A 359,186-nucleotide genomic window follows, 5' to 3' on the forward strand; every position below is an offset into this window, starting at 1 on the left:
ACCTCGAAGAAATCAGCCGTCATGTCGCTCCAGGCGCCCATGCCGTCATCACTCTCGATGGCGCGGGCTGGCACCAGACCGGCGGCAAGCTCCAGGTCCCGGAGAACATCAGCCTGCTACCATTGCCGCCCTACTCGCCCGAGTTGAACCCGGTCGAGAACGTCTGGCAGTTCCTGCGCCAGAACCAGCTCAGCAACCGGGTCTACGAAACCTACGACGCTATCGTCGATGCGTGCTGCGATGCCTGGAACGCCCTCATCAACGATCCAAGCCGCATCACCTCCATCGCCACCCGCGACTACGCACAGGTCAACCGTTGAGGGCGTTGGTATCAAGGCATCATCTCGGCGTGGGCGCGGCGGTGGTGCGGAGGATATCGGCCCGCAGCACCGCCACGGGCGGCACGCTGCCGCGGCGCGCGGCCTCCGCATGGCCGGCCACGAGCATGACGTAGGGCAGCAGCGCTGGCACGTTCTGGGCGCGCAGCTCCTGCTGCACCACCTCCACCTCCGCCGGCACGGCGATATCGGTCGCCTGCGACAGTTGCGCGATGATGGCGGCATAGGCGCGGACGCCGCCCTCCACCTCCGCCTGCACCGCCGCCAGCATGGGCCGCCAGGCCTGGGCCTGCTGGGGCGTGGCGCCGAAGGCGCCGGGGTTCTCCACCATGCCCTGCAACCCGGTGGCCCGCTGCTGGGCGATGAAGACGTTGCGGGACAGCACCGCCGCCGCCTGGACCTGCGCCCGCGCCGCGACCCTCGCCCGGTCCGTCCTCTCCCGCGTCTCCCGCGCATAGGCGGCGCCGAGCCGGTCCAGCGCCGTCTGCATGGCGGGGTCCGACTGTTCCCGCCGCAGCGCCGCGATCAGCGCGGCGGGGTCGTCCTGGGTGGTGGCGCGGGCCCTTGTCTCGGCCTCGAACGCCGATCGCAGCGCCGCCGTATCCGCCAGGCTGCCCTGCGCCGGCGCCGCCAGCACGAAGCGGAAGCCGACCGTGGTGATGCGGGTGGGCTCCCCGCTCGTCGCATCATAGGGCGCGTATTCGATGCGGAGGCTCGACCGCAGCTGAGCCTCCCCGGTGTTGCGGTAATCGCCGCCGCGCGCCACCAGCCCGCCCGCCAGCCCGTGCTGCCGCCCGACGCGGTTCAGCCGGAAGGGCTCCAGCGCCCATTCCGCCGCATTGCCCAGCATGTCGTGCAGCCCGAGCGGATTGGGCCGCTTCAGCCCGATCGGCGAAAGCCGCCCCGCCGCGCTGCGAGGCCCCTGGAACCAGGCATAGGCCTCCGGCCCCTCCGGCATCGGGAAGGTGCGGGCCTGGAACTCGGCCTCCGCCACCGCGGCGCCGCCGCGCGCCGCATATTCCCACTCCGCCTCCGTCGGCAGGCGCACGAAGGCCGGCGCGCCACCCCGGCGCGGCAGGCGCGGGCCGCCATTGCGGGCGAGGAACCCCGAATAGCGCTGCGCCGTCTCCATCGCCTCGAACCAGCTCACCTCCACCGCCGGCAGGCGCGCCGCCGGGGTGTTCGCGGCCGGACAGGCGGGGTTCCGCAACGCCTCCATCTGCGTGCGCGTCACCTCATACTTCGACATCCAGAAATGCCGCGGCTCCGCCCCCCCGCCGAAGGGACCCACCAGATAGGTGCGGCGCAGATACTCGATGTAGCCCGTCTCGGTCTCCGCACTGCCCAGCAACAGGGCACGGTCATCCAACCCCCCATCGCCCGCCGGCGTATCCACCCGCCGGAACGCCATCGCCCCCCCGCACGGCAAGGGCAGCACCAGATCATCCGCCAAGGCCCGCGGATTGAACGCCGCCACCGGCCAGGTCGGCGTGGGCTGGGCCAGCACGGGGGCGGCGGAGAGGAGGAGGGCGGCGAGGGTGGCTAGGGCAGGGGGACGCCGTCCCCCTGCACCCCCTGCAAAGGGGCAGCGGCCCCTTTGATCCCCCTTCAATCGGATGGTGGGGGGAGGGGCACGGAACGCGCTTGCGGCAAGCGGTTCCGCCGGGCCCCTCCCCCCACCATCCGATGCAATGCCTGGGGTCCAGGGGCCCGCTGGCCCCTGGCAAAGGGGGTTCGGGGGAAACGGCGTTTCCCCCGACCTGCCACCCACGCCGCCCTCACTCATCCCGCAGCCCCTCCGCCGGGTCCGCCCCGGCTGCGCGCTGGGCCGCGGCGGCCGCCGCCAGGATCGCGGCGGTGGTGGCGAGCAGGCAGGCGAGGGTGAATTCGTCGAGGCCGATGCGTGCGAGGTCCCGGCCTTCGGCGGCGCCGAGGAGGGCGAGGCGGTTGACCGCCTGGGCGGCGGCGATGGCGATGGCGGTGCCGAGGATGCTGCCGCCGATGGCGTAGGCGATGCCTTGCCAGATGGGGATGAGCACCAGGGTCAGGCGTCGCAGTCCCATGAGGCGGAGCAGGGACAGGGTGCGCCGCTTGCGGCTGACGCTGGCCCAGAGGGCGCTGCCGAGGCCGAGGATGAAGCCTGTCGCGCCCACGGTGGCGATGACGGCGAAGCCGGCGGTCAGGTTGCGGTCCAGCGCCAGCAGCGCGGCGACGTCATCGGCGCGGGACCGGGTCTCGATCCCCTGGGCTTGGAGGAGGGCGACGAGGGTCGGCACGTCCTCCAGCCGTTTCGCGTGCAGCCGGAAGCCTTCCGCCCGGCGGGCTGTGCCATCCGCGGTCCGGTCATCGAGGAAATCCTGCACGCGGCGGCCGAGCGCGGGGGGCGCGAAGATCGCGTCCCGGTCGAAGGCGCCGGCGGGGGCGATGGCTGTAGTGGTGAGGTCGAGGTTCAGCACCTCCCGCCCGTCGCCGACGCGGCGGATGATGCGCAGGCGGATGGCGTCGCCCGCGCTGATGGAAAGGCGCTGCGCGGCGGAGGCGGTGAGGATCACCTGCGTGTCGCCGGGCGGGGCGATGCCGGGCAGCAGCGGGTCTCCGGGCGCGGTCGGCAGGATTTCGACGGTGGCGACGCGGCCGGGGCGCGCGGTGGCTTCCAGGCTGCCGGTGGCGGAGAGCAGGCGCGTGCGCGGCACCAGGAAGCCGGTTTCCGGCCGAGCGGCCAGCGCCGCGAACCAGGCGGCATCCAGCGCCAGGTTCTGGATGTTCGCGATCTCCCGCGTGCGGGGGCTGGCGGCCAGGTCCTCCTTCAGCCCCGCGACGACGCCGGCGCGCAGCCCGGCCAGCAGGATCAGCGGCGCGATGACGGCGGCGAGGGCGAGGACGGAGCAGAGGGTGAAGGCCGGTTCGCGCCGGAGGTCGGCGAAGGCCAGGCGGAGGGAGCGCATCAGGCCTCCGCCAGGGCGGGGAGGCGGGCGGAGGCCGCGCCGGGTTGCAGGGGGATTTCGACGAAGCCGGCGGCGCGCGCGGCCGGGGCGTCATGCGTGGCGAGCAGCACGGCGGCGCCGGCTTGCCGGGCCTGTTCGGCCAGCAGCGCCAGGATGGTCGCGGCCATGTCGGGATGGACGCTGGCGGTCGGTTCGTCGGCCAGCACCAGCGCGGGCCGATGCGCCAGCGCGCGCAGGATGGCGGCGCGCTGCCGCTGGCCGACGGACAACGTGGCCGGCATGCGCGCGAGCAGTGCCCCGATGCCGAGGCGCTCCGCCAGCGCCGCGAGATGACCGGGGTCGCGCCGGCCCGCGAGGTCCTGCGCCAGCGCCGCATTGGCGCCGACGGTCAGGAAGGGCACCAGCCCGCCGGTCTGCAGCACATAGCCGAAATGCCGCGCGCGCAGCCCCGCCAGCGCATCCTTCGCGCCGCGGGACCAGAGGGCGGCGGCATCGGTGCCGCAGACCTCCAGCCGCATGGCCTCATCAGGCCGCCTGGCCAGCGCGGCGACGTCGAGCAGGGTGGACTTCCCCGTCCCGCTCGCCCCCGTCACCGCCACCAGCGCCCCGGGGTCGAGGCGCAGCGCCTCGATGGTCAGCGAGAAGGCGGCCCCGCCGGCGCGGCGGGTGGCGACCACCCCCTCCAGCCGAAGGGGCGCGTCGGTCACGGCAGTTGGTCGAGCGGCATGGGGAAGACGGCCGCGCCGGCATCCGCCCCGCTGCCGAGTTGCGTCCACAAGGCCGGCGTGCGGGCGTATTCGTCATAGAGCCGGAGCTTGGCTTCCAGCGCGTTGAGCAGTTCCCGCTGGCCGCCGGATTGCAGTTCCAGCCAGCCGCGCTCCGTCAGTTCCATGACCTGGCTGCGATAGGGCAGGCCGTCGAGGTATTCGCCGAAGGCGGCGCCAAGGCGTTCGAGGTTGCCGATCCGTCGCGGATCGCGCGCGGCGGAAAGTGCGGCGTTGCGGATATTGGCGAAGACCGTCTGCGGCTGGAGCCGCCCGGCATTGGCACCATCGATCACCAGCCGCAGCGCGCTGCGAAGGTCGGAGAGCTGGTCGCGCGTCAGCAGGATCCGGACATCGAGGTTGGCGCGGTTGCTGTCCGCCAGGTCCCGGTCGGTCGTGAAACTGCGCACGATGTCGGGCGCCGCCGCGTCCTGCACCCGGCCGAGATAGGCGAGCCGCATGGCCTGCCCCACCACATCCACCTGCTGCTCCACCTGCGGCGCCGCGGCGGCGGGCCCGCCGCGGAGCTGCGCGATGGGGGTGTTGGTGACGGCGGCGACCTGGCGGAGCAGGGCTTCGGTGATCGCCTCCACCGTCTGGCCGAAGGCCGCGACCTCCCCGTTCGGGATCGGGTAGTAGAAGGGCTCCGCCGCGCCATCGAAGCGGGTCAGTTCGCGATACTGCGCGCGGGCGCGGGCGTGGTTGTTGCGGCCTTCCGGCGTCAGCACATGCAGCGCGAAGGTGGCGATGGCGCGCTGCTTGAGCAGTTCTCGCATCTCCGGGATGCCGAGGCGGGTGGAGGAGCGCGGGTCGGTCGCATCCCGCGTGCCCGCATCCGTCACCAGGATGATGAAGCGCCCGCCGAGGCTGTTCCAGTCGGCGGCGTCGAGCGCGGCGCGCAGCCCGGCGACGGCATCCTCGTCGAAGCCCTCATTGCTTTCGGTGGCGGCGGCGGCTTCGGCGATGCGCGGCAGGATGGCATCCGCGGGGGCGGAGAAATCGGCGCGGGCATGGGTGCGCGTGACATATTCCAGCGCCTGGTTGCCGCCGAGGTCATCGCGATAGGCGACGAGCCCGAAGCGGAATCGGTCCCGCAGCGCCGTGGTGCCGATGCGCGCCATGACATTGCGGATCGCTTCCCGCGTCCGGTCGAGATAGGGCTGCATGGACAGCGTGGTATCCACCACGAAGACCAGCGCGCCCCTGAAATCCGCCAGCGGATCGCGCGGCGGCGGCGCGTTGCGGCGCTCGGCCGGGGCGGAGGCGACTTCAAGCAGGCGCATGCGGTCGCCGCGTTCGTTCTCGACTTCCTCGGCGCTGAGCACAGGCAACAGATAGAAATTGCGGCTGATGTCGACATAGGTCTCGGGTTCGAGGGCGATGACGCGGCCATCAGTCGCCCGCCGCGCCTCCGCCCCCGCCGCCGCCATGTCCCGCGACAGGATGACGCGGCGCAGCGCCGGGCCTTCGGCGAAGAACATGGTGCGTTCGCGGCCGGCGGGGTTGGTGAAGGCCAGCACCATGGTCTGGCCCCAGGGAAGGGCGCGTTCCTCCCGCATCCAGCCCTCGGTCGTGCCGGTGGCGTCGCGGCCGACCTCGATCCAGGCCTCCGCGCCGCTGCCCTGGCGGGCATAGACGTGGAACAGGGTGAAGCCCGGCACGGGGGTGCCGGTGGCGGCGCCGGGTGTCGCGTGCAGCGTGGCGCCGGGGCGCGTCAGCACCTTCTGCGTCAGCGTCTGCTTGCCTTCCATCAGCAGGGCGCGCCGCGCGCCGGCTGGTGCTTGCGCCAGCGCGGGGAAGGCGATGAAGGCGGCGAGGATCAGGGCGAGGAAGCGCATCATGGCCAGAAATCCCGAAGCGCGAGTTGTGCCAGCGTATCGCCATTCCGCGCCGCCGCTTCCAGCCGCTGGCGCAGCACGGCGCGCGGCGCCGCGGCCCCGGCATCGCCGGCCTGCTCCGCGCGGCGCCACAGCTCCGCCGCCTTGGTCGGATTGGCGGCGGAGAGCGCGCCGCCCGGCGTGAAGGTCGCGGGATCGTAGAGCCGGGCGAGGGCGGAGAGGGCCGGCGCGTGCCCGGCCTCCGCCGCGAGTTCGATCAGCAGCAGCGCGTCCTGCGGCCGGTTGGCCTGGCGCGCCCGGCCGATTTCCAGCACGCGGGCGGGCGGCAGGTTCATCGCCGCGATCTCCGCCGGTGTGGCGTTCGCCGTGGGGTCGGCCGGTGGTGCGGCTGGGGGCGCCGGGGTCGGCGGCGCCGCCGCGACCACCGGGGCGTCCGGCGCCGGCCAGAACCACCAGGCGGCGGCCCCGCCGCCCGCCAGCAGGATCAGCGCCAGCAGGATCAGCGGGAGGCGGGAGGGCTGCGCCGGCGCTTCCGGCGGGCGGATCGGCGGTGGGTCGAGGGGGCGCGGCGGTGGCGGCGGTTCCACCCGCGGCGCGGCGCGCAGCACCACCGTGGCATCGCTCTCCACCGGCTTCGGCGGGGCGGCCGCGGCGCGGCCCGGCATGCGGCGCGGCTGCGCCTGGCCGGGCCGGTTGGCGCCGAAGCCGCCGCGCTTGCCGCTCTGCGCCGGCGCGATTTCCGGCCACACCACCACCTGGTCGATGCCGAGCGCGGGAATGCCGAGGCGCACCGGGCCCGGCTCCAGATGCTCCGCCGCCTCCGGTCCCAGCACGAGCACGAGGTCATCACCCTCCGCGCCGCTTTCGAGAGGCGGGAGCCGACCCGCCGCGACCTGCCACCCATCGGGGCCGAGGCTGTCCGCGCCGAAACCCTCTCGCGTGAAGGTCACGAAGGGCGCCTCGCGCCCCGCCATGCCGGGCAGCACCAGGCGCGCGCAGCCTTCGCCGGGGCGGTGGGGGTCTTCCTCGATCCGCGGGCGCATCACGCCGCCTTCGCGCCATGCAAGGCGGTGTCGAGGTCCGACAGGATGCGTCCGAGCGCCGCGTTGCGCGCGACATCCACCGCATCCTCCCCGTCGCCCTGCACGTTCAAATCCGTGGAGCGGAGGAAGGCCTGCACCCAGTCGAGGCTCTGCTGCCGGTCATAATCCGCGGCGACGACGCCCAGCGGCGGCAGCCCATCCAGCTTGGGCCGCGGCGCGAAGACCGGGCGGCGTTCGCTGCCGACCACGGGGCGATCCGCGATCGGCTTCGCGTCGAAGCCCAGCGCGGCTACGAAGCCGCCGATGCGCAGCGCTGCGCAGAGCCCGCAGATGGCCGCGGCGGCGGAGGCATGGCGGCGGAAGCCGAGGATGCCGCGGAGTTCGGCGGCGAGCGCGAATTGCAGCTTCTCCCGCCGCGCGGATCGCAGCAGTTCCGCCACCAGCGTGCCCGCCACTTCCGGCGTCATGCCATAGAGCGCGTGGGTCGCCGGTGCATCGGCGAAGGCGTGCAGCCGGTCCGCCCACAATTTGAGCGCGACGGAGGCGAGGTGGTCGGCCTCATCCTCCGGCCCCGCGCTTTCCACTTCGGGCGGCGGCTCATCGCCGAAATCGAGTTCCGCCAGAAGCCCGGCCGCGCCGGTGCGGGCGCCGACGGGGATGGCGCCGGCCTCGGTCGCCGCGAAGCGGGTGCGGGACAGCACGGCGGAAATCTCATCCGCCTCCGGCGCCAGCGCGCGCAGCAGGTGGCCGAAGCGCTGCCGCTCCACCGCCTTCGCCAGCGCGATGGCAACCGCGCGGGATGCCGCGCGGCGCTTGGCGAGTTCCTGCGCCAGGTCGGCGGAATGCCAATGCGGCAGCAGCCTTGCGCGCAGGCGTTCACCAAGGTCCGCCAGCCGCGCCGCCACCTGCCGGCGCTTCAGCGCGGGGTCGCAGACCGGCCGCAGCCGCGCGGCCAGGTGGCCGATGCCGCCGTCATTGAGCCGCATCGCCTCGTCCCAGCTCAGCGCCGGATCGGCGAAATGCTTGCGCGCATCGTCATTGCCCAGGAAGTCGGCGCGGAGCTGCGCGACGCGCGCGGCTTCCTGCGGGCGGATGCCGGTCTCCTTCCCCTGCTCGTCGTAATCGAGGATCGCCTTGTTCGCGACATTGGGGTTGCGCAGCCAGAAGAGGTTGTCGAAGGGCCGGCCCGGATGCCATTCGCGCGGCCAGGTGCTTTCCTTGCCGAAGAAGTCGATCAGCGATGCCGCGAGCCGCGCCGTCCAGCGCCCGCCGCCTTCCGCCTGGCCCTTCTTGCTCTCGAACTCCATGTCGAATTTCGTCAGCACGAAGAACAGCGCGGTCGGCTGCGTCGCGCGCTTCGCCGGCGTGTCGCCATGCGTGCCGTTGATCCATTCCTCCACCATGCGCGGCAGGGTCCGCACTTCCTGGTTGGAGGGACCGATGCAGAGCAGCATCCCGGTCAGCTCCGTCTCCGCGCAATAACGCTCGAACAGATAGGCGACCTTGCCGCGCAGCAGCACGGCGGGGAGTTTCGCGGGGTCGGCGAGGTGCCGGGCGGGGTCGCGGATCTGTTCGCGGGACCGGGCGCCGGGGAAGTCCAGCAGGTCGGTAACGTCGAAGAAATCCCAGGGCTTGTCGCGCAGCTGCACCGTCACTTCCGCGACGAGGGCGGCCAGCACCGCGCGCGGCAGATCGGCGCGCAAGCCGCTGCGCGTGGTCACCGCAACCGTCGTGTCGTCCGGCTGGCCGAAGCGGTTCAGGGTCAGCACATCGATGATGCTGGACTCCCGCGGCACCAGCGCCGTGAGGGGACAGAAGGCATCATCGGGATGGCCGAGCTGCGCGAGCGCCCCTGCCAGCCGCAGATAGGCATCGTCCAGCCGCGCCACGCGCCCCCAGACCAGGCCGAACAGTGCAGCCCGCGCTGCATGGTCCAGCTTCGGCGCGATCTCGCTCGCCGCCTGCCAGAACCGCGCGGCCTTCAGCGCCTGCACCAGCGCATGGCCGCCGAAGCGGCTTTCGAAATACTCGCGAAGATCGACATAGACGGCGTCCTCGCTGAGCCTGTCGAACGCGCCCGGCAGCATCCGCCCGCGCGCCTGGTCCAGCGCGGCCTCGATCGCGCCGGGGGAGGGTGCTTCCACATCCGCCGGATCGAAGTCGGAGAGGAAGGCGTTGCCGATGATCTTCACCACATCGGTCTGCGACAGCAGCCGCAGCGCCACGGGCATCCCCGGCGGCGTGGCGATGCGCTTCATGGTGAAGCGCGTCACCAGCCCCGTCGCCTCCCGCCCGCCTTCCGGGTTGATGTCGCGAACGAAATCGACCGCGCGATCCTCGAACATCGCCATGAGAGGCGCGTCGGGCGACTGCGCCAGCGCGGAGATCAGATAGGATTTCCCCGCCTGGGAGGGGCCGAAGACGCCGACGCACATGGGCCGCGAAGCCGCCGCCGCCAGCCTGCCCGCGCGCAGCCCCACGCCGCGCAATTCCCGCGCCAGCGCCGCCGCATCCAGCCCGGGGCGTGCCGCGCCCGCGAACCAGTCGAGTGCGCGGCCCGCGACCTCTCCGACCTTCTTCGCCTCGGTGGCGAGCTTCTCGTCCAACTGCGTCACGGTACCCCCAGCGCGCCCGTGTCGCGCCAATAGCCGCCCTCGTCGCGCATGGTCTGCAACCGCATCCTGACGGTCGTCGGATGGCGTTCCTGCCCCTCCGCGTCGCGGATGCTGGCGGGCTTGAATTGTTCGCGGCTCGCCTCCGCCTCCGGCGATCCCGGATCGGCGATGCCGCGCGCCAGCCGCACCGTCAGCGGCAAGGCGAGGTTGCGCACATCATCCGCATTGCCGAATTCCAGCGCATACAAGGGCGTCGCGGGCCATCTCTCCAGCGGCAGTTGGCGAAAACCGAGCATGGAGGGTGCCTCGAAGGGGATCTCCACCTCCACCGCCACGGCGGTATCGGCATCGAGGTCGATGTCCCGCATGTATTCGTTGCGTTGCAACAGCTGGCCCGATGTCTCCAGCCGCCCGATGTAGCGCGCGGTGGATTTCATGCCGAGCCGCGAGGCGCGCAACAGGAAACCGGGCAGCGAACCCTCCGCCAGCGCCGCCACCATCGCGCCGACGGCGGCGGTGGTCTTCGGGTCCTCGATCCGCGCATGGGCATCGCGAAAGGGATACCAGCCGCCGGCGGGGTAGCCCTGCATGTGGACGATGCGATGCGCCGCCACGGGCAGCTTCGCCAGCACGATGTCCATCACCGCCCGCAGGCGCGAAGGCCGGCCGGACAGCAGCAGCACGTCGCAATCATAGGCGTGCGTGGCCTCGCAGAGATCGGCCAGGATGGGGCCAAGCGTGCCGCGCACCAGGCCATCCATCACCGCCGCTTCGGGCGCGATGTCCACGCTGCCCAGCCGGAAGTCGTTGGCGCCCGCATCCAGCGCCAGCCGTTCGAAGAAGGCGATGGCGCGGTCATGCCGCGGCCGGCCCGGCCCTTCCGCGATGCCAAGCCGCGCGACCACGCCCACCGCGCCGGGCTCCATCACCTCATAGCCCGAGAGCAGCGCCAGCGCGCAGGGTTCCAGCACGCGGGCCACGAATTGGCGCGTGAGCTGCCGCTCGGCCTCCGACTGCCCACCCCGGGCGCCGCCCAGCACGCGGCGCAGGAAGGCCTTGGGGTCGCGCAGCCCGGCTGCCCCCAGCGCGGCTTCCAGCGGCGGCAGGACCACACGCTCGATCACGGCCTGGAGCAGGTCGTCGCCCGCGATCTTGAAGCCTTCGCGGAAATTCTGCGTGGGGCGGATCTCCTGGTCCTGCGCCAGGGCGTAGGTCGTGACGGCGAGGTCGGTGGTGCCGCCGCCGATATCGATGCTGGCGATGCGCAGAGAGGGCTGCGCGCCATCCCGCACGCGGCCCATCAGCGCGAACAACTGCCGCGGATCGGCCTGCAACCGGTGCACGGATTCCGCATACAGCCACACCAGCTGAGTCGCCGTCGCTTCATCGAGGTTGGCGGAGACGCGGGGCGGCAGCGGTGCCGCGATGGCGCGCTCCGCGCTGCCCGCCGTCCAGCCCATCCAGGCCCAGACGAGTTCAACGGCGGCTTCCGCGCGCCGCCGCACGATGCGCTGCTCGGCGACAGGCATCGCGGTCGGCAGGGTCAGCGTCACGCGCCGCAGCCTGCGCGGCACATCGGCGTTGCGCCGCGCGGCGCGCGTGGCTGGCGCGTTGATCTGGCTGATGGCCTGCAACAGGATCTCCGCCAGCATCAGCGTGTAGAGCGAGGAGCGCGAGAAGCGCGCGCGCACCGCGGGGGTGGCGTTGCGGTGCTTCGACAGCAGCTCCCCCGTTTCCGTCAGCTCATTCATGAAGGCGCCGGAGACCGGCTGTTCCCCCGCCGTGCCGAAGGCGGCCGGCGCCGACCCCGCCCCGAAGCGCCAGCCGAGCACGGAGGGCCGTTCATCCCACAGATACCGCTTCGGCGAGGACAGCCCCGTCGCACCCTCATTGCCCACCGACAGCCCCGCCAGCCGCACGGCCTCCGGCCCCACGCGCAGCGGGGATGGCCAGGCGAAGGCGGCCGCGCGGCCGGAGCGGCGGGACAGCGCATCCTGCCCGAAGCTGGCGCGGGAGAATTCGACGCGGCTCTCGAACGGCTTGGCCGAGACGTGTTCCGGCTTCGTCAAATCCCGCAGCGCGAGCGGATAGGAATCATTCAGCGAGAGCGGCCCATCCGGCGCGCTTTCCACCAGGATGCCGCAGGTCCGCGCATTGCCGATATCGAGCAGCAGGTCGACATCCACCATGGCGCCGCGCCGCCCCGACACGCCCGCATCCACCAGCCGCACGCGCGGCGCCGCGCCGGCATGGGTCAGAACTTCCAGCAGCGTGAGATACCGCGCGAAGGGCTCCATCCGGTAGGGCAGTTCCTCCAGCTTCACCGCCTTGCCGCGTCGCTGGGCGGAGACGAGATCGAGAAACATCGTCTCCAGCCACTGGCCGAACCAGCCTTCCGCCAGGAAGCCCGCATTGTCGGCGAGGCGCGCGGCGAGCCCGAATTCCTGTTCCTCCGCGGCGTCCTCGGCGCTCGGCCCGGCATAGGCGCGGCCGTCGCGGCGGGGCACCAGGGTGGTGTCGAAGGCCAGCACGGCGCGGTGGGTGGCGCCGCGCACCGTGCCGGGGGCGAGTTCCACCACGCGCAGCCTGGCCCAGTTGGTCGGGCCCTCGTCGAAGATCGGCAGCCCGTCCGCGCTGCGGGACTGCACGCGCAGGAAGGGCAGCGGCACCCACTGGCCGAGGAAGGGTTCCAGCGCCTGGGTGCGGGTGATGCGGTAGACCTCATCCTCCGCCGGGTGGTTGCGGCCGACGGGGTCGAACAACTCGCCCTCGTCGGATTGCTCCAGCGCGCGCAGCAGCACCTGCTGGTCGCCATTCGCGTCGCGGAGGTGCATCGGCTTCTCGTCCCAGAAGGGGCGGCTGATGCGGGGCAGGGCGTTGATGTCGAAATCCACATCCAGGAACTGGATGCCGGAGGCCGGGATCAGGCTGTGCAGGGCGGCGCGGTTCATGGCGTGGCGCGGCTTCCCGGTTCGGTCGTCAGGCCGCGAGTATCGCCCGCAACCCCTTGGCGCGGCAAGGAAGACGGTTCCATCATCATCGGCGCAGCGTGAAGCGGCTGCCCGGCGCGCCGGGGTTGCGCACGTTCCGGCTTTCGCATTCCGCCCGGTTCTCGTTGCTGCGTTCGCAGCGCGCCAGGCGGTGCAGGATGCGGTAGCGGTCGTCGCAGGGCAGGTCGGCGGTGTCGTCGATCAGCAGGGTCTGTCCCTCGAACCGGCCCGTCACGGGGCCGGTGCAGCGGCGGTTGTTGTCATAGACCATGGTCTGGGTGCCCCGGCCGTTGCGGTCGAAGCACATGCGCCATGAACGGACGGTATCGATCCGGCCGGTATCGACATCCCGCGTGCGGTAGTTGGAATCGAGGTTCCAGCAGCCTTCAAGCAGCGCCACATCGCCCCGGTCCCAGCGTTCCTGCGGCAGGGCGGCGCGGGGCGGCTGGGCGGGCGGCGTCGCGGGCGGCGCCGCGGGCGGTTCCGGCGCCGGGGGGGGCTCCGGCAGCGGGCATTCGGCCATGCGGCGGCCGCGATCCTGCCGCAGCCGGTCGCGTTCCGCCATCAGCCCGCGGCCTTCCTCCCGCGCCTGGTCCAACTCGTTCAGGGCGGCCAGCCCGGCCGCATCCACGCGGCAGGCCGGCAAGGGCGGGTTCAGCAGCGCCACCAGGAAGGGCGCCGCCAGCACCGCCGCCAGCGCCAGCGCGAGCAGGGAACCCGCCGCCAGCGCGATCGCCGTCCGGTCGCCGGGCAGGGCGGCGGCGCCGCGCCCGTCATCGAAGGGCGCCAGCACCGTGATGGCCGGGCCCTGCGGCGCGGCGAAGCCCCAGCCCGCCAGCACCGGCGCGCCATCCACGGCGAAGACCAGTTCCGGTGCCGGCACGCGCCGCGCCAAATCCAGCAGCGCCGCCTTCGCGGCATCGCCCTTCGCCCGCGCCGTTTCCGCCGCGCGGCGAATGTCGGAGAGCAGGACCGTCAGCGTCGCGTCGAAGACCGCGCGCTGCTCCCGGCTCATCCGCGGCATGGGAAGGCTTGCCTCCCCCGGCGCCTGCCAGGCGATGCCGTCTGCGGTCCGCATGGGCGTGGCCAGCAGGGCCGCGTGGTGCGGGCCGAGTTCGGCCAGCAGGGGTTTCAGGGCGGCCAGCGCCTCCGGCGGCGTGATCCCGGCGGGGCCGAGCCAGCGGAGGCGCGAATCGGGCAGTTCGGCGAGGGTCTGCATGGCGCTCACCGGCCCGGGATCGTGAAGCGGTCCACCACCCGCGGCGGGCCGGGGCGCGCCACGCCGGTGATGGTGCGGTCGGGCTGCCCGGCGATGCGGATGGTCACGCGGTAGGGCGTCTCCTGCCGGTCCACATGGTCATACTGGTGGACGCGCACCTGGTAGGTGCCGGGGATGGGGTTGTCGAAGAACACGTTCTCCACCGGCGTCCGGCTGCGCTGGTTGCCGACGTTGCGATCGACGTCGAGCGTCCCGCCGCAGCCCTGCCGCTGCAGGTAGGAGATCACGGTCCCGTCCGGGCAGACGATCGACAGGTCCAGGTCATCGCGCGAATCCCAGCCCAGGATCACCTGCACCCGGCCTTCCTGCGCGCCTTCCCGCCGCGCGCGGTCGGCGTCGTCGTTCGGCGGCGGCTGTGGCGGCCGCGCGGGCGGTTCCGGCGGCGCGGGGGGCGGGGGTGGCGGGACCGGCTCAGGCTCCGGCGCCGGGGGGGGCGGCGGTTCCGGCGCGGGCGGGGGAGTGGGGCGTGGCGGCGGGGGCGGGGGTTCGCACAGCAGGCGGCGGCGGCCGACATCCTCCGCGATGTCGGCCAGGCGGCGGCGCAACTCCGCCTCCTCCTCCCGCGCCCGGTTCAGATCGTCCAGCAGGGCCAGGTCGTCGGGGTTGGCCACGCATTGCATCGGCGGCGGCACGAGCCAGCCGAAGGGATCGCGCCAGGCCAGGAACAGGCCGATGGCCAGCATCAGCGCCAGCAGCGCCGCGGCCAGCGCGGCCCAGAGCCAGTTGGCGGCGCGGGCCAGCGGCGACAGCGCCAGCATCGCCATGGGTGCGGCGGGGGCCGGCAGGGCGCGGACCAGTTCCGCCGGCGCCGCCCGTCCCGCGCGATGATGGCCCCAGGCGACGAGGAAGATCGCCTCCCCCCGCAGCCGGATGAAGTCCCGGTCCGGTACCTCGATCGCCTGGCGCAGCAATTCGCCGAGCAGGCGCAGCCCCTCATCCCGTTCATTCGAAAGGCGGTCGGCCTCGGCGCGGATGGCGGTGGCGAGTTCCTCGAACCGCGCGGCGGCGGCGGGATCTTCATCGATGGCGATGCTCTCGCCATCGCCCTCCGCGTACCAATCCGTGCTGCCGCGGGCGGGGTCGGGGCTGGGTTCGGCGAAGATGGCGGCATGGGCGGAGGAGAGGCGGCGGATCAGGTGGCCCGTCACCTGCGCCCAGGCGCCGGCCACGGGCTGCCCGCCCGCCGCCAGGGCGCGAAGCTCCGCATCCCGTGTCGTGGCCGCGAGGCTGCGTGACATGGCTCAGCGCGCCCGGGTCGGGGCCGGCGTGGCGGGGGCGGCCGGGGTTGCGGGCGTGGCGGGCGTGGGCGCGGCGGGCGTTGCCGGGGCCGGGGCGTGCGGCGCTGCAGGCGCCGGGGCGGGCGGCGTCGCGGGCGCCGCGGCGGGTTCGGGCGTCGGCGCGCAGGCGCTGTCCACCGGTTCCGCCGCCACGCCGGCTTCCCGCAGGAAGGCCAGCAGCGCGTCCGTCTTCTGCGCGTAGCTCACGCGTTCCGCCAGTTCCGCGTTGATGTGGTTGAAGGTGTTCACCCCTGCCACGCGCCCGCAGCGATCCACCAGCGGGCCGCCGGAATTGCCGGGGCTGATATTCGCGGAATGCGGCATGGCCACCAGGCCGGAGGCCAGCGTCTGGATGGCGGAGATGCGGCCATCCGTCACCACCAGCTCCGGCATCTGCGACATGTCTCCCCGCAGCACGGCCTGGAAGCGCGCATCATTCTGCACGATGGCGGCGGGGTAGCCGGCGGCGATCACCTCATCCAGCCGCTGCGCCTGGCGCGTCAGCGTCAGCGGCGTGAGGGAGGGGACGCCCGTCACGGCCAGCAGGGCGAAATCGGGCTCGCCCGGCCGGGCCTGCGGGGTGCGGCGCGTGACGGTCGCGGGGAAGGCGCGGCCGAGGTGGCGGGAGGCGACGACGAGCTGCCCCGTCACATCCGCCACGACATGCGCGTTGGTGACGACGACACCCGGCGCGATGAAGAAGCCCGTGCCGATGGACAACCCGTCCCGCCCCGGCCCCGCCACCAGCACCACGGACTGGTCGAGCAGCTGGAGCAGGTTGTTGGGGCGGGGCGCGAGCGGCGCATCGGGCGTGGCTGGCGGCGTTGGCCGCGCGGGCAGGTCCTGCGGCAGCGGGCCGCGGCCGGGCGGCGTGGTCAGCGGCGTGGCCTGGCAGACATTGCCCTCCGCCGCGCGGCGCGCGCGTTCCACCTCCTCGGCCAGGCCCTCATTCGCGCGGCGCTGCAATTCGATGGTCTGGCGGATGCGGTCGCGGTCCACCAGTTCGGCGGTCTGCGGGCGGTTGGCCACGGCATCCGCCAGCAGCTTCCAGCCCAGCCAGAAGCCGAGGAGAAGGAACAGCAGCGCCACCGCGACGGCCGCCGGCACCAGCCAGAAGCGGCGCGGCCCGATGGGTGCGGCGGTGGCGGCGGGCAGGATGGGCGGCGGAGGCAGGGGCGCACTGCGCATGGGCGCGGCCCGCGGTGCCACGGGCGCGGCGCCGGCCGGCGGGGTGCCGGGCAGGAAGGGGCCGAGCACGGAAGCGATGCGCGCGGCCGAATCCCGCGAATCGCCCGCTGGCACCAGCCCCCAGCCCGCCAGGACCGGGCGCCCATCCACCACCAGTACCGCGCGGGTATCGGGCAGGGACAAGGCGGCGGCGATCAGCGCGGCATCGCCCCCCACCCCCTGCGCCCGCGGCGCGAGTTCCGCCAGCGCGGCGCGAAGCTGCGACTCGGCGCTGGCGCGCTGCGGCTGGCCGAGGCTCGCGATCGGCTGCGCCTCCGCCCCCGGCGCGTACCAGGCGAAGGAGATGATGGCGCCCGCGGCATCGCGCGTCGGCACCGGTTCCGCGAACAGCCCGGCCTGCGCGCCCGCCGCGCGCTGCAAGGCCGCGTATTGCGCCTGGACGGGCTGCCAGCCGACCTCCACGGGCACCACCGACCCCACCGGCGTCTGCAGGAGGAAATGCGGCGCTGCCATGGTGGATCCTTGATCTCGCGCGTCGTGAATGCGAAGCGCGCGGCTTGTCGTTCAACTAAGACGACCATCCGCGCATGGCGCAAGCATGGCGAAGGCGCGGCATCATTCTTGTGTGTTGCGCGTGTTTCGCGCGTTAACGACTGAGGCGCCGCAGGACCAGCAGGCCCGCCAGGGTGAAGGGCGCCAGGTGCCCGAAGGCCAGCACCCAGGCCACGGCGCGATCCGTCCCCACCAGGTCCAGCGCGATGCCGACGCCGAGCGGGCCGAGGAAGCCGCCGGCATAGCCGCACATGCTGTGCAGCCCCATCGTCGCGCCGCGCATCCCCGGCGCCGCCGCCTGCACCGTGCCGCCCGTCAGCGCCGAACTGTCGAGGTAGATGCACGCATTCCAGGCGATGACGCAGAAGGCGGCCAGCAAGGGTGAGGCGATGCCCGCGAAGCCCGTCACGACGGAAAAGGCGGCCGCCATCGCCATGGCCCAGGTCACGACCTTGGCGCGGCCATGCTTCTGCGCCGTCTCGTTCCCCGTGACGGAGACGGCGATGCCGACCAGCCCCGCCGCGGTGAAGATCGCCGCCGGCCCGGGCATCCAGCCGGGCACGCCATCCCGCGCGAAGCTCGCGGCCAGGAAGGCGACGCCCCAGGCGCGCAGCGCGGCCAGTTCCCAGGTATGGACGGTGTAGCCCGCGATCCAGGCCATGGCGGGGCGGTTGCGCAGCACCGGGCGGAAATCCAGCAGCGCGCCAGGGGGCGGCGCATCCGGCGCGCGGGGCGGCAGGCCGCGCGGCATCACTGCCACCCCGATCGCCCCGGCGGCGATGGCGGCGATGCCGCCGAAGGCGAAGGCCGCCGCCGGGCCGGCGGCCGCATCCAGCAGCCCCGCCATGGCGAAGGACGCCGCCCCCGCCATGCCCACCCCCGCCGCGTGCCAGGACACCGCGCGGGATTGCGCCGCGCCCTCCAGCCGGTCGGCCAGCACCTTCAGCCCCGGCATGTAGCAGCCCGCCCAGCCGATTCCGGCGATGGCCCGGAACGCCAGTCCGGACCAGAAGCCCTCCGCCAGCAGGCCGAAGCCCAGATGCGCCACCGCCGTGCAGCCCGCGCCGACCAGGTAGATGCGCCAGCCCGGCACGCGATCGGTCAGCGACACCAGCACCGGCACCGCCGTCACATAGGCGGCGAAGAAGGCACCGACGAGCCAGCCGGCCTCCGTCCCCGACAGGTCCCAGCGATCGAGGTAGCCCGGCAGCAGCGCGGGCAGGGTGAAGGCGCCGATCTGCGCCAGCACCTGGGCGGCCACGATGGCGGCGGTGAAATGTCGGTCGGCCAGGGGCAAGCGGTCACATCCCGTCGCGGCGGCACCCCGCCGCGCGCGGACGAGGTTGTCGCCCCATCGCGTCGCGCGCAAGCTTGCGCCATCGTCGCCCGCGCAGGGCGCGCCAATCAACGCCCGGCAAGGGCGCATCACACCGGGGAAGGACAACATCCGATGAACCGCCGTACCATCCTGCAGGCCGGCATCGCCGCGCCGCTGCTGGGCATGCCTGCCGTGACGCGCGCGCAGGATTTCAACCAGACCGTCCGCATCGTCGTGCCCTTCGGCCCCGGCGGCACCAGCGACATCCTGGCGCGCCTCATCGCGCCCTCCCTCTCCGCCCGCATCGGGCAGAATGTGGTGGTGGAGAACCGGGCCGGCGCCGGCGGCAATATCGGCGCCGATGCGGTGGCGAAGAGCCGCCCGGATGGCCACAGCATGGTGCTGCTCGACATCTCCGCCCTGGCGACCAACCCCTGGCTGTTCGCCCGCATGCCCTTCGACCCGCTGAAGGATCTGGCGCCGGTGCAGATGGTGGTCTTCGCGCCCTACATCCTGGCGGTGAACAACGCGCTGCCGGTGCGCAACGCGGAGGAACTCGCGGCCTATGCAAAGGCCAATCCGGGCCGGCTGAACGCCGCCAATTCCGGCACCGGGACGCTGACCCACCTGGTCGCGCTCTCGCTCGCCCGGCATTGGGGCGGCGCGATGGAACACGTGCCCTATCGCGGCGGCGCGCCGGCGCTGCTCTCCCTCGTCGCCAACGAGTCGAACCTGACCATGGCGGGGTCCACGCAGTCGATGAACTACGTCGTCAACGGCCAGATGCGCGGCATCGCCGTGACCGGCCCGCGCCGCTTCCCCAACCTGCCTGATCTGCCGACCTTCCGCGAACTCGGCTGGCCGGAACCCGATGCCGGCACCTGGCAGGGCATCCTCGTGCAGGGGCAGACCCCGCCTGCGATGATCGCGCGGCTGGAGCGTGAGATCGCCGCCGTGCTGAACGAGCCCGCCATCAAGGCGCGGATCGGGGAGATCGGCGGGGAGGTGCAGGCCGATGGCGCGGACAGCTTCCGCCGCCGCCTGATCGCGCAGACGGAATCCTATGGAGAGATCATCCGCGCCAACAATGTGAGGCTGGAATAGCGCGATGGCGTTGCGCCTCCATGCGCAGGTGAACCCGGCCTCCCTCCAGGCGGCCGAATTCGATGCGGCGCGCTGGCAGCGATGGGTGGCGGAGGGTGCGGGAGCGGGCGTGATCGCCACCCACTCGGCCGATCCCTCGGATCTCGATGCCGCGCTGGCGGAGACCGAGGTGCTCTTCCTCGTCGGATCCGCTCCCCTGCATGACCTGCCGCGGCGGGCGCCGCGGCTGCGCTGGGTCAGCAGTTCCAGCGCCGGCGTCGAATGGCTGCTGAAGGCCGGCCTGCCGCCCGCCGTCACGCTGACGAATGCGAGCGGCACCCACATCCCAAAGGCCGCGGAATACAGCCTCGCCGCGGTGCTGATGCTGAACAACTTCATCCCCGCCATGGTCACGGCGCAGCGTGCCCATCGCTGGGCGCCGCGATCCGGCGGCACGGTGGCCGGCAAGCGGGTGCTCATCCTCGGCATGGGCGCGCTGGGCGGCGCGGCGGCGGATGCGCTGGCGGCGCAGGGGATGGTCGTGCTGGGCAACAGCCGGTCCGGGCGGCCGCATCCCTCGGTGATGGAGATGTCGCGCGGCGACGGCTTCCGCAGCCAGTTGCCGCGCGCCGACTTCCTGATCATCGCCCTGCCGCTGACCCCCGACACCCACGGGCTGATCGACCGGGCGGCGCTGGACCTGCTGCCGCCCCAGGCGGGCGTCGTGAATATCGGCCGGGGCGAGATCCTGGATGCCGATGCCCTGGCGGCCAAGCTGCGGGACGGCACGCTGGGCGGCGCGGTGCTGGATGCGCTGCCGCAGGAGCCCCTGCCGGCGGACAGCCCCCTCTGGGACACGCCCAACCTCATCATCACGCCGCATTGCGGGCTGTATGACCCGACCGCCTATGCGGAACGGTGCCTCCGCGCCTTCTTCGCCAACCTGTCCCGCTTCAGGGCCGGGGAGGCGCTTCACCAGGTCGTTTGCCTCGATCGCGGCTACTGACCGGGCGTCGGGAATTGGACGCGATGGGGCGCGGCGTGGTTTCCTGCGCCATGGCCGCCAGCATCCCTCCGCCGCCCCGGCCCGACGATCCGGTGCGGGGCATCCTCCTCATGCTGGTCGCGATCACGCTGTTCTCCATCGCGGACGCGATGTCGAAGCAGCTGACGCAGACGCTCTCGCCCCTCATGGTCGCCTGGATCCGCTTCGCGACCTTCTTCCTGCTGGCGCTGCTCTTCGTCGCGCGGCGCGGCGGCACGCGATTCCTGGCGGCGCGTCGGCCCTGGCTGCAGGTGATGCGCGGCATCGGCGTGGCGGGATCGGCACTGGCCATGACCTTCGCGCTGAAGGTGCTGCCGCTGGCGGAGGCGACGGCCATCAACTTCGTCTCCCCCGCCTTCATCACCGTGCTGTCGGTGATCTTCCTGGCGGAGAAGGTGGGCTGGCGCCGCTGGACCGCCATCGCGGTCGGGCTTCTCGGCGTGCTGATCGTGGTGCGGCCGGGATCGGGCGTGTTCCAGGCCGCCGCCCTGCTGCCGCTGCTGACGGCGGCCTTCTGGGCCGGCGCCGTCATCGTCACGCGCAAGATGGCCGGCGTGGGCGGCGATGGGCCGGAGACGACGCTGATCTGGACCGCGGGCGTCGGCTTCCTGCTGTTCACGCTGATGCTGCCCTTCGGCTGGCAGACGCCGGATGCGGGGCAGGTCGGCTTCGGCGTGCTGGTGGGCCTTGTTTCGTCGGTCCCCCATGCGCTGGTGGTGCTGGCCTATCGCCACGCCCCGGCCAGCGCGCTGGCGCCGTTTGCCTATACGCAGCTCGTCACCGCCAGCCTGGTCGGCTTCATCGGCTTCGGCGCGGTGCCGGATGGCTGGACCTTCGCCGGCGGCGCCGTGATCGCGGCCAGCGGCCTCTACAGCGCGCATCGCGAAAGGGTGCGGGCGCGGGAGGCCCGGCGGATCAGCTGAAGGCGAGGGCCGCGGTGTGGCGCGCGATCATCCGTTCCTCATCCGTCGGCAGCACCAGCGCCACGACGCGGCTTTCGGCGGTGGTGATGCGCGGGCCATGCGCGTCGTTGGCCGCCGCGTCCAGCGCGACGCCGAGCCAGGCCAGGTGCCCCAGAACCCGCGCCCGAACCGGCGCCGCATGTTCCCCGATGCCGGCGGTGAAGACGATGCCGTCCAACCCCCCCAGCGTGACGGCGAGCGAGGCGATGGCCCGCGCCACCGCCAGGCAGAAGAAGTCCACCGCGAAGCCCGCGCGCGGATCGCCGCTGGCCAGCAGGTCGCGCATATCCGAGGAAATGCCGCCGGACAGGCCGAGCAGCCCCGATCGCTTGTAGAGCAGGTCCTGCACCTGGTCCGCCGACATGCCGCGCGCCTGGATCAGGTGCAGCACCACCCCCGGATCGATCGCGCCGCTGCGCGTGCCCATCGGCAGCCCATCCAGCGCCGTGAACCCCATGGTGGTAGCGACGGACACCCCCGCCCGCATCGCGCAGGCCGAGGCCCCGTTGCCGAGATGCGCCACCACGACACGACCCGCGCGCAGTCCCGCCGGCAGGGCGGAGTCGATGTATTCGTAGGACAGCCCGTGGAAGCCGTAGCGGCGGATGCCATCGGCCTCCATCGCGGCGGGGATGGCGAAGGCCTGGTTCAGCGGCGGCATGGATCGGTGGAAGGCGGTGTCGAAACAGGCGATTTGCGGCAGCGCCGGGTCCAGCGCGGCGATGGCGTGGATGGGCGCCAGATTGTGCGGCTCATGCAGCGGCGCCAGCGGCACCAGCGCCGCCAGTTCCGCCAGCAGCGCCGGCGTCACGCGTTCCGGCCTGGCGTGATGCGCGCCGCCATGCACCACGCGGTGGCCGATGGCCTGCAGGGGGCGCCCTGCCCGAAGCCAGGGTAGCAGCAGGGCGGCGGCCTCCCCCGGCGTGGCCGGCGCGGGGTCCAGCGCGGGTGGTGGGATGGCGTTCCCGCCGGCATCCTTCGCCCGCGCGGCGGGGCGCTGGCCGATGCCCTCCACCACGCAGGACAGAAGGCGGTCCTCTCCCGCGAAGACCGCCGCCTTGACGGAGGAGGAGCCGGCATTGATGACGCCGATCAGCGGCGTTGTCGTCATGGGAAGCCTGTCGGTGGCGCGGCGCCAGTGTAGCGCCGCGCCAGCTTGCTGGTCAGGCTCTCAATGCCGCGAGCACCCGTTCCGGCGTGAAGGGGATCTCCGCCACGCGCCGTCCCGTCGCATCCAGGATGGCGTTGGCGATGGCGGCGCCGGTCGGCCCCTGGCTGCCCTCGCCGACACCCAGCGAGGGCAGGTCCGGCCGGTCGATCAGCACGCTTTCGATCGGCGGGATGCGTTCGAAATCGATGATGGGATAGGCGGTGTAATCCTCGCTCACCATCCGGCCGCGATCCCAGCGCCCTTCCTCCAGCAGCGTCCAGGACGCCGCCTGCACCATGCCGCCCTCGATCTGGTTGGTGATGCCGTCGGGGTTGATGGCCCGCCCGGCCTCCGTCGCCGCCCACATTTTCTCAAGTCTCACAACTCCGGTGGCGGGATCGACGGAGACGCGCGCCACGACGGCCACATGGCTGTCGCTGTTCTTGTACTTCGTCATGCCCACGCCGGTGCCGACAAGCCGCGCGCCCTGGGCATTGCCGCGCCCCATGACCACGGGCTTCGGCTGCCATCCGCTGATCTCCACGGCCTTCCGCAGCACCGCGACCAGCCGCTGGTCCGCCAGGTGGCGGATGCGATAGGCCACGGGATCGACGCCCGCGAGGGAGGCGCATTCGTCGATGAACATCTCCGCCGCCACGGCGTTGAAATAGCCGCCGAGCGTCCGCAGCGCGGAGGTCCGCACCGGCATCGCCGTGTGGAAATGCGTCGTCACGCGCTGGCCGGGGAAATCATAGATCGGCACGGCGTTGCGCGCCGAAGCGCCATTCGGCAGCGCCCCATCCACGATGGGGGAGGGCGCGACGGGATTCTCCAGGTACCAGGCAGAACGGAGGTTGCAGCCCACGCGGTCGCCAGGCCGTGTCGAATGCGGGAAGGACCAGACATCATGGCCCCAGGAGGCGATGCCGCCATCCGCGCCCATCGCCGCTTCCAGCTTCACCACCATGGCGGAGCCCCAGGGCTCCCACACCATCTCCTCCTCATGTGTCCAGTGCACGCGGATGGTGCGGCCGGGCATGGCGCGGGCGAGAAGCGCGGCATCCAGCGCCACGTCATCCGCCCCATTATGCCCGTAGCAGCCTGATCCCTGCGCGTGGATGACGCGGATCGCCTCCGGCTCCATCCGCAGCCCCCGGGCCAGATCGCCCCGCAGCGGGAAGGGGCCCTGGGTGTGGGACCAGACCGTGAGCTTCCCATCCTCGAACTTCGCCAGTGAACAGGAAGCCCCGATGGAGGCATGGGCCTGGAAGCCGCGGCGGTACTCCGCGACATGGGTGCGCGCCGGCGTCGAGGCAGGCGCCGCCTTGCTGTGGATGGTGCGCGTCAGCGCGGGCTCGGTCGTCAGGTATTCGAAGGCACCCTTGCCGCCGAACAGCGCGGCGCCGTCCCGCCACTGCGCCGCCGCGGTGATGCGCCGCGCGGCATCATTCGCCTGTTCCTCCCGCCGTGCGATCACGCCGATGAAGCTGCCATCGCGAACAACCTTCACGACACCAGGCAGCGCCTCCGCCCAGGCCATGTCGAGCGCGACGAGCCGCGCGGCATAGGAAGGCGGCCGCGCGATGGCGCCGAACAGCATCCCCTCCGGCCGCATGTCATGGATGAAGACCTGCTGGCCGAAGACCTTGGCGGGGATGTCGGTGCGGGGCAGGGAGGTGCCGATGATCGTGCCCGCATGGGGTGGCTTGCGCTGCGCCGCCAGATTGGCGGGGCGCACCAGCGACACGCGCGCAGCCGCTTCCGCATAGGTCATGCGGCGGCCGCCGATGCCCTCGATCACGCCATCGGAAACGTTGAGCGCCGCGCGCTCCACGCCCCAGGTCTCGGCCGCGACATTCACCAGCGTCGCGCGCGCATCGGCACAGGCGACGGCCAGGGCCTCGCCGCCGAACTTGATGGACTGGCTGCCGGCGGTGACGCCTTCATTCGCCGTCTCGGCCGTGTCGCCGGAGATGAGTTCGAGCCGCGCGGGCGCGACATCCAGCTCCTCCGCCGCGATCTGGCGCATGGCGGTCAGCACGCCCTGGCCGAGTTCGACGCGCCCCGTCAGGACCACGATGCGGCCATCCGGCGTGAGGCGCACCCAGCTATCCAGCTTCGGGTTCGCCCGCAGCATCGGCGGCCCGACCGGTGCCGCCTGCTGCGCGCTGGCATCGAGGCGGAAGCCGATGGCGAGGCCGGCGGCGCCGGCGGCGAGGCCCGCGACGAAGCCGCGGCGCGTGGGGGTCTGCATGCCCATGGCTCAGGCCCCCTGCTGGCGGGATGCGCGCATCACCGCGCGGACGACTCGCGGCTGCGTGCCGCAGCGGCAGAGGTTGTGTTCCAGCGCCTCCGCCACCTGCGCTTCCGTCAGGCCGCTGCGGCGTTCGGCGAGCAGCGCGGCCGCCTGCATGATCATGCCGCTGGTGCAGTAGCCGCATTGCGCGGCCTGTTCGGCGATGAAGGCGGCCTGCAGCGCATGCGGCGCCTCCGGCGTGCCGAGACCCTCCAGCGTCGTGATCTGCTGCGCGCCGGCCACGTCACCGAGCTTCACCTGGCAGGACCGCGCGGCATGGCCATCCACCAGCACCGTGCAGGCGCCGCATTGCGCGCGCCCGCAACCAAGCTTGGGACCATTCAGCGCCAGGTCGTTGCGCAGGACGTAGATCAGGGGCGTGGCGGGGTCGGCATCGACCTCCGTCGCACGGCCATTCACCGTGATCCTCGGCATATCCATTTCCTCCGCGGCGCCGTGCTGCGTGGCCGGCGCCTTCATCGCGTCACGCTAACGCTGATGTGAGGAGGGGCACAAGCTAGTTGACCGTGATCCCGAATTCCCGCGTCAGCGCCGTCCATCGCGCCACGTCGCGAGCGACGTAATCGGCGAAGGCGGCGGGTGTGTCGCTTGGCGTGATGCGCACGCCCTGGCGGAGCAGACCGGCTGCGACGTCCGAATCGCGCAGGATGCGCGTGACATGGCCGTGCAGCGCGGTGACGATCGGCTCCGGCGTCCCCGCCGGCGCGAACAACCCGTTCCAGAGTGTCGTGACCAGGTCGGGGAACCCGGCCTCGATCGTCGTCGGCACATCGGGCAGCTGCGGCAGCCTTTCATGGGAGACGACGGCCAGCGCCCGCAGCCGCCCGGATTGGATATGGGGCAGGGCGGAGACCAGGTTGAATTCGGTGATCTGCGCATCGCCCCGCAGGATGACGGGCACCATCTCCCCCGCGCCGCGCAGCGGCAGGTGCACCAGCGTGATCCCTGCGCGCTTCGCGAAGGCTTCCAGGTCGATGTGCTGGTAGGACCCGACGCCGGCGGAGGCGAAGACCAGCGGATTCGGCGCCGCCTTCGCCCGCGCCACGAATTCCGCCAGCGTCGTCGCCGGGAAATCTGCCGGCGCCAGCATGACCTGCGGCGCCTCGATCAGGTTGGTGACGCCGATCAGGCCGCGCGAGGGCACCAGCGGCCGGTCCGCCGGCGCCATGGCGGAATTGATGCCGTGGGTGGAGACGTTGTTGACGATCAGCGTGTGGCCATCGGGCCTTTCGCGCATCACGTAGTCATTGGCGATCCAGCCATTGGCGCCGGCTCGGTTCTCCACCACGACGGGCTGCCCGATGGCGCGGGACAGCGGTTCGGCGATGACGCGCGCGATGAGGTCCGTGGTGCCGCCCGGCACCAGCGGCACGATCATCCGCACGGGCCGCGATGGCCAGGCGGGTTGCGCGATGGCCGGTGAGGCCAGGAGCGCCGCGCCGGCGCCAAGCAGATGCCGTCTGGTCAGCATGGTCGTTCCCTCCTTCATTCCGCCGTGATGCCGGCGCTGCGGATCAGCGCGCCCATCGTCGCGTGGTCGCCGGCGAGTGCGGCCGTGAAGGCTTCCGGCGTATTGCCCACGACCTCATAGCCCAGCTGTTCCAGGCGGCTGCGCACCGGCGGGTGGGCCACCGCCTCCCGCAGCGCCGTGTTGATCCGCGCCACGATGGGCGCGGGCGTGCCGGCGGGGGCCAGGAAGGCGCCCCAGGTGTGGAAGGTGAAGCCGGGCACCGTCTCCGCGATGGTGGGCGCGTCGGGGAAGGTGTCGATCCGCGCCGGCCCCGCCGTGCCGAGCAGCCGCAGCTGCCCGTCGCGCACGAAGGCGTTGGGCGTCGGCAGGCCGAAGAAGCCGACCGGCACCTGACCCGCCGTCACCGCCGTCAGCGCCGGCGTCGCGCCGCGATAGCTGATGTGGTTCATCCGCAGCCCCGCGGCCTGGAGGAACATCTCCATCGCCACATGCTGCGGGCTGCCCGCGCCGCCGGAGGCATAGTCGATCTGCCCCGGCCGGGCGCGCGCGGCCTCGATCAGCCCGGCCACGCTGGTCGCGGGGAAGGAGGGATGCGCCACCAGCGCCCAGCGGATGCGCACGATCTGCCCGATGGGCGCGAAGTCCCGCAGCGGATCGTAGCCCGCCTGGGCGTTCATGTTGGGCAGCATGGTCAGCACGGCGTCGTTCACCGCCAGCAGCGTCAGCCCGTCCGGCGCCGCCCGCGCGCCGGTGCGCATGCCGATCATGCCGGAGGCGCCGGTCATGTTCTCGATCGCCAGGCGCTGGCCCAGCGTCTCTCCCATCCGTTCGGCGACGATGCGGACGACGACATCCACCGCGCTGCCGGCGGCCAGCGGCATGATGACGCGGATGGGGCGATCCGTCTGGGCGGCCGCGGGCAGCGCGACAAGGGCAAGCAAGGCGGCCAGCAGCCAGCGGCGCATCGACGGTTCCTCCCTATTTCCACCCAGGAGATTGCGGCGGCGGTCCCGTGTCAAGCAATCCCGCATCTTGACCGAAATGCCGGTGGACGTTCACTAGGCGGGAAGGCCGCCCGCGCGGGACGAGCCCCGGGGGGAACCGCCATGACCGTGATCGACAGCCACACCCACATCCTGACGGAGCCGATGATCGCCGCCATCGCGAAGGAGGTGCCTTCGCTGGCGCCGAAGCTGACGCGGGTGGATGATGACAGCGCGGTGCTGGAGATCCTCGACGTCAAGCAGAACCCCTTCCCGCGATCGGCCTGGGACCTGGAACGGCGCTTCGCGGAGATGGCGGCGCAGCGCGTGGACATGCATGTCGTCTGCAACATCCCGCACACCTTCCTCTATGAGGCCGATGGCGCGCTGGCCGATACCGTCAGCGAAATCCAGAACGAGGCCATCGGCGCGCTGGTCCGCCAGCATCCCGACCGCTTCATCGGCATGGCGACGGTCGCGATGCAGTCGCCCATGCGCGCGGCCGCGACGCTGGAACGGGCGATCACCTCGCATGGGCTGCGCGGGCTGCATGTCGGGTCCAACATCGCGGGGCGGAACCTGGATGACCCCGCGCTGGATCCGGTGTGGGAGGTCGCGGACCGCCACGGCCTGTTCATCCTGGTGCATCCGCACAAGGTCGTCGCCGCGCAGCGCATGGGCAGCTACTACCTGACCAACCTTGTGGGCAACCCGCTGGAGACGACCATCGCCGCCGCATCGCTGGTCTTCGGCGGCGTGATCGAGCGCCACCCCAACATCCGCTTCTGCCTGTCCCACGCCGGCGGCTTCACGCCCTTCCAGGCCGGGCGCTTCCGCCATGGTTGGAAGGTGCGCAAGGAACCGCATGTGCGGCTGAAGGGGGACCCGGCGGAGAGCCTGGCGCGCTTCATCTATGACAGCATCACCCACGCCCCCGGCCCGCTGCGCTTCCTGCTGGAGGAAGTGGGCGCGGACCGCATCATCTTCGGCACCGACTATCCCTTCGACATGGGCACGACGCGCGGGGTGGAGGAGATCGAGGAAGCCATCGCCGACGTGGCGATCCGGCAGAAGCTGTTCGAGGGCAATGCCCGCCGCTTGTTCGGCCTGGGCGCCTGAGCGATGGCGATCGAGGAGTCACTCGCCGCCACCCTGCCGCGCCACCGGGCGGAGGCGATGATCGGCTTCGTCGCCGATGTCTTCCGGCATGAAGGCTTTGCCGATGCCCATGCAAAGCGCGCCGGCGAACTCATGGTCGAGGCCGACCTGACCGGCGCCGACAGCCATGGCATCTTCCGCCTGCCGCAATATGTGCGCCGCCTCCGCGCCGGCGGATCGAACCCGCGCCCCGCGATCACCGTGAAGCGCCTGGCGCCGGCGGTGGCGATGGTGGAGGGCGATAACGGCCTCGGTCACCTCGTGATGTCGCAGGCCGGCGAAACCGCCGTGGAGATCGCGAAGGAAGCCGGCATCGCCTGGGTCGGCGCTCGGCGTTCCAACCACGCCGGCAGCGGCGCGGTCCATGCCTGCCTGCCGCTGCCGGCAGGGATGATCGGCATCTACACGGTGGTTGCGAGTGCCAACCACATGGCGCCCTGGGGCGGCACGGACAGCCTGCTGGGTACCAATCCGCTGGCCATCGCCATCCCGATGGGCGATGCCGATCCGGTGGTGCTGGACATGGCGACCACCGTCGTTTCCTACGGCACGGTGAAGGGGCATGCGCTGCTGGGCCAGCCCATGCCGGAAGGCTGGATGGTCGATGCGAAGACGGGCGAGCCCCTGACTGACCCGCGGCGCAGCAAGGACGGCATCCTGCTGCCCATCGGCGGCTACAAGGGCAGCGGCCTGGCGCTGATGCTCGGCCTGCTCGCGGGCCCGCTGAACCGCGCGGCCTTCGGGCGGGACGTGGTGGATTTCAACGCCGATGACCGCACGGTGACGGAGACAGGGCATGTGCTGATCGCCCTCGACGTCGCGCGCTTCCTCGACCCGAAGGCGTTCCAGGCGGAAGTCACGCGCCACCTCGATGATCTGCGCAACTCCGCACGCCTGCCCGGCGTGGAGCGTATTCGCCTGCCCGGCGAGATGCGTGCCGCACGCCGCCGCGAACGGGTGGCGCAGGGCGTGCCGCTGCCCGCGCCGCTCATGGCGCAGCTCGACAGGCTCGCCGAGGAATGCGGCGTGACGAAACTGGGCGAACGCTAATCCTCCTCCGGCATCTCCGCCACGAAGCGCCGCCGGTGCAGCGTGGCGGAGCCGAAGCTGTTCGCCAGCACCATCGCCTTCCGCAGGAACAGGCCGACATCGTATTCGTCGGTGTAGCCGATGGCGCCGTGCAGCTGCACGGCGCTGCGCGTCACCAGCATCGATGCCTCCGCCGCGCGGGCCTTGGCGCGGCTGACGACGGCGCGGCGATGCCGGAACCCGGCATCGGAATCCAGCACATCGGCCGCATCCTCCACGCTGGCCCGCGTCAGCGTGATCTGGAGTTGCAGATCCACCGCGCGATGCTGCAGCGCCTGGAAGCTGCCGATCGCCTTGCCGAATTGCTTGCGGGTGCGGAGGTAGCCGAGCGTCATGGCGAAGCCCTGCTCCATCACGCCCAGCAGATAGGCCGCGGTGGCCAGCGCCGCCTCATCCAGCGCGCGTTCCATCGCCGGTGCGACGTCATCCGCCAGGCGGCGCGCGCCGTCCATCGCGGGACGCAGAGTCGCGACATGCCCGCCATCCTGCATCATCGCCACATCCAGCGATGGGTTGGGCAGTTCGTACAGCGCCAGCCCCGATGCCTCCCGCACCGGCAGCAGGATGCGCGCGGCGCCGCGCGCCAGCGGCAGGAACAGCCGCGCCGTGCTGGGGGTGCCGGGCGCGTGCAGCGTGTCGGGTGCCTCCTGCCAGGCGGTCACGACGTAATCCTCCGGCGGGGCTTGGCCGGCGGCGGCCAGCAGCGCGGCGGAGAGGGCGCCCGGGATCAGCGGTTCCGGCACGAGGCCGCGTCCCAGCGCCTCGGCCAGCGCCACATACTCCGCCATGCCGAGGCCCGCGCCGCCAGCGGCTTCGGGCAGGCGCAGCGAGACCCAGCCCATCGCGACCATCTCCGCCCAGGTGGCGGCATCGAAGCCCGCATCGGTGAAGCGCAGGTCGCGGATGCGGCGGAAATCGGCCGGCACCACGGCGGCGGCGCTGTCCCGCACCAGGCGGATGGAGTCCTGGCGCTCGGCGTAGCTGTCGCTCATGCATCCTCTCCCAGCCAGTCGCGCAGCACCTCATCCGTATGTTCGCCGAGGCGCGGCGGCGGGCGGCGATAATCCACGGGGGTGTCGGAGAAGTTCACGGGATTGGCGATCATCGGCAGCGCATCGCCATCCTGCCCCGGCAGTTCGCGGAACATGCGGCGGTGCTTCACCTGCGGGTCATCCGCCACCGCGCCGAAATCATTGATGGGGCCGGATGCGACGCCGACCTCGTTCAACGCATCCATCCAGTCGCGCGCGGGCTTCGTCATCAAGGCGGCCTGCAAGGCCGGCAGCAGACTCGGCTTGTTCGCCATGCGCGCGCGGTTCGTCGCGTAGCGCTCATCGGCCGGCAGGTCCGGCAGGCCGAGCACGCGGCAGAACTGCGCGAATTGCCGGTCATTGCCGATCGCGACCATCAGCGGCCGGTCCGCGGTCTCGAAGGCCTGCCAGGGCGTGTTGATCTGGCTCGCCGCGCCCGCGCGCACCGGCATGCGGCCGGAGACCAGGTGGTTCATCGCGATATGCGAATGTGCCGCGATCTGCGCATCCAGCAGCGCCAGATCGATATGCTGGCCCTTGCCGCTGACCGTGTCGCGGTGATGCAGCGCCGCCAGGATGGCGATGGTGGCGTAGAAGCCCGCATTGATGTCGGAGACGCTGTAGCCGACCAGGTTCGGCCCCGCGCCGGGCTGGCCATCGGGCACGCCGGTGATGCTCATCAGCCCGCTCATCGCCTGGAAGACCGGGTCGTAGCCCGGCAGCGGCGCATAGGGCCCGTCCTGCCCGAAGCCGGTGATGGAGCAATAGACCAGCTTCGGGTTCAACGCGGACAGGCTCGCATAGTCCAGCCCGTATTTCGCCAGTCCCCCGGCCTTGAAGTTCTCGATGAACACATCGGATTTCGCGACCAGCGCGCGCAAGGTCGCCTGCCCGTCCGGCTTGCCGATATCCAGCGCGATGGCGCGCTTGTTGCGGTTCATCGCCTGGAAGGAGGATGTCTCGCCCCCGCCATCGGCGTTGCGGAACCCCATGCGGCGCACGTCGTCGCCGCTGCCGGGCTGTTCCACCTTCACGACATCGGCGCCGAAATCGCCCAGGATCTGCGCGCACCAGGGCCCGGCGAAGACGCGCGTCATGTCCAGCACGCGGATGCGCGGAAGCGGGCCGCTCATGCCGGCAACTCCAGCAGCCCGCGCGCCAGCACGTTGCGCAATATCTCCGACGATCCGCCGAAGATGGTGGAAGGCCGCGCGATCAGGAACTGCCCGGCGGGATGCAGGGCCGCGCCCGGCATCGGGTCCAGCAGCCCCGCATTCTCCCCCGCCAGTTCAAGCATCGCATCCGTGATGCGCTGGAACAGCTCCGTCGCCACCAGCTTCAGCATGGAAGGCTCCGCGCCCAGCGTCTCACCGCGCTTCAGCGCCGCCGCGCAACGCTCATACAGCGCCTTGAGGTCCGCGAGTTCCAGGCGGAAGCGCGCGTGCATCTCCAGGAAGGCGGGATCGTCGGCGCGGCCCAGGCTCTCCGCCAGGCGCTTCATCGCCGCCAGCGCATTGGCGGAAAGCCGCGGGCTGCCGATGGCGATGCGCTCGAACCCCAGCAGCGCCTTGGCGTAGGTCCAGCCCTTGTTGACCTCCCCCACCAGCATGTCCTTCGGCACGCGGACATTGTCGAAGAAGACCTCGCAGAACTCGTCATGCTGGTCGAGGTTGAGGATGGGGCGGATGGTGATCCCCGGCGTCGCGGTCGGCATCAGGAGGAAGCTGATCCCCTCCTGCTTCTTCGCCGCCTTGTCGGTGCGCGCGAGGACGAAGATCCAGTTGGCATCATTGGCGAAGGTGATCCAGGTCTTCTGCCCGTTCAGCACCCAGTCATCGCCATCCTCCACCGCTTCCAGCCGCAGCGCGGCCAGGTCCGACCCCGCATCGGGTTCCGAATAGCCCTGCGCCCAGATATCCTCGCCCGAGAGGATGCTCGGCAGGAAGCGGCGCTTCTGGTCCTCGCTGCCGTGCTTCAGCAGCAGCGGGCCGAGCATGAGCACGCCCATGTCACTGACGCGCGGGCAGCCATGGCGCTCGAACTCCTCGATCATGATGAGCTGCCGCGCGGCGCCGAGGCCCATGCCGCCGTATTCGCGCGGCCAGGCGGGGGCGAGCCATCCCTGCTTCGACAAGGCCAGGTACCAGGGCCGGTTCTCATGCCAATGCAGCCGGCGGCGCGGGAAGCGCAGATCGGCCGGCGTATGGGCCTCCACCCAGGCCCGCACATGCAGGCGGAAGGCCGCGTCATCCAGCGCGTCGAGCTCTTCGAGCGTCATGCCGCGTCTCCCCCCACCATTAGGTCAGTTCTATGGCCTTTATCGGCTGGGCGCCGGGCTGTCCAGTTGCGCCAGGATCCAGTCGCGGAAGGCGGCGATGCGGGGCGGCAGGGGATCCGCATCCCGGATCATGAGGTGGAAGGCGCCGGCCGATCGCAGCGCCACCGCGAAGGGCTGCACCAGGCGGCCGGCCTGGAGGTCGGCCTCGATGAAGCCCAGCCGGCCCAGCGCGATGCCGAGCCCGTCCAGCGCCGCGCTGTAGGCGACATCCGTGCTGGTGAAGGCGATGGGCCGCGGCAGGCGCACCGGCGGCGCGCCGGTCAACGCGTACCAGCGCTGCCAGTCATCGGCATCGCGCGGCGTCTGCAACAGCGCGTGGTTTGCCAGGTCCTGCGGCTGCGCCAGCGGCGCGGCATGGCGCAAATAGTCGGGGCTGCACACCGGGACCACGACGCGGTCCAGCAGCTTGTGGGACCGCAGCCCCGCCAGCGCCGGGCGATCCGGCCCGATGGCGACATCCATGTCGGCGGGCGGCTCATCCTCCGGCAGCGCGGTGGTGATGCGCACGGGCAGGTCCGGATGCAGCGCCTGGAAGCCCGGCAGCCGCGGCAGCAGCCAGAGCCGGATGAAGAAGCGCGATCCCCAGATATGCAGCGTCTCCGGCCCGCCGCTGGCCAGCGCCTGCGTGCCATCCCGCAGCCGTTCCAGCGCGTCCCGCACCACGGGCAGGTAGCGGGCGCCGGCCTCCGTCAGCCGCATCTCCGACGCGCCCCGCTGGAACAACGGCAATCCGAGGAAGGCTTCCAGCTTGGCGATCTGCCGGCTGACGGCACCCGGCGTGACATGCAGCTCCGCCGCCGCGCGGCTGAAGCTGTTCAGCCGGCCCGCCGCTTCGAAGACGCGCACGGCATTGAGCGGTGGCAGACGCATCGCCCGGGGCCTTGTGACTTTTCCTCAACGCCCACGTGACCATAAGTCGTTTGCCCCGGCAAGCCACGGCGTCTCAACTTCCCAGCATGGGAGAGAAACGCACATGCTGATGGATGTGGCGGACAGGCTGGCACCGGGTGTCGAGGAGCTGGTGCCGGGACGCCTTTATGTGCTGCGCAGCCTCTGCCCGCTGGATGGGCGGATGAGTTCCTACCCCGCCAATGCGCGCGGCTTCACCGCGGTGAACTGCTACCTGCTGGTGGAACCTGGCGCGGCGCTGATGCTGGATACCGGCTTCACCGCCCATGCGAAGGGCATCCTCGCGCAGCTCGCCAGCGTGCTGCGGCCGGAGACGCGGCTTTCCGTCTATCCGCTGCGCCTCAACGAATTCATGTCCGTCTGCAATGTCGAAGTCATCGCCGACCATTTCGACGTGGAGCAGTGCTATTCCGGCAATCCGGACGCGGCGCTTTGGGTGGATTTCGGCGGGCGGTCTGACCAGGCGGGCGCCATCGCCAGGCCGATGAAGACCACGCTGGTGGCGCGGGTGCAGACGCTCCAGGTCGGCGATGGCGATGCCCGCCCCGTCGATGCCTTCCAGGCGCCGATCCGGCTGATCGGCACGCGCTGGCTGTATGACCGCGCCACGCGCACGCTCTTCACCTCCGACAGCTTCACGCAGGAATGGAGCGACGAGGAGCACGGCCCCTGGAACGTGGAGCGCGCCGAGGATCTCCGCGGCCCCGCCCATCTCCGCAGCTTCCTGCTGAACACGCGCTACTGGTGGCTGGAAGGCGGTGAGACCGACTCACTCCGCCGCAAGCTGCGCGATGTCTTCGACCGGCATGAGATCACGACCATCGCCCCCGGCTATGGCCGCGTGCTGCGCGGGCGGGACGTGGTGCGCCGGCAGTTCGAGATGATGGACGAGGTGCTGGCCGGGCTCGCCCGGGGCGTCGCGCGATCCCGCTACATCGACCGCGACGAGATCAGGTGATCCCATGAACCGACCGAATCCGCTGCCGCGGGAGATCACGCCGGGTGTCTTCTGGCTGGGCGACTGCCTGGAACAGCGCGCCAAGGGGAAGATCTACCACACCTACAACGCCGCCTTCCTGATCTGCGGGACGGAGGCGTCGATGCTGGTGGAGACCGGCCACCCCAAGGATTTTCCCCTCATCGACCGGCAGATGCAGGAGATCCTGGCGACGCGCGCGTCGCTGAAATACCTGTTCGTCACGCATCAGGAAACGCCCCATGCCGGCGGCCTCGGCCGCGTGCTGAGCCGCTATCCCGAAGCGCTGCTCTGCGGCGATGTCAGCGACTACCACCTGGCCTTCCCGCAATATGAACACCGCCTGCTGGCGATGAAGGAAGGCGATCGCATCCCCCTCGGCGGGCGGGACTTCGTGGCGGTGGAGCCGGTGATCCGCGACCTCCGCACCACCTGGTGGGGCTTCGACAGCGGCAGCCGGGTTCTCTTCCCCGGCGACGGCTTCGCCTACAGCCACTACCACGAGGACGGCCATTGCGGGCTGTGCGCGGAGGAAGCGTCGTCGCTCGACCTGCCCGACGTCTCCGCCGTCTTCGCGGATCGCGCGCTGTTCTGGACCAAGTTCACCGACATGAACCACTACGTGGACCGGCTGCGGCTGCTGCTGGAACGGCTGGATGTGAAGGTGATCGCGCCCAGCCACGGGCTGCCGATCCTCGATCCGGAGGCGACGGTGCCGAAGCTGATCGAGGGCCTGCTCTATGGCGGCTCCGTCCCTGAATCGGGCACCGAGACCGGCCTCGCGCCGCCGCCCGACCTGATGGTGCCTGCCCAATAGCTGCTGCCCCCGCCTGGCGGGGACCAAGAAGAACGAAACCTGGGGAGAGGAACGATGCGAGACGCTTGTCCGCCGGCGTTTGGCCGCCGGGGCTTCGCGGCGATGGCGGCGGCGCTGCTGCCGGCCTCCGCCGCCCGCGCGCAGGAATGGCCCGCGCGCCCCATCCGCATGATCGTCCCGGGCACCGGCGGCGGCGGGATGGATGTGATCGCGCGCGTGATCGCGGACCGCATGGGCAGCATCCTCGGCCAGCCCTTCGTGGTGGAGAACCGCGCCGGCGCCGGCGGCAACATCGCCGTCGATGCCGTCGCGAAGGCGGCGCCGGATGGCTACACCGTGCTGCTCGGCCAGACCGCGCATTTCGCCATCAACCCCTCGCTCTATGCGCGGCTTCCCTTCGACACGCAGCGCGACTTCATCCCCGTGGTGCAGCTGGCCGATGCGCCGAATGTGGTGGTGGTGGGGGAGGGATCGCGCCATCGCACGCTGCAGGATGTGGTGGCGGAGGCGCGCCGCACGCCGGAGGGGCTGCACCTCGCCACCCCCGGCAATGGCACCGTCTCCCACCTCACGGGTGAGTTGTTCCAGGGCGTGGCGGGCATCCGCTTCACCCATGTGCCCTATCGCGGCGCGGCGGCGGCGGTGACGGATGTGATCGCGGGGCGCGTGCCGCTGATGATGTCTTCCGTCCCCACGGCGCTGTCCAACATCCGGGATGGCAGGCTGCGCGCCATCGCCGTGTCCGCCGCGCGGCGCAGCCCGGTGCTGCCGGATATCCCCACCATCGGCGAACAGGGCTTTCCTGGATTCGACGCCAACACCTGGTATGGCCTGTTCGTGCCGGCCGGCACGCCGGCCGCCGTGGTGCAGCGCCTGAACACGGCGGCGAATGACGCGCTGCGCGCCCCCGGCGTCGCGGACCGCGTGCGCCAGGAAGGCGGCGACATCGTCGGCGGCACGGCGGAAGCCTTCGCCCGCATGGTCGTGGCCGATGCGGCGAAGTGGTCGCGCGTGGTGCAGGAATCCGGCGCGCGGGCGGACTGACTAGCCCGCCGTCCAGCCCCCATCCACCAGCAGCGACGATCCCGTCATCAGGCTGGCGGCGTCGGAGGCCAGGAACAGGATCGCGCCCATCAGATCCTCCACCTGGCCAAGGCGCCCGAGCTTGATCTTCTGCACGACGCTGGCCTTGAAGGCCGCGTCCTGCAGGAAGGGCTTCGTCATCGGGGTCTCGATGAAGGTGGGGCAGAGCGTGTTCACGCGGATGCCGTGGGGGGCGAGGTCGATGGCCATCGCACGCGCGATGCCCTCGATCGCCCATTTGGACGCGCAATAGACGCTGCGCCGCGCTCCGCCGACATGCCCCATCTGGGAGGAGACATGGATGATGGCGCCGGGGATGCCGGCCTCCGTCATCCCCTTCGCGACGGCCTGCGCCACGAAGAAGGCGGCGCGGACATTGAGGTTCATCACCGCGTCGAAATCCGCTGGCGTCACATCGGGGAAGGCGGCGGGGCGGTTGGTACCGGCATTGTTCACCAGCACATGGAACGGCCCGGCCTTCGCGATCTTCGCGGTGGCGTCGTCGATGTCGGCGACATCCATCGCCAGCGCCTCCGCCGATCCGCCTTGCGCGCGGATGTCCTCGGCCGCTTCCCCGATCTCGCCGGAGGATCGCGCGGCCAGCACGACATGCGCGCCGGCCTCCGCCAGCGCGCAGGCGGCGGCCAGCCCGATGCCGCGCCCCGCCCCCGTCACCAGCGCGCGGCGCCCGTCCAGCCGGAAGGACGGCGTCCTCGGCAAGTCCATCACTCCGCCGCCTGCCCGTAGGGCACGTTCAACCCGCCATAGCGCCGCAGCCGGATGTTGGCCTGCTCCGCATGCCCCACGAAGCCCTCCAGCATGCAGAGGCGGGAGCAATAGGCGCCGACCATCGCGCTCGCCTCATCCGTCAGCACGCGCTGGTAGGTCACGGTCTTGAGGAACTTGCCGACCCAGAGTCCGCCCGTGTAGCGCGCCGCCCCCAGGGTCGGCAGCGTGTGGTTGGTGCCGATGACCTTGTCGCCATAGCTGACATTGGTGCGCGGGCCGAGGAACAGCGCGCCGTAATTGGTCATGTTCTTCAGGAAGAAATCATCGTCGCTGGTCATGACCTGCACGTGTTCGGAGGCGATGCGGTTGGCCTCCCGCAGCATCTCCGCCTTGTCCTCGCAGAGGATCACCTCGCCGTAATCCTCCCAGGCCTTGGCGGCGATGCCGGCGGTGGGAAGGATGGTCAGCAGGCGCTCCACCTCCCGCATCGTGTCGCGGGCCAGCTTTTCCGAATCGGTCAGCAGGATGGCGGGGCTGGTCGGGCCGTGCTCCGCCTGGCCGAGCAGGTCCGTCGCGCAAAGCTCCCCGTCGACGGTGTCGTCCGCGATCACCAGCGTCTCGGTCGGGCCGGCGAAGAGGTCGATGCCGACGCGGCCGAAGAGCTGCCGCTTGGCCTCCGCCACATAGGCATTGCCGGGGCCGACCAGCATGTCGACCGCCGCGATGCTCTCCGTCCCCAGCGCCATGGCGCCCACGGCCTGCACGCCGCCGAGGACGCGGATCTCATCCGCCCCCGCCAGATGCTGCGCCGCCACGATCGCCGGCGCGGGCTTGCCGTTGTAGGGCGGCGCGCAGGTGGCGATGCGCGGCACGCCCGCGACCTTCGCCGTCACCACGGACATGTGGGCGGACGCCAGCAGCGGATACTTGCCGCCCGGCACGTAGCAGCCCACCGAATTGACGGGGATGTTGCGATGGCCGAGCACCACGCCCGGCAGCGTCTCCACCTCGATGTCCTTCATCGATTCGCGCTGGTGCTGCGCGAAGTTGCGGACCTGCTCCTGCGCGAAGCGGATATCGTCCAGCGCGCGGGCGGGCAGTTCCGCCAGGCAGGCGCGGATCTCGGCATCCGTCAGGCGGAAATCGCTGCGGTCCCAGCCATCGAACTTCGCCGACATCTCCCGCACCGCGGCATCGCCGCGCTTCGCGATATCGGCCAGCAGCGCTTCCACCGTCGCGCGGACCTGGACCTGCGCGGCTTCCTTGTCATCCGCCGCGATCGAACGCTTGAGCCATTGGGCCATCGCCGGTGTTCCCGCCTTCCTTGGTGGCGGGAAGGTGCCGTGGGGGCGGGGCGCAGGGCAATCCCGCCGGGCGGCCTATTTCGTCAGGATCAGCTTGTCCTTGCTGGTCAGGCGCAGGCGATAGACCTCTCCCCCATGCAGGATGGTCGCTTCCCGCCCGCCCTGGAGCAACGTCTCGCTGGTCAGGGTGGGGGCAGGGGCGGGGGGCGGTTCAGGAAGGGGCGGCGCTTCGGTCAAGGGTCATGTCCCGGCTGGTCGGCGCCAGTATATCGCAAATGCGAAGCACTCGCAATGACGGTGGCTTGATTGCCCCGCCGCGCCGGCACACATGGGCAGGACGATGCCCGATGCCCCGATCCCCACCACCCTGACTGCGCCCGGCGCGGCCGCGATGCAGGAACGCGCGGCGGAGGCCGCGGCGCTGCTGCGCCTGCTGGGCAATGAACGACGCCTGCTGGTGCTGTGCCAATTGCTGGTGGAGGGGGAGGCCCCGGTGGGCAGCCTGGCGGCGCATGTCGGCCTGTCCCAGCCCGCCCTGTCGCAGCATCTGGCGAAGCTGCGCGATGATGGGCTGGTGGCGACGCGCCGCAGCGGCACCACCATCCACTACCGCATCGCCGATCCCCGCGTGGCGGCGCTGATCGCCACGCTGAAGGACCTGTTCTGCAGCGATAGCGCCTAGCGGCTGCGCGCCCAGGCCACGATCTGCCGGGCCGGCAGCGCCCCGGCCTGGCGCGCGACCTCCTGCCCTCCGCGGAACAGCGCGAGGGTCGGGATGCTCGTGATCTGCAGGCGCGCGGCCAGCGCCGGCGCTTCCTCCGTGGATATCTTCACCAGCCGCATCGCCGGCTCCAGCTCCTGCGCCGCGGCTTCGAAGGCCGGGGCCATGGCGCGGCAGGGACCGCACCAGGACGACCAGAAATCCACCAGCAGCGGGATGGAGGACAGCCTCAGGTGCCGCTGGAACCCGGCCTCATCCAGCGCCAGCGGTTTGCCGGTGAAGATCGGCTGGTGGCAGGCGCCGCAACGCGGGTGCTCCGCCAGCCGCGCGGCCGGCACGCGGTTGGCCGCGGCGCAGTGGGGGCAGGGGAGGGTGAGGGAGTCACTCATGGGGGTCTTCCCTTTATATTAGATGATACTAACTTAGAGACATCTGATATAGTGCCGCGCCGCCGCGACCCAAGGAGCCTGCCATGTCCCTGCCCCTGATCGATGCCACCCGGGCCGCCGCCCTGCTGCGCGAAGGCCGCGCCACGCTGGTGGATGTGCGGGAGGCCGATGAAAGGGCCCGCGCCCATGTGCCGGGATCCGCCCATTGGCCGCTGTCGCGGCTGGACCAGGCGGAGGCCCCGCAGGGGGCGGTGCTGATCTTCCACTGCGCCTCCGGCGCGCGCACCACGCAGGATGGCGCGGCGCTTGCGGCCAAGGCGGGCGGCTGCGACGCCTTCGCGGTCCAGGGCGGCCTGGCCGCGCTGCGGGGCGCCGGCGTCCCCATCGCGGAGGATCGCCGCGCGCCCCTGCCGCTGATGCGCCAGGTGCAGATCGTGGCGGGCAGCCTTGCGCTGCTGGGTGCGGTGCTGGCCGCGACGGTGCATCCCGGCTTCATCGCCCTGTCCGGCTTCGTCGGCGCGGGCCTGGCGATGGCGGGCATCACCGGCTTCTGCCCGATGGCGAATGCGCTGGCGGCGATGCCCTGGAACCGCCGCCCCGCCTGACTCAGGCCGGAAAGAAACGGTTCGCCGGCCTTTCCAGGCCGAGATGCTCGCGCAGCGTGGTGCCCTCATACTCGGTGCGGAACAGGCCGCGCCGCTGCAACTCCGGCACCACCCTGTCGCAGAATTCCTCGAGCCCGGCGGGCACGAAGGGGAACATCACGTTGAACCCGTCGCAGCCGCGCCCGTCCAGCCAGCGCTCCATCTCATCCGCGATGGTGGCCGGCGTGCCGACCATCGCCAGCCCGCCATAGCCGCCGAGCCGCTGCGCCAGTTCGCGCACCGTCAGATTCTCCCGCCGCGCCATGGTGATGGCGCGCTCGCGGCCGGACTTGCCGCCCTCGGTCTCGGGAATCTCGGGCAGTGGCGCGTCCAGCTCGAACTGCCGCGCATCCACGCCGAGCGCGACGGAGAGCGATCCGATCGCACTCTCCAGATGAACCAGGCTGTCGAGGTGCCGGTGCTTCGCCCGCGCCTCCTCCACCGTATCGCCCACGATCACGAGCGCGCCGGGCAGGATCTTGATCCGGTCCGGGTCGCGCCCGTAGCGCGCGGCGCGCCCCTTCACATCGGCGTAGTAGGCCTGCGCGTCTTCCAGCCTGCCACCGGCGGCGAAGACCATCTCCGCGGTCTCCGCCGCGATCTGCCGCCCGGCGTCGGAAGCCCCTGCCTGCACGATGACCGGCCAGCCCTGCACCGGGCGCGCCACGTTAAGCGGCCCGCGCACCGACAGTTCCGGCCCCTTGTGGTCCAGCACATGCATCCGCGCGGGGTCCCAGAAGATTCCCGTTTCCTGGTCACGGATGAAGGCATCGTCGGCGAAGCTGTCCCACAGCCCGGTGACGGCGTCGTAGAATTCCCGCGCGCGCTTGTAGCGTTCCCCATGCGCCATATGGGCGTCATGGCCGAAATTCAGCGCGGCATCGGGGTTGGCGGTGGTCACCAGGTTCCAGCCCGCGCGGCCATTGCTGATGTGGTCCAGCGAGGCGAATTTGCGGGCGACGTGATAGGCATCGTTGTAGGTCGTCGATGCCGTCGCGATCAGCCCTATCCGCTCCGTCACGGCGGCGAGGGCGGGCAGCAGCGTCAGCGGGTCGAAGCTGGTCACGGTATGGCTGCGGCGCAGTGCCTCGATCGGCATGTTCAGCAGCGCCAAATGGTCCGCCATGAAGAAGGCGTCGAACTTCGCCGCCTCCAGCCGCTGGATGAGGGTCTTCAGCCGGGGAAAGCTGAAATTCGCATCCGCCCAGGCGCCGGGATAGCGCCAGGCGCCGGTGTGGATGCTGACCGGGCGCATGAAGGCGCCGAGGTGCAAGCGTCTTGCTGCCGTCATCGGCGCCTCCTGCGGCATGTGGATCAGAAGGCGGGAACGACGGCGCCCTGGAAGGTGGCCTGGACGAAGTCCTTCACCTCCTGGTTCTGGTAGGCGGCAACCAGGCGCCGCACCCAGGGCGCGCCCTGGTCCTGCTGCCGCACGGCGATGAGATTGGCATAGGGGCTGTCGCAGGATTCCAGCGCGATCGCGTCCCGCACCGGGTTCAGCCCGGCGGGGATGGCGAAGTTGGTGTTGATGGTGGCGGCCTCCACCTCCTCCAGCACCCGGGGCAGCTGCGCGGCTTCCAGCTCCACCACGCGGATGCGGCGCGGATTCTCCGTGATGTCGGCAACGGTGGCGCGGAAATCCGCGCCGTCGCGCAGCCTGAACAGGCCGTTGGCGGCCAGCAGAACCAGCGCGCGGCCGCCATTCGTCGGATCGTTCGGGATCGCCACGCGCCCGCCCGCCGGAATCGCCGCCGCGCTGCGGTGGCGACGGGAATAGAGGCCCATCGGGAAGATCATGGTCTTCGCGACGCTGACCAGCGGCAGGCGCCGGTCGCGCACCTGCTGGTCCAGGAAGGGCTGGTGCTGGTAGCTGTTGGCATCCAGGTCGCCGGCCGCGAGCGCGGCATTCGGCTGGATGAAGTCCTGGAACTCGACGATGCGGATCGCGAGGCCATCGCGCGCCGCGATCTCCCGCACCTTCTCCATCACCTGCGCATGCGGCCCGGCGGTGACGCCGATGCGCAGCGGCCGCTGCGTGCTGCCGATGTCCTGCGCGCGGGCGGCCGTGGCGAAGGGCAGCGCGGCGCCGGCCAGCGCCAGGGTGCGACGAGTGATCATGGCGTGTTCCTTCTTCTTCAACGATGCGACAGCCGGCGCACCAGCCAGTCGCCCAGCGATTGCAGCGCCTGCACGAAGACGATGAGGATGACGACGACGGTGGCCATCACCTCCGGCATGAAGCGCTGGTAGCCGAAACGAATGCCGAGGTCACCCAGCCCCCCGCCGCCCACCGCCCCCGCCATGGCGGAGAAGCCGACCAGCGAGACCAGCGCGACGGTCGTGGCCGCCACCAGCCCCGGCAGCGCTTCCGGCACCAGAACCTTGGCCACGATCTGCATCCGCGTGGCGCCCATGGCGCGCGCGGCCTCGATCACGCCGGGGTCCACTTCCCGCAGCGCATTCTCGAACAGCCGGGCCAGGAAGGCGGTGGCGGCCAGCGCCAGCGGCACGATGGCCGCGCCGGTGCCGATGGAGGTGCCGGCCACCAGCCGCGTGAAGGGCACGATCGCCACCATCAGGATGATGAAGGGCGTGGACCGCGTGGCATTCACCACCAGGCCGAGCGGCCGGTTGAGCCAGGCATTCGGCGCCAGCCCGCCCGGCGCCGTCGCATGCAGCAGCAGCGCGATGGGCAGGCCGATGATGACGGCGATGGCGGCGGAAGCCCCCACCATCAGCGCCGTGTCCCACAGCGCCTCCACCAGCAGGTCCTGAAGCGCGGGGGCCAGCCAGCTCATGGCGCGATCTCCGTCACCGTCAGGCCCAGGTCGCGCATCCAGCCGAAGGCCGCATCGATGGCGCCATCCGGCCCATAGGCTGCCAGCGCCATCACGCCGAAGGGCTCCCCGGCAATGTCGTCCACCCGGCCGGAGACGATGTTGATGTCGAGCCCGAAATCCCGGCTCGCCTCGCTCACCACCGCGCGGGTGGAGTTCGGCCCGGTGAAGACCACCTGCGCCAGGCGGCGCCGCTCCCCCGGCCGCGGCGCGGGCAGCCGGGCCAGGGTGCTGGCCGGCACGCCATGGCCGATCACCTCCGCCACGAAGCTGCGCGTCGTCGGGTGTTCGGGCCGCGTGAAGACGGAGAAGACGGGGCCATGCTCGATCACGCGTCCCGCCTCCATCACGGCGACGCGATCGCAGATCGCCTTCACCACCGCCATCTCATGCGTGATGAGCAGCACGGTGAGGTCGAGCTTCGCGCGCAGGTCGCGGATCAGCGCCAGGATCTCCCGCGTCGTCTCGGGATCGAGCGCGCTCGTCGCCTCGTCGCACAGCAAAATGCGGGGGCGCGAGGCGAGGGCGCGCGCGATGCCGACGCGCTGCTTCTGCCCGCCGGAGAGCTGGGCGGGATAGGCGTCCCGCTTTCCCTCCAGCCCCACCAGCGGCAGGATTTCCGCCACGCGCGCGCGGCGTTCGGCGGCGGGCAGGCCGGCGACTTCCAGCGGGAAGGCGACATTCTCCGCCACCGTGCGGCGGCTGTGCAGGTTGAAGTGCTGGAACACCATGCCGATGCCGCGCCGCGCCGCCCGCAGCCCCGCATCATCCAGCGCCAGCAGATCCTGCCCCAGCACCGTCACGCGGCCCGCATCCGGCCTTTCCAGCAGGTTGACGCAGCGGATCAGCGTGGACTTGCCCGCGCCCGACCGCCCGACGATCCCGAAGACCTCTCCCTCCCGCACGCTGACGGAAACATCGTCCAGCGCCAGCGTATTGCCGCGGGCGAAACGCCTGGTCAGGCGATCCAGCGAGATCGCCCAGGGGGTCACAGGAGGGGAGGGACTGTCCGGCATGGCGTCGGCCATGTGGCGCGGCGCCGGGGGCGCGGCAACCCTCTCCGCAAGCAGGTCAGCCATCGACGTCGTTGCGTCAGTGGGTCCGCCGCGTCGCCCGCGCCAGCACCAGCCGAGCGACGCGCGCGACTTCCTCGGCACTGCTGAAATGCGTGCCGTGCAGGTCATCCAGCACGGGATCGACCGCGACGAAATGCCAGGACAGGGAAGCATTGACGGCAACGCCGACGAAACGGCCATCGATATCGATGGGACGGGATTCGATCATGGGAAGCACTCCGGAATCGTGACCAGGGACGGTGTCGTGGGGCGGCCTTCAGCCGCGGCGACAGCGCCGCATTCGCCGCGGGCCCGGGCAGTTCGGCGCGACGATCATGGTCAGGGGCGGGTGCACGGTGCGTGATCCTCGTTCAGCACGGCGGGAGATGCGCCGCATACCACGCTTCGTCAAGGTAAAACTGATCATTATCGTGAAATTATCCGGCGCCGCGCCACAGCGACGCAAAGCGAGCCCAGGCAGCCGCTGGACGCAACCTCCTGTCGCCCGCCACGTCATTCAACGCCATCCTGTCGTTGAATAAGGCCGGCCCATCCGCTATGCCGCCGCATGGACCCCAACCCCGAGATCATCACCCGCATCGATGGCCGCCTCGACCGCCTCGGCCTGGCGGCGGAGGAGGCGGAGGTGGCGGCCGGCCTCAAGCCCGGCACGATCGTGGCCCTGCTGCGCGGCGATGGCGCCCTGCCGCGCGGCCAGGCGCTGAGGCGCCTCGCCAACGCGCTCGACGTGGACGAAGCCTTTCTGCTCGGCCTGGAACCCGGCGACCTCATCCCGCCGCATATGCTGGAGGAACCGCAGGGCGATCTCGGCCTGCTGGCGCCGGATGAAGAAGCGCTGCTGCGGCACTACCGGCGGCTCGATGTGCCGGCGCGCGCCGCCTTCGGCCTGGTGCTGGCCCGCGCCGCGGGGCCGGAGCCCGAGCCGCCCGCCACCGGGCGCGCGCGCCGCCAGCCCGGTGCCGCCGGGGTCAGCCGGCCTCGCTGATCGCCTGTTCCAGCAGGGCCAGCGCGGCCGCGGCGAAGCGGCGCATATTGGCCTCCCGCTCCGCGCTGCCGGTCTCCAGCGTCGTCACCCGCGCCACGGCGCCGGCCACCGCCAGGCAGGCATGGCCCGCCGCATCGCCGTAGCGGTTGCCGCTCGGCCCCGCGGCGCCCGTTTCCGCAATGCCCCAATCCGCGCCGAGCCGGCGCCGGATCGTCGCGGCGCAGAGCGCGGCGTAGGGTTCGCTGGCGGATCGCATCCCCCGCATGTCCTCGGCCGCGATGCCGAGCAGCCCGCTGCGCGCCTCCGCCGTATAGACCACGGCGCCGCCGCGGAAATAGGCGCTGGCACCGGGCAGGGCGAGCAGGCTGGCGGCAACCAGCCCGCCGGCCGCGGATTCCGACACCGCCACGGTTTCCCCGCGTGCCTTGAGCAGCAGGCCGATGCGGGTGGCGATCGGCAACAGGTCCTGCATGGCGGCGGCGCTCCTGACGGGCGCGGCAGAATCTTACAGTTTTTCAATGCCTGCAAGGCCGGCTGTCACGTTCCGTGATATTGCGAGGCATTCGCAAACAGTCTAATCGCGTCAGGGCCGGCGGCGTGCCGGCACTGTCCAGCCAAGCCAGCCAGCAACCGGGGCCCCTCCTCCTCTCCGCGCGCAAGCCAGCCAGGCGCCACTTCGAGCCCCTGGAGCGCCCCGCCCGTGAAGCCCGCCCCCCTCGTGAATCCCGGCCTGCTGAAGCCGACGCTCGGCCTGGCGGGTATCGGCCTCGTCACCGCCCTCGGCGCGCCCGCCGCCACCGCCCAGGAAGCCCCGGCCGCCGCGCTGCCGGAGATCGGCATCACCGGCCAGGCACCCTCGACCTACCGCACGGAAACCGCGCCGCTCAGCCGCAGCCCCGTCACGGCCGGGGAGATGCCGCAGACCGTGAACGTCATCCCCCGCGCGGTGATGGAGGAACGCGCCGCGACGACGGTGCGGGAGGCCCTGCGCAACGTCACCGGCATCAGCCTCTCGGCCGGTGAGGGCGGGTTCAGCGGCGACAATCTGACGCTCCGCGGCTTCTCCGCCCGCAGCGACTTCTTCATCGACGGCATCAGGGACACCGGCCAGTACACGCGCGATACCTTCTTCCTGGAATCGGTCGATGTGCTGAAGGGCCCGTCCTCCGTCATGTTCGGGCGCGGATCTACGGGCGGCGCGGTGGACCAGCGGTCGCGCTTGCCGCTGGCGACCAGCCAGGGCGAGGTCTGGATCTCCGGCTACTCCCCCTCCGGCGTGCGCGCCACCAGCGACGTGAACATCCGCGCGGGCGATGTGGCCGCGCGCATCGCCGCGATGGGGTCGCGCATCGATGCATCCCAGCGCGACCACGTCTTCAACGAACGCTGGGGCGTCTTTCCCTCCGTCACCTGGGGCATCGGCGGGCCGACCAGCCTGACGCTGTCCTGGCTGCACCAGGAAGAACGCAACATGCCGGACTACGGCGTGCCCTACCGCAATGGCCGCCCGCTGCGCGTTTCCACCAACACCTTCTACGGCCTGAACCAGACGGATGAGGAGAACACCCAGACCGATGTCTTCACCGCACGGCTTGAACATCGCGTGAATGAAGGCGTGCTGCTGCGCAACACCACGCGCTGGGCGAACTACTCCCGCGACGTCTCCGCCACCGCGCCGCGCCTGAACGCTGCCGGCACCGCCATCACGCGCCAGTCCCAGGTGCGATCCGGCTTCGACAGCATGATGGTGAACCAGTCGGAGGCGTCGCTGAACCTCAATTTGCTGGGCTTCCGCCACGACATCCTGGCGGGCGTGGAGTTCGGCCGGGAATCCTCGGAAGTCACGCGCTACAACCAGACCGGCCGGCCGCTCGCCAACCTGCTCTCGCCCGACTTCTACGACACGGGCAACATCGTCACCTCCCTGGCGTCGGACATCAAGACATCCGCCGATACCATGGCCTTCTACTTCGTCGACCGCATCCACCTCAGCGAGATGTGGGAGGTGATGCTGGGCGGCCGGTGGGAGAGCTTCGAGGCTTCCCAGACCAACCGCGGCACGTCGCAGGTCTTCGGCCGCACGGACCGGGAGGCGACCTGGCGCGGCGCGCTGATCTTCAAGCCGTGGGAGGGCGTGCGCACCTACGTCTCCGCTGGCACCTCCTTCAACCCCTCCGCCGAATCCCTCACGCTGGCGGCGAACAACGCGAATCTGGCGCCGGAGACGGCGACCACCTACGAATTCGGTGCCTCCTGGAACGTCGTCGATGGCGTCCGCCTGCAGGGCGCGCTGTTCCGGACGGAGAAGCTGAACGCCCGCACCAGCGATCCCGCCAATTCCACCCTGCAGGTGCTGGATGGCCAGGTGCGCGTGGATGGCGTGGAAGTCTCCGTCCAGGGCCGCGTCATGCCGGGCTGGAACATCATGGCCGGCTACACCTACATGCAGTCGGAGATCCGCAGTTCCGGCAATGCCGCGGAAGTCGGCAAGGAATTCGCGAACGTCCCGCCGCACTCGGCCTCCCTCTGGTCCACCTATGACCTGCCGGGCGACATCCAGATCGGCGGCGGCCTGTCCTTCGTGGACCGCCGCTACGCCAACACCACCAACACCACGCTGGCACCGTCCTACACCAGGCTCGACGCAGCCCTGGCCTGGACGCCGAGCCAGTCCAACCTCCAGGGGCTCCGCGTGCAGTTGAATGCCATCAACCTGGGCGATGCCCGCACCTATGACACGGTCTACACCGGCCATGTCGTGCCCGGCGTCGGCCGCACCTTCATCGCCAGCGCGGCGGTCCGCTTCTGATGCTGGTCGAGATCGCCGATATCCTGACGCCAGGGGAAGCGGCGCGCGCGCACGCCGCCCTGGCCGCCGCGCCCTGGATTGATGGCCGCGCCACGGCCGGCCATCAATCCGCGGCCGTGAAGCACAACCTTCAGATCGAGGAAGGCACCAGGCTCCACCAGGAACTCGGCGATCTCGTCCTCGGCGGGCTCGGACGGTCGGCGCTGTTCATCGCGGCGGTGCTACCCTTCCGCGTCTTCCCGCCGCTGTTCAACCGCTACGACCCGGGCATGAATTTCGGCGCGCATGTGGACAATGCCATCCGGCAGATCCGCGGCACGCCCCACCGCATCCGCACCGACGTCTCCTGCACGTTGTTCCTGACGCCGCCGGAGGATTACGACGGCGGCGAGCTGGTGGTGCAGGACACCTATGGCGAACAGCGCGTGAAGCTGCCCGCGGGCCATGCCGTGGTCTATCCCGCCACCAGCCTGCACCGGGTGGAGCCGGTGACGCGCGGCAGCCGCGTCTCCGCCTTCTTCTGGATCCAGTCGATGATCCGCGACGACATGCAGCGACGGCTGCTCTTCGACCTCGACATGGCGATCAATGGCGTGACGGCGGAACTGCCGCCGGGCCATGGCGGCCCCGTCGCGCTGACGGGCGTCTACCACAACCTGCTCCGGCAATGGGCGGAGGTCGCGTGATGCAGGACGCGATTCATGGGCCGGACCTTTCGCCGGTCGGCCTCATCCTCCAGGCCGGGCCGGTGGTGCAGGGCGTCATGGCGGTGCTCGCGCTGGCCTCCGTCGTCTGCTGGGCCGTGGCGATCGAGAAGGCGATCCTGCTGCGCCGCCTGAAGCGGGAAGTCGCCGCCCTGTCGCATATGGAGGCCAGCCATACGGGGGAGGGTCTGGCCGCCCGCCTGCATCGCGCCGCCGCGCGCGAATGGTCCGAAGGCCGCGAGCAGGGCGAAAGCCGCGGCGAATACCGGGAGAGGATCGAGCGCGCGATGCGCGACCTTCTGGGCGGCGCGCTGCGCGGCATGCAGGGCGGCGTGCCGATCCTGGCCACGACAGGCGCCGTGGCGCCCTTCGTCGGGCTGTTCGGCACGGTCTGGGGCATCATGGGCAGTTTCCAGGGCATCGCGAAGATGCAGGACACCAGCCTGGCCGTCGTCGCGCCGGGCATCGCGGAAGCGCTGCTGGCCACCGCCATCGGCCTGGTCGCCGCGATCCCCGCCGTCATCGCCTATAACCGCATCACGCTGCGCTTTGGCCGGCTGCGGCAGGAAGCGCTGTCCGCCATCGCGACCGTCGGCGCGCGGCTCTCCGCCCGCCCGCCCCGCGCCTCCCGCGCGGCGGAGTAGCGCCATGGCCTTCCGCCTGGGCGGCGAGGATGAGTCCGAGGACCACCCCATCGCCGAGATCAACGTGACACCCTTCGTCGACGTGATGCTCGTGCTGCTGATCGTCTTCATGGTGGCGGCGCCGATGATGCAGGCGGGCGTGCCGGTGGACCTGCCGCGCAGCGCCGCGCCGCGCGCCTCCTCCCCCCAGCCGCCGGTGCTGCTGACCGTGACGCGCGACGGCGCCATCCATCTCGACCAGGACCGCATCGAGGAAGCCGCGCTGTCGGACCGCCTGGTCGCGCTGCGCCAGGCGAATGAGAATGTGACGGTGCATGTGCGCGGCGATCGCAACGTGCCCTATGGCGATGTGCTGCGGGTCATGGGCCGCGTCGCCGCCGCCGGCATCTCCCGCGTCGCTCTGATCTCGGAGCCCGATGCCGGTGGGCGCCGCTGAACCCGCGCCCCTGCCGCGCGCCGCGCCGCTGCCGGCGGAGACGCTGCCGGTGATGGCGCAGCCGCGCTGGCCGCGCGCGCTGGGCGCTGGCCTCGCGATGTCGCTGCATGGGGGTGTCGCCGCGTGGCTGCTGCTGGTCCCGCCGGCGCAGGCCCTGCCGGAGCCGGTGATGATCCCGCTGCAGGCCGTGCTCGCCGATCCGGTCCTGGAGGAGAGCGAAGCCCCCGCCGCACAGCAGGCCGAGGCCGAGCCCGCGCAAGCTCCGCCGCCCGAGCCCGCGCCACCCGAGCCCGCGCCACCCGAGCCCCCGCCGCCAGAACCCGCGCCGCCCGAACCGCCCCCGCCGGTGCCGGAGCCGGTCGCCGAGCCGCCCCCGCCCGAGCCTGAACCCAGGCCGGAGCCGGCGCCGCCCGAACCGCCGCGCCCGGCGCCCCCGCCGCCGCGCCCCGCGCCGCCGCGGCCCGCCGCGTCCCGCGTGCCGGCCTCCGCCGCCATGCCCGCGCCCGCGACGTCGCCGGCGCCAGTGGCCTCCCCAGGCCCGCCCGCGCCCGTCGCGGCCTCCGGCCCGCCGCCCTCCTACCTCCAGGCCCTGGCGGGCGCGCTGGAGCGGCAGAAGCGCTATCCCGATGGCGCCCGGGCGCGGCGCGCCAGCGGCGTCACGATGCTGCGCTTCACCGTGCTGCGCGATGGCCGCGTGGCGCGCTGGCAGATCGCGCGCGGGTCGGGCGATGCGGAGTTGGATTCAGCCGTGGAGCAGATGATCCAGCGCGCGACGCTGCCCGCCTTCCCCGCGGGGATGGAGGGCGACCTGCTGGAGGTCACCGTCCCCATCCGCTTCCAGATCCGCTAGCCCGGATCGAGCAGGTTGCCCCGCAGCGTGGCCGCCGCGTAGCGCGTGCGGAACAGGCCGCGGCGCTGCAATTCGGGGACCAGCATCGTCGCCACTTCCTCGAAGGTGGTGGGGAAGACCGTGGGCGGCAGGATGAAGCCATCCGCCGCGCCGGATTTGAACCAATCCTCCATCATGTCCGCCACCTGCGCGGGCGTGCCCACCACCAGGTCGCGCGGCAGCCGCACCGCCTGCGCGAAGCTGATGCCCTTGGCCTTCGCCACCTGCATCACCCGGTCCCGGTGCCCCTGCACGCCCTGGTTTCCGGATTGCGCCACCAGCGCGCCCTCATCATCGATCACGCTGAGATCGGCGGCGACGGACCAGGAGGCGGCGGCGATGACGAGTTCCGGATCGACCTGGCTTTCGATGAAGGCCGCCTTTTCCTTCGCGATCGATTCCGTCTCCCCCAGCACCACGGTGAAGGAAGGCAGCACCGCGCATTCATCGGGGTTCCGGCCGATGGCGTCCATCCGCGCGCGGATGTCGGTGCGATAGGCCAGCGCGGCAGACTTTGTCGCGGGCGAGCAGAAGATCATTTCCGCCCATCGCGCCGCGAAGGCACGGCCGCGATCCGATGACCCCGCCTGCATGATGACGGGCCGCCCCTGCGGCGATCGGGGAATGGACAGCGGCCCGCGGCTCGCGACGTGCTTGCCCTTGTAGTGGGCGTAGCGGATCTTCGACGGGTCCGCGAAGACGCCGCTGGCCTTGTCCAGCACCAGCGCATCCTCGTCCCAGCCCTCCCACAGCGCGGTGCAGGCTTCCAGGATTTCATCCGCGCGGTCGTAGCGCTGGTCCTTCGGCGGCAGCCCTTCCTCCCCGCAATTCTGCGCCTCGAACTCCCGCGCCGTGGTCACGACGTTCCAGGCCACGCGGCCCTTGCTGAGGATATCCAGCGACCCCAGGCTCCGCGCCAGATTATAGGGGTTGTGGAAGGTGGTGGAGAGCGTGGCGCCGAGGCCGAGCCGCGACGTGACGCGCGCCATCAGCGGCAGCAGCGTCATCGGATCGAGCAGCGAGAGCTGTCCGCCGCGCCCGACATAATCGTCGAAATTCCCCTTGTAGAGATCGGGCACGCCGAGCCCGTCCGCAAAGAAGCAGGCATCGAAGAAGCCGGCTTCCAGCACCTGGGCGATGCGTTCCCACCGCGTCGGCTCGAACAGGTCGTCCAGCGTCGCGGTCGGGTGGCGCCAGGTGCTGGGATAGCTCGCGCTCGGCCCCGTCTTCATGTAGGCGACCAGGTGCATCTTCCGCATGGTCAGATGTCCAGCCAGCGCAGCGCGCGCGGGGGCGGCAGGTCGGGGTTCGCCGCCAGCATCCGCGCCCAGACCGACTGCGTCACGCCCTGCGCCTCCTCGATCAGCGCCTGTTCATCCGTGACCAGCAGCTTGCCGTCCCGCAGCACGAATTCCCCATCCACCATCACGCTCTCCACCGTGCCGGGATGGCCGTAATGGACGATATTGCCGATGAGGTTCGTCACCGGCCGCAGCGCGGGGCTGTTCAGGTTGAGGAAGGTGAGGTCCGCCTTCTTCCCCGCCTCGATGCTGCCGAGGTCGTGGCTGCGTCCTATCGATCTTGCGCCGTTCACGTTCACCGCATCGAAGATCGCCTCGGGCTGCGGATCGACGCCCTGGATGCCCTCCGCGCCGCGATGCACGATCAGGCCGATCTTCATGGCGTGGAACATGTCCTCCGTCATGTTGTCGGTGCCGAAGCAGATGTTGACGCCGGCGGCGCGGATCTTCTTGGCGAGGACCGGATGCGGCCCGCGGCGGGATCCGTTGGCGGGGCAATGCACCATCTGCATGCCGCGCTCGCCGAGCAGCGCGACATCGCTCTCCGTGCAGTAGGTCCAATGTGCCGCGACGACATCGGGCGCCGCCCAGCCATGCCGCGCCAGGTATTCCGCCGGTGTGCAGCCATAGCGGTCCCGCACCGCGCGGATTTCCTCGATGGACTGCGCCAGGTGGATGGTACGGGGCATGTCATGCCGGCGCGCCAGTTCGGTCAGTTTCTCCAGGTATTCGGGCGTGCAATTGTCGGTCGCATGCGCTGCGATCTGGATCTGCAACCGCCCGTCATGCGTGTTGTGGAAACGCTCGATCCCAGCCTTCGTGCGCTCGAGAAAGATCTCGCCGAAGGCCGGGTCGGGCGACCAGTCGCCATGGCGGATCTTCAGCGTGTTCACGTCGGCGCAATTCTCGCTGAGCACTAGCCGCACGCCGAGCCCCGCCATCGCATCCGCGTAGTCCGGCACATGGCGGAAGGGATCGACGAAGGTGGTGCAGCCGGACCTTATGCCCTCCACGATGCCGAGCATCCCCATCACCGCGCGCTCATGCGGCGTCATGGTGTAGGACACCGGCGACATGTAGCCATAGACGGCGTTGCCCGCCCAATCCTCCACCGTCGCGCGCAGGACGGTCAGGATGGTGTGGGTATGCGCGTTGATGAAGCCGGGCAGCACCGCCTTGCCCCGCGCGCTCATCCGCGGAAGGTCCTGATGCGCTTCCTGCATCGCGGCGGTCGGGCCGATGGCGGCGATCCGGTCGCCGCGGATCGCGATGGCGCTGCGGTCAAGGATTGTGCGCGCTGCATCCTGCGTGACGATGACTGCATCGGTGATGAGCAGGTCCATCGGGCAATGCGCTCCCTCGCGGTGCTGACCGCGATTGCGGCGCCGCATCGCGATCCATAGGATCGACGGGAAGCATGTTCATGGGGTGTCCCGATGCGCAAGACCCTGCTTGCCGCGCTGCTTGCCGTGTCGCCCGCGGCGATGGCGCAGACGCTGTCCATCGGCGTCGGCGGTGCCTTCACCTCCATGGACCCGCACTACCACACCCTCACGCCCAACAACGCGCTGACCAAGCATGTCTTCGAACGCCTGGTCGCGACCGATGAGGATTTCCGCCTCAAGCCCGGCCTCGCCACGTCATGGGAGGCGATCAGCGACACGGTCTGGGAGTTCAGGCTGCGGCCGGGCGTCACCTGGCATGACGGCACGGCCTTCACGGCGGAGGATGTCGTCTTCTCCTTCGAGCGCGTCCCCCAGGTCCGCAACAGCCCCGGCAGCTTCACCATCTACACGCGCCCCGTCCAGCGCATCGAGGTGATGGATGCGCACACCATCCGCCTCCACACCGTCACGCCGAACCCGCTGATCCCGAATCTGATGAGCGGCATCACCATCATCAACCGGAGCCTCAGCCTGCAGGTGGAGACGGCCGAGTTCAACAGCGGCCGCGCCGCCATCGGCACCGGCCCCTACCGCCTGGTGTCCTATTCCCCGGGCAGCGAGGCGGTGATGGCGCGCAACCCCGCCTGGTGGGGCGGCGCGCAGCCCTGGGCGCGCGTCAACTACCGCGTCATCGCCAATGACGCGTCGCGCATCGCGGCGCTGCGCGCGGGCGATGTCGATGTCATCGATGCCGTCTCCACCCGCGACGTGGACGCGCTGAAGACCAACCCCGCCATCACCATCGCCAGCCGCCCGGCGCTGCGGAACATCTACCTCTACCTCGACCACCGGCGGGACGACACGCCGGGTGTCACCGGCCTGAATGGCGAACGCCTGCCGCGCAGCCCGCTGCGCGACCAGCGGGTGAGGGAGGCGCTCTCCCTCTCCATCAACCGCGACGCCATCGTCCGCCAGGTCATGGGCGGCTATGCCACGCCATCGGGCCAGTTCCTCGCCGCCGGGATGATGGGCCATGATCCCGAGACCCGCCCCGATCCCTTCGACCCCGCCCGCGCCCAGCGCCTGCTGGCGGAGGCGGGCTTCGCCGCCGGCTTCCGCGTGGTGCTCGCCGGTCCCAATGACCGCTACGTGAATGACGACCGCATCATCCAGGCCGTGGCGCAGATGTGGTCGCGCATCGGCGTGCGGACGGAGATCCAGGCGCTGCCCTCCAACGTCTATTTCACCCGTTCGGCGCGAGAGGAATTCTCCGTGGGCCTCAGCGGTTGGGGTACCGGCACGGGGGAGCCTGACAGCCCCATGGTCGCGCTGATCGCGACGCCGGATCGGGCGCGGGGTCGCGGCACCTCCAACCGCTCGATGTATTCGAACCCCGCCTTCGACGCGGTGCTGGACCGCGCGCTGTCCACGCTGGACCCCGCGGCGCGGGAGGCCACGTATCGGGAGGCCACCCGCATCGCCATGCGCGATTACGCCATCATCCCGCTGCACCACCAGGTGAACATCTGGGCGGCCCGCCGCGGCCTGCGCGTCGTCGCGCGGAACGATGAGGAGACCTACGCCATGTCGGTCTCCCCGGAATAGCTCAGCCCCTGCCGGTCACCGGCAGCAGCACGCCCGTGATGCCGCTCGCCGCCGGGCTCACCAGGAAGGAAGCGGCCTCCGCCAGCTGCGCCGGCTGCACCCAGCCCGACGTATCCGCCCCCGGCATCGCCGCGCGGTTCTGCGGCGTGTCGATGGTGCCGGGCAGGATGGCGTTCACGCGCAGCCCCGTGGGCTTCAGCTCCTCCGCATAGGCTTCCACCAGGCGCAGCACGCCCGCCTTGCTGGCGGAATAGGCCGCGAGTTGCGCGGGCGCCTTCAGCGCCGCCATGGCGCCGATCGCCACCAGGCTGCCGCGGCCGGCGGGGCGCATCGCCGCGATGGCGGCGCGGAACAAGTTCACCGTGGTCATCAGGTTCAGCCGGAACATCCGCTCGAACAGTTCGGCGCCACCATCCCCGATGGAGGCCATGTCGAAGCCCCCCACGGTATGCACCACGCCATCGAGGCGCCCGAAGCGCGCCAGCACCGCCGCCACCGCGGCCTCGCAGGCCGCGGCGTCGCTGAGGTCCACGCCTGCCAGCGGCAGATGCCCAACCCCCGGCAGCGCCGCCACCATCGCCTCCAGCGGTTCCGCCACGCGGTCCAGCGCCACCACGGTGGAGCCGCGCGCGGCCAGGGCGGTGGCCACCGCGCGGCCGAGATTGCCGGCCGCGCCGGTGACGAGTGTGATGTCAGCCATGATCTTCGTGCCTCACGTGATGATGCTGGGCTCCGCGCGGCCGGTATGCGCCGCGATCTGCGCGATCTCCCGCGCCGCGGCGATCACGGGGGCCAGCACCTCCTGCACCGGCAGGGCGTGGCGCGCGGCATCGGGTTCGAAGCGTTCGAGGTAGACGCGCAGCGTCGCCCCCACCGTGCCCGTGCCGGACAGGCGGAACACCGCGCGCGCATCCTCCGCGAACAGGATGCGCACGCCCTGCGCGGGCGTCACGCTGCCATCGACGGGGTCTGCATAGGCGAAGTCATCGGCTTCCGCGACCGTCAGCCCGGCGAAGGACTGGCCGGCCAGCGTGGGCAGCTTATCGCGCAGCGCCGCCATCAGCGCCTTGGCGGCGTCGCTGTCCACTTCCTCATAGTCATGGCGGCTGTAGTAGTCCCGCCCGAATTCCGCCCAATGGTCCCGCACGATCGCATCGGCGCGCCGGCCCGTCGCGGCGATGATGGTCAGCCAGATCAGCACGGCCCAGAGGCCATCCTTCTCCCGCACATGGTTCGACCCGGTGCCGGCGCTTTCCTCCCCGCACAGGGTGATGCGGCCGGAATCCAGCAGGTTGGCGAAGAACTTCCAGCCCGTCGGCGTCTCGTAGCTGGGAATGCCGAGGCGCTTCGCCACGCGGTCCACCGCGCGGCTGGTGGGCATGGAGCGTGCGACGCCTGCCAGGCCCGCGGCATAGCCCGGTGCGCGATGGGCATGGGCCGCCAGGATCGCCAGGCTGTCCGAGGGCGTCACGAACATCCCCGGCGCCACGATCATGTTCCGGTCGCCATCGCCATCGCTGGCGGCGCCGAAATCGGGCGGCGCGTCGCCCATCATCTCCGCCATCAGATCGGCGGCGTGGACGGGGTTCGGGTCCGGGTGGTGGCCGCCGAAATCGGGCAGGGGGGTCGCGTTCACGACGGTGCCGGCGGGCGCGCCGAGACGCCCCTCGATGATCGCCTTCGCATAGGGGCCGGTCACCGCGCTCATCGCATCGAAGCGCATGCGGAAGCCGGCCGCGAACATCGCGGCGATGGCGGGGAAGTCGACCAGCGTTTCCATCAGCGCGGCATGGCCGGCGACGGGGTCGATGACGGCGACGATGCTGTCCAGCAGGCGGGTTTCACCGATCGCGTCGATGTCCGGCGCCGCTTCCGCCGCGATCCGGTATGCCGTCAGCGCGGCGGCGCGGCGATGGATCGCCTCCGTCACCTCCTCCGGCGCCGGGCCGCCATTCGCCGTGTTGAACTTGATGCCGAAATCGCCGTCCGGCCCGCCGGGATTGTGGCTGGCGGAGAGCACGATGCCGCCGATCGCGCCGCTCGCGCGGATCAGCGCCGATGCCGCGGGGGTGGACAGCAGCCCGCCCTGTCCCACCAGGATGCGCCCGGCCCCGGCGGCGGCGGCCATGCGGATCGCCGTCTCCGCCACCTGCCGGTTGAGGTATCGCCCGTCGCCGCCGATCACCAGAGTCGCGCCGCGCAGCTTGTCGCCGACGACATCAAGGATCGACTGGAGAAAATTCTCGACATAGTGGGGCTGCTGGAAGACCGGCACCTTCTTCCGCAGGCCGGATGTGCCGGGTCGCTGGTCGGCAAAAGGCGTCGTCGCCACCTGGCGGATGGGCATCCCTGCGGTTCCTCCGGTCGATCTGACCGTGCTTGTGCCACGGCGAGGCGCCGAACAGAACCGGGGCAGGGTCGTTCCGCCGGATCCGATCACGAAGCCGCAGGCGGCGCCCCCAGCGCGACGGCACCGCCCACCAGCACCAGCGCCGGCGCCCCGCTGGCCCAGCCCTCCGCCAGCGCGGCGATGGTGCCGATGGTGCCGGGCAGGCTGCGCGCGCGGTCCGTGCCGCCATTCTCGATGATGGCGGCCGGCGTCGCGGGGTCCATGCCCGCGCCGACCAGCCCATCCCGCAGCAGCGGCAGCGACGCCAGGCCCATATAGACCGCGATGGTCTGCCGCGGCCTGGCCAGCGCCGCGAAATCCAGGTCCAGCCTGCCATCCCGCAGATGCCCCGTGGCGAAGGTCACGGTGCGGGCGGCATCGCGATGGGTCAGCGGGATGCCCGCGCTGGCCGCGCAGGCCAGCGCGGCGGTGACGCCGGGCACCACCTCATGCGCGATGCCGGCTTCCCGCAGGGCCAGGATTTCATCGCCCCCGCGCCCGAAGACGTAGGGATCGCCGCCCTTCAGCCGCACCACGCGCCTGCCCTCCCGCGCCAGGCGCACCAGCAGGGCGTTGATCCCGTCCTGCGGCAGGCTGTGCGCGGCGCCTGCCTTGCCGACGAGGATGCGTTCCGCATCCCGCCGCGCCATGTCCAGCACCTCCGCCGTCACCAGCCGGTCATGCACGATGACATCGGCCTCCCCCATCAGCCGCAGGGCGCGGAGCGTCAGCAGATCCGCCGCGCCCGGCCCGGCGCCCACCAGGTAGACGATCCCGGGCGGCGTGGTGTCGGACGCGTCCAGCGCCGCGGCGAAGGCCGCCTCCGCCTCCTCCACCCGCCCCGCCAAGGCGAGGTCCGCCGGCGCGCCCGTCAGCGCCTGGTCGAGAAAGCGCCGCCGCGCGGCCAAATCCGGCAGCCGGGCGCGGATTGCCGCCTGGAAGCGTTCCGCCAGCGCCGCCAGCGTGCCGATGGCGGGGGGCAGCAGCGTCTCGATCCGCTGGCGGATCATGCGGGCCAGCACCGGCGCCGCGCCGCCCGTGCTGACCGCGACGGTGACCGGCGCGCGGTCGATGATGGCGGGGGTGATGAAGGAACACAGCGCCGGCCGGTCCACCACATTCACCGGGATGCCGCGCGCCTGGGCGGCTTCCGACAGCGCGCGCAATTCGGCATCCGGCGCATCGGCGCCGACGGCCAGCACCACGCCATCCAGCATCGCCGGCGCGAAGCTGTCGGCCTGCCGGATGATGGCGCCGGCGCGCCGCAGCGGCTCCGCCTTGCGCGCCGCCACCTCCCCGCTGCCTAGGAGCAGCACGGTCCGGCCGCGCAGGTCTAGGAAGGCGGGAAAATGGCGCATCACGCGCCTTCTGCCACGCGCGCGCCCGCCGGCGAAGTGTTCTCAGGCCGTCAGAACTCGATACGGATATTGGCGCGGCGGACGAATTCCACCCAGAACGCCGTGCTTTCCTTCATCAGCGCCGAGAATTCCGGGCCGCGCAACGCCATGGGTTCCACCATCAGCGCATCCAGCCGCGCCCGCGTCTCCGGCTGCGCCAGCGTCGCGATGACGGCCTCGCCGAGCGAAGCGACGGTCGCGGCTGGCGTCGCCACCGGGACCACCATGCCGAACCAGGCATCGACGACGAGGTCCGGCACGCCGCCCTCCGCCGTGGTCGGCACATCGGGCAGCGCCGCCAGGCGGGATGGCGCCGTCACCGCCAAGGCGCGCAGGCGGCCGCCGGACAGGAAGGGGGACATGGCGGCGAGCGTATCGCAGCTGAACAGCTCCCGCCCCGCCGCCAGATCGGTCAGGGCGGGCGCGCTGCCGCGATAGGACACGCCCTCCGCCCGCACCCCCGCGCGTGCCAGGAACAATTCGGCGGTCAGGTGGCCGATGGTGCCGACGCCGCCCATGGCGAAATTGCCGCCGCCCGCCCGCAACCGCGCCACCAGGTCCTGCAGGCTGCGCGGTGCATCGGCGCCGGCATGGGTCGCGATCAGGTAGTAGGACCGCGCGCAGCCCGCGACGGCGGCGAAATCCCGGTCCACCCGATAGCCCGCATGGGGGTTCTGCGCGGCATTGATGCCGAGTGACGAACTCGTGCCCATCACGATGGTGCTGCCATCGGCTGGCGCCCGTGCGCCCTGTTCCGTGCCGGTGGTGCCGCCGCCGCCGGGCCGGTTCTCCACCACGATGGTCTGGCCCAGCACGTCCTTCATGCCGTTGGCGACGATGCGCGCGATGGTGTCGCTGCCGCTGCCCGGCGCGAAGGGCACGAGCAGCCGGATGGAGGGCCGCGGCTGCGCCAGCGCCGGCGTCGCCAGCGCCAGCGGCGTGCCCAGCAGCAGGCGCCGAGAGATCGTCATTGCCGTGTCCTCCGCGCGCGCCTTGGCGGCGCGTCGCCCCGACTGTCGGAAGCAGCGCGGCCAGCGTCAAGCACGGCTTGACCCCGGCAGGCACGGGGCGGAGCATCCCGCCGCAAGACCTCGGGGGAAACGGCGGGATGAGTGGCCGGAGACTGATCGACATCGCGCGCGTGATCCGCAGCAAGAATGCGGGCCCGCTGCATTGCACGCTCGACATCCTCTTCGACGATGACGCGACGTTCCGGGAGGCGCTGGCATCGCCCGCCATGACGGTGGAGGCGATGGCGCGTCTCTACGGCGTTTCCGCCACCACGGTGGAGGTCATTCCCTACGCCGCGGCCCATGCCATCAAGGTGGTGCTGGACCGCCCGGTGGTGGCGGGCTCGCCCGGTGATTCCGATGTCTATGGCGCGCAGCAACACGCGCCGCTGCTGGGGGTGGTGCTGTGAGCGTTGTCGGGAAGCTGATGGACCAGGGGCTGCGCCCGGGCGTGAAGCTGCGCGTGCTCGCGGCCTCCGGCCAGCTCGGCAATGGCGTGCCGGAGGCTGCGCTGAAGGCGGGGCTGGCGCGCGCGCCGCATGTGCTGGGCTGCGACATGGGCTCCATCGATGTCGGCCCCGCCTATCTCGGCGGTGGCCGCCTGGCGACCAGCCCCGCCATCACGAAGCGCGACCTTCGCCTGGTGATCCATGGTGCGCGGCAGGTCGGCGTGCCGCTGCTGATCGGCAGCGCGGGCACCGCCGGCGCGCGCCCGCATCTCGACCAGGCGCTGGCGATGATCCATGCCATCGCGAAGGAGGATGGGCTGAAGCTCCGCGTCGCCGTCATCGCCGCCGACATGGACCGCGACTGGCTGCGCGGCATGGCGCAGGCCGGGCGCGTGCAGCCCATCGGCGCCATCGGCGCGCTGACATCGGCGATCATCGACGGCGCCGCCCACATCGTCGGCCAGATGGGGACGGAGGCGTTTCTCCGCGCCCTGGCGATGGAGCCCGACATCATCCTGGCCGGCCGCGCCTGCGATACCGCGGTCTTCGCCGCCGTGCCGCTGCTGCTGGGCTATCCCGCCGGTCCCGCCACCCACATGGCGAAGATCATCGAATGCACCTCGCTCTGCTGCATCCCCGGCGGGCGGGACGCCATGCTCGGCACGCTGATGGGCGACAGCTTCGAGCTGGAGAGCATGAACCCCGCGCGCGCCGCCACCCCCGTCTCCGTCGCCGCGCACAGCCTGTATGAACAGGCGGACCCGCTGCGGGTGCATGAGCCCGAGGGGATGATGGACACGACCGATGCGCGCTACGAGGCGATCGACGATCGCCGCGTCCGCGTCTCCGGCGCCACCTGGGTGCCGGCCACGCAGCACAGCATCAAGGTGGAGGGCGCGACCTTCGTCGGCGAACGCGCCGTGCTGCTGGCCAGTACCACCGACCCCCGCGTGATCGAGAACCGCGAGAGCATCGCCGCGGGGGTGCGCAGGATCGTCGCCGACATCCTGCCCGGCGCCGGCGACTACGACCTCCGCTTCCGCGCCTATGGCACCGGGGAGACGAACCTGTTCCCCGGCGCGCGTGAGGGCCTGCCCGTGCCGGCGGAGGTGTTCTTCCTGCTGGAATGCATCGCGGGGGATGCCGATACCGCCAAGGCCATCATCGGCGTCGCCAAGCAGAACCTGCTGCATTTCGGCTTCCCGGGGCGCCTGTCCACCGGCGGCAATATCGCCTTCCCCTTCACGCCGCCGGAACTGCCGGCGGGCACGGCCTATCGCTACAGCGTCTACCACATCGCCGAATGCGACGACCTCGCCGCCGCCTTTCCCGTGCGGATGGAGACGGTGGGGTAGGCCCGCCTACCCGAAGCGCGCCAGAAGGGACGGGATGGCGGAGGGCGGCTGCGCGGGGCTGAACAGGAAGCCCTGCGCCTCCCCACAGCCTTCCGCCGCCAGGCGCTCGAACTCCGCGGGGGTGTTCACCCCCTCCGCCGTCGTCGCCAGGCCGAGGTCGGCCGCCAGCCGCATGATGGCGCGGATGATCGCCGCCCCCTCCCGCTGCGTGTCCACGCCGACCACCAGGTTGCGATCGATCTTCACGCGTCCCACGGGGAAGCTGCGGAGCTGCGTGAGGGAGGAGAAGCCCGACCCGAAATCGTCCAGCGCCAGCGCCACGCCCTGCGTCCGCAGGGAGGCCAGCGCATGGGACGCGGCGCGTTCATCGCCGAGGAACGTCACCTCGCTCAGTTCCAGTTCCAGGCGACGCGCGGGCAGCGCGCTCGCCGCCAGCGCATCCGCCACCAGCCGCGGCAGCATCTCCTCCCGCAACTGGGTGGGGGAGATGTTGACCGTGACGCGGAGATGCTCCGGCCAGGTCGCCGCATCCCGGCACGCCTGGCGCAGCACCTGGTCGCCGAACTGCGTGATGAGGCCCGTCTCCTCCGCCAGCGGCACGAATTCAACCGGGGAGACGAAGCCGCGCGTCGGATGCCGCCAGCGGGCCAGCGCCTCGAACCCCGCCAGGCGGCGGGTCGCGGCGGCGATGATGGGCTGGTAGTGCACCTCGATCTGCCGCTGGGCCAGCGCCTGGCGCAGATCGGCTTCCGCCAAGCGGATGCTCTGCGCGCCGCGCAGCGCGGCGGGGGCGAAGATCGCCAGGCGATCGCCTGTGCCCGGCCTTGCCGTGGACAGCGCGAGTTCCGCATCCCGCATCAGCGCATCCGGATCCGACCCGTCTTCGGAGACGGCGACGCCGACCCGCGTCGCCAGCAGCGTCGTCCCGTCGCCCGTCGCGACCGGCACCGCCATGTCGCGCAGCAGGGCGGCGGACAATTCATGCACGGTGGCGGCGGGGCAGCCCGCCAGCAGGACGGCGAAATCATCCGCCCCGATACGCGCCGCGACGGCGCCCGGGGGCAGGCGGCGCGCGATGCGGGTGGCGGCGATCCGCACCGCCTCCTCCGCCGCCGCGCGGCCGAATTCGGCGCGGTGCCCTTCCAGGCTGACCAGCAGGATGGCGGCGTTGTCCGGGCGTTCCGCATAGGCCCAGGCGCCGCGCACCGCCCGGCCTTCCTTCAGGCAGGTCGCCATCGGGCATTCGTCATGCGGCAGTTCCGACCCGTCCGGCGCCAGGATCCGCCAGGACCCGCACCAGCGCTGGTCATGCAGGGCGGGGCGCCAGCCCCACAGCGTGGCGGCGGCCTCATTTGTAATAGGTCAGCGTCCCCGCAACATCCGTGGTGTAGACCGCTACGCCCAGCGCATCGATCAGCGGCCGCGCCGCCTGCCGCCCATCTGCCGCCCCGTCGTCCCGGCCCAGATGGTCGATGAAGGCGGCCAGATCGTCCGACATGGGCAAAAGGTCCGGATGAGGAATGCCGGAAGCGGGAGCAAGCCTGGCCAAGCCGTCCATGGGCGCCTCGCGGATTCGGGTCGGTGAAATCGCCAGGGCAGACGATTCCTTACAATCGCTAACGCCTAGTTGATCGCTCGCATGCCAGAGGCAAGGCGTGGTTGCAAAACAAACTTAAATTCATTCCGCTTGGCGATCACGCCGCGGGCCGCGCCGCCGCCCCGTGCAGGAAGATGGCCACCGCCCGCCGCGCCAGCCCCGCCACCTCCGCCCCGTCCGGCGACGCCCGCAGGCCCAGCAGCAGCTTGATCTGCACCGCCCCCAGCGCCATGCCGAGCAGCAGCCGCGCGCCGGCTTCCGCATCCTCCAGCAGCAGCCGCCCGCGGCCGATCTCCCGTTCCAACCGCCGCTGAAGGGTGGTGGCGCCCCGGGCCAGGATCACGCGGTGGAAGGATTCGGCCAGTTCGGGCGTCCGTCCGCCCTCCGCGATCACCAGGCGGAAGATCGCGGTCTGCCGGGCGGAGAGCAACTGTCCCGCCGCCTGTTCCAGGATTCCGGCCAGGCCGGCCGCCAGATCCTCCGTCTCGCCCTCCGACTCCGGCAGCGCATGGACGGGGGCGAGCGCGGCGGCGATGCAGGCCTCGAACAGCGCCGCCTTGGAGGGGAAGTGCTGGTAGAGCGTGCGCTTGGACATGCCCGCCAGGCGCGCCACGTCATCCAGCCGCGCCTCCGCATAGCCATCCCGCAGGAAGACCTGCCCCGCAGCCTCGCACAGCAGGCGGGCGCGTTGCGGGCCGGGCATCCTCGCCCGCCCCGGCCCGCGTCGCGGTGCCGCCGCCACGCGGCCCAGCAAGGCGGTCACTCCCCGGGCGCGGGGATGGCCGCGGCGGGGGGGGCGCCCTGCTTCGCGCGGGCGGGCTTGGTGCGGAACAGCCGCAGCACCAGCATGAAGAACACCGGCACGAAGATGATGGCGAGCACCGTGCCCGTCACCACGCCGCCGATCACGCCGGTGCCGATCGCGTTCTGCCCGCCCGATCCCGCGCCCGTCGCGATGGCCAGCGGCACCACGCCCAGCGTGAAGGCCAGCGACGTCATGATGATGGGGCGCAGCCGCTGCCGCGCCGCCACCGCTGTCGCCTCCATCACGCTGCGCCCGTGGTCGAAGCCTTCCTTCGCGAATTCGACGATCAGGATGGCGTTCTTCGCCGTCAGCCCGATCGTCGTCAGCAGCCCCACCTGGAAATAGATGTCGTTCGACATGCCCCGCATGATGCTGGCCACCACGGCGCCGAGGATGCCGAGCGGCACCACCAGCATCACCGCCGTCGGGATCGACCAGCTTTCATACAGCGCCGCCAGGCAGAGGAAGACGACGAGCAGCGAGATGGCATAGAGCGCCGGCGCCTGGCCCGACGAACGCCGTTCCTCGAAGGACAGGCCCGACCAGTCGAAGCCGATCCCGGGTGGCAGCTGCGCCGCCAGCCGTTCCATCTCCGCCATCGCCTGGCCGGTGGTGTAGCCCGGCGCCGGCCCGCCCTGGATCTCCCGCGACGCGATGCCGTTGAAGCGTTCGAGGCGCGGGGACCCATAGACCCATTCCGTCCGCCCGAAGGCGGAGAAGGGCACCATCTGCCCCTGGGCGTTGCGGACGAACCAGCGGTCCAGATCGCCCGGCAGCATCCGCGCCGCCGCATCGCCCTGCATGTAGACGCGCTTGATGCGGCCGCGATCCATGAAGTCGTTGACGTAGGTCGCACCCCAGGCAGTGGACAGCGTGGTGTTCACGTCGGTGATGGACAGGCCGAGCGCGCTGGCGCGCTCCCAATCCACCAGCAGGCGAAACTGCGCTTCGTCATTCAGCCCGTTGGGACGCACGCCGGCCAGGATCGGGCTCTGCCCCGCGAGCCCCAGCAGCTGGTTGCGCGCCTCCATCAGCCTGGCGTGGCCGAGCCCGGCGCGATCCAGCAGTTGGAAGGTGAAGCCCGTGGCGTTGCCGAGTTCCGTGATGGCGGGCGGCGAGAAGGAGATGACGATCGCATCCTGCCAGCCCGCGAAGCGCCGGTTGATGCGCGCCGTCAGCGCCTGGACCTTGTTCTCCGCCCCCGGCCGGTCCGCCCAGGGCCGCAGGCTGATGAAGCCGAGGCCCGAATTCTGCCCGCGGCCGCCGAAGCTGAAGCCGTTGATGGTGAAGATCGAGGCGACGACGCCGCTCTCCTCCTCCCGCAGGTAGCGCGTGATCTCATCCAGCGTGCGCTGCGTGCGTTCCGTGGTGGCGCCGGGCGGGCCGATCACCTGCACGAAGGCGGTGCCCTGGTCCTCATTCGGCAGGAAGCCGCCGGGCAGGCGCAGGAAGGAATAGCCCAGCGCGGCGATCAGCGCGGCATAGACCACCATCATGCGCCAGGGCCGCTTCATGCTACCGCGGATGCCGCGTTCATAGACCTTCGACCCGCGGTAGAAATTGCGGTTGAACCAGCCGAAGAAGCCCCGCGTGCCCTGGCCCGGCTTGTGCGGCTTCAGCAGCGTGGCGCAGAGCACGGGGGTGAAGAAGATCGCGACCGCGACGGACAGCCCCATGGCGGTGGCGATGGTGATCGAGAACTGCCGGTAGATCACGCCCACCGACCCGCCGAAGAAGGCCATGGGCAGGAACACCGCCGACAGCACCAGGCCGATGCCGACCAGCGCGCCGGTGATCTGGTCCATCGATTTGCGCGTGGCCTCGAGCGGGGAGAGGTGTTCCTCCCCCATCAGCCGCTCCACATTCTCCACCACCACGATGGCGTCATCGACCAGCAGGCCGATGGCCAGCACCAGGCCGAACATGGTCAGCGAATTGATGGAGTATCCCGCCGCCGCCAGCATCGCGAAGGTGCCCAGCAGCACGACGGGGATCGCCAGCGTCGGGATCAGCGTGGCGCGCCAGTTCTGCAGGAACAGGAACATCACGAGGAAGACGAGGACCACCGCCTCCACCAGCGTGTGCATCACGCTGGTGATGGACAGGCGCACGAAGGGCGTGGTGTCCAGCGGGTAGACCACCTCCAGCCCCTGCGGGAAATTGGGCTTCAGCCGTTCGATGGTCGCGCGGACATTGTTGGCGGTGTCCAGCGCATTGGCGCCACTCGCCAGCCGGATGCCGATGCCGGCGGAAGGCTGGCCGTTGAAGCGGGTGGTGAAGGCGTAGTTCTCCGCCCCGATCTCGACCCGCGCCACGTCCCGCAGCCGCACCTGCGACCCGTCCGCCCGCACGCGCAGCAGGATGGAGGCGAATTCCTGCGGCGTCTGCAGGTAGGACGGCCCGATGATGGTGGCGTTGAGCTGCTGCCCCTGCACCTGGGGCAGCGCCCCCATCTCACCGGAGGAGACCTGGACATTCTGCGCGCGGATGGCGTTGGCGACATCGCCCGGCGTCATGCCGTAGTTCAGCAGGCGGGCAGGATCGAGCCAGATGCGCATCGCGTATTGCGCGCCGAAGACCTGGTAGTCACCCACCCCCGGCGTGCGGCTGATCGGGTCCTGCACGCTGGTGACGAGGAAGTCGGAGATGTCGGTATTCGCCATCGTGCCGTTGGTGGACACGAAGCCCACGACCAGCAGGTAGTTGTTGCCGGATTTCGTGACGCGGATGCCCTGCTGCTGTACCACCAGCGGCAGGCGCGGCGTGGCGAGCTGCACCTTGTTCTGCACCTGCACCTGCGCGACATCGGGGTTGGTGCCCTGCGCGAAGGTCAGCTGGATGGTGGCGCTGCCATCCTTGGACGCGTTGGAGGAGAAATAGAGCAGGTTGTCGATGCCGCTCAGCTGCTGCTCGATGACCTGCACCACCGTGCTCTGCACCGTCTCCGCGGAGGCTCCGGGGTAGGAGACCTGGACCGAGATCGCGGGCGGCGCGATGGCGGGATACTGCGCCACCGGCAGCGTGCGCAGCGCCAGCAGCCCGGCCAGCATGATGCCGATGGCGACCACCCAGGCGAAGACCGGGCGGTCGATGAAGAACCGTGCCATCGCCTCAGCTGCCCGCGCGGGCCACGGGGGCGGCGCGTTCGGTCGGGTTCACCCGCGCGCCGGGGCGGATGCGCTGCACGCCCTCCACCACCACGCGGTCACCGGGGACGACGCCTTCCGTCACCAGCCAGTCCGTGCCGATGGCGCGCGTCGTGCGCAAGGTCCGCGCCTCCACCACGTTCTGGGCATTCACGACGAAGGCCATGGGCTCACCCCGCGGGGTGCGGGACACCGCCTGCTGCGGCACCAGCAGCGCGCGGTCGGTGACGCCTTCCTCCACCTCCGCGCGCACGAACATGCCGGGCAGCAGCAGCTGGTCCGGGTTCGGGAAGACCGCGCGCATGGTGACGGACCCCGTGCCCTGGTCCACGATCACCTCGCTGAACTGGATCTCCCCGGGATGCGCGTAGCGGGACCCGTCCTCCAGGATCAGGGATGCCGAGGCCAGGTCGATGGAGGGACGCCGCAGCGCGCCGCTCGCGACATCCCGCCGCTGCTGCAGCAGCGCGGCACTCGGCTGCGTCACATCCACATAGATGGGGTCGAGCTGCGTCACCGTGACCAGCGCCGCCGCCTGGTTCGCCGTCACCAGCGCGCCCGGCGTCACGGTGGAACGCCCCGTGCGGCCATTGATGGGGGAGGAGACGCGCGTGAAGGCCAGGTCGATGCGCGCCGTCTCCAGCGCCGCCCGGGCGGACATCACATCGGCCTGCGCCGTGCGGAAGGCCGCTTCGGCATTCTCCAAATTCTGCTGCGACACGGCCTGCGCCTGCGCCAGGGACCGGTAGCGCGTCGCCGTGCCGCCGGCCGCGCGTTCCGTCGCCTCCGCCCGCGCCAGCGCGGCTTCCGCGCGGCGGACGGCTGCTTCCAGCGTGGCGGGGTCGATCTGGAACAGGGGCTGGCCGGCGGAGACGCGTTCGCCTTCCGTGAACAGCCTTTCCCGCAGCACGCCGCCGACCTGCGGCCGCACTTCCGCGACGCGATAGGGCGCGGTGCGGCCGGGCAGCGTCGTCGTCACCGGCACTTCCTTGCGTTCCAGCGTCACCACCGTGACGGCGGGCGGCGGGGGCGGCGCGCCCTGCGCCGCCGCCGGCTTCGGCGGTTCGTCGCAGGATGCCAGGACGCCCAGCATGGCGAGGCAGGGCAGCAGGCGGCGCGGCAGGGTGTGCCGCAAGCCGGGGGAGGGGTGCATGCGACCTCGATGAAACGCGTCTTTGTCGGGTTCGGAAACTGGCGCGTTTCCAGCCCGAGTCAACATAACTTGCTGCAACGCAGCGTAACGGCTGTCCGCCAGCCGTTACACCGGATCCTGCGCGCGGCGTCGGTTACGTCAGGCGTAGCCCATCCGCGTGTCGCGTTCGGTGGCCTCCGGCGCGCGATCAGCCGGCGGGCCGAAGCCGCCGCCGCCGCTGGTTTCCAGCCGCACGACGTCGCCCTGTTGCAGCTTCAGATTGTCCGTCTTGGGCGGGATCGGGCTTTCCGCACCCTCCCGCCGCAGAACCAGCGCGCCCGTCGCCGCCGGCCCGCCGCCGGCCAGGCCGTAGGGGGCATGGTCGAAGCGGTCCATGTTGGCGGTGAAGAAGCAGTGCGCGCTGTCGATGCGCCATTCCCGCACCAGGCCCAGCCCGCCGCGCCGCATCCCCGCGCCGCCGCTGCCATCGCGCAGCGCGTAGCGCAGCACGGTCAGCGGCAGCTGCGCCTCGATCATCTCGATCGGGATGTTGCTGTTGTTGTGCATCCCGCTGGCATAGGCGTTGACGCCATCCTTGGCGGGATGCGCGCCCGATCCGCCGATCTCGATCTCCACCAGCACGTCGCGCTGGCCGCCATCCTTCACGGTCTGGAAGGTGGTGACGTAGCTGTTGCCGTAATAGGCGGCGGGGATGAGGTCCGGCACCGCCTGGTGCAGTGCGCCGTTCATGGCGTTCAGCAGCCGGTGCGACACCGCGATGCGATGCGCGACAGGCGCGGGATGGCGCGCATTCACCACCAGGCCCTCCGGCGCCGTCACGCTGATCGGCCGGTAGCAGCCCGCCGACATGTGCAGCGACGCATCCGCGCAGCACATCAGCGCGAACATCACGGCTGCGTTGGTGGAAGCGAGCGTCGCATTGGTCGGCCCCGCCACCTGGGGCGAACAGCCGGAGAGATCGACGCGCGCCGTCTCCCCCTCGATCTCCAGCCGCACATGCAGCCGGATGCGTTTCCCCAATTCGATGCCGTCATCGTCGAGGAAATCCTCGAACTCGTAGGTGCCGTCCGGCATCCGCCCGATGGCCGCGCGCATGCCCGCCTCGCTCATGTCGAGGATGCGCGCACCCGCCTCGATCATCGCCGCCGCTCCAAAGCGGTTGGCGAGGCGCGTGAGGGCGGCGGCGCCCACTTCCAGGCTGGCAAGCTGGGACGACAGATCGCCCAGCAGCAGGTCCGGCTTGCGGATGTTCTGCCGGATCATCGCCCAGATGCCCTCGTTCCGCACGCCGCGGTCGATCAGCTTCACGGGCGGGATGCGCAGCCCCTCCTGGAAGATTTCCGTGGCTTTCGCGGCATAGGACCCGGCGACGAGGCCGCCGACATCGATGTGATGGCAGAGCGTGCCGACGAAGGCGATGCGCGCGCCACCGTGGAAAACCGGCTTGAAGGCCAGGATGTCCGGCAGGTGCTGCCCGCCGCAATAGGGATCGTTGAAGATCACCACATCGCCCTCGTGCCACTGCTCCGGCGGGACATGATCCGCCAGCAGCGCGCGCAGCGCGTGGGTCATGGAGTTGAGGTGGCCGGGGATGCGCGCGGATTGCGCGAGGTTCTGGCCTTCGGAATCGAAGACCGCGGTGGAGTAGTCCAGCAATTCGCGCACGATGGTGCTGCGGCTGGTCCGCCAGATCGTGATGTCCATCTCCGCCGCCGCCGCCGTCAGCGCGTTGCGGATCACCTCGATCTCGATAGGTCCCAATGGGGGGGCCAAGGTGCTCATGCCGCGATCCTCCGCGCGATGATCGCGCCCTCGGGGTCCAGCGCCGCGCGCCAGCCCGCGGCGATGACATGGGTGGCGAAGGCTTCCTCGATGATGGCGGGGCCCTCGATGGTGTCGGACAGCCGCAGCCTCTCCCGCCGCCACACCGGCCAGGCGGTCGCCGCGCCACCCTGCCAGACCTGGCGCGAGCCCGGTGCCGTCCCGCTCTCCGCCGGCGTCGCCACCGCCTCCTCCGGCTTGTCGAGCCGCCCGATGGCGGCGGCGCGGAGCGTCACGATCTCCACCGGATCACCCTCCGCCGCGTAGGAGAAGCGCGCGCGGTGCGTCGCGTGGAAGCGCGCCAGCAGCGGGGCCAGGGCAGGGGCTTCCGGCCAGGGCACCAGCAATTCGAAGGCCTGGCCGCGATAGCGAAGATCGGCCGAGACCTCGACCGCCCGCTGGCTGTCCGGCACGCCATCCGCCGCCAGCCGCGCATCGGCCTCCGCGCGCAGCCCCGCCACTGCCTCCGCCAGCGCCGCCGCGTGGCTGTCCTCCGCCCGATACAGCCGCGACCGCGCGATGTCCTGCACCAGGTCGGAGAACAGGATGCCATAGGCGGAGAGCGTCCCGGGCTCCCGCGGCAGGACCACCTCCGTGATGCCCAACTCGTCCGCGACTTCGGTGGCGTGCAGCCCGCCCGCGCCGCCGAAGGAGAGCAGGGAGAAGGCACGGGGATCGAGCCCCTTCTCGAACAGCGAAAGCCGGACCGCCGCGGCGAGCTGCGCATTGGTCACGCGCAGCACCCCCTCCGCCGCCGCTTCGGTGGAGAGTGCGAGCTTCGCCCCGATCCGCGTCGCCATCGCATCCCGCGCGCCGGCCAGGTCCAGCGCCATCGCCCCGCCCAGGAAGAAATCCGGGTCCAGCCTGCCCAGCACCGCATTCGCATCCGTCACGGTGGGCTCCACGCCGCCGCGGGCGTAGCAGACCGGCCCCGGCCTCGCCCCCGCGCTGCGCGGCCCCGCCGTCAGCCGCCCCGCCGCATCGACGCTGGCGATGGAACCGCCGCCGGCGCCGATGGTCCTCATCTCGACCATCGGCAGGCGCACGGGCAGCCGATCGACCTCCCCCTGCGTCACCAGCCCGATGACGTGGTCCTGCACGACGGAGACATCGAAGCTCGTCCCCCCCATATCCACCGCGACCAGGTTCGGCCTCCCCAGCCGGCGGGAGAGCCTCTCCGCCGCCAGCGCCCCGCCCGAGGGCCCGGACAGCAGCAGGCGCGCCGGCTGTTCCGCCGCCCGCGCCAGGCTGCACATGCCGCCATTCGACTGCACCAGGAAGATGCGCGGCCGGAACCCATCCTCGCCGAGGCGCGCCTCCAGCTTGGCGAGGTAGCGCTGCACCACCGGCATCAGCAGCGCGTTCAGCACCGTGGTGGACAGGCGTTCATATTCCCGGATTTCCGGGCTGATGTCGGAGGAGAGGCTGACCGGCACCCCCGGCAGCGCGGCCGCCACCGCATCCCGCAGCGCGCGTTCATGCGCGGGGTTGGCATAGGCGTGCAGCAGCCCGATCGCGATGGCTTCCGGCGCCGCTTCCCGCAGCCGCTCCATCAGGCGCGAGAGGTCGCCGAGCGGCGCCTCCACGCTGCCATCGGCGCGCATCCGCTCCGCGACGCCGAAGCGGCGGTCGCGGTCGATCAGGCAGGGGAAGGGGTCCGGCGCCAGGCCGTAGATGTCGCGCCGCACATGGCGCGTGATCTCCAGCACATCCTCGAACCCCGCCGTGGTCAGCAGCACGCCGGCGGCGAGCTTGCGTTCCAGCACGGCGTTGGTGGCGATGGTCGTGCCGTGCAGCAGCAGGCCCACATCGGCCAGGGCGAAGCCGAATCGGCCCGCGGCCTGCCGGATGCCGGTCATCAATCCCTCGGAGGGATCGGCCGGCGTCGTCGGCGCCTTCCAGGCCATCACGCGGCCGTGGCGCTGGTCCAGGATCTGGAAGTCCGTGAAGGTGCCACCGATGTCGACAGCGATTCGAACAGGCTGGGCGACGCTCATGCGTGCACGCGCCTGCGCTGGATGGGGGGCATCTGGTATCTCCGGTCACGACGGACCGGCAGCATGGCCGCACCCAGGGGGATGCGGAAGGGGCGCCGGCCCCCGCGGGGGCCGGCGCCGCCGAGCCTCAGGCCTTCGCGGCCTTGCGCTTCGCCTTCTTCATGCCGGCCAGCGCGGCTTCCTTCAGCGCCGGGCTCGCCTTGAACTTCACCGTGGCGCCGGCCTTCACCTGCACCTTCTCACCGGTGCGCGGGTTCATCGCCGTGCGCTTCGCCGTCTCGCGCACCGCGAAGGCGCCGAAATCGGGAATCGTGAAGCGGCCCGTGGCCACGATCTCGGTCTTGATGGCCGCGATGATGTCCGCAGCGAGCTTGCCCGCGGCGTTCGCCGGCATCTCGGTGGACTTCACGATGACATCGGTGAGGAACTTCTTTGACATGTGCGTCTCCTTGCAGCCCGCCCCGCATAGCGGAGCGCGATGCCGATGTCAGCGGCGAATACACGCGAATCGGTAATCTTCCCGCGCTGCACTGCGAAAAAGACCGCATGATGAGCCGCCGAAACGGCTTTCCGGCCGCCATCCGGGCCGGCATCACGCCCCCGTAGCCGCGCGGGCGAAGCCCAGCGCCGCCAGCGCGGCGCGCGATTCGGCGGATTCGAGGACCCGCAGGAAGGCGGCCACCGCCGCGCGATCGGCCCGCGCCTCCGCCAGGAAGAAGTCGTAATGTTCATCGGCCAGCGGCAGGAAACCCAGGCCATAGGCGCGCGCGACGCCCTCGATCGCCACGCCCCAATCCGCGCGGCCCTGCGCCACCGCCGCCGCCACGGCGTTGTGGGATTTCGGCTGGTTGGCGTAGCCCGCAGGCTTCACGCCAGCCAGCAACCCGTCCAGCAGGATGCGCGTGCCCGATCCCGCATTGCGGTTCACCAGCAGGCAACGCGGATCGGCGGCGGCCGCCGCCACCGCCGCCCGGCCATCCTGCCCGGCGAAGCGCCCATCCCCGGGGCGGAACACCACCCCCTGCAAGCGGCGCCACCCCGGCACCAGGCGCAGCCCCGGCGCCAGGAAGGGCGTGTTGTAGGCACCGGTCTTCGCATCCAGCAGATGCGCCGGCGCCAGGTCGCATTCCCCGCGCCGCGCCGCCGCCAGCCCGCCCAGGCTGCCCACCGCCAGGCTGCGCGCCCGCAGCCCCTCCGCCGCCAGCAGGTCCAGCACCGCATCCAGCCCCACGCAATGGCTGCCGATGATGGTCAGATCCGGCAGGCGGGATGCACCCCCGATCAGCCGCAGCCGCACCGCCTGGCCGGCTTCCGCCCCCTGGTCCAGCGCCGGGATGGCGAAGAACCCGTCCGCGCTGCTGAAGGCCGTCACGCTGCCGGACCCCTTGCCCAGCGGCCAGGCGACCAGCCCGTCCGCCGCCTCCGCCAGCGACGCCATCACATATTCCTCGCGCCCCAGCTCGCTCGGCAGCCGGACGGCGAGCTTAGCCTCCACGTCGCTATCCTCCCGCGCCGGCAGCCCCGCCATCGCGCGGATCAGCGGCACGGCGAACTGATGGAAGGTGAAGACGGCACTCGTCGGAAACCCCGGCAGCACGAAGACCGGCCTGCCCGCCACCGCGGCGATGCAGAGCGGCTTGCCCGGCTTCAGCGCCACCCCGTGCACGATCACGCCATCGCCCAGGATGCGGTGCGACACATCCCCGGCACCCTTGCTGGTGCCGCCCGACATCACCACCACATCGGCCGCATCCAGCGCCCGGCGGAGCGCCGCCGCCAGCGCCGCCTCCTCATCCCGCAGGATGCCGAAGGGCAGGGCCTCTCCCCCATTCTCCGTCACCGCGGCGGCCAGGATGGCGGCGTTGCTGTCCGGGATGGCGCCGGGTGGCAGGGGCGTGCCGGGCGGCACCAGTTCATCCCCCGTGGAGATCACCGCCACGCGCGGCCGCCGCACCACCGGCACCGCCGCGATCCCGGCGGCGGCCAGCATGCCGATCTCCCGGCTCGTCACCACCACGCCGGCGCGCAGCACCGTTTCCCCCTTCGCGATGTCGCTGCCGGCGAAGCCGATGAAGGCGCCCGGCGCGGCGGGGCGGGACAGCAGGATGGCGGGCGGGTCGCCGGCCTCCAGCTCCGTATGTTCGATCATCACCACCGCATCGGCGCCGCGCGGGATCACGCCGCCGGTCGCGATCGCCGTGGCGGTCCCTGGCGTCACCTCGATCCCCGGCGCCACGCCGCAGGCCAGCAGCTCCGCGTTCAGCAGCAGGCGCCTCGGCGTGGCCTCCGCCGCCCCCGCCGTATCGGCGGCGCGCAGCGCGAAGCCATCCACGCCGGACCGGTCGAAGGGCGGCGCATCGCTGGCGGCCGCGACCGGCCGGGCGATCACGCGCCCCAGCGCCGCCGCCAGCGGCACCTCCTCCGCCGGCAGCGCCGCGAAGGGGAAGGCATCGCGCAGCCGGCGCATCGCCTCCCCGGCGGAGACGACCTCCAGGAACTGTTCCTGCCGGGCGGCGCGGCGGATGCGCTCCGCCAGCGGAAGGGCCAGCGGGAGGGCCGATGGGGAGGGATGGTCAGACAAGGGAAAGCGCCTCGATCATCGTGCCCGCCTCGTAGCCTTCCGCGCCCGGCGGCACCACCAGCACCGCCTGCGCCCGCGCCAGCGCGCCGAGCGGCAGCGCGCCGGTCGCCAAGGGCGTCGCCATCCCCGCGGCATCCAGCGCCAGCGGCACCAGCTCCGTCAGCCCCACGGTGGAAGCGACCTTGCGCGCCAGCCGCGCCCTGACCGGCGCGGGCTCGACCGCCCCCGACAGCAGGCGCAGCGCCGGCAGGCCGAGCAGCAGGAAGGCCGCCGCCGCATCCTCCGCCAGCGGGGGCAGCAGCACCGCCGGCACGCCATCCCGGCGGCCGATCGCCGCCTCCTGCCCCGGCCGGGCGCCGAGGCCGCGCAGCGCATCCTCCAGCGCCGGATCGTCGGTCAGCACCAGATCCGGCATCCCGTCGCCGAGATCGGCCCCTTCCGCCCCCAGCCAGGCCGCGATCATCGCGGCCACGCCGGCATCCCGGTGGCGGAGCAGCACGCGCGGGATGCGGAGCGCCACGCTCCCCACCCCCAGCGCCGCCAGGGCCGGCAGGTCGCGCGGGCCGAGCCGCTCCCCCGCCGCGCGGATCACGCTGCCCGCGGCGATGTCGCCGCCGGGCGGGCGGACGCCATCGCCCGCGGTCGCCTCCTGCACCGCCGCAATGGCGCCGCCCAGTTCCATCGCGCCGAAGGGGTCGAGCACCGCATCCGTCCCTTCCGGCATCGCATCGCCCGGCGTGATCGCGCAAGGCGGGCCGGGCAGGGGCACGGGGGTATAGGCGCTCGCCCCCTCCGTCTCGGCCGCCGCCACCGCCCAGCCCTCCCGCATCGCCATCGCCCGGGCCGGCACCGGCCCCGCCGCCACCAGCGCGGCGGCCAGCACCCGGCCCAGCGCCTCCGCCGGTGGCAGCGCGCGCGGCGGGACGGGCGCCAGGCGGCCCAGCAATGCCGCCCGCATCGAGTCCAGCGGCGTCAGGCGTGGCGGCCCGGAACGGGGGGAGGGGGACATGGCGGGGTCCTCGGCTGCTGGCGCCGGATCAAGAGACCGTTCGGGACCACCGGCGGATCGCTGACGCGGGCTGTTCCGCGCGGGGTGCCCTCCCGGTGCGAAAAATCCCTCGTGAGCCTCAGCCGCCGGCATGCCCGGGCGGTCTCTAGGGCGGCGGCCCTCGATCCGCCAGCGCCGCCCGCGCCGCTGCCAAGAGTGATGCCGAATAGGGAATCGACCGATCGCCAACACGAAAAAGAGAGCATATTGTTCACGGGCAGTGCACGCATGGCGTGCATGAACGGTGCGCCCTATGCTCGCGAAACCTTGAAACCAAGACTGTCCCCATGACTATGCTGGCATTCGCCCTGCGGTGGCTCGGCCGCCTTCGCGGATTGCCGCTCTGGCTCCGGCTCCTCTCGGCGTTGCTGCTGGGCCTCGTCGCCTTCCTCTGCCGGGCCAATCTGCTGGACCACCGGATAGGCGCGGGGCGGGATTTGCTGCTGGTCGCGATCGTCCTCTCCTCCTTCTGGTTCGGGTTCCTGCCCGGCCTCGTTACCGGCACGGTGGTGCGCGGCCTGTCGCTGTGGTGGTTCACCGGCCCGCAGGAGGTCACGCTGGTACGACCCTGGAACGACCCGGGGATCGCCTTCTTCATCCTGATGGCCGTCGGTGGATCGGCCGCCGCCGGCCATGCGCTGCTTGTCCTGTCCAACGCCGGCGGCCGGCCCGGCGACGATCCGCCCACCCGCCTCGGCGCGTAGGGCTGCCGGATTTTCGAACATGCTGGCTTGCTCGAATCTCCTTCCCTGGGGGGGATGTGCGTTCACTTGAACGCAGCCTCCTCCAGGCTCCGCGACGACGGGGAAGGGGGGTGCCGTGCCGCCGCGCACCATGCAGAGACCGGCGGAGCCCGATGCGGTGCCGGTCAGCCAGGATGTGCTGTCCCGCCTGAAGGGCGACATCCTGGACGGGCACGACGCCCCCGGCGCGTGGCTGGCCGCGCATCGCGACGAAACCACGGGCACGGTGCTGCGCCACGCACCGCAATTCATGCCGGCCCCCTGAGCCCCGCGGGGCCGAGCGCGACGGAGGAAGGCAAGGAACGGGATGCAGGATCCCATCATCAAGGTGCGTGACGTCGCCTGGATCAGGCTCGGCTCGCCGATCTCGACCAGGCGGAGCGGTTCCTGACGGATCTCGGCCTGCTGCGGCAGGGGCGGACGGAGAATGCGCCCTGCCTGCGCGGCACCGGCGATGCGCACCATCTGCCCATCACCGAACGCGGCCCGGACCGGGTGCTGGGTGTGGCCTTCCTTGCGGATGGCGAGCCCGACCTGCATCGCCTGGCCACCCATGCCGCCGGCGCTTAGGGGGTGGAGGCGCTGAACGAACCCGGCGGCGGCAAGCGCCTGCGCCCCAAGGACCATAACGGCTTCGCCATGCAGGCGGTGCCACCATGGCCACGCTGTCCGAACGCCATTCCGTGCCGGATACCGGCGCGGATCGACCGCGCATGCCCGCGGCGCAGCCCGTCCGTGAGTGCCGCCACCCGGTCCACGTCGCTGTCCGAGGTGCCGACGGTGGCGGCGGCCGCGGGGCTGCCGGAGGCGATGGGCGCGCGGCGGTACCGGGCCGAGGCCGCCGTCATCGCCGAACCCGCCCTGCGCCGCCGGCTGGACGATCGGGTGAAAGGTGGGTCGATGGGCCGGCCGCCCCGGCGACATGCGCCCCTTCGTGGCGGCGGAGATCACGCGCTGGCGCCATGTGATCCAGCGCCAGGGCATCCCGATGCGGTGATCGTCGATTCCGCTGGCTTGCGCTATCCTGTTCCTGGTATGTTCCATTCATCATGGGCCGAACCGTGCCGCCGGCACCAGGCCCTGTCCCCCCACCGGGGGGAGAGGGTTGGGTGAGGGGGGGTGCGATACCCGCACAACCCCGCCCATTCATCCGCAAGCACCCCCGAAATTCGGTGCTAAACGCGCATAATCGGCTTAATCGGCATAAATCGCTTAGCGACTAAAAAGTCACAGCAGGGCCGGCACCTCGACACCCAGCCGCGTCGCCGCCTCGACCAGTTGCTTCCAGGCCCCCGGCGGCAGCGGGATGCCATCCGCCAGGCGCCGCGCCCGTTCCGCATCGCCGCGCTCCCCCGGCACCAGCAGGGCATCGGTGCCCGCGGCGCGGGGCTGCGCGGCCACCGTCGCGGCCAGGTCATCGACGCTGGCGGCGAGTTCCGCCGGATCGCCGAAGGCCGCCAGGTCCAGCGCGATGGCGACGCCGTTCATGCCGTAGGATTTCTCGCCGCGCAGGGCGGGGGCGATCACCGGATTGGTCGCCACCAGGCTCGTCAGGCATTCGATCATGAGGGAGAGCCCCGCCCCCTTCGGCCCCGCCATGGGCAGCAGGGTGGCGACCTTGGCGGCGTCGGTGGTGTCGGCGCCTTCCGAGTCGATCCCCCAACCCTCGGGGATCGGCGTGCCGGCCTGCTTCGCGCCGAGGATTTTTCCGAGTGACACCGTCGCGGTGGCCATGTCGAGCAGCAGGGGAGGGTGCTTCCCGCCCGGCATGGCGATGGCAACCGGATTGGTGGAGACCACGGCCTTCCGGCTGCCCGGCCAGGCCATCAGCGGGATGCTGGCGGTCATGACCAGGCCTGCCATGCCCGCTTCTGCCGCCTGCAAGGCGAAGTGCCCGACGGCGCCGGCATGGGTGATGTTGCGGGCCACGCACCAGCCCACATGCACCCGCTTCGCCGCCGCGATCGCCTCCTCCATCGCGCGCTTCATCGCGACGGGGCCGGGGGCGCCCGCGGCGTCGAGCAGCGCGATGGCGCCCGCGGATTTCAGCAGCCGCACCCCGGCGGCCGGCCTGATATCGCCGGTGCCGATCTGTTCGAGGTAGCGGGGGATGCGGATCACGCCGTGGCTGTCCACGCCGCGAAGGTTGGCGAAGACCAGCGTTTCCGCCCAGACCTCCGCGTCAGCGTGCGGCGTGCCCGCCGCGGCCAGGATGTCGCGCGCGAGCGTCTGCAGGGCCGGGGCGGCGATACGGATCCTGGACACGGCTACGCCCTCACGACCGGGAAATGCACATCGAGCCACCCCTTCAGCATGCCCGCCATGCGCTGGTTGCCGGCGGCCAGCGGGAAATGGTCGGTGCCGGTGATCAGCACCAGATCCTTCGGCTGCCCTGCCTTCTCCCACAGCCGGATCGACTGCTCCGCCGGCGTCACCGTGTCATCCGCGCCATGGATGAACAGCACGGGGCGCGGGCTGATCCAGTGCACCACCTCCTCCGCCTTGAAGTCGAACATGGATTGCGCGGTGTCGGCGGAAACCTCCATCAGCGCGTTGGGCGAGAGGTTCTTCCGCAGATGCTCCTGCATCGGCACCACGTCGAAGCGCGGTACCGTCAGCGCCTCGCCCGTCCTCTCCTTGTGCTCGCGGTTGGCGGCCAGCATCGCCAGGAACTTCGGCCAGGCCTCGCCGGGGTGCTGGCCCATGAATTTGCGCTCCCCATGGCCCCAGCCGCAGGAGGAGATGACAGCGGCGAAGCGCTGGTCCACCGCGCCGGCAAAGCAGGCGACGGCGGCGCCAAAGCTGTGGCCGATGATGCCGATGCGGGCGGGGTCGACCTCCGGCCGCTGCGACAGCCAGTTCAGCGCGTTCTTCGCATCCGCCACCTGGTCGTGGCACAGCACGTAGCCGCGCTTGCCGCCGGACTTGCCGCAGCCGCGGAAATCCATGCGCAGCACGGCATAGCCGAGGGATTCCAGCAGCCGGGCCATGATTTCCGCATGGCTCTTGTCCTTGGATCCGATGAAGCCGTGCAGCACGATGAAGGCCGGCAGCCTGGTGCCGGGCGGCGTGCCATCGGGGATGTGCAGGTCGCCCGCGATGTCGATGCCGTCGGAGACGAAGCTGACGGGGGTATCCATGAAAGGGCAGTGTCCTGTGCTCTTGTCTCGGCGCCCCGCGCGGGTGCCATTGGCGCGGGATGCCGCGCGGGCGGAGTAGGGCATTGATTTTCGAAGATGACAAGCATGTTCGAATTGTGCGCGTGATTGACGCCGGGGTCGGCGCGCCGGGAGCTCCCCCTCCGCCTGCCGGAGACTGTCATGCGCTTCCCCCGTCGCAACCTTCTCCTCGGCGCGCCCGCTTTGCTCTGGCGTCCCGCAGCGGCGCAGGACGGCTTCCCGAACCGTCCCATCCGCATCGTCGTGCCCTTCACCCCCGGCGGCATCACGGACATCCTGGCCCGCGCGATGGCGGAGATGCGGGCGCTGGCCAATACCGCCGCCACGCGATCGCCCCTGCTGCCGGCGGTGCCGACGATCCGGGAGAGCGGCTTCGACTGCGTGATGGAAGGCTGGAACGCCATCTTCGCGCCGCTGGGCACGCCGGAGGCGGTGGTCGCGCAGCTCAATGCGACGATCCGCGGCATCATCGCCCGCCCGGCGATCCAGGCGCGGCTGCTCGAACTCGGCGTGGCGCCGCGGGCCAATGCGCCCGGGGAGATGGCGGCGCTGCTGCGCGACGACATCGCGCTGTGGAACGGCGTGATCGACCGCGCGGGGATCGAACGGCAGTAGCCGTCAGGGCTCCGCCAGCGCGGCCTCCCCGGCCGCGGTCAGGCGGTAGGTGCCGCGGCTGACGCGTTCGAACCAGCCATGCACGTTGCGGAGCAGGATGGCGGGGGCATCCGGCACCACGGCCTTCAGCGCCTTCGTCGTCGCGGGCCCTTCCCGCAGCGCGCCCGCGCAGGCCAGCGCGGCCTGGCGATAGGCGGTCATGATCGGCTTGCGGTTGCCGCCGCCCGGCGTCGGGTCCCCGCGCCGCTTGCGGTGTTCCGCCACCAGGCGGGACCGGCGCCGGGGGTTGGGGCGGGGGCGATAGGGCGCGGGCTCCACCAGCACCTCCACCCGCCCGGTGCCGGGCAGCACGGCCATCAGCCCGAAGCCCAGCAGCCGGCACAGGCGATGCGCGCGGCGGTCCCGGTCGCGGCCCTTCCGCGTGGCGGGGACGGCCAGCCAGACCTCGTCGCAGGCGGCCATCCGGTCCACGCCCTGCAGCAGCAGGTCCAGCGTGAAGCCGCCCTTCATCTCCGCGATCACCAGCAGCGGCGGGTCGCCCGCGCCCAGCGCCACCACGTCGCAGCCCAGCACCTCCCCCTTCGGCGCCAGGCCGAGCGTTTCGAGATGCGCCTTCACGGCGGCGTAGAGATCGGTTTCCGGGGCGCGGCGGGGCATCGGCGCGGGCATGCGCCAGGCCGGCGCGATACGTCAATCGTCCGCCGCTATGCCGCGGCGGGCAGGCGTCAATCGCCTGCGGCGGGCAGGCGGATGCGGAAGACGGCGCCGCGATCCTCGCCGCTGGCCTCGTTCGTCGCGGCGATGGTGCCGCCCATCTGCTCCACCAGCCCCTTGCAGACGGACAGGCCGAGCCCCGTGCCCTTGTCCTCCGCCTTGGTGGTCACGAAGGGCTGGAACAGCCGGGCCATGACGGCGTCCGGGATGCCGCCGGCATTGTCGGCGATAGCGATCGTGACGAAGCCGCCATCCCGCGTGGCGCGGACCCGCACGCGGCGCGGCGTATCCGGCGGGCGGTTCGCCAGCGCGTCTCGCGCATTGCCGATCAGGTTCACCAGCACCTGCTCCAGCGGCACCTGCTGGCCCAGGACCGCCGGCGCGGGGTCGCCCAGCGATACCTGCAACTGCACCCCGCCATCCCGCAGCGTGCCGCCGAGCACCGCCATGGCGCCTTCCAGGGCCTGGCCCACCGGCACCACGCTGGGTGGCGCGCCATCATCCGCGCCGCGGGCGAAGCGGCGCAGATGCTCCACCACCGATGTGGCGCGCGTGACGTAGCTGCTGGTGCGCGCCAGGCGCGTCCGCACCGCCGGCGCATCCCCCCGTTCCAGCGCCTGCTGCGTGTTGGACAGCGCGAGGCCGATGGCGAGCAGCGGCTGCTTCAGTTCATGCGCCAGCCCGGCCGAGAATTCGCCGAGCGAGGCCAGGCGCGCGGCGGTGATGGCGCGCGCCTTGGCGTCCCGCTCCGCCGTCACATCGGCGAGGTAGCCGACGACATCCATGGCGCTGTCATCCACCCGAGCCACCACCGTCGCCGTCACCCGGACGGCGATGGTGCCGCCATCGGAGCGGCGCGCCGACAGGTCCGCGGACCAGCGGCCGTCCCGGCGCATCGCTTCCACGCCGATGGTCAGCGCATCCCCGGGCAGCAGGATGGCGCCCAGCCCGCCTGCTTCCGCCAGCGCGGCCGGCGACCAGCCCGTCACGGCCTCCACGCTGCGGCTGACGAAATCCTCCCGGTAGCAGCCCTGGTCGGCCCGCTTGCAGCCGGCGCAGGCCCAGACCCGGGCGCGGAAGACGACGACGGGGGCCAGGGCCAGCGTCTCATCCATCTCCGCCCGGGCCGCGGCGGCCCGTGCCAGCGCCGCCTGTTCGGCGCTGGCATCGCGGAGGTAGCCGACGATCTCACCCCCGCCATCCGCGCGCCGCGACAGGCGCTGCATGTGCATCACCACGTCGCGCCAGCCGCCATCGGGCTGGCGGATGCGCCAGCGCCGGATCGAGGCGCCCTCCCGCAGGGCCTGGCGCACCATCTCCACCCGCGGCGGCGCCTGGTCGTCGTAGAGCGGGGTCCAATCCTCCTGCGCGTCGAGGCTGCCATCCCCCCACCCCGTCACCGCGTGAACGTCGCCTTCCCGGTAGATGAGGGTTGAGGAACCGTCGGCGGCGACATCGCGCAGGAAGATCACGGCCGGCAGCTTCGCGTGCAGGCGCTGCACTTCCGCCCGCCCCGCGCCCAGCACCGCCGCTTCCGCCGCCGCCTGCCGCGCGCGATCCGCCATCAGCACCAGCGCGCCGCACAGGATGACGAGCCCGGTATAGCCGAGAGCCGCCAGCAGCGATGCCGTGTGCAGCAGCCCGGCGGCCTGCAGCGTCGCGGCCGCATCCACCCCCGCCACGACGATCAGGTTCGTACCCGGCACCAGCCGGGCGGCGATCAGCCTCTCCGGTCCCTCGGGCAGGAGCGATGCCTTGACCTGGAAGGCGCCGGCGCGCTCGATATCGGCGCGGCGGGCTTCCGGCAGCACCGGCGTGCCGATCCGCGCTGCCGCGCGCTGGCTGCCGGCCAGCAGCTCCCCCTCCAGCCGAACCAGCGCGATCATGTCCGATGCCTGTTCGCTGACGGCGGCGAGGTGGGGCGCGACGTCCTGCGGGCGCAGCAGGGCGATGGCGACGCCGGCAAAGCCGCCGGCCGGATCGGCCAGCCGCCAGGAGACGGGCAGGAGGAACTGCGGCCCGGGGTTGGGGCGGCCGAAGATGGGGCCGGGATGGCCATCGCGGTGCTGCTGGAAATGCTCCCGGCCCGCGACCGAGAAGCCGTGATGGCCGCCTTCGGAATGCCAGGCCACGATCCCGTCGGGCCCGGCGATGCCGAGCTGCGCGATGGCGATGGCCGGGTTGCCGAGGATGGCGCGGATCGTGGTTTCCACGTCCTGTCGCCTCGCCGCATCCTCCGGCGCCCCCAGCCCCTGCCACCGCTGCGACTGGTCGCGCAGGATCCGCGTGACCTCGATCGTCTTGGTCGCGACCTGCGCGGTTGCGGTGGCGATCGACTGGGCGCGCTGGAAGCCGGCTTCGGTCGCCGCCTGCGTCACCTGGTGGGAGAGCGCGTAGGCCAGCGCCCAGGCGCCGATCACGCTGAGCGCCAGCAGCAGGACGGCGGCGGTACGGCCCGCGGTGCCGGCGAAGGCCGGCATCCCGAATGCGCGTCGGTCTCTGGAAGCTGCCATGCCGATGTGGGCAGGGGGAATCAACGGGGAGGAGTCGAGCGGCAGGGCGCGGTATCCTGTGACAGGTGCTTGGCAGGCACGGTCAAGGCACGCAGCGCAGCATGGTCGTGAAGGCGGACCGTGGGGCGCTTCGCCCCTCTAGCCCATTCACGGCCTCGTGATGTCGCCTGATTCGTTAACTCGGCGACAGGTGTCAGGCCGCGCGGGCGCGGGACAGGAAGGTGCGGACGCCATCGCTCAACCGCCCGGCCAGGGCGGCCAGGTCCTGGGACGCGCCCAGCACGCCCTACGCCGAACGCCCCGTGGCGGAAGCGGCATCGCCGACTCCGGCCACGCTGGCGGATGCGATGGCGCTGCCGCTGGCCACGCCCTGCACGCTGCGCGCGATCTCCTGCGTGGCGGCGCCCTGTTCCTCCACCGCCGCGGCGATCGCGCTCGCCACCTCATCCGTCTGGTGGACGGCGGCGCTGATGCTGCGCAGCGCTTCGACGGCGCCCTGCGTCGCCACCTGGATGTCGGCGATCTGCCGGCCGATCTCCTCCGTCGCCTTCGCGGTCTGCGCGGCCAGCGCCTTCACCTCGCTCGCCACCACGGAGAAGCCCTTGCCGGCCTCCCCCGCGCGGGCGGCCTCGATGGTGGCGTTCAGCGCCAGCAGGTTGGTCTGGCCGGCGATGTCGGCGATCATCCGCACCACCTCGTTCACCCGCGCCGCGGCGCTGGCGAGGCCGGTGACGCTGGCATCGGTGCGGCGCGTCTCGTCGACCGCCTTGCGCGCGATGGCGGAGGCGCGCGTCACCTGGCGGCTGATCTCGCTGACGGAGGCGGAGAGTTCCTCCGCCGCCGCGGCCACGGCGTTGGTTTCCGCCGCGGTCCGGCCGATGGCCTCGGCCGCCGTCGTGGCGGCGCTGGCGCTGCGGCCGGCGCTGCCGGACAGCGCTTCGGCACTGCCGCGCATGGAGACGGCGGCGCCGGCGACATCCGTCACGACCTCTCCCACCTCCGATTCGAAGCGCGTGGCGAAATCGGTGAAGGCGCGGGCCTTGGCTTCCATCGCGCTGCCGGCGGCGTTGATGTCCGCCGCCGCCGCGGCGAAGGCGCCGGGCAGGCCGCGCAGCAGCACCTTGCGGTGATGGGCGCCGAGGCTCGCGGCCTTCATCGACCCGCCCGCTTCGCGCACGAAGGCATCCGTGACGTCGAGCAGTCGGTTCACGCCGCGCTGCGCCTGGCCGAGCGCGCCCGACGCCGGCACGCCGATGAAGCGGGCTTCGAGGTCCCCGCGCGACGCGGCATCCGTGATGGCGGCGAGATCGCCGAGTGCGCGGGCTTCGCGGGCCATGCGCCAGGCGGCGGCGCCGAGCGCGGCCAGGGTCAGCGTTGCGCCGGCCGCCAGCGCGACAGGCCCCGGTGGGCCGGCAAGCAGCCCGGCGACCGCCTGGCCCAGCGTCAGGACGCCGGCCCCGCCCAGAAGGGCGGCGGCGGGGATGCGATCAAACGGAGAAGGCGAACCGGTCATAGTTGATCCCCCTTTCGGCCAGGAAGGCGTCGAGGAGTTCGGCACCCCGACGCTGGCCGGCCTTGCGGTCATCCAGCGTGCGCTACGCCTCCAGCAGCCGCTGGTAGAGCGGCGCGATGCGCGCGACCTGCGCCTCGTCCGGCTTGCGGCGGTTGGAATGGAAGCCGGTGACGGTGCCGGCGGCGTCGCGGCTTGGCGTCACATGGGCGAAGACCCAGTAGTGGTCGCCATTGGTCGCCATGTTCTTGACGTAGCCGAAGAACTCCCCGCCCGCGCCGATCGTCTTCCACATCACCTCGAAGATGCAGCGCGGCATGTCGGGGTGGCGGACGATGCTGTGCGGCTGGCCCAGCGCCTCGGCCAGCGTCAGGCGGGAGACGGCGAGGAAGGTCTCGTTCGCGTAGAGGATGCGCCCCCGTGGATCGGTCTTGGTGACGATGATCTCGTCATCCGCGAACGGGCTGGCACGCCCCGTTGGTGTTGGCCTTGGCCCCGCCATGGTCGCATCCCGCGGATCAGGCAGCCGGCAATGACCGCCTGCTCCGCAGGATGCGGTCGCATTGCTAACGGAATGCGACCCGTGCCCCGAACGCCGTTCCGGTCGCCCCTGGCGTCAGGCCGGCGGCGGCGCGGTGCGTGCCATGGCGGGCAGGCGGGAGACGCGCGCATACCAGGCTTCCAGCGCCGGATGCCCGGGGCGCCAGGGTTCGTTGGCGTAGCGGAAATCGAGGTAGCCGAGCGCGCAGGCGATCGCGATCTCCCCGATCGTGGTCAGCGCGCCGAGGGTATGGGCCTCGGCCTCCAGCGCATCCACCGCGCGGGCGACCTTGCCCTGCTGCAATTCGATGTAGCTGCGCCGGCCTTCATCCTGCGGCAGCGCGATCTCCCGCCGCCGGGGCTGGGAGGCATCGAGGATGCCGTCGCCGAGCGCCTGCTGCCGCAGCGCGTTCCAGCGCGCAGGACCGGCCGGCGGGAACAGCGGCGGCGCGGTGCCGATGCTGTCGAGGTATTCGCAGATCACCGGGCTGTCGAACAGCGCGACGCCGTCATCGGTCACCAGGGTCGGTACCTTGGACAGCGGGTTGAGGCGCGGCAGCGCCGGATCCTTGCCGGCCTCCAGCCAGGGCTCGATCCGGTCCTCGATGCCACGCTGGATGGCGCAGGCGCGCGCCTTGCGGACATAGGGGCTGTTGGGAGAGATGGTGAGCTTCATGGCGGGCCGCTTCCTCCTGCGTTGCTGGCGGCCAGTCTTGTCCCGCGGATTGCGCCCCGCAATCCGGGGGGCGCGCAGGGGCGGCTGGGAAGGCGCTGCGCCCGGGGCCTGGCCTTGCCTCGACAGGCAGGAGCCAACCGAGGAGCGCCGCTTCCGTGATCGAGGCCTGGCAAGCCTGGCAGCCCGAACTGGCCGCCAACCGGCGCGACACCCACGCCCATCCCGAACTGGGGATGGAGGAGGTCAGGACCTCCGCGCTGGTGGCGCGCTACCTGGAAGGTCTGGGGATCGAGGTCGCGACGGGGATCGGCAAGCTCGGCGTGGCGGCGACCATCCGCGGTTCGCTGCCCGGCCAGCGCGTGATCGGGCTGCGGGCGGACATGGACGCGCCGCCGATCGAGGAAGCGACCGGCAAGCCCCGGGGCGTCGACGACGCCGGGGCTGATGCATGCCTGCGGCCATGACGGGCATACGACGATGCTGCCGGGTGCCGCGAGATACCTGGCGGCGAACCGGGATTTCGCTGGCACCGTGCACCTGATCTTCCAGCCCGCGGAGGAAGGCCGCGGCGGCGCCAAGGCGATGCTCGATGAAGGGCTGTTCGACCGCTTTCCCCGCGATGCGATCTACGGCCTGCACAATAAGCCGACGATCCCCGCCGGCCGCTTCGCGATCCGCAAGGGCCCGGCGCTGGCGGCGGCGGACAGCTTCGCCGTGGTGTTCCACGGCACCGGCGGCCATGGCGGATCGGCGCCGCAGACAGCCACCGACGTGACAGTGGTGCAGGCCGACGTGCCGAACCCCATCAACCCGCCATCGCGCTGCCACGTCCACGCGCGCTGCCCGATCGCGGAGTCCGATCCCTGCTCGACCCAGGTGCCGGAATTGCGCCAGGCGCGCGACGGGCATTGGGTGGCCGGGCATCTGGGCGGATAGACGCTACCAGGCCAGGCGATAGCCCCGGCCGCGCACCGCGGCCACCGTCACCTGGCCGGCGGAGGACTCCCGCAGCTTCTGCCGCAGCATCGATGCCAGCTGGTCCACGCCGCGCTGTTCCGGCAGCAGGCGGCGGCCCAGCGCGCGTTCGGAAATGCTGGCACGGTCGGCCAGGTTCTCCGGCGCTTCCAGCAGCAGGTGCAGCAGCGTCGCCTCGCCCCCGGTCAGCCGGATCTCCCGGCCATCCGGCGCCACGATCCGCTGCCGCGTCGGTTCCAGCCGCAGGCCGACAATGTCCCAGGCGTTGTGTTGCGGCGGCACGGTCGCCGGACGGGCCAGGGAGGCGACGGAATCGAGCCGCCGGCACAGCGCCCGGATCCGGGCCACCATTTCGCGCAGCGAGAAGGGCTTGGTCAGGTAGTCATCCGCGCCGACCTCCAGCCCCACGATCCGGTCGACTTCCTCCGCCCGTCCGCTGACGACGATGATGCCGATATCGGGTCGCCGTGCCGCTTCCTGCACGAAGGCGATCCCGTTGCCATCGGGCAGGCCCAGATCGACCACGACGATGCGCGGGTTGCAGGCCGCCAGGCGTTCCCGCCCCAGGGCCAGCGTCTCCGCCGCTTCCACCCGCCAGCCATCCTGCGCCAGCGCATCGCTGATCGCGGCAGCCACGCCAGGATCATCTTCCAGCACAAGGAGGGGGCGTGAAGGCGGCACGGCTCCTCGCCTTTCGTTGCAAAGGATGACGTTACACAACCATACCGCGAAAAATTAACTATGTCGACACGGATCGGATGTCGCCGCCGGCCCTGGCTCAGGTGTCGAACAGCGGGGCGAGGGGGTTATCCGCGCGGGCGGCGGCGGCGAGGAGAATCGACGTCGCCGCCGGGTCGAATTGCAGGCCGGCGCAGGCGCGGAGTTCCGCGAGCGCCGCATCCCGCGCCAGGGGCCTGCGGTAGGGGCGGCCCGGCTCCACCATCGCGACCAGGGCATCGGCGACGGCGACGGCGCGCGACAGGCGCGGCTGCCCGGTGGCCGGCAGGCCGGCGGGATAGCCGCCGCCTTGCCAGCGCTCATGGTGCCCGAGCGCGACCTCGACGATGAGGGGCGGGAACCCGGCCTCGGCGAGGATGGTGGCGCCCGCCGCGGGATGGGCACGGATCAGGTCCCGCCCGGCCTTGTCCAGGCTGGCGGGGGAATCGAGCGTCCCCGGCGGCACAAGCAGCTTGCCGACATCATGCAGCAACCCGGCGACGAAGGCGGTGCTGGGATCGCCGAGATAGGACGGATCCTCCATCGCCATCGCCAGCAAAGCCTGGCCGACGCGGACGGAATGCCCGGCGCTGGCCGCATGATGGCGGTGCAGGCTGGTGAACAGGGCCAGCACGGCCTGCCGCTGCGGATGGGCGTCGAGCAGCGCGGCGAAGGCAGGCCCGGGCAGCGGCGGGGAGGCAGCAGGTTCCATGCCTGGGCAGGCTAGCCATGGGGGCGGGGTCCGGAAGCCCCGGGACCGGGCTGGCCTACAAATCCGAACAAAACCTGCGTCGAGCCGCCACGGCTGCCGCGCGTAACCATGGCGGTGCGCGGCACAGGGGCGGGGAGGCGGGGATGGCGACAGGGCAGGGCACAAGCCGGCGCGCCGGCCTTGGCCGCAGGGTCTTGCTGGGCCTCATGCCCGGCCTTGCTGGCGCGGTCGTGGCCGGCCCCGCGCGGGGGCAATTGCCCCCTCCCGGCGCCACGCCGGATTCCGCGGAATGGGAGGGCTTCCGCCGCCGCTTCATCACCCATGACGGTCGCGTCGTGGACAATGGCAATGCGGGCGCCACCCATTCCGAGGGGCAGGGTGCGGCCATGCTCTTCGCCGTCCGCTTCGATGATCGCGCGACCTTCGACCGCCTGCTGCGCTTTTCCCGCCAGGCGCTGCGCCGGCCGGATGACGCGCTGCTGGCCTGGCGCTACCAGCCCGGCGCCGCCGTGCCGGTCTCGGACCTCAACAACGCGACCGATGGCGACCTGCTGGGCGGCTGGGCGCTGGCGGAGGCCGCTGCCCGCTGGTCCTCCGGCGAATACCGGCGGCTTGCGGCCCAGGTGGCGCGGGACATCCTGCGCCGGCTGGTGCTGCCCCTGGCGGATGGGCCGCTGTTGCTGCCGGGGGCGGAGGGTTTCCTCAAGCCCGACCATGTCGTGGTCAATCCGGGCTACGCCATGCCCAACGCCTTCCGCGCGTTGGCCCCGCTGGCGCCCAGCCCCGCCTGGGCGGCGCTGGAGGCGATGGGCCGGCAGATCACCGATCGTGCCCGCTTCGGCCGCTGGCGGCTGCCGGCGGATTGGGTGGCGATCTCCCGCGGGGATGGCCGGCCGATCCTGGCCCCTGGGCCGGCGCCGCGCTTCTCCTATGACGGGGTGCGGGTGCCGCTGCATTTGGCCTGGTCCGGCAGCGTCGCGGCGCCCGCGCTGCTGGCGCTGGCCGAGTTCTGGGCGGACCCGGACCACGCCGCCGCACCGGCCTGGGTCGATTTGCGCAGCAACCTGATCGCCCCCTATCGCGGGGATGCCGGCATCCAGGCCGTGGCGCAGCTGACGGTGGCGACGGTGCTGGGACGCGCCTTCACCCTGCCGCGGGTGGAGGAGACGGCGCTCTACTACCCGGCCTCCCTGGCGCTGCAATGCCGCCTGGCCTGGCAGGATATCGGCCCCCGCATCGCCATGGCCCCCGCCGCCGCCGCGCAGCCCGGGTGACGCGGCTTCGCGGTGGCGCCATCGGCCCGACCGGTGATATCCGGGTCCCGGGTGCGGGGGGTTGTGATGCGAAACGAGGGTGCTCTGCGGGCGGCGCTGCTGGGCCTTGCCTTGACGGCGGTGGCCGCGCCGGCTGCGGCGAATGGCAATGACCCGCTGGAGCGGGTGAACCGCTACACCCATGGCCTCAACGCGACGCTGCGGACCCATGTGCTGACGCCGGCCGCGCGCTTCTATGCCGGCCAGGTGCCGGCGGAGGTGCGGCAGGGCATCGGCCAGGCGCTGTCCAACCTGGGGGAGCCCGTGACCGCGCTGGCCGGGGTGGCGGGCGGGGAGTTCGGCATCGCCGGCCATGCCTTGCAGCGCTTCGGCATCAACACGGTGCTGGGCTATGGCGGGGTGCGGGATATCGCGGCGGAACGCGGCCTGGCGCCGCGGCCCTTCGGCCTGGCGGATGCGGCCTGCGGCTGGGGCGTGCCGAGCGGTCCCTATCTGGTGCTGCCGATCCTCGGCCCCTCCACGCTGCGGGACGCCGCCGCGGCCTTCGCGACAGGCGTCGCCCTGTCCCAGGCCGTGGGGCCGGAGGCGCTGCTGGGCTGGCAGGCGGGTTCCGCCTTCCACGGTTACGCGGGCGCGTACCGGGACCTGGATGCGGCGGAGGCGCATGCGCTGGATGCCTATGCCATGCAGCGCAGCGCCCACCTCCAGCGCCGCGCCCTGGCCTGCCCCGGGGATGCGGGGCTGCAGGTCGCGGCGGGGATGGCGGAGGAGGAGGAGGAGTAGGCCGCGACCCAGCCGGCGTCAGGCTTCCGGTGAACCGGCGGCTGGCGCGAAGGCCGGCAGCGCGAAGCCGTCCGACCCCGCCGTGAAGTGGATCACCACGGGCAGGCCGATGCGCGGTGCCTCCCCGGTGAAGCGGCCGAGCGCGCGAACCCCTTCCTCCATCTCCACCACCACCAGCGTGTAGGGCAGGTCTTCCTTGAAGCCGGGGTGGAAGGCGTGATGCGCCACCATCCAGCTGTGGACCGTGCCGCGGCCGCTGCAATCCTTCCAGGTGACGTCGAAGGAATGGCAGGCATCGCAGAGGTAGCGGGGGTAGTGCCGCAGCTTGCCGCAGGCCGCGCATTGCTGCACCCGCAGCACGCCCTGCGCCGCGCCGTCCCAATAGGGTTGCGTCAGGGGGGAGGGATGCGGCGCTGGCTTCATGATGTCCGACATGCCGCCTATCCCCGCCGCGCGATCATCAGGGCGCCGTCGCCCAGATCGCCATAGCCCGTCGCCAGGCCGACCTCCACGCCCGCCACCTGGGCGCGGCCGGCCTGGTGGCGCAGCTGCCTTACCAGCTCCACCACATGGTTCATGCCGATCATGTGCGCCTGGCTGAGCAGCCCGCCATGCGTGTTCACGGGCAGCGCGCCGCCGAGGGCGATGCGCCCACCCTGCACGAAGGCGCCGCCTTCCCCCTTCGCGCAGAAGCCCATGTCCTCCAGCTGGCACAGCACGACCCAGGTGAAGCAGTCATAGACCTCCGCCACCTGGATGTCGGCCGGCGTCACGCCGGCCATGGCGAAGGCGCGCGGCGCGGCCTTGGCGATGCCGAGGCGCGTCATGTCCGGCCGCTGGGTGATGGCGCTCGGGCTGTCCGGATGCCCCTCCGCGATGCCGGAGACCAGCACGCGCGGCGCGCGCATGTCGCGGGCGCGATCGGCGGCGCTGACGATGAAGGCGGCGCCGCCATCGCTTTCCAGGCTGCAATCCAGCAGCCGGAAGGGGTCGGCGATCATCCGGCTCGCCTGGTGGTCCGCCACCGTCATGGGCTTCTTCATGATGGCATTGTCGTTCAGCATCGCATGGCCGCGGATCGCCACCGCGATCTCCGCCAGCTGCGCGCTGGTGGTGCCGAACAGTTCCATGTGCCGCCGGGCCATGGGCGCGTAGAGCTGCGCCGGCGCAATGGCGCCGAGCGGCAGTTCGAACTCCGTCACCAGGTGGAATTGCGGCATCGCATGGATGCGGGCGCCGACCTTGGCGGCGATGGAGGTGTTGCGCCCCGCGGCGATCAGCACGTGGCGGCACAGCCCGGCCTGGATCGCCGCCGCCGCCGTCTGGATGGAGGCGATGCCGCCCGCGCCGCCCATCGGCGTGACCGCGGTGTAGCGCAGGTCCGTGATGCCGAGATTGGTGGCGAGTTCCTCGGCGGAGGCGCCGGTGGTGCCGATCGGCATGATGCCGTCGATGTCGCCGGGCGCCAGCCCGGCATCGGCGATGGCGAGGAGCGATGCCTCCAGCTGCAGCGCCGTCGCGGGCCGGGTGGCGCCGCGCTGATAGGCGGTCTCCCCGATGCCGGTGATCGCCGCCTTGTCACGAAGCGCCATCAGCCCGCCCCGCCCCCGCTGCTGCCCTGGCCTGGTGCTGGCATCCGGCGCGCTTCCCCCTTGATTGCGGGGCATCATGACCCCTGGGCCACGGGGGCGGAAGCCCGGGACGGGCGCTGAATGACAGGGGGGTCTTCGTGCCGCGAGGAAGGGCCTGGCAGGCTGCCGGGACGTGTCTTCCTGCGATGTCGGGAGAGTGGCTGGGGGACCTGGATTCGAACCAAGACTGCCCGAGTCAGAGTCGGGAGTTCTACCGTTAAACTATCCCCCACCAGCGTGGCATCGTGATGCCGTCCGTGGCGTGGCGGCGAGGTAGCATGATGGTCGGGGCTCGGCAACAGCCCCGCGCCAACTCCCAGTGGCTGGGAAATCGGGACGGCCGGAACGATCGCGCGCGCCTCGCCAGGCCCGAAGGCCGGTCATCATGACGCCTTTGTGATTGGCGGCCGGGGCGGACCAATTCCCGGAAATGTCCACGATCCCGCGGGTTTACGCGGGCCTGGCGGCGATGCCGCGTGAGGATCGCGCCGTTGCGCACAAGGAGGGCGCCGATATCTTCCGCCGCGTTAACGGAGAGCCCAATGTTTCAACGCTTCGGTACGCGGCTGGCTGACACGCTGATCGGCACGGAGGATGAGGAGTCCCTCTACGGCGGTGGTGGCAATGACCTGGTCCAGGGCCTGGGCAGCGACCACTACCTCTCCGGCGGCGCCGGTGACGATACGCTGCAGGGCGGCGACGGAGCCGATACCCTGCACGGCGGCGCCGACAATGATCGCCTGGAAGCCGGGGCGGGCGATGATCGCCTGTTCGGCGGGCAGGGGGCGGATACGCTGATCGCCATCGGCAGTGGCGCGGCGACGCTGCACGGCCAGGATGGGGATGATTCGCTGCTGGGCGGCGACGGCGGCGACCTGGCGTTCGGCGGCAAGGGCGACGATACGCTCCTCGGGGGGCTGGGTGATGACGCCTTGTCGGGGGGCGATGGCAACGACGTCGTGCAGGGCGAGCATGGCGACGACGCCATCCTGGGCGGCACCGGCGACGACGATCTGGATGGCGGCGATGGCCAGGACCTGATCGCTGGCGAGCAGGGCGCCGATACCCTGCGCGGCGAGGCGGGGGATGACGAACTCGCCGGCGGCGACGATGACGACAGGCTCGAAGGCGGGGAGGGCGCGGATTACCTGCTGGGCGACGCGGGCGCGGACACGCTGCTGGGGCTTGGTGGCTACGACATCCTGTCCGGCGGTGCCGGCAATGATCGCCTCTACCTGAACGATGACAGTGACCCTTCAGGCGACTCGATGGGGGGTGCTGTCGGCGGCGGCGACGGCGATGATCTCGTCTGGGGTAGTGGCGGCGACGATTCTGTCGTGGGCGGCCGTGGCGCGGATACGCTGCTGGGGCATGGCGGCGCCGACTTCCTGGCCGGCGAAGACGGCGATGATCGCATCTACCTGAACGATGACAGTGATCCTTCCGGCGACACGATGGGGGGTGTTGCCGGCGGCGGCGATGGCAATGATCTCGTCTGGGGCAGCGGCGGCGCCGATTCAGTCGTGGGCGGCCGTGGCGCGGATACGCTGCTGGGCCATGGCGGCGCCGACTTCCTGTCCGGCGAAGCGCATGATGACGTGCTGATGGGCGGCGCTGGCGCCGATACGCTGTCCGGCGGTGCCGGTAATGATCGCCTCTACCTGAACGATGACAGTGACCCTTCAGGCGACACGATGGAGGGTTTCGTCGTCGCCGGAGACGGCGATGATCTCGCCTGGGGTGGCGGTGGCGCCGACACGTTGTCTGGCGAACGTGGCGCGGATACGCTGGTTGGGCATGGCGGCTACGGCATCTTGAACGGCGGTGCCGGCAATGATCGCCTCTACCTGAACGATGACAGTGATCCTTCCGGCGACACGATGGGGGGTGCGGTCGGTGGCGGCGATGGCGATGACCTTGTCTGGGGTAGCGGTGGCGCCGACTCAGCCATCGGCGGTCGACACGCCGATACGCTGCTGGGCTATGGCGGCGATGACTTCCTGGCTGGGGAAGATCATGCCGACCTGGTGATCGGCGGTGACGGGAGGGACACGCTGGGCGGCGGCGCAGGCGCCGATACCCTCCTCGGCGGTGCTGATGACGATGTGTTCGACGGTGACGTGGGGAACGACCTCATGCTCGGCGGTGCGGGCGCAAACACCATGGTTGGCGGGGGCGGTGATGACCGCATCTACCTGCATGATGACATCGCCCCCGACGCGATCACCACCGGCGGGGATGCCGTCGGTGGTCTGGGTCGGGACCTGATCTGGGGCGCCGGCGGCGCCGACATCATCACCGGCGACGAAGGCGCGGATACGCTGATCGGCGGCCTGGGCGCGGATTCCTTGCACGGTGGCGCGGGGGCGGACTTCATCAGCCTGTCGGACATGCTCGGCCTGCTGGCGGACCAAGACGGCGGCCTTGCAGCCGGTGGCAGCGGCACCGATACGATGCTGGGCAGCCTGGGGGCTGATTCGATATCCGGCATGGAGGGGGGCGACAGCCTCGTCGGGCTTGGCGGTGCGGATGTCCTGGATGGTGAGGACGGCCGGGACACGCTGCTGGGCGGCGATGGGCGCGATGTCCTGATCGGTGGCGCGGGAAGCGATCTCATCGAGGGTGGCGCCGGCGACGATACCATCATCCTCGATACCCGGGACGGCGGGACGGATACGGTCTCCGGCGGCGCCGGGGCTGATGATTTCGCCATCTTCGATTTCGGCGCACGGCACCGGATCATGGATTTCAACCCGGAGGAGGATCGGTTCACCTTCATCGACCGGTCGCTGGGCGTGGCCACCTTCGGGATCACGCTGACCGGCGCGCCGGAGGGTGACGAGGCGCAGGTCGTCTACAACCGGGCGACCGGCCTGCTCTCCTGGCATGCCGAGGGTGAACAGGGTGACGGCGTCATCGTCGCCTGGCTGGATGGGGCGCCCGATCTTCTGCCCGGGAACTTCTTCATCCAGATCATCCCTGATCCGCTGGCGGGATAGCCGCTGCCGCAGGTCCCGCGGGGCGGCGACTCGGAATTGCCTTGCCCCCGCGGCGTCATGGCCGGATCATGGGGCGCGCCCGCCCTTTGTCGCCTCATCCCGGGGCGGGCGCCCGGACCATGATGACGAAGGATGCGCACCAGGCGGCCGATGCCGCGCCAGCCCTCGATGCCTGCGGCGCCCTGCCGTCGGCCGGGGCGGCGCTGCGCCCGCGGGATGTCGCGGCTTCCTGCGGGTCCCGGGCCTATGCGGCGCTCGACCTCGGCACCAATAACTGCCGCCTGCTGGTCGGCACCCCCGCGCCGGGGGGCAATTTCCGGGTCGTGGACAGCTTCAGCCGCATCGTCCGGCTGGGTGAGGGGCTGGGCGCCACGGGCAACCTCTCCGACGCCGCGATGGACCGGGCGGTGGCGGCGCTGCGCAACTGCGCCGACAAACTGGCCAGGCGCCCCGTGCGGGCGCTGCAGGCCGTGACGACGGAGGCCTGCCGCCGCGCCGGCAACGGCGCCGCCTTCCTGGCGCGGGTGGAGGCCGAGACGGGCCTCCGCCTTCGCGTCATCTCCGCGCGGGAGGAAGCGGAACTCGCCATGGAATCCTGCGCGCCGTTGCTGGAGCCTGGGGACCGGCGGGCGCTGCTGTTCGACATCGGCGGCGGATCGACCGAGATCGCCTGGATCCGCATCCATCCCGGCCGCCAGGTGCCGGAATTGATCGGCTACATCTCCGTCCCCGTCGGCGTGGTCACGCTCTCCGAACGCTGCGGCCCATCCTGCTTCACCGAGGCGGGCTTCCACGCGGTGGTGGATGAGGTCGCGGCCAAGCTCGCGGGCTTCGATGCCGTCCATTGCATCGGGCAGGAGATCCGCGCGGGCGGCGTGCGGCTGATGGGCACCTCCGGCACCGTGACCACGCTGGCCGGCGTCGCCATGGCGCTGCCGCGCTACCGGCGCCCGCTGGTGGATGGGCAGACGCTGGAAGCCTGCGTGGCCGACCAGGCGCTGGGGGACCTCTTCGCCCTGGGGCGGGATGGGCTGGCGGCGCATCCCTGCGTCGGGCCGGACCGCGTGGATTTCGTCCTGCCGGGCTGCGCCGTCTATGCCGCCATCCGCCGCGTCTGGCCCGTGCCGCGGCTGACGGTGGCGGATCGCGGGCTGCGGGAGGGCATCCTGCTGCGCCTCATGCGGGCCGATCGCCTGGTGGGCGCGCGGCGGGCGGCACCCCGCGGCTGGCACGGGACGGCCTGAGGGCGTATTGCCCGGCCATGGCGAAAACACCCGGCGGCAAGCCGCCCAGCACCTCCGTCCCCGGCCGGCAGCAGACCAAGGGCGGCGCCAGGCCCGCGGACCGCGCGCTGAAGACCCGGCTGCGCACCGCGGAAGGCCGGACCATCGGCAGCCAGAAATGGCTCGAGCGCCAGTTGAACGACCCCTATGTGAAGGAAGCCAAGGCGCGCGGGCTGCGCAGCCGGGCGGCCTTCAAGCTGGAACAGATGGATGACAAGTTCCATCTGCTGAAGCCGGGCAGCCGGGTGGTGGACCTCGGCGCGGCGCCGGGGGGGTGGACGCAGGTGTCCCTGGCGCGGGCGGGGGCGACGGCGAAGGTGGTGGCGATCGACCTGCTGCCGGTGGACCCGATCCCGGGCGCCATCCTGATCCAGGGCGATTTCCAGGAAGCGGCGGCGGAGCAGGCGGTGCTGGCCGCGCTGGACGGCCAGGCGGATCTGGTTCTGTCCGACATGGCGCCCAACACCACGGGCCACAACGCCACCGACCACCTCCGCATCATGGCGCTGGCGGAGCTGGCGCTGGATTTCGCCGGGCGCGTGCTGGCGCCCGGCGGCGGCTTCGTGACCAAGGTCCTCGCCGGCGGGTCGGAGAAGGAGTTCCTCGCGACCCTCAAGCGGGATTTCGCGGTGGTGCGCCACGCCAAGCCGCCGGCCAGCCGGAAGGACAGCGCGGAGCTCTACGTGGTCGCGACCGGCTTCCGCGGCGGCAAGGCGTAACCTCCTACAGCACCAGGTCCGCGATGGCCTGCGACACCGGCTGGCTGGTCAGCACCGCCAGGTCCAGCGTGCCGTTGCTGTCGGCGTCGAGGCGGTAGAGCGTGTTGTTGTTCACCAGCGCCGCCTCGCCCGGCACCTGCAGCGGCACCAGCGCATTCGGATCATCCCGCTCCCCGCCGGCAAGGTAGCCATCCGCGATGCCGCGGCCGAGCGCATTGGCGACGAGGGCGAAGCCGCTGACCTCCTCCGGCGCGCCGCGCACGCCCGCATTGAACAGCGTCGGGTCCGGCAGCGTGCGCAGCAGGGAGACGACGTTCACATGTGCATCCGCCGCGGTGACGGCGATCGGGCTGCCATTGGCGTCCACGGCCTGGAAGGACAGCGTCTCCCCGACATGGCTGCCGATGCGGCTGATGAGGTCGCCTTCGGTGCGGATGTTCAGCGCGTTGATGACGTTCAGCACGGCGGGATCGAGCGTGCCGCCATTCAGCGCCTCCGCCGCATCCCGCCCGCCCAGCGCGTCCACCGTCAGCAGGCGGACCGTGCCCGGGGCGGTGGGGAGGCCCGCGGCGATCAGCGCCTCCGCCGCCTCATAGGCCGCGACCTGCGCGACGGCGCCGCCGAGGCTCGGCCCGACGAACTGCACGCCGCGGCCGAGCGTGGCCTGCGCCTCCACCGCATCGGCGATCATCGCCTGGAAGGCGGCGGAGCGGACCTGGAGGCCACCGAGATCGACGGCGGCGACGGTGTCCGCGATGGAGCCGACCTCCAGCCCGTCGATCACGAAGATCATCGGCCCGCCATCGGCCGGCAGGACCTTGATGGCGGAGAAGCCCGACTCGACGTCGTTGTACTGCTCGTTGATGGCGAAGTCGTAGCCGCGCACCTGCATGGCGATGGCATCGGGGCCGAGCGTGTTGACGACGCGCGCGGTGGCCGAGAGCGCGGCGCCGACCTCGACCTGGATCTGCAGGAAGTCGGACAGGCCGGTGCGGACTTCCCCGGTCGCATCGGGGCCGCGGTATTCCGGCGGCAACTGGTCGAGCAGCCCCTCCAGCCGCGCGAAGTTCAGGTCATCGAGGTTGGCGATGAAATCCGCCACGGCCTGGGGCGCCGGGAGGTCGGCGATGTCGTCGATCAGGTCGCTGACATCGACGGCGGCGGTGTCGACGACCTCGGCGGGCTGGGGCACCTCGATCGGGCCGGTGATGGTGGTGACGGCGCCGGAGACGGCCTCCCCGGCCTCGGTCAGGGCGTCCTCGATCAGGGTGAAGGTGATGCTGCCGGACATGAAGCTTTGGTATCCTCTGTGCGTGTCGGGTCCGGCCCCCCAACGCCCATCGGCGGCTTGCGTTCACATCCTGCCCGCCGCCAGCGCATCCCAGGCGCCCGCGCCCTGCATCCCAGGCGCCCGCGTCCTGCATCCCAGGCGCCCGCGTCCTGCATCCCAGGCGCCCGCGCCATGCATACGTCACCGTATCGCCCTGGACGGGCAGGGCGCTTCCGGTGTAGGCGGGGCCGCCAAGGTTGCGGATCGAAAGAGGCTCCCGCCATGGCGCGCTCCCCCGAAGCAGTTTCATCACCCGACGTGCCCCGGGCGGCCCTGCCGCGCTTCGAGGAGGCCTACGCCTTCGACGACGTGCTGCTGGTGCCCGCCTACTCCACCGTGCTGCCGGCGGAGACCGACACGCGCACGCGGCTGACGCGGGAGATCTCGCTCAACATCCCGCTGGTGGCAGCGGCGATGGACACGGTCACGGAAGGACCCATGGCCATAGCCATGGCGCAGGCCGGCGGCATCGGCGTGATCCACAAGAATCTCTCGCCCGAGGACCAGGCCGCGCAGGTGCGGCGGGTGAAGAAGTTCGAATCGGGCATGGTGGTGAACCCGCTGACGATCCACCCCGACCAGACGCTGGCCGAGGTCCGCGCGCTGCAGGAGAACCACCGCATCAGCGGCATTCCCGTGGTGGAACGCGACAGCGGGCGGCTCGTCGGCATCATCACCAATCGCGACGTGCGCTTCGCCACCGATCCCAACCTGCGCGTCTATGAACTGATGACGCGGGAGAATCTGGTGACGGCGGATGCGGATGTAACGCCGGAGCGCGCGCGCGCCCTGCTGCACAAGCATCGCATCGAGAAGCTGCTGGTGGTGGACGACCATTTCCGCTGCGTCGGCCTGGTCACCGTGAAGGACATGGACAAGGCGCAGGCCAACCCCAACGCGGTGAAGGATGCGATGGGCCGGCTGCGCGCCGCGGCCGCGACCGGCGTTGGCGAGGATGGCTTCCTCCGCGCGCAGCTGCTGGTGGCGGCGGAGGTCGATGTCATCGTCGTCGATACCGCGCATGGCCATTCCGGCGGCGTGCTGCGCGCGATCGAGCGCATCAAGAAGCTGTCGAATTCCGTGCAGATCGTGGCTGGCAACGTGGCGACGCCGGAAGGCGCGCTGGCGCTGATCGAGGCCGGCGCGGATGCCGTGAAGATCGGCATCGGGCCGGGCTCCATCTGCACCACGCGCATCGTGGCCGGTGTCGGCGTGCCGCAGCTGACGGCGGTGATGGAAAGCGCCATCGCGAGCCGCGAGAAGGGCGTGCCCTGCATCGCCGATGGCGGCATCCGGTCCTCCGGCGACATCGCCAAGGCGATCGCGGCGGGCGCGGATTGCGTGATGATGGGCAGCGTCTTCGCCGGCACGGATGAGGCGCCGGGCGAGGTGTTTCTCTATCAGGGCCGGTCCTACAAATCCTATCGCGGCATGGGCTCGCTCGGCGCCATGGCCCGGGGTTCCGCGGATCGGTATTTCCAGGCTGAGGTCTCCGACAAGCTGAAGCTGGTGCCGGAAGGCGTCGAGGGTCGCGTGGGCTACAAGGGCCCGGTCGGCACGGTGATCCACCAGATGGTGGGCGGGCTGCGCGCCGCCATGGGCTATACCGGCAGCGCCACCGTGCCCGACCTGCAGAAGAACGCCCGCTTCCGCCGCATCACCAATGCCGGGCTGCGGGAGAGCCATGTGCATGACGTGGCGGTGACGCGGGAAGCGCCGAACTACCGGCTGGAGGGCTGAAGGAGGGGCGCCACGGCGCCCTTTTTCCCGCAACTCATTGTTTTCGCAAAATACTATGAATTATGCCGATTAGCCGATTTATGGGCATTTAGTCGCGTTTTTCGTGGTGCCGCTTCCCGTGGCACCCCCAGCGTGGCCCTGGTGGGCGCCGCGCGCAGCTATCCCGGATGATGCCTGGAACATAACAGGAACTGGCGCGCAAAGGCCAGCGGTTTCCGCGCGGCCGGTTCAGGAACTGATCCAGCAGGGCAACTGGTGTTCGGCCAGGCGCGCGCAGAAGCGTTCCGCTTCCTCCCGGTTCGCGAAGCCGGCGAGGCGGAGGCGGAAGATGGGCGGCGCATTGTCCCGCTCCACCCGCAGGATGATCGGCGTGCGCCCGGCGGCGAGGTCCGGCAGGCGGGCGGCGAAGCTGTCCCAGTGGCGCTGGGCCTCGGCCTCGCTGCCCGCGGCGGTGATCTGGACGCGGAGCCCGGGCGGGGAGGCCGGGCGCGGGGCTGGCGCGTCGGTGGCCAGGATGACGGGCGGGGGCGCCGCGCCGACCGGCCCAGGGAGGCGGGGGGCTGGGGCTTCCGCAGTGGAGGAAGCCTCGGCGGGCCGGGTCGGTGCAGTGGCCGGCGCCGTGGCTGCCGGCGCGGAAACCACGCGTGCGGGCCGCGCGGCGGACTGGGGTACGGATGCCGGTTCCGGCGCGGCGGCGACCGGCGCGGGCGCCGGCGCGGCGGCGACGGGTGCCGGTTCCAGCGCGGCGGCGACAGGTGCGGGCGCCGGCGCGGCGGCGACAGGTGCGGGCGCCGGCGCGGTGGCGACGGGGGCGGACGCCGGCGTGGCGACGACAGGTGCGGGCGCTGGCGCGGCGGGGATGGGTGCCGGCGCGGCGGCGACAGGTGCGGGCGCCGGCGCGGCGGCGACGGGGGCGGGCGCCGGCGTGGCGACGACAGGTGCGGGCGCTGGCGCGGTGGCGATGGGCGCGGGCGCGGTGGCGACGGGAGCGGGCGCTGGCGCGGTGGCGATGGGCGCTGGCGCGACGGCGTCGGATGCGGGCGCCGGCGTGGTGGAAACGGGTGCGGTCGCTGGCGCGGCGGCGACGGGGGCCGGCGAGGCGACGGATTCGGGCGGCGGCGCGGCGACCACGGGTTCCGGTGCTGGCTCGGCGGCGACCGGTTGGGGCGCTGGCGCCGGTGCGGCGGCCAGGATCACGGGCGCGACAGGCAGCGGGGGCGGTGGATCGGCCACGTCGGACAGGTCCAGCAGCCGGATCCGCGCAACACCGCCGCGGCCCGGCAGCACGGGGGGCAGCATGATCCGGTCCTCCGGCACCGCCGCGACCGGGGCCTCGGCGGTTGGGGCCGGGGGCGGGGGCGGGGCGCAGGCCAGCAGGGGTGAGAGGAGGAGCAGGGCCTGCACGCGACGCGCAGCAGCGCGCCCGGCCGGGCCGGGCCTGTTCCCTTGGCGATCGCTGCCTGTCATGCGCGCTGGCGTGGAGCCTCCTGCCACCGGGGCGCATCATGGCGGAGGGGCGCGGGCGCCGCTACCGGGGCTGTTGCAGCGGCGGGAGGTCGGGGGGCCTCGGGGCAGGGCCTGCCTCCATCCGAGCCCCCGCAAGGCGGTGGCTAGCGGCGGGCGGGCGGAACCTCGCTGATCCGCAGCGTGGCGCGCTGGGGGGCGCCGCGTTCGAAGGTGCCGATCCAGATGTTGTAGTTGCCGCTCGCCGGGCGCTGGATGATGATCCCGGGGTTCACGCCATCGAAATCGTCGTTGCAGATCCAGCGGCCGGCGGCATCGTTGATGACCAGCGTCGTGTCCACGCCGGCGACGACGGAGATGTAGAGCGGGTATTCGCCGGCGGTGTAGTTCAGGTCCACATCGGGCTTGGAGAAGTCGATCCAGCCGGCGCAATCGGGGCCGATGCCGGTGGCTTCCCGGTCCCCGCCGGCTTCCACCTGCACCTGATGCGGATCGGGCTCGAACCCCGCGCGGAGGTTGGCGGTGGCGTAGCGCGGCGGCGCCTGCCAGTTCGGCGTGGCATTGGGCGCGGCGCCCTTCTGCTGCGCCAGCACCCCGGCCGTGGCCATGACCAGCATCACACCGGCGGCGGCGATCGTCCTCAGCATTGTTCTGTCCTCTGCGGCGCACCGGGGGCGCGCGGTCCTTTGGGGGCGCGCCGGATGCGCGCCCGCCAGCAGATGAGCCCGGCGCGGGGGCGTGCCGCAAGGGCCGCGCAACCGTTTGAAACACATCGCGCCTTGGTGAAGGACGGCGCTGATCCGCGCGGCGTTCCCGCCCGTATGGCATCGGGCCGCAAGCGTGGTGCTTGCCCCCGGCGCCCGGCGGGGCGACCATCGGCGGGAGGAAGGACAACTGACGATCATGGCATCCCCCCCGGCGCCCCGGCCCACCGCGGTCGGCGCCTGCGTCTTCGACGCCTATGGCACGCTGCTGGACGTGCATGCGGCGGTCGGCGGCCATGCCGCGCGGATCGGCGGACCAGGCGGGGATGCGGGTGGCGGGAAGGCCGCGGCGCTGTCGGCGCTGTGGCGGGCGAAGCAACTGGAATACAGCTGGATCCTGTCCCAGACCGGCGACTACGAGGATTTCGCGGCGCTGACCGAACGCGCGCTGGACGTGGCGATGGCGACCCATGGCATCGCCGATGCCGGGCTGCGCCAGGCGCTGCTGGCGGCCTACCAGGAACTGGATGCCTTCCCGGATGCCGCGCCGGCGCTGGCGGCGCTGCGGGCCAAGGGGGTGGCGACCGCCATCCTGTCCAATGGCTCCCCCGCCATGCTGGCGGCCGCGGTGGGGGCGGCGGGGCTGGCGCCCTGGCTGGATGCGGTGCTGTCGGTCGATGACCTCCGCATCTACAAGCCCGCGCCGCGCGTCTATGCGCTGGCCGCCATGCGCTTCGGCTGCGCGCCACGTGACATTGTGTTCATTTCGGGCAATGCCTGGGATGCCTATGGGGCGGCACGCTTCGGCTGCCGCGTCTATTGGCTCAACCGCACCCCCCATAATGGGGAAAGACAGCCCGAGGAATACGGGTTGGATCGCCTGGCGGAGGGACGGATCGCGTCCCTCGCCGAACTGCCTGATCGGATTCTCTGAATGACCCCTGCTGCGCGGCTTGCCGCGGCGATCGACCTGCTGGCCGCGGTGGAGGCTTCGCCCCGCCGCCCGGCCGATGGCATCGCCAATGATTTCTTCCGCGCCCGCCGCTACATCGGCAGCTCGGACCGGCGCAACGTGTCCGACCGCGCCTGGGGCGTGATCCGGCAGCGGCTGCGCCTCGCCTGGCATTTCGGGGCCGTGGGGGAAACCCGGCCCGGCGCGCGGCTGCTGGTGGCGGGGCACCTGCTGGTGGCGGAAGGCTGGGTGATCGACGGCATCGCCCAGAATTTCTCGGGGGAGCGGTTCTGCGCCGGGCCGCTGACCGAGCATGAGCTGGCGGTGCTGAAGAAGCTGGAAGGCCGCCCGCTGATCCATCCGGAGATGCCGGAAGGGCCGCGGCTCAACCTGCCGGAATGGGCGCTGCCGGGCCTGAAGGCGCGCTTCGGCGACGCCCTGGCGAAGGAGGCCGAGGCGATGGAGGAGGCCGCGCCACTCGACCTGCGGGCCAATCTGCTGAAGGGCACGCGGGATTTGGTGCTGGCGGCCCTGGCCGGGGAAGGCGTGCCGGCTTCCATCACGCCGCTGTCGCCCTGGGGGCTGCGGGTGGCGGACCGCCGGCCGGTGGGCGCGACCCGCGCCTATCTGGAGGGCCTAGTGGAGGTGCAGGACGAGGGCAGCCAGCTGATCGCCCTGCTGACGGATGCGAAGCCCGGCATGCGGGTGGCGGATTACTGCGCGGGGGCGGCGGGCAAGACGCTGGCGATCGCGGCGACCATGGACAACAAGGGCCATATCGTCGCCTGCGATGTCTCCGCGACACGGCTGGAGGGGGCGGGCAAGCGCCTGCGCCGCGCCGGCGTGCACAATGCAGAGCGCCATCTGCTGGCCGCCGGCGACAAGTGGCGGAAGCGGAACTCGCGGAAATTCGACCGGGTGCTGGTGGATGCGCCCTGCACGGGCAGCGGCACCTGGCGGCGCAACCCGGATGCGCGGATCCGCACGAATGCGCGTGACCTGTCGGAGCTGGTGCTGAAGCAGGCGGCGATCCTGGACGATGCGTCGGAATTGGTGCGTCCGGGCGGGCGGCTGGTCTACGCTACCTGTTCGCTGCTGCCGGAGGAGGATGAGGTGCAGGTCGAGCGCTTTCTCCAGCGCCATCCCGATTTCGAGGCGGTGCCGGTCCCGGGTCTCTGGGCCGGGCTCGCGCCGGGCGTGACCGCGCCGGTGGAGGCGGATTGCATGGCGCTGTCCCCCGCGCGGCATGGCACGGATGGGTTCTTCGCGGCCGTGATGCAGCGGCGCGCGGCCTGATGGCGCGGGCGGCGGGGACAGTCCGATGATCTGCATTCGCCGCGCCCGGCCGGGCGATGCCGCTGGGATCGCGGCGGTGCATGTCGCCGCCTGGCGCAGCGCCTATGCGGGGATCCTGGGGGAACGCTACCTCGCGAGCCTGTCGGAACCGCGGATGACCGCCTTCTATGAGCGGGCGATCATGGACCGCCGCGATGGCCATGCCGTCTTCGTCGCGACCGCCGGCGGGGGCGACCAGCCGACGCCGGAGGGGGACGGGCCGGTGCCGCGGGAGGCCGCGGTGGTGGGCTTCGCCTCCGGCGGCCGGGCGCGGCGGCGCGGCCTGGCGGAGGGCGAGGTCGAGACCCTCTATGTGCTGGATGATTTCCGGGAACGCGCGGTCGGGCGCCGGCTGATGCGGGCGATGGCGGCGCATCTGCGGGCGATCGGCTGCAATTCGGCCATGGCCTGGGTGCTGGAGGACAACCCCAGCCGCTTCTTCTACCGGCACCTCGGCGGGCGGATGGCGATGCGGGAGTCGATCCGCGTCGCCGGGCAGGGGGTGGAGCAGGTGGCCATGGTGTGGGACCCCATCGATGTTCTGCTCGCCGCGACCCTGACAACGCCGGAGGGCAGCTAGGCAGGCTTCGCGCTTGCCCCGGCGGCGGGGTTGTGTTCTGCACCCGCCATGACGAACCCCGACACCCTCCCCGACATTCCCGCCCGGCATGAGCGCATCCTGGTGCTCGATTTCGGGAGCCAGGTGACGCAGCTGATCGCCAGGCGGCTGCGCGAAAGCGGCGTCTATTGCGAGATCTGGCCCTTCAACGCGGCGCCGGAGGCGCGCATCCGCGCCTTCGACCCCAAGGGCATCATCCTGTCCGGCGGCCCGGCCAGCGTGACGGAGGGGGCGAGCCCCCGCGCGCCGGACTACGTCTTCGAGTCGGGGCTGCCGGTGCTAGGCATCTGCTACGGGCAGCAGACCCTGGCCCATCAGCTGGGCGGCGTGGTGGAGGGCGGGCATGCCCGGGAGTTCGGCCGCGCCTTCATCGATGTGACGGGCGACTGCGCCATCACCCAGGGCGTCTGGGCCAAGGGGGCGCGGGAGCAGGTGTGGATGTCGCATGGCGACCGCATCACCCAGCTGCCGCCGGGCTTCCGGGTTGTGGCGGCGAGCGAGGGCGCTCCCTTCGCCCTGATCGCCAATGACGAACGCCACTACTACGGCACCATGTTCCACCCGGAGGTGGTGCACACCCCGCATGGCGCGGCTCTGCTCAAGAACTTCACCCACCTGGTCTGCGGCTGCCGCGGCGACTGGACCATGGGCGCCTTCCGCGCGGAGATGATCGCCAAGATCCGCGCCCAGGTCGGCCAGGGGCGCGTGATCTGCGGGCTGTCGGGCGGCGTCGATTCCTCGGTGGCGGCGGTGCTGCTGCATGAGGCGATCGGCGACCAGCTGACCTGCATCTATGTGGACCACGGGCTGATGCGGGCGAAGGAGTCCGAGCAGGTGGTGGCCACCTTCCGGGACCGCTTCAACATCAAGCTGGTGCACCGGGATGCGAGCGAGCTGTTCCTCGGCCAGCTCAGCGGAGCCACGGACCCCGAGATCAAGCGCAAGACCATCGGGCGCCTGTTCATCGAGGTGTTCGAGGAGGAGCAGAACAAGGTCGGCGGCGCCGACTTCCTGGCGCAGGGGACGCTCTACCCGGACGTGATCGAGAGCGTCTCCGCCACCGGCGGCCCCTCCGTGACCATCAAGTCCCACCACAATGTCGGCGGCCTGCCCGAGGGCATGCGGATGAAGCTGGTGGAGCCGCTGCGGGAGCTGTTCAAGGACGAGGTCCGCGTGCTGGGCCGCGAACTCGGCATCCCGGAGGAGATCGTGGGGCGGCATCCCTTCCCGGGGCCGGGCCTCGCCATCCGCATCCCCGGCGAGGTGACGCGGGAGAAGGCGGACCTGCTGCGCCAGGTGGATGTGGTCTACCTGGAGGAGATCCGGAACGCCGGCCTCTATGACGCGATCTGGCAGGCCTTCGCGGTGCTGCTGCCGGTGCGGACGGTCGGCGTGATGGGCGATGGCCGCACCTACGACATGGCCTGCGCGCTGCGGGCGGTGACCAGCACGGATGGCATGACGGCCGACGTCTACCCCTTCACCATGGAATTCCTGAGCCGGGTGTCGAACCGGATCGTGAACGAGGTGCGCGGCATCAACCGCGTGACCTACGACATCACGAGCAAGCCGCCCGGGACGATCGAGTGGGAGTAGGACAAGGGCTGGGGAGCGGCTGAGGGGGGATCCCCTGCCGTTTGCCAGGCTGCCGCGGCGGTGTGCCTTGCTTCATCGGCCCGGCACGACCGTTTCGCGCTTCGGGGCCGTCGCGTAGCGCCGGCGGCCTTTCACCGTCTGCCCGGTGCGGCTACGGGATCTGGCTCAGGCGCGGATCACGGCCAGCATGTCCTGCAACAGCTTCTGTCGCGTCACCTCTGTCGCGCCGATAGTGGCTGGTGCGGTACGGCCCGGCCACTCTACCGTCAGGAACCGGAGCGGGCCGGCGAAGATGCCATGCGCTGCATCATCGTAGAACCAGGTGTCGATATCCGCTCCCGCGGCGCGCTGCCGCGCCACCCATTGTTCGGGACTCTCGGCAAGGTTGAAGGCGTTCAGCATCGCGTTGCATCGCGCGGCATTGCCGGGCGGGCCGTCGAAGCCCGCCATGTTCAGGCGGCAGGGAACCCGGCGCGACCAGCGCCAGTCGGTGGCTGACCCGCCGGCATAATTGTCGAGCCGTCCGAAGACGGCGCGGACTGGGACGCTGAGCCGATCCGGCAGTCCAAGCCCCGCACCGGCCAGACCCTCGGCGAAGACCATGCGGACATGCGCGGGGCTTGCCACGGCCGCGAGGTTCGCCACGACGTCGGCGCCGTTCGACAGCCCGTGGATGAAGATCCGGCCCGTATCCACGCTGTCCAGCATGGTGGCCAGGCGATAGGCGCCGAGAGCGGCGGCATAGATCATCCGCTGCCGCGCCTCATAGGTCACATGCCGGATCCAGAACTGCGCTTCACGCTCCAGACCCGCCAGGCGATAGGCGTCGAAGCCCAGCACCGCGACGCCCTGGGCATGAAACAGTGCCATCGCGTTGGCCTGGTCGCGGGCGCCGCCGCCGCCATGCACCAGGATCAGCAGCGGCGGCTTCGTCACGCCCCCGGGCAGGCGGAGGTCTACGGACGGATGCCGGGGGTCGAACGGGGGCAGCGTGCCGCTGACCGTGTGGATGCCGGGAGCGACTTCCACCAGGCGGGGCGACATTCCGCCAGCCGGGGTTTCCGGACCCGCGCAACCAGCGGCCAGCGAGGCCAGCAGCAACCCACGGCGACCCATCACCCCGGCGCTTGACCCTCCCTTCATCACGACCTCCCAGGCTCCATGGCGTGTTCCCGCCCAACAGTTCGCGGGGTGCCGGGACGTAGATCACCCGTGGCGTGGCCGGTCCCGCCACGATGCAGAAGCACGACGCGTCAGGGGCTGTCGCGGGAACCCGGCCTCAGCGAGAGCGTGGTGCGGCCACACTTCCCGAGGGGGTCCTTCCAGTCAATATGGTTCACCATGCTGAGGGGCTTGAGGCGCGCAGGTTCCGTAGGGCCTCTCGCCCGAGGACGATGTCCGGCGCGATAGGCCGCGAGATCGGGGACGTTTCGCGAGCCCTGCTGCTGCAGCAGCAGCGCGTCGGCGGTTCCACCGTGCGATGGCCATGCGCGGTCCCGATGGCGCCGTTCCGTTGGGCGAGGCGCTGGATATTCGAGCTGGGCTGCATGCCGCCGTGGGCGCCGGGGCCCGTCCGAGGCGGCCCCGCGATCGCCTGTGTCGCGGCGCCAGAGGCGTGGGCGTTCTGCGGTGTCATTCGATGGCGCAGGCGTTGATCGTACCGTGATGACATGACCGATCATCGCCGCGCTTCATTCGGGGCGTCGGCGCATCCAGGCCGCCAAAGCGGTGGTCGCGGCGGCCGCGGCCAGCAGCGTCGCGCTGGCGGGTTCCTGGAGGAAGACGGACCAGTCGCCGCGGGCGAGGACGAGGGCGCGGCGCAGCGCTTCCTCGAAGGGCGCCGCCAGGGTGAAGCCGATCAGCAGGGGCGTCGGGTCCAGACCGGCGCGGGACAGCGCCCATCCCAGGATGGCGAAGCCCAGCAGCAGCCAGAGGTCGAAGACGCTGCCCGAACTGGCCCAGAGGCCGCCGCAGCACAGCACGATGACCAGCGCCGCCAGCAGGCGCAGCGGCAGGCGCAGCAATGCGGCCCAGAGCCCGACGAAGGGCAGGTTCAGCGCCACCAGCATCGCGTTGCCGACCAGCATGGAAATGATGATGGCGCCGACCAGATCCGGCCGCTCCGCCACCACGCCGGGGCCGGGCGCGATTCCCTGCAGGAACATGGCCCCCGCCAGCACCGCCATCGCCGCATTGGCCGGCAGGCCGAGTGCCAGGAGGGGGGCGAAGGAGGTCTGGGCGGCGGCGTTGTTCGCGGCCTCCGGCGCCGCGACGCCGGCCATCTCGCCCTGGCCCCAGCGGCCCCGGCGGCGGAACAGGCCCCGCTCCGCCGCCTGCGCGGCCAGGGCGGCCAGCAGGGTGGAGGCGCCGGGCAGCAGGCCGATGGCGCTGCCGATGACGCTGCCGCGCAGCGCCGGGCCCGCGGCGGCGCTCACATCGCGCCGCGCGGGCCAGGGGGAGCCGACCGGCAGGGTGCGCCGCGCGGCGCCGCCTGATTCCAGCGCCCGGATCAGCTCCGCCACGCCGAACAGGCCCATGGCCAGCGGGATGAAGCCGATGCCGTCGGCGAGTTCGGGGATGCCGAAGGTGAAGCGCGGCCGCCCGCCCGCGACATCCGTGCCGACCAGGCCGAGCAGCGCGCCGAAGGCGGCCAGCGCCCAGGCCGCCAGCAGCGGCGCCGGGGAAAGGGCGACGGCCGCGGCCACGCCCAGCAGCATCAGCGCCGCCGTCTCCGCCGGGCCGAAGGCTATGGCGAAGCGCGCCAGCGGCGCCAGCAGCAGCGCCAGGACCAGCGCCGCGATGACGCCGCCCAGCAGGGAGGCGAGGGCGGCGATACCCAGCGCCGGCCCCGCCCGTCCGGCGCGGGCCAGCAGATGGCCCTCCTGCGCGGTGACGACGCCGGACGCCTCGCCGGGCACCCGCAGCAGGATGGCCGTGGTGGATGAGCCGTACTGGGCGCCGTAGTAGATGCCGGCCAGCATGATGAGGGCGCCCGCCGGCGGCAGCGCGAAGGTGACGGGCAGCAGCAGCGCGATGGTGGCGACGGGGCCGAGGCCCGGCAGCACGCCGACCAGCGTGCCCAGCGCCACGCCGGCCAGGCAGAGCAGCAGATTGCCCGGCAGCAGCGCGGGACCGAGCCCCGCGCCGAGCATCGCCAGTGCCTCCGTCATCGCGCGCCGAGGGCCGGGGTGGGAAGGCCGAGGCCGCCGAGGAACAGCGCGGTGGCGGCCAGGGCCAGGGCACCGCCGCCCGCCAGGATCGCCAGCGGCCGCATGCCCCCGGCGGCCGCCAGGGCCAGGCTGCCGGCCGCCCATGATGCCGGCAGGAAGCCCACCCGGGGCAGCAGCAGCGCGAAGCCCGCCACCGCCAGGCACAGCATGATCCCGGCCCTCGCGCCGCCTGGCGCCGCCTGCGCGGCACCGCGCGCCGTGGCGGCGTGCAGCAGGCCGAGCACCGTCAACGACGCGGCCAGCAAGGCAGGCACGAAGCCCGGCCCCGGCCGGCCGGAGGGCAGGCGGAAGGGCTGGCCGAGCGCGACGACGAGGCACGCCACGCCCAGCGCGGCCAGCAGCAGGCCCGGGGTGGCGTCTATAGCGCGAATGCGAATGAGTTGCAAAAAGCTCATGCCCCGCTCATATCGCGTCCAGCACATCCCTGGGAGTCCCCCTCATGCCATCGCGTCGCGCCCTGACCCTCGCCGCCCTGGCGGCGCTGCCCCTGGCCCCGCGCATCGCAAGGGCCGATGCCTGGCCGAGCCAGCCCATCCGGCTCGTCGTCGCTTCCGCCGCCGGCGGGAATGCCGATGTGGTCGCGCGGCTGGTGGCGAATGCGCTGGAGCCGCGGATCGGCCAGCGGATCCTGGTGGAGAATCTGGCCGCGGCATCCGGCATGCGGGCGACGGAGGCGGTGGCGCGGGCGGCGCCGGATGGGCATGTGTGGCTGGTCGGCACCTCCTCCCAGCTCGTGCACAATATCGCACTGTTCGACCCGATGCCGGTGGACATCGCGCGGGCCCTGCGCGGCGCGGCGATGATCAATGAATCGCCGGGCGTGCTGGTGGTGAAGGCGGATCATCCGGCGCGCGACCTGGCGGATTTCATCGCCCGCGCGAAGGCGGCCCCGGGTTCCTTCGTGATGGGCAGCGGGCCGGCGGGGACCACCACCCATATCATGGGGCTGCATTTCGCGGATCGCGCCGGCGCACGGTTCGAACACCTGCCCTATCCCGTCGGCAGCCAGGCGATGCGGGACATCCTGGGCGGGCGCGTCACCGCCATGTTCGACATCGCGGTCACGGCGCTGCCGCAGATCCGTGGCGGCGCGGTGCGCGGGCTTGGCGTGTCCTCCGCCGAAAGGCTGGCCGCCGCGCCGGACCTTCCGACCATGGCCGAGGGCGGGCTGCGCGACTTCGTCGCCGGCACCTGGAATTCCATCGCGCTGCCGGCGGCCACGCCCGATGCGGTGGTGGCGCGTGTGAATGCGCTGGTGAATGAGGTGGTGCAGGCGCCGGCGATGCGGGCGCGACTCGGCGAACTCGGCGGCTTCGTGCCGGCGGCGATGACGCCGGCGGAGGTCGATGCCTGGGTCACGCGGGAACGGGCGTTGTGGATCCCGGTGGTCCGCGCCACGGGGGCGCGGGCCAGTTGATGCAGGGGGCGCGGGCGCCGTGTGGCGCCCGCGCCGGCCGGGCTACTTCGCCACCGCCGCGTCGCCGCGCGTCTTCCACAGCGACCAGGCGATGCCGGCCGCCAGGATCACGAAGGTGATCGACAGCGACAGCGCCGGCGGGAACTTGCCGGTCTCCGGGAAGACCAGGTCGGCCACGAAGATCTTCGACCCGATGAAGACCAGCAGCACCGACAGCGCGTACTTCAGGTAGTGGAAGCGGTGCACCATCGCGGCGAGGGCGAAGTACAGCGCCCGCAGGCCGAGGATGGCGAAGATGTTCGACGTGTAGACGATGAACGGGTCCGTCGTGATGGCGAAGATCGCCGGCACGCTGTCCACCGCGAAGATCACGTCGGCGACCTCCACCAGCACCAGCGCCAGGAAGAGCGGCGTCATGAACCAGGTGGCCTTGCCGCTCTGCGGGTGCGGCTTCTTCACCCAGAACTTCTCGCCATGCAGGTCATCCGTCACGTTGAAGCGGCGGCGCATGAAGGTCAGCAGCGGGTTGGACGCGATGTCCGGCTTCGCATCCGCCATCACCCACATCTTGATGCCGGTGAAGATCAGGAAGGCGGCGAAGATGTAGAGCACCCAGGAGAACTGGGCGACGATGGTGGCGCCGAGCCCGATCATGATCGCGCGCAGCACGATGACGCCGAGGATGCCCCAGAACAGCACCCGGTGCTGGTAGATCCGCGGCACCGCGAAGTAGGTGAAGATCATCGCGATGACGAAGACATTGTCCATCGCCAGCGTCTTCTCGACGATGAAGCCGGTCCAGTAGAGGGTCGCGGCCTCCGCGCCCGCCAGGCCGACGCCCTCGGGCTTGAGGTTGTCGAAGCTCCACCAAACCCAGAAGCCGAAGGCGAGGCCGAGGCTGATGTAGATGGCGGAGAGAACGAGGCTCTCCTTCACCTCGATCTCCCGCGCCTCCCGGTGCAGGACACCGAGGTCGAGAACGAGCAGCAGGCCGACGACGGCGATGAAGACAAGCCACATCCAGACGGGCGTGGCGAGGAAGGTTCCTGTCAGGAACTCGAACATGGGGGACTCCAGGGGGGTGGTTCGGGGGTGGCGGTCGGGGGGGCGTCAGCCCGCGGGCGGGGGGCGAGCCAGGTGTTCTCGCAGCAGAGCCATGTTCCGACGGTTAGCGCGCAGGAAAATATCCGCGGTCCAGCCGAGGAGGGGCACCGCGCCGATCGCGGCGTCGAGCGCGACGTTGCCCGCCATGCGCAGCAGCACCGGGCGCGGCACGCCAAGGCGCGCGGCTTCCAGGATGAGCCAGGCGGAGACGCCCTTCGACACCAGCGGCCCGATGCCGGGCAGCAGGTTGGATGCCGCGTCGGCGCCGAAGCGGATCGAGGTGCCGGGCACGCGGAGCGCGCTGTCCAGCATCCAGGCGAGGCGATCGAGGCGCGCCAGCGCGGCTTCGGACTCGGCCGGACGCCCAGAGGATGGATCGGCAGACGGATGGACGGACGGGTCGCGTGAAAGCGACATCGGCATCTCCCAGGTGCAGGCCGCGCGCAACGCGGCCTTCAGATGGAAGGTGTCCGACATGACGGCGCCATCGCCGCCAGAGGGGCCCGGACCCCCAGCAGGAGGCAGATGGATCGCCGCCTGCACGGTTTCAAGATGGCCGATTGTTCATCCGGGCCTCGGCCATGCCGGGCCGGCCGGGGTGGCGGCCCAGGGTGGCGCCCCGGGGTGGCCTGTCTATGCTTCCCGCGCCGGCACGACGGAGGCGGCACCCCATGAATCCCGACATCACCCGCATCCCCAGCCGCAAGCTGCCCAGCAAATCCGCGGTCTCGGTCTATCGGCTGCCAGGCGGGGGCGGGTTCCTCTGGGCGGTCGCCGTATCCCCGGACCGGACGCAGGATATCCGGGCGCAGACGCGCGGCACGCTGGCGGTGCTGGACGGCTACCTGGCCGATGCCGGCGTTGATCGGACCCGGATCGTGAAGGCGGAGGTCGTGGTGACGGACCATGACAACAAGCCGGCCTTCGACGAGGTCTGGGCTGCCTGGATGCCGGACGGGCAGGGGCCGGTGCGGTCCTTCGTGGAATCGCGGATGCCGGAGGGCGATCTGATCGAGATCATCATCACCGCCGCCCTGCCGGCCTGATCGCGCGGGGTGACCAAGGCATGGACCTGACCCTGCCGCGCTGCCGCTGGGCGGCGACCGACCCGATGATGGCCGCCTACCACGACACCGAATGGGGCGTGCCCGTCCTCGATCCCCGCGCCTTGTGGGAAACGCTGATGCTGGAGGGATTCCAGGCCGGCCTGTCCTGGCAGGTGATCCTGCGCAAGCGGGAGGCGTTCCGGGCGGGCTTCGCGGGGTTCGATCCCGTCCGCGTCGCGGCCTTCACGGAGGCCGATATCCTCCGCCTGTTGGCGGACCCCGGCATCGTGCGGTCCCGCGCCAAGATCGAGGCGACGATCGCCGGCGCGCGGGTCTTCAACGCCATGCAGGCGGCAGGCGAGGATTTTGCCCAGTGGTGCTGGTCCTTCACCGGCGGGCGCACGATCCGGGGCGATGGGGTTTCCACCACCACGCCGCTGGCGGAGGTGGTGTCGAAGGCGCTGAAGAAGCGGGGGTTCAAGTTCGTGGGCCCCACCATCGTCCATGCCTGGATGCAGGCGGTGGGGATGGTGGATGACCACCAGGCGCATTGCTTCCGGCATCGCATCGGCTGATCCTCGCGCCATGCGCGCCCTTCTCGCCCTGCTGCTGGTGATCGCCCTGCCCGCGCGGGGGGAGGAGGCGCTGGGCCTGGCGCCCGGCCACACGCTGCGCCTGCACGCGGCGCCGCGGGCGGAGGCTCCGGTCTCCCGCAGCTACACGCTGACCCTGGCGGCGGGGGATTGGCTGGCGGTCACGGCCCCGGCGGCGCAGGTGAATGGCGCGGCGACGGAACCGCCGATCGAGGTCGCGGGGCCGGGTGGCGTCACGGCGCGGGACTACGGGCGGCTGGTGATGCGCGCGGCGCAGGCGGGCGACTACCGGGTGGCGGTGCGGGATTTCCATGCGCTGTCACTGTCCCGCTACCCCGCCGGGCATCCGGTGGTGGATCCGGGCCTGGCACCCGGCGATGTGCGGGTGGATGGAAGGCCGCTGCGGGCCACGCCGGTTGTGACGACGGAGCCGATGGACCTGCGCTACGACGACGCGCCCCCGCCTTCCGGCTGGCCGGCGCGGGTCGCGGTGGCGGTGGGGGATGGCTTCACCTTGCATCTCTATCGCCGCGACGCCATGCGGCAGATGGAGTTGTGGCCTGCGGACCCGGTGCCGGTCGTGGCGGCGCTGCTGCGCGGCACCGCGCCGATCGAGGCGCGCACCGACCTGCCGCTGTTCCCGGCTGGCAATTTCAGCGTGGCCTTCGCGGCGCAGGCGGAGCGGCGGCACGGGCCCTGCATCGACTGGCTCCGCCATGTCGCCTTCCACACGCAGGAAAGCGTCTGGCCCTTCGACCGGCTGGCCTATGTGGCGCTGGGGCTGAGCCGGGACGGGCGGTATCTCGCCACCGCGATGGGGGAGACCCGGCCGGTCCCCGCCAAGGGGGATCCGACGGAGGCGCGGGAGGGGACCAGCCCTGCCTATGAGGCTGCGCTGCGGGCGCGCATCGCGGCGGACCCGGCGGCGCTGGAACCACGGCTTTCCGCGCTGGATGCGGTGCTGGAAAGCCTGGTCATCCCCTGCGGGGTGCCGTGACGGTCCTGGTCATCGGCGGGCACGGGCTGATCGGCGGCGCCATCGTGGCGGCGCTGCTGGCGGCGGGGCATGCGGTGGCGGGGGCGGGGCGGGGTGTCCGGCAGGCGGCGCGCCGGCAGCCGGCGGTGCGCTGGCACCGGATCGACATGGCGGATCCGGGCGCGGATTGGGCGCCGGTGCTGGCGGGCGTGACGGCGGTGGTGAATGGCGCCGGCGCCTTGCAGGACGGGCCCTCGGACCGCCTGGCGGGCGTGCATGTGGCGGGGCTCGCCCGGCTGCTGGCAGCCTGCGAGACCGCGGGGGTGCGGCGCTTCATCCAGGTTTCCGCGGCGGGGGTGGGGGACAGCCCCGGTGCCTTCGGCGCGACGAAGCGGGAGGCGGAGGCGCTGCTGGCGCGGTCGGGCCTCGATTGGCTGGTGCTGCGGCCCGGGCTGGTGCTGGCGCCCGTCGCCTATGGCGGGTCCGCGCTGCTGCGGGCGCTGGCGGCCTTTCCCCTCTTTGTCCCGGCGCTGCATGCGGACCGTGTGGTGCAGGTGGTGGGGGCGGATGATGTGGCCGCGGCGGTGATCGCCGCGCTGCGGCCGGGGGCGCCTTCTGGCGTGGCCATCGACCTGGTGGCGCCGGCGGCGACGACGCTGGCGGAGATCCTGGCGGGGTTGCGGGGCTGGCTCGGGCTGGCGCCGGCGCCGGTGGTTGCGATGCCGGGCCTGGTCGCGGCGATGGGCGCGCGGGTGGCCGACGGGCTGGCCTGGCTGGGCTGGAGGAGCCCGATGCGATCGACCTCTCTCGCGCAAATGGCGGCCGGGGTGCAAGGCGACGGGGCGGCGGCCGCGACGCTGCTGGGGCGCCCGGTCCGGGGGCTCGGCGCGTGGCTGTCCGCCCATCCGGCCGGGGCGCAGGAGGCCTGGTTCGCGCGGCTCTATCTGATGAAGCCGGCCGTGATCGGGGTGCTGGCCGCGTTCTGGCTGGTCTCCGGCCTGGTGGGGCTGTTGCGCCCCGCGGAGGCATCGGCGGTGCTGGAGGCAGCCGGCTTCGGGCCGGCGCTGGCACGGGCGGTGGTGCTGGGTGGGAGTGTGACGAACATCGCGCTCGGCCTGATGGCGATGCACCGGCGCGGTGCGCGGCTGGCGCTGTGGGGCATGGTGGCGGTGACGGGGGCCTATCTGGCGGGGGCGACGCTGTGGCGGCCGGACCTCTGGCTCGATCCGCTGGGGGTGCTGGTGAAGACGCTGCCGGCGGCGATGCTGGCGCTGGCCGGGCTGGCGGTGCTGGACGACCGATGAGCCTGTTCCTGGCGATCAAGGTCCTGCATGTCATCGGCGCCGCGGTGCTGCTGGGCACGGGGGCGGGGATCGCCTTCTTCATGCTGATGGCGCATCGCGCGGGCGATCCGCGCATCATCGCCCATACCGCGGGCGTGGTCGTGGTGGCGGATACGGTCTTCACGGCGACGGCGGTGGTCGCGCAGCCCGTGACGGGCCTGGCGCTGGCCTGGATGGCGGGACATTCCCTGTGGGATGGCTGGCTGCTGGCCAGCATCGCGCTCTATGTGCTGACCGGCCTGTTCTGGCTGCCGGTGGTCTGGATGCAGTGGCGGATGCGCAACCTGGCGCGGGCTGCGGTGGCCGCCGGCACGGCGCTGCCGCCCGAATACCACCGGCTGTTCCGCGCCTGGTTCGCCTGCGGCTTCCCGGCCTTCGCGGCGGTACTGGGCATCATCGCCCTGATGGTGGCAAAGCCGCCGCTCTGATACCTGTGGCAAGATGGAGTGCCCTGCGGCCGACGAAGTCGGCCGAGGCCGCGAATGCGGCCCGCCGGAAGTCCGGCGAAGCCAAGCCCGCGGAGCGGGTGCCGGCGATTGAGGCATCAAAAAGGAAGACCAACGAGTCGCTGCAAGCGGCCGTTGGTATGAGGAGGCCCCGCATGACCGAGTCCCGCGCCGTGACCATCCACGGCATCAAGAACTGCGACACGATGAAGAAGGCCCGCGCCTGGCTTGAGCAGGCGGGGATCGACCACCGCTTTCGCGACTACAAGGCGGAGCCGCCGCGGCCGGAGGAGATCACGCGCTGGGCGGGGCAGGTGGGGTGGGAGGCATTGCTGAACCGTGCCGGCACCACCTTCCGCAAGCTGCCGGAGGCGGAGCGCGAGGGCATCGACCAGCCGCGCGCCATCGCGCTGATGCTGGCGCAGCCCTCCGTCATCAAGCGGCCGGTGCTGGAGATCGGCGACCGCGTGCTGGTCGGCTTCAAGCCGGAGGAATGGGCGAAGGCGCTGGGATAGGGCGCGTCACGTCAGGTACAGGCGGTCGGCGTATTCACTGATGTGGGTGTCGGTGGGCTGGCCGCGGCGGCGCCCCGGTACCTGCGCCGGGGCGAGGTCCCCCGCCAGGGCGGCGACCAGGTCCTGCCGGATGCGGGGCGCGTTGCGGTACCATTGGTGGCCGATCCAGTTGGCCTCCGCTTCCGTCTGCGGCACCACCGCGCCGGTGCCGGAGGGCAGGACATCCCGCGAATAATCCACCACCGCGGCATTGGCGGGCAGGTCCGCCATCCGTCGCGGCCCGGCACTGCCCAGCCGGGCCACGCCGTTCAGCGTGGCGGAGATGAGCCACAGCACGCCGTCATCGCGGTTGACGCCGATCGTGACGTAGCGCGCGAGGTCGGCGATGGGGCGCAGCCCGCCGAGGCTGTCATCCGCCGCCTCCCCCGCGCGCGGCCGGTCCAGCGCATCGGCTTCATCGTCGCCGGCCAGCAGCAGCGCCTGGGCAAAGAGGGGGCGGTTCATGCCGGGCAGATGCGGCGCGATGGCCTGCATGCCGTGCCGCGTCACGCGCACGCCCATGGAATGCGCGATGTAGGCCAGGCGCAGGCCCTGCCGCGGCGCGCGCGCGATGGTGTCGAGCAGCTTGGCGAGGGCGAGGCCGGAGCGGGAGGCGGAGAGGCGATCGTCCTTGTAGCCATCGGTGCTGCCGGCACCATGGCTCGGCCAGGTGAAGGCCAGCGGCAGCAGGGGCGGGGCGCCGCCCTGTTCGAGCCAGAGCGCGAGCTTGGCCGTGCGGGTCAGCGCTTCGGCGAAGGCATGGTTGAAGCCGTGCACGAAGAGCAGCGGCATGGCCTTCGTGTCCCGTGCCGTGAGGAGCCACTTCTCCACGGTCGCCTGCAATGCGGTGTCGGGATCCTCGGCGATTTGCAGGGAGCCGGGGACGAGGCGGCCCTCCGGCACCGGATCGGCCACCGCTTCGCAGGTGACGACGCCGAGCGTGAGCCTGTCCGGCGGTTCGGAACATTCGGCCCCGAAGCCGCCGGCGGCAGGCTTGCGGTTGGTGGCGAAGAAGACCTGGCGTTGCGACACGGCATCGTTCCTGTCAGCGACAGAAGGACCGTAGCGCCGGCAGCGGGGCGCGGGAAGGCCGTCCGGCGTTGGGTGCGGTGCCGCCGCTTTTCCAGGCAGTGGCGTGACGGGGCCGGCAGAAAGGGCGCCCGAGGCCCTTGCCCGTTGCGCAAGGCCCAATGACACTGAGTTGTCCGCCGGTGCCATCCGGCGTTCCACGACAGGTCTCTTGGGAGAGCTTCACGAATGAACCTTGCGAAGATGGGCGCCGCCCTCGGCGCCGCGATGCTGGGCGCGATCACGGTCGCGCCGGCCGTGGCGCAGCCCGCGGCCACGGCCGACACCGTCGCCGCGATCCGCGCGCGCGGGCAGCTCGTCTGCTCCCACGCGCCGTCGACCGTCGGCTTCTCGCTGCCGGACAGCCAGGGCAACTGGCGCGGCATCGACGTTGATTACTGCCGCGCCGTCGCGGCCGCGATCCTCGGCGATGGCAACCGCATCCGCGTCATCCCCTCCTCCACCCAGCAGCGCTTCACCATGCTGCAATCCGGTGAGATCGACCTGCTGGTGCGCAGCACCACCTGGACGCTGGCGCGCGAAGCCTCGCTGGGCTTCGAATTCGCCGCCATCAACGTCTATGACGGCCAGGGCTTCATGGTGCACCGCGACGCGGGCGTGACCTCCGCCCGCCAGCTCGATGGCGCGACGGTCTGCGTGCAGCCCGGCACGACGACCGAGCTGAACATGGCGGACTTCTTCCGCTCCAACCGCCTGCGCTTCACCCCGGTGGTGATCGAGAGCATCGAGGAGATCCGCAACGCCTTCATCTCCCGCCGCTGCGACGCCTATACGAACGACGCGTCGTCGCTGGCGTCCTTCGCGGCAAGCCAGGGGGCGAATGCGAACCGCTACCTGCTGCTGCCGGAGATCATCAGCAAGGAACCGCTGGGGCCGGTGGTGCGGAAGGGCGATTTCCGCTTCTTCGACATCGTGCGCTGGACGCATTTCGCGATGGTGACGGCGGAGGAATTCGGCATCACCCAGGCGAATGTCGATACCTTCATGAACAGCAACAACCCGGACATCCAGCGCTTCATGGGGCGCACGGGTGACCTCGGCCGGATGCTGGGGCTGGAGAATGACTGGGCGGTGAAGATCATCCGCGCCGTGGGCAACTATGGCGAGGTGTGGGAGCGCAACATGACGCCGATCGGCTTCCCGCGCGGCATCAACAACCTCTGGACGCGCGGTGGCCTGCAATACGCGCCGCCGATGCGCTGAGCATCGAGAGGGGGCGGGCCTTGGCCTGCCACCGTTCGGTTTCCGGGGGCGGCGGGTGACCGCCGCCCCCTTCTTCGTTGGAGGAAGGCAAGCATGAAGAGCTTCATCGCCGGCGCCGTCGCGCTGCTGGCTTCCGCGCTGCCGGCGCTGGCGCAGACCGCGCCCGCCGCGCCGGCCGATACCGTCGCCGCCATCCGCGCCCGCGGCCAGCTGGCCTGCGGCGTGACGCCGAACACCATCGGCTTCGCGTCACCGGACAGCCGCGGCGTGTTCCGCGGCCTCGATGCCGATTACTGCCGCGCCGTCGCCGCCGCGCTGCTGGGCGATCCGGAGCGTGTGCGCTTCGTGCCGCTGTCGGCGCAGCAGCGCTTCACCGCGTTGCAGGCGGGCGAGATCGACCTGCTGGTGCGCGCCACCACCTGGACGCTGTCGCGGGAAGCGCAGCTCGGCCTCGTCTTCGCCGGCGTGAACTACTACGACGGCAACGGCTTCATGGTGCGCCGCAGCCTTGGCGTCACCTCCGCCGCGCAGCTGGATGGCGCGAGCGTCTGCCTCCAGGCGGGCTCCACGACCGAGCTGAATGTCGCGGACTACTTCCGGGCCAACCGGATGCGGCTGCAGCCCGTGCTGTTCGACAATATCGAGGAGATCCGCTCCGCCTTCGTCGCGGGCCGCTGCGATGCCTATTCGTCGGACACCTCGACGCTCGCGGCGTTCCGTGCGGGGCAGGGGGCGCAGGCCGGGGAATACATCCTGCTGCCGGAAGTGATCAGCAAGGAACCGCTGGGGCCGGTGGTGCGGAAGGGTGATTTCCGCTGGTTCGACATCGTGCGCTGGACGCATTTCGCGCTGCTGACGGCGGAGGAGCACGGCATCACCCAGGCGAATGTCGACAGCTTCGCCACCAGCACCAACCCCGACATCCAGCGCTTCATGGGCCGCACGGGCGACCTCGGCCGGATGCTGGGGCTGGAGAATGACTGGGCGGCGAAGGTGGTGCGCAGCGTCGGCAATTTCGGCGAGGTGTGGGACCGCCATGTGACGCCGCTCGGCACGCAGCGCGGCATCAACAACCTCTGGACCCGCGGCGGGCTGCAATACGCGCCGCCGATGCGCTGAGGTGACGTGACGTGGCCCTTCCCGGCGCGGGCCGGGAGGGGCCATGATCCCCGGATGATGCGCAGCCTCCGCACGCCGGTTCTCGACATCGCCTGTGAGGAATCCGGCCCGCCGGATGGCCCGCCCGTCCTGCTGCTGCACGGCTTTCCCTATGCACCGCGGGCCTATGACGGGGTGGTGGCGCGGCTGGTCGCGGCAGGGCGGCGCTGCCTGGTGCCCTACCTCCGGGGCTATGGGCCGACGCGGTTCCTGGCCGCGGAGACGCCGCGATCCGGCCAGCAGGCGGCGCTGGGGCAGGATCTCCTCGACCTTCTCGATGCGCTGCGGATCGAGCGCGCGGTGGTCGCCGGCTACGATTGGGGCGGACGGGCGGCCTGCATCGTCGCCGCGCTCTGGCCGGCGCGCGTGGCGGGGCTGGTGACCGGCACGGGCTACAACATCCAGGACATCGCGGGCGCCGCCCGGCCGGCCCCGGCCGAGCAGGAACATCGCTGGTGGTACCAGTATTATTTCCACACGGAGCGCGGGCGGGCGGGGCTGGAGGCGGACCGGCGCGGCATCGCGCGGCTGCTGTGGCGGCTCTGGTCGCCCGACTGGGCCTTCGATGACGCGACCTTCGCGGCCAGCGCGAGCGCCTTCGACAATCCGGATTTCGTCAGCGTCGTGATCCAGTCCTACCGCCACCGCTACGGCTATGCCGCCGGCGACCCGGCGCTGGAAGCCGTGGAGGCGGCGCTGGCGGCGCGGCCCACGATCACGGTGCCCAGCATCAACCTGCATGGCGGCAGCGATGGCGTCGGGCCGGCGGAGGGCTCGGCCGGGCATCATCGCTTCTTCACCGGGGCGTATGATCGGCGGGTGCTGCCGCGCATCGGCCACAACCTGCCGCAGGAAGCGCCCGAGGCCTTCGCCCGCGCGGTGCTGGACCTGCCGCCGGGCTGAGGCTTCGCAGCGCGGCGCGGGTCGTGTTCCATGCGGGGGCAACATCCCAAGGCCGCGCCGCATGCCCGACCCCGCGATCCTCGACCGTCTCCGCGCCGCCGTGGAGGCGGGGTTCGAGAAGGAGGTGGCGTTCCTGCAGGACCTGGTGCGGTTTCCCTCCCTGCGCGGGGCGGAGGCGCCGTTGCAGGACTGGGTGCATCGGGAGTTGGCCGCGCGGGGCTATGCGATGGATCGCTTCACCCTGGCCGACGTGCCGCTGGACGGGCACCCCAAGGCCGCGCCGATGGTGGATGCGGACCCCGCGCGCAGCGTGCAGGTGGTGGCGACGCATCGCGCCGCGAACCCGACCGGACGAAGCCTGATCCTGCAGGGGCATATCGACGTGGTGCCGGAAGGCCCGCATGCGATGTGGACCCACCCGCCCTATGCCGCGGTGATCCGCGACGGGTGGCTCTACGGCCGCGGCGCGCATGACATGAAGGCGGGCGTGGCCGCCATGGTCTTCGCCATGGATGCGATCCGCGCGGCGGGGCTGGAACCCGCGGCCGATGTCTACCTCCAGACCGTGACGGAGGAGGAGAGCACCGGCAATGGCGCGCTGGCGACTCTGCTGCGTGGCTACCGGGCGGAGGCCGCTTTGGTGCCGGAACCCACGGGCCATGCCATCACGCGCAGCCAGACCGGCACGATCTGGTTCCGCCTCAAGGTCCGCGGCGTGCCGGTGCATGTGATGGTGGCGCAGGACGGCACCAACGCCATCATGTCCGCCTATGCGCTGATCAACGCGCTCTACGCCCACACCAAGGTGCTGAACCAGGTGGGGCGGGACGATCCCTGGTACGGCGCGACGGACCCCATCAAGTTCAATCCCGGCATCATCCGGGGCGGTGACTGGGCTTCATCGACGCCATCCTGGTGCGAGGTCGATTGCCGTATCGGCCTGCTGCCCGGCACCACGCCGCAGGAAGCGATGGCGGGGGTGGAGGCGGTGGTGCGGGAGGCTGCGAAGGGCGATTCCTTCCTGGCCAACAACCCGCCCGAGATCACCTGGCACGGCTTCCAGACCGACCCCTATGTGCTGGAACCGGGGTCGGAGGCCGAGGCCGTGCTGGCGGCCGCGCACCAGGCCGTGCATGGCGGCGCGATGCCGGAACGGCGCAGCACGGCGGTGAATGATGCGCGCTACTACGGGCTGTACATGGGCGTGCCGGGCCTCTGCTACGGGCCGAGGGGCGAGGGGGCGCATGGCTTCGATGAACGCACCTCGCTGGCGGACCTCAGGACCTGCACGCTGACCATCGCGGCCTTCATCGCGGATTGGTGCGGGGTGCGGGCGGCATCGTGACGCCGCGGGAGCAGTCGTGGATCCTCGACCTCGTCCGGGCCAATCCGGTCAATGCGGCGCTGCTGGACCTGCTGCCGGCGCTGGGATTGCCGCAGGCCCATCTGACAGCGGGATGCGTGTTCCAGGCGGTGTGGAACCGTCGCGCCGGACGCGCGGCGGGCTGGGGCATCAAGGATTACGACGTCTTCTATTTCGATGATCGCGACCTGTCCTGGGAAGCGGAGGACGATGCCATCCAGCGCTTGCGCGCGGCGACCGCCCATCTGCCGGCGGCCATCGAGTTGCGGAACCAGGCCCGCGTGCATCTCTGGTATCCCGGGCGCTTCGGCACGCCCTACCCCCGCCTGGCATCGGCCCGGCAGGGCATCGACCGCTTCCTCGTCGCCTGCACCTGCATCGGGATCGAAGCGACGACCGGGGAGGTGTATGCGCCGGATGGGCTGGACGATCTGGCGGCCGGCGTATTGCGGCATAACCCGGTTGATGAACGGCCCGACCTGTTCCGTCGCAAGGCGGAGTCGTACCGTGAGCGCTGGTCTTTCCTGACGATCGAGGGATGACGCGAGAGCGCCCGATCCGGTAGCGGTCGGCGGGTCTGCGGAGGGGGAGCACACAATCCATGCCCAAGCATCGTGTCTTCCTGGCCGCGCCGCCCGGCGCCGATCGCGCGGGCTTCCGGGCGGAGGTGCTGGCCGGGCTGGCGCCGGGGCTGCTGGCGGCGGTGCCGGGCCTGTCCGCGCTTTCGGCCTGCCTGGTCGATGCCACGCCCGCCGTGCCGCCCTGGCAGCGGCCGGGGGAGGCGCCCGCGCCGGCTGAGCCCGCCTTCGACGCGGTCATCGATGCCTGGGGGGAGGGAGCCGCGCTGGAGGAGGCGCTGGGCTGGCTGGCGCCGCGCATCGCGGGGCTGCCGCAGGCCTCCATCCGGGTGGCGGAGACGGTGGAGAAGGATGAGTTGTCGCGTCCCGCCGGTGGCCCCGCGCCGGGCGTGAAGTTCCTGGCGCTGATGTGCTTCCACGAGGACCTGCCGCCCGCCACCGCGCGGCGGCTATGGACGCACCACGCCCCGCTGGCGCTGCGCGTCCATGTCGGCATGGGGCGCTACGTGCGGGATTGGGTGGAGGCGATCGCGCCGGATGACCTGCCCGTGCCGCGTTTCGGCGGCGTGGCGGAACTGCACTTCCCGTCCGCCGAGGTCATGGCCGCGCAGTGGTTCGACAGCGAGGCAGGGCGCCAGGCGATCATCCACGATGTCGGCCATTTTCTCGAACGTGCCACGCGGCTCTACACGACGGAGCATGTGCTGAAGGCGTGAGGGCTTCAGCGTGCTGAAAGCCTGATGCTGGCGGTGCGGACCCCCGCACCCAACCCTCTCCCCCCGTTGGGGGGAGAGGGCTTCGGGTGTCACGGCGCCTTGTGGATCGGGTCCACCCAGAGGACCTGTTCCGGCTTCTCCACCGGCTCGATCTCCAGGTTCACCACAACCGCCTCATTGTCCGAGCGGACGAGGACGCATTCCAGCGTCTCATCACTGCTGGCGTTGATCTCCTGGTGGGGGACGTAGGGGGGGACGAAGATGAAGTCGCCGGGGCCGGCCTCGGCGACGAATTCCAGCTTCTCCCCCCATCGCATCCGGGCGCGGCCCTTCAGGACATAGATCACGGATTCGAGGGCGCCGTGATGATGCGCGCCGGTCTTGGCATTGGCGTGGATATGCACGGTGCCGGCCCAGATCTTCTGCGCACCGACGCGCGCCAGGTTGATGGCCGCGGCGCGGTTCATGCCGGGGGTCTGGGCGGTGTTGGTGTCCAGGCTGTCGCCGGGGATGACGCGGACGCCGGTGTTCTTCCAGCCATCCTCGGGCGTGTGGTGGTGCGGTTCGTCATCGTGGTGGTGGTGATGCGGGATGCCATCATGCGGCATGGCCGGGTCCTCGTGATGCAGAAGGGGCAGTCTGGGTCGGTGGGTGGGGCGGATCAATCGGCCCGCGCGCCGGAGGCGCGGATCAATCTGCCCGCGCGCCCGACGCCCGCACCAGCGGCACCCAGAGGTCGATCTCGGATCTGAGGAAATCGCTGAAACGTTCGGGGGTCCAGCCGCGCATGGCCGGCGTGCCCATGTCATCGAAGCGGCGGCTGATGGTGGGGTCGCCGAGCGCCTGGTCGATGGCGGCCGCCATGCGGTCCACGATCGGCCGCGGCGTGCCGCCGGGGGCGTAGATGCCGTACCAGGAATAGGCCTTGAACTCGCCGAGCCCGATCTCCCGCGCCGTCGGCACATCGGGCGCGGAGGGGCTGCGCTCCTCCGTCGTGACGAACATCATCCGGGCGCTGCCATCGCGGTGGAAGGGGGCCAGCAGGCTCGGGATGTCGGTGGTGAAGGCGATCTCCCCCTGCTGGAGCGCGAGGAAGGTCTGGCCGGGGTTGCGGTAGGTGACGTGTTCCGCCGTCGCGCCGATGCGGGCGAGGAAGGAGGAGGAGCAGATATGGCCGGAGGTGCCGGCGCCGGCACTGCCATAGCTGAAGCGGCCGGGATTGGCGCGGAGCAGGGCGATGAAATCCTGCGCGTTGGTCACGCCGAGCCTCGCCGAGGCCGAGATGGCGAGCGGGATGAAGACCGTCGGCGCGACGGAGGCCAGGTCCCGCAGCGGATCATAGGGCAGCCGGGCATAGAGGCCGAGGGCGAGCGCCATGTTGGAGACGGTGGCGAGGAGGAAGGTCTCCCCGTTCGGGGGCTGCTTGGCGACGTAGTCCGCGCCGACGGTTCCGCCGGCGCCCACGCGATTCTCGACCACCACGGGCTGGCCCAGGATTTCCGACAGCCGGGGCGCGAGGAGGCGGGTTGTGATGTCCGTGCCGCCGCCGGTGCCGAAGGCGACGACGATGCGGATGGGGCGCGTCGGCCAAGGGGCCTGGGCCAGGGCCGGGCTGGCCAAGGGGGCGGCGAAGGGCAGGGCGAGGGCGGTGCGGCGGCGAAGCTGGGTCATGGCGGGGCTCCCGGGGGTGCGCGATCAAAGCGCGGCGCGCGGCGGCGCGCATCCCCCCCCCGTTCCCCTGGCACAGGCGCGGCGCGCGGCCGGTGTCAGGGGCCGGGCGGCGGCAGGACCGGGATGGCCGGCGCGTGGGGTTCCAGCATCAGCACATCCTGCCGCAGCAGGCAGACGCGGTCGCGCGCCACGAGGCGGGTGGTGCCATCCGCGCCGCGGCGAACCACGTAGCGCCAGGCGGTCAGCTCCCCCTCCGCCGCGATGCGGCCGGCCAGGCGATCGGCCTCCGGCCCGGTGCCGCTGCCGGGGATGTCCTGGCGGGCCAGGCCGATGAGCATGTCGCCGCGCATGGTCACGACACGAAAGAGGGAGAGGCCCCCCGTGGCCGCGCCGGCGCGGGTGGCGGAGATGCGGGCGGCCGCGGTGGTGAAGAGCAGGCCCAGGGCCAGGCCCTGGAGCATGGAGACGGCATCGATTCGCGCGGGCATGGCCGGCGACTCCGGGAGAATGGTGGGGGCATTCTGCCCTTGATCCGTGGCCGGACCATGTCGCGTCTGTTTCACCGGTTTCGTCATCCGGTGCGCGGCATGGCCGGCCGCGCGCATCATGCGCCCGCCGGCATTGCGGGGTCGATAAGAAAGACCGGCCGGGTCGATGCGGCCGGGGCCGACCTATTCCCGGATGTTCAGGCTGCGGACGAGGGGCGCCCAGGTGGCGTTCTCCTCCCGCACATAGGCGGCGAAGCGGTCGGGGTTCCAGCCGGTCATGGCGGGGGTGCCCATCTCCTCGAACCGCCGCTTGATGGTGGCGTCGGAGAGCACCGTCTCCAGCGCCTGGGCCATGCGGTCCACGATCGGGCGGGCCAGGCCGGCGGGGCCGAAGATGCCGTACCAGGAATAGGCCTTGTAGTCCGGCATGCCCGCTTCCCGCGCCGTCGGCACATCCGGCACCAGGGAGGAGCGGTCATCGGTCGCCATGAAGATGATCCGCGCCGTGCCGGCATCGTGGAAGGGCTTCAGCAGGCTGGCGATGTCGGCGCAGTAGTGGATCTCCCCGGACTGGAGCGCGGTGAAGACCTGGCCGCCGCCGCGATAGGGGACGTGGATCGCCTCCGTCCCCGTCTTGATGGCGAAGGTGGCGGCGGCGATGTGGCCGGAGGAGCCGACGCCCGAGCTGCCATACTGGTAGAAGCCCGGCCGCGCCTTCATCAGGGCGACGAATTCCTGCGCCGTGCGGGCGGTGACGCCGCGCTGGGTGATGGCGAGGCCGATCGGGACGAAGACGGTGGGGGCGACCGGCGTCAGGTCCCGGATCGGGTCGAAGGGCATGGGCGTGGGCAGGCCCGGGGCCAGGCCGATGGGCGAGAGGGTGGCCAGGACGAAGACATCGCCAGTGGGGGGCTGCTTGGCAACATAGTCGGTGCCGACCACGCCCCCGGCGCCGGCACGGTTCTCGATCACCACGGGCTGGCCGAGCACGTCCTGCAGCCGGGGCGCGATGATGCGGGTGGTGACATCCGACCCGCCGCCGCCGCCGAAGGGCACCACGATCCGGATCGGGCGCTGCGGCCAGGCGCCGGGGGAGGTGCCCTGGCCGAGTGCGGGGGCCGCCAGCAGGGCGGCCGGCGCGGCGAGGAGGGCGCGGCGGCGGAGCGTCAGGCGCATGGTGTCCAATCCCTATATCTTGTGGTGGGCATGATGGGGGCGCCGGGCTGCTTCGCGAAGGGGGCGGGGCGCTGATTGCCGCACGGGCCTGTGGATAGCGGGGACATCGGGGATGGCTTGGAATCCCGCGCGATTGGGGGTGGAGCCGGGCGCGGGCAGGGCGTAATTTGCAGTTCGTCAATGAACGAAACGGGAACTTCGGCACCCCTTTAGCCAACCGAAAAAAATTGCAACAGGTGAACTGCGGGGCGCATGTGGTGTTTGAGTGAGTGTGGCAACACTACATCTTGTTGGACTGGGCCCGTCGGGGGCATTCTCCGCGCCACGGGGGAGTCGCTCCGTCACTGCGGAGCAATTTCGGGGGGTTGGTCGTGTTTGATGCAGTTCAGCTTGAAGGCCATGGCCAGGTTCGGATCGATCGGTCGCGCGATGCGCTGCTGACGGATTTCGGCAAGGCGACGCTTGATGACCGCTACCTGCTGCCGGGGGAGTCCTACCAGGACTTGTTCGCGCGGGTGGCGTCCGCCTATGGCGATGACGCGGCGCATGCGCAGCGGATCTATGACTATATCAGCCGCCTGTGGTTCATGCCGGCGACCCCGGTGCTGTCGAATGGCGGCACCACGCGGGGGCTGCCGATCTCCTGCTTCCTGAACGAGGCCAGCGACAGCCTGGATGGCATCGTCGGCCTCTGGAACGAGAATGTGTGGCTGGCCGCCAAGGGGGGCGGCATCGGGTCCTACTGGGGCAACCTGCGCGGCATCGGGGAGAAGGTCGGCCGCAACGGCAAGACCTCCGGCGTCATTCCCTTCATCCGGGTGATGGACAGCCTGACGCTGGCGATCAGCCAGGGCAGCCTGCGCCGCGGCTCGGCCGCCTGCTACCTGCCGGTGAACCATCCGGAGATCGAGGAATTCCTCGAGATGCGGCGGCCGACGGGCGGCGACCCGAACCGCAAGGCGCTGAACCTGCACCACGGCGTGCTGCTGTCCGACGCCTTCATGCGCGCCGTCGAGAATGACGAGGAATGGGCGCTGGTCTCCCCCAAGGACGGGGCGCTGATGCGCAAGGTCTCCGCGCGCAGCATCTGGATCCGCATCCTGACGGCGCGGATCGAGACGGGCGAGCCCTACATCATCTACTCCGACCACGTGAACCGCGCGCGGCCGGAGCACCACAAGCTCTCGGGCCTGGAGGTGAAGACCTCCAACCTGTGCAGCGAGATCACGCTGCCGACGGGCATCGACCAGCATGGGATGGAGCGCACGGCGGTGTGCTGCCTGTCGTCGCTGAACTGCGAGACCTGGTTCGAGTGGAAGGACCATCCGCGCTTCATCCCCGATGTGATGCGCTTCCTCGACAACGTGCTGCAGTCCTTCATCGACACGGCGCCGGACAGCATGGCGCGGGCGAAGTACAGCGCGATGCGGGAACGCAGCGTGGGCCTCGGCGTGATGGGCTTCCACAGCTTCCTGCAGGCGATGAACGTGCCGTTCGAAAGCGCGATCGCGAAGGTGTGGAACAAGCGGATGTTCAAGCACATCCGCGAACAGGCCGATTTCGCGAGCCGCATGCTGGCGGAGGAGCGCGGGCCCTGCCCGGACGCCGCGGAATACGGCTTCATGGAGCGCTTCTCGAACAAGATCGCGATCGCGCCGACGGCCAGCATCTCCATCATCTGCGGCGGCGCCTCGCCGGGGATCGAGCCGATCGCGGCCAATGTCTACAACCACAAGACGCTGTCTGGGTCCTACATCGTCCGCAACCCGCATCTGAAGAAGGTGCTGGCGAAGCATGGGCGGGACGATGAGGAAACCTGGACCAGCATCACCGTCACCAAGGGCAGCGTCCAGCACCTCGACTTCCTCACGGAGCAGGAGAAGCTGACCTTCCGCACGGCGTTCGAACTGGACCAGCGCTGGGTGGTGGAACACGCCGCCGACCGCACGCCCTTCATCTGCCAGTCGCAGTCGGTGAACCTGTTCCTGCCGGCCAATGTCCACAAGAAGGATCTGCACCAGATCCACATGATGGCGTGGAAGAAGGGCGTGAAGTCGCTCTACTACTGCCGCAGCCTGTCCATCCAGCGCGCGGATACGATCAGCGCCAAGGTGGTGGGCCAGGGCGATGTCATGGCCGCGCATAACGATGGCGCCGCGGCGCCGGCGCTGCTGGTGGCGCGCGGCCTGGATGCCGGGGCGAATGCGACCGCCAACGGCAATGACTTCGAGGAATGCCTGGCATGCCAGTGACGCTGCCGGTCATCGACCTCGACATGCTGCCGAGCGAACCGGCGGGGCTTCGCGCGCGCAAGCGCGCGCTGGAACGCGACCTCGACCGCATGCTGGAACTGCGCGGGCCGGTGACGGAGGTGCGGCGGCTTGTTGCCGACCTCGACCGCGTCGCGGTGGAACTGGCGCGGAGCATGCGGGACGGTTCTTCACAACGCGCGTCTGACCACCACTTCGCCAACTGACGATTTCGTAGACGAGAGCATCATCATCATGCCCGACGATTCCTTCCCGCGCGACGAACTGCCAATCCGCTTCGACCTGCTGACGGCGAATCCCGTCTACAAGCCGTTCCGCTACCCCTGGGCCTATGAGGCGTGGCTGCAGCAGCAGCGCATCCATTGGCTGCCGGAGGAAGTGCCGCTGGCCGATGACGTGAAGGATTGGCAGAAGAACCTGACGGGGTCCGAGCGGAACCTGCTGACGCAGATCTTCCGCTTCTTCACCCAGGCCGACGTCGAGGTGAACAACTGCTACATGAAGCAGTACAGCCAGGTCTTCAAGCCGACCGAAGTGCTGATGATGATGTCGGCGTTCTCCAACACCGAGACGATCCACATCGCGGCGTACTCCCACCTTCTCGACACCATCGGGATGCCGGAGATCGAGTACACGGCCTTCCTCAAGTACAAGGAGATGAAGGACAAGTACGACTACATGCATTCCTTCTCGGTCGAGAACAAGACCGAGATCGCGAAGACGCTGGCCGCCTTCGGCGCCTTCACGGAAGGGCTGCAGCTCTTCGCCTCCTTCGCCATCCTCATGAACTTTCCTCGGTTCAACAAGATGAAGGGGATGGGGCAGATCGTCAGCTGGTCGGTGCGCGACGAGACGCTGCACTGCCTGTCCGTGATCCGGCTGTTCCGCACCTTCGTGCAGGAGAACCCCGAGATCTGGACGGAGGAGCTGAAGCGCGACCTCTACCTGATCTGCTCCACCATCGTGGATCATGAGGACGCCTTCATCGACCTGGCCTTCGAACTGGGCGGCGTGCAGGGCCTCGATGCCGAGCAGACCAAGACCTACATCCGCTTCATCGCGGATCGCCGCCTGCAGCAGCTGGGCCTCAACCCGCTCTACAACGTCGAGAAGAACCCGCTGCCCTGGCTCGATGAGATGCTGAACGCGATCGAGCACACGAACTTCTTCGAGAACCGCGCGACCGAGTATTCGCGCGCCAGCACCGAAGGGTCGTGGGAGGAAGCCTTCGGTGGCTCCACCTTCACCAGCGCGCAGCCGGAAGGCGAGATCGAGCTGACCGGGCGACGCTGAAAACGACAACGGCGCCCCGCGATGCGGGGCGCCGGTTGCGGCTGTCAATCGCCCGCGGCGGCAGCGCCGCGGGCGTTGTCGTCTTCAGTTCTCGGACGCGTCGGGGTGCCGCAGCAGCCACAGCCGTTCATGGGCCGCGACCAGGCTTTCCATGTTCTTCCGGCGGTTGACGTCCGGCGAGACGGGGCGGCGGGTCAGCATCATCTCGAGGATGCGGAGCAGTTCCTCCGCGACCTCGAAGTCGCCCTGGTCGCAGGCATGGTGGAAGGCGATCAGGATCTTGTCGGACAGCCGGCGCGTGTGACGCGGCGGCCCAGAGGGCGCGCGGCCCGCATCGCGGCCGGACGGATCCCGTTCCTCGTCAGACATGCAGCATGCAGCTCCCAGTACGGCGCCGGGGTCTCCGACGCGCGGCGCGCACAATAGCTTGGGTTGAGGCGCGCCGGAACCCTCCGCTTCAGAAGGGTTCGGTCAGCCCCCGGCGGTGCGCATATGGGCGCGGACCGACTGGGCGATCGTCTCCGGCGCGGTTTCCGGCCGGAACAGCGTGCGGACGCGGCCATCCGGGCCGACCAGGTAGATGAAGGAGGAGTGGTCCATCAGGTACTGGCTCATCTCCGGCCTGTTCACCTTTGCGTAGAATACACGATACGCCCGGGCGGCGGCGGCGACCTGTTCCGCCGTGCCGGTCAGGCCGACCATGCGGGGATGGAAGCGGGAGACGTAGTCGGCCAGTGCCTCGGGTGTGTCGCGCTCCGGGTCGATGGAGATGAGCACGGGCGTCACCCGCCGCTCCTGCTCCCCCAGCAGGTCCATGGCGGTGGCGATGATGCCGAGTTCCGTTGGGCAGACATCGGGGCAATAGGTGAAGCCGAAATAGACCAGCATGAAGCCGCCGGCGAAATCCGCCTGCGTGACCGCGCGGCCTTCGTGGTTCACCAGGCTGAAGGGCCCGCCCAGCGCCAGGCCCTGCGGCAATTGCACGCCCCCCGCGGCCGGCGCCGGCATGTCCTGCCCGAAGATGGAGGCGATGCGGCGCAGGAAGGCATCGGCGACGGTGTCGTCATCCCCCTTGCCGAGCCAGGCCGAGGCCCACAGCCCCCCCAGCATGAGAAGCAGGATGAGCGCGGCGATGCGAATGGCGGCGAGCATGGCGGGGGAGATAGGCGCCCGCCGCCGCCACGTCTACCGGACGCGGTGGCGCGGTTCCGCTAGGATCGGCGCGGCGGCAGGAGGCGGCGGGCGTGCGCGCAGGGGAACACCAGGTCATCGTCATCGGCGCCGGCGGCCACGCGCGGCCGGTGGTGGAAGCCCTGCTGCTGCTGGGGCAGCGGATCGCCGGGCTGGTGGACAATGACGCCAGCCGCCCGCCCGTGCTGGGCCAGGCGGTCCTGGGCGGGCTGGACCTGCTGCCCGCGCTGCGGGCCCGGGGCATCGGCGGCGCCGTGATCGCCATCGGCGACAATGCCGCGCGGCTCCGCCTCGGCGACCTGGCGCGCGGCCTGGGCTTCACCCTGCCGACCCTCGTGCACCCTACGGCCCTCGTCTCCGCCCATGCGAGCCTGGGGGAGGGAGCCCAGATCCTCGCCCGCGCGGTGGTCGGGCCGGAGGCGCGAATCGGACGCCTCTGCCTGATCAACACCGGCGCCATCGTCGAACACGAATGCACGGTGGACGAAGGCGGCCACATCGCCCCGGGCGCCATCCTGTGCGGCCAGGTCCGCATCGGCGCCCGCTGCCTGATCGGCGCCGGCAGCACCACCATCGCCGGCCGCCTGATCGGCCCGGACGCTATTGTCGCGGCCGGCGCGGCGGTGACGGCGGATGTGGCGGCGCGGGCGCGCGTGGGGGGGGTGCCGGCGCGGGGGATGTAGCGCGGGTTGCCCCTGGAGAAGGGCCTCCGGCCCCTCTCCAGACCTCACTCCGCCAGGGGTCAGCGGGCCCCTGGACCCCAGGCTTTTCATCGATTGAAGGGGGATCAAAGGGGCCGCTGCCCCTTTGCGGGGTTGGGGTACGGGGAAGGGGCGGAGCCTCTTCCCCTGGCCATCGCCGCTACATCCCCAGCCCGGCCCCCTCCCTCAGCACCGCCTCCGCCGTCCCGTCCCCGTCATGCAGCGCCAGCCCCGGCAGCACGCGTGCCGGGCTGCGGCCGTGGTGGCGGGCGGCGAGGAGGATGCGTTTCGCGGCCTGGCCGGGGCGGGGCCAGAGGGGGAGGAGGGTGTGGCTGCCGCAATGCGCGGTGGTCAGGGCGGCGATGCCATCGGCCAGGCGGGCGGCGGGCAGGATGAGGGTGAGGCTGCCGAGGCGGGCCAGGCGGTGGGCGAGCAGGCTGGTCCAGGCCGTGAGGGGCGTGTCCTCCGCATGGGTCGCGTTGGCGCGGATGGATTCGGGCGGCCGGGTGCCGGCGGGCCAGTAGGGCGGGTTGGCGAAGGCGTGGGCGATGGGCGGGAGCGTGGGGCGCAGCGCGGGGTCGGTGATGTCGGCCTCCAGCACCGTCACCTGGTCCGCCCAGCCATTGAGGGCGGCGTTCTCCCGCGCCAGGGCGGCGAGGCCGGGGTCCCGTTCGATCGCGGTGACGCGCAGGCCGGGGATGCGGGCCAGCAGGCAGAGGAAGACCGCGCCGGTGCCGCAGCCCGCCTCCAGCACCGCCTGGCCGGGTTTCGCGGGGATGCTGGCGGCGAGCAGCACGGCGTCGTGCCCGGCGCGCAGGCCGCGTTCGGGTTGACGGAGGCGGACGCGGCCGTTGAGGAGCGTGTCCTCCGTCGTCATCGCCAGCCCTCCGTTTCCTGCGCCTCCCGCAGGATGCGCCGCGCCTGCGCTTCCTGGTCCTCCGGCACGGCGAGGCGCCGGGGAAAGGCGCCGATGCCGCCTTCGAGCGCGCCGATATGGCCATCGAGCACCACCGGATCGCAGCCGCCGTCGCGCAGCAGGGCGATGAGGAAGGAGAGGCGCACGGGATCGGTGGTGGCAAGCAGGACACGCATCGAACCGCCCTCCGGGCTGCCTCCTTGCCCGGCTGGGGGGCGGTGGCTAAGTTGCGCGGCACCCAATCGAGGTCAAGATCGCGTGGATTTGTCCGTCGCGCCGAGCACCACTGCAGCTTCGGACATCGTCCGCGGAGAGGACGCGCTTGCGGCGCTGACTGCGCTGGTGCGTGACGACCTGGAGGCCTGCAACCGGCTGATCGTGGAGCGGATGCAGAGTCCGGTGGCGCTGATCCCCCAGCTGGCCGCGCATATCGTGGCCGCGGGCGGCAAGCGGCTGCGGCCGCTATTGACCCTCGCGGCGGCGAAGCTGGCGGGATACCGGGACGGGCAGCGGCATGTCGCGCTGGCGGCCTGCGTCGAGTTCATCCACACCGCGACGCTGCTGCATGACGATGTGGTGGATGAAAGCGCGCTGCGCCGCGGCCAGGCGAGTGCCAATGCGCTGTTCGGCAACAAGCCCAGCGTGCTGGTCGGCGATTTCCTCTTCGCCCGCGCCTTCCAGGTGATGGTGGAGGACGGGTCGCTGGAGGTGCTGCGCATCCTGTCCGAGGCCTCGGCGACGATCGCGGAGGGTGAGGTTCTGCAGCTCATCACCCAGAACGACACCGCGACGACCGAGGAGCAGTACCTCGCCGTGATCGAGGGCAAGACGGCGGCGCTGTTCGCGGCGGCGACGGAGGTGGGCGCGATCGTCGCGGCCTGCACGCCGGCGCAGCAGCAGGGGTTGCGCGCCTATGGCCACAACCTCGGTGTCGCGTTCCAGCTGATCGACGATGCGCTGGACTACAGCGCCAGGCAGGAAGCGCTGGGCAAGACGGTCGGCGATGATTTCCGGGAGGGCAAGATCACGCTCCCGGTGCTGCTGGCCTTCCAGCGTGGCGACGAGGCCGAGCGCGTCTTCTGGCGGCGCACGCTGGAGGAGCGCGAGCAGGCCGATGAGGATCTGGGCCGCGCCATCGCGTTGATGGAGAAGCACGCAGCCTTCGCCGATACGGTGGGGCGGGCGCGTGACTACGGGAATGCGGCGCTGGAAGCGCTGGCGGTGTTCCCGGATGGGGTGGAGCGACGGGCGCTCGCCGGCATCGTCGAGTTCTGCATCTCTCGGGCGCGGTAGCGCTCCGAAAGGGCGCGGTAGCGCTCCGAAAGGGCGCGGTAGCGCTCCGAAAGGGCGCGAAGCGCGCTTGGCGCCGCGGCGGCCTAGCGGCAGGCGGAGAGCGTCCAGAAGCCGGGGCGGAGCGATTCGCGGCTGGTCGAGGGCGTTCCGGGGATCTGACCATACCACAGCGCCTGGCCGATGGCGGGCAGGAAGAGGTGGCGGGGCGCCGGCGTGCCGCTGCGGGGCGGGGTTTCCTGGATCGACAGGTCCGCCCGCACGCCATGGAAGGTCATCAGCGGCAGCGCATCCTCCTCCGTCTCCAGGTCGCGCGTGCCCTCCGCCGTCGGCGGGGCGACCGGCAGGATGTATTGCGTGCCGTAGCCCTGGGATTGGGTGAAGCGGAACCAATAGTCCCGTGACGAGGCGTCGGAGCGAAGCCGCAGCAGCAGGTCCGATTCGGCGCTGGCGGGCGGGCCGTCCCGCCGCAATTCGGCGGTGAATTCGCCCTCGCCAGTGAAGCGATAGCTGGCGCGTTCGGCGGGGCAGGCGGCGGGGCGCGGTTGCTGGGCGCGGGCGACGGCATCGAGCGTGACGGCGGCGAGGACCAGGGAACGACCCTCGATGCGGAAATCGAGCATGGCGCCGCCGGCGGTCGGGCAGCAATTCCCGTCCTCCTCCCGCCACAGCGGCGTGCGGGCCGAGAGGGTCTCGGCATCGTAGTCCACGCCCTGCATGACGCCGAGGCCGGCGGGCAGGCGAGCGGGGAGGCTGGCCCACCAGCTGTCGGATTCCAGTTCTGACCAGCCTTGCGGTGTCTGGCGGTAGAAGAGGTCGGCATTGCCGTTGCCGGAGCCGCCGGTGCGGCCCTCAGCATGCAGCAGCAGGCCGGCATCGCTTTCCACCAGGCGGGGGGGCTGGAAGGACACGCCCTCGAACGACCAGCCGACCAGGCGCCAGCCGCCGCGGGTTTCCGCCATCAGCACGATGCCGGCGCGCAGCCCGTCGCTGTCGGTGAAGCCGTGCTGGATCTGGAACAGGATGCGGGTGTTGCGGTCCTCGCTGGCAACCAGGCCCGCGGTGGTGACCCGGCAGTTGCGGAGCGCGCTTCCGAGGCAGCTGCGTTCCAGGGCGGCTGGGCGGGCGAAGACGGGGTTGGGCGGGCAGTCTCGCCGGCCATCGGGGCAGCGCTGGATTTCCAGCCGGCGGATGGAGCGGTCCTGGCGGACCAAATCGTCGAACTGCGCGGTGCGTTCGCGATATTCGTCCAGCAATTCGTCGCGGGTGAAGGGGCGGGGGGCGGTGGTGGTGTCGCCGGCTTCAAGCCGGCGCTGGAAGGCCTCCGCCCGGACGGCCAGGGTCGCGGGCCGGCCGGTGGTGGCGGTGGCCGCACGCTCCGCGGCGCGGAGGCGGGCATCGGCGGCGCGGAGCGCGGCATCGCCGCATATGGTGGCCTGGAGCGGCCCGGCGGGCGCGGTGCAGGCGGCGGCGCGGGGCTGGGCGAGCGCCGGTGCGGCGAGGAGGAGCAGGAGCGAGGCGGCGGCCAGGCGGCGCATCGATGGCGATCCCCGAGGGGCGCGGCCCGATTCCGCGCCGGTGGCCGGGAGGATGCACCGGAAGGTTGGTGGCCCGGAAGAGTTGCCGGGCGGCAGCCCGCAGAGGTCGTTGCGATGCCGGTGGGGGTTGAGTATACGGTGGAACTGCTTGCGGCAGGAAGTCGCGTTACGGTTGTGTTTCCTGGTGCTTCGGGGAAGCGAATGGCAACATTTGATATCGCGGGTCTCTATCCCGGCACGTTCAACCAAGCCACGGGCGTCTTCAGGATCACCGAGGCCTTTATCCCCTTCGCCTACTCCTACAGCGATGCCAATGGGAGCGTCGTCGGTGGCGATCAGCTCGTCGGCGATGCGAATGATGGCGTCGGGCCGTTCACGGACACCTATGTCGGCTCCGTCAACGGCCACTGGGTCGTCTATAATGAGACGGACGGCTACGCCCTGGCGACCACCACGGCGAACCCCTATCCCGGGGGCATCACCGCTGTCGTGGACCAGACGACGCCCTTCATCTTCTGCTTCGCCGCGGGGACGGCCATCGCGACGCCGGGCGGCGAGGTGGCGGTGGAGGCGCTGTCACCCGGCGACCTGGTGCTGACCGATGATGGTCGCGCGGTGGCCGTGACCTTCGTGGGCCGGCAGACACTGGCGGCCTTCTTCTTGCCGGAGGAACGCAGCCTTGTGCGCGTCGCGGCCGGTGCGCTCGGCGATGGCTTGCCGAAGCGGGACTTGGTGCTGACCGGCGACCATGCGCTGCTGCTGGAGGGCGTGCTGGTGAATGCCGGCGCGCTGGTGAATGGCACGACCATCGCGCGCGTGGCGCGTGCCGAATTGCCCGACCGCTTCACGGTCTATCATGTGGAGACGGCGGCGCATGACGTCATCCTGGCGGAGGGCGTGCCGGCGGAGACCTTCATGGATGCGAAGGGGCGGGAGCGCTTCGACAACCACGCCGACTACGTGCCGCCGCCGGGCGCCGCGCGGAAGATCGAGCACGCAGCGCCGCGCGTGACGGCGCCGCGGCAGGTGCCGGCACGGGTCCTGGCGAGGATCGCCGCCAGCCCGGATGGGCGCGCCCTGGCGGCGTGACTCGGCCGCAGGACGCCGGGCCGGAGGTGCCGGCAGCGGGCGATACACTGACGCCGAAGCAACTCCCGGCCCTCGTCGCGGGGTGCGAGCCGGCTGAGGCCTTGTCCCGGCTGCGGGCGGCCCTCGCTGCCCGGCCCGATGACGTCGCCCTGCGGATCGCCGCCGCCCGGCTGCTCCGGCCGGGCGCGCCGGAGGAGGCGCTCGCCCTGCTGCGCGATGGCCCGGCGGCGATGGACCCCTCGGCGATGGACCCCGTGCTGGGGCTCGAGGTCGCGTCGCTGCTGCAGGTGCTGAAGCGTGGGGCGGAGGCTGCCTCGGTGGTTGCGGGCCTTGCCGCGGCGCATCCCACGGAGGGGCGGATCGCGGCGATGCGGGGCAACCTCGCGGCGCAGGCGGGCGACCACGCGCTGGCGGCGGAGGCCTTCGCCACCGCCTGCCGGGCCAGCCCGGACGATCCGGGCCTGGCCGTGCGGCTCGCCCGCAGCCTGCGCGACTCGCGCCGGCCGGCGGAGGCGCTGGCGGCGCTGCGGTCGGTGACGACCCCGCAGGCGGCGGCGGAGCGCGCCTATGCGCTGCTGGCGATGGCCGAGCTGGACGCGGCGGGGCAGGAGATCGAGGACCTCGCCCGGGCGGAGCCGGACTTCGCGCATCTTCCCCGCCTGGTCTCGCTGCGGGCGGAGGCGCTGGGCGACATGCCCGCGGCGGCGGACGCCCTGGCGCGCGCGATGGTCATCGAGCCCGGCAACACGAAGCTGCTGGAGCGACGATGGCGCTGCCTGCGGCTGGCCGGCGATGCGGCGGGGCTGGCGGCGCTGCCGGGCGCGGCCTCACTGGGTGGGGAGCCCGTTGCCGCCGCCCTGGTCGAGACCCTGCTGGAACAGGGCGACTGCGCGGCGGCGGAGGCGCTGCTCGCGACCTGGACCGAGGAGGTGGCGCGGCTGCGCGGGGGCGTGCTGCTGGCGTTGCGGCGCGGGGATGCCGCGCGCGCCGCCGCGCATGCCAGCGCCATCCTGGCGCGTGTGCCGAATGACGGCTGGGCGCTGTGGCGGCAGGCGGAGGGCCTGGCGCTGGCCTTCCGGGCGGAGGCTGCCTGGGCCCGGCTGCGGCGGCTGGAGGCGCTGGGCGCGCTCGGCCGGCGCACCGCGCGGCACAATGCCATCGGGCATCTCGTCAACGACATGCGGCTGCACCCCGCGGCCACCGCCCGGCTGGCGATCGCGGCCACGCTGCCGCGGGCGGAGGCGATGGCCGTGGCGGCGGAGTTGCTGCGGCGGGAGCCGGGGATGACCGCGCCGGCGCTCGCGCTGGTGCGGGCGGGGGTCGCGGCCATGCCCTGCGACGTCGCCGCGCCCGCGATCCCGGCCCGGCTGCACCTGTTCGCGGCGGGGCAGGGGGATGCGCAGGCCACCTTCCTGGCCGGGCGCCTGGCGGCGCTGCATCCCGGCTGGGCGGTGCAGGTCTGGACGACCGAGCGGCTGCTGGCGCGCGCGGATGGCGACCTGCCGCCGGCGCTGGGCAAGGCCCTGCGGCTGGCGCCCGGGCACGCGATGCGGGACGACCTGCTGCGGCTCGGCGTGCTGGTGATGGAAGGTGGCGCCTGGGTGGACCGGTCGCTGCTCTGCGTTGCCTCGCTGGCGCCGCTGCTGCCGCCGGGGGCGGGGATCGTGGCCGGCGTGGATGGGTGGGGTGCGGCCGGGACGATGATGGTGGCCGCCCGTCCGGGGCATGCGGTGCTGAGCGCGGCGCTGGAGGAAGCCTGCCGGGAGGTGATCGGCGGTTCGCGGGAATCCGCCTGGCTCACAACCGGGGGCGGGCTGCTGACCCGACACCTGGCGGCGCATCTGGCGCAAGGCGGGGCGCCGGATCGCGGCTTTGTCCTGCATTACCTGGCGGTGCTGGGCCGCCACTTGCGGCCGACGCGGCGCCTGCCCTGGCAGCGGGGTTTCGCCGACTGGGCGAAGGAGGCGTAGCGGCGCCGGGTGACCGGCGCCGCCACGATCCGGCGTTCAGACGCCGGCGAGCGCCGTCTGCTGGTCCGTCTGGCCGCGCATGGCCCAGCCGGTGGTCCGGTTCTCGATCGCCACCGCCGCGACATACATCGCGACCCCCATGATCGCCGTCACCATCAGGCCGGCGAAGACCAGGGGGACGTCGAAGCGGGACGACGCCAGGATCATCAGGTGGCCGATGCCTTTGTTGGCGGCGACGGTTTCGGCGATGATCGACCCCACGAAGGCCACCGTGATGGCGATCTTCAGGGAGGCGAAGAAGTAGGGCATCGCGCGCGGCAGGCCGACCTTGCGGATGATGTCGGTGGGCTTGGCGCCGAGCGCGCGCAGCACGTCCCGCAGTTCAGGCTCCACCGTCGCGATGCCGGTCGCGACGTTCACGACGATGGGGAAGAAACTGATGAGGAAGGCGGTGATCACGGCGGGCACGGTGCCGATGCCGAACCAGATCACCAGGATCGGCACCACCGCCACCTTGGGGACGGAGTTGAAGCCGATCAGCAGCGGGTAGAGCCCGTGATAGAGCAGGGTCGAGCTGCCGATGGCGATGCCGAGCAGCAAGCCGAAGACGATGGCCAGGCCGAAGCCGATCAGCGTCGTCATCAGGGTCTGCCAGGAATTGTCCAGCAGCGGCTTCCACCACTTGATCATGCTGGCGGCGATGTCGGTGGGCGCGGGCAGCACGAATTGCTGCACCTGGAAGGCCTTCACGGCGACTTCCCAGACCACGAACATGCCGATGATGACCAGCCAGGGCAGCCAGGCCTGGAGGCGGCGGCGGCGGCGCGCGGCCTGTGTCAGGGCTTCGAGGCGGCGCAGCGCCTCGGGCGACATCGACCCGTCGCTGACCTTCGCATTAGTGGCCATTGACGACCTCCTCGCCCTTGCGGGCGGCGCTGATGTGTTCCCGCAGGTCATGCACCAGGGTGACGAATTCGGGCTGGTAGGTGGTGTCGAGGTTGCGCGGGCGGGGCAGGTCCACCTTCCGCTCCGCGATGATTCGGCCGGGGCGGGACGACATGACGAGCACGCGGTCCGCCAGGAAGGCGGCTTCGCGCAGATCGTGCGTCACCAGGATCACGGTCGGGCGGCGCGCCATCCAGACATCCTGCAGGACGGACCAGAGGTCCTCACGCGTGAAGATGTCGAGTGCGGCGAAGGGCTCGTCCAGCATCAGCAGCGCGGGTTCGTGGATCAGCGCGCGGCAGAGGCTGGCGCGCTGCTGCATGCCGCCGGAGAGCTGGTGGGGGAACTTCTTGTCGAAGCCACCGAGACCGACGAGCTTCAGCAGGTCCTGGGCCTTCGCCTCATACATCGCGCGCTGACTGCGGAGCTGGCGGCGATGGGGTTCCACCACCTCCAGCGGCAGCATCACGTTGTCGATGATGTTGCGCCAGGGCAGCAGCGTCGGGTTCTGGAAGGCCATGCCGGCGATGCTGAGGGGGCCGTCCACTTCCTGCCCGGCGACGACGACATTGCCGGCGGTGGCGGGCCAGAGGCCGGTGACGAGGCGCATCAGGGTGGACTTGCCGCAGCCGGAGGGGCCGACGACCGCGATGAACTCGCCTTTCGCAACCTCGAGCGTGGCGTTCTGCAACGCCAGCGTCCCCTCCACGCCGCCGTAGCGCATGGCGACGCCACTGATCTCGACGAACGGTCGCTCCATTGAATCCCCCGGCCGGGCGCCCCCTGGATCGGGCGCGTGCTGCGTCGTGTGTGCGACAGGGGGGGTGGCGCGCGCAAGCCGTCGTGAGCAGGTGATGCCTGCTGCGGCGCAGCGTTACCGTCGCTTAATGCCCATTCGAGGGCAGCATGCCCTTTTTCCGGGCAATCACGGCGCGGTGAGCAGCGGCGCGCAGGCCAGCGGCATTCGGGGCGGTGGCGCTGGCCGGGCGGGTGGCGCCGGGCGCTGCCGCGATTCGGGGGTGAACCACCAATCCAGCGAGGCATCGCAGCCATCACCCGGGGGCGGTGGGGCGATGTCCCGGCATTCCGGGCTGTCGGCGGGGCAGCGCAGCCGGAGGTGCATGTGGCTGTCATGCCCCCGCCAGGGGCGCACGCGGCGCAGCCAGGCCTCCCCCCGATGGTCGGCGCAGAGGCGGCGCTTGATGGCGGGGTTGACCAGCAGACGGTCGAGCCCCGGAGCCTCCGCCGCGATGCGGATGAGCGTGGCGTGCCGTGGCGTCCAGCGGGCGGGATCCACCGCCGATTCGTCGGGCAGGACGAGGGAGGGGATCGACAACTCCTCCCGCTGCGAAGCCGGCACGCGAGGCTTGGGGCGGAGGTCGAGCCAGATATCGGCGTCCAGCCCGGTCTGGTGGCTGGCATGGCCCCAGGGCAGGGGGCCGCCGCGGGGCTGCGACAGATCCCCGATCCAGAGGTCGGGCAGGCCCGCCAGGCGCGCCTGGCCGGCGACATGGGCGACGAGCGCGATGGTGGCGGGATGCCCCCAGTGGCGATTGCGGCTGGTCCGGATGGCCTGCCAGCCCGGGCCCTCCGGCGGCAGGGCGACGGCGCCGGCGATGCAGCCGAGATTGGTGGTGCCGATGGACTGCGCCGGGCCGGCCGTGGGGCGGGGCAGCGCCGCCCACTCGGCGGCACGGGCGACGGGGCCCTCCGCCGCCTGCGCTCCGCCGCCGGCAAGCGCCGCCAGCAGGGATAGGACGCGGAGGGCGGGCCTCAGAAGCGCCTCTCGAACACCGTCACCACATCGCCGGGCTGGAGCAGGGCCTGGCGGCTGGCGCGGAATTCCTGCGCGCGACCTTCCTCCGTCACCCGGGTGAGGGAGACGTAGTCGCGGAGCGCGCGGTAGTTGAAGCCGCCCGCGACGGCGATGGCGGTGAGGGTGGTCATGCCGGGTTGATAGGGAAACTGGCCGCCCCGCTCAACCTGGCCGAGGACGAAGACGGGGCGATAGGTCATCACCTCCACCGCGGCGGAGGGGTCGCGGAACAGGTTCTTGTCGCGCATCGACTGCTCGACCGCGCGCTCGACCTCCGCCGTGGTGCGGCCGGCGGCCTGGATCGAGCCGATGAGCGGCAGGGCGATGGTGCCGGCATCGGTGACGCGGAACTCGCCGGTCAGGCGCGGGTCGTTGAACACCGTCACGCGCAGCTGGTCCTCCGGGCCGAGGCGATAGGAGGACCGGCTGGCATCGGGCAGCGGCGGCAGGTCCAGCCCCGGATTGGCGCAGGCGGCAAGGCCGAGGGCGGGCAGCAGCGGCAGCAGGAGGGCAAGGCGGCGGGAGGTCATGGCGGGCGGTCCCCTTCGATTGCAGTCGGGCGGAGGGACGCGCGGGAAGGCTTCGCGTTTCCTTCCGCAGGCGGGTCATCACGCTGTTGTTTGCGCGCCGCCGGAACCGATGCGGGGCGGGCCGGTTTGTGCAGCGCGGCGCGACCTGCGAGTGGCAGGCAAATCGGGCGCCGCCGGGGGAGTTCCACGCCGATGCTCGACAGACCGGTCACCGACCAACGCATGCCCGCGGATCGCCGCGCCCCGGCGCGCGCGGCGCCGCCGGCCGCGCCGATCGAGCCGGAGGGGCTGAACGTCACCGCGCTGCTGGGCGCGCTGCGGCGGCGGCGGATGGTGCTGGTCGCCTGCATCCTGCTGTTCCCGCTGCTGGCGCTGGTGGCGGCCAAGAACATCACGCCGCGCTACACCGCCGGCGCGACGGCGATGTTCGAGCCGACGGAATACGCGGCGCGGGAACTGCAAAGCATCCTGCGGGATGAGAGCACCACGGATGCGGTGCTGGCGAGCCAGGTGGAGATCGTGCGCTCCCTGTCCGTCGCGCGCCGGATCGTCGCGCGGTTCAACCTGACGGAGCGGCGCGAATTCGCGTGGTGGCTGCAGGACCGGGAGAGGGCGGACAGCATCCCCTTCCGGGCGCGGACCGCCCTGGCGGGCTGGGCGGAGCCGGTGCTGCCGGACCTGGCGGCGCTGATCGCGCCGCGCCCGATCGCGGGCGTGCCGAGCGGGGAGATCGCGGAGATCCAGGCGGCCGAATTCGTGCAGGCACGGCTGGAGGTGCAGGTGGTGCGCAACAGCCGCGTGCTGCAGATCCGCTTCACCTCGGAAGACCCGCTTCTGGCGGCGGCGGCGGCAAACCTGGCGGCGGAACTCTACATCGCCGACCAGCTGGAGGCGAAGTTCACGGCGGTGCGCCGCGCCAATGACTGGCTGGATGGCCGCATCGCGCAGCTGCGCGCGGAGGTGCAGCGCAACGAAAGCCAGATCGCGGAACTGCGCAGCACCTCCGGCTTGACGCGCGGCGTGAATGCGGGCCTCGGCACCGAACAGATCAGCCGGATCACGCAGGATCTGGTGGAGGCGCGCAACCAGCTGGCGACCGCCGAGGCGCGCTTCAATGCGGCCCGCGGCGGCGGCGGGGGCGCGGACATGGCCTCCCTCGGCTCCGCCAACCTCGTCGCCCAGCGCCAGGCGAGGGACGAGGCGCGGCGGGAACTGGACCGGCTGGCAGCGACGCTGGGCAGCGGGCACCCCGATGTGCGCGCGGCGGCGTCCCGCCTGGCGGCGGCGGAACGCGCCGTGGGCGGGGAAACGGGTCGCGTGGTGCAGGCGCTGGATGCGGAAGTCCGCGCAGCGCGCGCCCGCGTCACCAGCCTGGAAGGCAGCCTGGCGCAGCAGGAGGAGCGGATGGCCCGCACCCAGGGCGCCGAGATCCGCCTGAACGCGCTGGAGCGGGAGACGGAAGCCGCGCGGAGCCTGCTGCGCGCGGTGCTGGAACGCAGCCAGTCCACGGTCAGCCAGACGGCGATCGAGAAGCCGGATGCGCGCATCCTGTCCCCCGCCACGGTGCCGGGGATGCCGTCCTTCCCCAAGCCCACGCTGTTCGTCGCGGCGGCGGCGGCGCTGGGCGCGCTGTTCGGGCTGCTGCTGGTGTGGTTCCTGGAACAGGCGGACAGCACGCTGCGCACGGGGGATGACGTGCGCGCGGCGCTCGGCCTGCCCTGCATCGCACTCGTGCCGATGCTGCGGCGCGGGATCCTCGGGCGGAACCGGGTGGAGGATTATGTGGCGCGCAAGCCGCTCAGCCCCTTCTCGGAATCCATGCGGAACCTGCGGGCCGCGCTGTGGCTGGGGTCCGATCCGCCCAAGGTGGTCGTGATCACGGCCGCCAGGCCGGGCGAGGGCAAGACCACCACCTCCATCGCCCTGTCGCGGTCGGCGGCGATGAACGGGGAAAAGGTGCTGCTGGTGGATTGCGACATCCGCCAGCCCTCCATCGGCAAGGCCTTCCGGGCGGAGGCGGCGGCCGGGGTGACAGAGCTTCTGCTGGGCCAGGCGCGGTACGAGGACATCGTGCGGCGCGACCACCTGACGGGGCTGGACTACATCCCGGCGGGGGCGGCGGAGATCCATTCGCTCGGCCTGTTCATGTCGGAAGCCATGGCATCCCTGCTGGAGCGTGTGCGCCGGGACTACGACCTGGTGATCCTGGATGCGCCGCCGGCGCTGGCCATGGCGGATGCGCGCGTCGTGGCCCGTCTTGCCGATGCCACATTGCTCTGCGTGAAATGGCGGGACACGCCGAGGTCCGTGGTGCGGAACTCGCTTGCCCTGCTGGAGGACGCCAAGGCCCGGATCGTCGGCGCGGCGCTGACGCAGGTCGATGCGAAGTCGCACCGCCGCTCCGGCTACGCCGACAGCGAGGTCTACCATCCCCGCTACAGCGGCTACTTCAGGGAGTAGGGTCTTTGGGTCGCTATCTCGTCACCGGCGGGGCCGGGTATGTGGGCAGCCACACGGTCCTGGCGCTGCTGGACCGGGGTGATGAGGTCGTCGTGCTCGACGATTTCTCCAAGGGGCACCGGGAAGCGGTGCCGACATCGGCCCGATTGGTCGATGGGCGGTGCGAGGATCCGAGGGCGCGGGCGGAGGCCTTCGGCGGCGGCCGCTTCGATGCGGTGCTGCATTTCGCCGCGCTCTCCCTGGTGGGCGAAAGCATGCAGGTGCCGCTGCGCTACATGGCGGAGAACCTCTCCGCCCTGGCCGCGGTGGCGGATGCCGCGGTGCGGCACGGGTGCCGCAAGCTGGTGCTGTCCTCCACCGCCGCGCTGTTCGGCTACCCCGAGCGGATTCCGATCGATGAGGAGCAGCGCCTCGGCCCTGTCTCCCCTTATGGCGAGAGCAAGCTGATGTGCGAGCGGGCGCTGGACTGGGCGGAGAAGATCCACGGCCTGCGCTTCGCCTGCCTGCGCTACTTCAACGCCGCCGGCGCGGACCCGGCGGGGCGGGCCGGGGAGGATCACGAGCCGGAAAGCCACCTGATCCCGCTGGCGATCGATGCGGCACTCGGCATGCGGCCGGCGCTGACGGTGTTCGGCACGGATTACGACACGCCGGACGGCACGGGGGTGCGGGACTATGTGCATGTGGCTGACCTCGCGGATGCGCATCTGCGGGTGCTGCCGCTGCTGGATGAACGGTCGGTTCGCTACAACCTCGGCAACGGGACCGGCTATTCCGTTAAGCAGGTGATCGAGGCGGTGGAGCGTGTCGGCGGGCGCCCGGTGCCGCATACGCTGGGGCCGCGGCGGGAAGGCGATCCGGCGACGCTGGTCGCCAGTTCCGCCAGGCTGCGGGCGGAGACGGGCTGGAACCCGCGCTTCCCGGGGCTGGATGAGATCGTGAAGACCGCCTGGGATTGGCGGGTGAAGCACCCGAAGGGCTATGCGGGGGCGCAGCGGGCGGCGTGACCATCGCCGCCCGTCGGGCTGTTGGAGCCGGGGGGCGATCCCCCGGCCTTTTTCATGTCAACTCGTCATCCGGTCCAGCACCGGGATGCGGCGCAGCACAAGGCGCTTGCCGAGGATGGGCAGCAGCACGCCGGCCGCCGTCAGCACGGGGATGTGGATCCAGAAGGCCGATGCCGTCCAGCCGATGCCGGCCAGGATCAGCGCGGCCTTGGCGACACCGATGGCGATGGTGTTGAAGAGGTAGATGACCATGCTGGCCGATCCCAGCACGAGTGGCCATTGCCAGCGCGTGACCGGGCCGACGCGCATCAGCCCATGCAGCGCGGGGATGGAGAGCAGGCCGCAGCCCAGCAGCGAGAGATCGCCGGACAGCGGGCCGAAGACGGTGGCGAGCAGCGCGGCCATGAAGGCCAGCCACCACAGTGCCAGGTAGCGGGTGAAGAGGGGCAGCAGCAGCGCCTCCCGCTCCGCCGCCCAGATTCCGATGGCGAAGAAGACGGCATGGCGCGCCAGGCGGTCGGCATAGAGGATCGAGGGCGGGTCGAGCGCCAGCAGCAGCAGGCCGACCACGACAAGGCCCGGCGCCCCGATGCGGCGCCAGACCGGCGGCGCGGCGATGGAACAGACGAAGAGCACCCAGAGATACCAGACGGAGGTCGCGGGGCTGCGCGCCGTGGTGAACAGCAGGTCCCTGAGGCCGCCCAGCAGGCCGTCCGGCTGGTTGTCCACATGGACGAACTGCTCGGCCGCCAGCTTGCCGAAAAGGATTAGCAGGCCGAACAGGAAGAAGGGCGGCAGCAGCCGCGCCGCGCGCTTCGCGGCCAGGGCCGGCATGCCGGCCAGCGGGGTGCGCTGCGTGCCCAGCAGGCCGAAGACGGTGCCCGACAGATACAGGAAGAAGGGCATGTGGAAGGCGTAGATCGCCGTCCGCAGCAGGTCCCACCATTCCGCGCCGCGCGGTGGCGCGCCGGCGACGATGTGGCCGAAGACGACGATGAGGATCGCCACCCCCTTGGCGCGGTCGAGGTCGAGCCGCCTTTCGCGCGGCGGGCGTGCGGGGGCGGTGGCGACGAAGGCGGGCAGCGTGGCCGCGGCGGTGTTCATGCCACGCGCAGGCGCCGGGCCAGGGCTTCGCGCATCAGGCCGGCGGGAATGCTCTCCCGCTGTTCCAGCCGCGCCCGCGCCAGCGCGGCAGCGAACCAGGTGAATTGCGCGACGGCGGTGCTGGCGATCAGCGTGTTGTCGAAGCCGCTATGCAGCAGCGCGGCGACGAGGGCGGCGCGCAGCACCAGGCGATCCGCCGCCGCCACGCGTCGGGTACCAAGCCAGACCCAGGCGACGATGGCGCTGAAGATCAGCGCGCAGCCGAGGATGCCAGCATCGACGGACAGGCGCAGGTATTCGTTGTGCGCGGCGTTGGACCGGATGAGGCGGATGCGGGGATCCTCAGGATCCACGATCAGCTTGCCGGCGCCAAGGCCGTAGCCGAAGAGGGGACGCTGGTCGATCGCGTCGATGAAATAGGGCCAGATGACGTCGCGGCCGGAGAGGTTGACGTCATCGTCGCCGAAGAAGCGATCGGCCGCGAAGATGGCGACGGGGCCGAGCAGGATCGCGCCGGGCAGCATGCCGCCCATCACCAGATCCACCTTGCGCTTCAGCGGCAGCACGCGGCGATCCGCCAGCAGGAAGACGATGCCGAGGAAGAGCATCACGGCGATCAGCGGCGCGCGCGCCTGCGTCGCCAGCAGCACCGCCAGCGCCGCGCCGGTCAGCAGCAGCCAGCGCGTTCGACCGGTGCGCAGATACTCGAGGGTCGCGGCGAAGACCGCCGTGACCGCGAAGCCCGCCAGGAAGGGCGGCGAATGCATGCCCTGGAAGCGCCAGTTCGCATCGAAGGGGGATTGCAGCCCGGTCGGCCACACCAGGAAGGCGGCGGCGGCGCTGAGCAGCGGGATGAACACGATGCCCTTGCAGAAGCTGGACCACACCCGCCGAGGCGCCGCGGCGAAAGCCAGCACGAAGGGCGCGGTCGAGCCGATGAAGCTGCGCACCATCTCCGCATTGGTGGAAACGTGGCCCATCGGCAGCACGACGATGCTGACCATGGCGACGATGGTGAAGGCCAGGAACGGCCAGTTGATGGCGGAAGAGAATCCGTAGCGCATGCAGAGCATCGCCGCGATGGCGAAGGGCACCAGCTTCACCACCGCGCTGCCCAGCGCCGCCGCACCGCCGGTCGCCATCAGGTCCAGTTGCACATCGACGGCGAGGCCGTAGACGGCGACGAGCAGGCCGACCGCGAGCAGCGGTGCTTCATAGAACAGCAGCGCCACCATCAGCGCCACGGCCGCCGGCATGACGGCCAGGGCCAGTTGCGGTTCGAGGATCGCGAGCGCCAGCAGCGCCGCGGCTGCGAGGAGCGCGAGAAGAAGGGCGAGGAGCGAGGGTGGAACGGTGCGCATGCCGTGGCGTTGTGCACGCGAACGGGGACGTTTCCCAATCAGCTTTCAGTGTAAACCTTCAAGCTGGGATCACGCATGGGAGTGAATGCGAAGGCGGCGGCGCCGCGCCGCCCGGCGCTCACGCGGTTGCGCGTGCTGCTGATCGGCTGGGTGCTCGTCTATCACCTGGAACTGCCGCTGCGCGCGCTGCGTGGCCTCGGCTTCGTGGAGGCTGTCGCGCTGAAGGGATATCTCGGCGTCGATGGCTTCTTCCTGCTGTCGGGCTTCGCGCTGGTGCTGGGCTACGCGCATCGGCCGCCCGCGGGCTTCGCGGGATGGGCGGGCTTCATGCGCGGGCGGATCCTGCGCGTGATGCCGCTGCACCTGGTGCTGCTGTTCGCGCTGCTGGCGCTGGTGCTGGCCGCCTCCGCGGCGGGGCTGTCGGTGAATGCGCCGGAGCGCTTCGGGCTGCGCGAATTCGTGTTGCAGGCCTTGCTGCTGCATGGGTGGGAGACGACGTCCCTGCATGCGTGGAACTACCCGTCCTGGGCGCTGTCCGTGATCCTGGCGGGCTATATGGCCTTTCCGTTGCTGCTGGCGGGCGTGCTGGCCGCGCCGGCGGCGGTGCTGTGGCTGCTGCTGGCCATCGGGGGCGCGGGGCTGCTGGCGCTGGGCGCCATGGACCCGGCTTTGCAGTTGAACCACACGCTGCATCTCGGCCTGCCGCGCTTCTTCCTGGAATTCATGGCCGGCATGGCGCTGGCGCGGCTGGTGCAGGGCGGCGCCATGCCGCGATGGGCGGCAACGCTGGGCGTGGCGCTGGTCCCGGCGGGGCTCTGGATCGGCGTGGATGCCGTGGTGGTGGCGGGTCTCGCCAGCCTGGTGGCACGCGCCGCGCTCCTGCCGGGGCAGGACGAGGGCGGCATCCTCCACAAGCTCGGCGAGGCGTCCTTCGGCGTCTATCTCAGCTGGGTCTTCGTGGAAGCGGTCCTCGTGCTCGTGCTGCGCCTGGTGCAGCCCGGCGCGGGCGGACGGCTGCTGCTGATGGCGGCGGGGCTGGGCGGCACCTTCCTCGCGGGCTGGATCGCCTGGCGGGTGATCGAGGTGCCGGCGGCGCGATGGCTGGCGCGCCGGCCGTCACCGGCTGGCGCGTAGCGCCTCCGCCAGGCGGGGGCGGGGGCGGGGCGCTTCCCCCTCCTGGATGCGCCAATGGCCGCCATGGGTCACGGCCCAGAGCGTGGCGGGCAGGCCGAGGCGGCGCAGCACCGGCAGCGCCACGGACAGGTCGCGCGCCCAGGCGGCCTCATCCTCGGCATGCGGCAGGGCGCCACCGAGTTCGGCAACGATGACGGGGACCGCGTGGCGATCCCGCCAGGCGGCGACGGCGCCGAAGCGTTCCGCCACCCAGGTCGCGGCGCCGCCTTCATAGTCATGGACCTCCGCGATGGTCAGCGGGTCCGCGGGCGGCGGCTGGCGGAGGAGGGAGCGCCAGGAGCACCATTCATGCCCGCCCCAGACAAGGGCGTGGCTGGGCGCGGCGGCGCGCGCGGCGGCCAGCAGCCGGTCCCGCAGCGGGGTCCAGGCAGCGGCATTGTCGAAGGCGGGTTCGTTCAGCGGGCCAAGCGCGACCCGTGCCGGGTCCGTCGCGCCGCCGAACAGCCGCGCGCGCGCCTGCATGACGCGCCAGGCGGCATCGTCCCACCGGTTCCAGGGCTCGTAGAGATCGGAGAGGCCGAGCAGGACCGGCAGGCCGGCGGCATCCGCATCCTCGATGGCCTGGAGGAAGAGGCGGGGCACGTCCTCCCCGGCGCCGGCGTCGCGCGGGATGAAGAGGCGGGCGTGGTCGAAGCCGGCGGCGCGGAGATCCTGCCACCAGGCGCGGCCGAGGCGGCGTGGCCGCTGCGCGGCGGCGACGGGAAACCAGCGTTCGAGATTGGCGCCGAGGCGGAGGCTTGGCAGCAGGTCGCGGAAGGTTGGCGCCTGGGCCCCCGCGGAGCCGGCAGCCAGGACGGCGCCGGTGGCGAGAACGGCGCGGCGGGTCGGGCCGTGCATGCTCAGGCCGCCGCCTGGCCGCTGAGCGTGCCGCGGAGGTAGCCGAGGTTGTAGGCGGCGCCGCACCGCGCGCGCACCAGGGCCGCGGAATCGCGCGGCCAGGCGAGCAGCGGCGCCTGGAGCAGAAGCTTCGCGGCGGCGCCGGGTGCCCGGCGCGGCCAGCCGCGGCGGCGGTCCCGCAGCGCATCCGTGGCGCCCTGCCAGTGCAGCCGTGACACCAGCCATGATGGCCGCAGCCGGGCCGCCTGGATGCTGTGGCGGACGGTGACGCCGCCATCGTAGAAGACGCGGCCGCCCCGGGCCTGGAGGCGCGCCAGCACCTCCTCCTCCTCCCCCGACAGCAGGCGATCGCCGATGCGGCCGAGTTCTTCCGGGAAGCCGCCGACGGCCAGCAGGTCCTGGCTGCGGAAGGCCATGTTGGCGCCATAGATGGCGGCGCACTGGGGCAGCGGGGCGTTGCCCGTGGCTTCCGCGCTGCCGTCCCATTCGACGATGGTGAGCACGCCGCGCAGGGCCTGGGGCCACCAGGCGGGCAGGGGGGCTTCCCAGGCCGGCAGGATGCGGCCGCCGATCGCCACGGCCTGGTCCGGCAAGGCGCGGATGGCCGCGACCAGGCGCAAAGCCCAGTCGGGCTCCGGCACCGCATCATCGTCGAGCCAGGCGGTCCAGGGGGCGGTCGCGGCCTTCAGGCCGAGGTTGCGGGCAAGCGACAGGCCCGGCGTGCCGGTGCGCACCAGCCGCGCCCCGGCACCCGCGGCGAGGCGCGCGATGCCGGATTGCGCGGCGTGGGGGGAGGCACTGTCCACGACGATCAGCTCGATCGCGGGTTCCGCGGGCGGGGCGCCGGGCCCGGCGCCGCCCATCAGGACAGGGGCGTCGCGGAGCAGGCGGACGCCCTGTTGCCGCGCGAGCCCATCCAGGCAGGCCTCAAGATAGGCGGGCCTGGCATGGGTGCAGATGATGACGCTCAGGGCCGGGGGTTCGAAACCCGCAATGTATCCGTCGGCCACCCTGGCTCCTTCATCCGTTGAAGCGGAAGGCTCCTGCCACCTGGTCGCCGCCGGCCGGCGTTTCCGCCGGCTTCTGCTGCGCCGTCATGGCTTCCTTCGCGCGGGCCTCGATCTGCTTGGTCACTTCGACCAGGACGCGCGCGAGGTTCGGGAGTTGCAGGACCGGCACGACAAGAAGGGCGGAAGGAACGGGCTTGGCATCGGCGCCGCCGGCGGCGGCGGCGCCGGTCTGCGCGCCGAGGGTGATGCGGGCGACGCCGCTGGCGACGTGGACATCGATCACGCCGTCGCCGAAGACGGTGGGAAGGGCGGTCATGGGACTTTTCCTCAGGCTGGGGTTGGTCGCGCGATCACTGTTCGCGGAAGGCGCGGTGGAAGCTGTCGAAGACGGGCTGCAGGAGGTAGCGCGCGAAGGAACGGCTGCCCGTCTGGATCTGCGCTTCCACCATCATGCCGGCGCGCAGCGTAACGCCTTCGAGGGAAGCGAGCTGGGCTTCGTCGATCTGCACCTGCACGCGGTAATAGGCTGTGCCGCGGCGGTCGTCCTGCGTGATGTCGGAGGCGACGAAGGTCACGTGGCCGTGCAGGTAGGGCACCAGGCGCTGCTTGAAGGCGGGCAGCCGGATCTCCGCCTGCAGGCCGGTATGAACCACGTCGATGTCGTTCGGCTGGACGTTCACTTCCGCGATCAGGCGATCATTCTCCGGCACCAGGTCCAGCACGGGATCGCCGGGGCGGATGACGGCACCGACGGTGAAGACGCGCAGGTTGAGCACGGTGCCGGCTTCCGGCGCCGTGATCTCCATCCGCGTGGACACATCCTCCGCCGCGCGCAGCCTTTCCTCCGCCTCCGCGAGCCGGACGCGGACGTCGCGCTGCTCGGTGGAGGTTTCCTGCATGCGCTGGTCGATGATGCGCTGCATGTCGCGCTCGGCCTCCGCGATCTGGGCGCGGGAGCGGACCATCTGGTTGGTGATGTCGGTGATGTTGCCATCCACCGATGCCACCTGGCGCTGCAGGGCGAGGAGCTGCGGCAGGCGCGCCAGGCCCTGACGCAACAGCTGGGCGGTCGCACTCTCCTCCGCCCGCAGCAGCACCAGCATGCGGCGCTGGGCATCCATCTGGCCCTCGGCGGAGGCGATGGTGGCGTTGTGCTGGTCGATCCGGGCGCGCAGCACCTGGAGCTGGCTTTCCAGCGACAGGGTGCGATTCTGGAACAGGACGCGCTGGCCGGTGATGTATTCCTGCGCGCGGAGGCCGGCGGAGGCGATGAGCTCCGCGGGGAAGGTCACGTCGCTGGCGCGGGCGAGTTCGGCGGCAAGCCGTGCATCCTGGGCCAGCAGGGCCCAGCGCTGGCTGCGCAGCGTTTCCGTCTGCTGCATGGCCTGCGGCTGGTCGAGGCGCATCAGCACCTGGCCCTGCGCAACCGTGGCGCCGTCCCGCACCAGGATCTCCCGCACGATGCCGCCTTCGAAATGTTGCACGGTGCGGCGCGTGCCTTCCACCTTCAGCAGCCCCGGGGCGATGGCGGCTTCCGCCAGCGGCGTCAGCGCCGCCCAGAGGCCGAAGCCGAGCACGAAGACCAGGGTGATGGCGTAGCCGAGCACGACCGGCACACCGGTGCGCGGGCGCGCCGCATCGATCGGCAGTTCGGGCTCCGGCGGCGACCAGAGGGCAGGCGGTGCATCGGCGCTGCGGCGCAGCAGCGGCAGCTGGCCGGTGCTGGCCTGGCCCAGGGGCAGGGCCCCGACCGGGGGGATGGCCTGGCTCATCGTGCGCCCTCCGCCCGCCCGGCCGGGGGCTGGGTGATTTCCTGCGGCTTCGCCTGCTGCATCAGGCGCTTGAGCACCTCCGCCCGCGGGCCGAAGGCTTCCGCCGCACCATCGCGCAGCAGCAGCACCTTGTCCACGCCCTGTACCAGGGTCGGGCGGTGGGAGACCAGGATGACGGTGGTGTTGCGGGCCTTCAGCGCCTCCAGCCCCCGGATCAGGGCCTGTTCGGCGTCGCCGTCCAGGTTGCTGTTCGGCTCGTCCAGCACCACGAAGCGGGGGTTGCCGAACATGGCGCGCGCCAGGCCGATGAGCTGGCGCTGGCCGCCGGACAGGTGCTGGCCGCCATCGCCGATCTCGGTGTCATAGCCCTGGGGCAGGCGCAGGATCATCTCATGGCAGCCGGCAAGCTTGGCGGCTTCGAAGACCATCTCCGGCTCCGCGTCGCGCATGCGGCCGATGTTCTTCATCACCGTGCCGTCGAAGAGTTCGACATCCTGGGGGAGGTAGCCGACATAGCGGCCGAAATCCTCCCGCTGCCAGGTGAACACATCGGCGCCATCCAGCCGGACCGTGCCGGCGGAGGGCTGGAGCGTGCCGATCAGCAGGCGGATCAGCGTGGTCTTGCCGGCGGCGGAGGGGCCGATGATGGCCAGGCTCTCCCCGGCCGTGAGGGCGAAGGAGATGCCCTTGATGATAGCGACGGGCTGGCCCGGGAAGCCGAAGGTGACGCGTTCCGCCGCGACGCGGCCGGTGGGCTCCGGCAGCGGGATGCCCGGCGGGCGGATGCGCGGCAGCGCCAGGAAGCCCAGCAGGCGGCGGTAGGATTGCCGCGCCTGTACCAGCTGCTTCCAGCCGCCGATCATCTGTTCCACCGGCGCCAGCGCCCGGCCCATGATGATCGAAGCGGCGATCGAGGCGCCGGAGGTCAGCTGCTGTTCCAGCGTCAGCCAGGCGCCGACGCCCAGCACCGCGACCTGGACCGTCAGGCGGAAGAAGCGGGTGATGGAGAGCAGCATGGCGGCGCGGTCCGCCGCCTTCTCCTGCGGGGGCACGGAGGCGGAGAGCCCTTCGCGCCAGCGCTGCAGCACGGCGGGCGCCATGCCCATGCTGTCGATCACCTCGGCATTGCGGACCATGCTTTCGGCGCGGCGCTGGCTGGCCATGCCGGCGGTGCTGGCCTGCCGGAGCAGCGCGCCCGTTGCCCATTCATTCGCCAGCGTCAGCCCGAACAGCAGGACGGCGCCGGCCAGGGCGATCCAGCCCAGCGTCGGGTGCAGGGCGAAGATGACGGCCAGGTAGACCGGCACCCAGGGCACGTCGAAGACGGTGAGGGAGGCGGGGGAGCCGAGCCAGCCGCGGCAGACCGCCAGGTCGCGCAGCGCCTCCATCCGGTAGGGGCGGCCGCGGAGCTGGCTTTCGATGGCGCGGATGAAGGCCTCCGGCGCGGCCTTGCCCTCGATCCAGGTGGCGAGGCGCTGCATGATCTGGCCCCGCAGCCCGTCCAGCACGGCCATGATGAGCAGGGCGAACATGGCGATGGCGGTCAGGTAGTAGAGCGTGTCGAGGCTGCGGGTGGACAGGACGCGGTCGAAGACCTGCATCATGTACAGCGAGACGGTGAGCTGGAGCAGATTCACCACGCCGCTGAACAGCCCGACGGCGACGAGCTGGGACTTGCCGGCCGCGATGGCGTTGGACAGCACCGTATCCGGCATGCGGTCGGGCTGGCCGGGGATCAGGGGCATGGGCCTCAGCATCGCGTCAGCTCCCGACCCAGGCGACCAGCGCCGGGCCGTAATGGCGCCAGCCCAGCGCCGCGGCGGCGGCCAGCAGCACCAGCGCGACGAGGTTGGCGTTGACCAGCGTCACGAAGCCGGGCGGTGCGCGGAGGCGGCCGATATGCTCCTGCACCGCGGCCAGGCGGATCTCCTCCACCCGGTTGTGGAGGCTGCGGAAGGCGTAACCCTCCAGCGCCGCATCGGCGTCCCGGCGCAGGGTGTCGAGCCCGTTCGGCGCGAGCGGCCGGCCGGCCTCCACCGCCATGGCGAAGGCCAGCATGTCCCGCAGGCGGTGGTCGTCGCCCGGGCTCAGGAAGCTGCTGAGAGGCGGCAGCGATGGGTTCATGCGCACGCCCTCGGCCGTCCCGGCTGCCGCCGGCGAATCCCGTTCAGTCCTGATATCGTTGTCGGCCATGAACAATCCGTGAGAACGATCTGTCGTTCCGTTGAAGCGACGCTGGAATCGTGACGTGGTAGCACGCCCAGGCGGGGGCACAAACCGGAGTCACAGGGTGCATCAGGATCGCTACAGGATCGTCGCCGGCCTGCTGCTCGCAGGCTTATCCGCCACCCTTTCCGGCCGCGCGGATGCGCAGGCCGTGCCGCGTGGGGAGGTGCAGCGCGGCGTGACCGTCGCGGACCGGGCGCGGGAGGATTACGACCCGCTCGGCGTGCGGCTCGGCGCCTTCCGGCTGGATGCCGCGGCTGAACTCGGCATGGGCTATGACGACAACCTGTTCGGCACGCGCCGGGGCCGCACCGCGGATGGCTACGCGACCTGGATCGGCGAGACGTCGCTCAACAGCGACTGGTCCACCCATGCGGTGGGCGCCACCGCGCGGATCGAGCAGCGGCGCTACATCGAGGAAACCGCCCAGGACTGGACCGACTACGCCGTCGGCCTGTTCGGACGCTACGACCTGAATGCCGAGACGAATTTCGAAGGGCGATACAACCGGGTGCAGGAGCATCTGGAGGTCAGCAGCATCGATGTGCAGCAGGCCGGCCTGTCCCGCCCCATCCCCTACTACTACGATGAGGTGCAGGGGCAGGCGACGACGCGCTTCAACCGCATCGGCGTGACGGCGATCGGCAATTGGCGGGGCTACCGCTTCGACGATGTGGACCTCGGCGGGCCGCAGCAGCAGCCATCGGGACAACGTCAGGGCGATGTGTCGCGCTTCGATTTCAACTCCACGCTCGGCGCGCTCGGCCTGTCCTACGCGCTTGCACCAGGGCGCTTCATCAACGTCATCGGGCGGGTGCAGGAGATCAAGTACCAGTCCAGCGCGCAATCCGGCCGCGACAGCATGACCTATGAGGGGCTGGCGGGCTTCACCTATGATTTCGACGGCGTCTGGCGCGCGCGCGTCGCGGTGGGCTACCGGCAGCGGAACTATGACGGGCCGGGGCTGAAGACGCTGTCCGGCCCGGCCTTCGAGGGTGATGTGACCTGGCAGCCGACCCAGTTGACGACCGTCACCTTCCAGGGCCGCCGCACCATCGAGGAATCGATCCGCGACAACGCCACCAGCTTCACCCGGACGCTCGGCCAGGTGCGGGTGGACCATGAATACCTGCGCAACGTGATCCTGGGCCTGGAACTGGGCCTCGACCGGCGGGAATACGAACAGCCGAGCCAGCAGGCGACGGACGGCTTCGCCATTCTCTCCGCGCGCTACCTTCTCAACCGCAACGTGTCGCTGGTGGGGTCCTACCAGCATGCGCGGCGGCTCGATTCCTCCTCCGGCGTGCAGGAGTTCGACCGCAACCTGATCCAGTTGCGGCTGCGCATCGCCTTGTGATGAAGGCGGCGGCGAAAGCCGGCGGCGGCCCCGCGTTGGGGTGATCGCCGCCGGGCGCTTCCCGGGGGCCGCCAGCCGCCGGGAGCCCCGCCTTGACCATCGATACCGACCATCCCGCGCCGATCCGCCTGCTTGGGCTGGATTTCGAGGCGCGGGACACCGATGCCGCCCTGGCGATGCTGGCGGCGCGCGACGAGGCATCGCCCTTCGCCTACCTCGTCACCCCCAATGCCGACCATCTGGTGCGGCTGGCGCGCGACCCCGCGCGCTATGCCCCGCTGTACCGCGATGCCGCCTGGCGGCTGATGGACAGCCGCGTGGTGGCGCGGGCGGCGCGGGCCATGGGGCTGGCGGCGCCGCCGGTGGTACCGGGCAGCGACCTGACGGCCCGGCTGCTGGAGGCGGTTGTGCGGCCGGATGATCCGGTGGCCGTGCTGGGCGGCGGGGCGGGGACGGTGCAGGCGGTGGCGCGGCGCTTCGGCCTGCGACGCCTGGTGCACCATGAACCGCCCATGGGCTTCGATGCCAATCCCGTCGCCTTCGCGCGCGCCGTCGACTTCGTCGCGAATTCCGGCGCGCGGTTCAGCTTGCTCTGCGTCGGATCGCCGCGGCAGGAAATGGTGGCGCGGGCGGTTCTCGCGAAGGGGGGCGCCACGGGCACGGCGCTCTGCGTCGGCGCGAGCCTGCTGTTCCTGTCCGGCGAGGAACGGCGCGCGCCGCGCCTGGTGCAGCGCGCGGGCCTGGAATGGGCCTGGCGCCTGGCGCGGGACCCGAGGCGGCTGGCGCGCCGCTACCTCATCGACGATCCCGCCATCCTGGCGCTGCTGTGGCGGGAACGCCAGCGGGCCCTATAGGCCCGACAGCACTTCTCGCTTCAGGCGCTGTAGCGGCGTGCCGCGATGGGCGGCGTCGGTGCGGGCCAGGTAGGCGCGGCTGGTTTCGGTATGGCCATACAGGTGTTCGGTGCCGGGGGCAGGGCGGAAGCGATGCGCCAATGCCAGCGCGGCCGGGGCGGCGCGCAGCCCTTGCAGCACCACGCCGTTGCGCGCGCCCTTGGCCTGGTAGGCGAGGAAGCGCGGCAGCAGCGCGGCCGGGTTCGCGCCGTGCTTCATGGCGATGTAGAGCCGGTTGCGCACGAAGTGGAACCAGCGCGTCCCGGTCCAGCCAACGCGCGCCTCCGGGCTGACCTTGTGGCGCACGGCGATGTCGCCGCGGTAGCGGATGGTGCGGCCCATGTTGATGAGGCGGAGCGCGAGGTCGTATTCCTCCCACGCGAAGAACAGCGCGTCGTCATAGCCGCCGGCGGTGTCGAAATCCGCGCGCCGCAGCGCGTGGCCCGCACCGACGAAGGTGGCGACATCGAACACCTCCGCCGCGCGCGGCAGCAGGCCCTTCGGATAACCCCAGGAGGAAAGATCGTCCTGCCCCGTCGCATGGACGAGGATGCGGCAGGCGATGGCGCCGAGATGGGGCGCGGCATCCATCGCCGCGACGGCGCGGGCCAGCGTATCGGTGGTGGCGAATTCCGCATCATTGTCGAGCGCGAAGACGATGCGCGCGCGGCCGAGGGCGGTGGCGCGGTTGCGGCCGCCGGCAACGCCGTGGTTGCGGTCGAGCGCGACCAGGGTGGCGTCCGTTGCCCCTTGGACAGCGGCGCGAAGGCGGGCCATGGCGATGTCGCTGCTGCCCTGGTCCACGATCCAGACATGCTTGCTGACACCCTGCTGTGCGCGGGCGGAGGCGATGGCGGCGATCGTCTCCTCCGCGCGTTCCATCGCCAGGATGATGACATCGGCATCGACGGGGTGCAGGGGCCCGACGGCGCCGGCGACATGCTGCGGCGGGGGGAAGGCCGGGCGGTTCGTCATGGCGGTTTCCGTCATCTCGGGGGAAGCGCGAAATCGGGGGCGGGGATGGCCAGGTAGGCCATGCGCTTCGCCTCCATCCGGCCGCGCGTGACGGTATCCAGGATCAGGCCGCAGGCCAGCGACAGGAAGGCGAGCAGCATCAGGCCGGTGGAGAGCACCGCGGTCGGCAGGCGCGGCACCAGGCCGGTGGCGAGGAAGGTCTGAAACACTGGCACGGCGATGCCCACGGACAGCAGCGCCAGCGCCAGCGCCAGCAGGGCGAAGAAGGGCAGCGGCCGTTCGCGGCGGACCAGCAGCGCGATGGTGCGCAGGATGCGGAAGCCGTCCCGCCAGGTGTTGAGCTTGGAGGCGCTGCCGGGCGGGCGTTCGCGATAGGCCGTCACAACCTCACCCACCGGCATGCTGAGTTCCAGCGCGTGGACGGTGAACTCCGTCTCCGTCTCGAACCCCGCCGCGAGTGCGGGGAAGGATTTGGCGAAGCGGCGGGAGAAGACGCGGTAGCCCGAGAGCATGTCGGAGATGCGGTTGCCGAAGATCAGCCGCACGACGCCGGTCAGCACGGCATTGCCGAGGCGATGGCCGGGACGATAGGCAGCCACGGCATCGGTGATGCGCGTGCCCGTCACCATGTCGAGCCGTTCCTCCAGCAGAAGCCGGATCATCTCCGGTGCGGCGGCGGCATCGTAGGTGTCGTCGCCATCGACGAGGACGTACACATCGGCCTCGATATCCGCGAGCATGCGGCGGACGACATGGCCCTTGCCCTGCAGCCGTTCGGTGCGGACGACGGCGCCGGCGGCCAGCGCAGCCTGGCGCGTCCGGTCGCGGCTGTTGTTGTCGTAGACGAAGACGGTGGCTTCCGGCAGCGCGTTGCGGAAGGCGGCCACCACGCGGGGGATGGCCACTTCCTCATTGTAGCAGGGCACCAGGACGGCGATGCGGGGCGCGGGCGGGTGCGCGCCGTCCCAGGCATGGTCGGCCGGCGCGTCAAGGCGTTGCATCAGGTTCATCTCCCGCTGGTGCATGCGGCCGCTAGAGCGCGTTCCGCATGCACGCCACCGCCAGCAAGGTGCGGAGGATGATGGTGATATCAAGCCAGGGCGACCAGCGTTCGATGTATTCGAGGTCGCTTTCCACCCGGCGGATGATCTGTTCCTCCGTGATGGTCGGCCCGCGCCAGCCGCGCACCTGTGCCAGGCCCGTCAGGCCGGGCTTCACCTGGTGGCGGGCGGCGTAGTTGGCCACGACCTCATCGAAGCGGCGGCCGGCGGCGCGGGTGCCGGGGGCATGCGGCCGCGGGCCGACGAAGGACATGTCGCCCTTCAGGATGTTGAAGATCTGCGGCAGTTCATCGAGCGAGGTCCGACGCAGGATGGCGCCGACCGGCGTGATGCGTGCGTCGCCGGCACGGACCTGGCGCAGCACCTCATGGTCCGTCGCATCCGCGTACATGGTGCGGAACTTCAGCACGTCGAAGGGCTGGTCGTTGAAGCCGGTGCGGCGCTGGCGGAAGAAGACCGGGCCGGGGCTGTCCAGCTTGATGGCCAGCGCGATCAGCAGCATGGGTACGGCGGCGATGGCCAGCGCCAGGATGGCCAGGGCGTAGTCCTCCGCCACCTTCACCGCGGCGCCGAGGCCGGAGATGGGGCGGGCGCGCAGCAGGACGGGGCCGGCGGGGCGGCGGCCGGCGGGCAGGCGATCCGCCAGCAGGTCCGGCGCCAGGCGGATTTCCAACGGGAAGGCGCTGAGCTGCTCCATGACGGCGGCGATCCGTGTCTCGGCCGACCAGGGCAGGGCGAGCACCACCACCTCCACCTGTCCGGCGCGGATCATGGCGCCGAGCTGCGCCATGCCACCAAGACGGCGAAGGCCATTCGGCAGGGCCTCGCCATCGGTGCGCGGGCTGCGATCATCGACCAGGCCGAGGAGGCGGAGGCCGCTGCCACCCTCGCGGCGCATCGCCTCCATCAGGCGGCTGGCCTGGGGGCCAGCGCCGAGGATGACGGCACGCTGCGCGCTGCGGCTGCCATCCTGGCGCAGCAGGGCAGCGACGGCGGTCCGCGCGGCGAGGAGGCTGCCCCCGCCGAGCAGCGCCGCGGTGCCGAGCCAGGCCGGATCGATCCGCCGCTGCGCGCCGAGCGCGACGGCCGCGAGGATCAGGACGAGCATCGCCGCCGCCAGGCCCTGCAGCGCGCGGCTGCGCTGCTGGCCGGCACGGTGCAGCGCGGCGTGGTCATAGGCGCCGATCGCGCCGGCGAAGGCGACGGCCAGGCCGGCGAGAAGACCGGTCATTCCCGCGTGGCGCGCGCCCGGACTGTTGATGAGGGCATCCGCCAGCAGCCCGGCGCCGCCGACGGCCACCAGGTCCAGCAGCACGACCAGCGCGGCCACCATCACCGGCGGCAAGGGTGGCGCGTGGGCTCGTATCGCGTCGGGCAGGGGCTCCGCCCCGATCCCGGCGAGGAAGGGCGTCACGGTGCCGCCACGCCCTTCATCCGGCGCGCGGTTGGCCTGGTTTCGCTTCGGCATGGAAGCGGCTCCGCTGGTGGCGTGGGCGGGAAGGACGGGGCGCATGTCGGGGGCGGCCTGGGGGGTCGAGATGCGCATCCTGCCGTATCTTGTTCAGGGGCTGTCGAGGGCTGGTTCCGAGGCACTCAAGCCCCGTTGCCATCCACGAATACGTAACGTCGCGACAGGAGAAAGTTCCCGACCATGCCGGCCAGGGCACCGGCCGCGACGCCGATGACGGGGTGCTCGGCCACGGCCGGAACCCCCGCGACGAGCGCGGCATAGGTGCCGTAGTTGCATGCGAATCCGATCAGGTTCACGACAAGGAACAGCGCCCATTGCCGCGCGACGGGACCCTGGCCGCGGCCCCTGAAGGTCCAGGCGCGATTGAGCGCCCAGGTCGTGGTCGCGGCGGCCACATAGGAGACGGCGCGGCCGGAGTAGAGGCCGAGCCCCAGCGCCAGCCCCGCATAGAGCACGGCCGTGTCCACCACGAAGCCGACGGTGCCGACGACGCCGAAGCGCAGGAACTGCATCAGCGTCGCGGTCCGCGCCGGGCCGAGCCGGGCAGCCAGGCGGTGGAGGGGGCCGTTGTAGGTCTGGTCGGACATGCATGCTCCTGCTGCACCGCAGCATGACGAATAGGCAGAGCCGGCACAAACCACGGCATGGTGACGGAAAAGCGGCAGGCCCCCTGCCTTGCCCGTGTTGGGGGCGCCTGCGACCCTCACGATCCTGTGGCCTGGATGGAAGACGGATGCGGATCGGGATCGTGGGGCTCGGCAATATGGGGCTGGGCATGGCGGGGTGGCTGGCCGGTACCGGCGCGGCGGTGACGGGCTTCGATCTGCACGGGCCGTCCGTGGCGGCCGCGCTGGACAAGGGGGTCACGATCGCGGGGGCGGTCGCGGGCGTGGCGGCGCCGGTCGTCATCCTGTCCCTGCCGCAGGAGCGGGCGGTGGAAGCGGTGCTGGCCGCGCTGCTGCCGGCGATGGAGAAGGGGGCGGTGGTGGTGGATACCTCCACGCTGGACCCGCTGGCGGCGCGGCGCTTCCACGCGCTGGCCGCGACGATGGGGGTGGATTACCTGGATGCGCCGGTCTCCGGCGGCCCGGCGGGCGCGGCGGCGGGGACGCTGGCGATGATGCTGGGCGGCGAGGCCGCGGCGATCGAGCGCGCGCGGCCGGTGCTGGAACGCATGGCGGCGAAGATCATCCCGGTCGGCGGGCCGGGCGCGGGGCAGGTGGCGAAGCTGGTGAACAACCTGCTGGTGGCGACCCACCTGGCGGTGGCGGCGGAAGCGCTGCGGATGGGGCAGGCCGCGGGGGTGGAGGTGGCCGCGCTGCTGCCGGTGGTGAACGCGGCATCCGGCCGTTCGGCGGCGACGGAGGTGAATTTTCCGAGATGGATCGCCAGCGGGGCCTTCGATTCGGGTTTCTCGGCGGGGCTGATGCGCAAGGATGTGCGCCTGGCGCTGGGGCTCGCCAAGGCGGTCGGCGCGAAGCTGGAGGCCTGCGGCGCGGCGGCGGCGTTGTGGGAGGAGGCGGACATCGCGGATGCCGCCGACTTCAACCGGGTGCCGGCGGCGATCCTGGCGGGGGAGGCCGCGTGATGGCGCATGCAGCATTCGCGGCAGCGACGGTCGCGGCGCAGGGCGTGGCGGCGCTGCTGGGCGGCAGAGTCGGCAGCGTGGTGGATGGCCAGGTCGTCGAAGGGCAGGGCGCGCCCCTGATGCTCGATGACCCCGCCACGGGGTTGCCGCTGCTGGGCTACCGGGATGCGGGCACGGCCGTGGCGCGGGAGGCCGCCGCCGGGGCGGCCCGGGCGCAGCGGGCATGGATCGCGCTGACGGCCGCGGAGCGCGGGCGCAGGCTGTGGGCGCTGGGTGCCGCCATCCGGGCGGAGGCCGAGGCGCTGGCCCTGCTGGAATGCGCCAATACCGGCAAACCGCTGCGGGATTGCCGGGGTGAGGTCGCGCGCGTGGCCGAGATGGCGGAATACTGGGCGGGCTGGTGCGACAAGGTCGAGGGCCGCGTCGTCTCCGTCCCCTCCGGCCATTTCGTCACGGTGCGGCGGGAGCCGATGGGGGTGGTGCTGGCCATCACGCCCTGGAACGCGCCGCTGTTCACCGCGGGGTGGAACGTGCTGCCGGCGCTGGCGGCGGGCAATGCGGTGGTGCTGAAGCCCAGCGAGTACACGCCGCTGACCTCCGCCGCCTTCGGGCTGCTCGCCGCGCGCGCCGGGCTGCCCGTGGGGTTGGTGCAGGTGGTGGCCGGCGCGGGGGCGACGAGCGGGGAGGCGCTGCTCGCGGCGCCGGAGGTCGCGATGGTGACCTTCGTCGGCGGCGCGGTGAGTGGCACGCGGATCGCCGGTGCCTGCGCCGCGCGCATGATCCCCTGCGTGATGGAACTGGGCGGCAAGTCCGCCAACATCGTCTTTGCCGATGCGGATCTTCCGGCGGCGGTGCAGGGGGCGCAGCAGGCGATCTTCGCCGGCAGCGGGCAATCCTGCGTCGCGGGGTCGCGGTTGCTGGTGCAGCGGTCCATCCATGACCGCTTCGTGGAGATGCTGGCGGAAGCTTCCTCCCGCATCCGGCTGGGTGATCCGCTGGATGCCGGGACGGAGGCCGGGCCGGTGTGCAACGCGCGGCAGTTCGAGCATGTTCGGGCGCTGGTCTCGGCCGGGGCGGCGGAGGGGGCGGATGTCTTCACCGCGCCGCGCGGCCGCACGCTGCCCGAGGCGGGCTTCTGGGTGCCGCCCACGATCATCGCGGGCGTCACCAACGCCGCGCGGGTGGCGCAGGAGGAAATCTTCGGCCCGGTCGTCGCGGCCATCCCGTTCGAGGACGAGGCGGAGGCGATCGCCATCGCCAACGCCACGCCCTTCGGCCTGGCGGGCGCGGCCTGGACGAGCGATGTGGGCCGGGCGCACCGCGTGGCGGCGGCGGTGCGGGCGGGGACGTTCTGGATCAACGGCTACCGGACCATCCATGTCAGCGTGCCCTTCGGCGGCTTCGGGGCGAGCGGCCATGGCAGGTCGTCGGGGCAGGAGGCGCTGATGGCCTATACCCAGGCGAAGGCGGTGTGGGTGGAGACTGCGGCGGTGCCGGCGCTGGGGTTCGGGCATCGCCCGGCGGGCGTGGGGGGATAGACCGGCGGGCGTGGGGGGATAGACCGGCGGGCGTGGGGGGATAGACCGGCGGGCGTGGGGGGATAGACCGGCGGGCGTGGGGCGGGGGTTGTTGCCTATCCCCTTGCATCCGGCCCGGTAACTCTGTTCCTTACGCGGCATCCAAGGGTGGCCCGCATTCGCGGGCCGCCAGCCATGCCGGGGGGCACCGAGGAACCATGAAGCGTCGCCAAATCCTGTCCGGGGCCGGTGCGGCCCTGGGTGCATCCATGGTGGGCGTGCCCGCCCTCGGCCAGGGCACCAGCGGGGCATCGCGCCTGCTGAAGTTCATCCCGCAGGCGGACCTCGCCGTGCTGGACCCGATCCTGACCACGGCCTACGTGACGCGTCACCACGGCTACATGATCTGGGACACGCTCTACGGCTTCGACCAGGACTACAAGCCGCAGCCGCAGATGGTGCAGGGCCATGTCGTCGAGGATGACGGCAAGCGCGTGACCATGACGCTGCGCGATGGCTTGCGCTGGCATGATGGCGAACCCGTCCGCGCGCGGGATTGCGTGGCCTCCATCCGCCGCTGGGGCGCGCGGGATGCGCTGGGGCAGGTGTTGCTGTCCGTGACGGATGAGCTTTCGGCGCCGGACGACAAGACCATCCTGTTCCGGCTGAGGCGGCCCTTCCCGCTGATGTTCGAGGCGCTGGGCAAGCCCTCCACCCCCGTTGCCTTCATGATGCCGGAACGCCTGGCGAGCCAGGACCCCAACACGCCGCTGCGCGGCGACCTGATCGGCAGCGGCCCCTTCCGCTTCGCCGCCAGCGAACGCGTGCCGGGCGCGCGCATCGTCTACACGCGCTTCGATGGGTATGTGCCGCGCAGCGAGGGCACGCCGACCTGGACCGCGGGGCCGAAGCGCACCTTCCTCGACCGCGTAGAATGGCACGTGATGCCGGACCCGGCGACGGCATCGGGCGCGCTGCAGAACGGCGAGATGGATTGGTGGGAACAGCCGACGGGCGACCTGCAGCCGGTGCTGCGCCGCAACCGCAACGTGGTGCTGGAAATCCCGGACCCCACGGGGCTGATGGCGGTGGCGCGCTTCAATCACCTGCATGCGCCGTTCGACAAGCCGGCGGTGCGGCGCGCGCTGCTGGGTGCCATCAACCAGGCGGATTTCATGACCGCCGTGATCGGCACGGATCGCAGCCTGTGGCGGGAGAATATCGGCTTCTTCCCGCCGGGCACGCCGCTCGCCTCCGATGTGGGGCTGGATGCGCTGACCACCCCGCGTGACATGGACAAGGTGCGGCGTGACCTGGCGGCCGCCGGCTACAACGGCGAACGGGTGACGCTGATCGCGGCGTCCGACTTCCCGTCGCTGAACGCGCTGGCGCAGGTGACGAACGACATGCTGCGGCGCGCCGGCATGAATGTGGACTACGTCGCGACCGACTGGGGCACGGTGGTGCAGCGGCGCGCGAGCCGCGAGGCGCCGGAGCGCGGCGGCTGGAGCATGTTCTGCACCTTCTGGGCTGGCGTGGACATGTTCAACCCCGGCGTGCACCAGAGCCTGCGTGGCCATGGCCAGGCCGCCTGGTTCGGCTGGCCGACCATCCCGCGGATCGAGGAACTGCGCACCGCCTGGTTCGATGCGCCGGACCTGGCGGCGCAGCAGGCGATCGCGCGGCAGATCCAGGAAGTGGCCTTCCAGGAAGTACCCTATCTGCCGCTCGGCCAGTATTTCCAGGCGACGGCGTACCGCCGCGGCATCAGTGGCGTGCTCAAGGGCCTGCCGTTGTTCTGGAACGTGCAGAAATCCTGAGCAGAAGGGGCGCGGGGGGAGCGATCTCCCCGCGCCTTCCCGCTTGCGGGATCGGCGATCCCCTGTTCTCATCCCCTGCGACAGGGTGATCGGGAGAATGAGGGAATGCATCGCAGGAACCTGCTGAAGGCAGGCGCCGCCGTGGCCGCGGCATCGTCGCTGAGCCACGCCGCCATCGCACAGCCCGCGCAGAACCGTGTGCTGAAGATGGTGCCGCAGGCGAACCTCACGAGCCTGGATCCCATCTGGACCACGGCCAACATCACCCGCAACCACGGCTACATGGTCTACGACACGCTCTACGGCATGGATGCGGATTTCCGCCCCCAGCCGCAGATGGCGGAGGGGGCCGTGACCAGCGACGGTGGCCTGCGCGTCACCATCACCATCCGCGCCGGCATGAAGTTCCATGACGGGGAGACGGTGCGCGCGGCGGATTGCGTCGCATCGCTGGCGCGCTGGATGAAGCGGAGCCCGATCGGGCAGAAGCTGGAAACCTTCGTCGATGCGGTGGAGGCGTCCGGCGACCGGCAGATCGTCTTCCGGCTGAAGCGTCCCTTCCCCATGCTGACCGCGGCGTTGGCGCAGGTGTCCAACAGCCCGGCCTTCATCATGCCGGAGCGCATCGCGCGCACCGATCCCTTCCAGCAGATCCGGGAGACGATCGGCAGCGGCCCCTTCCGCTTCGTGCCGGCGGAGTTCAACTCCGGCAGCCTCGCGGTCTATTCCCGCTTCGCCGACTACAGCCCGACGCCGACGGGCCGGACCAGCCTGACGGCGGGGCCGAAGGTGGCGCATTTCGACCGCGTCGAGTGGCACATCATCACCGATGCCTCGACCGCCGCCGCCGCGCTGCAGACCGGCGAGATCGACTGGTACGAACAGCCGCCGCCCGAGATCCAGATGCTGCTGCGGCGGAATCGCAACGTGGTGATCGAGGCCGTGGACCCGCTGCCGCTGATCGGCATCCTGCGCTTCAATCACCTGCATCCACCCTTCAACGACAAGAGGATGCGCCAGGCGCTGCTGCCCGCGATCGTGCAGTCCGACTTCATGAGCGCGGTCGTGGGCCCGGACCCGTCGCTGTTCATGGAGAATGTGGGCGTCTTCACGCCCGGCACGCCGCTGGCGAATGATGCGGGGCTGGAGGCGTTGAAGAGCCCGCGCAGCGTGGAACGCGCGCGGGCGCTGATGCGCGAGGCCGGCTACACGAACCAGCTCACGCGCCTGATCGGGCCGACCGACATCCTGGCGCCATCGGCGATGACGCAGGTGGGGGCGGATCTGCTTCGCCGCCTCGGCTTCAACGCCGACAATGCCTTCAGCGACTGGGGCACGACGGTCACGCGGCGGACATCGCGGGAGCCGGTGGAGCGGGGCGGGTGGAGCATGCTGTTCACCAGCTTCTCCTCCTTCGACTTCGTCGATCCCAGCGCGCATTTCCCGCTGCGCGGCAACGGCACGAATGCCTGGCCGGGCTGGCCGAACATGCCGCGGCTGGAGGAGTTGCGCGACGAATGGTTCGTGGCGCCGGACCTCGATGCGCAGAAGCGGATCGCGCGCGAATTGCAGACGGTGGCGATGGACGAACTGCCCTACATCCCCGTCGGCGCCTACATGTCCATGACCGCGCATCGGCGGAACCTGGCGGATCGGGTGAAGGGCATGGCGCTGTTCTGGGGGCTCCGACGCACCTGAGCGTGGCTGGCGTGACGGCTTTGGCACGAGGGAGGCGGCGATGATCGGCAGGCGTGGATTGATGGCGGCGACGGCCGCTGGCTTGGCGATGCCGAGCGTGGTGAGCGCGCAGGGAGGGGCCGCGCGGACGCTGCGCGTGATCCCGCAGGCGAACCTCACCTCGCTCGATCCCGTCTGGACCACCGCGGTGGTCACGCGGAACAACGCCTTCATGATCTACGACCAGATCTGCGCCCAGGATTCCAAGGGCGAGATCAGGCCGCAGATGGCGGAAGGATGGGAGGTGGCCGATGGCGGCCTCAGCGTCACCTTCACGCTGCGGACCGGGCTGCTGTTCCATGATGGGGAAAGGGTGACGGCGCGGGACTGCGTCGCCTCCATCGATCGCTGGTCGAAGCGCGATCCCTTCATGCAGGTGCTGCAGCCCTCGGTCGCGGAGGTCACGGCGCTGGATGACCGACGCTTCCGCTTCCGCCTGCACCGGCCGGTGCCGCTGCTGCTGGCCGCACTCGGCCAGACGCAATTCCCCTGCTTCATCATGCCGGAACGCATCGCGCGCACGGATGCCTTCACCCAGATCCGGGAGGCCGTGGGCAGCGGTCCCTTCCGGTTCCTGCCGAATGAGTGGAACCCAGGCCAGCGATCGGTGTGGGCGAAGCATGAGGGCTATGTGCCGCGGCAGGAGGCGGTGGATGGGCTCGCGGGTGGGCGCGTGCCGCGGATCGACCGCGTGGAGTGGACCGTCATCACGGACCCCGCCACCAGCGCCAATGCGATGATGCTGGGGGAACAGGATTACTGGGAATACCCGCTGCACGACCTGCTGGGCCTGATGCGGCGGAACCGCGAACTGGTCGTGGAACAGCGGCTGATGGACGGGACCTACGGCATCGCGCGCTTCAACACGCTGCACCCGCCCTTCAACAACCCTGCCATCCGCCGCGCCGTCGCCATGGCGCTGGACCAGCGGGACTACCTGACCTCCGTCGCGGGTGCCGATCCCGCGGGCTGGGGCGTGTGCGAGGGCGTCTTCACCTGCGACACGCCGATGGCGAATGACGCGGGCAGCGAGATCCTGCGCACGCGCAACATCGACCGCGCCAAGGCCGCACTCGCGGCCGCTGGCTATAATGGCGAGAAGGTCGTGCTGATCGCGCCCGGCGACTATCCGCAGATCAACACATTGTCGCTGGTGACGGCGGATCTGCTGAAGCGGCTCGGCATGAACCTGGAACTGGTGGCGGCCGACTGGGGCACGCTGATCCAGCGGCGAACGAGCAAGGAACCGGTGGAGCGGGGCGGCTGGAGCATCATCCACACCACGTCGTCCGGCCAGTCGCTGACCCTGCCGGTGACGCATCTGTTCCTGCGGGCGAATGGCCCGAATGCCTGGTTCGGCTGGCCGGATGATACGGAGATCGAGCGGCTTCGCGCGGAATGGGTCGCGGCCGCCACGCCGGCGGAGCATCGGCGGATCGCGGAGGCGCTGAACAGGCGCGCGATGGAGACGATGCACTACCTGCCGCTGGGCTATTACTGGCAGCCCAGCGTCTGGCGCCGCAACGTCACCGGCGTGTTCCGCGCGCCGGCGACCGTGTTCTGGAATATGGGGAAGGCGTGATGGCCATAATGAAGGTTTCTCGTCGTTCGGCGCTGCTGCTCGCGGGGGGCGCGCTGGCAGCGCCGCGGATCGCGGATGCGCAGGCGAATGCGCGCACGCTGCGCTTCGTGCCGCAGGCCAACCTCTCCAACATCGATCCCGTCTGGTCCACAGCCGTCGTGGTGCGCAACCACGGGCTTATGATCTACGACACGCTCTACGGGCTTGGCGCCGATTTCCGGCCGCGGCCGCAGATGGCGGCGGGGCATGAAATCACCGAGGAAGGCCGGCGCTGGACCATCACGCTGCGGCCGGGCCTGCGCTTCCATGACGGCGCGCCCGTCACCGCGCGGGATTGCGTCGCTTCCATTCAGCGCTGGGCGAAGCGGGATGTGCTGGGGCAGCGACTCGACGGGCTGATGGACGGGATCGCGGCGCTGGATGATTCGCGCTTCGAGATCCGGCTGAAGAAGGCCTGGCCGGGCCTTGCCTTCGCGCTGGGCAAGCCATCCGCCAACATCTGCGCCATCATGCCTGAACGCGTGGCACGGACCGATCCCTTCACGCAGATCACGGACTACACCGGCAGCGGGCCCTTCCGCTTCCGCCAGGACCTGTTCCGCCCCGGCGACCGCATGATCTATGAGCGCTTCGCCGGCTATGCACCGCGGAGCGAGCCCGCGGATTTCCTCGCCGGTGGGAAGCAGGTCCATTTCGACCGGGTCGAGTGGATCGTCATGCCCGATCCCTCCACCGCCAGCGCCGCGTTGCAGAACAACGAGGTGGATTGGTGGGAAACGCCGCTGCCGGACCTGCTGCCGCTGCTGCGGCGGAACCGGGAGATCCAGACGGATCTGGTGAACACCGCCGGCAACCTGGGCGTGCTGCGTTTCAACTTCCTGCAGCCGCCCTTCGACAATCCCGCGATCCGCCGCGCCGTCCTGCCGGCCGTGGACCAGCGCGCCTTCATGAACGCGGCGATCGGGACGGACCCCGCCCTATCCACCATCCCTGCCGGCGTCTTCACGCCCGGCACGCCGCTGGCGAATGACGAGGGGCTCTCCGTCCTGTCCGGGCCGCGAGACCTGGAAGCCGCGCGAAGGGCGCTGCGGGAGGCCGGGTATCGCGGGGAGCGCGTCGTGCTGCTGTCCGCGACGGACCTGCCGGTGCTGCAGAACCTGGCGGAGGTTGCGGCCGACATGCTGCGGCGAATCGGCTTCAACGTCGACCTCCAGGCGATGGATTGGGGCACGCATATCCAGCGGCGCACCAATCGCGGGCCGGTCGATGCGGGCGGCTGGAGCGCCTTCTGCACGACCTGGGAGGGGCTCGATGTCTCCGTGCCCGGCAGCCACATGCCGATTCGCGGCAACGGCACCAATGCCTGGGCGGGATGGCCGACGCTGCCGCGGCTGGAGGAACTGCGCGAGGCGTGGTTCGAGGCCACGGACCTCGCGGCGGAACAGGCGATCGCGCGGGAGATCCAGCGCGTGACCTGGCAGGAAGTGCCGTTCATCCCGCTGGGCCAGGTGCTGCCATTGATGGCCTATCGCCGCAGCATCACGGGCGTGGTGAAGGGCGGGCCGGCGCTGTTCTGGGGCGTTCGCCGAGCCTAAGGCGCGGCTGGCACGGGATGTGCTGACAGGCTTGGTCGTAACGCGTCTCCCCGCCGAGTCCCGGGCGGGGGGTGCTGGCGCGCAGCACAGGGATAAGGCAGTCTGCCCACAACAAGGGCGGCGAGCTCATAACAGGGGGTTGCTTCGAATGGATCGCAGGTCGTTCATCAAGACCGGTGTGGCGGCGGGTGCCGTCGCGGCCGGCGGGGGCTTCAGCGCCCCGGCGCTGTCCCAGGGCGCCAATGCGCGCACGCTGCGCTTCGTGCCGCAGGCCAATCTGGCCAATTTCGACCCGATCTGGGGCACGCAATACGTCGTCCGCAACGCCGCCGTGCTGGTGTGGGACACGCTCTACGGCTTCGACGACAAGCTGGAAGCGCAGCGGCAGATGGTGGAGGGGGAGACGGTCTCCTCCGACGGTCTGGTCTGGACCTTCAAGCTGCGGTCGGGCCTGCGTTTCCACGACAACACGCCGGTGCTGGCGAGCGACGTCGTCGCCTCCATCAACCGCTGGATGCCGCGCGACCCGATGGGCCAGCTGCTGCGCGCGTTGAACCAGGAACTCGTGGCGGTGGATGACACCACCTTCCGCTGGACCCTGTCCCGTCCCTTCCCGAAGATGAAGATGGCGCTGGGCAAGAACGCCACGCCGATGTGCTTCATCATGCCGGCGCGGATCGCGTCGCGCTTCGACAGCTTCACGCAGATCAACGAATTCATCGGCTCCGGCCCGATGCGCATCGTCACCAATGAATGGGTGCCGGGCGCGCGGGCGGTGTTCCAGCGCTTCGATGGCTATGTGCCGCGGAACGAGCCCGCGAGTTGGCTGGCCGGCGGCAAGCGGATGATGGTGGACCGCGTGGAATGGGTGATCATGCCCGACCCCGCGACGGCATCGGCCGCGCTGCAGAACGGCGAGATCGACTGGTGGGAGAACCCCCTCACGGACCTGGTGCCGGTGCTGCGCCGCAACCGCAACATCCGTGTGGATATCGCCGACCCGCTGGGCAATATCGGCGCCTTCCGCATGAACCACCTGCACAAGCCGTTCAACGACGTGCGCATCCGCCGCGCCGTCCTGGCCGCGATGAGCCAGGAGGACTACATGACGGCGCTGGTCGGCAACGACCGGAACCTGTGGTCCGCGCTGCCCGGCTTCTTCACGCCCAACACGCCGCTGTACTCGGAGGAGGGTGGCGACATCCTCAAGGGTCCGCGGAACATGGACATGGCCCGCCGCCTGCTGGCCGAGGCCGGGTACAACAACGAACCCGTGACGTGCCTGGTCGCGCAGGACCAGCCCATCACCAAGGCGATGGGCGACATCACGGCCGACCTGCTGAAGCGGATGGGCATGAATGTCGATTTCGTCGCGACGGATTGGGGCACGGTCGGCCAGCGCCGCGCGATGAAGAACCCCCCCGGCCAGGGCGGCTGGTCCATGTTCCACACTTGGCATGCAGGCGCGGACGCCATCAACCCCGTCGTCTACAACGCGGTGCGGGCCAATGGCGACGGCGCCTGGTTCGGCTGGCCGAACATCCCGGCGGTGGAGGCCGAGGTGCCGAACTGGCTGGCGGCGAATTCGCTGGCGGAGGAGCGGACGGTGATCGGCCGCCTGAACCGTGCGGCGATGGACAATGTGGTCTATGCGCCGACCGGCTTCTTCCTGTCCTACCAGGCGTGGCGGAGCAACGTCTCCGGCATCGTGAAGGGCCCGATTCCCTTCCCCTGGGGCGTCAGCAAGACCTGAGAGGTTGTGGATTAATGCCCGAGAGCGCGACCTGGAGGCGAGGGTCAACGACCAACTCGGGCATTGATGCTCAACCTCGATTTTTTCACAGGGCCTGATCTGAAGGAAGCCTGCCCGGATGTTCGCTTACATAGTCCGCCGCGTACTCGCGACGATCCCCGTCATGGCGATCGTGGCGCTGTTCGTCTTCTCCCTGCTTTATATCGCCCCGGGCGATCCGGCCGCGGTGATCGCGGGGGATCAGGCGACGCCGGCGGATGTGGAGCGCATCCGGGCGAGCCTCGGCCTCGACCGCCCCTATCTGGTGCGGTTCGGGGCCTGGCTCTGGGACATCCTGCGGGGTGATCTCGGGACCTCGATCTTCACCAACCTGCCGGTCGCGACGATGATCCGGCAGCGGATCGAACCCACGCTCTCGCTGATGATCGTCACGCTCATCCTCGCCGTGTCCATCGCCGTGCCGATGGGCGTCGTGGCGGCGTGGCGGCAGGGCACCTGGATCGACCGCGCGGTGATGGGCTTCGCGGTGCTGGGCTTTTCCGTGCCCGTCTTCGTGGTGGGCTATGTGCTGGCCTACATCTTCGCCCTGGAGCTCGATTGGCTGCCGGTGCAGGGCTACACGCCCTTCAGCCGCGGCTTCTTCCCCTGGATGGAGAATCTGATCCTGCCCGCGGTGGCGCTGGGTTCGGTGTACATCGCGCTGATCGCGCGCATCACGCGGGCCACCATGCTGGAAGTGCTGCAGCAGGACTACATCCGTACCGCCAAGGCGAAGGGCGTGGGGCAGCGCTCCATCCTGTTCGTGCATGCGCTGAAGAACGCGGCGGTGCCGATCGTCACCGTCATCGGCATCGGCATGGCGCTGCTGATCGGCGGCGCGGTGGTGACGGAAAGCGTCTTCGCCATTCCGGGCCTCGGCCGCCTGACGGTCGATGCCATCCTGCGGCGCGACTACCCCGTCATCCAGGGCGTCGTGCTGCTGTTCTCCTTCATCTACGTGCTGGTCAATCTCGCGATCGACCTGGCCTATACCCTGTTCGACCCGAGGATCCGGTATTGAGCACCGCGACCATGGATGGCGGCCGCCCCGCCACGATTCCGCCCGGCATCAATGTCGCCCCGGAGATGGGCGACATCATGCCGCCGGTGAAGGCCAAGAAGGGCTTCATCGGCTTCCTGCGCCGGAACCCCACCATCGCCATCGGCGGCACGCTGGTGCTGCTGATGGTCTGCGTCGCGATCTTCGCGCCCTTCCTGGCGCATCGGGACCCGACATCGCTGGCCCCGGCGCTGCGCACGCGTGAACCCTCCGCGCAGTTCTGGTTCGGCACGGACATGCTGGGCCGCGACGTCTATTCGCGCGTGCTGCACGGCGCGCGGGTGTCGCTGACGGTCGGCTTTTCCGTAGCTTTCTTCGCGTCGCTCATCGGGCTGACGATCGGGCTGATCTCCGGCTTCATCCGGCTGGCGGACAGCATCATCATGCGGTTCATGGATGGCATGATGTCCATCCCGCCGATCCTGCTGGCGATCGCGCTGATGGCGCTGACGCGCGGCAGCGTGGGCAATGTGGTGCTGGCCATCACCATCGCGGAAATCCCGCGCGTGTCGCGCCTGGTGCGCGGCGTGGTGCTGTCGCTGCGTGAGCAGCCCTATGTTGATGCCGCAGTGGCGTCCGGCACGCGGACGCCGATGATCATCCTGCGCCACATCCTGCCGAACACGCTGGCGCCGCTGACGGTGCAGGCGACCTATATCTGCGCCAGCGCCATGATCACCGAAGCCATCCTGAGCTTCATCGGCGCCGGCACGCCGCCCATCATTCCGTCCTGGGGCAACATCATGGCCGAGGGCCGGGCGCTGTGGCAGGTGAAGCCCTACATCGTCTTCTTCCCGGCGGTGTTCCTCTCCATCACCGTGCTCGCCGTGAACCTGCTGGGTGACGGCCTGCGTGACGCGCTCGACCCGCGCATGGCGAAGAGGCTGTAAGCGACATGGCGCTTCTCGAAGTCGAAAACCTGCAGACGCATTTCCGCACGCCGGATGGCATCAATCGTGCGGTGGATGGCGTGAACTTCCACGTCAATGCCGGTGAGACGGTCGCCATCGTCGGTGAATCCGGCTGCGGCAAGTCCGTCACCGCCATGTCCATCCTGCGGCTGATCCCGGAGCCGCCCGGCAAGATCGCCGGCGCCATCCGCTTCAACGGCAAGAACCTGCTGGAAGCCTCCGACAAGGAGATGCGGGCGATCCGCGGCAACGAGATCAGCATGATCTTCCAGGAGCCGATGACCAGCCTGAACCCGGTGCTGACCGTCGGCCGCCAGATCGGGGAGACGCTGCGCCTGCACCAGGGGCTTTCCGCGCAGGAGGCCGAGGACCGGGCGGTGGAGATGCTGAACCTCGTCGGCATCCCCGAAGCGAAGCGGCGGGTGAGGGAATACCCGCACCAGCTCTCCGGCGGCATGCGCCAGCGCGTGATGATCGCCATCGCCCTGGCCTGCAACCCGAAGCTGCTGATCGCCGATGAGCCGACGACGGCGCTCGACGTGACCATCCAGGCGCAGATCCTGGAGTTGATGAAGGATTTGAAGCACCGCGTCGGCGCGGCGATCGTCCTCATCACCCATGACCTTGGCGTGGTGGCGGAAGTCGCGGAGCGCGTCATCGTCATGTATGCCGGCCGGAAGGTGGAGGAGGCGGCCGTCGGGCCGCTGTTCCGCAACCCGCGCCACCCCTACACGCAGGGGCTGCTGGGATCGATGCCGAAGCTGGGCTCGTCCCTGACCGGTGAGGAAACCAGGCTGGCGGAAATCCCGGGCCTGGTGCCGAGCCTGAAGAAGAAGATCCCGGGCTGCGTCTTCGCCTCCCGCTGCCCGAAGGTGACGGACCTCTGCACGCAATACGCGCCGGCGCTGGAGGAGAAGGCGCCAGGCCATGTCGCGGCCTGCCACTACGCGCTGCGTGAGGAGGTCGTCGCGGCATGAGCACCCCGATCCTGCAGGTCAACGACCTGAAGAAGCACTTCCCGATCAAGGCGGGGTTCCTCGGCGGGACCACGGGCTATGTCTATGCCGTGGATGGTGTCTCCTTCGACATCATGAAGGGGGAGACGCTGTCGCTGGTGGGCGAATCCGGCTGCGGCAAGTCCACCGTCGGCAAGGCGTTGTTGCGGCTTTTCCCGCTGACGGGCGGGCAGGTGATCCTGGGCGGCGACCGGATCGACGACATGCCGAACGGCACGCTGCGGCCGCTGCGGCGGAAGATGCAGGTCGTGTTCCAGGACCCCTTCAGCAGCCTGAACCCGCGCATGAGGGTGCGGGACATCCTGGCGGAGCCGATCCGGAATTTCGGGCTGGCCAAGGATTCGGCCGACCTCGAGCAGCGCCTCGAAGGGCTGATGGACAAGGTCCGGCTGCCGCGGGATGCCATCAACCGCTGGCCGCATGAATTCTCGGGCGGCCAGCGCCAGCGCATCGGTATTGCGCGTGCCTTGGCGGGTGAGCCTGATCTCATCATCTGCGACGAGGCGGTGAGCGCGCTCGACGTCTCGGTGAAGGCGCAGATCGTCAACCTGCTGCAGGATCTCCAGACCGAGCTTGGGCTGGCGATGCTGTTCATCAGCCACGACCTGGCGATCGTGGAGCACATGACGCACCGGGTGGCGGTCATGTATCTCGGCAAGATCGTGGAGGTGGCGCCGAAGCGGTCCCTGTTCGGGGCGCCGAAGCACCCCTACACGGAAGCGCTGCTCTCGGCCGTGCCGGTGCCGATGCCGGGGGCGCAGCGGGAACGCATCATCCTCAAGGGGGATGTGCCAAGCCCGATCAACCCGCCCAAGGGCTGCCGATTCCACACGCGCTGCCCCTATGCCTTCGACCGCTGCCGGACGGAGGAGCCCCAGCTTCGCCCCGTGGCCGATGCCCTGGCGGAGGGGCACATCGCCGCCTGCCACCTGCATGACCGGCCGGCGGCGGAGAACCCGCTGGCGGGGGCCAAGGGGGCGCAGCTTCTGGCGCTGGGGTAGCGCTTCACGCCATTGAGTCACCCTCGCGCCGCTTGACGTTCGGCGGGGCGAGGGCGACTCTCTGCCCCAGGGAGCGGCCCCCATCCGGGGCCGGTCAATCCAATCTGGGGAGAGGCGCGATGCCGCAGGTCAGTCTGACGGTGAACGGCACCAAGCACACGGTCGAGGTCGAGGCCCGGACGCTGCTGGTGGAATTGCTGCGGGAGAAGCTGCGGCTGACCGGCACGCATGTGGGCTGCGATACCAGCCAGTGCGGCGCCTGCGTGGTCCATATGGGCGGTGACAGCATCAAGTCCTGCACCATCCTGGCCGTGCAGTGCGAGGGTGCGGATGTCACGACCATCGAGGGCCTGGCCGCGGCCGATGGCACGCTGCACCCGATGCAGGAAGCCTTCCGCGAGTATCACGCCCTGCAATGCGGCTTCTGCACGCCTGGCATGGTCATGTCCGCCATCGACCTGGTGAACAAGCACCCGGATGGGATGAGCGAGAAGGAGATCCGCGAGGGTCTGGAGGGCAACCTCTGCCGCTGCACGGGCTACCACAACATCGTCAAGGCCATCGCGGCCGCCAGCGATGTGATGCAGGGCCGCACCGCGGAACTGACGCCGGCCGCGGCTGAGTAGTCTTCGCCGGTTGGGTGCTCCGCCGCGCCAAGGCCCCGGGAGAGGGCCGCGCGGCGGCGGGCCAGCCTGTTGCACGTCAACGGGGAGGATAGGTTCATGAATGCGGTTCAGCCCTTCGAGGGCATCGGCGCCAGCGTGCGCCGCAAGGAAGATTTCCGGTTCCTCCAGGGCAGGGGGATGTACACCGACGATATCAACCGCCCGGGCCAGACCCACGCCTTCATCCTGCGCAGCCCGCACGCCCATGCCACGATCCAGGGGATCGACACGGCGGCGGCGAAGGCGATGCCGGGGGTGCTTGCGGTCTTCACCAGCGCGGACATGACCGCTATCGGCGGCATTCCATGCGGCTGGCAGATCCACAACAAGGACGGCACGCCGATGGCGGAGCCGAAGCACCCGGTCCTCGCGGAAGGCAAGGTCCGCCATGTCGGCGACCCCGTCGCGGTAGTGGTGGCGGAGACGCGCGCCCAGGCCCGGGATGCGGCGGAAGCCATCGTGGTGGATTACGCGCCTCTGCAGGGCGTTTCCTCGACCGAGGCCGCGATCGCGCCGGGGGCGCCGGCGGTGCATGACGGCGTGGCTGGGAACCTCTGCTACGACTGGCATATCGGCGACAAGGCGACGACGGACGCCGCCTTTGCCAAGGCCGCGAAGGTGGTGAAGTTCTCCACCACCAACAACCGCCTGGTGCCGAATGCGATGGAGCCCCGCGCGGCCATCGGCGAATTCGATGCCATGAGCGGCGACTACACGCTCTACACCACCAGCCAGAACCCGCATGTGATCCGGCTGCTGATGGGCGCCTTCGTGCTGTCCATCCCGGAGAGCAAGCTGCGCGTGGTGGCGCCGGATGTGGGGGGCGGCTTCGGCAGCAAGATCTACCACTATGCCGAGGAAGCGATCGTCACCTGGGCGTCTGCCAAGGTGAAGCGGCCGATCAAGTGGACGGCGGATCGCACCGAGAGCTTCATGTCCGACGCCCATGGGCGCGACCACGTCTCCACCGCGGAACTGGCGCTGGATACTGACGGAAAAATCCTCGGGCTGAAGGTGCATACGCTGGCGAATATGGGGGCCTATCTCTCCACCTTCGCGCCCTGCGTGCCGACCTATCTCTACGCCACGCTGCTGTCGGGCGTGTACGCCACGCCGGTGATCTATGCGGAGGTGAAGGCCGTCTTCACCAACACCGTGCCGGTCGATGCCTATCGCGGCGCGGGGCGGCCGGAGGCGACCTATTTGCTGGAACGCCTCATGGATGTGGCGGCGCGCGAGATCGGGATGGACCGGGTGGAGTTCCGCAAGAAGAACTTCATCCCGACGGCGGCCTTCCCCTACCAGACGCCGGTCGCGCTGCAATACGACAGCGGAGACTACTTCTCGACCCTCGCCGGCGCGCTCGAAACCTCGGGCTGGGCGACGTTCGAGGAGCGGCGCTCCGAGGCCAAGGCGCGGGGCAAGCTGCGGGGCATCGGCATCTCCACCTATGTGGAGGCCTGCGGCATCGCGCCCTCCGCCGTGGTGGGCAGCCTGGGCGCGCGGGCGGGGCTGTATGAGGTGGGTACCATCCGCGTCCACCCCACGGGCAGCGTGACGGTGCTGACGGGCACGCACAGCCACGGCCAGGGGCATGAGACGACGCTGGCGCAGCTGGTGGCGGACAAGCTCGGCGTGCCGATGGCGAATATCGACATCGTGCATGGCGACACCGCCAAGGTGCCCTTCGGCATGGGAACCTATGGCAGCCGGTCGCTGGCCGTCGGCGGCTCCGCCATGGACAAGGCCATGGACAAGATCATCGCCAAGGGCAAGCGCATCGCGGCCCACCTGATGGAAGCCAGCGTCGACGACGTGGAGTTCGAGCGCGGGACCTTCCGGGTGGCGGGCACGGACAAGACCAAGTCCCTGACCGACATCAGCCTGGCGGCCTATGTGCCCCACAACTACCCGATCGATGAGATCGAGCCGGGGCTGGACGAGACCGCCTTCTACGACCCGAAGAACTTCACCTATCCCGGCGGCTGCCATATCTGCGAGGTGGAGATTGACCCGGATACAGGGAAGGTCTCCGTCATGGGCTTCACGGCGGTGGACGATGTGGGGCGCGTGATCAACCCGATGATCGTGGAGGGCCAGGTGCAGGGCGGCGTCGCCCAGGGCATCGGCCAGGCGCTGCTGGAGGCCGCGATCTACGACGCGGATGGCCAGCTGATCAGCGGGTCCATGATGGACTACACCATGCCGCGCGCCGACGACCTGGCGCCGGTTTCGGTCGCCACGCATACCACGCTCTGCACCCATAACCCGCTGGGGGTGAAGGGCTGCGGGGAGGTGGGGGCCATCGGGTCGCCGCCGGCGGTGATGAATGCCGTGGTTGACGCGCTGCGAGATTTCGGCGTGAACCATGTTGAGATGCCGGCGACGCCGGCGAAGATCTGGAACATCATCAACGGCCACCGCATGGCGGCCGAGTGAGGGACGAGAGCCATGTATGATTTCGAGTACCACAAGCCGTCCTCCGTCGCCGATGCGGTCAAGATCCTGGCGGCGGACCCGGATGCGCGCGCGATCTCCGGCGGCATGACGCTGCTGCCGGCGCTGAAGCTGCGGCTGAACAAGCCGACCTCCGTGGTGGACCTGTCGGGCATCGCGGACCTCCGCGGCGTGAAGCGGGAAGGCGGCAAGCTGGTCGTCGGTGCGCTGACCAGGCACTACGAGGTCGCGACCTCCGCCGAGGTGAAGGCGTCGATCCCGGCACTGGCGGCGATGGCGGCCAGCATCGGCGATACGCAGGTGCGCAATCGCGGGACCATGGGCGGTTCGGTCGCGAACAACGACCCCTCGGCCGATTATCCGGCGGCGCTCCTGGCGCTTGGCGCGACGATCCAGACGGACCGCCGCACGATCAGCGCGGATGATTTCTTTCAGGGCATGTTCGCGACGGCGCTGGAGGCCGGGGAGCTGGTGACGGCGATCCACATCCCGGTGCCGGAGAAGGCGGGCTACGCCAAGATGAAGAACCCGGCCAGCCGCTACTCCATGGCCGGCGTCTTCGTCGCCAAGGGCCCGGCCGGCGTGCGCGTGGCGGTGAACGGCGCCGGCAACAACGGCGTGTTCCGCGAAGCGGCGATGGAGGCCGCGCTGTCGGCCAACTGGTCCGCCGATGCGGTGGCTGGCATCAAGGTCGATCCGTCCGGCATGAATGGCGACATCCATGGCAGCGCCGAATACCGCGCGCATCTGGTGACGGTGATGGCGAAGCGCGCGGTCGTCGACGCGGGCTGAGCCTTCCGGCCTTTTCGGACAGGGGGCGTGCCGCAGGGCGCGCCCCTTTTTCGTGCCTACCGCATGGCCGGAGTCAGTTGCAGGTCCCGCCAGGCCATGCGGGACAGCAGGGTCAGCGCCGCGGCATAGTAGTCGGGCGCCGCTCCGATCCGGGGCATGGCGCCGGCATCGCCCCGGGCCAGGACCGCGGCGATGGAAAGCCTGGCCACGGCGACGATTCCGGAATGCGCGGGATAGGGCGCCGGATGGCCGGAACGCAGGTCGGTCCAGGCCGGCATCGCCCGGTGGTCCGGATCGGCCCAGAATCCGATGGCTGCGTGGACGCTGGGGTGGTCGGTCTGCCCGGCCCAGACGACATTCAGCGGGATGCGCACGGCGTCGAAGGAGAAGCGGGCTGGCCAGCCCTCCGCCGGGAGGATGTCGCCATTCGGGCGCAGTTCGAGCCAGTCCGGCGGCAGGCCATTGCGGCCGAAACGGGCCTGGGCCAGCAGGGCCAGCCCATCGGTTTCGATCCGGCCCCAGACGGGGTCCCCCACTTCCCGGCCGAGCGCACGCAGGGCGGGGAAGGCGCAATAGGACAGGTTGAGCACGGTGCGCGCCCGGCCCTGGAAGCCATAGGCGCCGGGCAGCAGCACCCAGCGCCCCTGGACCTGGACAGCGCAGGACCGCAGCAGGTCCCGAGCGATGGCGATGGCACGGCGGCGATACTCGGCACTGCCCCACCGAGCGCTGGCTTCCAGCAGCGCCCAGGCGATGAAAAGGTCGCCATCGCTGGCATTGTTCGGATCGGTGACGTTGGGCTGCTGGTCCGGCTGGTAGCGCCAGGAGAACAGGTTGTCCTCCTGCCGCTTCAAATTCGCCAGCGTCCAGCCGAGCATCCGGCCGAAGCTGCCCTGGTCATCCGCCTTGACGGCAGCGAGCATGGCATATCCCTGGCCTTCGGAATGGGAGACGTTGCGATTGCCGGTGTCGACGACGCGGCCTTCGGGCAGCAGGTAGCGCCGGCGGAACTCGGCCCAGTCATCCTGCGCCGTGCCGATGCCAATCGGTTCCGTGGCCGGCTGGGCACGGGCGGCGGGCGGGCGCTGGGCGCGGCTTCGCGTGGCTGCCAGCGCCAGCGTGGCGGTTGCGGCCCCGAGCAGCAGGCCACGCCGTCCTGTCAGGACGTCAGGCTGGAGCCGACCGCCCCCGGTGGGCCACATCGGGGCCGGGGGCGGTTTTTTCCGCATCATCGCGGGGGCACCGTGATGGATTTCAGCCCCCGGGGAAAGCCGACTTCGTTGCCGATCTCTTGCTGTGTCTCAATTCGTCGCTGGACGATTCGTGAGAAGCTGCGCGAGATGATGGCCAGCGTGGAGTAGCAGGATGCCTCGCCTTGCCTGGCTGGTCGCTGTGTTGATGCTGGGCGCGCAAGCGCCCGCCGCCCGCGCGCAGGACCGGACGGCCACGCCGCCGGTCGATGCTGCCCCCGTGGATGGCTTCCCCGCGCTGCGGGTGTTGTCTGTCGCGCGGCAGGTGGAACTCGACATGTCGGCCGCGGAGGCGATCGAGGTGCTGCTGGATGGCGGCCTCGTCATCGACCAGCAGCGGGACCTGCCGCCGGATGGTCTCAGCCGCCTGATCCTCGCTGTACCTGATGACGATGACTGCATGCCTCGCGGCGCGCAGCTGGTCTGTCCCTCCGTTCGCGTATTCCTCATCAACGACCCGCAGCGCGGTCACCGGGTGACGCGGGTGGAAGCCTATCAGCGCGTGGATACGCGGCTGACCGTGGCGCAGGTCTTCGAACAGGCGGCGACGGCGATGGGCCCGGCCCTGCAGACGGAGATGTGGCCGGAGCAGGTGCGGGGCGGTTCCGTTGTGGTCTGGCGTCAGCGGTGGCGGGAGGATCTGGCGGATGGTCCCTCCACCGAGGTGATCGCGACCCAGCAACCGCCGGACCGGCCGGTCTTCGGCATGGCGGATCCCAACGCCCGGGCGACCGGCGTCGGGGTGGTCATCGCCAATGTCGATGCGGAGGGGGCCTTCTCCTCGGTCCGGCGCCGCCTGGGCATCCGCCCGCAGCGTTGACCGGGCGGCTCCGCCCATCCGGCGGGTCTGCTCGCCCCTCGCTACCGGAACACCGGCCCTACATCGGGCGTGCCGCGGAGGTAGCGTTCGTGGATCTCCGCGAGCGTCCCATCGGCGCCGCGCAGATACAGGAAGGTGTTGACGAAGCGCAGGAGGTCAGGCTCGCCGAGCCGCATGGCAAGCGCGTGATGCGCGTGGCTCACCGTGAAGCGCGGCTCGATATCGAGTTCAGGGCGGGACAGGGACAGATCCCGCAGCAGCCAGCCATAGCTGACCGCCGCATCCGCCCGCCCATGGGCGGTCGCGTCGATGCAGGCGACCAGGCCAGGCAGCAGCAATTGCGTCGTGTCCGGCGGCAGCATGGTGCGCGCTTCCTCCGCCGCGAAGGTGTTGTCCGGCAGCGCCACCCGCAACCCCGCGAGATCGGCCAGCGACCGCACGGGGCTGGCCCGGCGGGTGGCGACGGCGACGGAGAGTTCGCCATGCGGGGAGGCGAAGGCGACATGGCGTCTGGTGGCCGGCACCACCGGCACCAGCGCGGCCAGGATGTCCACGCGGTCCTCTTGAAGGGCCGGGATCCGGTCGCGCACCTCCAGCCGCTGGAGGCGGAGCCGGACGCCGAGGTCCCGGGCCAGCAGCCTGGCCAGCGCCACTTCCGCCCCGTCCGGCGTGCCGTCATGGTCGTAGCTGCCCCAGGGCGGGGCCTCCAGCCAGACGCCGATCCGGACGATGCCGGAGCGGAGGATGCGACCGAGCGCGCCGGTGGCGGCCCCGGGGGCTTCGCCGGCGGCCCGGGCATGGGGGGCCGCGAACAACCCGGCGGCAAGCGCGGGCAGCAGGCGGCGGGGAAGGGCGCGGGGCATGGGGCCGGGGGAGGTCATCAGAAGAAGGGCGGGCGGGGAAGCGGGCGGTCATAGGCGCCCTGGTGCAGCGATTGCAGCGTGCCTTCCTGGCGCGCGATGTAGAGCATCGTGTTCACGGCCTGCAGCAGGTCATGGTCCCCGAAGCGGCAGGCCGGCGCGAGCCAGAGGGTGCCGAGCGTCAGCTTCACCTCCAGCGCCGGGTACAGCGCCGCGATGCGACTGGCGATGGGGGAGGTGACGATGGCGGCCTCCACCTGCCGGTCCGCCAGCGCGGCGGCCAGGGCGGGCAGGTCCGGCAGCGCGATGACGTCCATCTGGCTCGCCGGCACGCGGGACGGCAGCAGCAGCAGGGGGTATCCAGCCTGCGCCGCCACGCGCCGGCCGCGCAGCGCGGCGATGGAGGGCAGGGGCAGGGGGCGCGGGGCCACCACCACCAGTTCCAGCGCGGCATAGGGATCGGCGTAGAGGACCTCGCGTGCCACCTCGATGGTCAGGGGGGGCGCGTTCAGCAGCAGGTCGAACCGGCCGGCGCGCAGCTCCGCCACCGCGGTCGCGGTCGTGGTCCGTACCAGCTCCAGCGGCACGTCCAGGCCATCGGCGATGAGGGCGCCGACCTCCACCGCCATGCCGGCGGGGCCGTTGGTGGAATCATCCCAGGCCGTCGCGGTGCCTTCCAGGTCGATGCCGGCGCGCAGCCGTTGCAGCGCCGGGATGCGGATCGGCGCCGGGAAAGGTTGCGCCCGCGCCGTCCGGCCCAGGATGGCCGGCGGCGTCGCCGCGAGGAGGGCCAGCAGGGCGCGGCGGCAGGGGTCAGCCATGGCTGGCCTTCAAGGCGGCCCAGGCGGTGGCCATGCGGGGCAGCGCATCCTCCGGCGCCTCCGCGCCCGACAGCATGGCCATGATCCGCGGGGTGGCGCTCCTCATCCAGTCGCTGAGCCAGGGGGCCAGCAGGTCCTTGGGGCGGGAGAGCACGGCCTGGCGGCGGAGGATGGCGCTGTCGCCGGACCAGCGCGCCTGTGCCGCCTCCACCGCCGGATCCTCCAGCAGCGGGAGGGCGCAGAAGGGAAGGCCGCCCTCCAGCAGCAGTGATTTCTGCATGGGGTAGCGGTCGCCGGGGCCGTGGCCAGCCAGGAAGGCCAGCGCCGCCTCGACGCCCGCGCGGCGGGGGGGCGCGGCCATGGCGGTGGGCGTGGCGGCGAAGAAGCGGACCCAGCTGCAGCTCTCCTGCGTGCCGCGCGGGCCGCCGCGCGGCATCATCGCCACTCGGATGGCGCCGGCGACGGCGGATTGCGCCGGGTCGTTGAGGCTGCGCAGCCGGTAGCTGGGCGCCAGGCAGAAGGCGGCCTCGCCATCGGCCATGGCTTCGAGGATATCGGGTTCGGCAAGCTGCGGCGCCGTGGGCGGCAGGATGCCGTCCCGATGGATCGCATCCCGCAGGAACCGCATGGCCCGCACCGCGCCCCGGTCCGGATCCTGCATCACCGGATCGAAATCCGCATCCACATGCGTGCCGCCGAAGGCATAGACGAGGGCGGTGAGGATCTCCATCAGCCAGGGATCGGCGGTGAGCGGCAGGGCGAGGGCGTGGCGCACCAGGCCGCGGCGCTGCAGGAATAGCGACTGCTCGACCACCTCCTCCCAGCTCTCCGGCGGGGCGGCGATGCCGGCGCGGTTCAGGATGGCGCGGTTGCACAGGAAGACGATGCTGTCGGTGTAGTAGGGCACGCCGTAGCGACGGCCGCGCCAGGTCATGCCCTGGTTGCAGGCGGGGCGCGTCTCCGCCGCGATGGCGTCCGCGCCTGGCAGGTCATCCAGCGGCGCCAGCCAGCCGCGATGGGCGAATTCCGGCAGCCACAGGTCGGACATGGCGCAGACATCGATCTCTGCTTCCCCCATGAGGCGCGCGGCGAGCGCGTCCCGATAGGCAGCCCAGGGCAGGTGCAGCAGCCGGAGACGGCGTTGGCTCGCCCGTTCGAAGGCGGGGATCTCCGGCCGCAACAGGGGCTCGACCGCCGACCAGGCGAAGAGGGTGACGGGCCTTCCGGACCCAGGCTGGGTCTGGGCGCGCGGCGTGGCGGGGGCCAGCAGCGTGGCGAGGGCCAGGGGGGCAAGGGCGCGCCGCGTGGGACGCAGGGTCATAGCGGGGCGAGCGGTGGCAGGGCGAGGCCGGTTTCCCGGCGGAACAGCGCGGCCAGCGTGCCTTCATGCAGCATCTCCGCCAGGCAGGCATTGACCGCGCGCAGCAGGTCATGGTCGCCGAAGCGGACCGCGGCCGCATAGGTGAAGGGGCGGAGCGCGAAGCGGGCACCGAGGCCCGATCCCGGGTTGCGGGCCACCAGCGCGCGGGCCTGGGGCGCCGGCAGGAGGGCGGCCTCCACATGCCGCGCCAGCAAGGCTTCCTCCATGGCCGGAAGGTCGGGGAGAAGGCTGACCAGCGCATGGGCGGGCAGCCAGGCATCCTGGCCGAAGGCGTCGGCGCTGGCCTCCAGCACGCCGACCCTGAGGCCCGCCAGGGCTTCCGGCCCGCGCAGGCGGCCGGGCAGGGCGGAGAGGATCACCGCGTCGAGGATGGCATGAGGGTGGGACAGCATGACGCTCCTCGCGGTGCGGCGGGTCAGTGGCGTGGGTAGCGCGATGTCGGCCTCCCCTGCCAGCAAGGCGGGAAGCAGGCCCGGACCGGCCTGGGTCATGACCTCGCAGACCAGGCCGAGTTCCTCCGCGATCCGCGTGGCGACCGCGGTGTTGAAGGGGTCGTGCAGCCGGTAGCTGGCGCCGCGCGCTTCGGCCGGCAGCGCCATGGCGGTGGTGTTGAGGACGATGAGGCGGCCGCGCGACCGCGGCCGGGCCAGGGAGCCATCGCCATCGGCCCGGGCCTGGGCCTGGGCCAGCGCCGGCTGGAACAGCGCAGGAAGGGCCAGCGGGAAAAGCGCGCGCCGACGGAGGGGGCGGAGGGATGGGCCCGGCATGGTGGTGGGCGAGGGCAAGCGCAGTGATCCGGCCTGGGTCTGGATGCCGGATGCGGCCGCTGCGGCCGCCAACCGGCGTCAGGCCGACAGTAGGGACAGCGGGACACTGCCGCAATTGATCCGTATCAAACCGGCATCGGCATTATCGCTTCCGGCACGCGATCGCGGCAGAAGGCGCCGCAGGCTGATCACCGCCGGGGTGGCTGGCGACAGGTCATTCTTTAATTTCAATCAATTCAGTGATCCCGGGCACATGGCGGTCGCCACGGGCTGTCCATCGGAGTTTGCAATCAAAGGTTGTGTATGGTCACGCGGCGAGCGGCACTTGCAGGCATAGGCTCTGCGTCGGCAGCACTTCGCGCCAGGACTCGATCAGGCGGCGATAGGCCAGGCCGACGCGGCGCGGCTTGCGGTCGAGGTCATAGAGGCCGCGGGGGTTCACATCCCCTTTCTGGATACGCAGCGCATGGGTCCAGTCGATCTGGTCGGTCAGCGAATACCAGGTGAAGCCGAGCACGGGGATGCCTTCCCGCTTCAGCCGCAGGATGCCGGACCATTGCTTCCACAGCCAATGCTCGGCCTCGTCGCCGCGCGGGCCTTCATCGAGGTTGGTTTCCGTGTGCATCACCGGCAGGCCGTAGCGGGCGTGATAGTCGCGCGTCACCGTGTCGTAGCCGAAGACCTCTCCGGCCCACCGGCCATGGCCTTCCGCGTTCAGCAGATGCTCGTTGGTCTGGTACCAGTCATTGCCCATGACGCAGTGGCGCTTCAGCGCGGGGGCTTCGCGCTGGAAGAAATGGTACTCCTCCCGCGTCATGCCGCTGTCCATCAGGAATTCGTACATCGTGCTGTCCACGCGGCGGCCGTAGTTGAGGTCGAGCGTCAGGAAGCGCTCCGCATTGCGGAAATCGGCGTGCGGGACGGCGCGGGGGCATTCCGCGTGGAAGGCCTCCGTCGATTCGGACTGGATGAAGATGGCGTCGGGGCGGTGCTTCAGGATCTCCCGCATCGCCAGGACATTGGCGCGGACGATGGTCTTGATGGCGGTGACGTAGCTGCGGTCATCCGTCTTCTGCTCGTTCCACCAGCCATAGCGGGCGGAGAAGACGGCGGTGATGAACATCTCATTCACCGGGGTGTAGAGCTGAACCCACGGGAAGCGGCGCGCGAAGGCGCCGGCATAATCCGCGAAAAGCCGGGGGAAGTCCGGGTTCTGGAAATCGCCGATCCAGTCGGGCACGCCGAAATGGCAGAGATCGACGATCGGGCGGATGCCGAGGCGCTTGAGTTCCGCGAAGCCGGCATCGGCAAAGGCCCAGTCATGCAGCCCGGGGCCGCGCAGCGTGGTGTGGAGCTGCGGGCCATAGCGCAGCGCATCGCAGCCCAGCTCCTTCACCAGGGCCAGGTCTTCCTGCCAGCGGTCGTAATGGCCGCATTCCCGCAGCTGGTCCCGGCGGATGCGCCCGCCATCGATGGTGGGGGCGCTGTTCTCGATCCCCGTGGCGAAGAGGAAGCCATGGTGCGGCGCGAGCTGCCGATTAAGGGGCGTGTCGAGGCTGATGGCGGCGTCGAGCATGGTCCGGGTGTCCATTGACGGAAGCCGTGGAAAGGGTGGCTGGCGGGCCGTGCCGGGTTCCTGCCGGTCACGGCGTATTGTCTACGATATTTTTCACGATCAGGTGAAGCGGATTCGGGGGCCTTTCCCGCCATCCCTTTGCATCGGCGCCCGGCGGGGGCAGGCTGGCCGCCTGACGATAGGGGAGAGCATGGCGTGCGGATCGACGACCCGGCGGTGATCGCGGAGGCGAGGGCCGTCTTCGACCGCTATGAGGCGGCGCTGATGGCGAACCGGACGGAGGAGCTGGATGCCATCTTCTGGGCCGATCCGCGCACGGTGCGATTCGGGATCACGGAAATTCTCTATGGACATGACGCGATCCGCGCCTTCCGGGCGGGCGTTAAGTCCTATGCCCAGCGGGTGCAGAAGCGGGTGCAGATCACGGCCTTCGGGCCGGACGTCGTGGCGACGCATCTGGAATACGAACGGGTGGGCACCGGGCTGATCGGCCGGGAGACGAAGATCATGGCGCGCATCCCTGGCGAGGGTTGGCGCGTGGTGTCCGCCCATGTGTCGCTGCTGGCAGGCGTCGATCCGGGCCGGCAGGAGAGGCCGGCCGGGGGGAAGCCATGAGCGCCGCCGACATGCAGGTGGTGCCGGGCGGCGGGCCGCATCTGGTCGTGATCGGCGCCGGCATCGTCGGCGCGGCGACGGCGCTGGCGGCGCTGCGGGAGGGGTTCCGGGTGACGATCCTGGAACCCGGCGAGCCCGGCGGCGAACAGGCGGCGAGCTACGGGAACGGGTGCTGGCTCAGCCCCATGTCGGTGATCCCGCCGTCATCGCCCGGCCTGTGGAAGAAGGTGCCGAAATTCCTGGCCGACCCGCTGGGGCCGCTGGCCATCCGCTGGTCCTACCTGCCCCGCGTGCTGCCCTGGCTGGCGCGCTATCTCTGGGCTGGCTGGACCGAGGCGAAGGTCGAGGCGACGGCTCGCGCGCTGCGGCCGCTGCTGGTGGATGCGCCGGCGCTGCACAAGGAACTGGCGGAGGAGGCCGGCGTCGGCCACCTGATCGAACGCCGCGGCCTGGCCTACATCTACGAGAACCGCGCGCAGTTCGAGAGCGAGGCGATGGCCTGGCGTATCCGGCGCAAGGTGGGGGTGGAGTGGCTGGAACTCGGCGCCGACGAGATGCGGCAGCGGGAGCCCGACCTGGATCGCCGCTACACCTTCGCGGCCCTGGTGGAGGAAGGCGGGCATTGCCGCGATCCCGGCGCCTATGTGGCCGCGCTGGTGGCGCAGGCCCGGGCGGAAGGGGCCGAGCTGCGACGCCAGGCCGCGACGGGGTTCCGGATCGAGGAGGGGCGGCTGCGGGCGGTGGAGACCGGGACGGGGGAGGTCGCCTGCGACAAGGCGGTGATCTGCGCCGGCGCCTATTCCCGCAAGCTGGCCGCCGCCGCCGGGTCCCGCGTGCCGCTGGAGACGGAGCGGGGCTACCACGCGATGGTGGTGGATCCGGGGGTGGGGCCGCGGACGCCGCTGATGCCCTATGACGGCAAGATGTCCGTGACCTGGACGGACAAGGGCCTGCGCTGTGCCGGCCAGGTCGAGATCGCGGGGCTGGAGGCGGCGCCCAACTGGAAGCGGGCGGAGATCCTGCGCGACCACCTGCTGCGGAGTTTCCCGGGCCTGCCGCGGGACCTGCCTGCTGATCGCGTCAAGGTGTGGATGGGGCACAGGCCGTCCATGCCGGACGGGCTGCCCTGCATCGGGCCATCCGGGGCGTCACCCGATGTGTTGCTGGCCTTCGGGCATGGGCATGTGGGGCTGGTGGCGGCGCCGCGGACGGCGCGACTTGTGATGGCGTTGCTGGCGGGGAGACGACCTGAAGTGGCGGTTGAAGCGTTCCGCCCTGCTCGATTCTCTTGACAAAGAGTTCCCGGCCGCAATTTTGCTGGTTTTCCTTGCGCCGGGATGCCATCTTGCATGGTGGCGGCCCTGCATCGTGTCGGGTCGTGTCCACAAGTACGGATCGCATAACATCGTGTTTCCCGACAACGAACAGGGCGGCGCCGGGTCCGTCGAAGCCGAAGTGAAGTGGTACAATGCCCGCAAGGGCTTCGGCTTCGTCCTCGGTCCCGATGGGCAGGACGTCTTCTTCCACGCCTCGGCGCTGACCGAGGCGGGCATCGAGCCGCCGGATACCGGTGACAAGTTGACGTGCGAGATCGGGACGGACCGTCAGGGCCGTCGCCTGGTCACGCGCATCTACTCCGTCACCAAGGGTGCCGGGGGCGGCGGCGGTGGTGGCGGCGATCGCCCGCCGCGGCCGGGCGGCTTCGGCGACCGTCCCCCGCGCCGGGATTTCGGCGGCGGCGGTGGCGGTGGCTTCGGCGACCGTCCCCCGCGCCGTGATTTCGGCGGCGGCGGCGGTGGCTTCGGCGACCGTCCCCCGCGCCGTGACTTCGGCGGCGGCGGTGGTGGCTTCGGCGACCGTCCCCCGCGCCGTGACTTCGGTGGCGGCGGTGGTGGCTTCGGTGGCGGCGGCGGCTTCGGCGGCGGTGGTGGCGGCTTCGGCGCCCCCCGCGGTGGCTTTGGCGATCGTCCCCCGCCGCGCCGCGACTCCGGCCGGGATGAGGGTGGCCCGACCTATGCCGTGAACGGCACGGTGAAGTGGTTCGACCAGGTGCGCGGCTTCGGCTTCGTGACCCCGGACGATGGCGGCCAGGACGTGTTCCTGCACTCCTCCGTTCTGCAGCGCGCCGGCAAGGCCGACGTCCAGCAGGGCGAGAAGGTGAACCTGGATGTCCGTGACGGCCAGCGCGGCCGCCAGGCGGTCAACCTGAAGGAATAGTGCGCGAGGGCTTGTGGCGGGAACGCCGGCAAGCCTGGACAGCACGGCCCGGACCTCGTCCTTGTGGCGAGGGTTGTGATCCCCGGTCGCGAAAGCGGCCGGGGCTTTTTTTGTGCATGCGCCAGGATGATGGGCCAGCACACGCATATTTTTTCGATCCGTTAACCACTTTCGCGATTCGTCAGGGCCAAGTGCCGTTTTTGTTTACGAACGGTTTACCGCCGCCGCGCAAATCTCAGGACGGTCCCCGGAACGTTTCGGGGGCTCCGGGGCACCCCCGGCCCGGGGAAAAACCCGAAGGGAACCCGCGATGAACGTGACGCCATTCCCAGGATCCGCCGGCAGCGGCATCGGCCCCGCGCTGCGGGCCGCACGCCGACAGGACACCTTCGGCGCGCTGCGCTGGCGCGACATGGCCACCCCCGATGGCTGGAACCCGGCGCCCTCCGCGCCGGGCACGGAAACGCCGACGCTGATCCTCGCCCGGGCCGTGGCGGGCATCGTGGCCATCGCGGCGGAGCGGGCGAGGGAGGCAGGGGAGCTCGCGGTGCTCCGCGACCAGGTGCTCCGGGTGCTGGACCAGCCCGGGGAACCATCCAGCCCCGACCCGCGGGAGGCAGAGGCCCCGGAGCCCCCCCCCATCACTGACGCCGACCCACAGACCGAGGTCGAGCGCCTTGCCTCCCTGATGCAGCGTCAGACCGACCGATAGGTCATCCGAAGCGGCGCGGCCTCAGCCCGCCGTGGAACCAGTTGATCATCGTGTAGATGTCGTAGACCGGCAGGCCGATCTCCGCCTGCAACGCCGCCGCGTAGGGCGGCATGTTCGTGCATTCCAGCACGATGGCGCCGACCTCGGGATGCCGCGCCACCAGGGCACGGCCGGCATCGATGATGTCCTGCTCCGCCAGCGCGACATCCATGTCCACCTTCGCCGACTGGATCAGCACGCGGAAGAACTCCCGGCCGCCCTCGGTGCCCTCCACCGGCGTGTCGAGGGGGACGCCCGCGGCGTCCAGATGCGCCTGCGTCAGCGACGCCTTGTTGACGGTGATCACGCCGACGCGCCGGCCCGGCGGCAACGTCGCCTGCACCCAGGGCACCTGCATCAGCGACGAGGTCGCGACCGGGACCTGGACCGCCGCCGCCAATTCGCGCTGGAACAGGGACAGGAACCCGCAATTCGTTGTGATGGCTTCCGCGCCCAGATCGACCAGGTCCCGCGCGGCCTCGATGAAGGCCGGCAACAGGCCCGGGGCGCCGTTCAGCACCACCCGTTCCGGACTGGCGCCGCGAACGACGCGGAACAGCACGGGAAACGGCCAGGTCGTGCCATTGCCCATGTCGCCGGGAATACGGGGGAAGCGCGCTTCCAGCATCAGGATGCCGAGCGGCGCGCCGTAGATGGACCGTCCACCGCGGGCGATCCGCGGGACATGCGGGGGAATGCTCATGCGCGACAGCGTCGCGCGGCCGGCCCTGCCGGGCAAGCCGCGCCCCGCGTTGGATTGACGACATCAACCATCCCCGATCCGGCTTCGTGCCGGCGAGGCGCGACCGGTGCCCACCCGCGATGGCGATGTCGCCGGGCACGTCGCGCCGACGGCGCCCGCTGGTCCATGGGGGACGAAGCCATCCCGATTCCACGTCCCGCCGAACCATGCCCCGCCTGGAATCGCTCCCCACCCCTGCGGGCAATGGCACGGGGGTTGCGCGCGGCGCCGCTGTCCGGTTCATCTATGAAAACGACCGTGGCTTCCTGTGGTATGATGTCGATGGCACCGGGAAGGCTCGCGCCCCCAATCCGGTGGTACAATCCATCGGCATTCCTGCCCTGAATGCCGCAGACATCCCGATCACCGCCTGAAGCGCATCACGACGGAGCCGCCATGAGTATCAGCCGACGCCTGCTTGCCCCCTTCGTCGCGATGCTCGGCCTGGGCGCGGCCCCGGCCATGGCGCAGGAGGCACCCTGGCCGAACCGGCCGATCGAGTTCCTCGCGGGCTTCCCCAACGGATCCGGCGTCGACATCTACCAGCGGCGCCTGGCGGGGCCGCTGAGCCGGGCACTCGGCCAGCCCGTGGTGGTCAACAACCGGGTGGGGGCGGGGGGCAACATCGCCTCCGACGTCGTCGCCAAGGCGCGGCCGGACGGCTACCTGATCCTGTTCGGCACCGCCGGCACCCATGCGATCAACCAGACGCTCTACCGGCGCCTGCCCTTCAACGTCATGACGGATTTCACGCCGATCGCGCATCTCGGCGACGTGCCGAACATCATGATCACCAGCATCGAGCGGCGGCCCAACTACCGCACCTGCCAGGACGTGATCGCGGATGCGCGGGCGCGACCGGGGGCGCTGAACTACCCGAGCACCGGGAACGGCGCCTCCACCCACCTGGCCGGTGCGCTGTTCGCGGCGCGCGCGGGGTTGGACGTCGTGCATGTGCCCTTCCCGGGGCAGCCGGGGGCGGTCACGTCGCTGCTGGGCGGCCAGACGGACTTCTTCTTCAACCAGGTCGGGCCGGCCATGGGGATGATCCAGCAGGGCGCCGTCCGTGGCCTCGCGGTGACGACGCGGACGCGCATCGCGGCGCTGCCGGACGTGCCAACGGTGGCCGAGGCTTGCGGCCTGCCGGATTTCGAGAGCACGACCTGGTACGGCGTCTTCGGCCCGCCCGGCCTGCCTGACGCGATCACGCGGCGGCTGAACGAGGAGATCGTGAAGATCATCGAGGAGCCGGAATTCCGCCGCTGGCTGATCGACACGCAGGGCATCGACCCGCCGACGGTCCGCACCCCCGCTGAATTCCGCGCGGTTCAGGAGCGTGACGTGGCACGCTGGGCGCAGGTGGTGCGCGACGCACGCGCCACGGTGGACTGACTGGCGAGGGGGGCGGGTGATCCGCCCCCCCAACCATTCGCCTCAATTCCGGCGGCGGCGCTCCGCGGCTTCGTCCCGGCGCATCTGCAGGAACAACTCGTATTCCTCATGCCGCGCGGGCACCCAGCCGATGACGTTGCCGCGTTCCACCGCGCGGTGGATATCCGGCGCCGCGGCGGGCAGGGCCAGGTGGAAGGCCACCATGTCGTCCTTGAAGGACTGGGGAAGGTCCTTGCGGACGACGATGGGTCCGTTCTCGATGGGGCCGCTGCGCCAGATGATGCGGATGTCGCGCATGTTGATCATGCCCTTCTCCGCGGTCGCCCGCAGCATACCGCGGTTGAACCCATCCTCCGCATTGCCGACGCCCGACGCCCAGGTGACGCCCGCATCGAACTGGCGGCCCATCACGGCGACGATCGCCTGTTCATGCCCGCCGGCGAAGCCGGTGCGGCCGAAGAAGGCCTCCGGGTTCACGCCGGCCTGGCGCAGCGCCGCGCGGGGGATCAGGAAGCCGCTGGCGCTGTTCGGGTCCGCCCAGGCCATGGACCGGCCGCGCATCTGTTCCAGGCTGGTGATGCCGCTGTCGGCGCGGGTGTACATCACCGCGATATAGCTGGTGCTGCCATCGGCCTCCTGCGTCTTCAGGATGGGCTCGACATTGCCGTTGGATTCCATCCAGGAGGCGGCATAGGCGGCGGGCGACATGCTCGCGATCTCGATGTGCCGCCCGGCGAAGGCCTGGACCACGCCGCCATAGTCGCTGGCCTGGAACAGGCGGACGGGGACGCCGAAGGTCTCCTCGATCAGCCGCGCATAGCCGCCATAGCGGCCGATGCGGTCAGCTTCATTCTCCCCGCCCAGCACGCCGATGCGCAGCGTGCTGATCTGCTGCGCCCAGGGGCGGCGGCCGCGTTCCGGCATGGGGAAGCGGGCGGCGGGCGTCTGCGCGCCGGCGGCGATGGGCGCGAGCAGGCTCGCGGCCAGGAGGGAGCGGCGGGGGAAGGGCATGGCGGGCGGCTCCGGCTGGGATGACGGTTCGGCGACCATATTGCGACAGGACCGCCGATCCGCCAGGGCGGAATCGGCGGCTTGCCGCTACCAGGAATACGAATCCGGCCGCAGGATCGCCTTCGTCGTGGCGGCGAGGTTGCGGGGTTCCGGCTTCGGCATCACGGGCCGCTCCATCCGGCCCCAGCCCGGCGCATCCAGCACCTTGCCGTCCTGCATCACCACGCGGCCGCGGACGATGGTGGCGATGGGGGCGCCCACCGTCTCCATCCCCTCGAAGGGTGTGAAGCGGCTGCGTTCGCTGTGCAGCTCGGCACCGCGGATGGTGTCGCGCTTGGTTGGATCGACGATGGCGATGTCGGCATCCGCGCCGGGCTGGATGACGCCCTTGCGGGGATAGAGGCCGAAGGCCCGGGCCGGCGCGCTGCCGGCCATTCGGACATACTGCTCCATGGTCATACGGCCCTCATGCACGAAGGTCAGCATCAGGCGCATGGAGGTCTCGACGCCCGGGAAGCCGCAGGCATTGTCCCAGAAGGACGGGCGCTGCTTCTCCTCCATCGCATGCGGCGCGTGGTCGGTGCCGAGGATGTCGATCGTGCCGTCCAGCAACGCCTGCAGGATGGGCTCGCGCTGGCGGCCTTCCCGGATCGGGGGGTTGAGGCGGCCGACGCGGGCGGCGTCGCCGGTCAAATCCTCCGCCGCGATGATCACGTATTGCGGGCAGGTCTCCACCGTCATCGGCACGCCGCGCGCCTTGGCGTCGCGGATGATCGGGATGCTGCGCATGCAGCTTTCATGGACGATGTGGATCCGTGCCCCGGTCCATTCGGACAGGGTGATGGAACGGTTGAGGCTTTCCAGCGCGGCGATGTCGGCGCGGGCGGCGAGATGCGCGAAGGCGTCGTCGCGGCCGGCCGCCTTCATCCGGTTCTCCCGCCAGAAGAGGATGGGCGAGTTCTCCGCATGGATGGAACAGCGGAGCCCGAGTTCGGCCAGGATCTCGAACCCCTCCAGCACCGCGCCGTCATTGGGGGCGGGGTTGTTGCCGGTGGTGTTGCCGTAGAAGAGCTTGAAGCCGATCACCCCGGCCTCCGCCAGCGCCGGCAGATGGTCGAGCGAGCGTTCGTCGAGGATGCCGTAGAGGCCGAAATTGACGATGGCCTGGCGCTCTGCGGCTTCCCGCTTGGCGGCCAGCGCCTCCACCGTCGCGATGGCGGGTTCGGTGTTCGGCATGTCGAAGACGGTGGTGACGCCACCGGCGGCGGCGGCGCGGGTGCCGGTGCGCCAATCCTCCTTCTGCTCCATGCCGGGTTCGCGGATATGGGTGTGGACGTCGATGGCGCCGGGGATGACGAATTTTCCGCGCGCATCGATGGTCGCGGCGGCCTTGGGCGCGAAGGCCGGGTGGCCCACGAAGGCGATGAGCCCGTCCTTCACCGCGACATCGGCGGCGAAGCGGCCCGTTTCGTTCACCACCGTGCCGCCGGTGATGAGGAGGTCGGCGAGGAACGGAGTGTCTGTCATGGCGTCTTGCGGTTCCTTCCTGGGCGGCCCGCGATGCGGGCCGAGGCCGCGAATGCGGCCCGCGGCAAGTGCCGCGAAGCCAAGCGCGCGGATGCGCGCGCCCGGCGTTTGAGGGCTTGGAAAAGGGTCAGATCACCCAGCCGCCATCGACGGCGAGGTCCTGGCCCGTGGTCTGGCGGGACATGTCGGAGGCCAGGAACAGCACCGCATTCGCGACGTCCATGTCGGTGCTGATGCGCTGAAGCGCGTATTCGGAAGCGTGCTTGCGGCGCGCTTCCTCGATGCTGATGCCTTCCTTCCGCGCCATGGTCGCGCGCACCTGTTCGAAGCGCGGACCTTCCACCATGCCGGGGCAGACGCAGTTCACGTTGATATCGTAGGGGCCGAGTTCTAGCGCGGCCGATTTGGTGATGCCGCGCAGGCCCCATTTGCTGGCGGAGTAGGCGCTGCGGCCGGCGCGGCCACGCAGGCCGAAGGTGCCGCCGACATTGACGATCTTGCCCCGTTTCGCCGCGATCATGCTGGGCGCGAAGGCGCGCATGGTCATGAAGCAGCCGGTGACGTTGAGGCGCAGGATCTCGTCGAACTCCTGGGGCGTCGTCTCCCAGAAGGTTTTCCCGAGTGGCCCGCGGCCACCGGCGATGTTGACCAGAACGTCCACGCGGCCGAAGGCCGAGAGCACCGACGTGGCCATCGTATCGACGCTGGCGGAATCCATCAGGTCACAGAAGAAGATCTCCGCGCGCCGGCCCATGGCGCGGCATTCCGCCTGGACTTCCTCGATCGCCTTGGTGTCGCGGCCGACCAGTGCCAGGTCCGCGCCATGTTCGGCCAGCAGCTTCGTGCAGGCCGCACCCATTCCCTTGGCGGGGCCGGTCACGACGGCCACGCGGTCCTTCAGCAGCATCACGACGATTCCCTTATTCCGCGCGCAACAGGCGCTTCGACTTGGTCCAGCCCTTGGCGAGGTACCGGCAGTGGCAGGCTACATGGGGCGCTACTTCGTGGCACCAGGCCTTCACTTCCGCATTCACGCCGCGCAGGCGCTCCGCGGCCTCGTTCGCCTCCGCGGCCAGCTTCGACTCATCGAGGCCCAGCACCTTGCGGTCCCGCAGCTTCCATTCGCCGCCGATCATCACATCGACGACGGCGGCGCCATCCTCGGTCCAGACCAGCTGGTTGGCGGCATCGTTCAGCGGCGCCCAGTTGATGTGGTCGAGGTCGAGCAGCACGAGGTCCGCCGCGCGCCCGGCCTCGATCACGCCGCCATCAAGGCCCAGCAGCTTCGAGGAACCGGCGGTCGCCAGCCGCACCGTCTCCGCCGTGCCGAGCCAGTCATCCTCCTCCGAATCCTCCCAGAGGCGGGAGGCGAAGGCGGCGAGGCGCATGGACTCGAACATGTTCTGGTTGTCGGAGGAGGAGGAGCCATCCGTGCCGATGCCGACGGTGACGCCCGCCTTGATGGCCTTGCGCGCGGGGGCGATGCCGGAGGACAGGCGCATATTGGCCCCGGGATTGTGGGACAGGCCGCCGCCGCGCTTCGCCAGCAGGTCGAGGTCGCTATCCGTCAGCCAGACGCCATGGGCGACGCTGAACCAATCCCCCACCAGGCCGAGCCGATCCATATGTTCCAGCAGCGTGGCACCTTCATAGCGGATGACGCCGCCGGCATACTGGTAGCGGCTTTCCGCGACATGGGTCTGCATCCGCATGCCGTATTCCGCGGCCAGCGTGCGGCAGCCCTTCATGAACTCATCGGTGCAGTGCAGCGGGATGGTGGGTGCGCAGCCCAGCACGATGCCCTTCGACGTATGGGACCAGGACTTCGCCGCGGCGGCGATGGCATCCAGGATCTGCTGCGCGGGCGGCATGCGCATCCCCTCCGCCCGGGCACGGACGGAGGCGGGCAGGGCTTCCGGCAGGCCGGGGGTGGCCTGGAAGAATGTGAGGTCCGCGACCATCGGGGCGATGATGCCGCGCAGGCCGACGGTCGCGTAGGCATCCGCCATGGCGTCCAGCCCCTCCACCGTGGGGCAGGGGAATTCGGCCGGCAGGTCGAAGACGGCGGTGCAGCCCTTCTTCAGATTCTCGACCGCGTTCAGCGCGGTGGACAGCCACTTGTCCCGCAGCACGCGGCCGCCGCTGATCCAGGGCGCATGGGCAAGGAGCAAGGCGAGGTCCCATTTGTCGCCGGCGCCCTTGGCGAGGCCGCCATGGCCATGGGTGTGGCCGTTCACCAGGCCCGGGATGATGAGGCGCTTCGAGGCATCATGGGTCTGCGCACCTTCGACCGCGGTGCCGGGCGGCAGGATGGCGGCGATGCGGCCGTCCTTCACCAGCACATCGGCCAGCGGCGCGGAGAGGGCGTCGGGCGCAAGCACGCGTGCGCCGGTCAGCAGCAGGGTGGGGGCGGGCATGGGCAGGGTCCTCCGGGGATGGGAGAGGTGGGCGTGACCCCCACCCCGACCCTCCCCCGCAAGCGCGGGGGAGGGGGATTTGTCGCTGCCGGCTCCCTCCCCCGGGCTTCCGGGGGAGGGTCGGGGTGGGGGTTTGCGCGCCCTTACAGGCGGCGCTCGGAGGCCGGCGGCAGGTAGCGGTCGGTGAACATGGTGCTGGCGGCCGGCGGGTTGGCGACGCCGAGTGCCTCCGCATTCACCGTCACCAGCTGCTGCGCGCGGGCCATGTCCACATGCCCCATCCCGTGCTGGCGGCTGTTGGGCGTGATGATGGAGCGGTCGCGCGTCATGGCGAAGCGGCGGGCTTCCAGCGCCTCATCGAACAGCGGCTCGCGGCGCTTCAGGCTGGCCATGCCGCCGGGCACGTCGTTCAGCAGCGCCTTAAGGCCATCGATGGAGGCCTTCACGAAGCGGGAGGCCACTTCGCCATTCCGCTCCAGCCAATCGGCGCGGCAGAAGACGCCGGAGCCGTAGAGGTCGAGGCCGTTCTCGGCATAGGGCCAGGACAGGATGTCATCCTCCGGGATGCCGAGGCCGACCAAGTTGAAGTGCACGGTAAAGAGGAAGCCCGTGACGGCATCGACCTGGCGGGTGCGCAGCATGGTGTCGCGCAGGTTCGCGGCCATGGAGGTCCAGCGAACGCGGCTGGCATCGATGCCGGCGACGCGGGCGAAGGCCGGGAAGAGCAGGCGCGAACCCTCGCCTTCCGGCGCGCCGAGGTTCTTGCCGACGACGTCCTGCGGCTTCTCGATGCCACGCCCGCGCATGGTGACGATGGCGGCCGCGGTGCGGTCGAAGACGGGATAGAGCATGACCAGGCGGCTGGCCGGGTTTTCCGCGTTGAACTTCACCGCGCCGGAGAAATCCGCGAAGCCGATGTCGTAGGCGCCGGAGCCCACCTTCACCAGCGCATCGCCGGAGCCGAAGCCGCGATCCATGCGGACGGCCAGCTGTTCGCGGCGGAAGATGCCGCGATCCTCGGCCAGGGACCACATGCCGTGATTGCCCTGCAGCGCCCAGTCCAGCGTGAAGCGGACGGCGGATTGCGCGGCGGCGGTGCGGATGGTGGGAAGCGTGAGGGCCGCGCCGGCGGCGGTGGCCAGAAGGGTGCGGCGATTGAGGCTGGTCATGGGCTTGGGTCTTTCCGTGTGACAGGCGTCAGTTGATCCGCCGCAGCGGGGCGGCGGGCAGGAATCGGGTATCGAGGATCTCGGCGGCGGCTGGCACGCGGGGCAGGCTGAAGCCCTGGGCGACGATGCCGATGGCACGGGTCAGGCGTTCGGGCTCTACATGGCCGATGCCGTTGGCCAGCGCCTCCGGCGTGCGGATCTGATTGTCGATCACCCATTGCAGGCGCTCGGTCTCCAGCGCCGGGTCGAGCAGGGCTTCGCGGCGGGCGATGTGCTGCACGGCGGCGCGGGGGTCGCGGATCGCCTCGATCCAGCCACGGGTGATGGCGCGCACCAGCCCGGCCACCACCTGGGGGCGGCGCTCGGCCATCTCGGTCGAGACCAGGATGGAGTTGGACAGCACATCGACCCCGTGGTCGCCGTAATACATGAAGCGGACATCCTCGCGCCGCACGCCGAGGCCCTTCAGCCCGAACCATACCGTGGAATCGAAACCTGTCACGGCCTCCACATCACCGCGGACCAGCAGCGTCTCCCGCAGCTGGGGGGTGACGGATTGGAAGTTGACGCGGGCGGGGTCGATGCCCGCCAGGGTGGCGAAGGCGGGGAACAGGCGGAAGCCCGTGTCGTTCTGCGGCGCGCCGACTCGGCGGCCGGCCAAATCCTGCGGCCGGTTGATGTTGGCCCGCGCCAGGCTGACCACCGCCATGGGCGGGCGGGTGTAGAGAACCATCGCCGTGACCACGCGGCGTTCCGGCTGGCGGGCGGTGAATTCGATCAGCGTGTTGATGTCGCCGAAGCCGGCATCATAGGTCCCGGCCGCGATGCGGCCGATGGGGGCGGAGGAACCCTCCCCGGGGTCCATCCGCAGCGTGATCCCTTCCTCCCGGAAGAAGCCGCGATCCTCGGCCAGGAAGAAGGGGGCGTTGGGTCCCTCCAGCCGCCAGTTGAGGATCATGCGCACATTCTCCTGCGCGAAGGCGGGCGCGGCGGCGAGAAGGCCGGCGGCCAGCGCCAGGGCGCGGCGTGCGAGTGCTTTGGGCATGGGCTGCTCCTTTGGCGTGCAGCGTCCCGTGCCGCGGCACGGCGGTGCGCGGGGGGACGAGGCGTTTGCGCCCCGCGTCCGCAAGCCCCGTGCCAGGGCTCAGGTCACGCGCCAGCCACTGGCGAAATCCTTCAGCCGGTACCAGCCGGTGACGAGTGGCATGAACCAGGGCGTGCCGCTGTAGCCCGGCAGGGTGGGCATGGGCATGCGGGAGAAGGCGGAGGCGCGGTTGTCGCCCCCCAGCATCATCCGCGCGGCGACGGTGCCGAGATGCGTCATGGTGACGACGCCGCTGCCATTGCAGCCCAGCGCATGATGCACGCCGTCCTGGACGCCGACATGGGGCAGCATGTCGAAGGCGAAGGCCACATTGCCCTTCCAGCCATGGGTCAGGCGCACGCCTTCCAGCGATGGCAGCAGGTGGACCAGGTGGCGGTGCAGCCAGCGCGCGCCCACGCGCGGGTCGGTGTCCGACAGCGTGGCGCGGCCGCCGAACAGCACGCGGGTGCCGTCGGGAGAGGGGCGGAAGTAGTAGAGGATCTTCTTGGTGTCCCCATAGACGCGGAATTTCGGCAGCACCTCCGCCACGCGATCCCGGCCCAGCACCGCCGTCGCGACCATGTAGGAGGCGACGGGGACGATCCGCCGGCGATGCCAGGGCAGGGCGGCGCCGGTGTAGCCGTTGGTCGCGACCATGACATGGCGGGCGCGGATCACGCCGGCGGTGGTGGAGACGAGGAAGCCCGTACCCTCCCGCGCGATGCCGTCCACGGTGACGCCGCCGGCCAGCGCCGCCCCCGCGCGCCGTGCCGCCCGGGCCAGCCCCTGGGTGTAGCGGGCGGGGTGTAGGCTGGCGGCGCGGTGGTTCACCATGCCGCCGTGGTAATGGGGCGTGCCCAGTTCCTCGGCCAGGCGGGCACGCGGCAGGATCTCCGCCGTGCCGGGGATGGCGGCGTTCAGCAGGGCGGCGCGTTTCGCGAGCGATTCCATCGCGGCCGCGCTATGGGCGCCGACGAAGCGGCCGCAGCGGACGTAGTCGCATTCGATCGATTCGCGGGGCAGCAGCGCCTCGAAGGCATCGAAGCTGGCCTCGGCCTCATCCACCATCTCGCTCAGCAGCGCGGGGTCGATGCCCTTGGAGACATCGGATTTGGCGCGCCCCAGGCTGCCCGCGCCGGACAACGCGCCGCCATTGCGGGAGGAAGCGCCCCAGCCGATCGCCTCCCGGTCCAGCACCAGGGGCGCCATGCCGCCGCGGGCGAGTTCAAGCGCCGTGGACAGCCCCGTGATGCCGCCGCCGATGATGACGGTATCGGCCTGGTCGGGCAGGGCGGTGACGGGAGAGGAAGGCGGGGCTGCGGCCTCCCACCAATAGGGCGTGGTGCGGAAGCCGGGGGCGAAGATGGCTTCGTCATTCATGCTGGCCGTCCCGCGCTGCGCGCGAGGTAGAGCGTGGCTGCCACCATGATGAGGGTCCCCCAGACCAGTTCCCAGCCCGGCCTTTCGGCGAAGGCCAGCATCGCGATCACGGCGGAGGCCGGGATCTGCACATATTCGATGGGCGCCAGCAGCCCGACCGGGGCCCGCCGCGCCGCCCAGGACGCACAGAAATCCCCGAGGATCGCGAGTATGGAGCCCGCCACCAGCATGGCCGCCGCAAAGCCCGTGGGCGTCTGCCAGACGAAGGCGGAAACGGGTCCCCAGACGATGACGGAGGCCAGCGCATACCAGGCGACGACGCGCGCCGGCGGCTCCGTCGCCGAGAGCATCTTGACCGCGATCAGCACCAGCGCGCCGGTCAACCCACCCAGCAGCGCCGCCAGCGTGCCGGCGGAAACCCCTTCCTGGAACCCACCCTGGCCGGTGGCGATGACGAGCACGCCGGTGAAGCCGATGGCCGCCGCGATGGCCCGATCCCAGCCCACCCTCTCCCCCAGCAGCAGGAAGGCGAGGGGCAGGGCCCAGAGCGGCCGCGCATGCATGATGGCCACAGCATCGGCCAGGGGCAGCCAGAGGATGGCCAGCATATGGACCATGAAGCCGACCAGCCCGGCGCAACAGCGGAACAGATGCGCCCCCGGCCGGCGCGTATGCAGCGCCGACGGCCCCTTGCGCATCAGCCAGGGCAGCATGACCAGCACGGTGAAGGCACCGCGGGCGAAGGGAACCAGGGGGACGGGCAGGCCATCCTGCATAGCGGCACGGAAGCAGGCGCCCATGGCGGCGAAGGACAGGCAGCAGGCCAGCATGAGGCCCATGCCGGCCAGCAGGCGCCGCGTCTCGCGTGATTGTTCGCCTTTCGGCGCGGTCCCGGCGTCCATCCGGAGGGGAGGCTAGGCCCTGGGACGGGCCAGGGAAAGGTGGGGGTGGCCGGCGGCCACCCCCTCGGGCCGGCTAGCGGCGGTCAGCGGCCAGCTCCGCCTCCAGCTCCTTGATCCTCGCCACCAGCGTGGTGCGGAGGGAGGAGGAGGCCGTGGGCTTCATGCCGGCCAGTGTTTCCTTGAGTTCCGCCAGCAGGCGCTTCTTCTCCTGCGGGCTGCGGCGGATGGGGCGATTGTCGGAGAACTGGCCCTCATGCGATCGCATCGGCGTGTCCTTCCCGGGCTGTTGTTGAGCACAGGGGTTAGGGGGGCGGCGCGGCGGCGTCAACGCGGGCGGGGGATGCCGCTGGGCGGTGCAGGGGCTGCCTCGCCGGGATGCAAGCCGTGTCCAGGATCGCACCCCTTGTTGTCCGGACAGCTTGCCTGAAACGCCGGGGCGGCGCAGATATCACGCCGCGCGGGGTGCCGCGCGACAGGGAAAAGTCCTCCGGGGAACCAAGCAATGCCGAACACGATCCTTAAGGGCGTGACACCGTCTCGCCGCGCGTTGATGCTCGGTGCCGCCGGGGCGCTTGCGGCGCCGGCCGTGCTGCGGGCGCAGCCTGCGCCGATCAAGCTCGGCATCCTCCAGCCCGTCACGGGCGCCCTGGCGCAGGACGGTGAATATGGCCGCATCGGCGCCGAACTCGCCATCCAGGAGCTGAATGCGACCGGGGGCATCAAGTCCATCGGCGGCGCGCAGATCCAGATGGTGTTCGGCGATGCGCGGTCGAACCCCGAAGGCGGCACGGCGGAAGTGGAACGGATGCAGGCCGAAGGCGTGGTCGCCATCGTCGGCGGCTTCGCGAGCCCGATCTGCCTGGCGGCCAGCCAGGCGGCGTCCCGCTACGACCTGCCCTACATCGTCGATGTCGGCGTCAGCGACCAGATCGTCTCCCGCGGCCTGCGCAACACCTTCCGCTTCAGCCCGGGTGCGGCAAGCATCACGCGCGCGGCGCTCGACAATCTGGTGCGGCTGAACGACGCGGCCGGCAAGCCGGCCAGGACCGTGGTGCTGGTGCATGAGGACGGGCTGTTCGGCACGGGTGCCGCCCGCACCATGCAGGCCGAACTGCCGCCGCGCGGCTTCGAGATCCTGGAGACGATCAGCCACCCGTCGCCCGCGCGGGACATGTCCAACATCGCGCTGCGCATCCGCAGCCTGAACCCGGACCTGATCATCCCGTCCAGCTACTACAGCGAATTCGTCCTGCTGAGCCGCACGCTGCAGCAGCGCCGCATCCGGCCGAAGGGCATCTACGCGATCCTGAACGGCGCCGCGTCCAATTTCCGCTTCGTGCGCGAATTCCCGGAAGCGGCCAATCTGGTGATGGACGTCAACCACTGGGCCGATCCGCGCAAGCCGAAGACGACCGAGCTGCGCCGCATGGTGGAGGCGCAGAACCGCTTCTGGCTGTTCAACGTGCCGATGAACTACTCCGCCGTCATGCTGGTGGCGGATGCGCTGGAGCGTGCAGGCCGTGCCGACCGCAACGCGGTGATCGAGGCGCTGGCGAAGACCGATGGCAGCTTCACCCGCCACATCATGCCCTATGGCCCGACGAACTTCGTCAATGGCCAGAACCAGGCGGGCCAGGCGGTGAACACGCAGATCCAGAACAACGACGTGAAGGTGATCTTCCCGACGGAGTTCGCCGACGCGCAGCCGATCTTCCCCTGGCCGGCCGGGTGACCATTGCACTCCCTTCCGCTTGAAATCGTGCTGGAGGCCGTGGCGAACGGCCTCCTCACCGGTGCCGTCTATGGGCTGGTCGCGCTGGGCCTCACGCTGGTCTATGGCGTGCTGCACATCATCAACTTCGCCCATGGCGCGCTGCTGACCATGGCGATGTATGCGGCCTGGGTGTGCTGGGCGGTGTTCGGGCTCGATCCCTATGTCGCCATCCTGCCGCTGGTGCCGATCTTCTTCGCGGTGGGCTACGCGGTGCAGCGCTTCGTCATCATGCCGGCCAGCCAGGGCGATGATAACAACATCCTGCTGGTGACGCTCGGCCTGTCGATCGTGCTGGAGAACGCGATGCTCGCGATCTTCCGGTCGGACACGCTCTCCGTCCAGGTTCCCTACGCGATGGAGGTGATCGAGGCCGGGCCGATGCTGCTGTCCTTCCCGCGCGTCGTGGGTTTCGGGGTGACGCTGGTGGTGGCGCTGGTGCTGTTCCTGGTGCTGACGCGTACGGATACGGGGCGTGCCATGCGGGCGGTGGCGAAGGAACGCACCGGCGCGGCGCTGGTCGGCATCGATGTCCGGCACGTCTATGCCGTGACGTTTGCCATCGGCTGCGCGTGCCTGGCGATTTCCGCCTGCCTGCTGCTGCCGTCCTTCTACGTGAACCCGCGCGTCGGCAATGCCTTCGTGCTGGTGGCCTTCACCATCGTCGTGCTGGGCGGCATGGGCAGCGTGCCCGGCGCGCTGCTGGGGGGGCTGTTCATCGGCGTGGTGGAGAGCCTGTCGGGCCTCTATCTCGGGGACAGTCTCGGTCAGCTCGGCATCTTCGTGATCTTCATCCTGGTGCTGCTGTTCCGGCCGACCGGGCTGTTCGGGGCGCGCGCGTGAAGGACCGGCAGCTTTCCCTGATCCTGGCCTTCGCGGGCATCGCGGCGCTGGTGCCGCTGTTCGTCACGGCGGGCACATGGCTGAACTTCGCGGTGTTCACGCTGATCCTGTGCCTGGCGGCGCAGGGCTGGAACATCCTGGGCGGCTATAGCGGGCAATACAGCTTCGGCCACGCCGCCTTCTTCGGCACCACCGCCTACCTGACCGCGGTGTTGCAGACACGCTACGGGATCAGCCCCTACGCCGCCTTCGCGATCGGCATCGCGGCCGCGGCCGCGGTGGGATGGGTGATCGGCTTCCTGTCCTTCCGCTCCGGCCTCAAGGGCAGCTATTTCGCGCTGGTGACGCTGGCCTTCGCGGAGGTCTTCCGCGTGCTGGCCAATGCGTCGGAGATCACCGGCGGCGCGGCGGGCACGCTGATCAAGCTGGATGTCAGGCCGGAGAATTTCCAGTTCGCCTCCCGCGGCACCTTCTTCTGGGTGGTGCTGGGCATGGTGGTGCTGGCCATGCTGCTGACCCGCGCCCTGGAACGCTCGCGCCTCGGCGCGCAGATGGTCGCGGTGCGGGAGAATGAGGATGCGGCCCGCGCGCTCGGCGTCGATGCGCTGCGCGTGAAGCTGGCGGCCATCGCGCTGTCGGCCGCGATGACGGGGGCCGCCGGCGGCCTCTACGCGCAGTATTTCCTCTACCTGGACGCCACCATCGCCTACGGCACCTGGATCAGCGTTGAAGCCCTGCTGGCGCCGATCGTGGGCGGGGCGGGTACGGTGTTCGGGCCGGTCGTGGGCTCCATCGTGCTGCACAGCCTGTCCGAATTCACCAAGAGCCTGGTGGGCCGCATCCCCGGCATCGACCTGGTGATCTTCGGCATCATGCTCATCCTGGTGGTGCGCTTCCCGCCGCGGAACATACCCGGGCTGATCCGGCGCTGGAGGGGGACGAAGTGATCGAACCCGATCCCGCCTTCCTGGCCGTCCGCAATGTCTCCATGCGGTTCGGCGGCCTGCTTGCCGTCTCCGATGCGTCCTTCTTCGTGAAGGAGGGCAGCATCACCGGGCTGATCGGGCCGAATGGCGCGGGGAAGACAACGCTCTTCGCCATCGTCTCCGGCTTCCAGAAGCCGACCACCGGGCATGTGCTGTGGAAGGGGGAGGAGATCACGGCGCGGCCGCCGCATCTGCTCGCCCGCGCCGGCATCGCGCGCACCTTCCAGATCGTGCAGCCCTTTGCCGGTCTCTCCGTGCGGGAGAACATCGCCGTCGGCGCCTTCCTCCGGCACAAGCGGCGCGACGACGCGATCGCGCTGGCGGAGAAGGTGGCGGCGCGCGTGGGGCTGACCGCGGAACTCGACAAGCCCGCGGCCGCGCTGACGGTGGCGGGACGCAAGCGGGTGGAACTGGCGAAGGCGCTGGCCACGGAGCCCAAGCTGCTGCTGCTGGACGAGGTTCTGGCGGGGCTCAATCCGAGCGAGGTGCGCGACATCGTGCCCGTTGTCCGCGCCATCCGCGATTCCGGCGTGACCGTGCTGATGATCGAGCATGTGATGCAGGCCGTGATGAACCTCTGCGAGGCCGTGCATGTGCTGGCGCAGGGCCGCATCATCGCCAGCGGCACGCCGGCGGAAGTGGTGGCGACGCCGGCCGTTGTCGAAGCCTATCTCGGTCACGGCGCGGCAACGCGCCTGTCAGGCAAGCGCGATGCTTGAAGTCAGGGATCTGGTCGCGGGCTATGGCCTGACCCGCGTGCTGGAAGGTGTCTCGCTGGAGGTGAAGGCCGGCGAGATCGTCGCCGTGCTGGGATCGAACGGCGCGGGCAAGACGACGCTGAACATGACCATCAGCGGGCTCGTCAGGCCGCGCAGCGGGGAGGTGCTGTTCGAGGGGCAGCGCATCACCGGGCTGTCGCCGGCGCAGGTGATGGAGCGCGGCCTGATCCAGGTGCCGGAAGGCCGCAAGATCTTCCCGAACCTGACGGTGCGGGAGAACCTCGAACTCGGTTCCTACCGCCGCGCCAGGCCGAACCGTGCGCGGAACCTGGAAAAGGTCTTCGCGACCTTCCCCCGCCTGCGGGAACGCGTGGCCCAGGGCGCGGGCACGCTCTCGGGCGGTGAGCAGCAGATGCTGGCGATCGGGCGCGGCATGATGGCGGAGCCGCGGCTGTTGATCCTCGATGAGCCGTCGCTCGGCCTCTCGCCGTTGCTGGTGGAGGAGATGTTCACCCTGATCCGCAGGCTGCATGGAGAAGGGCTTGCGATCATGCTGGTGGAACAGAATGTCGCGCAGTCCCTCGACATTGCGGACCGCGCCTATGTGCTGGAACACGGGGTCTTCGCGCTGTCGGGCCCGGCTGCCACAGTGCGTGACGACCCGGAGCTGAAGCGCGCCTATCTGGGTCTGTAACGGGGAAGGAAACAGAAGCCATGGCCATGCTGACGCCGGGGGTTGCCGCGGCAACGGAGCTGCTCGCCACGCCACCCTCGCCATGGCTCGGCGAATGGTCGCGCTTCGCGGCCAAGGTTCGCTTCGCCGATCTGCCGGCGGATGTGGTGGCGCGCACGCGGCTGGCGCTGCTGGATTGCATCGGGGCCATCGCATCGGGCGCGCAGGAGCCCGAGTGCCAGGCGCTGGCGGCGCGGATGATCGCGCGTGAGGGTGGCGGCGATTCGCCGGTGATCGGCTTCGCCGGCGGCGCGCGTCCCGGCACGGCGGCCTTCCTGAATGGCACCGCCGGCACGATGCTGGAACTGGATGAGGGCAACCAGTATGCCCGCGGCCACCCCGCCATCCATGTCGTGCCCGCGCTGCTGGCGGCACCGCGCGGCGACGGCGCGGCGCTGCTGGTGGCGCTGGCGCTGGGCTACGAGATGGGCAGCCGCGTCGGCATCGCGAGCAAGCTGAACGTCGCGATGCACCCGCATGGCACCTGGGGCACGCTGGGCGCCGCGACCGGCATCGCCAAGCTGCATGGCGCGACGGCGGAGGAATTCCGCGGCGTGATCAACATGGCCTCCACGCTCGGCCTGGCCACGTCGCGCAAGACGATGCTGGAAGGCGGCACGGTACGGAACACCTATGCCGGCGTCGCCAACATGCTCGGCATCACCGTGTGGGATCTGGTGCGGGCGGGGTTCGAGGGTGAGCGCGACGGCGTCGCCACCATCTTCGGCCATGTCAGCGCGAATGACTTCCGGCCGGATGAGATGGTGGCGGAGCTCGGCACGCGCTGGGAGATCGCCCGCAACTATTTCAAGCGCCACGCCGCCTGCCGCTATACGCATGGCGCGCTGGATGCGCTGGCGAAGATCGTGGCGGAGCATGGCGCGCTGACGCCGGACCAGGTGAAGGCGGTCCACGTCCACACCTATGTCTGGGCCGCGCAGCTCGACAGCCCCGCGGCGCCGAACATGCTGGCCGCCAAGTTCAGCATCCCCTTCGCCATCGCCACCTTCATCCGCCACGGGGCCGCGACCGTGCCAGCCTTCCGTGGACCCGCGCGTGAGGATCCCGTGACGCTGGCGCTGGCGCAGCGAGTGACGGTCGACGAGGATGCGGCGATGACGGCGATGCTGCCCGGCCTGCGCCCCGCGCGCGTCGCCATCACGCTGAATGATGGCCGCGTGTTGCGCGCGGAGGTCACGACCAATCGCGGGGATACCGAGGATCCCTTCTCGGAGGCCGAGGTGCGCGAGAAATTCCATGACCTGGCTGACCCGGTCTATGGGCGCGATCGCGCGACGGCGATCGAGGAAGCGGTGCTGGCGATCGGCCCGCATGACGAGGCGACTTCACTGGTGGAATTGCTGGCACGATGAGTCTTGCTCATGTCCGCGAGCGCGGGGCGCTCGACGCCGTGACGCTGGCCGTCCTGAAGGGACGGCTGGAGCAGATCGCCGACGAGATGGACGCAACGCTGTATCGCAGCGCGTTCAACCCGATCATCGCGGAGGCGCGCGACGCCTGCCACGGCATCTATCATGCGGAAACCGGCGCCACGCTGGTGCAGGGGACGAAGGGGCTGCCGATCTTCGTCGGCGCCATGTCCTTCGCCGTGCAGGCCGTCATCAAGCGGGTGCAGGCGGGCGCCGGGCTCGACCCCGGCGACACCTTCATCTTCAACGACCCGTATGAGGGCGGCACCCATCTGAATGATTTCCGCCTCGTCCGGCCACTGTTCCGGCAGGGGAAGCTGTTCTGCTGGCTGGCGAGCGTGGGGCATTGGCTCGACATCGGCGGCAACGTGCCTGGCAACTACAATCCGCGCGCGACGGAGAGCCACCAGGAAGGGGTGCGCTTCCCGCCGGTGAAGCTGATCCGCGCCGGCGTGATGCAGCAGGACATCCTCGATATCCTGGCGGCCAACAGCCGCGTGCCGCAATCCAATTGGGGCGACCTGAACGGCCAGTTGAATGCGCTGGATCTCGGCCAGCGACGCCTCTCCGCGCTGCTGGATGAAAGCGGGGAGTCGACGGTGGAATCTGCCTTCGTGGCGCTGGCGGATCGCGCCGCGGCGCTGATGCAGGCGGAGGTCGAGGCGCTGCCCGATGGCGACTACGCCTTCGAGGATTACCTCGACAATGACGGCGTGGTCGATGAGAAGCTGGTCATCGCGCTGGACATGAAGGTGCGCGGCGGGTCGATGCTGCTCGACTTCTCCCGCAGCAGCGATGCCTGCCTCGGCCCGATCAACATCAGCCGGGCGACGACGGTGGCGGCCTGCTATGTCGCGCTGAAGCATGCCTTCCCCGATGTGCCGGCGAATGCGGGCGTGCTGCGGCCGATCGAGTTTGTGATTCCTGATTCCTCGCTGCTCGGCGTCGGTCCGCCGCGGCCGGTGGCGGGCTATACCGAGACGATCCTCCGCCTCATCGGCGTCATCTTCGGCGCGCTGGGCAAGGCGGTGCCGGAACGCGCGACGGCAGCGCCCTTCGGCACCATCAACGCGCTGTCGCTGTCCGGCCAGCGCAAGGATGGCACGCGCTGGGTCATGTTCTCCTTCTTCGGCGGCGGCCTCGGCGGCAATCCGGAGAGCGATGGGCTGCACCACGCGAACAACCCGATCTCCACCGCGACGATCCCGCCGGCGGAGATCCTGGAAGCCGCCTACCCCGTGATGTTCACCCAATGGGCGCTGCGGCCGGACAGCGGCGGCGCCGGGCTGCATCGCGGCGGTGTCGGCGCGATCTATGAGATCGAGGCGCTGTCGCCCGGCACCACGGAAGTGGCGCTGCTGGGGGAACGCGGTCGCTTCGCGCCCTTCGGCGTCAGCGGCGGGCAGCCAGCCGCGCTGAACACCTTCGCCTGGCAATCGGCGGATGGCTGGAACACGCCGCCCATGGCCAGCAAGATCGTCGGCGTGAAGATCGAGGCCGGGCAGCGCGTGCGCCTGGAAGCACCGGGTGGCGGCGGATGGGGCGACCCGATGCAGCGGCCGCGGGAGGCTGTGGCGCGTGACATCAGGCTGGGCTTCGTCAGCGCGGAACGCGCGGCACAGGACTACGGATACCGGGCATGAGCAGCGCACCCATCGTCGGCGTGGACGTCGGCGGCACGTTTACCGACCTGTTCCTCTATGATCCCGGCACAGCATCCTTCCGCACGGCGAAGGTGCCGTCGAACCGGGGCGATGAGGCCGTGGGCTTCATGAACGGGCTGCGGGCACTGGGCGGGCCTGCGGGGTTCGAGGCCATCGTGCATGGCACGACCGTCGGCACCAATGCGCTGCTGGAACGCAAGGGTGCCAAGCTCGGCGTCATCACCACCGCGGGCTTCCGCGACGTGCTGGAGATGCGGCGGCGGGACCGGCGCAACACCTGGGGCCTCTGGGGCGAGTTCCTGCCCATCACGGACCGCGACATGCGCTTCGAGGTGCCGGAGCGCACGCTGGCGGATGGGACGGTGCACACGGCGGTCGATATCGCGGCCGTCGAGGCGGCAGCGCGTGAATTGCTGGCGCGCGGCGCCGAAGCCTGCGCGATCGTCTTCATCAATGCCTATGCGAGCGGGGTGAACGAGGCCGCGGCGGCGAAAGCCGTGCGCGCGATCTGGCCGACGCCGCATGTCAGCGTTTCCTCGGAAATCCTGCCGGAGATTCGGGAGTTCGAGCGTGCCTCCACCACCGCGCTCAACGCCTATCTGCAACCCGGCGTGGCGAGCTACCTCGGCAAGCTGGAAGGCGCGCTGGAGAGCGCGGGCTTCGGCGGGCGGTTCCACATCGTGCAGTCCAATGGCGGCATCATGTCCACCGCTACCGCGCGCAGCGTGCCGGCGCGCACGGCGCTGTCCGGGCCGGCGGCTGGTGTCATCGCAGCGGCGGCCATCGCCAAGGCGGCGGGGTTCGAGAACGCCATCACCTGTGACCTGGGCGGCACGTCTTTCGACGTGTCCCTGGTCGCAGGCGGAGAGATGGCGCTGGCGGCCCAGGCGACGATCGATTTCGGTCTGGTGATCCGCAGCCCGATGATCGAGATCACGACCATCGGCGCCGGCGGTGGTTCCATCGCCCATGTCGATCGCGGCGGGCTGTTGCAGGTGGGGCCGGAAAGCGCGGGCAGCCGACCGGGCCCGGTCTGCTACGGCCAGGGCAATACGCGGCCGACACTGACGGATGCGAATGTCGTGCTCGGCCGGATCAATGCGGACAAGCCCATCGGTGGCGCGCTGGCGCGGCTGGATGTGGAGGGTGCGAAGGCCGCGCTGCTGCATCATGTCGGCCAACCGCTTGGCCTTGATGCCATGGCGGCGGCGGAGGCCGTGGTGCGTGTCGCCAATGCCAAGATGGCCGGTGCCATCAGGCTCGTTTCCATCGAGCGGGGGCATGATCCGCAGAAATTCGTAGCACTGCCCTTCGGCGGCGGCGGCGCGCTGCATGTCGGCGCGCTGATCAAGGAAGTGGGGTTGCAGGCGGCGCTGGTGCCGCGCTTTCCCGGCGTGACCAGTGCCATCGGCTGCGTCATCGCCGATGTGCGGCATGACCAGGTGCGGACGCTGAACCGCAACCTGGATGGCATCGACGCCGCCGCGCTCGACCAACGCATGGTGGAAGAAGCGACCGCCGCGCGCGCCGTGGTGGAGGCCGCGGGGCTCCCGGTGGAGCGCATCGAGATCCGCTTCGAACTCGACATGCACTATGCCGGCCAGACGCACACCGTTGGCGTGCCGCTGCCCGTGCATGTGAAGAACGGCACCACCGGCGTCAGCGAAGCCATCATCCGCATGGCCTTCGAGGCTGCCTACCAGACGGCCTTCAGCCGGCTGCTGCCGGGCCTTGGCATCCGCATCGTCTCGCTCCGCACGGCCGCCATCGGCATCCGGCCCGACTTCGACTTGACGGCGCTGGCACCGCCCAAGGATGCAACGGTGGAAGGCGCGGCACGCGGCGCGCGGCAGGTGTGGTTCGATGGGGCCTGGCATACCGCGACCGTCTGGTCGCGGCTCGACCTGCCGGAAGGGTCGCGCGTGCATGGGCCCGCGATCCTTGAACAGGGCGATGCGACGGTCGTCGTCGATCCCGACCTGGTCGCGCGCACCGACCGCTTCGGCAACCTCATCATCGAACGGGAGTGACGGCGATGGCCGAGGCGGCGATCCCCATCAGCCAGACCGCGCTGCTGCTCTGCGATCTGCAGAACGACTTCATCCATCCCGATGGCGCCTATGGACGCGCGGGCTATTCCGCGCCCGCCATCGCGGCCATCCCCGGACGCCTCAAGCCGCTGGCGGATGCGATGCGGGCGAAGGGCGGGTGGATCGCCTCCACCCATTTCACCCTGTTCACGGGCAAGGGTGGCGAGCCCTGGATCGACCCGCATCTCAAGGCCATGCGCCCCTTCCTGAAGAAAGGCGATTTCGTCATGGGCGGATGGGGGCACCAGGTGGTGGAGGAACTCGCCCCCTCCGACCTGCCGGTGGAGAAGGTGGGCTACGACGCCTTCTACCAGACGCGCCTCGAATGGGTGCTGCGCAAGGCGGGCATCCGCAAGCTGCTGGTCAGCGGCATCGTGACGAATGGCGGCGTCGCTTCCACCGTCCGCGGCGCGCATGTGCGGGAGTTTGAGGTGACGGTGCTGGAAGACGCCTGCGCCGCCTTCACCGAGGAACTGCACAGGACGGCGATCGAGGCGCTTCGCCCCGTGGCCCGCATCAGCACCATCGCCGAGGAACTGGCGAAGCTGCCATGAGCATCGGCCGCGTCGTCACCGAGGCCGATCCGGCCTTCGAGATTGAGGTTCCCGTCGCCATCATCGGCGCCGGCGCGGCGGGGCTGGTGGCCGCGCTGTCCTGCCTCGATGCAGGGGTGGAACCGCTGCTGCTGGAACGCGATCCGGTGCCGCGGGGCAGCACCTCCCTCAGCGCGGGTCTCATCCCGGCGGCGGGCACGCGCTTCCAGCGCGCCCATGGCATCGAGGATGATGCCGAGACTTTTGCCCGGGATATCCAGAAAAAGGCGCATGGGCAGGCGGAGCCCACCACCGCGCGGACGGTGGCGGAGAATGCGGGCCGCGCCATCGAATGGCTGGCGGATCGCCACGGGCTCGACTTCTCCGTGGTGCACGACTTCTCCTATCCCGGCCACACCCATCGCCGCATGCATGGCCTGCCGAGCCGCAGCGGCGCGGAACTCGTGGACCGGCTTCGCAGCGCGGCGGAGGCCGCCGGCGTGCCGCTGCTGACGGAAGCGCGCGTCACGACGCTGGTCGCGGACCCGTCGGGACGCCTGCGCGGCCTGGTCGCGACGCGGCCTGATGGCAGCCAGGAACGCATTGGCGCCAAGGCGATCGTGCTGGCCTGCTGCGGCTATGCCGGGAACAAGGTACTCGTTCGCAAATACATCCCCGAACTCGCGGACGCCGTCTATTTCGGGCATCCCGGGAATGAGGGCGAGGCGCTGTCCTGGGGCGAGCAGATCGGCGCGCAGCTGCGCGACATGACGGGCCACCAGGGCCACGGATCAGTCGCGCATCCCCAGGGCATCCTCGTCTCCTGGGCCGTCATCATGGAAGGCGGCTTCCAGGTGAACACCGAGGGGCGGCGCTTCTGGAATGAATCCTCCGGCTATTCGGAGGCGGGCGTCGCCGTCATGGGGCAGCCCGGCGCCATCGCCTGGGATGTCTTCGACAGCCGCATCGCCGGCATCACCGCGCAGTTCGAGGATTTTCGCCAGGCGCAGGCGCAGGGCGCCGTCATCAGCGCCGAGACGCCCGCTGACCTCGCGCGCCTGATGAAGCTGCCGGAGGACGTTTTCCTTGCGACCTTCGCCGAGGTCGCTGCGCTGAAGCGCGATGGCGCGACCGATGGCTTCGGCCGCAACTGGCAGGGCGTGGCGCCGCTGGCCGGGCCGCTCTGCGCCGTCCGCGTCACCGGCGCGTTGTTCCACAGCCAGGGCGGGTTGGTGGTGGATGAAGGCGCGCGGGTGCGGCTTGCCGCGGGCGGGATCGTCCCCAACCTCTTCGCCGCCGGCGGCGCGGCTTGCGGTGTCTCCGGCCCTGAGGCCGGGGGCTATCTGTCCGGCAACGGGCTGCTCAGCGCGGTGACGCTGGGGCGGATCGCGGGGCAGGGTGCGGCGGCCGCGGCCGGCCACGACTGAATAAAGAACACAAGGGAAGACGTTCGATGGACCAGATGGTGGGCGACCAGTTCGGCATCGGCCAGCCCGTGCGGCGGAAGGAGGATGTTCGCCTCCTCACGGGTCGCGGCACCTACACGGATGACATCAATGTCGAGGGCCAGGCGCATCTCGCGGTGCTGCGCTCTCCCCATGCCCATGCGCGGATCGTCTCCATCAACCTCGACGCCGCGCGCGCGGCACCCGGCGTGCTGGCGGTGCTGACGGGTCAGGATGCGGAAGCCGATGGCATCGGCCTCTTCCCGGTGATGGTCGAAGTGCCGCCCATGGATGGCACGCCGCCGCTCTACGCGCCGCCGCGCACCATCCTGCAGACGGAACGCGTGCGCTTCGTGGGCGACCTGGTCGTCGCCGTCGTCGCGGAGACCCGCGCCCAGGCGCAGGATGCCTGCGAACTGGTCGAGATCGACTACGAACCCCTGCCCGCCATCACCGACACCGCCCGCGCGCTGGACGCGGACGCGCCGGTGATCTGGGAGGAGAATGGCACGAACCTCTGCGTCCACTGGTCGAATGGGCGGGAGGCTGAGGCCGATGCGGCCTTTGCCACGGCGCATACGGTGGCCCGCGTCGAACTCGTGCAGAATCGCCTGGTCGGCAACCCGATGGAACCCCGCGTCGCGATCGGCCGCTGGGATGCGGAGCGGGAACGCTACGAACTGCACAGCCCGAGCCAGGGCGCGATGAAGGTGCGGGAGTCGCTGGCGAAGTTCGCCTTCAAGGTGCCGCTGGAGAAGGTGCGCGTGATCTCCCGCGATGTCGGTGGCGGCTTCGGGCTGCGCGGCAAGAATTTTCCGGAATCCGCGCTGGTGTTGTGGGCGGCCAAGCGGCTCGGCCGGCCGGTCAAGTGGCGGTCCGATCGCAGTGAGACGATGGTGAGCGACCCGCATGGCCGCGATCACGTGACCACGGCGGAGATGGCCTTCGACGCGAATGGCAAGGCGCTCGGGATGCGCGCCCGCACCATCGCGGCCATGGGCGCCTATCTGTTCGATTTCGGGCCGCGCATCCCGACGGTGGCGGGGGCGCGTATCGCGGGCACGGTCTATGACCTGCAGGCCGTGAACCTCCAGGTGCGCTGCGCCTTCACCAATACCGTGCCGACCGATGCCTATCGCGGCGCGGGCCGGCCGGAGATCGCCTATACGATCGAAAGGCTGCTCGATATCGGCGCCGCGCAGTTCGGCATCGGCAAGGATGAGATCCGTCGCCGCAACTACATCCGCGCCGACCAGATGCCGTACCGGAACTGCGTCGGCAACGTGCTGGACAGCGGCGATTTCAGCGGCACCCAGGCCATGGCCCTCAAGCTCGCGGACTGGGATGGCTATCCCGCGCGGAAGGCGGCGTCGGAGGCTGCGGGAAAGAAGCGCGGCATCGGCATCGGCTATTTCGTCGAAGCCTCAGGCGGCCAGCCGCAGGAATGGGCGCGGGTGGTGATGACGCCGGAAGGCAAGGCGCGGCTGCATGTCGGCACCTTCAGCCACGGCCAGGGGCATGAAACCGCCTTCGCGCAGATCGTCCATGCGCGCCTCGGCATCCCGTTCGAGGATGTGGAACTGATCCAGGGCGATACCGACCAGGTGGAGCAGGGCTTCGGCACGGGGGGATCGCGGTCCTCCCAGATGGGCGGCGTCGCGTCGTCGCGCGCCTCGGAAGCGGTGCTGGCCAAGGCGAAGCGGATCGCGGCGCATCTGCTGGAAGCGGGCGTGGCCGATATCGAGCTGGTCGGGGGCCGCTTCGCCGTCGCGGGCACGGACATGGCGGTGAGCTGGCAGCAGGTGGTGGCGGCCTCGCTCGATCCGGCCAGGCTGCCGGCCGGGGAGACCCCGGGCCTCGACGAGCAGGTTCTCTACAAGCGCAGCACGGAGTGCAACTTCCCGAATGGCTGCCACGTCGCGGAGGTCGAGATCGACCCGGAGACGGGGCGGCTAGCGGTGGTGAGCTATGCCGCGGTCGATGACGTCGGCAACGTGATCAACCCGATGCTGGTGCACGGCCAGTCGCATGGCGGCATCGCGCAGGGGCTTGGCCAGGCGGTGCTGGAACATGCGCTCTACGATCCGGAAAGCGGGCAGTTCCTGACCGCGACCTTCCAGGACTACGCCATGCCGCGGGCCGATGACCTGCCGGACATGGCGATCGACTTCAACATCGTGCCGACGCCGATCAACGACCTGGGCGTGAAGGGGGCCGGGGAGGGTGGGGCCTGCGGCGCGCCGCCGGCCATCGTCTCCGCGGCGTGCGAGGCGCTGGGCATCGATCACATCGACATGCCGCTGACGCCGGAGCGCGTCTGGCGCGCGCTGGCGGGGTGATCGATCCGCGACGCCGGACGCAGCGCCTGCCCACCCTCGGGCAGCGCGCGCCGGTGGCTCGCCTGGTCCGTGGGGTGGGTCGCCCGCCACGGGGCGTTGCGATAGCATCGGTCTGATGCGCGCGGGGCGCGACAAGCGCCGCGGCCACGGCTAACCTTCCCGCGATCGGCTTCCAGAGAGCACCTCACGTGCCGCAACCGCTTGCCCTGACCATACCGCCCGATACGGACGAGGTCCCGCGTCTGCTCGACGCGCTGGAGGGATTCGCCGAGGAGGCTGGCCTGTCCCCCAAGGCCGCGCATCGCCTGGCCCTGGTGGTGGAGGAACTGGCCGCCAATGTCGCCATGCATGGTACCGGCGGCGCCGGCGGCGCCACCTACATCGCTGTCACCGTGCGGGCGGAGGCGGATGAGGTGATCGCCACCGTGGAGGACGACGGCCGCGCCTTCGATCCGCTGGTCCGGGCCGCGCCGGACACGGATGCGGCGCTGGAGGACCGGGAGATCGGCGGACTCGGCGTTCATTTCGTGCAGCAGATGACCAAGGCGATTCGCTACAGCAGGGAGGATGGCCTGAACCGGCTGACAGCCGTGCTGGACGCGGCCGGCTGACCGACAGTGCCCGATACCGGGTCTCACGCCCTGGCCGCGCTGCCCTTCGGCGCGGTGATGGCACGGCTTGAAGCGCTTGCAGGCTTCGCGGCCTCCGACGTGCTGATGAACCGCCTGGTGCGCGCCGCGCCCCTGGTCGCCCGCCTGCCGATGGATCGCCCGGGGATCGACCATCCGGACTGGGCCGCCCTGCTGGACGCGGTGACGGTGCAGGAGACGCGGATGTTCCGCGCTTCCGCGCAACTCGACCTGTTCCGCGGCCTCCTGCTGCCGACGCTGGTGGCGGGCGCGGCGGGGCGGCCGCTTTCCCTCGTCTCCGCGGGTTGCGCGACGGGGGAGGAGGCCTGGACGCTCGCCATTCTCGGCACCCGCGCCGGGCATCCCTGGCGGGTGCTGGGCATCGATGTCTCCCGCCCGGCGCTGGAGGCGGCGGAGGCCGCGCGATACCGCCTCGGCCCGCCCGATGCGCTGCGGGAGGTGCGGGCGGAGGACCGGGCGCTGCTCGACATCGCGGATGGGTGGTTCGAACCGGTGGCGGCGCTCCGCCCCGGCGTTCGTTTCCGGCGGGAAAACCTGCTTCATGGCGGCCTGGCAGCGGCATCCGCCGATGCGATCCTGTGCCGCAACGTGCTGATCTACATGACGCAGGAAGGGCGGCTGGCGGTCCTCCGCCACCTGGCCGCGGCGCTGCGGCCGGGCGGTGCCCTGCTGCTGGGGCCGACCGATTCGGCCCCCCCCGGCCTTGGCCTCCGGCCCTGGTCGCGGGATCTCGTCGGCATCTGGCGGCGGGAGGAAGCGGGTGGCTGAAGCCCTGGTCGCCGGTGGACTCGCCTTCCTGCTGCCGCCCGGCGCCCAGCCGGTGGAGCCCCAGCGCCTGCGGCCGGCACCGCTCGCCGGGGCCGGGCTGCTGGGCATCGTGGTGATCGGCGGCCAGGCGCTGCCGGTGATGTCGCCCCAGCCCGGCCTGCCGGGGGGCGAGGCCTGGGTGATGATCGACGGCCCCGGCGGCCGCCTGGTGATGGCGGGAGAGGCGGTGGTGACGCCGGCGCCGCCGGATGCCCTGCCGCTGCTGGCGCCGCGCCTTTCCGCCCGGCCCGTGCCGGCGGCGGAGGCGGCGACCGGCGCCGGATGGGCGGTGCCCGCCCGCGCGGGCCGGGCGCGGCTGGTGGCGATGGCGGCGGAGATCGGGGGGCTGCGCCTTGTGCTGCCCTTCGCCGCGCTGGAACGCGTGGTGCCGATGCCGGCGCTGCGCCCGGCACCGGGCGCGGGGGCCGCCGCGCTGGGCTACGCCGTCGCCGCGGGCGCGCCGGTCATGGTGCTGGATCCGGCCTGGGCGGCCGAATCGGCGCTCGCGGAAGCCTCGCCGCCGGGGTTGCTGGTGCTGTTCCGGCATGCGGGAAGGCGCCTCGGCCTTCCCTGCCATCGGATCGAGCCTGCGCGGCCGGGGGAGGCGACGCTGGTCGCGCGGCTCGACCGGGCCCTGGCGGAACTGGCCGCGGCGCCGCTTGGCCAGGTCATGGCGCCCCCGGTGCCGGAGCCGGTCCGCGCCCTGCTGGTCTGCACCGCCGGTGGCCAGGCCTTTGCCCTGCCGGTGGAGGAGGTTCAGGCGGTGATCCCGCCCATGACGCCGAGCCCCACCCCTGAGGGACGGCTTTCCGCCTTCCGCGGCGTGGCCGCGCATCGGGGGGATGTGCTGCCTGTGCTCGATGCCGGGGAACGCCTCGGCCTCGCATCCGTACTGGGGACGCCGGACGCGGAGGCGCCGCTGCTGCGCCTGGCGGGGGTACGGCCGGTGGCGCTGGCGGTATCCGTCGTCACGGGATTGCGGCGCATCCCGGAAAGGCTGATCGCCGCCGTGGCGGGGGAAGGGCTGGTGTCCGCCATCGCGGAATTCCAGGGCGCACCCCTGCCGATCTGCCGCGCCGCCATCCTGGGTGCCGCGTCTTGATCCGGGTCCTCGTCGTGGACGACAGCGGCTTCATGCGCATGGCGCTTCGCCGGATCATCGAGGCTGAGGGCGACCTCAAGGTGGTCGGTGAGGCCGCGGATGGCGAGGCCGGGGTGGAGCAGGCCGCGAAGCTCCGCCCCGACGTCATCGCCATGGATGTGGAGATGCCGAAGCTGGATGGGCTGGAGGCAACGCGGCGGGTGATGGCGCTGCCCGACCCGCCGGCGGTGCTGATGGTGAGCCACCACACGCGCGACGGATCGGCCACGGCGCTGGCGGCGCTGGATCGCGGTGCGGTGGACTATGTCTGCAAGGATGGCGACCTCGGCGGCGTGGACCTCGGCATGCTGGACCGTGAATTGCGGCCCAGGCTGCGGCACTGGGCGGGGCAGCGCGCGGCGGTGCGGCCGATGGCGCGGGCGGCGGGGCCGGTCCGGGTGGTCAAGGCCGCGGGCGGCTGCGACGTGGTGGTGGTGGGGGCCTCGACCGGCGGGCCGGATGCGCTGGCCGCCTTCCTGGCCGCGGCGGGGCGCCTGCCGGTGCCCTGCGTGGTGGCCCAGCACATGCCGGCGGACCTGGCGCCGGACCTGGCGCATCACCTGGCCCGGCTGTCGGGCGTGCCGGTCGGCGTTGGCCGTGCGGGACAGGTGCTGATCCCGGGGGAGATCACGGTGATCCCGGGTGGCACCGATGGCCATCTGGCACGCCGCGCGGTGGGGGGGGAGGGCGGGCTGACGCTTCGACTCGCCTCTGGACCGATGGCGGTGCATCCTTCGGTGGACCTGCTGTTCCAATCCGCCGCGCTGGTGGCGCGCCGCGCGCTGGGCGTGGTGCTGACCGGCATGGGCCGGGATGGGGAGCAGGGCGCCCGCGCCATGACGGAGAGGGGCATGCCCGTGCTGGCCCAGTCACCCGCAAGCTGCGTCGTCGCCGGCATGCCCGGCGCGGTCATCGAAAGCGGGCTGGCGGTGGAGACGGCGGACCCCGCCGGGCTCGGCCGCCGGGTCCAGGCCCTCACGCGGGAGCGTGTGGCATGATCCTTGACCGGGAGATGCTAGACGCCTTCGTCCCAGAATTCGAGGCCGAGGCCGTGCGGCTGGCGATGGTGCGGGACGCCGCGCCGGCGCAGCGCGCGCTGGACCAGCTGCGCGCCATGGCGGCGGCACTCGGCGCGCCATCGCTGGCGCGGATGGTGGAGGATGCGGCGCTGGAGCTCGACCCGCTGGACCTGCCCGCCCTGCATCGGGCGGCGGAGGCCCTGGCACGCCAGGCCCGCGCGGTGGGGGAGGCCGGGGCGGATGTCGCCCCTGGGCCGGCAGCCCCGCCCCCCGCTGCCGCGGCGCCGCCACCGCCGGCGCCGAGCCTGGACCGGGAGATCCTGGACGCGCTGGCCCCGGAATTCGACGCGGCCTGCGCGAAGCTGGCGGCGGCGGGCGACGAGGGCGCGGCGGGGCGGGCGCTGGACGGGTTGCGGGCCCTGGCCGGCGCGGCGGGGCTTGCCTCGCTCAAGCTGCTGCTGGACCGCGCGCTGCCGCTGCTCGATCCCTTCGATGCGGCCGGGCTTCGTGACCTGGCTGCTGTGCTGGCCAGCCATGCCGCGCTGATCGTGGCGCATGGCGAGGACCTGCCGCCACCGGCCGCGTCGGCCCCCCCTGCGGCCCCAGGCCCGGCGGCGCTGGACCCGGAGATGCTGGCGGCCTTCACGCCCGAATTCCAGGCGGGCTGCCTGCGGCTGGCCGCGGCGACGGATGAGGCGGCGGCCGCCCGGGCCGCCGATTCGCTGCGTGCGATGGCGGAGGCGCTCGGCCTCGATTCGCTGCGTGCCCTGTTGGCGGAAGCGCCCTTCGACGCGACCGCGCTGGCGTCCCACGCCGCCGCCATCGCCATTGCCGGCCAGGACCTGCCCTTCGCCCCGGCCCCCACCGCGGCGAAGCGCCGCGTCCTGGTGGTGGATGACAGCGCCATGATGCGCCGCCTGGTGCGGGAAACGCTGGCGACGGACCCGGATTTCGAGGTGGTCGGCGAAGCCGCCGATGGCGTGCGGGCGCTGGCCGCCATGCGCGACTGCCAGCCCGACCTGACCATGCTGGATATCGAGATGCCGGAACTCGACGGCATCGGCGTGATGCGGCGCTGGGCGCTGGAGGGGATCGGCCAGGTCGTCATCGTCTCCTCCGCCGCCCGGCCCGGATCGGCGACGGCGGTGGAGGCCAGGCGGCTCGGCGTTGCCGGCATCGTCGGCAAGCCCTCCGGCGCCCTCAGCCCGGACCTCAAGCAGCGGCAGGGGGAGGCGCTGCTGCGCACCGCCCGGCGTGCGGCCGGGCTGCCGGTGGAGGCAGCGCGGTGAGCCCCGCTGGCGGAGAGACCGATGATTGACGACGAGGGCCTCTGGCAGGAATTCGCGGGCGAGTCGGAAGAGCACCTGGATGCCATCGAGCGTATCCTGGCTGGCGGCGCGGCGGCGGACCGGCCGGCGGTGGACCGGCTGTTCCGGGCCTTCCACTCCCTGAAGGGCATGTCCGATGCGCTCGGCGCGCCGGGGATGAAAAATGTGGCGCATCGGGCGGAGGACATCCTCGGCCTGGCGCGCAACGGCAGGCTGGTGGTGGAAGGCGCCATCGCCGACGCGCTGCTGGCCGCGGTCGATGTGTTGCGGCGCCAGCGCGCGGTCGTGATCGACCAGCACAAGGACGTGCCCGCGCCGGCGGAATTGCTGGCCAGGCTCGGCGCGCTGGCCGATGGCAATGTGCCGGCCCCGCCCCGGCAGCCCAGCCCCGCGCCCACCCCGCCAGCCGCGCCTTCGCCCGGCCCGGCGGCGGCGCTGCTGGGCGCGCTCGCTTCCCGGACCGTGGAGGCCGCGCCCCTGCTGGCGGCGCTGGCCGTGGAACGGCGGCCGGAGGCGCTGCGGGAGGCCGCCGATCTCGGCGATGCCTCCCGGATGCTGGGGCTCGGGCGGCTCGGCGCGGGGTTTGACCGGCTGGCGGCCCAGGCCGGCGGCGCCGGGGCGCTGGCGGCGCTGGGCGGGTTGCGGCGGATGCTGGCGCTGCTGGAGGCCGAGGCCGGGGAGCCTGCGGGGGCCGACCGCCTGGCGGGTGCGCCAGGCACCGAATCGGCGGCGCTCGGCCCGCGCCTGGCGGCGCTGGCCCTGCAGGCGGAAGCGGTGACGGCGGGTGGCGATACGGCGGCCGCGATGACGGCGGCGCTGGAAGCGGCGGAGGTGGCAACAGCCTTCGGGTTGGAAGGGCTGGAACACCTGCTGCTGTCGCTGGCGGACCTGGCGGATCGCGCCAGCGACCCGGACGCGGCGGCGACCCTGGCGGCGCAGGGGCCGGTCATCGCCGACCGGCTGCGCAGCGCCGCGGAAGGTGGGCTGGCCGCGCTGCGCCAGGCGCAGGAAGTGGGGCCGGGCCCCGAACAGGCGGATTCGCGCATCCCTGCCGCCTTCGCGCCACTGCTGGGCGCGGAAGGCCGCCGCCGCGCGCTGGCGGCGCTGGAAGGCGGGCGGATCCTCTACCGCCTGCGGATGGCGACCGGCGTGCCCGCGGAGGCCGAGGCCGCCGTGGCGGCGGCCCTGGCGGCGGAGGCGGAGGTGCTGACCAGCCGCACGGTGCTGGACGCGCAGCCGCCCCATCTGGACATGCTGCTGGCCGGCCCGGCGGAGGCCGATGCGCTGTCCCGCGCCGTGACGGCGGCCGATCCCGCCCGCGCCGTGGTGCTCGAACTCTCGCCCATCGCAGATGGCGCCGGCGTGGCGGAGCCGGCCGCGCCCATGCGCGCTGCGCCGGTGACGCTGCGCGTGCGGCAGGAGACGATCGACCAGATCATCGCGCTGGAAGCGGAGGTTCGCGCCGCCTCCCTCGCTATGGCGGAAGCCCTGACGGATGGGGGGATGACGGAGGCGCTGGCCAATCTCGGGGCGCTGGAACGCCGCCTGGCCGGCGGCGCGGCGCGGGAGTTGGGCCAGGCCGTCGGCCGGCTGCGCCAGGTGCAGGAAACGCTGGAGCGGGCGGAGAACCGCCTGGCCGTCGGCATGCGACGGCTGGATGATTCCGTGATGGAGTTGCGCGTCGTGCCGGTGGGCACGCTGTTCGGCCGCCTGCCCCGCGTGGTGCGCGCCGTGGCCCAGGCCTCCGCGAAGGAGGTCGAGCTGGTGATGGAGGGCGAGGACGTCACCATCGACCGCAGCCTGGTCGAATTGCTGGCCGACCCGCTGCTGCACCTCACCCGCAATGCGGTGGACCATGGGATCGAGACGCCGGAGGAGCGGGAGGAGGCGGGCAAGCCGCGCCGCGCGACGCTGCGCGTTTCCGCCGCCCGCCGCACCGGCCAGGTCCGGGTTCGCGTCAGCGAGGATGGCCGTGGCATCGATCGTGCCCGGGTCCTGGCCCGCGCCATCGGCCGCGGCCTGGTGACGGCGGATCAGGCCGCGCGGATGAGCGAGGATGAGGTGCATGCGCTGCTCTTCCGCCCCGGCTTCTCCACCGCCGAGACGATCACCGAGACATCGGGCCGCGGCGTCGGCCTCGATGTGGTGCAGGACGCCATCCGCCGCGCCGGCGGGACCGTGGAGATCGCGAGCGCGCCGGGGCAGGGCACCAGCTTCACGCTCCGCCTGCCGCTGACGGCGGCGGTGCAGCCCGTGCTGCTGGTGGAAGTGGCGGGCCATCCCTATGCGCTGCCGGCGGCGCGGGTGGAGGCGGTGCTGGATGGTGCGGCGGCGCCGGGATGCGAGGTTCTGTCGCTGGCGGCGGTGCTGGGGCTGCCGACCGGCGAAGCGCGTGGCGCAGGCGCCATCGTGATCGTGAAGTCGGGCGGGCGATCCTTCGGGCTATCGGTCGGGGCGGTGCAGCGGCGGACGGACCTGCTGCTGCGGCCGCTGCATCCGGCCCTGGCGGCGCTGCCGGGCATTGGGGGCGTCGGCGTGCTGGGCAATGGGGAGCCCGTGGTGGTGCTGGAACCCGATGGCTTCGCGCCGGAAGGCGCCGTGGGGTGATCCTGGGCGCCGCGAACCGGCTGCGCACCGGTTGCCTCCCCCTGCTGGACGCTGCGGCGCCGGGCGGGTAGAGGCACCCACCCAATCCCTACCGGCGCCAAGGGCTTCGCGCCGGATTCTGACAGGAAGGACCTGCCCGTGATTTCCCGACGCCACGCGCTCGGCGCCGGCGGCCTGACGCTGCTGCTCGCCGCCTGCCAGACCCCCACCCCGCCCCGGATCGTGCCGGAGGACGGGACGATCGACATCCTGTCCCTGCTGCGCAGCAAGCCGGAGCACACGCGCTTCGTGAATGCGCTGGTGGTCAGCGGCGCGACGTCGCGCCTCGGCCGGCAGAACGGCGCGGTAACGCTGTTCGTGCCGACGAACGAGTCGCTGAACAGCCTGCCGGCGGCGACGCTGGCGCTGCTGGACAACCCGCCGGCCCAGCCGACGGAGGCGCAGCGCGCGCAGATCCAGGCGCTGGTCTTCGGCAATGCGGCCTGGGGGCTGCTGCGCTTCCCGGACATCGCGGCGCGCCGCAACACCATCGTCACCTGGGACCGCGCTCGTCTGACCGTGACCGCGACGGGTGAACGCACCGCGCGCCTGGCGCGGGAAGGCGTGACGCTGGCGGCCGGCCGCCCGGTGCCGGAAGTGACGCGCGGCAACGTGCTGGCCAGCGACGGCGTCTTCCACGTGACGAACGGCTTCGTCGCGGGCTGAGCGTTTCGGGGCGGGGTGCTTCCCGCCCCGTCCTACCCTGCGTGCTTAAGCGCCAGCGCCGTGATGTCATCCGCCTGCGGTGCGCCATCGGCGAAGGCACTGACGGCGCGGAGCACCGCTTCGACAACCTGGCGCGGGTCCGTCCCCGACTCCGCCAGCGCCGCCATCAGCCGCGCCTGGCCGAAGAAGCCGCCCTGGTTGTCCTCGGCCTCCGACACGCCATCGGAATAGCAGAACAGCGATTCGCCCGGCGCCAGCGAGAAGCTGTCGGAGGCGTAGGGAATGCCCTCCATCACGCCGAGCGCGGGCTGGCGGCGCAGCGGGCCGAGCAGGCGGGGCGCGCCGCCCCCCAGCACCACGGGCAGGTCGTGCCCCGCGACGGCGACGCGGCCCGTGCCGGTGGTGCCATCGATGACGCCGACCACGACGGTGACGAAGGTCTGGCTTTCATTGTCGGCCGAAAGGTCGTCATTCGTCATCGTCAGGATGTCGCCGGGGTCCGGCGCGCCGACATCGGATGACAGGCGCTTCGCCGCCGCGCGCATCAGGCCGAGGGTGCGCGCCATGGTGAGCCCCGCCGGCGCGCCCTTGCCGGAGACGTCGGCCACGGCGAAGAGCATGTGCTTCGCATCCAGCCGCAGGCAGTCATACAGGTCGCCGCCGACCTGCCGTGCCGGGACCATGGCGGCATGGACGGAGAGCGCCCCGGTGGCGGCCGCCGCGAAATCCCGCGGCACCAGCGACAATTGCGCGGCGCGCGCTGATTCCAGTTCCGCCTCCAGCGCGTGCAGGCGGGCATCGGCGACCTCCCGCAGCCGCTTCTTTTCCAGCACCGCGCCGAGGCGCGCGCGCAGCAGCGGCGGGTCGAAGCTTTTCGGCAGGTAGTCTTCCGCGCCGAGTTCGATGCAACGGACTATCTTGTCCATCTCCGTCAGGGCGGAGATGACGATGACGGGCGGCGCGGCGCCGCGGGCCGCGTGCAACTGTTCCAGCACGCCGATGCCGTCGAGGTTCGGCATCTCGAGATCGAGCAGCACCACGTCGAAGCGCTGGCGTTCCAGGGCGGCCAGGCCCTGCACGCCATCCTCCGCCATCGTGACCTTGGTGTAGCCAAGCTCCCCCAGCCGGCGCTTCAGCACCAGCCGGTTGAAGCTGCTGTCGTCGACGACGAGGATCTCGACATCCCCGTCCGCTGCCTGCTGCCCGCTCATGCCCCGTTCCGATCGGATGCCATCGCTTCCACCACCGCGCGGGTTTCGGAGGCGAGCTTGGAGAGGTCGATCATCGTCACCGTGATTTCCTCAGCCGCGGTCGCGTTGGACTGGCCGATGCGCGACAGCGTGCTGACGCGGTCGGTGATGGAGGTGACGGTCGCCTGCTGCTCCTCCATCGCCACCGCGATGGCGCCGGCGAGGCGCGCGCTTTCCGTCACGATCGTCTCCAGCTCATCCATCGCCTCGCCCACTGCCGCCGCGGTGCCGCTGCCTTCGCGCGTGCGGCGGCCGGCGACGAGCACGACATCGGCGATCTCCTGCGCCAGCGTCTCGCTGCTCGCGGCAAGGGCCCGCACTTCCTCCGCCACCACGGCCAGGCCGCGGCCGTGTTCGCCGGCGCGGGCGGCCTCGATCGCCGCGTTGATGGCCAGGATATTGGTCTGGGTCGCGATCTTTGCGATGGTGCCGGCGATGCGCGTGACGCGTTCGGTATCCTCCGCGACAGCGTCGACCAATTCGATCAGGCTGCGCAGCTTGACCAGGTTCTCGGCCAGCAGGGCCTTCGATTCATCCGCACGGTCGCTGCTTTCCTGCGTGGTGCGACCGACTTCGCGCACTGCATCCTGCGTCTGGCCGAGCGCTTCCTCCACCTGGCGAAGCTCCGCCAGCTGGGTCATGGCGCCGTCGCTGACCTGGCCGATGGCATCCGATGCCTGGGTGGTGGCGATGGCGGTGCGGCGCGCATTCTCCAGCGCCGTCTCCGTCAGGTTGCGCGCGGCGACGAGGTTGTCACGGAACACCAGCACGGCGCGCGCCATGTCGCCGACCTGGTCGGTGCGGTTCGTGCCCGGCACGGTCGTCTCCACCGCGCCGCGGGACAGGCTGACCATCGCGCCGGCGAGCCTCCCGAGCGGCCGGGCCAGCCCCTGCACCAGCACCATCCAGACCAGCGCGCAGCCCACCAGCCCGACCGCGCCGGCACCCATGACGATGGTGCGCGCTTGGCGTTCCAGCTCATGCGCCGCGGCGAGGGAGGCGTCGGACCGCCGCTTCACCTCCGCCCGCGCGGCCGTGGCGACGCGGTTGAAGGCGCTGGCGAAGTCCAGCCATTCCTCATGCAGCGGCGCGAATTGCGCACGCTGGCGGGCGGCGAAGGCGGCACGCACCTGTTCGGTGAATTCCGGCAGGCGGCGCGCCATGTCGACACCGCCGCCCATGACGATGGGGTCGATATCGGCGGCCAGAAGACGGTTCACGGCCTCGAAGGAATTGCTGACCAGCTCGCCGTTGCGGACCATGCGATTGGCCGTGGGGGCGGGCTGCAGCACGCCGGCGATGACGCTGGCGAAGGCGGAGGAGAAGTCGGCGACATGCAGCGCCAGCTCATCCACCGATGTATCGGCTTCCCGGTCCCGGCCGCCGAACTGCTCGATGATCGCGAGCTGCCGCGCGACGACGACCAGGGCTGAGCCGGAGAGCAGCCCGACGACCATCACCATCAGCAGCGTGATCAGGCCCGCGCGCACGCCGATACGGCCGAGCCAGCCGCGCAGGCCGCCGCCGCCAGGCTGCACCAGGGCGCCCGGCGCCCCTTCGGCCGCCGCTGCGCGGCCGCCGCTGCCGCGCAGCGTGACGTCCGGCTTCGTCATGCCGCCGCTCCCCCCGCGTTCCGGGGCAACGTGGCGGGGCAGGTGCGCATGTGAGCCATGGGACGGTCCGGGCCGGGTTCTCTCAACCGACGGTAAGGCTACAGGCCGCGGGGTTCGGCAACAAGCGCGGCCACCCCTTTGACGGTTCGTCATGGCCGGCCGATCCTGCTCTGCCCTGAACGGGCAGGAGGAAAGGAAACGCCATGGCCGAGCATCCCTTCACCGCGGAGGACCTTGAGGCGCTCCGCCAATGGGACACGCCGACGATCTGCAACGCGCTGGAATTCGTGGCGCCGCAGCGCCGCGGCCATGGCTTCACGGTGCGCCCGATGGTCTGCGCCGACCCGAAGCTGCCGCCGATCTGCGGCCTGGCGCGTACAGGCACGATCCGCGCCGCCCAGCCCTCCGGCCGCCCGAAGGACCAGGACCGCGCCATCCGCATCGGCTGGTACGAATATGTGGAGCGCGCCAGCCTGCCGACCGTGGTGGTGTTGCAGGACCTGGACGACACGCCCGGCGTCGGCGCCTTCTGGGGGGAAGTCCATACCGCCGTCCACAAGGCGCTCGGCGCGCAGGGCTGCGTGACCAACGGATCCATTCGCGACCTGGATATGCTGGCACCCGGCTTCCAGCTGGTGGCGGGCGTGGTGAACCCGTCCCACGCCTATGTCCACATGGTGGCCTATGGGCAGGAGGTGACGGTGCACGGGATGCATGTGGCGCATGAGGATGTGATCCACGCCGACCGCCACGGCGCCGTGGTGATCCCGCATGACGTGGTGCGCCTCATCCCGGCGGCGATCGAACTCGGCGCGCGGAAGGAGAAGGTGATCCTCGACCTCTGCAAATCGCCCGATTTCAGCGCGGCGAAGCTGGCCGAGGCGCTGTCGAAGGCGGACGAGATCCATTGAGGCGCCTGGCAGCGCTGGTGGTGGCGCTGCCGGCGGCGGCGCAGGCGCCGGGGTGGGAGGCTTCGGTCCTGTCCCTCGCGCCCGCGCTGCGCGCCTGCCTGGAAGGGCAGGCGGGGGCCATGGTGGTGGATGCCTGGGCGCTGGACGGCGCGCGCGTGACGGCGCGGCTTCTGCTGCCGGGCGGCGCGCGGCAGGATTGCGTCGCGGCCGGCGCGGTCGAATCCCGCGCCCCCGCCGGCATGGCCCGCCCCGGTGAGGGGCTGCGCGCCTTCATGCTGGAACGACGCTGCGTGGATGCCTGGCGGGTCACGGACCCGGATGGGCGCGAACTGGGCTGGCTGGCCTATCCGGAGTGTGGATGAGACAGACGATCTGCGACGTCCGCCCGGAATGGGTGGACCACTACGGCCACATGAACCTGGCCTACTACCTCGTGGCCTTCGACCTCGCGACCGACCTGGTCTGGCCCGAATGGGGGCTCGGCGCGCCGCTGCGGGAAGCGGGCTTCGGCACCTTCGCGGTGGAATCCTGGCAGGGCTACCGGCGGGAGGTGACGCTGGGGATGCCGCTGGCGGCGGAAAGCGTGCTGGCCGCCTATGACCATCGCCGGCTGCTGGTGAAGCACCGCCTGTACCACGCGACCGAAGGCTGGCTCTCCGCGGAGAACGAGGTGCTGTTCCTCTGCGTCAACCTCGCCACGCGCCGCGCCGGAACCTGGCCGGAAGCGACGCTTGCCCGCTTCGCCGAGAAGCAGGGGACGGAGGCGCCGGAGCGCCTCCGCCTGCAACGCGTCAGTCCAGCCGCAGGTTGAGCGGCCGGATCACGGCGGCCCAGCGTTCGCGGTCCGCCGTGATGAAGGCGCGCGCCTGGTCGGGCGTGCCCGTCACGGGCAGGATGCCCTGGGTGCGGAAGACCTCCTGCGCCGCGGGGCTGCGCAGCGCCTCCGCACTTGCTTCCGCGATGCGGGTCGCGGCGGCGGCCGGCATGCGGGCGGGGCCGACCAGGCCGAACCAGTTCGCCGCATCCAGCTGCATGCCCTGCTCCCGCAGCGTCGGCACCGCCGGCAGCAGCGGCACGCGGGTGGAGGAGCCGATGCCGAGCACCTTCACGCGGCCATCCCTCGACAGCGATTCGGCCGGGCCCGCATTCATGAACATCGCATCGACCTGCGCCGCCACCAGCGCGGTATAGGCCGGCGCCGCGCCGGTATAGGGCACGTGCAGCATGTCCACGCCCGCCGCCTGGATGACCCGCGCGGCGGCGAGGTGCGAGGTGGAGCCGATGCCCCAGGACGCATAGGTCAGCGCACCCGGCCGGCTGCGGGCCAGCGCCAGGAAGGCATCCAGCGTATCCGTGCCGAGCCCGGAGCGCACGACCAGCGCGAAGGGGCCATCGGCGAAGAGCGTGATGGGCAGGAAATCCGCCATCGGGTCATAGGCCAGGCGCTGATAGACCAGCGGATTGACGGCATGGGTTTCCGCGCTGGCCACGAAGAGCGTGTGGCCGTCCGGCCGGGCCTGGGCGACGAATTGCGCGCCGACCGCGCCATTGGCGCCGGGGCGATTATCCACCACGACGGGCTGGCCCACGACCGGTGCCATGGCCGCGGCAAGAGCCCGCGTCACCACATCCGTCGCGCCGCCGGCATTCCAGGGCACGACAATGCGGATGGGCTGGTCGGGGAAGGCTAGGGCAGGCGTGGCCAGCGGCAGCAGGGCCGCAGCGCCGAGCAGCGCGCGGCGCGAGACCGGGGTCGTCATCGGTGGGAATCCTCCGGGGGCAGGCGCGGCATGGGCCGCGAACTTGTCCGGACATCCCAGCCGACCGTTCCGAAAGTGTCAAATGATACGAATTTCGGCATCACTCGCTGCGATTCACCACCCAGATTCCCGCGGCGACCAACAGCAGCGATGCCAGAAGCGCCGGGGTCACGGCTTCGCCCAGCAGCAGCGCGCTGAAGCCGACGCCGAAGGCGGGGGTGAGGAAGAGGAAGGGCGCGAAGGCGGACGCCGCATGGCGCTGCACCAGCCAGAACCACGCGATGTAGCTGACCACGGCGACGCCCAGCACCTGGAAGGCCAGGGAACCCAGCACGCGCGGCGTGGGCGCGAAGACCCCGGCCTCCCCGATCGCGTAGCCCAGCGGGATCAGCAGGGCGGAGACGGCGAGCTGGTAGAGCAGCGTGCGCTCGGAGGCGATGCGCGTCAGCCCCGTGGCCTTGATGGTGGTGATGGTGCCGCCCCAGAAGATGCCCGATGCCAGGGCGATGACATCGCCCATCAGCGCCGCATCGGGCGCCGCGCCCAGGCGGTCTGCGAACAGCACGGGGACGGAGGCGAAAGCGATGACGATTCCGGCCAGCTTTCGGCGTGTCAGTTTGTCTCCGCGCACCAGGAAATGCGTGGCGATCACGGCGAAGAAGGGCGCGGTGTAGAGCAGCACCACCACGCGCGCGGCGCTGGTCAGTTCCAGGGCGCGGAAGATCGCCCAGAATTCGGCGGAGAACAGCACGCCCGCGAGCAGCCCCGCCGGCAGCGTGCCGTCCCGCCTGAAGACCGTGACGCCCCGCCACCAGCACCAGGCCAGGATGAAGGGGATGGCGAGCAGCGATCGCAACCCGGCCTGGACGAGGGGGGAGATGCCCTCGCTGCCCCATTTCATCGTGACCTGCGCGAAGCCCCAGGCGGCGCAGAGCGCCACCAGCAGCACCGCGTGGCGGGCGGGCATCACGCCTGGTGCCGGATGATCCCGCCCACGATGGTGGCGCGCACCTGCGTCCCAGCGATGGTGGCGGGATCGCCATCCAGCACGTCGCGGTCCAGCACGATGAGGTCGGCGAGTTTTCCGAGCTCCAGCGAGCCTTTTTCGTGTTCCTCGCGCTGGGCCCAGGCGCCGAGCCAGGTGTAGGCGCGCAAGGCCTCCCGCGTCGTGATTGCCTCCCGCGCATCGAGGTCCGTGCCGCCGGTGGTGCGGCGGTTGACCATGGCGGCGATGGCGGTCCAGGGGGAGACGCGGCAGACCGCGAAATCGGAATGGCCGGGGGCGGGGACGCCGGCGTCGATCAGGCTGCGATGCGGCCACATCCAGCGCATCGCCTCCTGCCCCCGGTTCGCCGCATAGGCTTCGCCAAGTTCATCCATGAAGCCGGTGGCGGAACTGTCCACGAACTTCCCCCGAGCGAGGCGCGCCAGGATGTTCGGCGTGACGTAGCAGCAATGCTCGACGCGCATGCGATGGTCGTCGATGGGATACGAGGCCAGGGCTGCTTCCATGACGTCCAGCGCGAAATCGATGCCGCGATCGCCGACCCCCTCGATCATCACCTGAAGGCCGGCCTTGTGGGCGGCAGTGGCGCGGGCGGTCAGGTCTTCCCGTTCGTAGAGCAGCATGCCGGTATTGGGCACGGGCTCCCCGGGCACCGGCGTGCCGAGATAGGGGGCCCAATAGGCGGCGGTGCGGCCGGAGGTCGAGCAATCCGGGCACCACTCGACGCCCACCAGGCGCAGCCATTCATCGCCGAAGCCGGAGCGGATGCCGGCGCCGATGAGGTGGGGGATGAGCGGCTCGTCCCTCCCGCTGGCGATGATCCCCATCCGCATCCGCCAGCGCCCATCGCGATGCATGAGCTGGTAGGCGCTGATGGCCTTGGAGGGACACAGCGAGTTGGCCACGGAGGTGATTCCCGCGGCCAGGCACTGGTCCTGCACCATCTCCATGCCCTCGGCGATGTCGCCCTCGCTGTCCTGGCCATGGACGGCGTTGAGGAAGACATGCGCCGCGGTTTCCCGAACCAGGCCCGTGAGGCGTCCGTCATGTTTGTCGAAGCGGCCGAAGGCGGGCTCGGGCGTCTCCGCCGTGACGCCGCAGGCCGCGAAGGCGGCGGAATTGGCGAGGCCGAGATGGCCATCCGTCCGCAGGATGAAGATGGGGCGCCCGAGGCTGGCGGCATCCAGTTCCGCGAGCGTCGGATAGCCGCCGCAGGCGCGTTCGTTCAGCCGGTAGAAGGCGGCCCAGCGGCCAGGCGCCACGGCCTCGCAGCGCCGGCGGATCGTCTCCAGCAATTCGTCCCGCGTCCGCACGCGGTCCGGGGAGACGAGGGTCCAGGCGCGCAGCCGGATGGCATAGGCATCGGGATGCGCGTGGCTGTCCACGATGCCGGGCAGCACGCGCTGCCCCTCGGCATCCAAAACCTTCGTGCCGGGGCCGATGAGGTCGCGGATCGCGACGCTGTCGCCCAGTGCGACGATGCGGCCATGGAGGGCGGCGAGCGCGCCGCATTCGGTGCCGGCCGCGTCCATGGTCGCGATGCGGGCGTTCAGCAGGACGAAATCGGGATGCATGGTCAGCCCACCAGCCGGTCGATATGGTCCCGCACCTTGTAGTAGTTGCCGACGAAGGGCAGGAACCAGGGCGTGCCCGTATAGGTCGGCTGGGTCGGAAACGGCAGGCCATCCAGCGCGAAGGGCGCATTCGCCGCCCCCGCCAGCTTCAGCGCGACATTGTGGCCGAGCCAGGTTGCCATCGCGACGCCGCTTCCCTGGCAGCCCGCGGCGTAGTGCATCCCGTCCTGCACGCCGATATGCGGCAGCAGGTCGAAGGTGAAGGCGACATAGCCGGTCCAGGCATGGGTGATCTTCACGCCGGCCAAATCCGGGAAGGTCTGCAGCATCGTGTCATACAGCGCCGGCGCCGCCTGTTCCGCCGTCGCCGCGCGGAAACTCGCGCGACCGCCCCAGAGCACACGCTTCCCGTCCGGCGACGGCCGGAAGTAGTTCAGCACGCGCTTGCTGTCGCTGATCATGCGGCGGCCCGGGAACAGGCGGTCCATCGTCTCCGGCGGCAGTTCCTCCGTCGCGATGATGTAGGAATTGAGAGGGATGAGGCGCTTCGCGAGCCAGGGCAGGGCGGTACCGCGGGCATCCTTCGTATACCCGTTGGTCGTGACGAGGACGGCATTGGCGCGCAGCACGCCCTTGTCCGTCGCCACGCGGAAGCCATCCCCGTTCCGCGTCACGCCGGTGACGCGCACGCCATCCACCAGCCGCGCGCCCGCCTTCTCCGCCGCCTGCGCCAGGCCGCGCGCATATTTGCCGGGATGCAGGCTGCCGGTGGCGGCGGCGGCCATGCCGCCCTCATAGTGATCGCTGCCGACGAATTCACGCTGCCGGGCTTTCGGCACCATCTCCGTCGGCAGCCCCGTCACCTCCGCGATCCAGTCGGCGCGCGCTTCCATGGCCTTGTAGTGCGCGCGGGACCAGGCGCCGGTGTAGCGGCCGCAGCGGACATAGTCGCAGTCGATCCCCTCCCGCGCGATCGTCTCCTCGATGAAGGGGAAGGATGCCGCGGCGGCACCGGCGATGGCACGGCCCTTCTCCTCCCCGTATTTCGCGGCAAGCCCTGTGGAGGCGACCTTCAGCCCGCCGGAGACCATGCCGCCATTGCGCGATGACGCGCCCCAGCCGATGCGCTCCGCATCGATCACCGTGACCTCATGCCCCAGGCGCCGCAGCGTCAGCGCGGCGGACAGGCCGGCATAGCCGCCGCCGATGATGGCGATGGGCGTCTGGTCGGGCAGGGTGTTGTCGCGGTCGGGCGGCTCGGCCGCTTCCCACCACCAGGGGCGAGCCTTGAAGCCCGGGGCGGCGATGGAGTGAAGATCGGTCATTGCCCGCGCGCGCGTCCCGCTGTTGACTTGCAGGCAGCGAGGTTCCCGCCGGACGCCGTCCGGATCAAGGGGACCCCCGGGGGCTTCTTACCGAAGGGACGAACCAATGCAGACATTCCAGCAGGATTGCATCGAGCTTGCCTGGCGGAAGTTCAACCGGGGGGAGGTCAGCCGCCGCGCGCTGCTTGCTGGCCTGGCCGCGTTGGGCGCCACCGCGACGGTCGGGGACGCCGCCGCGCAGGCGGCGCGGAACCTGGTCATGGTGAACTGGGGCGGCATCGCCAATGACGGCTTCGGCCGCTTCTATGGCGATCCCTTCGCCGCCGCCAATCCCGGCTGGCGTGTGGTGCAGGACAGCACGGGGCCGTCTGCCGGGCGCATCCGGTCCATGGTGGAAAGCGGGCGCGTCACCTGGGATATCTGCGACAGCTCCGCCACCTCCGCCACGCTGCTCGGCGGGCTGAACCTGCTGAACCGCATCGACTACAATGTCGTGGACCGCAACAACGTCATCGGCCCGACCTTCGCGCTGGACCATGGCGCGGCGCCCTATTCCTTCAGCAATGTGCTGGTCTACGACAGCACCAAATTCCCGAATGGCGGGCCGACGAGCTGGGCGGATTTCTGGGACCTCCGCCGCTTCCCCGGCACCCGCCTGCTGCGCCGTGATGCCGCCGGCGCGCTGGATGCGGCGCAGATGGCGCTGGGGAAGGACCCGCGGAACCTCTACCCCCTCGACATCCGCGCCTGCATCGCGAAGGTCCGGGAAATCCGCCGCAACTGCGTCTTCTGGAACAGCGGTTCCGAATCGGAACAGTTCATCCGGACCGGAGAGGCGGTGATGGGCCAGATCTGGCACACCCGCGCCAAGGTGCTGGAGCAGGAGAGCAATGGCCGCTTCAAGCACATCTGGAACCAGGGCATCCTCCAGCCCGGCATCTTCGTCAGCCCCCGCGGCAATCCGGGCGGCGAGATGGTGCAGCGGCTGCTGGCCTCCATGCTGTCCAACCCGGAACAGCAGGTGGAACTGCTGAAGTTCCTCGGCAATGGTCCGACCAACCCGCGCGCGGCCGCCCTGGTGCCGGAGGAATTCAAGCGCTTCAACCCGACCGACCCCGCCAATGCCGCCGTCCAGGTGGCGCAGAACGGCACCTGGTGGGGCAGCGTCTATGCCCAGGCCAATGCCGACTATATCGACATGGTGACGGGCTGAAGGCACTCTCGCTGCGTTGCAGCAAGCGAGGCGCCGCGTGGCGAAACCCATCCTCCTGGTGAAGTCCGGCGGCGAAGCGGCGGTGGCGGAATGGCAATCCCATTTCGCCGCCTGCGCGCCGCAGGTCGAGGTGCGGTGGTGGGACGACGCCACCGTGGCGCCGGAGGATGTCGCCTATGTGTTGCTGTGGGACCCGGAGCCGGGGCGGATCGCGCGCCTGCCGAACCTCCGCGTGATCTTCGGCGCCGGGGCCGGGGTGGATTTCATCACCCGCGATCCCGACCTGCCGAAGCACATCCCCCTGATGCGGATGGCGACCGAGGGCGCGGCCCAGCGCATGGGGGAATTCGTCTGCTGGTCAGTGCTGTCGCTGCTGCGGGGTGCGCGGCGGATCGCGCTGCAGCAGCAGGCACGGGACTTCACCTATTTCGATGGCATGGGCCTGGCGACGGAGACGACCGTCGGCGTGATGGGCCTCGGCCATATGGGCGCGCAGGCCGCGACGATGCTGCGCGGCCTCGGCTTCCCGGTGATCGGCTGGTCGCGCACGCCGAAGGACATCCCGGGCGTCGAAGGCTTCGTCGGCGCCGGGGCGCGCGACGCCTTCCTCGCACGCAGCCAGGTGCTGGTCTGCCTGCTGCCCTCGACGCCGGAGACCAACGGCATCCTCGCGGCACCGCTCTTCGCCAAGCTGCCGAAGGGGGCGGGGCTGGTGAATGTCGGCCGCGGCGCGCACCAGAGGATCGATGACGTGATCGCGGCGCTCGACAGCGGCCAGCTCTCCGGCGCCGTGCTCGATGTGTTCGAGACGGAGCCCCTGCCAGCGGAGAGCCCTGCCTGGACCCATCCGAAGATCCTCGTGACGCCGCACATCGCCAGCCTGCCGACGCGGCGCGAACGCGCGGAGCACGTCGCCCGCGCCATCGAGGCGTTCGAGCGCGGCGAACCGCTCCGCAACCTCTTCGACCATGCGCGCGGCTACTGAGATGCTGCCACCCCCGCCGATCCGCCCCGATCCGACCCACCAGCCGACCGAGCGCGAGCTGCGGGAGGATCTGGCGGCGGCCTACCGGCTGGTGGCGCTGTTCGGCATGACCGACCTGGTCTTCACGCATCTTTCGGTGCGCGTACCGGGGGAGGGGCATCGCTTCCTGGTCAACCCCTATGGCCTGCTGTTCGAGGAAGTGACGGCATCGAGCCTGGTGCTGGTTGATGCGGAAGGGGAACCGCGGCAACCCACGACCTGGCCCGTGAATCCGGCGGGCTTCGTCATCCACTCCGCCGTGCATCTCGGCCGGGCCGATGCGAATTGCGTGATGCACACGCATACCCTGGCCGGCATGGCGGTTGCCGCGCAGCGGGACACGCTGCTGCCGCTGAACCAGATGATGATGGAGTTCATCGGCCGCGTGGCGCTGCATGACTATGAAGGCGTGGCGACCGAGGAAAACATGTCGGAGCGTGAGCGCCTGGTGCGGGACCTCGGCGAAAAGCCGGCCATGATCCTGCGCCATCACGGGCTGCTGACGGTCGGCCGCACGGTCGCGGAGGCCTTCTACTGGATGTACTATCTGGAGCAGTCCTGCCGCATCCAACTCGCCGCGCAATCCAGCGGCGTGCCGCTTGCCGTGGCGCCGGCGGATGCGGTGGCACGCACCCAGCGCCTTTTCGACAGCGGCCCCACCAAGGGCTGGTTGCCCTGGCAGGCATTGCGGCGGAAGCTGGACCGCGAACAGCCGGGCTACAGGGACTGAACCGATGTTGGGAACGGGCCACGCCCTCGCGCTGCGCGGGCTCACGAAACGCTATGGCAGCTTCACCGCCGTCGATTCCGTCTCGCTGAAGGTGGAGCGGGGCGAGTTCCTGACGCTGCTCGGCCCTTCCGGCAGCGGCAAGACGACGATCCTGATGTGCATCGCGGGGTTCGTCGCGCCGACGGAAGGTGCCGTTCTGCTGGATGGCCAGGACATCACGCCGCTGCCACCGGAACGCCGCGACTTCGGCATGGTGTTCCAGGGCTATGCGCTGTTCCCGCACATGACGGTGGCGGAGAACGTCGCCTTCCCCTTACGCGTCCGCAAGCTCGGCGCTGCCGATCGCGACGCGAAGGTGCGCGCGGCGCTGGACCTGGTGCAGCTGTCGGGCTTCGCCGAACGCCTGCCGCGGCAACTCTCCGGCGGCCAGCAGCAGCGCGTCGCCTTGGCCCGCGCGCTGGTCTTCGACCCCGCGCTGCTGCTGCTGGATGAACCGCTTTCGGCGCTGGACAAGAAGCTGCGCGCGGAATTGCAGGAGGAGCTGAAGGTCCTGCACCGCCGCGTCGGCCGCACCTTCGTCAATGTGACGCATGACCAGGAGGAAGCCCTGTCCCTGTCGGACCGCGTCGCCATCCTCAACCATGGCAAGCTGGTGCAGGAAGGCGCGCCCGCGCATCTCTACGAACACCCGCGCACGCGCTTCGTCGCCGACTTCCTCGGCAAGTCCAACTTCCTGCATGGGGAGGTGCGGGAGAGCGTGCCCGGCGGCTTCGTGATCGGCGCGGGCCCGACGCGCATTTTGCAGGCGGTGGCGGAGAACCACCGGCCCGCCCATGGCAGCCGCGTGCTCTTGAGCCTGCGCCCGGAGAAGATCGCCCTGCTGGCGGAGGAGGATGCGGCCGACAACGTCGTCATGGGCCGCATCGCCGCCTGGTCCTATCTCGGCGCCGGCTACACGCTGGTGGTGGAGACCCCGGATTTCGGCGCGCTGCGCGTGGCGCTGCCGACCTGGCAGGCGCCCATCGCGCCGAGCGAGGGCCTGGCCGTCCGCCTCGGCTGGAGTTCCACCGCCAGCGTCCCCGTCGTCGAGGACGCGGCCTGATGTCCGCCAGAAGGTGGGGGCAGGATGCGGGCTGGTGGCTGCTGATCCTTCCCGCCTTCCTGCTGATGACGGCCTTCTACATCGCCCCCATCGCGCAGGTGCTGGCGATCTCCTTCACCGAGCCCTCGCCCGGCCTCGGCAACTACGAACGCCTCTTCACCAGCGAAAGCGTGCAGCGCGTGATCATCACGACGCTGCGCATCTGCACCATCACCACGGCGCTCGCGCTGCTGCTGGGCTATGTGCTGGCCTATCGGATCGCGCTGGCGAGCGAGTCTGCGCGGCGCTGGTGGATCCTGGCGGTGCTGGTGCCTCTGTGGATCAGCGTACTGGTGCGCGCCTTCGCCTGGGTGACGCTGCTGCGCCGGCAGGGGCTGGTGAACAACGCGCTGATGGATACGGGGATCATCAGCGAACCGCTGCAACTCGTCTGGAACGAATTCGGCATCATCGTCGGCATGGTCCACTACATGGTGCCCTACGCGGTCCTGCCGCTGCTGGCCTCGATGCGGGAAATCGACCCGCGGCTGCTGGCCGCCGCACGGGGCCTCGGCGCGCCGCGCTTCACCATCTTCCGCCGCATCTTCCTGCCGCTGTCGCTGCCGGGGTTGATCGCGGCCGGCGTCCTGGTCTTCATCTTCTCGCTCGGCTTCTACATCACCCCCGCCATCCTGGGCGGTGGCAAGACGCTGATGGTGGCGGAGTGGATCGGGTTGCAGATCCTCGACCTCATCCGCTGGGGGCTTGGCACCATGATGGCGACGGTGCTGGTGGTGGCGATCCTGGCGACGCTCGCGATCTTCTCCCGCCTCGTCGATCTGCGGCGCGTCTTCGGTTCGGGGGCCTGAGCGATGGACCACGCGCATCGCCCCGGACGCTGGACCATCGCCGCGGCCTGGATGGTCGCGATCTACCTGGTACTGCCCATCAGCATCGTCATCCCCGTCTCGCTCACCGACCAGCGCTTCCTCTCCCTGCCGCAGGAAGCGCTGAGCCTGCGCCACTACGCGACGGTGCTGGGCAGCGAGGCCTGGCTGGGATCGATCTGGCAGTCCTTCCTGATCGCGGTGGCGGCGACGGTGATCGCTGTCGTGGCCGGGACGCTCTGCGCGATCGGCTGCTGGCGGCTGTCGCGGCGGTCCACGGACCTCGTGCGGGCGATGATGCTGCTGCCCATCATCATCCCCTCCATCGTCTATGCCGTCGGCCTCTATCGCTACTTCGCGAAGCTGGACCTGCTGGACCGCTTCCTCGGCGTCGCCATCGCGCATGGCGTCACGGGCATCCCCTACGTCGTTATCACCGTCTCCACCGCGCTGGCGGCCTTCGATCCGCGGCTGGAACAGGCAGCGCGGGGCATGGGGGCGTCGCTGTCGCAGACGCTCCGCTGGGTCATCCTGCCGCGGATCGCGCCGGGCATCCTCTCTGGCGCCATCTTCGCCTTCATCCATAGTTGGGATGAGCTGGTGATCGTGCTGTTCATCGCCTCCCGCGATGTCTTCACCCTGCCGCGCCGCATCTGGGACGGCATCAACGAGAATCTGGACCCCGCCATGGCTGCCGTCGCCGTGCTGCTGGTGGTCTTCACCTTGGCGCTGCTGCTGTTGGACCTGGCGCTGCGGCGACGGCGCGATGCCTGAGGAAGCGATCATGCAGAAGACCCCGCCCAGCTTCGCGATGAGCGAGTTCGACCACCGCTACAACATGCTGATCGAACGCTTCGCGAGCGAACCCGATCCCGCCTTCGAAAGCGCGTCGGAGCAATCCTTCGTCTGGGGCCGCCAATGGGGCTGCAACTCCGATGTCGGCCGCCTGCGCGTGGTGCTGATGCACCGCCCGGGGGAGGAGATGCGCGTGGTCGACACGCTGCCCCACATCCCCGAACTCAACGCCTTCGGCGATCCCACGACCGGCGCCTATTGGCGCGGCAACCAGCGCCCGACGCTGGAGGAACAGCAGGCCCAGCATGATGCGCTGGTGGCCGCGCTCCGCGATGAAGGGGTGGAGGTCGTCTATCTCAAGCGCGCCGCCGCCGGGCGCCACAAATCCATCTACACGCGGGACAGCTGCATCGGCATCAAGGGCGGCGCCATCGTCACCCGCATGGGCCCGCGCATCCGTCGGGGCGAGGAAGCGCCGGTGACGGAAACCCTCGCTTCCATCGGCATGCCGATTCTCCGCACCATCCACGGCACCGGCCTCATGGAAGGCGGCAGCTTCGCCTATATCCGGCCCGACGTCGCCGTCATCGGCGTCTCCTCCCGCGTCAATGAGGAAGGCGCCCGGCAGCTGGAGGAGGTGCTGGCCGTGCAGGGCACGCGCCTCATCCGCGTGCAGATCCCCGGCTACCGCCTGCACATCGATGGCGGCTTCGTGATGATCCACCACGACGTCGCCATCGTGAATCCCTCCATGCTGCCCTTCGTCTTCATGGAGGAGTTGAAGCGCCTCGGCATCCGCATGATCCCCGTGAATCACGAGGATCCCTCCTGGACCGTGAACTGCCTGGCCGTCGCTCCCGGCCGCGTCATCATGAGCGACCGGGTCAGCGCGCGCACGCAGGATGCGCTGGACAAGGCCGGGATCAGCATCCGCCTGGTGGAGTATGATCGCGTCGGGCTGGGCGGCGGCGGCATCCATTGCTCCACCAGCCCGCTGGTGCGGGACCCGGTCTGACGCGCCCGCCTATCGTTTGGTCACGCCCCAGAAAACCGGGACGGTGGTGGGGCGCAGGCCCTCAATATTGGCGCGATGCGCGGCGAGTGTGCGGAACTGCCCGGCATTGATGTAGGGCAGGACCTCATAGGCGCGGGCATGAACGCGATGCAGGATGTCCTGGCGCCTGGCCGCATCATTCTCCTCCCACCAGGACCGGCGGAGGTCCTCCAACTGCTGGTCGCAGGGCCAGCCGGTCAGGCCGCCCTCGCAGGGGCTGGCGAGGTAGAGGTTGGTCAGCGGGTTCTGCCCGTCCAGCACATTGGCGACGGTCACGAAGAAGTTCCAGCCGCCCTGGTCCACCGGTTCGCGCCGGTTGCGGCGCTGCGTGACCGTCGCCCAATCCATGCTGGGCACGTCCATGTTGAGGCCCGCGCGCTGGAAGGCCTGCGCCATCACCAGCGTCGCGGCGTTGTTGATGGGGCTGTCGGCGGCGTTCATGAAGACGATGCGCTGGCCGTTGTAGCCGGCTTCCCGCAGCAGGGCGCGCGCGCGGTCCATATTCGCCTCCCGCAGCCCCTGCGCGCCGGCGCTGCTTTCGAGTGGCGTGTTGCAGAAGAAATAGGCCGGGCAGTAGGGCACCTGTTCGCTGGGCCGTATGCCCACGGCTTGCAGCACCTCCTGCTGGTTCACCAGGTGCAGCAACGCCTGGCGGGCGGCGGGGTGATTGAAGGGCGGCTGGGTGTGGTTGATACGCAGCCAGACCATGAAGCCCACGGGATTGAGCGCCATGGTGCGGATGTTGCGGTTGCGCTCCAGCGTCGGGACGATGTCGGGGGAGGGCTGTTCGATGAAGTCAATTTCACCGGATTGCAGGGCGGCCGCGGCGGTGGCGGGGTCCGGCATCGCCAGCCATTCCACGCGGTCCACATTCACCACCTTGCCGCCCGCGAGCCCATCCGCCGCCTCCGCGCGCGGGCGATAGTTCGGGTTGCGCGTGTAGACGGCGCGATCGCCCACGCGCCATTGGCTGGCCTGGAAGATGAAGGGGCCGCTGCCGGTCGCGTCCGCGATGGCGGTCGTTGCCGGTGTCTGCGCGATGCGTTCGGGCATCACGAACAGCGCGCTCGCGGTCGGCCGGGCCAGCGCCTCCGTCACCAGCGCGAAGGGGCGGGACAGGGTGATGGTGAAGGTCCTGTCGTCGACGACTTCCATGCCGGCAGTGGCGGCAGCCAGCGCGCGGCCGACGATATCGCGTTGCGTCCAGCGTCGGATGGAGGCGACGGCATCGGCCGCCCGCACGGGCTGCCCATCATGGAAGGAGAGGCCCTCGCGCAGCGTGAACCGGTGCAACAGGCCATCGGCGCTGGCGACATGCGTATCCACCATCTGCGGACGGGCGACGCCCTGGCTGTCCAGCGCGAAGAGCTGGTCATAGACCATGAAGCCGTGGTTGCGGACGAAGGCCGCCGTGGACTGCACCGGGTCCAGGCTGGCGAGGTCATTGATGAGGACGACCCTCAGCGTGGACTGGGCCTGGGCCAGCCCCGCCGTGAGAGAGATGGCGGCCGCCGCGACCGCCCCGAGCCAACGCCTGCGCATGCGTCACTTCTCCATCCCGATGCCGCGATCATCATCGCCGCACGGCTTGAAGGCAATGATCGTTCCGCATCGCCGGGTTGACGTGCCACTATCGTCGCCTGACAGTCCCTTCATCTTGTGCGGTGCGGAAAATGGTATGCGGTGTACGGCGTGATGGCTGACATGATCTTCACCGGCGGGCCCATCTTCCGCGGCCTCGCGGGCGGGTTTGCGGAGGCGATGGCCATCCGCGATGGGCGCGTGCTGGCCGTTGGCACTCTGGCGGAGGTGGAGGCGGCGGCGCCGGCGGCGCGGCGCATCGACCTGGCGGGCCGCGCTGCGATTCCGGCCTTCAACGAAGCGCATATGCACCTGCTGCCCTACGGCCTGGCCCTGGCCGGTGTGAATCTGCGCGCGGAGCAGGTGCGCACGCTGGATGAGGCGCTGAAGCGCATCGGGGACGCCGCGAAGGCTGCGCCCAAGGGGGCCTGGGTGCTGGGCCGGGGCTACGACCATGCGGAACTCGATATCGGGCGGCACCCGACGGCGGCGGAACTCGATGCCGTCTCCCCCGATAATCCCGTCTTCATCGTGCGCACCTGCGGCCATATGGGCGTGGCGAACACCGCAGCGATGCGCGCCGCCGGCGTCGGCCACAACACGCCGGATCCCGAGGGCGGCGTCATCGAACGCAAGCGCGGCGCGCTGACGGGCCTGTTCCAGGAACGCGCCATGCGGCTGGTGCGGGACGTGATCCCGCCACCGGATGCCGAATCGCTGGTGGCGGCGATCGAGCGTGCGGGCAACCACCTGGCCTCCTTCGGCTTCGCCAGCGCCACGGACATGAATGTCGGCATGACCGCGGGGATGGCGGAGGTCGAGGCCTTCCACGCCGCCGTTGCCACGGGCCGTTCGCCGCTGCGCATGTGGAACGTGCTGGCCGGCAATCCCGAGGGCATCGCGCAGCAGGCATGGGAGGCCGGGCTGCGGCCGAACCAGGGCGACGACATGCTGCGCTGGGGTGCGGTGAAGGTCTTCGCCGATGGCAGCGCCGGCGGGCTGACCGCCGCCTTCTTCGATCCCTATCTGGAGAGTGCCGGCGGCGGCACGGGCGTCTTCACCTTCCCCGACGACAAGATCCATGCGCTGCTCAAGCTGTATCACGAGCAGGGCTGGCAACTCGACATCCACGCCATCGGCGATGCGGCGATCGAGCAGGTGCTGCAGGGCATGGAGGCCGCGGATAGCGAAGCCCATCCCTTCGTCGGACGACGCCATCGCATCGAGCATTGCGGCTTCCTCAACCGCGACCAGATGCGCCGCATGAAGGCGCGCGGCATCCTGCCGGTTCCGCAGCCCGTCTTCATGTATGAGTTCGGCGACCTCTACATCCGCAACCTCGGCCTGCCGCGCAGCGAGAATGCCTACCCCATGCGGACCTGGCTGGAGGAAGGGCATCATCCCGCTGCGTCCTCCGATTGCCCGGTCTCCACCGTCGATCCCTTCATCAACCTCTTCACCATGATCACGCGCAAGACCAGCCGCGGCACGGTGATGGGGGCGGGGGAAGCGCTGACGGTGGAGCAGGCCGTGCACTGCCAGACCTGGTGCGGCGCCTACACGCAATTCGCGGAGGACCGCCGCGGCACGCTGGAACCCGGCATGATGGCCGATATCGCCGTGCTGTCGCGCGACATTTTCTCGTCTTCGCCGGAGCAGATCCTCCACGACACCCGCGCGGACCTGACGCTGCGCGGCGGCACGGTGATCTTCGACCGGCACGGGGAGGCCGCCTGATGCTCCGCCACGCCGTCCAGCGCCTGCTGCTGGCCGTGCCGGTGATGTTCGGCGTGCTGCTCGTCGGTTTCCTGCTGATGCAGGTCGTGCCGACTGATCCCGCCGTGGTGCGCGCCGGCCCGAATGCGAGCGTCGAGATCGTGGAGGCCATCCGCCGCGACCTCGGCCTCGACAAGCCGCTGTGGCTGCAATTCTTCCTGTATCTCGGCCGCCTGGCGCAGGGCGATCTTGGCGTCTCCATCATCAACAACGTCTCCGTCGCGCAGGAACTCGGCAACACCATCGCGCCGACGCTGGAACTGATGGCGGCGAGCCTGGTGTGGTCCATCCCGCTCGGGCTGTTCCTGGGCACCATCGGCGCCTATTGGCGCGGGTCGCTGATCGATCGCGTGGTGATGGCGATCAGCGTCGCAGGCGTGTCCGTGCCGGTGTTCTTCCTGGGCCTGGTGCTGATCTGGTTCGTCGGCTTCCAGTGGCAGTGGCTGCCCTTCACGGGGCGCGAGGGTCCGCTCTGGACCTGGCAGGGCCTGCGCGCGGTGATCCTGCCGGCGGTGACGCTGGGCGGTGTCTTCGTGGGTCCGGTGGCGCGGATGACGCGCACGGCGGTGCTGGATGTGCTGGGCGCGGACCACGTGCGGACTGCACGCGCCAAGGGCCTGCCTGAACGCATCGTCGTGCTGCGCCACGCGCTGCGCAACGCGATGGTGCCGGTGGTGACGCTGATCGGGTTGCAGATCGGCTTCCTGCTCGGCGGCGCCGTGGTGACGGAGACCGTCTTCTCCTGGCCCGGCGTCGGGCGGCTGGCGGTCGGCGCCATCCTGTCGTCGGATTTCCCCATGGCGCAGGGCACGATCATCGTCCTGTCGCTCGGCTTCATCCTGGTCAATCTGACGGTCGATCTGCTGTACGGTGTGCTCGATCCGCGCGTGAGGACGGCATGAGCGGCGTGGCTGTGGCGCAACCGCCCGCTCGGCCCTCCACGCTGCGCGTGCTGCTGCGCGAACCCGCCGCAGCGGTGGCGGCGGGGCTGGTCGCGATCGTGATCCTGGCGGCGCTGCTGGCGCCCTGGCTCGCGCCCTACGACCCCTACGAAACCGACCTGATGGCGATCATGCAGCCGCCGGGCGGCGCCTATCTGCTCGGCACGGACGGGCAGGGCCGGGACATGCTGTCGCGCCTGCTGCACGGCTTGCGGGTGACGCTGGCGATGGGCGCGCTGAGCCTCGGCTTCGGCGGCGTGCTCGGCGTCGCCATCGGGTTCTGCGCGGCCTATTACCGGCGCGTGGATGGGCTGCTGATGCGCCTTGCCGACATCATGCTGTCCTTCCCCGCCATCCTCTTCGGCCTGGCCATCGCGGCCATCGCGGGGCCGGGTGTGACGGCGGTGGTCATCGCGCTGTCCGTCGCCACCGTGCCGCTGATGGCGCGCATCGCGCGATCCACCGCGCTGGTGGTCCTGGGGCTTGACTACATCGAGGCCGCGCGCGCCCAGGGCATGGGCGACGCGCGGCTGATCTGGCGGCACCTGATGCCGAACTGCCTCTCCCCCATCCTCGTCTTCGCCACGCTGCGCTTCGGGCAGGTGATCCTGCTGGGTTCGGCGCTGTCCTTCCTCGGCCTCGGCGCGCAGGCGCCGATCGCGGAACTCGGCGCCATGGCCGCGCAGGGGCGCACCTTCCTGTTCTTCGCGCCGCATATCAGCGTGATTCCCTCGGTGGCGATCTTCGTCATCGTCCTCGCCTTCAACGTGCTGGGGGACGCGCTGCGCGACGCGCTCGACCCCCGGCTGCGAATCTAGAACCACGCAGGGAGAACCAAGCATGAGAACCGGACTGCTCCGCCGCGGCATGATCGCCGCCGCCGCCCTGGCCGCCACGCTGCCCGCCTTGCCCGCCGATGCGCAGACGCCGCGCAACACCGCGGTCTTCATGCGGGAGATCGACGCGGACCGCTACGACCTGCACCGCAGCACCGCCCGCGGCGCTGGTGAGATCGTGACCCTGATGACCGACACGCTGGTCAGCATGGATTGGGATGGCCGCACCATCCGCCCGGGCCTCGCGGAAAGCTGGACGGTGTCGGAGGACGGCAAGCTCTACACCTTCCGGCTCCGCCGCGACGTCACCTTCTGTGACGGCAAGCCGATGACGGCGGAGGATGTGGTCTACTCCATCAACCGCTGGATCGCCCCCGCCACGCGCAGCCCCGTCGCCTGGCGCGCGGGCCCGGTGAAGGAGATCCGCGCCGTCGATCCCTACACCGTCGAATACGAACTCAACACGCCGTTCAGCGAGCTTCTGTCCCAGCTCACCCTGTTCTTCGCCGGCATCATCGACCGCGCGACGGTGGAACGCCTCGGCGACAATTTCGGCAGCCAGGGCTTCAACGGCACCGGCCCCTATTGCTGGGCATCCTGGACGCCGCGCAGCGAATTGGTGCTGACGCGCCACCCCACCTATCGCTGGGGCCCGCCGATCTTCGAAAATCGCGGCCCCGCGCATGTCGAGCGCATCGTCTGGCGCGTGGTGCCGGAAGCGACGGCGCGGCTCGCGGCCCTGCAGACCGGCCAGGCCGACGTCACGCAGTACATCCCGATGGTGGCGGTCGACAGCGTGCGCCGCGTGCCGAGCGTGACGGTGACGACGCAGCCCAACTACTTCTGGGACTACTACCTCGGCTTCAAGGTGGACAAGCCGGTCGTCAGCGACCGCGCCGTGCGCCGTGCCATCCACCAGGCCGTGGACCGCGCCGCCCTGGTGCGCGCCGTCTGGTTCGGCCATGCTCAGCCCGCGCTGAACATCGTGAACCCCAACACGCTGGACTATGACGCGCAGTCCGACACGCTCGTGCCGCGCTTCGATCCGGCGGCCGCCGCCCGCACGCTGGACGAGGCCGGCTGGCGGGTGGGTTCCGATGGCGTGCGCGTGAAGGATGGCCAGCGCGCCACCTTCCTGACCTACGGCATCAACACGCTGGAGAACCAGCGCCAGGGCGAGATCATCCAGCAGGCGCTGCGCCGCGTCGGCATCGAGATGCGCATCCAGCTCTTCGATGCGACCGTCGCCTGGGGCCGCATGGCGACGCAGGAATTCGATGCGCTGTTCCTGTCCTACCCCTACTTCTCCGCGGGCGATGCGCTGTCCCTCTACTGGCACAGCCGTGCGCGGCCCAGCCCGAACCGGATGAACTGGAACGACCCGCAGACGGATGCCTGGCTGGATGAGGCCCGAAGCGCCACCGATCCCGCCGTGCGCGCCCGCGCGCTCGCCCTGCTCCAGCGCAAGCTGGCGGAGGAAGCGCCCTGGCTGACCACGGCACGGGAGAATCTCTATGTCGGCAACAGCAACCGCGTGACCGGCATCCGCGCGCATGGCCTCTACGGCATCGGCGTCTACAAGGCGCTGGACATGCGGATCGTCCGGTAAGGAAGGGAACAGCGGGCATGGCCACCACCGTCATCCGCAACGCGGACCTCGTCGTCGCCTGGGATGCCTCGACGAAGAGCCACACCTACCTCTCGGACGCCGATGTGGCGTTCGAGGGCGGCGCCCTCACCTTCGTCGGCCGCGGCTATGCCGGCCCGGCGGAGGAGGAGATCAGCGGGCGCGGCCTGATGGTCATGCCCGGCCTCGTCAACATCCACTCGCACCCCTCCAGCGAGCCGATGAACAAGGGGCTGATCGATGAGATCGGCAGCCCCGGCCTCTACAACTCCTCGCTCTACGAATTCATGCCGATCTTCCGCGCCGATGCGGAAGCGGTGCCGTCCTGCGTGCGGGTGGCGCTGTCGGAACTGCTGCTCTCCGGTGTCACCACCGTGGCAGATCTCTCCATGGCCCATCCCGGCTGGATGGACCTGCTGGCGGAATCCGGCATGCGCGTCTGCATCGCGCCCATGTTCAAATCGGCGAAGTGGTTCACCAAGAATGGTCACGTCGTCGAATATGAATGGGACGAGGCCGCCGGCGAGAAGGCGATGGCGGAGGCGCTGACGCTGATCGAGCGCGCCGAACAGCATGAGAGCGGCCGCCTCTTCGGCATGGTCGTCCCCGCGCAGATCGATACCTGCACCGACACGCTGCTGAAGGAGAGCTTCCAGGAGGCCGGCCGGCGCGGCGTCTCCTGGCAGATCCATGCTGCGCAGTCGGTCGTGGAGTTCCACGAGATCACGCGCCGCCATGGCAAGACCCCGATCGGGTGGCTCGACAGCATGGGCCTGCTGAGCGAGCGCAGCATCATCGGCCACGGCATCTTCCTCGACGACCATCCCTCCACGAAGTGGTGGACGGATACGGACATGAAGCGCCTGGCGGAAACCGGCACCACCGTCGCGCATTGTCCGACGGTCTTCGCGCGCCGCGGCATCACCCTGAAGCATTTCGGCCGCTACAAGCGCGCCGGGGTGAATATGGGCCTCGGCACCGACACCTATCCGCACAACATGCTGGATGAGATGCGGCTCGTCGCCTATCTCGCCCGCACCCAGGCGAACGACCCGCGCAGCATGACGACGACGGAGCTGTTCGATGCCGCGACCGTCGGCGGTGCGCAGGCGCTGGGCCGCGACGATATCGGCCGCCTCGTCGCCGGCGCGCGCGCGGACTTCGTCCTCGTGGACGTCACGCATCCCCGCATGCGCCCCTCCCGCGATCCCGTCCGCAGCCTAGTCTATGCGGCGGGCGACCGGGCGGTGAAGGACGTCTTCGTCGATGGCATCAAGGTTGTCGGCGACGGCCAGGTGCTGACCATGGACTACGCCGCCGCCGCCGAGCATCTGAACGAGGCGCAGAAGCGCATCGTGGATCGCGCACCGTCGCAGGACTGGGCGCATCGCCCGGTCGAGGTGTCGAGCCCGCCGACCTTCCGTTGGTCGTGAGCCCGCTCCTCGAAATCCAGGGGCTGCGGACGGTGTTCCGCAGCGCCGGCGGGGACATCGCCGCGGTGGATGGCGTCAGCCTGGAGGTCCCCCGCGGCCGCACGCTCGGCATCGTCGGCGAGAGCGGCTGCGGCAAGTCCATGCTGTCGCTCTCCGTCATGCGCCTGGTGCCGCCGCCGGGCCGCGTCGCGGCGGGGCGCGTGCTGCTGGAAGGTCGTGACCTGCTGACCCTCTCCACCAGCGAGATGCGCGCCGTGCGCGGCGGCCAGGTCGCGATGATCTTCCAGGAACCGATGACCAGCCTGAACCCGGTGCACCCCATCGGGCTGCAGATCACGGAGGCGATGCGCGCGCATGATCCGCGCGCCAGCACCGCCGAGCTGCGTGACCGCGCCATCGCCGCGCTGGAACGCGTCCGCATCCCGGCACCCACGCGGCGCTACGATGAATTCCCGCACCAGCTCTCCGGCGGCATGCGCCAGCGCGTGATGATCGCGATGGCCCTTGCCTGCAAGCCGAAGCTGCTCATCGCCGATGAACCGACGACGGCGCTGGACGTGACGGTGCAGGCGCAGATCCTCGACCTGCTGCGCGATCTCCAGGCGGAGACCGGCATGTCCATCATCCTCATCACGCATGATCTCGGCGTCGTCGCGGAAATGGCCGATGAGGTCGCGGTGATGTATGCCGGCCGCGTCGCGGAACGCGCCAGCGCTCGCGACCTCTTCGGCAGCCCGCAGCACCCCTACACGCTCGGCCTGCTCGGCTCCGTCCCCCGCCTGGATGAGGATCGCGACCGCCTGCTGGCGATCGAGGGTGCGGTGCCGCCGCCCTTCGCCCTGCCGCAGGGCTGCCGCTTCAACCCGCGCTGCCCCTTCGCGATCGAGGCCTGCACCGCCGCGCAGCCGCCGCTGGAGGAGATCGAGCCCGGCCATTTCGCCGCCTGCATCCGGGCGCCCGTCGAAAGCGCGGTGGAACTCGCCCGATGAGCCTGCTGGAAGTCACCGACCTCACCAAGCACTACCCCGTCCGCCAGGGCATCGTCATGGCGCGCCAGGTCGGCACGGTGCGCGCGGTGGATGGCGTGTCCTTCCGGATCGAGCGCGGCGAGACGCTGGCCCTCGTCGGCGAATCCGGCTGCGGGAAGTCCACCACCGCGCGCCTCGTGCTGCGCCTGATCGAGCCGACCAGCGGCACCGTGCGCTTCGACGGGCAGGAAGTGTCGGGCGCCGCCCTGCGCACCCTGCGCCGCCGCGTCCAGGTCGTGTTCCAGGACCCCTATGCCAGCCTCAACCCGCGCCTCCGCGTCGGCGAGACGATCGCGGAGCCGATGGAGGTGCATGGCATCGGCGATGCGAAGTCGCGGGAAGCCCGCGTGCAGGAATTGCTGCGCCTCGTCGGCCTCGCGCCCTTCCACGCGCAGCGCTACCCGCATGAATTCAGCGGCGGCCAGCGCCAGCGCATCGGCATCGCCCGCGCGCTCGCCGTGCAGCCGGATTTGATCGTCTGCGATGAGCCCGTGAGTGCGCTCGATGTCTCGATCCAGGCGCAGGTGGTGAACCTGCTGAAGGATCTGCAGCGGCAGTTCGGCCTCTCCTACCTCTTCATCGCGCATGACCTCGCCGTGGTGCGGCACATGGCCGATCGCGTGGCGGTCATGTATCTCGGCCAGATCGTGGAGACGGCGCCGAAGCGGGATCTCTTCGCCGCGCCGCGCCACCCCTATACGCGGGCGCTGCTGCGCGCGATCCCGCATCCCGATCCGCGCCGGCGCGGGCAGGTCACGCCGTTGGGTGGCGACGTGCCGAGCCCGATGAACCCGCCCTCCGGCTGCCGCTTCCACACGCGCTGCCCCTTCGTGCAGGACATCTGCCGCAAGGAAGAACCCGTGCTGCGCGACATCGCCGCCGGCACGCGCGTGGCCTGCCACCTGGCGGATACGCTTCCGCCCTTCGAGGCCGAGATAGGCGAGGGCCTCTCGGCAGTGGCGACGAAGCGCCTTGCGCTGTATGCCGCAGCGAAGGACCGGCGCGCGTCAGGAATCCGGTAGCGTTTCGCCGCGCAGCGCCTCCCACAGCGCCGCGATGTCGTGGAAGACGTCATAGGTGGCGACACGGCCTTCGCGCAGGGTGAACAGGTTGGCCACGCGCGCGGCCACCTCCCGCCCCGTGGCGCGGGCGCGCCAGCGGCCGGAGAGCACCACCAGCACGGTGTCGCCTTCCGTCACGCGGCGGATCGGCGTGACCTCCAGCACCTCCAGGTGTTGCGCCACGGCGGCGAAGAAGCGCATCGCCTCCGCCACGCCCTGCCAAATGCCGCTCCAGGGCAACAGGCCCGGGCGGCCGGAATAGGCGATGCGGAGGTCAGGCGTGGCAACGGCCGCCAGCACATCCTGCGTCATCCTGCCGCACCCTCCCTGGCCGTCCGTCGAGCCTGCCCGTAATCTCCGGCGGTCAAAAGGGAGGGCCGGCCATGGTCATGCAGTTGGTGGCGCCGCGGCTGATGCTGATGGGCGGCGGTTCGGTGGCGAAGCTGGCGGAGGTGCTGGCGCAGCTCGGCCTGTCGCGTCCCCTCGTTGTCACGGACCCCTTCATGGTGTCCTCCGGCATGGTGGAACGGGCGCTGTCGCCGCTGCGCGCGGCGGGCCTGTCCTTTGCCGTCTTCAGCGACACGGTGCCCGACCCCACCGATACGGTGATCGAGGCCGGCGTGGCGGTGCTGAAATCGGGTTCCTATGACTGCCTGGTCGGCTTCGGCGGCGGCAGCCCGATGGACACGGCCAAGGCCATGGCGATCCTCGCCGCCGCGCCGCCCGGCACGCATATCCGCGCCTTCAAGGTGCCGGCCGCCGCCAATACCGGCGCCGTGCCCGTGATCTGCGTGCCGACCACGGCCGGCACGGGCAGCGAGGCGACGCGCTTCACCGTCATCACGGATACGACGAGCGACGAGAAGATGCTCATCGCGGGCCTCGGCGCGCTGCCGCTGGCGGCGGTGGTGGACCATGAGCTGACCTTCAGCCTGCCCGCCCGCATCACCGCGGATACCGGTATCGACAGCCTGACCCATGCGCTGGAGGCTTTCGTCAGCAAGCGGGCCAACGCCGTCTCCGACGATTATGCCCGCAGCGCCATGCGCCTCATCGCGCCGAATCTCCGCCGCGTCTGGGCCGACCCTGCCGATGCGACGGCGCGGGAGGCGATGATGCGCGGCGCGACGCTGGCGGGCCTGGCCTTCAGCAATGCGAGCGTCGCGCTGGTGCATGGCATGTCGCGGCCTGTGGGGGCGCATTTCCACGTCCCGCACGGGCTGTCCAACGCCATGCTGCTGCCCGCCGTCACGGCCTTCGGGCTGGAGGAAGGCCGCGCCCGCTATGCAGAGGCGGCGCGTGTCATGGGCGTGGCGACGGAGCAGGAGGGCGACCAGTCGGCCGCGCAGCGCCTCGTCGAGGAACTCCGCGCGCTGAACCACGACCTGCAGGTGCCGACCCCGGCGGGCTGGGGAATCGACGCCGACAAGTGGAACGGGCTGCTGCCGACCATGGCGCAGCAGGCCCTCGCCTCCGGCAGCCCGGGGAACAACCCGCGCGTGCCGGATGCGGACCAGATCGTCGCGCTGTACCGGGAAGCCTACGGCCGGTAGGTCAGCCCAGGCTCGCCCGCCAGGCGGCGCCCCAGGCGGGCAGGGCGGGCGGGGGCAGGGGGCGGCCGACTCCGAAGCCCTGTGCCACGTCGCAGCCCGCGGCGGCGGCGGCGCGCCAGGTCATGCTGTCCGTCACCCCCTCGGCCACCACCACCATGCCCCGGCGCCTGGCCTGCCGGACCAGGCTTTCCACCGTGGCACGGGCACGGCGGTTCCGCGGCATGGCGAGCACCAGCTTGCGGTCCAGCTTCACGCCGGCGAAAGGCAGGGACAGCAGGCTGCGGCGCTGGTCATCAAGGCCGAGGTCGTCCAGCAGCACGCCGTAGCCGCGCCGGGCCAGGCGCGTCAGCGCGCGGCGGAGCAGCGCGGTGTCCCGCACCTCCGTGCTCTCGGTCAGTTCCAGCAGCAGCGAGTTGGCCGGCAGGCCGGCGGCGCGCACTTCCTCATCCAGCCAGCAGGCCATGTCGCCTTCGAGCAGCACGGCGAGCGGCACGTTGAAGGACATGCGCAGGCGCTGCGGCGCGCGGAGGGCGGCGAGTTCGCGCAGCGCCCGGCGGGCCACCGCGCGCGTCAGCCGGGCGGCGAGGCCGCCGCGTTCCGCCATCGGGATGAAGCGGTCGGCGCCGAGGGCGACGGCAGGGCGTTCCCAGCGCGCCAGGGCTTCCACCAGCACCGCGCGGCGATCGGTCATGCGGACCATCGGCTGGAAGCGTACGGTGATCTCCCCCCGCTCCAGCCCGGCGGCGAGGGCCGCGATGTCGCTGGCCGGCATCTCGCCCGGCGCGCCGCCGGCGATCAGGGCATCGGCCAGCGCGCCCCCCTCGGCATCGACGCTGCGAAGGCCAGGGGTGGCGGGCAGGCCGGGGCGGTCCACGACCACGACGCCGGTGCCGCTGAAGGGGTCGCGCAGCGCGCTCATCAGGGCCGGGCTGTGGCGGTCGCCCTGGCCGCCCTCCAGCACCAGGTGACGTGGGGCGAGGCCCGGTCCGACCAGATGACAGAGCGCTTCCGCCCCCGTGGTCACGAGCACGGCGGGTGGCCCGGCCATGCGCTGGGCCGCGTCTCGGGTGGCCGCGATCACCAGCGGGTCGCTGGCCACCAGCAGCACCGTACCGGGCTCCGCCGTGATGCGGCGGGAGCGCCTGAGCATCAAGTCACGTCTCCCCGGACGCCGGATCCGTGCGGCCTTCACGACGCGTAACGGCAGGCCAGACGCGCCCGCTACGTGTAGCAAAGCTCGGCTGCCCCTGTCACGGCGTCTCAATTGCCGTGAAAAGAAATTCTTTATGGTTGATTGCCGAGCCCGGTCAGGCGCGGCGAGGCAGCCAGGGCTCCTCGGCCCAGAGGCGCCGCAATTCCCCATCCGCCCGGGCCAGCACGCGGCCCCAGGCCTCCGGGCCCAGGAAACGCGCATTCTGGCCAAGGCTGGCGGCCTGGGCGGCGAAATCCTGGTCCAGGGCCATCGTCTCCAGCCCCGCCAGCAGGCCGGCGCGGAAGGCGTCCGGCGCGGCGGGGTTGAGGGCGAAGCCCCGCTGCGCCGCGGCGACGAGGTCGAGCCCCTGTTCGCGGAGCGTCGGCACATCCGGCAGCAACGTGCTGCGCCGCGCGGCGGCGATGCCGATGCCGAGCAGCTTGCCCTCCCGCAGCGCGGCGATGGCGTCGGGCAGCGCCAGCATGGCGGCGGCGACATGGCCGGAGATGGCGGCCTGGCGGGCGGCGGCGGCGGAGGGGAAGGCGAGGCGCGCCAGGTCGAGCCGCCCTTCCAGCCGGAGACCGGCGAAATGCGCGGCGCTGCCGGGGGGCGGCGTGCCGAGCGTGCCGCGTTCGCCGAGCGCCCGCAGCGCCACCATGTCGGGCGGGCCGGCGGGGGCGCAGACCAGCACCATGCTTTCCTCGATCACCGCGGCGAGGGGCGCGATGCGCTCGGCTGGTGAGACCTCCCCGGCCTCCACCGCGCGGGCCAGCAGCAGGGGCGTGGTCACGACGCTGATCAGCTTCTGGTCGGGCCGCGCGCCGGCCAGCAGCGCGACCGCTTCCAGCCCGCCGCGGCCGGGGTGGTTGCGCACGGTCAGCGCCAGGCGTGGCAGGCAGCGTTCCAGGAAGGGGGCGACGCTGCGGGCCCAGAGATCGGCCGGCGATCCGCCGGGCGCACCCACCAGCAGTTCCACCGGATTGCGGCGCGACGCCAAAGCGGGGGCGGGCAGCAGCGCACCAGCGGGCAGCAGCAGCGCGGAACGGCGGCCCGCCATGGTCACGGCGCCGCGGCCTGCGGCACCGCCGCCGTCTCCCGCCGCAGCGACTTCGCGCCGGTGAACAGCACGATGGGGGCGGCGATGAAGACGGAGGAGGAGGCGCTGATGACGATGCCGAACAGCATGGTCCAGGCGAAGCCGCCCAGCGCATCGCCGCCGAACAGCGCCAGCGGCACCGCGGAGAGGAACAGCGTCATCGAGGTGCCGAGCGAGCGGTTCAGCGTCTCGTTGATGCTGAGATCCACCAGTTCCCGCAGCGGCATCTGCTTGTACTTGCGGAGATTCTCCCGCATCCGGTCGAACACCACGACCTTGTCGTTGGCGCTGAAGCCGATGATGGTCAGGATCGCGGCCACCGTCTGCAGGTTGAACTCGATCTGCGTCAGCGCCAGGAAGCCCACGGTCTTGGTGGCATCCAGGATCAGCGTGATGATCGCCGCGATGCCGAACTGCCATTCGAAGCGGAACCAGATGTAGAGCAGCATGGCGATCAGGCTGATGCCGAGCGCGATCATGCCGCCCCGGAACAGCTCCGCCGAGACGCGGTTGCCGACCGCCTCCACCCGCAGGATGCGGGTGCCCGGCGTGGTGGCTTCCAGCGCGGCGCGCACGGCATTCACCGCGCGCTGCGTGCCGGCCTCATCGGCCTGCACGGGCAGGCGGACCAGCAGCTGGTCGGGGCTGCCGAATTCCTGCACGCCGACATCGCCCAGGTTGAGCGCGGAGACGGCACCGCGCACGCGGCCGAGATCCGCTGCCTGGGGGGTGCGGACCTCCATGATGATGCCGCCCTTGAAGTCGATCCCGCGCTCCAGCCCCGGATAGAAGGCCAGGATGACGGAGGCGGTGGACAGGACGGCGGAGACGATCAGGCCCAGGACGGCGCCGCGCATGAACTGGATGCGGGTGTTGTCGGGGACCAGGCGGAACAGCGGGCGCGCCAGCAGGCGGAACATGGTCGCTTGCCCTTACGTCGGCAGCACGGCCGGGCGGCGCCGGCGGTACCAGATGGAGACCATGAGCCGCACCACCACCGTCGCGGTGTACATCTGCACGATGGTGCCGATGGCGACGGTGACGGCGAAGCCCTTCACGGGGCCGGAGCCGAAGGCATAGAGGCAGCCCATGGCGATGAGGTTCGTCAGGTTGCTGTCCAGGATCGTGCCGGACGCCTTGCTGAACCCCGCTTCCAGCGCACTGAGCGGTGGTCGCCCGAGCTTCGTCTCCTCCCGTATCCGTTCATTGATCAGGACATTGGCGTCGAGCGCGGTGCCCAGCGTCAGCACGATGCCGGCGATGCCGGGCAGCGTCAGCGTCGCGCCCATCACGCTCAGGATGCCGATCATGATGATGACGTTGGCGACAAGCGCGATGTTGGCGAGCCAGCCGAAGAAGCCGTAGGCGAAGCCCATGTAGAGGAAGACGAAGGCGGTCCCGGCGGCGAGCGAGAGCAGGCCCGCGCGGATCGCGTCGGCGCCCAGCTCCGGCCCGACGGTCCGTTCCTCCACCACCGTCAGCGGCGCGGGCAGGGCGCCGGCGCGCAGCAGGACGGAGAGGTCGTTGGCGCCGCGGACATCGAAGCTGCCGCTGATCTGGCCGCGGCCGCCGGTGATGGCTTCGCGGATCACCGGCGCGGTGATGACCTTGTCATCGAGGACGATGGCGAAGGGGCGGCCGACATTCTGGCGCGTGATCTCCGCGAAGCGGCGGGTGCCGACGCTGTCGAAGGCGAAGTTCACGACCCATTCGCCGGTCCGGCCATCCTGGCCCGCGCGGGCATCCGTCAGGTTGGCGCCATCGACCTCGACCCGGCGGCGCACGGCGTAGCGTTCCTGGCCGCGCTCCCCGGGCAGGAACATGGTGCCGGCCGGGGGCGTGGGGGCCTGGAGGTTCGCCGTCTCATCCACAAGGTGGAAGGTCATGCGGGCGGTGCGGCCCAGCAGGTCCTTGATGCGGGCGGGGTCCTCGACGCCCGGCAGCTGCACCAGGATGCGGTTCTGGCCCTGGCGGGCGATCAGGGCCTCGGCCACGCCGGTCTCGTCGATTCGGCGGCGGACGATCTCGATCGACTGCTCCACGGCGCCGGAGGATTTCGCGCGCAGCGCGACCTCCGTCAGTGTCGCGGTCACGGTGCCGTCGGGGCTGGTCGTGACCTCGATATCCGGCTGGGTCACGCCGGCGCCGGCGGGCACCGCGATGGCGGCTTCGCGCAGCAGGCGCGCGATGTCGCCGGCGCGGGCGGGGTCGGAGGCGCGGAGCGTGATCCGCCGCTGCTCCTGGTTCGCGTTCAGCCCGGTATAGAGGATGCGCGGGTTGGCGGCGGCGGTGCCGCGGCGGGCCGTATCGACCAGCGCTTCCAGCCTTTCCCGGACCATGGCGGAGGTATCGACCTCCAGCAGCAGGTAGGACCCGCCGCGCAGGTCGAGGCCGAGGCTGATCTGGCGCGCCCAATCGGGCAGCACGCTGCGCGGCAGCAGGTTCGGCACGGAGAGCAGCATGCCGAGGAGGCACACGCCAACCACCGCGAGCGCCTTCCAGCGGGCAAAATACATCATGGACGCAACGGAATCCTGGCCAAGGTCAAGGAAGCCCATGCCCCGGGCGGGGCGGTGCCACACCGGCGGAACATGCGCGGGACCCCCCCCTGATGCAAGCCCGCGCGGGAGGGAGTATCCCGGGGGAGGCTTGAGGAAGGGTGTTTCGGCATGACTCTCCGCGTCGCGCTGCTGGGTTGCGGGCATTTCGGGCGCTTTCACGCGCTGAAGGCGGCGAAGGCCCCGCGGGTGGAGTTCGTCGGCCTGCACGATGCCGACCCTGCCCGCGCCGCCCAGGTGGCGGCGGAATGCGGGGTGCCGGCGCTGGCGGCGGAGGAGGCGATCGAGCGCGCCGATGCCGTGATCGTCGCCGCGCCGACGCGCTTCCACGGCCCGCTCGGCCGGCAGGTCCTGGCGGCGGGGCGGCACCTGTTCCTGGAGAAGCCCATCGCCGCGACGCTGGCGGAGGCCGAGGCCCTGTCGGCGCTGGCCCTGGCGGCGGGCAGGGTCCTGCAGGTGGGCCATATCGAACGCTTCTCGGCGGCCTTCCGCGCGGTGCGCCAGGCCCCCACCGGCGGCACGGCCCTGCATTGGGAGGCGGTGCGCGCGGCGCCCTTCCGGCCGCGATCCCTCGACGTCTCCGTCGTGCTGGACCTGATGATCCATGACATCGACCTGGTCCTGGCCCTGGCCGGGGAGGCGCCGGAGACCGTGGAGGCGACGGGGGCGCGGGTGATGTCGGACCACGCGGATTTCGCCGTCGCGCGGCTCGGCTTCTCCGGCGGCCGGTCCGCCACCATCACCGCGTCGCGCATCTCGCTGGCCATGGAACGGCGCTTGCGCGTGCTGGGGACGGAGGGCGAGATGAGCGTCGATTTCCTCGCCCGGTCGCTGGCCGTGCTGCGCAAGGGCGGCGCGGAGGCGGTGGCGACCATGCCGGGCTACGGCATCGACCGTGGCGGCTGGACGGACCATGACAGCCTGGAGGCCGAGCAGGCGGGCTTCGTGGCGGCCTGCCTGGATGGCGTTGCGCCGGAGGTCGGCGCGGCGGAGGGGATCGCGGCGCTGAAGGTGGCGCTGGCGGTGGAGGCCGCGATTGGCTGAACGCGCGTTCGGTGTGGCTTTTGAGTGATACTGCGACCTTTAGGCCACTAACCCGTTTAAGCCGATTATGCCGTTTATGCGCCTTTAGCACCGATTTCGGGGGGGCGGGACCGGCCCTCCGGCATCCCGCCGGCGTCACAAGGCGTAGCTGTGGCGCGTGATGGCCAGAACATAACAAAAACATCGCCGGATGGCCAGGGATTCCGGCGGCCCCTCACGGCGCCGCAGGGACCTCCACGCCGAAGGCCTCCCGGAAGCCGCGCGCGCCTTCCGGCGTCACCAGCAGCGTGCGGCCGCCCGCCCGCCGCCGGACCCAGCCCAGTTCCAGGCAGCGCGTGCAGAGCGCCGCGCCCAGCACGCCCGCCACATGCGGCCGGCGTTCCGACCAGTCCAGGCAGGGGCGGCAGAAGATGCGGCCGCGCCCGGGATGGGCCATGGGGATGCCGAGGGACTCGAAGAAGGCTTCGCCGGCGGCCGTCACGGCGCCGCCATCCGGGCCGAGCTCCAGGACCCCCCGCGCCACCATGGCATCCGCCAGCGCCACGGCCAGTTGGCCGGCGAGATGATCGTAGCAGGTGCGGGCGGCGCGCATCGCGGCATCGCGCGGGCCGAAGCTTCGCGCCTGCCGGGCCGCGGGCGCGGCGCCTTCCGCCACGGCCATGATGCCTTCCAGCATCCGGGCGATTCCGGCGGAGGCCAGGCGGTGGTAGCGGTGGCGGCCCTGGCGTTCCATCGCCAGCAGCCCGGCCTCCGTCAGCCGCGCCAGGTGGCCGCTGGCGGTCTGGGGCGTGATGCCGGCGAGGGCGGCGAGTTCGCCGGCGGTGCGCGCGCGGCCATCCATCAGCCCGGCCAGCATGGCGGCGCGGGCGGGATCGCCGACCAGGGCGGCGGTCTCGGCCAGGGCATTGATGCTGGGCATGGGCCGATCCTTCCGCGTCATCCCGCGGCGCATCCTGCCATGCGCCAGCCCCGCATGCTTCGGCCTGGCGCGAAGGATCAGCCGGGCGGCTGGCGGTGCAGCGGGATTTCCAGATCGCAGACCAGGCCGGGCGCTTCCCAGGCCATGGTGACGCGGCCGCCGAGCTGGTCCTGCACCGTCCCGTGCAGGACGCGCGATCCGAAGCCAGGCGTGCGGTGGGGGGGCGGGGGCGGGCCGCCGGTTTCCACCCAGCGCAGGCGCAGCCATTGGCCCGCCGCGCGGTCCAGCGTCCAGCTCACGGCCAGCCTTCCATCGGGTGCGGAAAGTGCCCCGTACTTGATGGCGTTGGTGGCGAGTTCGTGGATGGCCATGGAGAAGGGCTGCGCCGCGCCGGCCGGCAGCACCACCGTCTCGCCCGACAACGACGCGCGCGGCGCCTGGCAGGGTGCCGCACCATTCTGTGTCGTGCCCGGCGCGGCTGCGCCCTGGGCCTCAAGCGCGGCTGCGCCCTGGGCCTCCGGCGCGGCTGCGCCCTGGGCCTCCGGCGCGGCTGCGCCCTGGGCCTCCAGCGCGGCTGCGCCCTGGGCCTCCGGCGCGGCTGCGCCCTGGGCCTCCGGCGCGGCCGTGACCAGGAAGGGGCCGAGTTCCCCCTGGATGAGGCTGCGCAGATCGGCGCCCGACCAGCGATCCGCCGCCAGCAGCGTCTGCGCGCGGGCCAGGGCGGCGATCCGGCCCTCGATCGCGTGCACGAAGCTGTCGATGGTCTCCGCCCGCGTCAGGCGCAGCGCCGCCTGGACCACGGCCAGCATGTTCTTGGCGCGGTGGTCGACCTCCCGCGTCAGCAGCGCCTGGCGTTCCTGGGCGCGGTGTTCGTCATCGACGTCGATCATCACCACCAGCGCGGCGATCACGCGCCGGTCGGGGCCCTTCACCGGCACGCCGCTGATGCGGCACCAGCGCGGCTGCTGGTCATCGACCGCATGCAGGAAATCGACGCCCAGCGTCACCTCCCCGCGCAGCGCGCGGGCGCCGGGGAAATCCTGGGGCTTGATGCGCCGGCCCTCCCCATCGAAGGCGATCCAGGCATCGCCATGCCCCTGGTCCGCGGAGGGGATGCGCGGGCGGCCGAGCAGGCGGCGGAATTCGGGATTGCCGATGATGACGTCCCCGGAGGGTGCGATCAGCGCGGCGCCGATCGGCAGGTGTTCCACCACCGTCTGCATCCCCGCCGCTTCGCGGAGCGATGCCTGGACCTCATCGCGTTCCCGCGCCGCCTGACGCAGCCGGTCATTGGCACGGCGGAGTTCGCGGGTGCGCTCCTCCACCCGCCGTTCCAGCTCCTGGTTGCTGGCGCGCAGCGCGGCGATGGCGCGCAGCCTTTCCACCGCGCCGCCGATCAGGTTGGCATAGCTGCGCAGGAAGGCGACGTCGCTGTCGAGGAAGTCGCGCGGAGTGACGCTGTCCACCTCCAGCACGCCGAAGGGGGGGCGGCCCTCTCCGCCGAGGATGAGGACATTGGCGAAGGCGCGGACGCCATGCTCGACCAGGAAGGCGGGCAGGCGGAACCGATCCTCCTGCCCCGTATCGGCGGTGATGACGGCCTCCCCCGTGGTGACGGCCAGGAATTCCGCCGCGTCGTCGCTGAGGTTGACCCGCACATGGCCGACCACGCCGGGCCGCCACCCGATGCCCGCGCGCAGCAGCATGCGGTCCTGGCCGTGTTCGTGTTCCATGACCTTGGCGAGGTCCGTGCCGAGAGCCTCGCCGACCAGGCGGCAGGCCTCCGTCAGGATGGCGTCGATATCCTCCGCCTTCAGGGCGAATTCACCGAAGCGGGCGAGCACGGTCTGCTGGCGGAGCAATTCGTCGCGCTCGCTGACGTGCCGGTTGCGCAGCGGTAGGCCCTCCCCGTGGGATGTGCGACCGCTAGAACCTCCGCCACACGCCCGGAGTTGCAGGGATTGGCCGATTCAGCCGGACAACTTCACCTGCCGGAGCACGGCATCGGCGGCGGCGGCGCTGGGAAGGCTTCCGGTATCGGCGCGGAGCTTCGCCAGCACTTCCGCGAAGCCGCTTCGCTGGGCGGCGGCGGCGGCGCCATCGGCGAGGAGCCCGTCCAGCCCCGCTGCCAGCGCCTCCGGCGTCGCGGCTTCCTGGAGGTATTCGGGGACCACCTGGCGTTCGGCCAGCAGGTTCACGAGGCTGGCGAAGGGCACGCGCACCAGGCGGCGGACGATGGCGGCGGTGATCGGGTTCACGCGATAGGCGACGAGGTGCGGGATGCCCGCCACCGCCATCTCCACGGAGGAAGTGCCGGATTTGATGAGGCCCGCGCCGGATTCCGCCGCGGCGGCGAAGGCATCGTGCTTCTCCGCGAGGTCGGTGACGAGGATGGGCCGCACCGGCCAGCCCGCCGTGCCCGCGCGCACCGCATCCGCCACCACGGCGGAGACGGGCAGCACCGGCACCAGGCCGGGATGGCGGGGGGCGAGGAGGCGGAGCGCGGCGCCGAAGATGGGCAGCAGGCGGGTCACCTCCATGCGGCGGGAGCCGGGCATGACGATCAGCACGGGCGCGCCGGGGGGGATCGCGTGGGCGGCGCGGAAGCGGGCGGCGTTGCCGGCATCGACGCCGGATTCCAGCACGGGGTGGCCGACGAAATCGGCCTGGATTCCCGCAGCCTCGAAGATCACGGGTTCGAAGGGCAGCAGGCAGAGGATGCGGTCGACCCGCGCCTTGATCTTGGCGATGCGCCCGGGGCGCCAGGCCCAGATCTGGGGCGCGACATAGTGGATGATGGGGATGCCGAGGGGGCGCACACGCTCCGCCAGGCGCAGCGTGAAGCCGGGGCTGTCGATGGTGACGATGGCGGCCGGGCGGCGGGCGGTGATGTCGGCCGTCGTCTCGTTCAGCCGGCGGGCGAGGCGGCGGATATTGGGCAGCACCTCGATCAGCCCCATCAGCGACAATTCGCGCATGGGGAAGAGGGAGGGCATGCCCTGTTCGGCCAGGCGGTCGCCGCCGATGCCGGCCACCTGGATGGCGGGGTCATGGGCGCGGAGTGCCGCGACAAGACGGGCGCCGAGGACATCGCCGGAGGCTTCGCCGGCGACGATGTAGATGAGGGGTGCTGTCATTCGAAGGACGCGACCTCCGGCCTTGGCATGGGGCCCCGCGGGAAGTCGCGGTGGTTGCGCACGGCGCCGTGTTCGCGGACATGGTCGATCAGCGCGGGATCGAGCGTCGCGAAGACCCAGCCGGGTTCGTCGAGGGTGCCGGCGGCGACGATTCCATCGGCCGGGAAGCCGCGGTCGGGCGGGCCATAGACGGCGCATTGCCCGTGATTCTCGTCCAGCGCCGCGGACCAGGGGGCGAGGCCCATGGTGGGGGCGACGGCGACGAAGCACTGGTTTTCCAGCGCCCGGGCCTGGGCGCCGATGCGGATGCGGGCGAAGCCGTGCAGGCTGTCGGTGCAGGACGGCGCCAGTATGAGCCAGGCGCCCTGTTCGACCTGCGCGCGGACGTGCTTCGGGAATTCGACGTCGTAGCAGACGGAGATGCCGATGCGGCCCCAAGGGGTATCGAAGACCTGCGGCGTGGCGCCCTGGGCGACGCCCCAGCGTTCATCCTCGAAGCGCGTCATCATGCGCTTCTGCTGGAAGGCCATGCGGCCATCGGGGGCGATGAGGGGGGCGACGTTCACCACGCGATTACCCTCCCGCACCGGCAGCGTGCCGGGGGCGAGCCAGAACCCGCTGCGGATGGCGGCCTGGCGCATGGCGGCGAGGATGGCATCGGCATGGGCGACCATGGCGCGGAGTTCCGTCGCCTCATCCGGTGCGGTGTTGCCTGCGAGGCCCGCGCCGAGTTCGACGCAGGCGTATTCGGGCAACAGGACAAGGTCGGCCTGGCCGCGTGCCTGGTCCAGCCGCGCATCGAGGCGGGCGGCGAAATCGGCGACGGTGGCGGGGTGCCCGACCTCCCACCCCAGCAGGCCGAGGCGGAGGGGGCGGGGCTGCGGGGCCGTCACAGCGCCTTGGCCCAGAAGGACAGGCGGTGGGGGGTTTCGGCCGTGTCCCCGATCTCCTTCCAGGAGAAGGTGACGCCGAGGCCGGGCAAGGGCTGGTAGCCGCGCTTGCGCCAGAAGGCGTCGAGCGGCACGTGGCCGGGCGGGCGGCGCGGGTCGTCGGCCGCGCGATCCACGCCGCAGAAGGTGGCGTGGGGCAGGCCGAGGCGGCGGGCATGGGCTTCCCGCTCCGCGAAGAAGCGCACGCCGGCGCCCTGGCCGCGGTATTCGCGCAGCAGCACCGATTCGCCGAAATAGCAGTAGCGGGCGGGGTCGAGGCCGGCCGCGGCGAAGGCTTCCCGGACCGGGGCGTGGCCCTGCGTCATGGGTTCGCAGGTGGCGGCGCCGACCACGCGGTCCCCGTCCCGGCAGACCACCACGGCGGCGCCGGGGGCATCGGCATAGGCGCGGAGATAGGTCTGTTCATAGGCCGCGTCCCCTTCGTAGAGGTAGGGCCATTCCGCGAAGACGGCGATGCGCAGCCCGGCCAGGGCCGGCAGCAGCGGGTGCAGCGCGGGGCCGGACAACGTCTCGAAGGTGAGATGGACGGTTGGCATGGCGGGATGCATAGGGGGAGGCCGCCGGGCAGGGAAGGGGAATGGCCGCGTGGACTGGATCGAGGCGATCGGGTTGGTGGCCGGGGCGATGACGACCTCCGCCTTCGTGCCGCAGGCCGTGAAGACGTGGCGGACGCGGTCGGCGCGGGATTTCAGCCTGGGGCTGCTGGTGCTGCTGGTGGCGGGCAACACGCTGTGGATGGCCTATGGGTTCCTCAAGGGATCCACGGGCCTGGTCGCGGCCAACCTCGTGACCGTGCCGCTGACGGTCTACCTGCTGACGGTGAAACTGCGGCGGGGGTGAGCCCCCTCCTCCTGTTGGGGGAGAGGGCTGCCGGGGTCAGGCCAGGGGGTTCAGGCCAGGCCGGCGACGGCGGCGTCGCGGGTCGCGTGGATGCTCAGGATCTTGTCGAAGCCGCTGATCTCCAGCACTTCGCGCACCGGCGCCTGGGGGGAGGCGACGGCGAAGCTGCCGCCGCCGGCCTTGGCCTGCTTGGCGGCCTTCAGCAGCACGCGCAGCCCGGCGGAGGAGACGTAGTGGACCTCCGCCAGATCGGCCACGACCTTGGAGCCGCCTTCGAGCATGCCGAGGATGGCGCCTTCCGCCGCGGGCGCGGTCGCGGTGTCCAGCCGGCCCTTCAGGGCGGCGACCTTCACGCCGGAAACGGAGCTTTCAGTGATGTCCATGGAGCCTGTCCTGTCCTGTCCCGCGTGACTTACACCATCGGCGCGTAGCGCGCGATCTGGGCATAGATTTCCCGGATCGCATCGGCGAGCGACCGGTTCAGCTCCTCGAGGTCCGCCACCGCGTCGATGCGGGGCTGCACGCGGTCGAGCTCCGCCGAGGAGAGCAGCAGGGAGAAGAGGCCGCCGGCACGGCAGAGGCCGATCAGCATCGAATCGCGGGGGTCGGGGATCTCGTCGTTGAAGAGCACGCCCATGATGCGCGCCTTCACCTCCCGCTCCTCCTTGTCCGAGATCACGGGGTAGCGGCGTTCCGGGAAGACCCAGAGGAAGCGGCCCTCGACGCGCTTGAGAATGCCCTTGGAGACCAGGCGGGCGAAGAGCGCCTCGCGGTAGTCATCGGCATCGGCGGCCAGCGTCTCGATCCAATGGCGGCTGTCCTGCGTCTCCGTCGCCGCGGCGATCTGCGCCAGCGCGCGATCCTGCAGCGCATCGCCCGTCGGCGCGGGATTCACGACGTAGAGTCGCGCGGGGTCGGTATCGATGCGGCCCGCCAGCGCGAGTTCCGCGAGCACGGCGCCCGCGATGGCGAAATCGCCCGAGGGGGCGGCGCGTTCCTGCAGGCGCCCGGTCTCGTCATCCAGCATCAGGAGGAGGATTTCCTCCGGCATTGTCAGCGGCATGGCGTTTCCGCACTCCCTTGCCTGCCACATCCGGCAGCGCGGCAGGGTCGCGCGCGGCGGGGGGCAAGTCAACGCAAGCGCGGGATCGTCACGCGGGCACGATGGCGGGCGCCTGGCCCGCGGCATCGATGAAGGCGGCAAGGCCATCGCGCACCACCGCGGGGTCGAGGTCGCGCAGGATGAAGACCAGGCGCGACCGCCGGGCCTCCCCTTCCGGCCAGGCGGCCAGGCGCTTCGGCGGGTGGAAGATGTGCTGCACGCCATGCACGGCGACGGGCCGGTCCTCTCCCACCAGGTCCAGGATGCCCTTCATGCGCAGCACCGCGGCGCCGCGCGTCATGGCGAGCATCTCCAGGAAGGTGGCGAGGCCGTCCCAGGGGAGCGGCGCGTCGAAGGTGAGGCAGAGCGCCTGGATGCGGGCGTCGTGGCGATTTGGGTCGTGGTGGTGGTGATGCCCGTGGTGGTGGGGCGCGGCGGCGCCGATCCAGGCGGCGACATCGGGCGCCCTCACCGCGGGGTCATAGGGGCCGGCGGCCAGCAGCAGGGCGGGATCGATCGCGCCATGCGACGCGACCAGGATGGGCGCTACGGGGTTCAGCGCCGCCAGGCGATCGCGCAGCGCCGTGGTCGCTTCGGCCGGCGCGATGTCGGTCTTGGTCAGGACGATGCGGTCGGCGACGGCGGCCTGGCGCTGGGCTTCCGGCTGGGTGTCGAGCGTCGCGACGCCGGTCGCGGCATCGACCAGCGTGACGACTCCATCCAGCACGAAGCGCGCGCCGATGCGCGGGTCCGACATCAGCGTGTGCAGGATGGGGGCGGGGTCGGCCAGGCCCGTCGTCTCCACCACCACGCGCTTCACGGCCTGGCCGGCCAGCACGCGGTCCCAGAGGTTCTCCAGCGCCTGGGCCAGGTCGCCGCGGATGGTGCAGCAGAGGCAGCCGGCATTCAGCAGGACCGTGTCGCCATCCAGCCGATCCACCAGCAGGTGGTCCAGCCCGACCTCCCCGAATTCGTTGATGAGCACGGCGGTGTCCGCCATGGCGGGGTGCTTCAGCAGGGCGTTCAGCAGCGTGGTCTTGCCGGCGCCGAGGAAGCCGGTGAGGACGGTGAGGGGGATCATCGGCCGTATAGAACCTCGGGATCGACCTCCGGCGCCGCGATGGTGGCGAGTTCGCCGTCGCGCAGCGCGCGGTAGAAGCAGGTGCGGCGGCCGGTGTGGCAGGCGACGCCGGACTGGTCGACCAGCGCCAGCAGGGTGTCGCCATCGCAATCCAGGCGGAGATCGACCAGGCGCTGCACCTGGCCGGAGGTCTCCCCCTTGCGCCACAGCGCGGCTCGCGAGCGGGACCAGTAGCAGACGGTGCCGGTGGTCAGGGTCTCGGCGACCGCGGCGCGGTTCATCCAGGCCACCATCAGGACCTCACCCGTGTCATGCTGCTGCGTGACGCAGGTGACGAGGCCCTGGCTGTCGAAGCGGATGGCATCGAGCAGCAGGGCGCGGGCGGCGGGGTCGGGAAGGGCCCCGGCGGGGGAGGGGGGAGCGGATGTGCCGGTCATGATGATACACTATATCAGGCCAGCGGCGTCTGACACCCGGCCGCGATACGGGGAATGGGCATGAGTGACCATGCGGGGCACGCGCATCACGGGGCGCATCACGGGCATCCCCGGGGCGGCGACATCGAGGCGAGCCTGGACCGCGCGGCGGCAACCTGCCTGGCGCGCGGGGCGCAGCTGACGGAATTGCGGCGCCAGGTGCTTCGCCTGGTGCTCGATTCGGCGCAGCCCATCGGGGCCTATGCGCTGCTGGACCGGCTGCGCGGCGAAAGGCGGGGCGCCGCGCCGCCCACGGTGTATCGCGCGCTGGACTTCCTGATCGAGCATGGGCTGATCCACAAGATCGAGCGGCTGAACGCCTTCGTCGGCTGCGCGGAGGAGCCGGGCCATGGGCATACCCATGCGCATCCCCACCCCCACCAGTTCCTGATCTGCGGCCGCTGTGGCAGCACGGCGGAGGTCTGCGACGAGTCGGTTGCCGGCGCGGTGGCGGCCGCCGCGGGGCGCCTTGGCTTTCATGTTCACCGCACGACAGTGGAAGTCGAGGGAATTTGCGCGCATTGTCATGATACGAAATCCACTTCCGGTTGACGGCCGTTCCTGTTTTCCGAGCGAAACTATTGGAAAGTCAGTAAATCTTCTGTTTTTGCGATCATTGCAATGAAGTTCCGGTCTGGCAGAACGGCGCCATGAAGAAGAGTGCTGATTGGCTGGCACGGCGCGAGGCAGCGCTGGCGCTTCTGAGACGCTTGCGGGAGGTCGACCAGCGTGTGGGTGTCAAGAACAGCCGCATCGCTTTCGACATCGCGTTGCTGTTCTACGAAGGCGCGGCGGCATCGCCGGCCGCGCTATCCGTCGACCAGATCGCGGCGCTGACCGGCTACAGCGGCCCGACCGTCCGCCTGGTCCTGAAGCGCCTGATGGAAGGCGAGACGATCACCACCAGTAGGCGCGTTGGCAAGACACAACTCTATGAGATGACGCCGAAGGGCCGCAGCGGCTTCGACGAATACGTCACCGCCCTGCTCGAATTCAACGCGGGCTGACGGGCGTCCGGTATTCTGACCGGGGGTGAGAGCGCGATCTGGAATACCGAAGGCGTTTCCCCCCCCCGCGATCCGGCGCGGTGTTCTTGCCGCCGGGATTAAGCGACCGGCCGGCTGGTATTTTAACGGGCTGCCCGCGCGGGCGGGGGAGGCCGTCCCGACCCCCCCCTTCCTTTCATCAGCGCGGCAGCAGGTCCAGGGCCTGTTCCAGATCGGCGATGATGTCCGCCACATCCTCCAGCCCGATATGCAGGCGCACCGCCTGGCCGGGCAGGGGCGCGGAGACGGAGCGGCTCAGGCTCGCATTGGTCGGCAGGGCCAGGCTTTCATACCCGCCCCAGCTCGCGCCGATCCCGAACAGCTTGAGGCCGTCCACGAAGCGGAAGGCGTCCGCCTCGCTGTAGCGGGGCTGCAGCACGATGCCGAACAGGCTGCAGGCGCCGGTGAAGTCCCGCTTCCACAATTCGTGGCCCGGCGCGCCGGGCAAAGCGGGGTGGCGGACTTCCAGCACCTCCGGCCGGCCGGCCAGCCATTCGGCGACGATCAGCGCGCTTTCCTCCTGGTGGGCCAGGCGGACCGGCATGGTGCGCACGCCGCGCAGCGCCAGCCAGCAATCATCGGGGCTGGCATAGTGGCCCATGGCGGAGGCGGCGGCGCGGATGATGAGGTGATGGTCCCGGCTGTTCACCGTGACGCTGCCCAGCAGGATATCGGAATGCCCGCCGACATATTTCGTCAGTGCCTGGATGGAGACGTCGCAGCCATGGGCGAAGGGCTGGAAGTGGTGGATGCCCCAGGTGTTGTCGATCATGCTGACCGCGCCGTGCTTCTTCGCGACCGCCGTCAGCGCGGGGACGTCCTGCACCTCGAATGTGTGGGAGCCGGGGCTTTCGAGGTAGAGGACCTTCGTGTTCGCGGTCCAGAGCGCCTCCAGCGCCCCCGCATCGATGCAGGGGTCGTAGAAGACCGTCTCGATCCCCCAGCCCTTCATCAGCCCCTCCGCGATCGACCGCGCGGGGCCATAGGCGCTGTCCGGCATCAGGCAGCGGTCACCGGCCTTGAGGAAGGCCAGCAGCGGCACGGCGACGGCGGCCAGGCCGGTGCCGGTGATGGTGCAATGGGTGCCGCCCTCGATCTCCGCCACCACATCTTCCAGGGCGTAGTGGGTCGGGCCGCCCTGGGTGCCATAGGTCATCACCCGGTCGAAGCGGTGCTTCGCATTGTCGATGCGCGCCTGGCAGGAGGGCGCGGTGACGGTGGAGCCGCGATGCACCGGCGGGTTGACGAAGCCGAGCGTGCGGATCCCGGGGCGCGCGGCGTGGGACATGCGGGTCGCGAAGGCGTGCGCGCCGTGACCGGTCTTGGAGGCTGAATCGTCGGGCATCAGGATGCGCTCGTCTCTTTCGGGGTTTCGGGACGGCCGGCCCATTCGGTCCAGGATCCGTCATAGACACTCGGCTCCGGCAGCCCGGCGCGCAGCGCGCCGAGCGTCAGCACCGTGGCGGTGACGCCGGAGCCGCAGGAGGTGACGATGGGGCGTTCGCCATCGGCGCCGCGGGCGGCGAACAGGGCCTTGAGCGTCGCCACATCCTTCATCGTGCCATCGGGGTTCACGATGTCCGCCGCCGGCAGGCTGGCCGCGCCGGGCATGTGGCCGGAGGGCAGGCCGGCGCGGGGTTCCGGCGCCGTGCCGTCGAAGCGGGCCTTGCTGCGGGCATCGAGGATCAGGGCCTCTCCCCCGCCCTGGCGGACGATTCGCTTGATGTCGCCGATCCCGGCCAGGCGCTTCGCCACCATGTCGGGGATGAAGGTCGCGGGCGTCGCATCCGGCGCATCGCCGGTCTCGACCGGGCGGCCTTCGCGCTGCCATTTGGGCAGCCCGCCATCCAGCACGGCGGCGCGCTCATGCCCGAACAGCCGCATCATCCACCAGCCGCGGGGCGAGGCGCGGAGCCCGTGCTGGTCGTAGAAGACCACGCGCGTGTCGTTGGAAACGCCGAGCGCGCCGATCATCTTGGCGAAATGCGCGGGGGTCGGGACCATGTGCGGCAGGTCCGTGTGGGGATCGGCGATCCTGTCGATGTTGAACAGCCTGGCGCCGGGCAGGTGGGCGCTTCGGAAGCCGTCCGGCGCGTTGCCCTTCTCGGTCGGCAGATAGGTGGTGCAGTCCAGCACCACGAGATCGGGCTTGCCGAGTTCGGCGGCCAGCCATTCGGTGGAGACGAGGTTATCCATCGGCGTCAGTCCCCCAGCACGATGTGGATGCGCCGGTTCTGCCGGCCCTTGCTTTCAAGCTTCGTCACCTCGACCCGCCCGATCTCCCCGGTGCTGCGCACATGCGTGCCGCCGCAGGGCTGGAGGTCGATGGGGGCGTCTTCCGTCCCGATGCGCACCAGGCGCACGCGGCCCGCGCCGCGGGGCGGCTGGACGGAGAGGGTGCGGACCAGCGTCGGGTTCGCATCCAGCTCCTCCTCCGTGATCCAGGTCGTGGAGATGGGATGGTCCGCGGCGACGAGTTCCGCGAGCTTCTCCGTGAACCACTCCTTCGCCGGCGGCTCCGCGAGATCGACGTCGAGGCGCGACTTCTCCGCGCCGATCTGGTTTCCCGTGGCGTAGATGCCCGGGAGGATGCTGCACAGCAGGTGCAGCGTGGTGTGCATGCGCATGTGCCGGTGGCGGCGCGCCCAGTCGAGCGTGAGGGTGACGGTGGCGCCGACCGGCGGCGTGGCGCTGCCCGGGGCCAGGCCGTGCAGGATGGCGCCGGCCTCGCCCTTGATGGCTTCCGCGATCACCGCCTCCCCATCCGCCCAGCGCATGGTGCCGCTGTCCCCGGGCTGGCCGCCGCTGCGGGCATAGAGGCAGGTGCGGTCGAGAAGGACTCCCTTCTCCTCCACCGCGACGACGGTCGCGCTGCATTCGCGGAGGTAGGCGTCTTCGGTGAACAGCTGATCGGTCATGCTGAAGGAATCCATTCGGCGCGCAGTCGCGCGCGGTTCAGTTGCAGCCACATGAGGGAGAGCGCGGCGGGCGCGTTCTCGATCCGGTTTTCCGCCACCAGGCGGAAGGCGTCCTCGGCGGGCAGGGTGAGGACGCGAGTCTCCTCATTCTCCGACACCAGGCCATGGGTGGTGGCGTTGCCGGCGGAGAGGTCCACCTGGCCGCAGAAGAAATGCACGACCTCATCGCAGCCGCCCTGCATCAGCATGAAGCGGCCGATCGGCGCCATGGCGCGGGCGGTGAGGCCGGTTTCCTCCGCCAGTTCGCGGCGGGCGGAGGCTTCCGCATCCTCACCGGCTTCCAGCAGCCCGGCGGGGCATTCGGTCATGACGGGCGCCATGCCGGCGGAGAGCGCGGGCAGGCGGAACTGCTCGATCAGCGCGACGCGGTCGGTGGCGGGGTCATAGGGCAGGACCAGCACGCCCTGGCCGCGGCGCCACAATTCCCAGGTCAGGATGCCGGAGGGCGCGCCATCGAAGCGCGTGTAGCGGAAGCGGACGCGTTGCAGGGCGAAGCGCTGCGCCCAGACGACCTCATCCTCCAGGATATCAAGCCCGGGATGGGGCGGGATGGGGGGGGCCTTGGGATGACGCGGCGGTGGGGTGGCGCTCATGAGCCAGCGACCGTAGCTTCGGGGGCCAGGAAGGTCCATGTCCCCAGATCCCGTCGCCCTGCGTGCCGCCCGGACAAGGGCCATCCTCCTCGTCATCGGGGCGTCCGCCACCTTCACCGTCGCCGCGGCGGGGGTGAAGGCGATCGGCACGGCGCTGCCGGTGGCGCAGGTGGTGCTGTTCCGCAACCTCTTCGCCCTGCCCCTTCTGTTCATCCTGCTGGCGCGGGCCGGCGGGTGGGAGGCGCTGCGCACCCGCAACCCCGGCCAGCATCTTCAGCGCGCGCTGTGGGGCATGTTCGGCATGTTCGGCGCCTTCCATGGCTATGCGAACCTGCCCATCGCGACGGTCACGGCGCTGGGCTTCACCATGCCGCTGTTCCTGACGGCGCTGTCCGTCGTGCTGCTGAAGGAACAGGTGGGGTGGCGGCGCTGGTCGGCCGTGGTGGTGGGGTTCCTCGGCGTGCTCATCATGGTGCGGCCCTTCGGCGGCGGGGATGCGGCGCTGCCGCCGATCTCGGTCGGCATCGTGCTGCTGGGATCGGTCGGCTGGGCGCTGGCGATGATGACCATCCGGCGCATGGGCGATGCGGGGGAAAGCGGCGTCGCCATCGTCATCTGGTTCGCGCTGATCAGCGCGACGGCGTCCGCGCTGGCGACCATCCCGGTCTGGGTGACGCCGGATGCCACGCAATGGGCGCTGCTGGTGGGGATCGGTCTCGCCTCCGCGCTCGCGCAGTTGCAGATGACGGCGGCCTACCGGCGGGGGGAGACGACCTTGCTGGCGCCCTTCGAGTATTCGGGGATCATCTGGACGATGATCGTGGGCATCGGGATCTGGGCGGAATGGCCCGATGGGTATGAGCTGCTGGGGTTCGGCGTGCTGGTCGCGGCGGGCCTTTATATCTGGCGGCGGGAAGTCGTGAGGGGCGCGCGGCGGTAGCGTCAGGGGGGCGCGGCGCCGGTCCGGCCGAGCAGCCCGCCCAGGCGCTGCGTCTGCGGGTGGTTCGGGTGGCTGCGGAGCAGGACGGCGTGGTGCGCTTCCGCCCCCGCCACATCGCCGGCGGCGAGCGCGATCTCGGCCAGGCGGGCCTGCGCCACCGGGTGGTCCGGCACGACGCGGATGGCGGCGCGATAGGCGTTGGCGGCGGGCGCTTCCTCCCCCAGCCGGTCCAGCAGGCGGCCCTGCTGGACCAGCAGCTGGGCCTCCCGCTGCGCGGTGCTTTTCATCTCATGCAGCAGCAGGGTGCAGGCCGCGCCCAGCGCGGCCTCGGTGTCGATCGGCGCGGGGGGGGCTTCCGCCGGTTCGGCGCCCTCCGGTGCGACGGGCATCTCCGCGAAAAGGGACGGGCGGGCAGGGAACCAGCGGCGGCGGGTGGCTTCGTTCACCGCGGCGTAGCGGGCCAGGAAGGCGGCGGCCTCCGCCGGGGCGGGTCGCCAGCCGGGGCCGGGCATCGCATCCGACACCGCGGTCACGAAGCGGCGCCAGGCGGGGGAGGCGGGGGAGAGACCCTCCGGCATCGCGCGCATCGCCTCCCCCATCCGGCGCATCAGGTCGATGGCGGCGGGGGTGACGGAGAGGTTGCTGTAGCGGTCCGGATCGTCGGAGGGGACCACCAGGGGAATCGCGGCCAGAGCGAGGAAATCATCCACCGCATCGCCATTGACCATGCTCGCGCGTTCGAAGATGCGGGGCTCGATCGCGGCATCGCCGAAGATGGCGGCCCAGTTGTCCAGCAGCGCGGCGTAGTCGTAATGCGGCAGGCGGTCGGGGCCATAGGGGGGCAGGCCCGGCGGGCTCATCTGCGCGACGCGCAGCGCCTGGGTGTAGCCGCTGGCGAAATGCGCATCCTGCCGCCGGAGGTAGATCACCACGCGGATACGGCCGGCGAAGGGGGCGACCAGGTCGCGCAGCCGCGCGATGGAATCGCGTGTGGAGAGCAGGCCGGAGCATTGCTCCGCCGAGAGGATGACGAGGCGGGTGTTGTCGGGCAGCGCCGCCATTTCGGCGGCGAATTCGCGGCGGAAGCGGGCGAGCCGCGCCTCCGCCCCCATGCCGTCCCACAGTGCCGGGTTGAAATGGCCAAGCTGGTCCGGCGCCACGAGGGAGGCGGGGAGCATGCCGTGATTGGCCCAGCCGGGGGAGGCGGGATAGCAGACGCCAAGCGCCGTCAGCGCCGCCCGGCGCGCGCCGAGCACGCGCTGGATGGAGGAGGTGCCGGTCTTGGACTGTCCGATGTGCAGGATGAGTTCGGGCTTGCCGGGCTTCTGGGCGGGCGGGTCCCAGTCCGGGGCATTGAAGGGGCGAAGCGGGGGGAGCATCGCGGTCAATACCCGGCCGGGTGTCGCGGGCAGGGGGCGATGGTCATCGCCTCAGAGCGCCTTGCGGAACCAGATGCGGGCATGGCCCGCGGGCATGCCGTCCAGCCGGCCGAATTCCGCATAGCCGTTCTGCAGCCAGAAATCGGGCGCCTGGAAGCTGAAGGTATCCGTATAGGCATGGGCGCAGCCGCGCTCGCGGGCGATGGCTTCGGCCCGCAGCAGCAATTCGGACCCCACGCCCTTGCCGCGCAGGTCGCGCGACAGCCAGAGCCAGTCGATGAACAGCCACCCCCAGAAGGTCAGGCCGAGCAGGCCGCCGCGGGCGGTGCCGTCCGGGGCGCGGGCGAGCAGCGTGACCGGTTCGCGGTCGTAGTTGCCGCCCATCTCCTGGTTGTAGGCATGCAGGCCGCGCTGGATGGCGGCGACGGCATCGAGTTCGGGGAAGGCGTCCTCGCTGATCTCGACGCCGGCGTCGGCTGACATGCCGCGGGGCCTGGGAAAGGGCGGGGGCAGGGGGGCATCCACCGCTTCCGCGATCGCGGCCGCCTTGCGGATGGCGGGCTTGGCCGCGGTGATCCTGGATCGGGTGCCCTTGGCGCCCGTCGCCTTTGCCATGTGCTGCGCTTCCTGGGCGTAGGCCGTGTGTCGATCGAACCGCGGGCAATAGCGGGGGATGCCGGTGGGCGCAAAGCCCGCCGGCTTCATCCGTTTCGCCGGGATTTCAACGGTGCAGCGCCTTCAGCGCGGCGGCCAGCGCGCGCACCTCCTCCGCCGCGACGGAGCGGGGGGCCGATTCGGTCACGCCGAGGCCGCTGGCGAAGGCCTGGGCGATGCCGGTGCGGTTGCCGATGGCGGGCGCCAGCAGGGTCAGGCCGCGGCGGGCGATCTCCGCCTGGATCATGGTGAGCAGCTTGCCGGAGGCGGGGGCGCGGTTGAGCGCGATGGCGGCGGGCCGCTTCTCCCCGCGCGCCAGGTCCAGCGTGGCATCCATGGCCCAGAGATCGGCCGGGGAGGGCTGGAGGGGGACCAGCACCAGGTCGGCGCCGCGGATGGCGATCTTGGCGTCGGTGTCGGCATGGGGGGGCGTGTCGAGCAGCACGAAGTCGTGGCTGCGGCGGAGCTTGTCGAGCGCGGCCGGCACGCGCCAGCCCGCGGGGGCATCGATATCGAGGTGGGTGGCGCGGCGCCCGGCCTTCGCACGCTCCGCCCCCCAGCGGGCGAGGGTCTGCTGCGGGTCTGTGTCCAGCAGCGCGACGCGGGCGCCGCTGCCGGCCAGGGCCGCGGCCAGGTTGGCGGTCAGGGTGGATTTGCCGGCGCCGCCCTTGCGCTGCGCCACCGCCACGATGAAGGCCATGCCTGCGACTCCATGTCCCGGTTCGGGGAAAGCCTAGCAAATCCTGGCGTCGCGGTCGTGCGGCCGCGGGTGTCGCAGACGCTCCGCCCCGGGCGTCGCGGACGCTCGGCCGTGGTGGGCGGGTGGGTGGGGCGCCCCATCCCGGTGGGCGGGGGCGGGATTGTCATGGGCGTGAAGCGCGCCAGCGCCGCCGCAGTTCGCTAGGCTGCCGCGATGGATGAATTGCTGACACAAGATGAGATGGCTCGCGCCGATGCGGCGGCGATCGCCGGTGGCATCCCGGGCCTCACGCTGATGGAGGCCGCGGGGCGGGCGGTGGCGCGGGCGGTGATGCGGCGCTTCCGGCCGGTGCGGACCCTGGTGCTGGCAGGGCCCGGCAATAACGGGGGCGATGGCTATGTCATCGCGCGCCTGCTGGACCAGGCGGGCTGGCCGGTGGCCGTGGCGGCGCTGGCGCCGCCCCGGCCCGGCAGCGATGCCGCGGCCGTCGCGGCGCGCTGGCGCGGGCCGATGGTGGCTTTCTCGGCGGCGGAGGCGGCGCGCGCGGGGCTGGTGGTGGATGCGGTCTTCGGCGCGGGGCTGTCGAAGCCGGTGGCGGGGCTGGCAGCGTCGGTGCTGGGCGCGGTGGCGGCGCCGGTCGTGGCGGTGGATGTGCCCTCCGGCGTCGATGGCGCGACGGGGGCGGTGCGCGGCTTCGCCAGGCCGGCGGCGCTGACCGTGACCTTCTTCCGGCTGAAGCCGGGGCATCTGCTCCATCCCGGGCGCGGCCTGTGCGGAGAGGTGGTGCTGGCCGATATCGGGCTGCCGGCCAGCGTGCTGCCGGGGATCGCGCCGCGCGCCTTCCGCAATGCGCCGGGGCTGTGGCGCCTGCCGCGTCCGGGTGCCGAGGCGCATAAATATGCGCGCGGCCATGTCGCCGTGGTGGCCGGGGCGGGGATGACGGGCGCGGCCAGGCTGGTGGCGCGGGCCGCGCGCCGCGCGGGCGCCGGGCTGCTGACGATGCTGGCGCCGGATGCCGCCACCGCCGCCGTGCTGCGCGCCGGCGACCCGGGCGTGATGGTGAGCGAGGGGGCGCTGGCCGCCCTGCTGGCCGATCCCCGGATCGGCACCTGGGTGGTCGGCCCCGGCCTGCCGCCGGATGGCGCGAGGCGAGCCCTGCTGCGCCAGGTGGTCGATGCCGGGCGGCAGGTGGTCGCCGATGCCGGCGCCCTTCGCGCGGCCGCCGGCGATCCGGCGGCGCTGGCGGGCTGCGCCGTGCTGACGCCCCATGCCGGGGAATTCTCCGCGGTGTTCGGCCCGCCGGGGGAGGACCGGCCCGCCGCCGCCCGGGCGGCCGCCGCGCGCACCGGCGCGGTGGTGGTGCTGAAGGGGGCGGACAGCCTGATCGCCGCGCCGGACGGCCGCATCGCCATCAACGCCAATGCGCCGCCCTGGCTGGCCAGCGGCGGCACGGGCGATGTGCTGGCCGGGATCGTGGCCGGGCTGCTCGCCCAGGGCATGCCCCCCTTCGAGGCCGCCTGCGCCGCCTGCTTCCTGCACGGCGAATGCGCGGCGCGGATCGGGCCGGGGCTGGTGGCGGAGGATATCGCGGACCACCTGCCGCCTGTCCTCGCGGCAAGGTTGCTCGACGCGGCGGGGGCTTCTCGGGCAGAGTGACTGAAACACGCAGAAAGGATCCGTGATGTCGGACCTTGCCGCCCCCGCCGGGCTTTTCGATCGCGCGCTGCGCCGCGTGACCACGCTGTGGCGGGACATGGCCGCCACCGTGACGGGCGGGGAGGAGGATGGCTTCGCCGCGCAGATGCGCGCCTGCCTGGAAGCGCGGGGCGGCGAGGTCTCCGCCCGGTCCCGCGCCGCGAAGCTCGCCCAGGCCTATCTGGCGGCGGATCATGCGGGGCGGGGGGAGTTCCTGCGGGCGCTCGCGGGGTTCGATTCGGATGCCGCGGCGGTGACGGCGGCCTGGAACCGGGTGGCGGCGGCGGCGGATGTGGCGGAACGCGCTTCCGCCAAGGCCGCGCTGCGCCGCGTGCTGGAACCGCCGCGCCAGCGCCTGCTGACGCAGTTCACCACCATCCCGGACGGGGTGAAGTTCCTGGTGGACCTCCGCGCCGACCTGATGGGGCGGATGGAGGGCGAGCCCCTGCTGCAGGCGCTGGAGGGTGATTTCCGCACCCTGCTGGCGGGGTGGTTCGATGTCGGCTTCCTCGAACTGCGCCGCATCGACTGGGCATCGCCCGCCATGCTGCTGGAGAAGCTGGTGGGGTATGAGGCGGTGCACCGCATCCGCACCTGGCGGGACCTCAAGAACCGCCTGGATTCCGACCGCCGCTGCTACGCCTTCTTCCATCCCCGCATGCCGGATGAGCCGCTGATCTTCGTCGAGGTCGCGCTGGTGCAGGGCATGGCCGCCAGCGTGCAGGGCCTGCTGGATGAGAAGGCGCCGGTGCAGGACCCGAAGACGGCCGATACGGCGGTCTTCTATTCCATCAACAACTGCCAGCGCGGGCTGGACGGCATCTCCTTCGGCAATTTCCTCATCAAGCGCGTCGTCGAATTGCTGAGCGCGGAGTTCGGCAACCTCGACTGCTTCGCCACCCTTTCCCCCATCCCCGGCTTCCGGCGGTGGATGGAGGGCAAGCTGGATGCCGGCGATGTGGCGCTGGTGACGGAGGAGGAAGCCACGGCGCTGCGCGCCCTGGTCCCGGGCGACCTCGCCATTGCGGGGCCGGAGGCGGAGGCGCCGAAGCCGGAAACGCCCGCCCAGACGCTCCGCCGCATCCTGGCCCGCCGCCCGCCGGGGCGGGAGGAACCGCTGGGCAAGGCGCTGGAGCCCATCCTGATGCGGGCCTGCGCGCGCTACCTGCTGGCGGAGAGCGGCCGCAGCGCGAAGCGGGCACGCGACCCGGTGGCGCATTTTCACCTGAGCAACGGCGCCCGCGTCGAGCGCCTGAACTGGCGCGCCGATACCTCGGAAAAGGGATTCCGGGAGTCCTTCGGGCTGATGGTGAACTACCGCTACGACCCCGCGAAGATCGAGGACTATCACGAGGAATATGCGGGGGAGGGGCGGCGCGCCGCGTCCTCCGCCATCCGCAAGCTGGCCCGGGGATTCGTGTGAGGGTCTTCGCCGCCGTCTGACCGCCATCGGGGACGGATCCGCCGCCCGGCCCGGGCGCGATGCCGGTCGGTTTCGGCGTGATTTCGCCCAGGCTTCCCCCGGGCTTCGGGACCGAAGCCCTGCCCCTTCGCCAGTCTCCGCCCCGCATCGACGGGGCGGGGGGTGCCGATGGCGGGGCGGTGGTGGCTGTGGGTGGCGCTGGCGGGGCTGGTTGCGGCCGGCCCCTGCCACGCCAGCGGCGTGGACGGGTTTCCGGCGGAGGAGGTGGTGTTCCCCGCGGCGGCCGATGCCGCGCCGGCTGGGCTGGTCCTCCGCCCGCCGGGATGGCTCGCCGGCGATGCCACGGTGGTGCTGGCGCCCTCCGCCGCCTGGCCGCCGGGATTGCGGGATCGGCTGGCGACGGCCCTGGCCGAGGCGGGCGCCGCGGTGGTGGAGGCCACCGCGCCGATGGAGGCGGTCCTGGCGGGGCTGCGGCGGGATGGCGGCATCCTGGTCGTGATCGCCCCCGGGGCGGCGGTGCCGGTGGCGGAGGGGGTGACGGGGGCGATCGCGCTCGATCCCGAAGGGCCCCGGACCCGCCTCGGCGTGGTGCCACCCGCGGCGGAGGCCTGGCCGCTGCGCGCCACCCTGCTGTGCCGGTTGCTGGCGGCCAGCCTGGGGGCGGGGGCACCGCCCTCCTGGCCCGGGCAATGCGCGGCGGGCCTGAGCGCGACGCGCCAGGGGCCTGAGCGCGACGCGCCAGGGGCCTGAGCGCGACGCGCCAGGGGCCTGAGCGCGATGCGCCAGGGGCCTGAGCGCGATGCGCCAGGGGCCTGAGCGCGATGCGCCAGGGGCCTGAGCGCCCCGCGCTGGGCGCGCATCCCGGTGGATTGAGGCCGGCGGAAAGCCCTGCGAGGATCGCGGCAACAACGCCGGGTCCGCCTTGTTCCAGGGAGTGACAACGACAGGGGTGCTGGGGGTGCCGGATTTCCGGCGCATCTGGCTTGTCGGCACCTTCATCTCCATCGCGCGGTGGCTGGAGATGCTGGTCATCGCCGTCATGGTCTATGACCAGACGAAATCGCCCTTCCTCGTGGCCTCCATGACGCTGGTGCGGCTGCTGCCCATGGGGCTGTTCGGCGCGACGCTGGGCGTGGCGGCGGACCGGGTGCAAAGGCGGCATGCGCTGGTGGCGGTGGTCTGCTGCCAGGCGATGGTGGCGGCGGGGCTGGTGGTGGCGTCGCTGCTGGGCCAGCCGCCGGTCTGGCTGCTGGGGCTCGCGGCCTTCATCTCCGGCATCGCCTGGGCCAGCGACAACCCCGTGCGGCGGATGATGCTGGGGGAGATCGTGGGCACGACGCGCATGGCATCGGCCATGTCGCTCGATGTCGTGGCCAACAATGCCAGCCGGGTGGCGGGGCCGGCGCTGGGCGGCGCCCTGCTGGCGGCGCAGGGGCCGATGGCGGCCTTCCTGCTGTCCCTGGTGCTGTATCTGCTGGCCGGCGCCGCCGCGCTGCGCATCCGGCACCGCAGCACGGTGACGCAGCGGCCGCTGTCGGTGATCCGCGACACGCGGGAGAGCTTCGCCCTGGTGCTGCGCCAGCCCGGCATGCGGGGCGTGCTGATCGTGACCATCATCTACAACCTGTTCGGCTGGCCGGCGAATTCGATGGTGCCGGTGATCGGGGCGGGGACGCTGGGGCTGGGGCCGGATGGCGTCGGACTGCTGGCCAGCATGGACGGCGTCGGCGCCTTCATCGGGGCCATGGTGCTGGCGGCGCGGGCGCCGGCGCATTGGTACCGGCCGGTCTATATCGGGGGCTGCGCGCTGTATTGCGGCATGGCCACGGCCTTCGCGCTGGCGCCGGGGGTGGTGCCCGCCGGCCTCGCCCTGGTGGTGATGGGGGCGGGGGGCGCGGGCTTCGCCACCATGCAGGCGACGCTGGTCTATATCGCCATGCCGGCCGAGGAACGCAGCCGGGCGCTCGGCGTGCTGTCGGTCTGCGTCGGGCTCGGGCTGCTGGGTTTTCTCCATCTCGGGCTGATGGCGGATTGGATCGGCGCGCCGGCGGCGACCGCGTTGATGGGGGTGGAGGGCCTGCTGGCTCTGGCGCTCACCTGGCGCTGGTGGCGGGCGCCGCGCTGAGATGCTTCGCTTGCCGCCCCTGAGCCCCTATCTTCGCGACAAGACCCAGAGGAGGCGCCGATGACCGCCGAACGCCCGATCCGCCAGGCGACCCAGGATGCGCTCCAGCGGGATTCGCGCCGGCTGCGCGTGCTGCACCAGCTGGAACGCAAGCTGCTCTGGCTGTCCGCCTGGATGATCCACAACGCCAACCACATCCGCCCGAACCGGGACGGGCTGAAGGTCGGCGGGCACCAGGCCTCCTGCGCCTCCTCCGTCTCGATCCTCGCGGCGCTGTATTTCGAGGTGCTGCGCCCGCAGGACCGCGTGGCGGTGAAGCCCCATGCGGGGCCGGTCTTCCACGCCATCAACTACCTGTTCGGCCGCCAGCAGCGGGAGAAGCTGGCGACCTTGCGGGAATTCGGCGGCATCCAGCCCTACCCGTCCCGGGTGAAGGACGGGGCGGAGGTGGATTTCTCCACGGGGTCGGTCGGGCTCGGCGTGGCGCTGACCACCTTCGGGTCGCTGGTGCAGGATTATGTGCGGCTGCACGGGCTCGGCCGGCCGGAGATCGCGCGCGGGCGGCATGTGGCCGTGGTGGGCGATGCGGAGCTGGATGAGGGCAACATCTACGAGGCCCTGCTGGAGGGCTGGAAGCACGATGTCCGCGATGTCTGGTGGGTGGTGGACTACAACCGCCAGAGCCTGGACAGCGTGGTGCCGGACCGGCTGTTCGGCCGGATCGAGGGCCTGTTCCGCGACATGGGCTGGAACGTCGTCACCCTGAAATACGGGCGGCGCCTGGAAGCGGCCTTCGCGCGGGAGGATGGCGACCATCTGCGCCGCTGGATCGATGACTGCCCCAACAGCCTCTATGCCGCGCTGACCTTCCAGGGCGGCGCCGCCTGGCGCAACGCGCTGCTGACGGATCTCGGCCGGGTGCCGGGGGTGCGGGCGATCATCGACCCGCTGTCGGATGACGAGCTGGCTGCCCTGATGACGAATCTGGGCGGGCACGACATCGAGACGCTGACAGAGGCGTTCCGCGCGCAGGATGCGGCGGGGGACCAGCCGACCTGCTTCATCGCCTACACGATCAAGGGAATGGGCCTGCCCTTCGCCGGGCACAAGGACAACCATGCCGGGCTGATGACGAAGGAGCAGATGGCGGCCTTCAAGACCGCCATGGGCATCCGCGACGGCCATGAATGGGACCGGTTCGAGGGGCTGGACGTGCCGCCAGCGGAGGTCGAGGCCTTCCTGGCCGCGGTCCCCTTCGCGACGCCCATCGCGCCGGAGGGGCGCGCCCTGTCCGCGCCGCTGGTGAAGGTGCCGGCCGCCCTGCCATCGCCCCGCATCCCGCCGGGCCGGATGATGTCCACCCAGGCCGCCTTCGGGGAGATCCTGGCCGAGATCGGCCGCGGCCACGGGGAATTCGCGCCGCTGGCGGAGCGGATCGTCACCACCAGCCCGGATGTGACGGTCTCGACCAATCTCGGCCCCTGGGTGAACCGGCGCGGCATCTTCGACCGGCACCTGAAGAACGACGTGTTCCGCGACGCCAAGCTGGCGTCTGCACAGCGCTGGGGGATGGGGCCGGAGGGCCAGCACATCGAACTCGGCATCGCCGAGCAGAACCTGTTTCTGCTGCTGGGTGCGCTGGGGCTGAGCCATTCGCTGAACGGGGCCAGGCTGCTGCCGATCGGGACTGTCTATGATCCCTTCGTCAATCGCGGCCTCGATGCGCTGATCTATGGCTGCTACCAGGATGCGCGGTTCCTGCTGGTCTCCACGCCGTCGGGCCTGACCCTGGCGCCGGAGGGCGGGCAGCATCAATCCGTGAACACGCCGCTGATCGGCATGGCGCAGGACCGGCTGGTGGCCTTCGAGCCCGCCTATGCCGATGAACTCGCGGTGCTGATGCGCTTCGCCTTCGACCACATGCAGAAGCCCGATGGCAGCGCCGTCTGGCTGCGGCTGTCCACGCGCGCGCTGGCGCAGCCGGAGCGGAAGCTGGATGCGGAGGGCGTGATCGCGGGCGGCTACTGGGTGGTGCCGCCGGCGGAGGGGGCGGAACTCGCGCTGTGCTACCAGGGCCCGGTGGCGCCGGAAGCGCTGGAGGCCTTCGAGGCGGTGCGGGAGGATGTGCCGGGGGCGGGGCTGATGGCCGTCACCTCCCCGGACCGGCTGCACCAGGGGTGGATCGCTTCCCGCAAGGGCGGCGCGCCGGCCGCGGTGGAGCGGCTGCTGGCGCCGCTGGCGCGCGATGCGGCGCTGGTGACGATCCTCGATGGGCATCCCGCGGCGCTGTCCTGGATGGGGGCGGTGCGGGGGCAGCGGGTCGTGCCACTCGGCGTCGATCGCTTCGGCCAGGCGGGGGATATCCCGGACCTCTATGCGGCCTATGGGCTGGGGGCGGATGCCATCCTGGATGCCTGCGCGGCGGCGCTGCTGCACCGATGAGCGGCGATGGGACGAAGCCGGCGCGGCCGGCGGTGGTGCGGCCGATCCCGGCGCCGGTCCGCAAGCCTGCCTCGGCGCCCGTGGCGGCGGCGCCCCGGCCGCCCGCGGTCGCGGGCAATGTGGTCGCGCCCGTGGCGCCGCCGGCGGCGAAGGCCCCTCGGCCCGCGCGGCCGCCGCGCGCCGGCAAGCCGCCCATTCCGCCGACGGCCGAGGATGTGCGGGCCTGCTACCGCATGTTCCTGGGGCGGGAGCCGGAGAATGACGACGTCCTGGAACGTCACCTGGCACAGGTCGCCTCGGCCGGCGACCTGGTGAACCGCTTCCTGCATTCCGACGAATACCGGGCGCGGAGCGGCCCCCGGTCGGAGCCCCGCCTGCCTGCCGACGCGCCTTGCCTCCCGATCGAGACCACGGCCGGCGCGGCGCAGCTGGCGGCCATGCTGGAGCGCACCGGCCGCTACTGGGAGCAGGTGGGGCGGGAGGCGCCGCACTGGTCGGTGCTGACGCAGGATCGCTTCCGCCCCGATGCGATCGGGACGAACCTCGACACCTTCTACGCCACCGGACGCAACGACGCGCAGCTGGTGGAGGGCGTGCTGACCCGACACGGCATCGCGCCCGAAGCGCTGCCGCGGGCTGTCGAGTTCGGCTGCGGCGTGGGGCGCGTGACGCTGGCGCTGGCCCGGCTGTTCGACCGGGTGACGGGCTGCGACATCTCCGCCACGCACCTCGCGCTCGCGGCGGCGCAGGCGGAGGCGCGGATCGTGGACAATGTCGCCTGGCACCGCAGCACGGCAGCCGCCCCGATGCCGCCGGGGCAGGGCTGGGATTTCTGGTTCAGTCGCATCGTGCTGCAGCACAACCCGCCCCCCGTCGCGGCGCATCTGCTGCGCCTGGCCTTCGCCGGGCTGCGGCCGGGGGGGGTGGCGATGGTCCAGATGGCGACGCATCGGGTGGGCTACGCCTTCTCCGTCCGCGACTACCTGGCCGCCGCCGCCGACCCGCCGGCGATGGAGGTGCATATCCTGCCGCAGGCCGCGATCTTCGCCCTGGTGCGGGAGGCGGGGCTGGAGGTGCTGGAGGTGCGGGAGGACACGCATGTGGTCGCCCCCGACACGATCAACTGGCTGAGCAACATGTTCGTGCTGCGCCGTCCGGCGGGGTGATCGGGGAAGGCTGAACGGGGGGTAGCGGGAAGGGGCCGCGGCGCTGTATCCAGCGGCCTGCGCGGGCGTGGTGGAACGGTAGACACGCTGGATTTAGGTTCCAGTGGCGCAAGCCATGGGGGTTCGAGTCCCTCCGCCCGCATGGTCCCCCCATTGCCGCCGCGCCCCCAAGCCGCTAGGGGGGCGGGCTTCCAGCGTGCCGCGCATCCGGGCCACCACTGCCCCGGGGCGCCCTCAGGATAAAGAAGGTCCGAAATGCAGGTCACCGAGCTTCCCGCAGAGGGGCTGAAAAGGGCGTTCCAGGTCGTCGTTCCGGCGGCGAGCCTGGCGGAACGTCGTGACAAGCGGCTGAAGGAACTGGGCGCCGACCTGCGCCTGCCCGGCTTCCGCCCCGGCAAGGTGCCGGCCGCCGTCGTGAAGCAGCGCTACGGCACCGCCGTGGCCGGCGAGGTGCTGGAACAGTCGGTCGACGAATCCATGCGCCAGCTGCTGACGGAGCGCGGCCTGCGCCCGGCGATGCAGCCGAAGGTCGAGCTGGTGAACTACAGCGACGGCGCGGACCTGGAATACAAGATCGACCTGGAGCTGCTGCCCGAGATCCCGATGCCGGACTTCGCCGGCATCGCGCTGGACCGGCAGAAGGCCGTTCCGGGCGACGCGGAGGTGGACGGGTTCCTCGACACGATGCGCTCGCGCCTCGCGACCACCGAGGATGTGGCGGAAGCCCGCCCGGCCGCGAAGGGCGAGGTCCTGGTGTGCGATTTCGAGGGCCGTCTGAAGAACGAGGATGGCAGCCTGGCCGAGCCCTTCCCCGGCGGCACCGCCGCCGATATGCCGATCGAGGTCGCGGGCGATGGCTTCATCCCCGGCTTCACCGAGCAGCTGGAAGGCATGACGCCCGGGGAGAAGAAGGACATCTCCGTCAGCTTCCCCGCGGAATACGGATCGGCCGAGCTGGCGGGCAAGGACGCGGTCTTCGCCATCACGGCCAAGTCGCTCAAGACCAAGGCGCTGCCGGCGGTGGATGATGAGTTCGCCAAGCGCCTGGGGCTGGAGGACGTGGCCGCGCTGCGCAAGACGGTGACGGAGAACCTGCAGCGCGAATACGATTCGCTGGCGCGGATGAAGGTGAAGCGCCAGCTGCTGGACGCGCTGGCGGAGCGGGCGAGCTTCGAGGTGCCGGCCGGCATGGTGGACGGCGAATTCACCCAGATCTGGCAGCGGGTGGAGCAGGATTTGAAGGCCGGCAAGCTCGACGCCGACGACCAGGGCAAGGACGAGGACACGCTGAAGGCCGACTATCGCGCCATCGCGGAGCGCCGCATCCGCCTCGGCCTGCTGCTGAGCGAGATCGGCCGGACCAACAGCATCCAGGTGACGAATGAGGAACTGGGCGCCGCGATGCGCCAGGAAGCCTCCCGCTACCCGGGGCAGGAGAAGCAGGTCATCGAGTTCTTCCAGAAGAATCCGCAGGCGGTCGAGAATCTCCGCGCGCCGATCTTCGAGGAGAAGGTGGTCGATTTCGTGCTGGAACTGGCCAAGGTGACGGAGACGACGATCACCCCGGCGGAACTGACCGCGCAGGCGGCGGAGGCGGCCTGACCGGGCCGGCCCTCCGCATCGGTCGCGGGATGCGCTCCTCGGGGCGCCCCGGGGCATGCCCTGCGGGGCCTTGGGCATGAACGGGGTCGGCGCCTTGGCGGGTGCCGGCCCCGCTTGCGTTGGGCCCGCTTGCGGTGCGGCTGGCGGCATCCCAGGTGGCGCCGCCTGGATGATGCGGGGGAATGGTCGGGGAAATGCAGCAACAGGGGGGCTTTGCGCGTCGCCCTGGTTTCCCCACATTAATATCAATCGTAGAGAATCGCCTTCGAGCACCGGCCGCACCAGGGGCCGTTTCGTTGGCTGCAGCCCCGCCGGCGGCGGGGCATGAAAGGGACCACCATGCGGGACCGCGATCCGGTCGAGATCTACAACAACTCCCTCGTCCCGATGGTCGTCGAGCAGACGGCGCGGGGCGAGCGGGCCTATGACATCTATTCGCGCCTGCTGAAGGAGCGGATCATCTTCCTCACCGGGCCGATCTACGACCAGGTGGCGTCCCTGATCTGCGCGCAGCTGCTGTTCCTGGAAAGCGAGAACCCGAACAAGGACATCGCCTTCTACATCAACAGCCCCGGCGGCGTGGTGACGGCCGGCCTCGCGATGTACGACACCATGCAGTACATCCGCAGCCCGGTGTCGACGGTGTGCATCGGCATGGCGGCCTCCGCCGGCAGCCTGCTGCTGACGGCGGGTGCCAAGGGCAAGCGCTACGCGCTGCCGAACAGCCAGGTGATGATCCACCAGCCCTCCGGCGGCGCGCAGGGCCAGGCGACCGACATCGCCATCCAGGCGCGGGAGATCCTGAAGACGCGGGAGCGGCTCAACCGGATCTACGTGCATCACACCGGCCAGGCGCTGGATGAGATCGAGCGGAAGATGGAGCGCGACACCTACATGACGGCCGAGGAAGCCCGCGATTTCGGGCTGATCGACCAGGTGGTGGAACAGCGCCCCGCGCCGCCCGTGGAAGCGGCGAAGAGCTGACCGCGCGCCCTTTCCTCGACCAGGGGCTGGGCAGGAACGGAGCCTTCGGGTTTCGTTCGCGCTCTGTTTTTGATCTGTCCCTTGGAACAGGGTTATGCTTTCCCCCGCCGCAAGGCGGGGCTACATTCACCCGTTGCCGCCCCCCAGCCGGGGGGTGGGCGTCCCGCGCCGTCGGCCTTCCAGGCGACCGGGGCTTGAGGCTTTCGGAGCGCGCATGAGCAAGTCCGGCGACTCGAAGAACACCCTTTACTGCTCGTTCTGCGGCAAGTCGCAGCACGAGGTCCGGAAGCTCATTGCCGGGCCTACCGTGTTCATCTGCGACGAATGCGTCGAGCTGTGCATGGACATCATCCGCGAGGAGCATAAGACGCACCTCGTGAAGTCCCGCGATGGCGTCCCCACGCCGCGCGAGATCTGCAAGGTGCTCGATGACTATGTCATCGGCCAGGACCACGCGAAGAAGGTCCTGAGCGTCGCGGTGCACAACCACTACAAGCGCCTGGCGCATGGTGGGAAGTCCGGCGACATCGAGATCGCGAAGTCCAACATCATGCTGGTCGGGCCGACGGGCTCGGGCAAGACGCTGCTTGCGCAGACGCTGGCCCGCATCCTCGACGTGCCCTTCACGATGGCCGATGCGACGACGCTGACCGAGGCCGGCTATGTCGGCGAGGATGTCGAGAACATCATCCTCAAGCTGCTGCAATCCGCCGACTACAATGTGGAGCGTGCGCAGCGCGGCATCGTCTACATCGACGAGGTCGACAAGATCAGCCGCAAGTCGGACAACCCCAGCATCACGCGCGACGTGAGCGGAGAGGGTGTTCAGCAGGCGCTGCTGAAGATCATGGAAGGCACCGTTGCCTCCGTCCCCCCGCAGGGTGGGCGGAAGCATCCGCAGCAGGAATTTTTGCAAGTCGACACCACCAACATCCTCTTCATCTGCGGCGGTGCGTTTGCGGGACTTGAAAAAATCATCGCGGCGCGCGGGAAGGGCTCGGGCATCGGCTTCGGGTCCGAGGTGCGGGCGCCGGATGAACGCCGCACGGGCGCGATCCTGCGCGAGGTGGAGCCGGAGGATCTGCTGAAGTTCGGGCTCATCCCCGAATTCATCGGCCGCCTGCCCGTCGTCGCGACGCTCGAGGACCTCGACGAGAAGGCGTTGATCGAGATCCTGACCAAGCCCAAGAACGCGTTGATCAAGCAGTACCAGCGGCTGTTCGAGATGGAGGGGGCGAAGCTCACCTTCACCGAGGATGCGATGAAGTCGGTCGCGATGCGGGCGATCCAGCGTCGCACCGGCGCGCGCGGCCTGCGGTCGATCATGGAGAGCATCCTGCTCGGCACCATGTTCGACCTGCCGGGGCTGGAGGACGTGGAGGAAGTGGTCGTGAACCGCGAGGTGGCGGAGGGCCGTGCGAGCCCGCTGTTCATCTACGGCGAACGCCCCGTGGAACAGACCAGCGCCTGATCGGCGCTGGGAACAGGCCAGCGCCCGGTCGGCGCTGGACCCTGCCGAATGCCCGGTCCCCAGAAGCCGGCGCCGGCGGTCCACCCAGGAAGGCGCTGCCAGCATGGCAGGCCTGCCTTGTGGCCGCGGGGCAGGGGACCCATCTGGATGACAACCCCGTGGCGCCGGGGGCCGTGCCGATAACCAGGGCCCCCGTGGTGGGAAAGTCCTGGGGGCGGACCCCGCGCCGACTGTCCTGAGTGAGGTCCGACATGGCGGCCAATCCGATCCAACCCGCACGCGGCGAACTGCTTCCCGTCCTGCCGCTGCGCGACATCGTCGTCTTCCCCCACATGATCGTGCCGCTGTTCGTCGGGCGCGAGAAATCCGTCCGCGCGCTGGAAGCGGTGATGCGTGACGACAAGCAGATTCTCCTCGTCGCGCAGAAGAACGCGGCGCAGGACGATCCGGGAATCGACGATCTCTACCAGGTCGGCACCGTCTCCACGGTGCTGCAACTGCTGAAGCTGCCGGACGGCACCGTGAAGGTGCTGGTCGAGGGCGGCCGCCGCGCGAAGATCGCCGCCTACAAGGGCACCGATCCGTATTTCGAGGCCTTCTCCGAAGTGGCCGATGAACCGGCGACCGAGGCGCGGGAGCTGGAGGCGCTGGCGCGCACCGTGGTCGCGCAGTTCGAGCAGTACATCAAGCTCAACAAGAAGATCGCGCCGGAGGTCCTCGTCTCGATCAACCAGATCGAGGAGCCGGCCAAGCTGGCCGACACGGTGGCGAGCCACCTGAACCTCAAGATCGCCGAGAAGCAGGAGCTGCTGGAGATCGTGGGCGTCGGCCCGCGGCTGGAGCGCGTCTTCGCCCATATGGAGTCGGAGATCGGCGTCCTGCAGGTGGAAAAGCGCATCCGCAGCCGCGTGAAGCGGCAGATGGAGAAGACGCAGCGCGAGTACTACCTGAACGAACAGCTCAAGGCGATCCAGAAGGAGCTGGGCGAGGGCGAGGACGGCAAGGACGAGACCGCTGAGCTCGAGAAGAAGATCAAGGAGACCAAGCTCTCCAAGGAAGCGCGCGACAAGGCGATGGCGGAGCTGAAGAAGCTCAAGACCATGTCGCCGATGAGCGCGGAAGCGACGGTGGTCCGCAACTACCTCGACTGGATCCTGTCGATCCCGTGGAAGAAGAAGACCAAGATCCGCAACGACATCGAGGCGGCGGAGAAGGTGCTGGACGCCGACCACTACGGGCTCGAGAAGATCAAGGAACGGATCATCGAGTACCTGGCGGTCCAGTCCCGCAGCCCGAAGATCCGCGGGCCGATCCTGTGCCTGGTCGGGCCGCCTGGCGTCGGCAAGACCTCGCTCGGCAAGTCGATCGCCAAGGCGACGGGGCGGAACTTCGTTCGCATGTCGCTGGGCGGCGTGCGGGACGAGGCGGAGGTGCGCGGCCACCGGCGGACCTATATCGGGTCCATGCCCGGCAAGGTCGTGCAGGGCATGAAGAAGGCCAAGTCGTCCAACCCGCTCTTCCTGCTGGATGAGATCGACAAGCTGGGCGCCGATTGGCGCGGCGATCCCTCCTCCGCCCTGCTGGAGGTGCTGGACCCCGAGCAGAACGCGACCTTCAACGACCACTACCTGGAGGTCGACTACGACCTCTCGGACGTGATGTTCGTGACGACCGCCAACAGCCTGCGCATGCCGCAGCCGCTGCTGGACCGCATGGAGATCATCCGCATCCCCGGCTACACCGAGGATGAGAAGGTCGAGATCGCCAAGCGCCATCTGCTGCCGAAGGTCAGCGAGGCCAATGGGCTGAAGGCCGGCGAGTGGTCGATCAGCGAGGACGCGCTGCGCGACATGGTGCGCTACCACACCCGCGAGGCCGGTGTGCGCAACCTGGAGCGCGAGCTGGCCGGCATCGCCCGCAAGGCGGTGAAGGAGATCGTCTCCAAGAAGGCGAAGAAGGTCGCGGTCAACGTCAAGAACCTCGAGAAATTCGCCGGTGTCCGCAAGTTCCGCTACGGCGAGGCGGAGGCCGAGGACATGGTCGGCGTCGTCACCGGCCTGGCCTGGACCGAGGTGGGCGGCGAGATCCTGACGATCGAATCCGTCGTCGTTCCCGGCAAGGGCGCGGTGAAGACGACCGGCAAGCTGGGCGACGTGATGCAGGAAAGCGTGAGCGCGGCGATGAGCTATGTGCGCTCCCGCGCCCCCAGCTTCGGCCTGAAGCCCACGATGTTCGAGAAGCGGGACATCCATGTGCATGTGCCGGAAGGCGCGACGCCGAAGGATGGACCCTCCGCCGGCATCGCGATGGCGACGTCGATCGTCTCCGTCCTGACCGGCATCCCAATCCGCCGGGATGTGGCCATGACCGGCGAGATCACGCTGCGCGGTCGCGTGCTGCCGATCGGGGGGTTGAAGGAGAAGCTGCTGGCGGCGCTGCGGGCTGGCGTCACCACGGTCTTCATCCCGAAGGAGAACGAGAAGGACCTGGCCGAGATTCCGGACAGCGTGAAGAAGGGCCTCACCATCCTGCCGGTGAGCCATGTGGATGAGGTGATCTCCAAGGCGCTGGTGCGCCCGCCGGAGGCGATCACCTGGGAAGAGCCGCCGGAGGCGCCGCCAGCCGCGGCATCCGGTGCCGGCGGGGATGGATCGGCCGTCCGGCCGCACTGAACCCGGCGGGATCGAGGCATGGGGGGCGCGCATCGGCAGCGATGCGTGCCCTTCGCTTTTTTGTTGAGTGGTCTGGGATTTGTATCGGGCCTACGGGCGGCGCGGCGCAATCCGTGGGTTTTGCGCCTCACCAGCGCCAGGAATGGCGGATATCCGCCATTAATCGGGCCGCGCAGCGTTGACGCGGCGGAAAAGCGCCTCCTAGTGTGCCGCCGGGGCGCCGGCAGAGTCGTGCCGGCTGGCCATCGAATGTCGTCACACAGGAACCTGAAGGGGGGTCCCATATGAATAAGCAGGATCTGGTCGCCGTTGTTGCCGAGGCTGGCGATCTGCCGAAGGCGAAGGCCGGGGATGTGCTGGATGCGGTCTTCGACGCGATCACCAAGGCGCTGAGCAAGAAGGATGGCGAGGTCCGGCTGGTGGGCTTCGGGACGTTCTCGACCTCCAAGCGCAAGGCCGGCAAGGGCCGCAATCCGCGGACGGGCGAGGAGATCAAGATCCCGTCCTCCACGACGGTGCGCTTCAAGGCCGGCAAGGGCCTGAAGGACGCCGTGAACTGAGATTTCCCGGCAACGGGAAGCGGGAAGGGGGCTGGTCCGCAGGGACCGGCCCCTTTTCGTTTGTGCGGGCCTGGCGTAGGGGAGGGGTGGCGGGCGCTTAGCTCAGAGGTAGAGCGGCTGCTTTACACGCAGTTGGTCGGCGGTTCGATCCCGTCAGCGCCCATTCCCGCCGCCAAAGGCGGCGGGAATCCGCCGGAGGCGGAGAGAAGCGACCTGCGCGGCACCGCCGCGCGGCGCGGCCTGCATCTGGCGATACCCCTCTGGCGCCCGGACGAGGCGGAGAGAAGCGACCTGCGCGGCACCGCCGCGCAGCGCGGCCTGCATCTGGCGATACCCCTCTGGCGACCGGACGAGGCGGAGAGAAGCGACCTGCGCGGCACCGCCGCGACTTGGCATGCCTGGCGGCGCGACCTGGGCAGCCCCGCATTTTTCCATTCACGACCGAATCCGCGCCGCATCACGCACCTCGCAAAGCGTCCACATCGATCTTCGGCGTCCCTCCATTTCACCGGGGACCCGCGCTTGACACCCCTCCGCTGCCCCCGTATCTCCCCGCCACCAGTCGCGTGCGGGTGTAGCTCAGTTGGTTAGAGCGCCGGCCTGTCACGCCGGAGGTCGCGGGTTCGAGCCCCGTCACTCGCGCCACGCGACTGGTTTTCCCCTTTCCCATCAGGTTGTTGGCGCCAAGGACCGGTCATCCGGGCTTCCTCTGGCGCTTGTTGCGGTTTCGGCAACCAACGCATGTCAACACTGCCATGATGCGCTGCACCCTATGGCGGAGCGCGGCGGGCGGGTCTAATCTCACCCTGCTGCGGTGCGGCATGGGACGGGGGCCTGCGGAAGGACGCGGGAAGCTCCCCCATCTCGCACATGCGGAGAACCCCGGGGCCTTAATGCCGGGGATTGAGGTAAGGCAAAGGGTGCCGTGGCATGACCCAGCCCATGTTGGCTGAATACTTCCCGATCCTGGTGTTCCTCGGGATCGCGGCCGCCATCGCCTGCGCGATGGTGGGCGGGGCCTTGCTGGCCGCGCACCAGAAGCCGGATCCGGAAAAGCTCTCAGCCTATGAGTGCGGATTCGAGCCCTTCGACGACACGCGCCGGCGCTTCGACGTGCGCTTCTACCTGGTCGCGATCCTGTTCATCATCTTCGACCTGGAAGTGGCGTTCCTGTTCCCCTGGGCGGTGACGCTGAACGAGATCGGCTGGTTCGGCTTCCTGTCGATGATGGGCTTCCTCGGCGTGCTGACGGTCGGCTTCATCTATGAGTGGCGCAAGGGCGCGCTCGACTGGGAATGAAGGCGCGGCTTCGCACCAATTTCAGGGGGGCGCCGGCGGGGCGCCCGGAGATCGGCATGAGCGGTTCGAACACACAGGACATCGCCTGGAACCGGGAGGCCCTGCCCCCCGGGCCGGCGCAGGACGCCGTGGTCAAAGGCATCACGGGTGAGATCGAGGAGAAGGGCTTCGTCATCGCCAACCTCGACAAGGTGGTGAACTGGGCCCGGACCGGCAGCCTCTGGCCGATGACCTTCGGCCTGGCCTGCTGCGCGGTGCCGATGATCCACGCCTATATGGCGCGCTACGACCTCGACCGCTTCGGCATCATCCCGCGCGGATCGCCGCGGCAGTCGGATGTGATGATCGTGGCGGGCACGCTGACCAACAAGATGGCCCCCGCCTTGCGCAAGGTCTACGACCAGATGAGCGAGCCGCGCTGGGTGATCAGCATGGGCAGCTGCGCGAATGGCGGCGGCTACTACCACTACAGCTACGCCGTGGTGCGCGGCTGTGACCGCGTGGTGCCGGTGGACGTCTACGTCCCGGGCTGCCCGCCGACGGCGGAAGCGCTGGTCTACGGCATCCTCCAGCTGCAGAAGAAGATCCGCCGTACGGGGACCATCCTCCGTGGCTGAGGCGAGCGCGATGCACGAGCTGGGTGCGACCATCGCGGCGGCGGCCGGCCCCGCGGTGCAGGAAGTGTTCGTGGAGCGCGGGCAGGAGCTGGTGCTGCGCGCGACGCGGGAGATGATCCTGCCGCTGATGGCGATGCTGCGGGATGATCCGCGCTTCGCCTTCGAGCAGCTGGTGGACCTCTGCGGTGTCGACTACCCCGAGCGCGCGGAGCGCTTCGAGGTGGTCTACAACCTGTTGAGCCTGTCGCTGAACCAGCGCGTGCGGATCATCGTCAGCACGGATGAGGCGACGCCGGTGCCGAGCATCGCGAGCATCTGGGTCGCGGCGACCTGGTATGAGCGCGAATGCTGGGACATGTACGGCGTGGTCTTCGCGGGCCTGACCGATCTGCGCCGCCTGCTGACGGATTACGGCTTCGAGGGCCATCCGCTGCGCAAGGATTTTCCTCTCACTGGCCATGTCGAGGTCCGGTACGACGAGGAACAGAAGCGGGTGGTGTATGAGCCCGTGGCGCTGACGCAGGATTTTCGCAACTTCGACTTCCTCTCTCCCTGGGAAGGCATGACGACGCTACCGGGCGACGAGAAGGTGCATCTGGTTCGCGCCGAGCGCGGGCAGATCGAAGGACCAAAAGCATGAGCACGGAGCTTGTGAGCGGTCTGCCGCTGCCGGGTGGCAGCGAGGATTCGGGCCGCCATCAGAAACTGTTCGACGCCGATACGCACACCATCAATTTCGGCCCGCAGCACCCGGCCGCGCATGGCGTGCTGCGCCTCATCCTGGAGATGAAGGGCGAGGTGGTGGAGCGTGCCGATCCGCATATCGGCCTGCTGCATCGCGGCACCGAGAAGCTGATGGAGTACAAGACGTATCTCCAGGCGATGCCCTATATGGATCGCCTCGACTACGTCTCCCCCATGTGCATGGAGCACAGCTTCGTGCTCGCCGTGGAGAAGCTGCTCGGCATCGAGAATGAGGTGCCGGAGCGCGCCAAGTGGATCCGCACGATGTTCGCGGAACTCACGCGCATCCTGAACCACCTGCTGAACGTCACGACCTATGCGCTCGACGTCGGCGCCATCACGCCGTCGCTGTGGGGGTTCGAGCAGCGGGAGCATCTGCTCGAATTCTATGAGGCGACGGGCGGCAGCCACTACCACGTGAACTACTTCCGCGCCGGCGGCGTGGCGAAGGACCTTCCGGCGGGGCTGGAGGACCGGATCGGCAAGTGGTGCGACCAGTTCCCGGCCTTCCTCGACGATCTTGAAGGCCTGCTCACCAACAACCGCATCTTCAAGCAACGCACCGTCGATATCGGCGTGATGACGGCGGAACAGGCGATGGCCTGGGGCTTCAGCGGGCCCTGCCTGCGCGCCTCCGGCTGCGCCTGGGATCTGCGGAAATCTCAGCCCTATGAGATGTACGAGAAGCTCGATTTCGAAGTGCCCGTCGGCGTGCATGGCGATTGCTACGACCGCTACCTCGTGCGGATGCAGGAGATGCGGCAGTCGCTGTCGATGGTGAAGCAGTGCCTGAACCACATCCGGCCGGGTGCGGTGAAGATCGCGGACAACAAGATCACGCCGCCGAGTCGCGGTGCCATGAAGCGGTCGATGGAAAGCCTGATCCATCACTTCAAGCTCTACACCGAGGGCTATCACGTGCCCGCCGGCGCGACCTACACGGTGACGGAAGCGCCGAAGGGCGAGTTCGGCGTGTACATGGTGGCGGACGGCACCAACCGGCCCTATCGCGTGAAGATCCGCGCGCCGGGCTATGCGCATCTCCAGGCCATGGAAGCGCTTTCCAAGGGGCACATGCTGGCCGACGCGGTCGCCATCATCGGCAGCCTCGACATCGTCTTCGGGGAGATCGACCGGTGAGCGTCGAACAGCCCACGCACTTCTCCTTCGACGCCGAGAGCGAAGCGCAGATCAGCAAGGTCCTGGCGCGGTATCCGGAGGCGAAGAAGGCGTCCGCCACCATTCCGCTGCTCTACGTCGTGCAGCGGCAGATGGGCCGGACCACGGGCAGCGCCTGGGTGCCGAATGTCGCGATGGATGAGATCGCGAAGCGCCTCGGCGTCGCGCCGATCCGCGTCTATGAGGTCGCGACCTTCTACTTCATGTTCAACATGAAGCCGATCGGGAAGCATCACCTCCAGCTCTGCGGCACCACGCCCTGCATGCTGCGCGGCAGCGACGATGTGATGCGCGCCTGCCATGACGCGGCGCATGTGAAGGTGGGCCAGACCAGCAGCGACGGGTTGTTCACGCTGACGGAGGTCGAGTGCCTCGGCGCCTGCGTGAATGCGCCGGTCCTGCAGGTCGATGACGACTACTACGAGGACCTGGACTACGACCGCACCGTCGCGCTGATCGAGGCGCTGAAGCGGGGTGAGCGGCCGAAGCCGGGCAGCACGATCGGACGGCAGACCAGCGCGCCGGAAGGCGGACCGCTGACCTTGCTGGACGTGGCGGGGGAATAGGGCCATGGCGCTTTCCGACAAGGACCGCATCTTCACCAACCTCTACGGCATGCAGGACTGGCGCCTGGCCGCCGCGCAGAGGCGCGGCAACTGGGACGGCACCAAGGGCATCCTGGAGAAGGGCCGCGACTGGATCATCGAGGAGATGAAGTCGTCCGGTCTGCGTGGCCGCGGCGGCGCGGGCTTCCCGACGGGCATGAAGTGGTCCTTCATGCCGAAGCAGGCGAGCGAGCGGCCGCACTACCTCGTGGTCAATGCCGATGAATCCGAGCCTGGCACCTGCAAGGATCGTGACATCATCCGTCACGATCCGCAGACGCTGATCGAAGGATGCCTCATCGCGGGCTTCGCGATGGGCGCGCATGCCGGCTACATCTACATCCGGGGCGAATACTACAACGAGAGCGTCGTGCTCGAGGCCGCGATCCAGGAAGCCTATGATGCGGGGCTGATCGGAAAGAACGCCTGCGGCAGCGGGTGGGACTTCGACCTGTATGTGCACCGCGGCGCCGGGGCATACATCTGCGGCGAAGAGACCGCGCTGATCGAGAGCCTGGAAGGCAAGAAGGGAATGCCGCGGCTGAAGCCGCCTTTCCCCGCCGCCGTGGGTCTCTATGGCTGCCCGACCACAGTGAACAATGTCGAGACCATCGCGGTGGTGCCGACCATTCTGCGGCGCGGCGCGGCCTGGTTCGCGGGTTTCGGCCGGCCGAAGAACAGCGGTACCAAGGTCTTCTGCATCCAGGGCCATGTGAACAAGCCCTGCAATGTGGAGGAGGAGATGAGCATCCCGATGCGGGAACTCATCGAGCGGCACGCCGGCGGCGTGCGCGGGGGCTGGGACAACCTGCTCTGCGTGATCCCGGGCGGGTCCTCCACGCCGCTGCTGCCGAAGGACATCTGCGACACGGTGCTGATGGATTTCGATGCGCTGCGCGAGCACAAATCGGGCCTTGGCACCGCGGGCGTGATCGTGATGGACAAATCCACCGACATCGTCCGCGCCATCGCGCGCCTGTCGCGCTTCTACAAGCATGAGAGTTGCGGCCAGTGCACGCCCTGCCGCGAAGGCATGGGCTGGGTCAGCCGCATGATGGACCGCATGGTCGAAGGCCGCGCGGATGTCGAGGAGATCGACGTGCTGGAGGAAGTGACCCGGCGCATCGAGGGCCACACGATCTGCGCGCTGGCCGATGGTGGCGTCTGGCCGGTGCAGGGCCTCATCCGGCATTTCCGGCCGGTGATGGAAGCGCGCATCGCCGACTACAAGGCGAAGCATGCGCGGCCCTCCATGCCGCTGGCGGCGGAGTAAGGGCGATGGCGAAGGTCACGGTCGATGGGATCGAGGTCGAGGTCCCGAACGGCGCCACGGTGCTGCAGGCGTGTGAGGCCGCAGGCAAGGAAATCCCGCGCTTCTGCTACCATGAACGCCTGAGCGTCGCGGGCAATTGCCGCATGTGCCTGGTGGAAGTGGAGAAGGCGCCGAAGCCGGTTGCCTCCTGCGCCTATCCCGTCGCGGACGGGATGGTGGTGAAGACGGACAGCCCGGTGGTGCGCAATGCGCGCCGCGGCGTCATGGAATTCCTGCTGATCAACCACCCGCTGGACTGTCCGATCTGCGACCAGGGCGGCGAATGCGATCTGCAGGACCAGTCCGTCTCTTACGGCATGGACAAGTCGCGGTACCGCGAGGCCAAGCGGTCCGTGAAGGACAAGAATATCGGGCCGCTGATCAAGACGATCATGACGCGCTGCATCCAGTGCACGCGCTGCGTCCGCTTTTCGGCCGAGGTTGCCGGCACCGCCGAACTCGGCGGGACCAATCGCGGCGAGAACATGGAAATCGGCACCTATGTCGAGAAGGCGCTGACCAGCGAGCTTTCCGGCAACCTGATCGACATCTGCCCCGTGGGCGCGCTGACGAGCCGGCCCTATGCCTTCGTGTCGCGGCCGTGGGAATTGCGGAAGACCGATGGCATCGATGTGCAGGATGCCACGGGTACCAATATCCGCATCGACACGCGCGGCCCGGAAGTGCTGCGAATCCTGCCGCGCATCAATGAGGATGTGAACGAAGAGTGGATGGCCGATCGTGGCCGCTTCTCCTTCGACGGCCTCAAGCGCAAGCGCCTCGACCGGCCCTGGCTGCGCGTCGATGGCAAGCTGAAGCCGGTGTCCTGGCCGGAGGCGCTAGGCGCCGTGGCGGCGAAGCTGAAGGCGACGGCACCGGATCGGATCGGCGCGGTGGCCGGCGATTTGGTGGATGCGGAAAGCGCCTTCGCGCTGAAGGCGCTGATGGCGGGGCTGGGCTCGGCCAATCTGGATTGCCGCCAGGATGGCGCGGCGATCGACGCGTCGCGGCCGGATTTCTACCGCTTCAACACGACGATCGCGGGTATCGAGGAGGCGGATGCGCTGTTGGTGATCGGCGCCAATCCGCGGACCGAGGCGCCCGTCATCAATGCGCGCATCCGCAAGCGCTGGTCACTCGGGAAGTTCCCGATCGGCGTGGTCGGCCCGGCGGGCGTGGACCTGACCTACGGCTACGATCATGTGGGGGAGGGGCCGGCGACGCTCCGCTCCATGCTGGCCGGCACGCATCGCTTCATGGCGGTGCTGCGGGAAGCGAAGAAGCCGATGATCCTGCTGGGCCGCGGCGCGCTGGCGCGGCCGGATGGCGCGGCGGTGCTGGCGGCTTCCTGGGCCATCGCCCGCGACTGCAACGCGCTGCGCGATGATTGGCACGGCTTCAACCTGCTGCATCTGTTTGGCGGGCAGATGGCGCCGCTGGCGATGGGCTTCCTGCCCGGGGCTGGTGGCAAGGATCTCGGCGCCATGCTGTCGGGCGGGGTCGATGCGCTGTGGCTGCTGGGCGCGGACGGGATCGACCCGGCCGCGATCGCGCCGGAGACCTTCGTGATCTACCAGGGCCACCACGGGGATCGCGCGGCGTCGCGCGCCGATGTGATCCTGCCCGGTGCCGCCTATACCGAGAAGGACGGCACCTACCTCAACACCGAAGGCCGGGCGCAGATCAGTCGCACCGCGCTCCATGCGCCGGGCGAGGCGCGGGAGGATTGGCGCATCATCCGCGCCGCCGCGCAGGGCCTCGGCGTGACGGTCGGCTTCGATGATCTGGCGCAGCTTCGCGCGGCGATGATCGCGGCGGCGCCGGCGCTGGCGGAGGGCTTCACGCGGTCCTTCTGCATGGACATGTCCGGCCCGGCCGGCGATGCGGATGCGCTGGGCGATGCGCCTTTCGCCTCCGCCATCACGCAGTATCACCTGGCTGATGCCATCGCGCGGGCTTCCGACGTGATGGCCGAATGCGCGCGCACCTACGGCCCCGTGCCGGCGCTCGCGGCGGAGTAGGGATCGATGGAAGCCTTTCTCGCCACCCCCGTCGGCATCCTGGCGCTGACCGTCGCCAAGGCGATGGCGCTGCTGGTGCCGTTGCTGATCGGCGTCGCCTACCTGACCTGGGCGGAGCGCAAGATCCTCGGCGCCATGCAGATGCGGCGCGGGCCGAATGTGGTCGGCCCCTTCGGCCTGCTGCAGCCCTTCGCCGATGCGTTGAAGATGCTGATGAAGGAGACCATCATTCCTTCCGGCGCGTCGCGCGCGTTGTTCCTGATGGCGCCGATGATCACCTTCATGCTGGCGATGCTGGCCTGGGCGGTGATCCCGGTGAATGACGGCTGGGCGATCGCCGACATCAATGTGGGCATCCTCTACCTCTTCGCCATCTCCTCGCTCGGCGTCTACGGCATCATCATCGCGGGCTGGGCGTCCAATTCGAAATACGCCTTCCTCGGTGCGCTGCGGTCGGCGGCGCAGATGGTGTCCTACGAAGTCTCCATGGGCTTCGTCATCGTGACGGTGCTGCTCTGCGTCGGTTCGCTGAACCTCACGGAAATCGTGCGGGCGCAGTCGACGGTGTGGTTCATCATCCCGCTCTTCCCGATGTTCGTGATCATGTTCATCTCCGCCCTGGCGGAGACGAACCGCGCGCCCTTCGACCTGCCGGAGGGTGAGTCGGAGCTGGTGGCGGGCTTCTTCGTCGAATACAGCTCGATGAGCTTCGCGCTGTTCTTCCTCGGCGAATACGCGAACATGATCCTGATGAGCGCGCTCATCACCATCCTGTTCCTGGGTGGCTGGCTGCCGCCGATGGCGATCGAGCCCTTCACCTGGATCCCGGGTCCGGTGTGGTTCATCCTGAAGATCTGCTTCTGCCTCTTCGTCTTCGTCTGGGTGCGCGCCACCTTCCCGCGCTACCGCTATGACCAGTTGATGCGGCTGGGCTGGAAGGTGTTCCTGCCGTTCAGCCTGGTGTGGCTGGTCATCACCGCCGCGGCGCTGAAGCTGTTCGGCTGGCTGCCGGCTGTCGGGTGAGGAGATAGACCATGCCCATGCTCGACCGTGTTGCCCGGAGCCTGCTGCTGACGGAGATCGTCTCCGGCATGGCGCTGACGCTGGGTCAGTTCTTCAAGCCGAAGGCGACGATCAACTACCCGCATGAGCGTTCGCCGCTGAGCGCGCGCTTCAAGGGGGAGCACGCGCTGCGGCGCTACCCCAATGGCGAGGAACGCTGCATCGCCTGCAAGCTGTGCGAGGCGATCTGCCCCGCCCAGGCCATCACCATCGAGGCCGAACCGCGGGAAGACGGCAGCCGCCGCACCACGCGCTACGACATCGACATGACCAAGTGCATCTACTGCGGCATGTGCGAGGAAGCCTGCCCGGTGGACGCGATCGTCGAGGGGCCGAACCTGGAGTTCGCCACCGAGACGCGCGAGGAACTGCTCTATGACAAGGCCAAGCTGCTGGCCAATGGCGATCGCTGGGAAGCGATGCTGGCCACGCGGCTTGAGCTTGACGCGCCGTATCGCTGAGACGACCGCCCCGGGCTTCGGGGACGATGGGAACGAGATGATGAACGCTACCGATCCCGGAGGGGCGCGATGATCGCCGCAGCCGCCTTCTATATCTTCGCGGCCGTGCTGATCGCCAGCGCGGTCATGGTCGTGACCAGCCGCAACCCCGTGCACAGCGTGCTGTTCCTGATCCTGGCGTTCTTCAACGCGGCGGCGCTGTTCCTGCTGGCCGGGGCCGAGTTCCTGGCGATGATCCTGGTCATCGTCTATGTCGGCGCGGTCGCGGTGCTGTTCCTCTTCGTCGTGATGATGCTGGATGTCGACTTCTCCGCGTTGCGCGAGGGTTTCCAGCGCTACGCACCGGTCGGTGGCGCGGTGGGCTTGGTGCTGTTCGCGGAACTGGTCTTCGTCTTCGCCACCTGGCGCTTCGCCGATGATGTCGGCGGGCTCCGGCTGAACCCGACGCCGGAGGGTGTGGACAACACCCGCGCGATCGGGCGCATCCTCTACACGGACCATGTCTGGCTGTTCCAGCTTTCGGGGCTGATCCTGCTGGTCGCCATGATCGGCGCCATCGTGCTGACCCTGCGCGGCCGGCCGAATTCGAAGCGCCAGGACATTGCGGCTCAGGTCGCGCGGTCCGGCAGCGTGAACCTGCGCCAGGTGCGCAGCGGTGCGGGCCTGGGCGAGATCGGGATCGAGCGGCCGCCGGTGGCGGCGCCGGAGACCCCGAAGAAGGTCGAGCACCATGGGCATGGTGGGGGGCACCACTGATGATGGCCGTCGGCCTTGCGCACTACCTGACGGTGGGTGCCATCCTTTTCGTGCTGGGCATCCTCGGCATCTTCCTGAACCGGAAGAACATCATCGTCATCCTGATGTCGGTGGAGTTGATCCTGCTGTCGGTGAACCTCAACCTGGTCGCCTTCTCGGCGCAGTTGAATGACCTGACGGGCCAGATCTTCGCCATGCTGATCCTGACCGTGGCGGCGGCCGAGGCCGCGATCGGCCTGGCGATCCTGGTCATCTACTTCCGCAACCGCGGTACGATCGAGGTGGAAGACGTGTCCACCCTGAAGGGCTGAGCCGATGTATGTCGGTGCGATCTTCTTCCCGCTGCTCGGCGCGACCATCGCCGGGTTCCTCGGCCGCTGGATCGGCGACCGCGCGGCGCAATGGGCGACGGTGGTCTGCATGGCCATCGCGGCGGCCTGCGGCAGCGCGGCCTTCATCCAGGTGGCGCTGGGCCATGCGCCCGGCGTCGCGCCGCTGTTCACCTTCATCGATGTCGGCAGCTTCGAGGTCTCCTGGGCGCTGCGCTACGACACGCTGAGCGTGGTGATGGTGGCGATGGTCACCTTCATCTCGACGCTCATCCACCTCTACTCCGTGGGCTACATGTCCCACGACCCGACGACGCCGCGCTTCTTCGCCTACCTGTCGCTCTTCACCTTCATGATGCTGATGCTGGTGACGGCGGACAATTTGGTGCAGCTGTTCTTCGGCTGGGAAGGCGTCGGCCTCGCGAGCTATCTCCTCATCGGCTATTGGTACGAGAAGGAGAGCGCGAACCGCGCGGCGATGAAGGCGTTCATCGTCAATCGCGTGGGCGACGTGTTCTTCATGCTCGGCCTGGCGCTGACCTTCTGGACCTTCCAGTCGGTCGAGTTCGACACGATCTTCGCGAGCGTCGAGCAGGCGCAGGCGCAGCGGTTCCTGGGCATGCCGGCGCTTGAGGTCATCGGCGTGCTGCTGTTCCTCGGTGCCTGCGGCAAGTCGGCGCAGCTTGGCCTGCACACCTGGCTGCCGGATGCGATGGAGGGGCCGACGCCCGTCTCCGCGCTGATCCATGCCGCGACGATGGTGACGGCGGGCGTGTTCCTGATGGCGCGCATGTCGCCGGTGATGGAATACGCGCCGACGGCGCTGGCCATCGTGACGATCGTCGGTGCCTCCACCGCGATCTTCGCGGCGACGATCGGCTGCGTGCAGAACGACATCAAGCGGATCATCGCCTACTCCACCTGCTCGCAGCTCGGCTACATGTTCTTCGCGGTCGGCGTGGGCGTGTACCAGGCGGCGGTGTTCCATCTGTTCACCCATGCCTTCTTCAAGGCACTGCTGTTCCTGGGGGCGGGTTCCGTCATCCATGCGATGTCGGATGAGCAGGACATCCGGAAGATGGGCGGGATCTGGAAGAAGATCCCCGTCACCTACACCGTGATGTGGATCGGCAGCCTGGCGCTGGCGGGCGTGCCGTACTTCGCCGGCTACTACTCCAAGGACATGGTGCTGGAAGTCGCCTATGCCGCGCATAGCGGCCCGGGCATGTATGCCTTCGTGCTCGGCCTGTTGGCTGCCTTCCTTACGGCCTTCTATTCCTGGCGCCTGCTCATCCTGACCTTCCACGGCGCGCCGCGGGCGGATCACCACACGATGGAGCATGTGCACGAAAGCCCGCTGGTGATGCTGGTGCCGCTGCTGGTGCTGAGCGTCGGCGCGGTCTTCACGGGCTACGTGTTCTACGACTACTTCGTGGGCGATTTGCAGGAAGCCTTCTGGAACGGTGCCATCTTCACCAGCCCGGACAACCACGTGCTGCACCACGCGCATGAGGTGCCGGCCTGGGTGCCGCTGGCGCCGACGGTCGCCGGCGTGGCGGGCATCGCGCTGGCCTATGTGCTGTACATGGTCGCGCCGGGGATCCCCGGAAAGCTGGCGGCGAGCTTTGGCGGCCTGTACCGCTTCCTGCTCAACAAGTGGTATTTCGACGAACTCTACGATGCGATCTTCGTGAGGCCGACCCGGGCGCTGGCGCAGGCCTTCTGGAAGACGGGTGATGCGCGGCTGATCGACGGCATGCCGAATGGCGCGGCCTCCCTGGCCGTGGATGCGGCGCGCGGGGCGGTGAAGCTGCAGACCGGGCGCGTGGCCAACTACGCCTTCACGATGATCATCGGCCTCGTGGCCTTCATATCCCTTCTCCTGCTCGGGATGCCCCGATGAACGCCGCCGGCTTTCCCATCCTCAGCCTTGTCACCTTCCTGCCGCTGGCGGGGGCGCTGATCATCCTCACCGTGCGCGGTGAGGAGGAGGTCGTGGCGCGCAACGCCCGCTGGACGGCGCTCTGGACCAGCCTGATCACCTTCGCGCTGTCGCTGGTGCTCTGGGTGCGCTTCGACAGCGGCTCCGCCGATTTCCAGTTCGTGGAGCAGGCGAGCTGGCTGCCGGAATTCGGCGTCGGCTACCACATGGGCGTCGACGGCATCTCCGTGCTGTTCGTGCTGCTTTCCACCCTGCTGACGCCGCTCTGCATCCTGGCGTCGTGGGAGAGCGTGCAGTCGCGCGTCCGGGAATACATGGTCGCCTTCCTCGTGCTGGAAAGCATGATGATCGGCATGTTCTGCGCGCTGGACTTCGTGCTGTTCTACATCTTCTTCGAAGCCGTGCTGATCCCGATGTTCCTCATCATCGGCGTTTGGGGCGGTGCGCGGCGGGTCTATGCCGCCTTCAAGTTCTTCCTCTACACGCTGGCCGGCTCCGTCCTCATGCTGCTGGCCATCCTGGCGGTCTGGTACCAGGCGGGCACGACCGACATCCCGACGCTGATGGAGACGGTCTTCTCGCCGCGCATGCAGTTCTGGCTGTTCCTGGCCTTCTTCGCCTCCTTCGCCGTGAAGGTGCCGATGTGGCCGGTGCATACCTGGCTGCCGGATGCCCATGTGGAGGCGCCGACGGCGGGCTCCGTCATCCTGGCGGGCGTGCTGCTGAAGATGGGGGCCTACGGGTTCCTCCGCTTCAGCCTGCCGCTGCTGCCGCAGGCGAGTGCCGATTTCGCGCCCTTCATCTTCGCGCTGTCCGTCATCGCGGTGATCTACACCTCGCTGGTCGCGCTGGCGCAGGAGGACATGAAGAAGCTGATCGCCTACTCCTCGGTCGCCCATATGGGCATCGTGACGCTGGGCATCTTCACCTTCACGGCGCAGGGGCTGTCGGGCGCGCTGTTCACCATGCTGAGCCATGGCGTGGTCTCCGGCGCGCTCTTCCTCTGTGTTGGCGTGCTCTATGACCGCGTCCACAGCCGGGAGATCGCGCGCTACGGTGGCGTGGCCAAGATCATGCCGGCCTATGCGCTGGTCTTCATGCTGTTCACCATGGCCTCCGTCGCCCTGCCGGGCTTGGCGGGCTTCCCGGGCGAACTGCTGGTGATCGTGGGCGCCTTCAAGGTCAGCCCCTGGGTCGCGCTGGGCGCCTGCATGGGCATGATCCTGGGTGCGGCCTATGCGCTCTACCTCTATCGCCGGGTCGCCTTCGGCAAGATCACGCGCGACGATCTTCGCACGCTGCTCGACCTCAGCCCGCGGGAATACGCGGTCTTCGCGCCGCTGATCCTGCTGACCCTCTGGATGGGGGTCTATCCCTCCTCCTTCCTCAATTTCTTCGAGGCAAGCGTGACGGCCCTCGTGACGCGGCATGAAGCCGCGCTCGGTGCCGCCCGCCTGGCCGGGATGTGAGCCCGATGAACTGGACCCTCGCGCTGCCGGAGATCGTCCTCGGCGTTTCCGGCCTGCTCATCCTGGCGGGTGGCGTGATCCCGAAGAAGGACACCTTCTTCCCCGTCTCCATGGCCGTCATCGGCGCCCTCGTCCTCACCGCCGCGCTGGTGCTGGGGCAGGGGGAGGGCACGGCCTTCATGGGGCAGTATGTCTCCGACGGCTTCTCCCGCTTCGCCAAGGTGCTGATCCTGCTGGGCGCGGCGCTGGCGCTCGTCCTGGCACTCGACTTCAACACCAAGGCCGGGCTGGACCGCTTCGAATACGCGGTGCTGATGCTCTTCGCGGCGCAGGGCATGCTGGTCATGGTCTCGGCCAATGACCTGATGAGCCTCTATATCGGGCTCGAGCTGCTGTCGCTCTCGCTCTACGTCATCGCGGCCTTCGATCGCGACAATCCCCGCAGCGCGGAGGCGGGGCTGAAGTATTTCGTGCTCGGCGCGCTGGCCTCGGGCCTTCTCCTGTACGGGTCGTCGCTGGTCTATGGCTTCGCGGGCACCACCAATTTCGACCGTCTGGCGGATGCGCTGTCCTCCGGCCAGGTGGGCATGGGGCTCATCATCGGGCTCGTCTTCGTGCTGGCGGGTCTCTGCTTCAAGATCAGCGCCGTGCCGTTCCACATGTGGACGCCCGACGTGTACGAGGGCGCCCCGACGCCGGTGACGGCTTTCTTCGCCACCGCCCCCAAGATCGCCGCGATCGCGCTGCTGATGCGCGTGCTGGCGGGGCCCTTCGGCGATCTCTCCGCGCAGTGGCAGCAGGTGATCTGGTTCGCCGCGGCGGGGTCCATGCTGCTCGGCGCCTTCGCGGCGCTGACGCAGAAGAACATCAAGCGGCTGATGGCCTATTCCTCCATCGGCCATGTCGGCTACGCGCTCATGGGCCTGGCGGTCGCGACTGATGGCGGGTTCCGCGGCGTGCTGGTCTACATGGCGATCTACCTGGTCATGAACCTCGGCACCTTCGCGGTGCTGGTGGCGATGCGCCGCAACGGCAAGTCGCTCGAACAGGTGGATGACCTGGCGGGGCTGGGACGCACCGATCCGCAGATGGCGCTGTGGATGGCGATCTTCATGTTCTCCATGGCCGGCGTGCCGCCGATGGCAGGCTTCTTCGGCAAGCTCTACGTCTTCCTCGCCGCGGTGCAGGAAGGCTTCTGGGTGCTCGCGCTGATCGGCGTCTTCACCAGCGTGGTGGGGTCCTATTACTACCTCCGCATCATCAAGGTGATGTACTTCGATGCGGCGGCGGAACCGATGGATCCGCGCCCGGCCGGGGTCACGGTGGTGATGGCGGGGACGGGCCTGCTGACGCTGCTGTTCTTCCTGTTCCCGGCGCCGATCATCGCGGCCGCCCAGGCGGCCATCGCCGCCCTGGCGGGATGACCACGGCCGTGATGGCCCGGCCACGCATGGGCCAAGGCGGGATGGGCCAAGGCGGGATGCGCGTGGCATGAACCTGCCCCCGGCCGGCTGGCGGCTGCGGGTGCATGATTGCCTCGGCTCCACCACCGATCCCCTGTTGCGCCTGGCCGCGGCGGGGGAGCCGGAGGGGATCGCCATCCTCGCCCTGCGGCAGACGGCGGGGCGCGGCCGGGATGGGCGGGTCTGGGACAGCCCGGCCGGCAATCTGTATGTGTCTGCGCTGCTGCGGCCGGGCGGCCCGGCGCGCGATATCGGGCAGTGGGCGTTGCTGTCGGCGGTGGCGCTGCATGATGCGCTGTCCCCCTTCCTGCCCCCGGGGGCGAGGCTCACGGCGAAATGGCCGAACGACCTGCTGCTGGATGGCGCCAAGGTCGCCGGCATCCTGACCGACAGCGCCGCGGATCCGACCGGGCAGGTGGAGTGGATCATCTTCGGCATGGGCGCGAACCTGGCCGCTGCACCACCGGTGCCGGGCCGGGAGACTGCCTGCCTGGCGCGCGATGGCCACGCCGCGCCGGCGCCGCAGGTGGTGGCGGCCGCGCTGCTGCGCGCCATCGACTGGTGGCGCGGCGTGCTGGTGGCCGAGGGGTTCGGCGCGATTCGGCAGGCCTGGATGGCGCGCGGGCCGGTCATGGGGCAGGCACTGGCCATGCGGGATGGCCGGGCTGGCCGCTATGCCGGGCTGGCGGATGACGGCAGCCTGCTGCTGGCCGGGGAGGGGCGGATCGTCGCCCTGTCCACTGGCGAGATCGGCGGGGAGGCGAGGTAGGGACCGATGCTGCTGGCTGTTGATGCGGGCAATACCAATGTCGTCTTCGCGGTGCATGACGGCACGGAATGGCGCGGGCGCTGGCGCATCCGCACGGATGCCGAACGCACCTCCGACGAATATGCGGTGTGGCTGCTGACGCTGCTGCAGCATGCCGGCCTGAAGCCGCATGACATCGAGCGCTGCGTGATCGGCACCGTCGTGCCGGCCGCGCTCTACAATTTGCGCCGCCTGTCGCGCGAATGGTTCGACTGCGAGCCGCTGATCGCGCGCGCCAGCCTGGATTGGGGCTTCGACATCCGCGTCGATGCGCCGCATGAGGTCGGTGCCGACCGGCTGCTGAACGCCCTCGCCGCGCATGAACGCTACAAGGGGCCGCTGATCGTCATCGATTTCGGCACCGCCACCACTTTCGACGTGGTGGCGAAGGACGGCGCCTATCTCGGCGGCGTGATCGCGCCCGGCATCAACCTGTCGATCGAGGCGCTGCACCGCGCCGCGGCACGGCTGCCGCGGATCGGCATCGGGCGGCCGCAGGCGGTGGTCGGGCGGAATACGGTGGCGGCGATGCAGTCCGGCATCTATTGGGGGTATGTCGGATTGATCGAGGGGATCGTCGCGCGAATCAGGGCGGAGCAGGAGGAAGCGGTGGATGATCGCCTGAAGGTGATCGCGACCGGCGGCCTCGCCCCGCTTTTCGCCGAAGGCACCACGGTGATCGAGACGACGGACCAGGATACGACGCTGGATGGCCTTCGCCTGTTGGCGCTGCGCAACCCCGCACCCATCTTCACGCGGACCGCGCGACGCGACGACCCCTGAGGCGAGGGCTGCCCCGATTTGACGGCGGCAGCCCCCTCGGCCCGGTCGGCGTCTCGCCCCGAGACGACGAGGAAGCGCCATCCGGCCCCGACCGAGGGGTCCGGGCGGATGCGTGCTTCCGACGATGACGACGACTGAACCGACTGAGAATTGGAAGAACAACATGACTGGAGACCTGGCCTTCATCCCGCTCGGCGGGACGGGGGAGATCGGACTCAACTTCAACGTCTATCGCTGTGACGGGGCGCTGCTGGCAGTGGATTGCGGCCTCGGCTTCGGGGGGCCTGAGCATCCCGAGGTGGAGGTGATGGTGCCGGACCCCGCCTGGCTGGCGGAACGGCGCGACCGGCTGCAGGGCCTGGTGATCACCCACGCGCATGAGGACCATGTGGGCGCGGTGGCGCATCTGTGGCGGCAGCTGCGCTGCCCCATCTGGTGCACGCCCTTCGTCGCCGCCGTGCTGCGGCGGAAGCTCGGTGAGGCCGGGCTCGGCCAGCAGGTACAGGTCCATGTGGTGCCGCCCGGCGGGCGGTTCGAGGTCGGCAGCTTCGACCTGGAATTCCTGCGGGTGTCCCATTCCGTGCCGGAAGCCCAGGCGCTGGCCATCCGCACGAAGTTCGGCAACGTGCTGCACACCGGCGACTGGAAGCTGGACCCGAACCCGCTGATCGGCCCACCGACGGATGAGGCCGCCTTCGCGCGCTTCGGGGCGGAAGGCGTGCTCGCCATGGTCTGCGACAGCACCAATGCGCTGGTCGAGGGCCATTCGGGCAGCGAAGCCGAGGTGCGGCGGAACATGACCGCCCTCATCAAGGGCATCAAGCGCGGCCGCATCGCCGTGACCTGCTTCGCCACCAACCTGGCGCGAGTCGAATCGGTGGCCTTCGCCGCCCGCGCGGCGGGGCGGGAAGTGGCGCTGTTCGGCCGCAGCCTGCGGAACGCCGAAGCCGCAGCGCGGGAATGCGGCTACCTGAAGGACACGCCCCCCTTCCTGTCGGAGGAGGATGCGGAGGACATGCCGGACGACAAGCTGGTGGTGATCTGCACCGGCAGCCAGGGCGAGCCGCGCAGCGCCATGTCCAAGATTGCCGCCGACACGCATCCCCACATCTCGCTGGGGGAGGGCGATACCGCCATCTTCTCCTCCCGCATGATCCCGGGGAATGAACGGGCGATCCTGCGGGTGCAGGATGAACTCAGCCGCGCCGGCGTCGATGTGATGACGGCGGATGACCACATGGTCCATGTCTCCGGCCACCCGGCGCGGGATGAGCTGAAGCGGCTGTACCAGATCGTGAAGCCGAAATACTGCGTGCCCGTGCATGGCGAATGGCGCCACATGAACGAGCACGCGAACCTGGCCGAGAGCCTGGGCGCCATCGCCCATGTGATCGAGGATGGCGACGTGCTGCGCCTGTCCCCCGGCCCGGTGGAGACGGTGGAAAGCGTGCCGGTCGGGCGGCTGGCCATCGATGGGGACAGGCTGCTGCCGCTGGATGGCGATGTGCTGGCGGCGCGCAAGAAGATGCTGATGAACGGCGTCGTGGTGGCGAGCTTCGCGGTGGATGGCGCGGGGCGCGTGCTGGGCCAGCCGCAGATCTCGGCGCCCGGCCTGTTCGACGGATTCGGGGAGGAGCCGGCGCAGATCGCGGCGGACCTGGCGCGGGCGGTCGGCGAGATGCCGAACGCGACGAAGCGGGAGGATGGGCTGCTGCGGGAAGCCGCGCGCACCGCCATCCGCAAGGCGGTCGGCCGCCGGCTGCGCAAGCGGCCGTCGGTCGAGGTGCATCTGCTGCGGGTCTGAGGTGCCGTGGCGCGGGCTGCCGAGGATGTCGAGAGACTGGAACCGGCGGACCGCGCCGCCTGGCGCGCCTGGCTGGCCGCGCACCACGCCCGGCCGGCGCCGGTCTGGCTGGTGCTGCGCAAGGGGCGTGACGCGCCCCTGACCCAGGATGCGGCGGTGGAGGAAGCGCTCTGCTTCGGCTGGATCGACAGCCTGCCGCGCAAGCTGGATGAGCAGCGCTGGATGCTGCTGGTTTCCCCCCGCAAGCCGCGGAGCCCGTGGAGCCGCGTGAACAAGGCGCGGGTGGAGCGGCTGGTGGCGGCGGGGCTGATGGCGCCGCCGGGCCTTTCGAAGGTGGCGGCGGCGCAGGCAGACGGTTCCTGGGATGTCTACGAGGCGGCCGAATCGCTTGAGGAGCCAGCCGGGCTGACCACCGCGCTGGCGGCGGTACCGGATGCCGCGGCGGCCTGGGCGCGGTTCGCGCCCTCTGCCCGCAAGGGCATCTTGTGGTGGATCGCCGCGGCCCGGACTCCCGAGACGCGGGCGAAGCGGATGGCGGAAACGGCGCGCCTGGCGGCGATGGGGCTGCGCGCAAATTTCCCGGAAAGCCGGGGGAGGTAGGGAACGATGGACTGGTTCACGGGGGTGGTGACCTACCTGCTGCTGTGGTGGGTCGCCCTGTTCTGCGTGCTGCCGATCGGCGCGCGGCCGCGGGATACGGAGGTTGAGGAGGGGGGCTGGCGCGGTGCGCCGTCGAATCCCCGGATCGGCATGAAGGTGGCCGGCACGACCGTCCTGGCGGGGGTGTTCTGGGTGGTCGCCTGGGGGTTGATGTCCACGGAGGTGATCAGCTTCCGGGATGGCTGGTGGGCCTATGGCGGCCCCGATCAATCGAGCCCGATCCCGGGTGTCGCGCCGGGTCGTGCACAAAATTAAGGCGGCCAACCCGCCTCCCCGCGGGTGCCGCCTGTAAAACGCGCAGTTTACATATGGAAGCCTGTTTTTTGGCTTCCGATGGCGGCGTTTTCTGTTGTGCCACCTTGGTGTGCAGCGTCACATTGGGTTCCAGAGAGAGGTTGATCCTTTCTCTGCCGTGTGACTGGCGTTTCCTCCCTAAACTCGGGCGGCACCCTTGGGTGCTGCCCGTTTTTTTGTATCCCCGCTCACGGGGGCTTGGGAAGGGGTTTCTTAAGCCTCGGAGCGGTTTTTTCGCTCTTTCCTTGCGGAAAACCAGGGGGGACGCGAACATTTGTTGCTGCGGTGCAGCAAGGGGCGCCCACGAAACCACCCTCGGACCCCCTGGTGTTTCCCCGGGACGCAGGGCGGGCTAGGTAGGTGGCCCTGACCTCCGACGAGGATCCGCCCCTTGCGCCTCTCCCGTGCCTTCCTCCCCACCCTGAAGGAAACTCCGGCGGAGGCGACGATCGCGTCCCACCGGCTCATGCTGCGCGCGGGACTCGTGCGGCAGACCTCAGCCGGCATCTATGCCTGGCTGCCGCTGGGCTGGCGGGTGCTGCAGAAGATCGAGCAGATCGTGCGGGAGGAGCAGGACCGCGCGGGCGCGCAGGAAATCCTGATGCCGACCATCCAGTCGGCCGACCTGTGGCGCCAGTCCGGGCGGTACGACGCCTATGGGCCGGAAATGCTGCGCCTGCGCGACCGGCATGACCGCGAATGCCTGTATGGCCCCACCAATGAGGAGATGGTGACCGACATCTTCCGGGGCTATGCGAAGAGCTATCGCGACCTGCCGCGCAACCTCTATCACATCCAGTGGAAGTTCCGGGACGAGGTGCGGCCGCGCTTCGGCGTGATGCGCGGGCGGGAATTCCTGATGAAGGACGCCTATTCCTTCGACGTCACGAAGGAAGGCGCCCAGCACAGCTATCGCCAGATGTTCCTGGCCTATCTGCGCACCTTCGCCCGGATGGGGCTGAAGGCCGTGCCGATGCGCGCGGATACGGGGCCGATCGGCGGGAACCTGTCCCATGAATTCATCGTCCTGGCCGAGACGGGCGAAAGCCAGGTCTTCGTCAGCCAGGATCTGCTGGACATGGACGCGCTGGCCTCGGCGCCGGACTACGGCGCGGACTTGGCCCCCGCCGTCGATGCCTGGACCAGCCACTACGCCGCGACCGAGGAGATGCACGACCCCGCCGCCTGGGAACAGGTGCCGGAAGGCAAGCGCGTCTCCGCCCGGGGCATCGAGGTCGGGCACATCTTCTATTTCGGCACCAAGTATTCCGCGTCCATGGGGCTGTCCGTGCAGGGGCCGGATGGCAAGACCGTGGTGCCGGAGATGGGCAGCTACGGCATCGGCGTTTCCCGCCTGGTGGGCGCGACGATCGAGGCGAATCACGACGAGCAGGGCATCAAGTGGCCGGACGCCGTCGCGCCCTTCAAGGCGGTGGTGATCAACCTGAAGCAGGGCGACGCGGCGTGCGATGCGCTGAGCGAGCGCATGTACGCCGCGATTCCCGACAGCCTCTATGACGACCGCAGCGAACGCGCCGGGCCGAAATTCGCCGATGCCGACCTGATGGGCCATCCCTGGCAGGTCGTGGTCGGGCCACGGGGCGCGGCCGCGGGCGTGGTGGAGCTGAAGCGCCGCGCGACGGGCGAGAAGCAGGAAGTCTCGCCCGAGGACGCGCTGGCGAAGATTCTCGGCTGAGGATGTTCGGGGCGTTCGAACGCGCGGTTGCGCTTCGCTACCTGCGCGCCCGCAAGGGCGAACGCTTCGTCTCCATCATCGCGATCTTCTCCCTGGTGGGGATCGCGCTCGGCGTCGCCACGCTCATCATCGTCATGGCGGTGATGAACGGCTTCCGGCAGGACCTCATCGGCCGGATCATCGGGCTGAACGGGCACCTCATCGTCCAGCCCGCCAGCGGCAACCGGCTGCCGGACCATGCGGGGCTGGTGGCACGGCTGCGGGCGCTGCCGGGCCTGACGCAGGTGGCGCCGATCGTCGAGGGGCAGTTGCTGGTCACCAGCGAGGCCGGGGGCGCCGCCGGTGCGCTGGTGCGCGGCATCGCGCCCGCCGATCTGCGCGCCCGCACCACCATCGCCTTTTCGCTGCGCCGCGGCACGCTGGATGACTTCAAGGACCAGGATGCGCTGGTGATGGGCCAGCGGCTGGCGATCCGCATGGGCGTGCGCGTCGGCGACCGCGTCAGCCTGGTGCTGCCGCAGGCGAGGGGGTCCGACTTCACCGCGGCGCCGAAGCTCCGCAGCTTCCAGGTGGTGGCGCTGTTCGATGTCGGCATGCCGGAATACGACAACCGGCACCTGTTCATCCCGCTGGCCGCCGCGCAGGATTTCTTCGGCCTCGGCGATGCCGTCAGCCAGGTGGAAATCCTGGTGGCGGACCCGACCCAGGTCCGCGGCGTGACGGAGGCCGTGCGCGCGGCGATCGGCGCGCAGCCGCTGCGCATCGCGGACTGGCAGGACACCAACAGCACCATGTATGCGGCTGTCGTGGTGGAGCGGAACGTGATGTTCCTGATCCTGACGATGATCATCCTCGTCGCCGCCTTCAACATCATCTCCTCCCTCATCATGCTGGTGAAGGACAAGGGGCGGGACATTGCCATCCTCCGCACGATGGGCGCCACGCGCGGCGCGGTGCTGCGCATCTTTCTGCTGTGCGGCGGGTCCGTCGGCTGTGGCGGTACGTTGATCGGCTTCGCGCTGGGCCTTTCGGTCTGCCTGAACTTCGAGAATCTGCGCGCTGCCATCCTGGCGCTGCGCGGAACGCCCTTCTTCAGCCAGGAACTGCTGTTCATCGTCCAACTCCCCGCCGTGGTGGACCCGCGGGAGGTGGTGCAGGTGCTGGTGATGGGCCTGGCCTTGTCGCTGCTGGCGACCATCTACCCGTCCTGGCGCGCCGCGCGGATCGACCCGGCCCAGGCGCTGCGCCATGGCTGAGGCGCGCATCTTCGGCGCCTTCGAACGCGCGGTGGCGATCCGCTACCTCTGGGCGCGGAAGGGGGAGCGTTTCGTCTCCGTCATCGCCGGCTTCTCCGTGATCGGCATCGCACTCGGCATCGCGACGCTGATCGTGGTGCTGAGCGTGATGGGCGGGTTCCGGCAGGAATTGCTGGGGCGAATCCTCGGGCTCAACGGGCATATCGGCGTCACGGGCGATCGCGGCACGGTCGAGAATTTTGCCGATGTCGTCGCGCGTATCCGCGCCTTGCCGATGGTGGCGCAGGCGACACCGGTGGTGGAGGGGCAGGTGCTGCTGACCAGCGATGGCGGCAGCGCGGCGGGCGGGCTGATGCGCGGCATCGCACCCGATGATCTTCGCGCGCGCCGCATCGTGGCGGAGAACATCCGCGCCGGCAGCCTGGCGGATTTCCAGGGTGACGATGCCATCATCATCGGGGTCGGCCTGGCGCGCCGCCTGTCGGTGGGCGTCGGGGACCGCGTGACGGTCGTCTCCCCCATCGGCCGCGTCACCGTCTTCGGCACGGTGCCGCGGCTGCGGGCCTACCGCGTCGCCGCGATCTTCGAGGTCGGCATGCAGGATTACGACGCCGGCTTCACCTTCGTGCCTCTGCCCGCCGCGCAGGTCTTCTTCCAGACACCCCGCAGCGCCACGCTGATCGAGGTCCACCTCCGCGATCCCGACCGCGTGGCGGAAGCGGCGCAGGCCATCCAGGCGGCGATCCCCACGCCGCTCCGCATCACGGATTGGCAGGACGCCAATAGCGGCTTCTTCCAGATCGTGCAGGTGCAGCGGAACGTGATGTTCCTGATCCTGACGCTCATCATCCTCGTCGCCGCCTTCAACATCGTCTCCTCCCTGACCATGCTGGTGAAGGACAAGGGGCGGGACATCGCCATCCTCCGCACCATGGGGGCGGGGCGCTTCGCGGTGCTGCGCATCTTCCTGCTGTGCGGCGCGGCCATCGGTGGGCTCGGCACCATCCTGGGTTTCGGGCTGGGGCTGGTGTTCTGCGCGAATATCGAGACCATCCGCCAGGCGCTGATGGCCGCTACCGGCACGACCGTCTTCGACCCCAATGTCTACCTGCTGACGCAGATCCCGGCCGTGGTGGACCCGCATGAAGTGGCGCAGGTCCTGGCGCTCGGCTTCGGCCTCTCCCTGCTGGCGACGATCATCCCGAGCTGGCGCGCCGCGCGGCTCGACCCCGTGGAGGCGCTTCGGAATGAGTGAGCCCGCACTGCGCCTGGCCGGCGTGGCCCGCCGCTTCCGCACCGAGGCCGGCGAGCTTTCCGTGCTGAACGGCGCCGATCTGGCGCTGGTGCCGGGGGAGATCGTGGCCCTCGTCGCGCCGTCCGGCACCGGCAAATCCACCCTGCTTCATCTGGCGGGCCTGCTGGAAAAACCCGATGCCGGGGAGGTCTTCTTCAACGGCCAGGCCGCCGGCACCCTCTCCGACGATGCGCGCACGGCCATCCGCCGGCAGGGCATCGGCTTCGTCTATCAGTTCCACCACCTGCTGCCGGAATTCACGGCGGCCGAGAACATCATCCTGCCGCAACTCGCCGCCGGCACGCCCCGGCGGGCCGCCACCGAACGCGCCCAGGCGCTGCTCGCCCGCTTCGGCCTGGCAGGGCGCGAACAGCACCGGCCCGGCAAGCTCTCCGGCGGCGAACAGCAGCGCGTCGCCATCGCGCGCGCCCTCGCCAACCACCCGCGCGTGTTGCTGGCGGATGAGCCCACGGGCAACCTCGATGTCGAAACCGCGGGCCGGGTCTTCCACGAATTGCTGGACGCCGTACGCGGCGAGGGCATGGCCGCCCTGATCGCCACCCACAACCCCGACCTCGCCGCGCGCATGGACCGCGTGGTGACGCTGCGGGGGGGGAAGATCGAGCAGGCGTAAGCCCGCGCCAACACCCCCGCGCAGGTTCACCGCCTACGCGAACACTCTCTCATGCGGCCCCGCCTCGAAGGCCAGGGCGCGGATCAGGTGGAGCAGATAGGGCGCGGAGGAGATGGTGCGCAGGCGCCGCATTCGCAGCCGGGCTTCGCGCCAGGCGCTGTTGCCGAAGCTGTCACGCATGGCGCGGAGGTGGCCGATGACGGCGTCTGCGGTAGCGGCCGCTGGGATACGGAAGGGGTAGTCGGCCCCCAGCAACTCGGTCGCTTCCTCGTCATCATCGGCGACGACGACGATGGCGCCGGCATGGGCGGCGGTGAAGCCCTTGGTGAAGGGCTTGAAGCCGGCGCCCCAATGGGCTCGGGGGCGGAAGGCGTAGTGCAGGTTGTAGCCGGGCAGTACCTCGAACCAATGGTTCTTGTTGCCCGTCAGCGTCTCCACCGTCGTGACCAGCCCCGCCTCGCGCACCGCGTCCAGGTGAAGCGCGTTGTCGAAATTGCCGAAATAGGCGCAGGCGAAGCGGTCCCACTGGCAGGCGATGGGCGGGATATCCAGGTCCACATGGTGCGGCAGGTGGATCACCGCCTTGTCCGGCCAGGTGGCGCGGAGGTGCCTGTACTGCGCTGCGGAGACGGCGATGAACCCATCCGCCGCGTCCCCATCGGCCGCGGTCACGCGCCGGTCCACGAAATCGACCAGAACGGTGCAGCCGGCTTGCTTCAGCCGCGCCACCACGGATTGCGGCTTCGGCATCAGCGCGGATTTGTTGACGATGGCGACGGCGTCGGCGATGGCTTCGTCGCTGAACGCCACGCGCACCCCGCGCCCATAATCCGCGGCCACCTGCGCGAAGAGGGATGCAAGCTGCCTGCCGCGGAGATGGGCGGACCCCGCCCTTTGCTGCGCGCGTTCGATGACGAAGACGATATCGCGCGGTCCGGTTGCCTCAGGCAGGGTCGCCTCAGGCATTCCGCCTCCAGGCTTCCCGGTAGGGCGTCTTCTCGACGACGATCATGCTGTCATGGAAATGCAGGCCGCCGATCGCGGTGCCGATGGGATTGCGGCGGTCCAGCCGGCCTTCGCGCGCGTCCGGGTGTTCGCGGAAGCGGGCGCGGTGGCGGTTCTGGTGCATGAAGTCCGCCATCATCTTGTCCGTCAGGCCCTTGAAGTAGTCGTAGACATTGATGCCGAGCGTAGTGTCCTGGTGCGACGGGTAGTGGACGGTGTGCGTGTCCTCCACGATGTAGAGCCCGTTATCAGCCAGCACCGGAAACAGGCCGAGGAAGGTCGTCACCATGTCGCCCTGCTGGTGCGATCCATCGTCGATGATGATGTCGGGCGTGCCGATTTCCGCGATCACCTCATTCAAGAAGTCGAAATCGCCCTGGGTGCCGGTGAAGACACGGTTGGCGATGCCGGCTTCCTCCACGGCGCGGCTGCCGGGGTCCGTGTCGATGCCGAAGATGCCTGCCTCCGGCCCGAAATACTCGCGCGCGGCGCAGAGCGACCCGCCGCCCTGCACCCCGATCTCCAGGTAGGTGATCGGCCTCCCGTCCCTGTAGGGCAGGAGGTAGCGGTCATAGAGGTCGAGGTAGTGGTCCCATTTGTCGGACCGGAAGGGCTTGGGCGCTTCCCAGATCTGGCGATAGGTCTTCATGGGGCTGATCCTACCAGAAGCCGCGATGCGGCGCCTCCGCCTCATCCTCCAGCGCCGGGCCTTCCACGGCGATGGGGCGCTGGCCGGCGGCGAAGACCTGGCGGCAGGGCAGGTCCATGGTCAGGTTCTCCGGATGCGGGCCGATCAGCGCCTTGAGGCGGGCTTCGGAGAGGCCATAGACCAGCCGCCCGATCCCGGCCCAGTACATCGCGCCGGCGCACATGGCGCAGGGCTCGGCGCTGCTCACCATGGTGGCGGTGGCGCGGACCTCGGGGCTGAGTTCGATGCAGGCGCGGGTGGCGAGCAGCCTTTCGGCATGGGCCGTGCCGTCGCCATGCGGGTGGAAGCCGTTCTTCGCCTCCATCAGGACCGTGCCGTCGGGGGCGGCGAGGAGGGCGGCGAAGGGGTGGTTGCCCTCCGCCCGTGCCTCGGCGGCAAGGGCGATGGCCCGGCGGAGGAGTCTCAGATCGGTCGATTCGCGCATTGTCCACAGCGTGGAATGGCCGGGGCGCAGGGGGCAAGGCGAAGTCGTGGATTCCGGGGCCGCGCCCCCCTACCTTGGGCGGCATGAGCAGCTTCATCCACCTTCACGCCCATTCCGCCTATTCCCTGTCGGAGGGTGCCATCAAGGCGGACAAGCTGCCGGCGCTCGCGCGCGGGTATGGCATGCCCGCGGTGGCGCTGACGGACAGCGCCAATCTGTTCGGCGCGCTGGAGTTCAGCCAGGGCTGCACCGCCAAGGGCATCCAGCCCATCATGGGCTGCCAGCTCAACCTGGCCCGGGGCGAGACGGATGAAGGCGGCGGCCGCGCCAGCGACCCCCACCGCAACCGGCCGGACCCCATCGTGGCGCTGGCGATGAATGCGGCGGGGCTGGAGAACCTCCAGCGCCTGTCCTCCTTCGGCTACCTGGCGACCGATCCTTCGGGGGAGCCCTGCGTGACGCTGGCGGCGCTGGGCGCGCATGCCGAGGGCATCTTCCTGCTGACCGGCGGCACGACCGGCCCGCTGGGGCGGTTGCTGGCGGAAGGCCGGAAGGAAGCCGCGGAAAAGCTGCTGGCCAGACTGGCGGAGATGTTCGGGGACCGGCTGGCGGTGGAATTGCAGCGCCACGGATTGGCCGTGGAGAAGGTGATCGAGCCCGGGCTGCTGGCGCTCGCGGATGCCGCCCGCCTGCCCATCGTCGCCACCAACGACGTCTATTTCGCGAAGCCGGAAATGCATGCCGCGCATGATGCGCTGCTCTGCATCGCGGAGGGACGCGTGATCGCGGAAACCGACCGCCGCCGCGTGACGGCGGAGCACTACTTCAAGTCGGCGGAGGCGATGCGCGAATTATTCGCGGATCTGCCCGATGCCTGCGACAACACCATCGCCATCGCGCGGCGCTGCGCCGTGATGGCGGAATCGAAGAAGCCCGAACTGCCGGTCTGCCCGAAGGTGAAGCCGGGCATGACGGAGGCCGAGACGGTCGCCGACATGGCGACCAGCGGGCTGGAGAAGCGGCTGGAGGACCAGGGGACGCCGGAGGCGGAGCGGCCGAAATATCGGGAGCGCCTGGCCTATGAGCTGAACGTCATCGAGAAGATGGGCTTCTCCGGCTACTTCCTGATCGTTGCCGACTTCATCCAATGGGCGAAGGCGCAGGACATTCCGGTGGGGCCGGGGCGCGGTTCGGGCGCGGGGTCCGTGGCCGCCTGGGCGCTGCTGATCACCGACCTCGACCCCATGCGCTTCGGGTTGCTGTTCGAACGCTTCCTGAACCCCGAACGCGTGTCCATGCCGGACTTCGACATCGACTTCTGCCAGGACCGGCGGGACGAGGTGATCCAGTATGTCGTGCGCGAATATGGCGCGGACCGCGTCGCGCAGATCATCACCTTCGGCAAGCTGCAGGCCAAGGCCGCGGTGCGCGACGTCGGACGCGTCATGGGCCTGCCCTATGGCCAGGTGGACCGCATCGCCAGCCTCATCCCCTTCAACCCCGCCAAGCCCGTGACGCTGTCGCAGGCGATCGAGGGTGAGCCGAAGCTGCAGGAGATGCGCGACAATGACGAGCAGGTGAGCCGCCTGCTGGAAGTGGCGCAGGAGCTGGAGGGGCTGTACCGCAACGCCTCCACCCACGCCGCCGGCGTCGTCATCGGACGGAAGGTGCTGAACGAGATCGTGCCGCTGTATCGCGACCCGCGCAGCCCGATGCTCATCACCCAGTACTCGATGAAATATGTCGAGCAGGCGAGCCTGGTGAAGTTCGACTTCCTCGGGTTGAAGACGCTGACGGTGTTGCAGCGCGCCGTGCAGATGCTGGCGAAGCAGGGGGTGGAGATCGCCCTCGAACGCATTCCGCTGGATGACGCCAAGACCTACGCCATGCTCGCCAAGGGCGATGCGGCCGGGGTGTTCCAGTTCGAAGGGCAGGGGATGCGGGAATGCCTCCGCATGATGCGCCCCGACCGGTTCGAGGATTTGATCGCGGCGGTGTCGCTGTACCGACCGGGCCCGATGGCGAACATCCCCGCCTATTGCCAGCGCAAGCATGGCGAGAAGTGGGAACCGCCGCACCCAGCCATCATGAACATCGTCGGCGAGACCTACGGCATCCTGGTCTACCAGGAGCAGGTCATGCAGATCAGCCAGGAGCTGGCCGGCTACAGCCTGGGCGGCGCCGACCTGCTGCGCCGCGCCATGGGCAAGAAGATCCGCAGCGAGATGGAGGCGCAGCGCAAGATTTTTGTCGAAGGCGCGGTCAAGAACGGCGTGCCGGAAGCGAAGGCCGGCGAGATCTTCGACCTGATGGAAAAATTCGCTGAATACGGCTTCAACAAGTCGCACGCCGCGGCCTATGCGCTGGTCAGCTACCAGACCGCCTGGCTGAAGGCGAACCATCCCGTCGCCTTCCTCGCGGCGTCCATGTCCCTCGACCTCGGCAATACCGATAAGCTGGCGGGCCACATGCAGGAAGCCGCGCGGCTCGGCATCGCGGTGCTGCCGCCGGATGTGAACAGATCCGGCGCGGAATTCGTGCTGGAGACGCGGGACGATGGCAGCATCGCCATCCGCTTCGCGATGGCCGCCGTGAAGCGCGTGGGCCTGGGCGCGATGAAGGATCTGGTGGCGGCGCGGGATGCGTCGGGGCCCTTCGCCTCGCTGTCGGATTTCGCGGGGCGCGTCGATCCCAAGCTGCTGAACAAGATGCAGCTGGAGAACCTGGCCCGCGCCGGCGCCTTCGACAGCCTGGAGCCCAACCGCGCCCGCATGGTGCAGGGCGTGGAATCGGTGCTGCGCGCGGCGCAGGAAGCGGCGGAGCGCCGTGCGAACCCGACGCGCGACATGTTCGGCGCGGAGAGTGCGCCGCCGCCGCTGCGCCTGCCGGAAGCGCAGGATTGGCCGACGCTGGAACGCCTGACCTATGAGGCGGAGGCGGTGGGCTTTCATCTGTCTGCCCATCCGCTGGATGCGTACAAGAAGGTGCTGACCAAGATCGGCGCCGTCTCCTCCGTCCGCATCGCGGAGCGTGCGCGTGGTGGCTCCGCCAGGCTCAAGCTGGCGGGGACGGTTGTGGCCATCAAGTCGGGCCGCACCAAGACCGGCAACAAGATGGCCTGGGTGAAGTTCAGCGACGCGGAAGGCAGCTACGAAGTCACCTTCTTCAGCGAAACCCTGGCGCGGGCGGATGGCATGCTGTCCGAAGGCCAGGCGCTGGTGGTGACGACGGAAGTGCGGCTGGATGGCGACACGGTGCGGCTGACGGCGCTGGAGCTGGAGCCGCTGGAGAAGGTGGCGCAGGGGATGGCGAGTGGCATCCGCCTGTGGCTGGACCAGACCGCGGCCGTGGACCACATCCGCACCCTGCTGGGCCGAGAGGGCAAGGGGCGCGGCCGCGTGCTGCTGGTGCCCGTGACGGGGCCGGGGCAGGAGGTGGAGATCGCGCTGCCGGGGGGGTTCAATGTCTCCCCGCGCCTGATGCAGGCGATGAAGGTGGTGCCGGGCGTGGCGGAGGTGGAGGAGATCTGACGGCGCGCTACGCCGCCGGGAAGATGCGCGGGATGCTGCCCAGCATGATGGACAGCTCCGCCAAATTGTAGGCGATGCCCGCCACATGCAGGCGGCGCAGCGCGGCGGCGGCGCCATCGCCGGGGGCGCGCAGCACCGCGTCGATGCGGGGCACGGCCCAGGCCCGCGCCGCCAGCGCGCAGGCCGCCAGCAGCGACAGGCCCGCCGCCACGCGGGGCTGGCCGGCGGCCATGAAGGCGATGACGGCCAGCGCGCCAAGCCCGGTCACCGCCAGCAGCCAGGTGTTGACCAGGCCGCGCAGCATCCGGCCGACGATGGGATCGGCGAGCGGCCGCAGGAAGAAGGTCAGCGACGCGAAGGCGAAGTAGAGCATCGGGACCATCAGGATGATGAGCGCCGCCAGCGACAGGCCCGGCGCGTTGAAGACCTGCGTGTTCATGGCCGTGATCCCGCTGCCTGCCCCGCCGCGCATCATGCCGGGCCGCGGCGGCGCCGTGCAGGGGGCGTCCTGCATCACCGGGATGATTCCAGCGCGCGCCGGGATGGTCTAGGAAGGAGGCCCGCCCGAGGAGGAAGCCCGCCCTGTCGTCCCCCCTGCTCGACCTCTCGCCCGATCGGCAAGCCGCGGCGCTGCTGGATGCCGGGTTGCTGGCCGCCCATGCCGTGCGGCTGCGCGAAGCCGCGGGGCCGCTGCTGGACCGGCTGGGGCCGGATGCGCGGATCATGAGCGAGTTCCTGATCGAGGAACTGGCCCGCCTGGCCGCGCAACTGGATGCGGTGGCGCAATCGCAGCGGGAGGCCGCGCTGACCCGGCAGGAGAGGCTGCGCATCGACCCGCTGCCCACCATCCCCGCCGCCCGACGCATCGCTGCCCGCAGCCCGGAAGCGGCGGCGGAGGAAGGGCCCGTCTTCGTGGAGGCGGGCACGCCCGACTTCATCGGCTTCGGCTGGTACGGGATCGAGCCGACGGAGGGCGGCGTGCTGCGCTGGTCCGGCCAGGCGCCCTGGGCATCGCTGCTGCTGCCGGCGCTGGGCGGCGGCGACCTGGTGCTGACCGTCGCGGTGCGCGCGCCCTTTGGCAGCGGGCTCGACATGGCGGCGGAGGAATGGGTGCTGGACGGCATGCCGCTGCTGTTCGAGACGCTGTCGAATGACGGCGTGACGGGCCTGTTCTCCGCCCGCGTGACGCTGCTGGAACGCCCCGCGGGGTCCCGCGCCACGCTGCTGATCCGCACCACGCCGCGCACGGACCCCGCCACCGGCCCGCGGCGCGACGCCAGGGCCCTCGGTCTCGGCCTGTCCTGGGCGCGGGTCGAGCGCGCGGAGTGACGCGCAGGGTCATCATTACCGGCGACCTGCTGCGACCGCAGGAGGAGGCGTTCCGGCCGGCCCAGCGGGACAACATCCGCTGGTTCCACCGCCTGGTCCGCCGCCCCCTGGCCGCCGCCACCGGCCTGCCGGTGGAGACGGTGCTGTGGGATCACCTCGGCCCCGGCTTCGACGCCCCTGGCTTCTACGCGGCCGCGGGCGCCACGCCGGATGTGGAGGGGTGGGTGTCCCTCTTCGATGCCCCGGCGCTGACCATCGAGGCCGCTGCCATGATGGTGGCCGCCTATGCCGATGCCGCCATGGTGGTGGGCTTCGAACTGGCGGAGATCCAGAAGCGGCTGCTGACCCAGGCGCGCATCCCCTGGATCGACGTGAACATCCACCCCTATCGCTTCGGCCCCGACCTGCTCTTCGCCATCGCGACCGGGGAGCCGGAGGTGATGGCGGGGCTGCGACGCCACCATGCCGATGACCTGATCTTCGAGCCCTGGGCCGACCTGATGGCGGCCACGGTCAGCCGCATCCCCCCGCACCGGCCGATCCTGGAACCCTGCCTGGTCGTCGGGCAGACACGGGTGGACCGGGCGCTGATCCGCGATGGCAGGCTGCTCGACCTTGCCCATTTCGCGCCCGCGCTGCGCGAGGCGGTGGGGGAGGAGGGGCGGGTGCTGTTCAAGCCGCATCCCTACAATCCCGGCGGCTTCGGCATCCACCATGTGGGCCTGCCGCTGTCCCGCATCCGGGAGGTGCCGGACAACAGCTATGTCCTGCTCGGCCAGGATGCGGTGAAGCGCGTCATCGGCGTCTCCTCCTCCCTGGTCGCGGAGGCGCGGTTCTTCGGGAAGGAGGGTGTCTTCCTCGGCACGCCGCCCTTCCATATCGCGCCCAGCCGCCAGGCGTTGCGGATGGGGCTGCATGCCAGCGTGGTGGATGCCTGGGCGGCGGCGGATTTCTGGCGCGACCTGCTGGCGCCGCTGCTGCCGGTGACGGCGCATGACGGCCACCGGCCGGTGCTGCCGCCCAATGCGCTGCGCGCCTCGCTCCGCCAGTTCTGGGGCTGGGACGAGATCTTTCTGCAGTTGCCGTGGGACATCGCCGCGGCCCGCGCGGCAGCGCGGTAGGGACCCGCGCGGCAGCGCGGTAGGGACCCCCGCGGCAGCGCGGTAGGGACCCCCGCGGCGGCGCGGTAGCGTCAGCCGAGGAGCTTCAGCACCTCGACCGCCGAGGCCTCGATCGCCGGCACGCCGTGGTGCTTCTCCACATGGCGGCGGGCATTGGCGCCCATGCGCAGGCGGAGTTCATCATCGGCCAGCACCATCTCCACCGCATGGGGCAGCGCGGCCTCCGCCACCAGCAGCCCCGCCCCGCCATGCGGGATGCCGCCCTGGATGGTGCTGCGATAGGCGATGACGGGCACGCCGCAGGCCATCGCCTCCACCGTCGCGCGCGGCAGGCCGTCCATGGTGGAGGTATGGACCATCAGCCGGGCGCCGCGCAGCGCGGCGAAGACGCCGGCATGGGGCAGGCGGCCCGCGAAGGTGATCTTCGCGCGCAGGCGTCCGGGCACCGAGCGGCGGAATTCGCCGAGCCTCGTGCCGCCGCCCACCAGCGTCACGCGGTGCCGCGCGGCCAGCGGCACCAGGGCTGCCTGGTTCTTCCGGTCGTCGCCGAAATTGCCGACATTGATGATGTCGCAGGCGGCGTCGGCCAGCGGCACCGGGCGGCCCGGGCCTGCTTCCGCCATGTCCACGTATTTCGGCAGCACCAGCGCCTGGCCGGCGCGCCAGAGCGGCATGAAGTGCTGGCGCAGCTGTTCCCGGTATTCGCCGAGCACCAGCGACGCCTGGCCGAGCAGCGGGTCCGTGACGCCGCCGCCGACGATGAAGCCGCATCGCGTGCCAGGTTCCAGCGCCGCCTGGGTGTCCGCATTCACCCGGTACCCCAGACCCTTGTAGAGCACCATCCCGGGCGCGAAGGCGCGCAGCTCCGCCTTCAGGGAGGCCGAGACCTGGCGGTGCGGGATGGCATCCGGGTTGTCGGCCGGGCAGAAGCTGACGGGCACGGCACCGTCCAGCACCGTCTCCTCCTCCAGCGCCTCCCCGCCATGCAGGCGGAAGATGCGGACCTCCATCCCCTGCGCCACCAGCGCGCGGGCCAGGACGGCCTCCCGCATCGCGCCGCCCATGCTGCGCTGCGCATGGGACATGACGATGGCGAGGCGCCGCGCCGGGCTGCTCAAGCCGCGCCCCCCGCGGCATAGGCGTCGTCCAGCGCCGCCAGGAATTCGTCGCGCGTGATCACGTCCCTGACGCTGGCGGCGTAGCGATCGCGGGTGCCGGGGGTGGCGGCTTCCACCATGGCGCGGGCCAGGTCCACCGGGGAGGCGCGCTTGAAGTGCATCCCGTCGATGCCCTCCGCCACCTTCTCCGCCATGCCGCCGATGTCGGCGACGATCAGCGGCGTGCCGGCGCGCCTTGCCTCCTGGATCACCACCGGCGAATTCTCCCACCAGATGGAGGGCATGATCGCCCAGCCGACGGAGCCCATCAGCGCCACGGCATCGGCGGGGTCGTAGCGCCCGGCGAAGGCCAGCGCCCGGCCGGCATCGGTGATGACGGGGTCGAGCCCTGGGAACAGCTTCACCACCTCCTCCCGCTCCGCCCCGAAGACGGTCAGCGTGATGGCGGGATTGGCGCGGAGCGCCAGCGGCAGGGCGCGCAGCAGGACGTCCAGCCCCTTGAACAGCGTCGGCGATCCGAAGAAGCCGAAGCTGGCCGCATCCGCCGGGACGGGGCTGATGGGGCGGGGCAGGGCCAGCGCCTCGTCGCCCAGGTAGTTCTCGATCACCGCGGCATGGGGCCGCGTCAGCCCCCAGGCGAGGTAGCGGTCCCGGATGAAGGCGCTGGGATGGATCACGGCGTGGAAGCGGCTGAGCGTGGACAGCAGCGTCGCCTTGCGGATGGCGAAGCGTTCCAGCGTCTGGTCCGGGAAGCAGGTCAGGCAGCGCATCGGGCTTTCGGCCCGGCAGAGTTCCCGTGACTGGGTGCGGACCATCTGGCCGTAATGCAGGCAGATCGCCAGCATCTCATGCATCGTGATGGCGAAGCGCGCATCGGGGCGCGCGGCCATCAGATCCACGATCAGGTCGGTGCCGACGCGCCAGTAATGATGCAGGTGGAAGACATCGACCGGCAGGCTCGCCAGGAAATCCACCAGCACGCGGCGCTGGTGCGGGTCCTCCCACGCCAGGCGGTCATCGGCCATGCCGGCGAAGGTGTAGATGTACTCATCCTCCGCCTGCCGCATCACCGGCTCGATCGGCCGCAGCGCGGCGTAGCGGGTGCCGACATCGCTGGCGGCGACCAGGATCGGCCGGCGCCCGGCATGGCGCAGCGCGGTGAACTGGCGATGCGCCGCCATCTCACCGCCCCCCTTGGAGAAATCGGGGTGGGAGTGGCTCACGATGCAGATGCGCGGGGCGTCAGCCATGGGGCGGGGCCTCCATCCGGGCGCGGGCGGCAGGGTCGCCGGCCGTCCAGAGCCGGGCGAGGTGGTCGTTCACCAGGTCGGCCACCTCCGTGGTCGCCATGGCGTAGGGCGCGGGCGGGAAGGGCAGTTCCCCCGGCTCGGCGCGCATCAGGCGCAGCAGCCGGGCGAGGCTGTCCGGCAGCCCCGCGCCGCAGCCCGCGGCGGCGTGCAGCCCCAGCAGCCGCGCCAGGTCAGCGCGGCGCAAGGGCTGGCCGAGCGCGTCGTCCTGCCCCGCGCCCGCAGCGAGGGCGGCGGCGTAGCGCGCGACATCGACGACGAGGATCCCATCCTCCCCCGCCGCATCCCGCAGCCCCTGCACCGCCGCGGGCCCCGTCACGGCGGGGATGCGGCCGCGCCGGGCGAAGACCTGCGCCACCGCATCCGCCGCATCGCCCATCAGCAGCAGGCGGTCGCAGCGGCGCTCGATCTCCGGCGCCACCACGTGGAACAGCCTTGCGGCGGAGGGATCGTCGGTGCCCAGCATCAGGATGATCCGCGCGCTGGCGGGTGTGCTGGCAGGTGATGTGGCTGCCTTTGCGGCCAGCGCCTCCAGCCCCGGCGCGAAGGCGGCTTCCCGCCGCGCGATCACGGCCCGCAGCAGCGCGATGGCGGGGCCGCTGCCGGCATCCAGCGGCATCGCGGCCAGGCGATTGCCGCGACACAGCGCATCCAGCAGCGGCGGCACCGCGGCCGGGCGGGGCTGGATCCGCAGGCAGAAGGCTTCCTCCCCGCGCAGCCTGGCCTGCAGCACCACCTCCAGCCCCTGCAGGCCATCGAGCCAGCGGGCATCGATCCGCCCGTAGCCCGCCATGATGGTCGGCAGGGGCGCGGCGTGCCATTCGGCCAGCGGCACCGGCAGCAGCGCGGGCATCCCACCATCGGGGCCCGCATAGTAGCCGATCAGCGCGGACTCCAGGGTCGCGTCGGGCGGCACGGGATGGGTGGCGCGCAGCACCACCACGACCTCCCCGGACGGGGCGGACAGGGCCTCGGCCTCGGCCAGCGGGGCCACCTTCTCCTGCCGCCCGCGCAGCAGGGGCAGGCGGGCCAGCCAGTCGCCGAAGAGGCCATAGGCACGGTCCGCCTGCGCGGCCAGCGGGGCCAGCAGGGGGCTGGCGGCGGTGTCCTTCAGCAGGCCGAAGGCGACCTGCCAATCCGTCTCCGCCAGCAGCCGGGCCGGGTCGCGGGGAATGCGGGGATCGCGCAGATCCGCCCGCACCACGCGGTCCCCGGCCTGCAGCGTGAAGACCAGTTCCGCGGCATCCTCGGGCATGGCGTCCGCCGGATCCTCCGGCATGGCGAAGACCAGGATGAAGCCGTTGACCACGGCGTGGCGCGGATCGGCGGGCTGGATCGCGGGGCGGGCGTGGAAGCTCGAATGCTCGATGGGGCAGTCGCCGGCGCGCCCGGCGGCGATGGAGAGTTCCGTGCCCTCTCCACGCGGCGTCATCGCCCAGCCCAGCGCCACGGCGTGGCGGGGCGATAGCGGGATCACCGCATCGATGCCGACCTGCAGGCTTTCATCCGCGGCGATGATCATCGAACTGCCTCCTACCGCGCCTCATGCACCCCAGGCGATGAAGGCGCCGTTGAGGAAGCCCTGTTCCGTCTTGCCGTAGCGGAAGGGCGCGCCGGCCGGCGTTTCCACCCGCCCGCCGGCGGCTTCCAGCACCGCCTGGCCCGCCGCCGTATCCCATTCCATGGTCGGGCCGAAGCGGGGATAGACGTCGGCCTCCCCCTGCGCCAGGAGGCAGAACTTGATGGAGGACCCGATGGAGCGGTGTTCCCCGATCGGCAGCCCGGCCAGGAAGGCGGTGGTTTCCGCATCCATGTGGGACCGGCTGGCCACCGCCGTCCAATCCGCGGCGGGGCGGGGCCGGGCCTGGATGGTCCGCCATTCCGCGCGGGACGGGTCATCCCCCACCGCCAGCCGCGCGGCCTGCGCGCCCTTGCCGCGGATGCCGCGCCAGGCCATGCCGAGCGCGGGCGCATAGACCACGCCGCAGGCCGGCACCCCATCCTCGATCAGGGCGATGTTCACGGTGAACTCGCCGGAGGGGCCGAGGAATTCGCGCGTGCCGTCCAGCGGATCGACCAGGATGAAGGGCGCCCCGGCGCGGAGCGCCACATGCAGCGCATCCTCCTCCGACACCACGGGGATGCCGGGGGCGGCGCGGGGCAGGCCGGCCGCGATCACGGCATCGGCGGCCAGATCCGCCTCCGTCAGGGGCGATCCGTCGGATTTGGAGGCGACGCCGTAGCTGCGCGAACGCACCTCCACCACCCGCGCCCCCGCCTCGGCGGACAGGGCGGTGAAGCGGGCAAGCAGGGCGTGCAATTCGTTCATCGGCGCGTGGTATCCTCGCAGTTATCCTTGGGGCCATCCTGGGGACCGGGGCGCATCTTGCCGGTCGCGGTCTGGTCGTGTGATAGCAAGTTTGTAGCCGGCCCGCGGCCCCCGGGGAAACCCGGGCCCGCGCAGAAGGGCGCGGCGGGGCGCGGAAAGGAAAGCACGGCCGCGATGGATGCCGAGATCACCGCCGGTCAGTCCCCCGCCGCCCAGTCGCCTGGTGACGGCACGCAAGCGCGGGCGGCGCGGGGCCTGCTGAGCTTCCTGACCTGCGGTTCCGTCGATGACGGCAAGTCCACGCTGATCGGCAGGCTGCTCTATGACAGCCGCCTGATCATGGACGACACGCTGGCCACCATCGCGAAGGACAGCCGCAAGCATGGCACGGTGGGGGAGGAGATCGACCTCGCGCTGCTGGTGGATGGGCTGGAGGCGGAGCGCCAGCAGGGCATCACCATCGATGTCGCCTACCGCTTCTTCGCCACCCCCGCCCGTAGCTTCATCGTCGCCGACACGCCGGGGCATGAGCAGTACACGCGCAACATGGCGACGGGGGCGTCCAACTCCGACCTCGCCATCATCCTGTGCGACGCCCGCAAGGGCGTGCTGACGCAGACAAGGCGTCATTCCACCATCGTCTCCCTGCTCGGCATCCGGCATGTCGTGCTGGCGGTGAACAAGATCGACCTGGTGGATTTCGACCAGGCGGTCTTCGACCGGATCGTGGCGGAGTACACGGCCTTCGCCGCCGGGATGGGCTTCCGCACGCTGGTCGCCATCCCGCTTTCCGCCCGGTTCGGGGACAATGTGACGGCGCGATCACCGCGCCTGCCCTGGTATGCAGGCCCGACGCTGGTCGAGCATCTGGAGGCGGTGGACGTGGATACGGATGCGGCCAGCCAGCCCTTCCGCTTCCCCGTGCAATGGGTGAACCGGCCCAACCAGGACTTTCGGGGATTTGCCGGCACCATCGCCTCCGGCCGCGTCGCGGTGGGGGATGCGGTGGTGGTCGCGGCGTCGGGTCGGGCCAGCAAGGTCGCGCGCATCCTCGGCCCCGATGCGGACCAGGCGGTGGCGGAGGCCGGGGAGGCGGTGACGATCTGCCTGGCGGATGAGGTGGATGTGGCGCGGGGCGACGTGCTGGCGAAGCCGCAGGACCGCCCCGCCGTCACCGACCAGTTCGCCGCCCACCTGCTGTGGATGGATGAGGATGCGATGCTGCCCGGCCGGCAGTACCTGATGCGCATCGGCAATCTCTGGACGCCGGTCTCCATCACCAGCATCCGCCACCGCGTCGATGTGAACACGCAGAAGCAGCTGCCGGCACGGCGGCTCGACCTGAACGAGATCGGCTTCTGCAACCTCTCCGCCGCGCAGCGCGTACCGATGGATCCCTATGCGGAGAACCGGCAGACCGGCGCCTTCGTGCTGGTGGACCGCTTCACCAACCGCACGGCCGGGGCGGGGATGGTGGCGTTCAGCCTGCGCCGCGCGACCAACATCCACCAGGAGGAATTCCTGGTGGACAAGGCCGCGCGCGCGGCGCTGGACCGGCAGACGCCCCTGGTGCTGTGGTTCACCGGCCTGTCGGGCTCCGGCAAATCCACCATCGCCAAGCTGGTGGAACAGGCGCTGCACCGCGAAGGGCGCCACACCTACACGCTGGATGGCGACAACCTCCGCCACGGTCTCAACCGCGATCTCGGCTTCACCGATGCCGACCGGGTGGAGAACATCCGCCGGGTGGGAGAGGTTGCGAAGCTCTTCCTCGATGCCGGGCTGGTCGTGATCTGCTCCTTCATCTCCCCCTTCCGGGCCGAACGGCGGATGGTGCGGGAACTGATGGAGCCCGGCGAGTTCATCGAGGTCTTCGTCGATACGCCGATCGAGGAATGCGTCCGCCGCGACCCCAAGGGCCTCTATGCCAAGGCGATGTCCGGCGCGATCAAGAACTTCACCGGCGTCAGCAGCCCCTATGAGCCGCCGGAGACGCCGGAGCTGCGGCTTTCCACCGTCGGGCTGACGCCGGACCAGGCGGCCGAGGCGGTGCTGGCGCATCTTCGGGGACTGCTCCCGCGTTGACCGCGCGGCTGGTGGAGCGGTAGGGAGTAGAGCATCGTGATTGGCTTATTGAATTGAGACTCGGCGCTGCCTCGCCGCCGATCGGTGCCGGGATCGCCCTGCCATGCTGATGCAGCCGCTGTTCGAAGGCCGGATCGCGGACTACCTGCGGAACGCGACCGTCGGCGTCGATCCCTGCATCCTGGTGCATATCCCGAAGACGGCCGGGACATCGCTGCGTGCCGAACTCGCGGCGCTGCTGCCGCCCGACGTGAACATCGTGGTGGACTACGCCGATACCAGCCGCAGCTTCCACGCCCGGATGGACGATGCGGTGGAGCGCTTCATGGCGGAGGCCGGGCCGGCGGGCATCCGCTTCGCCTCCGGCCACGTCCTGGCCCGGCATGTTGCGCGGCTGCAGGCCGGCTTCGCGGATGCCCGCTTCGTGACCATGCTGCGCAACCCGGTGGACCGCGTGGTGTCGGATTATCGGCACCAGCGATCGCGGCGCCACCCCGTGCACGAAGCCTTCGCCGCGCGCTTCCCGACGCTGGAGGACTACGTCGCCTTCGCGCCGGAGCAGAACAAGATGGCGCAGCATTTGGTGCCGGAACCCATCCTGGGCGGGGGCCGCGCCGCGGCCTGCATCGCCCATGTCATGCGCAGCTACGCCTTCGTTGGTATCCAGGAGATGTACGAGATCTCCTTCCGCACGCTGACCGCGCTGGCCGGGCGGCCGGGCTGGCCGCGGCTGCGCGCCAATGTGAACGACGATGATGACGATGAACGCCGCGTCAGCACCGCGATGGCGCAGCGGATCCGGGAGGCCAATCCCCTCGACCTCGCGCTCTACGACCATTTCCATGGGCGCCTGGCCGGTGTCGCGCCGCTGCTGGCGGAGGCCCTGGCGGATCGATGACGGCGCTGCCCCTGCTGCTGGCGGGCCGCTTCGACGAATGGCTGGCGGCGGCCGCGCTGCCGCCACCGCCGCTCTGGCTGTTCGTGCATGTGCCGAAGACGGCGGGAAGTTCTCTCTCGGCGGAGGTCGCGACTTCCCTCAACCCCTATCGCAGCCTGCATATCGACCATCTGGACCGGTCGAGGCCGGCGCTGGAACGTTATGACGTGGCGGTTGAGCAGGCCCTGGCCGCCCATGCCGCCGCGCCCTTCCGCTTCGCCTCCGGCCATGTGCAGCAGCGCCATGTCGCGCGGCTGGTCGCGGGCATCCCCGGCACGCGGCTGTTCAGCATGCTGCGGGAACCCGCCGCGCGGCTGGTCAGCGACTACCTCTACCAGCGATCCCCCATGCATCCGCTGGCGGAGGAGGTGCGGCGGCGCATCCCCGATTTCGACGCCTTCCTCGACCTGCCCGGCCAGCGCAACCGCGCGGCGCGCCACCTGGTGCCGGCGGAGATCGTCGCGGCGGGCGACGCGGCGGCGGCGATCGCGCATCTCGACGCCAGCTTCGCCTTCATCGGCGTGCAGGAACGCTACGCCTTGTCCTTTCGCGCGCTCTGCGTCCTGCTCGGCGTGCCGCACCGCGCGCCGACTGCGCGGATGCGGGTGAACAGCGCCGCGGCGGTGGAACGGGCGGAGATCGCGGCGCGCCTGTCCGACCCCGCGCTGGCGGCGCGGATCGAAGCCGCCAATGCGCTCGACATGGCGCTGTACCGCCATGTCGCGGGGCGGTGGGACGCCATCGCCGGGACGCTGGAGGCCTGGCTGGACCGGCGCTGAGGGGGACGCGTCGCGGCGTTCAGCCGCGCGGCGCTAGGGCGCGGCGTTCAGCCGCGCGGCGCTAGGGCGCGGCGTTCAGCCGCGCGGCGCTAGGGCGCGGCGTTCAGCCGCGCAGCGCCTCCGCCACCGCGGTCGCCAGGCGCTGCGCGCGCTGCACCCAGGCCTGCTGATCCTCCTCCGCCAGGCCGGCCGTGCCGGCGGCGCGGGTGGTGAGGGCGGGCAGCACATCCAGCACCGCCGCGATCAGGGCGCGGTCATGGGGGGTGGCGAGCTGGGACAGCGCCTCCGCCGGCGCCGCATGTTCCAGGCGCCAGAGCGGGCCGAAATTGTCGACCTGCGCGCCCGGCCAGCGGTCGAACATCTGCGGCCAGCCCTTCATGGACCGGAATTCGAGGCCGACGGTGCCGCGCCGGTCGAACAGCTTCGTCCGCACTTGGCGCCACAGGCCGGCCGGCGCCACCAGGCCGGTGATGGCCAGGTCCAGGTGCTGGTAGGTGCCTTCCTTGTTGATGAGGTGCTGGTTCAGCTTGAGGTCGCGCCACGCCGTCGAGGTCGGGGCATCCTGCGCGTAGGCGATCGGCGCCCCGGGGGGGGGGCCTGGGGGCGACCCTGGGGGCACGCCGGGTTGTGCCATGGGCGGCGCGGCCGTTGCCGGCATGGGTGTCGACAGGGCCGCCGGGCCCTCCACCGCGGCGCTGGGCAGCGGGGGCTGCGGCGCCGTCACGCGGAAGGCGCTGCCCCGCGCGGGCACCAGGCCGCCGAAGGGCGCGGGCGTGTCCTGGGCAGGCCGCGGCGCGGGACCGCCCGGCAGCATCACCCGGGAGGGGGCCGGGCCACTCGGCGGGGGTGGCGCGGTGCCGGCGAGAAGCGGCGACAAGGGGGCTGCCGGCAGGGGCGGCGCGGCCGGGATGGACGCGATCCGGATCGGCGTGGCGGCAGGTGGCTGCGGCGCCGGCATGGCGGGTTCGATGCGCGGCGGTGGCGGGGCCGGCGGCGTGGTCACGCGCGGCACGCCGAAGGGCGCGGGCTGCGGCGGGGCGGCTTGCGGAGGCTCCGCCGCGGGCGGCTTGCGGAGGCTCCGCCGCGGGCGGCGTCGGCGGCTGCGCCGCGGGCGGCGTCGGCGGCTGCGCCGCGGGCGGCGTCGGCGGCTGCGCCGCGGTTGGCGTCGGCGGCTCCGCCGCGGGCGGCTTCGGCGGCTCCGCCGCGGGTTGCTTCGGCGGCTCTGCCACGGGCGGCTTCGGCGGCTCCGCGATGGTTGGCTTCGGAGGCTCCGCCACCGATGGCGTCGGTGCCTGCGGCGCGGGGGATGCCGCTGGCGCCTGGGCCTCTGGGGCCGATTCCGCGGGGTCACGGCGCGGCACCCCGGCAGCGCCCGTCGCCAGGGCGAGCCGGGCGACCTCGATGCTGGCGGCAGGGCCGGCATTGCGGATCACGACGCGCAGCGCGATGGCGCCGGAGGGCGTGGCGGGCAGCGGCAGCGCCACCCGCAGCCGACCCTCCGCATCCACCCGCCGCCAGCCGCTGTGGCGCGGATTGTCGGTGGCCTCCGCGGCGGCCGCCAGCAGAGCGACCTCGACCTGCGTCGCATCGCCGAGGCGCAGCGACGCGTCCAGCATGACGAGGTCGGCGGGCCCGGCCGGCAGCGGTGGCAGGGACAGCCGGGCCTCCGCGCCCGGGGCGATCGCCAGCAGCAGGCGCGGCGGCTCCGGCCCCAGCGCGATGCGGTCCGCCGTCGCGCCCTGCAGGGTCGCGGCGGCCCAGGCGCCATCGGGCAGCGCCAGCACCACGCCCGGGGCGGGGGCGGGCAGGTCCCGCATTGCCCAGTCGAAGTGGCGCGGCGCGCGCAGATGGCCGGGCTCCGCCGTCTCCACCCGCAGCGCCAGCGGCGCGCCGGCATCCTGCCCGCCGGAGGCGATGCGGACCCGATCGCCCGCCGCGGCATCCAGCGCGATCTCGAGATGCGCCTCCCCGCTTCCGGCGGGGGCGGGTTCCGGCAGGTCCAGCGCCAGCCAGCCCGGCACCAGATCCCGCCCCGGCACGGTCCAGGCGCCGATGATGCGCCCGCCCGTCACCAGCCGGACGCGCAGCAGCGATGCGGCCTCGCTGGCCGGCACGGCCACATGGAGGGCCACGCCGCAGAGACCTTCCGCCCCCCTTCCCAGCGGCTGCATGGCGCGGGGCGGCGGCGCCGGGCCGGTGGGCACCGGCGGCAGGTCGATCACCCGGCGCGGCGCCGCCACGGGCTGGACCGACAGGCGGCGTTGCAGCGCGCCACGCTGGGCCTCCGCCTCCGCCAGCGCCGCCACCAGCCTGGCGACCAGCGCGGGCATCAGCCCCGTCGCGGGCAGGGCGGGGATGCCGGGCGGCAGGCCGGCCGCCAGGGCCACCGCGCCGGCCGCATCCGCCGCCACGCTGGCCAGGGGGCGGAGGCCCGGCGGCAACGGCAGGGCAGGGCCGGGCGGACCATCGGCCTGGCGCAGCACCCCGTCCACCGGCCGCAGCACGGTGATGGGCAGGCTGCCGGTCCCCTCCAGCCCCAGCCGTTCCAGGTTGGGCGTGGCGACGATCATCGGCGTGCCGGCGGCCAGCGCAGCCAGTTCCGCGGCGCCGATCAGGAAGGCGGTCATGCGGCATTCTCCGGGTAGGCGAAGGGTTCGGCCCAGGGCCTGGCGGCCTGCGACGGGGGCGCCAGGGTGGCGGCAAGGCGCAGCTGCCCCATCCAGGCCGGGATGGCGCGCTGCCAGGTCCGCCGAGCGGCCTCGGCGGCTGCGCGGGCGGCCATGGCGGCGGCGCCGGCGGGATCGGCCAGCAGCGCCTGGACTGCCCCCGCCAGGCCGGCGGCATCGGCGCTGGTGGCGATGCGGGCGAGGTCGGGGGCGTCGGGCCCGAGCCCTTCCAGCGCCGCGGCCGAGGCCACCACCGGGCAGAAGCGCGCCGCCGCTTCCAGGAAGACCAGCGGCGCGCCTTCCAGGCGCGAGGGCAGCACCAGCGCATCGGCGCCGAGGTACCAAGGCGTGGGATCCGCGACCTGGCCGATCAGCCGCATCAGTCCACGCGGATCGGCCCGGGCCTCCGCCTCCAGATGCCCGCGCAGCAGCCCGTCGCCGAGCACCGCCACGGGCAGGTTGAGCCGGTCCGTCAGGGCGGGCAGCAGGTCGGCGCCCTTCGCCTCCTCCAGCCGTCCGACGAAGAGGATCAGCCTCTGGTCGGCGCGCAGGCCCAGCAGGGCGCGCAGCGCGGCGCGCGCGGCATCCCGGCCCGCGGCGTGGACGGCGGGGGCGGGGTTGTCGATCAGCGCGATGCGCGCGGCGGGCAGGCCGAAGCAGGAAGCGCCGCGCCGGGCGACCGGGGCGGAGACGGCGGCCCAGGCGGCGCCGGCGGCATCCAGCGCCGGCAGTGACGCGGCGATGGCGGGCGGGGGCGGACCCTCCGCCGCCAGGTGCAGGGCCACCAGCCGGGGCAGGCCGCGCGCCGCCGCGGCGCGCATCACGCCGAGCCCCGCATCCGGCCAGGGCAGGGGCAGCAGAACGATGTCGGGCGTCTCCGTCGCCAGCAACGCTTCCGCGGCCGCGTGCTGGCGTTCCATGGCGGTGGCGGGGGATTCGTCTTCATCCCAGCCAAGCCTCGCCGCCACGATTCGCGGCGTGGGCAGCCCGGGCGGCAGCGCGGCGGCGAGCGGCGCCAGCAGTGCGGGTTCCGCCGCCAGCGTCACCTCCAGCCCCTCCGCGCCAAGCCGCGCGGCCAGCTCCGCCGCATGGCGTTCGGTGCCACCGAAGCGGAGGGAGGGCAGCGCCAGCAGCAGCCGCGTGAGGTGGCGGGTCGGTGTCAGCGCCATGGGGCCGCGCGCACGATGCAGGGGGGTATCGGTCCGCCGGGCGCCATGCGGCGTAGGTAGCGCAAGCCGGCGCCGGATGCCACGCGATATGCGCGGGTCACGCGGGGATGGAGACCGGCGCCAGCCGCGGCACCCCGCGCGCCAGGGAGGCCAGCGTATCGATGGCCGGCGCCAGCGCCTGGGGGCCGAAACGCTGGCGGCCGAAGGCGAAGGCGGCTTCCGCCATGCGCGCCCGCGTCGCGCGGTCCCGCACCAGCAGGGCCAGCGCGGCCACGAACTGCGCGCGATCCTCCGCCAGCGCATAGGCCGTGCCGGCGCCGCCCTGGATGCCGAACAGCGCCTCCGCCGTCAGCACGCTGGGCAGGCCGCGCGCCAGGTACTCCACGGTCTTGATCTTGAGGCCGCCGCCGTAGAAGACCGGATTCACGGCGATGTCCAGCGTGTCGAGGAAGTCCTGCTGGTCCGGCACTTCGCCCCGCAGCACCACGCCGGGGCGGCCCTTCGGCATCTCCGCGCAGACGCCGCCGGCCACGTGCAACTCGGCGCCCAGCGGCTGGATCGCCGGCCAGACCTGGTCCAGCAGCCAGCGCAGCCCGTCGCGATTCATCGGGCTGTCGCCGCCGATGAAGCCGATGCGGGGCGGGCTGCCGGGGGGCGATCCCCGCGCGGGCAGCAGCGCCGGCAGGGCGTGCGGGGCCAGGATGACGCGGCCGGGCAGCAGCGCCTCCAGCCACCGCGCTTCCTCCGCCTGGATCGCCATGACCTGGGAGAAGCCGTCGAGGATCTTCAACTCCTCCGCCACCGGGATCTGGATGAAATGCTCCTGCCCGAACAGGCGGAAATTCTGGGCGCGTAGCGACATGACGTCATGCGTGTCCAGCACGGTCAGCTTCGGCATCCCGCGGGCGAGCCGCATCCAGGACAGGCGGAGATACTGCACCATCACGGCCTGCGGCGGATTGCGCGCCAGATGTGCCTCCAGCGAGGCCAGCAGCGCGCCGTCGAAGCGCGCGCGCTCGAACGGCGTCAGGCCCCAGGGCATCGGCGCCTCCCCCGCCGGGCGGGGCGTGAACAGGCGCCCCCGGCGGCCGAGCGCGCGGCGGGCGGCCTCGCGCTCCGCCCCCGGCAGGTCGCCGGTGAAGAAGAGGTCGAGGTCGAAGCCCTCCCGTGCCGCATCCACCACGGCGCCGATCCGGGCCTGGTTGCCGAGGCTGCCGCGCCAATAGGGCACGTCCGTCAGCATCAGCAGGCGCGGCCGGTCCAGCAGGCCGGCGAGGCCGCTGGGGGAGGCGAGGCGCGCGCGGGCGGCCCCCACCCCCAGCGCATAGCGTTGGAACAGGCGGGCGGAGGCTTCCGCGATCTCCTCCCGGAAGGCGGCGGAGGCGAGCCAGCGGCGGGCGAGGCGCGCGGCGGCGGCGGCATCGGGCGCGGCGTGGAAGACGGATGTGGCGGGCAGGCCGGCGAAGGCGGCGGCGGTGCCGATCACGGGGCGGCCGCGGGCCAGCGCCTCCACCGTCTTGATCTTCAGCCCCGTCCCGCCCTCATGCGGGTTCACCACCAGATCGGCCTCGGCATAGAGCGCGTCGGGGTCGGCCACGGGGCCGAGCAGGCGGAGGCCGGGCGCTTCGGCCAGGCCCTGGCAGGCGCCACCGGCCACCACCAGGCGCCCCCCGGCGGCCGCGACCTCGGCCGGCGGCAGCGCGGCCAGGAAGCGGCCCAGCGCGCGGGTGTTCAGCGGGTTGCCGCTGCCGAGATAGCCGATGGAAAGGCCACCGGGGGCCGGCGGTGGCGGCTGCTGCGCCACCGGCAGGTGGCCGAGTGTCGCCGTGGCGGCGCGGGTCACGAGGGTGAAGTGGCGCCGTTCCTCATCCTGGATGGCCAGCACCAAATCGGCGCGGTCCAGCCCCGCGGCCTCCTCCTCCGCCGTCGTGGCGAAGAAACGGTTCTCCAGGCCGAGTGCGGCCAGGGCATCGGCGCGGCCGGCGAAGATGTCATGCGCGTCGATCACCTTGATGATGCGGTGGTCGAAGAAGGTCAGGGCGCGGGAGAGGAAGACGTAGTTCACCAGCACCAGGTCGAATCGCGGCACCCGCGCCGCCAGCGCGGCGAAGGCGGCCTCCGCCTCCGGCAGGATCCAGTCGTCGATGGCGTTGAGGGGGCCGAGGCTCCGTGCCTCCCGCCCCCGGTCATGCGGAACCTCGATGAGTTCGTCCCAGGCATCCCGCATCGCGCGGATGGCGGCTGGCGGGGGGTTCTCCCGCATCAGCAGGCAAAGGTGGACAGCGTGGCCGGCCGCCTTCAGGGCGGTCAGCACCGCATGGATGCGGGCGCGGTTGCCGGCATCCTGCGGATGGCTGGGGGTGGGAGAGATGGCCAGGATGCGCATGCGAGGCGGAGTCTGGGGTCCTCCGCCTTGCTTTGCCAAGGGCTTCGCGCCGGGGTTGCGTCAGGCGGGAGGGGCGCCGTGCTTGCGCGGGCGGCCGGGCTGGGGCATACCGCGCCCGCCGGTCCGGGGCTCAACCCCCGGGGCGGCAAATTCGCACGCGGTGCACCCTTCCGGCACGCCACCCTGAACAGGTGGCCTGGCGAGGGTCCGGTCCCCACCCCCTCGGTTCACGGGGCGGGGGCGGCAGCGCGGAGGCAAACCGGACCACTGGAAGCTAGAAAGGATTTCGCCGATGGCGATGCCCGACGTCACCCTGCGCGGCCTGCTCGAGGCCGGCGTCCACTTCGGACACCACACGCGCCGCTGGAACCCCAAGATGGCGCCGTACATCTTCGGCGTCCGCAACCAGGTCCATATCCTGGACCTGCAGCAGACCGTGCCGATGATGGACCGCGCGCTGCGCGCGATCCGTGATGTGGTCGCCGGCGGCGGCCGCGTGCTGCTGGTCGGCACCAAGAAGGCGGCGGCGGACTACGTGGCGGAAAGCGCGGCGCGCTGCGGCCAGTACTACGTGAACCACCGCTGGCTCGGCGGCATGCTGACCAACTGGAAGACCATCCAGGGCAGCATCAAGCGCCTGAAGCAGATGGAAGAGCAGCTCGGCGGCAACATCCAGGGCCTCACCAAGAAGGAAGTCCTGATGCTGACGCGGGACAAGGAGAAGCTGGACCGCGCGCTCGGCGGCATCAAGGACATGGGCGGCCTGCCCGACATCATCTTCGTCATCGACACGGTGAAGGAGAAGCTGGCGATCGAGGAGGCCAACAAGCTCGGCATCCCCGTCGTGGCCGTGGTGGACAGCAACGCCGATCCCTCGGGCATCGCCTTCCCGATCCCGGGCAATGACGACGCGATCCGCGCCATCCACCTGTATTGCGACAGCGTCGCCGGCGCGGTGCTGGACGGCATCTCCGCCGAGCTGGGCTCCTCCGGCGCCGATCTCGGCGCGCAGGCGGACCTGCCGATCGAGGCGCTGCCCGACGTCGCCGCCGAAGTGCTGCACGAGGAGGCCCCCGCGACGGAGGCCGCCCCGGGGCAGCCGGCGGCCTGACGAGACCAAGGTGCCCCGGGCTGAGGCCCGGGGCATTTCCTGACACGCCGGGCGAACCACGCCCGGCTTGCTGATGTACCCAGGCCGCCGGGCCCTGACCCGATGCGGCCGTGATTCGATGAATCGGGAGCGATCGATATGGCCGAGATCACCGCGGCACTGGTGCGCGACCTGCGCGAGAAGACCGGCGCCGGCATGATGGACTGCAAGAAGGCGCTGGTCGAATCCGACGGCGACATGGAAGGCGCGATCGACTGGCTGCGGAAGAAGGGCCTGTCGGCCGCCGCGAAGAAGTCCGGCCGAGTCGCCTCCGAGGGCCTGGTGGGCGTTGCCTCCGGCCCCAACGTTGCCGCGATGGTCGAGGTGAATGCCGAGACCGACTTCCTGGCGCGCAACGAGACCTTCCAGAACTTCGTCGCCGAGGTCGCCGGCCTGGCGCTGTCGGTCGGCGAGGATGTGGAGGCGCTGAAGGCCGCGACCTTCCCCGGCACCACGCACACGACGCAGGACGAGCTGGTCAAGCTGATCGCGACGATCGGCGAGAACATGTCGATCCGCCGCGCCAAGGTGCTGCGCGTGCCGTCCGGCACCGTCGCCACCTACATCCACAACGCGGTGAAGCCCGGCCTTGGCAAGATCGGCGTGCTGGTCGCGCTGGAAGCCGCGAGCGAGCATGAGGCGCTGGAGACGCTGGGCCGGCAGATCGGCATGCATGTCGCCGCGGCCCGTCCGGAAGCGCTCGACATCTCCAATGTCGAGGGCTCTGCCCTTGAGCGCGAGAAGGCGGTTCTGCGCGAACAGGCCTCCGGTTCCGGCAAGCCCGCCGCGATCATCGAGAAGATGATCGAGGGCCGCATCCGCAAGTACTACGAGGAAGTGGTGCTGCTGGAGCAGGTCTGGGTGCATGACGGCGAGAGCCGCGTGAAGCAGGTGGTGCAGAAGGCCGGCGGCACGCTGACGGGCTTCGCCCGCTTCCAGCTGGGCGAGGGCATCGAGAAGGCGGCGACCGACTTCGCCGCCGAGGTCGCGGCGGCCGCCAAGGGCTGAGCCCCGCCGGCGCCGGCGCCCGGAAGGGGGCCGGCGTTCTTCGCCGGGTGCGGGAATTCTCGTATACGAAAACCTGCTCTCGGCATGGTGTGACAGGGCGGGCCAGGGGCTCGCCTTGCCGCCGCCATGATGCGCCGCCTATGGTGCGCAACCCCTCCGACGCCTGGATATTTCGCCGCCCATGAGCAGACCCCCCATCTACAAGCGTGTCCTGCTCAAGGTGTCCGGCGAGGCGCTGATGGGGTCACGCGACTACGGGCTCGATATCGGGGTCCTGCGCCGCATCGCGGAAGACGTGCGCGATGTCGTGAACCTGGGCGTGCAGGTCTGCATGGTGATCGGCGGCGGCAACATCTTCCGCGGCGTCGCCGGCGCCTCCGCCGGCATGGACCGTGCCCAGGCCGATGGCATGGGCATGCTGGCCACCGTGATGAACGCGCTGGCCATGCAGAACTGGCTGGAGAAGATGGGCGTGCCGACGCGGGTGCAGTCCGCGATCTCCATGGCCAGCCTGGCGGAACCCTTCATCCGCCGCCGCGCCATCCGGCACATGGAGAAGGGCCGGGTGGTGATCTTCGCCGCCGGCACGGGCAATCCCTTCTTCACGACTGACACCGCCGCCGCGCTGCGCGCCGCGGAGATGGGCTGCGACGCGCTGCTGAAGGGCACGCAGGTCGATGGCATCTACACCGCCGACCCGCGCAAGAACCCCAAGGCGGAACGCTACGACCAGCTCACCTACCTCGAGGTCCTGGCGCGGGACCTGCAGGTGATGGACGCCGCCGCCATCAGCCTGGCGCGCGAGAACAAGCTGCCGATCGTCGTCTTCAACATCCACGAACCCGGTGCCTTCACCGCCGTGATGCTGGGCGACGGCAAATTCACCACCGTGATCGATCCGTAGGGAGAAGGGCAGGCATGGCCGCCGATTTCGCCGCGCTGAAGCGCGACCTGCAGCGCCGCATGGATGGCGCGCTGGAGACCCTGAAGAAGGAATTCGCCGGGCTCCGCACCGGCCGCGCGAGCCCCGCGCTGCTGGAGCCGATCCGCGTCGAGGCCTATGGCACCAACCAGCCGCTGACGCAGCTGGCCAATATCGGCGTCGCGGGCCCCGGGCTGCTGTCCGTGCAGGTCTGGGACAAGTCCGTGGTCAAGAATGTGGAGGTCGCGATCCGCGACTCGGGCCTCGGCCTGAACCCCATGGCGGAAGGCCAGGTGATCCGCGTGCCGCTGCCGCCGCTGACGCAGGAGCGCCGCAACGACCTGGTGAAGACCGCCGGGAAGTATGCCGAAGCCGCCAAGGTCGCGATGCGCAGCGTGCGCCGCGACGGGATGGAGACGGTGAAGGCCTGGGAGAAGGACAAGAAGTCCGAGGCCAGCCAGGACGACGTGAAGCGCTGGTCCGACGAGATCCAGAAGATGACCGACGCCCAGATCAAGACCGTCGATACGACGCTGGCGGACAAGGAAAAGGACATCCGCACGAGCTGACGGCATTCCGGTGGGAAGGCGCAGCGCCATGCCAGCCAGCAACGGGGCGACCGTGACCGGGACGGCGCGCCGATGAGCGCGGCTGCCCAGCCTGCCGCCGATCCTGCTGCCCCTGGCCCAGCCAGTGGCGGCGGCGATGCGGTGCCGGTGCATGTCGGCATCATCATGGATGGCAATGGCCGCTGGGCTGCCGCCCGCGGCCTGCCCCGCGCGCTTGGCCACAAGGCGGGCGCGGAAGCGGCGCGCCGCGCGATCGAGGCCGCGGCCGAAGCCGGGATCGGCTGGCTCACCCTCTTCGCCTTCTCATCGGAGAACTGGCGCCGCCCGGCGGATGAGGTGCGGGACCTCACGGGCCTCATGCGCCTCTACCTGCGGTCGGAGGTGAAGACCCTGGTGAAGGAAGGCATCCGCCTGCGGATCATCGGGGAACGGGAACGCTTCGGCCCGGATTTGGTGCGCGCCATCGACGCGGCGGAAGCCATGACGGCGGAAGGAAGGCGGCTCAACCTGAATGTCGCGCTGTCCTATGGCGGGCGGGCGGAGATCGTGGCCGCGGCGCGGGCCGCCATGCGGTGCGCGGTGGAGCAGGGGATGGCGCCGGAATCGCTGGACGAGGCCGCCTTCGGGCGCCTGCTGTCCACGGCGGGCATGCCGGACCCCGACCTCATCATCCGCACGTCGGGCGAACAGCGGCTGTCGAATTTCCTGCTGTGGCAATCCGCCTATGCGGAGTTCGTCTTCCAGGACGTGCTCTGGCCGGATTACGAGGCACGGCATCTGGCCGAGGCAATCGGCGAATTCGCGCGGCGGGAACGACGCTACGGCGTTCGCGTGGCCTAGGGGCGGGGTGGTCCGGGGGGAATGACAACGGTGGCGGCGGCGGCCGATGACGCCAAGCGGTGGCGGGACCTGCGCAAGCGCGCGCTGTCCGCCGCCGTGCTGGGCCCAGCGGCGGTGGCCTGCATCTGGTTCGGCGCGGAAGCCTTCACGGCGCTGATGGCCATCGCCGTCGCGGTGCTGGCCTGGGAATGGGTGCATCTGTGCGGCCGCCGCACCCGGGTCTTCCCCGGGCTCGCCGTGCCGCTCGTGGTGCTGGCCGCCGGCGCCTTCGCGGTGGAGGACCATCCCCGGATCGCCCTGGCCGTGCTGGTGGCCGGGTGGATCGCCACCTGGGTTGGCGCGCAGCGGATGGGCAGCAGCCTTACCCAGCCCGCGGGGCGGCTCGCGGCGGGGGTGCTCTATATCGGCCTGGCCGGCATCGCGCTGATCGAGCTGCGCCACGATACCGAGGCCGGGCGGGCCAATGTGCTGTTCCTGTTCCTGGTGGTCTGGGCCTCCGACATCGGGGCCTACATGGCCGGGCGGGCCTTCGGCGGGCCGAAGCTCGCGCCCTCCATCTCCCCCAACAAGACCTGGTCAGGGGCCGCGGGGGGGCTGGTCTGCGCCCTGATCGCGGGCGGCGCCTGCGCGCTGGCCTTCACGCCGACGGCATCGCTGCTGGCGATCACGGTGGTCGTGGCCATCGTTTCCGTCGCCTCCATGATCGGGGATCTGCTGGAATCCGCCATCAAGCGGCACTTCAAGGTGAAGGACACCTCCTCCCTCATCCCCGGCCATGGCGGGTTGCTCGACCGGCTGGATGGCGTGCTCGCGGCGGCGCCGGTGGCGTCCATCATCTCCTTCATGCTCGGCCTTGGCCGGCCGCTCTGGGGCTGGGGCTGATGCCGCGCTCGATCACCATCCTCGGCTCCACCGGCTCCATCGGCCGCTCCACCATCGCGCTGCTCGAAGCGGCGGAGCCCGGGCGCTTCACGGTGGAGGCGCTGGTCGCCAACCGGGACGTGCCGGTGCTGGCGGACCAGGCGCGGCGCCTCGGCGCCCGCATGGCGGTGGTGGCGGATGAAGCCGCCTGGCCGGCGCTGAAGGCGGCGCTGGGCGGTACGGGCATCGAGCTTGCGGCCGGCGCGGCGGCGGTGGAGCAGGCGGCGGCGCGCCCGGCGGACTGGACCATGGCGGCGATCGTGGGCGCGGCGGGGCTGCGCTCGACGCTCGCGGCGCTGGCGCGCGGCGGCACGTTGGCGCTGGCCAACAAGGAGAGCCTGGTCTGCGCGGCGGAGCTGGTGCTGCGCACCGCGGCGGAGAGCGGCGCGCTGCTGCTGCCCGTGGACAGCGAGCACAACGCCATCTTCCAGGCCCTGGCGGGGCAGGACCCGAAGGGCGTGGAGAAGATCATCCTCACGGCCTCCGGCGGCCCCTTCCGGCACTGGGACCTGGCGCGGATGGCGACGGCCACGCCGGAACAGGCGGTGGCGCATCCCGTCTGGTCCATGGGCGCCAAGATCAGCGTCGACAGCGCCACGATGATGAACAAGGGGCTGGAGGTGATCGAGGCCGCGCGCCTCTTCCCCGTTCCCGAATCGCGGATCGAGGTGCTGATCCACCCGCAATCCGCGGTGCATGGGCTGGTGCAGTACAGCGACGGCTCCATCCTGGCGCAGCTGGGATCGCCGGACATGCGCACCCCCATCGCCCATGCGTTGGCCTGGCCGGAGCGGATGGCCGTCGGCGCCCCGCGGCTCGACCTGGCCACCCTCGGCAAGCTCGAATTCTCCGCCCCCGATCCCGTCCGCTTCCCCGCGCTGCGCCTGGCGCGGGAGGTCTTGCAGGCAGGCGGCGGCGCTCCGACTATATTGAACGCCGCGAATGAGGTGGCGGTGGGGCTGTTCCTGGAACGGCGCCTCGGCTTCCTCGACATCGCGGCGGTGGTCGAGGAGACGCTCGGCGCCCTGGTCGCGGAAGCCGGCACCCCGCTGGCGCTCGGGGTGGATGGCATCCTCGCGCTGGATGCGCTGTCGCGGCGGGAAGCCGCGCGGCGGGCCGGGATGCGCGCCAAGGTCGCCTGAGGCCCCGGGCTGCCACCGCCTTTGCCGACCCGGCGCGGGGCCACGCGCCAGAATTCCGGCGCCGTGAAGCGCCCCTGGAGAGCACCTTGGACTTCCTGCCAGAACCCATCCGCACCATTGTCGCCTTCGTGGTCGTGCTTGGCGTGCTCGTCTTCTTCCACGAACTCGGCCACTACCTGGCGGCGCGGTGGCGGGGCATCCATGTGGAGCGCTTCTCCGTCGGCTTCGGCCGCGCGATCGCCAACTGGACCGACCGGCGCGGCACCGAATGGCGCGTCGGCTGGCTGCCGCTTGGCGGCTATGTGAAGCTGCACGGGCAGGAGACGCCGGAGGATGCGAGCCCGGAGGTTCGCGCCTCCTGGCGACCGGGCGAGACCTTCCACGAGAAGCCGGTGAGCGACCGCGCCATCGTCGTGGCCGCGGGCCCCTTCGCGAACTTCCTGCTGGCCGCGCTGATGTTCGGCGGGCTCTACATGACGGTGGGCAAGCCCTCCGCCACCACCACCGTCTCCACCGTGCAGGAAAGCTCCGCCGCCGCGCGGGCCGGCCTGCTGCCGGGCGACCGGATCCTGGCGCTGGATGGCCAGGCCGTGACGCGGTTCGAGGAGGTGCAGCGCCACATCCAGCCGCGCGCCGGCCAGACCGTGACGCTGACGATCGAGCGCGAGGGCCGGGAGCGCCAGGTGCAGGCGGTGCCGGAAGCACGGCAGAACGGGGAGCGGACGGTGGGCGTGCTCGGCGTCGGCGCCGGCGCGGCGGAGTTCCGGCGGCTCGACCCCTTCAGCGCCATGTGGGGCGGTGTGACCCAGACCGCCGACATCACGGTGCAGACGCTGGCCGCGGTCTGGCAGATGATCGCCGGCGGCCGGGGCGCGGAGGAACTGGGCGGGCCGCTGCGCATCGCGCAGATGTCGGGCCAGGTGGCGGAGATGGGCGTCTCCGCCCTGGTCTCCTTCATGGCGGTGCTGTCGGTGAACCTGGCGCTGATCAACCTGTTCCCGATTCCCGTGCTGGATGGCGGCCACCTGATGTTCTACGCGGCGGAGGCGATTCGCGGCCGGCCCCTGCCGCCGCGGGCGCAGGAGATGGGGTATCGCGCCGGATTCGCGCTGTTGATCACCCTGTTCGTCTTCGCCACCTGGAACGACCTGTCGCAGTTCGGGCTGTTCAGCTGGGTCGCCGGCCTGTTCAGCTGAACGGGCTGGCCGCGGCGGAAATGGCGGATGGCCGCGGGTTTGGCGCCCGGGGCCGCCGCCATGCCACCGCCTTTTTCCCGGGGGCATGATGGCGGTGGCGGCGCAGGGCGCGGCCACCCCGGGGCAGGGGTGGCGGCGCCGGGTCCGCTCCGCTAGTCTCCGACCCGCCCCCACCCCCCCCAGGGAATAGCGTCTTGGTCGCCAACCGGCTCCTTTTGCTCGCCGCCACCTGCCTTGTTCCGGTCGCGCTCGCGTGGCCGGCGGAGGCGCAGACCCGTCAGCCCCGCCAGGCCGCCCCGGCGGCCGCGCCCGCGCAGGGCATCGTCCGCGGGATCGACGTGGCCGGCAACCAGCGCATCGAGCAGGACACGATCCGCTCCTACATGCTGCTGCAACCCGGCGACGCCTTCGACGCGGACCGCCTGGATCGCAGCCTGCGCACCCTGTTCGCGACGGGGCTGTTCCGGGACGTGACCGTGACGCGCGTCGGCGACCGCATCCGCGTGCAGGTCGAGGAGAACCCGATCGTCAACCGGGTGGCCTTCGAGGGCAACAGCAAGGTCAGCGACGACGTGCTGCGGCCCGAGGTGCAGATGCGCCCGCGCGCGGTGTTCACGCCGCAGCAGGCGCAGGCGGACCGGCAGCGTATCCTCGACATCTATGCCCGCCGCGGGCGCTTCGCGGCGCGGGTCGAACCCAAGCTCATCCAGCTCGACCAGAATCGCGTCGACGTGGTGTTCGAGATCACGGAAGGCGAGGCGGCGCTGGTCAGCCGCATCAACTTCGTGGGCAACAACGCCTTCTCCGACAGCCGGCTGCGGGACGTGGTGGCGACGCGGGAGCAGGCCTGGTACCGCATCCTTTCCACCTCCGACATCTATGACCCGGAACGGCTGAACTTCGACCGCGAATTGCTGCGCCGCTACTACCTGCGCAGCGGCTATGCCGATGTGCAGGTCGCCGCCGCGACGGCGGAGCTGGCGCCGGACCGCAGCGGCTTCTTCGTGACCTACACGCTGGACGAAGGCGTGCGCTATCGCGTCGGCCAGGTGCAGATCACCAGCACGCTGCGCGGCGTGGAGCCCGAGGCGCTGATGCGCGAACTCGCGGTCGGGCAGGGCGCCTGGTACGACGGCGATGCGGTGGAGCGGTCGGTCGAGGCGCTGTCCGACGCGGTCGGCCTGCGCGGCATTCCCTTCGTCGAGGTGCGCCCCCGCGTGGTGCGGGACCGGGAGGGGCGGCGCGTCGACATCACCTTCGAGATCGCCGAAGGCACGCGCGCCTATGTCGAGCGCATCGACATCCAGGGCAATGCCCGCACGCAGGACCGCGTCATCCGCCGCGAGTTCCGCATCGCGGAGGGCGATGCCTTCAACGCCGCGCAGGTCCGCCGCTCGCGCCAGCGCATCCGCGACCTCGGCTATTTCGGCCAGGCGGAGATCACGGCGCAGCCGGGATCGGCGCCCGACCGTACGGTGCTGCAGACGACGGTGACCGAACGCGCGACGGGCGAGGTCTCGCTCGGCGGCGGCTTCTCCACCGATGCCGGCTTCCTGACCGATTTCGGCGTGCGGGAACGCAACTTCCTCGGCACCGGCGTCGATGCGCGGCTGCAGACCATGCTGGCGCAGCGGCGCACGCAGATCGACTTCTCCGTCACCGACCCGTCCTTCCTGGACCGGAACCTGGCAGCGGGCGTCGACATCTTCTACATCACCCGCAACCTGACGGAGACGTCGGGCTACCGGGAGAAGCGCGTCGGTACCGCGCTGCGCGCGGGCTACGAGTTCAACGAGCGGGTGCGCCAGAGCTGGGCCTACAGCCTGGTACAGCGCGACATCTTCGACATCACGAGCGACGCGAGCCGCTTCATCCGCGAACAGCGCGGGCAGACGCTGCTGTCGCAGATCGGCACGACGCTGTCCTATGACGTGCGCGACAGCCGGATCGAGCCGAAGAGCGGCTACATCATCCGCGTCGGCACCGATGTCGCGGGCCTTGGCGGCGATGTCGCCTATGTCCGCCTGCGCGGTGACGTCGCCGGCTACATCCCGCTGGAGCGCTTCTTCGGCGATCCCGACTATGTGCTGGCCCTGCAGGCCGGCGTCGGCCAGCTCTCCCCCTGGGGCGGCCGGCCGGAACGGATCATCGACCGCTTCTTCCTCGGCGGCGACAACCTCCGCGGCTTCGCGCTGGCCGGTGCCGGCCCGCGCGATGTTCCCTCCGGCGACCCGCTCGGTGGCCGCCTGATCTGGACCGGCACGACGGAGCTGCGCTTCCCGCTGCCGCTGCCGTCCGAACTCGGGCTGCTGGGCCGCGCCTTCGTGGATGTCGGCTCGCTCTCCAACACCCCTGTCACCGGCACGGGCGTTGCCGATGACAGCAGCCCCCGCGTGGGTGCCGGCGTCGGCCTGTCCTGGCGTACGCCGGTGGGCCTGATCAACATCGACATCGCCCAGGCGCTGGTGAAGAAGTCCTACGACGAGACGCAGCTTGTGCGCTTCGGCTTCGGCACGCGCTTCTGAGCAGTTTCCAGGATCACCGAACGATGCGTCTGCGTCTTCTCCTGACCGCTTCCCTGATCGCCCTGGCCGCGGCGCCCGCGCTGCCGCCAGCGGCGGTGGCCCAGGCCCAGCAGGGGCAGGAATGGTTCGTGCCGGGCCAGGGCCAGCAGCGCCCGCCGCAGGGCCAGGCCCCCGCCCAGGGCCAGCAGCGCCCGCCGCAGCAGGGCCAGCAGCCGGCCCAGGGGCAGCGCCCGCCGGCGCCTGCCGCCGGCCAGCGCACCCCCGCGCCGGTCATCGCCATCGTGGACATCCCCGAGGTCCAGCGCCTCTCCGCCGCCTTCAACCAGGTGCGGGAGGAGATCGAGCGTCGCCGCGCCCGGCTGAACGAGGATCTGCAGCGCGAACAGGCGCGGTGGCGTGAGGAGCAGCAGGCACTCGCCGCCGCCCGCGCCACGCTGCCCGCCGAGCAGCTTCGCAACCGGGAACGCGAATTGCAGGACCGCATCACCGATGCGCAGCGCATCTTCCGCGACCGTTCCCGCGCCATCGACCAGGCGGCGCAGATGGCGCTGCAGCAGATCGAGCAGGCGCTGGGCGCCGTGATCCGGCAGGTCGCGGCATCCCGCGGCGTGAACCTCGTGCTGCCGCGGCCCCTGGTGATCTTCAACGAATCGGGCTTCGACCTGACGGATGAGATCAGCGCCCAGATGAACCGCGTGCTGCGGAGCGTGACGATGCTGCCGGAGGGTGCCGCGCCGGTCGAGGCGCCGCCGCCCGCCGCCGCCCCGGCCGCCCCCGCCGCGCCGGCAGCCCCGCCGGCCGCCGCCCCGCCCGCCCGGCGGAACTGAGCCCATGGCGGCCGATCCCCGCTTCCATCGGGCGGGGGCCGCGCTGACCCTCGCCGAGGCCGCTGCCGCGGCGGGTGGAGAACTCGTTGGCGGCGACCCCGCGCGCGTCGTCTCCGGCGTCGGTCCGCTGGATGGCGCGCGGCCGGAGGATGTCAGCTTCCTCGACAATCGCCGGTACCTGCCGAAGCTGGCGGAGACCCAGGCGGCGGCCGTCGTGCTCGGGCGGGATTTCGCCGGGCGCGTGCCGGAAGGCGTCGCGGCCATCGTGGTGGCGGACCCCAAGCTCGGCTTCGGTCGCGTGGCGCGTCGCCTGTTCCCGCAGCCGGCGCCGCGGCCGGGCATCCACCCGACGGCGGTGGTCGATCCGGCCGCGACGATCGGCGATGGCGTGGAGATCGGGCCCTATGCGGTGATCGAGGCCGGCGCCGAGATCGGCGCGGGCTGTGTCATCGGGCCCCATGCGGTGGTGGGGGAGGGCGTGGTGCTGGGGGAGGGTTGCCGCATCGGCGCCCATGCCAGCCTGAGCCACTGCATCGCCGGCCGCTTCGTGGTGCTGCATCCCGGGGCCCGGATCGGGCAAGAGGGGTTCGGCTTCTCGGTGACGCCGGAGGGGCGGTTCGAGACCATGCCCCAGCTCGGCCGCGTGCTGCTGGGCGATGCGGTGGAGGTGGGCGCCAATGCCTGCGTGGACCGCGGCAGCCAGGGGGACACGGTGCTCGGCATGGGCACGCGCCTCGACAATCTGGTGCAGATCGGCCACAACGTGAAGGCCGGTCGCGCTTGCGTGCTGGTGTCGCAGGTCGGCATTGCCGGCTCCACGGTCCTCGGTGACGGCGTGCAGATGGGCGGGCAGTCCGGCACTTCCGGCCACCTCACCATCGGTGATCGCGCCCAGGTCGCGGCGCAGTCCGGCGTGATGTCCGATGTCGGGCCCGGGGAGGTCGTCGGCGGTTCGCCGGCCTGGCCGATGCGGGAGACGTTGCGCGCCTTTGCCGCGCTCCGGCGCCTGGCGGGCAGGCCCGCGTCGAAGGCCTGAGCGGCAAGCCGGCGTAAGCCCCGGCCGCGCGCGGCACGGGGCGATGGGACGGGACGGAAGAGACGACGATGGACCAGAATACAGACCCCAACGCAGCAGCGCCCGCCGGCACGGTGGCCCCCTACGACATCGCCCGCATCATGCAGGCGATCCCGCACCGCTTCCCCTTCCTGCTGGTGGACCGCGTGGTGGAGATCGTGCCGAACGTCTCCGCCGTCGGCATCAAGAACGTCTCCATCAACGAAAATTTCTTCCAGGGCCATTTCCCGCAGCACCCGGTCTTCCCGGGTGTGCTGATCATCGAGAGCATGGCGCAGACCGCGGCGGTGCTGGTGGTGGAGACGCTCGGCCCCTCCGCCCAGGGCAAGCTGGTCTATTTCATGACCGTGGACAGCGCGAAGTTCCGCAAGCCGGTGGTGCCGGGGGACCAGATGCGCGTGCATGTCGTGAAGGAAAAGCAGCGCGGCAACATCTGGCGCTTCAACGCCGAGGCCAAGGTGGACGGCAAGGTCGTGGCCGAAGCCACCTACGCCGCCATGATCCTCGATAAGTGAACGGACAAGCCACCGTGGACGCCGTGCCGCCGCCTGCCGGCATCCATCCGGACGCCTTCATCCACCCTTCCGCCCATGTGGCGCCCGGCGCCAGCATCGGCGCGGGCTGCCGCATCGGGCCCGGCTGCGTCGTCTCCGCCGATGCGGTGCTGGAAGCGGGCGTCGAATTGATGGCCCATGTCGTCGTGGACGGCCGCGCCTTCATCGGCGCGGGGGCCAAGATCTATCCCTTCGCCACGATCGGCCTGCCGCCCCAGGACCTGAAGTACAAGGGCGAGCCCACGGGCGTGTCCATCGGCGCCCGCACCCAGATCCGCGAACACGCCACCATCCACCGCGGCAGCACGGGCGGTGAGGGCGTGACCCGCATCGGCGCCGACTGCCTGGTGATGTGCGTGGCGCATGTGGGCCATGACTGCCGGATCGGCGATGGCGTGATCCTGGTGAACAACGTGATGCTGGCGGGCCATGCGGAGATCGGCGACTTCGCCGTCATCCAGGGCGGCGCCGCGGTGCAGCAATTCGTCCGCATCGGCCGGATGGCGATGGTCGCCGGCATGTCCGGGGTGGAACGCAACGTGCTGCCCTATGGCCGGGCCAAGGGCTACCGGGCGAAGCTGCATGGCCTGAACACCATCGCCATGCGGCGGCGGCTCGGGCTTTCCAAGGACCAGGTGATGGTGGTGGCCCGGGCGGTGCACGACCTCTATCGCGGTGGACGGCCGGAGGACCACGTGGAGGCGATCGCCGCCGCCCATCCCGGCAACGCGCTGGTGGCGGAGATCCTGGCCTTCGCCGCCAATCGCGGCCGCCACGGGCTGTGCCCCTTCGGCCGCGCGGCGGAGGAGGATGAGGGCGGGGACGCGGCGTGAGCCTGCCGCCCTCGACGCGTCCCCCGGCGCCCGGCGCGCCTTCTTCCGCCTCCACCCTTGGTATCGTCGCCGGCGGCGGCGCAATGCCGCTGCGCGTCGCGGATGCGGCACGGCGCGGCGGGCGGCCGGTCTTCGCCGCGCTGATCGAGGGTTTCGCCGAGCCTCGCGACTGGGCTGCCATTCCCCATGCCGTGGTCCGGCTGGGCGCGGTGGGGCACCTGTTCTCCGTGCTGCGCCAGGCGGGGGTGCGCGACCTGGTCATGGCGGGGCGGGTGAAGCGACCCTCCATCCTGTCGCTCCGGCTCGATGCGGAAGGGGCGCGGCTGGTGGCGCGGGTGGGGCGGAAGGCCCTGTTCGGCGGCGATGACGCGCTGCTGACCGCGGTGGTGACGGTGCTGCGCGAACAGGGCTTCACGCCCATCGGCGCCCAGCACATCTTCGAACAGCTCCTGATGGAGGAGGGCGTGCCGACGCGCGCCCGGCCGGATGAGGAGGCGATGGCCGATATCCGGCGCGGGATCGCGGTGTGCCGGCAGCTCGGCATCGCCGATACCGGGCAGGGCTGCGTCGTGCAGCAGGGCCTGGTGCTGGCGGTGGAGGCGATCGAGGGAACCGATGCCATGGTCGCGCGCTCCGCCAGCCAGAGCCGCGAAGGCCCCGGCGGCGTGCTGGTGAAGCTGGTGAAGCCGACCCAGAGCGCGCTCGCGGATCTGCCGGTGATCGGGCCGGACACGATCCGCGCGGTGGCGGAGGCCGGGCTGCGCGGGATCGCGGTGGAAGCGCGGCGGGATGGCCATTACGGCACCATCGTGATCGACCGGGACGCCACCATCGCCGCCGCCGATGCCGCCGGGCTGTTCCTGGCGGTGATCAACATCGACAAGACCATGCAAGGAACAGACCCATGAGCAGCCTGCTGCACACCATGATCCGCGTCGGCAACCTGGAGCGGAGCGTCGATTTCTACACCCGTCTGCTCGGCATGAAGGAACTGCGCCGCCGCGACGTGCCGGAGGGCAAGTACACGCTGGTCTTCGTCGGCTATGCCGAGGAAGCGACCGGCGCCGCGGTGGTGGAGCTGACCTACAACTACGGGACGGAGAAGTACGACCTCGGCACCGGCTTCGGCCACCTCGCGGTCGGGGTGCCGGATGTCTACGGGATGTGCGAGGCGTTGCGTGCGGCGGGGGCGAAGATCACGCGGGAACCGGGGCCGGTGAAGTTCGGCACCACCGTCATCGCCTTCGTGGAAGACCCGGACGGCTACAAGATCGAGTTGATCGAGCGGAAGTAAGCCCCGCGCCCCATGCCGATCCTGACCCCGCTGGAGGATGCGCTGGCCGGCATGTCCGACCTGGCGCGGGCCGTGGCGGGGCGGGAGAGGGTAAGGCTTGCCGTCACCGGCCTGTCCCGCGCCGGCAAGACGGTGTTCCTGACCTCGCTCGTCGCGAACCTGCTGGCGGCGGGGCAGGGGGCGCGGACGCTGCCGGCGCTGGAAGCGGCGGCCGGCGGGCGGCTTCGGGGCGTGCGGCTGGTGCCGGCAGGGATCGAGGCGACGCCCCGCTTCGACGCGGCCGGCCACCTGGCGGCGCTGGCTGCCGACCCGCCGCGCTGGCCGGGGCGGACCGAGGATCTCTCCACCCTGGAGCTGGAGCTCACCATCTCCCCCGCCTCCTGGCTCGGCCAGGCGCGGGGGATGGTGATGGGGGACCGGCGGATCACGCTGGAACTGCTGGACTATCCCGGGGAGTGGCTGCTCGACCTTCCGATGTTGGACCAAGGCTTCGCCGAGTGGTCGCGGGAGACGCTGGCGCGGCTGCGCGTCGGGCGAAGGGCGGAAGCTGCCGCGGAATTCCTGGCCTTCGTGGATGCGCTGCCGCCGCGCGCCTCGGCGGAGGAGGCGCTGGCGCGGGAAGGGTTCCGCCTGTACCGCGCGGCGCTGTTGCGGCTGCGGGACCAGATGGGGTTCCGCTTCCTGCAGCCCGGGCGCGCGCTGAACCCCGGGCCGCGGGGGGAGGCGCCGCTGCTGTGGTTCTTCCCGTTGCCGGAGGGGCATGAGGGCGGCCTGGTGGATCTGCTGCGGCGGCGCCACGCCGCCTATCTCGACGACCAGCGCGCCGCCTTCTTCGACCCCTTCTTCCGCCGCTTCCATCGCCAGGTGGTGCTGGTGGATGCGCTGGGCGCGCTCCATGCCGGCGAACAGGCCTTCGACGACACGGCGGAGGCGCTGGCCGCGATTGCCAGGGCGCTGCGCCAGGGGGGCGGGTGGTTCGACCTGCTGACGGGGCAGGGCGTGCGGCGCGTGGGCTTCGCGGCGACCAAGGCGGATCACGTTCCCGCGCGGGCGCGGGATGCGCTGGCCGCGCTGATGGCGGACCTGGTCGGGCGGCAGGCGCCGGGGCCGGCGGGGGCGGAGACGCCGGTGCGGGCGATCGCCGCCATCCGCTGCACGGAGGATGCGGCCGCCCTTCTCGATGGCCGGCCGGTTGCGGCCGTGCGCGGCGTGCTGATGAAGGATGGCCGCCTGACCCCCGTCTATCCCGGGGAGGTGCCGATGCGCCGGCCCGAGCCGGATTTCTGGGACGCCCCCTATTTCGAGATGCCGGAGTTCCAGCCGCCCCGCCTTGTGGGTGAAGGCGGGGCGGGCATTCCCCATCTGGGTCTCGACGCGCTGCTGGCGGCGCTGATCGGAGACCTGTTGTGAGCGAGAAGTTGCCGCGCGGCCCGCGCGTGCTGACGGAGGAGGCGACGCCGGCGGCGCCGCGGCTCGACCTCGGCTGGGACCAGGCGGTGGTGCCCGTCGCGCCGCCGCCGATCGCGCGGCGCTGGTCGGCCCCGGCGCTGGCGGCCACGGGCGTGCTGGTGCTGCTGCTCGGCCTGTCGGCGATCGACGTGGCGGGCTTCGTGGCGGACCAGTTCGCGCGCGGCGCGCCGCTGGGCTGGCTGACGCTCGGCGTCGCGGCGCTGGGCTACGGGCTGATCGGCTGGGCCGGCTTGCGGGAGTTGCGCGGGCTGGCGGCGCTGGAGAGTGTGGAGCGCGGGCGGGAGGCGGTGGCGCGGGGCGACCATGCCGCGGCGCGGCGCGCGGTGCTGGACTGGGCGGAGCTTGTGCCGGCGGCGGCGCCGACCCTGCCGGCCTTGAGGCAGGCCAGCGACCTGCCGACCCTGCTGGCGCTGCTGGAGGCCGGGCCGCTGGCGGCGCTGGACCGCCAGGCGGTGGCGGCGGGGCGGGCGGCGGCCTTGCAGTCGCTCGCCGCCACGGCGGTCGTGCCGTCCCCGGCGCTGGACGGGTTGTTCATCGCCTGGCGCGGTGTCCGCCTGGTGCGGGAAGTGGCCGCGATCCATGGCCTGCGGCCGGGCTTCGCGGGCACGCTCAAGCTGCTGCGGCGGACGCTGTTCGAGGCCGGGGCCGTCGCGGCCGCCGACATCGCCATCAATGCCGCGGTGACGGCGGTGACGACGAACCCGCTGGTGGCGAGCGTGGTGGGCGATGCGGCGTCGGGGGCCGTCGCGGCGCGGCGGATGCTGCTGCTGGCGCGGGCGGCGTCGCGGGCCTGCCGGATTGTCACGCCGCGATAGGCTGTGGCTTTTTAGCCACTAATACCAGCGCCCTGAATGGCTGACTCGATGGTGATGTTGGTGCGCTGTCGATGTGTGATTCGCTGCGCCTGAGGGCGGAAGGGGCGGATCATGGCGGTGTCGGTAGACCGGAAGGACCATACGGCGTCGGAGTTGCGACGCCTGGCGGCGGGAAGCCGTGACGCCTCGGCGGCGCGCCGCATGCTGGCCCTGGCACTGGTGCTGGAGGGCGTGCCGCGAGCGGTTGCGGCAGAGACCTGCGGGATGGATCGGCAGACGCTGCGGGACTGGGTTCATCGCTACAATGCCGAAGGCGTTTCCGGTCTGTCGAACCG

The 359,186-nt window shown here is 70.9% G+C and carries 326 protein-coding genes, 4 tRNA genes and 1 pseudogene; 183 read left to right on the forward strand and 148 right to left on the reverse strand.

What is annotated here, in order from left to right; translation table 11 throughout:
* On the forward strand, positions 1–320 hold a 320-nt coding region (locus BM041_RS14190), incomplete at its 5' end, for a transposase (protein WP_175533927.1).
* Positions 321–339: 19 nt separating this feature from the next.
* Here the strand turns inward: BM041_RS14190 and BM041_RS14195 are convergent.
* The 11 genes from BM041_RS14195 to BM041_RS14250 all read right to left on the reverse strand — a co-directional run bounded on the left by BM041_RS14195 (position 340) and on the right by BM041_RS14250 (position 18,126).
* Positions 340–1,845 (reverse strand): formylglycine-generating enzyme family protein, encoded by a 1,506-nt coding sequence (locus tag BM041_RS14195; protein WP_175533928.1) that lies wholly within the window; start codon positions 1,843–1,845, stop codon positions 340–342.
* Positions 1,846–2,116: 271 nt separating this feature from the next.
* Entirely contained in the window at positions 2,117–3,283 is a 1,167-nt protein-coding gene (locus tag BM041_RS14200) for an FtsX-like permease family protein (RefSeq protein ID WP_092960550.1), read from the reverse strand.
* On the reverse strand, positions 3,283–3,990 hold the full coding sequence (locus BM041_RS14205; RefSeq protein ID WP_092960551.1) for an ABC transporter ATP-binding protein: 708 nt from the start codon (positions 3,988–3,990) through the stop codon (positions 3,283–3,285). The genes BM041_RS14200 and BM041_RS14205 overlap by 1 nt, the downstream gene beginning before the upstream one ends.
* Positions 3,987–5,888, reverse strand: a complete 1,902-nt coding sequence (locus BM041_RS14210; protein WP_092960552.1) for a vWA domain-containing protein — start codon at positions 5,886–5,888, stop codon at positions 3,987–3,989. Before BM041_RS14210 ends, BM041_RS14205 begins: the two co-directional genes overlap by 4 nt.
* Positions 5,885–6,928 (reverse strand): SEL1-like repeat protein, encoded by a 1,044-nt coding sequence (locus BM041_RS14215; RefSeq protein ID WP_092960553.1) that lies wholly within the window; start codon positions 6,926–6,928, stop codon positions 5,885–5,887. Before BM041_RS14215 ends, BM041_RS14210 begins: the two co-directional genes overlap by 4 nt.
* Positions 6,928–9,543 (reverse strand): virulence factor SrfC family protein, encoded by a 2,616-nt coding sequence (locus BM041_RS14220; protein WP_175533929.1) that lies wholly within the window; start codon positions 9,541–9,543, stop codon positions 6,928–6,930. The genes BM041_RS14215 and BM041_RS14220 overlap by 1 nt, the downstream gene beginning before the upstream one ends.
* Positions 9,540–12,494 carry a virulence factor SrfB gene (locus BM041_RS14225; RefSeq protein WP_092960555.1) on the reverse strand — a complete coding sequence of 985 codons (2,955 nt, stop codon included), beginning with the start codon at positions 12,492–12,494 and terminating at the stop codon, positions 9,540–9,542. The genes BM041_RS14220 and BM041_RS14225 overlap by 4 nt, the downstream gene beginning before the upstream one ends.
* Before the next feature lie 85 nt (positions 12,495–12,579).
* Positions 12,580–13,752, reverse strand: a complete 1,173-nt coding sequence (locus tag BM041_RS14230; protein ID WP_139226062.1) for a hypothetical protein — start codon at positions 13,750–13,752, stop codon at positions 12,580–12,582.
* 5 nt (positions 13,753–13,757) lie between these two features.
* A complete protein-coding gene (locus tag BM041_RS31840) occupies positions 13,758–15,050 on the reverse strand; it encodes a YfaP family protein (protein WP_139226063.1) in 1,293 nt (430 codons plus the stop codon).
* Positions 15,051–15,053: 3 nt separating this feature from the next.
* Entirely contained in the window at positions 15,054–16,790 is a 1,737-nt protein-coding gene (locus BM041_RS14245) for a S1 family peptidase (protein ID WP_092960558.1), read from the reverse strand.
* 133 nt (positions 16,791–16,923) lie between these two features.
* Positions 16,924–18,126, reverse strand: a complete 1,203-nt coding sequence (locus BM041_RS14250) for an MFS transporter (protein ID WP_175533930.1) — start codon at positions 18,124–18,126, stop codon at positions 16,924–16,926.
* A gap of 153 nt (positions 18,127–18,279) precedes the next feature.
* Here BM041_RS14250 and BM041_RS14255 point away from each other — a divergent pair, with 153 nt between their 5' ends.
* From BM041_RS14255 to BM041_RS14265, 3 genes are read left to right on the forward strand one after another with little or no spacing between them, the layout of a single operon-like run.
* On the forward strand, positions 18,280–19,251 hold the full coding sequence (locus BM041_RS14255; protein WP_092960560.1) for a Bug family tripartite tricarboxylate transporter substrate binding protein: 972 nt from the start codon (positions 18,280–18,282) through the stop codon (positions 19,249–19,251).
* A 4-nt stretch (positions 19,252–19,255) separates the two neighbouring features.
* A complete protein-coding gene (locus BM041_RS14260; RefSeq protein WP_092960561.1) occupies positions 19,256–20,236 on the forward strand; it encodes an NAD(P)-dependent oxidoreductase in 981 nt (326 codons plus the stop codon).
* A 50-nt stretch (positions 20,237–20,286) separates the two neighbouring features.
* Positions 20,287–21,198, forward strand: coding sequence for a DMT family transporter (locus tag BM041_RS14265; protein WP_175533931.1), 912 nt, complete (start codon positions 20,287–20,289; stop codon positions 21,196–21,198).
* Here BM041_RS14265 and BM041_RS14270 read toward each other — a convergent pair.
* Genes BM041_RS14270 through BM041_RS14290 form a run of 5 tightly spaced genes read right to left on the reverse strand, consistent with a single transcriptional unit; the run spans position 21,191 to position 27,140 of the window.
* Entirely contained in the window at positions 21,191–22,348 is a 1,158-nt protein-coding gene (locus BM041_RS14270) for an acetate/propionate family kinase (protein ID WP_092960563.1), read from the reverse strand. The two genes, BM041_RS14265 and BM041_RS14270, sit on opposite strands and share 8 nt — an antisense overlap.
* Positions 22,349–22,400: 52 nt before the next feature.
* Entirely contained in the window at positions 22,401–24,641 is a 2,241-nt protein-coding gene (locus BM041_RS14275; RefSeq protein ID WP_175533932.1) for a xanthine dehydrogenase family protein molybdopterin-binding subunit, read from the reverse strand.
* 9 nt (positions 24,642–24,650) lie between these two features.
* The gene (locus BM041_RS14280) at positions 24,651–25,163 is read right to left on the reverse strand and encodes a (2Fe-2S)-binding protein (RefSeq protein ID WP_245762092.1); all 513 of its coding nucleotides are present in this window, start codon (positions 25,161–25,163) and stop codon (positions 24,651–24,653) included.
* 37 nt (positions 25,164–25,200) lie between these two features.
* Positions 25,201–26,175 carry a Bug family tripartite tricarboxylate transporter substrate binding protein gene (locus BM041_RS14285; RefSeq protein WP_175533933.1) on the reverse strand — a complete coding sequence of 325 codons (975 nt, stop codon included), beginning with the start codon at positions 26,173–26,175 and terminating at the stop codon, positions 25,201–25,203.
* Between the two features lie 14 nt (positions 26,176–26,189).
* Positions 26,190–27,140 carry a Bug family tripartite tricarboxylate transporter substrate binding protein gene (locus BM041_RS14290; protein ID WP_175533934.1) on the reverse strand — a complete coding sequence of 317 codons (951 nt, stop codon included), beginning with the start codon at positions 27,138–27,140 and terminating at the stop codon, positions 26,190–26,192.
* A 141-nt stretch (positions 27,141–27,281) separates the two neighbouring features.
* Between BM041_RS14290 and BM041_RS14295 the strand changes: the two genes are divergently transcribed.
* Together BM041_RS14295 and BM041_RS14300 are read left to right on the forward strand one after the other, a co-directional pair.
* Complete coding sequence (locus BM041_RS14295; protein WP_092960567.1) at positions 27,282–28,277, forward strand: amidohydrolase family protein; 996 nt, start codon at positions 27,282–27,284, stop codon at positions 28,275–28,277.
* Between the two features lie 3 nt (positions 28,278–28,280).
* Positions 28,281–29,366 (forward strand): Ldh family oxidoreductase, encoded by a 1,086-nt coding sequence (locus tag BM041_RS14300; RefSeq protein ID WP_217648725.1) that lies wholly within the window; start codon positions 28,281–28,283, stop codon positions 29,364–29,366.
* On the opposite strand, the gene BM041_RS14305 is transcribed toward BM041_RS14300, so the two are convergent.
* Genes BM041_RS14305 through BM041_RS14320 form a run of 4 tightly spaced genes read right to left on the reverse strand, consistent with a single transcriptional unit; the run spans position 29,363 to position 33,644 of the window.
* Positions 29,363–30,397: an acyl-CoA dehydrogenase family protein gene (locus BM041_RS14305; RefSeq protein WP_092960568.1), complete on the reverse strand. Its 1,035-nt coding sequence runs from the start codon at positions 30,395–30,397 to the stop codon at positions 29,363–29,365. The two genes, BM041_RS14300 and BM041_RS14305, sit on opposite strands and share 4 nt — an antisense overlap.
* Positions 30,394–31,569 (reverse strand): CaiB/BaiF CoA transferase family protein, encoded by a 1,176-nt coding sequence (locus BM041_RS14310; RefSeq protein WP_175533935.1) that lies wholly within the window; start codon positions 31,567–31,569, stop codon positions 30,394–30,396. The genes BM041_RS14305 and BM041_RS14310 overlap by 4 nt, the downstream gene beginning before the upstream one ends.
* A complete protein-coding gene (locus tag BM041_RS14315; protein ID WP_092960569.1) occupies positions 31,566–32,714 on the reverse strand; it encodes an acyl-CoA dehydrogenase family protein in 1,149 nt (382 codons plus the stop codon). Before BM041_RS14315 ends, BM041_RS14310 begins: the two co-directional genes overlap by 4 nt.
* Positions 32,715–32,753: 39 nt before the next feature.
* A complete protein-coding gene (locus BM041_RS14320; protein ID WP_092960570.1) occupies positions 32,754–33,644 on the reverse strand; it encodes a LysR substrate-binding domain-containing protein in 891 nt (296 codons plus the stop codon).
* Between the two features lie 103 nt (positions 33,645–33,747).
* Here BM041_RS14320 and BM041_RS14325 point away from each other — a divergent pair, with 103 nt between their 5' ends.
* The 3 genes from BM041_RS14325 to BM041_RS14335 are packed head-to-tail and all read left to right on the forward strand — an operon-like array spanning position 33,748 to position 36,520.
* A complete protein-coding gene (locus BM041_RS14325) occupies positions 33,748–34,641 on the forward strand; it encodes a hypothetical protein (RefSeq protein ID WP_092960571.1) in 894 nt (297 codons plus the stop codon).
* 4 nt (positions 34,642–34,645) lie between these two features.
* Entirely contained in the window at positions 34,646–35,476 is an 831-nt protein-coding gene (locus BM041_RS14330) for an MBL fold metallo-hydrolase (protein WP_092960572.1), read from the forward strand.
* A gap of 54 nt (positions 35,477–35,530) precedes the next feature.
* Positions 35,531–36,520, forward strand: coding sequence for a tripartite tricarboxylate transporter substrate binding protein (locus tag BM041_RS14335; RefSeq protein ID WP_092960573.1), 990 nt, complete (start codon positions 35,531–35,533; stop codon positions 36,518–36,520).
* Here the strand turns inward: BM041_RS14335 and BM041_RS14340 are convergent, their stop codons facing one another.
* The 3 genes from BM041_RS14340 to hemP form a co-directional block, all read right to left on the reverse strand.
* Positions 36,521–37,285, reverse strand: coding sequence for an SDR family NAD(P)-dependent oxidoreductase (locus tag BM041_RS14340; protein ID WP_092960574.1), 765 nt, complete (start codon positions 37,283–37,285; stop codon positions 36,521–36,523).
* A complete protein-coding gene (gene hisD, locus BM041_RS14345) occupies positions 37,285–38,592 on the reverse strand; it encodes a histidinol dehydrogenase (RefSeq protein WP_092960575.1) in 1,308 nt (435 codons plus the stop codon). Before hisD ends, BM041_RS14340 begins: the two co-directional genes overlap by 1 nt.
* 75 nt (positions 38,593–38,667) lie before the next feature.
* Positions 38,668–38,829, reverse strand: a complete 162-nt coding sequence (hemP, locus tag BM041_RS14350) for a hemin uptake protein HemP (protein ID WP_092960576.1) — start codon at positions 38,827–38,829, stop codon at positions 38,668–38,670.
* A gap of 103 nt (positions 38,830–38,932) precedes the next feature.
* Between hemP and BM041_RS14355 the strand changes: the two genes are divergently transcribed.
* Positions 38,933–39,274 (forward strand): ArsR/SmtB family transcription factor, encoded by a 342-nt coding sequence (locus BM041_RS14355; RefSeq protein WP_217648726.1) that lies wholly within the window; start codon positions 38,933–38,935, stop codon positions 39,272–39,274.
* Here the strand turns inward: BM041_RS14355 and trxC are convergent.
* The gene (gene trxC / locus BM041_RS14360) at positions 39,271–39,702 is read right to left on the reverse strand and encodes a thioredoxin TrxC (protein WP_092960577.1); all 432 of its coding nucleotides are present in this window, start codon (positions 39,700–39,702) and stop codon (positions 39,271–39,273) included. The two genes, BM041_RS14355 and trxC, sit on opposite strands and share 4 nt — an antisense overlap.
* An 83-nt stretch (positions 39,703–39,785) precedes the next feature.
* Between trxC and BM041_RS14365 the strand changes: the two genes are divergently transcribed.
* On the forward strand, positions 39,786–40,307 hold the full coding sequence (locus tag BM041_RS14365) for a rhodanese-like domain-containing protein (RefSeq protein ID WP_092960578.1): 522 nt from the start codon (positions 39,786–39,788) through the stop codon (positions 40,305–40,307).
* Position 40,308: 1 nt separating this feature from the next.
* On the opposite strand, the gene BM041_RS14370 is transcribed toward BM041_RS14365, so the two are convergent.
* From BM041_RS14370 to BM041_RS14390, 5 genes are read right to left on the reverse strand one after another with little or no spacing between them, the layout of a single operon-like run.
* The gene (locus BM041_RS14370) at positions 40,309–41,637 is read right to left on the reverse strand and encodes an LLM class flavin-dependent oxidoreductase (protein WP_092960835.1); all 1,329 of its coding nucleotides are present in this window, start codon (positions 41,635–41,637) and stop codon (positions 40,309–40,311) included.
* Between the two features lie 23 nt (positions 41,638–41,660).
* Positions 41,661–42,464, reverse strand: a complete 804-nt coding sequence (locus tag BM041_RS14375; protein WP_092960579.1) for a MetQ/NlpA family ABC transporter substrate-binding protein — start codon at positions 42,462–42,464, stop codon at positions 41,661–41,663.
* A 17-nt stretch (positions 42,465–42,481) separates the two neighbouring features.
* Entirely contained in the window at positions 42,482–43,135 is a 654-nt protein-coding gene (locus BM041_RS14380; protein ID WP_092960836.1) for a methionine ABC transporter permease, read from the reverse strand.
* A gap of 5 nt (positions 43,136–43,140) precedes the next feature.
* Positions 43,141–44,262: a methionine ABC transporter ATP-binding protein gene (locus BM041_RS14385; protein WP_245762093.1), complete on the reverse strand. Its 1,122-nt coding sequence runs from the start codon at positions 44,260–44,262 to the stop codon at positions 43,141–43,143.
* Between the two features lie 13 nt (positions 44,263–44,275).
* Entirely contained in the window at positions 44,276–44,467 is a 192-nt protein-coding gene (locus BM041_RS14390) for a hypothetical protein (protein ID WP_092960580.1), read from the reverse strand.
* 339 nt (positions 44,468–44,806) lie between these two features.
* Here BM041_RS14390 and BM041_RS14395 point away from each other — a divergent pair, with 339 nt between their 5' ends.
* The gene (locus BM041_RS14395; protein ID WP_175533936.1) at positions 44,807–45,244 is read left to right on the forward strand and encodes a hypothetical protein; all 438 of its coding nucleotides are present in this window, start codon (positions 44,807–44,809) and stop codon (positions 45,242–45,244) included.
* On the opposite strand, the gene BM041_RS14400 is transcribed toward BM041_RS14395, so the two are convergent.
* Positions 45,228–45,716 carry a CinA family protein gene (locus BM041_RS14400; RefSeq protein ID WP_092960581.1) on the reverse strand — a complete coding sequence of 163 codons (489 nt, stop codon included), beginning with the start codon at positions 45,714–45,716 and terminating at the stop codon, positions 45,228–45,230. The genes BM041_RS14395 and BM041_RS14400 overlap by 17 nt on opposite strands.
* 228 nt (positions 45,717–45,944) lie before the next feature.
* Between BM041_RS14400 and BM041_RS14405 the strand changes: the two genes are divergently transcribed.
* From BM041_RS14405 to BM041_RS14425, 5 genes are read left to right on the forward strand one after another with little or no spacing between them, the layout of a single operon-like run.
* Complete coding sequence (locus BM041_RS14405) at positions 45,945–48,053, forward strand: TonB-dependent receptor (RefSeq protein WP_139226064.1); 2,109 nt, start codon at positions 45,945–45,947, stop codon at positions 48,051–48,053.
* Positions 48,053–48,739, forward strand: coding sequence for a Fe2+-dependent dioxygenase (locus tag BM041_RS14410; protein ID WP_092960583.1), 687 nt, complete (start codon positions 48,053–48,055; stop codon positions 48,737–48,739). Before BM041_RS14405 ends, BM041_RS14410 begins: the two co-directional genes overlap by 1 nt.
* Positions 48,739–49,401, forward strand: coding sequence for a MotA/TolQ/ExbB proton channel family protein (locus BM041_RS14415; protein WP_092960584.1), 663 nt, complete (start codon positions 48,739–48,741; stop codon positions 49,399–49,401). Before BM041_RS14410 ends, BM041_RS14415 begins: the two co-directional genes overlap by 1 nt.
* Positions 49,402–49,405: 4 nt before the next feature.
* Positions 49,406–49,837, forward strand: a complete 432-nt coding sequence (locus BM041_RS14420) for an ExbD/TolR family protein (protein ID WP_092960585.1) — start codon at positions 49,406–49,408, stop codon at positions 49,835–49,837.
* Complete coding sequence (locus BM041_RS14425) at positions 49,818–50,687, forward strand: energy transducer TonB (RefSeq protein WP_092960586.1); 870 nt, start codon at positions 49,818–49,820, stop codon at positions 50,685–50,687. The genes BM041_RS14420 and BM041_RS14425 overlap by 20 nt, the downstream gene beginning before the upstream one ends.
* Here the strand turns inward: BM041_RS14425 and BM041_RS14430 are convergent.
* Both BM041_RS14430 and BM041_RS14435 read right to left on the reverse strand, forming a co-directional pair.
* Positions 50,684–51,985, reverse strand: a complete 1,302-nt coding sequence (locus BM041_RS14430; protein WP_175533937.1) for an NtaA/DmoA family FMN-dependent monooxygenase — start codon at positions 51,983–51,985, stop codon at positions 50,684–50,686. The two genes, BM041_RS14425 and BM041_RS14430, sit on opposite strands and share 4 nt — an antisense overlap.
* 2 nt (positions 51,986–51,987) lie before the next feature.
* Positions 51,988–53,370 carry an amidohydrolase family protein gene (locus BM041_RS14435; RefSeq protein ID WP_175533938.1) on the reverse strand — a complete coding sequence of 461 codons (1,383 nt, stop codon included), beginning with the start codon at positions 53,368–53,370 and terminating at the stop codon, positions 51,988–51,990.
* A 93-nt stretch (positions 53,371–53,463) separates the two neighbouring features.
* Here BM041_RS14435 and BM041_RS14440 point away from each other — a divergent pair, with 93 nt between their 5' ends.
* Positions 53,464–55,017, forward strand: a complete 1,554-nt coding sequence (locus BM041_RS14440) for an ABC transporter substrate-binding protein (RefSeq protein WP_092960589.1) — start codon at positions 53,464–53,466, stop codon at positions 55,015–55,017.
* 1 nt (position 55,018) lies between these two features.
* Here the strand turns inward: BM041_RS14440 and BM041_RS14445 are convergent, their stop codons facing one another.
* The 4 genes from BM041_RS14445 to BM041_RS14460 form a co-directional block, all read right to left on the reverse strand.
* Complete coding sequence (locus BM041_RS14445) at positions 55,019–55,717, reverse strand: SDR family NAD(P)-dependent oxidoreductase (RefSeq protein ID WP_092960590.1); 699 nt, start codon at positions 55,715–55,717, stop codon at positions 55,019–55,021.
* A gap of 12 nt (positions 55,718–55,729) precedes the next feature.
* Positions 55,730–57,364, reverse strand: a complete 1,635-nt coding sequence (locus BM041_RS14450) for an alpha-D-glucose phosphate-specific phosphoglucomutase (RefSeq protein ID WP_092960591.1) — start codon at positions 57,362–57,364, stop codon at positions 55,730–55,732.
* Between the two features lie 89 nt (positions 57,365–57,453).
* Positions 57,454–58,764: a siroheme synthase CysG gene (gene cysG, locus BM041_RS14455; protein WP_092960592.1), complete on the reverse strand. Its 1,311-nt coding sequence runs from the start codon at positions 58,762–58,764 to the stop codon at positions 57,454–57,456.
* A gap of 50 nt (positions 58,765–58,814) precedes the next feature.
* Positions 58,815–59,774, reverse strand: coding sequence for a Bug family tripartite tricarboxylate transporter substrate binding protein (locus tag BM041_RS14460; protein WP_092960593.1), 960 nt, complete (start codon positions 59,772–59,774; stop codon positions 58,815–58,817).
* A gap of 137 nt (positions 59,775–59,911) precedes the next feature.
* Here BM041_RS14460 and BM041_RS14465 point away from each other — a divergent pair, with 137 nt between their 5' ends.
* Positions 59,912–60,223, forward strand: coding sequence for a DUF4387 domain-containing protein (locus BM041_RS14465; protein ID WP_092960594.1), 312 nt, complete (start codon positions 59,912–59,914; stop codon positions 60,221–60,223).
* A complete protein-coding gene (locus tag BM041_RS14470; protein ID WP_217648729.1) occupies positions 60,220–61,617 on the forward strand; it encodes an acyclic terpene utilization AtuA family protein in 1,398 nt (465 codons plus the stop codon). Before BM041_RS14465 ends, BM041_RS14470 begins: the two co-directional genes overlap by 4 nt.
* Before the next feature lie 6 nt (positions 61,618–61,623).
* On the opposite strand, the gene BM041_RS14475 is transcribed toward BM041_RS14470, so the two are convergent.
* From BM041_RS14475 to BM041_RS14515, 10 genes are all read right to left on the reverse strand, one after another.
* Positions 61,624–62,853 (reverse strand): putative bifunctional diguanylate cyclase/phosphodiesterase, encoded by a 1,230-nt coding sequence (locus tag BM041_RS14475; RefSeq protein ID WP_092960596.1) that lies wholly within the window; start codon positions 62,851–62,853, stop codon positions 61,624–61,626.
* 112 nt (positions 62,854–62,965) lie between these two features.
* A complete protein-coding gene (locus tag BM041_RS30600; protein WP_175533939.1) occupies positions 62,966–63,115 on the reverse strand; it encodes a hypothetical protein in 150 nt (49 codons plus the stop codon).
* A gap of 196 nt (positions 63,116–63,311) precedes the next feature.
* Positions 63,312–63,917 carry a TetR/AcrR family transcriptional regulator gene (locus BM041_RS14480; protein ID WP_092960597.1) on the reverse strand — a complete coding sequence of 202 codons (606 nt, stop codon included), beginning with the start codon at positions 63,915–63,917 and terminating at the stop codon, positions 63,312–63,314.
* A gap of 56 nt (positions 63,918–63,973) precedes the next feature.
* On the reverse strand, positions 63,974–67,126 hold the full coding sequence (locus tag BM041_RS14485; protein WP_092960598.1) for an efflux RND transporter permease subunit: 3,153 nt from the start codon (positions 67,124–67,126) through the stop codon (positions 63,974–63,976).
* Positions 67,127–67,130: 4 nt separating this feature from the next.
* Positions 67,131–68,318 (reverse strand): efflux RND transporter periplasmic adaptor subunit, encoded by a 1,188-nt coding sequence (locus BM041_RS14490; protein WP_092960599.1) that lies wholly within the window; start codon positions 68,316–68,318, stop codon positions 67,131–67,133.
* A gap of 138 nt (positions 68,319–68,456) precedes the next feature.
* Positions 68,457–70,100: a hydantoinase B/oxoprolinase family protein gene (locus tag BM041_RS14495; RefSeq protein WP_092960600.1), complete on the reverse strand. Its 1,644-nt coding sequence runs from the start codon at positions 70,098–70,100 to the stop codon at positions 68,457–68,459.
* Positions 70,097–72,136 carry a hydantoinase/oxoprolinase family protein gene (locus tag BM041_RS14500; RefSeq protein WP_092960601.1) on the reverse strand — a complete coding sequence of 680 codons (2,040 nt, stop codon included), beginning with the start codon at positions 72,134–72,136 and terminating at the stop codon, positions 70,097–70,099. Before BM041_RS14500 ends, BM041_RS14495 begins: the two co-directional genes overlap by 4 nt.
* Positions 72,137–72,263: 127 nt before the next feature.
* Positions 72,264–72,575, reverse strand: a complete 312-nt coding sequence (locus BM041_RS14505) for an HU family DNA-binding protein (protein WP_092960602.1) — start codon at positions 72,573–72,575, stop codon at positions 72,264–72,266.
* A 153-nt stretch (positions 72,576–72,728) separates the two neighbouring features.
* On the reverse strand, positions 72,729–74,717 hold the full coding sequence (locus BM041_RS14510; RefSeq protein ID WP_245762094.1) for a molybdopterin biosynthesis protein: 1,989 nt from the start codon (positions 74,715–74,717) through the stop codon (positions 72,729–72,731).
* Complete coding sequence (locus BM041_RS14515) at positions 74,710–75,726, reverse strand: MoeA family protein (protein WP_175533940.1); 1,017 nt, start codon at positions 75,724–75,726, stop codon at positions 74,710–74,712. The genes BM041_RS14510 and BM041_RS14515 overlap by 8 nt, the downstream gene beginning before the upstream one ends.
* 326 nt (positions 75,727–76,052) lie before the next feature.
* Here BM041_RS14515 and BM041_RS14520 point away from each other — a divergent pair, with 326 nt between their 5' ends.
* The gene (locus BM041_RS14520; RefSeq protein ID WP_139226065.1) at positions 76,053–76,469 is read left to right on the forward strand and encodes a hypothetical protein; all 417 of its coding nucleotides are present in this window, start codon (positions 76,053–76,055) and stop codon (positions 76,467–76,469) included.
* A 115-nt stretch (positions 76,470–76,584) separates the two neighbouring features.
* Entirely contained in the window at positions 76,585–76,773 is a 189-nt protein-coding gene (locus tag BM041_RS14525) for a hypothetical protein (protein ID WP_092960605.1), read from the forward strand.
* Between the two features lie 962 nt (positions 76,774–77,735).
* Here BM041_RS14525 and BM041_RS14535 read toward each other — a convergent pair.
* Together BM041_RS14535 and BM041_RS14540 are read right to left on the reverse strand one after the other, a co-directional pair.
* Positions 77,736–78,773, reverse strand: a complete 1,038-nt coding sequence (locus BM041_RS14535) for an Ldh family oxidoreductase (protein WP_092960607.1) — start codon at positions 78,771–78,773, stop codon at positions 77,736–77,738.
* 2 nt (positions 78,774–78,775) lie between these two features.
* The gene (locus BM041_RS14540) at positions 78,776–79,648 is read right to left on the reverse strand and encodes an alpha/beta hydrolase (RefSeq protein WP_092960608.1); all 873 of its coding nucleotides are present in this window, start codon (positions 79,646–79,648) and stop codon (positions 78,776–78,778) included.
* Positions 79,649–79,828: 180 nt separating this feature from the next.
* Here BM041_RS14540 and BM041_RS14545 point away from each other — a divergent pair, with 180 nt between their 5' ends.
* Positions 79,829–80,302, forward strand: a complete 474-nt coding sequence (locus BM041_RS14545) for a Bug family tripartite tricarboxylate transporter substrate binding protein (protein WP_092960609.1) — start codon at positions 79,829–79,831, stop codon at positions 80,300–80,302.
* 3 nt (positions 80,303–80,305) lie between these two features.
* Here BM041_RS14545 and BM041_RS14550 read toward each other — a convergent pair whose 3' ends face one another.
* From BM041_RS14550 to BM041_RS14570, 5 genes are all read right to left on the reverse strand, one after another.
* The gene (locus BM041_RS14550; RefSeq protein ID WP_092960839.1) at positions 80,306–80,959 is read right to left on the reverse strand and encodes a DUF2161 family putative PD-(D/E)XK-type phosphodiesterase; all 654 of its coding nucleotides are present in this window, start codon (positions 80,957–80,959) and stop codon (positions 80,306–80,308) included.
* A 68-nt stretch (positions 80,960–81,027) separates the two neighbouring features.
* Positions 81,028–83,496 (reverse strand): ATP-binding protein, encoded by a 2,469-nt coding sequence (locus tag BM041_RS14555; protein WP_092960610.1) that lies wholly within the window; start codon positions 83,494–83,496, stop codon positions 81,028–81,030.
* 319 nt (positions 83,497–83,815) lie between these two features.
* The gene (locus tag BM041_RS14560; protein WP_092960611.1) at positions 83,816–85,042 is read right to left on the reverse strand and encodes a methyl-accepting chemotaxis protein; all 1,227 of its coding nucleotides are present in this window, start codon (positions 85,040–85,042) and stop codon (positions 83,816–83,818) included.
* Between the two features lie 82 nt (positions 85,043–85,124).
* A complete protein-coding gene (locus BM041_RS14565) occupies positions 85,125–85,541 on the reverse strand; it encodes a PAS domain-containing protein (protein WP_217648730.1) in 417 nt (138 codons plus the stop codon).
* A gap of 114 nt (positions 85,542–85,655) precedes the next feature.
* Positions 85,656–86,255, reverse strand: coding sequence for a glutathione S-transferase N-terminal domain-containing protein (locus tag BM041_RS14570; protein ID WP_092960612.1), 600 nt, complete (start codon positions 86,253–86,255; stop codon positions 85,656–85,658).
* Between the two features lie 155 nt (positions 86,256–86,410).
* On the opposite strand from BM041_RS14570, the pseudogene BM041_RS32155 reads away from it, so the two are divergent.
* Positions 86,411–87,044 (forward strand): annotated as a pseudogene (locus tag BM041_RS32155) (amidohydrolase); the annotation flags it as partial.
* A gap of 150 nt (positions 87,045–87,194) precedes the next feature.
* Here the strand turns inward: BM041_RS32155 and BM041_RS14580 are convergent.
* Together BM041_RS14580 and BM041_RS14585 are read right to left on the reverse strand one after the other, a co-directional pair.
* The gene (locus BM041_RS14580; RefSeq protein ID WP_342713795.1) at positions 87,195–87,911 is read right to left on the reverse strand and encodes a response regulator transcription factor; all 717 of its coding nucleotides are present in this window, start codon (positions 87,909–87,911) and stop codon (positions 87,195–87,197) included.
* Between the two features lie 97 nt (positions 87,912–88,008).
* Positions 88,009–88,659: an HD-GYP domain-containing protein gene (locus BM041_RS14585; protein WP_092960614.1), complete on the reverse strand. Its 651-nt coding sequence runs from the start codon at positions 88,657–88,659 to the stop codon at positions 88,009–88,011.
* A 206-nt stretch (positions 88,660–88,865) separates the two neighbouring features.
* Between BM041_RS14585 and BM041_RS14590 the strand changes: the two genes are divergently transcribed.
* Both BM041_RS14590 and BM041_RS14595 read left to right on the forward strand, forming a co-directional pair.
* A complete protein-coding gene (locus tag BM041_RS14590; protein WP_175533942.1) occupies positions 88,866–89,933 on the forward strand; it encodes a glycosyl hydrolase family 8 in 1,068 nt (355 codons plus the stop codon).
* A gap of 66 nt (positions 89,934–89,999) precedes the next feature.
* On the forward strand, positions 90,000–90,716 hold the full coding sequence (locus BM041_RS14595) for an MlaA family lipoprotein (RefSeq protein WP_092960616.1): 717 nt from the start codon (positions 90,000–90,002) through the stop codon (positions 90,714–90,716).
* A gap of 18 nt (positions 90,717–90,734) precedes the next feature.
* Here the strand turns inward: BM041_RS14595 and BM041_RS14600 are convergent, their stop codons facing one another.
* From BM041_RS14600 to BM041_RS14610, 3 genes are all read right to left on the reverse strand, one after another.
* Positions 90,735–91,151, reverse strand: a complete 417-nt coding sequence (locus tag BM041_RS14600; RefSeq protein WP_092960617.1) for a Zn-ribbon domain-containing OB-fold protein — start codon at positions 91,149–91,151, stop codon at positions 90,735–90,737.
* Positions 91,152–91,156: 5 nt separating this feature from the next.
* The gene (locus BM041_RS14605; RefSeq protein WP_092960618.1) at positions 91,157–92,308 is read right to left on the reverse strand and encodes a thiolase C-terminal domain-containing protein; all 1,152 of its coding nucleotides are present in this window, start codon (positions 92,306–92,308) and stop codon (positions 91,157–91,159) included.
* A gap of 197 nt (positions 92,309–92,505) precedes the next feature.
* A tRNA-Gln gene (locus tag BM041_RS14610) sits at positions 92,506–92,579 on the reverse strand.
* Positions 92,580–92,889: 310 nt separating this feature from the next.
* Between BM041_RS14610 and BM041_RS14615 the strand changes: the two genes are divergently transcribed.
* The 3 genes from BM041_RS14615 to BM041_RS14625 all read left to right on the forward strand — a co-directional run bounded on the left by BM041_RS14615 (position 92,890) and on the right by BM041_RS14625 (position 97,348).
* On the forward strand, positions 92,890–95,346 hold the full coding sequence (locus tag BM041_RS14615) for a calcium-binding protein (protein ID WP_092960619.1): 2,457 nt from the start codon (positions 92,890–92,892) through the stop codon (positions 95,344–95,346).
* A 119-nt stretch (positions 95,347–95,465) separates the two neighbouring features.
* The gene (locus tag BM041_RS14620; protein WP_245762095.1) at positions 95,466–96,590 is read left to right on the forward strand and encodes a Ppx/GppA phosphatase family protein; all 1,125 of its coding nucleotides are present in this window, start codon (positions 95,466–95,468) and stop codon (positions 96,588–96,590) included.
* 17 nt (positions 96,591–96,607) lie between these two features.
* Positions 96,608–97,348, forward strand: coding sequence for an RlmE family RNA methyltransferase (locus BM041_RS14625; protein ID WP_092960620.1), 741 nt, complete (start codon positions 96,608–96,610; stop codon positions 97,346–97,348).
* A 4-nt stretch (positions 97,349–97,352) separates the two neighbouring features.
* On the opposite strand, the gene BM041_RS14630 is transcribed toward BM041_RS14625, so the two are convergent.
* Positions 97,353–98,639: a hypothetical protein gene (locus BM041_RS14630; protein WP_092960621.1), complete on the reverse strand. Its 1,287-nt coding sequence runs from the start codon at positions 98,637–98,639 to the stop codon at positions 97,353–97,355.
* A gap of 261 nt (positions 98,640–98,900) precedes the next feature.
* On the opposite strand from BM041_RS14630, the gene guaB reads away from it, so the two are divergent.
* Positions 98,901–100,418 carry an IMP dehydrogenase gene (gene guaB / locus BM041_RS14635; RefSeq protein ID WP_092960622.1) on the forward strand — a complete coding sequence of 506 codons (1,518 nt, stop codon included), beginning with the start codon at positions 98,901–98,903 and terminating at the stop codon, positions 100,416–100,418.
* Positions 100,419–100,646: 228 nt separating this feature from the next.
* On the opposite strand, the gene BM041_RS14640 is transcribed toward guaB, so the two are convergent.
* Together BM041_RS14640 and BM041_RS14645 are read right to left on the reverse strand one after the other, a co-directional pair.
* The gene (locus BM041_RS14640; protein WP_139226069.1) at positions 100,647–101,822 is read right to left on the reverse strand and encodes an SPOR domain-containing protein; all 1,176 of its coding nucleotides are present in this window, start codon (positions 101,820–101,822) and stop codon (positions 100,647–100,649) included.
* 206 nt (positions 101,823–102,028) lie between these two features.
* Positions 102,029–102,529, reverse strand: a complete 501-nt coding sequence (locus tag BM041_RS14645; protein ID WP_092960624.1) for a hypothetical protein — start codon at positions 102,527–102,529, stop codon at positions 102,029–102,031.
* A gap of 256 nt (positions 102,530–102,785) precedes the next feature.
* Between BM041_RS14645 and BM041_RS14650 the strand changes: the two genes are divergently transcribed.
* From BM041_RS14650 to guaA, 4 genes are read left to right on the forward strand one after another with little or no spacing between them, the layout of a single operon-like run.
* Positions 102,786–103,520, forward strand: a complete 735-nt coding sequence (locus BM041_RS14650; protein WP_092960625.1) for a haloacid dehalogenase type II — start codon at positions 102,786–102,788, stop codon at positions 103,518–103,520.
* The gene (locus BM041_RS14655) at positions 103,521–104,834 is read left to right on the forward strand and encodes an RsmB/NOP family class I SAM-dependent RNA methyltransferase (RefSeq protein WP_092960626.1); all 1,314 of its coding nucleotides are present in this window, start codon (positions 103,521–103,523) and stop codon (positions 104,832–104,834) included.
* A 25-nt stretch (positions 104,835–104,859) separates the two neighbouring features.
* On the forward strand, positions 104,860–105,453 hold the full coding sequence (locus BM041_RS14660) for a GNAT family N-acetyltransferase (RefSeq protein WP_092960627.1): 594 nt from the start codon (positions 104,860–104,862) through the stop codon (positions 105,451–105,453).
* A gap of 48 nt (positions 105,454–105,501) precedes the next feature.
* On the forward strand, positions 105,502–107,088 hold the full coding sequence (gene guaA, locus BM041_RS14665; protein WP_092960628.1) for a glutamine-hydrolyzing GMP synthase: 1,587 nt from the start codon (positions 105,502–105,504) through the stop codon (positions 107,086–107,088).
* Between the two features lie 165 nt (positions 107,089–107,253).
* Here the strand turns inward: guaA and BM041_RS14670 are convergent, their stop codons facing one another.
* The 3 genes from BM041_RS14670 to BM041_RS14680 all read right to left on the reverse strand — a co-directional run bounded on the left by BM041_RS14670 (position 107,254) and on the right by BM041_RS14680 (position 110,713).
* On the reverse strand, positions 107,254–108,132 hold the full coding sequence (locus BM041_RS14670) for an alpha/beta hydrolase family protein (RefSeq protein WP_092960629.1): 879 nt from the start codon (positions 108,130–108,132) through the stop codon (positions 107,254–107,256).
* Positions 108,133–108,779: 647 nt separating this feature from the next.
* Complete coding sequence (locus tag BM041_RS14675; RefSeq protein WP_092960630.1) at positions 108,780–110,258, reverse strand: tripartite tricarboxylate transporter permease; 1,479 nt, start codon at positions 110,256–110,258, stop codon at positions 108,780–108,782.
* Entirely contained in the window at positions 110,255–110,713 is a 459-nt protein-coding gene (locus tag BM041_RS14680; RefSeq protein WP_175533943.1) for a tripartite tricarboxylate transporter TctB family protein, read from the reverse strand. The genes BM041_RS14675 and BM041_RS14680 overlap by 4 nt, the downstream gene beginning before the upstream one ends.
* 44 nt (positions 110,714–110,757) lie before the next feature.
* Between BM041_RS14680 and BM041_RS14685 the strand changes: the two genes are divergently transcribed.
* Positions 110,758–111,735, forward strand: a complete 978-nt coding sequence (locus tag BM041_RS14685; protein WP_092960632.1) for a Bug family tripartite tricarboxylate transporter substrate binding protein — start codon at positions 110,758–110,760, stop codon at positions 111,733–111,735.
* A 42-nt stretch (positions 111,736–111,777) separates the two neighbouring features.
* On the opposite strand, the gene BM041_RS14690 is transcribed toward BM041_RS14685, so the two are convergent.
* Positions 111,778–112,800 (reverse strand): TerC family protein, encoded by a 1,023-nt coding sequence (locus tag BM041_RS14690; RefSeq protein WP_092960633.1) that lies wholly within the window; start codon positions 112,798–112,800, stop codon positions 111,778–111,780.
* Between the two features lie 45 nt (positions 112,801–112,845).
* Positions 112,846–113,316, reverse strand: coding sequence for a DUF4112 domain-containing protein (locus BM041_RS14695; RefSeq protein ID WP_245762096.1), 471 nt, complete (start codon positions 113,314–113,316; stop codon positions 112,846–112,848).
* Between the two features lie 194 nt (positions 113,317–113,510).
* Here BM041_RS14695 and BM041_RS14700 point away from each other — a divergent pair, with 194 nt between their 5' ends.
* The 6 genes from BM041_RS14700 (at position 113,511) to BM041_RS14725 (ending at position 117,758) form a co-directional block, all read left to right on the forward strand.
* Entirely contained in the window at positions 113,511–113,885 is a 375-nt protein-coding gene (locus BM041_RS14700) for a RidA family protein (protein ID WP_092960634.1), read from the forward strand.
* 20 nt (positions 113,886–113,905) lie between these two features.
* Positions 113,906–114,460 carry a DNA-3-methyladenine glycosylase I gene (locus BM041_RS14705; protein WP_092960635.1) on the forward strand — a complete coding sequence of 185 codons (555 nt, stop codon included), beginning with the start codon at positions 113,906–113,908 and terminating at the stop codon, positions 114,458–114,460.
* 10 nt (positions 114,461–114,470) lie between these two features.
* Complete coding sequence (locus BM041_RS14710) at positions 114,471–115,475, forward strand: hypothetical protein (RefSeq protein ID WP_092960636.1); 1,005 nt, start codon at positions 114,471–114,473, stop codon at positions 115,473–115,475.
* Positions 115,472–116,758 (forward strand): SDR family oxidoreductase, encoded by a 1,287-nt coding sequence (locus BM041_RS14715; RefSeq protein ID WP_092960637.1) that lies wholly within the window; start codon positions 115,472–115,474, stop codon positions 116,756–116,758. The genes BM041_RS14710 and BM041_RS14715 overlap by 4 nt, the downstream gene beginning before the upstream one ends.
* Positions 116,755–117,225 carry a DUF2269 family protein gene (locus BM041_RS14720; protein ID WP_092960638.1) on the forward strand — a complete coding sequence of 157 codons (471 nt, stop codon included), beginning with the start codon at positions 116,755–116,757 and terminating at the stop codon, positions 117,223–117,225. The genes BM041_RS14715 and BM041_RS14720 overlap by 4 nt, the downstream gene beginning before the upstream one ends.
* A 173-nt stretch (positions 117,226–117,398) precedes the next feature.
* Positions 117,399–117,758, forward strand: coding sequence for an arsenate reductase (locus BM041_RS14725; RefSeq protein WP_092960639.1), 360 nt, complete (start codon positions 117,399–117,401; stop codon positions 117,756–117,758).
* A gap of 6 nt (positions 117,759–117,764) precedes the next feature.
* Here BM041_RS14725 and BM041_RS14730 read toward each other — a convergent pair whose 3' ends face one another.
* Complete coding sequence (locus BM041_RS14730) at positions 117,765–118,829, reverse strand: alpha/beta hydrolase (RefSeq protein ID WP_175533944.1); 1,065 nt, start codon at positions 118,827–118,829, stop codon at positions 117,765–117,767.
* A gap of 225 nt (positions 118,830–119,054) precedes the next feature.
* Between BM041_RS14730 and BM041_RS14735 the strand changes: the two genes are divergently transcribed.
* The 6 genes from BM041_RS14735 (at position 119,055) to BM041_RS14760 (ending at position 124,807) form a co-directional block, all read left to right on the forward strand.
* A complete protein-coding gene (locus BM041_RS14735) occupies positions 119,055–120,089 on the forward strand; it encodes an amino acid ABC transporter substrate-binding protein (protein WP_245762097.1) in 1,035 nt (344 codons plus the stop codon).
* A gap of 93 nt (positions 120,090–120,182) precedes the next feature.
* Positions 120,183–121,208 carry an amino acid ABC transporter substrate-binding protein gene (locus tag BM041_RS14740; RefSeq protein WP_092960641.1) on the forward strand — a complete coding sequence of 342 codons (1,026 nt, stop codon included), beginning with the start codon at positions 120,183–120,185 and terminating at the stop codon, positions 121,206–121,208.
* A gap of 54 nt (positions 121,209–121,262) precedes the next feature.
* Positions 121,263–122,150, forward strand: a complete 888-nt coding sequence (locus BM041_RS14745) for an alpha/beta fold hydrolase (RefSeq protein WP_092960642.1) — start codon at positions 121,263–121,265, stop codon at positions 122,148–122,150.
* Between the two features lie 61 nt (positions 122,151–122,211).
* Positions 122,212–123,495, forward strand: a complete 1,284-nt coding sequence (locus tag BM041_RS14750) for an ArgE/DapE family deacylase (RefSeq protein WP_092960643.1) — start codon at positions 122,212–122,214, stop codon at positions 123,493–123,495.
* Positions 123,471–124,055, forward strand: coding sequence for a nucleotidyltransferase family protein (locus BM041_RS14755; protein WP_245762098.1), 585 nt, complete (start codon positions 123,471–123,473; stop codon positions 124,053–124,055). The genes BM041_RS14750 and BM041_RS14755 overlap by 25 nt, the downstream gene beginning before the upstream one ends.
* A 59-nt stretch (positions 124,056–124,114) precedes the next feature.
* Positions 124,115–124,807, forward strand: a complete 693-nt coding sequence (locus tag BM041_RS14760; protein WP_092960644.1) for an EthD domain-containing protein — start codon at positions 124,115–124,117, stop codon at positions 124,805–124,807.
* An 89-nt stretch (positions 124,808–124,896) separates the two neighbouring features.
* On the opposite strand, the gene BM041_RS14765 is transcribed toward BM041_RS14760, so the two are convergent.
* The 4 genes from BM041_RS14765 to BM041_RS14780 all read right to left on the reverse strand — a co-directional run bounded on the left by BM041_RS14765 (position 124,897) and on the right by BM041_RS14780 (position 128,142).
* Complete coding sequence (locus tag BM041_RS14765; RefSeq protein WP_092960645.1) at positions 124,897–125,415, reverse strand: cupin domain-containing protein; 519 nt, start codon at positions 125,413–125,415, stop codon at positions 124,897–124,899.
* Between the two features lie 82 nt (positions 125,416–125,497).
* Positions 125,498–126,478 (reverse strand): Bug family tripartite tricarboxylate transporter substrate binding protein, encoded by a 981-nt coding sequence (locus BM041_RS14770; RefSeq protein WP_092960646.1) that lies wholly within the window; start codon positions 126,476–126,478, stop codon positions 125,498–125,500.
* 95 nt (positions 126,479–126,573) lie between these two features.
* A complete protein-coding gene (locus tag BM041_RS14775) occupies positions 126,574–126,966 on the reverse strand; it encodes a hypothetical protein (protein WP_139226070.1) in 393 nt (130 codons plus the stop codon).
* A gap of 183 nt (positions 126,967–127,149) precedes the next feature.
* A complete protein-coding gene (locus tag BM041_RS14780) occupies positions 127,150–128,142 on the reverse strand; it encodes a Bug family tripartite tricarboxylate transporter substrate binding protein (protein ID WP_092960648.1) in 993 nt (330 codons plus the stop codon).
* Positions 128,143–128,513: 371 nt separating this feature from the next.
* On the opposite strand from BM041_RS14780, the gene BM041_RS14785 reads away from it, so the two are divergent.
* From BM041_RS14785 to BM041_RS14795, 3 genes are read left to right on the forward strand one after another with little or no spacing between them, the layout of a single operon-like run.
* The gene (locus BM041_RS14785) at positions 128,514–130,394 is read left to right on the forward strand and encodes a ribonucleoside-diphosphate reductase subunit alpha (RefSeq protein ID WP_175533945.1); all 1,881 of its coding nucleotides are present in this window, start codon (positions 128,514–128,516) and stop codon (positions 130,392–130,394) included.
* The gene (locus BM041_RS14790) at positions 130,385–130,618 is read left to right on the forward strand and encodes a hypothetical protein (RefSeq protein WP_092960649.1); all 234 of its coding nucleotides are present in this window, start codon (positions 130,385–130,387) and stop codon (positions 130,616–130,618) included. The genes BM041_RS14785 and BM041_RS14790 overlap by 10 nt, the downstream gene beginning before the upstream one ends.
* A 28-nt stretch (positions 130,619–130,646) precedes the next feature.
* Positions 130,647–131,705 carry a ribonucleotide-diphosphate reductase subunit beta gene (locus tag BM041_RS14795; RefSeq protein WP_092960650.1) on the forward strand — a complete coding sequence of 353 codons (1,059 nt, stop codon included), beginning with the start codon at positions 130,647–130,649 and terminating at the stop codon, positions 131,703–131,705.
* Positions 131,706–131,789: 84 nt separating this feature from the next.
* Here BM041_RS14795 and BM041_RS14800 read toward each other — a convergent pair whose 3' ends face one another.
* Positions 131,790–132,074: a hypothetical protein gene (locus BM041_RS14800; RefSeq protein ID WP_092960651.1), complete on the reverse strand. Its 285-nt coding sequence runs from the start codon at positions 132,072–132,074 to the stop codon at positions 131,790–131,792.
* Positions 132,075–132,176: 102 nt separating this feature from the next.
* The gene (locus BM041_RS14805) at positions 132,177–132,857 is read right to left on the reverse strand and encodes an SCO family protein (protein ID WP_092960652.1); all 681 of its coding nucleotides are present in this window, start codon (positions 132,855–132,857) and stop codon (positions 132,177–132,179) included.
* A 92-nt stretch (positions 132,858–132,949) separates the two neighbouring features.
* On the opposite strand from BM041_RS14805, the gene BM041_RS14810 reads away from it, so the two are divergent.
* Positions 132,950–133,579, forward strand: a complete 630-nt coding sequence (locus BM041_RS14810) for an acetyltransferase (protein WP_092960653.1) — start codon at positions 132,950–132,952, stop codon at positions 133,577–133,579.
* 178 nt (positions 133,580–133,757) lie between these two features.
* Here BM041_RS14810 and BM041_RS31845 read toward each other — a convergent pair whose 3' ends face one another.
* Together BM041_RS31845 and BM041_RS14820 are read right to left on the reverse strand one after the other, a co-directional pair.
* Complete coding sequence (locus BM041_RS31845; RefSeq protein ID WP_092960654.1) at positions 133,758–134,474, reverse strand: tRNA1(Val) (adenine(37)-N6)-methyltransferase; 717 nt, start codon at positions 134,472–134,474, stop codon at positions 133,758–133,760.
* On the reverse strand, positions 134,471–134,689 hold the full coding sequence (locus BM041_RS14820; RefSeq protein WP_092960844.1) for a putative signal transducing protein: 219 nt from the start codon (positions 134,687–134,689) through the stop codon (positions 134,471–134,473). Before BM041_RS14820 ends, BM041_RS31845 begins: the two co-directional genes overlap by 4 nt.
* Positions 134,690–134,771: 82 nt before the next feature.
* Here BM041_RS14820 and BM041_RS14825 point away from each other — a divergent pair, with 82 nt between their 5' ends.
* Positions 134,772–135,806, forward strand: a complete 1,035-nt coding sequence (locus tag BM041_RS14825; RefSeq protein WP_456303961.1) for a polyprenyl synthetase family protein — start codon at positions 134,772–134,774, stop codon at positions 135,804–135,806.
* A gap of 83 nt (positions 135,807–135,889) precedes the next feature.
* Here the strand turns inward: BM041_RS14825 and BM041_RS30605 are convergent, their stop codons facing one another.
* Positions 135,890–137,341, reverse strand: coding sequence for a hypothetical protein (locus tag BM041_RS30605; protein ID WP_092960656.1), 1,452 nt, complete (start codon positions 137,339–137,341; stop codon positions 135,890–135,892).
* Between the two features lie 201 nt (positions 137,342–137,542).
* On the opposite strand from BM041_RS30605, the gene BM041_RS30610 reads away from it, so the two are divergent.
* The gene (locus tag BM041_RS30610; RefSeq protein WP_175533946.1) at positions 137,543–138,430 is read left to right on the forward strand and encodes a Hint domain-containing protein; all 888 of its coding nucleotides are present in this window, start codon (positions 137,543–137,545) and stop codon (positions 138,428–138,430) included.
* The gene (locus tag BM041_RS14840) at positions 138,427–140,400 is read left to right on the forward strand and encodes a tetratricopeptide repeat protein (RefSeq protein WP_139226073.1); all 1,974 of its coding nucleotides are present in this window, start codon (positions 138,427–138,429) and stop codon (positions 140,398–140,400) included. Before BM041_RS30610 ends, BM041_RS14840 begins: the two co-directional genes overlap by 4 nt.
* A 36-nt stretch (positions 140,401–140,436) precedes the next feature.
* Here BM041_RS14840 and BM041_RS14845 read toward each other — a convergent pair whose 3' ends face one another.
* From BM041_RS14845 to BM041_RS14860, 4 genes are all read right to left on the reverse strand, one after another.
* Positions 140,437–141,306, reverse strand: a complete 870-nt coding sequence (locus BM041_RS14845; RefSeq protein WP_092960659.1) for an ABC transporter permease — start codon at positions 141,304–141,306, stop codon at positions 140,437–140,439.
* Positions 141,296–142,105 (reverse strand): ABC transporter ATP-binding protein, encoded by an 810-nt coding sequence (locus BM041_RS14850; RefSeq protein WP_092960660.1) that lies wholly within the window; start codon positions 142,103–142,105, stop codon positions 141,296–141,298. Before BM041_RS14850 ends, BM041_RS14845 begins: the two co-directional genes overlap by 11 nt.
* Positions 142,106–142,270: 165 nt before the next feature.
* Positions 142,271–143,188 carry a penicillin-insensitive murein endopeptidase gene (mepA, locus tag BM041_RS14855; protein ID WP_342713799.1) on the reverse strand — a complete coding sequence of 306 codons (918 nt, stop codon included), beginning with the start codon at positions 143,186–143,188 and terminating at the stop codon, positions 142,271–142,273.
* A complete protein-coding gene (locus tag BM041_RS14860) occupies positions 143,119–143,691 on the reverse strand; it encodes a polysaccharide biosynthesis/export family protein (RefSeq protein WP_092960662.1) in 573 nt (190 codons plus the stop codon). The genes mepA and BM041_RS14860 overlap by 70 nt, the downstream gene beginning before the upstream one ends.
* A gap of 192 nt (positions 143,692–143,883) precedes the next feature.
* Between BM041_RS14860 and BM041_RS14865 the strand changes: the two genes are divergently transcribed.
* Both BM041_RS14865 and galE read left to right on the forward strand, forming a co-directional pair.
* The gene (locus BM041_RS14865) at positions 143,884–146,151 is read left to right on the forward strand and encodes a polysaccharide biosynthesis tyrosine autokinase (RefSeq protein WP_092960663.1); all 2,268 of its coding nucleotides are present in this window, start codon (positions 143,884–143,886) and stop codon (positions 146,149–146,151) included.
* A gap of 5 nt (positions 146,152–146,156) precedes the next feature.
* A complete protein-coding gene (gene galE / locus BM041_RS14870) occupies positions 146,157–147,158 on the forward strand; it encodes a UDP-glucose 4-epimerase GalE (RefSeq protein WP_092960664.1) in 1,002 nt (333 codons plus the stop codon).
* 57 nt (positions 147,159–147,215) lie between these two features.
* Here galE and BM041_RS14875 read toward each other — a convergent pair whose 3' ends face one another.
* The gene (locus BM041_RS14875) at positions 147,216–148,262 is read right to left on the reverse strand and encodes an acyltransferase family protein (RefSeq protein WP_092960665.1); all 1,047 of its coding nucleotides are present in this window, start codon (positions 148,260–148,262) and stop codon (positions 147,216–147,218) included.
* The gene (locus BM041_RS14880) at positions 148,259–149,623 is read right to left on the reverse strand and encodes an O-antigen ligase family protein (protein WP_092960666.1); all 1,365 of its coding nucleotides are present in this window, start codon (positions 149,621–149,623) and stop codon (positions 148,259–148,261) included. Before BM041_RS14880 ends, BM041_RS14875 begins: the two co-directional genes overlap by 4 nt.
* A gap of 75 nt (positions 149,624–149,698) precedes the next feature.
* Between BM041_RS14880 and BM041_RS14885 the strand changes: the two genes are divergently transcribed.
* Positions 149,699–150,757, forward strand: a complete 1,059-nt coding sequence (locus tag BM041_RS14885) for an acyltransferase family protein (protein WP_092960667.1) — start codon at positions 149,699–149,701, stop codon at positions 150,755–150,757.
* Here BM041_RS14885 and BM041_RS14890 read toward each other — a convergent pair.
* Genes BM041_RS14890 through BM041_RS14915 form a run of 6 tightly spaced genes read right to left on the reverse strand, consistent with a single transcriptional unit; the run spans position 150,740 to position 156,629 of the window.
* Positions 150,740–151,654 (reverse strand): cellulase family glycosylhydrolase, encoded by a 915-nt coding sequence (locus BM041_RS14890; RefSeq protein ID WP_092960668.1) that lies wholly within the window; start codon positions 151,652–151,654, stop codon positions 150,740–150,742. The genes BM041_RS14885 and BM041_RS14890 overlap by 18 nt on opposite strands.
* A gap of 2 nt (positions 151,655–151,656) precedes the next feature.
* Positions 151,657–152,664 carry a glycosyltransferase family 2 protein gene (locus BM041_RS14895; protein WP_092960669.1) on the reverse strand — a complete coding sequence of 336 codons (1,008 nt, stop codon included), beginning with the start codon at positions 152,662–152,664 and terminating at the stop codon, positions 151,657–151,659.
* A 10-nt stretch (positions 152,665–152,674) separates the two neighbouring features.
* Positions 152,675–152,980, reverse strand: a complete 306-nt coding sequence (locus tag BM041_RS14900; RefSeq protein WP_092960670.1) for a hypothetical protein — start codon at positions 152,978–152,980, stop codon at positions 152,675–152,677.
* Positions 152,981–153,014: 34 nt separating this feature from the next.
* The gene (locus tag BM041_RS14905; RefSeq protein WP_092960671.1) at positions 153,015–154,436 is read right to left on the reverse strand and encodes an HlyD family type I secretion periplasmic adaptor subunit; all 1,422 of its coding nucleotides are present in this window, start codon (positions 154,434–154,436) and stop codon (positions 153,015–153,017) included.
* Positions 154,433–156,181 (reverse strand): type I secretion system permease/ATPase, encoded by a 1,749-nt coding sequence (locus BM041_RS14910; protein WP_092960672.1) that lies wholly within the window; start codon positions 156,179–156,181, stop codon positions 154,433–154,435. Before BM041_RS14910 ends, BM041_RS14905 begins: the two co-directional genes overlap by 4 nt.
* Before the next feature lie 16 nt (positions 156,182–156,197).
* On the reverse strand, positions 156,198–156,629 hold the full coding sequence (locus BM041_RS14915) for a hypothetical protein (RefSeq protein ID WP_092960673.1): 432 nt from the start codon (positions 156,627–156,629) through the stop codon (positions 156,198–156,200).
* Positions 156,630–156,726: 97 nt separating this feature from the next.
* Between BM041_RS14915 and BM041_RS14920 the strand changes: the two genes are divergently transcribed.
* Both BM041_RS14920 and BM041_RS14925 read left to right on the forward strand, forming a co-directional pair.
* Entirely contained in the window at positions 156,727–158,019 is a 1,293-nt protein-coding gene (locus BM041_RS14920; protein WP_175533947.1) for an outer membrane beta-barrel protein, read from the forward strand.
* A gap of 92 nt (positions 158,020–158,111) precedes the next feature.
* Complete coding sequence (locus BM041_RS14925; RefSeq protein ID WP_245762099.1) at positions 158,112–158,873, forward strand: WecB/TagA/CpsF family glycosyltransferase; 762 nt, start codon at positions 158,112–158,114, stop codon at positions 158,871–158,873.
* On the opposite strand, the gene BM041_RS14930 is transcribed toward BM041_RS14925, so the two are convergent.
* From BM041_RS14930 to BM041_RS14945, 4 genes are all read right to left on the reverse strand, one after another.
* On the reverse strand, positions 158,868–159,887 hold the full coding sequence (locus tag BM041_RS14930) for a glycosyltransferase family 2 protein (RefSeq protein ID WP_175533948.1): 1,020 nt from the start codon (positions 159,885–159,887) through the stop codon (positions 158,868–158,870). The genes BM041_RS14925 and BM041_RS14930 overlap by 6 nt on opposite strands.
* An 11-nt stretch (positions 159,888–159,898) precedes the next feature.
* A complete protein-coding gene (locus tag BM041_RS14935; RefSeq protein ID WP_092960846.1) occupies positions 159,899–160,888 on the reverse strand; it encodes a glycosyltransferase family 2 protein in 990 nt (329 codons plus the stop codon).
* A 31-nt stretch (positions 160,889–160,919) separates the two neighbouring features.
* Complete coding sequence (locus BM041_RS14940; protein ID WP_175533949.1) at positions 160,920–162,416, reverse strand: exopolysaccharide biosynthesis polyprenyl glycosylphosphotransferase; 1,497 nt, start codon at positions 162,414–162,416, stop codon at positions 160,920–160,922.
* Between the two features lie 125 nt (positions 162,417–162,541).
* Entirely contained in the window at positions 162,542–163,006 is a 465-nt protein-coding gene (locus BM041_RS14945) for a GtrA family protein (protein WP_175533950.1), read from the reverse strand.
* A gap of 23 nt (positions 163,007–163,029) precedes the next feature.
* On the opposite strand from BM041_RS14945, the gene BM041_RS14950 reads away from it, so the two are divergent.
* From BM041_RS14950 to BM041_RS15015, 14 genes are all read left to right on the forward strand, one after another.
* Complete coding sequence (locus BM041_RS14950; RefSeq protein WP_139226074.1) at positions 163,030–164,007, forward strand: NAD(P)-binding domain-containing protein; 978 nt, start codon at positions 163,030–163,032, stop codon at positions 164,005–164,007.
* Positions 164,007–165,545, forward strand: a complete 1,539-nt coding sequence (locus BM041_RS14955; RefSeq protein WP_092960678.1) for an aldehyde dehydrogenase family protein — start codon at positions 164,007–164,009, stop codon at positions 165,543–165,545. The genes BM041_RS14950 and BM041_RS14955 overlap by 1 nt, the downstream gene beginning before the upstream one ends.
* 197 nt (positions 165,546–165,742) lie before the next feature.
* Entirely contained in the window at positions 165,743–167,344 is a 1,602-nt protein-coding gene (locus BM041_RS14960) for an ABC transporter substrate-binding protein (RefSeq protein ID WP_092960679.1), read from the forward strand.
* A gap of 105 nt (positions 167,345–167,449) precedes the next feature.
* Complete coding sequence (locus BM041_RS14965; protein WP_092960680.1) at positions 167,450–169,042, forward strand: ABC transporter substrate-binding protein; 1,593 nt, start codon at positions 167,450–167,452, stop codon at positions 169,040–169,042.
* Between the two features lie 40 nt (positions 169,043–169,082).
* A complete protein-coding gene (locus BM041_RS14970) occupies positions 169,083–170,663 on the forward strand; it encodes an ABC transporter substrate-binding protein (protein ID WP_092960681.1) in 1,581 nt (526 codons plus the stop codon).
* Positions 170,663–172,258, forward strand: coding sequence for an ABC transporter substrate-binding protein (locus BM041_RS14975; RefSeq protein WP_092960682.1), 1,596 nt, complete (start codon positions 170,663–170,665; stop codon positions 172,256–172,258). Before BM041_RS14970 ends, BM041_RS14975 begins: the two co-directional genes overlap by 1 nt.
* Before the next feature lie 148 nt (positions 172,259–172,406).
* Positions 172,407–174,011, forward strand: coding sequence for an ABC transporter substrate-binding protein (locus BM041_RS14980; protein ID WP_092960683.1), 1,605 nt, complete (start codon positions 172,407–172,409; stop codon positions 174,009–174,011).
* A gap of 118 nt (positions 174,012–174,129) precedes the next feature.
* A complete protein-coding gene (locus tag BM041_RS14985; protein WP_092960684.1) occupies positions 174,130–175,071 on the forward strand; it encodes an ABC transporter permease in 942 nt (313 codons plus the stop codon).
* Positions 175,068–176,000 carry an ABC transporter permease gene (locus BM041_RS14990; RefSeq protein WP_092960685.1) on the forward strand — a complete coding sequence of 311 codons (933 nt, stop codon included), beginning with the start codon at positions 175,068–175,070 and terminating at the stop codon, positions 175,998–176,000. The genes BM041_RS14985 and BM041_RS14990 overlap by 4 nt, the downstream gene beginning before the upstream one ends.
* A 5-nt stretch (positions 176,001–176,005) precedes the next feature.
* The gene (locus BM041_RS14995) at positions 176,006–176,998 is read left to right on the forward strand and encodes an ABC transporter ATP-binding protein (protein ID WP_092960686.1); all 993 of its coding nucleotides are present in this window, start codon (positions 176,006–176,008) and stop codon (positions 176,996–176,998) included.
* Positions 176,995–178,038 carry an ABC transporter ATP-binding protein gene (locus BM041_RS15000; RefSeq protein WP_092960687.1) on the forward strand — a complete coding sequence of 348 codons (1,044 nt, stop codon included), beginning with the start codon at positions 176,995–176,997 and terminating at the stop codon, positions 178,036–178,038. The genes BM041_RS14995 and BM041_RS15000 overlap by 4 nt, the downstream gene beginning before the upstream one ends.
* A gap of 119 nt (positions 178,039–178,157) precedes the next feature.
* Entirely contained in the window at positions 178,158–178,664 is a 507-nt protein-coding gene (locus tag BM041_RS15005) for a (2Fe-2S)-binding protein (protein WP_092960688.1), read from the forward strand.
* A 96-nt stretch (positions 178,665–178,760) separates the two neighbouring features.
* Complete coding sequence (locus tag BM041_RS15010; RefSeq protein ID WP_092960689.1) at positions 178,761–181,142, forward strand: xanthine dehydrogenase family protein molybdopterin-binding subunit; 2,382 nt, start codon at positions 178,761–178,763, stop codon at positions 181,140–181,142.
* A gap of 12 nt (positions 181,143–181,154) precedes the next feature.
* Positions 181,155–181,952: an FAD binding domain-containing protein gene (locus tag BM041_RS15015; protein WP_092960690.1), complete on the forward strand. Its 798-nt coding sequence runs from the start codon at positions 181,155–181,157 to the stop codon at positions 181,950–181,952.
* A 56-nt stretch (positions 181,953–182,008) separates the two neighbouring features.
* Here the strand turns inward: BM041_RS15015 and BM041_RS15020 are convergent, their stop codons facing one another.
* Positions 182,009–183,154, reverse strand: coding sequence for a glycosyl hydrolase family 8 (locus BM041_RS15020; protein WP_175533951.1), 1,146 nt, complete (start codon positions 183,152–183,154; stop codon positions 182,009–182,011).
* A gap of 163 nt (positions 183,155–183,317) precedes the next feature.
* Here BM041_RS15020 and BM041_RS15025 point away from each other — a divergent pair, with 163 nt between their 5' ends.
* Positions 183,318–184,022 carry a hypothetical protein gene (locus BM041_RS15025; protein ID WP_139226075.1) on the forward strand — a complete coding sequence of 235 codons (705 nt, stop codon included), beginning with the start codon at positions 183,318–183,320 and terminating at the stop codon, positions 184,020–184,022.
* A gap of 41 nt (positions 184,023–184,063) precedes the next feature.
* Here BM041_RS15025 and BM041_RS15030 read toward each other — a convergent pair whose 3' ends face one another.
* From BM041_RS15030 to BM041_RS15045, 4 genes are read right to left on the reverse strand one after another with little or no spacing between them, the layout of a single operon-like run.
* On the reverse strand, positions 184,064–184,885 hold the full coding sequence (locus BM041_RS15030) for a transporter substrate-binding domain-containing protein (protein WP_092960693.1): 822 nt from the start codon (positions 184,883–184,885) through the stop codon (positions 184,064–184,066).
* A 17-nt stretch (positions 184,886–184,902) separates the two neighbouring features.
* Complete coding sequence (locus tag BM041_RS15035) at positions 184,903–185,703, reverse strand: transporter substrate-binding domain-containing protein (RefSeq protein WP_092960694.1); 801 nt, start codon at positions 185,701–185,703, stop codon at positions 184,903–184,905.
* Complete coding sequence (locus tag BM041_RS15040) at positions 185,696–187,024, reverse strand: ABC transporter substrate-binding protein (RefSeq protein WP_092960695.1); 1,329 nt, start codon at positions 187,022–187,024, stop codon at positions 185,696–185,698. The genes BM041_RS15035 and BM041_RS15040 overlap by 8 nt, the downstream gene beginning before the upstream one ends.
* Positions 187,021–187,851 carry a substrate-binding periplasmic protein gene (locus BM041_RS15045; protein ID WP_092960696.1) on the reverse strand — a complete coding sequence of 277 codons (831 nt, stop codon included), beginning with the start codon at positions 187,849–187,851 and terminating at the stop codon, positions 187,021–187,023. Before BM041_RS15045 ends, BM041_RS15040 begins: the two co-directional genes overlap by 4 nt.
* On the opposite strand from BM041_RS15045, the gene BM041_RS30615 reads away from it, so the two are divergent.
* Positions 187,850–188,188 (forward strand): hypothetical protein, encoded by a 339-nt coding sequence (locus BM041_RS30615; protein WP_175533952.1) that lies wholly within the window; start codon positions 187,850–187,852, stop codon positions 188,186–188,188. The genes BM041_RS15045 and BM041_RS30615 overlap by 2 nt on opposite strands.
* On the opposite strand, the gene BM041_RS15050 is transcribed toward BM041_RS30615, so the two are convergent.
* Complete coding sequence (locus tag BM041_RS15050) at positions 188,159–189,427, reverse strand: family 1 glycosylhydrolase (RefSeq protein WP_092960697.1); 1,269 nt, start codon at positions 189,425–189,427, stop codon at positions 188,159–188,161. The genes BM041_RS30615 and BM041_RS15050 overlap by 30 nt on opposite strands.
* 195 nt (positions 189,428–189,622) lie before the next feature.
* On the opposite strand from BM041_RS15050, the gene BM041_RS15055 reads away from it, so the two are divergent.
* The 4 genes from BM041_RS15055 (at position 189,623) to BM041_RS15080 (ending at position 192,971) form a co-directional block, all read left to right on the forward strand.
* Complete coding sequence (locus tag BM041_RS15055; protein ID WP_092960698.1) at positions 189,623–190,042, forward strand: AtzH-like domain-containing protein; 420 nt, start codon at positions 189,623–189,625, stop codon at positions 190,040–190,042.
* Positions 190,039–191,334: an NAD(P)/FAD-dependent oxidoreductase gene (locus BM041_RS15060; protein ID WP_245762100.1), complete on the forward strand. Its 1,296-nt coding sequence runs from the start codon at positions 190,039–190,041 to the stop codon at positions 191,332–191,334. Before BM041_RS15055 ends, BM041_RS15060 begins: the two co-directional genes overlap by 4 nt.
* Positions 191,303–192,259 carry a cold-shock protein gene (locus BM041_RS30955; RefSeq protein WP_217648732.1) on the forward strand — a complete coding sequence of 319 codons (957 nt, stop codon included), beginning with the start codon at positions 191,303–191,305 and terminating at the stop codon, positions 192,257–192,259. The genes BM041_RS15060 and BM041_RS30955 overlap by 32 nt, the downstream gene beginning before the upstream one ends.
* Before the next feature lie 310 nt (positions 192,260–192,569).
* Positions 192,570–192,971 carry a hypothetical protein gene (locus BM041_RS15080; protein ID WP_092960699.1) on the forward strand — a complete coding sequence of 134 codons (402 nt, stop codon included), beginning with the start codon at positions 192,570–192,572 and terminating at the stop codon, positions 192,969–192,971.
* Position 192,972: 1 nt separating this feature from the next.
* Here BM041_RS15080 and BM041_RS15085 read toward each other — a convergent pair whose 3' ends face one another.
* Positions 192,973–193,713 carry an aspartate/glutamate racemase family protein gene (locus BM041_RS15085; protein WP_092960850.1) on the reverse strand — a complete coding sequence of 247 codons (741 nt, stop codon included), beginning with the start codon at positions 193,711–193,713 and terminating at the stop codon, positions 192,973–192,975.
* Between the two features lie 206 nt (positions 193,714–193,919).
* Between BM041_RS15085 and BM041_RS15090 the strand changes: the two genes are divergently transcribed.
* Together BM041_RS15090 and BM041_RS15095 are read left to right on the forward strand one after the other, a co-directional pair.
* Positions 193,920–194,126: a hypothetical protein gene (locus BM041_RS15090; protein ID WP_092960700.1), complete on the forward strand. Its 207-nt coding sequence runs from the start codon at positions 193,920–193,922 to the stop codon at positions 194,124–194,126.
* Between the two features lie 22 nt (positions 194,127–194,148).
* Entirely contained in the window at positions 194,149–195,144 is a 996-nt protein-coding gene (locus tag BM041_RS15095) for a Bug family tripartite tricarboxylate transporter substrate binding protein (RefSeq protein ID WP_092960701.1), read from the forward strand.
* Between the two features lie 42 nt (positions 195,145–195,186).
* Here the strand turns inward: BM041_RS15095 and phnD are convergent, their stop codons facing one another.
* From phnD to BM041_RS15140, 9 genes are all read right to left on the reverse strand, one after another.
* Entirely contained in the window at positions 195,187–196,155 is a 969-nt protein-coding gene (phnD, locus tag BM041_RS15100) for a phosphate/phosphite/phosphonate ABC transporter substrate-binding protein (protein WP_092960851.1), read from the reverse strand.
* Positions 196,156–196,242: 87 nt separating this feature from the next.
* The gene (locus tag BM041_RS15105) at positions 196,243–197,682 is read right to left on the reverse strand and encodes a dihydroorotase (RefSeq protein WP_092960702.1); all 1,440 of its coding nucleotides are present in this window, start codon (positions 197,680–197,682) and stop codon (positions 196,243–196,245) included.
* 127 nt (positions 197,683–197,809) lie between these two features.
* Entirely contained in the window at positions 197,810–198,589 is a 780-nt protein-coding gene (locus BM041_RS15110; RefSeq protein WP_092960703.1) for an SDR family NAD(P)-dependent oxidoreductase, read from the reverse strand.
* Positions 198,590–198,602: 13 nt separating this feature from the next.
* Entirely contained in the window at positions 198,603–200,099 is a 1,497-nt protein-coding gene (locus BM041_RS15115; protein ID WP_092960704.1) for an amidohydrolase family protein, read from the reverse strand.
* A 143-nt stretch (positions 200,100–200,242) separates the two neighbouring features.
* Entirely contained in the window at positions 200,243–201,268 is a 1,026-nt protein-coding gene (locus BM041_RS15120) for an ABC transporter substrate-binding protein (RefSeq protein WP_092960705.1), read from the reverse strand.
* Positions 201,269–201,296: 28 nt separating this feature from the next.
* Complete coding sequence (locus BM041_RS15125) at positions 201,297–202,313, reverse strand: ABC transporter substrate-binding protein (RefSeq protein WP_092960706.1); 1,017 nt, start codon at positions 202,311–202,313, stop codon at positions 201,297–201,299.
* 99 nt (positions 202,314–202,412) lie between these two features.
* On the reverse strand, positions 202,413–203,732 hold the full coding sequence (locus BM041_RS15130; protein ID WP_092960707.1) for an NAD(P)/FAD-dependent oxidoreductase: 1,320 nt from the start codon (positions 203,730–203,732) through the stop codon (positions 202,413–202,415).
* Entirely contained in the window at positions 203,729–204,634 is a 906-nt protein-coding gene (locus BM041_RS15135; protein ID WP_245762101.1) for a DMT family transporter, read from the reverse strand. The genes BM041_RS15130 and BM041_RS15135 overlap by 4 nt, the downstream gene beginning before the upstream one ends.
* A gap of 73 nt (positions 204,635–204,707) precedes the next feature.
* Entirely contained in the window at positions 204,708–204,899 is a 192-nt protein-coding gene (locus tag BM041_RS15140) for a hypothetical protein (RefSeq protein ID WP_092960708.1), read from the reverse strand.
* 237 nt (positions 204,900–205,136) lie between these two features.
* On the opposite strand from BM041_RS15140, the gene BM041_RS15145 reads away from it, so the two are divergent.
* From BM041_RS15145 to BM041_RS15230, 18 genes are all read left to right on the forward strand, one after another.
* Positions 205,137–206,366: an ABC transporter substrate-binding protein gene (locus tag BM041_RS15145; RefSeq protein ID WP_092960709.1), complete on the forward strand. Its 1,230-nt coding sequence runs from the start codon at positions 205,137–205,139 to the stop codon at positions 206,364–206,366.
* A gap of 39 nt (positions 206,367–206,405) precedes the next feature.
* Positions 206,406–207,248 carry a branched-chain amino acid ABC transporter permease gene (locus BM041_RS15150; protein ID WP_092960853.1) on the forward strand — a complete coding sequence of 281 codons (843 nt, stop codon included), beginning with the start codon at positions 206,406–206,408 and terminating at the stop codon, positions 207,246–207,248.
* The gene (locus BM041_RS15155) at positions 207,245–208,195 is read left to right on the forward strand and encodes a branched-chain amino acid ABC transporter permease (protein WP_092960710.1); all 951 of its coding nucleotides are present in this window, start codon (positions 207,245–207,247) and stop codon (positions 208,193–208,195) included. Before BM041_RS15150 ends, BM041_RS15155 begins: the two co-directional genes overlap by 4 nt.
* Positions 208,192–208,953: an ABC transporter ATP-binding protein gene (locus BM041_RS15160; RefSeq protein WP_342713796.1), complete on the forward strand. Its 762-nt coding sequence runs from the start codon at positions 208,192–208,194 to the stop codon at positions 208,951–208,953. The genes BM041_RS15155 and BM041_RS15160 overlap by 4 nt, the downstream gene beginning before the upstream one ends.
* The gene (locus tag BM041_RS15165) at positions 208,946–209,647 is read left to right on the forward strand and encodes an ABC transporter ATP-binding protein (RefSeq protein ID WP_092960711.1); all 702 of its coding nucleotides are present in this window, start codon (positions 208,946–208,948) and stop codon (positions 209,645–209,647) included. Before BM041_RS15160 ends, BM041_RS15165 begins: the two co-directional genes overlap by 8 nt.
* 20 nt (positions 209,648–209,667) lie before the next feature.
* Complete coding sequence (locus BM041_RS15170) at positions 209,668–211,059, forward strand: MmgE/PrpD family protein (protein WP_092960712.1); 1,392 nt, start codon at positions 209,668–209,670, stop codon at positions 211,057–211,059.
* Positions 211,056–212,759, forward strand: a complete 1,704-nt coding sequence (locus BM041_RS15175; protein WP_092960713.1) for a hydantoinase B/oxoprolinase family protein — start codon at positions 211,056–211,058, stop codon at positions 212,757–212,759. Before BM041_RS15170 ends, BM041_RS15175 begins: the two co-directional genes overlap by 4 nt.
* On the forward strand, positions 212,756–214,810 hold the full coding sequence (locus BM041_RS15180) for a hydantoinase/oxoprolinase family protein (RefSeq protein ID WP_092960714.1): 2,055 nt from the start codon (positions 212,756–212,758) through the stop codon (positions 214,808–214,810). Before BM041_RS15175 ends, BM041_RS15180 begins: the two co-directional genes overlap by 4 nt.
* A 5-nt stretch (positions 214,811–214,815) precedes the next feature.
* Positions 214,816–215,424, forward strand: coding sequence for a cysteine hydrolase (locus BM041_RS15185; RefSeq protein WP_092960715.1), 609 nt, complete (start codon positions 214,816–214,818; stop codon positions 215,422–215,424).
* Positions 215,421–216,830: an FAD-dependent oxidoreductase gene (locus tag BM041_RS15190; RefSeq protein WP_092960716.1), complete on the forward strand. Its 1,410-nt coding sequence runs from the start codon at positions 215,421–215,423 to the stop codon at positions 216,828–216,830. The genes BM041_RS15185 and BM041_RS15190 overlap by 4 nt, the downstream gene beginning before the upstream one ends.
* 26 nt (positions 216,831–216,856) lie before the next feature.
* Positions 216,857–219,187 carry a xanthine dehydrogenase family protein molybdopterin-binding subunit gene (locus tag BM041_RS15195; protein ID WP_245762102.1) on the forward strand — a complete coding sequence of 777 codons (2,331 nt, stop codon included), beginning with the start codon at positions 216,857–216,859 and terminating at the stop codon, positions 219,185–219,187.
* A gap of 188 nt (positions 219,188–219,375) precedes the next feature.
* Entirely contained in the window at positions 219,376–219,798 is a 423-nt protein-coding gene (locus tag BM041_RS15200; protein ID WP_175533953.1) for an ATP-binding protein, read from the forward strand.
* Positions 219,799–219,804: 6 nt separating this feature from the next.
* Positions 219,805–220,605: a CheR family methyltransferase gene (locus tag BM041_RS15205; protein ID WP_092960718.1), complete on the forward strand. Its 801-nt coding sequence runs from the start codon at positions 219,805–219,807 to the stop codon at positions 220,603–220,605.
* Positions 220,598–221,746, forward strand: coding sequence for a chemotaxis protein CheW (locus BM041_RS15210; protein WP_092960719.1), 1,149 nt, complete (start codon positions 220,598–220,600; stop codon positions 221,744–221,746). The genes BM041_RS15205 and BM041_RS15210 overlap by 8 nt, the downstream gene beginning before the upstream one ends.
* Positions 221,743–222,783, forward strand: coding sequence for a chemotaxis protein CheB (locus tag BM041_RS15215; protein ID WP_092960720.1), 1,041 nt, complete (start codon positions 221,743–221,745; stop codon positions 222,781–222,783). Before BM041_RS15210 ends, BM041_RS15215 begins: the two co-directional genes overlap by 4 nt.
* Positions 222,780–224,093 (forward strand): response regulator, encoded by a 1,314-nt coding sequence (locus BM041_RS15220; protein ID WP_092960721.1) that lies wholly within the window; start codon positions 222,780–222,782, stop codon positions 224,091–224,093. The genes BM041_RS15215 and BM041_RS15220 overlap by 4 nt, the downstream gene beginning before the upstream one ends.
* 21 nt (positions 224,094–224,114) lie before the next feature.
* On the forward strand, positions 224,115–226,739 hold the full coding sequence (locus tag BM041_RS15225) for an ATP-binding protein (RefSeq protein ID WP_092960722.1): 2,625 nt from the start codon (positions 224,115–224,117) through the stop codon (positions 226,737–226,739).
* A gap of 138 nt (positions 226,740–226,877) precedes the next feature.
* Positions 226,878–227,444, forward strand: coding sequence for a fasciclin domain-containing protein (locus BM041_RS15230; protein ID WP_175533954.1), 567 nt, complete (start codon positions 226,878–226,880; stop codon positions 227,442–227,444).
* Positions 227,445–227,476: 32 nt separating this feature from the next.
* On the opposite strand, the gene BM041_RS15235 is transcribed toward BM041_RS15230, so the two are convergent.
* Both BM041_RS15235 and BM041_RS15240 read right to left on the reverse strand, forming a co-directional pair.
* The gene (locus BM041_RS15235; protein ID WP_092960724.1) at positions 227,477–228,655 is read right to left on the reverse strand and encodes a PP2C family protein-serine/threonine phosphatase; all 1,179 of its coding nucleotides are present in this window, start codon (positions 228,653–228,655) and stop codon (positions 227,477–227,479) included.
* Positions 228,652–230,307 (reverse strand): methyl-accepting chemotaxis protein, encoded by a 1,656-nt coding sequence (locus BM041_RS15240; protein ID WP_175533955.1) that lies wholly within the window; start codon positions 230,305–230,307, stop codon positions 228,652–228,654. The genes BM041_RS15235 and BM041_RS15240 overlap by 4 nt, the downstream gene beginning before the upstream one ends.
* A 203-nt stretch (positions 230,308–230,510) precedes the next feature.
* Here BM041_RS15240 and BM041_RS15245 point away from each other — a divergent pair, with 203 nt between their 5' ends.
* From BM041_RS15245 to BM041_RS15255, 3 genes are read left to right on the forward strand one after another with little or no spacing between them, the layout of a single operon-like run.
* Complete coding sequence (locus BM041_RS15245; protein ID WP_092960726.1) at positions 230,511–231,218, forward strand: RraA family protein; 708 nt, start codon at positions 230,511–230,513, stop codon at positions 231,216–231,218.
* Positions 231,215–231,580, forward strand: a complete 366-nt coding sequence (locus BM041_RS15250) for a hypothetical protein (RefSeq protein ID WP_092960727.1) — start codon at positions 231,215–231,217, stop codon at positions 231,578–231,580. The genes BM041_RS15245 and BM041_RS15250 overlap by 4 nt, the downstream gene beginning before the upstream one ends.
* Positions 231,577–232,029 (forward strand): acyl-CoA thioesterase, encoded by a 453-nt coding sequence (locus BM041_RS15255; protein ID WP_092960728.1) that lies wholly within the window; start codon positions 231,577–231,579, stop codon positions 232,027–232,029. Before BM041_RS15250 ends, BM041_RS15255 begins: the two co-directional genes overlap by 4 nt.
* On the opposite strand, the gene BM041_RS15260 is transcribed toward BM041_RS15255, so the two are convergent.
* The 4 genes from BM041_RS15260 to BM041_RS15275 all read right to left on the reverse strand — a co-directional run bounded on the left by BM041_RS15260 (position 232,010) and on the right by BM041_RS15275 (position 236,883).
* Entirely contained in the window at positions 232,010–232,978 is a 969-nt protein-coding gene (locus BM041_RS15260; protein WP_092960729.1) for a tripartite tricarboxylate transporter substrate binding protein, read from the reverse strand. The genes BM041_RS15255 and BM041_RS15260 overlap by 20 nt on opposite strands.
* A 100-nt stretch (positions 232,979–233,078) precedes the next feature.
* A complete protein-coding gene (locus BM041_RS15265) occupies positions 233,079–233,945 on the reverse strand; it encodes a DMT family transporter (protein WP_092960730.1) in 867 nt (288 codons plus the stop codon).
* Entirely contained in the window at positions 233,945–235,558 is a 1,614-nt protein-coding gene (locus BM041_RS15270) for an amidohydrolase (RefSeq protein WP_092960731.1), read from the reverse strand. Before BM041_RS15270 ends, BM041_RS15265 begins: the two co-directional genes overlap by 1 nt.
* A 2-nt stretch (positions 235,559–235,560) precedes the next feature.
* Positions 235,561–236,883, reverse strand: a complete 1,323-nt coding sequence (locus tag BM041_RS15275) for an NAD(P)/FAD-dependent oxidoreductase (RefSeq protein ID WP_092960732.1) — start codon at positions 236,881–236,883, stop codon at positions 235,561–235,563.
* A 106-nt stretch (positions 236,884–236,989) separates the two neighbouring features.
* Between BM041_RS15275 and BM041_RS15280 the strand changes: the two genes are divergently transcribed.
* From BM041_RS15280 to BM041_RS15310, 7 genes are read left to right on the forward strand one after another with little or no spacing between them, the layout of a single operon-like run.
* Positions 236,990–238,096 (forward strand): extracellular solute-binding protein, encoded by a 1,107-nt coding sequence (locus tag BM041_RS15280; RefSeq protein ID WP_092960733.1) that lies wholly within the window; start codon positions 236,990–236,992, stop codon positions 238,094–238,096.
* 37 nt (positions 238,097–238,133) lie between these two features.
* Positions 238,134–239,081: a 2-hydroxyacid dehydrogenase gene (locus BM041_RS15285; protein ID WP_245762103.1), complete on the forward strand. Its 948-nt coding sequence runs from the start codon at positions 238,134–238,136 to the stop codon at positions 239,079–239,081.
* 1 nt (position 239,082) lies between these two features.
* Positions 239,083–239,850, forward strand: coding sequence for a class II aldolase/adducin family protein (locus tag BM041_RS15290; protein WP_092960734.1), 768 nt, complete (start codon positions 239,083–239,085; stop codon positions 239,848–239,850).
* 4 nt (positions 239,851–239,854) lie between these two features.
* Complete coding sequence (locus BM041_RS15295; RefSeq protein ID WP_092960735.1) at positions 239,855–240,952, forward strand: ABC transporter ATP-binding protein; 1,098 nt, start codon at positions 239,855–239,857, stop codon at positions 240,950–240,952.
* Positions 240,952–241,800, forward strand: a complete 849-nt coding sequence (locus BM041_RS15300; protein ID WP_092960736.1) for an ABC transporter permease — start codon at positions 240,952–240,954, stop codon at positions 241,798–241,800. The genes BM041_RS15295 and BM041_RS15300 overlap by 1 nt, the downstream gene beginning before the upstream one ends.
* Positions 241,801–241,803: 3 nt before the next feature.
* Positions 241,804–242,592, forward strand: a complete 789-nt coding sequence (locus BM041_RS15305; RefSeq protein WP_092960737.1) for an ABC transporter permease — start codon at positions 241,804–241,806, stop codon at positions 242,590–242,592.
* A gap of 10 nt (positions 242,593–242,602) precedes the next feature.
* Positions 242,603–243,628: a dimethylarginine dimethylaminohydrolase family protein gene (locus BM041_RS15310; RefSeq protein ID WP_092960738.1), complete on the forward strand. Its 1,026-nt coding sequence runs from the start codon at positions 242,603–242,605 to the stop codon at positions 243,626–243,628.
* 9 nt (positions 243,629–243,637) lie between these two features.
* Here the strand turns inward: BM041_RS15310 and BM041_RS15315 are convergent, their stop codons facing one another.
* Positions 243,638–245,209: an ABC transporter substrate-binding protein gene (locus tag BM041_RS15315; protein WP_092960739.1), complete on the reverse strand. Its 1,572-nt coding sequence runs from the start codon at positions 245,207–245,209 to the stop codon at positions 243,638–243,640.
* A 153-nt stretch (positions 245,210–245,362) separates the two neighbouring features.
* Between BM041_RS15315 and BM041_RS15320 the strand changes: the two genes are divergently transcribed.
* From BM041_RS15320 to BM041_RS15350, 7 genes are read left to right on the forward strand one after another with little or no spacing between them, the layout of a single operon-like run.
* Complete coding sequence (locus BM041_RS15320; RefSeq protein WP_245762104.1) at positions 245,363–246,985, forward strand: amidohydrolase; 1,623 nt, start codon at positions 245,363–245,365, stop codon at positions 246,983–246,985.
* Entirely contained in the window at positions 246,985–247,926 is a 942-nt protein-coding gene (locus BM041_RS15325; protein ID WP_092960740.1) for an ABC transporter permease, read from the forward strand. The genes BM041_RS15320 and BM041_RS15325 overlap by 1 nt, the downstream gene beginning before the upstream one ends.
* Positions 247,923–248,783: an ABC transporter permease gene (locus tag BM041_RS15330; RefSeq protein WP_092960741.1), complete on the forward strand. Its 861-nt coding sequence runs from the start codon at positions 247,923–247,925 to the stop codon at positions 248,781–248,783. The genes BM041_RS15325 and BM041_RS15330 overlap by 4 nt, the downstream gene beginning before the upstream one ends.
* A 22-nt stretch (positions 248,784–248,805) precedes the next feature.
* Positions 248,806–250,410, forward strand: coding sequence for an ABC transporter substrate-binding protein (locus BM041_RS15335; RefSeq protein ID WP_092960742.1), 1,605 nt, complete (start codon positions 248,806–248,808; stop codon positions 250,408–250,410).
* A 17-nt stretch (positions 250,411–250,427) separates the two neighbouring features.
* Complete coding sequence (locus tag BM041_RS15340) at positions 250,428–251,861, forward strand: amidohydrolase family protein (protein ID WP_092960743.1); 1,434 nt, start codon at positions 250,428–250,430, stop codon at positions 251,859–251,861.
* On the forward strand, positions 251,858–252,850 hold the full coding sequence (locus tag BM041_RS15345; protein WP_175533956.1) for an ABC transporter ATP-binding protein: 993 nt from the start codon (positions 251,858–251,860) through the stop codon (positions 252,848–252,850). The genes BM041_RS15340 and BM041_RS15345 overlap by 4 nt, the downstream gene beginning before the upstream one ends.
* Positions 252,847–253,911: an ABC transporter ATP-binding protein gene (locus BM041_RS15350; protein ID WP_092960745.1), complete on the forward strand. Its 1,065-nt coding sequence runs from the start codon at positions 252,847–252,849 to the stop codon at positions 253,909–253,911. The genes BM041_RS15345 and BM041_RS15350 overlap by 4 nt, the downstream gene beginning before the upstream one ends.
* On the opposite strand, the gene BM041_RS15355 is transcribed toward BM041_RS15350, so the two are convergent.
* Entirely contained in the window at positions 253,897–254,262 is a 366-nt protein-coding gene (locus BM041_RS15355) for a nuclear transport factor 2 family protein (RefSeq protein ID WP_092960746.1), read from the reverse strand. The two genes, BM041_RS15350 and BM041_RS15355, sit on opposite strands and share 15 nt — an antisense overlap.
* Positions 254,263–254,333: 71 nt before the next feature.
* Here BM041_RS15355 and BM041_RS15360 point away from each other — a divergent pair, with 71 nt between their 5' ends.
* A complete protein-coding gene (locus tag BM041_RS15360; RefSeq protein ID WP_092960747.1) occupies positions 254,334–255,503 on the forward strand; it encodes an iron-containing alcohol dehydrogenase in 1,170 nt (389 codons plus the stop codon).
* Between the two features lies 1 nt (position 255,504).
* Here BM041_RS15360 and BM041_RS15365 read toward each other — a convergent pair whose 3' ends face one another.
* The 4 genes from BM041_RS15365 to secD form a co-directional block, all read right to left on the reverse strand.
* Entirely contained in the window at positions 255,505–256,653 is a 1,149-nt protein-coding gene (locus BM041_RS15365; protein WP_139226078.1) for an EAL domain-containing protein, read from the reverse strand.
* A 157-nt stretch (positions 256,654–256,810) separates the two neighbouring features.
* Entirely contained in the window at positions 256,811–257,752 is a 942-nt protein-coding gene (locus BM041_RS15370) for a tripartite tricarboxylate transporter substrate-binding protein (RefSeq protein ID WP_092960749.1), read from the reverse strand.
* Between the two features lie 2 nt (positions 257,753–257,754).
* Complete coding sequence (gene secF, locus BM041_RS15375; RefSeq protein ID WP_092960750.1) at positions 257,755–258,711, reverse strand: protein translocase subunit SecF; 957 nt, start codon at positions 258,709–258,711, stop codon at positions 257,755–257,757.
* A gap of 12 nt (positions 258,712–258,723) precedes the next feature.
* Entirely contained in the window at positions 258,724–260,310 is a 1,587-nt protein-coding gene (gene secD / locus BM041_RS15380; protein ID WP_092960751.1) for a protein translocase subunit SecD, read from the reverse strand.
* Between the two features lie 150 nt (positions 260,311–260,460).
* Here secD and BM041_RS15385 point away from each other — a divergent pair, with 150 nt between their 5' ends.
* Positions 260,461–261,393, forward strand: a complete 933-nt coding sequence (locus tag BM041_RS15385; protein ID WP_092960752.1) for a Gfo/Idh/MocA family protein — start codon at positions 260,461–260,463, stop codon at positions 261,391–261,393.
* Positions 261,394–261,607: 214 nt separating this feature from the next.
* Here the strand turns inward: BM041_RS15385 and BM041_RS15390 are convergent, their stop codons facing one another.
* From BM041_RS15390 to BM041_RS15410, 5 genes are all read right to left on the reverse strand, one after another.
* On the reverse strand, positions 261,608–262,312 hold the full coding sequence (locus BM041_RS15390; protein WP_092960858.1) for an ArsR/SmtB family transcription factor: 705 nt from the start codon (positions 262,310–262,312) through the stop codon (positions 261,608–261,610).
* A 77-nt stretch (positions 262,313–262,389) separates the two neighbouring features.
* Positions 262,390–264,174 (reverse strand): HWE histidine kinase domain-containing protein, encoded by a 1,785-nt coding sequence (locus BM041_RS15395; RefSeq protein ID WP_092960753.1) that lies wholly within the window; start codon positions 264,172–264,174, stop codon positions 262,390–262,392.
* Between the two features lie 108 nt (positions 264,175–264,282).
* Positions 264,283–265,449 carry a lipid-A-disaccharide synthase gene (gene lpxB, locus BM041_RS15400; protein ID WP_092960754.1) on the reverse strand — a complete coding sequence of 389 codons (1,167 nt, stop codon included), beginning with the start codon at positions 265,447–265,449 and terminating at the stop codon, positions 264,283–264,285.
* Positions 265,446–266,342: a carbon-nitrogen hydrolase family protein gene (locus BM041_RS15405; protein WP_092960755.1), complete on the reverse strand. Its 897-nt coding sequence runs from the start codon at positions 266,340–266,342 to the stop codon at positions 265,446–265,448. The genes lpxB and BM041_RS15405 overlap by 4 nt, the downstream gene beginning before the upstream one ends.
* Positions 266,339–266,935: a GNAT family N-acetyltransferase gene (locus tag BM041_RS15410; protein ID WP_092960756.1), complete on the reverse strand. Its 597-nt coding sequence runs from the start codon at positions 266,933–266,935 to the stop codon at positions 266,339–266,341. Before BM041_RS15410 ends, BM041_RS15405 begins: the two co-directional genes overlap by 4 nt.
* A gap of 49 nt (positions 266,936–266,984) precedes the next feature.
* Here BM041_RS15410 and BM041_RS15415 point away from each other — a divergent pair, with 49 nt between their 5' ends.
* Positions 266,985–267,239, forward strand: coding sequence for a SemiSWEET family sugar transporter (locus tag BM041_RS15415; RefSeq protein WP_245762105.1), 255 nt, complete (start codon positions 266,985–266,987; stop codon positions 267,237–267,239).
* Between the two features lie 50 nt (positions 267,240–267,289).
* Here BM041_RS15415 and BM041_RS15420 read toward each other — a convergent pair whose 3' ends face one another.
* The 4 genes from BM041_RS15420 to hisI all read right to left on the reverse strand — a co-directional run bounded on the left by BM041_RS15420 (position 267,290) and on the right by hisI (position 269,859).
* Entirely contained in the window at positions 267,290–267,622 is a 333-nt protein-coding gene (locus BM041_RS15420; protein ID WP_092960758.1) for an STAS domain-containing protein, read from the reverse strand.
* A 29-nt stretch (positions 267,623–267,651) separates the two neighbouring features.
* Complete coding sequence (locus BM041_RS15425; RefSeq protein ID WP_175533957.1) at positions 267,652–268,302, reverse strand: GOLPH3/VPS74 family protein; 651 nt, start codon at positions 268,300–268,302, stop codon at positions 267,652–267,654.
* Positions 268,303–268,390: 88 nt separating this feature from the next.
* The gene (locus BM041_RS15430; RefSeq protein WP_092960760.1) at positions 268,391–269,422 is read right to left on the reverse strand and encodes a CobW family GTP-binding protein; all 1,032 of its coding nucleotides are present in this window, start codon (positions 269,420–269,422) and stop codon (positions 268,391–268,393) included.
* Entirely contained in the window at positions 269,419–269,859 is a 441-nt protein-coding gene (gene hisI / locus BM041_RS15435) for a phosphoribosyl-AMP cyclohydrolase (protein ID WP_092960761.1), read from the reverse strand. Before hisI ends, BM041_RS15430 begins: the two co-directional genes overlap by 4 nt.
* A gap of 60 nt (positions 269,860–269,919) precedes the next feature.
* Between hisI and BM041_RS15440 the strand changes: the two genes are divergently transcribed.
* Together BM041_RS15440 and BM041_RS15445 are read left to right on the forward strand one after the other, a co-directional pair.
* Positions 269,920–270,450, forward strand: coding sequence for a transcriptional repressor (locus BM041_RS15440; RefSeq protein WP_092960859.1), 531 nt, complete (start codon positions 269,920–269,922; stop codon positions 270,448–270,450).
* Between the two features lie 98 nt (positions 270,451–270,548).
* Positions 270,549–270,905, forward strand: a complete 357-nt coding sequence (locus BM041_RS15445) for a helix-turn-helix domain-containing protein (RefSeq protein WP_092960762.1) — start codon at positions 270,549–270,551, stop codon at positions 270,903–270,905.
* 178 nt (positions 270,906–271,083) lie between these two features.
* Here BM041_RS15445 and metC read toward each other — a convergent pair whose 3' ends face one another.
* Genes metC through BM041_RS15465 form a run of 4 tightly spaced genes read right to left on the reverse strand, consistent with a single transcriptional unit; the run spans position 271,084 to position 274,515 of the window.
* Positions 271,084–272,289: a cystathionine beta-lyase gene (metC, locus tag BM041_RS15450; RefSeq protein ID WP_092960763.1), complete on the reverse strand. Its 1,206-nt coding sequence runs from the start codon at positions 272,287–272,289 to the stop codon at positions 271,084–271,086.
* Positions 272,289–273,140: a sulfurtransferase gene (locus BM041_RS15455; RefSeq protein ID WP_092960764.1), complete on the reverse strand. Its 852-nt coding sequence runs from the start codon at positions 273,138–273,140 to the stop codon at positions 272,289–272,291. Before BM041_RS15455 ends, metC begins: the two co-directional genes overlap by 1 nt.
* Positions 273,141–273,145: 5 nt before the next feature.
* Positions 273,146–273,862, reverse strand: coding sequence for an alanyl-tRNA editing protein (locus BM041_RS15460; RefSeq protein ID WP_092960765.1), 717 nt, complete (start codon positions 273,860–273,862; stop codon positions 273,146–273,148).
* Positions 273,859–274,515 (reverse strand): NUDIX domain-containing protein, encoded by a 657-nt coding sequence (locus BM041_RS15465; protein ID WP_092960766.1) that lies wholly within the window; start codon positions 274,513–274,515, stop codon positions 273,859–273,861. Before BM041_RS15465 ends, BM041_RS15460 begins: the two co-directional genes overlap by 4 nt.
* Positions 274,516–274,552: 37 nt before the next feature.
* Here BM041_RS15465 and BM041_RS15470 point away from each other — a divergent pair, with 37 nt between their 5' ends.
* Entirely contained in the window at positions 274,553–275,455 is a 903-nt protein-coding gene (locus BM041_RS15470) for a DMT family transporter (protein WP_092960767.1), read from the forward strand.
* A gap of 2 nt (positions 275,456–275,457) precedes the next feature.
* Here BM041_RS15470 and BM041_RS15475 read toward each other — a convergent pair whose 3' ends face one another.
* The 3 genes from BM041_RS15475 to parA form a co-directional block, all read right to left on the reverse strand.
* The gene (locus BM041_RS15475; RefSeq protein WP_139226079.1) at positions 275,458–276,834 is read right to left on the reverse strand and encodes a tetratricopeptide repeat protein; all 1,377 of its coding nucleotides are present in this window, start codon (positions 276,832–276,834) and stop codon (positions 275,458–275,460) included.
* Between the two features lie 51 nt (positions 276,835–276,885).
* Positions 276,886–277,449 carry a GNAT family N-acetyltransferase gene (locus tag BM041_RS15480; protein WP_175533958.1) on the reverse strand — a complete coding sequence of 188 codons (564 nt, stop codon included), beginning with the start codon at positions 277,447–277,449 and terminating at the stop codon, positions 276,886–276,888.
* Positions 277,450–277,555: 106 nt separating this feature from the next.
* Positions 277,556–278,188, reverse strand: a complete 633-nt coding sequence (gene parA, locus BM041_RS15485) for a ParA family partition ATPase (RefSeq protein ID WP_092960770.1) — start codon at positions 278,186–278,188, stop codon at positions 277,556–277,558.
* A 213-nt stretch (positions 278,189–278,401) separates the two neighbouring features.
* On the opposite strand from parA, the gene BM041_RS15490 reads away from it, so the two are divergent.
* From BM041_RS15490 to BM041_RS15675, 37 genes are all read left to right on the forward strand, one after another.
* Positions 278,402–279,844, forward strand: a complete 1,443-nt coding sequence (locus tag BM041_RS15490) for an NAD(P)H-hydrate dehydratase (RefSeq protein WP_245762106.1) — start codon at positions 278,402–278,404, stop codon at positions 279,842–279,844.
* 25 nt (positions 279,845–279,869) lie between these two features.
* Entirely contained in the window at positions 279,870–281,306 is a 1,437-nt protein-coding gene (locus BM041_RS15495) for a malonyl-CoA decarboxylase (RefSeq protein ID WP_092960771.1), read from the forward strand.
* 168 nt (positions 281,307–281,474) lie between these two features.
* A complete protein-coding gene (locus tag BM041_RS30620; protein ID WP_175533959.1) occupies positions 281,475–282,056 on the forward strand; it encodes a hypothetical protein in 582 nt (193 codons plus the stop codon).
* A gap of 184 nt (positions 282,057–282,240) precedes the next feature.
* Positions 282,241–283,431, forward strand: coding sequence for an MFS transporter (locus BM041_RS15505; protein ID WP_175533960.1), 1,191 nt, complete (start codon positions 282,241–282,243; stop codon positions 283,429–283,431).
* Between the two features lie 174 nt (positions 283,432–283,605).
* Complete coding sequence (locus BM041_RS15510) at positions 283,606–285,873, forward strand: 1-deoxy-D-xylulose-5-phosphate synthase N-terminal domain-containing protein (protein WP_245762116.1); 2,268 nt, start codon at positions 283,606–283,608, stop codon at positions 285,871–285,873.
* Complete coding sequence (locus BM041_RS15515) at positions 285,870–287,039, forward strand: class I SAM-dependent methyltransferase (protein ID WP_092960774.1); 1,170 nt, start codon at positions 285,870–285,872, stop codon at positions 287,037–287,039. The genes BM041_RS15510 and BM041_RS15515 overlap by 4 nt, the downstream gene beginning before the upstream one ends.
* Positions 287,040–287,100: 61 nt before the next feature.
* A tRNA-Leu gene (locus tag BM041_RS15520) sits at positions 287,101–287,181 on the forward strand.
* Positions 287,182–287,294: 113 nt separating this feature from the next.
* Complete coding sequence (tig, locus tag BM041_RS15525) at positions 287,295–288,641, forward strand: trigger factor (RefSeq protein WP_092960775.1); 1,347 nt, start codon at positions 287,295–287,297, stop codon at positions 288,639–288,641.
* Positions 288,642–288,980: 339 nt separating this feature from the next.
* The gene (clpP, locus tag BM041_RS15530) at positions 288,981–289,625 is read left to right on the forward strand and encodes an ATP-dependent Clp endopeptidase proteolytic subunit ClpP (RefSeq protein WP_092960776.1); all 645 of its coding nucleotides are present in this window, start codon (positions 288,981–288,983) and stop codon (positions 289,623–289,625) included.
* A gap of 214 nt (positions 289,626–289,839) precedes the next feature.
* The gene (gene clpX, locus BM041_RS15535; RefSeq protein WP_092960777.1) at positions 289,840–291,096 is read left to right on the forward strand and encodes an ATP-dependent Clp protease ATP-binding subunit ClpX; all 1,257 of its coding nucleotides are present in this window, start codon (positions 289,840–289,842) and stop codon (positions 291,094–291,096) included.
* Positions 291,097–291,347: 251 nt separating this feature from the next.
* Positions 291,348–293,768 carry an endopeptidase La gene (gene lon / locus BM041_RS15540; RefSeq protein ID WP_092960778.1) on the forward strand — a complete coding sequence of 807 codons (2,421 nt, stop codon included), beginning with the start codon at positions 291,348–291,350 and terminating at the stop codon, positions 293,766–293,768.
* Between the two features lie 284 nt (positions 293,769–294,052).
* The gene (locus tag BM041_RS15545; RefSeq protein ID WP_092960779.1) at positions 294,053–294,328 is read left to right on the forward strand and encodes an HU family DNA-binding protein; all 276 of its coding nucleotides are present in this window, start codon (positions 294,053–294,055) and stop codon (positions 294,326–294,328) included.
* Between the two features lie 91 nt (positions 294,329–294,419).
* Positions 294,420–294,491 (forward strand) — tRNA-Val (locus BM041_RS15550).
* 405 nt (positions 294,492–294,896) lie between these two features.
* Positions 294,897–294,973 (forward strand) — tRNA-Asp (locus BM041_RS15560).
* Between the two features lie 285 nt (positions 294,974–295,258).
* Positions 295,259–295,627, forward strand: a complete 369-nt coding sequence (locus BM041_RS15565) for an NADH-quinone oxidoreductase subunit A (RefSeq protein ID WP_092960781.1) — start codon at positions 295,259–295,261, stop codon at positions 295,625–295,627.
* A gap of 56 nt (positions 295,628–295,683) precedes the next feature.
* A complete protein-coding gene (locus BM041_RS15570; protein WP_092960862.1) occupies positions 295,684–296,244 on the forward strand; it encodes a NuoB/complex I 20 kDa subunit family protein in 561 nt (186 codons plus the stop codon).
* A 10-nt stretch (positions 296,245–296,254) separates the two neighbouring features.
* Complete coding sequence (locus BM041_RS15575) at positions 296,255–296,884, forward strand: NADH-quinone oxidoreductase subunit C (RefSeq protein ID WP_092960782.1); 630 nt, start codon at positions 296,255–296,257, stop codon at positions 296,882–296,884.
* Positions 296,881–298,128, forward strand: coding sequence for an NADH-quinone oxidoreductase subunit D (locus tag BM041_RS15580; protein ID WP_092960783.1), 1,248 nt, complete (start codon positions 296,881–296,883; stop codon positions 298,126–298,128). The genes BM041_RS15575 and BM041_RS15580 overlap by 4 nt, the downstream gene beginning before the upstream one ends.
* Entirely contained in the window at positions 298,125–298,733 is a 609-nt protein-coding gene (locus tag BM041_RS15585) for a complex I 24 kDa subunit family protein (RefSeq protein WP_092960784.1), read from the forward strand. The genes BM041_RS15580 and BM041_RS15585 overlap by 4 nt, the downstream gene beginning before the upstream one ends.
* A 4-nt stretch (positions 298,734–298,737) precedes the next feature.
* On the forward strand, positions 298,738–300,045 hold the full coding sequence (gene nuoF, locus BM041_RS15590) for an NADH-quinone oxidoreductase subunit NuoF (RefSeq protein ID WP_092960785.1): 1,308 nt from the start codon (positions 298,738–298,740) through the stop codon (positions 300,043–300,045).
* A gap of 5 nt (positions 300,046–300,050) precedes the next feature.
* Complete coding sequence (nuoG, locus tag BM041_RS15595) at positions 300,051–302,105, forward strand: NADH-quinone oxidoreductase subunit NuoG (protein ID WP_092960786.1); 2,055 nt, start codon at positions 300,051–300,053, stop codon at positions 302,103–302,105.
* Between the two features lie 6 nt (positions 302,106–302,111).
* On the forward strand, positions 302,112–303,128 hold the full coding sequence (gene nuoH / locus BM041_RS15600) for an NADH-quinone oxidoreductase subunit NuoH (RefSeq protein ID WP_092960787.1): 1,017 nt from the start codon (positions 302,112–302,114) through the stop codon (positions 303,126–303,128).
* 11 nt (positions 303,129–303,139) lie between these two features.
* A complete protein-coding gene (gene nuoI / locus BM041_RS15605) occupies positions 303,140–303,628 on the forward strand; it encodes an NADH-quinone oxidoreductase subunit NuoI (RefSeq protein WP_092960788.1) in 489 nt (162 codons plus the stop codon).
* 69 nt (positions 303,629–303,697) lie between these two features.
* Positions 303,698–304,384, forward strand: a complete 687-nt coding sequence (locus tag BM041_RS15610) for an NADH-quinone oxidoreductase subunit J (RefSeq protein ID WP_092960789.1) — start codon at positions 303,698–303,700, stop codon at positions 304,382–304,384.
* Positions 304,384–304,695: an NADH-quinone oxidoreductase subunit NuoK gene (gene nuoK, locus BM041_RS15615; RefSeq protein WP_217648733.1), complete on the forward strand. Its 312-nt coding sequence runs from the start codon at positions 304,384–304,386 to the stop codon at positions 304,693–304,695. Before BM041_RS15610 ends, nuoK begins: the two co-directional genes overlap by 1 nt.
* A 4-nt stretch (positions 304,696–304,699) precedes the next feature.
* The gene (gene nuoL / locus BM041_RS15620) at positions 304,700–306,616 is read left to right on the forward strand and encodes an NADH-quinone oxidoreductase subunit L (protein ID WP_092960790.1); all 1,917 of its coding nucleotides are present in this window, start codon (positions 304,700–304,702) and stop codon (positions 306,614–306,616) included.
* The gene (locus BM041_RS15625) at positions 306,613–308,124 is read left to right on the forward strand and encodes an NADH-quinone oxidoreductase subunit M (protein ID WP_092960791.1); all 1,512 of its coding nucleotides are present in this window, start codon (positions 306,613–306,615) and stop codon (positions 308,122–308,124) included. Before nuoL ends, BM041_RS15625 begins: the two co-directional genes overlap by 4 nt.
* A 5-nt stretch (positions 308,125–308,129) precedes the next feature.
* Positions 308,130–309,548, forward strand: coding sequence for an NADH-quinone oxidoreductase subunit NuoN (gene nuoN, locus BM041_RS15630; protein WP_092960792.1), 1,419 nt, complete (start codon positions 308,130–308,132; stop codon positions 309,546–309,548).
* Between the two features lie 67 nt (positions 309,549–309,615).
* Complete coding sequence (locus BM041_RS15635) at positions 309,616–310,356, forward strand: biotin--[acetyl-CoA-carboxylase] ligase (protein WP_092960793.1); 741 nt, start codon at positions 309,616–309,618, stop codon at positions 310,354–310,356.
* A 6-nt stretch (positions 310,357–310,362) separates the two neighbouring features.
* The gene (locus tag BM041_RS15640; RefSeq protein WP_092960794.1) at positions 310,363–311,178 is read left to right on the forward strand and encodes a type III pantothenate kinase; all 816 of its coding nucleotides are present in this window, start codon (positions 310,363–310,365) and stop codon (positions 311,176–311,178) included.
* Positions 311,179–311,302: 124 nt separating this feature from the next.
* On the forward strand, positions 311,303–312,982 hold the full coding sequence (locus tag BM041_RS15645) for a ribonuclease J (RefSeq protein WP_245762107.1): 1,680 nt from the start codon (positions 311,303–311,305) through the stop codon (positions 312,980–312,982).
* A gap of 6 nt (positions 312,983–312,988) precedes the next feature.
* Positions 312,989–313,582 (forward strand): YdeI/OmpD-associated family protein, encoded by a 594-nt coding sequence (locus BM041_RS31850; protein WP_092960796.1) that lies wholly within the window; start codon positions 312,989–312,991, stop codon positions 313,580–313,582.
* 6 nt (positions 313,583–313,588) lie between these two features.
* Positions 313,589–313,897, forward strand: a complete 309-nt coding sequence (locus tag BM041_RS15655) for a DUF1467 family protein (RefSeq protein WP_092960797.1) — start codon at positions 313,589–313,591, stop codon at positions 313,895–313,897.
* A gap of 430 nt (positions 313,898–314,327) precedes the next feature.
* The gene (gene proS, locus BM041_RS15660) at positions 314,328–315,632 is read left to right on the forward strand and encodes a proline--tRNA ligase (RefSeq protein WP_092960798.1); all 1,305 of its coding nucleotides are present in this window, start codon (positions 314,328–314,330) and stop codon (positions 315,630–315,632) included.
* Between the two features lie 2 nt (positions 315,633–315,634).
* The gene (locus BM041_RS15665; RefSeq protein WP_092960799.1) at positions 315,635–316,888 is read left to right on the forward strand and encodes a lipoprotein-releasing ABC transporter permease subunit; all 1,254 of its coding nucleotides are present in this window, start codon (positions 315,635–315,637) and stop codon (positions 316,886–316,888) included.
* 7 nt (positions 316,889–316,895) lie between these two features.
* Positions 316,896–318,143 (forward strand): lipoprotein-releasing ABC transporter permease subunit, encoded by a 1,248-nt coding sequence (locus BM041_RS15670; protein WP_092960864.1) that lies wholly within the window; start codon positions 316,896–316,898, stop codon positions 318,141–318,143.
* Complete coding sequence (locus BM041_RS15675; RefSeq protein WP_092960800.1) at positions 318,136–318,816, forward strand: ABC transporter ATP-binding protein; 681 nt, start codon at positions 318,136–318,138, stop codon at positions 318,814–318,816. The genes BM041_RS15670 and BM041_RS15675 overlap by 8 nt, the downstream gene beginning before the upstream one ends.
* Before the next feature lie 33 nt (positions 318,817–318,849).
* Here BM041_RS15675 and BM041_RS15680 read toward each other — a convergent pair whose 3' ends face one another.
* From BM041_RS15680 to BM041_RS15690, 3 genes are read right to left on the reverse strand one after another with little or no spacing between them, the layout of a single operon-like run.
* The gene (locus BM041_RS15680; RefSeq protein ID WP_092960801.1) at positions 318,850–319,782 is read right to left on the reverse strand and encodes a hypothetical protein; all 933 of its coding nucleotides are present in this window, start codon (positions 319,780–319,782) and stop codon (positions 318,850–318,852) included.
* Positions 319,775–320,470: a class I SAM-dependent methyltransferase gene (locus BM041_RS15685; protein WP_092960802.1), complete on the reverse strand. Its 696-nt coding sequence runs from the start codon at positions 320,468–320,470 to the stop codon at positions 319,775–319,777. Before BM041_RS15685 ends, BM041_RS15680 begins: the two co-directional genes overlap by 8 nt.
* Positions 320,471–320,480: 10 nt before the next feature.
* Positions 320,481–320,954 (reverse strand): nucleoside deaminase, encoded by a 474-nt coding sequence (locus BM041_RS15690; RefSeq protein ID WP_092960803.1) that lies wholly within the window; start codon positions 320,952–320,954, stop codon positions 320,481–320,483.
* Positions 320,955–321,037: 83 nt separating this feature from the next.
* On the opposite strand from BM041_RS15690, the gene dnaE reads away from it, so the two are divergent.
* Positions 321,038–324,484, forward strand: coding sequence for a DNA polymerase III subunit alpha (gene dnaE / locus BM041_RS15695; RefSeq protein WP_092960804.1), 3,447 nt, complete (start codon positions 321,038–321,040; stop codon positions 324,482–324,484).
* A 7-nt stretch (positions 324,485–324,491) separates the two neighbouring features.
* Here the strand turns inward: dnaE and BM041_RS15700 are convergent, their stop codons facing one another.
* A complete protein-coding gene (locus BM041_RS15700; protein WP_092960805.1) occupies positions 324,492–324,998 on the reverse strand; it encodes a hypothetical protein in 507 nt (168 codons plus the stop codon).
* 131 nt (positions 324,999–325,129) lie between these two features.
* Between BM041_RS15700 and BM041_RS15705 the strand changes: the two genes are divergently transcribed.
* Positions 325,130–325,813: a hypothetical protein gene (locus BM041_RS15705; protein WP_092960806.1), complete on the forward strand. Its 684-nt coding sequence runs from the start codon at positions 325,130–325,132 to the stop codon at positions 325,811–325,813.
* Positions 325,810–326,934, forward strand: a complete 1,125-nt coding sequence (locus BM041_RS15710; RefSeq protein WP_092960807.1) for a hypothetical protein — start codon at positions 325,810–325,812, stop codon at positions 326,932–326,934. Before BM041_RS15705 ends, BM041_RS15710 begins: the two co-directional genes overlap by 4 nt.
* 71 nt (positions 326,935–327,005) lie before the next feature.
* On the opposite strand, the gene BM041_RS15715 is transcribed toward BM041_RS15710, so the two are convergent.
* Genes BM041_RS15715 through cysQ form a run of 4 tightly spaced genes read right to left on the reverse strand, consistent with a single transcriptional unit; the run spans position 327,006 to position 331,688 of the window.
* Positions 327,006–328,052 carry a glycosyltransferase family 4 protein gene (locus tag BM041_RS15715; protein ID WP_092960808.1) on the reverse strand — a complete coding sequence of 349 codons (1,047 nt, stop codon included), beginning with the start codon at positions 328,050–328,052 and terminating at the stop codon, positions 327,006–327,008.
* Positions 328,049–329,302, reverse strand: coding sequence for a glycosyltransferase (locus BM041_RS15720; RefSeq protein ID WP_092960809.1), 1,254 nt, complete (start codon positions 329,300–329,302; stop codon positions 328,049–328,051). Before BM041_RS15720 ends, BM041_RS15715 begins: the two co-directional genes overlap by 4 nt.
* Positions 329,295–330,881, reverse strand: coding sequence for a hypothetical protein (locus BM041_RS15725; RefSeq protein WP_092960810.1), 1,587 nt, complete (start codon positions 330,879–330,881; stop codon positions 329,295–329,297). Before BM041_RS15725 ends, BM041_RS15720 begins: the two co-directional genes overlap by 8 nt.
* Before the next feature lie 21 nt (positions 330,882–330,902).
* Positions 330,903–331,688, reverse strand: coding sequence for a 3'(2'),5'-bisphosphate nucleotidase CysQ (gene cysQ, locus BM041_RS15730; RefSeq protein WP_092960811.1), 786 nt, complete (start codon positions 331,686–331,688; stop codon positions 330,903–330,905).
* Between the two features lie 174 nt (positions 331,689–331,862).
* On the opposite strand from cysQ, the gene cysN reads away from it, so the two are divergent.
* From cysN to BM041_RS15745, 3 genes are all read left to right on the forward strand, one after another.
* Positions 331,863–333,773: a sulfate adenylyltransferase subunit CysN gene (gene cysN, locus BM041_RS15735; protein WP_092960812.1), complete on the forward strand. Its 1,911-nt coding sequence runs from the start codon at positions 331,863–331,865 to the stop codon at positions 333,771–333,773.
* 103 nt (positions 333,774–333,876) lie between these two features.
* Complete coding sequence (locus tag BM041_RS15740; RefSeq protein ID WP_092960813.1) at positions 333,877–334,671, forward strand: sulfotransferase family 2 domain-containing protein; 795 nt, start codon at positions 333,877–333,879, stop codon at positions 334,669–334,671.
* Entirely contained in the window at positions 334,668–335,489 is an 822-nt protein-coding gene (locus tag BM041_RS15745) for a sulfotransferase family 2 domain-containing protein (RefSeq protein ID WP_092960814.1), read from the forward strand. The genes BM041_RS15740 and BM041_RS15745 overlap by 4 nt, the downstream gene beginning before the upstream one ends.
* A gap of 103 nt (positions 335,490–335,592) precedes the next feature.
* Here BM041_RS15745 and BM041_RS30625 read toward each other — a convergent pair whose 3' ends face one another.
* From BM041_RS30625 to BM041_RS31860, 4 genes are all read right to left on the reverse strand, one after another.
* On the reverse strand, positions 335,593–335,850 hold the full coding sequence (locus tag BM041_RS30625) for a hypothetical protein (protein WP_175533961.1): 258 nt from the start codon (positions 335,848–335,850) through the stop codon (positions 335,593–335,595).
* The gene (locus BM041_RS31855) at positions 335,744–338,116 is read right to left on the reverse strand and encodes a DUF6212 domain-containing protein (RefSeq protein ID WP_139226083.1); all 2,373 of its coding nucleotides are present in this window, start codon (positions 338,114–338,116) and stop codon (positions 335,744–335,746) included. Before BM041_RS31855 ends, BM041_RS30625 begins: the two co-directional genes overlap by 107 nt.
* Positions 338,113–339,324, reverse strand: coding sequence for a glycosyltransferase (locus tag BM041_RS15760; RefSeq protein WP_175533962.1), 1,212 nt, complete (start codon positions 339,322–339,324; stop codon positions 338,113–338,115). Before BM041_RS15760 ends, BM041_RS31855 begins: the two co-directional genes overlap by 4 nt.
* 97 nt (positions 339,325–339,421) lie before the next feature.
* A complete protein-coding gene (locus BM041_RS31860) occupies positions 339,422–341,710 on the reverse strand; it encodes a glycosyltransferase (protein WP_092960818.1) in 2,289 nt (762 codons plus the stop codon).
* 292 nt (positions 341,711–342,002) lie between these two features.
* Between BM041_RS31860 and rpsB the strand changes: the two genes are divergently transcribed.
* From rpsB to BM041_RS31390, 18 genes are all read left to right on the forward strand, one after another.
* A complete protein-coding gene (rpsB, locus tag BM041_RS15770) occupies positions 342,003–342,821 on the forward strand; it encodes a 30S ribosomal protein S2 (protein ID WP_092960819.1) in 819 nt (272 codons plus the stop codon).
* A gap of 138 nt (positions 342,822–342,959) precedes the next feature.
* The gene (tsf, locus tag BM041_RS15775) at positions 342,960–343,868 is read left to right on the forward strand and encodes a translation elongation factor Ts (protein WP_092960820.1); all 909 of its coding nucleotides are present in this window, start codon (positions 342,960–342,962) and stop codon (positions 343,866–343,868) included.
* A gap of 181 nt (positions 343,869–344,049) precedes the next feature.
* Positions 344,050–344,772 carry a UMP kinase gene (gene pyrH / locus BM041_RS15780; protein ID WP_139226084.1) on the forward strand — a complete coding sequence of 241 codons (723 nt, stop codon included), beginning with the start codon at positions 344,050–344,052 and terminating at the stop codon, positions 344,770–344,772.
* A gap of 14 nt (positions 344,773–344,786) precedes the next feature.
* The gene (gene frr / locus BM041_RS15785) at positions 344,787–345,359 is read left to right on the forward strand and encodes a ribosome recycling factor (RefSeq protein ID WP_092960821.1); all 573 of its coding nucleotides are present in this window, start codon (positions 344,787–344,789) and stop codon (positions 345,357–345,359) included.
* 72 nt (positions 345,360–345,431) lie between these two features.
* Positions 345,432–346,199 carry a polyprenyl diphosphate synthase gene (gene uppS, locus BM041_RS15790; protein WP_092960822.1) on the forward strand — a complete coding sequence of 256 codons (768 nt, stop codon included), beginning with the start codon at positions 345,432–345,434 and terminating at the stop codon, positions 346,197–346,199.
* Positions 346,200–346,229: 30 nt separating this feature from the next.
* On the forward strand, positions 346,230–347,081 hold the full coding sequence (locus tag BM041_RS15795; protein ID WP_245762108.1) for a phosphatidate cytidylyltransferase: 852 nt from the start codon (positions 346,230–346,232) through the stop codon (positions 347,079–347,081).
* Positions 347,081–348,262: a 1-deoxy-D-xylulose-5-phosphate reductoisomerase gene (dxr, locus tag BM041_RS15800; RefSeq protein ID WP_092960824.1), complete on the forward strand. Its 1,182-nt coding sequence runs from the start codon at positions 347,081–347,083 to the stop codon at positions 348,260–348,262. Before BM041_RS15795 ends, dxr begins: the two co-directional genes overlap by 1 nt.
* Positions 348,263–348,348: 86 nt before the next feature.
* Complete coding sequence (gene rseP, locus BM041_RS15805) at positions 348,349–349,458, forward strand: RIP metalloprotease RseP (RefSeq protein ID WP_408735409.1); 1,110 nt, start codon at positions 348,349–348,351, stop codon at positions 349,456–349,458.
* Positions 349,459–349,652: 194 nt separating this feature from the next.
* Entirely contained in the window at positions 349,653–351,983 is a 2,331-nt protein-coding gene (gene bamA / locus BM041_RS15810) for an outer membrane protein assembly factor BamA (protein ID WP_092960825.1), read from the forward strand.
* A gap of 23 nt (positions 351,984–352,006) precedes the next feature.
* Positions 352,007–352,810, forward strand: coding sequence for an OmpH family outer membrane protein (locus BM041_RS15815; protein ID WP_092960826.1), 804 nt, complete (start codon positions 352,007–352,009; stop codon positions 352,808–352,810).
* A gap of 4 nt (positions 352,811–352,814) precedes the next feature.
* The gene (gene lpxD, locus BM041_RS15820) at positions 352,815–353,846 is read left to right on the forward strand and encodes a UDP-3-O-(3-hydroxymyristoyl)glucosamine N-acyltransferase (RefSeq protein ID WP_092960866.1); all 1,032 of its coding nucleotides are present in this window, start codon (positions 352,815–352,817) and stop codon (positions 353,844–353,846) included.
* 68 nt (positions 353,847–353,914) lie between these two features.
* Positions 353,915–354,400, forward strand: a complete 486-nt coding sequence (gene fabZ, locus BM041_RS15825) for a 3-hydroxyacyl-ACP dehydratase FabZ (RefSeq protein WP_092960827.1) — start codon at positions 353,915–353,917, stop codon at positions 354,398–354,400.
* Between the two features lie 41 nt (positions 354,401–354,441).
* On the forward strand, positions 354,442–355,272 hold the full coding sequence (lpxA, locus tag BM041_RS15830) for an acyl-ACP--UDP-N-acetylglucosamine O-acyltransferase (RefSeq protein ID WP_092960867.1): 831 nt from the start codon (positions 354,442–354,444) through the stop codon (positions 355,270–355,272).
* Positions 355,269–356,180 carry an LpxI family protein gene (locus tag BM041_RS15835; protein WP_408735410.1) on the forward strand — a complete coding sequence of 304 codons (912 nt, stop codon included), beginning with the start codon at positions 355,269–355,271 and terminating at the stop codon, positions 356,178–356,180. Before lpxA ends, BM041_RS15835 begins: the two co-directional genes overlap by 4 nt.
* A complete protein-coding gene (gloA, locus tag BM041_RS15840; protein ID WP_092960828.1) occupies positions 356,177–356,566 on the forward strand; it encodes a lactoylglutathione lyase in 390 nt (129 codons plus the stop codon). The genes BM041_RS15835 and gloA overlap by 4 nt, the downstream gene beginning before the upstream one ends.
* A 12-nt stretch (positions 356,567–356,578) precedes the next feature.
* Complete coding sequence (locus BM041_RS15845) at positions 356,579–357,976, forward strand: YcjX family protein (protein ID WP_092960829.1); 1,398 nt, start codon at positions 356,579–356,581, stop codon at positions 357,974–357,976.
* Entirely contained in the window at positions 357,973–358,851 is an 879-nt protein-coding gene (locus BM041_RS15850; protein ID WP_092960830.1) for a DUF697 domain-containing protein, read from the forward strand. The genes BM041_RS15845 and BM041_RS15850 overlap by 4 nt, the downstream gene beginning before the upstream one ends.
* Before the next feature lie 111 nt (positions 358,852–358,962).
* Positions 358,963–359,186, forward strand: a 224-nt coding sequence (locus BM041_RS31390; protein ID WP_245762110.1) for a helix-turn-helix domain-containing protein, incomplete at its 3' end; no start/stop codon positions are given.

Source organism: Falsiroseomonas stagni DSM 19981, assembly GCF_900114315.1.
Lineage (GTDB): Bacteria > Pseudomonadota > Alphaproteobacteria > Acetobacterales > Acetobacteraceae > Falsiroseomonas > Falsiroseomonas stagni.

Excerpts from the sequence above, each read along its gene's own strand:
- BM041_RS14200 (WP_092960550.1), bottom strand. The coding sequence starts at position 3,283 with ATGCGCTCCCTCCGCCTGGCCTTCGCCGACCTCCGGCGCGAACCGGCC.
- BM041_RS14210 (WP_092960552.1), bottom strand. The coding sequence starts at position 5,888 with ATGATGCGCTTCCTCGCCCTGATCCTCGCCGCCTTCATCGCCTTCCCC.
- BM041_RS14215 (WP_092960553.1), bottom strand. The coding sequence starts at position 6,928 with ATGCGCCCGCGGATCGAGGAAGACCCCCACCGCCCCGGCGAAGGCTGC.
- BM041_RS14225 (WP_092960555.1), bottom strand. The coding sequence starts at position 12,494 with ATGAACCGCGCCGCCCTGCACAGCCTGATCCCGGCCTCCGGCATCCAG.
- BM041_RS14230 (WP_139226062.1), bottom strand. The coding sequence starts at position 13,752 with ATGCAGACCCTCGCCGAACTGCCCGATTCGCGCCTCCGCTGGCTCGGC.
- BM041_RS31840 (WP_139226063.1), bottom strand. The coding sequence starts at position 15,050 with ATGTCACGCAGCCTCGCGGCCACGACACGGGATGCGGAGCTTCGCGCC.
- BM041_RS14245 (WP_092960558.1), bottom strand. The coding sequence starts at position 16,790 with ATGGCAGCGCCGCATTTCCTCCTGCAGACGCCGGTGGGGTCGGTGGTG.
- BM041_RS14255 (WP_092960560.1), top strand. The coding sequence starts at position 18,280 with ATGAACCGCCGTACCATCCTGCAGGCCGGCATCGCCGCGCCGCTGCTG.
- BM041_RS14260 (WP_092960561.1), top strand. The coding sequence starts at position 19,256 with ATGGCGTTGCGCCTCCATGCGCAGGTGAACCCGGCCTCCCTCCAGGCG.
- BM041_RS14265 (WP_175533931.1), top strand. The coding sequence starts at position 20,287 with ATGGCCGCCAGCATCCCTCCGCCGCCCCGGCCCGACGATCCGGTGCGG.
- BM041_RS14270 (WP_092960563.1), bottom strand. The coding sequence starts at position 22,348 with ATGACGACAACGCCGCTGATCGGCGTCATCAATGCCGGCTCCTCCTCC.
- BM041_RS14275 (WP_175533932.1), bottom strand. The coding sequence starts at position 24,641 with ATGCAGACCCCCACGCGCCGCGGCTTCGTCGCGGGCCTCGCCGCCGGC.
- BM041_RS14280 (WP_245762092.1), bottom strand. The coding sequence starts at position 25,163 with ATGAAGGCGCCGGCCACGCAGCACGGCGCCGCGGAGGAAATGGATATG.
- BM041_RS14285 (WP_175533933.1), bottom strand. The coding sequence starts at position 26,175 with ATGCTGACCAGACGGCATCTGCTTGGCGCCGGCGCGGCGCTCCTGGCC.
- BM041_RS14290 (WP_175533934.1), bottom strand. The coding sequence starts at position 27,140 with ATGCGCCGCTGGCTGCTGGCCGCCTTGCTTGCCCTTGTCGCGCTGCCC.
- BM041_RS14295 (WP_092960567.1), top strand. The coding sequence starts at position 27,282 with ATGACCGTGATCGACAGCCACACCCACATCCTGACGGAGCCGATGATC.
- BM041_RS14300 (WP_217648725.1), top strand. The coding sequence starts at position 28,281 with ATGGCGATCGAGGAGTCACTCGCCGCCACCCTGCCGCGCCACCGGGCG.
- BM041_RS14305 (WP_092960568.1), bottom strand. The coding sequence starts at position 30,397 with ATGAGCGACAGCTACGCCGAGCGCCAGGACTCCATCCGCCTGGTGCGG.
- BM041_RS14310 (WP_175533935.1), bottom strand. The coding sequence starts at position 31,569 with ATGAGCGGCCCGCTTCCGCGCATCCGCGTGCTGGACATGACGCGCGTC.
- BM041_RS14315 (WP_092960569.1), bottom strand. The coding sequence starts at position 32,714 with ATGACGCTCGAAGAGCTCGACGCGCTGGATGACGCGGCCTTCCGCCTG.
- BM041_RS14320 (WP_092960570.1), bottom strand. The coding sequence starts at position 33,644 with ATGCGTCTGCCACCGCTCAATGCCGTGCGCGTCTTCGAAGCGGCGGGC.
- BM041_RS14325 (WP_092960571.1), top strand. The coding sequence starts at position 33,748 with ATGCTGATGGATGTGGCGGACAGGCTGGCACCGGGTGTCGAGGAGCTG.
- BM041_RS14330 (WP_092960572.1), top strand. The coding sequence starts at position 34,646 with ATGAACCGACCGAATCCGCTGCCGCGGGAGATCACGCCGGGTGTCTTC.
- BM041_RS14335 (WP_092960573.1), top strand. The coding sequence starts at position 35,531 with ATGCGAGACGCTTGTCCGCCGGCGTTTGGCCGCCGGGGCTTCGCGGCG.
- BM041_RS14340 (WP_092960574.1), bottom strand. The coding sequence starts at position 37,285 with ATGGACTTGCCGAGGACGCCGTCCTTCCGGCTGGACGGGCGCCGCGCG.
- hisD (WP_092960575.1), bottom strand. The coding sequence starts at position 38,592 with ATGGCCCAATGGCTCAAGCGTTCGATCGCGGCGGATGACAAGGAAGCC.
- BM041_RS14355 (WP_217648726.1), top strand. The coding sequence starts at position 38,933 with ATGCCCGATGCCCCGATCCCCACCACCCTGACTGCGCCCGGCGCGGCC.
- trxC (WP_092960577.1), bottom strand. The coding sequence starts at position 39,702 with ATGAGTGACTCCCTCACCCTCCCCTGCCCCCACTGCGCCGCGGCCAAC.
- BM041_RS14365 (WP_092960578.1), top strand. The coding sequence starts at position 39,786 with ATGTCCCTGCCCCTGATCGATGCCACCCGGGCCGCCGCCCTGCTGCGC.
- BM041_RS14370 (WP_092960835.1), bottom strand. The coding sequence starts at position 41,637 with ATGACGGCAGCAAGACGCTTGCACCTCGGCGCCTTCATGCGCCCGGTC.
- BM041_RS14375 (WP_092960579.1), bottom strand. The coding sequence starts at position 42,464 with ATGATCACTCGTCGCACCCTGGCGCTGGCCGGCGCCGCGCTGCCCTTC.
- BM041_RS14385 (WP_245762093.1), bottom strand. The coding sequence starts at position 44,262 with ATGGCTGACCTGCTTGCGGAGAGGGTTGCCGCGCCCCCGGCGCCGCGC.
- BM041_RS14390 (WP_092960580.1), bottom strand. The coding sequence starts at position 44,467 with ATGATCGAATCCCGTCCCATCGATATCGATGGCCGTTTCGTCGGCGTT.
- BM041_RS14395 (WP_175533936.1), top strand. The coding sequence starts at position 44,807 with ATGGACCCCAACCCCGAGATCATCACCCGCATCGATGGCCGCCTCGAC.
- BM041_RS14400 (WP_092960581.1), bottom strand. The coding sequence starts at position 45,716 with ATGCAGGACCTGTTGCCGATCGCCACCCGCATCGGCCTGCTGCTCAAG.
- BM041_RS14410 (WP_092960583.1), top strand. The coding sequence starts at position 48,053 with ATGCTGGTCGAGATCGCCGATATCCTGACGCCAGGGGAAGCGGCGCGC.
- BM041_RS14415 (WP_092960584.1), top strand. The coding sequence starts at position 48,739 with ATGCAGGACGCGATTCATGGGCCGGACCTTTCGCCGGTCGGCCTCATC.
- BM041_RS14420 (WP_092960585.1), top strand. The coding sequence starts at position 49,406 with ATGGCCTTCCGCCTGGGCGGCGAGGATGAGTCCGAGGACCACCCCATC.
- BM041_RS14425 (WP_092960586.1), top strand. The coding sequence starts at position 49,818 with ATGCCGGTGGGCGCCGCTGAACCCGCGCCCCTGCCGCGCGCCGCGCCG.
- BM041_RS14430 (WP_175533937.1), bottom strand. The coding sequence starts at position 51,985 with ATGCGGAAGATGCACCTGGTCGCCTACATGAAGACGGGGCCGAGCGCG.
- BM041_RS14435 (WP_175533938.1), bottom strand. The coding sequence starts at position 53,370 with ATGGACCTGCTCATCACCGATGCAGTCATCGTCACGCAGGATGCAGCG.
- BM041_RS14440 (WP_092960589.1), top strand. The coding sequence starts at position 53,464 with ATGCGCAAGACCCTGCTTGCCGCGCTGCTTGCCGTGTCGCCCGCGGCG.
- BM041_RS14445 (WP_092960590.1), bottom strand. The coding sequence starts at position 55,717 with ATGGCTGACATCACACTCGTCACCGGCGCGGCCGGCAATCTCGGCCGC.
- BM041_RS14450 (WP_092960591.1), bottom strand. The coding sequence starts at position 57,364 with ATGCCCATCCGCCAGGTGGCGACGACGCCTTTTGCCGACCAGCGACCC.
- cysG (WP_092960592.1), bottom strand. The coding sequence starts at position 58,764 with ATGCGCCATTTTCCCGCCTTCCTAGACCTGCGCGGCCGGACCGTGCTG.
- BM041_RS14460 (WP_092960593.1), bottom strand. The coding sequence starts at position 59,774 with ATGACGATCTCTCGGCGCCTGCTGCTGGGCACGCCGCTGGCGCTGGCG.
- BM041_RS14465 (WP_092960594.1), top strand. The coding sequence starts at position 59,912 with ATGAGTGGCCGGAGACTGATCGACATCGCGCGCGTGATCCGCAGCAAG.
- BM041_RS14475 (WP_092960596.1), bottom strand. The coding sequence starts at position 62,853 with ATGGCGACCTGCCTGAAGGAAGGCCGGGCGGTGCGCGGCGCCTGGGCC.
- BM041_RS30600 (WP_175533939.1), bottom strand. The coding sequence starts at position 63,115 with ATGTCGGACGATCTGGCCGCCTTCATCGACCATCTGGGCCGGGACGAC.
- BM041_RS14480 (WP_092960597.1), bottom strand. The coding sequence starts at position 63,917 with ATGCCCGGCCCGCAACGCGCCCGCCTGCTGTGCGAGGCTGCGGGGCAG.
- BM041_RS14485 (WP_092960598.1), bottom strand. The coding sequence starts at position 67,126 with ATGGCACGGTTCTTCATCGACCGCCCGGTCTTCGCCTGGGTGGTCGCC.
- BM041_RS14490 (WP_092960599.1), bottom strand. The coding sequence starts at position 68,318 with ATGCACCCCTCCCCCGGCTTGCGGCACACCCTGCCGCGCCGCCTGCTG.
- BM041_RS14495 (WP_092960600.1), bottom strand. The coding sequence starts at position 70,100 with ATGAGCACCTTGGCCCCCCCATTGGGACCTATCGAGATCGAGGTGATC.
- BM041_RS14500 (WP_092960601.1), bottom strand. The coding sequence starts at position 72,136 with ATGAGCGTCGCCCAGCCTGTTCGAATCGCTGTCGACATCGGTGGCACC.
- BM041_RS14505 (WP_092960602.1), bottom strand. The coding sequence starts at position 72,575 with ATGTCAAAGAAGTTCCTCACCGATGTCATCGTGAAGTCCACCGAGATG.
- BM041_RS14515 (WP_175533940.1), bottom strand. The coding sequence starts at position 75,726 with ATGTCCCCCTCCCCCCGTTCCGGGCCGCCACGCCTGACGCCGCTGGAC.
- BM041_RS14520 (WP_139226065.1), top strand. The coding sequence starts at position 76,053 with ATGACTATGCTGGCATTCGCCCTGCGGTGGCTCGGCCGCCTTCGCGGA.
- BM041_RS14540 (WP_092960608.1), bottom strand. The coding sequence starts at position 79,648 with ATGGATACCCCCGTCAGCTTCGTCTCCGACGGCATCGACATCGCGGGC.
- BM041_RS14545 (WP_092960609.1), top strand. The coding sequence starts at position 79,829 with ATGCGCTTCCCCCGTCGCAACCTTCTCCTCGGCGCGCCCGCTTTGCTC.
- BM041_RS14550 (WP_092960839.1), bottom strand. The coding sequence starts at position 80,959 with ATGCCCCGCCGCGCCCCGGAAACCGATCTCTACGCCGCCGTGAAGGCG.
- BM041_RS14555 (WP_092960610.1), bottom strand. The coding sequence starts at position 83,496 with ATGCCGGCCTTCGCCGGCACCGCGGGCCGTACCGCCGCCGTCCTGCTG.
- BM041_RS14560 (WP_092960611.1), bottom strand. The coding sequence starts at position 85,042 with ATGACCGGTTCGCCTTCTCCGTTTGATCGCATCCCCGCCGCCGCCCTT.
- BM041_RS14565 (WP_217648730.1), bottom strand. The coding sequence starts at position 85,541 with ATGGCGGGGCCAAGGCCAACACCAACGGGGCGTGCCAGCCCGTTCGCG.
- BM041_RS14570 (WP_092960612.1), bottom strand. The coding sequence starts at position 86,255 with ATGAAGCTCACCATCTCTCCCAACAGCCCCTATGTCCGCAAGGCGCGC.
- BM041_RS14585 (WP_092960614.1), bottom strand. The coding sequence starts at position 88,659 with ATGGAACCTGCTGCCTCCCCGCCGCTGCCCGGGCCTGCCTTCGCCGCG.
- BM041_RS14590 (WP_175533942.1), top strand. The coding sequence starts at position 88,866 with ATGCCCGGCCTTGCTGGCGCGGTCGTGGCCGGCCCCGCGCGGGGGCAA.
- BM041_RS14595 (WP_092960616.1), top strand. The coding sequence starts at position 90,000 with ATGCGAAACGAGGGTGCTCTGCGGGCGGCGCTGCTGGGCCTTGCCTTG.
- BM041_RS14600 (WP_092960617.1), bottom strand. The coding sequence starts at position 91,151 with ATGTCGGACATCATGAAGCCAGCGCCGCATCCCTCCCCCCTGACGCAA.
- BM041_RS14605 (WP_092960618.1), bottom strand. The coding sequence starts at position 92,308 with ATGGCGCTTCGTGACAAGGCGGCGATCACCGGCATCGGGGAGACCGCC.
- BM041_RS14615 (WP_092960619.1), top strand. The coding sequence starts at position 92,890 with ATGTTTCAACGCTTCGGTACGCGGCTGGCTGACACGCTGATCGGCACG.
- BM041_RS14620 (WP_245762095.1), top strand. The coding sequence starts at position 95,466 with ATGATGACGAAGGATGCGCACCAGGCGGCCGATGCCGCGCCAGCCCTC.
- BM041_RS14625 (WP_092960620.1), top strand. The coding sequence starts at position 96,608 with ATGGCGAAAACACCCGGCGGCAAGCCGCCCAGCACCTCCGTCCCCGGC.
- BM041_RS14630 (WP_092960621.1), bottom strand. The coding sequence starts at position 98,639 with ATGTCCGGCAGCATCACCTTCACCCTGATCGAGGACGCCCTGACCGAG.
- guaB (WP_092960622.1), top strand. The coding sequence starts at position 98,901 with ATGGCGCGCTCCCCCGAAGCAGTTTCATCACCCGACGTGCCCCGGGCG.
- BM041_RS14645 (WP_092960624.1), bottom strand. The coding sequence starts at position 102,529 with ATGCTGAGGACGATCGCCGCCGCCGGTGTGATGCTGGTCATGGCCACG.
- BM041_RS14650 (WP_092960625.1), top strand. The coding sequence starts at position 102,786 with ATGGCATCCCCCCCGGCGCCCCGGCCCACCGCGGTCGGCGCCTGCGTC.
- BM041_RS14655 (WP_092960626.1), top strand. The coding sequence starts at position 103,521 with ATGACCCCTGCTGCGCGGCTTGCCGCGGCGATCGACCTGCTGGCCGCG.
- BM041_RS14660 (WP_092960627.1), top strand. The coding sequence starts at position 104,860 with ATGATCTGCATTCGCCGCGCCCGGCCGGGCGATGCCGCTGGGATCGCG.
- guaA (WP_092960628.1), top strand. The coding sequence starts at position 105,502 with ATGACGAACCCCGACACCCTCCCCGACATTCCCGCCCGGCATGAGCGC.
- BM041_RS14670 (WP_092960629.1), bottom strand. The coding sequence starts at position 108,132 with ATGTCGCCCCGCCTGGTGGAAGTCGCTCCCGGCATCCACACGGTCAGC.
- BM041_RS14675 (WP_092960630.1), bottom strand. The coding sequence starts at position 110,258 with ATGACGGAGGCACTGGCGATGCTCGGCGCGGGGCTCGGTCCCGCGCTG.
- BM041_RS14680 (WP_175533943.1), bottom strand. The coding sequence starts at position 110,713 with ATGAGCTTTTTGCAACTCATTCGCATTCGCGCTATAGACGCCACCCCG.
- BM041_RS14685 (WP_092960632.1), top strand. The coding sequence starts at position 110,758 with ATGCCATCGCGTCGCGCCCTGACCCTCGCCGCCCTGGCGGCGCTGCCC.
- BM041_RS14690 (WP_092960633.1), bottom strand. The coding sequence starts at position 112,800 with ATGTTCGAGTTCCTGACAGGAACCTTCCTCGCCACGCCCGTCTGGATG.
- BM041_RS14695 (WP_245762096.1), bottom strand. The coding sequence starts at position 113,316 with ATGTCGGACACCTTCCATCTGAAGGCCGCGTTGCGCGCGGCCTGCACC.
- BM041_RS14700 (WP_092960634.1), top strand. The coding sequence starts at position 113,511 with ATGAATCCCGACATCACCCGCATCCCCAGCCGCAAGCTGCCCAGCAAA.
- BM041_RS14705 (WP_092960635.1), top strand. The coding sequence starts at position 113,906 with ATGGACCTGACCCTGCCGCGCTGCCGCTGGGCGGCGACCGACCCGATG.
- BM041_RS14710 (WP_092960636.1), top strand. The coding sequence starts at position 114,471 with ATGCGCGCCCTTCTCGCCCTGCTGCTGGTGATCGCCCTGCCCGCGCGG.
- BM041_RS14720 (WP_092960638.1), top strand. The coding sequence starts at position 116,755 with ATGAGCCTGTTCCTGGCGATCAAGGTCCTGCATGTCATCGGCGCCGCG.
- BM041_RS14725 (WP_092960639.1), top strand. The coding sequence starts at position 117,399 with ATGACCGAGTCCCGCGCCGTGACCATCCACGGCATCAAGAACTGCGAC.
- BM041_RS14735 (WP_245762097.1), top strand. The coding sequence starts at position 119,055 with ATGAACCTTGCGAAGATGGGCGCCGCCCTCGGCGCCGCGATGCTGGGC.
- BM041_RS14740 (WP_092960641.1), top strand. The coding sequence starts at position 120,183 with ATGAAGAGCTTCATCGCCGGCGCCGTCGCGCTGCTGGCTTCCGCGCTG.
- BM041_RS14745 (WP_092960642.1), top strand. The coding sequence starts at position 121,263 with ATGATGCGCAGCCTCCGCACGCCGGTTCTCGACATCGCCTGTGAGGAA.
- BM041_RS14750 (WP_092960643.1), top strand. The coding sequence starts at position 122,212 with ATGCCCGACCCCGCGATCCTCGACCGTCTCCGCGCCGCCGTGGAGGCG.
- BM041_RS14760 (WP_092960644.1), top strand. The coding sequence starts at position 124,115 with ATGCCCAAGCATCGTGTCTTCCTGGCCGCGCCGCCCGGCGCCGATCGC.
- BM041_RS14765 (WP_092960645.1), bottom strand. The coding sequence starts at position 125,415 with ATGCCGCATGATGGCATCCCGCATCACCACCACCACGATGACGAACCG.
- BM041_RS14770 (WP_092960646.1), bottom strand. The coding sequence starts at position 126,478 with ATGACCCAGCTTCGCCGCCGCACCGCCCTCGCCCTGCCCTTCGCCGCC.
- BM041_RS14775 (WP_139226070.1), bottom strand. The coding sequence starts at position 126,966 with ATGCCCGCGCGAATCGATGCCGTCTCCATGCTCCAGGGCCTGGCCCTG.
- BM041_RS14780 (WP_092960648.1), bottom strand. The coding sequence starts at position 128,142 with ATGCGCCTGACGCTCCGCCGCCGCGCCCTCCTCGCCGCGCCGGCCGCC.
- BM041_RS14790 (WP_092960649.1), top strand. The coding sequence starts at position 130,385 with ATGCCAGTGACGCTGCCGGTCATCGACCTCGACATGCTGCCGAGCGAA.
- BM041_RS14795 (WP_092960650.1), top strand. The coding sequence starts at position 130,647 with ATGCCCGACGATTCCTTCCCGCGCGACGAACTGCCAATCCGCTTCGAC.
- BM041_RS14800 (WP_092960651.1), bottom strand. The coding sequence starts at position 132,074 with ATGTCTGACGAGGAACGGGATCCGTCCGGCCGCGATGCGGGCCGCGCG.
- BM041_RS14805 (WP_092960652.1), bottom strand. The coding sequence starts at position 132,857 with ATGCTCGCCGCCATTCGCATCGCCGCGCTCATCCTGCTTCTCATGCTG.
- BM041_RS31845 (WP_092960654.1), bottom strand. The coding sequence starts at position 134,474 with ATGACGACGGAGGACACGCTCCTCAACGGCCGCGTCCGCCTCCGTCAA.
- BM041_RS14820 (WP_092960844.1), bottom strand. The coding sequence starts at position 134,689 with ATGCGTGTCCTGCTTGCCACCACCGATCCCGTGCGCCTCTCCTTCCTC.
- BM041_RS30605 (WP_092960656.1), bottom strand. The coding sequence starts at position 137,341 with ATGCGCCGCCTGGCCGCCGCCTCGCTCCTGCTCCTCCTCGCCGCACCG.
- BM041_RS30610 (WP_175533946.1), top strand. The coding sequence starts at position 137,543 with ATGGCAACATTTGATATCGCGGGTCTCTATCCCGGCACGTTCAACCAA.
- BM041_RS14845 (WP_092960659.1), bottom strand. The coding sequence starts at position 141,306 with ATGGCCACTAATGCGAAGGTCAGCGACGGGTCGATGTCGCCCGAGGCG.
- BM041_RS14850 (WP_092960660.1), bottom strand. The coding sequence starts at position 142,105 with ATGGAGCGACCGTTCGTCGAGATCAGTGGCGTCGCCATGCGCTACGGC.
- BM041_RS14860 (WP_092960662.1), bottom strand. The coding sequence starts at position 143,691 with ATGACCTCCCGCCGCCTTGCCCTCCTGCTGCCGCTGCTGCCCGCCCTC.
- BM041_RS14865 (WP_092960663.1), top strand. The coding sequence starts at position 143,884 with ATGCTCGACAGACCGGTCACCGACCAACGCATGCCCGCGGATCGCCGC.
- BM041_RS14875 (WP_092960665.1), bottom strand. The coding sequence starts at position 148,262 with ATGAACACCGCCGCGGCCACGCTGCCCGCCTTCGTCGCCACCGCCCCC.
- BM041_RS14880 (WP_092960666.1), bottom strand. The coding sequence starts at position 149,623 with ATGCGCACCGTTCCACCCTCGCTCCTCGCCCTTCTTCTCGCGCTCCTC.
- BM041_RS14885 (WP_092960667.1), top strand. The coding sequence starts at position 149,699 with ATGGGAGTGAATGCGAAGGCGGCGGCGCCGCGCCGCCCGGCGCTCACG.
- BM041_RS14890 (WP_092960668.1), bottom strand. The coding sequence starts at position 151,654 with ATGCACGGCCCGACCCGCCGCGCCGTTCTCGCCACCGGCGCCGTCCTG.
- BM041_RS14900 (WP_092960670.1), bottom strand. The coding sequence starts at position 152,980 with ATGACCGCCCTTCCCACCGTCTTCGGCGACGGCGTGATCGATGTCCAC.
- BM041_RS14905 (WP_092960671.1), bottom strand. The coding sequence starts at position 154,436 with ATGAGCCAGGCCATCCCCCCGGTCGGGGCCCTGCCCCTGGGCCAGGCC.
- BM041_RS14910 (WP_092960672.1), bottom strand. The coding sequence starts at position 156,181 with ATGCCCCTGATCCCCGGCCAGCCCGACCGCATGCCGGATACGGTGCTG.
- BM041_RS14915 (WP_092960673.1), bottom strand. The coding sequence starts at position 156,629 with ATGGCCGACAACGATATCAGGACTGAACGGGATTCGCCGGCGGCAGCC.
- BM041_RS14930 (WP_175533948.1), bottom strand. The coding sequence starts at position 159,887 with ATGACGAACCGCCCGGCCTTCCCCCCGCCGCAGCATGTCGCCGGCGCC.
- BM041_RS14935 (WP_092960846.1), bottom strand. The coding sequence starts at position 160,888 with ATGCAACGCCTTGACGCGCCGGCCGACCATGCCTGGGACGGCGCGCAC.
- BM041_RS14940 (WP_175533949.1), bottom strand. The coding sequence starts at position 162,416 with ATGCCGAAGCGAAACCAGGCCAACCGCGCGCCGGATGAAGGGCGTGGC.
- BM041_RS14945 (WP_175533950.1), bottom strand. The coding sequence starts at position 163,006 with ATGTCCGACCAGACCTACAACGGCCCCCTCCACCGCCTGGCTGCCCGG.
- BM041_RS14950 (WP_139226074.1), top strand. The coding sequence starts at position 163,030 with ATGACGAATAGGCAGAGCCGGCACAAACCACGGCATGGTGACGGAAAA.
- BM041_RS14955 (WP_092960678.1), top strand. The coding sequence starts at position 164,007 with ATGGCGCATGCAGCATTCGCGGCAGCGACGGTCGCGGCGCAGGGCGTG.
- BM041_RS14960 (WP_092960679.1), top strand. The coding sequence starts at position 165,743 with ATGAAGCGTCGCCAAATCCTGTCCGGGGCCGGTGCGGCCCTGGGTGCA.
- BM041_RS14965 (WP_092960680.1), top strand. The coding sequence starts at position 167,450 with ATGCATCGCAGGAACCTGCTGAAGGCAGGCGCCGCCGTGGCCGCGGCA.
- BM041_RS14970 (WP_092960681.1), top strand. The coding sequence starts at position 169,083 with ATGATCGGCAGGCGTGGATTGATGGCGGCGACGGCCGCTGGCTTGGCG.
- BM041_RS14975 (WP_092960682.1), top strand. The coding sequence starts at position 170,663 with ATGGCCATAATGAAGGTTTCTCGTCGTTCGGCGCTGCTGCTCGCGGGG.
- BM041_RS14980 (WP_092960683.1), top strand. The coding sequence starts at position 172,407 with ATGGATCGCAGGTCGTTCATCAAGACCGGTGTGGCGGCGGGTGCCGTC.
- BM041_RS14985 (WP_092960684.1), top strand. The coding sequence starts at position 174,130 with ATGTTCGCTTACATAGTCCGCCGCGTACTCGCGACGATCCCCGTCATG.
- BM041_RS14995 (WP_092960686.1), top strand. The coding sequence starts at position 176,006 with ATGGCGCTTCTCGAAGTCGAAAACCTGCAGACGCATTTCCGCACGCCG.
- BM041_RS15000 (WP_092960687.1), top strand. The coding sequence starts at position 176,995 with ATGAGCACCCCGATCCTGCAGGTCAACGACCTGAAGAAGCACTTCCCG.
- BM041_RS15005 (WP_092960688.1), top strand. The coding sequence starts at position 178,158 with ATGCCGCAGGTCAGTCTGACGGTGAACGGCACCAAGCACACGGTCGAG.
- BM041_RS15010 (WP_092960689.1), top strand. The coding sequence starts at position 178,761 with ATGAATGCGGTTCAGCCCTTCGAGGGCATCGGCGCCAGCGTGCGCCGC.
- BM041_RS15015 (WP_092960690.1), top strand. The coding sequence starts at position 181,155 with ATGTATGATTTCGAGTACCACAAGCCGTCCTCCGTCGCCGATGCGGTC.
- BM041_RS15020 (WP_175533951.1), bottom strand. The coding sequence starts at position 183,154 with ATGTGGCCCACCGGGGGCGGTCGGCTCCAGCCTGACGTCCTGACAGGA.
- BM041_RS15025 (WP_139226075.1), top strand. The coding sequence starts at position 183,318 with ATGCCTCGCCTTGCCTGGCTGGTCGCTGTGTTGATGCTGGGCGCGCAA.
- BM041_RS15030 (WP_092960693.1), bottom strand. The coding sequence starts at position 184,885 with ATGCCCCGCGCCCTTCCCCGCCGCCTGCTGCCCGCGCTTGCCGCCGGG.
- BM041_RS15035 (WP_092960694.1), bottom strand. The coding sequence starts at position 185,703 with ATGGCTGACCCCTGCCGCCGCGCCCTGCTGGCCCTCCTCGCGGCGACG.
- BM041_RS15040 (WP_092960695.1), bottom strand. The coding sequence starts at position 187,024 with ATGACCCTGCGTCCCACGCGGCGCGCCCTTGCCCCCCTGGCCCTCGCC.
- BM041_RS30615 (WP_175533952.1), top strand. The coding sequence starts at position 187,850 with ATGGTGGTGGGCGAGGGCAAGCGCAGTGATCCGGCCTGGGTCTGGATG.
- BM041_RS15045 (WP_092960696.1), bottom strand. The coding sequence starts at position 187,851 with ATGCCGGGCCCATCCCTCCGCCCCCTCCGTCGGCGCGCGCTTTTCCCG.
- BM041_RS15050 (WP_092960697.1), bottom strand. The coding sequence starts at position 189,427 with ATGCTCGACGCCGCCATCAGCCTCGACACGCCCCTTAATCGGCAGCTC.
- BM041_RS15060 (WP_245762100.1), top strand. The coding sequence starts at position 190,039 with ATGAGCGCCGCCGACATGCAGGTGGTGCCGGGCGGCGGGCCGCATCTG.
- BM041_RS15080 (WP_092960699.1), top strand. The coding sequence starts at position 192,570 with ATGAACGTGACGCCATTCCCAGGATCCGCCGGCAGCGGCATCGGCCCC.
- BM041_RS15085 (WP_092960850.1), bottom strand. The coding sequence starts at position 193,713 with ATGAGCATTCCCCCGCATGTCCCGCGGATCGCCCGCGGTGGACGGTCC.
- BM041_RS15090 (WP_092960700.1), top strand. The coding sequence starts at position 193,920 with ATGCCCCGCCTGGAATCGCTCCCCACCCCTGCGGGCAATGGCACGGGG.
- BM041_RS15095 (WP_092960701.1), top strand. The coding sequence starts at position 194,149 with ATGAGTATCAGCCGACGCCTGCTTGCCCCCTTCGTCGCGATGCTCGGC.
- phnD (WP_092960851.1), bottom strand. The coding sequence starts at position 196,155 with ATGCCCTTCCCCCGCCGCTCCCTCCTGGCCGCGAGCCTGCTCGCGCCC.
- BM041_RS15105 (WP_092960702.1), bottom strand. The coding sequence starts at position 197,682 with ATGACAGACACTCCGTTCCTCGCCGACCTCCTCATCACCGGCGGCACG.
- BM041_RS15110 (WP_092960703.1), bottom strand. The coding sequence starts at position 198,589 with ATGCTGCTGAAGGACCGCGTGGCCGTCGTGACCGGCCCCGCCAAGGGA.
- BM041_RS15115 (WP_092960704.1), bottom strand. The coding sequence starts at position 200,099 with ATGCCCGCCCCCACCCTGCTGCTGACCGGCGCACGCGTGCTTGCGCCC.
- BM041_RS15120 (WP_092960705.1), bottom strand. The coding sequence starts at position 201,268 with ATGACCAGCCTCAATCGCCGCACCCTTCTGGCCACCGCCGCCGGCGCG.
- BM041_RS15125 (WP_092960706.1), bottom strand. The coding sequence starts at position 202,313 with ATGCCCAAAGCACTCGCACGCCGCGCCCTGGCGCTGGCCGCCGGCCTT.
- BM041_RS15130 (WP_092960707.1), bottom strand. The coding sequence starts at position 203,732 with ATGAATGACGAAGCCATCTTCGCCCCCGGCTTCCGCACCACGCCCTAT.
- BM041_RS15135 (WP_245762101.1), bottom strand. The coding sequence starts at position 204,634 with ATGGACGCCGGGACCGCGCCGAAAGGCGAACAATCACGCGAGACGCGG.
- BM041_RS15140 (WP_092960708.1), bottom strand. The coding sequence starts at position 204,899 with ATGCGATCGCATGAGGGCCAGTTCTCCGACAATCGCCCCATCCGCCGC.
- BM041_RS15145 (WP_092960709.1), top strand. The coding sequence starts at position 205,137 with ATGCCGAACACGATCCTTAAGGGCGTGACACCGTCTCGCCGCGCGTTG.
- BM041_RS15165 (WP_092960711.1), top strand. The coding sequence starts at position 208,946 with ATGCTTGAAGTCAGGGATCTGGTCGCGGGCTATGGCCTGACCCGCGTG.
- BM041_RS15170 (WP_092960712.1), top strand. The coding sequence starts at position 209,668 with ATGGCCATGCTGACGCCGGGGGTTGCCGCGGCAACGGAGCTGCTCGCC.
- BM041_RS15175 (WP_092960713.1), top strand. The coding sequence starts at position 211,056 with ATGAGTCTTGCTCATGTCCGCGAGCGCGGGGCGCTCGACGCCGTGACG.
- BM041_RS15180 (WP_092960714.1), top strand. The coding sequence starts at position 212,756 with ATGAGCAGCGCACCCATCGTCGGCGTGGACGTCGGCGGCACGTTTACC.
- BM041_RS15185 (WP_092960715.1), top strand. The coding sequence starts at position 214,816 with ATGGCCGAGGCGGCGATCCCCATCAGCCAGACCGCGCTGCTGCTCTGC.
- BM041_RS15190 (WP_092960716.1), top strand. The coding sequence starts at position 215,421 with ATGAGCATCGGCCGCGTCGTCACCGAGGCCGATCCGGCCTTCGAGATT.
- BM041_RS15195 (WP_245762102.1), top strand. The coding sequence starts at position 216,857 with ATGGACCAGATGGTGGGCGACCAGTTCGGCATCGGCCAGCCCGTGCGG.
- BM041_RS15220 (WP_092960721.1), top strand. The coding sequence starts at position 222,780 with ATGATCCTTGACCGGGAGATGCTAGACGCCTTCGTCCCAGAATTCGAG.
- BM041_RS15225 (WP_092960722.1), top strand. The coding sequence starts at position 224,115 with ATGATTGACGACGAGGGCCTCTGGCAGGAATTCGCGGGCGAGTCGGAA.
- BM041_RS15235 (WP_092960724.1), bottom strand. The coding sequence starts at position 228,655 with ATGAGCGGGCAGCAGGCAGCGGACGGGGATGTCGAGATCCTCGTCGTC.
- BM041_RS15240 (WP_175533955.1), bottom strand. The coding sequence starts at position 230,307 with ATGACGAAGCCGGACGTCACGCTGCGCGGCAGCGGCGGCCGCGCAGCG.
- BM041_RS15245 (WP_092960726.1), top strand. The coding sequence starts at position 230,511 with ATGGCCGAGCATCCCTTCACCGCGGAGGACCTTGAGGCGCTCCGCCAA.
- BM041_RS15255 (WP_092960728.1), top strand. The coding sequence starts at position 231,577 with ATGAGACAGACGATCTGCGACGTCCGCCCGGAATGGGTGGACCACTAC.
- BM041_RS15260 (WP_092960729.1), bottom strand. The coding sequence starts at position 232,978 with ATGACGACCCCGGTCTCGCGCCGCGCGCTGCTCGGCGCTGCGGCCCTG.
- BM041_RS15265 (WP_092960730.1), bottom strand. The coding sequence starts at position 233,945 with ATGCCCGCCCGCCACGCGGTGCTGCTGGTGGCGCTCTGCGCCGCCTGG.
- BM041_RS15270 (WP_092960731.1), bottom strand. The coding sequence starts at position 235,558 with ATGCATCCCGATTTCGTCCTGCTGAACGCCCGCATCGCGACCATGGAC.
- BM041_RS15275 (WP_092960732.1), bottom strand. The coding sequence starts at position 236,883 with ATGACCGATCTTCACTCCATCGCCGCCCCGGGCTTCAAGGCTCGCCCC.
- BM041_RS15280 (WP_092960733.1), top strand. The coding sequence starts at position 236,990 with ATGCAGACATTCCAGCAGGATTGCATCGAGCTTGCCTGGCGGAAGTTC.
- BM041_RS15290 (WP_092960734.1), top strand. The coding sequence starts at position 239,083 with ATGCTGCCACCCCCGCCGATCCGCCCCGATCCGACCCACCAGCCGACC.
- BM041_RS15295 (WP_092960735.1), top strand. The coding sequence starts at position 239,855 with ATGTTGGGAACGGGCCACGCCCTCGCGCTGCGCGGGCTCACGAAACGC.
- BM041_RS15300 (WP_092960736.1), top strand. The coding sequence starts at position 240,952 with ATGTCCGCCAGAAGGTGGGGGCAGGATGCGGGCTGGTGGCTGCTGATC.
- BM041_RS15305 (WP_092960737.1), top strand. The coding sequence starts at position 241,804 with ATGGACCACGCGCATCGCCCCGGACGCTGGACCATCGCCGCGGCCTGG.
- BM041_RS15310 (WP_092960738.1), top strand. The coding sequence starts at position 242,603 with ATGCAGAAGACCCCGCCCAGCTTCGCGATGAGCGAGTTCGACCACCGC.
- BM041_RS15315 (WP_092960739.1), bottom strand. The coding sequence starts at position 245,209 with ATGCGCAGGCGTTGGCTCGGGGCGGTCGCGGCGGCCGCCATCTCTCTC.
- BM041_RS15320 (WP_245762104.1), top strand. The coding sequence starts at position 245,363 with ATGGCTGACATGATCTTCACCGGCGGGCCCATCTTCCGCGGCCTCGCG.
- BM041_RS15325 (WP_092960740.1), top strand. The coding sequence starts at position 246,985 with ATGCTCCGCCACGCCGTCCAGCGCCTGCTGCTGGCCGTGCCGGTGATG.
- BM041_RS15330 (WP_092960741.1), top strand. The coding sequence starts at position 247,923 with ATGAGCGGCGTGGCTGTGGCGCAACCGCCCGCTCGGCCCTCCACGCTG.
- BM041_RS15335 (WP_092960742.1), top strand. The coding sequence starts at position 248,806 with ATGAGAACCGGACTGCTCCGCCGCGGCATGATCGCCGCCGCCGCCCTG.
- BM041_RS15340 (WP_092960743.1), top strand. The coding sequence starts at position 250,428 with ATGGCCACCACCGTCATCCGCAACGCGGACCTCGTCGTCGCCTGGGAT.
- BM041_RS15350 (WP_092960745.1), top strand. The coding sequence starts at position 252,847 with ATGAGCCTGCTGGAAGTCACCGACCTCACCAAGCACTACCCCGTCCGC.
- BM041_RS15355 (WP_092960746.1), bottom strand. The coding sequence starts at position 254,262 with ATGACGCAGGATGTGCTGGCGGCCGTTGCCACGCCTGACCTCCGCATC.
- BM041_RS15360 (WP_092960747.1), top strand. The coding sequence starts at position 254,334 with ATGGTCATGCAGTTGGTGGCGCCGCGGCTGATGCTGATGGGCGGCGGT.
- BM041_RS15365 (WP_139226078.1), bottom strand. The coding sequence starts at position 256,653 with ATGCTCAGGCGCTCCCGCCGCATCACGGCGGAGCCCGGTACGGTGCTG.
- BM041_RS15370 (WP_092960749.1), bottom strand. The coding sequence starts at position 257,752 with ATGGCGGGCCGCCGTTCCGCGCTGCTGCTGCCCGCTGGTGCGCTGCTG.
- secF (WP_092960750.1), bottom strand. The coding sequence starts at position 258,711 with ATGTTCCGCCTGCTGGCGCGCCCGCTGTTCCGCCTGGTCCCCGACAAC.
- secD (WP_092960751.1), bottom strand. The coding sequence starts at position 260,310 with ATGATGTATTTTGCCCGCTGGAAGGCGCTCGCGGTGGTTGGCGTGTGC.
- BM041_RS15385 (WP_092960752.1), top strand. The coding sequence starts at position 260,461 with ATGACTCTCCGCGTCGCGCTGCTGGGTTGCGGGCATTTCGGGCGCTTT.
- BM041_RS15390 (WP_092960858.1), bottom strand. The coding sequence starts at position 262,312 with ATGCCCAGCATCAATGCCCTGGCCGAGACCGCCGCCCTGGTCGGCGAT.
- lpxB (WP_092960754.1), bottom strand. The coding sequence starts at position 265,449 with ATGACAGCACCCCTCATCTACATCGTCGCCGGCGAAGCCTCCGGCGAT.
- BM041_RS15410 (WP_092960756.1), bottom strand. The coding sequence starts at position 266,935 with ATGCCAACCGTCCATCTCACCTTCGAGACGTTGTCCGGCCCCGCGCTG.
- BM041_RS15420 (WP_092960758.1), bottom strand. The coding sequence starts at position 267,622 with ATGGACATCACTGAAAGCTCCGTTTCCGGCGTGAAGGTCGCCGCCCTG.
- BM041_RS15425 (WP_175533957.1), bottom strand. The coding sequence starts at position 268,302 with ATGCCGCTGACAATGCCGGAGGAAATCCTCCTCCTGATGCTGGATGAC.
- BM041_RS15430 (WP_092960760.1), bottom strand. The coding sequence starts at position 269,422 with ATGATCCCCCTCACCGTCCTCACCGGCTTCCTCGGCGCCGGCAAGACC.
- hisI (WP_092960761.1), bottom strand. The coding sequence starts at position 269,859 with ATGACCGGCACATCCGCTCCCCCCTCCCCCGCCGGGGCCCTTCCCGAC.
- BM041_RS15440 (WP_092960859.1), top strand. The coding sequence starts at position 269,920 with ATGAGTGACCATGCGGGGCACGCGCATCACGGGGCGCATCACGGGCAT.
- BM041_RS15445 (WP_092960762.1), top strand. The coding sequence starts at position 270,549 with ATGAAGAAGAGTGCTGATTGGCTGGCACGGCGCGAGGCAGCGCTGGCG.
- metC (WP_092960763.1), bottom strand. The coding sequence starts at position 272,289 with ATGCCCGACGATTCAGCCTCCAAGACCGGTCACGGCGCGCACGCCTTC.
- BM041_RS15455 (WP_092960764.1), bottom strand. The coding sequence starts at position 273,140 with ATGGATAACCTCGTCTCCACCGAATGGCTGGCCGCCGAACTCGGCAAG.
- BM041_RS15460 (WP_092960765.1), bottom strand. The coding sequence starts at position 273,862 with ATGACCGATCAGCTGTTCACCGAAGACGCCTACCTCCGCGAATGCAGC.
- BM041_RS15465 (WP_092960766.1), bottom strand. The coding sequence starts at position 274,515 with ATGAGCGCCACCCCACCGCCGCGTCATCCCAAGGCCCCCCCCATCCCG.
- BM041_RS15470 (WP_092960767.1), top strand. The coding sequence starts at position 274,553 with ATGTCCCCAGATCCCGTCGCCCTGCGTGCCGCCCGGACAAGGGCCATC.
- BM041_RS15475 (WP_139226079.1), bottom strand. The coding sequence starts at position 276,834 with ATGCTCCCCCCGCTTCGCCCCTTCAATGCCCCGGACTGGGACCCGCCC.
- BM041_RS15480 (WP_175533958.1), bottom strand. The coding sequence starts at position 277,449 with ATGGCAAAGGCGACGGGCGCCAAGGGCACCCGATCCAGGATCACCGCG.
- parA (WP_092960770.1), bottom strand. The coding sequence starts at position 278,188 with ATGGCCTTCATCGTGGCGGTGGCGCAGCGCAAGGGCGGCGCCGGCAAA.
- BM041_RS15490 (WP_245762106.1), top strand. The coding sequence starts at position 278,402 with ATGGATGAATTGCTGACACAAGATGAGATGGCTCGCGCCGATGCGGCG.
- BM041_RS15495 (WP_092960771.1), top strand. The coding sequence starts at position 279,870 with ATGTCGGACCTTGCCGCCCCCGCCGGGCTTTTCGATCGCGCGCTGCGC.
- BM041_RS30620 (WP_175533959.1), top strand. The coding sequence starts at position 281,475 with ATGGCGGGGCGGTGGTGGCTGTGGGTGGCGCTGGCGGGGCTGGTTGCG.
- BM041_RS15510 (WP_245762116.1), top strand. The coding sequence starts at position 283,606 with ATGATCCACAACGCCAACCACATCCGCCCGAACCGGGACGGGCTGAAG.
- BM041_RS15515 (WP_092960774.1), top strand. The coding sequence starts at position 285,870 with ATGAGCGGCGATGGGACGAAGCCGGCGCGGCCGGCGGTGGTGCGGCCG.
- tig (WP_092960775.1), top strand. The coding sequence starts at position 287,295 with ATGCAGGTCACCGAGCTTCCCGCAGAGGGGCTGAAAAGGGCGTTCCAG.
- clpP (WP_092960776.1), top strand. The coding sequence starts at position 288,981 with ATGCGGGACCGCGATCCGGTCGAGATCTACAACAACTCCCTCGTCCCG.
- clpX (WP_092960777.1), top strand. The coding sequence starts at position 289,840 with ATGAGCAAGTCCGGCGACTCGAAGAACACCCTTTACTGCTCGTTCTGC.
- lon (WP_092960778.1), top strand. The coding sequence starts at position 291,348 with ATGGCGGCCAATCCGATCCAACCCGCACGCGGCGAACTGCTTCCCGTC.
- BM041_RS15545 (WP_092960779.1), top strand. The coding sequence starts at position 294,053 with ATGAATAAGCAGGATCTGGTCGCCGTTGTTGCCGAGGCTGGCGATCTG.
- BM041_RS15565 (WP_092960781.1), top strand. The coding sequence starts at position 295,259 with ATGACCCAGCCCATGTTGGCTGAATACTTCCCGATCCTGGTGTTCCTC.
- BM041_RS15570 (WP_092960862.1), top strand. The coding sequence starts at position 295,684 with ATGAGCGGTTCGAACACACAGGACATCGCCTGGAACCGGGAGGCCCTG.
- BM041_RS15575 (WP_092960782.1), top strand. The coding sequence starts at position 296,255 with ATGCACGAGCTGGGTGCGACCATCGCGGCGGCGGCCGGCCCCGCGGTG.
- BM041_RS15580 (WP_092960783.1), top strand. The coding sequence starts at position 296,881 with ATGAGCACGGAGCTTGTGAGCGGTCTGCCGCTGCCGGGTGGCAGCGAG.
- nuoF (WP_092960785.1), top strand. The coding sequence starts at position 298,738 with ATGGCGCTTTCCGACAAGGACCGCATCTTCACCAACCTCTACGGCATG.
- nuoG (WP_092960786.1), top strand. The coding sequence starts at position 300,051 with ATGGCGAAGGTCACGGTCGATGGGATCGAGGTCGAGGTCCCGAACGGC.
- nuoH (WP_092960787.1), top strand. The coding sequence starts at position 302,112 with ATGGAAGCCTTTCTCGCCACCCCCGTCGGCATCCTGGCGCTGACCGTC.
- nuoI (WP_092960788.1), top strand. The coding sequence starts at position 303,140 with ATGCCCATGCTCGACCGTGTTGCCCGGAGCCTGCTGCTGACGGAGATC.
- BM041_RS15610 (WP_092960789.1), top strand. The coding sequence starts at position 303,698 with ATGATCGCCGCAGCCGCCTTCTATATCTTCGCGGCCGTGCTGATCGCC.
- nuoK (WP_217648733.1), top strand. The coding sequence starts at position 304,384 with ATGATGGCCGTCGGCCTTGCGCACTACCTGACGGTGGGTGCCATCCTT.
- nuoL (WP_092960790.1), top strand. The coding sequence starts at position 304,700 with ATGTATGTCGGTGCGATCTTCTTCCCGCTGCTCGGCGCGACCATCGCC.
- BM041_RS15625 (WP_092960791.1), top strand. The coding sequence starts at position 306,613 with ATGAACGCCGCCGGCTTTCCCATCCTCAGCCTTGTCACCTTCCTGCCG.
- nuoN (WP_092960792.1), top strand. The coding sequence starts at position 308,130 with ATGAACTGGACCCTCGCGCTGCCGGAGATCGTCCTCGGCGTTTCCGGC.
- BM041_RS15635 (WP_092960793.1), top strand. The coding sequence starts at position 309,616 with ATGAACCTGCCCCCGGCCGGCTGGCGGCTGCGGGTGCATGATTGCCTC.
- BM041_RS15640 (WP_092960794.1), top strand. The coding sequence starts at position 310,363 with ATGCTGCTGGCTGTTGATGCGGGCAATACCAATGTCGTCTTCGCGGTG.
- BM041_RS15645 (WP_245762107.1), top strand. The coding sequence starts at position 311,303 with ATGACGACGACTGAACCGACTGAGAATTGGAAGAACAACATGACTGGA.
- BM041_RS15655 (WP_092960797.1), top strand. The coding sequence starts at position 313,589 with ATGGACTGGTTCACGGGGGTGGTGACCTACCTGCTGCTGTGGTGGGTC.
- BM041_RS15665 (WP_092960799.1), top strand. The coding sequence starts at position 315,635 with ATGTTCGGGGCGTTCGAACGCGCGGTTGCGCTTCGCTACCTGCGCGCC.
- BM041_RS15675 (WP_092960800.1), top strand. The coding sequence starts at position 318,136 with ATGAGTGAGCCCGCACTGCGCCTGGCCGGCGTGGCCCGCCGCTTCCGC.
- BM041_RS15680 (WP_092960801.1), bottom strand. The coding sequence starts at position 319,782 with ATGCCTGAGGCGACCCTGCCTGAGGCAACCGGACCGCGCGATATCGTC.
- BM041_RS15685 (WP_092960802.1), bottom strand. The coding sequence starts at position 320,470 with ATGAAGACCTATCGCCAGATCTGGGAAGCGCCCAAGCCCTTCCGGTCC.
- BM041_RS15690 (WP_092960803.1), bottom strand. The coding sequence starts at position 320,954 with ATGCGCGAATCGACCGATCTGAGACTCCTCCGCCGGGCCATCGCCCTT.
- dnaE (WP_092960804.1), top strand. The coding sequence starts at position 321,038 with ATGAGCAGCTTCATCCACCTTCACGCCCATTCCGCCTATTCCCTGTCG.
- BM041_RS15700 (WP_092960805.1), bottom strand. The coding sequence starts at position 324,998 with ATGCAGGACGCCCCCTGCACGGCGCCGCCGCGGCCCGGCATGATGCGC.
- BM041_RS15720 (WP_092960809.1), bottom strand. The coding sequence starts at position 329,302 with ATGGCTGACGCCCCGCGCATCTGCATCGTGAGCCACTCCCACCCCGAT.
- BM041_RS15725 (WP_092960810.1), bottom strand. The coding sequence starts at position 330,881 with ATGATCATCGCCGCGGATGAAAGCCTGCAGGTCGGCATCGATGCGGTG.
- cysQ (WP_092960811.1), bottom strand. The coding sequence starts at position 331,688 with ATGAACGAATTGCACGCCCTGCTTGCCCGCTTCACCGCCCTGTCCGCC.
- cysN (WP_092960812.1), top strand. The coding sequence starts at position 331,863 with ATGGATGCCGAGATCACCGCCGGTCAGTCCCCCGCCGCCCAGTCGCCT.
- BM041_RS15740 (WP_092960813.1), top strand. The coding sequence starts at position 333,877 with ATGCTGATGCAGCCGCTGTTCGAAGGCCGGATCGCGGACTACCTGCGG.
- BM041_RS15745 (WP_092960814.1), top strand. The coding sequence starts at position 334,668 with ATGACGGCGCTGCCCCTGCTGCTGGCGGGCCGCTTCGACGAATGGCTG.
- BM041_RS30625 (WP_175533961.1), bottom strand. The coding sequence starts at position 335,850 with ATGTTCGACCGCTGGCCGGGCGCGCAGGTCGACAATTTCGGCCCGCTC.
- BM041_RS31855 (WP_139226083.1), bottom strand. The coding sequence starts at position 338,116 with ATGACCGCCTTCCTGATCGGCGCCGCGGAACTGGCTGCGCTGGCCGCC.
- BM041_RS15760 (WP_175533962.1), bottom strand. The coding sequence starts at position 339,324 with ATGGCGCTGACACCGACCCGCCACCTCACGCGGCTGCTGCTGGCGCTG.
- BM041_RS31860 (WP_092960818.1), bottom strand. The coding sequence starts at position 341,710 with ATGCGCATCCTGGCCATCTCTCCCACCCCCAGCCATCCGCAGGATGCC.
- rpsB (WP_092960819.1), top strand. The coding sequence starts at position 342,003 with ATGGCGATGCCCGACGTCACCCTGCGCGGCCTGCTCGAGGCCGGCGTC.
- tsf (WP_092960820.1), top strand. The coding sequence starts at position 342,960 with ATGGCCGAGATCACCGCGGCACTGGTGCGCGACCTGCGCGAGAAGACC.
- pyrH (WP_139226084.1), top strand. The coding sequence starts at position 344,050 with ATGAGCAGACCCCCCATCTACAAGCGTGTCCTGCTCAAGGTGTCCGGC.
- frr (WP_092960821.1), top strand. The coding sequence starts at position 344,787 with ATGGCCGCCGATTTCGCCGCGCTGAAGCGCGACCTGCAGCGCCGCATG.
- uppS (WP_092960822.1), top strand. The coding sequence starts at position 345,432 with ATGAGCGCGGCTGCCCAGCCTGCCGCCGATCCTGCTGCCCCTGGCCCA.
- dxr (WP_092960824.1), top strand. The coding sequence starts at position 347,081 with ATGCCGCGCTCGATCACCATCCTCGGCTCCACCGGCTCCATCGGCCGC.
- BM041_RS15815 (WP_092960826.1), top strand. The coding sequence starts at position 352,007 with ATGCGTCTGCGTCTTCTCCTGACCGCTTCCCTGATCGCCCTGGCCGCG.
- lpxD (WP_092960866.1), top strand. The coding sequence starts at position 352,815 with ATGGCGGCCGATCCCCGCTTCCATCGGGCGGGGGCCGCGCTGACCCTC.
- fabZ (WP_092960827.1), top strand. The coding sequence starts at position 353,915 with ATGGACCAGAATACAGACCCCAACGCAGCAGCGCCCGCCGGCACGGTG.
- gloA (WP_092960828.1), top strand. The coding sequence starts at position 356,177 with ATGAGCAGCCTGCTGCACACCATGATCCGCGTCGGCAACCTGGAGCGG.
- BM041_RS15845 (WP_092960829.1), top strand. The coding sequence starts at position 356,579 with ATGCCGATCCTGACCCCGCTGGAGGATGCGCTGGCCGGCATGTCCGAC.